This window comes from Pseudomonas sp. TMW 2.1634 (genome assembly GCF_001703595.1).
Classification (GTDB): Bacteria; Pseudomonadota; Gammaproteobacteria; order Pseudomonadales; family Pseudomonadaceae; genus Aquipseudomonas; species Aquipseudomonas fragi.
Genome location: NZ_CP016849.1, coordinates 3027501 through 3488873, shown reverse-complemented (window position 1 = coordinate 3488873; position 461373 = coordinate 3027501). Strand labels below are relative to the sequence as shown.

Below are 461373 nucleotides of genomic sequence, written 5' to 3'. Positions count from 1 at the left end.
GGCCGATGTCGTACTTCTTGGCCAGCAAGGTCAGCGACAGCAGGCGCGGGTACAGCTCGTCCATCACGCGTTCATACTGGGCGCGGCTGTAGCGCGGGTGCAGGGCCGACAGCTTGATGGAGATGCCCGGGCCTTCGTAGATGCCACGGCCGTGGGAAGCCTTGCCGATCGAGTGGATGGCTTGCTCGTAGGACGCCAGGTACTTCTGTGCGTCATGTTCGGTCAGTGCGGCTTCACCGAGCATGTCGTAGGAATAACGGAAGCCCTTGGCTTCAAAGCGCGTGGCGTTGGCCAGGGCTTCGGCGATGGTCTCGCCGGTGACAAACTGCTCGCCCATCAGGCGCATGGCCATGTCGACGCCTTTGCGGATCATCGGCTCGCCACTTTTGCCGATGATGCGGCTCAGGGAGGAGGTCAGGCCGGCTTCGTTGTGCGTCGACACCAGCTTGCCGGTCAGCAACAGGCCCCAGGTGGCGGCGTTGACGAACAGCGACGGGCTGTTGCCCAGGTGCGGGTGCCAGTTGCCGGTGCTGATCTTGTCGCGGATCAGGGCGTCACGGGTGCCCTTGTCCGGGATACGCAGCAGTGCTTCGGCCAGGCACATCAGGGCTACGCCTTCCTGGGACGACAGGGAAAATTCCTGCAGCAAGCCTTGGACGATGCCGGCACGGCCACCGGCGCTCTTCTGATTGCGCAGTTTTTCGGCAATCGAGGCGGCCAGGGTTTGTGTGGCTTCGGCCATTGGGGCCGGCAGGCGCGCCTGCTCCAGCAGCATGGGCACCACTTCGGGTTCCGGGCGACGGTACGCCGAGGTGATGGCCGCGCGCAGCACGGATTGCGGCAGGATGCTTTCGGCGAACTCCAGGAAGCACTGATGCGCATGGTCGGCTTGTACGTCGTCGGCGTCATCGCTGGCAGTGCCAGGGATACCGCTCAACTCGGTCAGGGTTGCACCACCCTCGAGTTTTTCCAGGTAATTGAAGATTGCCTGCTTGATCAGCCAGTGTGGCGTGCGATCAATCGAGGTCGCGGCGGCCTTGAGGCGCTCGCGGGTCGGGTCATCAAGTTTGACCCCAAGGGTGGTGGTAGCCATTTTTTTATCCTCATGGGTGCCACATTTGCGTGGCAGCAGCTGGCGGCAAGATTAGCGCTGCGCTGAAACGGGTGCAACTAGGTGCAACCCGTTTTTGTGTCGATTGGTCGACGCTTCGTCAGGAATATTTTGCGCGGGTTGGATGGCTGCTCTTCCTTGGTGCTTTTTCTTCGGTTTGGCGGGGTCTTTGCTCCGAAAAGGCGCAAAAACCCTGAATTGAGACGAAAAGGCGACAAGGTGCAACTTGCCCGGCAGAAACTGGTTGCACCCGATTTGCTTTGTTGCATAGCATTCGCGCCCAAGGTGCAACCTCCTACAGAAGATTGGTTCATCGGCTGATGGATTTCCTGGGGAAACATCAGTCATAAATGCGCGGCAAGGTTAATCGTCTCAAACAGGACGTTTGTGAGCGTACGGCCAGACCGCCGCTAAACATAAAAACAATGCCAGGGCTTTATCAATGAGTGTTAGTAACCCAACCCTGATCACGTTCGTGATCTATATCGCAGCAATGGTGCTGATCGGCCTGATGGCTTATCGCTCCACCAACAACCTTTCTGACTACATTCTCGGTGGCCGTAGCCTGGGCAGCGTTGTAACCGCTTTGTCCGCTGGCGCCTCCGACATGAGCGGCTGGTTGCTGATGGGCTTGCCGGGCGCGATCTACATGTCCGGTCTGTCGGAAAGCTGGATTGCCATCGGTCTGGTGACCGGTGCCTACCTCAACTGGCTGTTCGTTGCCGGTCGCCTGCGGGTACAGACCGAGCACAACGGTGATGCGCTGACCCTGCCGGATTACTTCTCCAGCCGTTTCGAAGACAACAGCGGCTTGCTGCGGATCATCTCGGCCATCGTGATTCTGGTGTTCTTCACCATTTACTGCGCTTCCGGCATCGTGGCGGGTGCCCGTCTGTTCGAAAGCACCTTCGGCATGTCCTACGAGTCCGCCCTGTGGGCCGGTGCTGCGGCAACCATCGCCTATACCTTTATCGGTGGTTTCCTGGCCGTGAGCTGGACCGACACCGTACAGGCCACCCTGATGATCTTCGCGCTGATCCTTACGCCGATCATCGTGCTGCTGGCCACCGGCGGCGTGGACACCACGTTCCTGGCCATCGAAGCCAACGACCCGAGCAACTTCGACATGCTCAAGGGCACGTCCTTTATCGGCATCATCTCGCTGATGGGCTGGGGCCTGGGTTACTTCGGCCAGCCGCACATCCTGGCGCGTTTCATGGCCGCTGATTCGGTCAAGTCGATCGCCAAGGCGCGTCGCATCTCCATGACCTGGATGATCCTGTGCCTGGCAGGTACCGTGGCGGTGGGCTTCTTTGGTATTGCCTACTTCTCGGCGCACCCGGAAGTGGCCGGCCCTGTGACCGAAAACCCTGAGCGCGTGTTTATCGAACTGGCCAAGCTGCTGTTCAACCCGTGGATTGCAGGCATTCTGCTGTCGGCCATCCTGGCTGCCGTGATGAGCACCCTGAGCTGCCAGTTGCTGGTGTGCTCCAGCGCCCTGACCGAAGACTTCTACAAGTCCTTCCTGCGCAAAAATGCTTCCCAGCTGGAACTGGTGTGGGTTGGCCGGATCATGGTGCTGGTGGTTGCGCTGATCGCCATCGCGCTGGCTTCCAACCCGGAAAACCGCGTGCTGGGCCTGGTGAGCTATGCATGGGCAGGCTTCGGTGCCGCTTTCGGCCCGGTTGTCCTGATCTCGGTACTGTGGAAGGGCATGACCCGTAATGGCGCATTGGCCGGTATTCTGGTGGGTGCCATTACCGTGATCGTGTGGAAGCATTTCGCACTGTTCGGTCTGTACGAAATCATCCCGGGCTTTATCCTGGGCAGCTTGGCCATCGTGCTGGCGAGCCTGGCTGGCAAGGGCCCGACCAAGGGTATGGTTGAGCGCTTCGACGCTGCTGAAAAAGACTTCAAACTCAACCACTGATCGGGCCAGCGCATGCGCTGACCTTGCAGTGTTCTGAAACGGCCCGTCTCCAGGTGAGACGGGCCGTTTTTTTTGCCTGTAGCACGGTCGCCGTACCTCGGAAAAACCGCCCGCTACCTGACGTCCGGTTGCGTACAAGGTAAACTTCGCCCCCTGCGCAGGAGCAACCATGAACTATCGTCACGCCTTCCACGCCGGCAACCATGCCGACGTCTTCAAACATATCGTCTTGACCCGCCTCATCGCCCTGATGTCGCGTAAAGAGCAGCCTTTCGCCTACCTCGATACCCATGCCGGTATTGGTTTGTACGACCTCAAGGGCGATCAGGCCAACCGCACGGGCGAGTACCTGGAAGGCATTGCACGGTTGTGGGGGCAGAAAGACCTGCCTGCAGTGACTGATGACTACATGCAAGTGCTGCACAAGATGAACCCGGATGGCGAGTTACGCTATTACCCGGGCTCGCCGGAGTGGGCGCGACGCCTGACCCGTTCCCAGGACCGTGTGCTGTTGAACGAAAAACACCCCGAAGACGGCGTGTTGCTCAAAGACAACATGAAGGGTGATCGCCGCGTAGCGGTGCATCTGGGCGAAGGCTGGCATGTACCGCGGGCGTTGCTGCCAGTGGCTGAAAAGCGTGGCTTGATGCTGATCGACCCGCCGTTCGAGAAACTCGACGAAATGAAGCGCTGCGCTGAATCGTTGAAAGAAGCGATCAGCCGCATGCGCCAGACCGTGGTAGCGATCTGGTATCCGATCAAGGACAAGCGCCAGTTGCGCCGTTTTTACCAGGACCTTGCGGGGTCGGGTGCTCCGAAGTTGCTGCAGGTGGAGTTGTTCGTACACCCGCTGGACACGCCCAACAGCCTCAATGGTTCAGGTTTGGCGATTGCCAACCCGCCTTGGGGTCTGGAAGAAGAGCTGCGCGAACTGCTGCCGTGGCTGGCCAAGAAACTGGGGCAAACCCAGGGCGGCTGGCAGATGGAATGGTTGATCGCGGAAAAATAGCTGAAAACTGTAATGTGGGAGCGGGCATGCTCGCGATCAAGGCGATGCGGTGTAACAGAAACACCGCGTCGCTTGCATCGCGAGCAAGCCCGCTCCCACCGTTTTTTGTGCTACATTAAATCGGGCAGGTCACGCCTGTACCGCCAATGCCACAGTAGCCCTGCGGGTTTTTCGCCAGGTACTGCTGGTGGTAGGCCTCGGCGAAGTACACCGTTGGTGCCTGGTCGATTTCGGTGGTGATGGTGCCCAACCCGGCCTTGTCCAGCTCGGCCTGGAACACTTTCTTGCTTTCCAGTGCCTGTTCAAGCTGCTCAGGGGTGGTGCAGTAGATCACCGAGCGGTACTGGGTGCCGATGTCGTTACCCTGGCGCATGCCCTGGGTCGGGTTGTGCAGTTCCCAGAACATGGCCAGCAATTGCTTGTAGCTGACCACTTCCGGTTCGTAGACCACCAGCACCACTTCGGTGTGGCCGGTCAGGCCCGAGCAGACTTCTTCGTAGGTCGGGTTCGGGGTGTAGCCGCCCGCATAACCCACCACGGTGCTGACCACGCCTTCGCGTTCCCAGAACTTGCGTTCCGCGCCCCAGAAGCAGCCCAGACCAAAAATCGCAAAGTCGACATTCTTCGGGAATGGGCCCAGCAGCGGCTGACCGGTAACGTAGTGGGTTTCCGGCAGCTGTACATGGGTGTCGCGGCCCGGCAGGGCTTGTTCTTTAGTGGGTAGCACGTTTTTATTCACCAGAATTTCCGAGCGCAAGACCATGATTCAAGTCCTCTCAATCAGAGTGTAGGAAGTCAGGCCAATAGTGTGCCCGAGTGTTGCAGCGCTGTCAGGCCAAGGGGCCGCGCGGATAGCGTTTGAGCTTTTCGATCAGTTCGCTGCCGGGGATCGGGCGGTCGAACAGATAGCCCTGGCCCACATCACAGCGATGGCGGCGCAAGAAGGCCAACTGTGCAGCGGTTTCAATACCCTCGGCAACCACTTTGAGCTTGAGGTTGTGCGCCATCGCGATCACCGCGGAGGTGATTTCCATGTCGTTCTGGTTGTCGGGGATGTCTTTGATAAAGCTGCGATCGATCTTGATGATGTCGATCGGGAATTTTTTCAAGTAACTGAGCGATGAGTAGCCAGTGCCGAAATCGTCCATGGCCAGGGTCAGGCCCAGTTTTTTCAGTTGGTCGAGCTGCAGGCGGGTGTCGTCGGTGGCCTCCAGTAGCAGGCCCTCAGTCAGTTCCAGTTCCAGCAGCGCCGCCGGCAGCTGTTCTTCCTTGAGGATGCTGGCAATCGAGGCAACCAGATCCGGGTCGGAGAACTGCTTGGGTGATACGTTGATCGCCACTTGCAGGTTGCCCAGCCCGGCGATGCTCAGTTGCCGGCTCATGCGGCAAGCCTGGCGGGCAACCCACTTGCCGATGGGGATAATCAGCCCGGTCTCTTCTGCCACGCTGATGAACTGGTCGGGGCGGATCATGCCGTTTTTTTGGGTGGTTCCAGCGCAACAGCGCTTCCATGCCCAGCAGGCGTCCGGTTCGCAGGCACAGCTTGGGCTGGTAGAACACCTCCAGTTCGTTCTGGGTCAGGGCGCGACGCAGGTTGTTTTCGACAAACAGCTTGTAGCTGGCCTCGGCGTTCAAGGCTTCGGTAAACACCTGCACCTGATGCTTGCCGCAGGCCTTGGCCTTGTGCAGCGCCAGGCCCGCGTTGCGCATCAGGGTTTGCGGGTCGCGGCCGTGCAGGGGCGCACAGGCCACGCCGACCGAGCCGGTGACGCTGATCAACTGGTTGTCGACGAACATCGGTTTGTCGAGGGTCATCAATAATTGGCTGGCAATTTGTTGCCCGGTCGCCAGGTCAGTGTCGTCGAGCAAGACTGCGAATTCGTTGCTGGCAAAACGCGCCAGGCCATCGCTGACGCTAAGGCTGTTGCGCAGGCGCCGGGCCAGGCTGATCAGCAGCTTGTCGCCGGTCTGGTGGCCGAGGCTGTCATTGATGCGCTTGAAGTTGTCGATATCCACCAGCAGCAGGCACACCGGGGTGTTGCTGTTGCGGGCGAAACGCTCGTCGAGATTGCGGATAAACGCCGGCCGATTGCCCAGATTGGTCAGGTTGTCAGTGTAGGCCAGGCGTTCGATGCGCTGCTGCGCCAGCTTGGTTTCGGTGATGTCTTCGTAAATACCGATGTAGTGGGTCAGCTCGCGGTTGTCGCCATACACCTTGGAAATCGACATCTGGCCCCAGTAGGGCTCCAGGTTTTTGCGCCGGCTCTTGAATTCACCTTGCCAGCTGTTGCCTTTGCTCAGGCTTGAGTGGGCGTCGAACAGCAGGTCGCTGAGGTTTTCCAGTGCAGGCAGTTCCGACAGCTTATGGCCCCGGACTTCTTCGGTGGTGTACTGGGTGATGGCAGTAAAGCTGGGGTTAGCGTACTCGACCACGCCGTCGCAGTTGACCAGCAAAAAGGCGTTGGCACTTTGCTCGACAGCGCGCTGGAACAGGTGCAGGGCATTGGTGGCAGCACGGCGGTTGTGGTTGTTGATGACCTGGGCAAACTGGTCGGCCAGTTCCCCGGCGAAGGCGATTTCATCCGCCTGCCAGGCGCGGGTCCTGCCCACTTGCTCAAGGCACAGGACGCCGACCACCTGGCCGTCGATGCGGATGCCGGCGTCGAGCATGGCATTGGCATCGTGTCGCCCCAGGCTAGCCACCAGCTCGCGGGTGCGCGGGTCGCGGCTGGCGTTCGTCGCATCGATCGAGCGGCTGGTATGCAGGGCTTCGAGGTAGTCGGGGAACAGGCTGGCGTCGAAGGTATCCTGGGCAATATGCGCCTGGGCCTCGCGCTGGAAGGCTGAAACCGGCAGTAACTGGCTGCCTTCAAGGTTCCACAGGCTGGCACCGTCGATTTGATAGATATCGCAGGCGCTGCGGGTGATCAGCTCGGCGGCTTCTTGCAGCGAGTTGTGCTGGCTGTAGCGGTGGCGGGCCAGGCGCAGGATCAGATCCTGCTGGGCGCGCACGCGCTCCAGATGCTGGAGCTGGTCCTGCTGGGTGCGCTGGTTCAGCGCCAGGGCAATCTGCAAACGGCTGTTTTGGGTTTCGAGCTCGGCCACCGGAGCGGGCAAAGGGCTGGCAGCGCTGTCTTCGATGGCCAGCAGGTAGCCGCGCAAAAAGTGCCGGTTGTGTTGCTTGTAGGCCTCACCCAGTTCCATCAGGTTCAGTGGGCCCAGGGCGGTGTGCAGGGTGTAGTGTACGACGTAGTGATGGCGGGTCCTGAGCTGCTGCTCGATGGCATCGTGCAGGCGATAGCGTGCCTGGGGCTCCATCAGGCTGGCGTAGGGCGAGCCGACCAGCGCGCACAGATCCGCGGCGGGCATGCCAAATTGGCGCTCGCAATGAGGGTCGAGGTAGAGCATGGCCCAGCTGGCTTCATTAAGCCGTTCGAAACGCAGCATGCCGAGCCGGGAGGGCACGGGGAGCTGGGTGACGACCTCGGCTGCCAAACGCGGGGCAGCATCAGGTTGGCTTTTCATTGGGGCACTCGCTTCACAAATGCGGTTTGCGCACGGGCTGTCACCCTGTTTCTGTGGATGGCGGCAAGGTTGCATCATGCTCAACGTGCTGACAAGTGAACATAAAGGCTAAGTGCTATAAGGGCTTATCGGCCGGCCGGCGATTTTCTACAGGCCGATCGATAAGCTTTGGAGCTTATTTGAGTGCAATAGTTGCTGTCTCGATGATGCGGCCCTTTTTATTGTGAAAATCGACCTTCAACTGCTGGCCGGTGATGGTCAGGCAGGCGAAGTTGTCCTCGCTGACCACGCGGCTGTTGAGCGTGAGCGAGTAGGTGCCGGTGCCGACGGTCGTCAGGGTGGTGTTGACGAGCAGATCGCCTACCTGGGCATACGGCAGCAGCCGGGTGTTGCACAGGGGCGAAGAGACCACGCTGTGAACGATAAAGTCGGGGCTCTTGTCGTGGGTTAGCTGGCAGCAGAGCGAGCCATGAATATCCCCGGACACAAACACCACGTTCTTGACGGCATGGGAGCGAATGGTCTCCAGGATCCGGTTGCGCTGTGCCGCAAAGGCTTTCCAGCCGTCGCTGTCACGCCGTTGGTCAGGCATGAACATGACGCTGCTGACGATAAATTTGACCCTGGACGTGCTGTTGACCAGCCATTTGAGAAATGCCTGTTCCTGCGCGACGCCAATCATGCGTTTGTCGCGCCCGGACAGGACCCGCTCGGTGCGACAGTCCATGACAAACCAGTCGATATCGGCGTTGGCAAACATGTACCAGTAGCGGCTCAAGTTGCGATTGATGCGCCCGTCTGGCTGTAGCGCGTGAGCCGGGCCGTGGCTGCACTGGTAAGCCTCATAAGCGCGCATGGCGTTGTTGTACAAAGCCGTGTCGGCGTTGCTGCGATTGGCTGGCCAGTTATCTTCGATCTCGTGGTCGTCAAGGATCATGTACGTCGGCGTGCTGGCCATGAGTGAGCGGATATTGGGCTGGCTGAAGGCTGCACGGTATTTGCGGGTGATGGCCGGGTAGTCGCTGTCTGGGGCGATGATATTCAGGTCGTCGACATACACCTGGTCACCGGTCATGACCACGGCATCAAGGCCTTGCTGGCGGGCCAGGGCGTGGATGCTGGCGAAGATCTCATCACCCAGGTGCGCAGCCGAAGGGATGCCAGCCGTGAGCCTGAGGTAGCGGCAGGACCCTGTGACGTACCGGCGGGTGCGGTTGCGCGCAGTAGAGTCGGTCTTGAAGGTGTAAACCGTGGCTGGCCATTGCAGTGCAATTTGTTTGACTGTTTCAGGCGTATGCCCCGGGCTTGAGGTGGCGAACCAGCCTGCCTGGTATTCGTAGCGGGTATCGCTGTGCAGGTTGTTCAAGACCAGCGTGTCGGACATGTCGAATTCAGGGTTCAGCCTGGAAAACACACCGGCAGACCATTGGCTGTCCCCGGCCTTTCGGTGCCGGATACCGGCGAATACGGCGTTGTTTTTATCGAAGTCGCCGCGCACGAAAATACGGGCGTGTTGTGCGGTGGTAAAGCCTACTATCGGGCCAACTGTAGGTGAGATCACATCGAAATCCTTTCTGATGTTTGGGCGATGGCACTCGCGTGGTTCCAGTCCTTTGGTTAACGGTAGAAGTGGTTGGGTGGTTGGCCCATTCATGGATTCAGCGCTGGGTGTAGTGCTTGAAGGGCAGTGAGTGTCAGAAAAGCCCCTCACCCTAGCCCTCTCCCAAAGGGAGAGGGGACTGACCGCGCGCGACTTCAAGAGCACCGCCAATCAGGCCCTCTCCGAAAGGGAGAAGGACTGAGCGCCTGCGATTTCAAAAACACCGCCAATCAGCCCCTCTCCCAAAGAGAGAGGGGATTGACCGCGCGCGACTTCAAGAGCACCGCCAATCAGCTCCCTCTCCCTCCGGGAGAGGGTTGGGGTGAGGGGCTCTTCAAGTCGCAGGCAAAAAAAAGCCCCGCCAAATGGCGGGGTTGAGGTACGAGCGTGGCGCTCGGAAAACAGTGCGCTACCCCGGCCTTCGGTGAAGAAGGCCGGGGTGTGGCTTACAACAGGATAGTGCGGATGTCGCCCAGCAACTGGCTCAGACGCTGGGTGAAGCGTGCAGCAGCCGCGCCGTTGATCACACGGTGATCGTAGGAGAGCGACAAAGGCAGCATCAGTTTCGGCTGGAAGGCTTTGCCGTCCCAGACTGGCTGGATGGTGGCCTTGGAAACGCCGAGGATCGCCACTTCCGGTGCGTTGACGATCGGCGTGAAGCCGGTGCCGCCAATGTGCCCGAGGCTGGAAATGGTGAAGCACGCGCCTTGCATGTCGTCTGCGGTGAGCTTCTTGTCACGGGCCTTGGCAGCCAGTGCAGCCGCTTCAGCAGCCAGTTGCAGCAGGCTCTTCTGATCAACGTTCTTGATCACAGGTACCAGCAGGCCATCCGGGGTGTCTACGGCGAAGCCGATGTTGACGTATTTCTTGCGGATGATCGCTTTGCCGCTTGGCGCCAGCGAGCTGTTGAAGTCCGGCATTTCCTTGAGCAGGTGGGCGCAGGACTTGAGCAGCAGCGGCAGTACAGTCAGCTTCACGCCGGCTTTTTCTGCGACGGCTTTTTGCGCGACGCGGAAGGCTTCCAGCTCGGTGATGTCAGCCTGATCGAACTGAGTCACGTGCGGGATGTTCAGCCAGCTGCGGTGCAGGCTCGACGCGCCGATTTGCATCAGGCGGGTCATGGCCACTTCTTCCACTTCACCGAAACGGCTGAAGTCGACAGCAGGAATTGGCGGAATGCCAGCACCACCGGTTGCGCCGGCGGCCGGTGCTTCCTTGGCTTTCTGCATCATGGCTTTGACGTGCGCCTGCACGTCTTCCTTGATGATACGGCCGTGCGGGCCGCTCGGGCTCACCGCGCTCAGCTCGACGCCGAACTCGCGGGCCAGTTGACGCACGGCAGGGCCGGCGTGAACCTTGCCACCCTTTGGCGCAGGCGCGGCGGCCGGGGCAGGTGCTGCCTCGGCTTTGGCGGCTGGCGCAGGGGCAGCAGCAGGGGCTTCAGCTTTGGCCGGTGCTGGAGCAGCAGCGGCCTGAGCCGGAGCAGCAGGGGCAGCAGCGCCTTGAACCTTGAGCTTGAGGATAAAGTCGCCAGTGCCGACTTCGTCATCCAGCTTGACCGCAATGCTCTCGACCACACCGGCGGCTGGCGATGGAATTTCCATGCTGGCCTTGTCGGATTCCAGGGTGATCAAGGATTGATCAGCCTCAACGGTATCGCCGGCCTTGACCAGGATCTCGATGATTTTGGCTTTGCCCGACGAGCCGATATCCGGGACGTGAATGTCCTGGATGGTAGCGGCGGCAGGTGCGGCCGGGGCCGCTGGGGCCTCGGCAGCAGGGGCGGCAGCTGGCTTTTCAGCCGCGGCCGGGGCAGCCGCAGGGGCTGGCGCTTCAGGCGCCGCAGCGGCGCCCTCGGCTTCCAGTTCCAGCAGTTCGTCGCCTTCTTTCAGGCGGTCGCCCAGCTTGATCTTCAGGCTCTTGACGATACCGGCCTTGGGAGCAGGGATTTCCATGCTCGCCTTGTCCGATTCCAGGGTCAGGATGCTCTGGTCGGCTTCGATACGGTCGCCGACTTTTACAAACAGCTCGATGACTTCGCCGTCGCCGCTGCCGATGTCAGGTACTCGAATGAGTTCGCTCACAAATATTCTCCTCAGCAGTCCAGTGGGTTGCGTTTTTCCGGGTTGATGCCGAACTTGACGATGGCTTCTGCCACCACTTTAGGTTCGATATCGCCACGGTCAGCCAGTGCTTCCAGGGCTGCCAACACCACGAAATGACGGTCTACTTCGAAGAAGTGACGCAGTTTTTTGCGGCTGTCGCTGCGGCCGAAACCGTCAGTGCCCAGCACTTTGAATTCCTTGACCGGTACCCACTGGCGAATTTGTTCGGCGAACAGCTTCATGTAGTCGGTAGAGGCAATAACCGGACCTTTACGGCCAGTCAGGCACTCTTCGACGTAGCTCAGCTGAGGCTTCTGGCCAGGGTGCAGACGGTTATGACGCTCTACGGCCAGGCCGTCGCGACGCAGCTCGTTGAAGCTGGTAACGCTCCAGACGTCAGCGCCGATGTTGAACTGTTCACGCAGGATGATCGCCGCTTCACGGACTTCACGCAGGATGGTACCGGAGCCCATCAGCTGGACGTGGTGGGCCGCTTCCTTGGTGTCTTCCTCAAGCAGGTACATACCCTTGACGATGCCTTCCTCGACACCGGCCGGCATGGCTGGCTGCTGGTAGGACTCGTTCATCACGGTGATGTAGTAGAAGACGTCCTGTTGCTCTTCGGTCATCTTCTTCATGCCGTCCTGGATGATCACCGCCAGCTCATAGCCATAGGTCGGATCGAAGGTGCGGCAGTTCGGGATGGTGCCGGCCAGGATGTGGCTGTGACCGTCTTCGTGTTGCAGGCCTTCGCCGTTGAGCGTGGTACGCCCGGCGGTGCCGCCGATCAGGAAGCCACGGGTGCGGCTGTCGCCAGCGGCCCAGGCCAGGTCGCCAATACGCTGGAAGCCGAACATCGAGTAGAAGATGTAGAACGGCAGCATCGGCTGGTTGTGGTTGGAGTACGAAGTACCGGCGGCGATGAAGGAGCTCATGGCGCCTGCTTCGTTGATGCCTTCTTCGAGGATCTGACCTTTTTTGTCTTCGCGGTAGAACATCACCTGGTCTTTATCGACTGGCTCGTAGAGCTGGCCGACGGACGAGTAGATACCCAACTGGCGGAACATGCCTTCCATACCGAAGGTACGGGCTTCGTCCGGGATGATCGGAACGATGCGCGGGCCGATTTCCTTGTCCTTGACCAGCTGCGCCAGGATGCGCACGAAAGCCATGGTGGTGGAAATTTCACGGTCGCCGGAGCCGTCAAGGATGGCCTTGAGGGTTTCCAGTGGCGGCGTCGGGATGCTGATGCTCTGCGCGCGGCGCTGAGGCACGAAACCGCCCAGTGCTGCACGGCGCTCGCTCAGGTAGCGGGCTTCGGCGCTGCCGGCTTCCGGTTTGAAGAACGGCAGGTTTTCGATTTCGTCGTCTTTGACCGGGATGTCGAAACGATCGCGGAACAGCTTCAGGCTTTCAACATCAACCTTCTTGGTGTTGTGCGCGGTGTTTTTCGCTTCGCCGGCGCCGGTGCCATAACCCTTGATGGTCTTGGCCAGGATCACGGTTGGCTGGTCTTTGTGGTTGACCGCTTCGTGGTACGCCGCGTAGACCTTGTACGGGTCGTGGCCGCCACGGTTGAGTTTCCAGATCTCGTCGTCGGACAGGTCTGCAACCATCGCCTTGAGTTCCGGCGAGTTGAAGAAGTGTTCACGCACGAACGCGCCGTCTTTGGCTTTGTAGTTCTGGTACTCGCCGTCGATGACTTCGTCCATGCGACGTTGCAGGATGCCGTCGACGTCCTTGGCCAGCAGCGGGTCCCAGAAACGGCCCCAGATGACTTTGGTCACGTTCCACTGAGCACCGCGGAATACGCCTTCGAGTTCCTGGATGATCTTGCCGTTGCCGCGAACCGGGCCGTCGAGGCGCTGCAGGTTGCAGTTGATGACGAAGATCAGGTTGTCGAGGTTTTCACGACCGGCCAGGGAGATTGCGCCCAGGGATTCCGGTTCGTCGCACTCGCCGTCGCCCAGGAAGCACCAGACTTTCTGGCCAGCAGGGATGTAGCCGCGGGCTTCCAGGTACTTCATGAAGCGCGCCTGGTAGATCGCCTGGATCGGGCCAAGGCCCATCGATACGGTCGGGAACTGCCAGAAATCAGGCATCAGCCAAGGGTGCGGGTAGGACGACAGGCCCTGACCGTCCACTTCCTGGCGGAAGTTGTTCATTTGTTCTTCGCTGATGCGGCCTTCCATGAACGCACGGGCGTAAACGCCTGGCGAGGTGTGACCCTGGAAGTAGATCAGGTCGCCGCCGTGTGCGTCGGTCGGGGCCTGGAAGAAGTAGTTGAAGCCGATGTCATACAGGGTTGCGCTGGAAGCGAAGCTGGAAATGTGACCGCCCAGGTCCGAATCTTTCAAGTTGGTGCGCATCACCATGGCCATCGCGTTCCAGCGCACCAGCGAGCGAATGCGGCGTTCCATGAACAGGTCGCCAGGCATGCGTGCTTCGTGGGTTACCGGAATCGTGTTGCGGTAAGGCGTGGTAATGGCATACGGCAGCTGCGAACCGGTGCGGGTAGCGAGCTCACCCATACGGGTCATCAGGTAGTGAGCGCGGTCTTCGCCTTCTTTGTCGAGAACCGATTCCAGGGCGTCCAGCCATTCCTGGGTTTCGACGGGATCGAGGTCTTGCATGGCTTGCTCCAGGGCGGATAGGCTTCCAGAATCGGTTGCCTGAGTTTGCGACTGGCCTTGTGGGCAGACGACATAAATTCTTGGATGGCCGGAGGTTGATTCCAGCGGCGTGTAGTTTTACTACAAATCGTCGGCCATTTCAGCCTTTCGAGTGCATGAGCCAGTAGTAAAACTACAGGATTGGTCCTGATGGCCACCTGTTTCGTTGTGCGAAAAATCGATATTGTTGGTGCGTTTATCAGTTTTCAGCCCTGAATATGCGGGCTGGATGCTAAACAAAGTGATCTTCGAGCTATTTATAACCTTTGTTCGACAGTCGGATTAAACCGCTGTTTCTTCCTGTCACCGTACTCGGCAACACCATCGCCGATCAAGGATAGACCATGAGCCTTCCGTCGCTTGCTCCAATTCCTGCCCTTTTACAGCCCCTGGCCAGCCGTGCCGAGCAGTCGTGGCGCGCTGCAGTCGCCGGGCTTGAGGGCGGGCAGGGGCTCGACGACTGGTCACCCGAGCGCTGGTCGGCATTCAACCGGGTCAGTGCGGCGAGTGACTTCTTTATAGAACAATCTTTGCGTGACCCTTTGATGTTGCTCGAACTGGCGCGCTCCGGCGAGCTGGACCGCCGCTTTGGCCCCGGTGAACTGTGTGGGCAGATTGCTGCTGCCGCCCAGGCAGCCAGCAGCGATGATGAGTTGGGCCGGGCACTGCGCCGCCAGCGTACTCGCCAGCAGATCCGGATTATCTGGCGTGACCTCAACCGCCAGGCAGACTTGATCGAAACCTGCCGCGACCTGTCGGACATGGCCGATGCCAGCATCGACCAGGCCTACCGCTGGTTGTATCAACGGCATTGCCAGCAGTTTGGCACCCCCGTCGGCAACCGCAGTGGCGAGCCACAGGAGATGGTGATCCTGGGCATGGGCAAGCTTGGCGCTGTAGAGCTGAACCTGTCTTCGGACATCGACCTGATCTTTGCCTACCCCGAGGGGGGTGAAACCGCAGGGGCCAAGCGCCCGCTGGACAACCAGGAGTTCTTTATCCGCCTGGGCCAGCGCCTGATCAAGGCACTGGACCCGATGACCGTCGACGGGTTTGTGTTCCGCGTCGACATGCGCCTGCGCCCCTATGGCTCGTCCGGTGCGCTGGTGCTCAGCTTCAATGCGCTGGAGCAGTACTACCAGGATCAGGGGCGTGACTGGGAACGCTACGCGATGATCAAGGCCCGGGTCGTGGCCGGTGATCAGGTCATGGGCGCACAGCTGCTCAGCCTGTTGCGTCCGTTTGTGTATCGCCGCTACCTCGATTTCTCGGCGATTGAGGCGCTGCGCACCATGAAGCAGCTGATCCAGCAGGAAGTACGGCGCAAAGGCATGGCCGACAACATCAAGCTGGGGGCGGGCGGCATCCGTGAAGTGGAGTTTATCGCCCAGGCTTTCCAGCTGATCCACGGCGGCCGAGACCTCAGCCTGCAACAACGACCGCTGCTCAAAGTCCTGACCATTCTGGAAGGCCAGGGTTATTTGCCTGCAGAGGTGGTCAGCGAGCTGCGCGAAGGTTATGAATTCCTGCGGTACACCGAGCATGCGATTCAGGCCATTGCCGACCGCCAGACCCAAATGCTGCCCGATACCCCGCAGGATCAGGCCCGTATTGCTTTTATGATGGGTTTTGACCACTGGGCGGCATTTCATGAGCAATTGATGATGTGGCGTGGGCGTATCGACTGGCACTTCCGTCAGGTCATTGCCGACCCGGATGAAGAAGAGGTCATCGACGAAGGCGAGCTGATTGTCGGAGGGGAGTGGTTGCCGCTGTGGGAAGAAGTTCAGGACGATGCCGCCGCCTGTGTCCAGCTCGAAGAAGCCGGGTTTGTCGATGCGCCCAAAGCCCTCAAGCAACTGGCCGCCCTGCGTTCCAGCCCGCAGCTGCGCTCCATGCAGCGCCTGGGTCGCGAGCGTCTGGATGCCTTTATCCCGAGATTGCTGGCCCAGGCCGTTGAGCACGCCAACCCTGATCTGGTGCTGGAGCGCGTGTTGCCGCTGGTCGAGGCGGTAGCCCGGCGTTCTGCTTATTTAGTGTTGCTGACCGAAAACCCCGACGCCTTGCGTCGGTTGCTGACGCTGTGCGCGGCCAGCCCGTGGATCGCCGAGCAGATCACCCGCTTTCCGTTGCTGCTCGATGAGCTGCTCAATGAACGCCGCCTGTTCAAGCCGCCGCTGGCCCCTGAGCTGGCCGCCGAGTTGCGCGAACGCCTGACGCGCATTCCCGAGGACGACCTTGAGCAGCAAATGGAAGCCCTGCGCAACTTCAAGCTGGCCCACCGTTTGCGGGTCGCAGCATCGGAAATCTCCGGCAGCCTGCCTTTAATGAAGGTCAGCGATTACCTGACCTGGCTGGCCGAAGCCATTTTGGAACAAGTATTGGCCCTGGCCTGGCGCCAGACCGTGGCCAAGTACGGCACCCCGCAGCGTACCGACGGCAGCCTGTGCGACCCCGGCTTTATTATTGTCGGCTACGGCAAGGTGGGCGGTATCGAGCTGGGGCATGGCTCGGATCTGGACCTGGTGTTTATCCACGATGGCGACCCGAATGCCGAAACCGACGGCGCCAAGCCCATCGACGGTGCGCAATTTTTCACCCGCCTGGGCCAGCGGATCATCCATTTACTGACGGCGCAAACCAACTCCGGGCAGCTGTATGACGTCGATATGCGCCTGCGCCCGTCAGGTGCTTCGGGGTTGCTGGTCAGTTCGCTCGGTGCCTTCGAGCGCTATCAGGAAAACGAAGCCTGGACCTGGGAGCATCAGGCGCTGGTGCGTGCCCGCGTGCTGGTGGGCTGCAAGCAGGTGGGGGCGGCGTTTGAGCAGGTGCGTGCCAGTGTATTGGGCCGCGAGCGGGATTTGCCGACCTTGCGCCAGGAAGTCAGCGAGATGCGCGCCAAGATGCGCGACAACCTGGGCACTCGGATAACCGCCGCAGGTACTGCCGAAAATGCCTATGAGGCCACTGTGCCATTCGACCTTAAGCAGGACGCCGGAGGTATCGTCGATATTGAATTTATGGTGCAATACGCGGCCCTGGCGTGGTCCAGGGAACACCCGGCGTTACTGCGCTACACCGACAATATCCGCATTCTGGAAGGGCTGGAGCAGGTCGGGCTGATGCCCGCCACCGATGCCAGCCTGTTGCGCGAGGCGTACAAGGCCTTTCGCGCCGTCGCCCACCGCCAAGCCTTGCAAAAGGAGGCCGGGGTGGTCACGGGGGATCAATTTGTCGTCGAGCGTCAACACGTGCGACGCATCTGGTCCGAGCTAGGATTGAGCTAGGTTGCTGGCTCACACACAGAGTTAAAGCTGTAAGAACGTATCCGGCGGGTCCATAAGCCCCGTCCAATTTGCCTGACGCCTTGTGGTGCGGGTGCTGGATTCTTTGAGGAGCGTAATGATGTCGATGGCTGATCGTGATGGTGTGATCTGGTATGACGGCAAGCTGGTGCCGTGGCGCGATGCCACGACCCATGTGCTGACCCATACATTGCACTACGGCATGGGCGTGTTTGAAGGTGTGCGCGCTTACGAAACCCCGCAGGGCGCGGCGATTTTCCGCTTGCAGGCGCACACTGACCGCCTGTTCGATTCGGCCCACATCATGGGCATGAAGATCCCGTTCAGCAAAGACGAAATCAACGAAGCGACCCGCATTGCGGTGCGTGAAAACAACCTCGACAGCGCTTACATCCGCCCGATGGTGTTCTACGGCTCCGAAGCGATGGGGCTGCGCGCCACCGGCCTGAAAGTCCATGTAATCATCGCGCCGTGGAGCTGGGGTGCCTATATGGGCGCCGAAGCCCTGGAAGTCGGGATCAAGGTGCGTACCAGCTCCTTTACCCGCCATCATGTGAACATCTCCATGACCCGGGCCAAGGCCAACGGTCATTACATCAACTCGATGCTGGCCCTGCAGGAAGCGATTTCCGGCGGTGCCGATGAAGCGCTGTTGCTCGACCCCGAAGGTTTTGTGGCTGAAGGCTCGGGCGAAAACGTATTCCTGGTCAAGGATGGCGTGATCTACACCCCGGACGTGACGGCCTGCCTGAACGGCATTACCCGCAGCACGATCCTGACCCTGGCCACTGAGCTGGGGTACAAGTTTGTTGAAAAACGCATCACCCGCGACGAGGTGTATATCGCCGATGAAGCGTTCTTTACCGGCACTGCCGCTGAAGTGACGCCGATTCGCGAAGTCGACGGGCGTCAAATCGGGATCGGCCGCCGTGGCCCGATCACCGAAAAACTGCAAAAGGCTTACTTTGACCTGGTGACCGGCAAGACTACGGACCATCCAGAGTGGCGTACACTGGTCAAGTAATGTCGGCATAGCATCACAGCAGGGAGGCGAATGCCTCCCTTGCTTGTTTATGGAAACTTATGAATATTTTGATCGTTGGGCCCAGCTGGGTCGGTGACATGGTGATGGCGCAGACACTGTTCCAGTGCCTCAAGCAGCGCCACCCGCAGTGCGAAATCGATGTGCTGGCCCCCGAGTGGAGCCGGCCCATCCTTGAGCGCATGCCTGAAGTTCGCAAGGCCTTGAGCTTCCCGCTCGGTCATGGCGCGCTCGAACTGGCCACGCGACGCAAGATCGGCAAGTCCCTCAAGGGCCAGTACGATCAGGCAATTTTGTTGCCCAACTCGCTGAAATCGGCACTGGTGCCGTTTTTTGCGGGCATTCCCACGCGTACCGGCTGGCGCGGCGAGTTCCGCTACGGCCTGCTTAACGATGTGCGCAAGCTCGACAAACAACGTTACCCGTTGATGATCGAGCGCTTTATGGCCCTGGCCTATGAGCCGGGCGCTGACCTGCCCAAGCCATACCCGCGCCCCGATTTGCAGATTGACCCGCAAAGCCGTGCCGGTGCCCTGGCCAAGTTTGGCCTGGAGCTGGACCGTCCGGTGCTGGCGCTGTGCCCGGGTGCCGAATTCGGCGAGTCCAAGCGCTGGCCGTCCGAGCACTACGCCAAAGTCGCCGAGCAAAAGATCCGTGAAGGCTGGCAAGTGTGGTTGTTTGGCTCGAAAAACGATCACGGGGTGGGCGAAGAGATCCGCTCGCGCCTGATCCCGGGGCTGCGCGAAGAGTCGGTCAACCTTAGCGGCGAAACCTCGCTGGCCGAGGCCATCGACCTGCTGTCCTGTGCCGACGCCGTGGTGTCCAACGACTCGGGGCTGATGCACGTCGCGGCTGCGCTGAACCGCCCGCTGGTGGCCGTTTACGGCTCCACGTCACCCGGTTTTACCCCGCCCCTGGCGGACAAGGTTGAAATCGTGCGCCTGGGCCTCGATTGCAGCCCGTGCTTTGACCGCACCTGCCGTTTTGGCCACTACAACTGCCTGCGCGAGCTGATGCCGCACCTGGTGGTGGAAGCCTTGCAGCGCTTGCAGGGTTCACCGGTCGAGGTCAACTAGGTGCGAGTTCTGTTGGTCAAAACCTCATCCCTGGGCGATGTGATCCATGCCTTGCCGGCGCTGACCGATGCGGCGCGGGCGATTCCGGGTATCACCTTTGACTGGGTTGTGGAGGAGGGCTTTGCCGAAATCCCGACCTGGCACCCGGCGGTGGGTAAAGTCATTCCTGTGGCGATCCGCCGCTGGCGCAAAAACATCTGGCAAACCCTCAAAAGTGGCGAGTGGAGCCGTTTCAAGCAAAGCCTGCGCGCGGAAAAATACGACTTGGTGATCGACGCCCAGGGCCTGGTCAAAAGTGCCTGGCTGACCCGTTATGTAAAAGCCCCGGTGGCCGGCCTGGATAAAGACTCGGCGCGTGAACCCCTGGCCAGCCGCTTTTATCAGCGGCGCCTGGCGGTGGCCCGTGGGCAGCATGCGGTCGAGCGTCTGCGTCAGCTGTTTGCCGTTGCGCTGGGCTACGACCTGCCCAAGGGCCTGGGTGATTACGGCCTGGATGTTGAAAGGCTGGTGGAACTGCCACGCACAAAGCCCTTCGTGCTGTTTTTGCACGGCACCACCTGGGACACCAAGCACTGGCCCGAAGTCTACTGGCGCGACCTGGCCCAGCGCATGGGCCATCTGGGTGTCGAAGTGCGCCTGCCGTGGGGTAACCCGGCTGAAAAGGCCCGGGCCGAGCGTATTGCCGCGGGCTTGAAGAATGCCGTGGTACTGCCCAAATTGAATCTGGCCGGTGTCGCCAAGGTACTGGCCAGTGCCAGTGCCTGCGTGGCAGTCGATACCGGGCTCGGGCATTTGGCCGCCGCACTGGATGTGCCGACCATCTCCCTGTTCGGCCCGACCAATCCGGGCCTGACCGGTGCCTATGGCAAGGGGCAGATCCACCTGGCCAGTGATTTTCCGTGCGCGCCGTGCCTGCAGAAAAAATGCACCTACACTCCGACTGCCCAGGACCAGCAGCGGTTTGACCTGAAAAACGAGTGGCCCCTGTGCTTCACCCGTTTGAACCCTGAGCGTGTCGCGAGTCGATTAAGCACGTTGTTACTGGCTGAGGAACTGCGCTGATGCAACTGGCTTTTGTGCTGTACAAATACTTTCCGTTTGGCGGGCTGCAACGGGATTTCATGCGCATTGCGCTGGAATGCCAAAAGCGCGGCCATCAAATCCGCGTCTACACCATGATCTGGGAAGGCGACATCCCGCCCGGCTTTGAAGTGCTGGTGGCGCCGGTCAAGGCGTTCCATAACCACACCCGCAACGAAAAAATGCTCGCCTGGATGCAGGCCGACCTGGCCAAGCGCCCGGTGGACCGCCTGATCGGCTTCAACAAGATGCCCGGCCTGGACGTGTACTACGCGGCGGACGGCTGCTTTGAAGACAAGGCGCAAAACCTGCGTCACTCGTTTTATCGCTTCTTCAAGCGCTACAAGCACTTTGCCGAATACGAGCGGGCGGTGTTCGCCAAGGATGCCAAGACTGAAATCCTGATGATTTCCGAAGTCCAGCAGCCGCTGTTTATCAAGCATTACGACACCCCGCTGGAGCGCTTCCACCTGCTGCCGCCGGGTATCGCCCTGGACCGCCGCGCGCCGGCCAATGCGGCCGAGATTCGTGCCGAGTTCCGCCGTGAATTCAACCTGGCCGACGACGACTTGCTGCTGGTGCAGATCGGCTCGGGCTTCAAGACCAAGGGTGTGGACCGCAGCCTCAAAGCGCTGGCGGCCTTGCCGGGTGAGCTTAAAAAACGCACCAAACTGTTTGTAATCGGCCAGGACGACCCCAAAGTCTTTCAATTGCAGAGTGCCACTTTGGGCTTGGGTGACCATGTGCAGTTCCTCAAGGGGCGCAGTGATATCCCGCGCTTCCTGCTGGGTGCCGACTTGCTGATTCATCCGGCCTACAACGAAAACACCGGCACCGTACTGCTTGAAGCACTGGTCGCAGGTTTACCGGTGCTGGTCAGCGCTGTTTGCGGCTACGCCCACTACATCAGCGACGCCGATTGCGGCCGCGTACTGGACGAGCCGTTCGAGCAGGCGCAACTCAATGAATACCTGACACACATGTTGTCCGACGACACTGCGCGCGCGGCCTGGAGCCGAAACGGCCTGGCCTACGCGCAGACGGCCGACCTCTACAGCATGCCGCAGCACGCTGCGGATGTGATTCTGGCGGAGCAACACTGATGAAACTGATTCTTGCCGAACCGTTCAAGAGCTTGTGGGCCGGGCGCGATGCGTTCGCCGAAGTCGAGCGCCTGGAAGGCGAGGTTTACCGCGAACTGGAAGGCCGGCGTACCTTGCGTACTGAAGTCGACGGGCGCGGTTTCTTTGTGAAAATCCACCGTGGTATCGGCTGGGGTGAAGTGTTCAAGAACCTGCTGACCGCCAAGCTGCCAGTACTCGGTGCGGGCCAGGAGTGGCGGGCGATCAAGCGTCTGCACGAAGTCGGGGTGCCGACCATGACCGCCGTGGCCTACGGCGAAAAGGGCAGCAACCCGGCGGCGCAGCACTCGTTCATCATTACTGAAGAACTGGCGCCTACGGTGAGCCTTGAAGACTTCAGCCTCAACTGGGTCAAGCAGCCGCCGCAGCCCAGGCTCAAGCATGCACTGATCGCCGAAGTGGCGCGCATGACCGGCATGATGCACCGCGCCGGGGTCAACCACCGCGACTGCTATATCTGCCACTTCTTGCTGCACACCGACAAGCCGGTGACTGCGGACAACTTCCGGCTGTCGGTGATCGACCTGCACCGCGCCCAGACCCGGGCCGTGATCAGCAAACGCTGGCGCAACAAGGACCTGGCGGCGCTGTACTTTTCGGCACTGGATATCGGCCTGACCCAGCGGGACAAACTGCGCTTTTTGCGCGGTTACTTCCAGATGCCCCTGCGCCAGATCCTGCGTGAAGAAGCCCGCCTGCTGGCGTGGCTCGAAGGCAAGGCGAGCAAACTCTACGAACGCAAACAGCGTTATGGGGATGCACTGTAATGGCGGGTTGGAATCTGGATCCTGCTTACAGTGCGTTGGCGTCTGATTTTGGCAGTTTGGAAGCGGTGTTTGCCCTGCAGGGCGAGCACCTGACCCGTGACCCGCTGTCGGAAGTAATCCGCGTGCAGCGCGATGGCGTGAATTATTACGTCAAGCGCTACACCGGCGCGGGCAAGGGCTTGCGTCGTTACCTGGGCCGCCCGCGGGTCAAGTCCGAATGGCAGAACCTCAAGCGCTTCGCCAAGTGGGGCATCCCCACGGCCGAAGTGGTGGCCTGGGGCCTTGAGCGCAGCGGCTTTGCCTATTCCCGTGGCGCCATGATCACCCGTGAGCTGCCCAACACCCGCGACCTTTCGGAGCTGGCGGACAATCATGATCCGTTGCTCAAGGACCGTGCCTGGGTCGATTGCGTGAGCCGCCAGCTGGCGCGCTACACCAAGACCATGCATGACCATCGCTTTACCCATAACGACCTGAAGTGGCGCAACCTGCTGATCGACGAGCAGCCCAAGCTGTTCTTGATCGACTGCCCCAACGGCGACTTCTGGCGCGGCTTCTGGCTCAAGTACCGCATCACCAAAGACCTGGCGTGCCTCGACAAAGTGGCCAAGTACCATTTGTCCTGGACCCAGCGTTTGCGTTTCTATTTCCAATACACCGGGCGCACGACGCTCAATGCGGCGGACAAGGAACGTGTCCGTCATATCGTGCGTTTTTTTGAGGGCCGGGAATGACTGATTTTATCGCCGAAGCTGACCGGGCATTGCTTGAGCGCAATGGCCTGGCTAACTTCGATGCGCTGTGGGCCGTGCAGCTGGAAGCGGTGGACGAGCCCAACACCAGTGGTGGTGGCTGGAGCAGCGTGTTTCGCATGGACCTCGAAGGCCGGGGGTTTTACCTCAAGCGCCAGAGCAACTACCTGACCCGCACGCTGCACAGCCCGCTGGGTGAGCCGACCTTTGCCCGCGAGTTTCGTAATATTCAGCGCTATCAGCAGATGGGTATTCCGGCGTTGGAAGCGGTGTTTTTTGGCGAGCGAAAAGTGCCGGGCGAGCGCCGTGCAGTGCTGCTGACCCGGGCGCTCGACGGTTGGGATGACCTTGACTCATTGTTGGAGCAGTGGCCGCAACTGACCCCTGCGCAACAGCAGGCGATTGTGCGCGAGTGCGGGCTGTTGGCCCGGCGTGTTCACGCTGCGCGCCAGGTGCATGGCTGTTTTTACCCCAAGCACATTTTCTTGCAGGCCGATGGCGCGGGTTATCGCGCGCAACTGATCGACCTGGAGAAAACCCGGCCCTTGCTGCTGGGCCAGCGTGACCGGGTCAAGGATATCGAGCCGTTGCTGCGTCGGGCCCATGCTTGGGGCGAGGCTGAGGTGCGGGCCTTGCTCGCGGCTTATCTGGACCAGCCGATGGACAGTGGGCTGGTTGACGCCTGGCTGGCGCGCCTGAATCTGCGGCGCAATCACAAGGGAGCCCGCTGATGCGTTTGTCCGAACTGCAAAAGTCTGGCCGTGCGCCGGGCTTGCCGCTGAGCATTGAGCTGGCCGACGCGGCCGGGCCTGCGCAGCTGCAACTGCTGAGCTTGTTGCGGGTGTTGCCGGGCCAGCGCTATGTCGGCGCCGGTGTGTGGCGCGGGCGTACCGTGCTGGCCAAGTTGATAGTGGGTGCCAAGGCGGCGCGCAACTTTCAGCGCGAGTTGACGGGTGTACGCCTGCTGGCAGAGCAAGGCCTGACCACGCCGCAACTGCTGGCCGATGGCTTGCAAGAGGGCGAGGGTGGCTGGCTGCTGTTCGAGTTTCTTGAGGGCGCACACAGCCTGGGCGATGCCTGGGATGCCGTTGCCTCGTTGCCGGTACTGGCTGACGAACAGGTGGCAGTATTGGCCGAGGCACTGGCGGCCATCGGCCAGATGCACCTCAAGGGCCTGTGGCAGGAAGACCTGCACCTGGACAACCTGCTGCGCCAGGGCGGCAAGCTGTACTTGATCGACGGCGCGGGCATTTGTGTCGAAGAGGCGGGTAAACCGCTGTCGCGACAAAAAGTGCTGGAGAATCTCGGGGTGTTTTTCGCCCAGTTACCCATCAGCCTTGAGCCTTTTATTGAAGAGTTGCTGGTGCACTACTTGCTGAGCAATGGCGAACACGCCTTGCCGCTCGAAGCGTTGCTCAAGCAGGTCGAAAAAGTCCGGGCTTGGCGCCTGCATGACTTCTTGAACAAGACCGGTCGCGATTGTTCGTTGTTCAGCGTGCAGCAGGGGGCCTTTGCCCTGCGTGCCATTCGGCGCGAAGAGGAGCCGGCTATGCTGCCGGTCCTGGCCAGGGCCGATGCCTTGCTCGACCAGGGGCATCTGTACAAGACCGGCGGCGCAGCGAGTGTCGGCAAGGTTGAGGTGGATGGCCGCACGCTGGTTATCAAGCGCTACAACATCAAGGGCTTTGCTCACTGGCTCAAGCGCTTCTGGCGCCCGAGCCGGGCCTGGCATTCCTGGCGTGAAGGCAATCGACTGGCGTTTCTGGGCATTGCCACGCCCAAGCCGCTGGCGCTGCTGGAGACACGGTTCTTGTGGTTGCGGGGCAAGGCGTATCTGGTCACTGAGCATTTGCCGGGGCCAGATATCATCGAGCGCTTTGCGCCGTATGTTGAGCAGGGTAATGCGCCTGAAGCCGAGCTGGTGGCGCTGGACCGGCTGTTTGCCGACCTGTTGCGTGAACGCATCAGCCACGGAGACCTCAAGGGCCATAACGTGTTCTGGGCGGATGGCCGCTGGGCGTTGATTGATCTGGATTCGATGTGCCAGCACCGTTCGGCAAGCAGCTTTGCTGCGGCCTATGCCCGCGACCGGGCGCGCTTTATGCGCAACTGGCCGGTGGGCAGTGCGTTGTATCAGGTGATTGACGGGCGGCTGCCCAAAGAATCGGGCTAGGCCTTTGTGGGAGCGGGCTTGCTCGCGATGCAAGCGCTGCGGTCGGCCAGGTAAACCGCAGTGATGCCATCGCGAGCAAGCCCGCTCCCACAGGGAGGGTGCCGGGGCTTTTAGAAGCTGTACTGCGCCCCGGCCCCCGCATACCACGAGCGGCCCGGCGCCGCTTCGTAGTAGCGGCTGTTGGAGTCGCCGACAATCACCGAGCCCACATACTGACGGTCCAGCAGGTTGTCCAGACGCAAGGTCTGGTGGAAGGTCCAGTGCTCGATCTTCTGTTCAAACTTCGCCCGCCAGTCCAAAGAATCGGGCTAGGCCTTTGTGGGAGCGGGCTTGCTCGCGATGCAAGCGCTGCGGTCGGCCAGGTAAACCGCAGTGATGCCATCGCGAGCAAGCCCGCTCCCACAGGGAGGGTGCCGGGGCTTTTAGAAACTGTACTGCGCCCCGGCCCCCGCATACCACGAGCGGCCCGGTGCCGCTTCGTAGAAGCGCCGATTGCCGTCGGCCACAATCACCGAACCTACATACTGACGGTCCAGCAGGTTGTCCAGACGCAAGGTCTGGTGGAAGGTCCAGTGTTCGATCTTCTGTTCAAACTTCGCCCGCCAGTCCAAAAAATCGGGCTAGGCCTTTGTGGGAGCGGGCTTGCTCGCGATGCAAGCGCTGCGGTCGGCCAGGTAAACCGCAGTGATGCCATCGCGAGCAAGCCCGCTCCCACAGGGAGGGTGCCGGGGCTTTTAGAAACTGTACTGCGCCCCAGCCCCCGCATACCACGAGCGGCCCGGTGCCGCTTCGTAGAAGCGCCGATTGCCGTCGGCCACAATCACCGAACCTACATACTGACGGTCCAGCAGGTTGTCCAGACGCAAGGTCTGGTGGAAGGTCCAGTGCTCGATCTTCTGTTCAAACTTCGCCCGCCAGTCCAAAGAATCGGGCTAGGCCTTTGTGGGAGCGGGCTTGCTCGCGATGCAAGCGCTGCGGTCGGCCAGGTAAACCGCAGTGATGCCATCGCGAGCAAGCCCGCTCCCACAGGGAGGGTGCCGGGGCTTTTAGAAGCTGTACTGCGCCCCGGCCCCCGCATACCACGAGCGGCCCGGTGCCGCTTCGTAGTAGCGGCTGTTGGAGTCGCCGACAATCACCGAGCCCACATACTGACGGTCCAGCAGGTTGTCCAGACGCAAGGTCTGGTGGAAGGTCCAGTGCTCGATCTTCTGTTCAAACTTCGCCCGCCAGTCCAAAGAATCGGGCTAGGCCTTTGTGGGAGCGAGCAAGCCCGCTCCCACAGGGAGGGTGCTGGGGCTTTTAGAAACTGTACTGCGCCCCGGCGCCGGCATACCACGAGCGGCCCGGTGCCGCTTCGTAGTAGCGGCTGTTGGAGTCGCCGACAATCACCGAGCCCACATACTGACGGTCCAGCAGGTTGTCCAGACGCAAGGTCTGGTGGAAGGTCCAGTGCTCGATCTTCTGTTCAAACTTCGCCCGCCAGTCCAAAGAATCGGGCTAGGCCTTTGTGGGAGCGGGCTTGCTCGCGATGCAAGCGCTGCGGTCGGCCAGGTAAACCGCAGTGATGCCATCGCGAGCAAGCCCGCTCCCACAGGGAGGGTGCTGGGGCTTTTAGAAACTGTACTGCGCCCCGGCCCCCGCATACCACGAGCGGCCCGGCGCCGCTTCGTAGTAGCGGCTGTTGGAGTCGCCGACAATCACCGAGCCCACATACTGACGGTCCAGCAGGTTGTCCAGACGCAAGGTCTGGTGGAAGGTCCAGTGTTCGATCTTCTGTTCAAACTTCGCCTGCCAGTCCAAAGAATCGGGCTAGGCCTTTGTGGGAGCGGGCTTGCTCGCGATGCAAGCGCTGCGGTCAGCCAGGCAAACCGCAGTGATGCCATCGCGAGCAAGCCCGCTCCCACAGGGAGGGTGCTGGGGCTTTTAGAAACTGTACTGCGCCCCGGCCCCCGCATACCACGAGCGGCCCGGCGCCGCTTCGTAGAAGCGGCTGTTGGCGTCGCCGACAATCACCGAGCCCACATACTGACGGTCCAGCAGGTTGTCCAGACGCAAGGTCTGGTGGAAGGTCCAGTGCTCGATCTTCTGTTCAAACTTCGCCCGCCAGTTGAATACGGTATACGCCGGTGCCGCCTTGGCGGTGTTGGTGTCTTCCACATACACCTTGCTGCGGTACATGCCTTCAATGGCCGTGCTGACCCAGTCGGTCGGCTTCCAGTTCACTTCGGCAAACAGTGTTGTCTGCGGCACGCCCGGCAGATAGTTGCCTTTGTCGATGGTGCCGCTGGTGCTGGCAAAGTCACTGTCATAGGTTGCCTGCAGGCGGGTGTAGGCGAGGGTTGAGGTCCAGTGCTCGGCGAGCTGGCTTTCTACGCCCAGTTCAAAGCCCCGGCGCAAGGTGCGGCCAGCGTTTTGATAAGTCGTGCGGCCACCGGTATTGCTCAGCACCACCAGTTCATCTTCCGTGGTGATCTGGAAGATGGCTGCGTTGATTCTTGTGTTGTTGAGTTGAGCCTTGAGGCCCATTTCATACTGGGTGCTTTCGGCAGGTTTGAGGCCGAAGTTGAAACCCTGACCGCTGGGCGAGTACGCCAGTTCGGCCTGCGTCGGCGTTTCAAAGCCTTTGCCGGCACTGACATAGCCATGCAGCTCGGGGGTAAAGGCGTACATCACGCTGACAGAGGGCGTGGCCTTTTCATAACGCTTGGTGCCGCTGGCGTCGCCGTTGCTCAAAAATTGATCATCGACATCCATTTCCATCGTGCTGTAGCGCAAGCCGGCCTGCACGGTCCAGTTGTCCAGCGCCCAGTTGGCCTGCACATATGGGTCGAGGCTGCGGGCGGTGTCCACTTCGTCGCGTACCAGTGCGCCTTTGACCCCCAACTCGCTGCCGATGAAGTTTTGATAGCCGTGGCGACTGTCCTGACTCTGGTCGAAGTCCAGGCCGCCGATCAGGGTCAGATCACCCGGTACGCCGTACACCGGTTGCATCCAGCGCAAGCTGCCGCCGTAGAATTTGCGATCGAATTGCACCACGCCGCCACCCTGTTTGTTGCTGGCCGCCGTGGGTGGAATCGCCAAATACTGAATCACACTGCGCGTGCCGGTATAGGCATTGACCTGCAAGGTCGCGTCGCCGATATAGCGCTCGTAGTTCAGGCCCAGTTGCTGATGGTCGATGCTTTTGCGGGTGTTGTAGGTAATGGCATTGGGCGTTACCGAGCGCGGGTCGGCTTTGTAGGCTTCCCAGCTTTGGCCCAGCGGGTCCTGGGTACCGTTTTGTTCAAGGCTGCTGTAGATCAGCGCCAGTTTGCTGTCTTCATCCGGCTTGAGGTTGAGCTTGGCAAAGGTCTGGTCGCGGCGCGCAGCGCTGTGTTCGCGGTAGCCGTCGGTGTCCATGCGCGAGGCATCCAGCACAAAGCCGACGTCGTCGGTAGCGCCCTCGGCAGTGAGGTGGTTCTTGCTCATGCCGTCGCTGCCCACCAGGGTCTCGGCACCAATGCGCGGCGGGCCTTCGCCGTCGCGGGAGAACATCTGGATCACCCCGCCGGCATTGCTGCCGTACAGGGTGGCTGCCGGGCCGCGCAACACTTCAATGCGCTCGGCGGTGTCGAGGTTGAACGTCGCCGCCTGCCCTTGGCCGTCCGGGGTGCTCGCCGGGATGCCATCGGCAATCAGCTTGATGCCACGCACGCCAAATGCCGAGCGGGCGCCAAAGCCCCGGGACGAAATTTGCAGGTCCTGGGCGTAATTCTGCCGGTTTTGCACCACCAGCCCGGGTACGCGGGACAGTACCTCGGAAGCATTGATGCCCAACTGGCCATCCTGGATCTGCTCCTGGTTGATGCTGTCGACCGAATACGGCAGGTCAAAACTCGGGCTGGTGCTGCGTGAGCCGGTGATGACACTGGGGTCGAGTTCCAGGGGGGCTGCGCCGACGACGAGGGGCAGGCACAGGCCGGGAAATAGCAGGGCAAGGTGAGCAGGGGTGAAATATTTCATGGGCAAATCGGGCTTCCGTGTGACACGACCCGTGCAGGGCAACGGGGGATGAGGCTAGCAGAGGGCGCGCAGTTTAGCGGCTGATGTGCAGATATCCAGCAAAACAGCCGACTAGGGCGGCCTGAAGCTGCCCCTGTCGGCCAGTTGGCCGTTATTGCACCTGTGTCATGTTGATGTCCTGCAGGTCGGCAATCAGGTCCTTGAGCTGGTCGTAGCGTTTCTGGTGGATCGTCGGCCAGCTTTCGCGCTCGATAAAAAACTGGCCGCCGGGGTCGGTCTGCAAGGGGGTATGCACAATCTCGTGGTTACTGGAGCGGTGGATCAACTCCGCCCCCTGGACCCCGGCGCTTTCAAGGCGAAAGAGCCCCGGATTGCTCAGCCGTTGGTTGTTTTGCGCCGGCGAGAGCGCCGGTGGCTTGGGTTTGGTGCCAGGGATGTCCACCTGCAGCCAGTAGTCGTTCTTCAGAAAACGGTAGTGCGGATGTTTGTGGTCTGAAGCGACGATCGCCCCGATGCCCTGACGCAGGCCCCGGCTTGTGCCGGGGGTGGAGTCCGCAATGCGTACGCCTATTGCGCCCTCGAGTTCGGCCAACCCCGGGATGCCTTCAAAGGTATTGGCATGTGAATTGCCCGTCAGGGCCACCCATTTGCCCCCTCCGGTTCGGGCCTGGTGGGCGCGGATAGTCCGCGAGGCGAAGTAGCTGAACATTTCATAGCGGGTCATGCCGGGGGTTTCGCTGGGGGTGCCCTTGGGGTGGTAACTGGCCGAGCAGTCGATGGCAACCACCTTGATGCCGTGCTTGCGGGCTTCGCGTACCAGGTGGCTGAAGGTCCAGTCGTTGGCGAGGCCGACTTGATGGCCTTCGTCCTGAATTTCTAGGAACTTGCTCAAGCGCAGGGGCATCTTGCCGGTTTGATAATAATCATCCAGCAGGCCCTGATGCAGGTCGGATTGCAGGTGCTCCATATAAAGGGTTTTTACGTTGTGCCGGGACAGCTCGCGCATGTTGTCGATCAGGATCCGCTTGCCCGATTGGTGGGAGTGGGTTTCACCCCAGATAATGCCGTCCGTATGTTCGAACAGGCGCTTTATCAGGTCCTGCTGCGCGATGGTGGTCGGCAGTTGCGGGCGGGTGACGCGGGGCCGTGCAGGCCGGGTCAGGAACCAGGCCTGGGCGTGTGCCAGCAGCGTGATCCTCAGCTCCTTGAATGCCCGGCTTGCCTTGCTGTGGCGGGAGATTGTGCCCGGGAAATCAGTGTGGCCATACAGCGTCGAGGGGGCATAGGTGATGATGTTCTGCAGGGTTTCCCTGTGCTCGCCGGGGATGTCGTAGTCGCTGTATCTGCCCGCCGGGGGACCCGCAGGCAGGGTCGAGCTGTCGGCGGTCAGGGGCTCCCAGCGTTTGTCGCCGCCCGCCAGGCGATGCTTGATTTCCCAGTAGCCTGAAGTGCGCCGCACCTTGTAGCTGGCACCGGCGCCGCTGCTGGAGCCTGATGGCAGTTGCAGGTACAGGTTGCGCCCCAGCCAGCCGCTGTACACCTCGAACACCACGCCGTCCTGCTGGATGTATTGCAGGTTATCTATGCGGTAGATGCCCTGTTCGTCCGGGGTGCGGTTGCTCAGGTCAACGCCGCGCACCCGGGCACTGTCAATCACCCGTTCAATCCCTGACCTCTGTTTGAGCAGGGGGGTGCTCGGGTCGACATCCCATAGCCCGGCCGACAGTTCACGCAGGATGATGCTGTAGGCCGCGTCCGGTTTGCGCTGATCCAGTGCCCGCCAGGCCTCATCCAGGTTGTCATAGCGGCTGCGGTAGAGTTTGCCGTTGGCGGTTTTGCTGTAGTGGGTGGCCTGGCCGTTGTGGCCGGGCAGTTCATAGACCCCCGAGGCGAATTTATCCCCGGTACGCAGCCGAAGCTGGGCGCCAGGCAGGCTGCTGGCCGCTGCAGGGCTCAAGGTCGGCGTGGGCTGCGGGATGCGCTGGCGCATGGACGCGCGGAATATGGCCGAGCCGGTGAAATCCGAGGCCCCGTCGGTCAGGTGCGTGATGGATTCCATGAAATGCAGCAGCGCCTCGTGTTTTTCATCCCGCTCCAGGGCGTCGAGGCCCTTGAGGATCTGGGCGATAAACCGCGCCAGCACGATGGGCAACAATATGCGGGTGGGAAGGGCGAACGACAGGATATCGATCGCCGTCAGCACCGCCTCCTTGGCCGTGTTGACGTTGCTTTCCCAGGTGGACGTCGATTGCTCGTCGGCATCGCGAATCGCGTGCAAGGCTTCCGTGTCGTAGGACGCTTCGAACAGATTGTGGCTGATGCCCTGCAGTTGCACGTTGGTGTCGTTCAGGCCCTGCTCCAGCAGTGGCCTGATATAGGGCTGCTGTGCCGGTGTGACGCGGTGCAGTACATAAGCGTGCCACTGTGGGCGCGACAGCAGTCGGCCCAGTTCGCTGCGGGAATGGGCAATCAGGAACCAGCGGTTTTCCGGGGCATCGGGGGTGTAGCACAGCAACTGCTGCGAACCGGTGGTACTGAGTACCAGCAGGCCCGGCAGGGGTTTGTAACGCAGCATCAGCAGATGAGCCTTGACCTGCTCACCGTTGACCCGTGGCCGGGTGCTTTCAAGGGGGAAATCCAGTGCAGCCTGGACCCAGCTCGCCTGCTCGGCGGTCAGCGCGCCGGACAGCCTGGCTTCAAGCAGGTCCAGGCGCATCTGTGCCTGCTTGAAGGCGGCGTAGCGCTCCTTGCGCCACTGGGCCTGTGGGGAGTTGACCAGCAGGTCGTTGAGCCTTTTTTTGTAGGTTTCGCCCACGTCCAGCTGGCGTACCAGGCTTTTCAGGTAGCTGCTGGTCAGTACGGTGTGTTTATTGCCGGCGCCATCCTTGACCTGGGCAGTGAGGGCGAAGGTGACGTCCCAGATGCCGACATTGGCCAGCGCCAGTTCGCTGAGGCTGTGACGGGTGGTGTGGTAACTGATTACCGGGCCGGCTCTGCCGGTACTGGCCCCTGCCGGGTACGCCGAGCCGCTGATGGGGTTTATCAGGGGGCCGGTGCGTACGGCTTCAGTGGTTGACACGAAAATGCCATCGGGGTCGACGTCTATGCCGTGATCCTTTTTGATCTGTTGCCGCAACTGGCGGCGGGCGTAACCCAGCAGTGTGTGTTTGCGCCCGATCTCGCTGAGGCTCCGTGCATCGTCGGTTTCGGCTGCCAGGCGCTCGTGGTTCAAACGCTCAACGGCCAGCCGCCACTGGCTTTTGTTGGCATCGGAAGCGTTTTTCAGCCAGCCGGGTAATTGGCTCTCCACCAGCCGGGTGTAGCGGTTGCGTACAATATTGGCCGGCTTGAGGGGCAGGCTTGAGGCCAGTGACAGATCCACGCATTCGGATAGCTCATCGAGTGAGGAGTCCTGTTTCCGGGCCCGTGCCTGTGACCAGGCATGGCGCATGTCGAGTGCCTGCTTGTGGATCACTTGTTCGCTATAAAACGTTGATACGTTTTCGCGGGCGACCGGGCTGTAATCCACCTGTTCATGGGCCAGGGCCCGCACGCGCTCTTCGGCCAGGGTGCAGTCGAGCAGAGTGTCGCGCTGGTAAGGGTCCCTGAGGCGTTCGCCCAGTTCGCGGCTCAGCGCGGTGAGTGAGTCAAATGCCTCCAGGCCGCTGCCGGGCAGGTAGAGCACTACAGGGCGCGGGGTTGCGTCTTGAACCACGGTTTTGCGCTGCGCATCGCCGTAGATCAGGGGCAGGTTGGTGGTGGTGATCACGAATGCGCCATACAGGGCGACGGGGGGCTGTGAAGTATGGCCGTTGAGGGTCAGCGTATAAAAACTGTAAGGGCTGGGTAGAGGTGAGGTCACCAGGGTGTCGGGACCTGGCATGGCCTGATTGATGACCTCCATTGCGGTGGGGCTCAAGGTGGTGTCGGCATGACGCACGCTGGCTTCATTGCGGATCAGGCTGCGCGCAAACTGCGACAGCCAGGTTTTGGGGGGCTGCCCGTTGAGGCCCTGGTGCGGCGTTTGCCAGAAGTCGCTCAGGGCATCGCGCACGCACATCTCCGGGAAACGCACGACAAACTCCAGGTACTTTTCCAGCGCCGGCGCCGAAATGCCGGCAGCCAGGTCCTGGTCGTCGAGGGTGTAGGCGTAGTTGTAAATATGTGCAGCGCCCTGCACGAAGGTCGGTACCTGGCCGGTCAGGTAGCACTGGTCGATCAGTGCCGTGACTGACTGGCTGCCGATGGTGGGGGTCTGACCAGCCTCGGCGGCGACTTCTTCATTGAGGAAGAGAGAGTCCGTGCAGGCATCGGCGGGCAATTGCGGGAAAAACACGCGCAAGCGATGGTCCAGTGAGAGGTCGAGGCCGGGCAGGGCATTGACCAGCACTAGCAGGTCGCGCTCTGCGTTCTTGAGGTTTTCGAGGGCGGTGGGCATGTTGGATGTCCTGTCGGTTGGCATATGCGCCGGTATGCCCACAGCAAATCCCAAAGCGCTACGGCATTGGCATTACATATATATGGCCTGCGATGTTTTTCGCGGATCGAGGGCCCGCTCGGGGCGTGGCAAATCGCACTGGGTCATTGCGGGTGTCTTTACGCTATAATCCCGCTCTTTAGCTGTTTCTCGAACTGCGAGGAACGCATCATTTTTTCAGGCGCCCGCCGCCTGCCTGCATTCAAAAGAGGCTAATCCAGTGGCATTGACGATTCTTGGCCTGTCCGGCGCCCTTAGCCATGATCCCTCCGCAGCCCTCTATATCGACGGCAAGCTGGTAGCGGCGGCTGAGGAAGAGCGCTTCGTACGCGATAAGCATGCAAAGAACCGCATGCCCTACGAATCCGCAAAATTCTGCCTAGAGCAGGCGGGTATCAAACCTTCGGACGTTGACGTGGTGGCGATCCCGTTCGCCCCGATCAGCCTGTTCGGCAAGGCCCGCTGGCACTACGCCAAGCGCTACTGGTATGCCCCGGACCGCGCCCTTGACGCGATCCTGATGGGCAACCGTCGCTACAAGCGCTATCGCAACAAGATCGTGTTCTGCCTTGAGCAACTGGGTTTTGACCCGAAGAAAATCAAGATCGAGCCGGTCGAGCATCACCTGGCCCACGCTTCCAGCGCCTACCACTGCTCGGGTTTCAAAGAGAAAACCGCGATCCTGGGCATCGATGGCAAGGGCGAGTACGCCACCACGTTCTTCGGCTACGGCGAAAACGGCAAGATCACCAAGATCAAGGAATTCTTTGACCCGGACTCCCTGGGCGGCCTGTATGGCGCGATTACCGAGTTCCTCGGTTTCGAGATGCTCGATGGCGAGTTCAAGGTCATGGGCATGGCGCCGTATGGCGACGCCAGCAAATATGACTTCTCGCGCCTGGCCTCGTTTGAAAACGGCGAACTGGTGATCAACACCGAATACGCCAACGTCATCGGCCTGCGCCGTTACAAGGAAAAGGGCAAGGGGTTCTACTTCTCGCCAAAACTGATCGAGTGGCTGGGGCCAAAGCGCGAAGGCGATATCGCCGACGAGCCGTACATCCACTACGCGGCCAGCATGCAGGCGCTGTTTGAAAAGCTGTCGTTGCAGATGATCGACTACTACCTGGGCGACATCCTCAAAGAGACGGGCAAGATTGCCTTTGCGGGCGGCTGCGCGTTGAACGTGAAGCTGAACCAGAAAATCATCGCCCGCCCGGAAGTCAAGGAACTGTTCGTACAGCCTGCGTCCGGTGATGCCGGTACTGCAGTCGGTGCAGCGGCGTACGTGTCCCACGCCCGCGGCGTGCCGGTCGAGAAGATGGAACACGTCTACCTCGGCCCTGCGTACAGCAACGAAGATGTGATCGCAGCCTGTGCCCGTCACCCGGGCAAGCCTGCGTACCGCAAAATCGAAAATACCCCTGAGCGCATCGCCAAGATCATGGTGGATGGCAACCCGGTGGCGTGGTTCCAGGGGCGCATGGAGTTCGGCCCGCGTGCATTGGGTGGCCGTTCGATCATCGGTTGCCCGAGCAGCGAAGGCGTGGCTGACCGCATCAACGAGCAGATCAAGTTCCGCGAGCGCTGGAGGCCTTTCTGCCCGTCGATGCTCGACACCGTGGGCCCGCAGATGATCAAGGTCGATCACCCGGCACCGTTCATGACCTTCACCTTTGAAGTGGCTGAAGAGTGGAAGACCCGCGTGCCAGAGGTTGTCCATGAAGATGGCACCTCCCGTGCCCAGGTGCTCAAGCGCGAATACAACCCGCGCTACTACGACATGATGAAGGCGCTGGAAGTACTGACCGGCAACGGCGTATCGCTGAACACCTCGCTCAACCGTCGTGGCGAACCGATGGTTTGCTCGCCGACCGATGCGCTGAACATGTTCTTCGGTTCCGATCTGCAGTACCTGATCATGGAAGACATTCTGGTAGTTAAAGACGGCGCCGAGACTTATGAATCGCTCGACTGAGCGTCATGTGCTGCAGTTCTGCCACGGCTATGACGGGCCGTTTCTGGACTGTGCGCGCCAGTACGCCAGCCTGTTTGCCGGCACCGGGTACAAGGTCACCACGGTCTTTTTGACCGGGGCGGCCGACCCCGACGTGGCAGCCGGCTGTGCGTCCGACGAAGTGATTTTCATGGAGTTCAGCTCCAAGGCCATCCGTGGCCTGAAGCTGGGCGCCATCGCCAGGCTGCGCAAGATCGCCGCCTCGCGCAACTTCAGTTTTTGCATCGCCCATCGCTTCAAGCCGATTTATATCGCCTTGTTGGCCACCGGTTTGCCGGTGATCGGCGTGCATCATGCTTTTGGCGACTATGAGCGACGCAGCCGCAAGCTGTTCGCCCATCTGTTGCGCAAGCGCCTGAGCCTGCTCGGGGTGTCCGATGCGGTGCGTGATGACATGCGCAAGTGCCTGCCCAAGTGGCCCACTGGCCGTATCAACACGCTGTACAACCGCATCGATATCGACGCCGTGCAGGCGGGGCAATTGTCCGGCACTCCGGCGCGTGAAGCGCTGGGGCTGTCAGTGGATGGCTTTATTGTCGGCAACGTCGGCCGCCTTCATCCGGACAAGGACCAGGCCACGCTGATCCGTGGTTTCGCCAAGGCTTTGCCCGGTCTGCCCGCTGACAGCCAGTTGGTCATCATGGGCAAGGGGCGTCTGGAGCAGTCGCTCAAGGCGCTGGCCGTCGAGCTGGGTATTGAAGGGCAGGTGCTGTTTTTGGGCCAGGTGCCCGATGCACGCCGCTATTTCAGGGCCTTTGACGTCTTTGCGCTGAGCTCCGACCACGAGCCGTTCGGTATGGTGCTGCTTGAAGCCATGGCCGCAGGCGTGCCGCTGCTGGCGACGGCCTGTGGGGGGGCCAAGGAAGTGGTCGAAGGCGTGGGCATCCTGTTCCCGCTGGGTGATGCCGAGCATCTGGCACAAGGCCTGCAACACCTGGCTCAACTCGATGATGAACAGCGTATGGCCTGCGCCGAACTGATGCTTGAACGCTTGCACGAGCGTTTCAGTGATCAGGCGGTGCGCAATACGTTCTGGCACCTGGCGCAAGTCACCGACCTGACTGCGGAGTCCTGATGCTCAATCGATTTCAAGGCTGGCGCGAGCGCGGCTGGAGCGTTGTTGATTCGGCCACTTATGCCGATGCCTGGCAGCGGTTTGGCGGCAGCGTCGCCACCCATCCAATGGTGGTTGAGCGTTTGGCGCAGCTGGCAGGTATCCCGGTGCGCTACCTGGCCTGGGAGCAGGACGGCGAGCTGCAAGCGGCGATCCCGACCTGGGGCCGAGACCTGGCCCTGTCCAAGGATGTGCTCAAGCGTCATGGCAAGAAAGGCCTGTTCGACCTGGGTAATGCCGAGCTGATTCTGCCGGCTGCTGCCAATGCGGCGGCGCCTTTGCGCCATCGTGGGCGGTATCTGTCGCAGCTTAATGAAGGCCGTTTCAGCAATCTGCTGCCGCAAACCGAGCAGCTGGCGATGGCCCGCACGCCCGAAGAGCTGTCGAAAAAATTCCGCTACAACCAGCGCCGCGAACTGCGCCTGCTGGAGGAGGCGGGCGGCGTTGTGCGTCCGGTTGCGCAGTTTTCCAGCGTTGAGCTGGCAAGCATTTATTGCGATCTGTTTTTACGCCGCTGGGGCTTTGTGGCCACCGGGGCCGAACGCATGTCTGAAGTGATCGAATTGTTGCGCGATTTGCTGATTGGCTCGGTGATTTTCCTCAACGATGCGCCGATTGCGATTCAATTGGTGTACCGCGCCGAATCCCCCGAGTGGATCAGCGTCGAGTACGTCAATGGTGGTGTCGATCCCGAAACCCGTGAATTCAGCCCCGGCAGCGTGTTGAGCTTTATCAACACCCAGACGGCATGGGAGCAGGCGCGCAGTGTGAACAAGGCGCTGCGCTTCTCGTTTGGCCGCGCCGACCGTGAGTACAAAGAGCGCTGGTGCAACCCGGTGCCCGTGTTCAAAGTCTGAAACACAAATCTTGTGGGAGCGGGCTTGCTCGCGATGATATCACTGCGATTTTTCTGACATGCCGCAGCGCTTGCATCGCGAGCAAGCCCGCTCCTACAGAATCACAAGAGCCAAATCATGAGCCAACCCGCCTCGCGCAAGCAGCAACTTCTCAAGCGTCATCGGCGCAACAAGCGTATGGGTCTGCTGATCGGCCTGCTGGTGTTGCTGGCCAGTGGCGTGCTGCTGGCCTGGTGGTTGCCGCCGGTATTGGCGGTGCTGGGCTGGGTGGCCCATGAGGCGTGGTTTGCCGACCACCTGTTCTATTCGCCCAAGGACGATTACCAGTACAGCTTTGCGGCTGACAGCGAGCAACTGGCGGTGCGCCTTGAAGGCGACAGGCTGGTGGCGCAACAACCGCTGCAGTTGGCGGGCGATGAAACCCTGATCCTGGCGATCAAGGTCAAAAGTGGCTGGCTTGGGCGTTTTGTTGACCCGTATGTGCAACTGTCGGGGGGGGAGTCGGCGGATCGGCAAACCTTCGAGCGTGGGGTCAATGGCCTGCGCTACCTGAATGCAAGCGACTTCGGCCAGGCTTTGGCCGCCGGCGAACTGCGCGTGCGCGGTCATAATTGCCGGGTCATGGGCCAGCCTGAGTTGCGGGTATTTCGTCACCCCGATTACCGCGAGCAGCGGGTCATGGTCATCGCCCCTCACGCCGATGACGCCGAGCTGGCCGCTTTCGGGCTTTACAGCCAGGCCAAAGAAGCCTGGATCGTGACCCTGACTGCTGGCGAAATCGAAGCCGAGCATTATCAGCAGATGGGCCTGCCACGGGCAGACGCTGCCCGCCTCAAAGGCCGTTTGCGCGCCTGGGACAGCATGGTCGTGCCGCGCTGGGCCGGTGTACCGCAAGCCCATTGTGCGCAGTTGGGCTATTTCTGCCTGCAATTGCCTGCCATGCAGGCCGCACCCGATCAGCCGATGGCCTCGCGCGAGGCGGATTTGAGCGACATCCGCGTATTCCGCCAATTCAACCCGTTTACGCTACCCGCCGATCAGGACGGCGCACCGACCTGGCATAACCTGCTGGCCGACCTGCGCGCATTGATCCTGCGCGCGCGCCCCGAAGTCATTGTGCTTCCGCACCCTTCAATCGACCCGCACCCCGACCATATCTGTGCCCATGACGCAGTCATCGAGGCTCTGGAGGGCCTGGAGTGGCAGCCGACCACCGTGCTCGGCTACGCCAACCACCTGCATGACAACGACCGCTGGCCGATGGGCAACAGCGGGGATGGCATTGCCTTGCCACCGGTGTTCGACGCCACGCTCAGCCTGCGCCCTTGCAGCCTGCCATTGACCCTGGCACAGCAGCGTGACAAGGCGATGGCGCTGGGCATGATGCACGACCTGCAACCCCGCGCGGCGCTCAAGCGCAGGCTGCGGCGGTCAATACAGCAATTCCTGGCACGCAGAAGGCCATCACCTTATGGCGAGAACGAGTTTTTCCGCAAAGCGGTAAGACGTCATGAGCTGTTCTGGCAGCTCAAATAATAAGAACACAGCAAGCAGGGCCATAGCATTGACCCTAATCTCGACCTTTACATTGAGTTCCCAGTGATAAAACCATCACCGCGTATTTTATTTGTGATCCCGTACTTCGGCCGATGGCCGTTCTGGATGCCGTTTTTCCTCGAAAGCTGTCGGCACAATCCCGATATTAACTGGCTATTTTTCAGCGACTGTGGGGTACCTGAAAATCTGCCGGCCAATGTGACCGTTGAACCGATCAGCTTTACCGACTATTGCCGCAAGGTTTCTGAACGCCTGAAGATCGATTTCTCGCCCAAGGACGCCTACAAGCTGTGTGATATCAAGCCGGCTCTGGGCTACATTCATGAAGACCGCCTGCAGGGCTATGATTTCTGGGCCTTTGGCGATATCGATCTGGTGTATGGAGACTTGCGCAGTTACTTCACGGCTGAGCGTCTGGCCCGTTACGACCTGTTCTCGACCCATGAGCGCCGGGTGGCCGGGCATTTGTGCCTGATGCGCAATACGGCGTGCAAGCGCGAGCTGTTCATGAGGATCAAGGACTGGCAGCAGCGCTTCACTGACGATCAGCATCATGCGCTGGATGAGGGGGCCTTCAGCCGGATCTTCCTGTGGCGCAAGAACCTGCCCAAGCCGCTGTTCGAGCTGGTGGGCAAGTTCAACCCGCTGCGCCGTACCAGTGAGTTCACCGAGGCCTTCAGCACGCCGGGTGGCTGTATCAAGTGGCATGACGGCACGGAAAACTTCCCGGGCAAATGGTTCTGGAATAACGGCAAATTGAAGAATGATCGTGACGGCGATCATACCTTTCCCTACTTTCACTTCGTGTGCTGGAAGCGTAATGAGTGGGCAAAACTGCCTGCTCCCGATCCAGTTGCAATCCAGCGTCTGGCGGCAGAGCCGGCCTGGGTTATTGATGCCACCGGCTTTCACCGGGGAGAGTTATGAAACGTACCAAGGTTTTGCAATTGCAGCCCGACTACAACGTCAAATCCCATGACTTTGCCGACCTTGCCGAGCAGATCGTGCGCGCGCTGCCCCGTGAGCGTTACGAAATCACGGCGGCCTTTTTGCGTGGGCGTCCGGGCCCGGGCGAGCCAGTGAGCAAGGCTGATCATTCGGTGTACTTCGAGTTCAGCGACAAGTCGCTCAAGGGCATGCGTTTGCGCGCCATGTGGGCGTTGTACAAGTTCTGCCGCAAAGAACAGTTTGATGTGGTGATCTGCAACCGCTTCAAGCCGGTGAACATGCTGCTGCAGCTTAACCGCTGGCTGAAAATCCCTCTGTGTGTGGGCATTTCCCACGGGTTTGGCGAGTATGACCGTTTTTACCGGCGCAGCCAGGCCAAGCGCTTGATTGACAAGCACTGGCGCTTTGTCGGTGTGTCGCCTGCGGTCAAGCAATACCTGCTGGACTGCCAGTGCGGTTTCACAGACGCCAATACCTATGCCATCACCAACGCCATCGATATCGAGCAGGCCGAAGCCTTGCAGCTGCCACGCCAGCAGGCGCGTGAAAAGCTTGGTCTGGATCAGGATGCGCGGATGATCGGCGCGCTGGGGCGTCTGGTGCCGATCAAGGGCCATCGCTTTTTGTTGCAAGCGTTCGCCGCTTTGAAAGACAAATACCCGAACGCACAACTGGCCATTATTGGTGCCGGTCGCGAAGAGTCGCGCCTGCGCGAGCAGATCGGGCAATTGGGGCTTGATGGTCGTGCGCACCTGCTGGGCTTCCAGGAGAACGCCCTGCAGTATGTGCGTGCGTTCGATATCTGGACCATGCCTTCGCTGGCCGAAGGCCTGGGGCTGGCGCTGCTTGAAGGCATGAGCGGGCACTTGCCGGTAATCGCGACCCATGTGCCAGCCATGTTGCCGTTGATTGAAGGGGCGGGCGGCCTGGCCGTCAAGCCAAGCGATGTGGTAACCCTGACCGCCGCGCTGGACGAGTATCTGGCCCTGCCGGACGACGCTTTGCGAGCCAAGGGCGAGCAGGCGTTCCGCTACTTGCAGCAAAACCACGACATTGAGGTATTCCGTCAGGAGTACCTGGATCTGATCGACTCGGGCCTGCGCCAGGCTCGCAAGGAACACCCATGACTGACTCGCAACCACTGGTAACGGTGATCATCGCCTCCTACAACCACGGGCCCTATATCGAGCAAAGCATCCAGAGCGTTCTGGATCAGACTTATCCCAATATCGAGTTGCTGGTGATCGATGATGGCTCGCCTGATGACAGCGTTGAGCGTATCCAGCGCTTGCAGGCGGTGCATGGTTTCGACTTTCGGGTGCAACAAAACCAGGGGCTGACCAACACCCTTAACGGCGCGATTGCCCGGGCCAAGGGCAGCCTGATAGTGCCTTTCGGCTCCGATGACATCATGATGCCGGACCGCATTGCGGTGCAGGTCGCCTATATGGACGGCAAGCCTGAAGTGGGTATTTGCGCGGGCAATATCGAGTTGATCGATGCTGAGGGCAACCTGTTCCCGGAGAAGCGCCAGCGCCGCGATGTGCCGTTCCGGCGCCTGGACTTCGATGACATGTTCCTTGAACGCAAGCCGTATCCGCCTGCGCCCACCCTGATGATCCGCCGTGAAGCGCTGGACAAGGTAGGGGGCTTTGACCCGAGCATTCGCCTGGAAGACTTGTATATCGAGCTGAAGATCACCCATGCCGGTTACTTTATCGACGGCCTGAATGTGGTGATGGCGCGCTATCGCAAGCACGCGACCAACTCGTACAAGAACCACCGGTTCATGATCGACAGCATCCTGCGCATTTATGCCCAGTTCAGTGATCACCCGCTGTACGACGAGGTGCGCTACAAATTCCTCAATTCCATGTTCCTGAAAACGGCTAACCGCAATCGTGCCCTGGCCCGTGAGCTGCTGGCGCAGATTCCGTTCAAGCACTGGACGGGTAAAACCTGGCGTGGTCTGGGGCGGCTGTATTTCTCCCCGCTGGAAAAAGACTGACGCTCGCCGTGGGCTATTCCGGCTCGACTTGTGAGGTCGTCCGGGTGCGCTGGCGCAGTCGGCGCACAAGCCTTTTGCCGGCGGCCATGCCGGGTTTTTCGATGTAGAGGAAGGTCAGGCTGCTGATGGCAATCAACAGGCCGCTGCTCAGGGCCGCCAACAGCAGGAATACCAGGGGCTCCTTGGTGTCCAGTGGCAGCGCCAAAGGCAGGCGCTGCAACATCAGCCAGATCAGGAAGCCGTGCAGCAGGTAAGTGCTGTAGCTGATTTCACCCATCCAGCGGATGCTGCGCAGTGCCAATGCGCCAAACAGCGTATGCCCCGAGGCGATAATCGAGAACACCAGGGTGAGCAGCAGTAGCGGAAAGAACGCAAAGCTCTTGGGGAACAGGGTCAGCACGGCTATCAGCACAACCAGGGCAATGACCCCCGCAACGGGTGTCCGGCTCCAGGCCAGCAGCCTGGGCGTGCGCACCCAGTATGCCGCGGCCACGCCACCGAGAAAGCTCATCAGGATGTGCTTTTTCAGTGAGTGCTCCCAACCCACCACCTGATACAGCGCGTAGATGGCGATCAGGCACAGTGCAGTCTGGCGCCAGTCGCTGCGGTACAGGAACACCATCCCGAACAGTGGCAACGCCATGTAGAAGAACACTTCGTAGCTCAGGGTCCAGGTGACGTTGGCAATCAGCCCGCCGGTTTGCGGGTATTGATTGATATCGGGGCGGTCGAAGATCAACCAGGCCAGTATCTGGCCCGCGACTTCAAGCGGGCTGTCCTTGAGTGTCCAGCCCTGGATGTAGAACACGCTGACAATCACCAGCAGCATCAATGGCAAATACAGCGGATACAGGCGAAAAACCCGGGACACAGCGAAGCCCAGCCAGTCGTATTGACGGCCTTTTTCAAGCAGGCGGCCCCAGAACAGAAAGGCCGTGATCATGAAAAACAAGGCCACGCTGGCCAGCCCGATCTGGGCGTAGAACCGGGTCGAGGGCATTTCAAATACCCCGGTATGCAGAAACACCCAGGTAATGGCGGTGTGGTGAATAAATACACCAAAGGCCAAATAGCCGCGCAAACCATCAACACTGCTGTAGCGGCCTTGAGCTGAATGCTCCAGGTTGCGCTGGATGGTCGGCGAGCAGCGCAGCAGCCAGGCTGACGTCATGATCGCCAGGCCATAGGCCAGCACCGCCCACAAGGGGTTACTGCTGTCCAGGCTCAAGGCGCGTTGGTTTGCGCAAGTGCCATAACCTGGGTGCGCAGGCTGGTAACGGCAGGGGCGGGGGCCAGGGTGGCGTAACCTTGCAGCAGTTCTGGCAGTTGCTCTTCGAACAGCCAGCGACGGTCCTCGGGGTAGCGTTGCATATGCCGCAAGTTGCGCTGGCGCAAGGCTATGCGCAGTGCTGATGGATAGAGATGCAGGTCGGCAATATCGATCAGGGCGAACTCGCCATCGTCCATCAACAACACATTACCCAGGTGCAGGGAGCGGAAGTAAACGCCCTTGTCATGCAGCACCGCCAGGAACTTGCCGAAGCGCTCGACCAGGGCCTGGCGCATGGCCGGCGAACCCATCGACTGCATCACCTGGCGCAGGGTCTGGCCGGGCAGTGGTTGGTACAGCACGGCAGTGCTGCCATTGCGTAACTGAAACAGGTCGAGGATTTTCGGCGCGGGAATGCCCATCGCCTGCAAGCGCTCGCTGTTGACGGCAAAACGCTCCGAATAAGGGTTGAAGCTGCCCGAGGTGTAGCAGCGGCGTGCGCGGAACAACTTGAGGAAGTTGCCATTTTGCAGGCGCAACACCTTGGGCCCAAGGCCATCTTCTTCAATCACCTGGGCGTGGCTGGCAAGGGCGTTGAAGGCGGCATCGGACAGGCGGTGAACCGGTCTGTCACGCAGGGTCTTGAGGCGCAGGCCGATGTTCAGCGCGGCGATCAGTGCCAGTGGGATCCACAGCAAATACCAGTGTTCCTTGGGGCGCGAGATGATCCCGCCGCCTTCGGTCAGGCCGGCGCCAATGCCGTAAATCAGCCAGGCGGAGGCGAGAATGAACAATGGTTGCACGCGGTGACGCCAGCTGCGGTACAGGCCCCAGGCCTGCATGAACAACCAGGGCAGCAGGCCGAGCAAACCGACGTAGAACAGTACCCCGAGGAAAAAATTATGGGGCTCGCTCAGGGGGTAGTCGGGATACTCCGACAGCGCCAGAGACAAGTGCGCGTCATAGCCATGACCGATCCACGGCCGTTGTGCGATCAGATCCAGCGCCATCTGCCACAGTTCAAAGCGGAACGAGCTGCCGCGGCTGACGAGCATGTCCCAGAACAGCGTGGCCACCACAATGCCCCCTGCGGCGAGCATGCTGATCAGGGCCAGTGAGCGACGGTTCCAGCAGATAAAGCTGAGCCAGACCATAGCCATCACGATGGCCACCAACGGGGTTCGGGAGCCGGTGGCGATCACCGCCGCAAACATGATGACAAAGGCGGGAATGGCGACCAGCAGGACTTGCGCACGCTTGCAGGTCATGCACAGGGTGAGCCAGTAGATGCAGAAGAACCCGAATGCGTGGGAGCTGAGCAGCGGGTTGTCGAAAGCGCCGGCACCGATCATCCGAACTTGCGGATCATGGTTGGGAATGAACATGTACAAGTTGTACAGGGTGGCGACCAGGGCAATGACCGCGGCACCAAAGATGAGCGGCTGCAGGCTGTCGCTACGGTATTTGACCAGCAGGGTACAGCCCGCGAACAGCATGAACAGGTGCAGCGGGGGTTTGAGCAGGCCGAGAAAGTGGTCCTCGGTGTTGCTCCAGATCAGGCTGATCATGGCCCAGGCGGCAAACACCAGAAAACCTGCGATCAACGGTTCGCGCAGGATGTCCCTGAGCTCCCTGGGCCGCAAGACAAGGGCAATCAGGGTCGGAATGCTGAACAGTGCGTAATACAGTTTGTGATGCAGGCTTCGTCCAGGCAGAAAATAAAGGTCGGATAACAGTAATAAAAGGCCGGCAGGCAGCAGCCATAGGCAAATGAAATCAAACACCCGTTGTTTTGAATAATTTAAGTAGCTCAATTGCATGCTGAAAGGTTCGTTCCAGATTTTGGACGGCCATACTAGCGCACTGGCCCTGTAGTGTCGTTTTTACTGGCCCGTGCGGCCGGGCTACAAGCGGCAGTCAGTACACCAGAGAAGCTGTGATAAAGTCAGCATCCTTTTTGACTAACCGCCGCGTGATATGACCGAATCCAGCCCCAGCACAAGCGAATCGAGCTTGAAGATATATCTGCGCCTGCTCAGCTATGTCCGGCCTTATGTCGGCCTGTTCCTGCTGAGTATCGTCGGGTTTCTTATTTTCGCTTCGACCCAGCCAATGCTTGGTTACATCCTCAAGTATTTCGTCGATGGCCTGTCCAACCCGGACGCAGTGCTGTTTCCTACTGTTCCCTATTTGCGTGATCTGCGCCTGTTGCAGGTCGTGCCGATCCTGATTGTATTGATTGCTGCATGGCAGGGCTTGGGTTCCTTCCTGGGCAACTACTTCCTGGCCAAGGTGTCCCTGGGCCTGGTGCACGACCTGCGGGTGCAGTTGTTCAACAACCTGCTGGTACTGCCCAACCGTTATTTTGACAAGCATAACTCGGGGCATCTGATCTCCCGTATTACCTTCAACGTGACCATGGTGACCGGTGCTGCTACCGATGCGATCAAGGTGGTTATCCGTGAAGGCATGACGGTAGTGTTCCTGTTCGGCTCGTTGCTGTGGATGAACTGGCGCCTGACGCTGGTAATGGTCGCGATCCTGCCGCTGATTGCGGTCATGGTGAGTACGGCCAGCAAAAAATTCCGCAAGCAAAGCAAGAAGATTCAGGTGGCGATGGGCGATGTAACCCACGTTGCCTCAGAAACCATCCAGGGCTACCGCGTTGTGCGCAGCTTTGGCGGTGAGGCTTATGAGCGCAAGCGCTTCCTGCAAGCCAGCCAGAGCAATACCGACAAGCAACTGCGCATGACCCGCACGGGGGCTATCTATACCCCGATGCTGCAACTGGTCATCTATGTGGCGATGGGCATCCTGATGTTCCTGGTGCTGTACCTGCGTGGCGACTCGTCGCCGGGCGACATGATCGCCTACATCACCTTGGCCGGCCTGCTGCCCAAGCCGATTCGCCAGTTGTCCGAAGTCAGCTCGACGATCCAGAAGGGTGTGGCGGGTGCCGAAAGCATCTTTGAACAGCTGGATGAGAAACCGGAAGTCGACACCGGCACTGTTGAGCGCGACCACGTCACTGGCCGCCTGGATGTGCGCAACCTGAGCTTTACCTACCCGGACACCGATCGGCAGGTGCTCAAGGATGTGAGCTTCTCGGCCGAACCGGGACAAATGGTGGCATTGGTGGGGCGTTCCGGGAGTGGCAAGTCGACACTGGCGAACCTGATCCCGCGTTTCTATCACCACACGGCGGGCGAGATCCTGCTTGATGGCGTCGAGATAGAAGATTACCGCCTGCTTAACCTGCGCAAGCATATCGCCCAGGTGACCCAGCATGTGACCCTGTTCAGCGACACCGTGGCCAACAACATTGCCTACGGCGATCTGGCAGGTGCCCCGCGCGCCGACATCGAGAAAGCCGCGCGTGATGCCTACGCGATGGACTTTATCGAGCAGTTGCCACAAGGCCTGGACACTCAGGTCGGCGAAAACGGCGTGTTGCTTTCCGGTGGCCAGCGCCAGCGCCTGGCAATTGCCCGGGCGCTGCTCAAGAACGCACCGCTGCTGATTCTCGATGAGGCGACCTCGGCGCTGGATACCGAGTCCGAGCGCCATATCCAGGCGGCACTTGACCACGTCATGAAAGGCCGCACCACGCTGGTGATCGCTCACCGCCTGACCACCATCGAAAAAGCCGACCTGATCCTGGTGATGGACCAGGGCCAGATCGTCGAGCGCGGCACCCATGCCGAGCTGATGGCGCAAAACGGTTACTACGCCCGCTTGCACTCGATGGGCCTTGATGCCCCGGCCACCGGCGATATCGCCTGAGGTCTATACTTGACCTGTGGGAGCGCGGTTGCTCCCGCAGGCGATTTGCAAGTCCCGTCTGATTCTCATTCGCTGCGATTAATACCGTGAACTGACCTGCGTTCACCCTGTGTTAATATCGCGCCCCTGTTCATTTTGTATGTGGGTTCTCCATGAAGTTGTCCATGCCGCGATTCGATCAAGCCCCTGTCTTGGTGGTAGGCGATGTCATGCTCGACCGTTATTGGCATGGCGGGACCTCACGGATTTCCCCTGAGGCGCCGGTGCCGGTGGTCAAGGTCGAGCAAATCGAAGACCGCCCGGGCGGCGCGGCCAACGTTGCGCTCAACATTGCTGCATTGGGTGCGCCGGCTTCGCTGGTAGGCGTGACCGGCGACGATGAAGCCGCCGACAGCCTGGCCAATCGGCTTGAAGGTGCGGGCGTTCGTGCACTGTTCCAGCGCATCGCGCACCAGCCGACCATCGTCAAGCTGCGGGTCATGAGCCGTCACCAGCAACTGCTGCGTATTGATTTTGAAGAACCGTTCGCCACCGACGCGCTGGCGTTGGGTGCCGAAGTTGAAAACCTGCTTGAAGGCATCAAGGTGCTGGTGCTCTCCGACTACGGCAAGGGTGCCCTGAAAAACCATCAGGTGCTGATCCAGGCTGCGCGTGCCAGGGGCATTCCGGTGCTGGCTGATCCCAAGGGCAAGGATTTCTCGATCTATCGTGGCGCCAGCCTGATTACGCCCAATCTGAGCGAGTTCGAAACCATCGTCGGTGGTTGCACTGACGAGGCCGATCTGGTGGCCAAAGGCGCCAAGCTGATGGCAGACCTGGACCTGGGCGCCTTGCTGGTGACCCGTGGTGAACACGGCATGACCCTGTTGCGCCCGGGCTTTGCCGCCATGCACCTGCCAGCGCGTGCGCGTGAAGTGTTTGACGTGACAGGGGCGGGCGACACCGTTATCTCGACCCTGGCCGCCGCCATTGCTGCCGGTGAAGAACTGCCCCACGCCGTGGCCCTGGCCAATTTGGCAGCGGGTATTGTGGTCGGCAAGCTGGGTACAGCGGCCATCAGCGCGCCGGAACTGCGCCGTGCGATCCAGCGCTCCGAAGGGTCGGAGCGCGGCGTGCTGAGCCTCGATCAGTTGTTGCTGGCCATCGAAGATGCGCGGGCGCACAACGAGAAAATCGTCTTCACCAATGGTTGTTTCGACATTTTGCATGCTGGGCATGTGACCTATCTGGAGCAAGCGCGGGCCCAGGGTGATCGCTTGATCGTCGCGGTCAACGATGATGCATCGGTAAGCCGCCTCAAAGGCCCGGGCCGCCCGATCAACAGTGTGGACCGGCGCATGGCGGTACTGGCCGGCCTGGGTGCGGTGGACTGGGTAATCAGCTTTCCTGAAGCCACCCCGGAAAACCTGCTGGCCCAGGTCAAGCCTGATGTGCTGGTCAAGGGCGGTGACTACGGGATTGATCAGGTTGTCGGCGCCGATATCGTCACCGCTTATGGCGGTACGGTGAAAGTGCTGGGGCTGGTTGAAAACAGCTCGACCACGGCCATTGTCGAGAAAATCCGCGGTCAGTGATGGATCGCATACTCACTGTGGGAGCGGGCTTGCCCGCGATAAGCTCGACTCGGTCCAGCTAAAAAACCGAGTTGTCTGAATCGCGGGCAAGCCCGCTCCCACATGAGTAACTAAGACTTTTTCACCACCTTCCTGAATATCTGCCGCGCCTTGCCGGTCAGGCGCTTGAGCCGTGACTCTGGCTTGGGCGGCGTCAAGCCCTGCTGCCTGAGCCAATCCTTCCAGCGAATCCGCTCATCACGCACCACCCAGCCATCCTGTGGCGCAAAGCTCTCGGCCAACCGCACGCCGCGAGTGCTGGCAGGCTGCAGGCGGTCTTTACTCAGGGTGTACAGCTCGGCGCAGGGCTGGCCCTCCGTCAGCGGGATCAGGTACAGGTCCGGACGCTTGCGATCCAGGCGGGCCACCAGTTGATCCCCTTCCAGCCGCTCTTCAACATGGAACAAGCTCAGGGGCTTGGCTTCCCTGGGCACTTCCAGGCGCAGGTCGTAAATCAGCTGCAGTGAGGCGGTCGGCAGGTGCACATAGGTTCGTGGCCGCTCCAGCAGGGGCTGGCTGCCACAGCTCACAGGCCGGGTCGCACCGGACAGGGGGGTCAGACGAAAGGGCAGGGCTTCGCGGTAATGCAGCGCGCCAGCGTAGGGCGCCGGTAGCCAGGTTTCATTAAAACGGCCGCCAAGCCAGCCTTCGGGGGTTTCCAGCAGGCACTCTTCGGCAATTTCCTGAATGGCTGTATGCAGGGGCAGATTGACCTCGTGGGCGGGTACATAACCAGAGATCAGCTTGAGCACCACATCACCGCGATCCTGGCGGCGCTGGCGCACCAGTACCCAGTAATCGCGACCTTGCCAATGCAGGGTCAGGCGCACGGAGACCCCGAGGTTGGCCAGCTCCAGGGAAAAACGCTCATTGTCGGCAACCGTCACCGGGCGGCGTTTTTGCAGGGTTTGCGCGAAGTTCAGCGGCATGCCGATGCTTTGATAGCTCAAGCCCTCGGGCGTGGCCTCGACATACAACGGCAGGGTCTTGAAGTCGCTGGGGTTCTTGCGGATCAACATGCGCGGCATGGTCGGCTCCTCCTTGCGTCGGGGTCGGCCGCGTCGGCGGCTTCAGGTTTTGCGCAGAACCTGCGCAACAGTCGCCACGTTATGGGCCAGGTGCAGCGGATTGATGGTGCCGACAATAGCACTGGCAACCCCGTGATGGCCAAACACCAGTTCGAAACTGGCGCGCACCGGATCAACCCCGGGGCTCAGGCAAACATGGCCGCTGGCCAGGGCTTTTTTAACCAGAATGGCTTTGCCGTGGGCCGCGGCGTAATCGATCACGGGCAGCTCGGCCTGCTCATTGAGGTTATAGGTCACCATCGCGCAATCGCCGGTTTCCAGGGCCTTGAGCCCACCTTCAACGGTTTTGCCCGACAGGCCGAAACCGCGAATCTTGCCCTCGCGCTTAAGCTCGGCCAGGGTTTCGTAGACTTCGCAGCCGTTGAGAATGGCAAGGTCGTTGCCGTCGGAGTGGACCAGCACCAGATCGATAAAATCCGTTTCCAGACGTTTCAGGCTGCGTTCCACCGAGCGCCGGGTATGTGCAGCGCTGAAATCGTGACTCGACTGGCCGTCGACGAACTCTTCGCCGACCTTGCTGACGATCACCCAGTCCTGACGCTGGCCCCGCAATAGCGGGCCCAGGCGCTCTTCACTGCGGCCATAGGCGGGGGCGGTGTCGATCAGGTTGATGCCCAAGTCGCGGCTGAGCTTGAGCAGCATGCGTGCTTCGTCATCATCGGGGATCTGAAAGCCGCTAGGGTACTTGACCCCCTGGTCGCGGCCCAGCTTGACGGTGCCCAGACCCAGTGGCGAAACCCGCAGGCCGGTGCTGCCCAGCGGGCGATGGAAGTCGTGCAGGGTTGGCTGGCTCATGGCAACAGTTGCTCCCACGCGGTTTTGCCCAGAGGTGGGCGGGGTAGCGGTGGCAGGGCGGGGGCATGGCCCGGTTTGATGCCGTCCTGCTCCAGTGCTTGCAGCACCCGGTCAGAGAAGTCCGGCGCCAGTGCCAGCTTGGTCGGCCAGCCGACCAGCAGGCGGCCTTGATCCGCAAGGAAGGCGTTGTCCGGGCGCACCAACCCCGACTGCGCAGGCTCGGCACGGTTGACCCGCAACGTGGCCCACTGCGCCTGGCTCAGATCGACCCACGGCAGCAGGTTGCCCAGCTCTTTTTTGGCCACGGCGATCTGCTCGGCAGGCTCGCGGGCCACGCCATCGGCTTCGGCGATATCACCGCCCAGATACCACACCCACTCGCCATTGGCTGCAGGGTGGGTGGTGACGGTAATGCGTGGCTTGGGGCCACCGCCCAGGCAGTGGGCGTACAGCGGCTTGAGGGTGGGCCCCTTGACCAGCACCATATGCAGCGGGCGCAGTTGCTGGGCCGGCACACTGATGCCGACACTGGCCAGCAAGTCGGCGTTGCCGGAACCTGCGCTGAACACGATGCGCTGGGCGTGAATATCGAGACCGTCGACCCGCAGGCCGATCAGCTCGTCGTTCTCGAACAGCGGCTCAATGACTTGACCGGCCAGCAGGCCGTCGCCAGCGAGGTCGGCCAGGCGTTCGATCAGGCTCGGGACATCGACGACCAGCTCCGCCAGGCGATAGACCTTGCCCTTGAAGCGCGGGTCTTGCAGGGCCGGGGGCAACTGGTCGCCCTTGACCTGGTCGACCCGGCCGCGCACGGCCTTGCTGGCAAAAAAGCTGGTGAGGTTGCCTGCCAGGGTGCCTGGCGACCACAGGTAGTGGGCTTCGGAAAGCAGGCGTACGCCGCGCAGGTCGAGTTCGCCGTCACCGGCCAGGGCTTCGCGCCAGCGGCGTGGCATATCGGCAATGGCTTCGGACGCGCCGGTCAGGGCACCGTGCAGCGCGTACTTGGCGCCGCCGTGAATGATGCCCTGGGATTTCACACTTTGCCCGCCACCCAGGCTTTCACGCTCGACCACGATTGTGGAAAAGCCCTGGCGACGCAGGCGGGCATTGAGCCAGAGGCCGGCAACACCAGCGCCGACAATCAGCACGTCGGTGGTAATAACAGATGGCATGGGCGACCTCAGTGTTTAAAGACAAAGACCGCAAGTATACAGCCTGATCTTCAACCTGGCCTTGTAGAGGCCACTAACTTGGGTGTGCACTGTGGAAGGTTTAGTGCCCCGCAGTTTTGGAAAACAGCTGGATCACCACCACCCCCAGCACAATCAGGCCCATGCCGAGCATGGCTGGCACATCAAGCTTTTGCCCGTAGATAAACAGTGCCGCGATGCTCACCATCACGATGCCCATGCCCGCCCATACAGCGTAAGCCACGCCCACGGGGATGGTGCGTACCACCAGGGTCAGCATCCAGAACGCGGTGGCGTAGCCGGCAATCACCAGGACCAGCGGCAGCGGTGTGCTGAAACCCTTGATCGCTTTCATGGAGACGGTGGCAATCACTTCGGCACAAATGGCGATGGCCAGATAGTAGTAGGCGTTCATGGTGGAGTCCTGAGTGTGGTGCGGGGCAATTTAACAGCTCGCCATTCTAGTAGTTGTGAAAGTATGTAGTGCGTTCTGGTTGCGACAGGGTAAGGCGGATTCGGTGCCATCATCGTGAATACTTTTTCAAGTAAACTCCGCACCCATGAATAGAACTCTCTACACCTTGCTGTTTCATCTGGGGCTGCCGCTGGTGGCGATTCGTTTGTGGCTGCGGGCGCGCAAGGCGCCCGCTTATGCCCGGCGCATTGGTGAGCGTTTCGCCATAAATCTGCCGGCCATGCAACCGGGCGGCATCTGGGTGCATGCCGTATCGGTGGGCGAGAGTATCGCCGCCGCGCCGATGATTCGAGCACTGCTTGAGCGTTATCCACAGCTGCCAATCACCGTGACCTGCATGACGCCCACCGGGTCCGAGCGCATCCAGGCGCTGTTCGCGGGTGAGCCGCGTATTCAGCATTGCTACTTGCCCTACGATTTGCCGTGGGCCGCAGCGCGGTTTTTGAATCGTGTGCAACCCAAGCTCGCGGTGATCATGGAAACCGAGTTGTGGCCCAACCATATCCACCAGTGCGCCAAGCGTGGCATCCCGGTGGCGTTGGCCAATGCCCGGTTGTCGGCCCGCTCGGCCAAGGGCTATGGCCGCTTTCCCCGCCTGACCCGGCCCATGCTGGCAGAAATGAGCCTGATCGCCGTGCAGACCGAAACCGAGGCCGAGCGCTTCCGCCAGTTGGGTGCACGACCTGAATGCGTTGAAGTGACAGGCTCGATCAAGTTTGACTTGAGCATCAACCCGCAACTGCTGGTCGATGCCCGGGAGTTGCGTGAGCAGTGGCAGGCCCAGGCACGTCCAGTGTGGATTGCCGCCAGCACCCACGAAGGGGAAGACGAGATTGTGCTCGCCGCCCATCGCCGATTACTCAACCAGTACCCCAATGCGTTACTGATATTGGTGCCGCGCCACCCGGAGCGGTTCAACGCGGTGTTCGAACTGTGCCGGCGTGAAGGTTTTGCCACTGTGCGCCGTTCCAGTGGCGAGGCGGTCAATGCCGCAACCCAGGTCATGCTGGGCGACACAATGGGCGAGCTGCTGTTTTTGTATGCACTGGCCGACACCGCTTTTGTCGGCGGCAGCCTGGTGCCCAACGGCGGGCACAACCTGCTGGAACCTGCAGCGCTGGCCAAGCCGGTGTTGAGCGGGCCGCATCTGTTCAACTTTCTGGAAATCAGCGCGCTGTTGCGCGACGCCGGTGCGCTGGAAGAGGTGGATGACGCCCAGGGCCTGGCGCTGGCGGTACAGCGCCTGTTCGAGTTGCCGCAAGACGCCCGGCGCATGGGCCAGGCGGGCCTGAAAGTCATGCAGCTCAATCAGGGGGCCTTGCAGCGGTTGCTCGACGGGCTCGGGCGATTGTTGCCGCGCTAGTTAGCCAATGGCAGAAACCAGCGTTCTGCCAGGGCCTTGCCGATCTGGCCGCGATGCACATTGACCACGGCTTGCCCGCTTTTTGCGCCCGCCAGCTGTGACCAGTAGCTGAGCGTGCGTTGAGCCTTGGTCTTCAAGTGGGCAACGCTGTAGTCCTGCTTCGGCGTCGCGGCCTCGGGGTAATGGAAGTGGGCATACCACAATGGCCGGCCCTGACGGTCGTTGACCGCATACTCCTGGATAAAGTCGCGCCGCTCGCCCGCGAGCTGGATGCGTTTGCCCAGCCCGGCCATTTGCACCAGCTCCTGGTCAATCAGGTATTGCAGGTTGCCGTGGGTCGGCGGCAGTTCGAGGCTTAGCTGAATGCGCATTTCCCGGCCCTCCCTGAGCATCTGCTGCGCTGCGCTGCGCATGTTGTCGACCAGGGCCTGATCGTCCGGCAGGCGGGCGGCTTCAGCCTGGGCCTGAAGGGCTGTGTGCAGCTCGGTGGCCAGCCGGTCGAGCTTTTGCGCTTCGTGGGCGAGCAGCTCCTCGACTTCCTGGGGATGGCGTGACAGGTTCTTGTACTGACGGGCCTTGTTCAGGTGCTCTGCGAACATGGCGAACAACTTGCGCGCATCGCCCTTGATGATATGCAGGGCCCGCACCCGCAGGGGGGATGGCGGGCGCACGGTCTTGATTTCGACCCATTCGTCACCGTGTTGCAAGTAGGTCGAGAGCAGTTGCTCGTCATAGTCCGAACGCACTTCGATCACTTCATTTTGCCATTCGCTGTCGGCGGGCCTCAGTTCGCCGATCAGCTTGCCCTTACCGCGCACGTTGATGACTTTTTTCGGGCGGCTGCCCGCGCCTGACGGCGTGCGCTTGCGCGGTCTTTTCACCGTTGGTTGAGGGGTTGGCCGGATCTCGCTGGCCAGTTGCCTGGTTACATCCTGGTAGAGATCGGTGAGCAGCAGGCGCAGCTTGTTGAAGTACTCGGGCTCCAGCTCGTCGGCATACATCACCCCGATACCCTGCAATGAATCCAGCGCCTGGCCGTAGTTGTCCACAAGGCTGTCCAGGATCTCCAGGCGTTTGCTGGCGTCGAATTCCAGGGTGTTGAGCTGGTTGTGGGTGTGGGCATGTTCCTTGAGCGGGTCGATGGCGCTATCAAGGCTCTCTTCGATGATGGTGCCTGCCGATAGCCTGGAGCTGGCCAGCTTCAGGCAGTCGAGCTGGAAGCCCTTGAGGGTCAGGCCGGTATGGCCTGCGGCGGGCAGCATCTGGAGCAGCTCAGTGGCCGTGGCCGCCCCGGTCTCGCCGAGGTTGAACAGTTGCTCCAGGTAACCGTCCCTTTGCTCGATGCGCTCGATGGTGCTGTCGTTGAGTGCCACCTGCTCGCGGATCGACTGCATGAACCCTTGCGGGTCTTGTAGGGCGGCGGCTTCCAGCGCCGGGCCGGGGGTGGTGAATTGTGGCCATTTGGCGATCTGGCTTTTCTGTTCACTGGCCGAGATGGCCAGGGAGATGGTCCGGTTGTCGAAGGACTTCTCCAGCAAGGAGATCAGGATCGTTTCATGAAACGGTATTTTCAGCTCGGTACGCTCCCGGACTGTTGCCAGCAATGCCTGATAGGCGCTGAGTTCGGCGTGCAGGGCGACGCTGAGCCGGTTGCGGAACGTGGCGATTTGTTGCTCGTTGAAGCGCGGGTCCTGCATCGCCCTTTTCAGCGCGGTGTGGTTGATTTCAACGGCCTTTTGCAGTGGCACTTCATGCGGGAAAAAATCCGTCATCTGCGTTTGCAGTTCGCGGATGCGTTGGGCCTTGTGCTGCTGCAGGGCGGCGATGCGTTTGGGCGCCATGCCACCGAGCAGGCGCAGGCGCAGGTCCAGCGACCAGTTGCCGTGGCTGTCGGCTTTTAACGCCGGGCCGCGCTGGCCGGGATCAGTAGCCGACACGATCACCGCTCCCCCTTCGGGGTCGACATCGACGGGGTACAGGTCCTGGCCGACCCGGGCATGCCAGGCCTGGCCAATGTGGTACAGGCCTTTGTGCGGGCCGTCGGGGTGGGGCGCGGGCAGTGGTTGCGGGGGCGCCACTTTAAAGCCTGCAAGCCGTTCGCGTTGTATCGGGGTGAGGCGGTTGTGGGCACTGGCGAAGCTGAAGTCGAGCACCGTGCTGTCGGCCGCGGGCATTTCCCCGGGCAGCGCCACCAGCCCGGTGACCACCAGGGGCGGTTCGGGGTCGGGCCAAACTTCCCCGATGCGCACCGGGGCCCGGGGGCGCAAGGCCTGGGCCAGCAGGTCGGCGGGCAGGGGGCCAGGTCGCTGTGCCGCGGCCAGGGACTGGTGGAGCAGGAGCATGCCAAGGTTGAGCAGTACATCAGCCGCTGCCAGCTCGCGGGTGATGGCGTCGCTGCTGGTGAGCGCGGGGATGTCCTGGCTGGCCACGCTGGCCAGGCTTAGCAAACCACCGGTCAGCATCAGGGGCGGGGGCAAGCCGGGCAGCAGCAACAGGCTGTTGAAGATCAGGCCAGCCCCTTCCATCAGCACCCCCCAGCGGCTTTCGGCGTTGGACACCGAATCGCTGTCGGCCTGCGCCACCAGTGCCCTGGCATTGCAACCAAACAGATACTCCATCAACTGGCCGTTGTGCAGGTATTGCAGCAATTCGTCGCTGCTGCCATTGGTTGCCAGTTGCGCCGGGACGGGCCGTTCGAGGGGGGCATATTCGCTGCCCAGGCCAAAGCGCACGTAATGGGGCTCCCTGAAACCGCCGTTGTCGTAGATCGGGCGGGCGATATCGCTCAGCCAGGTGAGCACGCTGGTCTGCAGGGGGGAGGGCTCGGCGATGGCCTCCAGCAGGGCTGTGCGGGTGCTGAACTCCAGCAACGAAGGGGTATAGAAAGGACGGTACAGCACATGCGGGCCTTGCCCAGTGTTGGCCGGTTCGATGATGAACATGTTGCTCACGATGTCCGGCGAGGCTTGCGGGTGGCGCATCAGGGCCAGATGGCGCATGACCACCGCCGTGCCTTCAACCTCTTGCTCATCGGTGCCGGTCTGCACCACGGCGGCCACATAGCGGGCACCGAGCTCCGTGAAGCCGTGTTCGTGTTTCAGGCTCAGTTCCAGCGCTTCGAGCGGTAGCTGTACGCTGATATGGGCGGCGAACAGTTGTTCCCGGGTGCGGGCGTCGGTGGTGGCGCCCAGCAGCAGGTCTTCAAGGCGTTCGGGGTACATCTTGCCGATATTGACCGTTTCAATCAGCCCGCCGCGTTGGGTGATGTAGTCCGCGGTCAACCACGGGGGCAGCGCCAGGTCCCGGCGATGGCGCAGGCTGAGTGTGCCTTTGGGGCGTCCGAGCAGATTCTTCAGGGCCAGATCGGTCAGGCTCATGGTGGTGGTTTCGACAGTACCGACGGTATCCGGCAAGCCGGTGGCCGTGAGGAAGGTCAGTTCAATGTCTTCGGGGTCAAAGTGGTCCTGGCGCTCATCAATCGGGGTGGCCTGCTCAAAGTGGCCCTGGTCGCTGCGCATTTGCTGGTGCAGCACGTCGGCGGCATAGGCGTGGATGTCGCTGATGCCGTAGAGGTAGGTCTTGCCCCTGGCGATTTTTTTGGCAGAGGCCAGGGCCAGGCTGTATTGGCGGTAGCGGGCCTTGTCGGCGGCACTGGTGTTGCGCAGCCAGTGGGGCAAGTGCCTGTTGATGGTTTCAAGGCTGTACAGGCTGGCCTGCGGCCCGCCGGCCAGGAACTGCGCGGTGCTGGTGATGGAGCTGTAGACCTTTTGCAAAGCCGGCCAGCCGATGCTGGCCGGCAGCTGGAGCGCACCGATGTGTTCCAGCTGGCGGTTGAGGATGGCCGCGGCGCTGGCGTCGAACACATTGCCCTCAAGCTCGTAGTGGGTGATGCGGATTTCCCGGACGGTATAGGTCCGGCTGATCTGCCTGGCCCAGGCCCGGCTCAGGGAGTCCAGCGTCTTGTAGGTGAGGATGCTGCCGTCGGGTTTGCACAGCAGTACCTGCGCCCGGGTGGCCAGCACGATCCTTGAACTCAGGGATGAGTGCAGCGTGTGCGGGCTGAGCAATGAGGCCTTGAGCCAGTAGGCGCGCACGGCCGTGTCGCCGTACAGGCGGACCCGCTGCGCACGGTCCGGGGTCGTAATGACCTGATCGATGGCGATCAACGCATTCGGGTGCAGGTCGGTCTGCTGGAGGGCGCCAATCCGCAGGGTGTCCTTGAGTACATCGCTGAGCCATTGCCAGCGGCTGGCGCCGGTGTCGGCGTTGCCCGCCCAGAATTCGTTGAGTGCGCCTTGCAGGCCGATGGGCAGGCGCCAGGCGAGTTCCTTGGCCAGGGCCTCGACAATCGCCATGTCCAGTTCGCCCTCTGCGGGGCTGAGCCAGTCAGGCGGGTTATCGGTCAGGTAGCAGGGTTGCGTATTGACCGGGCGCAAGTCCAGCCCGGTGCCCCTGCCCAGGTAATCCAGAACCCGTGGCATGAAGGGCTCCAGCGCCCAGCCGCCTTCGGGCCTGGGGACCGCCAGGCGGGTGCGCTGCAGATCGATGCGCAGTGACGGGTAGTGTTGCACCAGTGCGGCGGTGAGCATTTGCCGGGCGACCGTTTCAAGCGCAGGGCCATTCGCAAACTGGGCTCGCACGGCATTTTCGGGTGGGTTCAGGGAGGTTGCGGGGACGGTAGGCATAAGCGTTCCTGTAGAGGCTGGCAGAGGGTCATACGACTGATGCCGTATTAACGTCTGTTGCTCTCAGGGAACGGTGGTACCCGGGTATATCAGTCAAGCCAATTGCTGTGGGAGCGGCGGCGCTTTTTTCGCGAGCCGGCCCGCTCCCACAGGGTGCGTCAGTTGCCCGGCGAGCGCAAATTGGCTTCGGCGGCCTTGGCCAGGTCCGGCGGCAGGAAGTCCTTGTCCGGGTTGTAGTCGGCCTTGAGGTAGTGCGACAGGGCTTCCAGGTCCCCGGGGTTCAGGGTGCCCGCCGCCTGCTTGAGGCGCAGGTTGTCGAGGATGTAGTCATAGCGGCTGTTGTTGTAGTCGCGCACCGAGTTGTACAGCTGGCGCTGGGCATCGAGCACGTCGACGATATTGCGGGTACCCACCTGGTAGCCGATTTCCGTGGCTTCCAGCGCGCTCTGGTTGGAGATGATCGACTGTTTGCGGGCCGATACCTGTTCAACGTCGGTGTTCACGGCGCGGTGCAGGTTGCGGGTGTTTTCCACCACCTGGCGGCGCAGTGCCTCGCGCTGTTGCTCGGTCTGGTCCAGGCGCGAGTAGGACTCACGCACTTGCGAGCTGGTCAGGCCACCGCTGTAGATCGGGATATTCAACTGCACGCCAATGCTGCGCTGCGATACGTCGCCGCCATAACGCTGGTTGAGGGCGTTGGGGTTACTCAGGCCGAAGGCGTCGTTGTCGCCGGTCTTGTACTGCGCCACGGCATCCAGGGTTGGCGCGTGACCAGCCTTGCGCTGCTTGAGGGTTTCTTCGGCGGCGCTGACCGCGTAGTTGCTGGCCAGCAGGTTGAGGTTCTGCTGGGCGGCGGTATCGACCCACGACTTGGCGTCATTGGGCATCGGCGGCAGGATCGGCAGGGTGTGGCGCATGCCTTCAATCGCGTTGTACTGACGGTTGGTCAGGGTGATCAGCGATTCAAATGCATCTTCGACCTGACGCTGCGCCAGCATCCGGTTGGCCCGCGCGGTGTCGTAGCTGGCCTGGGATTGCAGCACGTCGGTCTTGTCCGACAGGCCTACGTCAAAGCGCTCGCGGGACTGGTCCAGCTGGCGCTTGAAGGCGGCTTCTTCGGCTTTGGTCGCCGCCAGGGTGTCCTGGGCACGCAATACCGAGAAGTAGGCATTGGCGCTTTGCAGGATCAGATTTTGCTCGGTAGCCGACAGTTGCAGCGCAGCCTGTTCGTTGATCGACTCGGCGGCTTTAAGCTGGAACCAGCGGTCGATGCGGAAAATCGGCTGTGCCAGCGTGGCCTGGTACACCATCGCGCTGCGGGTGGTGGTCAGCGACGGCTGGTCGATGGCGGTACGCACATTGCTCGACTCGGCACCGCCGGACAGGTTGGGCAGCAAACCGGCACGGGCCTGGGGGACCACTTCCTTTTGCGCTTCGTAACCGGCGCGGGCTGCGGCCAGGTCGGCGTTGTTGTCGACCGCTTCGTGGTAAACGCTGACCAGACCGTTTTGGCTGGACAATGGAGCGGGGGTGTCCAGCGCCATTGCGCTGGTCGCCCAAGACACGGCAAGAGCCAGTGATAGTTTGCGCAGCATGAGCGATCCCTAGTTCAAGAATGCGAAAAATGAAAGCCCGAGTCCGACTCGCGGTTTCAGGAAGTAGCGAGTGTAGTAGTTTTGGGCGCGATAGAGCATCTGCAAGTTGCGGCTTGGCACTTGTAGCTAAAAATTTGCCGCTGTCCTAGACTGTGCCCGTTCTTGTCGGGGTGCCTTGCTATGAGGCTGAGATCGAATAATTTCGGATCCCGTTGAACCTGATCAGGTTAACGCCTGCGTAGGGAACAAGATTTCTCGTCTCCCGGCGAGTCCTCTTGAGTGCCGTCCGGGATCGATTGGTTAAAAAACAACCAGTCGTTCGAGGCCGTCACTCAGCACCCAGTCCTTGGGTGCATCCGTACATTTTTCAGGTTCTCCCTCCGACAATCCGCCTGGATGCAGTCTGGAGAGCCGTGATGAGTACAAAACCAAAAAACGCGATCAATCTCAGTGATTCGGCCAAGGTCGATGAGCAGTCGGTCAAGCCGTTTACCCGCTCGCAAAAAGTCTATGTACAGGGCTCGCGCCCCGACATTCTGGTGCCGATGCGTGAAGTCAGCCTGGATGTCACACCTACCGATTTTGGCGGCGAAGTGAACGCCCCGGTATTGATCTACGACACCTCCGGCCCGTATACCGACCCGTCTGTGCAAATCGATGTGCGCAAAGGCCTGGGCGATGTGCGTTCGGCCTGGATCGACGACCGCGCCGACACCGAGCGCCTGCCAGGCCTGAGCTCCAATTTCGGGCAAATGCGCCTCGAAGACGCTGAACTGACCAAACTGCGCTTCGCCCACGTCAAAAACCCGCGTCGGGCCAAGGCCGGCGCCAACGTTACCCAGATGCACTATGCGCGTCAGGGCATCATCACCGCCGAGATGGAATACGTCGCCATCCGCGAGAACATGAAACTGCAGGAAGCCCGCGCCGCCGGCCTGCTGGACCAGCAGCACCCGGGCCACAGTTTCGGCGCCAGCATCCCGAAAGAAATCACCGCCGAGTTCGTGCGCGAAGAAATCGCCCGTGGCCGCGCCATAATCCCGGCCAACATCAACCACGTTGAGCTGGAGCCGATGATCATCGGCCGTAACTTCCTGGTGAAGATCAACGGCAATATCGGCAACAGTGCGCTGGGTTCTTCGATCGAAGAAGAAGTGGCCAAGCTGACCTGGGGCATCCGCTGGGGTTCGGACACGGTCATGGACCTGTCCACCGGCAAGCACATCCACGAAACCCGCGAGTGGATCATCCGCAACTCGCCGGTGCCGATTGGTACCGTGCCGATTTACCAGGCGCTGGAGAAGGTCAACGGCGTGGCCGAAGACCTGACCTGGGAGCTGTTCCGCGACACCCTGATCGAACAGGCCGAGCAGGGCGTGGACTACTTCACCATCCACGCCGGCGTGCTGCTGCGCTATGTGCCGCTGACCGCCAAGCGGGTGACCGGCATTGTGTCGCGCGGTGGTTCGATCATGGCCAAGTGGTGCCTGGCGCACCACAAAGAGAACTTCCTCTACACCCATTTCGACGAAATCTGCGAAATCATGAAGGCCTACGACGTCAGCTTCTCGCTGGGCGATGGCTTGCGTCCGGGGTCGATTGCCGACGCCAACGACGCCGCGCAGTTCGGCGAGCTGGAAACCCTTGGCGAACTGACCAAGATCGCCTGGAAGCACGACGTGCAATGCATGATCGAAGGCCCGGGCCATGTGCCGATGCAGTTGATCAAGGAGAACATGGACAAGCAGCTGGAATGCTGCGACGAAGCGCCGTTCTACACCCTCGGCCCGCTGACCACCGATATCGCGCCGGGTTACGACCACATCACCTCGGGTATCGGGGCGGCGATGATCGGCTGGTTCGGTTGCGCCATGCTCTGCTACGTCACGCCCAAGGAACACCTGGGCCTGCCGAACAAGGATGACGTCAAGACCGGGATCATCACCTACAAGATCGCGGCCCATGCTGCGGACTTGGCCAAAGGCCACCCTGGCGCACAGATCCGCGACAACGCCCTGAGCAAGGCGCGTTTTGAATTCCGTTGGGAAGACCAGTTCAACCTGGGCCTGGACCCGGACACCGCACGTTCGTACCACGACGAAACCCTGCCCAAGGATTCGGCCAAGGTCGCGCATTTCTGCTCCATGTGCGGGCCGAAATTCTGCTCGATGAAAATCACCCAGGAAGTGCGCATCTACGCCGCCAACCAGCGCATTGATGCCATTGATGTGGATGTAGCCAAGGGCCTTGCCGAGCAGGCCGAGCGCTTCAAGCAGGAAGGCAGCCAGTTGTATAAAAAAGTGTGATGTAAGCAGTCCCCTTGTGGGAGCGGGCTTGCTCGCGATGCAATCAACTCGGTATGTCTGAGTCACCGAGGTGCTGCAATCGCGAGCAAGCCCGCTCCCACAGGGTTTTTTAGGCGGTTTTCTCTTTGTGGGATTCATTCCTTGAACACACCCGGTACCTATTCTCCCGACCTTGCTGTCCCTCTGGACCGGCGTGCATTCGGCGGTCGCGATCTGTTTTCCCTGTGGTTCTCCCTCGGCATTGGCCTGATGGTGTTGCAGACCGGTGCGTTGCTTGCGCCGGGGCTGGGGCTGTCGGGTTCTTTGCTGGCAATTTTTTTCGGCACGCTGGTGGGCGTGTCGCTACTGGCTTCGGTCGGCGTGATTGGCAGCGACACTGGCCTGTCGTCGATGGCTGCGCTCAAGCTCAGCCTGGGCAGTCGCGGTGCCATGCTCCCGGCCATGCTCAACGTGCTGCAACTGATCGGCTGGGGTTCGTTTGAAATCATCGTGATGCGCGATGCCGCCAGCCTGCTGGGCGCCCGGGCATTTGGCGAAGGCAGTGTGCTGAGCAACCCGCTGTTGCTGACGCTGTTGTTTGGCGCCCTGGCCACCTTGCTCGCGGTCAGCGGGCCATTGACCTTTGTGCGCAAGATCCTGCGCAAGTGGGGTATCTGGCTGCTGCTGGCGGCCTGCCTCTGGTTGACCTGGAACCTGTTTGCCAAGGCCGATCTGCCAGCGCTGTGGGCGCAAAAAGGCGATGGTTCGCTGCCGTTTGCCGTCGGTTTTGACATTGCCATTGCCATGCCGCTGTCCTGGTTGCCGCTGATCGCGGATTACTCGCGCTTTGGCAAGCGGGCCAAAAGCGTGTTCGGCGGCACGGCCGTGGGCTTCTTTATTGGTAACTTCTGGCTGATGAGCCTGGGTGTGGCCTATACCCTGGCGTTCGCCCCGAGCGGTGAAGTCAATGCGCTGCTGCTGGCGCTGGCGGGTGCGGGGCTGGGGATTCCGTTGCTGTTGATTCTGCTCGATGAGTCGGAAAACGCATTTGCCGATATTCACTCGGCGGCGGTGTCTGGCGGGATTTTGTTGCGTTTGAAGGTCGAGCACCTGGCCTTGGCCATTGGCGTGATCTGCACCCTGATCGCCTGCTTTGCACCGCTGGCGCAGTACCAGAACTTCCTGTTGCTGATTGGCTCGGTGTTCGCGCCCTTGTTCGGCGTGGTGCTGATGGATCACTTTATCCTGCGCAAGCGCAGTGCCCGGGTTACGCCGACGTTGCTACGCTGGTCGAGCTTGCTGGCCTGGCTGGGCGGGGTGGTGACCTATCATCTGCTGGCGAACTTGCTGCCGGATGTGGGCGCGACATTGCCCGCGTTGCTGCTGGCCGGGGGATTGCAGTGGCTGTTGGGGCGCTGGTCAAAAACGGCCTAGCACACTGTGTGAGCGGGCTTGCTCGCGATGCTGGCGACGCGGTTTTCAAGTGAAACCGTATCGATCCCATCGCGAGCAAGCCCGCTCCCACAGGGGCCGTTGGCGTTACCCGCGACCCGGAAACCACTCTGGCTTCAAAATCCCGTTCAAGCGCGAGTACGGGATCTTCAGTTCAACATGCCCTTCAGAGTACGGCGCAATGCTGTACACGTCGTACTTGAGCACCACGTTGTCCTTGAGCAATGCGACATGCGGGGTTTTCTGGAATGGCCAGTTCTGCACGAACTCCGGGTCGCTGCCGTAGTGGCTGCTGATCAGCCAGTTGTTGTGGGCTACTTTGGCGGCGCCCCAAAAAGCCTGCTCCTGACCCGGCAGCAGCATGTCCTGCAAGGTCACGTCCTTTTGCTGGGAACGCGAGTAGTTGATAAACCCGCGCCCCGGCATGCCATGAGCACCACCGGTGTCCAGGTAGCTGGACAGCTCGACAATCACCAGACCGTCATGCTGCTCGCGTACCTTGGCCTGCAAATAAGTGCTGTTACGGCTGTCAGCCGTGCGCAGGAAGTGTTCGCGGTAGGCGTTGAGCGAGGGTGCCAGCTTGTCGTCAGGCGAGTTGACGGTCATTCGCAGCAGGCGATTTTCGATCATCGCATCGAGCTTGGGGGCGTCGGGGAAATGCAGCGTGTCGATATTCACCAGCGGGCAATCCTGGCCGGTGCAGCCTGCCTTGACTTGCTCGGAAGCGTCATTGGCAAACGCCAGCGGCTTTTGCACCGCAGGCTGGAACACGCTTTGGCACGCACCCAGGGTCAGGGCGATGCAAGTCATGGAAGCAAACTTTAAAAGCGACATGGTCGTCCTTCATCGTCGAAAGAGTAAGGGAATGATGGTGGTTCGACTGCCAGCATGGGCATCGGTTCGCCACTAAGCTTATGTAGAGCCAATTAGAGTTGTTTTGCAGGCGATCCGTCTATCCCCGCGTTATAAAAGAGGCTGCATCGCGAGTCTCAGGCGCGTTAGGATGCGCGATGCCGAGGGTCCGCCCACGGTGAAATTCGCCAGCAAGGGGTTTGCAATGACTGACATCACCAAGGCCACGCCACGCGCCGTTGAGATCGTAAAGCGCGAGAACGGCTATCAGGGTTTTTACAAACTTGATCGCGTGCACCTGCGTCACGAACTCTTTGCCGGTGGCATGAGCCGCGAGATCAGTCGTGAAGTGTTTGTGCGCCATGACGCCGTGTGTGTGCTGCCCTACGACCCGCAGCGTGATGAAGTGGTGCTGATCGAGCAGTTCCGCGTCGGTGCACTGGGCAAGACCGAAACACCGTGGCTGATCGAGCTGGTTGCCGGGCTGATCGACAAGGCCGAAGTGCCGGAAGAGGTCGCCCACCGCGAAGGTGAAGAAGAAGCCGGGCTGACGTTTTCGTCCCTGTGGCCCATCACCCGCTATTTTCCGTCACCCGGTGGCAGCACCGAGTTTGTCCATCTCTATCTGGGCCGTTGCAGCTCTGAAGGTGTGGGGGGCTTGCATGGTCTGGAGGAAGAGGCAGAAGATATTCGTGTAACGGTATGGGCGTACGAAGATGCGCTGCAAGCAGTTCGTGATGGGCGTATTTCCAATGCAGCGAGCATTATTGCCCTGCAATGGCTGGCGCTTAATCGCGCTGAAGTGAGGGGGTTATGGTCGTAAATGGGGTTCGCGATCGTTATCGGGTCGATCTGATCGGGCTGCAGGCCGCTTGCGAGGCCAACTATGCGCGCCTGATGCGTTTGCTGCCCGAAATGCGCGAGCAACCCGGCCCTCGTCAGATTGCCGTGACCCAGGGCGACCAGATGCTGGGCGTGCTGACGCTGGAGGTGATCCTCGATTGCCCGTACACCAGCACCCTGCGTGTCAGCCAGCAGCACAGCCTGCCGTGGTTGCCGGTGCCGCAGTTGCAGGTGCAGGTGTACCACGATGCGCGCATGGCCGAGGTGGTCGCGGCCGAGCATGCGCGGCGTTTTCGCAGCATCTACCCGTACCCCAACCTGGCCATGCACCAGCCTGACGAAAAAGCCCAGCTCAATGTGTTTTTGGGTGAGTGGCTCAGCCATTGCCTGGCCTGTGGCCATGAATACGCAGAAGTGCGCTAGCCTTGAAGAAAAACCTCCCCGGGAGAGCCGCCTTGCCGAATGTATCCACGCTGACCACCGAAGACCCGGTGCTGCTGGTGCAGCTCTCTGACAGCCACCTGTTTGCTGATGCCGATGGCTCGCTGCTGGGCCTCAAGACCGCACAAAGCCTGCAACAGTTGATCGACCTGGTGCGTGCCGAGCAGCCGCAGATTGACGGCCTGCTGGCCACGGGCGATTTGACCCAGGACGGCAGTGTCGAGGCCTACCAGCGCTTTCGCACACTGACCGCACCACTGGCGGCCTTTGGTCGCTGGATCCCCGGTAATCACGACCAGTTGGCGCCAATGCGCGAAGCTGCCGTGCAAAGCCGTCTGCTGGAGCCCGTGGCCGATATTGGCAACTGGCGCATCACGATGCTCAATTCGGCGGTGCCCCATTCCACCCCCGGTTACCTGGAGGACGACCAGTTGCAACTGCTGGCTCAGTCCTTGAGCGAAGCTCCTGATCGTCATCACCTGGTGTGCCTGCATCACCACCCCGTGTCGGTGGGCTGCCAGTGGCTGGAGCCTATCGGCCTGCGCAATGCCAAGGAGTTCTGGGCGGTCATGGACCGTTATCCACAGGCCCGGGCGGTGCTGTGGGGGCATGTCCATCAGCCGTTTGACCAACAGCGCAACAATGTTCGGTTGCTGGCGTCGCCTTCAACTTGCATCCAGTTCGCTGTCGGCAGCCCGGACTTCAAGGTCAGTGGTGAGGCGCCGGGCTATCGCTGGTTGCGCCTGCAACCAGATGGCACGTTGCAAACCGGTGTGTCGCGCCTGGCGGATTTCTCCTTTGAGCCGGATTACAGCGCCAACAATTACTGAAATATCTTGAAGCGAGTCATTGCCCCTGAGTCAGGCTAAACTGCGCGTCTTTCTTGATGCTGTGTTCAGCTTAACGGGTCTTCGGGGGTCATCGCATGTCGGGTTCCATCTTGTATATCCACGGTTTCAACAGCGCCCCCGAGTCGAAGAAGGCATCGCAACTGATTACGGTGATGCAACGCATGGGCCTTGGCGAGCAACTGCGCGTGCCCGCCCTGCATCATCACCCGCGTCAGGCCATCGCCCAGTTGCAGGCTGCAATCCGTGAGCTGGGCAGCCCTTTGCTGGTAGGCAGCTCGCTCGGCGGCTACTATGCGACATGGTTGGCCCGTCAACATGGGCTCAAGGCCTTGCTGGTCAACCCGGCCGTCAGCCCGCACCGGATGTTCGACGGCTATCTGGGTACGCAAACCAATCATTACAGCGGCGAAACCTGGGAATTGACCCACGATCATGTTCAGGCGCTGGCCGAGCTCGAAGTGCCAGCCCCCCAGGACGCGCAGCGCTGTCAGGTGTGGTTGCAGACCGGCGATGAAACCCTGGACTACCGCTACGCTGAACAGTATTACGCGGCGTGTACGTTGCGTATCGAGGCGGGTGGTGATCACAGCTATCAAGGCTTTGCCCAGCAATTGCCCGATCTGCTGAACTTTGCAGGGATCAGCACCGAACAGTTTAAAACCATCGACTTCGCGGCCCTTTAAGGCGCCCGTCGAATGGCCCTTATTTTTCATTTACGACTAACGACGAGACCCTATGGCCACTCCCAGCGCTAGCTCTTATAACGCCGACGCCATCGAAGTCCTCTCGGGCCTCGACCCGGTGCGCAAACGCCCCGGCATGTACACCGACACCAGTCGGCCCAACCACCTGGCCCAGGAAGTCATCGACAACAGTGTCGACGAGGCCCTGGCCGGCCACGCCAAGTCGGTGCACGTCATTCTGCACGCCGATCACTCGCTGGAAGTCAGCGATGACGGGCGCGGCATGCCGGTGGACATCCACCCGGAAGAGGGTGTGCCGGGTGTCGAACTGATCCTCACCAAGCTCCACGCCGGCGGCAAGTTCTCCAACAAGAACTACCAGTTCTCCGGCGGCCTGCATGGCGTGGGCATCTCGGTGGTCAACGCGCTGTCGACGCTGGTACGGGTCAAGGTCAAGCGTGACGGCAACGAGTACCAGATGACCTTTGCCGATGGCTATAAAGCCACCGATCTGGAAATCATCGGCACCGTGGGCAAGCGCAACACCGGCACCAGCGTGTACTTCGCGCCGGATCCGAAATACTTCGATTCACCCAAGTTTTCCGTCAGCCGCCTTAAGCACGTGCTCAAGGCCAAGGCTGTGCTGTGCCCGGGGCTGCTGGTCACGTTCGAAGACAAAAACACCAACGAAAAGGTCGAGTGGCATTACGAAGACGGCCTGCGTTCGTATCTGGTCGATGCTGTCAGCGAATTTGAACGCCTGCCCGATGAGCCATTCTGCGGCAGCCTGGCCGGTAACAAGGAAGCCATCGACTGGGCCTTGCTGTGGCTGCCCGAGGGCGGCGACAGCGTTCAGGAAAGCTACGTCAACCTGATCCCCACTGCCCAGGGCGGCACTCACGTCAACGGTCTGCGCCAGGGTTTGCTCGATGCCATGCGCGAGTTCTGCGAATTCCGCAGCCTGCTGCCGCGCGGCGTGAAGCTGGCGCCTGAAGACGTGTGGGAGCGCATTGCGTTCGTGCTGTCGATGAAAATGCAGGAACCCCAGTTCTCCGGCCAGACCAAGGAGCGTTTGTCATCCCGTGAGGCGGCGGCATTTGTCTCGGGCGTGATCAAGGACTCCTTCAGCCTGTGGCTCAATGCCAACCCCGAGTTGGGCATGCAACTGGCGGAACTGGCGATCAACAACGCCGGGCGCAGGCTCAAGGCCAGTAAAAAGGTCGAGCGCAAGCGCATCACCCAGGGCCCGGCCTTGCCGGGCAAGCTGGCCGACTGCGCCGGGCAGGACCCGATGCGTTCCGAGCTGTTCCTGGTGGAAGGTGATTCCGCCGGCGGCTCAGCCAAGCAGGCGCGGGACAAGGAATTCCAGGCGATCCTGCCGTTGCGCGGCAAGATCCTCAACACCTGGGAAGTCGACGGCAGCGAAGTGCTGGCCAGCCAGGAAGTGCACAACATCGCCGTGGCCATCGGTGTCGATCCGGGCGCGGCCGACATGAGTCAGTTGCGCTACGGCAAGATCTGCATCCTGGCCGACGCCGACTCCGACGGCCTGCACATCGCAACCTTGCTCTGCGCCTTGTTTGTGCAGCACTTCCGCCCGCTGGTGGATGCCGGCCACGTTTATGTAGCCATGCCGCCGCTGTACCGCATCGACCTGGGCAAGGAGATTTTCTATGCCCTGGACGAAGCCGAGCGCGACGGCATCCTCGACCGGCTGGTAGCCGAGAAAAAACGCGGCAAGCCGCAGGTCACGCGATTCAAGGGCCTGGGTGAAATGAACCCGCCGCAGTTGCGCGAAACCACGATGGATCCCAACACCCGTCGTCTGGTGCAATTGACCTTGGAAGACTTCGCCGCCACTTCGGAAATGATGGATATGCTGCTGGCCAAAAAGCGCGCCGGTGACCGCAAGTCCTGGCTCGAATCCAAAGGCAACCTGGCGCAGGTGCTGGCCTGATGCGCAGTGCCTTGCTGGGCTTGCTCTGCCTGGGTGCTGCGCCAGTAATGGCCGATACCTGGCCAGAGCTGGCGTTGCAGTCAGAGCATCCGGTTGAAGGCATGCGCGGCGGCAATCTGTCCGGGCTGGCAGTGTGTGCAGGTGAGCTGTGGGCGGTGTCTGATCGCGATGACGATCAGATTTATCGCCTCGATACCCGCGAGCCACTGTGGCACGCCGAAGCCTTGGCCATCGACGTGCCACCGCCGCCGGAAAGCGGCTTGCCGTGGGGTGTGCGCATGATGGGCAAGGCCATCAGCCCGCTGCGTGGCGGCGAGCTGGATTTTGAAGGGATCAGTTGCGATGAGGCGGGCAACCGTTTCGTGGTCAGTGAGGCCCATGCGGCGGTGCTGCAAATCCCCCAGGCGGGCGCGCCTTCATGGCTTAAAATCGACCCGGCGCTGGTGCGTCAGGCCCGTGCCAGCGGCATGTTGCTGCATTTTAATGCGCTGTTCGAGGGTATTGCGGTCAACCCGCAGGGCAATCAGATATGGCTGGCGGCCGAGCGTGAGCGCCGTGGCTTGCTGACTATCCGCAAAAAACAGAGTGTGTGGGACTGCGAAAACGGCTGCGTGCTGATGAGCGAAGGCGGGCTTGAACAGCCACCGGCGCAACTCAAGGCAAAGGCTCAGCAAAAGGACTTTGCCGACCTGACGCTGTTCGAGGGCAAGCTGTTTACCCTTGAGCGCATGGCCTATCGCATTTGCCGGCGCACCCCGGACACGGGCGCCATCGAACGTTGCTGGTCATTTGCCAATGACGCCCTGACCGATGCTCGGCGCTACAACACCGGCTATGGCAACAGCGAGGCCCTGAGCCTGGATGCCAAGGGCGCCTGGGTTGGCGTCGACAATGGTAACCATGCCCGCGCCGATGGCGAAAAACGCCCTATTGTCTGGCGTTTTGCTGCCCCGCAAGGTGGCTGGAGTGCCAAGCCATGAGCCAGCAAGCACCGGGTAAAGGCGTGGGGCGCGTCTTCATGATCGTGGCCTGGTGCGCGGGCCTGTACCTGGCCACGCAATTTTTCGGGCGTTGGGAGCAGCGCCAGCAAAACCCCAATACTGAAGTCACCTCGCAGCAAGGCGAGGGCTATATCGAAGTCAAACTGCTCGGCAACGCCCAGGGCCATTTCGTCGCCAGTGGCCGGATCAACAACGTGCCGGTGGAATTTTTACTCGATACCGGTGCCACCGATGTGGCGGTGCCGATGGACCTGGCCAGGCAACTGGCCCTGCCCAAAGGCGTCCCGGTGACGCTGAACACCGCCAACGGCCGCGCCCAGGGTTACCAGACCCGCATCGACCGCCTGCAACTGGGGGCCATTGTATTGCGCGACGTGCGTGCAGTGGCGGCCCCGGGGCTAGAAGGCGAGCAAGTGCTGCTGGGCATGAGTGCACTGAACAAACTTGAATTTACCCAGCGCGGCGGCACCATGCTGCTGCGCCAGACAACGAACTGAATGAGGTCCGCATGAGCGACTCCCTTGATCTCAGCCTGGACGGCGTAGAACGCCGGTCACTGGCCGACTTCACCGAACAGGCCTACCTCAACTACTCCATGTACGTCATCATGGACCGGGCCTTGCCGCATATCGGCGACGGCCTCAAGCCTGTACAACGGCGTATTGTCTACGCCATGAGCGAGTTGGGCCTGGACGCAGACTCCAAGCACAAGAAGTCGGCGCGTACCGTCGGTGACGTACTCGGCAAGTTCCACCCCCACGGCGACTCGGCGTGCTATGAGGCAATGGTGCTGATGGCGCAGCCGTTCAGCTACCGCTACACCCTGGTCGACGGCCAGGGCAACTGGGGTGCGCCGGACGATCCCAAGTCGTTCGCGGCCATGCGTTACACCGAGGCGCGTTTGTCGCGTTACTCCGAAGTGCTGCTCAGCGAACTGGGCCAGGGCACGGCGGACTGGGTGCCAAACTTCGACGGCACCCTCGACGAACCGGCGGTGTTGCCGGCACGTTTACCCAATATCCTGCTCAATGGCACCACCGGCATCGCTGTGGGCATGGCCACCGACGTGCCACCGCACAACCTGCGTGAAGTGGCGGCGGCCTGCGTGCGTTTGCTCGACGAGCCCAAGGCCACGGTTGAGCAACTGTGTGAGCATATTCAAGGCCCGGACTATCCGACCGAAGCCGAGATCATCACCCCGCGCGCCGACCTGCTGAAGATCTACCAGACCGGCCGTGGTTCGGTGCGCATGCGCGCCGTGTACCACGTCGAAGACGGTGACATCGTGGTTACCGCGCTGCCGCATCAGGTGTCCGGTGCCAAGGTGCTGGAGCAGATTGCCGCGCTGATGCAGGCCAAGCCGACCAAATTGGCGATGGTCACCGACCTGCGCGACGAATCGGACCACGAAAACCCGTGCCGTATCGTCATCATCCCGCGCAACAACAAGGTCGACCTCGACGAACTGATGCAGCACCTGTTCGCCGTTACCGAGCTGGAATCCACGTTCCGGGTCAACATCAATATCATCGGCCTGGACGGCAAGCCGCAGCTGAAAAACTTGCGTGCATTGCTGGTGGAATGGCTGGAGTTCCGCGTCAACACCGTGCGCCGCCGCCTGCAGTTCCGCCTCGATAAAGTCGAGCGCCGCCTGCACCTGTTGGACGGTTTGCTCACCGCTTACCTGAACCTCGATGAAGTGATCCACATCATCCGCACCGAGGAACACCCCAAGGCCGAGCTGATTGCGCGTTTTGCCCTGAGTGAAACCCAGGCCGACTACATCCTTGATACGCGCCTGCGCCAATTGGCCCGTCTGGAAGAGATGAAGCTGCGCGACGAGCAGGATGCGCTGCGTAAAGAACAAGCCAAGCTGCAAACCCTGCTGGGCAGCGAAGCCAAGCTGAAAAAGCTGGTGCGCACTGAATTGCTGGAAGACGCCAAAACCTACGGCGATGACCGTCGTTCGCCAATCGTCGCGCGCGCAGAAGCCAAGGCCCTGTCGGAAAACGAGCTGGTGCCGACTGAAGCGGTTACGGTTGTTCTGTCTGAAAAAGGTTGGGTGCGTTGCGGTAAAGGTCACGACCTTGACGCGACCGGTCTGTCCTATAAAGCGGGGGACGGCTACAAGACCGCTGCGGCGGGGCGTTCCAACCAGTTTGCGGTGTTTATCGACTCTACAGGGCGCAGCTACTCGGTGGCCGCGCACACCTTGCCGTCGGCCCGTGGCCAGGGCGAACCGCTGACCGGTCGTCTGACACCGCCGCCGGGCGCGACGTTCGAGTGCGTGCTGTTGCCGGAAGATGACGCGTTGTACGTGATCGCCTCCGATGCCGGTTATGGTTTTGTGGTCAAGGGTGAAGACCTGCAGGCCAAGAACAAGGCGGGTAAAGCGTTGCTCAGCCTGCCTAAAGGCGCGCAGGTGATGCAGCCACGGCCGGTGGCCGATCGCGAGCACAACTGGCTGGCCGCGGTGACGACCGAGGGTCGCCTGCTGATTTTCAAGGTCAGCGACTTGCCGCAACTGGGCAAGGGCAAGGGCAACAAGATCATCGGCATTCCCGGCGATCGCGTGGCCAGTCGCGAGGAATACGTCACCGATATCGCGGTGCTTCCAGACAATGCCGCATTGGTATTGCAGGCGGGCAAGCGTACCTTGACGCTCAAGGCAGACGACCTGGAGCACTACAAGGGTGAGCGTGGCCGGCGTGGCAACAAACTGCCCCGTGGTTTCCAGCGTGTAGACGCTTTGCTGGTAGAAACGCTCAATTAAGCCTGTTTAGCGTGCCCGATCTGCGTTTTTACGCGCAGATCGGCGCGACAGCGCTGGAGTCAGGCCCGATATTCGCGGATGATATGCCGCGTTTGCGGCACGGCCTAGGGCAATGTGCGTTGCGAGCCTTTCGAGAATTACACTGCGGCTCGCCACATGGCGGCCACCTGGATGGAATGATGAACGTTCTACGCCTTCCTTTAATTGCGTTGCTGACCGGTGTACTGGGCTTGGCGGGGTGCAGCACGCACCAGCCGGCGGCCCTGTACCAGCTGGACAGCGGCACCCCCGGCCAGCCCGCGCAAAGCGCCGGCATGGCTGTGGTTCTTGGCCCGATCAGCGTGGCCGACTACCTGCAACGTGAAACCCTGCTGCAGCGCCAGCCTGATGGCAGCCTGAGTGCTGCCACCGATGGACGATGGGCTGGCAGCCTGTCGGCCGACATCGATCAGTTGCTGGTGCGCCAACTGGCGTGGCGCCTCGATAGCCAGCGTGTGGTCCAGGCCCCCGCACCTGCGGGCTTCAGCCCGGATGTGCAGGTGCTGTTGTCGATCACTCGCCTGGACTCGGGCAAGGACCTGCCAGCTGTGCTGGACGCACAATGGCGCTTGATTGACCGTCGCGGGCAAGTGCGTGACAACCGCATCGTCCACCTGGAGCAGCCGCACGCGGGCAGCACGGCGGATCAGGTCAAGGCCCAGGGCAAGCTGTTGCAGCAACTGAGTGAACAATTGGCGGTGGCACTCAAGCCGCTGGCCAATCAGCCACCGTTGGTGGAAGCGCCCAAGGCGCCGACCAAGGCGGCGCCCAAGCAGGGTGCGGATAAACCTCGTATCCCGATGGCTTCGCCGATACGCACGGATATGGAAGTGTTCCGCTTCTGAGGCTGTGGCCAGAAACAAAAAAATCCCGCACTTGTGCGGGATTTTTTATGGAGGGGCAAAAAGCCCCTCACCCTAGCCCTCTCCCGGAGGGAGAGGGGACTGATCGGGGGATGCTTGAGCTTTAATGCAATTTGACAGATTGGCAGTGAATTCGAAAATAACACGGTTAGCTCCCTCTCCCTCCGGGAGAGGGTTGGGGTGAGGGGCTTTCAGCTTTTGACCTTACCCACGACTCTCATGCATGCGCGCCAGCTGGCGCTCCAGCATCGAAGGGTAAGGCTCCATCAGGCGCTCGACACAGCAGGCGCCTTCAGGGCTGGCAATCGGGCGGATGCGGGCACGCTGGCGGATCAGCGGGTCATCGCTGATCTTGCGTTCCACCAGCAGCAGATTGCGGCTGTGCTGCGACAGTGCCAGGGCGTCCTGAGCCGTTTCAGTCAACAGCAGATCGATCTGGCTGATGCCGCTCAAACCCTCGCCCAGCACCAGGCCCAGCTGCAATTGCAGGGTGATGCCGCTGTCTGCCACTTCGATCTGCAAGGCATGGCCCAAGGCCCGCAGCAGCTCGCCGCAGCAAATGGCGTTGGTCAGGTAGTCGTCGCCGCTGTCTTCACTGTGGAACAGCATCAGCGTACTGCCATCGTTGAGCGTGTGCAGTTCGCTCTGGTACAGCGAGGCCGCCTGGTTCAGGCAGTCGCGGTAGCGCTCCAGCAGTTCCATCAGGCGGGCGCGGGGCAGGCGGCGCAGTTGTTCTTGCGCGCCAAGTTGCACGGCCAGTACGGCGCAGGGCTGAGGCGTAGCCGGGCTAACCGGTTTCGGCTTGACCAGTGCAGCCGGGGCGGCACTCGTGCCGGTATCGCGCAAGTCGGCAAACGGGTCTTCGTCGTCGTTGTCGTCTTCAGCGGTGCTGATCACCTGGCGCGGCACCGCTTTGGGTGCAGGTACAGCCGGGGTCTGGTCGAACGACGGGTCGCTCAGGTTGCGTACTTCGAACGTCGGCTCGTTGTCTTCAGCGTCTTCGTAGTCGCTGTCGTCGTAGTCTTCTTCCGGTTCTGGCTCGGGTTCTGGCTCTGGTGCCGGTGGGGCAAGGCGCGAGTGAAGCTGGCGGGCCAGATCACCGATCTCGTCCTGGCGCTGAATGGCCGGGGTATAAGGATCGGGTTCGCGCAACCAGACCCGCAGTTGCAGCAGGGGCGTGGTGATATGACGGCCCAGGCGCAAGCTCAGGGCCAATGCCAGGGCCAGCAGGATGGCCGCCAGAATGCCCATGCTCTGCAGGCTGATGGTCATCGGCTGTTCGAACTGGTTCATGTCCAGGCTGATGCGCAGGTGCCCGGCGGTCACATCCTGAAAGGTGATCTTGGTCTGGTACAACCCCTGGGTTTCGCCCAGCAGGCCGTTTTTGGGGCGTTGCCCGGCTTCGGCGAGGATGCGGTTATCCACGCTATAGATAGCTGCGTGGGCTACCAGCGGGTTTTTGGTCAGGTTGTTGAGCAGCACGTTGAGGCTGAGGATATCGTTGGACACCAGCAGCTCGGTCGCCGAAGTGGCGGTTTGCGTGGTCAGGCTCTGGCCCAGGGCGTCGGCCTGCTCGTGCATGGCCTGCTTGAATTGCAGGCCCATGACCACGGCATAGATGACCAGCGCCAGGGCGACCAGAATCACGTTATGGCTGGCGATACGCAGAGCAAGCGGAACGCGGCGATCGCGCAGGGCCCGGAAGATCAGCAGGAAGAAATTATCGGTTTTGACAGGCGATGGCCGGTTCACTGAGCGCGGCTCTTAGTCCGTTAAGTTGGTGCGCAGTATAGCGAGCGGCCTGAGGGCGGCAAAGCCTTGGCGGTGCCCGATGGTCACTGAAAGTGGGTAGAATGCGTTTTTTTTAGCGAATGGGGGTGTGCCTTGCGCGAAATCGTCCTGATAAACATCACCGGTGAGGACCGTCCAGGTCTCACTGCGGCCATTACCGGTGTACTGGCCAGCAATGGTGTGAATATTCTCGACATCGGTCAGGCCGCCATCCACGGCGTTTTGTCGTTGGGTTTTCTGGTGGAAATTCCACACGCCGAGCAAGTCTCGGCAGTGCTCAAGGACCTGCAACCCCTGATCGCCCAGGAAGGCCTGCAACTGCGTTTCGACCCGATCAGCGAAGAGCATTACCAGCGCTGGGTCAACGAGCAAAGCCAGACCCGTCATGTGGTGACGCTGATGAGCCGCCAGGTCACGGCCCATGAGCTGCAGCGCGTGACCTCGGTGATCAGCCAGCACGGTTTGAACATCGAGCAGACCGATCGCCTGTCCGGCCGTGTACCGCTGGATGCCCCGACCGAAGCGAGCAAAAGCTGCATCGAGCTGCGTGTATGCGGCGAGCCTGCGGACATTGACGCCCTGCGTGCCGAGTTCTTCAACCTGGCCCAGGAGCTGGGTGTGGATATCGCCCTGCAGGAAGACACCCTGTTCCGTCGCAACCGCCGCCTGGCGGTGTTCGACATGGACTCGACACTGATTGAAGCCGAAGTGATCGACGAGTTGGCCAAGGCCGCCGGCGTGGGTGAGCAGGTAGCGGCCATCACCGAGCGCGCGATGGCCGGTGAGCTGGACTTCAAGGCCAGTTTCAAGGAGCGCATGGCGCTGCTCAAAGGGCTGGACGTGGGCGTGCTGGATGCCATCGGTGCTTCACTGCGCCTGACCGAGGGCGCCGAGGTGTTGTTCGCCGAACTTAAGCGGCTGGGCTACAAGACGGCCATCCTGTCCGGCGGTTTCACCTACTTCGCCAAGCAGGTGCAGGCCAAGCTGGGCATCGACTATGTGTTCGCCAATGAGCTGGAAGTGGTGGACGGCAAGGTGACCGGCGTTGCAGTCGAGCCGATTGTGGATGCACAGCGCAAGGCGGACTTGCTGCGCGAACTGGCGCAAAAGGAAGGCTTGAGCCTGGAGCAGACCATCGCGGTCGGTGATGGCGCCAACGACTTGCCGATGCTGGCGATTGCCGGGCTGGGTGTGGCATTCCGTGCCAAGCCGCTGGTGAAGAAGTCGGCCAAACACGCGATTTCGACCCTGGGTCTGGATGGCGTGCTGTACCTGCTGGGCCAGCGTGACCGTAACAGCCAGGGCTAAAACAGCCCTGTAAATGACCTGTGGGAGCGGGCTTGCTCGCGATGCTGACACCTCGGTGCATCTGATTCACCGAGGTGATGCAATCGCGGGCAAGCCCGCTCCCACAGGGGGTCGGGTTATTCGGCGTGCGCCGGTACACCCATTTTCTGACCCATCATCACCGGCGTTCCTGCCGCCAGGCCTTCGGCCCATTTCACCTGATCCGCGCCAAACAGCACGATTGCCGTCGAACCCAGTTTGAAGCGACCCAGCTCGGCACCTTTCTCCAGGTGGATCGGCGCACGGGCAGCTTCGTCGTAACGGAAGGTTTTCAGCTCGCGTTTCGGCGGGGTGACCAGGCCGGCAAACACGGTTTCAATCGATGCCACGATCATGGCGCCGACCAATACCACGGCCATCGGGCCGCGCTCGGTGTCAAAAATGCACACGGCGCGCTCGTTGCGGGCGAACAGTTCCGGCACGTTTTCGGCGGTGGTCTGGTTGACCGAGAACAGGCGGCCCGGCACGTAGATCATCTCGCGCAGGGTGCCGGCCAGTGGCATGTGTACGCGGTGGTAGTCCTTGGGCGACAGGTAAATGGTGGCGAACTCGCCGCCCATGAACTGCGCCGCAACGGCCGGGTCGCCACCGACCAGTTCCAGCACGCTGTAGCTGTGGCCTTTGGCCTGGAATACACGACCGTGCTCGATCGGCCCCAATTGGCTGACAGCGCCATCGGCAGGGCTCAACACCGCACCCGGGGTTTGATCCAGCGGGCGCGCGCCGTCTTTCAGGGCACGGGTGAAGAAGGCGTTGAAGTGCTCGTAGGCGGTGACGTCTTCAACCAGGGCCTGGGACATGTCCACCTGATAACGCTTGGCGAACCAGCTGGTGAACGCATTCTTGAACCAGCGCACGCGGCATTCGGCAATGCAGCCGGCCAGGCGTGACAGCAGGTGATGCGGCAGCAGGTACTGACTGAGGAGAAACAAACGCTTTTTCATTCAAGGTCCTTAATTTTTTACAGGTAGCTCGACGGGGGTGTCGGGGTGGTTGCCCCATTCGCCCCAGGAGCCGGCGTAGCCTTTGACGCGCGGATAGCCGAGCGCTTTGGCAACGAGATAAGTAAAGCCAGAACGGTGGTGGGTCTGGCAGTGGGTAATCACTTCTTTGTCTGGCGTGATGCCCAGGTCCTTGAGGACCTGCGCCATGTCTGTGCGAATACGCAGGCTGCGGGTTTTATCCATGCCGGCGGTCCATTCCAGATGCTTCGCCCCGGGGATGTGCCCGCCCTTGGCTGCCAGCACTTTTTCACCGGTGTATTCGGCTTCGCTGCGCGCATCCCAGATCGCCAGGTCAGCAGCGCCCAGTCGGCTTTGCAGGTATTCGCGGGTTGCGGTGGGTTCGTCATGCAGGGTCAGCGAAACCGGAGCCGTGGCTGCGTCCGGAAGGTAATGGCTCAGGGCCAGACCTTCAGCAATCCAGCTGTGAATGCCGCCATCCAGATAGTGATAAGCCTTGTGGCCGATGACATCCAGCAACCAGATAAACCGCCCGGCCCAACCGCCGCCTTCGTCGTCATACACCACATAGACCGCGTCTGGGCTGTGGCCAAGCTCGCTGAACAGCGCTTCCAGCGCCGCCTGCGTCGGCAGCAGGCCGGGCGCCGGTGGCAAGCCCAGTTGCGTACGTTTCGGGTCGACGAAGCGAGCCCCCGGAATATGCCCGGCTTCGTAACGCGCAACGCTGGTCAGGTCGACCAGGATCAGTTCGGGAGCGTCGAGCCGGGCAAGCAGGTCGCGCGGTTCAATCACTAACGGCAAGCCAGAGAAGCCAGGCATGTGAAGCCTCCAGAGCAAAAAAGGGGGGGATTGTAGCGCTAGCGCCCGCGACTACTAAAGCTATTCAGGGCTTTCTCGATGCATTGGGCGGTTTTGCCAAATGCCTGCACGCTGGTTTCGGAAAACGGTCCGCCGCCCTGGTCCGCGAGGATCAGCATGACCACGCGGCCGTTATTGCTCAGCGAGCGTAGCAGCAGATGCTCGCCGGGGAACAGGCTGCGCAGGGCGTAGGGCAAGACGGCGGAGATCACCGCGTTGTTTTCGGGCGTCAGGCGCACTTGCGCAGGTTGTGTCATCAAGCGTTGCAGTGCGGTGCTGTCGCTGATGTTCACATTCAGGTCGAAGGCCGTTTTTGCCAGCCCGGCAATCTGGTTAACGCTCAGGCTGGTCGAGGTTTTGTCAGCCATCAGCAGCATGACCCGGCGCATGCCGCAGGCCACCAAGGCGTCGCGGGCACAGGTGGTCAGGTGCATGGGGTTGGTGAATGCGCTGGGTTGTGCCAGCAGTTGCCCGCAATGCCTGCGCCAGGCAACCAGTGATTCGGCCGAGGGCGGCGGGGCAGCCAGCGAACTGTGCCCGCTGCGGCGCGCATCCCACGGCCAGAGCAATGCCTGGGCCGGGTGCCAAAGGTCGGGGGTGGAGTGATAGCGCGCGCTGCTTGCGGCCTGTTGATGCGCCTGCTGCTGGACTTCGTCCAGTGGCATTTGCAGGTACAGGCTGGTGACGTACTGCCAGCGCAGGTTGTGCGGGGTGTCCCAGGCCTGCTGGGCCGACAGTGCAAGGCAGTTGGCCAGCAATACGCTGTTGGCGGGCTGATTGAGCCAGCGCCGCAGCGCCGGGTCGGCGTCCAGGTGTTGTTGCTGGCGCAGCGGGTGATGGCTGTCGCGGGCGATATGCAGCACGTTGACCAGGGTGCGGCGCTCTTCGGTGATCACGGTGTAGCCGTGCATCACCCAGGCGGGCAGGCGCCACAGCTCGGCCAGGGTACGGCAGATATCAAACAGCGGTACGCCAAACAGCTGCAGCTCGACCTTTTTGGCGCATTCATTGTGCTCGACCACCCGCCGTTCCCAGGCTTCGAGCAGCTGTGGGTGGGTGAGCGCCAGGGCCCACAGCGGCGACAGAAACAGCAAACTGCCCCAGTAGATTTCCTGCCAGAGCCGCGCTAGGCGGTTGCCGAACAAGCCTATGGCCTGTTGCGCCGCGTGTTGGCTGATCAGCTGGATTTGCCGGTAGGCCAGCGGGATATCTTCGAGCGCCAGGGCGGGCACGCGTTCGAGCAACGCCTGGGTGCGCTTTAGGCCCAAGCGGTTGATGGCCACTTCAAGGCTTTCGGCAGGTTCGCTCAAGCTGCTTTGCGCTTGCTGGTTGGCCTCGCGGATCAGCCTCAGCGCCAGCGCCGGGCTGTCCTGCATGACTTCGGCAATTTCGCGCAACGAACGGCGACTGTCATTGATTGTCTTGAAGACCCGCGCATGGCTGGCTTGCGGGATCGGCAGGTCGACTGCGTCCAGGTGGGTCACCCAGGCATCCAGGGTGGTGGGTGTTGATGTCGGTGCGCTGGTTTCGTTGGCCATAATGGGGACGCGATGATCATCCAATGTGGGGGTCGAATGGCTTTTCGGCTCTACCGGCTATAGTCTGGCGCAGATTCGCCGATAAGGAGAAGAAGAGTTTTAGCTACGCTGGAATATGACCTTGAACCGACCCAAGAAGTACTTTTATATCTATGGCTAAAATTATCGGCATCATCGTCGTGTTCGCGAGTGTGCTCGGCGGATACGTGCTTTCCCACGGCAAGATCGGTGCACTGATCCAGCCGTTCGAGGTCTTGATCATTGGCGGCGCGGCCTTTGGTGCATTCCTGCAGGCCAACCCCGGTTACATGACCATGCACGTGATCAAAAAATCACTGGGCATGTTCGGTTCGCGTTTTTCCCACGCTTTTTATCTGGAAGTGCTGGGCCTGGTTTACGAGATTCTTAACAAGAGTCGTCGCGAAGGCATGATGGCCATCGAGAGCGACATTGAAGACGCGGCCGCCAGCCCGATCTTCGCCAAATACCCCACCGTGCTTAAAGATGAACGCATGACGGCGTTTATCTGCGATTACCTGCGCATCATGTCATCGGGCAACATGGCCCCCCACGAGCTTGAGGGGCTGTTCGACATGGAGCTGTACAACCTCAAGGAAGAGCTGGAGCATCCTTCCCACGCCGTTACCGGGATTGCCGACGGCATGCCGGGCTTCGGTATCGTGGCCGCGGTACTGGGTATTGTGGTGACTATGGCTTCGCTGGGCGAAGGCGACCAGGCGGCCATCGGCATGCACGTTGGTGCCGCGCTGGTAGGTACCTTCTTCGGTATTCTGGCTGCTTATGGTTTCTTTGGGCCTTTGGCAACGTCTTTGGCTCACGATGCCAAGGAAGAACTCAACGTGTACGAAGCGATCAAGGCCTCACTGGTGGCTTCGGCCTCGGGCATGCCGCCGTCGCTGGCAGTCGAGTTCGGTCGCAAGGTGCTGTACCCCAAGCACCGGCCCAGTTTTTCCGAGCTGGAACAAGTGGTTCGCGGTCGCTGATTTATGGAAAACAACCAGCCCATCATCATCAAGCGCGTAAAGCGCTACGCCGCAGGCCATCACGGTGGCGCCTGGAAAATCGCCTTTGCCGACTTCGCCACGGCGATGATGGCGTTCTTTCTGGTGATGTGGCTGATGACAGCCGCCACGCCCGAGCAAAAGATCGCCATTGGCGGTTATTTCAAGGACCCGATCGGTTTCAGCGAAAGCGGTACACCCTACGTTATCGACCTGGGCGGCACCCCCGCGCTGGCGCCGGAAAACACCCTTAACCCCGAAGAAAAACTGCAGCCCCAGCCCGACAAGATCAAGGTCGATGCCGAGCAGGTTGAAAGCATGGCCGAGCAGGTCGAGAAAGAGCGTCTCGAACTGTTGCTGCAAGAGTTGCAGAACAAGGTTGAAGAAAACCCGCAGCTGCGCAAGTTCAAGGACCAGTTGCTGTTTGAAATCACCCCGGACGGCCTGCGTATTCAGATCATGGATGCCGAAAACCGGCCGATGTTCGATGTGGGCAGTGCGCGGCTCAAGCCGTACTTCGAAGATATCTTGCTGGCGATGGCGGACACCATCAAGGCGGTGCCGAACAAGGTCAGCATCAGCGGCCACACCGATGCCATGCCTTACGCGGGCGGCGGTGATTATGGCAACTGGGAGTTGTCGGCCAACCGTGCCAATGCGGCGCGTCGCGCGCTGGTGGCAGGCAGCTACCCCGATGGGCAGATTGCGCGGGTGGTGGGGTATGCGTCTTCAGTGCTGTTCGACAAGGCCAACCCTTACAACCCGGTTAACCGTCGCATCGACATTGTGGTGCTGACCAAAAAGGCCCAGCAGGCGATTGAAGGTGAGCAGGGGGCGGAGGTGGTCAAACCGCAGGAATTGCCCAAGGCGCCGGTCGACCCGATCCAGTTGCCAGCCGACAAACAGCCACTGCCGATGCATGAAGAGCGCCAGAAGCTGAATCTGTTTGAAGATAAGGCGCCATAAACACTGTGGGAGCGGGCTTGCTCGCGATAGCTTCGGCGCGGTTCTACTGAACAGTCGCGTCGTTTGCATCGCGGGCAAGCCCGCTCCCACAGAAGCCGATCCGGGCTTTAGTAGCTGCTTTCAGGCAGGCTGGCAATGATCGAACGATAGCTGTTCATGCGCTGTTGCTGCACGCGGCCATCTTCCAGGGCCATCAGCAATGCACAGCCCGGCTCGCGGTCGTGTTTGCAGTCGCGGAAGCGGCAACGGCCAATCAAGTCGTTGAACTCGATAAAGCCCGCCTCGACATCAGCGCGGCTGACGTGGCCCAGGCCGAACTCACGAATCCCCGGGGAGTCGATCAGATCGCCGCCGCCCGGGAAGTGGAACAGGCGCGCCGTGGTCGTGGTGTGCGTGCCCTGGCCGGAAATCTCGGACAACGGCCCGACCCGCAGGTTGACCTCAGGCAGCAGGCTGTTGACCAGGGACGACTTGCCCACGCCGGACTGACCCACAAACACACTGATATGACTGTCCAGTTGCGCCTGCAACTGCTGCATGCCATCGCCGTGATGCGCCGACACTTCCAGCACCGGATAACCCAGTTGACGATAAACCCCCAGCAACGCATTCAGCGCCGGTGCGTTTTGCTCGTCGATCAGGTCAGCCTTGTTGAGCAGCAGCAGCGGGCGAATCCCGGCGTGCTCGGCGGCCACCAGATAACGGTCGATCAGGTTGGCGTGCGGCTCGGGCATGGGCGCGAACACAATCACGATCATGTCGACGTTGGCGGCAACCGGCTTGAGCTGGCCACGGCTGTCGGGGCGGCACAGCTCGGTCTTGCGCGGCAACTGGGCGACGATCACGCCGATGCCCTGGTTGCCGGCACGCCACACCACGGTGTCACCGGTTACCAGCGCGGGCAGGTTGGCGCGCAGGTGGCAACGGAACATCTGGCCTTTGAGCTCACCTTCCTGGGCTTCGACTTCGACCTGCACACCAAAGTGCGCGATCACCAGGCCGAGTTGCTCGGGGCCTAAATCGCCGCCTTCAAGCGCTTCGACGGCACTGGATTCGCGTTTGGCGGCGCGGGCAGCGCGCTCGCCCTGGATCTTTTCGATGCGCCAATTCTGACGACGGTTGAGCTGGCGTTTGGCCATGGGTGTTCCGTGTTGATAAAACGATAAGAAGGGTAAAACGCCGGGGAGTTTAGCACGAGGGCTGCGTGCCTAAGCTAAACTGCGCACCTAAGCACTGGAGGCCATTATGCAAAACGCGCAGAACCTGATCTGGATCGACCTGGAAATGACCGGTCTGGACCCTGACAACGACGTCATTATCGAAATGGCCACCATCGTCACCGACAGCAACCTCAACACCCTGGCTGAAGGCCCGGTGATCGCCATCCACCACAGCGATGCCGTGCTGGCGCGCATGGACGAGTGGAACACCCGCACCCACGGCGGCAGCGGGCTGACCCAGCGGGTCAAGGACAGCACCACCACGATGGCCGAAGCCGAGGCGCAGACCCTCGCGTTTCTGGAGCAGTGGGTACCCAAAGGCAAATCGCCGATCTGCGGCAACAGCATCTGCCAGGATCGTCGTTTCCTGTACACCCACATGAAGGCCCTGGAAAGCTACTTCCATTACCGCAACCTGGATGTGTCGACACTCAAGGAGCTGGTAGCACGCTGGGCGCCTGAAGTACGCGACAGCCTGGTGAAAAAGGGCACGCACCTGGCACTGGACGACATTCGCGAGTCGATTGCCGAGCTGCAGCACTATCGCAAGCATTTCATCAAATTCTAAGCTGCCCTTGATTCCCCTGTAGGAGCGGGCTTGCTCGCGATGCAAACGACTCGGTACATCTGCCCAACCGCAGCGAAGCCATCGCGAGCAAGCCCGCTCCCACAAAGAGCTGTATTTGCCGCCCCCTTTTGGTGCCAATGCCAACTGAGAGTAGACTGCGCGCCTTCTTGCAAGGATCGCTGCCATGTTGCTGATGCTTTACTTAGTTGCCATTACTGCCGAAGCCATGACCGGCGCGCTGTCTGCCGGGCGTCGGGGCATGGACTGGTTCGGGGTGGTGCTGATCGCCTGCGTCACTGCGCTAGGCGGTGGCTCAGTGCGCGACGTGCTGCTGGGGCATTACCCGCTGACCTGGGTCAAGCACCCGGAATACCTGGTGCTGACCACGTTTGCCGCGCTGGTGACGATCTTTATCGCGCCCTTGATGCGCCATCTGCGCTCGCTGTTTCTGGTGCTCGATGCCCTGGGGCTGGTGGCATTTACCCTGATCGGTTGCATGACCGCCCTGGAAATGGGCCAGGGCATGCTGGTGGCTTCGGTGAGCGGGGTGATTACCGGGGTGTTTGGCGGCATCCTGCGCGACATCTTCTGCAACGACATCCCGCTGATCTTCCGTCGCGAGCTGTATGCCAGCGTGTCGTTTGCTGCGGCGTGGTGTTTCTTGCTGTGTACTTATATGGAGATGCCCAACGAACAGGCGATTTTCGTCACCTTGTTCGGCGGGCTGCTGCTGCGTTTGCTGGCGATCCGCTTTAACTGGGAAATGCCCAAGTTCGTTTATAACGACGAACATTAAGTAACTGCGGGAGCGGGCTTGCTCGCAATTGGGTCGCTGCGGTGAGTCAGGTGAGCCGGGTTGGTCGCCTCGCGAGCAAGCCCGCTCCCACAGGGTTTCGCTCAGGCCCGCTTGGCGTGTTGTGCCAGCGCCCACTCCACATGCTCGCGTACCAGTTCAGACGGGTAATCGCGCCGCGCATTCAGTGCTTCGAGCACCGGGATCGTCGACGGCGCATTGCCCAGGCCCACGGCCAGGTTGCGCAACCAGCGCTCATACCCCGCCCGGCGTAGCGGCGAACCTTCGGTGCTGCTCAAAAACTTGTCTTCATCCCACATAAACAGCTCGGCCAGACCCGCGTTGTCCAGGTTGTGCCGTGGCTTGAAGTCACCTTCGGCGGTGGTGCGGGCAAAGCGGTTCCACGGGCAGACGATCTGGCAGTCATCACAGCCGAACACCCGGTTGCCGATCATCGAGCGCAGTTCTTCGGGAATCGCGGTTTTCAGCTCGATGGTCAGGTACGAGATGCATTTGCGCGCATCCAGCACATAAGGCCCGACAAAGGCATTGGTGGGGCAGATGTCCAGGCAGGCTGTGCAGCGTCCGCAGTGTTCAGTTTCGTGGGGGGCGTCAACCGGTAGCGGCAAGTCGACAAACAGCTCGCTCAGGAAAAAGTAGCTGCCCGCCTTGCGATTGAGCACCAGGGTGTTTTTGCCGATCCAGCCCAGGCCGGCCTGCTGGGCGATGGCCTTTTCCAGTACCGGGGCGCTGTCGACAAAGGCGCGAAAGCCAAACGGGCCGATGTCCGCCTGAATGCGGTCGGCCAGTTGCTGCACGCGCTTGCGGATCAGCTTGTGGTAATCACGGCCCAGGGCATAGCGCGACACATAGGCTTTTTCCGGTTGGGCCAGCAATTGCGCCATGTGGGTGTCGCCGGGCAGGTAGTCCATGCGCAGCGAAACCACGCGCAAGGTGCCCGGTACCAGTTCGTCAGGGTGCGAGCGTTTGCTGCCGTGGGCGGCCATGTAGTCCATGTCGCCGTGATAGCCAGCATCGAGCCAGCGTTGCAGATGGTGTTCGTGTTCTCCCAGGTCAAGGCCGGCGATGGCGACTTGTTGAAAGCCCAGCTCGCGGCCCCATTCCTTGATGGACTGGGCGAGAGCGGGGAGGTCGGCAGTAATAGCAGGCATGGGACAAGAGAAACCGGAGCTGAGATGCGTATAATTCTGCCAGACATCGGAGCCCAAGACGCATGCCGCAGACCAAACACCTGTTAACCGAACCCCAGGCCCTTCGCGCAGACCACCTGGCGCGACTGCCCGCGCGTGACCCGGCTGCCCATAAAGGCCAGTTTGGCCATGTGCTGCTGGTGGGTGGCGACCGCGGTTTTGGCGGTTCGATTACCCTGAGCGCTCAGGCGGCACTGCGCTGCGGCGCGGGCCTGGTTTCACTGGCCACGCGCCCCGAGCATGTGCCCGCCGCCCTGATGCGGGTGCCCGAGGTGATGACCCTGGGTGTGTCGTCGGCCAATCAGTTGATGGGCGTGCTGGCGCAGGCGTCGGTGGTGGTGGTCGGCCCGGGTTTGGGGCAGGCGCCCTGGGGGCGCAGCCTGTTGTCGGCGGCGGCCCAGGCAAAAATCCCGCAGGTATGGGACGCCGATGCGCTGAATCTGTTGTCCAACGCAGTCATCGCGCTGGCGACAGGCTCGGTGATCACCCCGCATCCGGGGGAAGCTGCGCGGTTATTGGGCATTACGACTGCGCAAGTGCAGGCCAATCGCCCGGCTGCGGCCAGGGCGCTGGTTAAAAAATACTCAGTGGTGTGCGTCCTTAAAGGGGCGGGTACGCTGATCGCAGGGCTGGATGGCTCGTTGGCCATCTGCACTCACGGTCACCCGGCAATGGCCACGGCCGGTCTGGGGGATGTGCTGGCAGGCGTGATTGGCGCGTTGCTGGCTCAGGGCATGAGCGCCTTTGATGCGGCGTGCCTGGCGGTGTGGCTGCATGCCCGCGCCGGCGAACAACAAGGACAATTGGGCCGTGGGCTGGCGGCCAGTGATTTGATTCCAGCCATTCGTCAGTTGTTGGAGGAACACGCACCGTGCACGAAATAACACTGCAACTGGCCGACGAAGAGGCCATGACCGCATTTGGCGCACGTCTGGCCACTGTCACCCAAGGTCACGGCCTGATCTTTCTGGACGGCGACCTGGGCATGGGCAAAACCACCCTGTCCCGCGGCCTGATTCGCGGCCTTGGCCATACAGGCTCGGTCAAAAGCCCGACCTTCACATTGGTTGAACCCTACGAGATTGGCGATATTCGGGCCTTTCACTTCGACCTGTACCGGCTGGTTGACCCCGAAGAGCTGGAATATATGGGGATTCGCGATTATTTCGACGAAGACGCCCTATGCTTGATCGAGTGGCCCGATAAAGGTGCAGGCTTTTTGCCAAAGCCTGACCTGACCATTACCATTAGGCCGCATAACACCGGGCGTTTGCTGACGCTGACGCCCCAAGGTTCTCGTGGCGAGTCTTGGTGTGCCGCATTGGCGCCGGAATACAAATAATGATGGGGTTTGGTATGCGCTTTCGCGCGTTAGTAAGTGTGGTGGGTGTGTTGCTCAGTGTCATGGCTATCAATGCTGTGGCCGCAACCCAGGTCAAGAGCGTGCGTCTGTGGCGGGCGCCGGACAACACACGGCTGGTGTTTGACCTGACCGGCCCGGTGCAGCACAGCGTGTTTACGCTGACCGCACCTGACCGGCTGGTGATTGATATCAATGGCGCGACCCTGGCCGGGCCATTAAATGTGCAAACCGCCAATACGCCAATCACCAGCATGCGCTCGGCGCAGCGTACCCCCACAGACTTGCGCGTGGTGATCGACCTGAAAAAGGCCGTCACCCCGAAAAGCTTCGTGCTGGCGCCCAATGCCCAGTACGGCAACCGCCTGGTGGTCGACCTCTATGACCAGGGCGCCGATCTGGCGCCAAGCCTGCCGGCCACCAATGTGGCAACGGTGCCAGTGGTACCGGTGACACCAGCCCAGCCTGACGTGAAACTGCCACCGATCCCGAGTGGCAAGCGCAGCGTGGTGGTGGTGATCGATGCCGGCCACGGCGGTGAAGACCCGGGTGCTTCAGGCTCTGCAGGCCAGCGTGAAAAAGACGTGGTATTGGCCATTGCCAAGGAGCTGCAACGCCAGATCAACGGCATGAAAGGCTTCAGGGCCGAGCTGACGCGTACTGGCGACTACTTTATCCCGCTGCGTGGCCGTACCGAAATCGCCCGCAAAAAGGGCGCCGACCTGTTTGTGTCTATTCACGCCGATGCTGCACCGTCCAAGGCTGCCTTTGGTGCCTCGGTGTTTGCCCTGTCCGAGCGCGGTGCGACGTCCGAGACGGCGCGCTGGCTGGCCGACAGTGAAAACCGTTCCGACCTGATCGGTGGTGCCGGCAACGTCAGCCTCGATGACAAGGACCGCATGCTGGCGGGCGTGTTGCTCGACCTGTCGATGACCGCGTCGCTGACTTCCAGCCTCAATGTCGGGCAAAAAGTACTGAGCAACATCGGTCGGGTCACCCCGCTGCACAAGCAACGCGTGGAGCAGGCCGGGTTTATGGTGCTCAAATCGCCGGACATTCCGTCGATCCTCGTCGAAACCGGGTTTATCTCGAACTCCAACGAAGCCTCCAAGCTTGCGTCCAGCAGCCACCAGCAAGCGCTGGCCCGCTCGATCAGCAGCGGCGTACGCCAGTTCTTCCAGCAAAATCCACCGCCGGGCACTTATATCGCCTGGTTGCGTGACACCGGCAAGATTGCCCAGGGCGCCCGTGAACACACGGTTCGCCCCGGCGAAACCCTGGCGATGATTGCCGTGCGCTATCAAGTGGGCGTGGCGGCGCTGCGGGCGAACAACAGCCTGAAAAGCGATGAGCTGAAAATCGGGCAAAACCTGAATATCCCGGCTACTGCCCTGGCGGCTCAATAATGAGTGACGATGTATTGAGCAGCAGTGCGCGGATCGAACTGCTTAGCCCGCGCCTGGCCAACCAGATTGCGGCAGGTGAGGTGGTTGAGCGCCCGGCGTCGGTGATCAAGGAACTGCTGGAAAACAGCCTCGACTCGGGTGCCAAACGGATCGACGTGGACGTAGAGCAGGCCGGGATCAAACTGCTGCGGGTGCGCGACGACGGCAGCGGTATTTCCAGCGACGACTTGCCGCTGGCCCTGGCCCGTCACGCCACCAGCAAGATTCGTGACCTTGAAGACCTTGAGCGGGTGATGAGTCTGGGCTTTCGCGGTGAGGCACTGGCTTCCATCAGCTCCGTGGCCCGCCTGACCCTGACCTCGCGCACCCGTGGCGCCGATCAGGCCTGGCAGGTTGAAACCGAAGGCCGCGACATGGCCCCGCGGGTGCAACCGGCGGCCCACCCGGTGGGTACCTCGGTTGAAGTGCGCGACCTGTTTTTCAACACCCCGGCGCGGCGCAAGTTTCTCAAGACCGAAAAAACCGAGTTCGACCACCTGCAAGAAGTGATCAAGCGCCTGGCGCTGGCCCGCTTTGATGTGGCGTTCAATCTGCGCCACAACGGCAAGTCCATCCTTAACCTGCACGAAGCCCGCGACGACACTGCCCGTGCCCGGCGTGTGGCGGCGGTGTGCGGCTCGGCGTTCCTGGAACAGGCAATGCCCATCGAGGTCGAGCGCAATGGCTTGCACCTGTGGGGCTGGGTCGGGTTGCCGACCTTCTCGCGCAGCCAGGCTGACCTGCAGTACTTCTATGTAAATGGCCGCGCAGTACGCGACAAACTGGTGGCCCATGCGGTGCGCCAGGCCTATCGTGACGTGCTGTTCAACGGTCGGCATCCGACCTTTGTGCTGTTTTTCGAAGTCGACCCCTCGGTGGTCGACGTCAATGTGCACCCGACCAAGCACGAAGTGCGCTTCCGTGACGGGCGCATGGTGCATGACTTCCTCTATGGCACCTTGCACCGTGCCCTGGGTGACGTTCGCCCGGAAGATCAACTGGCCGCCCCTGCGCCGGTACCCGGGGCCGAGCGCCCGACGGGGCTGGATGCCGGTGAATTCGGCCCGCAGGGTGAAATGCGCCTGGCGGCCAATGTGCTGGAGCAACCGCAATCTGCGCCGACGCCTCATGTGGCAGGTTCGGGGGCCGGTGCGGGCTATCAGTATCAGTACCGCCCGCAGTCTTCCGCACCGGCAGTGCCCGCCGAAGAAGCGCGCAACGCCTATCGTGAGTTCTTTGCACCACTGCCCGAAGCCAACGCTGCGCCGTTGCCGGACGGGCAGGGCGATATCCCGCCGCTGGGCTTTGCCCTGGCGCAACTCAAGGGCATTTATATCCTCGCGGAAAACGCCCAGGGGCTGGTGCTGGTGGACATGCACGCGGCCCATGAGCGGATCATGTACGAGCGCCTGAAGATCGCCATGGCCAGCGAAGGCCTGAGCGGCCAGCCACTGTTGGTGCCAGAGTCGATTGCGGTCAGCCAGCGTGAGGCCGATTGCGCCGAAGAGCACGCCGAATGGTTCCAGCGCCTGGGCTTTGAGCTGCAACGCCTTGGCCCGGAAACCCTGGCCATCCGCCAGATCCCGGCCTTGCTCAAGCAGGCTGAGGCGCAGCGCCTGGTGCATGACGTGCTGGCTGATTTGATGGAATACGGCACCAGTGACCGGATTCAGGCGCACCTCAATGAGCTGCTCGGCACGATGGCCTGCCACGGGGCGATCCGGGCCAATCGCCGCTTGGCGATCCCGGAAATGAACGGCCTGTTGCGTGACATGGAAAACACCGAGCGCAGCGGTCAGTGCAATCATGGTCGTCCCACCTGGACCCAAATGGGCCTGGACGACTTGGACAAACTCTTTTTGCGCGGTCGCTGATGACAGGTTCCAACGCTCTACCCCCGGCCATTTTCCTGATGGGGCCGACAGCTGCCGGCAAGACCGACCTGGCCATCGAGCTGAGCAAGGTGCTGCCATGCGAGCTGATCAGTGTCGATTCGGCGCTGGTCTATCGCGGCATGGACATCGGTACTGCCAAGCCGTCGAAAGACATCCTGGCGGCTCACCCGCACCAGTTGATCGATATTCTCGACCCCGCCGAGAGCTATTCGGCGGCGGATTTTCGCCGTGATGCCCTCAAGGCGATGGCCGAGATCACCGCGCGGGGCAATATCCCGCTGCTGGTGGGTGGCACCATGCTCTATTACAAGGCGCTGATTGATGGCCTTGCCGACATGCCGCCGGCCGATCCCCAAGTGCGTGCCGAGCTTGAAGAAGAGGCGCAACGCCTTGGCTGGCAAGCCTTGCACGACCAGTTGGCGGCCATCGACCCGGAGTCCGCGGCCCGCATTCACCCCAATGATCCGCAGCGTCTGACCCGGGCGCTGGAGGTTTATCGGGTCAGCGGCCTGAGCGTGACGGCCCATCGGCAAAAACAATCTGAACAAACGACTAAAGCAGCGGCTTCTGGCCACAGCCAATTGCCCTATACTGTCGCGCATCTGGCCATCGCTCCGGCGAACCGTCAGGTGCTGCATGAGCGAATTGCACTAAGATTCGGGCAGATGCTGGAACAGGGGTTCATCGACGAGGTCATAAACCTGCGCAATAGAAGTGACCTGCATGCAGGGCTGCCGTCTATACGTGCTGTGGGTTACCGCCAAGTCTGGGACTACCTCGACGGCAAGCTGACAGCGGCCGAAATGCAGGAGCGCGGCATCATCGCCACGCGCCAGTTGGCCAAGCGTCAGTTCACCTGGTTGCGCAGCTGGAATGATTTGCATTGGCTTGACAGCCTGGACTGCGACAATCTGCCACGAGCCTTGAAATACCTGGAATCGGTCTCCATATTGAGCTGAGTCTTGGCAAATGCCGTCTATCCTATGGATGTGGCGACAGCGGTCATCTAATTTTTGATTCTATTTTTTTATCCTTACAGGAGTGCGGCATATGTCAAAAGGGCATTCGCTACAAGACCCTTACTTGAATACTTTGCGTAAAGAGAAGGTTGGCGTTTCCATCTATCTGGTCAACGGGATCAAGCTGCAGGGGACCATCGAGTCTTTCGACCAGTTCGTGATCCTGCTGAAGAACACCGTCAGCCAAATGGTTTACAAACACGCAATTTCGACAGTCGTACCAGTACGTCCAATTCGTCTGCCTAGCGCAACCGAATCGGATCTGGCAGACGCTGAACCAGGTAACGCCTAAATAGGAGCATCCTTTGTTCTTTGAGCGCCACGGTGGTGGTGAACGAGCGATCCTCGTTCACTTGGAAGGACAGGACCCTGAGGCGCGCGAAGATCCGCAGGAGTTCCAGGAGTTAGCTGTGTCGGCTGGCGCCGATACCGTCGCGTTTTTTAACGTGCCGCGTCATCGGCCATCGGCCAAATACCTGATTGGCAGTGGCAAGGTCGAGGAGTTGCGCGACCTGGTCAAGGCCGAGAAGGTTGACATCGTGATTTTCAATCACGTACTCACGCCCAGTCAGGAACGTAACCTCGAACGTGTTTTCGAGTGTCGCGTGCTTGACCGTACCGGGCTGATTCTCGATATCTTCGCTCAACGCGCCCGTACCCATGAAGGTAAGCTGCAGGTCGAACTGGCCCAGCTTGACCACATGAGCACGCGCCTTGTACGCGGCTGGACTCACCTTGAGCGTCAAGGTGGCGGCATTGGCATGCGCGGGCCGGGTGAAACCCAGCTCGAAACCGACCGCCGTCTGTTGCGTGTGCGCATCAGCCAGATCAAATCCCGCCTGAAAAAAGTCCGCAGTCAACGCGAGCAGTCCCGTAGAGGGCGCCAACGCGCCGATATTCCTACAGTGTCGCTGGTGGGCTATACCAACGCCGGTAAATCCACGTTGTTCAACAAGGTCACCGGCTCAGACGTGTTTGCCGCCGACCAGTTGTTCGCTACGCTCGACCCGACCTTGCGCCGCCTCGATCTGGGCGACCTGGGGCCAATCGTGCTGGCCGATACCGTGGGCTTTATTCGTCATCTTCCGCACAAGCTAGTTGAAGCATTCCGGTCTACGCTCGAAGAGTCGAGCAATTCCGATCTGCTGCTGCATGTGATCGATGCGCACGAGCCTGAGCGCATTGCGCAGATCGAGCAGGTGATGGTGGTGCTGGGTGAAATCGGTGCGCAGGACTTGCCGATTCTCGAGGTCTACAACAAAATCGATTTGCTTGAAGGTGTCGAGCCGCAGATCCAGCGTGATGCCGATGGCAAGCCGCAGCGGGTCTGGTTGTCGGCCCGTGATGGTCAAGGGCTGGAGTTGCTTGAGCAGGCCATCGCCGAGTTGCTGGGCAATGATTTGTTCGTGGGCACCTTGCGCTTGCCGCAACGTTTTGCTCGACTGCGTGCACAGTTCTTCGAACTGGGAGTTGTGCAGAAAGAAGAGCATGACGATGAGGGCTCCAGTCTGCTGGACGTACGCCTGCCGCGATCCGAGCTCAATCGCTTGGTCAGCCGCGAAGGGATGCAGCCGCTGGAATTCATCGAAGAACACACTTTGCAATAAAAGCCTCGCAAAGCGGCCGTGCCGCTGTGATAGGCATTCTGTAGCATTGGTCGGCGCGCCGTGGGCGCGTCTTTGCTTTATCAGATGGAGAGCGCTATGGCTTGGAATGAGCCGGGTGGCAACTCGAACAATCAAGATCCTTGGGGTGGCAAACGCCCTAAAAATGGCGACCGCAAGGGACCACCAGATCTCGACGAGGCCTTCCGAAAGCTGCAGGAAAGCCTGAATGGGTTGTTCGGTGGTGGGAAAAAACGTACTGGCGGTAGCGGCAGTGATGGCGGTTCGAATGGCAAGGGCGCCGGCTACGGCCTGCTCGGCATCGGCCTCGTCGTGCTGGCGGCTGCCTGGCTGTACAGCGCCGTGTATGTAGTCGATGAGCAGGAGCAAGCCGTGGTGCTGCGCCTGGGCAAGTACTACGACACCGTTGGGCCGGGCCTGAATATCTACTTCCCGCCGTTCGACAAAAAGTACATGGAGAACGTGACGCGTGAGCGTGCGTACACCAAGCAGGGTCAAATGCTGACTGAAGACGAAAACATCGTCGAAGTGCCGCTGACCGTGCAGTACAAGATCAGCAACCTGCGCGACTTCGTGTTGAACGTTGATCAACCGGAAGTCAGCTTGCAGCAGGCGACCGACAGTGCCTTGCGCCACGTCGTGGGTTCCACGTCGATGGATCAGGTGCTGACCGAAGGCCGTGAGCAGATGGCCGTGGAAATCAAGGAGCGCCTGCAGCGTTTCCTCGATACCTACAAGACCGGTATCACCGTGACCCAGGTCAACGTACAGAACGCTGCTGCACCGCGTGAAGTGCAGGAAGCCTTCGATGACGTGATCCGTGCCCGTGAAGACGAGCAGCGTGCCCGCAACCAGGCCGAAAGCTATGCCAACGGCGTTGTACCGGAAGCACGTGGTCAGGCCCAGCGCATCATCGAAGATGCCAACGGCTACCGTGATGAAGTGGTTTCTCGCGCCAAGGGTGAGGCTGACCGCTTTACCAAACTGGTTGCCGAGTACCGCAAGAATCCTGAAGTGACCCGCGACCGTCTGTACCTGGACACCATGCAGGAAGTCTTCAGCAACACCAGCAAGGTACTCGTGACCGGTAACAAGAACGGCCAGAGCAACCTGCTTTACTTGCCGCTGGACAAAATGATCGAAGGCCGTAATGGCAGCACCCCGGCAACGGGTTCGGCAGCCGCAGCGAGCAATAATGATTCCGGCTCGCACGTCAGCACTGACCTGCCGCCACAACCGCGCACCAGGGAGAGCCGCTGATGAGCAATAAATCGCTGGTTGCCCTTATTGTTGCCGTTGTCGTGGGGATCGTTGCCTGGAACAGCTTCTACATCGTCTCGCAAACCGAGCGTGCGGTACTGTTGCGCTTCGGCCGTGTGGTTCAGGCTGACGTTCAGCCGGGCCTGCATGTGAAGATTCCTTACGTCAACCAGGTGCGCAAGTTCGACGCCCGCCTGATGACGCTGGACGCGCCAACCCAGCGTTTCCTGACGCTGGAAAAGAAAGCGGTCATGGTTGATGCCTTCGCCAAGTGGCGCGTGAAAGATGCCGAGCGCTTCTACACCGCAACGTCGGGCATGAAGCAGATTGCTGACGAACGTCTGTCGCGTCGTCTGGAATCCGGTCTGCGTGACCAGTTCGGCAAGCGCACCCTGCACGAAGTGGTGTCGGGTGAGCGTGATGCGTTGATGGCTGACATCACTGCATCGCTGAACAAAATGGCTGAAAAAGAGCTGGGCATTGAAGTGGTCGACGTTCGCGTCAAGGCCATCGACTTGCCAAAAGAAGTAAACCGCAGCGTTTTCGAACGTATGAGCACCGAGCGTGAGCGTGAAGCACGCGAGCATCGGGCCAAGGGTAACGAACTGGCAGAAGGCATTCGTGCCGACGCCGACCGTCAACGTCGTGTTCTGCTGGCTGAAGCGTATCGTCAGTCTGAAGAAGCACGCGGTGATGGCGATGCCCAGGCAGCTTCGATTTACTCCAAGGCTTACGGCCAGGACCAGGAGTTCTACAAGTTCTATCGCAGCCTGCGCGCTTACCGCGAAAGCTTTGCGAACAAGAGCGACGTACTGGTGCTGGACCCAAGCAGCGATTTCTTCCGCTACCTGGAAAAATCCAAGCCTTCGCAGCAGTAAAACCGCTTGAAACCTGTGGGAGCTGGCTTGCCGGCGATGCAGCCAACTCGGTCTGTTTGACCAGCCGAGTCGATGCTATCGCGAGCAAGCCCGCTCCCACACTGTTTTCAGAAGGGTTGGCATGTTCATCACAGACCCTGCTTTCACTCCGCCGGGCGGGCAAATTGCCTCGCGGGGTGATCCTTTTAGAAAACGGGTGTATGATGCGGCAGCCGGGAAATTCCCGGCTTTTTTGCGTCTGCATGTTTGATTGGCTGAATGCTGTTACAGCATCGGCAGAATTTTCGAGGAATGTGCGAGCCTGTCGTTCAGGCTTTTTTGCTGTGCGCGTTCAAGACGCAGCCACGTTCTGCTTTACTCAAGGCTCGCCTGCTGGCTGGCCGCCCGGATCACAGGGGAATGGCGTAATGGCAACGGTAGACCGCTGGCTTTTGCCAGATGGCATCGAAGAAGTACTTCCACCTGAAGCTGCCCGCATTGAAGTGGCGCGCCGTCAGGTGTTGGATCTGTTCCAGAGCTGGGGCTATGAGTTCGTCGTCACCCCGCATATCGAATACCTGGAGTCCCTGCTGACAGGGGCCGGCCAGGACCTCGACTTGCGTACCTTCAAGGTGATTGACCCGCAAACGGGTCGCCAGATGGGCTTTCGTGCCGACATCACGCCGCAAGTGGCGCGCATCGATGCGCATACCCTGCGTCGTGAAGGCCCGAGCCGCCTGTGCTACGCCGGCAGCGTGCTGCATGCTCAGCCGCGTGCACTGTCATCCTCGCGCAGCCCGATCCAGCTGGGTGCCGAGTTGTATGGCGACGCAAGCCCGAGCAGCGATGTTGAAGTGATCAGCCTGATGCTGGCCATGCTGCAACTGGCCGATGTGCCGGATGTACACATGGACCTGGGGCATGTTGGTATTTACCGTGGTCTGGCCCGTGCGGCCAACCTGTCGGTTGAAGTGGAACAACAATTGTTCGACGCCCTGCAACGCAAGGCGATCGACGAAGTAACGGCCTTGACCCAAGGCTTGTCGGCCGATTTGGCGGACATGCTGCAGGCATTGGTTGGTTTGTGTGGCGGTCACGAGGTTCTGGCTGCTGCGCGCGAGCGTCTGGCCAAGGCTCCGGCTCAAGTGCTGGCGGCGCTGGACGACCTGGTGGCGATTGCCGAAGGGTTGTCTGTGCGGTTCCCGCAGTTGCCGTTGTACTTTGACCTGGGCGAGTTGCGTGGGTATCACTACCACACAGGTGTAGTGTTTGCGGTATTTGTACCGGGCGTTGGGGACTCCATCGCCCAAGGCGGTCGTTATGACGACATTGGTGCTGTTTTCGGGCGTGCCCGGCCGGCAACCGGCTTTTCGACCGATTTGAAAACCCTGGTGACCCTGGGGCGTGCGGAAGTCGAGTTGCCGTCGGGTGGTATCTGGATGCCAGACAGCACTGATGCGGCACTCTGGCAGCAGGTTTGCCAGCTTCGCAGTGAAGGTCAGCGTGTGGTTCAGGCGTTGCCTGGGCAACAGCAGGCTGGTGCCCAGGAGGCAGACTGCGACCGCCAATTGATTCAGCAGAACGGCTTGTGGCAAGTAGTGCCACTGGTTTCTTGAGTTTTCCTGCCGGCGGCTGCCGGCACCAAGTTTGCGCGAATGAGGACAAGTGTTATGGGTAAGAATGTCGTAGTCCTGGGCACCCAATGGGGTGATGAGGGCAAAGGCAAGATCGTTGATCTGCTGACCGAACATGCTGCCGCTGTAGTGCGTTACCAAGGTGGCCACAACGCTGGCCACACGCTGGTAATCGACGGCGAAAAAACCGTATTGCACCTGATTCCGTCGGGCGTGTTGCGCGAAGGCGTGCAATGCCTGATCGGCAACGGTGTCGTGGTTGCTCCCGACGCCCTGCTGCGTGAAATCATCAAGCTGGAAGAGAAAGGCGTACCGGTGCGCGAGCGCCTGCGTATCAGCCCGTCCTGCCCGCTGATCCTGTCGTTCCACGTTGCCCTTGATCAGGCGCGTGAAAAAGCCCGTGGCGAGCTGAAGATCGGTACGACCGGTCGCGGCATCGGCCCGGCTTACGAAGACAAGGTTGCCCGTCGTGGCCTGCGTGTTGGCGACCTGCTGAACATGCCGCGCTTTGAAGCCAAGCTGCGTGAACTGGTGGATTACCACAACTTCATGCTGGTCGGTTACTACAAAGAGCCAGCCATCGACTTCGACAAGACCCTGGCCGAGTGCAAGGAATACGCCGAGCTGCTCAAGCCGCTGATGCTGGACGTGACTGCCGAGCTGCACGACCTGCGTCGCGCTGGCAAGGACATCATGTTCGAAGGCGCCCAGGGCTCGTTGCTGGACATCGACCACGGTACCTACCCGTACGTGACCAGCTCCAACACCACGGCTGGCGGCGTTGCGACCGGTTCGGGCGTTGGTCCTATGTTCCTGGACTACATCCTGGGCATCACCAAGGCCTACACCACGCGTGTGGGTTCGGGTCCGTTCCCGACTGAGCTGTTCGACGACGTCGGCGCTCACCTGGCCAAGCAAGGTCACGAGTTCGGTGCTACCACCGGCCGTGCCCGTCGTTGCGGCTGGTTCGACGCCGTTATCCTGCGTCGCGCTATCGATGTGAACAGCATCTCGGGCATCTGCCTGACCAAGCTGGACGTACTCGACGGCCTGGAAACCATCAACATCTGCGTAGGCTACAAAGACGCAAACGGTGTTGACGTTGCTCCGACCGACGCTGACAGCTATGTAGGCCTGCAGCCTGTGTACGAAGAAGTGCCGGGCTGGACTGAGTCGACCGTGGGTGCCAAAACCCTGGAAGAGCTGCCAGCCAACGCTCGCGCTTACATCTCGCGCGTAGAAGAGCTGATCGGCGCACCGATCGACATCATTTCGACTGGCCCGGACCGCAACGAGACCATCGTTCTGCGTCACCCGTTCGCTTAAGTCGCAGTTGATGTAAAGCAAAAGGCCCTTCGGGGCCTTTTGTCGTTTCTGGCTGCGCAGCGGCACGACCCTTGCTGTGAAAACCGTCAATAAGGGTGCTATCAAAATAATGGCACCTAAGTGGAGGGTTTTCCGTGTCTGCCGTTCTCTCACTGTTACAAAGCCGTCTGCTGCGGCCTGTATTCGTTACTCTAGGTATCGCTCTTTTGGTGCAGGTGCTGGTGGCGGTTGCACTGACACGGAGCACGGTGACGGCGTTGGAGTCTGATCTGGATGCGCGTCTGGGGGCCGACAGCCAAAAGCTCACGGCGCAGCTGGAACAGGCCGGGCGTGACGTTAAAAGCAGCCTTGAGTCGTTGTCTGCCAGTACGCGCCAGCGTCTCACTGCAGGCCTGGAACCGCGTTTGAAAGACGAGCAAGTGCAGCTCAAGCACGCGCTGGAGAAAAACCTGCAGGATTCGGCCAATGACATGGCGCAACTGCTGGCCGCTGTGGCTCCGCGTGCCATCTGGGACAATGATGTGCCCACGTTGTCCGATTTCGCCCGTCGCGCTCAGCGCAATCCCAATGTGTTGTTCGTGGTGTATGACGATGCCACGGGGCAACACCTGACCCGCTATCTCAATCGTGACAACCCGATCAACCAGGCCCTTTTAGCCAAGGGCAATGGCGAGCGGGCACTGGATAAAGTTCTCGATGCGGCCCGTCATGATCCGTCGGTGTACTACCTCGAAGCCTCAATCAACCCCAATGGGGTCGAGATCGGCAAAGTGTTGATGGGGGTTTCCACGGCTTCGGTTGAACAGGACCTGGCGGCCCTCGACCAGCGTTTCTCGGCCTTGATAGCCAACAGCGGGCAGTTGGTCGGTGAAAGCCTGCAAGGTGCTGCCAGCGACAGCTCGGCGGCATTGGGCGCGCGGCTGGAGTCGGCACAGGCAGCCGCTGCACAGATGCAGGCCAATACCGCGCAGACCGTGCGCGAGGCGGCAGACACCTTGCGCTGGCGCATAGGCATGGGGCTGGCGATTGTCGGGCTTGGCGTGTTGCTGTTGCTGGCTGTGGTGCTGGGGCGACGGGTGGTGAACAAGTTGCTGTTGCTGATTGCTGCGCTGGATGATCTGGCCGCCGGCGAGGGCGATTTGACCAAGCGCGTGGGCCTTAACAGCAAGGATGAGATCGGTGACATGGCGGCGGCGGTCAATCGTTTTGTCGACAAGTTGCAGCCCATCGTGCGTGAGGCGGGGGATGTGGCCCAGCGTACTGGCGTGGAGATCGGCGTGATGACCCTGCGCAATGCCGGGGCCGATGCTGCCGCACAATTGCAGCGTGATGAAGTTGCCCAGAGCCTGCAGGCACTGTCGACGATGGCGGATGACGCGCAGTCGGAAAGCCAGGCGATGCAGGCGGCGCTCAGGCAGGTGGTCGATATCCGCCAGGCCACCGATGAGAACACCCGCACCTCGGCCAAGGTCGGGGGGCTGATCGAGGCGCTGGCCGGGCAGGTGGGCGAGGGGGCCAAGGTGATCGAGCGCCTGGCGCAGCAAAGCGAACAGATCGAAGTGGTCCTGACGGTGATTCACGGTATCGCCGAGCAAACCAATCTGCTGGCACTGAACGCGGCGATTGAGGCCGCGCGCGCGGGCGAGACGGGGCGCGGTTTTGCCGTGGTGGCTGATGAGGTGCGGGCACTGGCCAGTAAAACCCAAAGCTCCACCGGTGATATTCAGGCGCATATCGTGGCGTTGCAGCAGGGGGCCAAGGAGGCCGTGGCGGCGATTGGCTTGGCAGGGCGTCAGGCGGACGAGGGGCTGGCAGTGCTGCGTGGCAGTGTGCAGTTGCAAAAGAGTGTGCAGGTATCGGTCGAGCAGGTGCACAGCGCGATTGGTGATGCGACCAAGGCCGCCGAGCATCAGGCCCAGGGGGCGTATGCGGTGCGTGGGCGGGTGGAAGTGATCCATGCCCAGGCCGAACGTGCGGCCGAAGCGGTGACCCAGACCACGGCCAGCGGCAAGGTGCTGGACGGGTTGGCGGCGCAGTTAAAGGCGAGCCTGGGGCAGTTCCGGGCGTAAAGAAGCAGGGCTGCTCCTGTGGGAGCGGGCTTGCTCGCGATGCGGGCAACGCGGTGTATCAGCATGACCGCGTCGATGCCATCGCGGGCAAGCCCGCTCCCACACGGGGTATGCTGGATCCGCTGTCAGCGGCTCAAATACATCCTGGTGGTGAGCAAGTACACCGGCAGCCCCGACACTAGAATCAGCAACGCCGCATAAGGCGCCGCCGCCGCAAACTCGATATTCGAAGTGTGCGACCAGACCTGCGTTGCCAAGGTGTTAAGCCCGGTGGGGCTCAGCAGCAAGGTGGCGGTCAGTTCTTTCATCGCATCCAGAAACACCAGGGCAAATGCGGCCCCCAGCGCCGGAAAGATGATCGGCAGCGTCACCCGGCAAAAAGCCGAAAACGAGGTAGCGCCCAGTGTGCGTGCAGCTTCTTCCAGTTGCGGTGCGGCCTTGTTCAGCGCCGTGCGGATCGGCGCCTGCGCCAGTGGCAAAAACAGCAGCGCATAAGCAATCAGCAACAGCGCGGACGTCTGGTACAGCGCCGGTACGAAGTGCAGGGCGAAATACACCAGAGCCAGGGCAATCACCAGTCCCGGCAGGGCGTGCAGCAGGTACGGCAAGCGCTCCGCCCAGATGGCCAGCGGGCCTTTGTAGCGCACCACCAGCAATCCGACCGGCACCGCCAGCACCAGGCATAGCGCCGCTCCACCTAGGGCCAGTGACAGCGACGAGAACAGTGCCTCGCCAATCTCGGCCAGCGGGAAGGCTGCCGAGCTGCCCTTGACCAGCCAGTACACCAGCATGCCCAGCGGGATGCCGCTGCCAATCACGGCCAGCACCAGGCAATACAACTGCCCTGCCACCGCCCACTTGCCCAGTCGCACTTGTTCGGCGTGGCGCGCAGCACCCTGGCCAATACGAATATGCCGGCCTTTGCCGCGTACCTTGAGTTCCAGCCACAACAGGCTCAGGCACATCACCAGCAGCACCGCAGACAGCATCGCCGCATTGGCATTGCTGAACTCCAGCTCGAACTGTTGGTAAATGGCCGTGGTGAAGGTTTGCAGGCCGATGATCGACAGCGCGCCGAACTCCACCAGCATATGCAGGGCAATCAGCAGCGAACCGGCCAGCAGCGAAGGCCAGAGCAGTGGCAGGGTAATGTTGAAAAACACTCCCCAGCGGTTCTGCCCCAGGGTGCGGGCGGACTCTTCCAGGGCCGGGTCGAGGTTGCGCAGGGTGGCGGCCACCGGCAAAAAGATCAGCGGGTATTTGGACAGGCTCATCACCAGGATCGCCCCGCCCAGCCCTTCAAAGCTGGCGCTGAGCGAGACCCAGGTAAAGCTGCTGACAAACGCCGGCACGGCAAATGGCAGGCACAGGATCACGCCCCACAGGCGCCGGCCCGGCAGGTTGCTGCGTTCCAGCAGCCAGGCCAGGCTCAGCCCCACCAGGGCGCAGGTCACGGTAACGCCGACCATCAGCAACAAGGTGTTGCGCATCAGGCCAAAGACGTAGGGCCGCCACAACAGGTGCAGCGCTTCAGACCACCCGGCCTGCCAGGCCTTGGTGCCGACATACAGCAGCGGCAGCAGGCTCAGGCCCACCAGTAGCAGAACGGGCAGCAGCAGCCAGATCGACGGCTTTTTGCGGGTGGGGGTAAAGCGTGCAGGTTGAGCGGCTGACAGCATCAGAGCAGGCCTACATCACGTTCAAGGTCCAGCGCTTCTTCGGCGTTACCCAGGTCGGCCGGGGTCACTTTCGGTGGTTGCAGCTCTTCAAAAGGCTTCAGGCCACGTTCCGACACCATGCCTTTGCGCATCGGGTATTCAGCCGTGGTGTTGGTAATCACGCGCTGGCCTTCTTCACTGGCCATGTAGGCCAGCAGTTGCTGGGCTTCCTTGGGGTGTTTGCTGGCCTTGATCACACCGGCGCTGGACACGGTGATCAAACCGCCTGCATCGCCATCGGTGAAGTAATGCAGTTTGGAATCGAGCTGGCCTTTTTCACGCTGCAGGGCAAACCAGTAGTAGTTGTTGACCAGTACGGCGGCCACTTCACCGTTTTCTACCGCCTTGAGCGCCACCATGTTGTTGGTGTAGGTCTTGCCGAACGCACGCAGGCCGGTCAGCCATTCTTCAGCGGCATCACGCCCGTGCAGCTTGATGATGGCCACGGCCTGTTCCTGAAATGCACCGCTGGTGGGTACAAAACCGATCTTGCCTTGCCATTGCGAGTCGGCGAAATCCAGTACCGACTTGGGCAACTGGTCTTCGCTGATCTTTTTCGGGTTGAAGGCAACAACGCGGGTACGCGCAGTCACACCGATCCAGGTGCCATTGGCGGCCACGTACTCTTTGGGCAGCGCTTGCAGGGTGCTGTCGTCGGCCTTGGCCAGAAAGCCCTGTTCGCCCAGGCTGTTGAGGGGCGGCGACTCTTCGGCGTAGAACACGTCAGCAGGCGAGCGGTCGCCTTCTTCCATGATCTGGCTGGCCAGCTGGTTGCTGCTGCCCTTGCGCACGTTGACGTGGATGCCGGTCTTGGCCTCAAAGGCCTTGGCGAGGTTGTCGCCGACTTCCTTGTGCTGGCCGTTGTACAGGGTCAGCGTTACCGGATCGGCAGCGTAGGCGGTGGGAGCAAGCAGGGTCAGGCCAAGAGTTGCGATGGACAAACTGCGCAGTAGACATGTCGCAAGCTGGGTATTTCGGAGCATCATTCGCTGGTTTCCTCGCTTGGGTACTACAAAACTTGTAACAATAATAAACGATATCGTTTCTCAAGTGCGCTTGACCCAGCGTCCAATTGCGCAAGTGCGACGAACTGTGAGGTTGGCGACCGGCTCTGCTTTTGTGGGAGCGGGCTTGCCCGCGATGCAGACGACACGGCCTACCAGTAAAACGGCAGCGATCCCATCGCGAGCAAGCCCGCTCCCACACAGCAAGGTGCTGCCTACAGCGTGTCGAGAAAACTGCGCAGGGCGCGCAGTTCGTCCTTGTCCATGTTCAGCGCCTTGAGCCGGTCGCTGGTGCGCGGGAACAGCGGATCGTCGGCCTGCTGCGCGTTGGGGCGCGGGCGCGGCATGCCCATGTTGTAGAACGCCAGCGTGCCTTCCATGTTGACGAACAGGCCGTTGTGCATCCACGGCGCGGTTTTCATCACCAGGCGCAATGACGGCGTGCGAAATGCCCCCACATCTTCGGGTTTGCGCGTTATTTCGTAGCGCCCGAGGTCTTCGTATTTACGCCCGTAGTAACTCAGGCCGACGTTATGAAACTGCTCGTCGCTCAGCGCCGGGCCGAAGTGGCAGTTCATGCAGCGCGCCTTGGTGCGAAACAGATGCAGGCCGTAGAGCTGCTCATCGCTCATGCGTTGCGGGCGCCCGCGCAGCAGTTGCTCGAAGGCGGTGTTGCGCGTGGCGCTGACCAGCGTGCGCTGGAAGGTGGCGAGGGCTTGGGCGGTATGTTCGGTGGTGATCGGGCCGGGGCCGAAGACCTGCCCGAACTGCTCGCGGTAGGCCGCGTCGGCATTGAGCCGCTCAAGCAGTTGCGGGATATCGAAGGCCATTTCCACCGGGTCAATGATGGGGTGCATCGCCTGTTGTTCCAGAGTGCCGCCGCGGCCATCCCAGAACAGCGCCGGGCTGTAGCCGCTCATCACCAGGCTGGGGGCATTGCGCCGGCCGCTCTGGCGATCATGGCCGAACGAGACGCGGCGGCCATCGGCAAAGGCCATGTCGGCTTCATGGCACGAGGCGCAGGCAATCTGCCCGGAGCGCGACAGTTTCGGGTCGTTGAACAGTTGTTTGCCCAGCGCTGCCTTGGCCTCGCTGAACGGGTTTTCCGGTGGTGCGGGGGCGTGGGCGGGCAGGGCGGCCATTTCCTGCCATTGCACATCGGCATCTACCTGGGGGGCAGGCCATTGGGCGACGGGCTGGCGGTATTGTTGGGCGATGCACGTTTTGTAGTCGGCGGCCTGTTCGTCGCAGGCGGCTGCGTTCAGAGCCTGGCTGCCCAGGGTCAGGCCGAGGAGGAGGGCGGCGGGCTTCAAAACTTGTACCCCACTTCCAGCATGAACTGGCGGCCGACTTCATAATTGAGCACGCCGTTGGTGTCGGTGGAGCTGACGATGGTCTTGTCCAGCAGGTTGCTCACGTCGAGGTTGACGAACACGGCCTGATCCTTGGCAGTGGGCATTTCCCAGGCCACGCGGGTGTCCCAGGTCAGAGCCCCGGAGAACGGGGTTTCTTCCCAGACATAGACACTGCTGCCTTCGTGCTCGACCTTTTTGTTGGTGGAGGCAATGCGCCGGTAGCCGTCGCGATAACGCAGGAAGTTGCTCCAGGTCAGGTGCAGGGGTTCGACTTCGGTGACTGTCGTCAGGCGTGCGGTCCAGGGGCGGTTGTAGTTGCTGGCGGGCATGTCGGAATATTTCATGAACTTGCCGTCGTACTGGATCGTCGGGTCTTCCACATAGATCGCGCCGATGCTGGCACTGTAGCTGGACAGCCCGGTGTTGTTGATCTTGCTCCAGTCCATCGCAAACTGCGCGGTGGTGCGGGTGCTGCCCAGGTTGAAGGGTTGCAGGGGGGTGATGCTCAGGGTGTAGATATCGGCGTCGCTTTTGCCGCCGTTGTAGTAGGTGTAGTAGTTGGCGGCCAGGGTGGAGGTGTCTTCGGAGGGCTCACCGATTTGTGCGCCCCAGGCGCGGCTGATCTGGTCGCGGCCCTTGCGGTTGACGTATTTGACGGCGAACTCGGTGTTCCATTGCACATGGCTCAGGCCCAGGGTCAGTTCGTCATCGTAAGGCACCTTGAGCTGGTTGAACTTGCTGTCGTTGGGGGTGTGCTTGCTCAGCTCCCAGGCGGACGTTTGCGTCTTGCGGGTGTACTCCGTGCTCATCGAGGCAATGCCGTCACGCAGGCGATAGGCGTAAAGGTTGCGTCCGTAGTAACGGTTGGCGCCGGCGGTGAGGCGGGTCTTGCCATCGCCAAACACGTCCAGTTCGGTGGCCAGGCGCGGGGCGAAGGTGACCTGATTCATGTAGTTGTCACCGTCCACGCGGATGCCGGGCCTGACGGTAAGGCGCTTGTAGTGCATTTCGTCTTGCAGGTACAGCGCCCATGAGCGCGTATCGAAGGCAATTTTGCCCTGGGTAACGGTCATTTTGTTCGCATACTGGCCAGGCCAGCCATTGATCGTGGGCGCCATTGAGCACAGCGGGTCATTGCCGGTGCATGACGTGGCCTTGTCCACCGAGTAGCTGCTGTAGGGTGTACCGCGTTCGTAGCTGGCCGAGTTTTGCGACAGCTCAAGGCCGGTCTGCAGCGAGTGATCCACCCCCAGCCATTTGAAACTGTTCCAGTCGGCCTTGAGTTTATAGGCCAGGGTTTTCTGGGTTTCTTCAATATCACCAAAACCGCCTTCGGTGGCGAATGCCGAGGTGCTCCAGTCGCGGCTGGCCGACGTACGCCACAGGATCATGTAGTCGCGGTCGGAATAGCGTGAGGTATTCAGCTCGCTCCAGCTCAGGTTCTGCTCAACCCGGGCCAGGGGCGCGTTCCACACCAGGCGCGTGCTGATGCTGTCGCCGCCGGCATCCATGTCGCGACCGGACACCAGCGAGTTGGGGCCGTAAGTGCGGGCGGTTTCCGGCGCGTGGGTCAGGGTGGTGTCGAGCTTCCAGTCTTCGTTGATTTGCCAGGTGGCCTTGAGGAAGTAGTTGTCGATACGGCGCGATTGCTCTTCGGTCGCCATTGCCGTTTCGGTCTGGTTGGCCACGGAAAACAGGCGGGTCGGCATGGTGGATTCTTTGCGCGAAAAGGTGCCCAGCAAGCCGAAGTTGTCGGTCAGGTGGCCTTCGAGGGTGGCGCGGGTGATGACTTTTTCGAAGTCGGGCTGGTAGTTATTGCCAAAGCCGGCTTTGAAGTTTTCCAGGTCCGGGTCGTCTTTGTTCAGGTGATAGCGCGTCCACTCGGAGCGGGTCATTTGTACCGACACCTTGCCGTGCAGTTCCTTGCTGGGGTCGCGGGTATTGGCCTCGACTACACCGCCATTGAAGCCGCCAAATTCCACCGGTACGTTGCTGTCGTAGACCTTGATGTTTTCCAGCAGGTCGGTGTCCAGCGCCAGGCCCTGGCTGCGGCCCGGGATCTCATCGAAGTCGTCGTTGCTGTTGCCCGGGTCCAGGTCGTTGTTCATGCTCATGCCGTCAACGATAAACAGGTTCTGCCAGGGCCGTGCGCCGTTGATGCTGATATCGGCAGGGGCAATTTCGCCCGGGTTTTTGCTGCTCAACTGGCTGTTGTCGAACTGCACATTGGGGTTGGTGCGCAGCAGGCTGGTGATATCACCGTTGCCCGAGGGCAGGTTTTCGATCATCTGGCGGTCGATCACCTGTTCGCCCTGGAACACCGGCTCCATCGCCGTGATGGGTGTGCTTTTGATTTGCAGCACATCGCTTTGGGCAGGCGGCAGGATCGAGGCGCTGTCAGTGGAGGTCACTTCCCATTGCATGCCCGTGCCGCGCAACAGGTGGGCCAAGGCTTTTTCGGGGCTGGTGCGGGCATCGAGCGGCGAGCTGGTCAGGCCGTTGAGCACGGTGCTTTCCGCGCTGACCTGCCAGCCCGACTGCTGGGAAAACGCAATCAGGGCGCTGGCCAGGGGCTGGGCCGGGATCTGAAAGTGCAGTTGTTGCTGCTGGATTTGCGCGTCAGCCACCTGGCTGGCGCCGATAGCCAGAGTGGGCAGGCCGAGCAGCAGGGCCAGGGATAACGATCGATAACGAGCAACACTGACACAACGCAAACGCGAAGAAGGCATGAGGTGACCTACGAAATGAAACGTCATAGTCACTAATGCGAATCTTTATCAGTGACGTTCGTAGGTAAAGACTCCCGGGCCTTCAGGATTTCCAGAAATAAATGAAAATAGTTTCGCTGGCGCTAGCCCCGTGCTGTGGGAGCGGGCTTGCTCGCGATGCTGGCACCGCGGTTTCTCTGGCTGAGCGCGTTGATGCCATCGCGAGCAACCCCGCTCCCACAGGGAGACTCAGGGCTTGGTCGAGACGATCAGGGTGTAGGGCACGCCGTCCTGCAGGCGTCCGCCCAATGGGGCAATGGCGGTTTGCAGGGCGCGCTTGGGGTCGCGCAGGTTCAGGGCGGCGGTGATGCGGCGCTGGCCCAGCGCCTTGTCGGTCAGCACGATCAGGCCGGGCTGGTAGCGGCGTAATTGCATGATCACATCATCGATAGACTGATCCACCGCCACCAGTTGCCAGCGCCGCCACGGCGCAATTTGTTCCAGAGGCAGTTGCACGATGCGGGTCTGCCGCTCGTTTGCGGCGAAATGCAGTTGGTCGCCGTGGCCCAGCAGGTGCGTGGCCGAGGCCGATGCTTGAGGTGTTTGCACGGCAACCGTGCCGCTTTCGACGCTGACATCGACACCGTTGTCATCCAGATTGACCGCAAACGCGGTACCGGTCACCCGAACCCGCACGTCACCGGCGTTGACGTAGAAGGCACGGCTGGCATCGTGAGTCACCGAGAAAAAGGCCTGGCCGCGCAATAGCGTGACTTCTCGCTGTTCGGGGTTGAACTGCACATCGGCAAGGGTGTTGCTGTCCAGAAGCATCTGGCTGCCATCGCTCAGTGTGATGGTGCGGTGTTCGGCGGTGGGGCTGCGGTAGTCGGCTTGCATCGCTTGCCAGTCGGGGCCCCACATCAGCAGGGCGCTGGCGGCCACGGCGGCACCAACCAGTGCGCGCTTGCGCCGGCTCAGGCGCGCGGGAGGACGTAAGGCCGTCGGCGTCGGCGTCGGCATTGGCATTGGCGCTGGCTCTGTAGCAACCGGCAGGCTCAAGGCTTCGCCGCTCAAGCTCCAGACTTTCAGGGCCTTGCGATAAGCCGCGTCATGCTCGGGGGCGCTGGCCCGCCAGTGGTTCAGGCGCGCGGCCAGTTCGGGGTCGTGGGGGTTCTCCTGGATCAGCAGCAGCCAGTCCAGTGCAGTTTCCCAGATCGGGTTCGGGGGCGGTTTTTCAGTCATCACTCAGTTGTTCCGCGCAGTAGGTCAGGGCGTCGCGGACCAATTGGTGGGCCAGGCTCACGGATATGCCAAGTTGCGTGCCGATTTGCTGGAACGTCAGGCCTTGCAGGCGATGCAACACAAATGCCTGACGCGTGCGTTCCGGCAAGCGCGACAAAGCATGTTGCAATTTGCGCAGTTCGTCCACATGCAAGGCTTGCTGTTCGGGCGAAGGGGCGTTGGAAATGTGTTCGTCCAATGATTCGCTGTGGGTGGTGTGGCGGTTTTCCAGGGTGGCCCGGCGATTGAGGTCAAAGGCCAGGTTGCGCACGATGCGATAAAGGTAGCCCACCGGCTGTGTCAACGGGATGAGACTGTCCGCGCCCTGGCTAAAACGCAGCCAGGCGTCTTGCACCACATCTTCTGCCTTGGCCCGGCAACCCACGATGGGGGCGGCATAGTCGACCAAAGCGATGCGATGCGTCAGGTAAAGCTGGAGCCTGTCATTGGTGTCGGGCACGGGTATCCAGGAGGATGAGCCAGGGAGCTGAAGTTGACCGGATATTAATGCGGATGAGATGGATTATCAAATACGACCTTTGGGCCGCAGATAAAAGGTATCGGGGAGGGCGGGAAGGAATCCCGGAAACTAAAAAGCCCGCTTTCGCGGGCTTTTTGAGTGGTTATACAGGGTGAACCTGTAAACCTGAATTGGTGCCCAGAAGAAGACTCGAACTTCCACGACCTTGCGGTCACCAGCACCTGAAGCTGGCGTGTCTACCAATTTCACCATCTGGGCAGTATCAGCAACGTTGCCGCTGTTGATGTGGCGCATAATACGGATAGCTTTTCGATCTGTAAACCCCTGTTTTAATTTTATTAAATCAGAGGCTTATAAGATCCTGAAATGCAAAAACCCGCTTTCGCGGGTTTTTGTGTGAGGCTGAAGAGTGTACTACTCTGCAATCTCGAATTGGTGCCCAGAAGAAGACTCGAACTTCCACGACCTTGCGATCACCAGCACCTGAAGCTGGCGTGTCTACCAATTTCACCATCTGGGCAGTATCTTCAACGCTGTTGCCGTTGTTGATGGCGCGCATCTTACGGACGAACCTTTGACCTGTAAAGCGTTGTGTTTAAAAATAGTGAAAATATTTCGCGAACGGTTGGTCGACAGCGGCAAAGCGCGTCAGAAAGGACTATTAAGGCCCAGTGAGTGCCTGAAATTTCCCGTTTCAATACGCGTATGCCAAACTAACCCGCATATAGACAAGGTGAAAACTATCTAATGGCCGATTGGCAGACCCTCGATCCCGAGGCCGCACGTGAAGCGGAAAAATACGAAAACCCTATCCCTAGCCGCGAACTGATCCTTCAGCACCTGGCCGAGCGTGGCTCGCCTGCTGCTCGTGAACAGTTGGTGGAAGAGTTCGGTCTGACTACAGAAGACCAAATCGAGGCCTTGCGCCGTCGCCTGCGTGCGATGGAGCGTGATGCCCAACTGATTTACACCCGCCGTGGCACTTACGCGCCGGTGGACAAGCTTGACCTGATTCTCGGTCGCATCAGTGGCCACCGCGATGGCTTCGGCTTCCTGGTGCCGGATGACGGCAGCGACGACCTGTTTATGAGCCCGGCGCAAATGCGCCTGGTGTTCGATGGTGATCGCGCGCTGGCCCGTGTTTCGGGGCTGGACCGCCGTGGTCGTCGTGAAGGCGTGATCGTTGAAGTGGTCTCCCGAGCTCACGAAACCATCGTCGGTCGCTACTTTGAAGAAGGCGGCATTGGTTTTGTCGTGGCCGACAACCCGAAGATCCAGCAAGAAGTGCTGGTGACCCCGGGTCGCAACGCTGGCGCCAAGATCGGTCAGTTCGTCGAAGTGAAGATCACTCACTGGCCGACCCCGCGTTTCCAGCCGCAAGGCGATGTGCTTGAGGTTGTAGGCAACTACATGGCTCCGGGCATGGAAATCGATATTGCCCTGCGCTCCTACGACATTCCTCACGTCTGGCCTGAAGCTGTCCTTAAGGAAGCGGGCCGGTTGAAACCGGAAGTCGAAGAAAAAGACAAAGAGAAGCGCATCGACCTGCGTCATCTGCCGTTCGTCACCATTGACGGCGAAGATGCCCGCGACTTCGATGACGCCGTATTCTGCGAAGCCAAGCCTGGCAAGCTGCGCCTGTTCTCCGGCGGCTGGAAGTTGTACGTGGCAATTGCCGACGTCTCCAGCTACGTGAAAATCGGTTCGGCCCTGGATGCCGAAGCCCAGGTTCGCGGCAACTCGGTGTACTTCCCTGAGCGCGTGATCCCGATGCTGCCTGAGCAGCTGTCCAACGGCCTGTGCTCCCTGAACCCGAAAGTCGACCGTTTGGCCATGGTGTGCGAGATGACCATCTCCAAAACCGGCGAAATGACCGACTACCAGTTCTACGAGGCGGTGATCCACTCCCAGGCCCGTCTGACCTACAACAAGGTCAGCACTATCCTGGAACAGCCGAAAACCAGCGAAGCCAAGCAACTGCGCAGCGAATACGCTGATGTAGTGCCGCACCTCAAGCAGCTTTACTCGCTGTACAAGGTGCTGCTGGCGGCTCGTCATACCCGTGGCGCGATTGATTTTGAGACCCAGGAAACCCGAATCATCTTCGGTTCCGATCGCAAGATCGCCGACATTCGCCCGACCACCCGCAACGATGCGCACAAGCTGATCGAAGAATGCATGCTGGCGGCCAACGTGGCCACTGCCGAGTTCCTCAAGAAGCACGAGATTCCTGCGCTGTATCGTGTTCACGATGGTCCGCCGCCGGAGCGCCTGGAAAAACTGCGCGCGTTCCTCGGTGAGCTGGGCCTGAGCCTGCACAAGGGTAAAGACGGTCCTTCGCCGAAGGATTACCAGGCATTGCTGGCCAGCATCAAGGATCGTCCGGACTTCCACCTGATCCAGACCGTGATGCTGCGCTCGTTGAGCCAGGCGGTGTACAGCTCTGATAACCAGGGCCACTTCGGCCTGAACTACGAAGCCTACACCCACTTTACCTCGCCAATCCGTCGCTACCCGGATCTGTTGACGCACCGTGCGATCCGCAGCGTGATCCATTCCAAGATGGACACCCCGCACGTTCGCCGTGCTGGCGCGATGACCATCCCGAAAGCGCGGATTTATCCGTACGACGAAGCGATCCTTGAGCAGCTCGGCGAGCAGTGCTCGATGAGTGAGCGCCGTGCCGACGAAGCTACCCGCGACGTGACCAACTGGCTCAAGTGCGAGTTCATGAAGGATCGCGTAGGCGAGTCGTTCCCGGGTGTGGTGACGGCAGTGACCGGTTTTGGCCTGTTCGTGGAGCTGACCGACATTTATGTCGAAGGTCTGGTTCACGTAACCGCCTTGCCGGGCGACTACTACCACTTCGATCCTGTGCATCACCGCCTGGCGGGCGAGCGCACCGGTCGCAGCTTCCGCTTGGGCGATACCGTTGAAGTACGGGTCATGCGCGTCGATCTCGACGAGCGCAAGATCGACTTCGAAATGGCGGAAAAAACCCTCAGCGCGCCGATTGGTCGTAAAAATCGCACTGCTGATGCGCCTAAAGCGAAAAACGCTGGCAAGTCGGGCACCAAGGCGACTGAAAAGCCGGTTGAGCCTGCCCCGGCAGCGCGCCGCAGTGCGCCAGCCAAGGCGGTGAAAAAATCGTCCGATGATGCTTACCGTCCTGGCGACGCGGCGGCCAAAAACGCCGAACTGCGTAAAAGCCGTGAACTGAAACAGGCGCTGCTGGCCGAATCGAAAAGCGGCGGTCGGACATCGGAGCCGGGAATGTCGAGTAGGGGGGCGCCTGCAAAAGATGCAGGCAAGCCTTCCAAGCCGAGCAAACATCGTAAAGGCCCGCCGAAATCGGGCACCGCTCCAGCCGCCAAAAGCGGCGGGGCGCGCAAACCTAAGGCCAAGTCATGAGTCTGGAAAAAATCTACGGCGTGCATGCCGTAGAAGCATTACTGCGTCACCATCCCAAGCGCGTCAAGCAGGTGTGGTTGGCAGAAGGTCGCAGTGATCCGCGGGTACAAACGCTGATCGAGCTGGCCAACGAAAACCGTGTGGCTGTCGGCCAGGCCGAGCGTCGTGAAATGGACGTCTGGGTTGAAGGCGTGCACCAGGGCGTGGTGGCGGACGTTAGCCCGAGCCAGGTCTGGGGCGAAGCCATGCTCGACGAGCTGCTCGATCGCACCGAAGGTGCCCCGTTGTTGCTGGTGCTGGACGGCGTGACCGACCCCCACAACCTGGGTGCCTGCCTGCGTTCGGCAGATGCTGCCGGCGCACTGGCTGTGATCGTGCCGAAGGACAAGTCTGCAACATTGACGCCGACTGTACGAAAAGTAGCCTGCGGTGCAGCGGAAGTTATTCCGTTGGTGGCCGTAACCAACCTGGCGCGCACCCTGGAAAAACTCCAGCAGCGCGGCCTGTGGGTTGTCGGTACGGCCGGTGAGGCTGAGGTCAGCATCTATGACCAGGACCTGACCGGTCCGACCATCCTGATCATGGGAGCCGAAGGCAAGGGCATGCGTCGCCTGACCCGTGAGCATTGCGACTACCTGGTCAAGCTGCCGATGGCGGGCAGCGTCAGCAGCCTGAACGTTTCGGTAGCGACAGGCGTTTGCCTGTTCGAGGCCCAGCGTCAGCGCGGCGCCAAGGCCAAGGCTTCTTCGAAGAAGAAGTAAGCTGGCTGGCTGTTAAATGTGGGAGCGGGCTTGCTCGCGATGCGTATCACGCGGTGTCTCTGGATGAGCGCAGCGATGCCATCGCGAGCAAGCCCGCTCCCACATTGGTTTGTGGCGTTTGCAGGCAAAGATTGTTCAAATAATCACCAATTGCCTTGCGCCTCCGTTGTCCCTTCTCTACAATTGCGCCCCTTGCCGTCATGGCGGGCGCATATGTGCCTCTCTAGGCAAGACACACAAGTGTCATTCACTCCTTGTCTGACCGCTTTTTAGTTAGCGGCAGGCTACAACCCGTAAGGAGCATTCATGCGTCATTACGAAATCATCTTTTTGGTCCACCCGGATCAAAGCGAACAAGTCGGCGGCATGGTAGAGCGTTACACCAAGCTGATCGAAGAAGACGGCGGCAAAATCCACCGTCTGGAAGATTGGGGCCGTCGTCAACTGGCCTACGCAATCAACAATGTTCACAAGGCTCACTACGTGATGCTGAACGTTGAGTGCACTGGCAAAGCCCTGGCTGAGCTGGAAGACAACTTCCGTTACAACGATGCTGTGATCCGTAACCTGGTCATCCGTCGCGACGAAGCCGTAACTGGCCAGTCCGAGATGCTCAAGGCTGAAGAGAACCGCAGTGAGCGCCGTGAGCGTCGTGACCGTCCTGAGCATTCTGACAGCGCCGATGGCGATGACAGCGATAACAGCGACGCCAGCGATAACGCTGACGAGTAATCCACGGACCTTTTGAGGAGCCAATTACATGGCACGTTTCTTCCGTCGTCGTAAATTCTGCCGCTTCACCGCAGAAGAAGTGAAAGAGATCGATTACAAGGATCTCAACACTCTGAAAGCTTACGTATCCGAGACCGGCAAAATTGTTCCAAGCCGCATCACCGGTACCAAAGCTCGTTATCAGCGTCAGCTGGCCACCGCTATCAAGCGCGCCCGCTTCCTGGCCCTGCTGGCCTACACCGACAGCCACGGCCGCTGAGACCGGGCAGTCGACAAGTAGTAAAGGATTGAAGCATGCGCGCCTTAGCTGAGTTCATCATGCGAGGCCGTGTGCAGGCCACGTTAATCGTGGCCGGATGTGCGGCATTGCCGTTCTTGTTCTGGTTGAGTGCTGCTGCAGGTAGCCTTGTGCTTCTGCGGCGCGGTCCGAGAGATGCGTTGAGCATCCTCTCATGGGCGTTACTGCCGGCCTTGGCCTGGTGGTTTATCGGAGAACCTCGCACCCTTATGGTGCTGCTGGGAACTCTGGGGTTGGCGTTGATGTTGCGCGCCGGCCAGTCCTGGAATCGCGTGCTGCTGGTCAGCGTAGCGTTGGGTGTGGTGTATGGCGTGATCCTGGGTACGGTTTTCCGCGAACCCATTGGTGCGATGGCGCAGGAGTTGGAAAAACTTCTGCCGCAGGTCCTCAATGGTCTCTACGACAAGTTATCTGACGTAGAGCGAGCGCGCCTTGGAGCACTGATTGCACCCGTCCTCACCGGTTTGATTGCAGCTTTGATGCAGGTCGTCAGCGTGCTAAGCCTGATGCTTGGGCGTTATTGGCAGGCGTTGTTGTATAACCCGGGCGGTTTTGCCAGCGAATTTCGCAGCATCCGCCTACCGCTGGGACCAGCGCTCGTATTGCTGGCGTGCATGCTTGTCGGGCCGAACTTCGGTCCCGAAATGGCCATGCTTACGCCGTTGTGCAGCGTAGCGTTGTTCTTCGCCGGGCTAGCCCTGATTCATGGGCTGGTGGCGCAAAAGCGACTGGCCAAGTTCTGGCTGGTGGGGTTGTACGTCACGCTGTTGCTGTTTATGCAGCTGATCTATCCGTTGCTCGTGGTTTTGGCCATTGTCGACAGCCTGATTGATTTTCGCGGACGTCTGGAGCCTAAAGGCCCCGATAAAGACTCTGCGGACGGTGAAGGTTAAAAGTTAAGAGGATTTTCACATGCAACTGATCCTTCTGGAAAAAGTCGCGAACCTGGGCAACCTGGGCGACAAAGTAAATGTTAAGGCCGGTTACGGTCGTAACTACCTGCTGCCGTACGGCAAAGCAACCGCTGCAACCGCTGCCAACCTGGCTGCGTTTGAAGAGCGTCGTGCTGAGCTGGAACAAGCTGCTGCAGACAAAAAAGCTTCGGCTGAAACACGCGCTGCCCAACTGGCTGAGCTGGAAGTGACTATCACTGCCACCGCTGGCGACGAAGGCAAGCTGTTCGGCTCGATCGGCACTCACGACATCGCTGATGCACTGACCGCCTCGGGCGTTGAAGTTGCTAAAAGCGAAGTTCGTCTGCCGAACGGCACTATCCGCAACGTTGGCGAATTCGACGTGGCTGTGCACCTGCACGCCGAAGTTGAAGCAACCGTACGCGTTGTTGTGGTAGCTGCTTAAGCAGTCTTAACTGACTGGCACCTTGTGTGCCGGACGGTTAACATCGGGCACGATCCTGTTTACAGGTCGTGCCCTTTGTCTTTCTGCTGTTTCTGATTTTCATACCTATTCCAAGTGGCCATGAACGATATCTCCGCTCCTGAGCAATACGATCTACAAACCGCAGCCCTGAAGGTGCCTCCGCATTCCATCGAGGCCGAACAGGCTGTGCTCGGTGGTTTGATGCTGGACAACAACGCCTGGGAACGCGTGCTGGATCAGGTTTCGGACGGTGATTTCTATCGACATGACCACCGCCTGATCTTCCGCGCCATCGCCAAGCTGGCAGACCAGAACTCCCCGATCGACGTCGTGACCCTTGCCGAGCAATTGGACAAGGAAGGTCAGACGTCGCAAGTGGGTGGCCTGGGCTACCTCGGTGAGCTGGCGAAAAACACGCCGTCGGTCGCCAACATCAAGGCCTACGCCCAGATCGTGCGCCAGCGCGCGACCTTGCGTCAGTTGATCGGCATCAGCACCGAAATCGCCGACAGCGCCTTCAACCCGGAAGGGCGCAGCGCCGAAGAAATCCTCGATGAAGCCGAGCGCCAGATCTTTGCGATTGCCGAGGCCCGGCCAAAAACCGGCGGCCCGGTCAGCGTCAACGACCTGCTGACCAAGGCCATCGACCGCATCGACACACTGTTCAACACTGACAACGCCATCACTGGCCTGTCCACCGGCTACACCGACCTGGACGGCATGACCAGCGGCTTGCAGCCTGCCGACCTGATCATCGTGGCGGGTCGTCCATCGATGGGTAAAACCACCTTTGCGATGAACCTCGTTGAAAACGCCGTTTTGCGCAGTGAAAAAGCGGTGTTGGTCTACTCCCTCGAGATGCCAGGCGAATCGCTGATCATGCGTATGCTGTCGTCCCTGGGCCGTATCGACCAGACCAAGGTCCGGGCCGGTCGTCTTGAAGACGACGATTGGCCACGCCTGACCTCGGCGGTCAACCTGCTCAACGACCGCAAGCTGTTTATTGACGATACGGCCGGTATCAGCCCGTCGGAAATGCGCGCCCGTACCCGACGACTGGTGCGTGAGCACGGTGATATCGGCCTGATCATGATCGACTACCTGCAATTGATGCAGATCCCGGGTTCGGGCGGTGACAACCGTACCAACGAAATTTCCGAGATTTCGCGATCCCTCAAGGCACTGGCCAAAGAGTTCAACTGCCCGGTAGTGGCGCTGTCGCAGCTCAACCGTTCCCTTGAGCAGCGGCCCAACAAGCGCCCGATCAACTCCGACTTGCGTGAATCCGGAGCCATCGAGCAGGATGCCGACGTCATCATGTTCGTGTACCGCGACGAGGTGTACCACCCCGAGACCGAGCACAAGGGCATTGCCGAGATCATCATCGGCAAGCAGCGTAACGGCCCTATCGGCACGACGCGCCTGGCGTTTATCGGCAAATACACCCGCTTTGAAAACCTGGCGCCGGGCAGCTACAACTTCGACGACGATTAATCGCCCCGCGCTTTTCTGTGGGAGCGGGCTTGCCCGCGATTCAGGCGACTCGGTATATCTGCCGAACCGCAGCGATACCTTCGCGAGCAAGCCCGCTCCCACAGGCAATCAATTCCGACCATCGCCGTCGGAATTGGTTATTTTTTGTGCTATATTCCGCGCCCGCGAATTTCTTAGTAAATGCCGCGCCCCCTTTTTTGCACTCAACACCGGTCATCGACATGCAATCAGCCAAGCCTCTATTTGACTATCCGAAGTACTGGGCCGAATGTTTCGGCCCAGCACCATTCCTGCCCATGAGCAGGGAGGAGATGGATCAGCTTGGCTGGGATTCATGCGACATCATCATCGTGACCGGTGATGCCTATGTCGATCACCCGTCATTTGGCATGGCCATTATTGGTCGTTTGCTGGAGTCCCAGGGCTTCCGTGTGGGCATCATTGCCCAGCCGAACTGGCAGTCCAAAGACGACTTCATGAAGCTCGGTGAGCCGAACCTGTTCTTCGGCGTTGCTGCCGGCAACATGGACTCGATGATCAACCGCTACACCGCAGACAAGAAAATCCGTTCCGATGACGCCTACACCCCAGGTGGCATGGCAGGCAAACGTCCGGATCGCGCCAGCCTGGTGTACAGCCAGCGTTGTAAAGAAGCCTACAAGAATGTGCCGATTGTCCTCGGTGGCATTGAAGCGTCCCTGCGCCGTATCGCGCACTACGACTACTGGCAGGACCGCGTGCGCAACTCGATCCTGATCGACGCCTGCGCCGACATCCTGTTGTACGGCAACGCCGAACGCGCCATTGTCGAAGTGGCCCAGCGTTTGTCCTACGGCCACAAGATTGAAGACATCACCGACGTGCGCGGTACCGCGTTCATCCGTCGCGATACGCCTAAAGACTGGTACGAAGTCGACTCGACGCGTATCGACCGTCCGGGCAAGATCGACAAGATCATCAACCCGTACGTCAACACCCAGGACACCCAGGCCTGCGCCATCGAGCAGGAAAAGGGCCCGGTTGAAGACCCGAACGAAGCCAAGGTCGTACAGATCCTGGCCAGCCCGCGCATGACCCGTGACAAGACGGTTATCCGCTTGCCGTCGGTGGAGAAAGTGCGTGGCGATGCGGTGCTCTATGCCCACGCCAACCGCGTGCTGCACCTTGAAACCAACCCGGGCAACGCCCGTGCGCTGGTGCAAAAGCATGGCGAAGTGGATGTGTGGTTCAACCCGCCACCGATCCCGATGACCACCGAAGAGATGGACTACGTGTTTGGCATGCCTTACGCACGTATTCCACACCCTGCGTACGGCAAGGAAAAAATCCCGGCCTACGACATGATCCGCTTCTCGGTGAACATCATGCGTGGCTGCTTTGGTGGCTGCACCTTCTGCTCGATCACCGAGCACGAAGGCCGCATCATCCAGAACCGTTCCGAAGAGTCGATCATTCGTGAAATCGAAGAGATCCGCGACAAGGTGCCAGGTTTCACCGGCGTTATTTCCGACCTCGGCGGCCCGACTGCGAACATGTATCGCATTGCCTGCAAAACCCCGGAAATCGAATCCGCGTGCCGCAAGCCGTCCTGTGTATTCCCGGGCATCTGCCCGAACCTGAACACCGACCACTCGTCGCTGATTCAGCTGTACCGCAGTGCGCGTGCCTTGCCGGGCGTGAAAAAGATCCTGATCGCCTCTGGCTTGCGCTACGACCTTGCGGTCGAATCGCCGGAATACGTGAAGGAACTGGTTACCCACCACGTTGGTGGTTACCTGAAGATCGCCCCGGAACACACCGAGGAAGGTCCGCTCAACCAGATGATGAAGCCGGGCATTGGCAGCTATGACAAGTTCAAGCGCATGTTCGAGAAGTACACCAAGGAAGCGGGCAAAGAGCAGTACCTGATCCCGTACTTCATTGCGGCCCACCCGGGCACCAAAGATGAAGACATGATGAACCTGGCGATCTGGCTCAAGACCAACGGTTTCCGTGCCGACCAGGTGCAGGCGTTCTACCCGTCGCCGATGGCCACCGCCACCGCGATGTACCACTCGGGCAAGAACCCGCTGCGCAAGGTCACGTACAAGAGCGACTCGGTGACCATCGTCAAGAGCGAAGAGCAGCGCCGCCTGCACAAGGCGTTCCTGCGCTACCACGACCCGAAAGGCTGGCCGATGCTGCGTGAAGCACTGACCCGCATGGGCCGTGCCGACCTGATCGGTTCGGGCAAGGACCAGCTGATCCCGTTGCATCAGCCGGCGACCGACAGCTATCAGAGTGCCCGTCGCAAAAACTCGACGCCTGCTGGCAGCCACAAGGTCGCAGGTGAGAAGACCACCAAGATCCTGACCCAGCACACCGGCCTGCCGCCGCGTGCCAGTGATGGTGGCAACCCGTGGGACAAGCGTGAACAGGCCAAGGCTGCGGCGTTTGCCCGCAACAAGCAGGCCGCCAAGGAGCGCCAGGAAGCGGCCAAGGGCGGCAAGAGCCAGCGCCCCGCCCGCAAGCCGGTAGTGCCGCGCTAAATAAATCACGGCATTGTGGGAGCGGGCTTGCTCGCGATGGGATCACCGCGGTCAATCTGATACACCGCGCTGTTTGCATCGCGAGCAAGCCCGCTCCCACAAGATACCAACGCCAGCCTTCGGGCTGGCGTTGTGCTTTCCGGGCGCTGAGAAGCCTGCCACGGGCTTGTAGGCTGTTTGCTGTCGCACGGTAAGGGAATGAGGTTTGTAGCGTCTGAGGGCGCTCAGGCTAACTGCGAGGATCAGCAGGCGGGCTGCTGATCCTGATCACAGATCCTGTGGGCCGGGTTGTGGATAACCGGGCCGAGGGGGGGTCAAGCGGTGGGCGCTTTGTCTTCTGGCGCGCCGGTATCTTCTGCGGCGTCTGCACTTTCGCTGTCGACTTCGTGGTCCAGCTCGGTCTCTACAGTACCGCCTTCAGCAGCCGCTTTCTTGCGGGCAGCTTTTTCCTCTTTCTTCTGCTCTTTAGCCAAGTCTCTTTGACGCTTAGCGAAGTTATAGTTTGGTTTGGCCATGGGCGATCCTCTTGGGGTCGAAGGTGAGGTTAAGCGGCGCGTATTCTGCCCTGTATTAGTGCTTAGCCGTTAGCTGGGTTTTTGCAAGGTTGCACTTTGCGTTAAAAATACGACTCTACACCCACGCAAAAGCCGGTTGTGGATTAAATCGGGTTACTTATTCCGCCAAAATTCAAAATGATGGCCTATGGTTATAAGCCTTAAGCCCCTTTTGTGGCTGGTTTGTGTCGATCTTGGCAATAGACCATGACGCAGATCATATGAATCGATACAATTTTCAGGCAATCTGTATACAGATTTTTGCTTCCTCATACCCTGCCTTGGAGATACACCATGTTTGCCAAAGTTGTTGCGGTATCCCTTTTGACCCTGGCCAGCGGCCATTTGCTGGCGGCTGAGTGCGCTGTCACTGTCGATTCGACTGACCAAATGTCTTACAACACCAAAGAGATCGTCATCGACAAATCCTGCAAGACCTTCACCGTTAACCTGACGCACTCCGGCAACTTGCCGAAAAACGTCATGGGCCATAACTGGGTGTTGAGCAAAAAGGCAGACATGCAGGCAGTTTCCACCGACGGTATTGCTGCCGGCCTGGATAAAAACTACCTGAAGGACGGTGACGAGCGCGTTATCGCCCACACCAAAGTGATCGGCGCTGGCGAGAAAGACTCGGTGACCTTCGACGTGGCCAAACTGAAAGCGGGCGAAGAATATGAATTCTTCTGCACCTTCCCGGGCCACAACTCGATGATGAAAGGCGCTGTGGTTCTTAAATAAGACCGCGCTAGCCCCTAAAACAGCCCTGACGTGCCTTGCGCCGTCAGGGCTGTTTGCGTTCAGGCCCTGGAGTCGGTCATCTTGAAAATGCCCTGGGCGTTGCTGCTGTCGAAGTTCAGATCGATGCGGCCGGTGTCGGGGTCGACCTTGCGCTGGATAAACTCCACAAATGAACCCGGCACCGCGTGTTCACGGTACACGCCGGCGCTATCGACCAGGCCGCGACTGACCGTGCAGGCGCGATAGGCGGTCTGCATCACCCGGCCTGAGGCCGAGACCTCGATGCTGTCTTTCATCGGCCGTTGCAAGTCGCGCTGTTGCGCCACGCAGGCTTCGAGGTCCGGCACGCGGTCGGTCAGATGGTTGAAGCTGTTGCCCTCAGTGGCGATCCAGGCCATTTCGGCGCTTTCAGCGAGCAGGCAGTGGTAGTCCGTTTCCTGTACCACTCCGTGCTGACGGCCAAACGCCTGATAGAGCGCGGGTAACAGGCTGTGCGCTTCACTCTGGCTGCAATGGCGGGTCTGGCTAAGGCGCTGGAGGATGCTGTGGTGTTGGGCTTGCAGCGGGTCAAGGCTGGAGCCGACCACTCGGCTGACGGCCTGTTGAAACGCTTCGCTGAAACGGCCGGGATGCAGTTCCGAGACAAAGAACTGGGCGATGTCTTCGGGCAAGTCCATTTGCCGGTAGCCCCAGCCGGTCATGCTCAGTTTGGTCAGGGGGTAGGTTCGTACATCGGTAAAGCCCAGAGGCTCCAGCAATCGGGCAAATGCCTGACGGCCACGGGGCAGTTCGCCGTTATCGGGCCAGTCAACCGTGCGGAGGGCGCCGTGGTCAAACACCACCTTGCGCCCATGTTGTGCCTGTTCTTCGACATAGCGCCGACCTTCAGGTACGGCTTCTACCAGCTTGTGCAGCAGGCACAGGTTCAGGGCTTCGGCGAGCCACACCCTGTGCACCGCCTGCTCATGCCAGCTGAAGCGCAGCAGCCCTTCGGGTACCTCGACATGTTCACGCAACCAGGCGGTTGCCGGTTGGCCGAGCAAGGAATCGACTAGAGAAAACAAACCATCGAAAGCAGACATGGGGCAGGGCTCTGGCGACGAAACAGGCGTCTATCAAAGCCTTTGGCCGTTGCGGCCACAAGCGAAAAAAATTGCAGGGTTCATTCCGTTTTTTCGTACTGAACCCCTGATGGCAGGTGGGAGCACCGCATGACCTGTGGGAGCAGGCTTGCCTGCGATGCATCCCACGCGGTCTGTCAGGCATTTCGCGGTGATGCCATCGCGAGCAAGCCCGCTCCCACAAGAAGTGCAGCCGCGCGGCTCAAGGTGCGAACGGCATCTCACGCTTGTGATGGGTTTTTTCATAGGTGCTGCGGATGATGTTGAACGCTTCTTCGCTCACCGGCTCGCCATGCAGGAAGGCATCGATCTCGGCATAGGTCACGCCGTGGGACGCTTCGTCCGGCTTGCCCGGTTCCAGGTCTTCAAGGTCGGCAGTCGGGACTTTTTCTACCAGCGATTCCGGCGCTCCAAAATGTCGAGCAATGGCCCGTACCTGATTTTTCACCAGCCCGCTGAGCGGCGCCAGGTCGCAGGAGCCGTCGCCGAACTTGGTGAAGAAGCCCATCACCGCCTCGGCGGCATGGTCAGTGCCGATCACCAGCCCGCCAGTCGCCCCGGCGATGGTGTATTGCGCCACCATGCGCATCCGCGCCTTGGTGTTGCCCAATACAAAATCAACCGTGGCGGCAGGTTTGCCTTCAAACGCGCTCACTTCGGCTGCCAGGGCCTTGACCGCCGGGCCGATGTTTACGGTCTGGCGCTCGTCCGGGTTGATAAAGTCGACCGCAGCCGTGGCGTCCGCTTCGTCATGCTGTACACCGTAAGGCAGGCGCACGGCAATAAAGCGATAGGCCTGGTCGCCGGTCTGTTCGCGCAATTGCTGCACCGCACGTTGTGCCATCAGGCCTGCGGTCAGGGAGTCGACCCCGCCGCTGATGCCCAGTACCAGGGTCTTGAGCCTGGCGTTGTGCAGGCAGCACTGAATGAACGTGATACGCCGGGCGACCTCGGCCTCAAGGGCGGCGATGTCTTTGAAGGGCGGCTGGACCTTGAGGTCTGCAGCAATCTGACGCTGTACGGCCTGCATGATTCACTCCTTGGGAGAATGTTCTGGAACTTGGAAAACGTGGCGCAAATAGGCGGCGAAGTTGGGGTCGGAGCAGTGGGTCTTGCCCGGTTCATCGGAAATCTTGGCCACTGGCGAGCCATTGCAGGCGTTCATTTTAAGCACGATGCTCATCGGCTCAACCCCCGGAATGTCGCAGGTCAGGTTAGTCCCGATACCGAAGCTGACGTTGATCCTGCCGCGCAGCGCCCGGAAAATCTCCAGCGCCCGCGGTAACGTCAGGCTGTCGGAGAACACCAGGGTCTTGCTCATCGGGTCGATACCCAGCTTGTGGTAATGAGCTATGCATTTTTCGGCCCACACCACCGGGTCGCCGGAGTCGTGGCGCAAGCCGTCGAAGAGCTTGGCAAAATACAGGTCGAAATCTTTCAGGAAGGCATCGGTGGTGATGCAGTCCGTCAGGGCAATCCCCAGCAGGCCACGGTATTCCCGTACCCAGCAGTCAAGCGCCGCGCTCTGGCTGTCGATCAGCCGCGGGCCCAGTTGCTGGTGCGCCATGATCCACTCGTGGGCCATAGTACCCAGTGGCTTCATGTCCAGCTCACGGGACAGATGCACGTTACTGGTACCGACAAAACGCCCGGGGAAGTCATGCTTAAGCACACTGACGACTTCTTCCTGCACACGGTACGAAAAACGCCGGCGAGTACCGAAGTCGGCGACTTGCAGTTCGGACAGTTCGTCGGTGCTGGCATTGGCCTGCAACCAGTCGAACTTGCGGTACAACTGCTCCCGGGCCTGGGACAACACGGTATCGGCATAGCGCGAACGGTTGCGCACTTCGCTGACAATCGCCAGCAATGGCACTTCAAACAGGATCACATGCAGCCACGGTCCGCGCAGGCGAATAACCAGCTCGCCGTTTTCGATACCGGTGTGTACATAGCGCATGTTGAAGCGAAACAAGCCCAGGAAGCGTATGAAATCGGGCTTCATAAACGTAATGCGCTCCAGAAACCCGAGCTGGTCCTGAGTCATGCTCAGTTCACACAGGCGTTCGATCTGGTGGCGAATTTCGTTCAGGTACGGGCGCAAATCCTCGCTGTTGCGGCAGCGGAATTCCCACTCGACTTCGACGTTGGGGTAGTTGTGCAGCACCGCCTGCATCATGGTCAATTTGTAGAAGTCGGTGTCGAGCAGGTTCTGCACGATGCGATCGGCAAACACACTCTCGCTCATAGCGGCAATCTCCATGCTGCCCGTGCCTGATAGCCACGGCGTTCAGCTTTTTCAATGAATGGCGCTAGTGGCGCATATCCGCAGGCGGTTTTGCCAGCGGTTTTTGTGGTTGTAGTCTGTTTCTGCCCTGTGGGAGCCCATCCAGCTGCTCCATTATCCAGCTCACGAATGCCTTTACCTTGGGCACGCCTGCCGTGTGTTCAGGATAGGCCAGGTAATAGGCATCGCGACTGGGCATCGGGTGCTGCCAGGCGATGACCAGCTTGCCGTCGGCCAACTCTTCTTCCACCAGAAATCTTGGCAGCAAGGCGACACCGCAGCCCACCTGCGCCGCGCGGATGCACATGTAAAAGGTGTCGAAGCGCGGCCCGTGATAGCTGTGGTCGGTGCGAAAGCCCTGATGCTCAAACCACTCGTGCCAGGCCTGTGGCCGCGAGGCGTTCTGCAGCAACACCAGGCCTGTGAGTTGGGTCGGGTCGGTCAGTGGCGCGGTTGGCAGGCTCGACGGCGCGCACACGGCAACCAGCTCTTCGCCAAACAGCTTCAGGCTTTCGCTGCCGGGCCGTGAGCCCTGGCCGAAGTAAAACGCCAGGTCGCTGCGCCCTTGCAGCAAATCGTCGCCTTGCTGCTCATTGCACAGGTCCAGATGAATATGCGGATGGCGCAGGCCCCAACCCTTGAGTCGCGGCACCAGCCAGCGGGCGCCGAAGGTGGAGGGGGTCGAGACCCGTAGCACCTCGGTTTCACCACCGTAGGAGCGCAGGGTGTGGGTCGACATCTCGACTTGGGTCAGGATTTTTCGGACTTCCAGCAGGTATAAATCACCGGCTGGTGTCAGCTGCAAGCGGCGCCGTACCCGGCGAAACAGCAAGTGCTGCAACAGCTCCTCAAGCTGCGCGACCTGTTTGCTGACTGCGCTCTGGGTCAGGTTCAGCTCTTCGGCGGCGCGGGTGAAGCTCAGGTGACGGGTCACCGCCTCAAAACACTGCAACGCCGTGATCGAGGGGAGATGGCGCTTGTTGAGCATAAAGGCCTCTGATTGTTGTTGTCAGGCAACGTTACCAGCGCTGCATGAATTTTCGGAATGATATCTCGCTTAAAGGTCGTTTGTTGCCGCCATGCCAGCCAGCTACAACTAAAGGCCTGTGAATCTTTTTTCAAAGCTCAAGGAGTGCCTTCAATGGTGGCTGCATTACTGGATCGTCTAGGTGTGAACCCCGCTCTGTACCAGCAGGGCAATCAGCCGGTGTACACGCCGATTGACGGTAGCCAGATTGGCGCCGTGCACTGGGAAGGCGCCGCCGAGACCGAGCAGCACGTAACCCGCGCCGAGCACGCCTTTGAAGCCTGGCGCAAGGTACCGGCCCCGCGCCGTGGCGAGCTGGTGCGCCAGTTCGGCGATTTGCTGCGCGAGTACAAGGCCGACCTGGGCGAACTGGTGTCCTGGGAAGCGGGCAAGATCACCCAGGAAGGGCTGGGCGAAGTGCAGGAGATGATCGACATTTGCGACTTTGCCGTCGGCCTGTCGCGTCAGCTTTACGGCTTGACCATCGCCTCGGAACGCCCGGGCCACCATATGCGGGAAACCTGGCACCCGCTGGGGGTGGTGGGCGTGATCAGTGCCTTTAACTTCCCGGTGGCGGTCTGGGCATGGAACACCACCCTGGCGCTGGTGTGCGGTAACGCAGTGATCTGGAAACCGTCCGAAAAAACCCCGCTGACGGCCCTGGCTTGCCAGGCCTTGTTTGATCGGGTGCTGAATGCATTTGCCGACGCGCCCAAGTACCTGGCCCAAGTGGTGATTGGTGGTCGTGAAGCGGGCGAAGCGCTGGTGGATGACCCGCGTGTCGCGCTGGTCAGCGCCACCGGCAGCACGCGCATGGGCCGTGAAGTGGCGCCTAAAATCGCCGCGCGCTTTGCCCGCAGCATTCTGGAACTGGGCGGCAACAATGCGATGATCCTCGCCCCGAGCGCCGACCTGGACATGGCCGTGCGCGCCATCCTGTTCAGTGCCGTGGGTACTGCCGGCCAACGTTGCACCAGCCTGCGCCGCCTGATTGCCCATGAATCGGTCAAGGAAGAAATCGTCACCCGGCTCAAGGCGGCTTACTCCAAAGTGCGCATCGGTCATCCGCTGGAAGGCAATCTGGTGGGGCCTTTGATCGATAAAAACAGCTTTGAAAACATGCGCGATGCGCTGGAGCAGGCCTTGAGCGAAGGCGGGCGGGTGTTTGGCGGTGAGCGCCAATTGGCCGGCCAGTACCCCGGCGCTTACTACGTGGCCCCGGCCATTGTCGAGATGCCCGAGCAGAGCGACGTAGTGTGCAGCGAGACCTTCGCGCCAATTTTATATGTGGTTGGCTACAGTGATTTTGCCGAGGCCTTGCGCCTGAACAACGCCGTGCCCCAGGGCCTGTCGTCGTGCATCTTCACCACCGACGTGCGCGAGGCCGAGCAATTTATGTCTGCCACCGGCAGTGACTGCGGCATTGCCAACGTCAATATCGGCCCCAGCGGTGCGGAAATCGGCGGCGCATTTGGTGGTGAGAAGGAAACGGGCGGTGGCCGCGAGTCGGGCTCGGATGCATGGCGCGGCTATATGCGTCGTCAGACCAATACCGTCAATTACTCGCTGGAATTGCCGCTGGCGCAGGGGATTACGTTCGATTGAGGCAATGCCTGTGGGAGCGGGCTTGCTCGCGATAGCATCGATGCGGTCTGCCAGTCAGACCGAGTTGCCTGCATCGCGAGCAAGCCCGCTCCCACAAGCGTTCCCTCCATGATTGCATCCGCGTTGGGTTTCATTTCTGGAGCTTGGCAATGCCTCTACAAGAACAATGTCTGTGGGAAACACTCACCCCCCAACGGCCTCAAGCGCCAACCTTCAAAGGCGAATTGAGCGTTGACGTGTGTGTGATCGGTGCCGGGATCACCGGTTTGTCCGCCGCGATTCATTTGCTCGAACAGGGCAAAAGCGTCTGCGTGCTCGAAGCCCACCGCACCGGGCATGGCGGTTCCGGGCGCAACGTAGGATTGGTCAATGCCGGGATGTGGATACCGCCCGACGACATTGAAGCCGGTTTTGGCCAGGCAGTCGGCAGCCAGCTCAATCGCATGCTCGGCGCCGCCCCGGCGCTGGTATTCAGCCTGATTGACAAGTACCGTATCGACTGCCAGTTGCGTCGCGAAGGCACCCTGCACATGGCTCACAACGCCCGTGGCGAAGCCGATCTGCGCAGCCGTGAAGCCCAATGGAAGCGGCGTGGAGCACCTGTGGAGCTGCTCACCGGCGCTGCTTGCGAAGCCGCCACCGGCACTACAAAAATCGCCGCGGCCTTGCTCGATCGTCGCGCCGGCACCCTCAACCCGATGGCCTATACCTCGGGGCTGGCCAGGGCGGCCAGTGATCTGGGCGGGCAATTGTTTGACCATTCCCTGGTGACCGGGCTTGAGCACCAGGGCCCACGCTGGTCAGTACAAACCGCCCACGGCGCGGTCAGTGCCGAGCAGGTGGTGCTGGCGTCCAATGCCTACACCGAAGGCGAATGGACTGACTTGCGACGTAACTTTTTCCCCGGCTACTACTACCAGGTCGCGTCCAAACCGCTGACCGATGCCAGCGCTGCGCGAATCCTGCCCGGTGGCCAGGGCTCGTGGGATACCCGCCAGGTATTGAGCAGTATCCGTCGCGATGCCGACGGCCGTTTATTGCTGGGCAGCCTGGGTAATGGCAATCAAAAGCCTGCGTGGTTTCTCAAGGTCTGGGCCGACCGCGTGCAGCAACACTATTTCCCGTACCTCAAGGGCGTGGAGTGGGAATGCACCTGGACCGGTTGCATCGCGTTTACCCCCGACCACCTGATGCGTTTATTCGAACCAGCGCCCGGTTTGGTGGCAGTCACCGGCTATAACGGGCGCGGCGTGACCACGGGCAGTGTAGTGGGCAAGGCCTTTGCCGATTATCTGTGCAGTGGCGATGCCAAAGCCCTGCCCATTCCCTTTGCACCGATGCGGCCGCTGTCTGGCACAGGGTTGCGCAGTTGTTTATACGAAGCCGGCTTTTCGCTGTATCACGCCGGCCAATGTTTAAGAATTGTGATCTGAGGCGGGTTTTTCTCGAGCGGCGCTGCGTTTGGCCACGCAGCGGCTAGCCTTTAGTGGTGCGGCCTGTAGCAGTCACGCACCGGGAGTGTGCAGTTCGGTGACGCAATCGGTTACAGGGCGGTTGCACGGTGCAGGGCAACCTGGTTGCAACGCTTGTTGCAGCCGGTGGCGCCAGCAATAAATAAACGGTTTTACCTTCCTCGGTTTAGACGGTTGCACGCCCAATGAAAATGGGCTCGAAACAGTCGATAAAACAACAATAGAACGACTTTTTTAAGAATAAAAAGCCAATGGCACGCGGCTTGCTCAGCGCTTTAGGTGAAGTCGAAGTGCCATCTAATAAAACCTCAGGAGCACCACCTCATGTCGCAGACGTTCTACAAGAAAGGTTTTCTGGCCCTCGCCGTAGCAGCTGCGTTGGGCGTCTCTTCGTTTGTTCAGGCTGATCTGAAAATCGGTGTAGCAGGCCCGATGACTGGCGCCAACGCGGCTTTTGGCGAGCAGTACATGAAGGGGGCGCAGGCGGCTGCGGATGCAATCAACAAGGCGGGCGGGATCAACGGCGAGAAGATCAAGCTGGTTGCTGGCGACGATGCCTGCGAACCCAAGCAGGCCGTAGCCGTGGCCAACCGCTTGGTCGATCAGGACAAAGTAATCGGTGTGGTCGGTCACTTCTGCTCCTCGAATACGATTCCTGCCTCCGAGGTGTATGCCGATGCGGGTGTGATCATGATTACGCCGGGCTCGACCAACCCGCAGGTCACTGAGCGCGGGCTGGATGCGGTGTTCCGTATGTGCGGACGAGATGACCAGCAAGGCATCGTTGCAGGCGACTACATTGTCGACGTGCTCAAGGGCAAGAAAGTAGCGGTCATCAACGATAAGGACACCTACGGTAAAGGTCTGGCCGATGCCACCAGTGCACAACTGACCAAGCGCGGCGTGAAACCCATCCTGGAAGAAGGCCTGACCCGGGGTGAAAAAGACTTCAGCGCGCTGGTTACAAAAATCCGCGGCGCCGGTGCCGATGTCGTGTACTTCGGCGGTCTGCACCCAGAGGCCGGTCCTCTGGTCCGCCAACTGCGTGAAGCGGGTCTCAAGGATGTGAAATTCATGTCGGACGATGGCATCGTAACCGACGAACTGGTGGCCACTGCCGGTGGCCCGCAGTATGTCGATGGCGTGTACATGACCTTTGGCGCCGACCCGCGCCTGCTACCGGACAGCAAGGCGGTAGTTGAAGAGTTCCGCAAAGCGGGCACCGAGCCTGAAGGCTACACCCTGTATGCCTACGCTTCGATCCAGGCCCTGGCTGACGCTTTCAATGGCGCCAAATCCAACAAAGGCGAAGATGCCGCCAAGTGGCTCAAGGCCAACCCGGTTAAAACCGTGATGGGTGAAAAAAACTGGGACGGTAAAGGCGACCTGAAAGTCTCTGACTACGTGGTTTATCAGTGGGACAAAGACGGCAAATATCACCAGCTGGAAAAACAGAAGTGAGATGAATCACTCACCTGATGTCAGCTTCGGCGGGCATCAGGTGGGAATGTATCTGCATCACCTGTCTTCTTTTCCAGGAGCCGCACACACCCTGCCATCCAAGCTGTCCTCTGACGGCGTGGATGGCTTGCGTCTGCGCAAAGGCTCCAGTGCGTGAGATTGCGTTATGGATGGTATTTTCCTACAGCAACTGCTGAACGGCCTGACCCTTGGGTCTGTGTACGGCCTGATCGCCATCGGCTACACAATGGTCTACGGCATCATCGGCATGATCAACTTCGCCCACGGCGAGGTGTACATGATCTCTGCTTACCTCGCGGCGATCAGTCTGGCTCTGTTGGCATACTTCGGTATTGAATCCTTCCCGCTACTGATGTTGGGTACCTTGATTTTCACCGTTGTGGTGACTGGCGTGTATGGCTGGGTCATCGAGCGCGTGGCTTACAAACCTTTGCGAAACTCCACACGGCTGGCGCCGCTGATCAGCGCCATCGGTATTTCCCTGATCCTGCAAAACTACGTGCAAATTGCCCAGGGCTCACGCCAACAAGGGGTTCCAACCCTGCTGAGTGGTTCCTGGCGCGTGGATTTTGGCACCGGTTTTGTGCAACTCACCTACACCAAAGTCTTCATTCTGATCGCGGCCTTTGTGGGGATGGGCCTGCTGACCTACATCATCAAGTACACCAAGCTGGGCCGTATGTGCCGCGCCACCCAGCAAGACCGCAAGATGGCCTCGATCCTGGGGATTAACACCGACCGGGTGATTTCCTACGTGTTTGTGATAGGTGCTGCCATGGCCGCGCTGGCCGGTGTGCTGATCACCATGAATTACGGCACGTTCGACTTTTATGCCGGCTTCATTATCGGCATCAAGGCGTTCACCGCTGCCGTGCTCGGCGGGATTGGATCATTGCCTGGCGCCATGCTCGGCGGGATCATCCTGGGTATTTCCGAGTCACTTTTTGCCGGGTTGGTTAACTCGGATTACAAGGACGTGTTCAGTTTCTCACTGCTGGTGCTGATTCTGATTTTCCGTCCCCAAGGCCTGCTGGGTCGTCCTCTCGTGGCGAAGGTGTAAGTATGTCTGCAGCCATTAATAAACCGATTGATATCAAAAAAAGCGTGGTCGATTCGATCCTGGCCGGGTTGATTTCATTGATTGTGTTCGGGCCGATCGTGGGAGTTGTGCTCGACGGCTATAGCTTTAACCTGCAGCCAGCGCGTGTTGGCTGGCTGGTGGCGATTGTGATGGTGGGGCGGTTTGTCTTGAGCCTGTTTCTGCAAACGTCCAAAGGCTTGAGGATCCTTCAGAGCTTTGAGTCCAGCGGTTCTGGTGTGCACGTGCTGCCACCCGATTACAAATCGCGGCTGCGCTGGATTGTGCCACTGCTGATCGTGATTGCCATTGTGTTCCCGTTTTTTGCCAACAAGTACATCCTGACCGTGGTCATCCTAGGCCTGATCTACGTGCTGCTCGGCCTTGGCCTGAACATCGTGGTCGGGTTGGCGGGCTTGCTTGATCTGGGGTACGTGGCCTTCTACGCCATTGGTGCTTATGGCCTGGCGCTGGGTTATCAGTACCTGGGGCTGGGCTTCTGGTCGGTGCTGCCGCTGGCGGCCATTGCGGCGGCGATGGCGGGGTGCATTCTCGGGTTTCCGGTATTGCGAATGCATGGGGATTACCTGGCCATCGTGACCCTGGGCTTTGGTGAAATCATCCGCCTGATCCTCAACAACTGGCTGTCATTCACTGGCGGGCCCAACGGCATGCCGGTGCCATCGCCGACCTTTTTCGGCCTGGAATTTGGCCGCGTTGCCAAAGAGGGCGGAGTGCCGTTCCACCAGTTTTTCGGGCTGGACTACAACCCCAATATCAAGTTTCTGTTTATCTATATCGTGCTGTTTTTGGTGGTGCTGCTGGTGCTGTACATCAAGCACCGCCTGACCCGCATGCCCATCGGTCGGGCCTGGGAAGCGCTGCGCGAAGACGAAATTGCCTGCCGCTCAATGGGCCTTAACCATGTACTGGTCAAGCTCTCGGCGTTCACCATCGGTGCGTCTACGGCGGGGCTGGCCGGGGTGTTCTTTGCCAGCTACCAGGGGTTCGTCAACCCGTCTTCGTTTACCTTCTTCGAGTCGGCCTTGATCCTTGCCATTGTGGTGCTCGGCGGTATGGGCTCGACAGTGGGCGTGGTGATTGCCGCGTTCGTGCTGACCGTGGCCCCGGAACTGCTGCGCAGCTTTGCCGAGTACCGGGTGCTGTTGTTTGGTGTGTTGATGGTGTTGATGATGATCTGGCGACCGCGAGGCCTGATCCGTATTAGCCGTGTCGGGGTTACACCACGCAAGGGGGTTGCGCCATGAACGATTTGTCAAAAGACGACGTGGTGCTCTCGGTCGACAAGCTGATGATGCACTTTGGCGGGATCAAGGCCCTGAGCGATGTCAGCCTCAAGGTCAAGCGCAACTCAATCTTTGCCTTGATCGGCCCCAACGGCGCCGGTAAAACCACCGTGTTCAACTGCCTGACCGGCTTCTACAAGGCCAGTGGCGGCAGGATCGAACTCAATGCCCGGGGCACGCGCACCAACGTGATCAAGCTGTTGGGCGAGCCGTTCAAGCTGACCGATTTCGTATCGCCCAAGGCGTTCGCCAGCCGGCTGTATTACAAGATGTTCGGCGGTACCCACCTGGTCAACCGCTCGGGGCTGGCGCGCACGTTCCAGAACATCCGCCTGTTCAAGGAGATGTCGGTACTGGAAAACCTGCTGGTGGCCCAGCACATGTGGGTCAACCGCAACATGCTCGCCGGCATCCTCAATACCAAGGGCTATCGCAAGGCCGAAAGCGATGCGCTGGACCATGCCTTCTACTGGCTGGAGGTGGTCGATCTGGTGGACTGCGCCAACCGCCTGGCCGGTGAATTGTCCTACGGCCAGCAGCGGCGCCTGGAGATTGCCCGGGCCATGTGTACGCGCCCGCAAATCATCTGCCTCGACGAACCGGCGGCGGGCCTCAACCCGCAGGAAACCGAAGCGTTGAGCGGGATGATCCGCCTGCTGCGTGACGAGCACGACCTGACTGTGGTGCTGATCGAGCATGACATGGGCATGGTCATGAGTATTTCCGATCACATCGTGGTGCTCGACCACGGCAACGTGATCGCCGAAGGCGGGCCAGAGGCCATCCGCAACGACCCCAAAGTGATCGCGGCCTACCTTGGCGCCGACGAAGAGGAGCTGATATGACGGGCACGATCCTCGAACTCAAGGAACTGGATGTTCACTACGGGCCGATCCAGGCCCTGAAAAAAGTCTCGATGCATATCGAAGAGGGTGAAACCGTGAGCCTGATTGGCTCCAACGGTGCGGGCAAATCTACGTTGCTGATGTCAATTTTTGGCCAGCCCCGTGCCAGTGGCGGGCAAATCATTTACCAGGGCGTGGACATTACCCACAAGTCCTCCCACTACATCGCCTCCAACGGCATAGCCCAGTCGCCTGAAGGCCGCCGCGTGTTTCCGGACATGTCGGTGGAAGAAAACCTGCTGATGGGCACCATCCCCATTGGCGACAAGCATGCCGATGAAGACATGCAGCGCATGTTCGAGTTGTTTCCAAGGCTCAAGGAGCGGCGCAATCAGCGGGCCATGACCATGTCGGGCGGTGAGCAGCAAATGCTCGCCATTGCCCGTGCGCTGATGAGCCGGCCCAAGCTGCTGTTGCTGGATGAGCCCAGCCTGGGGCTGGCGCCGATTGTGGTGAAGCAGATTTTTGCCACCCTGCGCGAACTGGCTGGCACGGGTATGACCATCTTTCTGGTGGAGCAGAACGCCAACCATGCCCTGCGCTTGTCAGATCGGGCCTACGTGATGGTCAACGGTGAAATTCGCCTGACCGGCACCGGCAAGGAACTGCTGAGTAACGAGGAGGTGCGTAACGCTTATTTGGGCGGGCATTAACAGGCATTTCGCACTTCTCTGTGGGAGCGGGCTTGCCCGCGATGGTATCGCTGCGGTTTTTCTGAAGTTCCGCGTCGATGCCATCGCGAGCAAGCCCGCTCCCACATGTCTTTTGTCGGACAATTCCCTTCCCGCACAACCCCCGCCCCAAATTGTGGAAAACAATATTCCAACTCTGCCAAAGCGCGACATAAAGCCGCTGTAATTCCCTGTTTTGTCATCATTTTGACTTGTCCCCGTTTGCTGTGGAGGTGGCTGTGGGTAACGTGGGAGTAGTTGGCTGTAGCCCTTTATTTACGCGGTGTCCAGCCATGTGGTTATTTTTCGACCAGTGGCTTTTGCCGAGCTGTCGCGCTGATTTGTCAACAGGTTTGTGCGCCTGTAAAGCGCGCCTGGAAACAATGACCAACCTGTGGATAAGTCTGTGGTTAAACTCTGGAAAGAATGCCCCAGGCGGCGTAATTACTGGCCTCTGGCTATCTGACGGGTTTCCCAAAGTTGCACCTTTTTGGGGCGTCTGCATGGGGGATGTACCCGGGTCAAGTAAAAAAGTCTTTCAGAGGTGCTCTATCCCTTGTGGGCCGGGGCTTTACGCTTTTTAGAGTTGCCCCCAAAGACTGTGGACGGGCCTGTGGATAAGGTGAGCGCATATGGCTCCAGCCCTTATACTGCATGGCCTGCAGGTGTTTGGTTGTTTTTTGTACAGGTGGGTTTTTGAAATACCGCAGGTTGCCGCTGAACTTCAGCCCGGGCATTCTGCTCAACGTCCAATTCAACGGCGGCCGATGCCCGCCAGCCAAGGAGAACATGATGACTTCCACCCTGTTTATTACGGGCGCGACTTCCGGATTTGGTGAGGCGTGTGCGCGCAAGTTTGCACAGGCAGGCTGGAAGCTGGTGCTGACGGGCCGACGCGAAGAGCGTTTGAAAGCCCTGTGCGAAGAGTTGTCCAAGCAGACCGAAGTACACGGCCTGGTGGTGGACGTGCGTGACCGTGCCGCGATGGAGGCGGCGATTGCCGGTCTACCGCCCTCGTTCAGCAAGTTGCGCGGGCTTATCAACAACGCCGGCCTGGCCCTGGGCACTGATCCCGCGCCCAAGTGCGACCTGGACGACTGGGAAACCATGGTCGACACCAATATCAAGGGCCTGCTCTACACCACCCGCCTGTTGCTGCCACGGCTGATTGCCTATGGCCGAGGTGCAGGGATCGTCAACCTGGGTTCCATCGCGGGTAGCTATCCGTACCCGGGCAGCCATGTGTATGGCGGTACCAAGGCGTTTGTAAAACAGTTCTCCCTGAACCTGCGCTGCGACTTGCAGGGCACCGGGGTGCGCGTCAGCAACGTTGAGCCAGGGCTGTGTGAGAGCGAGTTCTCAATGGTGCGCTTCGGCGGCGACAAGGCGCGTTACGACGCGACCTATCAGGGAGCAGAACCGATCCAGCCGCAAGACATCGCCGAGACCATTTTCTGGGTGCTCAACACCCCGGCCCACGTCAATATCAACCGTCTTGAGCTGATGCCCGTCACCCAGTCCTGGAGCGGTTTTGCCATCGAACGCCACGCCAAAGAGTAAACTTGCGCCTGGCAGCCCACCTGCGACCTCCTGAGGGGGTCGCTTCAATGGGGCTGAAAAGGAGTTTTTGTGAGTAACCGTGGTGAGCAGCAACTGCTCAAACAATCGACTGTTCTAATGTTCGCGGTGGCCATTGCCGGCATCGTGACGGGTTTTATTTCGGGTTCCGAATCCATCATGTTCGATGGGTTTTTCTCTTTGATCGCCACTTTTATCAAAGTCCTGATGCTGATCACGGCGCAGTTGATCGCCAAGGAAAGCAACCAGCGCTTCCAGTTCGGTTTCTGGCACCTTGAGCCGATGGTGTTGCTGATTGAAGGCAGCTTCCTGTTGTTGATTGCGATCTATGCCTTTCTCAATGGTGTGTTCGGCATTATCAATGGCGGGCGCGATATCGAGCTGGGGCTGGTGATCGTCTACGCAGCGGTGTTTACCGTTGTCGAATTTGCCTACTACTTCTGGGTAAAACGCAAAAATCGCAAGCTCAAGTCAACCCTGATCCAATTCGACAACGTCAGCTGGCTGGTTGACGCGATGCTGTCGGTGGGGCTGTTGATAAGTTTCGTCACGGCCCTGGTGTTGAAACATCAGGGTTATGCACAGTGGGCGGCGTATGTGGACCCGGCGATCCTGATTTTGCTGGCGCTGAGCATGCTGCCCCCGGCGTTCAAGATCCTCAAGCCGGCCCTGCGTGATGTGCTCGGGATTGTCCCGGACGCGCTGGATGACAAGGTGCGGGATGTGCTGGAAGCCATGTCGGCGCGGCATGGTTTTGAAGGGTACAAAACCTATGTGCAAAAGCACGGGCGGGCGCGTTTTATCGAGATTCACATTGTGTTGCCGGCGGGTTATCCACTGACCAGCGTGAAGACCCTGGATGCCTTGCGTGAAGAAATCTCGGGGTTATTGGGCGCAGCAGACAGCGCGCGCTGGCTGACCATCAGCTTCACCGGTGATCGCAAGTGGATCTCCTGAGCCAGCCTTGAATTGTGGGAGCGGGCTTGCTCGCGATTCAGGCGCCGCGGTTCTACAGGTGAACCGCGCTGATACCATCGCGAGCAAGCCCTCTGCCACAACAAGCCCGCTGCCACAGGGGCTGGTGTCAGCCGAAATACTGCGCCAACCCGCTATAGCACGTCGCCAAATGATAAGGCGTAGTCGACGGCATATCTTCGCGGCTGACCTTGCCCGCGCCATCACGGCATTCATACCACCCATCCGCATGCAAAAAACGCTGCTGCAGCGCCAGTAATTGGCGCAGCAGCCGCGGCTGGCTGTCAGGGCGCAAGGTCAGGGCGCGCAGGTACTCGGCCTGTGCCCAGATGCGCTGAGTGCCATCACGCAGGCTGCCGTCCGGGGCCAGCATGCCGCACACCGCGCCGCTCTGCGGGTCTACGCCCACCTGCTCGGCAAACCCGAACGCCCGCTCCAGCGACCCGTGCAACGGGGTCTGGCGCAGCAATGGCGAAGACGCCAGCAAAAAGAACCACTCGAACTGATGGCCCGGCTCAAACCAGTTATCCACAGCCCCGCGCGGCTTTTCCAGCATGACGTTATGCACAGGCTCGATAAAACGCTGTTGCATGCCCTCGGCCAATGCCAGCAAGGCCGCCTGCACCGGTGCATCGTCACGCACCGACAGGGTGGCCAAAAAGGCCTCGGCAAGGTGCATCAACGGGTTCTGCAGCGGGCCGCTGCCCAGGAACGACCAGTCCCGCTCCAGGCTGGCTTCATACAAACCGTTGCCATCGCTGAAACGTTCAGCCACCACCTCCAGCGCGTCATTGAGCGCCGAGGCCACCTGCGGCTCGCGCACCTTGGCCCAGTAATGGGCGCAGGCGAAGATAATGAAGGCGTGGGTGTAGAGGTCTTTGCGTTGATCCAGCGGCGCACCGTCGGGGCCGATGCTGTAGAACCAGCCACCGTGTTCGGCGTCATGAAAGTGCTGGTGCAGCGAGCGGAACAGCGCAGCGGCGCGCTCGGCGGCGGCGGGGAAGGCCGGGTCGTCGATCAGGCTGGCAAACAGGTAAAGCTGACGCGCGCAGGCCATTGCCCGGTAGCGCTGGGGTGGCAGCGGCTGATGCGCGGGGCTCAAGGCCTCATAGGGCAGCGCCAGTTCGGCATTCCAGCCGGGGCCTAGCCAGAGCGGCACAATGACCTGGCGAAAATGCTGCTGTACTGCCGCAAAGGTGGCGGTCAGTTCAAGCGGGAAGTCGGAGCGGGCTACATCAGGCATCGGTGGGCGTCGTCACGGCTGGGGCGTTTGCGCCACATGATACACCGTCAATCCCGGGATGATCTCAACTCTGAATGTGGGAGCGGGCTTGCTCGCGAAAGGGGCGACGGGTTTTGCCTGACAAACCGAGTCGCCACCCTCGCGAGCAAGCCCGCTCCCACAGGTCAAATCAATAAGCCCTGACGCTCGATAAACGCCACGATGGTGTCCAGGCCATGCCCGGTCTTCTGGTTGCTGAACACAAATGGCTTGTCGCCGCGCATGCGCTTGGTGTCACTGTCCATCAGTTCCAGCGATGCACCCACCAGTGGCGCCAGGTCGATTTTGTTGATCACCAGCAAGTCGGATTTGCAAATCCCCGGTCCGCCCTTGCGCGGTAGCTTGTCCCCGGCGGAGACGTCGATCACATAGATCGTCAGGTCGGACAGTTCCGGGCTAAAGGTAGCCGACAAGTTATCCCCACCCGATTCCACCAGAATCAGGTCAAGCCCCGGAAAACGCCGGTTCAGTTGATCCACGGCCTCCAGATTGATCGAGGCATCTTCGCGAATCGCCGTGTGCGGGCAGCCGCCGGTTTCCACGCCGATGATCCGCTCGGGTGCCAGCGCCTCGTTACGCACCAGAAAATCGGCATCTTCACGGGTGTAGATATCGTTGGTGACGACGGCCAGGTTGTACTTTTCCCGCAGGGCCAGGCACAAGGCCAGGGTCAGCGCCGTTTTGCCGGAGCCCACCGGGCCACCGATGCCGACACGCAGAGGCTGTGTGTTCATTGCTTTCTCCTAGGAACGAAACAGGCGGCTGTACTGGCGCTCGTGGGCCATGCTCGCCAAAGACAGGCCGAAAGCGGCGCTGCCCAAGTGGGATAAGTCGAGAGTGCTGGCGTGTTGCTGGGCCTGCTGCAACGCGGGCGACAACTCGCTGGTCATGCGCTGGGCCGCTTGCTGGCCCAACGGCAGGGTTTTCATCAGCACTGCCAATTGGTTTTCCAGCCAGCTCCACAGCCAGGCGGCCAGTGCGTCCTGTGGGTCGATGGCCCATGCGCGGGCAGCCAATGCCCAGCCCAGCGCCAGATGTGGCTCACTTTGTTGGGCGAGAAACAGTCGGGCGGGCTCGTCCAGTTCCGGCAAGCCGGTGAGCAACTGCTGCAAGGAATAGCCCATTTGCCGGCTTTCCTGATGCAGCTCGCGGGTTTCACGGCTGGCACGATGCTCATCGCACAAGCGCTGCAAGGCGGCCCAGTCCTGATCCGCCGCCGCCTGGCAGTGGGCGAGCAACAGGGGCGCTTCAAATCGCGCCAGGTTGAGCAGCAATTGATCGCGAATCCAGCGCGCCGCCGTGGCCGGGTCAACCACACGGCCATTGTCGACAGCCATCTCCAGGCCTTGTGAGTAGCTGTAGCCGCCAATGGGCAGCTGCGGGCTGGCCAGGCGCAACAGCGCCCAGGCCGGATTCACAGGCGCACACCAAATTGATGCAGCTTCGGGGCGTAGTTGAAATCTTCTTCGCCGGCACGGGAGTGATGGTGACCGCCGCCATAGGCGCCGTGCTCGGGCTGAAAAGGCGCTTCAATGGCTTCGGTGCAGGCGCCCAGTTGCTCCAGCATGGCCTTGAGCACGTAGTCATCAAGCAGGCGCAGCCAGCCATCGCCCACTTGCAGGGCAACGTGGCGGTTGCCCAGGTGATAGGCGGCGCGGGTCAATTCAAAGGCATTGCTGCAGGTGACGTGCAGCAATTGTTCGGGGCTGGCGCAGACGCGCACGATGCGTCCGTCCTGGGCCTGCAGAAACTCGCCATCGACCAGCGGCGACTGGCCGCGGTCAAGGAACAGGCCGACATCTTCGCCGCTGCTGCTGAAACAGCGCAGGCGGCTTTTGCTCCGTGCTTCGAAGTTCAGGTGTAACTCGGCGCTCCACACGGGGTGGGGCTGGACTCTGCGATGAATCACCAACATCGGAAGGCTTCCTGCAATTGACGTTACCCCAGCCAGAGCAAGGGGCTTGCCAACCCGGGCCGGGGCCGCAAATGTAGGCCCAAAAAGGGTGCAGAAAGATGAAGATGTTCTAAATAAGTGCGCAGCGCTTGCCGTGGTGCACCAATCAAGTGCGCCAGCGCTTATTCGGTGCTGCCCAGGCCTTTCCAGTGCTTGAGCCCGATAAAGATAAAGCGCAGTTGCTGGCTGATCTTGGCCTGGGGCTGCAGATGGTCGGGCAGGGATTCTGCAGGCGGGTCGATCACGTCGGGCAGGGCGGCAAACACGCTTTTGACCACCAGGTCGGCGATCACGGTCAGGCCGGCGTGGTTCAGGTGCTGCAACTTGGGTTTGGAGCCCAGGTCGGCCGCCAGATCCGAGGTGATGTCTTCGCGCAGCGCGCCAATGGCCTGGCGCACCGGCTGCGAGCCGCCGTATTGCTCGCGGGCCAGAAACAGAAACTGCGAGCGGTTGGCCTCGACCACATCGAGAAAGATCCGCACCGAAGCGTTGATTACACCGCCCATAAACAGCTCGTTGTGACGTACCAGGCGAATGGTTTCGCGAAAGGTCTGGCCGACTTCACTGACCAGGGCCAGGCCCAGTTGGTCCATGTCGCTGAAGTGGCGATAAAACCCGGTGGGCACGATGCCAGCGGTCTTTGCGACTTCGCGCAGGCTCAGGCTGCCAAAGCCGCGACCCGATTCCATCAAGTGGCGGGCAGCATCCATCAGCGCAAGGCGGGTTTGTTGCTTCTGTTCGGCGCGAGGCAGCATCGGGGCTGGTATTCCAGTCAAGTACAGCGGCGCACTCTAGCAAATCGGCTTTGATGACGTCGAACGGTGTACTGCACAAATGTGGGAGCGGGCTTGCTCGCGATGCAGGCGACGCGGTCTAGCGGGTTATCGGCGGGGATGCTTTCGCGAGCAAGCCCGCTCCCACACAAACGAATGGCTTAGTTCGCATGCTGGTTGCGCTCGGCCAGGCGATCAGCGCCACCTTCAGCGACAAACTGGCTGCTTGGGGTGCGATCGTAGCCATCTTCGGCATAGCGGTTTTGTTGGTCCAGGGTGCGTTGGGCGCCGTCTTCGGCAACCGGGTCGAGGGGTTGGCTCAGGGTGCTCGATGCCGGTTGCACCATTGGGGTCGGCTCTTCATCGGCCGGCATGGCGAAGGCGTTGAAGGCCATCAGTGAAAGGGAAAGACCGAAAAGTACTGGGCGTTTCATGGTTGTGCTCCGTAGCAATGCAACTCAGTAGGGGGTGATGGCAATGCTACGCTTGGCTGCCGGATATCAAAGTTCATACGGCCAATGGTGATAATCGACAGAATTGATTGTTCAGTGCGGGAGGCTCTAGGCTGAGGTTCTTGAGATTTTTTATACGAAAGCCGTACCGGGGTTAAACCTTCCGGCGTCTTTGCCAGTCGTACATTTATGGCGTCGTAACTGGGACGTTCAGTCGAATTCAAGGAGCCGTGACATGACGCGCACCCGTAAGACCCTTGCCTGGGCAGGCGGTATTTTCGTTCTGCTGGTGGCCGTGCTGGTGGTGATCCTCGCTACCTTCGACTGGAACCGCATCAAGCCGACCATCAACAGCAAGGTCTCCGAGATCCTCCATCGGCCGTTTGCAATTAATGGCGACCTGGCTGTGCGCTGGCAGCGTGAAGAGGACGAGGGCGGCTGGCGCGCCTGGGTGCCGTGGCCCCATGTGATCGCCCAGGACCTGACCCTGGGTAACCCCGAATGGGCGAAAAACCCGCAAATGGCCAGCTTGAAAAAGGTCGAGCTGCGCCTGTCGCCGCTGGCCTTGCTGAGCCAAACCGTGGATATCCCGCGTATCAACCTGACCGAGCCCAGCGCCAGCCTTGAGCGCCTGGCCGATGGCCGGGCGAACTGGACCTTTACCTTCGACCCCAAGGACCCGAACGCCGAGCCTTCGGCCTGGACGGTGGACATCGGTGCCATCGGTTTCGACAAGGGCCATGTGACCCTCAATGACCAGACCCTGAAAACCCAACTGGACGTGCTGATCGATTCGCTGGGCAAGCCCATCCCGTTCAGCGAGATCGTCGGCGAAACAGATGCGAAAAAGGCTCAGGAGAAGGGCAGCACGCCACAGGACTATGCCTTCGCCCTCAAGGTCAAAGGCCAGTACCACGGCCAGAAGCTCAACGGCAGCGGCAAAATTGGCGGCCTGTTGGCATTGCAGGACGCTACCCAGCCTTTCCCGTTGCAAGCGCAGGTCAGCGTTGCCGACAGCCATGTGGAACTGGCAGGCACCTTGACCGATCCCCTCAATCTGGGCGCGCTGGACCTGCGCCTGAAACTGGCCGGCACCAGCCTGAGCAACCTGTATCCGTTGACCGGCGTGACCCTGCCGGATTCGCCGCCGTACTCCACCGACGGCCATCTGACCGCCAAACTGCGTGAAGCCAGTGGCGCGACCTTCAGCTATGAAAACTTCAACGGCAAGATCGGCAGCAGTGATATCCACGGCGATCTCAAATACGTGGCCAGCCAGCCACGGCCCAAGCTGAGCGGCAAGCTGGTGTCCAACCAGTTGCTGATGGCTGACCTGGGACCGTTGATCGGTGCCGACTCCAACGCCAAGCAAAAGGCCCGCGGCGGCGAGAGCAAACAGCCCGCAGGCAAGGTGCTGCCGGTCGAGGAATTTCGCACCGAACGCTGGCGCGACATGGACGCCGACGTCGAACTCACCGGCAAACGCATCGTGCAAAGCGCCGAACTGCCCTTTACCGACCTCTACACCCATGTGGTGCTCAATGATGGCGAACTGAGCCTGGAGCCGCTGCGCTTTGGCGTGGCGGGCGGCAAGCTGGATGCGCAAATCCGCCTGAACGGCCGTGCCGCGCCCTTGAAAGGCAGCGCGAAGCTGACCGCGCGCAACTTCAAGCTCAAGCAACTGTTCCCGACCTTTGAACCGATGAAAACCAGCTTCGGCGAACTCAATGGCGATGCCACGCTTGCCGGCACTGGCAACTCGGTGGCCAAGTTGCTGGGCACCTCCAACGGTGATGTGAAGATGATCATCAATGACGGCGCTATCAGCCGCAGCTTGATGGAAATTGCCGGTCTTAACGTAGGCAACTACGTTGTAGGCAAAATCTTTGGCGACGAAGACGTCAAGATCAACTGTGCGGCGGCAGATCTGGGGATCAAGAACGGGCTGGCCAGTACCCGTTTGTTTGTGTTCGATACCGAGAACGCGATTATCTACATCGACGGTACGGTCAACCTGGCCACCGAGCAGCTGGACTTGAAAATCACCCCGGAATCCAAAGGGCTGCGCCTGTTTTCGCTGCGTTCGCCGCTGTATGTGCGCGGTACCTTTGCCAACCCGTCAGCGGGTGTGCAGGCCGTGCCGTTGCTGTTGCGCGGTGCCGGCATGGTGGCGTTGGGTGTGATTGCAGGGCCGGCGGCGGGGCTGCTGGCGTTGGTTGCGCCGAGCGGTGGCGAACCCAACCAGTGCGCACCGCTGCTGCAACAAATGCAGCAGGGCAAGGTGCCGAAGACGGTGAAGTAAGAACAGCCCCTTACCTTGTAGATGGCAGCTGCTTTTGTGGGAGCTGGCTTGCCTGCGATGCAGGCGCTGCGGTGTGACAGGCGCACCGCGCTGACGCCATCGCGAGCAAGCCCGCTCCCACGGGGTTATGTCGTGCAGGTTTTGCGCAACGGCGTAGTCCAGCGCTCCGACAGAATCACCCCGCCCAGGGTCAGCGCCCCGCCAATCAGGTGATAGGTATGTAACTGCTCCTTGAGCACCACAGCCGCAATCAGCGCAGTAATCAGCGGCAGCAGGTTGAAAAACAGCGTGGTACGGCTCGGGCCTAGCGTGGCCACAGCTTTCATCCAGGCCAGCGGTGCGATCATCGACGCCAGCACGCAGGCGTAAAGCACCAGCCCGATGTTATGCACCGTTGGCCCGACCTTCGGTGAGGCCAGGTACAGCGGAAACAACACCACAATCGCCACCAGCACTTGCAGATACAGCATCTGCAGCGGCGGCAGGCGCAGCTGCCATTTTTTCAGCAAGGTGCTGTAAATCGCATAGGCCAGGGTCGCGACCAGCATCATCGCGTCGCCCAGGTTCAGGCCGTGATCGAGCAAGGCCGCCAGGCTACCGCTGGAGACCACCACCAGCACCCCGACAAATGACACGATGGCGCCCACCAGGGCCCCGGCCGTCAGGCGCTGGCCCAGGCTGATGATCGACATGCTCAGCACCATCAGTGGCATCAATGACAGGATAATGCCCATATTGGTCGCCGATGTACGCGCTGCAGCGTAGTAGGCCAGGCTCTGGTACACCGCCATGCCCAGCACGCCCAGGATGAAAATCTTGCCCAGGTTGGGGCGGATAACTGACCAGTTGGCCATCACCGGTTTGAGCATAAACGGAGTAAACAGCAGGCCTGCCAGCAGCCAGCGATAAAAGCCGATCTCGGACGGGAAGATCGCTCCCACCGCCAGTTTGTTGATAACGGTATTGCCGGCCCAGATAAAAATGGCCAGTAGCGGGTAAGCGTATTGCATCAGTGACAACCACAGGATTAATGAGCGGCGATTATCCGCCTGTCTGTCTGCAAGCCTATACTGCGATCCAGCCAACCTCACCCCGAATCCAGACAGCATGCGCAAGAATCTGATCAACGTCCCCGAGTTCGACGGCCTGCCGGCACCGGTTTACTTTCGCTATGCCGAGATCGAAGCCCACAGCCATGCCGTGCCCCACGCCCATGCCTGGGGCTCGCTGGACTATGTGGCCCACGGGGTGATGCGTTTTGAAGTCGATGGCCGGCGTTTTATGTCGCCACCGCAATACGCCGTCTGGGTGCCGCCCAACACTGAGCACAGTGCCTACAACGCCCAGGCGATTGTTTACCGTTCGGTGTATCTGGATGCCGTGCACTGCCAGCATTTGCCGAGCACTCCGGTCACCTTGGCCATCAGCGATATTTTGAAGGCCATTCTCAGCGACTTTGCCCGCCGCGATATCAATATCCCACGCAGCGATGCCGATATCAGGCTGGCCCAGGTGCTGGTCGATCAGTTGCGCCAGGCGCCGGTGCATCAGTGCTTCTTGCCGTATGCCAGCCATCCGGGCCTGTTGCTGGTGCTGGAAGCGCTGCAGCAGGCGCCGGGTGATAACCGCCCGCTGGGCCAGTGGGCGCAACAGGTGCATGTCAGTGAGCGCACGCTGGCGCGGCTGTTTGTACGGGAGCTGGGCATGAGCTTTGGCGAGTGGCGCCAGCGCCTGCGGTTTCTGGCCGCGATCGAGGCGCTGGAGTCGGGGCGCAGCGTGCAGGACGTGGGCTTCGACCTGGGGTACAGCACCTCTTCGGCGTTTATTGCGATGTTTGCGCGTCAGGCAGGTTGCACCCCGGAACAGTACCGGCGTCAGGCACGGGTGTTGTAACAAAGTTTGTCTACACTTCAGTGAATCGCGCTGCATATGGCGCGCCAACAAGGAGAAAACTCCATGAAGATGCTGCGTGTTCCTCTGCTGATGATCGGCCTGCTCCTGTGTTCCCAGGGTTTTGCGGCCACTGCCCAACAAAACAAAATGACCACCTGTAACGCTGACGCCAGTGCCAAGACCCTCAAGGGCGATGAGCGCAAAGCTTTTATGAGCACCTGCCTCAAGGCTAAACCGGCTACGCAGCAAGACAAGATGAAAACCTGCAATGCCACTGCAGGCACCCAGGCCCTCAAGGGCGATGCACGCAAAGCCTTTATGAGTGATTGCCTGAAGAAAAAATGATCGGCACTGTGGGAGCGGGCTTGCTCGCGATGGCCTCACTGCGGTTTACCTGACAGATCGCAGCGCCTGGATCGCGAGCAAGCCCGCTCCCACAGGGTGTATGCCCGTCCGCCAGTCACAAATTCTAGTGCTGATAGCTGAAGGCTGGCAGACTGCCTGTCCTTCTACGCTGTCAGTTTTGAGGCTGTATGCCATCGTTTTCTCAGCGTCACATCGTCCTGGCCAGTTACATCATCATGGCTGGCGGCCTGCTATTGGTTTTTCCGTTGCGTTTGTTGCCCAGCCTGCTGGCCGGGTTGTTGGTGTTCGAGCTGGTCAATATGCTGACCCCGCAGTTGCAACGCCTGATCGCCGGGCGCCGTGCGCGCTGGCTGGCGGTGGCGCTGCTGGGCACCGTAATCGTCAGCGTGCTGGCATTGATCTTTGCCGGTGCCATCAGCTTTTTGCTGCATGAAGCCGAAAACCCCGGCGCATCCCTGAACAAGTTCATGGTGGTCGTCGACCGGGCGCGGGGGCAGTTACCGCCGTTTCTGGACAGCTACTTGCCGGCCAGTGCCGCCGAGTTTCGGATTGCCATCGGCGAATGGATGAACAAGCACCTCAGCGATCTGCAACTGGTGGGCAAAGACGCCGCGCACATGTTCGTCACCCTGCTGATCGGCATGGTGCTGGGCGCGATCATTGCTTTGCAGCGCATCCCCGATATCAGCCGGCGCAAGCCGCTGTCGGCAGCGCTGTTCGAGCGTCTGCACCTGCTGGTGCAGGCTTTTCGCAATATCGTGTTTGCGCAAATCAAGATCGCCCTGCTCAACACCGCGTTTACCGCAGTGTTCCTGGCGGTGGTCCTGCCGCTGCTGGGGGTGCATCTGCCGCTGACCAAGACCCTGATCGTGCTGACCTTCCTGTTGGGCTTGCTGCCCGTGATCGGCAACCTGATTTCCAACACCCTGATCACCATCGTCGGTTTGTCGTTGTCGATCTGGGTGGCGATAGGGGCGCTGGGTTACCTGATTGTTATCCACAAGCTGGAATACTTTCTCAATGCCAAGATCGTCGGCGGGCAAATCAGTGCCAAGTCGTGGGAGTTGCTGCTGGCGATGCTGGTCTTCGAGGCAGCCTTCGGCCTGCCGGGCGTGGTGGCGGGGCCGATCTACTATGCGTATTTGAAGAGTGAACTGAAGCAGGTGGGGTTGGTTTAACGCAAATCCTGTAGCAGCTGCCGCAGGAACGAGGCTGCGTCCGGCGACGAAGTCGTCGCAAAAACAGGCGCTGCAGTGTGCCAGTTCAACCTGGTTCTCAGGGTTTACGACGGCTACGCCGCCGGACGCAGCCTCGTTCCTGCGGCAGCTGCTACAGAGCCCGGGCTTAGCCGTAACGCTTTTTAGCCTCAATCGCCAAACCGCTGCCGATGCTGCCGAAAATGTTGCCTTCAACATGCTGGGCATTGGGCAGCATGGCCGCGACGCTCTGGCGCAAGGCCGGAATCCCGCTCGAACCACCGGTGAAGAACACCGTGTCCACCTGCTCGACACCCACGCCGGCATTGCCCAGCAATTGCGTCACACTGTTGCGGATGCGTTCCAGCTGGTTGTCGATGGACTCTTCAAACATTGCCCGGCTCAGGTTTACGCTCAGGCCCGCTTCGACCCGGTCCAGCGGCACATGGCGGCTGTCGTTGTGGGTCAGTTCGATCTTGGTCTGCTCGATTTCCATCGCCAGCCAATGCCCTGCGCGCTGTTCGATCAACTTGAACAGACGGTCGATACCGCCGGTGTCTTCGATGTCGTAGCGCATGCTGCCCAGCGACAGCTGGGATTTTTGCGAGTACACCGAGTTGATGGTGTGCCAGGTCGCCAGGTTCATGTGATGGCTGGTGGGCATGTAGGCACCGCTTTTCATGCGGCTGCCGTAGCCGAACAATGGCATTACGCCTTGCAGGCTCAGCTGTTTGTCGAAGTCGGTACCGCCCACGTGTACACCGCCGGTGGCGAGGATGTCGTCCTGGCGGTTGTCCAGGCCACGGCGCTCGGGCGACAGGCGTACCAGCGAGAAGTCGGAAGTACCACCGCCGATATCGACAATCAGCACCAGTTCTTCGCGCTCAATGGTGGACTCGTAGTCGAAGGCCGCCGCGATCGGTTCGTACTGAAAGGACACTTCCTTGAAGCCGATGGCGCGGGCCACGTCCGTCAGGGTGTTTTCGGCTTCCTGGTCGGCCAGGGGGTCGTCGTCGACGAAAAACACCGGGCGGCCCAGTACCACTTCTTCGAATTCACGACCGGCGGTCGCTTCGGCGCGCTTTTTCAGCTGGGCGATAAACAGCCCCAGCAGGTCCTTGAACGGCATCGCCGTGCCCAGAACGCTGGTGTCGTGCTTGATCAGCTTGGAGCCCAGCAGGCTCTTGAGCGAGCGCATCAGGCGGCCTTCGTAGCCTTCCAGGTACTCATGCAGCGCCAGACGGCCGTACACCGGGCGGCGTTCTTCCATATTGAAGAACACCACCGAGGGCAGGGTGATCTTGTCGTCCTCCAGCGCAATGAGGGTTTCCACGCCTGGACGCAGCCAGCCGACGGTGGAGTTGGACGTGCCGAAGTCGATACCGCAGGCACGTGCTGGAGTGGCGCTTTTCATGTCTTTCGTGTTCCGGTTAAAAAACGGCCGCGCAGTGTATGCCAGACCGCCACAGAATCGAAGCACGACTAATCGTTAAATCGCAGGTTTTAATCCACTTGAAAGACTATCCTTGATCCCCAAACTTCCAGTCATTGGCTTGGTAGTTGGCAGGCGATTGTGTGAAGCCCGTAGGCTGCCGATAAACTTTTGCAGCGCTGTTCTTGAGATCGGTCAAACGACAGGCTGGCCAACCGGAGCATTCTGGGTGGTCGCAGCAGCGCCATATTGATAACGGATGGTGATCCTTACATGGACTTCAAAGACTATTACAAGATCCTGGATGTCGAGCCCACGGCTGACGACAAGGCGATCAAGACCGCCTATCGCAAGCTGGCGCGCAAATATCACCCGGATGTGAGCAAGGAAAAGGACGCCGAGGCTAAGTTCAAGGACGTCAACGAAGCGTATGAAGCACTGAAAAGTGCCGATAAACGCGCCGAATACGATGAAATTCGTAAATATGGCCAGCATGGCCAGCCGTTCCAGGGCCCGCCGGGGTGGCAGGGTCATTCCAGTGGTGGCTTCGAGGACTCGGGCGATTTCTCGGACTTCTTCAGCTCGATCTTCGGTTCGCGCGGTGGTGGCTTTGGTGGGCAATCAGGCCGCAGTGCGGGCCGTCGCGGGCAGGATGTAGAAATGGAATTGCCGATTTTTCTTGAAGAAACCCTGTCGGGCGAGTCGAAGCCGATCAGCTTCCAGATTGGTGGCGTCAGCAAGACCCTGAACGTGAAGATCCCGGCCGGTGTGACCGACGGCGAACGTATCCGCCTCAAGGGCCAGGGTGGTCCGGGCGTGGGTGGCGGGGCCAATGGTGATCTGTACCTGATCATCCGCTTTGCGCCGCATCCGAAGTTTGACGTGGAAGGTCACGACCTGGTCATCACCGTGCCGCTGGCACCGTGGGAAGCTGCGTTGGGTACCAAGGTGGCGATCCCGACCCTGACCAGCAAGGTGATGATGACCATTCGCCCTGACAGCCAGAGCGGTCAGCGCATGCGTATCAAGGGCCACGGCCTGGTCGACAAGAAAGGCCAGCGTGGTGATTTGTATGCGCAGCTGAAAGTGGTCATGCCGACCCATAGCGACGAGGCCAGCAAAGCCCTGTGGCAAGAGCTTGCCGACAAAGCAGCATTTGATCCGAGAGCCCAATGGAGTAACTGATCATGAGCAGCACCCTGATCGTTCAGCTGGACATGGAAAGGTTCTGCGAAGAGGCCAATATCCCGGCCACTTACGTGATAGAGATTGTCGAACACGGAATTATCGAACCTCAGGGCCGCACGCCTGACGTGTGGCGCTTTGAAGACTACGAACTGGTTATCGCCAGGCGTGCGGCCAAGCTGCGCGATGATCTGCAGATGGAGTGGGAAGGTGTGGCGCTGGCGCTGGACCTGATTGATGAGGTTCAGCAATTGCGTGCTGAAAATCAGCGATTGAAGCAGCAGTTGGGGCGGTTTGTGGCGCAATAGATGAAGCCTGCTGCCACAGGCGCTGTGGGAGCTGGCTTGCCTGCGATGCAGACGCTGCGGTGAGTCAGGCAGGTTGGGGTGATGCTATCGCGAGCAAGCCCGCTCCCACATGGATGGGCATCGCAAAACCTGTGGGAGCTGGCTTGCCTGCGATGCAGACGCTGCGGTGAGTCAGCCAGGTGGGGGTGATGCTATCGCGAGCAAGCCCGCTCCCACATGGATGGGCATCGTAAAACCTGTGGGAGCTGGCTTGCCTGCGATGCAGGCGCTGCGGTGAGTCAGGCAGGTGGGGGTGATGCTATCGCGAGCAAGCCCGCTCCCACATGGATGGGCATCGCAAAACCTGTGGGAGCTGGCTTGCCTGCGATGCAGACGCTGCGGTGAGTCAGCCAGGTGGGGGTGATGCTATCGCGAGCAAGCCCGCTCCCACATGGATGGGCATCGTAAAACCTGTGGGAGCTGGCTTGCCTGCGATGCAGACGCTGCGGTGAGTCAGGCAGGTTGAAGTGATGCTATCGCGAGCAAGCCCGCTCCCACATGGATGGGCATCGTAAAACCTGTGGGAGCTGGCTTGCCTGCGATGCAGGCGCTGCGGTGAGTCAGGCAGGTTGGGGTGATGCTATCGCGAGCAAGCCCGCTCCCACATGGATGGGCATCGTAAAACCTGTGGGAGCTGGCTTGCCTGCGATGCAGGCGCTGCGGTGAGTCAGGCAGGTTGGGGTGATGCTATCGCGAGCAAGCCCGCTCCCACATGGATGGGCATCGCAAAACCTGTGGGAGCTGGCTTGCCTGCGATGCAGATGCTGCGGTGAGTCAGGCAGGTTGGGGTGATGCTATCGCGAGCAAGCCCGCTCCCACATGGATGGGCATCGTAAAACCTGTGGGAGCTGGCTTGCCTGCGATGCAGGCGCTGCGGTGAGTCAGGCAGGTTGAAGTGATGCTATCGCGAGCAAGCCCGCTCCCACATGGATGGGCATCGTAAAGCCTGTGGGAGCTGGCTTGCCTGCGATGCAGGCGCTGCGGTGAGTCAGGCAGGTGGGGGTGATGCTATCGCGAGCAAGCCCGCTCCCACATGGATGGGCATCGTAAAGCCTGTGGGAGCTGGCTTGCCTGCGATGCAGGCGCTGCGGTGAGTCAGGCAGGTGGGGGTGATGCTATCGCGAGCAAGCCCGCTCCCACATGGATGGGCATCGCAAAACCTGTGGGAGCTGGCTTGCCTGCGATGCAGACGCTGCGGTGAGTCAGCCAGGTGGGGGTGATGCTATCGCGAGCAAGCCCGCTCCCACATGGATGGGCATCGTAAAACCTGTGGGAGCTGGCTTGCCTGCGATGCAGACGCTGCGGTGAGTCAGGCAGGTTGAAGTGATGCTATCGCGAGCAGGCCCGTTCCCACATGGATGGCTTTTGCACATGCCTCAGGCGTTTTTGGGCAACACCACCGTAAACGTCGTGCCCTCGGCTTCGGTCGAGGTCACGTCGATACGGCCCCCGTGCGCGTCCACCACTTCCTTGATGATAAACAGCCCCAAGCCCAGGCTGGTCGACGTACCCGGCTGGCTCAGGTCTTCGCTCGGGCTGCGCACCAGCGGGTCGAACAGGGTGCCGATGGCATCCTCGGCGATGGGCATGCCGACGTTGTGCACGCGCAAGGTCACCGCTTCGCTGTCCCCGCTCAGGTGCAAGGTCACCTTGCCCCGGCGCGCCCCGTGCTGCAGGGCGTTGCCGATCAGGTTTTGCAGCAGTTGCCCCAACCGCCGCGGGTCCCAGTGCCCTTGCACATCACCCTCGACCTGCAGCGTCGGGGCGCAATCCGGTTGCCCGGCGCAGGCTTCGTCCAGCGCCGCCTGGCAGGCCTGGCCCAGGTCCATCGCCCGCGGCTCGATCGGCAGGCTGGTGCCCAGGCGGCTGCGCACGAACTCCAGCAAATCATTGACCATCGCGCCCATGTGCCGAGCGCCATTCTTGATCGCCAGCAGATAAGGCTGCGCCACAGGATCGAGGCGGGTTTTGCGTTCAAGCATTTCGCTGGACATGCTCACCGCCTGCAACGGTGCGCGCAGGTCATGACCCAGGATGGCAAGGAAGATGTCCCGCGAGCGGTTGACCTGTTCGGCATAGGCCGCCGTGGATTCGGCCAGTGCCTGGTCGATGGCTTCGTTGAAGCGGATCATGTCCTGCATATGCGAGAGGGCGGGTGCGTCGATGCTGGCAACCCACAAGCGGATCACGCAGGCGCGCAAATGGCGGAATTCCGAAGTCATCTGCACCAGGTCAAAGCCCACCGTGTGCCGCAACTCACCGTGGCTGGCGGCGGCTTCGTCCAGGGCCGGGCTGGTTTCGGGGCCTTCGCCCTCGGCCTTGGCCTGCTGCTCGCTGGCGGTTTGGGCGGTGTTCATGTCCCGCGAGGCAGCCAGCAGGATTTCCCTGGCATGGTCGCGCAGCGCCACGCTGTTCATGGTCTCGGCTGCCGGGGTGATGGTCTCGGCAAACTGCTCCCATTCATCGACGATACGGTCAACATTGAGCACGATGAATTCAGATAGGCCCATGACCCCACATACCTTGCTGCAAGAGCGGTTGTAATGAAAAGTGACGCATCTTAACGTCAATTCCGTATTTTCAATACAACCGCCAATCCCCTGCAAACACGGGCTGTCAGAACAGAAAGTAGCGCTGTGCCATCGGCAGCACGTCGGCCGGTTCACACCACAGCAACACGCCGTCGGCCTTGACCTGATAGGTCTGCGGGTCGACCTCGATTTCAGGCAGGTAGCCGTTGTGGATCAGATCCTTTTTTTGCACATCACGGCAGCCCTTGACCACCGCGATCTGCTTTTGCAAACCCAGCGCTGCAGGCACACCCGCTTCAAAGGCGGCCTGGCTGATAAAGGTCAGGCAGGTGGCATGGCGCGAGCCGCCGTAGCTGGCGAACATCGGGCGATAGTGAACCGGCTGCGGCGTGGGGATCGAGGCGTTGGCATCGCCCATCAGGCTCGACGCAATGGCCCCGCCCTTGATAATCAGTGTCGGCTTGACGCCGAAGAACGCCGGGCGCCACAGCACCAGGTCAGCCCACTTGCCCACTTCCACCGAGCCCACTTCATGGCTTACGCCGTGGGTGATCGCCGGGTTGATGGTGTATTTGGCGATATAGCGCTTGGCGCGGAAGTTGTCGTTGCCCGGGGTGTCTTCGGGCAGCGGGCCGCGCTGTTTTTTCATCTTGTCGGCAGTTTGCCAGGTACGTGTGATCACTTCGCCGACGCGGCCCATGGCCTGGCTGTCGGAGCTGATCATGGAGAACGCGCCGAGGTCATGGAGGATGTCTTCGGCAGCGATGGTCTCGCGGCGGATGCGGCTTTCGGCGAAGGCCACGTCCTCGGCGATGCTCGGGTCGAGGTGATGGCAGACCATCAGCATGTCCAGGTGTTCGTCGATGGTGTTGCGGGTAAAGGGCCGGGTCGGGTTGGTGGAGCTGGGCAGCACGTTGGTCAGGCCGCAGGCCTTGATGATGTCCGGCGCATGCCCGCCACCGGCACCTTCGGTGTGATAGGTGTGGATGGTGCGGCCCTTGAAGGCGGCGAGGGTGGTTTCGACAAAGCCTGACTCGTTCAGGGTGTCGCTGTGGATCGCCACTTGCACGTCATACCGGTCAGCGACCGTCAGGCAGTTGTCGATGGATGCCGGGGTGGTGCCCCAGTCTTCGTGCAGCTTGAGGCCGATGGCCCCGGCTTCGACCTGCTCGATCAGCGGCTGCGGCAGGCTGGCGTTGCCCTTGCCGGTAAAGCCCATGTTCATCGGGAACGAATCGGCGGCCTGGAGCATGCGCGCCATGTGCCACGGCCCGGAGGTGCAGGTGGTGGCGTTGGTGCCGGTGGCCGGGCCGGTGCCGCCGCCGATCATGGTGGTCACGCCGCTGTTGAGCGCTTCTTCGATCTGCTGCGGGCAGATAAAGTGGATATGGGTGTCGATGCCGCCGGCAGTGAGGATCATGCCTTCGCCGGCGATCACTTCGGTACTGGCACCGATGGCGATGGTGACGTTGGGCTGGATATCCGGGTTGCCGGCCTTGCCGATGGCATGGATGCGGCCGTTCTTGAGGCCCACATCGGCCTTGACGATGCCCCAGTGATCGATGATCAGCGCGTTGGTGATCAGCGTATCCACCACCTCGGCGGCAAGCAGCTGGCTCTGGCCCATGCCGTCACGGATCACCTTACCGCCGCCGAACTTCACTTCTTCGCCATAAGTGGTGAAGTCTTGCTCGACTTCGATCCACAACTCGGTGTCGGCCAGGCGGATCTTGTCGCCGACGGTAGGGCCGAACATGTCGGCGTAGGCCTGACGGGAGATTTTCATCGTGCGTTCCTGAACATTGATTCGGATTTTGTGGGAGCGGGCTTGCTCGCGATGCGGGCGGCGCGGTTTGCCTGCATGACCGCGTAGATGCCATCGCGAGCAAGCCCGCTCCCACAGGGGATGGTGTATTTCAGGTCAATCCAGCTCGCCCATCACTCGCCCGGCAAAGCCGAACACCCGGCGCAATCCGGCCAGTTCCACCAGCTCTACTTCTCGGGTCTGCCCCGGCTCGAAGCGCACGGCGGTGCCGGCCGGGATGTTCAGGCGCATGCCGCGGCTGTCGCCACGGTCAAACATCAGGGCATCGTTGGTTTCGAAAAAGTGATAGTGCGAGCCGACCTGAATCGGCCGGTCACCTCGGTTCGATACGCTCAGGCTGAGGGTGCGGCGACCCACATTCAGCTCGATGTCGCCTGCTTCAATACGGTATTCGCCCGGAATCATTGCGGCTCACTCAAGGTTTTGAAGTAGATGGCAGTCGGGCTGTAATGGCCGTCGGGGCTTTGGCAGTAGTTGGGCAGCTCGCCCACGCGGGTATAGCCCAGGGCGCTGTAGAAGTTCTCGGCGGGGGAGCCGGCTTCAGTGTCCAGGTGCAGCAAGCCGCGCTTGAGTTCGCGAGCGCCCTGCTCCAGGGCATGGATCAACACCTGGCCCAGCCCGCGGCGACGCACTTCGTTGAGCACCAGCAGCTTTTGCACCTCGGCACGGTTCAGGCCGTTGGCCTTCTGGCACAGCGCCAGTTGCACGCTGGCCAGTACGCGCTGGTCTTCCACCAGTACCCAGAGCAGCAGGTTGCCTTGCTCCAGTTGCGCGTGAACGTCGTTGAAGTAACGGCTGGCCTGGGGCTGGTCCAGGTCGTTCATGAACCCCACCGAGGCGCCGTGCTCGACTGCGTCGAGCAGCAACACGATCAAGTCATCGCGGTATTGGGCAAAGCTCTGCGCGGTGACGCGTACTACCTGCTCGGCATTCATTGTCCGGGCTCCTTGGGCGGCAGGGCGCCGGGGTTGAGCATCAGTTGCATAAAGGTCAGGTCGAGCCAGCGGCCGAACTTGATCCCCACCTGCGGCATGCGCCCGCTGGTGACGAAACCCAGTTGTTTGTGCACATGGATCGACGCCGCATTGCCGCCTTCGATGGCGGCCACCATCACGTGTTTGCCGCAGGCCCGGGCGCGTTTGATCAACTCGGCCAGCAATTGTGGCCCAAGCTTTTTGCCGCGCTGCTCGGGGTGGATATACACCGAGTGCTCGACGGTATGGCGAAAGCCTTCGAACGGCCGCCAGTCGCCGAACGAGGCATAGCCCAGGGCGATATTGGCTTCGTCGACGATCACCAGGATCGGGTAGCCCTGGGCCTGGCGGGCGTCGAACCACTGTTGGCGGTTGGCCAGGTCGACGGTTTGTTCGTTCCAGATGGCCAGGGTGTTGAGCACCGCATCGTTGTAGATATCGCGAATCGCCGGCAAGTCCGCCGCGACTGCATCACGAATGACATAAGACATGCTCGGCCTCAGGCGATGGGTTGGTGGACGGTGACCAGTTTGGTGCCATCCGGGAAGGTGGCTTCGACCTGGATGTCGGGGATCATTTCCGGGATGCCTTCCATCACCTGGTCGCGGGTCAGCAGGGTGGTGCCGTAGTGCATCAGTTCGGCGACCGTGCGGCCATCGCGGGCGCCTTCGAGCAGCGCGGCGGAGATATAGGCGATGGTTTCCGGGTAGTTGAGAATTACACCGCGGGCCAACCGACGCTCGGCCAGCAGGCCGGCGGTGAAGATCAGCATCTTGTCTTTTTCGCGTGGGGTCAGGTCCATGGTCGGGTCCGTGTTCGGCAGTTAAAAATGAGTCGGGCCTTGGCCCTCACCCTAACCCTCTCCCAGAGGGAGAGGGGCTCTTCAGGTACTCCAGATACGTGGCGCCAATGCCTCGCGCCCCAGCAATGCCGGGCGCAGCAAACGCCATAAATCAATCAGCCAGCTGCGCGCCTGCAAGGCCTCGCCAGCCAGGCAGCGTGCAACCAGTAAACCCGGTAATTGAGTCAAATCCCCGCGCACCGGGTTGGCCAGCGAGCGGCAGCGCTCCAGTAGCTCGGCACTGATCTCACCTGTCACCAGCAGCGTGGCGAACACCGGGTTGCCGTCCAGGCCAATGGGCGAATCCAGCAGCCCGTCGTCCCCGACAATGCGCTGGCGCTCATGCCAGAGCAACTGGCCGTCGCGGCGGATATCCAGGCGTGACTGAAAGTGCCCGTGCTCAAACCGTTCGCCACTGGCCAGGCGCCCCAGCGCCACCATGTCCCAGTAAAACAGCCGCGCATCACCCTCAAGCGCGATGCGGGTGGTGAGTTCGGCCTGGGCCGCGCTGAACACGATGGTCTCCTGCGGCAGCCATTCCAGGGTCGCGCCGGCGGCCACGTTCAATTCGACTGTCTGGTAAGCCGGGCCTGCCGCGCGATACCACTTGGCCGCGCCAGGACTGGTCAGTTGCGCCCAGGCACCGGGGCCGACGCTGGCGCTGATGTTCAGCTGGTCGCCCCCGGCAATCCCCCCCGGCGGGTGGACAATGATGTGCTGGCACACCTCGGGGCCTTCGGCATACAAGTGCTTTTGCACCCGCAGCGGTCCGAGGTGGCGGCGCAGGGTCGGCCGCGTGCTGTCGCCGAAACGGCCATAGCCCAGCTCCAGCTCGGCGAGCCAGCTGGGGGTGAACAATGCGGTGTTGGCCGGCAGGTTCATAGGTAGGACTTTTCACCAAATAGAGACGCAGATTAAATCGTAACCAGCCCGCGTACACCTTCTGTTTGCATATTTTCACCACGGCCCTGCTGCACGATTTCGCCACGGGACATCACCAGGTACTGGTCGGCCAGTTCTTCGGCAAAGTCATAAAACTGCTCCACCAGCAAAATCGCCATATCGCCGCGGGCGGCGAGCATTTTGATCACCGCGCCAATCTCCTTGATCACCGAGGGCTGGATGCCTTCGGTGGGTTCGTCGAGGATCAGCAGGCGCGGGCGACTGGCCAGGGCGCGACCGATGGCCAGCTGTTGCTGCTGGCCGCCGGACAAATCGCCGCCGCGCCGATGCTTCATTTGCAGCAGCACCGGGAACAGCTCGTAGATAAATGCCGGCACCTCTTTGGCCTCGGCGCCGGGAAAGCGCGACAGCCCCATCAGCAGGTTTTCTTCCACCGTCAGACGTCCGAAAATCTCCCGGCCCTGGGGCACATAGGCGATCCCGGCATGTACCCGCTGGTGAGGCTTGAGCGCGGTGATGGGCTGGCCTTCCCACTGCACGCTGCCTTCCTTGATTGGCAGCAAACCCATCAGGCATTTGAGCAGCGTGGTCTTGCCCACGCCATTGCGGCCCAGCAGGCAGGTGACTTCGCCGACTTTGACCTCGAATGACAGGCCGCGCAGGATATGGCTGCCGCCGTAGTACTGATGCAGTTTTTCGACGTTAAGCATGTTCAGATTCTCCCCATGCCCCTGTGGGAGCGGGCTTGCCCGCGATGGCATCACCGCGGATTGACTGACAGATCGCATCGCCTGAATCGCGGGCAAGCCCGCTCCCACCCAAGGCAGGCTTTCAGCGACCCAGGTAGACCTCGATCACCCGTTCATCCGCCTGCACCTGCTCCAGCGAGCCTTCGGCCAATACGCTGCCCTGGTGCAGCACGGTGACGTGGTCGGCAATCGAGCCGACAAAGCCCATGTCGTGTTCCACCACCATCAACGAGTGCTTGCCCGCCAGGCGCTTGAACAGCTCGGCGGTGAATTCGGTTTCGGCGTCGGTCATGCCCGCCACCGGCTCGTCGAGCAACAGCAGTTGCGGGTCTTGCATCAGCAACATGCCGATTTCCAGAAACTGCTTCTGGCCGTGGGACAACAGCCCCGCAGGCCGATGCGCCGAGCCGCTGAGGCGGATGGTGTGCAGCACTTCACCGATGCGGTCCTTTTGCTCGCCGCTCAGTTTCGCGCGCAGGCTGGCCCATACCGACTTGTCGGTCTTTTGCGCCAGCTCCAGGTTCTCGAACACGCTCAGGGCCTCGAACACCGTGGGCTTCTGGAACTTGCGGCCAATCCCGGCCTGGGCGATCTGCACTTCGCTCATCTGGCGCAGGTCCAGGGTTTCGCCAAACCAGGCCTGGCCTTCAGTGGGCCGGGTCTTGCCGGTGATTACGTCCATCATGGTGGTCTTGCCCGCGCCATTGGGGCCGATGATGCAGCGCAGTTCACCGACGCCGATGTACAGGTTGAGGTTGTTCAGGGCCTTGAAGCCATCGAAGCTGACGCTGATGTCTTCCAGGGTCAGGATGGTGCCGTGGCGGGTGTTCAGGCCCGGCCCGGCGGCTTGCCCCAGGCCGATGGCGTCACGGCTGCTGCCAGCGTCCAGCACGGGTTCGAGCATGAATTCGGCGGTCGGTGTGATTCTCATTGTTCGCCCCTTTTCTTCAACAGGCCGATCACGCCTTTAGGCAGGTACAGGGTCACGACGATAAACAGTGCGCCCAGGAAGAACAGCCAGTATTCGGGGAAGGCCACGGTAAACCAGCTCTTCATGCCGTTGACCACGCCTGCGCCCAGCAGCGGGCCGATCAGGGTGCCGCGCCCGCCGAGGGCGACCCATACGGCGGCTTCGATGGAGTTGGTCGGCGACATTTCACCCGGGTTGATAATGCCCACCTGCGGCACATACAAGGCCCCGGCCAGCCCGCACAACACCGCGCTCAATACCCACACGAACAGCTTGAAACCGCGCGGGTCGTAGCCGCAGAACATCAGGCGGTTTTCTGCGTCGCGCAGCGCCGTCAGTACCCGGCCGAACTTGCTGCGCGCCAGCCGCCAGCCAAGGAACAGGCTGGCCACCAACAACAGCACGGTGGCGAAAAACAGCGCGGCGCGGGTGCCCGGTTCGGTGATACCAAAGCCCAGGATGCTGCGGAAATTGGTAAAGCCGTTGTTGCCGCCAAAGCCGGTTTCGTTGCGGAAGAACAGCAGCATTCCAGCGAAGGTCAGGGCCTGGGTCATGATCGAGAAATACACGCCCTTGATCCGCGAGCGAAAGGCGAAAAAGCCGAACACCAAAGCCAGCAGGCCGGGAGCCAATACCACCAGGCACATGGCCCACCAGAAATGCTCGGTGCCGACCCAGTACCACGGCAATTCAGTCCACGACAAAAAGGTCATAAAGGCTGGCAGTTCATCGCCCGAGGCCTGGCGCATCAGGTACATGCCCATCGCGTAACCGCCCAGGGCGAAGAACAGGCCGTGGCCGAGCGACAGCAGCCCGGCGTAACCCCAGACCAAATCCAGCGCCAGCGCGACAATGGCGTAGCAGAGGATCTTGCCCACCAGCGTCAGGGTGTAGGCCGAGACCTGTAACGGGCTGTCAGCGGGCAGCAGCGAGAGCAGTGGCAGGGCCAGCAACACCAGCAACACCAACGCACCTGCCAGCGTGGTAACAGTGGGCCCGGCCTTTTGTGCAGCAGTGACCATCAGAGGCTGATTCATCAGTCGATCACCCGTCCTTTAAGCGCGAAGAGCCCCTGCGGACGCTTCTGGATAAACAGAATGATCAGTCCCAGAATCAGGATTTTGCCCAGTACGGCACCGATCTGCGGTTCAAGAATCTTGTTGGCGATACCCAGGCCGAAGGCTGCATACACGGTGCCGGCCAATTGGCCGACGCCGCCCAGCACCACCACCAGAAACGAGTCGATGATGTAGCCCTGGCCCAGGTCCGGGCCGACGTTGCCGACCTGGCTCAGGGCCACGCCGCCGAGCCCGGCGATCCCCGAGCCGAGGCCAAAGGCGAGCATGTCTACACGCCCGGTGGGCACGCCGCAGCAGGCGGCCATGTTGCGGTTCTGGGTGACGGCACGCACGTTGAGGCCCAGGCGGGTCTTGTTCAGCAGCAGCCAGGTGAGCACCACCACGGCCAGGGCGAAGACGATGATCACCAGGCGGTTGTACGGCAGCACCAGGTTGGGCAGCACTAGCAGGCCGCCCGACAGCCAGGCCGGGTTGGCCACTTCGACGTTTTGCGCGCCGAACAACACACGCACCAGCTGGATCAGGATCAGGCTGATGCCCCAGGTGGCGAGCAGGGTTTCCAGCGGGCGGCCGTAGAGGTGGCGAATGATGGTGCGCTCCAGCAGCATGCCCACGGCTGCGGTAACGAAGAACGCCACCGGCAGGGCCAGCAGCGGGTAGAACTCGATGGCGCCGGGGGCGAAGCGCTGGAACAGCAACTGCACGCAATAGGTGGAATAGGCGCCGAGCATCAGCATCTCGCCGTGGGCCATATTGATCACGCCCAGCAGGCCGAAGGTGATGGCCAGGCCCAGGGCTGCCAGCAGCAGGATCGAACCCAGGGACAAACCACTGAACGCCTGCCCCAGCAAATCGCCGATCAGCAGTTTGCGTTTGACTTGCGCCAGGCTGGTTTCGGCGGCGGTGCGCACCCCGGCATCGGCTTCGACCCCCGGTTGCAGCAGGTTTTCGAGGCGGGTACGGGCCAGCGGCTCGCCAGTTTCACCCAGCAGGCGCACGGCTGCCAAACGCACGGCCGGATCGGGGTCGACCAGTTGCAGATTGGCCAGCGCCAGGCTCAGGGCGCTGTGTACATCGCTGTCGGTTTCGTCGACCAGTTGCCGATCGAGGAAGTGGAGTTGCGCCGGTTTGGCGGATTTTTGCAGTTGCTGCGCGGCGCTTAAGCGCAGTTTGGGATCGCTGGCGAGCAACTGATGGCTGGCCAGCGCCGTGTCGATCAGGCCGCGCAGGCGGTTGTTCAGGCGCAGGGTTTTAACCTGACCGTCTACTGTGACCTGGCCCTGTTGCAGGCTGTTGAGCAGCTCTACGCGGGCGGGAACCGGTTGGGCCGCCCAGCTTTCCAGCAGTTGGGCCTGCTGTGAGTTGTTGGCGGCGGCGAAGTCGCTGGCGTCATCGGCGAAGACGGCCAATGGCAGCAACATCAGGCAGCTGAGGATAAGACGGTAAAGGGCAGTGGGCATAATCATGGCCTTGCACAGATAGAAGCAATTCAACACACCTGTGGGAGCGGGCTTGCTCGCGATTCAGGCAACGCGGTCTTTCAGTGAAACCGTGTTGATTGCATCGCGAGCAAGCCCGCACCCACAAAAGCACAATGATGCGTCAGGCTTTAGTTACTCTTCACCGCGTAATCGGGCTTCTTGTCGTTACCCGGGATATAAGGGCTCCACGGCTGGGCGCGGATCGGCCCTTCGGTCTGCCACACCACGTTGAACTGCCCGTCGGGCTGGATCTCGCCGATCATCACCGGCTTGTGCAGGTGGTGGTTGGTCTTGTCCATCGTCAGGGTGTAGCCCGACGGTGCAGCAAAGGTCTGGCCAGCCAGGGCTTCGCGCACCTTGTCGACATCGGTGGACTTGGCTTTTTCCGCCGCCTGCGCCCACATGTGAATGCCTACATAGGTGGCCTCCATCGGGTCGTTGGTCACGGCCTTGTCGGCGCCCGGCAGGTTGTGGGCCTTGGCGTAGGCTTTCCAGTCGGCGACAAATTTGGCATTGACCGGGTTTTCCACCGACTGGAAGTAGTTCCACGCCGCCAGGTTGCCCACCAGCGGTTTGGTGTCAATGCCGCGCAGTTCTTCCTCACCCACCGAGAATGCGATGACCGGCACGTCGGTCGCTTTCAGGCCCTGGTTGGCCAGTTCTTTATAGAAGGGCACATTGGAGTCGCCGTTGACCGTGGAGATCACCGCCGTCTTGCCGCCGGCCGAGAACTTTTTGATATTGGCCACGATGGTCTGGTAATCGCTGTGACCAAACGGGGTGTAGACCTCTTCGATGTCCTTGTCGGCGACACCCTTGGAATGCAGGAAGGCCCGCAGGATCTTGTTGGTGGTGCGCGGGTACACGTAATCAGTGCCCAGCAGCACAAAGCGTTTGGCGCTGCCGCCATCTTCGCTCATCAGGTATTCCACCGCCGGGATTGCCTGCTGGTTGGGGGCGGCGCCGGTGTAGAAAACATTGGGCGACATCTCTTCACCTTCGTATTGCACCGGGTAGAACAGCAAGCCGTTGAGTTCTTCAAACACCGGCAATACCGACTTGCGCGACACCGAGGTCCAGCAGCCAAACACCACGGCCACTTTGTCCTGGGTCAGCAACTGCCGGCCTTTTTCGGCAAACAGCGGCCAGTTGGACGCCGGGTCGACCACCACCGCTTCAAGCATCTTGCCGTTGACGCCGCCCTTGGCATTGATCTCGTCGATGGTCATCAGCGCCATGTCTTTGAGCGAGGTCTCGGAAATGGCCATCGTCCCGGACAGCGAATGCAGAATCCCCACCTTGATGGTCTCGGCGGCTTGTACCGTCCAGGTCATACCCATTGCGGCAATAGAGGCAGAGAGGGTGAAAGCCTTGAGCAAGCTACGACGCTTCATGGTGCGATCTCCGGGAACTTGATTTTTATCAGGGGTAGATACGAACGATGAAGGGGCTTTTGCAAAGCCTGTGCCGACAATACGCAACAGCTCTGTGTCGTGGCTTTGCGCGAAAAACTGGCGTTTTGATGCCCCAGTTTGGGGCTGCAGATGCCAGAAAGGTGCGTTGTGCGCTCCGCCGTGGTGCCGGGTACCTGCAAGCAGAAAGTATTTAAATACCGCAGCAGGCAGCGGGATCCGGGCAAGGATGCAGGCAGGCCGTGTACCGGCCATTCCTTTTAGCCGAACGAGACCAACGCCCATGCAACAGCCACATGCCACCCAGCAAGGCTGGGCCCCGCCCAATGTGTTCGTTGAATTGCCCACCCTGAGCCCGGCGTTTTTAAGCGCGGACGATGCGGCGCGCTTTGCCCATGAGCTGATTGGCGACCACCGTGATGTGCAATACGGCGGGGCAATATTGAAAAACAATCTGGAGCAGTTTTTTGCCACGCGCCCGGTGACGGGGCATGGCGCGCTCTTCAGGCCCGAGCGGGTCATGTCGACCAATCAGTCCGGCACGTTCAAGCACCCGCCGGGCTACACCTGCGTTGCCTTTTATCACTCCCATGCCGATATCTATGAGCAGGTCCAGACCCTCTACGAAGGCTGGCCGAGCGAAAGCCTGTTTGCCCGGGTCAACCTGTTTTCACCGATCGATATCTACACCATGCTGCGTATGCAGCCATTTGTGGCGGTCAGCTATTTGTCGGGGCTCAATGGTTCGCTGATTAAATACGAGTGCAGTGGCTCGGCTGAGGAAAAACGCATCACCCAGTTGCTGGGCGAAGCCAGGGAGTTGTCGGTGGAGGCGATCGACTCCCTGGGCAAGGCTGCGCTGATCCTGATAAAGCTCGGCACCCTCAGCGTGATCCAGTCCAGTGAGTGCTGGGACAAAAAGGTCGGCGTGCTGGATGGCTCGTTTACCCCCTCGACGCCCCAGAGCCTGCTGGATATCGAACGCGTGATTATCCAGCGCCCGGCCTTCGGACCGATTGTTAGCACTGAGGCGCTGGCCCTTCAATTCGTGCGCAGCCGCACCGATCAGACGCCCGACGAGCATTACGGGGTGATCCTCAGGCACAACGAACGCGACGAGTTCGTGGTGTCCGAACCGATCACCACGCACATGGATTTCTCCCTGAACCGGGTGTTTCTCAAGTCCCGGGAAGGGGTGCCGGTGCTGCTGCCGGGCTATCAGCTGCATGCCTTGTATGGCTGTGATGGCGAATACCGTGACCCCACGCTGATCCCGGCCGAGCAGGCCTCGCTGTACAAGAATGTGCTGCACCCGCAATCCCTGGAGAACGGCATCGTGGTCGCCCAGCTGCTGGGCAGACCGGCGCAGCGCCAGGCGTTACCCCTGTTTATCGCGACCCGTGATGGCGCGATGCTCAAGTATGTGTCCCGTTACTCGGCCGATGAAAAGACCCTGTTTGCCAAGTTGTCCGAAGCCGAAGGCGGGGGCATGGAGCTGATCCGCAACGTGCTGGCCGATGTTGAACCGACGCTGTCGTTTATTCATCTGCTGGCCCACTGCGGTGACTTGAGTGTGGTGCATAGCAGTGAACTGTGGAGCCAGGTCGGGCGGGTGCAAACAGACTGGCAGCCGTATCGGGGGTTTGTGCGGCGCAACCTGGGCCCGACATTTGTCACCGCCGACGATGCCGCACGCCATGCCCACGAACTGATCGCCGGGCGTGTCGATGCGGTCTATGGCGGGCTGATCTACCAGGACCTGAATCACAGGTTTTTCGCCACCGAACCGCTGGCCGTTCGCACCGAGATCTTTCATCCGCAGCGGGTTATCCCTCCTGAGCTGACGAACCTGGCCCCGCCCGGGGCCAGTGTGGTGGCGGCGTATCAGAGCCATCGGGTGCAGCCGCTGCAACTGTGGCGCCCAGCGAGCGAGGAACAGTTGATCCGCAATGTGTTTGAGCCCCACGAGCTGTACATGGCCATTCAGGACCGGGTCGACATTGCTTCGCGCTACCTCTCCACCCGGGATGGCGCATTGCTCAAGCTCACCCCCCGGGGTTCGGCAGAAGCACAGGCGTTTATGGCCAGCCTGGCACCGCCGGTCGAGCACCCCGAGCAAGTGCGCAAAAACACCCTGCAAATGCAGCTGCGCGCCAATGCCCTGATGCCCAGCGAGTATGTTGCCCGGATCAGCAAGGCGTGCGATCTGCATGTGGTGGTGGGCAGCGTGCTGTGGGGCAACCCGGGGCAAGTGACGCCCAAGTGGAAGCCCTGCGAAGTGCGCGCCGGGATTTATGAGGTCAAGGTGCAGCCGCCATTGAGCCCGATTTTTGCCCAGGCCCAGGACGCCATGCGTTATGCCCACGAGCGTATGGGCGAGCGTAAATACCGTCAGTTCGGTGTCATCCTGAAAAAAACCGACCGTGATGAATTTGTCGTCACCCACCCGGTTGTTGCCGGGCGAGTGGGCATTCAACTGGGGCGTATTTTCCCTCATTCCTTTGCCCGGCAGGGGTACAGCCTGCCTCGGGGGTTCAGGTTCCACGCGGTGTATATTGCCGCGCCCAGTGTGGCGAAAGATCAGGTGCCCGGTTCCGTCTACGCTGACTTCATCGCCCCAGTGGACCTGTCCCAGAGTGCGGTGCTGATGAGTACGGTGCGCGACCACATCCCGGGAACGTCGGTATACCCGCCGCTGTTTATCTCGACCCGCGACGGCGCCCTGTTGAGCTATCGCACCTTGAGCCTGGGCAAGCTGCTGGATCTGGAGGGGCCGTTTTCGTCCCAGAGTTCGATGCTCATCGGGCTGCTCAACGGCAAGATCAGCGCCACCGAATATGTGCGGCATATTGCTGGCAGTGGCCAGCTGGAGGTGGTGCTCAAGAGCAGTACCTGGGCGACCTTGGGGCGGGTGACCGAACAGTGGCGGCCACAAGCCATTGATGCGCAACCCGGGGCGCCTTTGCCCAACGTGGTGGCCCTGGGGCCGGAGTTCGTGCATATCGACGATGCGGCGCTGTATTTCCATCGCCGGCTGGCCCGGCCGCATGTGGCCGAGACCCTGGGGGTGATTTTCCGTCGCGACTATTACGGCCGTTTTGTGGCTCAGGAGCCGCTGACCAATGGGGTGTACGCCACGGCCCAGGAGCAGGTGCTGATAAACCCTGACCTTGAGCACAGCAGCGGCCGCATGCGGCCTCAGCCTGTGCTGGCGCCCCAGAGCACAGCGTGGGGCCTGTGTTTTGCCCATCGCCCCGAGCCCCCGGTTCTGGTTCGCTCACGCATTGGCCAATGGATCGACCATAGCTTCTGGCCAATGGACATTTGCTATGTCACCCAGGGCCTTGTCGGTTTGGGCTTTGCGCTGAACATTGCCTACCTGAGCGGCAATGACGGTGCGTTGCTCAAATATGTGCGCGGCTCGAGCCGGGAGCTGGGTGTGTTGTGCCAGGCCCTGGGCGGGGCCGACTACGACGAAGTGCGGCGTTTGAACCGGCAATGGATCGACAGCGGGCTTGACAACGAAAGCGAACACACTGCCAGGTTGCTCAAGGCCGGTGAGCTGGTGGTGGTGTACACCAGCGGCAACTGGCCACGCACCGGGTGGGTGACGGCTGACTGGAAAAGCCAGCAGCCCGTTACGCGGATGCCGGTTTTGCCGTGGGCACCTTCACCTGCAACGCGGGACCGGGATGAGCTTTAGCCGACCCATAGCGGTGCCCGTCAGGATCAGCGCTTGCGCATCAGGCCGATAAAGAACAACCCGCCGATCGCCGCCGTGGCCACGCCGATGGGCAGATCTTCGGGGGCAATCAGGGTGCGGGCCGCCACATCGACCCACACCAGAAATACACTGCCCAGCAGCGCCGACACCGGCAACAAACGCCGGTGTTCGGCGCCCACCAAGCGCCGCGCAATGTGCGGGATCATCAGGCCGACAAAGCCGATCGAACCGCTGATGGCCACCAGCACGCCGGTCATCAGCGAGGCGATCAAAAACACCCGCAAGCGCACGTTGCGTGCATTCAAACCCAAGGTCACGGCAGTCTGCTCGCCGGCCATCAGGGCGTTCAGCGGGCGGGCCATGCCCAGCAGCAGCACCAGCCCCAGCAGCACGCTGGCGCTGGGGATGGCCAGCAGTTCCCAGCGTGCCAGCCCCAGGCCGCCGAGCATCCAGAACAACACGGCAGAGCTGGCACGGTGGTCGCCCAGAAACAGCAGGGTATTGGCCACGGCCATCATCACAAATGACACGGCAACCCCGCATAACAGCAGGCGGTCGCTGTCGAGGCGACCGTGGCGGCTGGCGATGGCCAGCACCAGGATCATGCTCAGCAGCGCGCCGATAAAGGCGGCGATGGGCAGGGTCAGCAGGCCGACGATTTCACCCACATGCAGCACCACAATCACTGCGCCCAGGGTGGCGCCGCTGGTCACGCCCAGCAGGTGCGGGTCGGCCAGGGGGTTGCGCGTCACCGCTTGCAGCACCGCGCCGATCAACGCCAGCCCGGCGCCCACCAGCGCGCCGAGCAACATGCGTGGCACGCGGATCAGCCACACGATATGTTCCTGGCCCGCGCTCCAGTTCACCTCACCAACACCCAACAGCTTGTTGAGCAAAATGTGCCACACCACGTCCACCGGCACCCGCGCCGGGCCAAAACCCAGCGACACCACGCACGACACCAGCAGCAGCGCGCCCAGGGCAATCAGCAACAAGGCGTAGCGGCGAGCGATCATTGTGGGTGGAAGCCTTTGGCCAGGGTTTCGATGGCGAGCACGTTGTCGATGCCCGGGGTGGCTTGCACATAGGGGATAACGATAAAGCGCTGGTTACGGATGGCGTCTACCGATTGCAAGGCCGGGCTGGTTTGTAGAAAGTGCTGTTTTTGCTCGGCGCTCACTTCGCTGTAGTCGACGATCACGATCACTTCGGGGTTGCGCTCGACCACGGTTTCCCAGTTGATGCGCGTCCAGCTGGCGTCGATATCGCTGAGGATGTCGTTGCCGCCGGCAGCTTCGATCAGGGCATGGGGGATGCCCAGCTTGCCCGAGGTCATGGCCCGGTCTTCGCCGCTGTCGTACAGGAATACCCGGGGCTTGGCGGCGGGCAGGGTCTTTTGTACGTCGGCAATTTTTGCCTGCATTTGTGCGATCAGCGCATTGGCGCGGTCCTGCACGTCGAAGATCTTGCCCAGGTTGCGCAGGTCGTTGTAGGTGTCTTCCATGCTGGCGGGCGGGCGCTTCATGACAAATGCGCAGGACTCGGTCAGCTCATACACATTGATGCCCAGCGGCGTCAGGGTTTGCGGTGTGAGGTCACCGCCCACGCGCATGCCGTAATCCCAGCCGGCGAAGAAGAAGTCGACATTGGCGTTGAGCAGGGTTTCCACCGACGGGTACTTGCTTGCCAGCTCCGGCAGACCGTCGAGGATAACTTTCATCTGCGGGGTCACGGCCTTCCAGCCACTGATCCCGCTGTAGCCGGCCATATGGGGTTTGAGCCCAAGGGCGAGCATCATCTGGGTCATGTTGATGTCATGGCTGACCGCGTGTTTGGGGGCTTCGTTGAAGGTCACCTCACGGTTGCAGCTCTTGATGGTCAACGGGTAATGGGTGCTCTCGGCAAAGGCCAGGGGCGAGGCGAGCACGGCGCACAGGCCGAGGGCAAAACGGATCAGGTTCATGCTTGGGTTATCCAGGTAATGCGCGGGTAGCCGGACAGCGGATGGTCGTCGATCAGGGCCGCCACACCAAACACATCGCGCAGCAATTCGACGGTCAGCACCTCGCGGGGCGTGCCGCTGGCGATGATCTTGCCGTGGTCGATCACATACAGGCGGTCGCAAAAGGCGGCAGCCAGGTTGAGGTCGTGGATGCTGGCCAGGGTGCCGATTTTCAGGCGCTTGACCAGTTGCAGCAGCTCCAGCTGATAACGCGGGTCGAGGTGGTTGGTCGGCTCGTCGAGGATCAGCAGTTCGGGCTGCTGGGTCAGGGCGCGGGCCAGGATCACCCGTTGTTTTTCACCCCCCGAGAGGGTGGCGAAAGCGTGATCTTCAAAGCCCTGTAGGCCGACGGATTCGAGGGCGTTTTTCGCCAGTTGGCGATCGGCGTCGGTGTCGCCGTCGAACAGGCCCTTGTGCGGCGTGCGACCCATGGCGACCACTTCGTCCACGGTCAGGCCGAAGGTGTCGGGGAATTCTTGCAACACCACGGCGATGCGTTGCGCGCACCAGCGGGGCGATTGCTGCCAGAGGTTGTGCGGGCCGAGGTGAACCTGGCCGGCCTCGGGCTTGCTGAAACGGTAGGCACAACGCAGCAGGCTGGTCTTGCCGCTGCCGTTGGGGCCGATCAGCCCCACGAACTCACCCGCCGCGACATGCAGGTTGGCATCACGCAGCTGGAACTGGTGATGGCAATGGCCGTGGCCCAAAGGGGTCCAGGCGAGCTGGGTGAGGGTGAGGCGGGTCATAAAATCCGGTGCATTTCCAGTGTGTGGGAGCGGGCTTGCTCGCGATGACATCGCCGCAGTCTGCCTGACAGACCGCGCCGCCTGCATCGCGAGCAAGCCCGCTCCCACAGGGTTAGAAGGTGTAATCAGCCGTCACGAAAAACGAACGCGGTTCGCCCATGATCCATTGCTGGCCGCCATTGTATTGGGTTACGGCGTACTGGCGGTCGAACAAATTGTTCAAACGCAAACCCAGGGTGGTTTTGGGCAACGCTTTCCAGCTCACAGTGGCGTCGACCACGGTGTAGCTTGGCAGTTCGACGTTGTTGGCCGTGTCGGCATACCGCGAGTCGACATAGCGCACGCCGGCACCGGCACTTACATCATCGGTGATGGCCTTGCTCAACCACAGGTTGGCGGTGCGGCGCGGTACGTCGGTGGGGCGGTTGCCTTTGCGCGAGACGCCTTCGTCGTCGAATTTGTCGTACTGCGCGCGCACCACCGAGGCGTTGGCCTGCAACGTCCAGCGCTGCGGCAGTTGCAGGTCGAGGCTGGCTTCCAGCCCGCTGGAGGACTGCTCGCCCACTTGCAACGTGTTGGTCGGGTTGTTCGGGTCGGCGGTCAGCAGGTCTTTTTTGACGATGTGATACGCCGCCAGCGTCCATTCACCGCGCTGGTCCCAGAACATCTGCTTGAAGCCGATTTCGGTCTGCCGTGCATGGGCCAGCTCGAAATTTTGCTGCTTCTCGCTCAGGCTGATCAAGCCTCCCACGCCATCCACGCTGGTGGCTTGCTGGGCATAAATCGACATGTCCGGGGTCAGCTCATAGACCAGCCCGACTTTCCAGCTGTTGGCCGACAGGCTGCGGTCGCTGCGGGTAGCGTCACCATTGGCGGCAAAGTCATCGCGGTCCAGGTGCACGATATCGCGGCGCACACCGGTGACCAGCGACAGTTGATCGCTCAGCTCGGTGCGGTTTTCAGCGAACAGCGAAACCTGTTGCGTGGTGGTGGTGTATTGATCGCGGTACGGCGAATTGCTTTCGAATTCGCCGCGATCCGGGTGGTACAGGTCGATGGGTTGACCGTTTTCATTCACGTCTTTATATGGCGAGTTGCTGTGCAGGTTGAAGTGGATGCGGTTGTAATCCGCGCCCACCAGCGTTCTGCTTTTAAGGCCGAACAGGTCGTGGTTGAGGGTGAAGGTCTGGCGGTCGCCAACCTGTTCCTGTTCGTGCTTGATGCTGTAGTAACCGCTACGCAGCAAGGTCTGCTGGCTTTCATTCCAGGCGTGGTTTTCGGCGTTCTGCCAACGACGCTGGGCCTTGAGGTAATACAGCTCGTTGTTGGCGCTCAGGTTGTCGTTGATCTGCCATTCAGTGTTCAGGCGCGTCCACTGATCGTTGTAATGCAGTTTGGCATCACGCACGTTGTAGTTTTTGTCGCGCAGGCTCTCGTGATACCGGCCATTGATCAGCGGTACGCCGAAGTCATTTTGCGGCTGCTGGTCGCCATAGTCGTGGCTGAGGGTGAACGCCAGGTCGTCGCTGGCTTGCCAGCGCAGGGCGGCGCTGACAAAGGTGTTTTCGGAGTCGCCGTGGTCGATCCAGCCGTTGCTCTGGACGTGGTTGATGTTCAAGCGGTAGCTCAGGGTGTCGGTCAGCGAGCCGCCGCTGTCCAGCGCCTGCTGGCGCGTATCGTAGGAGCCGTAGCCCACCCGCAGGTGGTTTTCGATGGCGCCGGTAAAGGGCTTTTTCGGGATCACGTTGATCACCGCGCCAGTGGCGCCTTCGCCATACAGCACCGAGGCCGGGCCGCGCAGTACGTCGATGCGCTCCACCGACCAGTCGTCCACCGGGAAAGTCACGGTGCCTGCGCCGCTGTATATGCGCACGCCGTCATAGAGCTGCATCACCGAACCTTCGCCAACAAAGCCCCGAGCCGAGTAGGCCGAGCCGCCGTTGCCCGGCGTGCCGGTGTTGCTGATGCCGGTGGTGCGGGTTACGGCGTCCTGCACGCTGCGGTCGCCCCGGGCGCGGATTTGCGCGCCGGTCAGGCTTTCAACGCTGGCCGGGGTTTCGAGGCTGTTGAGGTTCAGGCGTGAGCCGGCGCTGGTGGCGGTCTTGAGGTCGATGCTTTCGATTTCGACTTCAGGGGCGGTAATGCTCGCGGCTGGCAACATCAGGGAAGGTGCGGTGTCATCGGCCTGGGCGCTATTGATCGCCAGCAGGCAGAGGCTGGACAAAAGGTACTTGTTCATCGGGGCAGTGAGTCGCTTATTTCAGAGGGTGTCCCCGCTGCCTCCTGGCGGCGGGTGATGGAGCTTAACTTGTTTTGTTATACAGTAACATTGATTTCGGGCGTGTTACTGGCGTGCCATTATAGCCAAGGCTCTAGAATGCGCCTCTCGGATGCCTAATGCCGATCATGAGAACCGCTCATGTGGCCGCAGTTTACGGATCATCAACAGTAACCGGTCCAGCCCCCACACAACGATCAACGAGGCGCCCACCAGTGGAAACGCGAGGGCCAGGGCGAGCATGATGGCAACCCCGGTTTTCCAGGTCGGCAGGTCGTGACGCAGCGGCGGCACCCCCAAACCACCTTGCGGGCGACGCTTCCACCAGATCACCAGGCCGCTTACGGAACTGAGCAGGATCATCAGGCACACCAGCAGCATTACGATCTGGTTGAGGGTGCCGAACAGTTTGCCTTCGTGCAGCATCACACCCATTTCAGTGGCGCGGGCGACGTTGCCGTAATGCTGCCAGCGCACGTCGGCCAGCACCGTGCCGGTGTATTGATCGACATGCAGGGTGGCGTCGTTGCGCGGGTCGTCGGCGAATACGGCAATGGTGAATACGCCGCTGGCGGTGGTCGGCAGGGTGATGCTGTAGCCGGGTTCGACCTGGCGCGCGGTGGCGGTGTCGACCACGGTTTGCAGGGTGATACCGGGGGCTGCGGGGCCTGAACTGTGGGCGGCGTGGGCCATATGTTCAGCGTGGGCGCCGGAGACCGGAATCGGCGTGTTTTCCATTGCCCAGGGCACAGTCTGGCGGGTGGCGGTGTTGAGGCTACGGGCCTCGATATCGGACTTGGGTACGTCGTTCCACATGGCCACCGGGAAGCGGTTCCACAGGTCGGCGTATTGCTTGCCCCAAAAACCGGTCCAGGTCATGCCGCTGATCAGCATAAACAGCAGCAAGGCTGCGCCCCAGAATCCGGTGACAACATGAAGGTCACGCCACAAGACGCGCCCGCGCCGGTTCAGGCGCGGCCATAAGATCCCGGCCGCCGACTGCCCGCGCGGCCACCACAGGAACAGGCCGGACACCACCAGCACCACGCCCCAGCCGGCGGCCAGTTCCACCAGCCGGTCACCGAGGGTGCCGATCATCAGCTCGCCGTGCAGGGCGCGGGCCACGGCTTGCAGGTTGAGCTTGGCATCCTGCTCGCCCAGTACCTGGCCGGTGTAGGGGTTGATAAATACATTGAGCTCGCGCCCGGCGTTATTGATCAGGAACTGGCCGCTGCGTTCGCGGTTGATCGGCGGCAGGTACTGGCTGATATGGCCCTGTGGATAAGTGGCCTGCACGCGGCTCAGTTGCTCGTCGGCGCTGAGGCCGTGATGGGCCGGGGTGACAGTGAGCAGGTGGTCGTAGAGCAGGGGGTCGAGCTGGGGCTTGAACAGGTAGATGATCCCGGTCAGGGCCAGCAGGATCATGAACGGGGCGACAAACAGCCCGGCGTAGAAATGCCAGCGCCAGGCCAGGTTGTAGAAAGACGGTGTTGGTCGGCTCATGTGAGCGGCTCCGCAAGGTAGCAAGGTTTAGTATTTGTTGTTTTGAGTGGGAGCGGGCTTGCTCGCGATGCAGGCAGCGCGGTCTGTCTGGCCGAGCGCGCTGATGCAATCGCGAGCAAGCCCGCTCCCACAGGGGGCGACTGGTGTCAGAAGCTCACATCCACCTTGGTCCACAGCGTGCGGCCCGGTTCATTGATGGCGCGCGGGTCGTTGGCCGGGTAGCCGTAACCGGCGTTGCCCGCCATGTTCAGGTGCTCGCTGTAGTTTTTGTCCAGCAGGTTGTCGACCCCGGCGCTGACCTTGAGGTTTTTGTTGATGCGGTACGCACCGTTCAACGAGAACACGCCAAAGCCGGCACTTTTGTCGAAGTCCTTGCCCACCACGTTGCCCGCGTTGCGGTCGATGCGGTCCTGGCGCGCCACGATGCGCCACAGGGCGCCGGCACTCCAGTCGTCTTGGCTGTAGGTCAGGCCCAGGCGGGTGTCCAGCGGTGGCATTTGCGGCAAGGCTTTACCGTCGCTGGTGTTCTTGCCCCAGGCGTAGGCCAGGGTGGCGTCGGCTTTCCAGTTGGAGGTCAACAGGTATGCCGCGCCCAGCTCGCCGCCCATGACCCGGGCGTTGATGTTTTGCGCTTGTGATGAACCTTTGGCGTAATCGAAGAGGATGTAGTCGCGGATCTCGCCGGCGTACACCGAGGCCCAGGCCTCCAGAGTGTCGGTTTTGTACTGCAGGCCCGCGTCCAGCTGGGTGGTTTTCTCCGGTTTGATGGCATCGAACGCATTCACCGAACCGGCCGGGCCGGAACTCGGCGAGAAAAGCTCCCAGTAATCCGGGAAACGCTGGCTGTGGCCCAGGCCTGCGTACACCGTGGTCGGGCTGTCGTTCAGGTCATGCTCGTAACGTACGAAACCGCTGGGCAGGGTGTCGGCGCGGGTCTTGTCCAGGGTCGGGTTGGGCCGGCTCATCATCCCCGAGCCAAGCCGGGCGCGGTAATCCTTGGCGGATGCGCGGTCAACACGGGCACCGGTAATCAGCCGGTCACGCTCGGCGGCGTACCAGGTCAGCTCGCCAAAGGCACCGTAGTTGTGGAAGTCGGCGTCCTTGCTCCAGTTCTGGTCTTTGTAGGTATCGATGCCCATGCCCATGCGTTTGCGGTGTTCGTTGGTCTGGGCATCGATGCCGCTGATCAACTGGTAGTCGGCCCAGCGCCAGGTGGCCTTGATCCGTGCGCCGAGGGTGCGGCGGTCGACGTTGGACGCCATCGGCCCGGCCATCATGCCGGTGCCCGACGGGGTACGCAGGGTGTAGTTGTCCATTACATGGTCGGCGTAGTTGTAGTAGACCTGGGCTTCGATTTTGTCGAGAACATCGCCGATGTTGGACTTTTCAAAGCGCAGGCCCAGGCTTTCGCGCTTGTACTGGCTGCCGTCCATACCGCGCCCGGCCGAGCGCGCTTCGCCGTCGCCCTTGCCGGCGGTGAGTTCCAGCAGGGTGTCGGCGTCCGGGGTCCAGCCCAGGGCGATGTCGCCGTTCCATTTGTCGTAGCGCGAAGGCACGGTGTCGCCGTTGCCGTCCTTGTAGTCATCGGCATGGGCGGTGTTGCCGATGACCCGCACATAGCCCAGCGGGCCACCGGCGGCGGCATCGATGGTCTTGTCGAATCGGCCATTGGAACCCGCCAACAGGCTGGCGTTGACCCGCGTGCCCAGCTCGCCGAAGTGCTCGGGTTCGCGCTCGAAGAGGATGGTGCCCGCCGAGGCGCCCGGGCCCCAGAGCACGGTTTGCGGGCCTTTGATCACGGTGAGCTTGTCGTAGGTTTCCGGCGAGATATAGGAGGTGGGTGCGTCCATGCGCCCGGGGCAGGCGCCGAGCATTTCGCCGCCGTTGGTGAGGATGTTCAGGCGCGAGCCGAACATGCCACGCAACACCGGGTCGCCATTGGTGCCGCCGTTGCGGATCAGGGCGAAGCCGGGGATGGTCTTGAGGTAGTCGCCGCCGTCACTGGCGGGCACGGGCTGGCGTGGGTCCTTGGGGTTGGTGACAACGGTCAGCGGTGAGCTGGGGGCGATGGCGGTGATCACCAGCGGGCTCAGTTCATTGCTGTGCCCGGCTTGTTCGTCGGCCACGGCGGTGGACGCCAGGACGGCGCAGCACAGGGTGCTGAGGGCAAAAGGTAAACGGGAGGCAGCGGTAAAGCGGGACATAAGCATTCCAATATTCAGGCGAATACAACGCGGCCACGCACCTGCGGCTGTCTAAAGCAGCGCATGCAGGTTGGCCAGGTGATGTGTTGTGTCGGTGCTTAAAGGAACGCGGGGGGCGCGCGCGAGCGCGCGCCGGGGAAGACCGGTTGCCGGGCGTGGCCCAGGCGGGGGTTGGCGGCCAGGTAACTGTTGAGTTTAGGCGCGCCGTAAAGGGTCAGGTTCGGGGTGCCGGGCAGCGCCGGGCAACTGAACAGTAGGGTGCAGTAGCCGCACTTTTCCCAGATGGCATGATGGTCGCTGGCGGGTTGTTCATGACCCGCGTGCGCCGGCATGTCCATGCCCATCTCCATCGACATGGGCATTGGCATTGGCATGGAGGCGTGATGGTTCATCGGCATCGCCTGGGAAATCAGCGGGCCGATAAAGATCATCAACATGGCAAACAGGCTCAGCCAACTGCCGCGAATGTGCGACATGGAGTGCCTGGCGCGTGGTGCGCGCACGGGGTTCAGCAACCTTGGCCGTTAGTGGGCGTGCATGTGTTCCATGCTGTCTTCAGGTGCGTGCTTCTGCACATTGACCTCAACCGGCACGGCGCCGGCTTTTTCAAAATGCAGGGTCAGCGGGAATTGCTTGCCGTCCTGCAGCAGGCTGCGGTCCTTGAGGCCGAACATCATCACGTGGTACGCCATCGGCGCAAAGGTGACGGTGTCACCGGGTGGCACTTCGACGTTGGCCACGGGCAGCATCTTCATCAAGTCGCCTTCCATGATGTGCTGGTGCAACTCGGCCTTATCGGCAATCGGCGTGTCGACACTGACCAGGCGATCGGCCGTGTTGCCGGTGTTGTGAATGATGAAATACGCGGCCACGGTGGGCGCATTGGGCGGCAGTTCCTGGGACCACGGGTGGGCGATTTCGAGGTCGCCGCTTTTGTATTCGTGGGCGTTGGCAAAACAGGCAGGCAGCAACACAGCCGCCGCAATCACGACGTGCTTGAACAGGGAAAGGTTCAACATGGCAATTCTCCGGAACGATTCAAAACGCAAAGGGGTTGCGAGGAAGAATCAGACCAGGGGCGATGCGCGGGGGTTGAGGCTGGGCCATTGCTGGCGCGGGGTGGGGCGCTTGAGGTGATCGGGGACCAGGCTGTGGCCGCGCTCGATGGCTGCAAAATAAAGCGCGGGAACATGCGCGGGCAGCGCCACCAGCGGCGCGGCGCCCGAGCAGCACCAGCAATGCTGCATGTTTGAGTGATCGTCTTGCTGGCCGTCGGCGGGCTCGAACTTGCCCAGCGATACGGCGACCATCTTGGTGCCGGTGGAGGAGCAGAAGCTGCTCCACATGAATTGCTCGGTTGCGCCCTGGTCTGCGGATTGGGTCGCCCCGGCCATCGACATGGCGAGCATGTTGAATAGCACTGCAAAGCAGGCGATCCAGGCAAATGCAAACCGTTGTCGGGTCATGACGAATTCCGTGAGTGGAGCGATCAAGGGGCTATTTAGCCTGAATGCTCGGCGTAAGTAAAAAGTGCGGGTGTGGCGAAGTGTCGCTACAGCGAAGCACAGCTCAGTGCGCAGGCACCGCGTGCACTTCGATTTGCACTCCCAGATTACTCCGGATGGCTGCAAAAATAGCTGCCAGGTTATCCATGCTCGGATTGCCACTGACTGAAAGCATACGGTGCAGGCTCTTGCTGGGTTTGTCTGTTTCCTTGGACAAACCCTCAAACCCGACGGTGGCATTCACCAGATCGCGAAGGATGACGCGTGCCATCTCTGGCTCTCCATTAAGAAAGAGAGTCGCCGCTTCATCGAGCAGAGCTTGAGCAAATGCGGGATCGCGTTCGGCTCGCTCAGCAATTGTTTGCTTGAAACTTCGTGTGAGAGCCATAGGAACTACCTCGTGTGTTGCGTTGCGTTTTGCCGACGTTTGTACTCGGCAATAAGCCTTTTCGCTTGTTTGATATCGTGCTTCTGGCTGGATTTGTCGCCGCCGCCAAACAGGATGATCAAGCGTTTGCCCTCCTGTAACAAATAGATTCTATAACCCGGGCCCCAATCGATGCGGTATTCCCCCAAGCCATCAAACCACTTTATGTTTGAGGTGTTGCCCATCTCCATACGCATGATTGCCGTGGATACCTTGGCTGCTGCCTGGGCATCCAATGACGAAAACCAGCGCTCGAAAGGGCTGGTTTGGTCTTGGCCGCAATATTCTTCTACGTTGATCGTCATGCGAACGAAGGTAACTAATAGGTTACCATATCGTAAAGCTGCTAAAAGTTACAGCGCATGAATTGCCTGCGATGGCCTCACCGGGTTTTATCAGCAAGACCGCGCTGTTCGCATCGCAGGCAAGCCAGCTCCCACAGGTTGGGCGCTTTCACAACAAATAACGTTCCTGCGCCAACGCTTCCAGTACGTCACTGGTCGTCAAAAACTCCCGATCCACCTGCGCCAGCGTCGGCCGCTTGAGGATCAATACCGGCACCCCGCGTTCACGGGCCACTTCAAGCTTGGGTTCGGTGGCGCTGCTGCCGCTGTTTTTGCTGATCAACACATCGATTCGGCGCCGCTCGAACAAGGCGCGCTCCTCGTCGATCAGGAACGGACCGCGTGCGCCGATCACTTCGCAACGTTCATTACCCGGATATGTATCGAGGGCGCGCAGGGTCCAGAACTGCTGTTCGGGGATCTCATGCACATGCTCCAGCGGCTCGCGGCCCAAGGTAAACAGCGGGCGCTTGAAAGGCTTGAGGGCTTGGACCAGTTCGCTCCAGCACGCCACTTCGCGCCAGTCATCATCCGGTTGCGCAACCCACGCGGGGCGGCGCAGGGCCCAGCACGGAATATTGCTGGCCGCCGCGGCGAGGGCAGCGTTCTGGCTGATTTGCGCAGCGTAGGGGTGGGTGGCGTCCAGCAGCAAATCGATACCCTCGTCGCGAATGTATCGAGCCAGACCTTCAGCACCGCCATAACCGCCCACCCGTACCTCGCAGGTCAGGTCCGTCGGCACGCGGCCCACCCCGGCCAGGCTGTAGACATGCTGCGGGCCCAGGGTGCGGGCGATGGCCAGCGCTTCGGTGACGCCGCCCAACAACAAGATACGCTTCATGCAAAGGCTCCGGCGTGGCCGACAATCCCGCCCTGGCGGTCGATGGCAAACACCTCAACCTGGACCTGGGCGGGCACCACGCTGCGGGCAAAGTCCAGCGCGTGCTGGCACACCACATCGCCCAGCGCGACACCCGCCGCACTGGCCATCGCCAGCGCCTGCTGGCTGGTGTTGGCCTGGCGAATGGCCTCCTGCAACTGGCTGTCGGCGCCGATGGCGGCGGCCCATTCGGCCAGTTGCGGCAGGTCGATGCTGGAGTGGCGACTGTGCAAGTCCATATGGCCTGCGGCCAGTTTGCTGATCTTGCCGAAGCCGCCACAAATGCTCAATTTATCCACAGGCACTTTGCGCAGGTGCTTGAGCACTGCGCCGACAAAGTCGCCCATTTCGATCAGGGCGATTTCCGGCAGGTTGTAGACCCGGCGCATGGTGTCTTCGCTGGCGTTGCCGGTGCAGGCGGCGATATGCAGGTAGCCGTTGGTCTTGGCCACGTCGATGCCCTGGTGAATCGAGGCGATATAGGCCGCGCAGGAGAACGGCCGCACGATGCCGCTGGTGCCCAGGATCGACAGCCCGCCGAGGATCCCCAGGCGCGGGTTCATGGTTTTCAGGGCCAGGGCTTCGCCGTCCTGCACATTGACGGTCACTTCAAAGCCGCCGCCGTAACCCAGTTCGGTTGCCAGTTGCTGCAAGTGGTCAGTGATCATCTTGCGCGGCACCGGGTTGATTGCTGGTTCGCCCACGTTCAGCACCAGCCCCGGGCGGGTCACGGTGCCGACGCCTTGCCCGGCGACAAAGCCAATGCCCGGCTCGGCCCGCAGGCGTACTCGGGAGTAGAGGAGCGCACCGTGGGTCACGTCGGGGTCGTCGCCGGCGTCCTTGATCGTGCCCGCTTCGGCACCGTCTTGCCACAGGCGGCAGAACTCCAGGCGCATCTGCACCTGCTTGCCCTTGGGCAAGGTGATGTGCACCGCGTCATGGCTGACGCCGCCCAGCAGCAGGCGCGCAGCCGCCAGGCTGGTGGCGGTGGCGCAGCTGCCGGTGGTCAGGCCGCTGCGCAGGGGGGCGGGTTGTTCGGCAGTTTCGTCACGCATCGAGGGGCTTGGTCACGTCCAGTAGGGTAATGGGCAACGCCTGGCGCCAGGTGTCGAATTCCCCCAGGGGTTGGGCCTGGGCGATATGGATGCGGGTCAGCTCGCCGCCGTGGCGTTCGCGCCAGCTCATCAGCAGCATTTCGCTTTGCAGGGTGACGGCATTGGCCACCAGCCGCCCGCCGGGCTTGAGCTGTTGCCAGCAGGTGTCGAGTACGCCTTCGCGGGTGACGCCGCCGCCGATAAAAATCGCGTCCGGGCGCTCCAGCCCGGCAAGGGCTTGTGGCGCCTTGCCGCGAATCAGTTGCAGGCCGGGCACGCCCAGGGCATCGCGGTTGCGTTCGATCAGTTGCTGGCGCCCTTCATCGGCTTCAATCGCCAATGTGCGGCAACTGGGCCAAGTGCGCATCCACTCGATGCCGATCGAGCCGCTGCCCGCGCCCACGTCCCACAGCAACTGCCCGGGCAGCGGGGCGAGGCGGGCGAGGGTGACGGCGCGCACATCGCGTTTGGTCAGTTGACCGTCATGTTCGAAGGCGCTGTCGGGCAAGCCCCCGACACGTGACAACGGCCGGGCGCTGGCGTCGGCCAGGCAATCGATGGCTACCAGGTTCAGGGCTGCGACGGGAGGCTCGTTCCAGTCGCTGGCGCTAGTGTCGATGCGGCGCTCGGCCGGGCCGCCCAGATGCTCCAGTACCGTCATGCGGCTGGGAGCAAAACCGCGCTCACACAACAGGCGGGCGATGCTGGTCGGGCTGCTGGCGTCATTGCTCAGCACCAGCAGGCGCACGCCGCTGTGCAGGTGGGCATTGAGCGCCGCGACGGGGCGAGCCACCACCGACAGCGTGATGACATCCTGCAGGGGCCAGCCCATGCGCGCCGCAGCCAGGGAAAAGGACGAAGGCGCTGGCAGCACGTTCATCTCATCTCGCGCTACCACCCGCGCCAGGCTGGCGCCGACGCCGAACAACATGGGGTCGCCGCTGGCCAGTACACAGGTTGGCGTGTTGCGCAGGGCCAGCACCGGGGCCAGCGAAAACGGGCTGGGCCAGGTCTGGCGCTCGGCGCGGATGCAGGCGGGCAGCAGATCGAGCTGGCGCTGGCTGCCAATCACCCGGCTCGCGCCTAACAAGGCGCGGCGCGCATTCTTGCCCAGCCCGGCAAAGCCGTCCTCACCGATTCCCACAACTGTTAGCCAGGGCGACATGCCGATCCTCTTGATAAACGCCGGGTTGTTCCCCCGCTGCCGGGCGAACGCCCTGCGGAGACAGGCGAGCATGATAACGCGCCTTGCCCTGCACCAGAGTTGATCTTTACGGGTGGTAGCCGGGTAGTGCCTGTGGACGCAAGATCCAGGGCAACCAGATCCGCGAGTACCTCAGCCCGCAGGTGGTGTTCAATCAGGCACAGGCGCGCTCACCCGCTTCGGCTATTTCAAGCTCGGGCCGGCACATCGGTTTGATCCGCCGTTTGGACCTGCATATCTATGTAGTGCCTTGGCGGCGCGGGCTTGGGATAGCGTGTCGGGCATTGTTCGGGGTCCCGGAGGGATGACGCATGAAAGCCAGTGATAGTGCATTTTATTCAGAGCTCGCCCTGCGCGAGGTGTTTACCGCCTGCCTGGCGCGCGCCGGGCAAGCGGGGGACGTTGGCGAGGTTGAAGCCAGGGGCCTGCGGGCAATTCTGCTGGGCCTGCCGTCGCCGGTGCAGGCCTGCCAGCTGTTTCTGGCGCGCAATGGCAGCCGTCTGGTGCTGTGGGCGGGGGCCTTGCTGTGCAGGGCCGACGGCCCCGACCTGTTCCTGTTCAGGCTGCCGGGCAGCCTTGAGCGCTTTGCCAGCCTGGACGCCTTGCGCCAGGGCCTCGAACAGTTGCTGGATTCCCCGGCCGAGTGCCACCGGCTGCTGCGATTTACCCCGCTGGATGTGCGCCAACGCCTGAGCGCAGGCGGCCCGCTGCTGGTTCAGGTGCAGCCAGTGGCTTCTGCGGCCCTGGCCGGGGTCAGCCAGCAAGTCAGCGATTTTGTGCAGCGCTGTCAGGAAACGACCCTGGCCAGCCTGGTGTCGGCACCCTCGTTGCACGCGGTTGTCGAGGCCCGGGAGTTTGCCGCACTGGCGCGTAAAACGGCCGGGCAAGCGCCTGCCCCTGACGACTTGCAGATGATGGAACAGATACCGCAGCGTATGCAGGCCGCATTGCAGCAATGGTGGCACACGCCCCTGGGGCCTGGCCCCAGCCCCTATGCCTGCTGCGTGGCGCTGCAAGGCGACCGTTATTACCAGCAGTGCCTGCAGGCCCTGTACGACAGGCAGGTCACCCCGGTGCAGTTCGATCTGCTGGAAAGCGTGGTTTCCGCTGTCGGGGGTGGTGGGCAGATGCATGTCGTACGCCTGTCGGTATTTGACCCAAACAACGGCGCGGTCAACCTGGCGGGGTTGCTGGGGGTGTTTTTTGTGCAAGAGGACGGGCCGGTATTTCTGTTTGGCGGGCCGCACGGGCTGCAGCAATATTCATCGCGGTCACGGCTCAAGGCGCGGCTGCTTTCGGCCTTGCGGGCACCGCCGACGTTTGAGCATCTGGCCCGGCATGTGGCGCTGGCGCAACAGGGGTTTCTGCTCGACAGGGTCGAGCTGGACCTGAGCGTCGAGCACCTGTCCTCTGATCCTTTTGCGGCCAGTATCGACTCAATCCTGAGCAAGCAAGGTGATGATTTCGCCTATCTGTTGCGCACGTTGCCGGCCCGGGGGGTAGCCCTGGCGGCAGCGGATCATGGGCTGGATGTGCGCCTGCTGGTGGACGGGCGTTTGCTGGCGCTCGACAGCGGCGGACGCTGGAGCAGCCGCTACGAACCCCACGCCCGGCCCCCAGCAGCTCCGGGGCCGGTCAATAGCTGGCCGATCGACAGGCTGGCGGCGCGGTTGGCGAGTGTCGCAGCCCAGCGTGACGAGCTGTTGCGGGCGTGGCCTGCGCCGTTGTCGTATGCGCGCTTGCGCCTGCTCGAAGCGCTGGCCCGGGCCGGCCATGAGGCGCTGGATATCGAGCGCCTCCTGCTGCGCCACCCCGGTGCCCGGGAGCCGGTCACGCTGGTCGCGGGGCTGCTGCAGCATGCTACCGGGTACCTGCCGCTGCCGCGTGATCCCCAGCAGATCGAAGCGGGCCTGTACGGCCATGGGAGCGGTGACTGGAAACCACAGAGATCGCTGTCGGGAACCAAGCTGCTCAACCTGCTGGAGCACGCGGCGTCGGATTTCTTTCCGGGGTTTGTTGCCTATCTCAGCGAGTTTTTCCATGCTTCGCTGGCCCTGTCGCGGCCCGATACCCGGATCGACAGGCTGGGCACCTTGAGGCTTGCGCTGCTGCGTGCCCAGTTGCACTTGAGGCAACAGGGTCATCCGCTTGAGGCGACGGACATGGCGGTGCTCACCACCGTGCTCGGGCAGCCGGTCAGCGCCCGACGACCTGCCTGGCAACATTTTATACCCGACGTGTTCGGTGTTGCGCTGTCGATTCCCGGGGTCCAGGGGGCGGTGGATATGGTCAATTGCCTGCTGTTTACCCAGCGCGGCGGGCTGGAGTCGGTAAACGCCGGCCGCGCCATCTTCTGGCGCCCCGGCTCAGGTTTTGAAGGTTTCGCCTCGCTGGACGCATGCCGGGCCTGGTTGCAAGCGCGCCTGATGGACAAGGCACTGCGCTGGGAACTGTTGGCCCACGTCAGCCTGGCTGCGCAGCCACAGACGAACGCCTGGCTGGACAGCATGCCCGGAGAGCAAGACCGATGGCTGTTTTTTGAGCGCTATGAGCACGATTTTACCCGCGAGACCCAGCAGCGAGTGATTGCTAAAGTGCTGGCCGACGCCGGTGAGGTTTGTCGTCAGGCCCGGGCCATACCCTTGTCGGCGCAGGCGTTTGAGAACCTGGTGCAGAGTGCGCTGGTTCAGGGCCGCGCTGGAGTGACGCCGGAGCCTGTGCTTGAAACGGTTCACCTGCAACGGTTCGAGGCTTCGTTGGCGCCCTGGCTGAAAAGCGCCCCGGCCGCCGACCAACTGGCCTACGCCGACCTGCTGCAACGCTATCAACATGCCGGGCAGGCAGCGCAGAACTACCTGCATGATATCCCGCCCATCATCGATTATGCCCGCAGCCTGCTGACGTTGCGTCTGGAGCTCGACTTCCCGGGCCTGGTGCCTGGCCCGGACGCCATTGAGGTGGTGATCGATACCTACCTGGCCTCGACGGTACCGGTGGGCAATACACCCTCATATTTACCGGCGGCAACCACCCGCACAGTCCAGACCCTGACGCAGTTTTCGCTCAATGGTTTCTATCGGCTCAATGACGGCGCCCTCTCGCTGCGGGCCAGCAACGCGACCCCGTTGCCCGAGGCCCTCAACGCCACCTATGTGCGCCACGTCACGCGCCAGCTGGATATCGGCGCGCATTACCGGGCCTTGTTGCAGGACAAGCTGACGCCCGGTAACACGGGGGTTGCCGAGCGCCAACAGCAGTTTGCCGAACTGTTATCGGTTCAGGTCATGGAGCAGGTGTTGCGCGAAAAACTGATGGAGCCGGGCAAGGAGGTGGCCTGTGGTTATGTGAACCATGTGATCAGCATGCCCGATGGTGCGGCCCGGCTGCCATTGAACGGGCAGGCCATCATTGTCCGCCCGTTTGAGCTGCTGGCCGAACCGGATGCCGCCCCCGATCGTGCCCGGGGCCTGTATCTCATTGGCCCGGCGCACTCCGGCAGTGGGCCGCAGGTGCTGTGGGTCAGCTACAGCGAGCACTGTACGTTCAGGGCCTATAGCGATGAGCCCGCCTTGCTCGAAGACCTGCGCGCCTCGATACCGTTTCAGGCCCTGGTGCTGCAGCGCCTTGAGCCCGAGGCACGCAAAACCTATAACTACGGTGGTTTTACCGAGCCCCATGTGCCCCGTTATGTCGATGCTTCGCCAGGTGGCTATGTGCCCAGGCCCGCTCCCCCAACCCTGGGCTTGTCGCCGATTGCGGGCAATCTGTTCGAGCAGTTGTACACCGACAACTACCACCTGTTGCTCGATATGGCCGCTGCACAGTCCAGGACTACGGCCGAGGCCGACTGGGAGTCGTTCAAATACCTGTTCTCGCTGATTGCGTCGACGGCGCTGATGTTCCTGCCTGCCAGGTTGAGCATCCCGATGGTGGTTTGGCAGTCGTTGGGCAGCCTGCAACAGGGGGTTGAGTCTGCGCTAAAGGGCGATTGGGGGGAGGCCGTGGCCGGCTTTGCGTTGTCTCTGGCGCAGATCGGAGCCGGTTATCGCGCGCCGCGCCTCGAGCCTGCAGCCCTGCGCCAGCCTGAGTTCCAGTCCCCGGTGCGGCTTACACCTGAGCAGGAGGCCGGCCTGCAACCCTTTCAAGTCCATGATGTGGCCTTGCTGGACCTGGAACTGGCCCCTTCGACCCGGCTGTACCACCACCCCGGCACGGGCCGGCAGTATGTACTGCTGGCCGGGCATGTATTTCGGGTGCAGGCATGGCGTGAGCGCTGGCGGATTTATCTCGGCGAGCAGCGTGAAGGCCCGTTGGTCAGGCTCAATGAGTACGGGCACTGGGCTATCGACCTCAAGGAGCCGCTGCTGGGGGGCGGCCCGGTGCTGTCGGTCACGGCGCGGGTGGCCGACCGCTTGACCCATGAAATCCAGGCCGTGGGCATGGTGAACATCGAGCGACGTTTTCCCGACAAGGCGCTGGCCATTCGTGAGGCCCATGCACGCGCCGTGACCTACCTGCAGCGCTGCCAGAGTGCCCTGCATGGGCTGCTTGAGCCCGGCCCTGAAAATACCCGCAACCGGGCGCTCATAGCCGGGTTCTTTGATGTGCAGGAGGTCAGCCAGCCCTTGCTCGAGCGTTTGGGCGAAACAGTCGAGCCACTGCTGACCCGGCTCCTGCATCCCGACCTGTCACCTCAGACCTCGGGCAAGTATGTGGTGTGTCGTGCCCGCTACAGGGACAAGGCCGTTGCCTGGATACACCGCTGGGACACGGACAAGCGTGTGTACCTGAATGACGGTTTTTTCAGCACGATCTTTGACACGCCCTATGCCTTGAGCCAGTCGTTTGTGAAAACCTTGCAGCCACCGTTCAGGACCAACGTGCATTATCGGGCAACGTTTCTGTTGCACGAGCTGACCCATCAGGTGCTGAGCACCGAAGACATCAACTACCTGAACCCCGGTTTCCCCTATGAGGACCTGCTGGATGACAGCACCCCGCTGGGCAGCGATATCAAGGCATTCAACCGGATTGTCCAGAGATGCCACTCACCGCAAATACCGACAGAGCACCTGTTCCAGGTGTTCGGCCCTGAAGATCAAACCTGGGCGGATATGCCCGCCAACCCCGGCAAGGCAAAAGTCAAAGCCATTGCCGGTGTAAAGACCCTGGACCAGGCGCGGCTGATCTTCAGGAATGATCCGCGTAAACGCATTGATATGATGCTGGCCAATGCCGATACCGTGGTGTTGTTGCTCACCCGACTGGGCCGGCTTGAGCCTGAACTGCCTCAGGAGAGGGCTAACGAGTAGTCATTCCGTCCGGCAGGCTTTTCATGCGCTCGTCCAAAGCAGGCATAATGCGCCACCTGCAATAGCGAATTGCCTGCCCTGGATAACCCCTTGACCTTGCCAGCTGAACTTTCTGTCACGACGCCTGTGCGCCCTTCGGCTTGCCCGGGGTTACTGCGTATCGTCCAGGCGATGGATGGCGGGATCTGCCGGGTCAAGCTGGACGGTGGCTCGATAACGGCCCTGCAGGCGCGTGCGGTGGCCGATGTGGCTCAACGCTATGCCAGTGGCGTGATCGAAGCGACCAACCGTGGCAACCTGCAGATCCGTGGTGTCGGGCCACAGCACCGGGCGCTGATTGAACCGTTGCTGGCGGCCGGGCTCGGGCCTGCCACGGCGGCCAGTGACGATGTGCGCAACGTGATGCTCAGCCCGAGTGCCGGCATCGACCCGCAGATGCATATCGATACCTGGCCGCTTGCCCGGCAGATACTGGCCAGCCTGCAAAGCACACCGCGGTTCGCCGAGCTGTCGGCCAAGTTCGCCGTGCAACTGGACGGCGGCGAGGCCCTGGCCATGCTGGAGCATCCGCACGACCTGTGGTTGTCGGCGTTCCGGCGCGATGGCCAGACGCTGCTGGCCTTTGGCCTGGCCGGGTGCCCCGCGCACGATCCGGCACTGGCTGCCGTGCCTGCCGAACACGGGCATGAACTGGTGATGGCGGTGCTGATGCAGTTTCTGGATCTGGCCCGGCCCGAGCACATCCGTATGCGCCATCTGCTGCAAGAAGTCAGCGCAGCGTCGTTTGTCGGGCAGCTGGCGCAGCGGTTCAGCGTGCCACTGCTGCCTGTTCGCGACTGGCAACGGGGTGCTGCATCGGCGTCCATGCACCTGGGCATCTGGCCGCAGCATGCCTCTGGCCGGGTTTATGTCGGCGGCGCACCGCCGCTGGGGCGGCTGGATGCAACGATGCTCGCGGGGTTGGCCGGGCTGGCCGAGCGCTTCGGCGACGGCACTCTGCGTTTCACTGCATGGCAGAGCGTATTGCTGCCCAACGTCGCGACGGCTCAGGCCAGCGCGTTGATGGGCGACTTGATGGCGCTCGGCTTGATCTGCGATGCAGGCAGCCCGCTCGCGCACCTGGTCGCCTGCACCGGCTCCAGTGCCTGTGCCAAAGGCCTGGCGGACACCAAGCAGGATGCTCGCCAGTTGGCTTCGTTGCTGCCAAAACCCATGACTATTCACCTGACCGGCTGCCAGCGTTCCTGCGCGGCAGCCCACGTTGCGCCGGTCACTTTGCTGGCCGTGGCGCCCGGTCACTACGACCTCTATTTACGCAGCCCTGAACATGCCGGTTTCGGTGTTCTGCGCGAGCGCAATCTTACAATTGAAGCGGCGAGTGCCTGGTTTGAGGCCCGCCAATGGAGCAACACCGATGATTGATTACATCCGCGATGGTCAAGAGATCTATCGCAATTCCTTCGCCATTATTCGTGCCGAGGCCAACCTCGAGAGCATCCCGGCGGACCTGGAAAAACTCGCGGTGCGGGTGATCCACGCCTGCGGCATGGTCGATGCCATCGAAGACCTGCGCTTTTCGCCGGGTGCCGGCAAGGCCGGGCGCGACGCTCTGGCCGCAGGTGCGGCGATTTTGTGCGATGCGCGCATGGTGTCCGAAGGCGTGACCCGTACCCGTTTGCCGGCCAACAACCCAGTGATCTGTACCCTGCGTGAAGAAGGCGTGCCCGAACTGGCGCTGGAGAAGGGCAACACCCGTTCGGCGGTGGCCCTTGAGCATTGGCGCCCGTATCTGGAAGGCAGTGTGGTGGTGATCGGCAACGCGCCTACCGCGTTGTTCTATCTGCTGGAAATGATCGATGCTGGCGCGCCAAAACCGGCGTTGATCCTGGGCTTCCCGGTAGGCTTTGTCGGCGCTGCCGAATCCAAGGCCATGCTCGCGGCAGACAGCCGTGGCGTGCCGTTTGTGATCATGCAAGGCCGCCGTGGCGGTAGCGCGATGGCGGCTGCGGCCGTTAACGCCCTGGCCACGGAGATCGAATAATGGCCCAGCCAGGACGTTTGATCGGTCTGGGCGTAGGCCCCGGCGACCCCGAGCTGATCACGGTTAAAGCCCTGCGCCTGCTGCGCGAATCGCCGGTGGTGGCGTATTTCGTGGCCAAGGGCAAGAAGGGCAATGCGTTCGACATCATCGAAGCCCATCTGCAAGAGGCGCAAACCCAGATGCCGCTGGTGTACCCGGTGACCACCGAGGTGTTGCCAGAACCCTTGTCGTACGAGCAGGTGATCAGTGATTTCTACGATCAGGCTGCCGTTGAAGTGGCCGTGCATCTGGACGCCGGTCGTGATGTGGCGGTGATTTGCGAAGGCGATCCGTTCTTCTACGGCTCCTATATGTACCTGCACGACCGTCTGGCCGAGCGTTTTGAAGCGCAAGTGGTACCGGGTGTGTGCTCGATGCTGGGTGGCGCTTCGGTGCTGGGCGTGCCGTTGGTGTATCGCAACCAGAGCCTGTCGGTGCTCTCGGGTGTGCTGCCCCACGAAGAACTCAAATCGCGGCTGGCGGTTGCCGATGCCGCGGTGATCATGAAGCTGGGGCGCAACTTTCATAAAGTGCGCGAAGTGCTGGGCGAGCTGGGCCTGGCCGAGCGGGCGTTGTATGTCGAGCGCGCCACCATGAGCAATCAGAAGATCGTGCCGCTTAATGAAGTGGAGCCGATGTCGTCACCGTATTTCTCGTTGATTATCGTCCCTGGCGAACGGTGGCAGGGTTGAGTCGCCCGGCACCGGCCATTGTCATTCTGGGCAATGGCAGCCTCGACACCGCACGCCGCATCCAGCAGTTGCTACCCGGCGCTGCGGTTTTTGGTCTGGCGGGGCGGGTTGACGGGGCGGATCGCAGTTACAGCGATTTCGGCGACACTGTGCGTCAGCTTTATCAGCAGGACACGCCGATTATTGCGCTGTGCGCCGCGGGTATTGTGATCCGCACCCTGGCGCCGTTGTTGCTGGAAAAAGGCGCCGAGCCGCCGGTACTGGCGGTTGCCGAAGACGCCAGCGCGGTGGTGCCGTTGCTGGGCGGGCTGGGCGGGGTGAATGATCTGGCGCGGGGCATTGCAGCGGGTCTGGGGGTTGCCCCGGCGATCACCACCAGCGGCGAACTGCGCTTTGGTACATGCCTGCTGAACCCGCCTGCGGGCTATGCCCTGGGCGATCTGGATCTGGGCAAGCGCTTTGTTTCGGACCTGCTGGCGGGCGAGTCAGTGCGTATCGAAGGCGATGCGCCGTGGCTGGCGCGGGCGCAGTTGCCCGAATATGCACAGGCGCGTCTGGCGATTCATGTGGGCAACGCCGAGCGTGCGCCTGCCGCTGACGAGTTATTGATTTATCCGCGCAATGTACTGGCGCAGGTGTGTGCCGAGGTTTCGCCACAGACGATCCTCGAAGCATTGCAGCAGGCTGGGCTGGCTCGCCAGTCCCTGGCTTGCGTGGTTGCGCCCGATACCTTGATGGCCAGTGCGCCGTTGCGTGAAACGGCCCTTGAACTGGCGGTGCCGCTGCGGTTTGTCGGCGGCGATGACGCCCTGCTGCCCGTAGCCTGGCGTGAGCCGGGCAATGGCGTGGCGCTGGGCGTGGCCCCCGCGCCATTGGTGCCTGGGCAGATTGGCCGGGCCCGTGGTCGTCTGGCCGTGATCGGCCTGGGCCCCGGTGCTGCCGAGCTGATGGTGCCTGCGGTCAAGGCCGAGCTGGCACGGGCCAATGATGTGCTGGGTTACGAAACCTATGTGCGCATGGCCGGCCCGTTCCGCGACGATCAGGTGATGCATTGCACCGATAACCGCGAAGAGATGCAGCGCGCCCGTCATGCCTTCGAGCTGGCGGCGCAAGGTCGCTCGGTGGTGGTGGTGTCTTCGGGGGACCCTGGCGTCTTTGCCATGGCTGCCGCCGTGCTGGAAGCGTTGCATGAGTCTGAAGACCCGCAGTGGCACAGTGTCGATCTGGAAATCCTGCCGGGTGTGTCGGCCTCGCTGGCAACGGCCGCGCAGGCCGGGGCGCCGCTGGGGCATGACTTCTGCGTGATGTCGCTGTCGGACAACCTCAAGCCGTGGAGCATCATTGAAAAACGGCTGGACCTGGCTTGCGAGGCGGATCTGGCGCTGGCGTTCTACAACCCGATTTCCCGCTCACGGCCGTGGCAACTGGGCGTTGCGCTGGATATCGTCAGGCGTCATCGCACGCCGCAAACGCCGGTGGTGCTGGGGCGTGATATCGGGCGCCCGGGCCAGACCCTGCGCACCCTGACCCTGGGTGATTTGACCCCGGAGCAGGTGGATATGCGCACGATGGTGCTGGTGGGGTCGTCGACCACATGCACCTTCCCGCGTATCGACGGGACTCAATGGGTGTACACGCCGCGCTGGTATGGCGAAAAGCCTTGAGCCCTGTCTGTTGGGGGAGCTGGCTTGCCAGCTGCTGATTTCAGGGAGTACACATGGCCTGTGGGAGCAGGCTTGCCTGCGATGGCTTCGCCGCAGTCAGGCAGGCAAACCGCATTGCCTGTATCGCGAGCAAGCCCGCTCCCACACAGGCCAGCTCCCACACAGGCCTGCCAGCCGTAGTTGTTGATCAGGGGACCAGATAGCCCCTGATCCCGGTAAAGATAATCTGCGCTGCAAGGGCGCAGACAAACAGGCCCATCAGGCGGCTGACGATCTGTAAACCCTGCTCGCCGAGAATCCGCTCAATGCGGTTGGACAGGTAAAGCACCACGCCCACCGTCAGGCTGGCCAGGGCAATACTCACAATCGCCATCAGCTTGTCATCCCAGTGCGGCTGGCTGACGCCCATGACCAGCAACGCACCGATGGTGCCGGGGCCTACGGTCAGGGGAATGGTCAGCGGCACGATGGTTACGTCCTGCTGCACATTGTCGGTTTGCACCGCAGACTTGCCCTGGGCCATGCCCAGCGCCGAGATAAACAGCACACTACCGGCACCGATGCGGAACGCATCGACGGTGATGCCGAAGACGCTGAAAATCATGCGCCCGAACAGGTACAGCAACACGCTGGAGATCAGCGTGGCCAGGGCCACTTTCCAGGCCAGGCGGCGGCGTTCCTTGTTCGAGTAACCCCGGGTCAGACTGATAAAGCACGACAGCACGAAAAACGGGCTGTAGAGCACCAGCATCTTCAAGTACACACTGAACAGCATATGGAGCATGGTCTGAGCTCACATCGAGGGAGGCGCCGAAAGTCTATCAGGGGGATTGGCGGTCTGTTAGGACAGTTGTGTCCTGGATTGACGCAACTCACGTTGTTCGACCCAATATTCCACCAGCTCACGCAGTTGTGACAGTTCCACGGGTTTGGACATATGCCCGTCCATGCCGGCCTGCCGCGCACGTTCCTTGTGTTCGGTGAGGATATGCGCAGTTAGCGCGACGACCGGGGTGCGCACGCGCTGATGGCTGACTTCCCAGGCGCGCAGTTGCTCGGTGGCGGAAAACCCGTCGAGTACCGGCATCTCACAATCCATCAGCACCAGGTCGTAACGCTGGGCTTTCATCGCCTTGAGCGCTTCGGCGCCATTGCAGGCAGTGTCCGGGTGCAAATTGAGCTTGCCCAGCATGCCGCGGATTACCTTGGTCGAGATATTGTTGTCTTCGGCCACCAGAATGCGGAAGTCGCCCGGCACTGACACCGGCACGACGGCGGGGCCATTGGCCGAGGTGTGTGTACTGGCATGGCCCTTGTTGCGCTGGGTCAGTTCGTCGGCCAGGGTGGTCTTGAGGGTGTAGCCGGCCACCGGCTTGGCGAGGATGCGCTTGATGCCGCAATTGCGCGCAATGATCTTGCTCGGCGCGTTGCTGATGCCGGTGAGCATCACCAGCAGGATGTCGTGGTTCAGGCTCGGGTCTTCCTTGATCTTGGCGGCCAGTTGCATGCCGGTCATGCCGGGCATGTTCTGGTCCAGCAACACGATATCGAAGTAGTCACGCAAGTGCGCCTTGGTGCGCAGCAGGGCCAGGGCTTCCTTGCCCGAGGCGGCGGCGCTGACATTCAAGCCCCAGGCCGAACATTGCTGCACCAGCACTTTGCGGCAGGTGTCGTTGTCGTCGACCACCAGCACCCGTGCGCCTTTGAGCGGGCTGTCCAGGTCCGAGGTGGGGTGTTCCAGGTGCTGCGGGTCCAGGGGCAGGGTCAGCCACAGGTTGCTGCCGGTGGTTTGCCCCGGTTTTATGCCGAATTCGCCGCCCATCAGCATGATCAGCTGGCGGGCAATCACCAGGCCCAAATGGCCGCCAAGGCGGGTGGCGGCGAGGAAGTTCTTGCTGTGCAGTTCGGCATGCAACAGGGCGTCGCGCTCCTGTTCGTCCATCGGCTGGCCGGAGTCCTGGATGGCAATGCGCAGGCGCGGCGGGCCACTGCGTTCCTCAAGGGCCACGACAATCAGGATCTCGCCCTCGTCAGTCTTTTTCAGGGAGCTTTCGAGCAGGCTGAGCAGGGTCTGGCGCAAGCGGGTCGGGTCACCGCTGATCACCCGCGGTACTTGCGGCTGGATAAAGCTGATGAGTTCGACGTTCTGTTGTTCGGCCTTGGTGCGGAAGATGCTCAGGCAATCCTCGATCAGGGCATTGAGGTCGAATTGCACGTCATCCAGCTCGATTTGCCCGGATTCAAGCTTGGAAATGTCGAGAATTTCGTTGATCAGGGTCAGCAGCTCATTGCCCGCGCTGTGAATGGTCTGCACATAGTCGCGCTGCTTGACCGACAGTGGCGTGCCCAGCAGCAATTCGGTCATGCCCAGCACACCGTTCATGGGGGTGCGGATTTCGTGGCTGATCTTGGCCAGGAACTCGGCCTTGGCATTGACCTCGGCCGTGCTGGCCGCCAGCTCGCGGCTGATGCTGAACTGCGCCTGGGTGATGCTGCGGTTGCGCTCGCTCAGGGCAAAGCTCATCAGCAAGCCGCTGATACACACCACACACATCAGCGCCAGCACCAGTTCCTGTGGCGCGATCAGGGTCAGGCCCAGCAGTGCCGGGAGAATCACCAGGGTACCGATATTGAAAATCACCATCGCCATGACAAACATGCGCGCCGGCTTGTAGCCCTTTTGCCAGTGGTAGACCGATACGGCCAGGATGCTGACGCTTGCCAGCCCGACCAGGGCGTAGGTGATGAGGTTCAGCGGCAAGTTGTCGATAAACAGCAGCAACAGGCCGCCCAGGCCGATGATCAGGATGTCCAGCAACAGCAGTTTGAGCAGCCGATGGGCGCCGCGACTGGCGAAAAAGGTATAGGTGAACATCAGCCCGCAAGGTGCGGTCAGCAGCAGGGTCAGGTAGGCCCCCGGGGTTTGCATGCCGTGCCACTGGCCCAGCCAGGGGTCGAGCAGATTCAGGAACAGCACTGAACTGGCCATCAGCAGGGCTTCGCAGATCGCCAGCCACAGGCTGCTGGGCGAGCGGCTAAAGGCAAAGCGTACAAGGTTGTGCAGCAACAGCATCGTCATGCAGCCCAGCAACAGGCCATAGAGCAGGGGTTTGCTCTGGCTGGCGGCCAGCATCACGGCAGTGTCGAGGGTAATGTGCGGGCGCAGTTGGTGGTCAGAGACCATGCGCAGGTAAACATCCAGCGGTTTGCCGCTTTGGGGCAGGGGTAGCAGGTAGTCACTGCTGGGTACCGGTTTGTTGTTGGTGGGCAGTGCCGAACCGGCGTTGATTTCGCTGATCAGTTTTTGATCATCGAACACATACATGTCCAGGCGCGCCAGGTCGGGGGCGAACAGCCGCAGCACCTGCTCGTGCTTGTCGGGTTGCAGGTGTACTCGCAACCACAGGGCTTCGCCGGGTTCGGCAGCCCCTATGCGGTCAAGGTCGACCGGGCTGAACTGGCTGGACAGGCGGGGGGAGCGGACATCGCTCAGTTCCAGCGTGGCCTGCGGGTCTGACAAGACCGACCAACTGGTAGACGGAGCGGCTTGCGCAGGCATCATGCCAAGCACAGTGGCCAGTAAGGCAGCGGTAAAAGCTATGGCGATCCTGAGCCAGCGCACGGCGAAATCCCTTCGTAAAGTGAAGCCTGAGGTTAACTATGCGCGGGCCTGGAATAATTAGGCAAGGCCAGATGGCCCCGCCTATCCGTGTGGAGTGCTTATTCCTGGTTATCACCGCGTTCGCGTGCAATGGCGCGGTAACCAATGTCGTTACGGTAGAAGCAACCGTCCCATTCAATGGCCTTGGCCAGCTCGTAAGCCTTGTGTTGAGCCGCTTCAACAGTGTCGCCCATAGCGGTTGCGCACAGCACGCGGCCACCAGAGGTAACGACTTCACCCGCGGCGTTGAGTGCGGTACCTGCGTGGAACACTTTGCCTTCCAGCTTGGCCGCTGCATCCAGGCCGTGGATCACCGCGCCCTTGGCGTAGTCGCCAGGGTAGCCGCCGGCGGCCAGGACAATGCCCAGGCTCGGGCGTGGGTCCCATTGCGCTTCAACCTTGTCCAGCGCTTGAGCCAATGCGGCTTCAACCAGCAGCACCAGGCTCGATTGCAGACGCAGCATCACCGGTTGGGTTTCCGGGTCGCCAAAGCGGCAGTTGAACTCGATCACTTTCGGGTTGCCGGCCTTGTCGATCATCAGCCCTGCGTACAGGAAGCCGGTGTAGACGTTGCCTTCTTCAGCCATGCCGCGCACGGTTGGCCAGATCACCAGGTCCATCACGCGCTGGTGAACGTCAGCGGTGACCACCGGGGCAGGGGAGTAAGCACCCATGCCGCCGGTGTTCGGGCCGCTATCGCCGTCGCCGACGCGCTTGTGGTCCTGGCTGGTGGCCATTGGCAATACGTTCTTGCCGTCGACCATCACGATAAAGCTGGCTTCTTCGCCGTCCAGGAACTCTTCGATCACCACGCGCGAGCCGGCTTCGCCAAAGGCGTTGCCTGCGAGCATGTCACGCACGGCGTCTTCGGCTTCGCCCAGGGTCATGGCGACGATCACGCCTTTACCGGCAGCCAGGCCATCAGCCTTGATCACGATCGGCGCACCGACTTTCTGCAGGTAAGCCAGGGCCGGTTCGATTTCGGTGAAGTTCTGGTAGTCGGCGGTCGGGATCTTGTGACGCGCCAGGAAGTCCTTGGTGAACGCCTTGGAGCCTTCCAGCTGGGCGGCGCCAGCGGTCGGGCCGAAGCAGTCCAGGCCACGGGCGCGGAACAGGTCAACCACACCGGCAACCAGCGGCACTTCCGGGCCGACGATGGTCAGGGAAACGTTCTTCTCGGCAAAATCTGCCAGTTGCTCAAGGGCCAGCACGTCGATGGCGACGTTTTCGCACTTGGCTTCGATGGCGGTGCCGGCGTTGCCCGGGGCAACGAATACTTTGGCGACACGTGGGTCCTGAGCGACTTTCCAGGCCAGTGCGTGTTCGCGGCCACCGCTGCCAATGATCAAAACATTCATTTCAAAAACCTCGGATGACGCTGAATTCTGGTGAGCACCGCTGAGGTGCCTGAAGGCCGGGCTTTTGTGGGAGCCGGGCTTGCCCGCGATACAGGCACCTCGGGGTTTCATACCTACCGAAGTGTTGCTGTCGCAGGCAAGCCAGCTCCCACAAAAGCCGGTGCCCACATGAGATCGTGCTGTTAGTGACGGAAGTGGCGCATGCCGGTAAACACCATCGCAATGCCGGCTTCGTCAGCGGCAGCAATCACTTCGTTGTCACGCATCGAGCCGCCCGGCTGGATCACAGCAGTGATACCGGCCTTGGCCGCGTTGTCGATGCCGTCACGGAACGGGAAGAATGCGTCCGATGCCATTACGGCGCCCTGTACTTGCAGCCCGGCGTGTTCAGCCTTGATCGCAGCGATACGGGCCGAGTTTACGCGGCTCATCTGGCCTGCGCCGACACCGATGGTCTGACGGCCCTTGGCGTAGACGATGGCGTTGGACTTGACGTACTTGGCCACTTTCCAGGCAAAGATCAGGTCGTTGATCTCTTGCTCGGTCGGGGCGCGCTTGGTCACGATCTTCAGGTCTTCGCTGCCGATCATCTCGATGTCGCGGCTCTGAACCAGCAAACCACCGTTGACCCGCTTGAAGTCCCAGGCCGGAGCGCGATTTTCATCCCACTGGCCGCAGGCCAGCAGGCGCACATTGGCTTTGGCGGCCACGATGGCGCGTGCTTCTTCGCTAACCGATGGGGCGATGATCACTTCAACAAATTGACGCTCAACGATGGCCTTGGCCGTTTCGGCGTCCAGTTCACGGTTGAAGGCGATGATGCCGCCAAATGCCGATTCGGTGTCAGTGGCATACGCCAGCTCGTAGGCCTGGCGGATGCCGCCTTCGGCGTCCGGGCTTACGGCCACGCCGCACGGGTTGGCGTGCTTGACGATGACGCAGGCTGGCTTGACGAAGCTTTTTACGCATTCCAGCGCGGCGTCAGTGTCGGCCACGTTGTTGAACGACAGTTCCTTGCCTTGCAGCTGGGTTGCCGTCGCGATGCTGACTTCGGTCGGCTTGGCTTCAACATAGAACGCCGCTTTCTGGTGCGGGTTCTCGCCGTAGCGCATTTCCTGGGCCTTGATGAACTGGCTGTTGAAGGTGCGCGGGAACAGGCCGCGGTCTTCGGTGCTCAGTGTTTCGGCAGCCTGGTTCACGGTGCCCAGGTAGTTGGCGATCATGCCGTCGTAGGCGGCGGTGTGTTCGAACGCCTTGAGCATCAGGTCGAAACGCTGTGCGTAGGTCAGGCCGCCGGCCTTGAGGTTTTCCAGCACGTTGGCGTAATCGCTGGCATTGACCACGATGGCCACGTCTTTGTGGTTTTTCGCTGCCGAGCGAACCATGGTCGGGCCGCCGATATCGATGTTCTCGATGGCGGTCGGCAGGTCGCAACCTGGCTTGGAGATGGTGGCTTCGAACGGGTAGAGGTTAACCGCGACCAGGTCGATCGGCTTGATGCCGTGCTCGCTCATGATGTCATCGTCAATGCCGCGACGGCCCAGGATGCCACCGTGGATTTTCGGGTGCAGGGTTTTCACCCGACCGTCCATCATTTCTGCAAAGCCGGTGTAGTCCGCGACTTCAACAGCGGCAACGCCGTTGTCTTGCAGCAGCTTGAACGTACCGCCAGTGGACAGGATCTCGACGCCGAGGGCTTCCAGTTCACGGGCGAAATCAAGGATTCCGGTTTTGTCGGAAACGCTGATTAGAGCGCGGCGGATCGGCAGGCGGGTAGTCTGATCGGTCATCTCGATTTCCATCAAAAGCAAAGGAGTCAGCAAAAAAGGCGGCCCGTTTTACCAGGACGCCTTTCAGGTTTGATTGAATGCTTACAGCAGATCGTACTGTTTGAGCTTTTTGCGCAAGGTGCCGCGATTGAGGCCCAGCAGCTCGGAGGCCTTGGTCTGGTTGCCCTTGACGTAGTTCATGACGCACTCGAGAAGGGGAGCCTCGACTTCGGAAAGTACCAGGTTGTAGACGTCCGTGACTTCAGCGCCCTCCAGGTGGGCGAAATAATTGTGCAGCGCCTTTTCGACACTCCCGCGAAGGGTCTGACCTTCTTCGCTCGGTGTATTGAGGTGCTGTTTCAAGTTGACGTTGTCGCTCACGGGCGTTGTTCCACTCACTAATGTCTCGGTCATCATCGTCATGCGGCCACCCATCCTTCGTCCCCTGTCACCAGGCTCTTGTGTCGTTCGGCGAAAAACGCCTGAACGTTGGCGCATTGTGCTTCCGTATCTTCTAAACGATTGAAGTGGGCGCGAAACTCCTTGGCGCCCGGCAAGGTTGCCAGATACCACCCGACATGCTTGCGGGCAATGCGTACGCCCAGTACCTCCCCATAGAAGGTATGCAATGCAGCCAGATGCTCTAGCAGAATACGTTCCACTTCGGCCATCTCCGGTGCCGGCAACAGCTGCCCGGTACGCAGAAAGTGATCGACTTCGCGGAAAATCCAGGGCCGCCCCTGGGCCGCCCTGCCAATCAACAGCCCGTCGGCCCCGGTCGCGTTCAACACGTGCAGGGCCTTGTGGGGTGAATCGATATCGCCGTTGGCAAACACCGGGATCGACACGGCCTGCTTGATCGCGGCAATGGTGTCGTACTCGGCTTCACCGGTGTACAGGTCGGCACGGGTTCTGCCGTGCACCGCCAGGGCGGTAATTCCGGCTTGTTCGGCGATCTTGGCCACCGTGATGCCGTTCTTGTTGTCCCGGTCCCAGCCGGTGCGGATCTTCAGGGTAACCGGCACATCAACCGCAGCCACGACGGCCTGCAGGATCTCGTTTACCAGTGCTTCGTCTTTCAGCAACGCGGAGCCGGCGGCCTTGTTACAGACCTTCTTTGCCGGGCACCCCATGTTGATATCAATAATCTGTGCGCCCAGTTCCACATTGGCCCTGGCGGCGTCTGCCAGCATTTGCGCATCGCCTCCGGCGATCTGTACCGAGCGAGGCTCGGGATCACCGTCGTGAATCATGCGCAGGCGCGATTTGCGGCTGTTCCAGAGACTCATGTCACTGGTGACCATTTCCGAAACAACCAGGCCTGCGCCCATGCGTCGGCAAAGCTGACGAAAGGGCTGGTCGGTGACACCCGCCATAGGGGCGAGAATCAAACCGTTGTGCAATGTATATGGGCCGATGCGTACCGCCGACATAGGACTTCCCTGTTGTGGGGCCGGATCTGGGGAGTTCGAAAAAGGGTTGGCATGATACCCGCTCTCGATGACTGGTTAAAGTCGCAATTGGATGATTTTTGAACAATTGAGGCTTGCCATCGGTTGCAAGTGGCATACGACAAGCTGCAGAGCGCAAAAAAGCTGCTTTTAGCGGCCAACGTGTCGCTAAAGCGTAGCGCGCTTATTCAGGAGAATGAAAACTCAGGCTGTAGTTCACGGCCTTCGGGCCTGGGTCGAGGATGTCCAGGGCTATATGGATAGGGGTTTGCGGCGGCATTTCGGCTTTGGCCATATCGCTGCTGAGGTATTCGCCGGGTTTGAACCGACGACTGGCGATCATTTTGCCGTTGAGATCGGCAAAGCGCAGTTCCAGCAGCGGGAAGGGCTGGGAGAACGGCGCGCGGTTGTAGAGGATGGCATCCACCACCAGCGCTCCGGCAAATTCGGGGTGGCTGCGCACCACCAGGTTGCTGCTCTTGATCCGGTCGATATCAACCTTGGACGGCACCGTACAGCCGATCTGCGGGCATAACTGCTGGAAGATCGGGCGGTACTGGTCCTGGCGCGCCAGCTCATCGAAGTGATTGGCGATGTACTGCCCGGCCAGGGCTGCGGCGGCCAGCAGCACCAGCAGCGTCCAGAGCAGGCGCTTGCCCCAGGGGGTGCGGCGTTTTTGCCAGTCCAGTTGCAGCGGGTCGTCCACCAGATCCAGCAGCGGGTCTTCGCGCATGGCCGGCTCGCTGCGCTTGCGTCTGTCCTTGCTGACGGGCGCAAGCTCAGGGCGTTCGTCGTCCTCGTCATCGGTGGCAGACAGGCGTTCGCCTGCCAGCGGTGGTTCGAGGTCGTCGTCCAGGGACAGCTGGAGCGGCGGGGTGTCGTCCGGTTCGTCGAGGTCCAGTGACAATGACGGCTCGGTACGCCCGGTTTCAGCCAGCTCGGCAGCACTTTCGGCAACCTTGGCGTGCTCGGCGCGGTCTGCGGCAGAGTCACTGAACAGGCTGTCAGACCATTCACCTTCTTCGGCATCAGAGGTTTCGCGTCGAGCGCTCAGGGACGTGCTTTTGGGCGTGTGCGGTTGGCCGAAGCTTTTGCTGGGCTGGATTTCACGCTCTTCGAGCTTGGCCAGTTCTTCGTCCAGATCCAGATGGTCGAGGTCGATCGTGTGTGCCTGCCACGCTGGCGGGCTGACCGGTACGGCCGGGGCGGTTGCCTCGACGGTTGCCGGTTCGCTCGCTTCGGGCGTGGTGGCGGCAGGCGCCTCCACGGTGGGCGGCTGCCCTGTTTCAGTGCTCTGGTTCAGCAGTTGCTGGGCGGCATTGAACACTTGCAGGCAGGCGCCACAGCGCACCACGCCGCGTGCCATGCCCAACTGGGCGTGGCTGACGCGAAAGCTGGTCTGGCAATGTGGGCACTGGGTAACGAAGCTATCGCTCATGCGGCCATCCGGATTGGGCATGGTTTTATTCTAGCGCCGACGGCCGCTGATGCGTACCCAGCCATCGCGATTGGCAATCGGGTCCAGATCGAAGTCCTGGGCGTAAGCTGCCGCCACTTCTTCGCCCTGTTCGGCGAGGATGCCCGACAGTGCCAGGCGACCACCCGGCTTGACCAGGCTGGCCAGTTGCGGGGCCAGGGAAACCAGCGGGCCGGCGAGGATGTTGGCGACTACGACATCGGCCTGCACTTGTGGCATGTCTTCAGGCAAGTACAGCGGGAACAGCTGCGGATCGACGCCGTTGCGGTTGGCGTTGTCGCGCGAGGCTTCCAGCGCCTGGACGTCGATGTCGGTGCCCACGGCGTGCTTGGCGCCCAGCAGCATGGCGGCGATGGCCAGAATGCCCGAGCCGCAGCCGAAGTCCAGCACGGTGCAGTCTTTCAGGTCCTGGCCGTCCAGCCATTCCAGGCACAGCGCGGTGGTCGGGTGAGTGCCGGTGCCGAAAGCCAGGCCCGGATCCAGCAGCAGGTTGACGGCATCCGGCTCGGGCGCTGCGTGCCAGCTTGGCACGATCCACAGGCGCTGGCCGAAACGCATCGGGTGGAAGTTGTCCATCCAGCTGCGTTCCCAATCCTGGTCTTCGATCACTTCGGCGTGATGTTCTGGGAGCGGCGAACCGGTCAGCAGCTCCAGATGGGACAGTACGAGTTCGGCTTCGGTGCCGCCTTCGAACAGTGCCAGCAAGTGGGTGTGCGACCACAGCGGGGTGGTGTTGAGTTCAGGTTCGAAGATCGGTTGGTCTTCGGCGTCCATGAACGTAACCGAGACAGCACCGACTTCGAGGAACGCGTCTTCGTAGGTTTCGGCTTGTTCCGGGCTGATGGCGAGGCGTACTTGCAGCCAAGGCATGGCGGGCACCTTTGAAAAATAGGAGTGTGCAGCCGAGGGGGCTGCGAGAAGCGCGCAAGTTTACGCGAGCAGGGGCTTGGCGGGTAATCAAAAAGCGATGAATGCAACGCAACCCTGGTGGGAGCGGGCTTGCTCGCGATAAAGGCGATCAGGTCTGGCAGGTTGGCCCGTGTGAGGCCATCGCGAGCAAGCCCGCTCCCACAAGGGCAGTTGCCTGGCTTGCAGAAACAACAAAGCCGCTCGAAAGCGGCTTTGTTGACGGAATTACAAACTTACTTGTTAGCCAGTTTGTGTTCCAGGTAGTGAATGTTGACGCCGCCTTCGCAGAAGCCTTCGTCATTCACCAGGTCGCGGTGCAGCGGGATGTTGGTCTTGATGCCGTCGACCACGATTTCGTCCAGGGCATTGCGCATGCGCGCCATGGCTTCGTCACGGGTCGAACCCCAGGTGATCAGCTTGCCGATCAGGGAGTCGTAGTTGGACGGAACCTTGTAGCCGCTGTACAGGTGCGAATCGACGCGAACGCCGTTGCCGCCCGGAGCGTGGAAGTGCTTGACCATGCCAGGGCTTGGCATGAACGTCGCCGGGTCTTCAGCGTTGATCCGGCACTCCAGCGAGTGACCGTGAATGTTCACGTCCGCCTGGGTGAAGGACAGCTTGTTGCCGGCGGCAATGCTCAACATCTCTTTGAGGATGTCGATGCCAGTGACCATCTCGGATACCGGGTGCTCTACCTGCACACGAGTGTTCATCTCGATGAAGTAGAAGCGACCGTTCTCGTACAGGAACTCGAAAGTACCCGCGCCGCGGTAGTTGATGTCAATGCAGGCCTGGACGCAACGGGCCAGAACTTCGGCGCGTGCGGTTTCGTCGATGCCCGGTGCTGGCGCTTCTTCCAGTACTTTCTGGTGACGACGTTGCAGCGAGCAGTCGCGGTCGCCCAGGTGGATCGCATTGCCCTGGCCGTCGGAAAGAACCTGAACTTCCACGTGACGCGGGTTGGTCAGGTATTTTTCCAGGTAGACCATCGGGTTGCTGAACCAGGCGCCGGCTTCTTCGCGGGTCTGCTTGGCAGCTTCGATCAGGTCTTCTTCACGGTTGACCACGCGCATGCCGCGACCACCGCCGCCGCCAGCGGCCTTGATGATCACCGGGTAGCCGACTTCACGGCCAATGCGCAGAGCGGTTTCAGGATCTTCCGGCAGCGGGCCGTCAGAACCTGGAACGGTCGGAACACCAGCCGCGATCATGGCGTGCTTGGCCGAAACCTTATCGCCCATCAGGCGAATGGTGTCAGCTTTCGGGCCGATGAAGGCAAAACCGGATTTTTCGACCTGTTCGGCGAAATCGGCGTTTTCAGCCAAAAAGCCGTAGCCCGGGTGAATCGCCGTGGCACCGGTCACTTCCGCGGCCGCGATGATGGCCGGAATGTGCAGGTAAGACAGGTTGGCCGGTGCCGGACCGATGCAGACGGTTTCGTCTGCCAGGCCCAGGTGCATCAGCTCTTTGTCGGCAGTGGAGTACACCGCGACAGTCTTGATCCCCATTTCCTTGCACGCCCGCAGGATGCGCAAAGCAATCTCGCCACGGTTGGCGATCAGGACTTTTTCCAGCTTCTGAGGCTTCAACATCGTTGGCTCCCCGTGGTTCAAACGATGGTGAACAGCGGTTGGTCGAATTCAACCGGCTGACCGTTTTCTACCAGGATGGATTCGATAACACCGGCTTTTTCGGCCGTGATGTGGTTCATCATTTTCATCGCTTCAACGATGCAAATGGTGTCGCCGACCTTGACGCTCTGGCCCACTTCAACGAAGGCAGGCGAAGTTGGCGACGGAGTGCGGTAGAACGTACCGACCATTGGCGACTTGACCACAAAACCGTTCAGTTTTGGCGCGGCAGGCGCTTCGGTCACCGTGGCAACCGGTGCAACAGCAACCGGCGCTGCAGCAGGCGCTTGCATCGGCGCTGGTGCGTAGTACTGCTGGGCAGGCGTCTTGCTGTGGCGGCTGATGCGTACGGACTCTTCGCCTTCCTTGATTTCCAGCTCGTCGATGCCGGACTCTTCCAGCAGTTCGATCAGTTTCTTAACTTTACGGATATCCATGAATCGTCAACTCCCAATGGGTCTGTCAGGGGCGTTTAGCTTGTAGTTCAAGCTGTTCCAGGGCGGCCTCCAAGGCCAGTCGATAACCGCTGGCGCCAAGGCCGCAGATCACACCTACCGCAACGTCGGAGAAGTAGGAGTGATGGCGGAAAGGTTCGCGTTTGTACACGTTGGACAAATGCACTTCGATGAATGGGATGCTCACCGCGAGCAACGCGTCACGCAATGCCACGCTGGTATGAGTAAAAGCCGCCGGGTTGATCAGGATGAAATCCACGCCTTCGTTGCGGGCAGCGTGTACGCGGTCGATCAATTCATACTCGGCATTGCTTTGCAGGTAGAGCAAATGGTGGCCGGCATCGCGGGCTCTTTGTTCCAGGTCCTGATTGATTTGCGCCAGGGTTGTTGCGCCGTAGACGCCCGGCTCGCGGGTGCCGAGCAGGTTCAGGTTGGGGCCGTGCAGTACCAGGAAAGTCGCCATCTGCTGTTCCTTATTATCTGTGTGCAGTTGTCAGTGCCGGGCGACTATGCCGAAAAGCGGATTCGCTGTCCAGTTAACTGCAATAGCCAGCACGATGACCGATGTTCGCGAAAAGTTTGTGACTGGTGCTCTAGATCTGGTCATTCGCGATGGCGACACGTTCGGCGAAGTCCGTTGCATTGATCTCGCCGATGACCCGTTGGTCACTTATTTCGCTGCCGTTTTTGCCGAAGAACATCAGGGCTGGCGGGCCGAACAATGTGTACTGATCGAGCAGGGCGCGTTGCTCGGCATTGCTGGCCGTGATGTCGAAGCGCACCAGCCGGTAACCCTTGAGCAGCTCCAGCACGCGGGGGTTGTTCAGCACCTCGTGCTCGATCACTTTGCAACTGATGCACCAGTCGGCGTACCAGTCCAGCAACAGTGGCTGGCCAGCAGCCCTGGCCTGGGCCAGGGCGCTGTCCAGTTCGGCCGGGGTGCTGACGGTGAGCCACTGGCCTGCCGGTTGTGCGTTGCCGGTTACTGCGCTGGCAGCCGGTTGTGCGTGGCCGATGGGGTTGAAAGGGTCGCTTTGCCCGCTCAGGGCGCCGTACCAGCAGGCCAGCGCGTAGACCAGCAAAAACACACCCAGCAACTGGGCAAGACGCTGGCGCGGGGCTTTGTGGGTGAACTCCAGCGTGCCCAGGAACAGGCTCACGCCTGCGGCCAGTGCGCCAATCAGCAGCAGGGTGACCGGGCCGGGCAGCACGCGGCTAAGCAGGCCGATGGCCAGACCGAGCAGCAGCACGCCGATGGCATTTTTTACACTGACCAGCCACGGCCCGCTTTTCGGCAGCCAGGCCGCGCCACCAGTGGCTACCAGCAACAGCGGCGCACCCATGCCCAGGCCCAGGGCGAACAGCTTCAGGCCGCCCCCCAACGCATCGCCACTGGCGCTGATATACAGCAGCGCGCCGGCCAGCGGCGCCGATACGCACGGTGATACCAGCAGGCTGGACACCACGCCCAGCACCGCTGCGCCCCACAGCGAACCACCTTGGGTGCGGTTGGCGACACGATCCAGGCGATTGCTGATGGCTTGCGGCAGTTTCAGCTCAAACACGCCGAACATGGCCAGGGCGAAAATGGCGAAAAACAGCGCAAACGGCACCAGCACCCACACCGACTGCAGGCGCGCCTGCAGATTGAGCTGGGCACCGAACATGCCCATCAACGCGCCCAGCAGGGCAAAGCACGCCGCCATTGGCAGCACATAGGCCAGCGACAGGCTGAAGCCCCGCAGCCCACCCACCTGGCCGCGCAACACCACGCCCGAGAGGATCGGCAGCATCGGCAATACGCAGGGGGTAAAGGTCAGGCCCAACCCGGCAAGGAAAAACAGCGCCAGTTCGCGCCAGTTCCACGCTTTTGCCGGTGTGCCGGTGCCGGTGCCGGTGCCGGTGCTGGTGACGGTAGTGCCATCAATGCTCAGGCGTTCGGTCTCAGGCGGGTAGCACAGGCCCTTGTCGGCGCAGCCCTGATAGCTGACCACCAGGGTGAAGGGGCGCGAATCGTTGGCCGGGCGCGGGATATCTACGTCGAGAATGCCGTGATAGACCTCGACATCGCCGAAGTACTCATCGTGCTTGGCTTCGCCGGGGGGCAGTTGCGCGGTGCCCAGGGCGATGTCGGCGGGTTCGGTCTTGAAGGCGAACCGGTGCCGATACAGGTAATAGCCTTCGGTGGGCACAAAACGCAGCTTGATTGACTCGGGAGTGCTGCTGATCAGGTTGAGCTTGAACGCTTCGCGTACCGGTAAAAAGTCGCTGCTGTTATTGATGGCGCCCAGGGTTGCACTGGGTCGGTTATCCAGCAACCCCGCGCCCAGGGCAGGCACGGCAAACAGCAAACACAGGAGCAAAAACAGGCGGCGCATAGGAATCTCGCAAAGCAAACGTGCGGGCATGATAGCGCGGTGAATGGATGGGGTGCAGCAACCCCTGTCGTGGGTGGGGGTGGGAGCGGGCTTGCTCGCGATGCAGGCGGCGCGGTCTTCCTGCATGACTGCGCAGATGCAATCGCGAGCAAGCCCGCTCCCACAGGGTGTGCGGGGTTACACCCGGAAGGCCTGTACCGCGGTGTTGAGCTGCGAGCCCAGTTCCAGCAGTTGCTGGCTCTGGTCGCGGGCAATGCCGATGCGTTGCAGGTTTTCGTCGCCCAGCACATGGATGCGTTCGCTGTGGTCGCGAATCTCGCTCACCGCCCCGGTCTGCTGCGCGGTCACATCGGCGATGCGCACCGCGGTATCGGAGATGGTGGCAATGGCGCCGACAATTTCATCCAGCGCGCCGTCGGCATCCTGGGCTTGCTGGGCGGTGGCCTGGGCGTGGGTCACTTGCGCGCGAATGCCTTCTACCGATTGGCGGGCGGCCAGTTGCAGCCCGCCGATCAGGGTCTGGATCTCGTTGGTGGCCCCTGCAGTACGCTGGGCCAGCGAGCGTACTTCTTCAGCCACCACGGCAAAGCCACGGCCCATTTCGCCGGCGCGGGCGGCTTCGATGGCGGCGTTGAGCGCCAACAGGTTGGTCTGGTCGGCAATCGAACGAATCACCGTGAGCACACCGCCGATGGTGGCCGACTCTTCGGCCAAACGCTCGATGGTCTGCGCGTTGCCCTGCACTTCACCCACCAGGGCATGCAGCCCGGTCAGGCTCTGGCCGATCACCCGCTGCCCCTGGGCCACCGCGAGGCCGGCGCTGCGGCTGGCATCGGCGGCCTGGCTGGCATCACCCGCCACTTGCGAGATGGTTGCTTCCAGTTCACCCAGGGCGTCGCGGATTTGCGCGGTATCCCCGGCCTGGCGTTCAGCGCCGCCATGCAGGCCGGTGCTCAGCTCGGCCAGGGTCTGGCTGCTGCCGGCCACTTGTTCGGCATTCAGGCGCAGGGTGCCCACCAGGTTCACCAGGTAGCTGCGCAGGCGGTTAAGCGAGGACTCGATGTCACGCAATTCGCGATTGGTCTTGCCCAGCTGGATATCGCGGCTGAAGTCGCCTTCGGCCCAGGTCGACAGCAGCGGCGCCAGGTAGGTCAGCACCCGCGCCAGCTTGCGCTGCAGGGTATCGATCAACAGCGCGATGAGCAGGATCAGGCCAATCATCAGGCCCTGGATCAGCCGCACTTCATTCTGGATGTGTGCGTGCTCGGCGCGCACCACCGGCTCCAGTTCGGCGATGGCCTGCTGCACGGCATCGAGCTTGAGGTGGGTGGCGGCGCTGAGCTGGCTGCGTTGTTCGATCTGGTTTTGGGTGCGCTTGAGTTCGGCGGGGTAGCGGCTGAGCAGGCTGTTGAGTTCGCGCTTGAGGCCTATTGCGGCATCTTCGGCCTTGGCGGGGTCAGTGGCATCAAGGCCCATCATCGCGGCAAAATCGTCGGTGCCCGAGGCGCTTGTGCTGTTCACGCCGAGCAGGGGCAGGGCGTCGATTTGCCTGGCCTGAAGCGCAATGTTGTCCAGTTCGCGCTCGACGTCGCCGGCCAGTTCACTGCGCCCGCTGCTGACCAGTTTGTCCCGGGCCAGGGACAGCTTGGCCAGGTGTTGCGAGGCGCTGAGCAGCAAGGGCAGGTAGGCGCGGGCCTCGTTGGAAGTCGCGTCGCTGGCGTATTGGCCCAGTTGTTCGAGGCTGGCACCCAGCTCGCGCTCGGCCTGCAGCAGCAAGGCCTGGGGGTCGCCGGCCAGTTTGCCGGCGGCCAGCAGTTCGGTATTGCTGTAGGTGCTCAGGTTTTCCAGGCTGGGGCGCAGCGTGTCGGCCAGTGCGGGCGGCAAAGGGCCTAGTTGGCTTTTGAGGCTGTCCAGCGCACTGTTGGCATCGCTCAGGCGCAGGGCGTCGCCACTGGCGAGATAGTCCTCGATATTGCGCGCCACGTTGTTCTGGAACTGCTGCGACAGGCTCAAGTAGCGCTCCATCAACAGAAACGGCCGCTCCAGGGCTTGTTGCGACCACCACAGGGTTGCCCCCAGGGCCAGGCACACGGCGACCAGCAACAGGGTGTTGAGGTTGGTTAGCAGCTTCAGGCGCATGTGGGATTTTGCCTACTACACAGTCAGAAGCGGCAAAAGTTATTGCACTTAAGTTACAGCGGTGTGACGAAAACCCGGGATCAGGAACAAATAGTGGCAATTGGCCTTGTCTGGTGGAAGCCATGCACCTGATTACGCCCGTTGTTCTTGGCGCGGTACAGGGCTTCGTCGGCCTGGGAGGCCATCAGCAGGCTGTCGGCATCGCCGTGCATCTGCACCACGCCCGCGCTGAAGGAGCACGACAGGTCCACAGGTTGTGCCGGGTAGTGGATTTCGGCAAAGCGCTGACGAATCTGATTGAGCACTTTGTGGGCCGACTCCTGGTCGGTGTCGGGCATGACAATGGCAAACTCTTCACCGCCGTAGCGGCCAATAAAGTCGGTTTTGCGCAGGCGCTGCTTGAGGAACAGCGCCAGGCTCTTGATCACCCGGTCGCCCATCGGGTGGCCGTAGCCATCGTTGACGTGCTTGAAGTGGTCAAGGTCGAGCATGGCAAAGCTCAGGGGGCGGTTCTCGCGGCGGGCGCGAAAGGTGCAGTCTTCGAGCAATTGCAGGATATGGGTGTGGTTGTACAGCCCGGTCAGGCTGTCACGCACCATCCGCGCCTTGAGATGGCGGGCGCGGGCTGCACGGTTGCGCACGGTGGTGATCAGGTGGCGCGGCTGGATCGGCTTGGTGAGGAAGTCATCGCCGCCCTCGCTCATGGCATCGAGCTGCTTGTCCATATCGTCTTCGGCCGACAGGTAAATGATCGGCACGCTGACATAGCGGTCGTTGTGGCGGATCACCTTGGCCAGCTCGGTGCCGGTGCAGCCCGGCATATACATGTCGAGGATAATCAGGTCGGGCTGGAATTCCGCCAGCTCGGTCATGGCCTGAATCGGGTCGATCAGGGTGCGGGTGACAATCCCGGCGCCATTGAGCAGGCGCTCGGCATGCAGGGCCTGGGCCCGGGAGTCGTCAATGATCAGCACTTTGTAGGGTTCGTACTGGGCGACACAGGTCAGCACCTCGATTTTTTCCATCAGGCTTGAGGCTTCGAGGGTGCCGGTCAAAAAACCTTGCCCGCCTGCGCGCACGGCCGCCAGCCGGGTAGGGGTATCGGCCTCATGAAGGCTGAAAAACAGCAGCGGCAGTTTTTGCTCAAGACCGATCTGGGCTTCTGCGGCCAGCGTCAGGCCAACGCCCGCCCCGGCGAAGTCCACGTCCATGACAATGGCGGCCGGGTGGCGCTCGGTCATGGCCAGGCGAAATCCGGCAGGGCTGCTGAAGGCCAGGGCGCTGAGTTCGAAAAACTCCAGTTGCCGGGCCAGCCGATCGGCGCGTTCCAGGTCCTGGAGCAGGATATACACCGGCTTGCGCAGGGGAGGCAGGCTGATATTGGCTGCCCGGTCACCCTGGCGCAGGCCGGTGCGCGACAGGCGCTGCATCAGGCGGTTGAGTTCAGTGATGATCGGGCTGTTCAGGCGGCTCTGGTTGGCGGCCATGTCGCGTAGCGTCAGGTCGATGGCCCGCGCCAGCTCGCTGTGCTCGGGCTGCTCGAAGCGCTCGGCAAAACGCAGCAGGCGCAGGTTGGCATCGTCAAGCTCGGCCAGGCTGGCAGGCGACCATTCATTGGCCTGCAGGCGCTGCCAGATCTCAAGAATCTGGCGAGCCTGGTGGGTGACACGCTGGGCAAAGTGGTTTTTCAGGCGCTCGCGACTGGGGTCTTCTTGCTCGGTCATAACCTGGCTGCTGGGTAGTGAAGCATGCTGAAGTCGAATGATGGCTCTATGCTAGCAGCTCATTGCAAATGTACGAGTTTCTCCTTGAAATTAACTGTGGGGCAGCCATATTGCCCATCACCTGCGCGCATGTTCTATAGTGCCGGGCGTAGTGGCCCCCTGAGATAAAAAGCGTGCATGCAAGGCACGATGGGTTAGGGTTGTGGTCGAACCGTTGAATCAAGCAGATGAAAGGATATAGCCATGCTGGACTGGAAAAAACGTGAGGGCACAGCCCGCGAATCGGTCAAAGAGCCCAAAACACAGTCGCGTGGCTATTTCAAAAGCATCCTGCTGAGCCGCTCCATCGCGGTGCTGGTGGCGATTTTTATCGTGGTCAACCTGGGCCTGGGCTGGTACTGGAGCCAGGAGCCTGACCTGTTCCCGGTGCAGCAAAACGCACAATTGGCGGCCGAGAAAGAAGGCAAGCAAATGGTGCCGGGCTTCACCACCGTCGAAACCCTCAAGACCGTTGCCGGTACCTTGCTCAACAAGCCGGGCGGCTACCTGTCCAATGACCGTTTTCCGCCGGGCATCTTCCTGGACAACATCCCGAGCTGGGAATACGGCGTGCTGGTACAGGTGCGCGACCTGACCCGTGCCCTGCGCAAAGACTTCGCCCGTTCGCAGTCACAGTCGGCTGAAGATGCGGATCTGGCCAAGGCCGAACCGCGTTTCAACTTCGACAACAAGAGCTGGATGCTGCCGTCCAGCGAATCCGAATACCAAGAAGGCATCAATTCCCTGAGCCGTTATCAGGCGCGCCTGTCTGACCCGAATCAGAAAAACGCCCTGTTCTATGCCCGCGCCGATAACCTGAACAACTGGCTGGGCGATGTGGGCACCCGTCTGGGCTCCCTGTCGCAACGCCTGTCGGCCAGCGTGGGCCGGGTCAAGCTCAACAGCGCGCTGAAAACCGAAAGCCTGCAACCGGGCCAGGTGCCGGTGGTGGACGAGGAAGTGGTCGAAACCCCGTGGATGCAGATCGACAACGTGTTCTATGAAGCACGCGGTCAGGCCTGGGCCTTGTCGCACCTGCTGCGTGCCATCGAAGTGGATTTTGCCGATGTACTGGCCAAGAAAAACGCCACGGTCAGCGTGCGTCAGATCATTCGCGAGCTGGAAGCAGCGCAGGAACCGGTCTGGAGCCCGATGATCCTCAATGGCAGCGGCTATGGCGTGCTGGCCAACCACTCGCTGGTCATGGCCAACTACATTTCCCGCGCCAACGCCGCGGTCATGGACTTGCGTCAACTGCTGTCGCAAGGCTAAGCGATGGTTATTTCAGCTTTGGAGGCTGCGCACCGTGCGGCCTCCGATGTCGAACAAGTTGCCTGGGTCGATCGCGATGATCGCCTGCTGGGCGGCCTGCCCCGGCATGAACTGCGCGAGCGCGGCCTGATCGGGCGCGGCACTTTTATTTTATTGTTCAACTCTGCCGGGGAGCTGTGCGTGCATCAACGCACCCTGAGCAAAGCGCTGTACCCGGGGTTTTGGGACGTGGCGGCGGGGGGCATGGTGGGCGTGGATGAAACCTACGCCGAGTCGGCGGCCCGCGAGCTGGCAGAGGAGTTGGGTGTAAGAGGCGTGCCGCTGACGGCCCATGAACGGTTTTACTTCGAAGCCCCGCAAAACCACCTGTGGTGCGCGGTGTTTTCGGCGGTGTGGGACGGCCCGTTGCAGGTGCAACCTGAAGAAGTCCAGCAAGCGTGTTTTATGCCGGTGGCCGAGGCGCTGCGCCTGAGTACGCAACGGGACTACTGCCCTGACTCATTGGATGCGCTCAAGCGCTATCTGGCCCAGGGCTGACGTTGATTCCCCCTGTGGGAGCGGGCTTGCTCGCGATTCAGGCGACCCGGTTTTTCAGTTGCACCGCTGCGATCCCATCGCGAGCAAGCCCGCTCCCACAAGTTCGTGGCTGGCGCTTTAGAAAATGCCGCCGATTGGCTATTGGGATGCAGCGATTTTGTCGTTACACTGCGCGACCTTTTTCAGGCTCAGGCGGGTTTCCCCCCTGAGTTGCGCTGCCCCTGCCAGAGTGGGGCTTCGCGGTCGGTACACCTTGGCGCAACAGCGTCAGGCACCGGCCAATTATTTGTCCTCCGAATGAGGATTGCCGGTGGCCAAAAAAGCCGCATCCTTCGCCGCCCTGGGTGGCCTGGTATTTTCCACCGACGCAGGTCGTCACTGTCCGGACTGTCGCCAGCCGGTGGACGCCTGTACCTGCAAACAAACCCTGATCCCCGAAGGTGACGGCATCGCCCGCGTGCGCCGCGAAAGCAAAGGCCGTGGCGGCAAGACGGTGACCACCATCACCGGCGTGCCGCTGGCTGAAGACGCACTCAAGGAACTGGCCACGACGTTGAAAAAACGCTGTGGCACCGGTGGCGCGTTGAAAGACGGCATCATCGAGATCCAGGGCGATCACGTCGAGCTGCTGCTGGCCGAACTGGTCAAGCACGGTTTCAAGGCCAAGAAGTCCGGCGGCTAGCAGCCTCTGTGAAAGCCACCGCAGCGCCGCTCCGGCGCCCCTCGTGGGCTGGCCAGGGCGCGCTTGCCATGGTTTTCACAGAGCCTGTTATCACCGGTTTCTAAACTCGGCGCTGTTGTCAGGGTCTGACTAATCGTCACTTTCACACTTTAGACTGCGCCAGCCTGCTTTCAGGCTGGGCTATTTGACTTATTTATAGGGGACTTCGATGTCCGTACGACGCACACGCAAAGACGATGGCAGCCAATGGACAGTTGCGGACAGCCGCAGTGTTTACGGGATTCGCCATTGGGGGCCGGGTATTTCGCGATCAATGAAGCCGGTCGCGTAGAAGTCCGTCCGAACGGCCCGAACAGCTCGCCCATCGATTTGTACGAGCAGGTCGACGAACTGCGCAAGACCAGCGGTTTGTCCTTGCCGTTGCTGGTGCGTTTCCCGGATATCCTGCAAGACCGTGTACGCCAGCTGACCGGCGCGTTCGATGCCAACATCGCGCGCCTGGACTACCAGAGCCAGTACACCGCCCTGTACCCGATCAAGGTTAACCAGCAGGAAGCGGTGATCGAAAACATCATCGCCACCAAGAACGTGTCGATCGGTCTTGAAGCCGGTTCCAAGCCCGAGCTGCTGGCCGTGCTGGCCCTGGCGCCCAAGGGCGGCACCATCGTCTGCAACGGTTACAAGGACCGTGAGTTCATCCGCCTGGCGCTGATGGGCCAGAAGCTGGGCCACAACGTCTTTATCGTGATCGAGAAAGAATCCGAAGTAGACCTGGTAATCGAAGAAGCGGCCTCGCTCAAGGTCAAGCCGCAGGTCGGCCTGCGCGTGCGCCTGTCGTCCCTGGCGTCGAGCAAGTGGGCTGACACCGGCGGTGAAAAATCCAAGTTCGGTCTGTCGGCCGCGCAACTGCTGTCGGTGGTTGAGCGCTTCCGTGCGGCGGGCCTGGATCAGGGCATCCGCCTGCTGCACTTCCATATGGGCTCGCAGATCGCCAACCTGGCGGACTACCAGCACGGTTTCAAGGAAGCGATCCGCTACTACGGCGAACTGCGCAACCTCGGCCTGCCGGTTGACCATATCGACGTGGGCGGCGGCCTGGGTGTGGACTACGACGGTACCCACTCGCGCAACGCCAGTTCGATCAACTACGACATGGACGACTACGCCGGTGTGGTTGTGGGCATGCTCAAGGAATTCTGCGACGCGCAGAGCCTGCCGCACCCGCATATCTTCTCCGAAAGCGGCCGTTCCCTGACTGCGCACCACGCCATGCTGGTGGTGCAAGTGACTGACGTCGAGAAACACAACGACGACGTGCCGGTTATCGAAAACAAGGAAAGCCTGCCAGAAACCGTGCAGTGGCTGGTGGACCTGCTGGGTCCGACCGACATTGAGATGGTCACCGAAACCTACTGGCGCGCCACGCACTACATGAGCGACATCGCTGCCCAGTACGCCGATGGCAAAATCACCCTGGCGGAAAAAGCCCTGGCCGAACAGTGCTACTTTGCCGTGTGCCGTCGCCTGCACAACTCGCTGAAAGCGCGTCAGCGTTCTCATCGTCAGGTGCTGGACGAGCTCAACGACAAGCTGGCCGACAAGTACATCTGCAACTTCTCGGTATTCCAGAGCCTGCCGGACACCTGGGCGATTGGCCAGGTACTGCCGATCCTGCCGCTGCACCGCCTCAACGAAGAGCCGCTGCGCCGCGCCGTGCTGCAAGACCTGACCTGCGACTCCGACGGCAAGATCAAGCAATACGTCGACGAGCAGAGCATCGAGACCAGCCTGCCGGTACACGGGCTCAACGAAGGCGAAGACTACCTGCTGGGTATCTTCCTCGTGGGCGCGTACCAGGAAATCCTGGGTGACATGCACAACCTGTTCGGTGATACCGATTCGGTGAACATCTACCAGAACGAAGACGGCAGCGTGTACCACGCCGGTATCGAGACCCACGACACCATCGAAGACATGCTGCGCTACGTGCACTTGTCGCCCGAGGAGTTGATGAACCACTACCGTGACAAAGTGGCCAGCGCCAGCATCAGTGCCAAGGAGCGTACTCAGTACCTCGACGCACTGCGCCTGGGCCTGACCCGCTCGTCGTACCTGTCGAGCCACTGATCGCCTCCGGGCCTCAGTGCTGACTGAAAAACGCCGGCGCGTGCATTGCACGCGCCGGCGTTTTTTTTGGCCGCAGGATCAGGCGCCGAACCACTGGTCCTTGCGCTGCATGCGCCATGCATACACGGCCAGGGTCAGGCTGCGCAGCACCATGAACAGCAGGAAACTTATCCACAGGCCGTGGTTGCCATAGCCGTGCAGGGCCCAGGCGGCGGGGAAGGCGATGACCACGCTGATGACCATCGCATCGCGCATTTCCCGGGCGCGGGTGGCGCCGATAAACAGGCCGTCGAGCAAGTAGCTCCACACCGCGATCAGCGGCAGCAGGGCCAGATACGGCAGGTACTGGAATGCGGTTTCACGCACGCTGGGGATATCGGTCTGCATTTGTACAAACAGATGCCCGCCAAACATGAACAGCAACGCAAACCCCAGGCTGGCCAGCAGCGACCAGCCGCAGGCCACCACCATCGAACGGCGCAAGGCCTCACGGTCACGGGCGCCGATGGCATGCCCGCACAGCGCCTCGACAGCATGGGCCAGACCGTCCAGGGCATGGGCCGCCAGTAGCAGGCCGTTGAGCAGCAGCGCATTGGCCGCTACCGTGGCATCGCCCAGGCGGGCGCCTTGCAGGGTGATGGAGAAAAACACCAGTTGCAGCATCAGGCTGCGGATAAAAATATCGCGATTGACCCCCAGCAGCGGCTGCCAGTTATGCCAGGCGCGCAAGGCGGCCCACATCAGTGTGCCGGGGAATCGGCGCAGCGCACCGCGGGTCAGCCACAGACCGAGCAGGGCGCCGCTCCACTCGGCAATCACCGAGGCTCGCGCCGAGCCGGCCACGCCCCAGTCCAGCCCGAGCACGAACCACAGGTTGAGGGCGATATTGACCAGATTAGTGGTGAGCAAAATCGCCAGTGGTGCGCGGGCGTTTTGCGTCCCCAGAAACCAGCCCACCAATGCGTAGCTGGCCAGGGCAGCGGGCAGGCCAAACAGCCGGATGTGGAAGAACTCCAGGGTCAGGGCATGCAGTTCGGTGGAAGGCTGCATCAGGCTCAGGGCCACACCGCTGAAAGGAATCGCGATGGCGCCCAGCAGCATCGACAGCAGCACGCTGAGCAACAGGCCCTGCAGCAGAATCTGGCGCAGGGCGGTGCCATCGCCGCGCCCGGCGGCTTGCGCGGCGAAGCCGGTGGTGCCCATGCGCAAAAAGCCCATCATCCAGGCCAGGAAGATATACAGGCTGGCGCCCACGGCAACGGCACCCAACTGGTGGGCATGGGGCAAATGGCCGATGACCGTGCTGTCGACCAGTGCCACCAGTGGCACGGAGATATTGGACAGGATCATGGGGGCCGCCAGCGCCCACACCCGGCGATGGGTCGGGCGGTCGCGCCAGTCGGCTAGAAGGGAAGATGACATGCAGGCTCCTTTGGGGAGCGCGATTGTAACCTGTGGGAGCGGGCTTGCTCGCGATGGCATCACTGCGGCTGGCCTGACTAACCGCGCTGCCTGCATCGCGAGCAAGCCCGCTCCCACAATCAGACCAGTGCGCCTGTGGTTCGCCACCGGCTGTTATATAGTCGCCCTTTATCTGCCCAGTTAACGAGAACACCATGCTTAACAAAGGATTGTTCCTGGCCTGCACGCTGGCGCTGCTGAGCGCTTGTGATTCTTCCAGCGTCGACAAACCCGCCGCGCCACACGTTGCCGCCACCCAGCCGGCCAGGCCGGTGCAGGACGTCAAGGTGCTGGCCGAACGTTATGCCGGGCGCGAGTTGAGTGTGGTGGATGTCTCAGAGGTGCAGCTGGACGGGGCCAGCACCTTGTCCGTGAGCTTCTCGGTGCCGCTGGACCCGCAGCAGAATTTCGCCGACAAGCTGCACCTGGTAGACGCCAAAACCGGTAAGGTCGATGGCGCCTGGGAGCTGTCGGACAACCTGATGGAGCTGCGCCTGCGTCACCTTGAGCCGCAGCGCAAACTGATCCTCACCGTTGACCCCGGCCTGCGTGCCGTCAACGACGCCAAACTGGCCGCCGAGTACGTCAGCCGCCTCGAAACCCGTGATCTGCAACCTACGGTCGGTTTCGCCAGCCGCGGCAATCTGCTGCCCACGCGTCTGGCCGAAGGTTTGCCGGTCATCGCGCTGAACGTCGACAAGGTCGATGTCGAGTTCTTCCGGGTCAAGCCCGAGTCGCTGCCGGCATTCCTCAGCCAGTGGGGCCGCAACAGCAGCCTGCAGAGCTACGAAGCCAAAGACCTGTTGAACATGGCCGATCTGGTATATGCCGGGCGCTTTGACCTGAATCCGGCGCGCAATACCCGGGAAACCCTGATCCTGCCTACGGCCGGCATCAAGCCTTTGCAGCAGCCGGGTGTATACCTGGCGGTGATGACCGCGTCGGGCAGCTACAACTATTCCACTCCTGCTACCTTGTTCACCCTCAGCGATATCGGCCTTTCCGTGCACCGTTACCAGAAGCGCCTGGATGTGTTCACCCAGGCCCTGGAAGGCGGCAGTGCCCTGGCCGGGGTCGAGCTGGAACTGCTCGACGGCAAGGGGCGCATGCTGGGCCAGGGCAAGACCGGCAAGGACGGTCACGCCGAACTGGCCTTGCCGCCCAAGGCCGAAGTGCTGGTAGCACGCCAGGGCGATCAAACCAGCCTGTTGCGCTTGAACACGGCGGCGCTGGATCTGGCTGAATTCGATATCGGCGGCCCGCAGGCGCATCCGTTGCAGTTCTTTGTATTTGGCCCGCGTGATCTGTATCGCCCCGGCGAAACCGTGCTGCTCAATGCCCTGCTGCGTGACCGCGATGGCAAGCCGGTCAAGCCGCAGCCTGTAAGTGTTGAAGTGCGTCGCCCGGACGAGCAGGTCAGCCGCAAGTTTGTCTGGTCACCGGACGCTTCGGGCCTGTATCAATACCCGCTGCAACTGGCCGCCGAAGCGCCGACCGGGCGCTGGCAACTGGTGTTCGATTTTGGTGACGGCAAGCCGCAGGTGTATGAGTTTCTGGTCGAAGACTTTTTACCGGAGCGCATGGCCCTGGAGCTTAAAGGCAGCGACACGCCGCTAAGCCCCGAGCAAACCGCCGAGGTACAGGTCACCGGGCGTTACCTGTACGGCGCTCCGGCAGCCGGTAACCGCCTGAGCGGTCAGGTCTATGTGCGGCCATTGCGCGAGGCGGTCAACGCGTTGCCGGGCTATGAGTTCGGTTCGGTGACAGAGCCGGAGCTGACTCAGGATCTGGAGCTGGATGAAAGCGTGCTCAACGCCGAAGGCCAGGAAACCCTGCGCATCGACAGCCAGTGGAGCGATGCCAGGTCACCGCTGCAACTGATTGTGCAAGCCAGTTTGCAGGAGTCCGGCGGGCGCCCGATTACCCGGCGCCTGGTGCAGCCGGTATGGCCGGCAGAACGTCTGCCGGGGCTGCGCGGCCTGTTTGACGGCACTGAAACCGATGGCGACGGCCCGGCTGAGTTCGAGCTGCTGGTTGCTGACAGCCAGGGCAACAAGCTGGCGGCCGACAACCTCAAGGTGCGCCTGGTGCGTGAACGTCGCGATTACTACTGGAACTACTCGGACAACGACGGCTGGAGCTATCACTACAACGAGAAGTTTTTGAACCTCAACGAAGAAACCCTCAGCCTCAAGGCGGGCACAACCGCCAAGGTCAGCTTCCCGGTGGAGTGGGGCCCTTACCGTGTTGAAGTCGAAGACCCGCAAACCGGCTTGATCAGCAGCCTGCGCTTCTGGGCCGGTTATCGTGCCCAGGACAACGCCGAAGGCGGTGCCGTGCGTCCTGACCAGGTCAAGCTGGCGCTGGACAAGGCCGCCTATACCGATGGCGATACGGCCAAGGTCACCGTCACGCCCCCTGCGGCTGGCAAGGGCTACTTGCTGGTAGAAGGCAGCGATGGCCCGTTGTGGTGGCAGGAGATCGAAGTGCCTGCCGAGGGCAAGGCCTTCGATATCAAGCTCGACCCAAGCTGGGCACGCCATGACTTGTATGTCAGCGCGCTGGTGATCCGCCCCGGTGAGCGCAAGACCAATATCACGCCCAAGCGCGCAGTCGGGGTGTTGCACCTGCCGATTGACCGCAGCCAGCGCAAGTTGGCACTTACGCTCGATGCCCCAGAGAAAATGCGCCCCAAGCAACCGCTGACGGTAAAGCTTTCGGCTAAAAACGCTGATGGCAGTATCCCCAAACAGGCCCATGTGTTGCTGGCTGCCGTGGATGTCGGGGTGCTCAATATCACGGGCTACCCGACTCCCGACCCGTTCACCAGCCTGTTCGGGCGCAAGGCTTACGGCGCCGACCAACTGGACATCTACGGGCAACTGATCGAAGCCGGGCAGGGTCGTCTGGCCAGCCTGGCGTTCGGTGGTGATGCGGCGCTGGCCAAGGGCGGCAAGCGGCCGGCCACCAGCGTGACCATCGTGGCACTGCAAAGCGCGCCGGTGACGCTCAACGAGCAGGGCGAAGGCGAGGTCAGTGTGGATATCCCCGACTTCAACGGCGAGTTGCGCTTGATGGCACAAGCCTGGACCGACGATCGCTACGGCATGGCCGAAGGCAAGACCGTGGTCGCTGCGCCGCTGGTGGCCGAGCTGGCCGCGCCGCGCTTTCTGGCCGGTGGCGACGAGACCAGGCTGGCGCTGGACCTGTCCAACCTCACTGACAAAGCGCAAACGCTGCGCGTGCAACTCGATACCGACGGGCAGTTGAGCCTGCTGGCGGATACGAACCAAAGCGTGACCCTGAGCCCCGGCCAGCGCAGCACCTTGCACATACCGGTCAAGGCGCTGGGGGGTTATGGCAGCGGTCAGGTCAAGGTGACGGTCAGCGGCCTGGAGCTGCCAGGCGAGACCCTGGCACCCTTTACTCGCGAGTGGACGCTGGGCGTGCGCCCGGCGTACCCGGCCTTGCTCAAGCACTACCGTACGGTGCTCAACGAGCAGCCGTGGAGCTTGCCGGACGCCGAGCTGCAAGCCTTTGAACCTGCCGGGCGCGAAGCCCTGCTGAGCCTGTCGAGCCGTCCGCCGCTCAACCTTGGCGAGCAGATTCGTGCGCTCAAGGCTTACCCGTATGGCTGCTCCGAGCAAACCACCAGCGGCCTGTACCCGGCGCTGTATGCCGATGCTGCACTGTTGCAGCGGTTGGGCCTTGAAGGTGAGCCGGACACCGAACGCAAACGCAAGATCGAGCTGGGCATCGAACGCCTGCTGGGCATGCAGCGCTACAACGGCAGCTTTGGCCTGTGGGGCGCGGACGGTCAGGAGGAGTACTGGCTCACGGCTTATATCACCGACTTCCTGTTGCGCGCCCGCGAACAGGGCTACGCGGTCCCGCCCGAGGCCTTGAAAAAGGCCAGTGAACGGTTGCTGCGTTATGTGCAGGAACGCAACCTGATCGAGGCCGACTACAGCGACAACCTCGACCACACCCGCTTTGCCGTACAGGCTTATGCGGCGCTGGTGCTGGCGCGTAGTCAACAGGCGCCGCTGGGCGCGTTGCGCAGCATTTTTGAGCGGCGCAGCGATGCCCGCTCCGGCTTGCCGCTGGTGCAGTTGTCGATTGCCCTGCAAAAGATGGGCGATCAGCCGCGCGCCGACCAGGCACTGGTGGCGGGGCTGGCTGCGACGCGCAAGGCTGATCAGTGGCTGGGCGACTACGGCAGCCCGCTGCGTGATCAGGCGTTGATTCTGGCCTTGCTGGAAGAGAACAACCTGATGAGCGGCCAGCGTGAACAGCGCCTGTTCGACCTGTCCGATCAACTGGCGGCAAGCCCGTGGCTGTCGACTCAGGAGCGCAATTCGCTGTTCCTCGCCGGTCGTGATGTGCTGGGCAAGCCTGAGGCTGACTGGTCAGCGCAGCTCAGCAGTGGCGGCCAGACCCGCGAGCTGAATAACGCCAGCTCGGGTCTCAAGCTCGACGGGCCGTTGCTGGCCTCGCCCGTGACCTTGCGCAACGAGGGCAGCGTACCGGTTTATCAACAGCTGACGATTTCCGGATACCCACAGCAGGCCCCGGTAGCGGGTGGTGAAAACATGAGCATTCGCCGTGATTATTTGGGCATGAACGGTGAGCCGCTGGACCTCAAGGCACTGAAAAGCGGTGATTTGGTGCTGGTGCATCTGGCCGTGACGGCCAAGCAGCAGGTACCGGATGCGCTGGTGGTCGACTTGCTGCCTGCGGGCCTGGAACTGGAAAACCAGAACCTGGGCCAGAGCGCGGCGAGCCTTGAGAACGCCAGTAGCCAGGTCAAGCAATGGCGTGAGTCGATGCAGAATGCCAGCGTGCAGCATCAGGAATATCGGGATGACCGTTATGTGGCGGCGCTGAAACTGGATGGCTATGGCACCACGCACCTGTTGTACCTGGCCCGGGCCGTGACCCCGGGCAGCTACCGCGTGCCGCCGCCGCAAGTGGAGTCGATGTACCGGCCCAACTGGCAGGCGGTGGGGGATACGGTGGGGGAGATGGTGATCAAGGGGCGTTAGGCGTGTGGCTGCTGCAGGGTTTAACAGGTATGCCGGGTGCATATCCGGCATACCTGTTAAACGGGATATTGGTTTCGCCCTTACGGCGAGTCACTTTTTCCAGACGCCGAGGCGGCCGAATATTTCCTCTGTGGGAGCCGGGCTTGCCCGCGATGCAGGCACCTCGTTCTATCTGGATGACCGAGGTGCTGCCATCGCGGGCAAGCCCGGCTCCCACAAGGGCGAAACCAGATTCCAGATAAACGCAGATGCCGGATATGTACTCGGATCAGCTGTTTTCCCGTAGTCGCAGAGGAGCGTAGTACGGCCTTCGCTGCGCTCAGGTTCCCTCGTTCCGGTCCCGCTCCGTGGGCACGCCGCCACGGGCCATCCTTGGCCCATCGCGGCTCTCCCGGCATCCATGCCGGGAGGCCCACTGCGCAGAACCTCCACTCGGCCTCCCGATGGGGCGGGTAGATCAAAAGCCGTCGAGGCGGCCAACCGGTCGGGCTGTTTGAATGCAGGATTGGCGACCGACATTTTTCCTCTGTGGGAGCCGGGCTTGCCCGCGATGCAGGCACCCCGTTCTATCTGGATGACCGAGGTGCTGCCATCGCGGGCAAGCCCGCTCCCACAAGGGATGGGGGGCTGTTTTCAAAATTTTGCTTTTGCTGTAGCCACGCGATTGTCCAGGCGACGCGAATGCCCCTCGCCGTAAGGGCGAAACCGATATTTCAGTTAAATGCGAATGCCGGATATGCACCCGGTGTACCGCTAAACCGCAAAAGCGGCTACAGGTTTGGCGCATCGCTCTCACAGGAATATGAGGTCAACTGATAATCCAGCTCAAAATCCATAACCCCAGCACCAGCCAGATCACACCGCCGATAATCGAGGTGCGAATAAAGGCGCGAACGGCGTTGTACAAAAACAGCAGGCCGATGATCAGCACTGCAATGCTGATGATTGAGGTGTCCATGCCCAGCGCCCGGGCCATGCCGTCGACAAAATTGCTGCCCGCCTCGGTGATGGCGCCGAACAGGCCGTTCAGGGTTTCCACGATAAAACGCACCAGCGTGCCCAGCCACAGGCCAAGATTTCCGATAAAACTTTCGACGTGCATGGTCATGTTCCGATGAGTAAGGTGGCCACTGTGCCAGATATACACATTAGGCATCTATCCATCGTGCAAGTTGCGTAGCGAGTGAGTTTGAGTGGGGCCAGGGATCAAAAAACTACTGGGTTGGACGGCCGGCGGCTTGCTCACGCTGTGTACCTTGCTGTGGCTGGCTGACAGGATCTGGCCGCTGCCGTTGCCCAAGGATGACCAGGCCCGCGTTGTCCTGGCCGAAGACGGCACGCCATTGTGGCGCTTTGCCGATGCCAACGGCGTATGGCGCTACCCGGTGCAGGTCAGTGAGGTGTCGCCGCTGTATCTGGATGCCTTGCTGACCTACGAGGACCGCTGGTTCTTTCAACACCCCGGGGTCAACCCGCTGGCGCTGGGTCGTGCGGCCTGGCAGAACCTTACCGGCGGGCGGGTGTTGTCAGGCGGCAGCACGTTGTCGATGCAGGTTGCACGTCTGCTCGACCCGCATGAGCGGACGTTGCCCGGCAAGTTGCGTCAGCTTTGGCGCACCGCTCAGCTGGAATGGCATCTAAGCAAGCCGCAGATTCTTGAGCTGTACCTCAATCGCGCGCCATTTGGCGGTACCCTGCAGGGGGTTGCTGCGGCCAGTTGGGCGTATCTGGGCAAGTCGGCGCAGCAACTCACCCGTTCCGAGGCCGCCCTGCTCGCCGTGTTGCCGCAAGCACCGAGCCGCTTGCGCCCCGACCGTCACCCGCAACGCGCACAAGAGGCCCGGGACAAGGTGCTGCGTCGCCTGGCCGAGTATCGGGTGTGGCCACAGCCAGCAGTGGACGAGGCTCTGGAGGAGCCGCTGTTGCTGGCTCCGCGCCTTGAACCGAGCCTGGCACCGTTGCTGGCTCGACGCCTCAACCGGCCCGGCAGCCCGCCGCTAATCCGCACCACAATCGATGTCGGCTTGCAGCGCCGCCTCGAAGACTTGCTGCTGGGCTGGCGCGCCCGCCTGCCCGATCACACGTCGGCGGCCATCGTGGTGGTCGAGACCGAAAACATGGCCGTGCGCGCCTACCTGGGCTCGGTGGATATTAACGATGCGCGTCGCTTTGGCCATGTGGACATGATCACGGCCATGCGCTCGCCGGGCTCGACCCTCAAGCCGTTCTTGTACGGCATGGCGATGGATGCGGGGCTGATTCACTCGGAATCGCTGTTGCAGGATGTGCCCCGGCGTTACGGCGACTATCGCCCCGGCAACTTTTCCCAGGGGTTCAGCGGGCCGGTGTCGGCCAGCGCCGCCCTGGTCACTTCGCTCAACCTGCCGGCGGTGCAGTTGCTGGAAGCCTATGGGCCTAAACGCTTCGCCGCCGATATGCGCAACGCTGGCGTGCCCTTGAGCCTGCCGGCACTGGCCGAACCCAATCTGGCCTTGATTCTGGGCGGCGCAGGCAGCCGTCTGGAAGATCTGGTCAGCGGTTACAGTGCCCTGGCGCGAGAAGGGCGCAGCGCCAATCTGCGCCTGCAACCCGATGACGCGTTGCGCGAGCGGCGCATGTTGTCGCCGGGGGCGGCGTGGGTGATTCGGCGCATCCTCAGCGGGCAGGCGCGCCCGGACCGCGACCCGACTGCCGAGTTGGTGCAGCGCCCGCAACTGGCCTGGAAAACCGGCACCAGCTATGGCTTTCGTGATGCGCTGGCGATTGGCGTGGGGCCGCGTTACTTGATCGGTGTATGGATCGGCCGCCCGGATGGCACCCCGGTGCCCGGGCAGTTTGGCCTGGCGTCGGCGGCCCCCTTGATGCTGCAAGTCCACGATGTGCTGAGCAACCGTGACAGCCAACGCGGTATTGTCGCGCCGGTGCAGGCAGTGCCGGGCAGCGTCGGCGTGGCTGCGATTTGCTGGCCGCTGGGCCAGCCGATGAACAAGGATGACCCCAATTGCCGTCGGCAGCGTTTTGCCTGGACCCTGGATCACACCACGCCGCCGACCTTGCTGGCGGCGGATCAACCGTTGGGTGTGGGCCTGCGTGAAACGATCCGGGTCAACCCGCAAGGTTTGCGCGTTGGCCCGCCATGCGCCGACGGTCAACAACGCGAAGTGGCATTGTGGCCAGCCCCCCTTGAACCCTGGCTGCCTCGGGTCGAGCGGCGTGAGGCGCGGATGCCCGCCGCGTCCACGCAATGTCCGCCGCCGCCTTTGAATACGCTAACCCCGCTGTCGATTGTCGGCGTGCGTGACGGTGACCGCCTGCGCCGTCCTGCTGCCAGCCAGGCAGTGCTGCACCTGGCGCTATCGGCCCTGGGCGGTGACGGTCGGCGCTGGTGGTTTATCAATGGCGCACCGATAGGTGATAGCGCGCAACCAGAGATATTCAATACCACTCTGGAACAACCCGGGCGTTATGAGCTGAGTGTGCTTGACGACAGCGGGCAAACCGCCCGGGTCGAGTTCAGTGTGGTGGAATAACCCCCCTCTAAGCATGTTTTTACGCACTTACTATCAACTTAAAACCTGTCTATTAGGCTTATACCTAAAGTAGGGTTGGCGGGGGCGGTGTTTTTTTGGGTCAATAAGGGCATTGATATATATAGTTTTTTTGTCGGCACTTAACGCCAAAGTATTAATTCTCAAGAGGGAATGCAGGCCTTGTATATAAGGGGTTAATACCAAGTTGTGAATTGTTTGATCAGGCCCGCGGCGTTGTTATGTACCCAACGGACGAACGTATCCCGGACACAGAGCAGGGAACTTCGAACTCAGGCGTAACAGGTGCAAGGGACTTAATCATGAACACTCAACTTTTTCTGAAAACCAGTACCGCTCTCCTCTTGGTCATGACTGTCAGCCTGGCTGGCTGCAGCGGCGGCGGTGGTGGCCACAAGAGTTATGTAGCCAGCAGTGGTAGCGGGACTGACGCGGGTACAGGCGGCGGTACTGACGGCGGCACAGGCGGTGGAACCGGTGGCGGCACTGACGGCGGTACAGGTGGTGGAACCGGTGGCGGGACTGACGGCGGTACAGGCGGTGGAACCGGTGGCGGTACAGGCGGTGGTACAGGCGGTGGAACCGGTGGCGGCACAGGCGGTGGTACAGGCGGCGGAACCGGTGGCGGAACCGGTGGCGGTACTGGCGGCGGTACAGGTGGTGGAACCGGCGGCGGTACGGGTGCAGGTACTACGCCTCTGGTCACAGGCCAGGTTGTCGGTCAGGTCGGCAGCGCCCTTGGCGGCGTGGGCACCACGGTCAGCGGGGTTGGCAGCACCCTGAGCACCGTGCCTGTAGTGGGCACCGTGGCTGGCGGCCTGGTGACCAACACCGGCAATGCCGTGACCTCGGTCACTGACGGCATTAGTGGTGGCCTGGGGTCGCTGGGCACCGACAAGAACTCCCTCGGCCTGACTGTTGGTGGTGTAACCAACGCGGTCAGTGATGTAGGCAAAGGCGTTTCGTCAGTGGGTACGGGGTTGACGACCGTGCTGGACAACACCCCGATCAGCCAGATCCCGCTCGTGGGTGGCGTAGTTGGCAAGGTGACAGACACCACCGGCGGTTTGGTCAACAAAGTGGGCACCACCGTGACCATGCTCGGCAACACCCTGACCACCGATGTGAGCAGTGGCAAGTTGGGCGCATTGACCGGCGGAGTGAATGACAAAGTGCTGGTGCCGGTGATTTCGCTGGTTGAAAACGTGACCGGCAAAGTGGGCACCACCACAGGTCTGGGGGCGCCGGTGGACGGTTTGCTGAACAAGGTGGGTGGCACCGTAAGCGGCCTGGGCGGCAAGGTCACGGCTACCGGTGGCGACAACCCGGTGACCTCTCTGGTCGGTGGCGTGCTGACCGGTGTGGGCGGTGCGGTTGACAAGGCTGGCGGCTACGTCAATCCGGCAGCAGGCTCCACGGGTAGTGGTACGGGTACCGGGACGGGCCTGGGTGGTCTGCTGGGTGGCCTGGGTGTGGGCGCAAGCGCCGGGGCAGGTGCAGGTGCAGGTGCCGGCGTTGGTACAGGCGGTGTGAGCGCCGGCGCGGGTGCCGGTGTAGGCGCCGGGGTTGGCGGTCTGCTGGGCGGTCTGGGTGTGGGGGCAAGCGCTGGCGGAAGCGTCGGGGCAGGTGCTGGCACTACTGGAGCCGGTGCAGGTGCAGGTGCAGGTGCAGGTGCAGGTGCCGGTGCAGCCGGGGGTGTTGGTGGTGTCGTCGGTGGTGTAGTGGGTGGTCTTGGCGGCTTGCTGGGTGTCAAAGTGGATTCAGGCAACAACACTGCGGGTACCACAGTGGGCGCAGCGGGCGGCGCAGCAGCAGGTGCGGGTACCGGTGGCCTGGGCGGGGTGCTTGGGGGCGTGGTAGGCGGGCTGGGTAACCTGGGCAAGAAATAACTGAAGAATATTGCACCTGGCCGGTTCGACGGCCTTACCTACAGCGCCTACGCTTGGTTGGGACGAGAGATTCAGATGAGTCTCTCGTCTTTTTTCATGTGCAGGTTGTAGGACTGATGCTCGGGTCGCTTCGCAAAGCATTCTAAAAATGAAGCCCCTCGTTATGCCGCCGTAGTTGAACATGGAGTGTCCTATGCGTAATTGCGTTCCCTTTCTATTGCTGGCGTTGGCCCCCTATGCCGGTGCCGAATCGCTTCCGCGCTTTCTAAATAGCAACGACAGCATGCAAACCCTGCCCACGCCCAACCTGCCGGTGGATGCCTACCGCCCTGCAGCGCCTGCGCTGGAGCTGCCCAAGCCGGCAGCTGCGCAAGCCCGGCCATTGGAAATGGGCACCCGCTTGACCATTCGCAAGTTGCAGATCGAAGGTGGCACGATTTATCCGCTGCCTGAGCTGGGGGCGGTCTACAAACCGCTGCTGGGCCATGAAATCACCCTGGCCGAACTGATCGAGGCCACGCGCCAGATCACCAAGCGTTACCAGGATGATGGCTATTTATTGTCCTATGCGTTCTTGCCGCAGCAGAACTTCGACCAGGGCCTGGTGCGTGTGGTGCTGGTCGAAGGCTATATCAGCGAGTACAAGGTTGACGGCGATATCGGGCGGGTAAAGGGGTTTGTCGATGAGCTGGTCGACAAGCTCAAGGGCGAACGCCCGCTCACCCGTAAAACCTTCAACCGCTACAGCACGCTGCTCAGCCGCATTCCCGGGGTGACCCTGGAGGCGCAAGTGCCGCCGCCGGGCACCACCGATGGCGCATCGACGTTGCATATCAGTGCCAGCCGCAAACCCTTCACCACCAGCATGAGCCTGGTCGAAGGCAACCGCAGCAGCACCCAGGCGCTGTTTTCGGCCAGCAGCAACTCGCAAACGGCGATGGCCGAACAATTGACCCTGAGCGGGTTGTTTCCGCCGGGCAATGACAAGGAACACTACTACCGCCTCGATTACAGCCAGTACCTGAATGCCGAGGGCACGCAGTTGAGCCTGTATGGCTCCAGCTATCGCAGCGACCCGAGCACCAACATTGCCACCACCGATGGCTTTGAACTCAAGCCGCACCGCGAGAACGACCGCTTCTCCATCGGCGTCAGCCATCCACTGATTGCCGCGCCGGATCAATGGCTCAGTGTCGCCGGCCGCCTGTATGGGGTGAACGACAAGACAGACTACGAAATCGTCGGCTACGGGCAGACCATCAGCGAAAAAACCAACACCCGGGCCGTGGCACTGGAAGGGGACTGGCGCAAGTCCGATGCCAAGCAGTTGCGCATTGTCAGTGCGGGTTTGTACCAGGGCATCAATGGCTTGGGCGCCAAGAGCGAGACCAACCTGACCAGCACCCAGTACGACCTGGACTTCTTCCGTTTGCGCCTGTCGGGCGTGCAGAGTGACGGCTACTTCGACAACTGGCAGGGCGTGGTTTCGGGCGCACTGTACTGGAGCGACGACACCCTGCCTGACAGTGAGCGGGCGGTATTCGGCGGGCAGAACTTCGGCCGTGGCTATCCGGACGACCAGGCCTCGGGGGACAAGGGCTGGGGCGTGGCTTACGAACTTAACTACAGTTTCAACCGCGACGGCGAGTGGGTGAAGTTGCTCCAGCCTTATGCCGTGGTGGACAAGGCCAGGGCCTGGTACAACGAACTGCCGCTCAAAGGCTCGGATATGTCCTCGGCCGCATTGGGGCTGCGTTTTGGGGATAAACGCTATTACAACATTGCCCTGGAAGTTGCCAAGCCGATGTCGGATATCGCCCTGGACAGTTTTAATCGTCGGCCGCGCTATACGTTGAGTTTTAGTTATCAGTTATAAGCGCTTTATATAAACAAACCCCGCTGGCGCTAATAAGGGCCGCGGGGTTTTTTATCGGGTTTCAAGGGTTGGCCAGTTGTACCGGAGCGGGTTTGGGAAAGAGGTTTTCGAGGGTGTCGAGCAGGCGCACGTGGTAGATGGGTTTGCGAAACAGGTCCAGTACCTGCAACCGCAGCAGGTCGCTGACATCGCTCATATCGGCGTGCCCAGAGATGACAATCACCGGTAAATGCTGGCGCGATGTGTGCTCGCGCAGGCGCTTGATCAGCGCGATACCGCTTTCCTCCGGCATGCGCAGGTCCGTGATGACCAGCGCAATGTCCGGATGCTGGGTTAACTGTTGAAGGGCGAGTTTGACTGATGTTGCGGTAAAGCAACAAAAGCCCTCGCCCTCCAGTAGCTCAGCCAATTCCAGCAGTGCGTCCTCTTCGTCATCCACCAGGAGAAGCTGTTGGCGTATAGATGAGAGGGGCATGTTAATTACTCACGTTAACAGGGGGGTTATTATTTGGGTGGCGCCAGTCCTGTGGTAATAGTGGTGAAGATGGTTTTAACCGATGACTGCACAGTTGGGGAAAGCCCCGCAATAACGACCGCCACCATGGCGGCAATAATTGCGTATTCAATACCAGAAGCACCTTCTGTCCGTTTTGCAAATAACTTGGCCTGACGTGCCACAAGCACCTGTGCAGGGACATACACTTTCAGAACAGTATTTAACATCATCTGACTTCTCCTTAGTGCACCGGGTCGGGCACTGCGTAACATTGGCGCAGGGTGATATCCATCTGCAATCACAGCATTGGCAATAATGCACTTAACTTCAACTGTATCATTGGACTAATCACAAAGTATTAATCCGAATGAGTGTTCAAAAAATGTGTGGCAAATCAAACTATTTACAATTAATCAGAGATTTTTAGTGGCGCTAATGGCATTTTGCTTTACCTGAGCTATTTTTAAATAGCGAATTGGTTGCAAGGGCATTAAAAGTTGATAGCTGCCTGATTGTGAATGGGTTTTTTAGTCTGCACTGTGCAGTGAATAGGGAGTTCGTGCATGAACAATCGACGCAGTTTGATACTGGCCGCCCTCTTGTTTGTCGGGGCGATCGCCGCCGGTTACTGGGGGCTGGTATTGAGTCGACAACAATCAGTTGCCGAGGTCCCGGTCACCCAGGCGGTGGAGCAGGGCGTAGCGGCAGCCGAAGACAAAACCCGCCAGTCGGTGGTAGTGCTGGTGCGCGATGTCCCTCCGAATGTGGCCTTGACGGCCGACGATGTGACCCTGGAAAAACTCCGTACCGCCCCGGCCGGCAGCCTGACCGCCATCGATCAGGCGGTGGGCCGTACCCCGTGGCGCAGCCTCAGTGCGGGCACCTGGCTTGAAGAACAGAGCTTTGCAATGGGCGGGCCGCTGGCCCGCATGATTCGCCCCGACGAGCGCGCACTGGCGGTGATGATCGACGAAGTGTCCGGTGTGGGCGGCCAGTTATCGCCGGGGGATTACGTCGACGTTCTGCTGTTTTTGCGTCAGGACGTGGATAACCCGCAGCAGTCCGCCCAGGTGGTGCTGCCCGCGGTGCGTGTGCTGAGTGTGGGGGCCGAGCTGGGCTTGACCAGCGACGGCAAGCTGGCCAGCCAGCCAAAAAACGCCGAGGAAGCACTCAAGCTTGAACAAAACCGAGCCAATTCCCGCACCGCGGTTCTGGCGATTCCTGAGCTGCTTCTCAATCAACTGATGCTCGCGACACAGGCCGGTACGCTGCGTTTGGCCGTACGCAGTGCCGATGAACAGCGTCTAAGCAAATATTGGGCAGGGGAGCAGCAATCACCGACTAACCTTGAGAATGCCAAACGCAGTCTTTACCAATTCAATCAGTTAGCCATGGCCAGTCCAGCCCGGGCACCTGTGCGCAGTCCTGCAGGTGCTCCTCGTGAGCGCGGTATCGAAGTCATTCGCGGCAATCAAACGGCTCAGCAGTCGGCCCAATAAAAAATCCTTATCTGCAAGGACATCGAACATGAGCCATCGCTCCGCTCCGCTCTACAAACGTGCTGTCTGGACGCTGCTGCTGAGCAGTTTGCCCCTGGAAATGGCCTTGGCTGCCTCCGACAATTGCGCGGCGTTCAACACCTTGCCAACGGTGCTGGAAGTGGCCCAGGGGGCCCAGAAAGCAATGGGGTTTCCGGTCAGCATTTCCCGTGTCGCAGTGGGCGACCCGAACATTGCCGATATCCGCACCAATGGCCAGAACGCCTTCCTGCTCACCGGCATCGCGCCGGGCACCACCAGCCTGATGGTCTGGAGCGCCTGTTCCAAAGAGCCGCACCAGACCATGCTGTTCGTCAAGGGCAGGGCCGCTGCCAGCTACACCAGTGCCACGGTGCCGCCTTCCGAAGACACGACGTTGCCCGTGCAAGTGCAGACCGATATCCGTTTTGTCGAAGTCAGCCGCACCAAACTGCAAGAAGCCAGTACTTCGATCTTCGGCATGGGCAGCAACTTCCTGTTCGGCTCGCCGGGCTCGTTCCTCAGTACCGCTGAAGGGGTGATCACGGGTGGCCCGCTGGCCAACGCCAAGTACTTCAATATCGGTTTTGGTGGCGGCAAGGTCAGGGCCATGATCAACGCCCTGGAAGGCAGCGGTTTTGCCTACACCCTGGCACGTCCCAGCCTGGTGGCCATGAGCGGGCAGAGCGCGACCTTCCTGGCGGGTGGCGAGGTGCCGATCCCGGTACCCAGCAGCGGCAGCGACAACGTGTCCATCGAATACAAGGAATTCGGTATCCGCCTCACGCTGACTCCGACCGTGGTGGGCCGCGATCGCATCATGCTCAAGGTGGCGCCCGAGGTCAGCGAGCTGGATTACACCAACGCAGTGAACATCGCCGGCACCCTGGTACCGGGCCTGACGGTTCGCCGTACGGATACCAGCATTTCCCTGGCCGATGGCGAAAGCTTCGTGATCAGTGGCCTGATCAGTTCGCGCAACAGCTCCCAGGTCAACAAATTCCCGGGGCTGGGCGACATTCCGATTCTTGGCGCTTTTTTTCGCGACTCCAATATCAGCCGTGAAGAGAAAGAACTGCTGATGATTGTCACTCCGCATCTGGTTCAGCCACTGGCTGCCAATGCGGCACTGCCGACGATGCCCGGGGAGCAATTGCGCACTTACGACCCCAACTGGTATCGCCTGTATTTCCTGGAGAACGGCAAATTCAATAGCCGCAGCGGGTTATCTCAATGAGCCAAAGCCTAAGCCAGACATTTCTCGCGCTCACGCGCAACAACACCGATCTTGAGTGGCTGCAGGGAGCATTAGCGCCGTTGGGTCAAGTGGTGGGTGCAGGCACAAGTAGCCTGGATGAACTGCTGGCCCTGGTTGATGTGACGTTTGCCGGCCTGATATTTGTGGGCCTGGATCGGGACAAGGTGGTCAACCAGTGCGCACTGATCGAAGGCGCGCTGGAAGCCAAGCCCATGCTGGCCATCGTCGCCCTGGGCGACGGTATGGACAACCAGCTGGTGCTCAATGCCATGCGCGCCGGGGCGAGGGATTTTGTCGCCTACGGTTCGCGTTCCAGTGAGGTGGCCGGGCTGGTGCGCCGGCTGAGCAAGCGCTTGCCGCCGGTGGCGCCAAACGCCGAGCTGGGCGGGCTGAGCGTGTTGCTCAGTGCGCAATGCAATGCCGATGGAGCGCTACTGGCCAGCCATCTGGGACTGGTGGTGCAGAAAACGGAACAAAAAACCCTGTTTCTGGACCTGGGCGTGCCGCGTGGCGATGGCCTGGCGGTGCTGGGCCTGGAAAGCTCGTTCTTTTTCGGCGATGCCCTGCGCCATTTGCGGCGCCTGGACAGCACGCTGATTGACAGCGCCTTCACCGCCGCGCCGGACGGCCTGCGTGTGCTGGCCCACGGTGAGGGCGATGAGCCGCTGGAGCAGACCAGTGCGGCCGAGTTGTACATGTTACTCAGCGCCCTGCGTCAGCATTTCCGGCACATTGTGGTCAACCTCACCGGGCAGCCCGACAGCGAAGCACTGCGCACCTTTGCCACCCATTGCGACAGTCTGCTGTGGTACACCGACCAAAGTGTGCTCGATTGCCGGCGCAACCTCGATGTGCTCAGCCGCTGGCGGGCCAAGGGCATGAAGTTCGAGCACACGGGGCTGTTGATCGATCGCTATATGAGCGGCGTTGCGCCCAACGCCGATGCCCTGGGCAAAAGCTTTGGCCTGCCAGTCATGGCGACACTGCCGCCCAGCCCTGAGTTGCGCATCAATGCCAAGAACCAGGCCGCCACCCTGTTTGACCTGGCCCCGCGCGAAGCCCTGAGCCAGGCCCTGAAAAAACTCGGTGAGCGGCTGGTCTTGCGTTCGCAAGTGCCTGAGCAGGCGACGTCCAAATCCGGCACCTGGTTGAACCTGAACCGTCTGTGGGGGACCAAATGAGCAATGAACAGCTATTTGGCTCAGGCCTGTACAAGGACGGTCGTGCGGACCATGACGGCCTCAAGCTGGTGCTGCACCGCTATATCATCGATGCCATTGAAGAGACCGGGAAAAACCTGCTGGAAGGCTCCCGTGTGTCTTTGGCCCAGTTTGTTACCGAGCGGGTAGCCGAGTATGTGTCGCGTCTGCACCTGGCCATTTCCCGTTATGAAATGGAGCGGCTGGCCGAAGAGATCGTCGACGAACTGACCGGTTTCGGCCCCCTCGAAGTGCTGCTGCGCGACCCGGGCGTGACCGAGATTCTGGTCAACGGCCCGCACCGGGTGTTTGTCGAGCGCGAGGGGCGGCTTAGCCAGAGCGACTTGCGGTTTATCGATGATCATCACGTTGAACGGGTGATGCAGCGCATTCTGGCACCGCTGGGGCGGCGTCTGGATGAGTCCTCGCCGATGGTCGATGCGCGCCTGCCCGATGGCAGCCGGGTCAACGCAATCATTCCGCCCATTGCCCTGGATGGCCCGTGCCTGTCGATCCGTAAGTTTCGCAAGGACATGCTCAAAAGCAGTGACCTGGTGGCCATGCAGACCATTGACCAGGCGATCTATGAATTCTTTCAGGAGTCGGTGGGCAAGCGCTGCAATATCTTGATCAGCGGCGGTACCGGTACCGGTAAAACCACGTTGCTCAATATTCTCAGCCAGTTGATCAACCCCCACGAACGCCTGGTCACCATCGAAGACGTAGCCGAATTGCAGCTGGGCCATCCCCATGTGGTGCGCCTTGAAACCCGCCCGCCCAATGCCGAAGGGCATGGTGAAGTGAAGTCCAGCGACCTGATTCGCAACGCCCTGCGGATGCGCCCGGACCGCATCATCCTCGGTGAGATCCGTGGTGTGGAAGTGCTCGACGTGTTGACCGCGATGAACACCGGTCACGATGGCTCCATGAGTACCGTTCACGCCAACACCGCACAGGACGCCCTGCTGCGACTGGAGACCCTGGTGGGGTTGACCGGGCGCACGGTGGCGGAGAAAACCCTGCGCCAGATGATCTGCGCCGCACTGGACGTGATTATCCAGCTGACGCGCATGCCCGATGGCCGCCGTTGCGTCAGTGAGGTGCTGGAAGTGGTGGGGGTGCGTGACGATGTGTATGTGACCAACACCCTGTTCCGCCTCGACAAGCGCAGCGGCTTTGGTTTTATGCGCGAAGCCTTGAACCCGGCAGGCGACAAGCTGCGCCGCGACCCCATTTTGAATTCCCACGGCTGAGGCACTGCTTATGATCCCGGCCTTGATGCTATTTACCTTCAGTTTTTTGATGTTCGCGCTTTCCATGAGCCTGGTGTATCGAGCCCTGACGGACCCGACCACCAGTCGCGTACTGGATCGTCTGGGCGAAGGCCAGCCGCAGTTGAATGTAAAACTGCAGGGTGTGGCATGGCTGGACCGGGCTTTCCTGCAGGCCGGTTTGGGGCGGCCTTCAGATCGTCTGGGTTTGTGGCTGTCGCTATGGGCGGCGGCAGTGGTGTTGGCTGGCCTGCTGGGCGGCTGGGTATTCTTTCTCGCGCTGGTGGTGTTGCCGCCGGCGTTGCTCAAACTGTATGTCAGCTGGCGCTACCACCGTCGGGTACGGCGCATGGTTGAGCAGTTGCCGTTGTTGCTCGATCACTGCGTGCGCAGCCTGAAAGCGGGGCGCACCTTGGCTGATGCCGTGCTGACCGCGATCGACGCATCCAGTGATCCGCTCAAGAGCAGTATTAGCCGGGTATCGCGCAACGTGCAGCTGGGGGTGAGCCTGCCGGACGCCGTCAACGATTTTGCCGAGCTGTATGAGCGTGACGAGTTCCGCATGTTTGCCCTGGGGCTGAAGGTTAACCACCGTTATGGCGGCAACGCGAGTGAGTTGCTGGAGAACCTCATCGTGCTGATTCGCGAACGCGACCAGGGCGCTCGCAAGCTCAAGGCCATGACCGGCGAGACCCGCATGACGGCCTTGGTGCTGGGCCTGCTGCCGGTGTTCGTGGTGGGCTTCTTTATGGTCACCAACCCCGACTACATGCTCAAGATGTGGCAGGACGGGAGCGGCCAGCGCATGCTCCTGACGGCCCTGACGATGCAAATCGTCGGCAGTGTGGCGCTGTGGCGCATGGTGAGGAGCGTATGACATGCCCTATCTGATTTGTGCGGTTTTGCTGCTGGCGGCCACGGCGCTGTTGATCAATAACGTGGTCCAGGGGCGCCTGAGCCAGCAGCGCGTGATCCAGCGCCTGGACGGTGACAGGAGCGGCCCGGGCAAGCTCAGCCTGTGGATGCGGGCGGTGGGCAACAGCAAGTTTGGCCAGCGCTCGGTGACGATGGACAGCGAGACCCTGACCCTGCTCAACCGCGTGGGCTGGCGCACCGCCAGTCAGCGTTCGCTGTTTGCGGCATTTCAGATTGGCACCCCGTTCGCGCTTGCCGGTCTGGGGTTCCTGGGGCATGAGCTGTTTTTTCCGCAGTCGGGCCATCTGTTGGTCGTGGTGTTGTTGTCTCTGGCTGCAGGATATCTGCTGCCCAAGCGAATGCTGGCCTATGCTGCAAAAAGGCGGCAGCAGGCCGTGGCGATCGAGGTTTCAACGTTTATCCCGCTGCTGCGCATTTTATTTGAGTCGGGCATGGCGGTTGAGCAGGCGTTGCGGGTGCTGAGCCAGGAGGGGCGGCAGTTGTTGCCAATCCTGACTGGCGAGTTGCGGGTGGTGTTGAGCCGCGTCGACTCGGGGCTGGAGCTGAACCAGGAGCTGAGCAAGGTTGCCAGCTTGCTGGATGTGGACGAGTTCAATGATACCTGCGTGATTCTGCAGCAACTGATCCAGCAGGGTGGTGGCGCGATGAAGTCATTGCAGGCCCTCAAGGAACTGCTCGACGACCGCCGCCTGACTCGCATGGAAGAATTTATTTCAAAAATGTCCGCCAAGATGTCGGTAGTGATGATGGTATTCCTGTTCCCGGCCTTGATGATCGTGTTGGCTGGACCGAGCTTTGTCGCTATCTCGCGGGCCTTTCTCTCTTGAACAGGGGTACGAGCATGAAAGCTGTCATCGTCATATGCGGGTTGCTGATGCTGGGCGGCTGTGCGACAGGAGGTCAGAGTAACCCGCCGTGGATGGCCTTGGGCGGCAGTTGCACCAAGTTGACGGGTGACCAGGAACTGTCACTCAACCTGGCCGATGACATGGCCAAGGAAGGCAAGCTGCACGCCAGCCTGGCCAACCTGCAAAACCTGCCGGAGAAATCTGCCCAGGTACAACTGCGCAAGGCGCGGATCTATCGCCAGTTGGGCCGCGATGAGGCCGGGCCGTTGTATCAGGGCCTGTTGGGCTCGTGCCTGGCCGCTGAAGGCGAGCATGGTCTGGGCCAGCTGGCATCGGGGCACGGCGATAACGCTCAGGCGATCACCCATCTGGAGCGTGCGGCACAAATGGCGCCGACCGATGCCAAGATCCGCAATGACCTGGGTGTGGTTTATCTCAATCAACGGCGGGTTGATGAGGCGCGGTTCGAGTTTTTGACCGCGCTGGAGCTCAAGCAGGACGAATCTCCGGCGGCATTGAATCTGGTGACCTTGCTGATTTATCAGGACCAGTGGAAGCAGGCCGCAGAACTGGTAACCCGCGCCGGGTTAACCCCCGAACAGGTGAGTGATGCCCAGTACCGGGCACAGGCTCTGAAGGCTCAAGCCAAGGTCGCCAGCAATCAGGTGGCTGTCGTCAAATAACGTGTTGGAGGTTTGCCATGACTTTATCGATTCGTGTGGGGGTGCTGCTGGCCCTGCTGCCGCTGGGAGCATTGGCCATTGAGCCTGGGCCTACGCCCAAGATCCAGCAGCAAACCCAGGACTGGCTGACACTGCAGGTCAATGGCAGTGCGCAGTCGCCGGTACGCCAGACGGCCACCCCGGCAGAGCGCGAGCTGAGCCTGCAGCGCTGGCTGGACAGCTACAAGCATGAAATCCCCGAGTATTACAAACAGGATGAGGGCGGCAAGGCCAAGAAAGACAATTGAGTGTGCTGCTATCGCGGGCAAACCTGTTTCTTGCAGGTTTTGCCAGCGATTGGAGCCAGCCGTCTGTCAGCCGTCAGTGTGCAGTCTGGCGGTTTGCGGCGGCATTTGGCGACAGTGCCAGGGCCAGTTGAGTGCGGTTGTTCATGTGGGTCAGGCGCAGCACTTGCGACACATAGAGCTTGACCGTGTTTTCGGTAATGCCCAGGTCACAGGCGATCTGGTAGTTGGTCTGCCCTTTGCTCACCAGCTTGGCCACATCGAGCTGGCGTGGTGACAGTTGTTTGAAAATTGTCGGAATCTGTTGCCAGGCACCCTCGGCTGATTCCTGGCTGTTGAGGGGGTGAGTAGAGGCCTGGGGAGGGCGGCGAGCGGACTCCATGTCCTGATACAGGTCATCGATGGATTCGGCCAGATACTGCAATTTCTGGTTCAGGTGGCCCAATTGGTCGCTCTTGTGCCGTTCGCGCAGGATGGCCTCCTGACGCTGGATGCCTTCGAGCAGTTCATTGAGGTCGACCGGTTTTTGATAGTAGTCGGCGATACCGATACGCAAGGCCTTGATCACGTCCTGCTTGTCGGCACGACCGGTCAGCAGGATGGTTTCAAAGGCGCGCTGTTTGCCGGCCAGTTTTTGCAGATGCTGGGTCAGTTCAATGCCGTTCATGTCGGGCATGTGCAGATCACACAGCACCAGGCTGATCTGCGTGTCGGCAACAAACGCATCAATGGCTTCACGGGTTGTATTGCAAGGCACGCAACGGTAGCCGCTGCTTTCGAGAAACTCGCACAGTTCTTCGACAATCAACGATTGATCGTCGACCACGAGCACTTTTATTAGGGGGTTGGACGTGTTCACGCGGTTCTCCTTCCTGGTAAACCAATCAGGGACATCTTGGTCCACTCGTTTTGCGACGTTGAGTTAAACGTAGACCTACTTTACGACTATGTACAAGGTATTAATCCCCCGTTTGGGTTAGCGCAGAAGCGCGACTGTCAGGGCAAAGCCCGCGAACAGGAAGGGTGCAAAGGGCAGCTTTATTGACAGTGGGGCGTCTTTGGAAAATGAGAGTGTCTTAACTCGTTGATTTATTGACGGCAGAATTTTTGACGCGAAAAACCAGCAGAGGCCACTACAGATGCCAGCACCGATAACGGTCCCCAGAATTGTCGGACGATCGGTTGCCAGCGCCAGGGCCATCAACAGCTTTACGTCGCCAGCGCCAAGCTTGTTCAGGGCATAGCCGGGCAGTGTCAGCAGCAGTGCGATCAGCAATGCCCAGCCACCTTCGGCTGCGCTTGCACCGAGCAAGGTGTGGCCGCTCCACAGCATGTACAGAAAAGCCAGCGCTGCGCCACCCACCGTCAGGAGGTTGGAAATATGGCGCTGGAGCAGGTCTTGAATGGAGCAGGCAACAAACCACAGCAACACAACCGCTAACTGGATCACGTAAAGAGCCTCCGTTTTTTACCAATGATTCTATGATGATATTACTGTCGACAGTCAGGGTAGACGCAGTCATGAAAACAAGACTTGGCAAAAAGCAGAAAGGCGCTGCGGCGATTGAGTTCGCACTGGTGTTCGTGATCTTTTTCGCAGTGCTTTACGGCGTGGTTAGCTACAGCCTGCCGTTGTTGCTGGTGCAGTCATTCAATAATGCGACGGCCGAAGCGGTGCGTCGCAGCATGGCCGTGGACCCGACGGCAGCCAACTATGCTGCGGTGGTGCAGGCCCAGGCTGTCAGTGTCATGAATGACCGGCTGTCCTGGGTGCCCACTGCGATCAAGGGCAGCCTTGTGCCGACCGCAAGCTATAACGCCACCACCAAGATACTGACTGCCAGCGTCACCCTGCCGTCCTCGGCCCTGAGCGCCATCATGCCGGTGCTCAAGTTGGGCGCCATGACCGTGCCGGACTTGCCCGTCAGCCTGTCGGCCCAATCGAGTGCTCAACTTGTCCCCTAACGAAGGGCTGTTCGGGCGCTTGTTGGGACGGACCGACGAGCGCTTGCCTGAATCCAGCGATCCGCAATCACGCACCCATGCAGGTATCCAGCTGATGCTTGATCAGCAGGGGCACGTCATTGAAATCCACGGCCTGCAACGTTACGGCCTGGTGCGGGGCAGCGGCGACGGTTCGCCGCGCCTGCTGCTGAGTTATCTGGTGCCGGGCAGTACCCTGGCCCTTGAAGGCGTACCGGCAGACTGGGTTGGTCATAGCCTTGACCTGGACTTTCAATGCGCGGGGCTGCGCGTGGTGCATACCCGCGGCTGGGTTCAGCCCCAGGGCAACGCCTGGCTTTTGCAGTTGCTGGACATCAGTGACCTGCGCCTTGGCAGCGAGCAAGCCCGCAGCCGCGAACGCTGCACACAATTGACCCTCAGCCTGGGCGAACAATTGCGCCAGTGCAGTGCGCAGCGCCTGCCCGAGGTGATGCATGACGCATTGCGCAGCGTGGCCCAGCACGCCCGGGTACCGTGCATGGCGTTGGCCCTGCGTGAAGACCCGCAGGCTTCCTGGTACATGCATAGCACCTGGCACGCCTTTGATGCGCCGCAACTGTGGCGGCCCGAGCAAAACCTGGGCAGCTTGCTGGACTCGCTGGGCGGTACCACGCCCCAGCGAGTCGAACGTGGCGCCAACCCGCGGCTCAATGACCTGTTTGGCAATGCCGACGGCGTGCTGGTGCCTTACAGCGACCAGCAGGGTTTATGTGCCTGGTTGATGCTGGGGTTTTACCCGGCGTCCCTGCACGGCCCGCAAATGAGCGAAAGCGACTGGATGCAGGTGTGCGCCGCCCTGGCTGCGCCGCTGCTGGACCGTCTGCGTGAGCAGCAGCACCTGCTGCAGAGCGAGCGCATGGAGGCCCTGCAAGGCTTGCTCGGCACCGGCTGGTGGGAGTGGTCGCTGACCAACGAGCTGCTGGAACTGGCCCCGCACCTGGCCATCAACCTGGATGCGGTGGCTGAGCCACAGGCCATGACCCGTCAGGCATGGCTGGCGCTGTTTCACCCGGCGGATCGGGATGAACTCAGCGGTCGCTTCAATGAGCTGCTGGAGCATGGCAAGGAATTATTACTGTTCGCCCGGTTGCATCAATCCGGGAGCACAGAGCCTGCCCGCTGGTACCGGGTTCAGGGCCAGATGCTGGGCAGTGGCACCCGGCGGCGCATCGTCGGTTATATGCTGGATGTCAGTGATATCAAGAACCAGCAGCAACAGGTTGCGGCTGCCCATGCGCGGCTGGACAACCTGATCGCCAGTTCCCCGGCGGTGATTTATGTACAGCGCTATGTTGAAGGCGCGCTGGTGCCCGCATTTTTCAGTGACAGCCTCAAGCCCCTGCTGGGCTGGACGCTGGAAGAATGCACCAGCGAAACCCTGATCGAGTGGGTCCACCCCGATGACCGCGAACAGTTCTTCGGTCGTACGCGGCAGTTGCTGCGCGAAGGCAGCGCCCGCAACCGTTATCGTCTGCGCGATCGGCGTGGTGACTATCACTGGTTGCTGGATGAAGCCAAGCTGTTGCGTAACGACCTGGGTTTGCCGGTAGAAGTGGTCGGTTTGTGGCTGGATATCACCGAGGCCACCGAGGCGGCCGAACGGGTCAAAAGCAGCGAGGAACGCTACCGGATTCTGGTTGAAGATTCGCCTGCCATGATCTGCCGTTACCTGCCCGACCTGACCCTGACCTTCGGCAACCAGCCGCTGGCCAGCTACCTGGAGTGCACCACTGCGCAACTGCCGGGCATCAACCTGAGCAGTTGGTTATCCACAGAGCAGCGCGAAGCCTTTGTACAGCGCATTGCCGGCTTGACCCCGCAGGCGCCGGTCAGCACGGCGGAAATCAGCCTGCAACTGCCGGGGCGTGAATATGCCTGGTGGGTGTGGTCGGACCGGGGCATTTTCGACGAGCAGGGCAACTTGCTTGAAGTGCAGGCCGTGGGCCGCGACAACACCGAAGTGCGCCGCTCGCAACAGCAGCTGACCCACAGCGCGAAAATGGCCACCCTGGGCGAAATGGCCACGGGGCTGGCGCATGAAATCAACCAGCCGCTGAACGTGATGCGCATGGCCGTGGTCAACGTGCTCAAGCGCCTGGGCAATGGCGATGCGCAGATCGACTATTTGCAAGACAAGCTCACCCGTATCGACGGGCAGATCCAGCGTGCCGCGCGGGTAGTCGACCACTTGCGGGTGTTTGGCCGTCGTTCTGAAATCGAGCAGCAAGTGTTTAACCCGGCGCAGGCTATGGAAGGTTCCCTGGCCCTGCTTGGCGAAGGCCTGCGCGGCAAGGGTGTGCAACTGCGCAGCGAAGGCCAGGCGTGCGACGTGCAAGTACGCGGGCATGTTGATCAGCTTGAACAAGTGTTGATCAACCTGATGGTCAATGCCCGCGATGCGCTGATGAGCAAACGCGAGACCGACCATGACTTCGAACCCTGGATTGCCCTGAGCGTCGAGTCGGATGCCCAGCGTGTACGCCTGCGGGTGGACGACAACGCCGGCGGTATCGACCCGCGCCTGCTGGAGCGGATCTTCGAGCCGTTTTTCACCACCAAGCCCATCGGCCTGGGTACAGGCCTGGGGTTGTCCGTGAGCTACGGGATTATCGACAACATGGGCGGGCGGCTGAGCGTGAGCAATACTGAACACGGCGCGCGGTTTTGTGTGGAATTGCCGGTGGTAGCAGGCTGAATTCAGCGCTGTGCCTTTGATGTGGGAGCGGGCTTGCTCGCGATTCAGGCACCTCGGTACATCTGATAGACCGAGGTGATGCAATCGCGAGCAAGCCCGCTCCCACAAGGTATTGCAGTTCCTTCAGGTCAAAGCACCAGCTGGGCGCGGCCGCCCTGGTTGCAGGAGAGGTTGGCGCCGACTTCAGCTACGGCCAAATTCACGCCCAAGGCGCTGAGTAGCGTATTGATGATTGGATTGACCAAAGAGCTCAATATGCTATTCAAGGCTGTAACTATGCTGTTGGAGAGTGTTGTTATTAATTCAGCAACCGCTTGAAGAAGTGCGCTTGTAACCGATTTGCCACTTGGGGGTGTGTATGAGGTTGTCACGATACTTCCCGAGCTGTCCCCAATAGTCAGTGCGTTGGCGTTTGAGCCGAATTTTTGATAGTAAGTGGTCTGGTTTATGTTAAGCAGTGAAGGTGATGCGTATAAAAAGTTTTTGGTGCTTGGTGAAAGGCTTGTTTGGATTTTTAGATTGAAGCTTCCTCCATCACCCACGCCTGTTGTACAGCCTCCAATACCTAGCAAGACACATGATTTCAGGTTGATGTTTAACAGTTTAAGTGGGGTGATAACAAAACTGTTGGTTGCTACGTCTACAGATGGGAATAGGCCTGACTGTGGAGGCGCGCCGATACTGATTGTGGCGAGTGCGGTATTAGCTGTAGCTGTCAAACTTTTTGAGGTGTCACTTGTGCACGTATAGTCTGTTACGTAACTGTTGGCGCTGGCGGCCTCTATATAAATGTTGATATCATTTACTAAGCTTATGCTGGCAATGGAGTCGCAGCTCAGTACGCAAGTTAGAGCGTCGACCAGTTTGAGGCTTAAAACTTTTCCTACTATAGATGTGACGGTTGATAAAACGTTTGTTACCAGATCAGTGATCGGTTTTAATGCGTTAAGTACGGGCAGGCCGATTTGTATTCTTGTTTGGATTTGTGCCGTGCGCACCGATATTTGATTTGGGCCGGTCGGTTTGCCTTGTATCAGCGCAGGATTGCCAATGGCTGAAAGCTGAGGGGGTTGAATGACTTTCGTATAAACATTTATATTGACTAAGTTGAATGGGTTTATTTGTATGTTTGCTGTTGCCCCACTTTGCTGTCCCGAGAGCTGGACAACACCCTGTAAAAGATCGAATACTCGCATATTTGTATCTAGGCCTGCATTGGGCGTTCCACTTTGAACGTTTAGCAAGTCTCCCAGTTTTAGTACCTGTGTGGGGCTCACTATTGCGCGTATTGCCGTAAGGCCTTTGACTGCAATATCTGCAGTGGGGCCGTTTTTTTGTAAGACTGTTATGGCGGCATCTAGAAGTTGGGTGGTGTGAATGTCGGTTTTCAATAATTGGTCGTAGTTGCCGATGTTTGTATTCAGAGAGATTAATTGGTTTAGATAACTCAGTAAGTTTATATTTGTGTCAGCTAGGCCCTGCCAGGATACTACGCCTGCATTTATTGAGCCTCCCAGTAATCCGCCCACAAGCTGATCCAAAATAGGGGATTGAGTAGTGTCTATGTTTAAGAGTGCACTGCGAATTGTCAATTGTGCCAACGGCGCCCCACCATTGCTCCCCACCGCACTGGCGGTCAGGTTGGTATTGAGGTCAAAGCCGTCCTTGGACAGGATGCTCCATAACCCCCCGGCCACGCTGGTGGGCACGGTGGTGGTGGCGATCACCCGGATCGCATCGGACTTGGTCGCATCCGCAGTGAATACCCGCAACTGGCTGCTGTTGGTGGTCAGGGTGCCGCAGGTGGTGTTGATCTTTTGCACGGTGCCAGGGGTGAAACTGTTGCGGATGGCGCTCTGGTTGGCGAAACCCGCGGCCGTGCTGGTGCCGGTGCAATTGCCGCCCCGGGTCACGGCTTCCAGTACCGCCATGTCCGCCACCCGCTGCAGTTTGCGCTGCTCCAGGAACAGGCGCCCGCTGTCGACCATCAACAGCATGAACAACAGCACCATGCCCAGGGTCACGGCAGCCATCAGGCCGATCGCGCCATGCTGGTGTCGGGGGCCATTGAAGCCCATACCGCGTAGTTGGGGAGACATCGAGCACTCCTGATGCTGGAACATTGCCCAGCGCTAACTCTCCAAAGTTTCAGCGAGTGTAGACAAGAAGTGATCAGTGCGCTGGCCAGTTGCCAGTTTTATAGGCGTGCTGTGAACGATTAATCAAAAAAACAGACAGGGCGCTAACTTGCTCACGAAAGTATTAATACCAACTTACTTATATACATCGTGAGCAAGTGAGTGCCGGGCAACTTACTTGGGTGGATAGGTAGCAAGGATCTTGGTCACGGCTTCGCTGATCGCCGCGCTGCGTTCGGCCGGGGTCGGGCTGCTGTCGATGGCTTTTTCGGCACTGCCGCGCCAGACCAGCTTGCCGTCTTTGGCATCGATCAGGTCGATCTGCAGGGTGCCCACCTGGTACACCACGTTGCGGGTTTCGTTATACATCGGTGCGCCCCAGTAACCTTCCCACGGGCCGCCCCAGTAACCCCCCCACGGCCCGCCCCAGGGGCCACCGTAACCGTAGTTGGTCACCACCTGTTCCTGGCGGTTGGCCACGATCAGCCAGGTTTGCACCAGCAGGTCCGGTTTGCTGCCTGCTGCAACCGGGCGCAAGCCGCGCTGGTCCAGCTGGCTGCTCACGGCCTGGACAATCCGTTGCTCGGTCAGGTCGCTCCTGAGCATCGGGTTATTGGGCTGGTATTGCACGGCAGGGTCTTTCCAGGCCCAGGTGCGGAACTGGGCGAAATCGACAGCAGGGTTGTAATCATGGCTGACCTGCATGGTTTCGCAGGCACTGAGCAGCAGGGCCAGGCCCAGTAATGCAATGCGACGAAGCATGATGATTTCTCCACTTCACGATTGAAACTCAATGAGGAGGGTAAGCCTGCACTGCCTTGTTCAGTGATTCGCGCAGGGCGTCACTGCGTTCGCTCAGGCTGCCTTTGCTGCTGGTTTCGGCACTGGAACTCCACACCGGCTGGCCGGTTTTGCCGTCATACAGGTTGAGTCGCACCACCATGACCTCAACCTCGTAAGTGCGGATGACGGGTACCGAGTTGTACATGCCATATTGACTGCCGTAGCGGCCGTAACCGTTGCCGTAGCCAGCTCCGTAACCATAGTCGTCCTGCACCTGACGCAAGCGTTTTTCGGTATGCAAATCTGCACTGACCCAAAGATCCGCCGGACGGTTGGGTTGTGCCGGGCGCAAACCGCGCTGGTCCAGGGCATTGTTCACCGCTTCGGCGATTTGCGCCGAGTCGGCCCAGGCCGTGCCAACCGGCAGGCGGCCATTGAGCCAGGCCCAGCTCTGGTAACGCCCGTAATCCCGTGGCGGTGCCGGGTAGGCGCTCAAGTCCAGGGTGTTGGCCGCCTGTGCCGGTGCCGGCGGCATGGGCATGGAGCTGGCGGTGTAAGGGTTGGGGCTCTGGCAGGCGCCCAGCCCCAGGCTCAAAACAATCAAGGCAACGCGGCGATACATGATGGTCTCCCCCGCAGGGCGATTTAAACCGGGCGGCACACCCAATGCAGATAACGTCCCAGCCCGGCAAAGGCAGGATGGCGACGGTGGGCCAGCTCCATTTCAACCAGCGCTTCAAGCTCGGCGCGGGCCTGGAATTCTACTGGCATATAGTCGTGAAAGACCCGCACGCCGCTCTGGCTCTCGACCTGCCACAGGCCTTCGAGCGCTGCGGCCAGCTCCCGTGGGTCAAGGGGCTGCTGCGGGGTGAGGCTCTGTTTTTCACCGGCCATGTCGTTCTTGCGCATCTTGCGAAAGTGACCCTTGAGCAGGTTGCGATAAATCAGTGCATCGCGATTGTAAAACGCCAGCGACAACCAGCCGCCCTTGGCGGTCAACTGATGCAGCACCGGCAGGATCGCGTGGGGTTCGGCCAGCCATTCCAGTACGGCGTGGCACAACACCAGATCGTAGGGCTCGGTCAGTTGGCCAAGCAGCTCCTGCCACGGCGCCTGAATAAAGGTGCCGTTCTGGCCTGCCTCGGCAAACCGCTGGCGGGCGCCTTCAAGCATCGGCGCGGCGGGTTCGGCCAGGGTCACATCGTGGCCTTGCTGGGCCAGCCACAAGGACATGTGGCCCAACCCGGCGCCGATATCCAACACCCGCAGCGGGCGTTTGGGCAGGGCTTCCTGCAGGTCGGCCTGGAGCACGGCCAGGCGAATCGCACCCTTGGCGCCACCGTAGATTTTCTCGGCGAAGCGGGTGGCCAGTTGATCGAAGTGACGGTCACTCATTTATTGAAACGCCTTTCATTGTCAGCCAGTTTATTGCGAACCACTTCATTCATGTCCAGTCCCAGTTCGGCGCAGAGCAACACCAGATACAGCACGATATCGCCCACTTCCTGACCGGCGTGGGCGAGCTTGTCGGCGGGGAGCTGGCGGGACTGGTCTTCGGTTAGCCACTGAAAGATTTCCACCAGCTCGGCCATTTCGACACTGGCGGCCATGGCCAGGTTTTTCGGGCTGTGGAACTGCTTCCAGTCGTTGTTATCGCGGATGCGATGCATGCGTTGGGTGATTTCGTCGAGGTTCATTGCGGGCGTGCTCTCCAGAAGGCGCAAAGCTTGCGACCGAACGGGGATTGGTGCAAGTGAAAGGCACGGGCAGCCCTGCGGGATTTTCGGCTCGGGTGCCCCCCTCTGTGGGAGCGGGCTTGCTCGCGATGGCATCCGCGCGGTTTACCTGCTGAACCGTGGCGCCTGCATCGCGAGCAAGCCCGCTCCCACAGGGGGGTGGTCAGCTGACCGGTCGCCAGTTGCCGATCAGGTGTACCAGGCCGTCATGCCCATTGATTTGAAAATCACCACTGGACCCCGCTTCACTGCTGAGCAAAATCACTTCGCCGGGCAGGCGCACCGGCTTCTTGAAGGCGACGACAATCTCGACATTGGCCGCTGGCAGGTGCGAATTGAGTGCCGCCAGAGCCCGGGTTTTTATCCACAGGCCGTGGGCAATCGCACTGGGCAGGCCAAACAATTTGGCGCTGGCCGTGCTGAGGTGGATGGGGTTGTAGTCGCCCGAAACTTTGGCGTAACGCCGGCCAATGTCGGCGGGGGCGTACCAGCGGGTCAGTTCGCTCAGGGCCACCGGCGCAGGTTCGGTGACTTGCGGCAGGTCGCCCGGCAGCTCCACGCCTTTGCACAGCAGGGTGCTTTCGGCCTCCCATAGTGGCCCCAGCAGATCGTCTACCTGGGTGACCACCTCGAAGGTCGCGCCCTTGGGGTGTTTTTGCAGGTTGCGTACATACACCCCGATGCGCAGTTGCGTCACGCTGCCCATCGGGCGCAGCAGGCGGATCCGGTTGGTCAGATGAATCAGCCCCAGCAGCGGGAAGGGGAAGTCCTTGGCTGTCAGCAACTGCATTTGCAGGCCGAAGGCCAGGATGTGTGGGTAAGTGGGCGGCAGCAAGGGGCTTGGCACCAGCTCGCAAACATCGCGAAAAGCTGCCAGGGCCTTGGGCTCAACCTCGACCCAACAGCGCAAGCCTTGCTCTGGCAAGGTGCTGCCGGTGATCTTGCGGCGGGCGGCCGCGTGGGCGTACAGCGCTGGCAGGTGCGGCGGGGTGCTGAGGTCGAGCCATTTTACACTCATGCTTATGCTCCCAGAATGCTTTGCCCGCACACCCGCAGCGCCTGGCCGCTGACCGCGCCCGAACCCAGCTGGCCGAGCCAGGCCACGGCCTCGGCGACGTCCTGCGGTTGGCCACCCTGGCCCAGTGAGCTCATGCGCCGGCCTGCCTCACGCAGGGCAAAGGGAATATGCGCGGTCATCTGGGTTTCGATAAACCCCGGGGCCACGGCATTGATGCTGATGCCGCGCTCGCCCAGCAACGGTGCCCAGGCCTGGGCCAGGCCGATCAGCCCGGCCTTGCTGGCGGCGTAGTTGGTCTGGCCGCGATTGCCGGCAATACCGCTGATGGACGCCAGCAGGATTACCCGGCCGTTATCACGCAGGGTGCCGCTGTCGAGCAGGGCCTTGGTCAGTACTTGCGGGGCGTTGAGGTTGACCGCCAGCACGGCGTCCCAGAATTCGGGCGTCATGTTGGCCAGGGTTTTGTCGCGGGTGATGCCGGCGTTGTGCACCACGATATCAACGCCGCCGGCCAGTTGCTCGATCAGCTCCTGCGCGGCATCTGTCGCGCAGATATCCAGCGCGATACTGCTCCCGCCCAGACGCACGGCCAGTGCCTCAAGGTCGCCTTGGGCGGAGGGTACGTCCAGCAGGATCACCTCGGCGCCATCCCGGGCCAGGGTTTCGGCAATCGAAGCGCCAATGCCCCGGGCGGCGCCGGTGACCAGCGCCTTGCGCCCGGCCAGGGGGCGTGTCCAGTCCTGAACCTGGGTGGCACAGGCGGTCAGACGCAACACCTGACCGCTGATAAAGGCACTTTTGGGCGAGAGGAAGAACCGCAGCGCGCCTTCAAGCTGGTCTTCGGCGCCTTCGCCGATATACAGCAGTTGCAAGGTGCTTCCGTTGCGTAACTCCTTGGCCAGCGAACGACTGAACCCCTCAAGCGCACGTTGAGCGCTGGCAGCAAAAGGGTCGCTTAATGTTTCAGGAGCACGCCCCAGGATCACCATATGGGTGCAGTCTTGCAGGCTGCGCAGCAGCGGCTGGAAAAACTCGCGCAGTTGCTTGAGCTGATCGGTGTGCAACAGCTCGCTGGCATCGAACACAACGGCCTTGAGCTTGGGCCCCTGGCCTGGAATCCACGGCGTGGCGTGCAAGGGTTCGGGGCCGTAGCTGAATACGGCATCGGTGAGTTTGCTGGCAAATTGGTTCACGAGGCCTGCCAGGGCGCCGCCGCCAATCAGCAGCGGCCCTTCGACGGGGCGCAGCCGCCCGGCCTGCCAGCGTTCCAGTCGTCCCGGTGACGGCAGCCCCAACGCGCCGACCAGTCGCTGGCCGAGGGATGAGTTGACGAAGTCGATATAACGGTCTGACATGGAACACTCTCCGACAGGTGGGGTTCAAAGGGTTGACCACAAACAGGCCGTGGTCGTTCGTTATCGGCGATAAGGCCTACGCTAGTAACGATCAATGGATTTAAGAGAATAGGGGCAATCGTATGAGTCTGCGTCGTGTAGCAATTATTGGTGGTAACCGAATCCCGTTTTCCCGCGCCAACGGGCCGTATGCCACTGCCAGTAATCAGGACATGCTGACGGCGGCGCTGGAAGGGCTAATCGAGCGCTACAACCTGCACGGGTTGCGCATGGGCGAAGTGGTGGCCGGGGCGGTGCTCAAGGATTCGCGGGATTTCAGCCTGACCCGCGAGTGCGTGCTGGGCTCGCGGCTGTCGCCGCAAACCCCGGCCTATGACCTGCAGCAGGCTTGCGGTACGGGGCTTGAGGCGGCATTGCTGGTGGCCAACAAGATTGCCCTGGGGCAGATCGAGTGCGCGATTGCCGGTGGCGTGGACTCCGCCTCCAATGTGCCGATCGAAATTAATGACGGGCTGCGCAAATGGCTGTTGCAGCTCAATCGCACCAAGGCACCGATCGACAAGCTCAAGGCGCTATTGCAATTGCGCCCGGGCTTTTTGAAACCCGAGTTCCCCCGTAATGGCGAGCCCCGCACCGGGCTGTCGATGGGGCAGCACTGCGAGTTGATGGCGCAAACCTGGAACATCCCCCGGGTTGAACAGGACGAGCTGGCCCTGCACAGCCATCAGGCCCTGACGGCGGCCTATCACGCGGGCTGGGAAGATGACTTGCTCACGCCCTTTATGGGCTTGAGCCGCGACAACAACCTGCGTGCAGACCTGACCCTGGAAAAGCTGGCCGCCCTTAAACCGGTGTTCGAGCGCAGTGCCAAGGGCACGCTGACGGCGGGCAACTCCACGCCGCTGACCGATGGCGCCTCGACGGTGCTGCTGGGCAGTGAAGAATGGGCCAGGGAGCGCGGCTTGCCGGTGCTGGCCTACCTGCGTGATGGCGAAACAGCTGCTGTGGATTTCGTACACGGTGCCGAAGGTTTGCTGATGGCGCCGGTATATGCCGTCCCACGGCTGCTGGCACGAAATGGCCTGACCTTGCAGGACTTTGACTACTACGAAATTCACGAGGCCTTTGCTGCCCAGGTGCTGTGTACCTTGAAGGCCTGGGAGGACGGGCCTTACTGCAAAAGCCGTCTGGGGCTTGATGCACCGCTGGGTGCGATTGACCGCAGCAAGCTTAACGTCAAGGGCAGTTCGCTGGCGGTGGGGCACCCGTTTGCGGCGACGGGCGGGCGCATTGTGACCAACCTGTCCAAGCTGCTGGCCACCGCCGGGCAGGGCCGAGGTTTGATCTCGATCTGCGCAGCGGGCGGGCAGGGGGTTACGGCGATTATCGAACGGTAACGATATAGGTGTGGGAGCGGGCTTGCTCGCGATGGCATCACCTCAATATGCCTGACAAACCGGGGAGCCTGCATCGCGAGCAAGCCCGCTCCCACAAGGGCAGGGTTATGCTTGACCGGCAGACGCTACTGCCGGGTTTGGCTCTGCGGCCTCCTAGCGACTGCGCGTGGCATAACTCTCAGCCATCACCGAACACACGATCAACTGCAACGGGTGGTAGATCATGATCGGCAGCAAAATCAGCCCCAGCCCCGGGTTGGCGCCGAAGATCAGGGCCGCCATCGGTGCCCCTGCGGCCAGGGATTTCTTGCTGGCACAGAACACCGCGGCGATTTCATCCGCAGTGCTGAATTTCAGCGCGCGGGCGGTGCGGGTGGTCATCCACAGAATAATGGCCAGCAGGATCGCACTGCCGATCAGGGCGCTGAGGATCACCGAGCTGCCTTGCTGTTGCCACATGCCCGAAACCATCGAGTTGCAGAACGCCGCGTAAACCAGCAGCAGGATCACCACCTTGTCGCAGATGTTGGTGTAGCGCTTGTGGCGGGCAAAAAAGCGTCCGCACAGCGGGCGTACCAGTTGGCCCAGCACCAGCGGCAGCAACAGCATGGCGCACAGGTCGAGCAGGGTTGAGCCCAGGTCAATGCCCCCCGCGCCGCTGCCGACCACAAAGCTGACCAGCAACGGCGTCAGGAAAATCCCCAGCACGCTGGACAGGCTGGCGTTGAGAATCGCTGCTGGCACGTTGCCGCCTGCGCTGCCGGTCAGGGCCACCGACGAGGAAATGGTCGAGGGCAGGGCACACAGGTAGAAGAAACCCAGCATCAGCAGCGGCGGGATATGGGCGCCCAGCAACTTGTTGGCGACCACCCAGATCAGCGGGAAGACGATAAAGGTGAAGCCCTGCACCATGACGTGCAAGCGGATGTTCTTCAGGCCGTGGCTGATCTGTTCGCTGGACAGGTTGACCCCATGCAGGAAAAACACCAGAAACACACCGATATTGATGACCCATTCCGCGTGCATTGCACCACCGGTGCTGCCGAAATGCGGGAACACATACGCCAGAAAAGTCGCCAGCAGCATGCCGCACAGAAACCAGTCGGTGAACAGGCGTTTGAGGTGTTTGAGCACAGGCATTATCGGTACCGGAATATTGTAAGAATTGATGAGTTAGCCTAACGTCGGCGGTACCTGTCGTCTTGCGATATAAGGCCAATCAATGCCGCCAAACGGACAACGTGGACTGCCGCGTGCCATCCCACAACTCGATGCCTTGCCACGGCCGTTGTATGCCCGGGCCGAAAGCCTGGGCGCAGGCTCGTGGACGCCGCGCCATCGGCACGATTGGGTGCAGTTTTCGTACGCGATCAGTGGCGTGTTGGGCGTGCATACCGACGAGGGCAGTTTTTTTGCGCCGCCGCAGTGGGGGATCTGGATTCCGGCCGGGCTGGAGCATGAAGTGATCACCTCGATGCGTGCGGAAATGCGCAGCCTGTATGTGCGTCGCGAGGACTGCCAGTGGGCACCCGGGCAGTGCCGGGTGCTGGAGGTCACGCCACTGGCGCGGGAGCTGATCAAAAGTTTTTGCGCGCTGCCCGTCGACTACCCCGAGGGTGGCAGCTGCGAGCAGCGCTTGGTGGCGGTGCTGCTGGACCAGTTGGCAAACCTGCCCGAGGTCGGCTTTTCGCTGCCATTGCCCCGCCATGAGCGTTTGCTGGTGCTGTGCAACGAACTGATCGAAAGCCCTGATGCCGAGGCGAATCTGGGCCTGTGGTCGCATCGTCTGGGCATGTCTGAAAAAACCCTGATGCGTTTGTTTCAGCGTGAAACAGGCTTGAGTTTTCGCAGTTGGCGCCAACGAGCGCGGCTTCTGTCTTCGCTGCGGGTGCTGGAGGAGGGTGGCCATGTCACCCAGGCGGCGTTGTCTTGCGGGTATGAATCAACGTCGGCGTTTATCGCGGCGTTTAAAAAGATGTTCGGTTTTACCCCGGGCGACTTGTTTCGTCAGGGTTAAGTCGGTGCTCAAAACGTGTTGCTCGTCTATCATTCAAATCGTTTGCCCTCTCCCCGTGGTGAGTGGATTGCCGTATAACGAATGACATTCGCGTGTTTGGTAATAAAGGACCCACAATAAAAGCTGATGAAGACTCCAAAACGCTTAGAACCCCTGATCGAAGACGGTCTGATCGACGAGGTGCTGCGCCCACTCATGAGTGGCAAGGAAGCAGCTGTGTACGTAGTCCGCTGCGGCAATGAGCTGCGATGCGCCAAGGTTTACAAGGAGGCCAACAAACGAAGTTTCCGCCAGGCCGCCGAATATCAGGAGGGTCGCAAGGTTCGCAACAGCCGTCAGGCCCGGGCGATGGCCAAGGGCTCGAAGTTCGGTCGTAAAGAAACCGAAGATGCCTGGCAGAACGCTGAGGTCGCGGCGTTGTTTCGCCTGGCCGGTGCGGGTGTGCGGGTTCCCAAGCCGTTCGACTTCCTCGAAGGCGTGCTGTTGATGGAACTGGTGGCGGATGAGTACGGCGATGCTGCTCCGCGCCTCAATGACGTGGTGCTGGAGCCGGATCAGGCCCGCGAGTACCACGAGTTCCTGATCCAGCAAATTGTGCTGATGCTGTGTACAGGGCTGGTTCATGGCGACTTGTCCGAGTTCAACGTGTTGCTGACGCCAACCGGCCCGGTGATTATCGACTTGCCCCAGGCGGTCGATGCGGCGGGTAACAACCACGCCTTCAACATGCTGGAGCGTGATGTGGGCAACATGGCTTCCTACTTCGGGCGTTTTGCGCCGGAACTGAAGAAGACCAAATATGCCAAGGAAATGTGGGCGCTTTACGAAGCCGCCGCCTTGCACCCTGGCAGTGTGTTGACGGGCGAGTTTGACGAGCCGGATGAGCTGGCCGATGTCGGCGGCGTGATGCGCGAAATCGAAGCGGCGCGCCTGGACGAAGCCTTTCGTCAGGCGGTACGTGCTGCCGATGATGCGCCACCGAGCAAGGCTGAAGAGCCGCCGCCCCCGTGGATGCAGTGATTGGCTAAGTAAAAAATCCGGCTCAGGCCGGATTTTTTATGCCCCTGAAACAGCCCGGGTTCTGGTGGGAGCGGGCTTGCTCGCGATGCAGGCGATGCGGTCTGTCAGGAAAATCACAGTGATGCCATCGCGAGCAAGCCCGCTCCCACAATGTTTGATGGGTCAAAACCGGTTCAGCGGAATCTTCAGGCTGCACAGCCCGCTGTCATCGGCGGGCGGCAGGTTGCCTGCCCGAATATTGACCTGAATGGCCGGGATCAGCAGCGCCGGAACCCCGAGGGTGGCATCGCGGGCCGTGCGCATGCCGACAAAACCCTCCAGGTCGATGCTGTCATTGACATGAATATTCTGTGCCCGCTGTTCGCCAACGGTGGTCGACCAGCAGGCTTCGCGCCCGGCTGGCGGGTAGTCATGGCACATATACAGGCGGGTTTGCTGCGGCAATGCCAGCAGGCGCTTGATCGATTGATACAACTGCCGCGCATCGCCCCCCGGGAAATCGCACCGGGCAGTGCCCACATCAGGCATGAACAGGGTATCGCCCACAAACAGGCTGTGGTGTTCGACTTGGTAAGCCATATCGGCCGGGGTATGCCCGGGTACATGCAGCGCCCTTACCTGCAGCCGGCCGATATGGAACAGCTCGTCGGGCGCAAACAGGCGGTCGAACTGCGAACCGTCAAGCTTGAACTCCGGCTCAAGGTTGTAGATATCGCGAAACACCCCCTGGACCTGGGTGATGGCCGCACCGATGCCGATCTGCCCGCCCAGCTTGCGCTTGAGGTAAGCGCTGGCAGACAGGTGGTCGGCATGGGCATGGGTCTCCAGCAGCCACTGCACTTTCAGGCCTTCAGCCTGCACGAAAGCGGCGATGGCGTCGGCACTGGTGGTGCTGATGCGCCCGGCGGCGGCATTGTAGTCCAGCACGGGGTCGATGATGGCGCATTCCTCGGCGCCCGCGGCATGCACCACGTAGCTCACGGTCGACGTCGCAGGGTCGAAGAAACCTTGAATTTCGGGGTGCATGAGGGGGCCTCGTGGTTGTCAGTGAATGATCAATATATTGAAAGATATATTATCGAGTCGTAGACTGTCGACCATCACGCCCCGGAGCTTTTCATGACTGCTCAGCTAACCCGCGAAGAAATCGGCCTTCTGCGCGACTCTGCCTCCAAAGCCTGCACCCTTCTTAAAGCCTTGGCCAATGAAGATCGACTGCTGTTGCTCTGCCAGTTGACGCAGGGCGAACGCAATGTCGGCGAACTTGAAGCGCTGACAGGCATCAGACAACCCACACTGTCGCAACAACTCGGCGTGTTGCGCGATGAAGGCATGGTCAATACCCGAAGGATGGGGAAATATATTTTCTATTCACTCGCCAGCTTTGAAGTGGTTTCTGTGATGCAGACCCTGTCGGGGCTGTATTGCGGGCAAGCACTGAAAAAGTAACGCCCGCCCAATCCATTCATTTTTGTTGTGCCTGGAGTGCTCAATGGAGCAAAGCATCAAGCGAATCGACGCGTCATTTTCCGTGACCGGTCAGATCGAGCTGTCTGATCTTCAATCATTGGCCGAGCTGGGTTTTGCCAGTGTGATCTGCAACCGACCTGACTTCGAAGGTGGCCCCGAGCAGCCTGATCACGCCTCGATGCAACAGGCTGCGCAGGCCCTGGGGCTGAGCTTTGCGTATTTGCCGGTAATGACTACCGGTGCCACACCCGGGCAGGCGCAAGAGATGCGTCAATTACTCAGCGAGCTGCCCCAGCCGGTGCTGGCGTACTGCCGCACGGGGAACCGCTCCTCCAGGCTTCATGAAGCTGCAACCCAGGCCCCACGAGAGGCCAGGCAATACGATGTAGTGGTGGTTGGCGGGGGGTCGGCCGGTATTTCTGTGTCGGCCAGTTTGCTCAAGCGCGACGCCGGGTTGCGTATCGCCGTGATCGAGCCCAGCACCGAGCACTATTACCAGCCCGCCTGGACGCTGGTCGGGGGCGGTGCCTACGATATCAAGAATACCGTTCGCCCCACTGCTGCGGTCATGCCCAAAGGTGCTGACTGGATCAAGGCATCACTGTGCGCCTTCGCCCCGCAGCGCAAGGTTGTGCTGCTCAGCGACGGTAGCGAGCTGAGCTATCAGCAACTGATCGTCTGCCCCGGTTTGCAGCTGGCCTGGGAGCACATCGAAGGCCTTGAAGAAACCCTCGGCAAGCACGGCGTAACGTCCAACTACCGGCATGACCTGGCGCCTTACACCTGGGAGCTGGTGCGCAGCCTGAACGGCGGCAAGGCACTGTTTACCCAGCCGGGCATGCCGATCAAGTGTGCAGGTGCGCCGCAGAAAGCCATGTACCTGGCCTGTGATCACTGGCGCAAGCGCGGTGTGCTGGATTCGATTGCGGTGGAGTTCAACCTGGCCGGAGCGGTGTTATTTGGCGTAGCCGCTTTCGTTCCGCCGTTGATGAAGTACGTTGAGGCCTACAACGCTCAACTGGCTTTCCAGTCCACTCTGGTCAAGGTCGACGGGCCGGGCAAGACGGCGTGGTTCGATGTGACTGACGCAGCAGGCGGCGTGACCCGCGTGGCCAAAACGTTCGACCTGCTGCATGTGGTGCCACCGCAGCAGGCGCCCGATGTTATTCGCCGCAGCGAGCTGGCGGATAAGGCGGGCTGGTTCGAGACCGACCCGGCGACGCTGCAGCATCCGCGCTACCCCGAGATATTCGCCCTTGGCGATGTGTGCAATACGGCCAATGCCAAGACGGCTGCAGCCACCCGCAAGCAAGTGGTCATCGTGGCCGAAAACCTTCTGGCGCTGCGCAAGGGCCTGGCTTTGCCCAAGCGCTATGACGGCTATGGCTCGTGCCCGCTGACCGTGGAAAACGGCAAGGTGATCCTGGCCGAATTCGGTTATGGCGGCAAACTGCTCCCCACTTTCCCTTTGGACCCCACCGTACCGCGCAAGTCAGCGTGGCTGCTCAAGGCCACATTGCTGCCGTGGTTCTACTGGCAGGGCATGCTCAAAGGTCGCGAGTGGTTCACTGACTGCAAGCCGGACTGAGCCCGACCATGTTGATTATTCTGTTAGGCATGCTGGTGGGGCTGGTGCTCGGGTTGACGGGGGCCGGCGGCGGTATCCTGGCCATACCGGCGTTGACCCTGGGGCTTGGCTGGACATTGGCGCAAGCCACGCCGGTGGCCCTGCTGGCGGTTGGCATGGCGGCCGCACTGGGCGCACTGGACGGTTTGCGCAGGGGCCTGGTGCGTTACAAGGCGGCTGCATTGATGGCAATCGTGGGTTCGAGCACTTCGCCGATCGGCTTGCACCTGGCCAGATTGCTGCCCGCCAAAGCGCTGGTATTGATGTTCAGTGCCGTGATGATGTTTGTTTCGCTGCGCATGTTCATGCAGGCCAGAGCCGATGCACGCGAAGACGCCAGCATTGGCGCGCTGGAGAAAAACTGCATGCTCAACCCGGCCACCGGGCGGCTGACCTGGAATGCCCGCTGCAGCATGACACTGGTATCGATTGGTGCCACTTCGGGGTTGCTGACGGGGTTGTTGAGTGTCGGTGGTGGTTTTTTGATCGTGCCGGCGTTTCGCAAATTCAGTGACGTGCGCATCCACGCGGTGGTCTCCACCTCGTTGATGGTCGTGGCGCTGGTCTCGCTGGGTACCTTGGGCAACCTGATGAGCCAGGGCGTGAGCCTGTCGAGTGAAGGCGTCATGTTTATTGCCGCAACCCTGGCCGGGATGGTTGCCGGGCGTGTCACCGCCCCGCATGTCTCGGCCCAGTGGCTACAGCAGGGCTTCGCGGCGCTGTGTGCGGTGATTGGCGTGCTGATGCTGGCTAAAGTGCTGCTGACGGCTTTCTGATTAACGTTCCTGTGGGAGCCGGGCTTGCCCGCGATGGCATCACCCTGGTCAGCCAGATACACCTTGGCGCCTGAATCGCGGGCAAGCCCGCTCCCACAGGGTTATCAGCCGGTCATGCAGATGTTTATGCCTTTGCGGCGCAGCAGGGGTCTGACTCCAGGTCCTTGAGGGTCGCGCTGAGAGCTTTCGCCCACGATCCTGTGGGAGCCGGGCTTGCCCGCGATGGCATCACCCTGGTCAGCCAGATACACCTTGGCGCCTGAATCGCGAGCAAGCCCGCTCCCACAGGGTTATCAGCCGGTCATGCAGATGTTTATGCCTTTGCGGCGCAGCAGGGGTCTGACTCCAGGTCCTTGAGGGTCGCGCTGAGAGCTTTCGCCCACGATCCTGTGGGAGCCGGGCTTGCCTGCGATGGGATCACCCTGGTCAGCCAGATACACCTTGGCGCCTGAATCGCGAGCAAGCCCGCTCCCACAGGGTTATCAGCCGGTCATGCAGATGTTCATGTACTTGCGGTGCAGCAGGGGTCTGACTCCAGGTCCTTGAGGGTCGCGCTGAGAGCTTTCGCCCACGATCCTGTGGGAGCCGGGCTTGCCTGCGATGGGATCACCCTGGTCAGCCAGATACACCTTGGCGCCTGAATCGCGAGCAAGCCCGCTCCCACAGGGTTATCAGCCGGTCATGCAGATGTTCATGTACTTGCGGTGCAGCAGGAGCCTGACTCCAGGTCCTTGAGGATCGGGCAGTCAGGGCGGTGGTCGCCCTGACAGCTTTCGACCAGGTCCTGCAATGTATCGCGCAGGCTGCTCAGCTCGGCGATTTTGCGGTTCAGCTCATCAATATGCTGGCGCGCCAGAGCCTTTACATCACCGCTGGCGCGCTGGCGATCCTGCCACAGGGTCAGCAGCTTGCCGACTTCCTCCAGCGAAAACCCCAGGTCCCGCGAGCGCTTGATAAACGCCAGGGTGTGCAGGTCGTCATCGCTGTACAGGCGGTAGCCGCTGTCACTGCGACTGGCGGGCTTGAGCAGGCCAATGGATTCGTAATAACGAATCATCTTGGCGCTCAAGCCACTGTGTCTGGCGGCCTGGCCGATATTCATGACGTTGCCTCCTTATTCAAGGTCCTTGGGTTTCCAGAATTTGAGCAGCAACGCATTGCTGACCACGCTGACACTGGAAAAAGCCATCGCCGCGCCTGCCAGTACCGGGTTCAAAAATCCGAAGGCCGCCAGCGGAATGCCGATCACGTTATAGATAAACGCCCAAAACAGGTTTTGTCGGATCTTGGCGTAGGTCTTGCGGCTGATCTCCAGTGCCGCCGGCACCAGGCGCGGGTCGCCACGCATCAGGGTGATGCCCGCTGCATGCATGGCCACATCGGTGCCACCGCCCATGGCAATACCGATGTCGGCTGCGGCCAGTGCCGGAGCGTCGTTGATACCATCGCCAACCATTGCCACTACACCGGTTTTTTTCAGTTCCGCCACGGTCGCGGCCTTGTCGGCGGGCAGCACTTCGGCGTGAACATCGCTGATCCCCAGTGCCTCGGCCACCACTTTGGCACTGCCACGGTTGTCGCCGGTCAGCAGGTGGCTACTGATATGCCGTGCATTGAGCTGGGCGATGGCCGACTGGGCGCCGGGCTTGAGTGTGTCGCCAAAGGCAAACAACCCCAGCACCTGCGGCTGCGGGCTTTGCTCGATCAGCCAGGACAGGGTGCGGCCTTCGGTTTCCCAGGCGCTGGCCGATGCGGCAAGCGAGCCTGGGGCCAGCCCGGTTTCTTCCAGCAAGCGACGGTTGCCCAGCGCCAGACGGCGGCCCTCCAGGGTGCCGGCAATGCCACGGCCGGTCAGCGACTGGCTGTCGGTAACGTCCGGCACGTTGAGGTTACGCGCCGCGCAGGCATCCAGCACGGCCTTGGCCAGCGGGTGTTCGCTGCCGCGCTGCAGGGCGCCGGCCGCTTGCAACAAATGCGCTTCATCACCGTCCAGCGCACTGAAGTGAGCGATTTGCGGAGTGCCGGAGGTCAGGGTGCCGGTTTTGTCGAAAACCACGGCGCTGACTTCATGGGCGCGCTCCAGCGCTTCGGCGTCCTTGATCAGGATTCCGTGACGGGCGGCAACGCCGGTGCCGGCCATGATCGCGGTGGGTGTCGCCAGGCCCAGGGCGCAAGGGCAAGCGATCACCAATACGGCCACGGCGTTGATCAGTGCGGTTTCAATCGGCGCGCCATACAGCCACCAGCCCAGCAGCGTGGCCAGGGCAATCAGCAGCACCACGGGCACGAACACCTGACTGACCTTGTCCACCAGCTTCTGGATCGGTGCTTTGGCAGACTGCGCGTCTTCCACCAGGCGGATGATGCGCGCCAGTACGGTTTCTGTCCCCAGCGCCAGGGTCTTGATCACCAACCGGCCTTCACCATTGATGGCACCGCCAGTGACCTTATCCCCAGGCTGTTTCGGCACCGGCAGGCTTTCGCCGCTGATCAGGGCTTCGTCGGCATGGCTTTGGCCTTCGACCACTTCGCCATCGACCGGGAAGCGTTCGCCGGGTTTGACCAGCACCAGGTCATTGAGGCGCAAATCGCTGATGGCAACGTCCTGTTCCTGGCCATCGACCATGCGCAGGGCGCGCTCGGGGCGCAGGGCTTCAAGGGCGCGGATGGCGCTGGCAGTCTGGCGTTTGGCGCGGCTTTCCAGGTATTTGCCCAGCAAAACGAGGGCGATCACCACCGCCGAGGCTTCAAAGTACAGATGGGGCATGGTGCCGGGCTCGGCGATAGCCCATTCGTACAGGCTCAGGCCATAACCGGCGCTGGTGCCCAGGGCGACCAGCAGGTCCATATTGCCCGCGCCGGCCTTGACGGCTTTCCACGCAGCGACATAAAAACGTGCGCCCAGCACGAACTGCACCGGGGTCGCCAATACAAACTGGGCCCAGGCGGGCAGCATCCAGTGGATACCAAAAGGCGCCAGCAGCATGGGCAGTACCAGCGGCAGGGCCAGGACGATCGCCAGGGTCAGCGCCCAGCGCTCACGGTGCAGGCGCTTTTGCTGGTCGTCTTCGGTGTTTTTTTCGCTCTGGTGCAGGCTGGCGCCATAACCGGCCTGAGTGACCGCGTTGATCAGCAGGCCCGGATCAACCTGACCGAGTAATTCAATGTGAGCCCGCTCGGTGGCGAGGTTGACGCTGACGCTCTTGACCCCGGGCACTTTGGCCAGGGCTTTTTCGACGCGCCCAGCACACGAGGCACAGGTCATGCCGCTGATATCCAGCTCCAGGCTATGGGCGGGCACGCTGTAACCGGCCTGCTGCACGGCCTCGACCAGCGCTGGCAGGCTTTCGGCAGGTGCTTCGACACGGGCCTGTTCAGTGGCCAGGTTGACGCTGACCGAACGCACGCCGGGCACTTTGGCCAGGGATTTCTCTACACGGCCTGCGCAACTGGCACAGGTCATGCCGTCAATCGGCAGATCGAATTGGGTGGGCACGAGCAGTCCTCCTCAAGAAGTTGTCTATCCATAGAATCGACCTTGACCCCGTGGCAAGGTCAAGGCTTCTTGCTGTTCGTTGCTTACCGCTCAATATTCCAGTTTGGCGGGCTTGAGGTACATGCCCTGCTTGCCCAGGGCGATGCGGTATTTGCGCACATCCCCGGCCTTGAGGGTGAACTGCTGCGCGGGCGGCACCAGCATGCCGGGCAGGCAGCCGGGAGCTTGCCCGGGAAGCAGCTTGAGGCGGATATCAACACTGGCGGGCGGCAGGTTAAAGGCCAGGGCCTGCTCCTGAAACAATCGCCCGGCCAGTTGATCGTCGATATACACACCCACCTCGCAGTTGGTCGGCACCTCAAGGCGCTCGCGGGAAATAATCAGCACTCCGTAGTCCTGATCGGCATTTGCCCACAGCGGCACACTGGCAAGACCCAAAAGGCTGACTAGGCTCAAAGCGGTCCAGCGCATGGCTAAGTATCCTGTTTTCAAATCGCAAGGCTTGCAGCTTGGCCGAGCAGGGGATGGATTGCCAGTCAGCGCGTAAAACAACGGGCTTGACCTTGCCACGATGGCAAGGTCGAAGCTGTAGGCATATCTCAAACAGGAGGCGTAATCATGCAAACGTTCAAGGTAGACGGTATGACCTGTGGTGGCTGTGTTGGCGCGGTGACCCGTGCGGTGCAGACGGTGGATAAGGACGCGAAGGTTGAAGTGGACCTGGCGAGCAAAACCGTCAAGGTCGACAGCAATGTGTCGCCTTTGCAGATTATCGACGTGATCACCAATGCCGGTTTTGAGGCGCGCACGGCGCATTGATCTGTAGATACAAAAGATCACGTAGCAGCTGCCGAGGTACGAGGCTGCGTCCGGCGACGTAGTCGTCGTAAAATCTGAAATTGCGGTGCGCCAGTCAGAACCTGCTCTCAGGATTCGCGACGGCTGCGCCGCCGAACGCAGCCTCGTACCTCGGCAGCTGCTACGGGGGTGTTGTTTCAGGACGGGTTCAAGGTGATTTATTAGCTAGCTCGCTAACTTAATGTTCAGGGCCGGTAACCACGGCTAGACTATCAGGCTGCGCTAACCGCAGCCTGATCCCTGGATACCTGATGAACCTTCGAACAATCTTGATTCTTGGCGCCCTGAGCGCCTTCGGTCCGTTGGCGATCGATTTTTACTTGCCCGGTTTTCCGGCGATGGCTCAAGCCTTTGCGACGGATGAAACCCAAATTCAACTGACTCTGGCCGTGTACTTCCTGGGCCTGTCCATCGGGCAACTGGCCTACGGCCCGGTAGCAGACCGCTTCGGCCGGCGCGTGCCGCTGTTGGTGGGCGTCGGCCTGTTCACTGTCGCGTCACTGGCGTGCGCCTTTGCCCCGACCCTGGAGTGGCTGATTGGCGCGCGGTTTGTCCAGGCACTCGGTGGGTGTGCTGGCATGGTGCTGTCACGGGCGATTGTCAGTGACAAATGCGACGCCGTGCAGTCGGCCAAAGTGTTTTCGCAATTGATGCTGGTCATGGGCCTGGCGCCGATTCTGGCGCCAATGCTGGGCGGGTTGCTGGTCAACCTGTATGGCTGGCAGTCGATTTTCCTGGTGTTGACGGTGTTCAGCGCATTGGCCGCAACCGCCGTGGCGCTGGGCCTGCCTGAAAGCCTGCCGGCCAATGTGCCGCGCCAGCCGCTCTCGGGGGCATTGCGCCAGTACGGGCGTTTGCTCAAGGACCGCGAGTTCCTGGGCCATGCCCTGACCGGGGGGATCGCAATGGCCGGGATGTTTGCCTACATTGCGGGTTCGCCTTTCGTATTTATCAAACTCTATGGCGTACCTGCCGAGCATTACGGCTGGCTGTTTGGCACCAATGCAGCCGGTTTTATTCTGGTGGCGCAGTTGAACGCCCGCCTGCTGGCCAAGCGTGGCCCGGCCTTTTTGCTGTCGCGCATGGTGTGGGTGTATCTGGCGGCGGGGCTGGTTTTGCTAGGAATCAGCAGTTTGCATACCGAACAACTGTGGCCGCTGCTGGTGCCGTTGTTTATCTGCATTGCCAGCCTGGGCTGCATTATTCCCAATGCCTCGGCCTGCGCCATGAGCGGGCAGGGCGCGCGCGCCGGCAGCGCTTCGGCGATGCTGGGTTGCTTGCAGTTCAGCGTGGCGGCGGGGGCGGCATCGTTGGTGGGGGTATTGCACGACGGCAGCGCCATGCCAATGGCAATGGTCATCACCCTGTGCGGGCTTCTGGCCGTGGGCCTGGCGATGGCGACCCGGCGTTTGTACACCGCGCGGATCGCCGCAGAGCAGTCGGCCTGATTTAGCCAGCCAAACGTTCGGGCAGTCTGTGCGGGGCTTGCAGGCGCGATTGCAGCTTGTCGACAAAGGCTCGAGCCTCGGCTTCAGTACGAAAGTTGACTGCTTGCTGGTCGATTTGCACCTGCCATTGGCTGTCGCGCGATCTTGCTAACGCTCTTATCAGGATTTTCATTTCTGGCCTCCTTCGGTTCGCAAAGGAGGCCAGTGTAAGCCGAAAAACCGGGGCAAATATGTCCGGGATCAAGTCTCTGACTGACGGTTAAAAAATGACCGTATGGGTCCCGTCATGCGTCTTGCCGGAACCCTTCGAGCACAATCTTGCCCTTGGCCTTGCCGCTTTCCAGCAGCGCATGGGCGCGGCGCAGGTTGGCGGCATTGATGCTGCCAAAGTGCTCGCCGACCGTGGTGCGCAGGGTGCCAGCATCGATCAGCTCGGCGACGCGATTGAGCAGGTGATGCTGCTCGATCATGTCCGGTGTCTGAAACAGCGAGCGGGTGTACATGAACTCCCAGTGCAGTGACAGGCTCTTGCGCTTGAGCTTGGTGATATCCAGCGCCTTGGGATCATCAATCAGCGCCAGTTTGCCCTGTGGTGCCAGGGCTTCCACCAATTGGTCCAGATGCTGATCGGTCTGGGTCAGGCTGGCCACATGGGTGACGGCGTCGATACCGTGGTGCTTGAGTTCTTCGCTCAGGGGCTGGCTGTGGTCGATAACCCGATCGGCGCCCAGCTCACGGACCCAGGCCTGGGTTTCAGGGCGCGATGCGCTGCCAATCACCTTGAGCGCGGTCAGTTGGCTGGCCAGTTGCGTCAGGATCGAACCCACGCCACCCGCCGCGCCAACAATCAGCAGGCTTTGTTGCTCGTCGACCTTGCCCTCGCTGACGCCAAGGCGTTCGAACAACAACTCCCAGGCCGTGATGGCGGTCAGCGGCAATGCTGCAGCCTGGGCAAAGTCCAGGCTTTTGGGCATGTGCCCGACGATGCGTTCATCGACCACATGGCGTTCGCTGTTGGCCCCGGCGCGGGCAATGGAGCCGGCGTAAAACACCTTGTCACCGACCTTGAACAGGCTGACCTCACTGCCGACAGCCTTGACCACGCCGGCCACATCCCAGCCCAGCACCTTGGCGCTGTCGGCTTCGGGCTGCACGTTCTGGCGCACCTTGGTGTCCACCGGGTTCACGGAAATGGCCTTGACCTCGACCAGCAAGTCCCGAGGGCCAGCCACCGGCTCGGGCAACTCGATATCTTGCAGGGCCAGCGGGTCTTGAATTGGCAGCGAATGGTAGTAGGCGACAGCTTTCATAGGACATGTCCTGAAGATGAGTAAGAAACTGGCTGTGATAATTGGCTATTTCGCAGCGCGATAAAACCGGCTAAAACAGCAGTCTCTTTCAATATTTTATTGATAATGGCCGGGTGGGCTCTGCATGCTGCGTTTCGATGATCTGCAATTGTTTGTGCGCGCGGCTGATTTGGGCAGCCTGTCGGCGGCGGCCCGGGTGATGGACATGTCGCCGGCGGTGGCCAGTGCCGCCCTCAAGCGGATAGAAACGCAGTTGGGCGCGCGGTTGCTGGCGCGCTCAACCCGCAGCTTGCGCCTGACGGCCGAAGGCGAAGGTTTTCTTGAGTATGCGCGTACGGCGTTGGCCAGCCTTGATGAGGGGCGCCGCTTGCTGGCGCGTGGGCAGGATCAGGTCAGCGGTGTGCTGCAACTGTCAGCACCCTCCGATTTCGGCCGTAATCTGTTGCTGCCCTGGCTGGACGAATTCCAGCGCGAGCATCCGCAACTCACCGTGCGCCTGTTGCTGGGGGACCGGATTGCCGACCTGTTCCGCCAGCCGGTGGATATCGCCTTGCGTTATGGCGAACCCGAAGACTCCAGCCTTGTGGCCCTGCCGGTGGCCCCGAACAACCGCCGGGTGCTGTGCGCGTCCCCCGACTACCTGGCGCGCCAGGGCGAGCCGCATCAGCTCGAACAACTGCTGCAACACAATTGCCTGCTGTACATGCTCGGCACGCGGGTTCATGACCATTGGCAATTCAATGACGGCAAGCGCGAACTGGGGCTGACGGTAAGCGGTAACCGCTTTAGCGATGATGCCGACGTGGTGCGTCTGTGGGCGATTGCCGGGCAGGGCATTGCCTACAAGTCGTGGCTGGATGTGGCGGGGGATGTGCAGGCCGGGCGGCTCAAGGTATTACTCCCGGAGCTGGTGTGTGAGCGGGCGCCGCTGAATCTGTTGTGTGGCCATCGTGCGCAGTTGAGCAAACCGGTGCGGTTGTTGCACGACATGCTCAGTGAGCGCTGTGCGATGTTGAGCAAGCAGTACGCGGAAGAAAACTAAAACTGTTGTGAGGCTGACCCTGGTGCAGTCTCAGCTTTCTGTGGGAGCGGGCTTGCTCGCGATGCAAACAACCCGGTGTATCTGCCGGGTCGAGTTGATCCAATCGCGAGCAAGCCCGCTCCCACAGGGCAAGCAGCCTGTTACGGCTTGACCAACCGCGCATCCAGACCGTTTTGCGCCAGGCGTTTGGCCTGGTCCTGGGTCATGCCCAGGTCGGTGTACAGCGCGTGGAAGTTCTCGGTCATGTAACCGCCAAAGTAGGCCGGATCATCGGAGTTGACCGTCACTTTCACGCCGCGCTCAAGCATGTCGAGAATGTTGTGTTGCGACATATGATCGAACACGCACAGCTTGGTGTTGGACAGCGGGCATACGGTCAACGGGATTTGTTCGTCGATGATGCGCTGCATCAGGCGTTCGTCTTCAATGGCGCGCACACCATGATCGATACGCTGGATCTTGAGCAGGTCCAGGGCTTGCCAGATGTACTCCGGCGGGCCTTCTTCACCGGCGTGGGCAACGGTCAGGAAGCCTTCATCACGGGCACGGTCGAATACGCGTACAAACTTGCTCGGCGGGTGGCCCATTTCTGAACTGTCGAGGCCAACGGCGACAAATGCATCGCGAAATGGCAGGGCCATATCGAGGGTTTTTTCCGCTTCTTCTTCACTCAAGTGGCGCAGGAAGCTGAGGATCAGGCCGCTGGTGATACCCAGCTGCTGCTCGCCATCTTTAAGTGCGCTGGCAATGCCGTTGAGCACGACTTCAAACGGCACGCCACGATCAGTGTGGGTTTGCGGGTCGAAGAAGGGTTCGGTGTGAATGACGTTCTGTTCCTTGCAACGCAACAGGTAGGCCCAGGTCAGGTCGTAGAAGTCCTGAGAGGTGCGCAGTACGTCAGCGCCTTTGTAATAAAGGTCGAGGAATTCTTGCAGGTTGTTGAAGGCATACGCCTTGCGCAAGGTTTCAACGTCGTTCCACGGCAAGGCGATCTTGTTGCGCTCGGCCAGCGAAAACAGCAACTCAGGTTCCAGGGAACCCTCCAGGTGCATGTGCAGTTCAGCTTTTGGCAGGGCGTTCAGCCAGTCATACATAAAAGGTTTTCTCATCAAATCGGGTACAGATGGCGACATTCTACAGGCGAGGGGCTACACAATTTGTAAAAAAGCCCCTGCCATTTGTCGCAGGCTGCCTACCAGGGAATGGTCTGCCCCTTGTAGTCGATAAAGTGATGACCGCCTTTACCGGCAAAAGCCTTGACCTGTTCAACCAGGCCACGGGTACTGGTTTGCACATCGATATCGGCGCCTTCGCCGCCCATATCGGTTTTCACCCAGCCCGGGTGCATGGACAACACAGTCGGGTTGTTGTCGCCCAATTCGTAACGCACAAAGGTGTTGGTCATCGAGTTGAGTGCCGCTTTACTGGCCTTGTAGAGGGCCATTTCCGGTGCATCAGGTTGGGTGACGCTACCCAGTACCGAACTCATAAATGCCAGTACGCCACTGTCTTTACGGATCCGGCTGACAAACTCGCGAGCCAGATTGATCGGCGCCACGCTGTTGGTGAAAAACAGCTGGCCCACTTCAGCCAGCGTCGCATTCCCCGATAGCTGATCGTCCGGGCCCTTGACCCCGGCGTTGACGAAAATCAGGTCGAAAACTTCGTCACACAGCGTCTTGCTCAAGGCCTTGATCGCCTGCTGGTTGTCCATGTCCAGTTGCTCGATGCGCACCGGGCCCAAGGCTTTGAGCGCTTCGGCTTTATTGCGGTCACGGACTGTCGCGGTGACGGCCCAGCCATCCGTAAGCAACGCCTTGACCAGACCCAGGCCCAGGCCGCGTGAAGCTCCGATGATCAGTGCATGTTTTGCGGTCATGAGTAGCGTCCTCTAGAAAGCGGATGTGCGTTGGTTAAAAAGCATACAAACGTCTGAAGCGCTTGCCTTGCAAGGGCTGTAGCGGTATGTGCTCAGGTTATCCACAAGCGGGTGCACAGTGGCTGTGGGCAACTCTGGATGCAGGAAAATAGCACTTTTACTCGTCAGCATTGAAGGCATTGCGTTGCAGTAGAATTCTGCCGCGGCTGAGGTCCGCCAGTTGTTGCTGTGCAGGGGCAATCTGCGCTTCGGCCAGCGCCAGTTGCAGGTCCACGCCATTGGCGGTGAATGCTTCGTCGATGACAACGCCGTTCAACTCGGCCACGCGCAGTTTGACCAGGGCCAGTTCACTGAAGCTGCACGAGCAATTGAGCGCCACACGGCTGACCAACGGCAGTTTTTCGGCGTTTTGCAGGCACTTGTTCGCACCGCCGCCATAAGCCCGGGCCAGGCCTCCGGTGCCCAGCTGAATTCCGCCGTACCAGCGGATAACCAGGACCGCGACCTGATCGCAATCCTGCGCGTCGATGGCCGAGAGTATCGGCCGGCCGGCGGTGCCACCAGGTTCGCCATCATCACTGCTGCGGTACTGATCCCCGAGCTTCCAGGCCCAGCAATTGTGCGAGGCATTCAGGTCGCTGTATTGCTCGATAAATTCGAGGGCCTGCTGGGCGCTGGTGATGGGGGCGGCGTAAGTAATAAAGCGGCTTTTACGGATTTCTTCGCGGTACTCGCAAAGCCCCGTGAGGGTCGAAGGCATGTCGGTTCCAGGCTTAGACTGTGGGCGTCAGGCCGCAGCCCTTGAGAATGATACGGATCAGGTTGTCGCAGGCCGCCTGCATATCTTGTTTGCTCAGGTGCTTGCGCCCCGTTACGCGGCAAATTTGTGTCGAAAAGTCGGCGTAATGCTGGGTGCTGCCCCATAGCAGGAAAATCAGGTGGACCGGATCGACCGGGTCCATCTTGCCTGCGTCTATCCAGGCCTGGAACACCGCTGCGCGCCCTTGAAACCAGGCTCTGTAGTCTTGAGTGAAATACTCGGTCAGGCAGGCCCCACCACTGATGATTTCCATCGCAAACACGCGCGAGGCCTGGGGCTGTCGGCGAGAGAACTCCATTTTGGCGCGAATGTATTGGCTCAGGGCTTGAGCCGGGTCGTCGTCAGCAGTCAAGGCGTTGAAGGTGCTGTCCCATAGCTCGAGGATATTGCTCAGCACAGCGATATAGAGGCTTAGCTTGTTGGTGAAGTAATAATGCAGATTGGCTTTGGGCAGCCCGGCGCTCAACGCGATGGCGTTCATGCTGGTGCCTCTGAAACCGTGGCGGGCAAACTCATCTTCGGCGGCCTTGAGAATGGCCTCTTCGTTTTTCTGCCGGATACGGCTGGGAGGCTTGCCGTCATGGGCAGGGACTTCAAGGGGCATGGGCACTCCGGGCATTGTGTGTGTAGCGAAGTTTTTCACGTTAACGCGTCGCTTCCAGGCTCTCAAGGAAACTTTCCAGGACCAGATGCGGGCGCCGGCCTTTGCGTGTCACCGAAGCCAGGCTCAAGTCGTAGAAACGTGTTTTTGCCTTCAGCGCCCGCAAGCGGCCCTGCTGAACCCACAGGCTGGCGTAATGGTCGGGCAGGTAACCGATATAACGCCCGGTCAAAATCAAAAAGGCCATGCCTTCGCGGTCCGACGCGCTGGCAGTGCAATTGAGCGCCTGATAATGGGCCTGAATCTCCGAGGGCAGGCGAAAGGTGGGGGCGATGGCATCCTGAGTGTTCAGCCGTGCGTCTTCCAACTGCCGGTCGTCAACATAAAACAGCGGATGGCCCACGGCGCAATACAGCAGTGAGCGCTCGCTGTAGAGCGGTTGATACTCCAGCCCGGACAATGTACTGGCCTGGGGCACCACGCCCACATGCAGGCGGCCGTCGAGCACCCCCTGTTCGACTTCATGGGGCGAGATCATGCGGATATGAACCTGTACATCAGGCCCGCGCTCCTTGAGTTGGGCCAGGGCGTGGGTGATACGCATATGGGGCAGGGTGACCAGGTTATCGGTCAGGCCAATGGTCAGCTCGCCGCGCAAGTGCTGGTGCAGGCCGTTGACCTCGGTACGAAAACTCTCAAGTGCGCCGAGTAATTGCAGCGCGGAGTGATAGACCTCGCGGCCTTCTTCTGTCAGCGAAAACCCTGCACGTCCACGTTGGCACAGGCGCAAGCCCAGGCGCTGTTCAAGGTCGCTCATCTGCTGGCTGATGGCAGAGCGGCCGATACCCAGCACCGTCTCTGCCGCCGAAAAACCGCCGCACTCCACGACGCTGCGAAAAATGCGCAGCAATCGAATATCAAAGTCGCTGACTTGGGCCAGTGCATCGGGGCGACGGCTGCTCATAGTTTAGTGAACGCCTAACTAAAGGTTAGAAGAGTTGGATTTCATAGACTTTATAGCCGTGGCAATTTAGACGCAACAACGCTTTCAACATCCCACGCCGCTTTTGCCTTGCGAGGTTTTGCTGATGAACATGCCTGAGAACGCCGAATTGAATCTGACCAGCCAGCTCAAGCTGGATGCACACTGGATGCCTTACACCGCCAACCGTAACTTCCATCGTGATCCGCGTTTTATCGTGGCCGCCAAGGGCAGTTACCTGACGGATGATAAGGGTCGGCAGATTTACGATTCGTTGTCAGGTCTGTGGACTTGCGGCGCAGGGCATACCCGTACAGAAATCCAGGAAGCAGTGGCCAGGCAGCTGGGCACCCTCGATTACTCGCCGGCGTTCCAGTACGGCCACCCGCTGTCGTTCAAGCTGGCGGAAAAAATCACCGAGCTGACACCAGGTAATCTGAACCACGTGTTCTTCACTGACTCAGGCTCGGAGTGTGCCGATACTGCGGTGAAGATGGTGCGTGCTTACTGGCGCCTGAAAGGCCAGTCGACCAAGACCAAGATGATTGGTCGTGCCCGTGGTTATCACGGGGTAAACATTGCGGGCACCAGCCTGGGTGGCGTGAACGGTAACCGTAAACTGTTTGGCCAGGCCATGATGGATGTGGATCACTTGCCGCACACGCTGTTGGCCAGCAATGCGTTCTCTCGCGGCATGCCGGAGCAGGGCGGGATTGCCCTGGCTGACGAATTGCTCAAATTGATCGAGTTGCACGATGCCTCGAACATTGCTGCCGTTTTTGTTGAGCCGATGGCAGGCTCTGCGGGGGTATTGGTTCCGCCTCAGGGTTATCTGAAACGTCTGCGCGAAATCTGCGACCAGCACAATATCCTCTTGGTGTTCGATGAAGTGATCACCGGGTTTGGTCGCACAGGCTCGATGTTCGGTGCTGACAGCTTCGGTGTGACCCCGGACTTGATGTGTATCGCCAAGCAAGTCACCAACGGCGCGATCCCGATGGGGGCCGTGATTGCGAGCAGCGAGATTTATCACACGTTCATGAATCAGCCGACGCCTGAATACGCGGTTGAATTCCCGCATGGTTATACCTACTCGGCTCACCCGGTGGCGTGTGCTGCAGGCCTGGCAGCGCTTGATTTGCTGCAGAAGGAAAACCTGGTGCAGAGCGTGGCTGAAGTCGCGCCGCATTTTGAGAATGCATTGCACGGTTTGAAGGGCGTGAAGAACGTTATCGACATTCGTAACTATGGCCTGGCGGGGGCGATCCAGATTGCGCCGCGTGATGGTGATGCCATTGTGCGTCCGTTCGATGCTGCAATGAAGCTGTGGAAAGCAGGTTTCTACGTGCGCTACGGTGGCGACACCCTGCAGTTCGGGCCAACGTTCAACAGCAAGCCGCAAGACCTGGATCGTTTGTTCGATGCAGTCGGCGAAGCACTGAACCAGATCGACTGATCCTTCTATATAGAAGCGACACTTATGGCATACACCCAGGCGCGCAGCGTTCGCGCCTGTGGACAACTTTTCTGGAGCATCCATGAGCACCATTCAACACCTGATCAATGGCGAGTTGCTGAACGATTCCGGCCGCACCGCTGATGTTTACAACCCGTCTACCGGCAAAGTGATTCATCAGGTTCCATTGGCCAGTCGCGAGACGATTCAACAAGCCATTGATGCGGCCAAGGCTGCCTTCCCGGCGTGGCGCAATACACCGCCGGCCAAGCGTGCCCAGGTCATGTTCCGTTTCAAGCAGTTGCTGGAGCAGAACGAAGCGCGTATTTCGCAATTGATCAGCGAAGAGCATGGCAAGACCCTGGAAGATGCTGCAGGTGAGCTTAAGCGTGGGATCGAGAACGTCGAATACGCATGTTCGGCTCCTGAAATCCTGAAGGGTGAATACAGCCGTAACGTAGGGCCGAACATTGATGCCTGGTCGGACTTCCAGCCACTGGGTGTGGTTGCAGGGATTACCCCGTTCAACTTCCCGGCTATGGTTCCGTTGTGGATGTATCCATTGGCCATTGTGTGCGGTAACTGTTTCATTCTTAAACCGTCGGAGCGTGACCCCAGCTCCACGCTGCTGATCGCTCAACTGTTGCAAGAAGCCGGTTTGCCTAAAGGCGTGATGAACGTGGTGCATGGCGACAAGTCAGCGGTGGATGCGCTGATCGAAGCGCCGGAAGTCAAAGCCTTGAGTTTTGTGGGCTCGACGCCGATTGCCGAATACATCTACGCCGAAGGTACCAAGCGCGGCAAACGCGTGCAGGCGTTGGGCGGGGCGAAGAACCATGCGGTATTGATGCCGGATGCGGACCTGGATAACGCAGTCAGCGCATTGATGGGCGCGGCCTATGGTTCGTGCGGCGAGCGTTGCATGGCCATTTCGGTTGCTGTGTGCGTGGGTGATCAGGTGGCCGATGCCCTGGTAGCCAAGCTGGTTCCGCAAATCAAGGCCCTGAAAATTGGTGCGGGCACTTCGTGCGGGCTGGACATGGGGCCGCTGGTAACCGGTCAGGCCCGTGACAAGGTCAGCGGTTATGTAGACGATGGCGTTGCAGCAGGCGCCGAGCTGGTGGTTGATGGTCGCGGGTTGAGCATCAAGGGGCATGAAGAAGGCTTCTTCCTCGGTGGTTGTCTGTTCGATCGCGTAACGCCAGAGATGCGCATCTATAAAGAAGAGATCTTTGGTCCGGTGCTGTGCATCGTGCGGGTCAAGAGCCTGGAAGAGGCGATGCAACTGATCAACGATCACGAATACGGTAATGGCACCTGCATTTTCACTCGTGATGGTGAAGCGGCTCGTTTGTTCTGTGATGAGATTGAAGTCGGTATGGTAGGCGTCAACGTTCCGCTACCGGTACCTGTGGCCTACCACAGCTTCGGCGGCTGGAAGCGTTCGCTGTTTGGCGACTTGCATGCCTATGGCCCGGATGGTGTGCGTTTCTACACCCGTCGCAAGGCAATCACGCAACGCTGGCCGCAACGTGCCAGCCATGAAGCGTCGCAGTTTGCCTTCCCGAGCCTGTAACCAGGGCGTCAGCCCGGTGCTTATATAGAAGAAGAGAGGCCAGCCGCCAGGCTGGCCTCTGCTTTTAGGGCTCTTTTAAGGCTATATGACAGAATTGTGAAACTAGTGCTTGACCCAGATTTGTAACTGTCTATAATTCGCCCCACTTCCGGCGCAGTCGAAACGGAAAACTCCTTGAGTTTCAATGAGTTGGATGAGTTTTCGGCAGTGCCAGCTTCAAGTCACCGGAGCAGGAAATGAGGTGTTGACAGCAGCGTGTAACGCTGTAGAATTCGCCTCCCGCTAACGAGAGATCGAAAGCGCAAGTGGTTGATGTTGTTAAAGTTTTCTAAGCGAAACTTTGAAAATATCAAAAATAACCGCTTGACAGCAACAGAGGCTGCTGTAGAATGCGCGCCTCGGTACAGCGAAAGCTGACCAACCGCTCTTTAACAATTGAATCAAGCAATTCGTGTGGGTGCTTGTGGAGTCAGACTGATAGTCAACAAGATTATCAGCATCACAAGTTACTCCGCGAGAAATCAAAGATGTAGCCAACGATTGCTGAGCCAAGTTTAGGGTTTCTTAAAAACCCAAAGATGTTTGAACTGAAGAGTTTGATCATGGCTCAGATTGAACGCTGGCGGCAGGCCTAACACATGCAAGTCGAGCGGTAGAGAGAAGCTTGCTTCTCTTGAGAGCGGCGGACGGGTGAGTAATACCTAGGAATCTGCCTGATAGTGGGGGATAACGTTCGGAAACGGACGCTAATACCGCATACGTCCTACGGGAGAAAGCAGGGGACCTTCGGGCCTTGCGCTATCAGATGAGCCTAGGTCGGATTAGCTAGTTGGTGAGGTAATGGCTCACCAAGGCTACGATCCGTAACTGGTCTGAGAGGATGATCAGTCACACTGGAACTGAGACACGGTCCAGACTCCTACGGGAGGCAGCAGTGGGGAATATTGGACAATGGGCGAAAGCCTGATCCAGCCATGCCGCGTGTGTGAAGAAGGTCTTCGGATTGTAAAGCACTTTAAGTTGGGAGGAAGGGCATTAACCTAATACGTTAGTGTCTTGACGTTACCGACAGAATAAGCACCGGCTAACTCTGTGCCAGCAGCCGCGGTAATACAGAGGGTGCAAGCGTTAATCGGAATTACTGGGCGTAAAGCGCGCGTAGGTGGTTTGTTAAGTTGAATGTGAAATCCCCGGGCTCAACCTGGGAACTGCATCCAAAACTGGCAAGCTAGAGTATGGTAGAGGGTAGTGGAATTTCCTGTGTAGCGGTGAAATGCGTAGATATAGGAAGGAACACCAGTGGCGAAGGCGACTACCTGGACTGATACTGACACTGAGGTGCGAAAGCGTGGGGAGCAAACAGGATTAGATACCCTGGTAGTCCACGCCGTAAACGATGTCAACTAGCCGTTGGGAGTCTTGAACTCTTAGTGGCGCAGCTAACGCATTAAGTTGACCGCCTGGGGAGTACGGCCGCAAGGTTAAAACTCAAATGAATTGACGGGGGCCCGCACAAGCGGTGGAGCATGTGGTTTAATTCGAAGCAACGCGAAGAACCTTACCAGGCCTTGACATCCAATGAACTTTCCAGAGATGGATTGGTGCCTTCGGGAACATTGAGACAGGTGCTGCATGGCTGTCGTCAGCTCGTGTCGTGAGATGTTGGGTTAAGTCCCGTAACGAGCGCAACCCTTGTCCTTAGTTACCAGCACGTAATGGTGGGCACTCTAAGGAGACTGCCGGTGACAAACCGGAGGAAGGTGGGGATGACGTCAAGTCATCATGGCCCTTACGGCCTGGGCTACACACGTGCTACAATGGTCGGTACAAAGGGTTGCCAAGCCGCGAGGTGGAGCTAATCCCATAAAACCGATCGTAGTCCGGATCGCAGTCTGCAACTCGACTGCGTGAAGTCGGAATCGCTAGTAATCGTGAATCAGAATGTCACGGTGAATACGTTCCCGGGCCTTGTACACACCGCCCGTCACACCATGGGAGTGGGTTGCACCAGAAGTAGCTAGTCTAACCTTCGGGAGGACGGTTACCACGGTGTGATTCATGACTGGGGTGAAGTCGTAACAAGGTAGCCGTAGGGGAACCTGCGGCTGGATCACCTCCTTAATCGACGACATCAGCTGCTCCATAAGTTCCCACACGAATTGCTTGATTCATTGTAGAAGACGAGAACTGCAGAGTTGATCTGCGGTTTGTCTGTCGTAAAGCTTAGAAATGAGCATTCCATCAGATGGTGGTGAATGTTGATTTCTGATCTTTTGATTAGATCGTTCTTTAAAAATTTGGGTATGTAATAGAAAGTTAGACTGGATAACACTTTCACTGGTGTTTATTCAGGCTAAGGTAAAATTTGTGATTGCTCTTAATTGAGCAGCGAATTTTCGGCGAATGTCGTCTTCATAGTATAACCAGATTGCTTGGGGTTATATGGTCAAGTGAAGAAGCGCATACGGTGGATGCCTTGGCAGTCAGAGGCGATGAAAGACGTGGTAGCCTGCGAAAAGCTTCGGGGAGTCGGCAAACAGACTTTGATCCGGAGATGTCTGAATGGGGGAACCCACCTAACATAAGTTAGGTATCTTAAGCTGAATACATAGGCTTAAGAAGCGAACCAGGGGAACTGAAACATCTAAGTACCCTGAGGAAAAGAAATCAACCGAGATTCCCTTAGTAGTGGCGAGCGAACGGGGACCAGCCCTTAAGCTGTATTGATGTTAGCGGAACGCTCTGGAAAGTGCGGCCATAGTGGGTGATAGCCCTGTACGCGAAAACATCTTTGCAGTGAAATCGAGTAGGACGGAGCACGAGAAACTTTGTCTGAATATGGGGGGACCATCCTCCAAGGCTAAATACTACTGACTGACCGATAGTGAACTAGTACCGTGAGGGAAAGGCGAAAAGAACCCCGGAGAGGGGAGTGAAATAGATCCTGAAACCGTATGCGTACAAGCAGTGGGAGCCCACTTTGTTGGGTGACTGCGTACCTTTTGTATAATGGGTCAGCGACTTATTTTCAGTGGCAAGCTTAACCGAATAGGGGAGGCGTAGCGAAAGCGAGTCTTAATAGGGCGTCTAGTCGCTGGGAATAGACCCGAAACCGGGCGATCTATCCATGGGCAGGTTGAAGGTTGGGTAACACTAACTGGAGGACCGAACCGACTACCGTTGAAAAGTTAGCGGATGACCTGTGGATCGGAGTGAAAGGCTAATCAAGCTCGGAGATAGCTGGTTCTCCTCGAAAGCTATTTAGGTAGCGCCTCATGTATCACTGTAGGGGGTAGAGCACTGTTTCGGCTAGGGGGCCATCCCGGCTTACCAAACCGATGCAAACTCCGAATACCTACAAGTGCCGAGCATGGGAGACACACGGCGGGTGCTAACGTCCGTCGTGAAAAGGGAAACAACCCAGACCGTCAGCTAAGGTCCCAAAGTTATGGTTAAGTGGGAAACGATGTGGGAAGGCTTAGACAGCTAGGAGGTTGGCTTAGAAGCAGCCACCCTTTAAAGAAAGCGTAATAGCTCACTAGTCGAGTCGGCCTGCGCGGAAGATTTAACGGGGCTCAAACCATACACCGAAGCTACGGGTATCACTTAGGTGATGCGGTAGAGGAGCGTTCTGTAAGCCTGTGAAGGTGAGTTGAGAAGCTTGCTGGAGGTATCAGAAGTGCGAATGCTGACATGAGTAACGATAATGGGTGTGAAAAACACCCACGCCGAAAGACCAAGGTTTCCTGCGCAACGTTAATCGACGCAGGGTTAGTCGGTCCCTAAGGCGAGGCTGAAAAGCGTAGTCGATGGAAAACAGGTTAATATTCCTGTACTTCTGGTTATTGCGATGGAGGGACGGAGAAGGCTAGGCCAGCTTGGCGTTGGTTGTCCAAGTTTAAGGTGGTAGGCTGGAATCTTAGGTAAATCCGGGATTCTAAGGCCGAGAGCTGATGACGAGTGTTCTTTTAGAACACGAAGTGGTTGATGCCATGCTTCCAAGAAAAGCTTCTAAGCTTCAGGTAACCAGGAACCGTACCCCAAACCGACACAGGTGGTTGGGTAGAGAATACCAAGGCGCTTGAGAGAACTCGGGTGAAGGAACTAGGCAAAATGGCACCGTAACTTCGGGAGAAGGTGCGCCGATGGAGGTGAAGCATTTACTGCGTAAGCCCCTGTCGGTCGAAGATACCAGGCCGCTGCGACTGTTTATTAAAAACACAGCACTCTGCAAACACGAAAGTGGACGTATAGGGTGTGACGCCTGCCCGGTGCCGGAAGGTTAATTGATGGGGTTAGCTAACGCGAAGCTCTTGATCGAAGCCCCGGTAAACGGCGGCCGTAACTATAACGGTCCTAAGGTAGCGAAATTCCTTGTCGGGTAAGTTCCGACCTGCACGAATGGCGTAACGATGGCGGCGCTGTCTCCACCCGAGACTCAGTGAAATTGAAATCGCTGTGAAGATGCAGTGTATCCGCGGCTAGACGGAAAGACCCCGTGAACCTTTACTATAGCTTTGCACTGGACTTTGAATTTGCTTGTGTAGGATAGGTGGGAGGCTTTGAAGCGTGGACGCCAGTCTGCGTGGAGCCAACCTTGAAATACCACCCTGGCAACTTTGAGGTTCTAACTCAGGTCCGTTATCCGGATCGAGGACAGTGTATGGTGGGTAGTTTGACTGGGGCGGTCTCCTCCTAAAGAGTAACGGAGGAGTACGAAGGTGCGCTCAGACCGGTCGGAAATCGGTCGTAGAGTATAAAGGCAAAAGCGCGCTTGACTGCGAGACAGACACGTCGAGCAGGTACGAAAGTAGGTCTTAGTGATCCGGTGGTTCTGTATGGAAGGGCCATCGCTCAACGGATAAAAGGTACTCCGGGGATAACAGGCTGATACCGCCCAAGAGTTCATATCGACGGCGGTGTTTGGCACCTCGATGTCGGCTCATCACATCCTGGGGCTGAAGCCGGTCCCAAGGGTATGGCTGTTCGCCATTTAAAGTGGTACGCGAGCTGGGTTTAGAACGTCGTGAGACAGTTCGGTCCCTATCTGCCGTGGACGTTTGAGATTTGAGAGGGGCTGCTCCTAGTACGAGAGGACCGGAGTGGACGAACCTCTGGTGTTCCGGTTGTCACGCCAGTGGCATTGCCGGGTAGCTATGTTCGGGAAAGATAACCGCTGAAAGCATCTAAGCGGGAAACTTGCCTCAAGATGAGATCTCACTGGAACCTTGAGTTCCCTAAAGGGCCGTCGAAGACTACGACGTTGATAGGTTGGGTGTGTAAGCGCTGTGAGGCGTTGAGCTAACCAATACTAATTGCCCGTGAGGCTTGACCATATAACACCCAAGCAATTTGCTTAGAAGCGAATTGCGGTGTGTGAAGACGATACAAACCGAAAGTTTGCGGTTCACAAAACACCAACTATTACATACCCATTCGCTGGAGCGTGCGCCGCAAGGCAAACGACCTGGCTACCGAATTTCTTGACGACCATAGAGCATTGGAACCACCTGATCCCATCCCGAACTCAGTAGTGAAACGATGCATCGCCGATGGTAGTGTGGGGTTTCCCCATGTGAGAGTAGGTCATCGTCAAGATTAAATTCCAAAAACCCTGTCTGCTCACGCAGACAGGGTTTTTGTTTTTATATAAGTACAAGCTTTGTAAAAAGCTCGTACGGTTAATCAGGCCATTTGCCTGGCTAACCACTCGATTATCTCAATCGAAAGAAGCAGGAAATAAAGCGTTGACAGCAGTGTGTAACACTGTAGAATTCGCCTCCCGCTAACGAGATATCGAAAGCGCAAGTGGTTGATGTTACAGAGGAAACTTTGAAAACATCTTAAAATAACCGCTTGACAGCAACAGAGGCTGCTGTAGAATGCGCGCCTCGGTACAGCGAAAGCTGACCAACCGCTCTTTAACAACTGAATCAAGCAATTCGTGTGGGTGCTTGTGGAGTCAGACTGATAGTCAACAAGATTATCAGCATCACAAGTTACTCCGCGAGAAATCAAAGATGTAACCAACGATTGCTGAGCCAAGTTTAGGGTTTCTTAAAAACCCAAAGATGTTTGAACTGAAGAGTTTGATCATGGCTCAGATTGAACGCTGGCGGCAGGCCTAACACATGCAAGTCGAGCGGTAGAGAGAAGCTTGCTTCTCTTGAGAGCGGCGGACGGGTGAGTAATACCTAGGAATCTGCCTGATAGTGGGGGATAACGTTCGGAAACGGACGCTAATACCGCATACGTCCTACGGGAGAAAGCAGGGGACCTTCGGGCCTTGCGCTATCAGATGAGCCTAGGTCGGATTAGCTAGTTGGTGAGGTAATGGCTCACCAAGGCTACGATCCGTAACTGGTCTGAGAGGATGATCAGTCACACTGGAACTGAGACACGGTCCAGACTCCTACGGGAGGCAGCAGTGGGGAATATTGGACAATGGGCGAAAGCCTGATCCAGCCATGCCGCGTGTGTGAAGAAGGTCTTCGGATTGTAAAGCACTTTAAGTTGGGAGGAAGGGCATTAACCTAATACGTTAGTGTCTTGACGTTACCGACAGAATAAGCACCGGCTAACTCTGTGCCAGCAGCCGCGGTAATACAGAGGGTGCAAGCGTTAATCGGAATTACTGGGCGTAAAGCGCGCGTAGGTGGTTTGTTAAGTTGAATGTGAAATCCCCGGGCTCAACCTGGGAACTGCATCCAAAACTGGCAAGCTAGAGTATGGTAGAGGGTAGTGGAATTTCCTGTGTAGCGGTGAAATGCGTAGATATAGGAAGGAACACCAGTGGCGAAGGCGACTACCTGGACTGATACTGACACTGAGGTGCGAAAGCGTGGGGAGCAAACAGGATTAGATACCCTGGTAGTCCACGCCGTAAACGATGTCAACTAGCCGTTGGGAGTCTTGAACTCTTAGTGGCGCAGCTAACGCATTAAGTTGACCGCCTGGGGAGTACGGCCGCAAGGTTAAAACTCAAATGAATTGACGGGGGCCCGCACAAGCGGTGGAGCATGTGGTTTAATTCGAAGCAACGCGAAGAACCTTACCAGGCCTTGACATCCAATGAACTTTCCAGAGATGGATTGGTGCCTTCGGGAACATTGAGACAGGTGCTGCATGGCTGTCGTCAGCTCGTGTCGTGAGATGTTGGGTTAAGTCCCGTAACGAGCGCAACCCTTGTCCTTAGTTACCAGCACGTAATGGTGGGCACTCTAAGGAGACTGCCGGTGACAAACCGGAGGAAGGTGGGGATGACGTCAAGTCATCATGGCCCTTACGGCCTGGGCTACACACGTGCTACAATGGTCGGTACAAAGGGTTGCCAAGCCGCGAGGTGGAGCTAATCCCATAAAACCGATCGTAGTCCGGATCGCAGTCTGCAACTCGACTGCGTGAAGTCGGAATCGCTAGTAATCGTGAATCAGAATGTCACGGTGAATACGTTCCCGGGCCTTGTACACACCGCCCGTCACACCATGGGAGTGGGTTGCACCAGAAGTAGCTAGTCTAACCTTCGGGAGGACGGTTACCACGGTGTGATTCATGACTGGGGTGAAGTCGTAACAAGGTAGCCGTAGGGGAACCTGCGGCTGGATCACCTCCTTAATCGACGACATCAGCTGCTCCATAAGTTCCCACACGAATTGCTTGATTCATTGTAGAAGACGAGAACTGCAGAGTTGATCTGCGGTTTGTCTGTCGTAAAGCTTAGAAATGAGCATTCCATCAGATGGTGGTGAATGTTGATTTCTGATCTTTTGATTAGATCGTTCTTTAAAAATTTGGGTATGTAATAGAAAGTTAGACTGGATAACACTTTCACTGGTGTTTATTCAGGCTAAGGTAAAATTTGTGATTGCTCTTAATTGAGCAGCGAATTTTCGGCGAATGTCGTCTTCATAGTATAACCAGATTGCTTGGGGTTATATGGTCAAGTGAAGAAGCGCATACGGTGGATGCCTTGGCAGTCAGAGGCGATGAAAGACGTGGTAGCCTGCGAAAAGCTTCGGGGAGTCGGCAAACAGACTTTGATCCGGAGATGTCTGAATGGGGGAACCCACCTAACATAAGTTAGGTATCTTAAGCTGAATACATAGGCTTAAGAAGCGAACCAGGGGAACTGAAACATCTAAGTACCCTGAGGAAAAGAAATCAACCGAGATTCCCTTAGTAGTGGCGAGCGAACGGGGACCAGCCCTTAAGCTGTATTGATGTTAGCGGAACGCTCTGGAAAGTGCGGCCATAGTGGGTGATAGCCCTGTACGCGAAAACATCTTTGCAGTGAAATCGAGTAGGACGGAGCACGAGAAACTTTGTCTGAATATGGGGGGACCATCCTCCAAGGCTAAATACTACTGACTGACCGATAGTGAACTAGTACCGTGAGGGAAAGGCGAAAAGAACCCCGGAGAGGGGAGTGAAATAGATCCTGAAACCGTATGCGTACAAGCAGTGGGAGCCCACTTTGTTGGGTGACTGCGTACCTTTTGTATAATGGGTCAGCGACTTATTTTCAGTGGCAAGCTTAACCGAATAGGGGAGGCGTAGCGAAAGCGAGTCTTAATAGGGCGTCTAGTCGCTGGGAATAGACCCGAAACCGGGCGATCTATCCATGGGCAGGTTGAAGGTTGGGTAACACTAACTGGAGGACCGAACCGACTACCGTTGAAAAGTTAGCGGATGACCTGTGGATCGGAGTGAAAGGCTAATCAAGCTCGGAGATAGCTGGTTCTCCTCGAAAGCTATTTAGGTAGCGCCTCATGTATCACTGTAGGGGGTAGAGCACTGTTTCGGCTAGGGGGCCATCCCGGCTTACCAAACCGATGCAAACTCCGAATACCTACAAGTGCCGAGCATGGGAGACACACGGCGGGTGCTAACGTCCGTCGTGAAAAGGGAAACAACCCAGACCGTCAGCTAAGGTCCCAAAGTTATGGTTAAGTGGGAAACGATGTGGGAAGGCTTAGACAGCTAGGAGGTTGGCTTAGAAGCAGCCACCCTTTAAAGAAAGCGTAATAGCTCACTAGTCGAGTCGGCCTGCGCGGAAGATTTAACGGGGCTCAAACCATACACCGAAGCTACGGGTATCACTTAGGTGATGCGGTAGAGGAGCGTTCTGTAAGCCTGTGAAGGTGAGTTGAGAAGCTTGCTGGAGGTATCAGAAGTGCGAATGCTGACATGAGTAACGATAATGGGTGTGAAAAACACCCACGCCGAAAGACCAAGGTTTCCTGCGCAACGTTAATCGACGCAGGGTTAGTCGGTCCCTAAGGCGAGGCTGAAAAGCGTAGTCGATGGAAAACAGGTTAATATTCCTGTACTTCTGGTTATTGCGATGGAGGGACGGAGAAGGCTAGGCCAGCTTGGCGTTGGTTGTCCAAGTTTAAGGTGGTAGGCTGGAATCTTAGGTAAATCCGGGATTCTAAGGCCGAGAGCTGATGACGAGTGTTCTTTTAGAACACGAAGTGGTTGATGCCATGCTTCCAAGAAAAGCTTCTAAGCTTCAGGTAACCAGGAACCGTACCCCAAACCGACACAGGTGGTTGGGTAGAGAATACCAAGGCGCTTGAGAGAACTCGGGTGAAGGAACTAGGCAAAATGGCACCGTAACTTCGGGAGAAGGTGCGCCGATGGAGGTGAAGCATTTACTGCGTAAGCCCCTGTCGGTCGAAGATACCAGGCCGCTGCGACTGTTTATTAAAAACACAGCACTCTGCAAACACGAAAGTGGACGTATAGGGTGTGACGCCTGCCCGGTGCCGGAAGGTTAATTGATGGGGTTAGCTAACGCGAAGCTCTTGATCGAAGCCCCGGTAAACGGCGGCCGTAACTATAACGGTCCTAAGGTAGCGAAATTCCTTGTCGGGTAAGTTCCGACCTGCACGAATGGCGTAACGATGGCGGCGCTGTCTCCACCCGAGACTCAGTGAAATTGAAATCGCTGTGAAGATGCAGTGTATCCGCGGCTAGACGGAAAGACCCCGTGAACCTTTACTATAGCTTTGCACTGGACTTTGAATTTGCTTGTGTAGGATAGGTGGGAGGCTTTGAAGCGTGAACGCCAGTTTGCGTGGAGCCAACCTTGAAATACCACCCTGGCAACTTTGAGGTTCTAACTCAGGTCCGTTATCCGGATCGAGGACAGTGTATGGTGGGTAGTTTGACTGGGGCGGTCTCCTCCTAAAGAGTAACGGAGGAGTACGAAGGTGCGCTCAGACCGGTCGGAAATCGGTCGTAGAGTATAAAGGCAAAAGCGCGCTTGACTGCGAGACAGACACGTCGAGCAGGTACGAAAGTAGGTCTTAGTGATCCGGTGGTTCTGTATGGAAGGGCCATCGCTCAACGGATAAAAGGTACTCCGGGGATAACAGGCTGATACCGCCCAAGAGTTCATATCGACGGCGGTGTTTGGCACCTCGATGTCGGCTCATCACATCCTGGGGCTGAAGCCGGTCCCAAGGGTATGGCTGTTCGCCATTTAAAGTGGTACGCGAGCTGGGTTTAGAACGTCGTGAGACAGTTCGGTCCCTATCTGCCGTGGACGTTTGAGATTTGAGAGGGGCTGCTCCTAGTACGAGAGGACCGGAGTGGACGAACCTCTGGTGTTCCGGTTGTCACGCCAGTGGCATTGCCGGGTAGCTATGTTCGGGAAAGATAACCGCTGAAAGCATCTAAGCGGGAAACTTGCCTCAAGATGAGATCTCACTGGAACCTTGAGTTCCCTAAAGGGCCGTCGAAGACTACGACGTTGATAGGTTGGGTGTGTAAGCGCTGTGAGGCGTTGAGCTAACCAATACTAATTGCCCGTGAGGCTTGACCATATAACACCCAAGCAATTTGCTTAGAAGCGAATTGCGGTGTGTGAAGACGATACAAACCGAAAGTTTGCGGTTCACAAAACACCAACTATTACATACCCATTCGCTGGAGCGTGCGCCGTAAGGCAAACGACCTGGCTACCGAATTTCTTGACGACCATAGAGCATTGGAACCACCTGATCCCATCCCGAACTCAGTAGTGAAACGATGCATCGCCGATGGTAGTGTGGGGTTTCCCCATGTGAGAGTAGGTCATCGTCAAGATTAAATTCCAAACCCCCTGTCTGCTCACGCAGACAGGGGGTTTGTTTTTGCGCCGAGAAAAGTTTCGGCGCGTCTCACTCCTCTTCTCACACCTTGAACTCCACCCATCTGGTCGAGCAATGTTAAGGTTCGCCTTTGGATTTTGCCTTTTCCTAAGGATGCCGTCATGCCGGTTGCTACGTCTCTCAATGCGGGATTTATGGTGGTTCATGGCAACCGCCTGGATGAGTTGCGCAACCTGGTCGTCAGCTGGATGCGCCTGTACCCACTGGCACCTTTGGAGAACGAGATTGCTCTGGTGCAGAGTAACGGCATCGCCCAATGGCTGAAGTTGGCTCTGGCCGAAGATACCCAGGACGATGATCTCGGTGGCTGCGGCATCGCGGCAGCTATCGATGTGCAACTCCCGGGCACGTTCTTGTGGCAGCTCTATCGACTGGTGTTGGGCAGCGAAGAAATTCCCGCCAAGTCCTTGCTCGATAAAGCGCCGCTGACCTGGCGTCTGATGCGCCTGCTTCCAGCCCTTATTGATCAGCCGCATTTCGAGCCGCTGCAACGCTTCCTCACTCACGACAGCGATTTGCGCAAACGCTATCAACTGTCGGAACGCCTTGCTGACCTGTTCGACCAATACCAGGTCTACCGTGCCGACTGGCTTGAAGACTGGGCTGCCGGTCGCCATCAACTGCGCAATGCCCGAGGCGAAAGCCCGGCACTGAGCCCGGCCAATTGTTGGCAGGCCGAGTTGTGGCGTGCGCTCCTGCTTGATGTCGGTGAGGAGGGTATGTCCCAAAGCCGTGCCGGTGTTCATCAGCGCTTTATGGACAAGATCAACAGCCTTGAGCAAGCGCCGCCCGGTTTGCCAGCTCGGGTAATCGTCTTTGGCATCTCGTCACTGCCGGCTCAGGCGCTTGAGGCCCTGGCCGGGCTGGCCCGTTTCAGCCAGGTTTTGTTGTGCGTGCATAACCCCTGTCGCCATCATTGGTCTGACATCGTTGCCGATAAAGATCTGCTGCGTCATCAGTACAAACGTCAGGCCCGCAAGAGCGGAATGCCTACGGCCCTTGATCTGGATACCCTGCACCAGCACGCCCACCCCTTGCTCGCTGCCTGGGGCAAGCAAGGCCGCGACTACATCAACCTGCTCGACAGCTATGACGACCCCAACAGTTATCGCGCGGCTTTTCGCGATGGTCGCATCGACCTGTTCAGTGAAATCGAGCCGCTGAACCTGCTCAACCAATTGCAGGACGATATCCTTGAGCTGCGCCCGCTCAACGAAACCCGCGAGCTGTGGCCCGCGATTGATCTGGAAAAGGATCGCTCAATACGCTTCCACGTTGCCCATAGTGCGCAACGAGAAGTCGAGATCCTGCATGACCAGTTACTTGCACGATTTAGCGAAAACCCTCAGTTGCAGCCACGCGATGTGATTGTGATGGTGCCGGATGTGGACAGTTATGCGCCGCATATCCGGGCTGTTTTCGGGCAGATCGAACGTGATGATCGGCGCTTTATTCCCTACACCCTGGCTGACCAGGGGCAGCGCGGCCGTGATCCGTTGCTGATTGCTCTTGAGCACCTGCTCAAACTGCCTGACAGCCGCTTCCCCGTCAGTGAAATCCTCGACTTGCTCGACGTGCCTTCGCTGCGCGCCCGTTTCAAGGTGCAGGAGCGCGATTTGCCAACCTTGCATCGCTGGATCGAAGGCGCCGGCATTCGCTGGGGGTTGAATGCGCAACAGCGCGCAGGCCTTGGTTTGCCCGAGCACCTGGAACAGAACAGTTGGCGTTTTGGCTTGCGCCGCATGTTGCTCGGCTATGCCGTGGGCAGTGGTGAGGCCTGCGATGGTATTGAACCCTATGATGAAATCGGCGGTTTGGACGCTGTACTGATCGGCCCGCTGGTGGCTTTGCTCGATGCGCTGGAGATCGCCCATCAGGAACTCTCGCAACCGGCGCTGCCGCAGCAATGGGGCGAGCGTCTGCAGGCCTTGGTGCAGCTGTTTTTCCAGGCCGAAACCGAACACGACGACTACCTGCTGGCCCAGCTTGAAGAGCTGCGAGAAACCTGGCTCGAAACCTGTGAGCTGGTTGGTCTGCAGGATGAGTTACCACTGACCGTAGTACGCGAGGCTTGGCTTACCGGGCTTGATCAGGGCAAGTTGTCACAACGTTTCCTGGCCGGGGCGGTCAACTTCTGCACCCTGATGCCGATGCGGGCCATCCCCTTCAAGCTGGTCTGCCTGCTGGGCATGAACGACGGCGACTACCCACGGGCACAGCCGCCGCTGGACTTCGACCTGATGGGCAGCGATTACCGCCCGGGTGACCGTTCCCGCCGCGAAGATGACCGTTACCTGTTGCTCGAAGCGCTGCTTTCGGCACGGGATCAGCTCTATATCAGTTGGGTAGGGCGCAGTATTCGCGACAATAGCGAGCGTCCTGCCTGCGTGCTGATTGGTCAGTTGCGTGACCACCTTGCCAGTGGCTGGCACCTGGAAGGCGGTGGTGACCTGCTGCAAGCCATGACCCAAGAGCATCCGCTGCAACCTTTCAGTACCCGCTATTTTCATGAAGGCAACGCCAATCTATTCAGCTATGCCCGCGAATGGCAGCGACTGCACGCGCCACAGCCAGAGCCGCTACCAGCCGGTTCGCTAAGTGAGCATGTACAGGAAGAACCATTAAATCTGACGCAACTACAGGATTTTTTGCGTCATCCTGTACGTCACTTCTTCAGCCAGCGTTTGAAAGTGTATTTCGAGGCAGCCGAAGTGCCCTTGGCCGATGAAGAGCCTTTCGTGCTCGATGCATTGCAACGCTACACCTTAAGTGACAGTTTGCTCGAAGCCGCACTGGCGCAGCCCGATCAGCTTGAAAGTGCCTTACACAGCCGCGCCCAACGCCTGCAAGGCAGCGGTTTGTTGCCTATGGCCGGATTTGGCGAATGCCTGCAGCACGAACTGATCGAGCCTTTGCCCGATGTACTGCAACGCTATCAGCAGCTCCTGGCCCTCTGGCCAGTGCCGCTGAACAGTGCGCTGCCCTTCAGTTTTGAGGACCACGGCCTGACGCTGGAAGGCTGGCTCGGCAACCTGCACCAACGCAGTGATCAAGGCCTGCTGTCCATCACCACCATTCCCAACAGTATTGGTGCGATTAAAACCCGTAAATGGCACCGTTTGACCCGGCCGTGGGTCAACCATCTGGCCGCGTGCGCCAGTGGCTTGCAGATGACCACCGCGCTGGTGGCCAGTGACGACACCTTGCTGCTCGAGCCACTGGAAACCAAACAGGCCCGGGAGATTCTGGGCAACTTGCTGGTGGCCTGGAAAGTCGGCATGAGCCACCCGCTGCCAGTAGCCGTTAAAACCGCTTTCGCCTGGCTGGCCCAGACCGATTCGGGCAAGGCCGCTGTGGCTGCGCAAAAAGCTTATGAGGGCGATGGCCAGACCAGCGATGGCGAACGCCGCGAAAGCGCAGCACTGGCCCGTCAGTTCCCTGACTACGCGGCCTTGATGGCTGGCGACGAATTTGAAGAGTGGTGCGATGCCCTCTATCGACCCCTCTTTGATGCGCCTTGGCGCTCATTGAACAGCGAGGCATCCCGCTAATGAGCGAGCAATCTTTACCACTGGCCCTGGCATTCCCCCTACGCGGCAGCCAATTGATCGAAGCCAGTGCCGGCACCGGCAAAACCTTCACTATCTCGGCGCTCTACCTGCGTCTGATTCTGGGCCATGGCGGTGAAACCTCCGGTTTTGGCCGTGAATTATTACCGCCGCAAATTCTCGTTGTGACCTTTACGGATGCCGCTACCAAAGAACTTCGCGACCGCATCCGCACGCGCCTGGCAGAAGCCGCGCGGTATTTTCGGGGCGAGATTGACGCTCCGGATGGGCTGGTCGAAGAGCTGCGGGACCAGTTTGCTCCCGAGCAGTGGGCCGCTTGCGCCGGACGTCTGGATATTGCCGCGCAGTGGATGGACGAGGCTGCGGTCTCGACCATCCACAGCTGGTGCCAGCGCATGTTGCGCGAGCACGCTTTTGACAGCGGCAGCCTGTTTACCCAGACCCTGGAAACCGATCACAGCGATTTGCTGGGCGAAGTGCTGCGCGACTACTGGCGGCTGTTTTGCTACCCCATGCAGGGCGATGCACTGAACTGGGTACGCGCCAACTGGAGCGGCCCCGCCGCCTTGATGCCGCGCGTGCGTGCGTTGTTTGGCAGCTCGCGCCAGCCCGCTAACGCGGAGCAAACGCCCGCACAAATGATCGAAGCCTGCTTGCAGGAGCGCCGTGAGGCGTTGGCGCAACTCAAGACGCCCTGGCTGCAATGGGCACAAGAGCTGCGCGAAATCTGCCTGCAAGGCGTGGCCGCTAAAGCCGTCGACGGTCGGAAAATGCAGGCCCGCTATTTCGAACCCTGGTTTGAAAAACTCAGCGCCTGGGCTGCGGATGACACCCAGGAGCAACTTGACCTGGGTACCGGCTTTACCCGACTGACCCCCGACGGCATGGCCGAAGCCTGGAAAGACGCGGCTCCGCAGCATCCGGGGCTGGATGCCATGCCCGGCCTCAAGGCTGCGCTCGATGCCTTGCCGAGCCCGGACGCCGCGGTGCTGCAGCATGCGGCGCACTGGGTGAGTGTGCGTTTTGAAGAAGAAAAGCGCCGCCGTGCCGAAATGGGCTTCGACGACATGCTGCTGCGCCTGGACGCGGCCTTGCAGGCTGAAGGCGGCGAGCGTCTGGCGACCCTGATTCGTGAACAGTTTCCGGTGGCGCTGATCGACGAATTCCAGGACACCGACCCCGTGCAGTACCGTATCTTCGAGACGATCTACCGGATTGAAGACAACGGCCCCGATACCGGTCTGTTCCTGATCGGTGACCCGAAACAGGCGATTTATGCCTTTCGCGGGGCGGATATCTATACCTACTTGCGCGCGCGTCAGGCCACTGCGGGTCGCTTGCACACGCTGGACACCAACTTTCGCTCCAGCCACGCCATGGTCAAGGCCGTCAATCATGTCTTTGAACGGGCCGAGCTGCGCGATAGCGGTCGGGGTGCATTTTTGTTCCGCGAAGGTTCTGAAAACCCTGTGCCTTTTGTTTCGGTCAGATCCCAGGGGCGCAAGGAAGTCCTGCAGCTCGATGGTCAGCCCGTCAGCGCCCTGACCCTTTGGCAGTTGCCTTCCGAGCAACCGCTGTCAGGGGTTGTTTACCGTCAGCATTTGGCGGCCGCTTGTGCCAGCCAGATTGTCGAGCTGCTCAATGGCGGCCAGCAAGGGCGTTGCGGCTTTATCAAGGACGGCGAAGCACTGCGTGGCGTATTGCCTGCCGACATCGCGATTCTGGTGCGTGACGGTAAGGAAGCCCAAGCGGTTCGACGAGAATTGTCTACCCGTGGCGTGCGAAGTGTTTACCTGTCGGATAAGGATTCGGTGTACGCCGCGCAGGAAGCACATGATGTGCTGGCCTGGCTCAAGGCCTGCGCCGAGCCGGACGTCGAGCGCCCGCTGCGGGCCGCGTTGGCCTGTATCACCCTGGACCTGCCGCTGGTTGAACTGGAGCGTCTGAACCAGGATGAACTGGCGTGGGAAAAACGCGTAATGCAGTTCCGTGGTTACCGCGAAACCTGGCGCAAGCAAGGGGTGCTCGCCATGCTGCGCCGTTTACTGCACGACTTTGAGCTGCCCCAGGCGCTGATTGCCCGCCCTGATGGCGAGCGCGTGCTGACCAATGTCTTGCACTTGTCCGAATTGTTGCAGCAAGCCGCAGCCGAACTGGACGGTGAGCAGGCGCTGATTCGCCATTTGGCCGAGCATCTGGCCTTGTCCGGTCAGGCGGGTGAAGAGCAGATCCTGCGCCTGGAAAGTGACGAGCAACTGGTCAAGGTGGTGACCATCCACAAGTCCAAGGGCCTGGAATACCCCTTGGTGTTTTTGCCGTTTATTTGCTCGGCAAAACCGGTGGATGGCAGCCGTTTGCCGCTGCATTTCCACGATGCCGCTGGCAATGCCCAAGTGAGTTTGAAACCGACGCCAGAGCTGATCGCCCAGGCCGACGACGAGCGTCTGGCCGAAGACTTGCGCCTGCTCTATGTCGCCCTGACCCGCGCCCAGCATGCGTGCTGGCTGGGGGTTGCCGACCTCAAGCGCGGCAACAACAATCGCTCGGTGCTGCACCTTTCGGCCTTGGGGTATTTGCTCGGAGGGGGTGCCATGCTGGCCGAGTCCGCAGGCTTGCAGAGCTGGCTGGCCGAGGTGCAGCAAGGTTGCGACGCCCTGCAGTGCGAAGCCGTACCAGCCGCTGGCGAGGCGCATTTTTATCCACCGCTCAACCAGGCCACCTTGCTGGAACCGCTGATCCCGAGCCGCCGCGCCGCCGAAAACTGGTGGATTGCTTCCTACAGCGCATTGCGTATCGGTGACAGTCTCAGCCCCGCCGAAGCACCGGAAAGCGCCCTGGCGCAAAAGCTCTCGGACGATGAACGACTCGACCCGGATGCGCCGCGTGATGTGTTACTCAGCGGCGGCGATATCCACCGCTTCCCCCGCGGGCCGAATCCCGGCACCTTTCTCCACGGTCTGCTCGAATGGGCCGGCAGTGAAGGTTTCAAGGCGGATCCCGAGGCGCTCCAGGATGCCGTGGCGCGCCGCTGCAACCGTCGCGGCTGGCAAGGCTGGATCGAGACCCTGAGTGACTGGTTGCAGCATCTGCAAGATGAACCGCTGCGCCTGAATAACGGTCAGCCTGCTGTGGTCCTGAGTGAGTTGAACCAGTACCAGATTGAGATGGAATTCTGGTTTGCCAGCCACAAGGTCGATGTTGTGCAGATGGATCAACTGGTGCGCCAGCATACCCACGGCGGTGCGCCGCGGGCGGGGGCTGAGCCGAGCCTGTTGAATGGCATGTTCAAGGGCTTTATCGACCTGACCTTCGAGCATCAGGGCCGTTATTACGTGGCGGACTACAAATCGAACTGGCTGGGTGCTGATGATTCGGCCTACACCGAGCAAGCGATGACCGCCTCGATTCTGGATAACCGCTATGACCTGCAGTACGTCCTGTACCTGCTGGCCCTGCACCGTCAGCTCAAGGCGCGGCTACCCGGCTATGACTACGACCAGCATATGGGCGGCGCGCTGTATCTGTTTTTGCGTGGCACCCGCTCCCAGGGGCAGGGCGTATTTTTCACCCGCCCGCCCAGACTATTGATCGAAAGCCTGGACCTGATGTTCCAGGGCAAACCGCTGCCGAAAACAGCTGAACCGGCGTGGGAACAGGGAGTGTTGTTATGAGTCGTTCGTTTGCCGAGCTGTTGCCTACGCCGTTGACGGCCGAAAGCCTGGCCTTGTTGCAGCCCCTGGGCCGCGCCGAGGACTTGCTGCTGTTGCTCGAACGCTGGGTCGAACGTGGCTGGTTGCGTGCTCTGGACAAGGCCTTCGTGGCTTTCTTGCATGAGCGTGACCCCCAGGGTGATCCGCTGGTGCTGCTGGCCGCGGCGTTGACCAGCCATCAACTGGGCCACGGGCATGTGTGCCTGGATTTGTTCGAAACCCTGAAAGAACCCGATTTCGCGCTGTCTTTGCCCCCCGAAGGCGATGTGCAAACCGGCGCCATGTTGCTGCCTTCGCAGCTGCTTGAAGCGCTGGATGGCGAGGCCTGGTGCAAGGCCTTGCAAGCCAGCTCACTGGTCGAACATGCCGGGCAGTCGTCTGCGGATGCGGCCAGCCGGCCCTTGGTGTTGAGTGAGCGGCGTCTGTATTTGCGCCGTTACTGGGCTTACGAGCGTCGAATCGACGGCGCTTTGCGCCAGCGTCTGGCAGTGGCTGAAGCCACCCCGGCGGATTTGCCCGCACGTTTGAACGGACTGTTCGGTAGCCCGGCGCAGAATGCGCCGGTTGACTGGCAGAAACTGGCGTGTGCCTTGGCTACACGCGGGGCTTTCAGCATCGTCACGGGCGGCCCCGGCACTGGTAAAACTACGACCGTGGTGCGCTTGCTGGCGTTGCTGCAAGCCCCGGCGGTAGAGGCGGGCGCACCCTTGCGCATTCGCCTGGCAGCACCGACCGGCAAAGCCGCCGCCCGGCTGACCGAGTCCATCAGCGTGCAAGTCAAATCCCTGGAAGTAGACGACAAGGTTCGGCAAAAAATCCCCAGCGACGTGACCACTGTTCACCGGCTGCTGGGCAGCCGCCCTGGTACCCGACACTTTCGCCATCACGCGGGTAATCGTTTGCCGCTGGACGTGCTGGTGGTCGACGAAGCGTCGATGATTGACCTGGAAATGATGGCCAATCTGCTCGATGCCTTGCCAGCCCATGCGCGGCTGGTGCTGCTGGGTGACAAGGATCAGTTGGCGTCGGTTGAAGCCGGTGCCGTATTGGGGGATTTGTGCCGGGATGCCGAGGCGGGCTGGTATACCCCGCAAACCCGTAGCTGGCTGGAGCAGGTCAGTGGCGAAAACCTCGGTGCCAGCGACTTGCAGCAAGACCTGGACGGTACGCACCCACTGGCCCAGCAAGTGGTGATGCTGCGCCACTCGCGGCGTTTTGGTGAGGGCAGCGGTATTGGCCAGCTGTCGCGCCTGGTCAACCAGCAGTTGCCCCGCGAGGCACGCGCCCTGCTGGCTGCAGGCAACCATGCCGACCTTTTTGCGCTGCCCCTCAAGGGCGAGCAGGACCGCGCCTTTGAACGTCTGGCGCTGGAAGGGCGTGGCGCTGAGGCCAAAGGCTATCGGCATTATATTGAGCGGTTGCGCGAGCAGCGCCCTGACACCCGCAGCGGCCTTGAAGACCCGCGCTGGGCGGCCTGGGCGGGGCATGTGCTGCAAGCGTTCGAGGCCTTTCAGGTGCTCTGCGCCGTGCGCAAGGGGCCGTGGGGCGTAGAGGGCCTGAATGAGCGCATCACCCGCGCCCTGTTTGCCCGCAAGTTGATTGATGGCGACCAGCAGTGGTACGAAGGCCGCCCGGTGCTGATGACCCGCAACGATTACGGGCTGGGGCTGATGAACGGCGATATTGGCATCGCCCTCATGCTTCCCGAGGGTGAAGGTCAGGCCCGGCGCCATGTATTGCGGGTGGCATTCGCGCGCAATGACGGGCAGGGCGGTATCCGTTTTGTCCTGCCAAGCCGGCTCAATGATGTTGAAACGGTGTATGCCATGACCGTACACAAATCCCAGGGCTCGGAGTTTTCCCATACGGCGTTGGTGTTGCCCGAAGCACTCAACCCGGTGTTGACCAAAGAGCTGATCTATACCGGCATCACCCGGGCCAAGCACTGGTTCAGCCTGGTAGAGCCACGCGCGGGGGTTTTTGAAGAAGCCGTGCAGCGCAAGGTCAAGCGCCTGAGCGGGTTGATGCTGGGGTTGGGGTAGCCAAAGTCTCGGTCCTGATCCGGGAGCTTTCTTGTGGGAGCGGGCTTGCCTGCGATGCTGACGTTACGGTCTGCCTGGCAAACCTCGGTGATGCCATCGCGAGCAAGCCCGCTCCCACAGTAAATGGCGCGCCCAATGTGACCTGTATCACAGTTAATACACATGTCGTGCTATCGTTACGACACTATTCCTATAAAGATCTCAGAGAAATCCTGCATGGACGTGGCTGTCTCATCGACAGAACAGCACTTTGGATGGCGGCTGCGGCTGTTATCTTTTTGCCTGTTACTGCTGAGCACTCCTTGCCTGGTGCAGGCGCAAACGCCCGTCAACCTGGCGGATCAACGCGCCAGGGCCGTGACCCAGGTGGTGCTGGGCATCCTCAGTTATGCGCGCTGGCCCACAGAGCCGGCGCAACTGCAGTTGTGCGTGATTGGCCCCACCGAATACACCGATGACCTGCTCAAGGGCGCGACGCAATCCACTGGCCGGCCGGTGCAGGTGCGGCGTGTGCTGGCGAGTGACCCGGGCATCGCCGGCAGTTGCAACGCGGTCTACCTGGGCAAGCTGAGCGCCGAGGAGCGCAGCCGTCTGTTCAGCAGCTTCAGCACCAAGGCGGTACTGAGCATCAGCGAAGACGGTGACCAATGCACCGTGGGCAGCCTGTTTTGCCTGCATGTGCGTGATGAGCAAGTGTCGTTCGAGGTCAACCTCGACTCCGTGGCCCGCAGCGGCGTGCGTATTCACCCCAGCGTGTTGCAACTGTCACGCCGTCGGGCGGCGCAGCCATGAGCGGGTTGAATGCGCCGCAACGGCGTCGCCGGCTGCGTTCGGTGTTGCGCCGTGGGCATCTTGGCGTGGCCCTGGTCGCGGTCACACTGGCCAGCGCCTCCATGACCCTGCTGGGCGTGCTGGCACTCAAGGTCTATGCCGATCACAACCTGCACCTGATTGCCCGCTCCATCAATTACACCGTGGAAGCGGCAGTGGTGTTTGACGACCCCGGGGCGGCAACCGAAGCACTGGCCTTGATTGCCTCCACCGAAGCGGTCGCCGAGGCCCGGGTCTACACCGCCGATGGTGATCTGCTCGCGCATTGGCAGCGGCCCGAAAACGGCCTGTTGTCGAGGGTTGAAATGCTTTTGGCCGACAGCTTGCTGGAGCAACCGATCACCGTGCCGATCCTGCATCAGGGCCGTGAAGTTGGCCGCGTGGTCCTGCGCGGGCACGGTGCCAATATGCTGCGGTTTTTGCTTAGCGGGCTGCTTGGCGTGCTGCTGTGTACGGCACTCAGCGCCTGGAGTGCGCTGTACCTGTCGCGCCGGCTGCTGGGCGGGATTACCGGGCCTTTGCAGCAACTGGCACAAGTGGCCCACGCCGCCCGTCGTGAGCGGGCGTTCGATCGGCGTGTGCCGCCTGCGCATATTGCCGAACTGGACAGCCTGGGCAACGACTTCAATGCCCTGCTCGACGAACTGGAGTCATGGCAAAGCCATCTGCAAAACGAAAATGAGACCCTGGCCCATCAGGCCAGCCACGATTCGCTGACCAACCTGCCCAACCGCGCGTACTTCGAGGCGCGGTTGACGCGCACCCTGCGTGCGCTCAACAAAACCCGGGACAAGGCCGCCGTGCTGTTTCTCGACAGCGACCGCTTCAAGGACATCAACGACTCCTATGGCCATGCCGCCGGTGATGCGGTGTTGGTGGCCGTGGCCACGCGCATCCGTGCCCAGTTGCGTGAAGACGATGTTGTGGCGCGCCTGGGCGGTGACGAATTTGCGATCTTGCTGACGCCGATGCACAAGGTCGAAGACGCCCAGCGCATCGCCGAGAAGATCATCGCCAGCATGCTTGAACCGATCCAGTTGCCGGGGCAAGTGTGTGTCGTGACCTCGCTCAGTATCGGCATCGCGGTTTACCCGGAACATGGTGCAAGTGCCCAGGAGCTGCTTTGCGCAGCGGACTCGGCGATGTACCAGGCCAAGCGCCTCGCCCGAGGCGGGCAACATGTAGCGGAGTCGGAGCACCCCGCAAACACCGTCATTACCAGGAGCTAACCCCCAACATGCGTGCATTGACCCAGCGTTATCTGCAGTTTTTCAGCGTTGCCTTATTGTTGGCGACATTGTCGTTGACCGGTTGCCAGACTGCCCCGCCCAAGGGCCTGACCCCGGCGCAGATTGCGGTCCTCAAGGAGCAGGGCTTTGAGTTGACCGAAGAGGGCTGGGCATTTGGCCTGTCGGGCAAAGTGCTGTTTGGCAGCGACCTTGAAGTGCTCAATGCGCAAAGCCAGCAAATCGTGGAACGCATCGGCACGGCCCTGCTGGGTGCAGATATCCAGCGCGTGCGGGTCGACGGCCATACGGACTCGTCGGGCAAGGAGTCCTACAACGAACAACTGTCTGTGCGCCGCGCCAACAGTGTGGTCAAGGCCCTGACCAAAGTTGGCATGCGCCCGGAGAATATCCAAATCCGTGGGTTAGGTAGTCGCGAGCCGGTAGCCAGCAACAACAGCCGCGCCGGGCGCACGGAAAACCGTCGGGTGTCGATTGTGGTGATTGCCGACTAGAGGTTCGTACTTGGTCCCCCTCATCTTTGTGGGAGCGGGCTTGCTCGCGATTCAGGCACCGCGATCTGCCTGAATGATCGCGGTGATGCTATCGCGAGCAAGCCCGCTCCCACAGGGTTTGGGGTCAGTCCACAAATTTCATCCCGCGCGTTTCGCCCAGTAGCAGCGGTGCATTCAGCTCCGTCACTTCGCGGATGTAATCCCACAACAGGGTGATCCGCTTGAGTTTGCGCAGGTCCTCGCGGCAGTACATCCAGAACTGCCGCGTCAGGTTGACCTCATTCGGCAACACCGGCAGCAGGCGCGGATCCTGGGCGGCCAGAAAGCATGGCAGGATCGCCAGCGACCGGCCCTGCTGCGCCGCCACGAATTGCGCGATCACGCTGGTGCTGCGCAGGTTGGCGCTGGCGCCGGGCAGCACGTTGGCCAGGTACAGCAGCTCCGAACTGAACGCCAGATCGTCCACATAACTGATAAACGTATGCTCGGCCAAATCCGCCGCCCGGTTGATAGGCGGGTGCTGGTCCAGGTATTCCTGGGTGGCATACAGCTGCAGGCGGTAGTCGCATAGTTTGCAGCATACATACGGCCCGTGTTCCGGGCGCTCCAGGGCGATCACGATATCGGCTTCGCGCTTGGACAGGCTGATAAAGTGCGGCAGTGGCAGGATATCCACCGAAATGGCCGGGTAGGCGTCGACAAAATGGCTGAGCTGGGGGGTGACAAAAAAGCTCCCGAACCCCTCGGTGCAGCCCATGCGCACATGCCCGGACAGTGCCACGCCCGACCCCGACACCTGCTCGCAGGCCATGTGCAGCGTGCTTTCGATCGACTCGGCATAGCCCAGTAAACGCTGGCCTTCGCTGGTCAGGGTGAAGCCGTTGGTGCGCGACTTTTCAAACAGCAACGTACCGAGGGCAGCTTCCAGCGAGCTGATGCGCCGCGACACGGTGGTGTAGTCCACCGCCAGGCGTTTGGCCGCGCTGCTGGCTTTACGGGTGCGGGCCACCTCAAGAAAAAACTTCAGGTCGTCCCAGTTCAATGCACTTAGCGATGTGATGTTTTTTTGCATGTTTGACCGGCTTTTATGTGCGTTCTTATTAGAAGAACGCACACCTATACTCCAAAAACAGTCCTGCGACCAATCTGGACACCCGCACTCAAAATAATAATGCCGGAGACTTCCATGAACGTTTCTACCACCCCGTACCAAAACGCCCGCCTGCTGATCGATGGCGAATGGGTCGAGTCGCAGACCACCGAGTGGCACGACATCGTCAACCCCGCCACTCAGCAAGTGCTGGCCAAAGTGCCGTTTGCCACTGCCGCTGAAGTCAACGCCGCCATCGCTGCCGCCCAGCGCGCCTTCCAGACCTGGAAGCTGACGCCCATTGGCGCGCGCATGCGCATCATGCTCAAGCTGCAGGCGCTGATTCGCGAACACTCCAAACGCATCGCCACCGTGCTCAGTGCCGAACAGGGCAAAACCATTGCCGACGCTGAGGGCGATATTTTCCGTGGCCTGGAAGTGGTCGAGCATGCGTGCTCCATCGGCACCTTGCAGATGGGTGAATTCGCCGAAAACGTCGCTGGCGGGGTGGATACCTACACGTTGCGCCAACCAATCGGCGTTTGCGCCGGGATCACGCCGTTCAACTTCCCGGCCATGATTCCGCTATGGATGTTCCCGATGGCCATTGCCTGCGGTAACACCTTCGTACTCAAGCCATCCGAGCAAGACCCGCTGTCGACCTTGATGCTGGTCGAGCTGGCGCTGGAGGCCGGTGTACCGCCAGGCGTGCTCAACGTCGTCCACGGCGGCAAGGAGGTGGTGGATGCGCTCTGCACCCACGCCGATATCAAGGCGGTTTCGTTTGTTGGCTCAACCGCCGTCGGCACCCACGTGTATGACCTGGCGGGCCGTCACGGCAAACGCGTGCAATCGATGATGGGCGCGAAAAACCACGCCGTGGTGCTGGCCGATGCCAACCGCGAACAAACCCTCAACGCGCTGGTCGGTGCCGGTTTCGGCGCGGCCGGGCAACGCTGCATGGCCACCTCGGTGGTGGTGCTGGTGGGCGCGGCGAAAAAGTGGCTGCCCGACCTCAAGGCCCTGGCGCAAAAACTTAAGGTCAACGCTGGCAGCGAGGCGGGCACCGATGTAGGCCCGGTGATCTCCAAACGTGCGAAAGAGCGCGTGCTGGGGCTGATCGAAAGCGGGATCAAGGAAGGCGCGGTGCTGGAACTGGACGGCCGTAACATCAAGGTGCCGGGTTTTGAACAAGGTAACTTTATTGGCCCGACCCTGTTTTCCGGGGTCACCACCGATATGCAGATTTACACCCAGGAAATTTTCGGCCCGGTGCTGGTGGTGATTGAGGTCGACACCCTCGACCAGGCCATCGCACTGGTCAATGCCAACCCGTTTGGTAATGGCACCGGCCTGTTTACCCAAAGCGGCGCAGCGGCGCGCAAGTTCCAGACCGAAATCGATGTGGGCCAGGTGGGTATCAATATCCCGATCCCGGTACCGGTGCCGTTCTTCAGCTTTACCGGCTCCCGTGGATCGAAACTCGGCGATCTTGGCCCTTACGGCAAGCAAGTGGTGCAGTTCTATACTCAAACCAAGACCGTCACCAGTCGCTGGTTCGACGATGACAGCGTGAACGATGGCGTCAACACCACCATCCACCTTCGTTGAGGGCACCCGTATGAACATCGCATTTATCGGCCTGGGCAACATGGGCGCACCGATGGCGCGCAACCTGCTCAAGGCCGGGCACTCGTTGAACCTGTTTGACCTGAACAAGGACATCCTTGCTGAACTGGCTGCCCTGGGTGGCCACATCAGCACTTCGCCACGTGAAGCGGCCCAAGGCACGGAAATGGTGATCACCATGCTCCCGGCTGCGGCTCATGTGCGCAGCGTGTGGCTGGGTGAGGACGGTGTGCTCGCCGGTATCGCCAAGGGCGTGCCCGCCGTGGATTGCAGCACCATCGACCCGCAGACCGCCCGCGATGTCGCCGCTGCAGCCGCCAAACAGGGCGTGCAGATGGCCGATGCGCCGGTGTCCGGCGGTACCGGCGGCGCACAGGCAGGCACCCTGACCTTTATGGTCGGCGCGCCCCAGGCACTGTTTGACACCTTGCACCCGGTACTCGAACAAATGGGCCGCAACATCGTCCATTGTGGGGATGTGGGCACCGGCCAGGTGGCTAAAATCTGCAACAACCTGCTGCTCGGCATCTCCATGGTCGGCGTCAGCGAGGCGATGGCCCTGGGGGCTGCACTGGGTATCGACAGCGAAGTCCTGGCTGGGGTGATCAACAGCTCCACCGGGCGCTGCTGGAGTTCGGAGGTGTACAACCCGTGGCCGGGGATCGTGGAAACGGCCCCTGCATCACGCGGCTACACCGGCGGGTTTGGTGCCGAACTGATGCTTAAGGACCTGGGGCTGGCCACCGAGGCCGCACGTCAGGCCCACCAGCCGGTGGTCATGGGGGCCGTGGCGCAACAGCTGTATCAGGCCATGAGCCTGCGTGGCGAAGGCGGCAAGGACTTCTCGGCCATCATCAACAGCTATCGCAAACCTCAGTAACTGGTCGCTTTACCGGGAGCCCGCGTCGGGCGGGCTCCCGGGTTTTTTGCGTGGTTTCACTCAGGCAAAAACGAAGTACTTGCGCACGGTTTCCACCACTTCCCATGTGCCTTTCATGCCTGGCTCCACCACAAAGATATCCCCGGCCCGCAAGTGGATCGGCTCTTTGCCCTCGGGGGTGATGATGCAATAGCCCTCACGGAAATCGCAGTATTCCCACTTCACATACTCCACATACCACTTGCCGGGCGTGCAAATCCAGGTGCCCATGATCTTGCTGCCGTCTTCGCTGGTGTAGGCATTGAGGTTGACGGTGTGCGGGTCGCCTTCGAGTTTTTCCCACTTGCAGGCATCGAGCACGGGCAGGGGATGGGTGTCGCGAAGCACGGTGATTGGCGCAGACATAAGACCTCCGGTGATGGGTTATCGAACCTCACCCTAACCGCAGCGTTACTCTGACAGATGCCTGGTTCCGACCCCCAGATGCGCAAAAGCCCCGGCACTGTTTTCAGTACCGGGGCTTTTTTGTAACAGCTGGATGCTTAGTGCGTATTGGCCAGTGCCTTGCCAGTGCGCAGGCGCAGCAGATAGAAGCCGTAGATGATCAGCAGCCACACCGGAATCGCATACACCGACGCGCGAACGTCGGGGATCATCCAGATCACCGAAACGATCACCGCCATAAATACCAGGCACAGGATATTGCTGAACGGGAACCAGAATGCCTTGAACGAAGGCGTCACGCCCTGTACCGCCATCGCCTTGCGGAACTTGATATGAGTGAGGCTGATCAGCGCCCAGTTGATCATCAGCGAGGCAACCACCAGCGCGAACAGCAGCTCCAGCGCCTTGTGCGGGGCCACATAGTTGACCACCACACACAGCAGCGTCACCAGTGCCGACACGCCCAGTGCGCGCAAAGGCACGCCGTTTTTGGTCAGTTTCATCAGCGCCTTGGGTGCATCACCCTGTTCGGCCAGGCCGAACAGCATGCGGCTGTTGCAGTACACGCCGCTGTTGTACACCGACAGCGCGGCGGTCAACACCACGAAGTTGAGGATTTGTGCCGCGGTATCGCTGCCGATCAAGGCAAAGATCTGCACAAACGGGCTGCTGCCGTAGGCATCGCCGCCGGCGCCCAGGGTGACCAGTAACTGGTCCCACGGGTACAGCGCCAGCAGCACCGTCAGGGCACCGACATAGAAAATCAGGATCCGGTACACCACCTGGTTGATGGCCTTGGGGATGACCTTTTTCGGCTCGCTGGCTTCAGCGGCGGTGATGCCCACCAGTTCCAGGCCACCAAAGGAAAACATGATAAAGGCCATTGCCATCAGCAGGCCCATGCCACCATTGGGGAAGAAGCCGCCGTGGCTCCACAGGTTGCTGATCGACGCCTGCGGGCCGCCGGTGCCGCTGAACAGCAGGTAGCAGCCCAAAACGATCATGCCGACAATCGCCACCACCTTGATGATGGCAAACCAGAACTCCATCTCGCCGAACACTTTGACGTTCAGGGTATTGATCAGGTTGACCAGCGCAAAGAACACCACGGCGCTGACCCAGGTCGGTACCTCGGGCCACCAGAACTGGATGTACTTGCCCACGGCCGTCAGCTCGGCCATGCCCACCAGTACATACAGCACCCAGTAGTTCCAGCCCGACAGGAACCCCGCATAGCCGCCCCAGTACTTGTGGGCAAAGTGGCTGAAGGAGCCGGCCACCGGCTCTTCGACGATCATTTCGCCCAGCTGGCGCATGATCAGGAATGCGATAAAGCCGGCGATCGCATAGCCCAGGATCATCGACGGCCCGGCCGACTTGAGCACGCCCGCCGACCCCAGGAACAGGCCCGTACCGATGGCACCGCCCAGGGCGATCAGCTGGATGTGGCGATTTTTCAAACCGCGTTTGAGTGTGACCGGGGGGGAGTTAGCGTCAGCCATCGGGTGCCCTGTGAGTTGTTATTCTCAAAACTTGATAAAAATACCCGCGGCCAAAAGTGCCCCGGGTGTCGCAAGCCCCGGATATTACTCTGGGTAAAAACCAAGGCATACAGGCGAAGCGCAAACCGCGACTCTTCCTACAAGCTTAACGCCTCCAGCAAGGCCACCGCATAGGCGGGCAACTGCTCGAATGAGCGGGCACAGAGCAGCAATTTACGATCTGCCCACGGCTCGCTCAAGCTCACCACCTTAAAGGTGCGTGGCGCCTGCCAGCGCTCGATGGTCGCCCGGGGCACAATCCCCAGCCCGGCGCCGCGGGCGACCATGCGCAGCACGGCGTCAAAACCTTCGGCGCGGATACGCACCTGCATGCGAATGCCCACATGCAGCGCCTGCTCTTCCAGATACACCGCCAACGCGCTGCTGGCCGACAGCCCGACATAGTCATGGCTCAGGGTGTCGCTGAACGAGAGGCCGGGCCTGTGGGCCAGCGGGTGATCAAGGGGCATGACCAGCACCAGCGGGTCATCGCGAAACGGCCGGGTTTGCAGCTCGCGAGTGTCGACCGCACTGGAGATCACGCCGATATCGGCTGCATCCAGACGCAACGCATGGGTAATGCGCAGGCTGGTGAGCTCTTGCTGATCGACACTGATAGTGGGGTGCTGGCGCACAAAGTCGGCGAGCAACTCGGGCAGGTATTCGGTGAGGGCGGCAGTGTTGCACAGCAGGCGCACACGGCCTTTGAAGCCTTGGGCGTATTCGCTCAGGTCGTGATTCATCCGCTCGACCTGCTGCAAAAGCAGCCGCGCGTGCTGTGCCAGCGCTTGCCCGGCCGGTGTCGGGCTGACGCCACGACGGCTGCGCTGCAAAAAGGCCACGCCCAGGGACGCTTCCATCGCCCTGATCCGCGCACTGGCGGCGGGCAGCGATAAATGACTGAGGCTGGCACCAGCGGTGATATTGCCCGCCTGCAGCACATTCAAATACAGACGCAGATCTACCAGATCGAAGTGCATGAAAAGTCCTTACCCCTATGGCAGGCGTGTTGTGGGAGCGGGCTTGCTCGCGAGGGTATCGCTGCAGTCATTCAGGTTGAACGAGTCGCCTGAATCGCGAGCAAGCCCGCTCCCACAAGGGGTTTGTATCCAGACTTTCGTTTTGCAAGAGGCAGGCTCTGTGCATGGCGCATTTTCAGGCGCTGGCCCATGCCCCAGCATAGGCCCATGAAAACACTTGTCGAGTTCTATCAAACTATGGGTTGGGCCTTGTCACTGCTGGTGATGATGACCTTTTTGCTGGCGGGTACGGTCAAGGGCGTCATCGGCCTTGGCTTGCCGACCGTCGCAATGGGCATGCTCGGCCTGGCTATTGCACCGGCACAGGCTGCGGCTCTGCTGATTATCCCGTCCATCGTGACCAACGCCTGGCAACTGGCCGCAGGGGGGGAGTTGCGGGCCTTGGTAAAACGCCTGTGGCCCATGCAACTGGGGATTTTTATCGGCACCGCCCTGGGCATGCTCTGGCTCAGTATCGACGGCGGTAGCTGGGTGGTACGAGCGCTGGGCGCGGCCCTGTTGCTCTATGCCCTCAGCGGGTTGTTCCTGCCCACCCTGCGCGTAGCCCCGCAGCGCGAACCCTGGCTGGGCCCGGTGTGCGGCGTAATCACCGGGGTCATTACCTCGGCCACCGGCGTGTTCGTGATCCCCGCAGTGCCGTATCTGCAAGCGTTGGGCCTGAGCAAAAACCAGTTGGTGCAGGCCTTGGGATTGTCCTTCAGCGTCTCCACATTGGCCCTTGCCGCCGGGCTTTACTGGCGCGGCAGCCTGGGCGGCGGTGAGCTCAATGCCTCATTGCTGGCACTGGTGCCCGCCATGCTCGGCATGTGGCTGGGGCAATGGTTGCGTCAGCGCATCAGTGCCTTGCTGTTTAAACGGGTGTTTTTTATCGGCATGGCGCTGCTGGGTACTCACTTGTTAATCAACAATTGATAATGGATTCGTGCTGGAGCGGCAAAGGTGATTTGACCCACTACGGGTTTTTCTCATGCGAGGGCATCGATATTCTGCCGACATGTTTTTTAACCCCCCCATGTCGCTCAACAGCGCTGAGGGTTTAACCCCTGGAGGCTGATGATGAAAAAAATACTTTTGCTTAACGGTGCGAAAAAATTCGCCCACTCCGATGGTCGCTACAACCTGACCATGCACGACACTGCGCTGGCGTTTTTTGATCGTCAGGGCTTTGAAGTCAAAGTGACCCATATCGATGAAGGCTACGATATCGCCGAGGAAGTCGAAAAATTCCTTTGGGCTGACGTGGTCATTTACCAAATGCCGGGCTGGTGGATGGGGGCGCCGTGGATTGTTAAAAAGTACATGGACGAAGTGTTCACCGCAGGTCACGGCAAGCTCTACGCCAGCGACGGCCGCACCCGCTCCGACGCCTCGCAGCGCTACGGCAGCGGCGGCCTGATCCAGGGCAAGCAGTACATGCTGTCGCTGACCTGGAACGCACCGCAGCAAGCGTTCGACGACCCGGCCGACTTCTTTGAAGGCAAGGGTGTGGACGCGGTGTACTTCCCGTTCCACAAGGCCAACCAGTTCCTTGGCATGACCGGCCTGCCGACCTTCCTGTGTGTTGACGTGATGAAGCGCCCGCAACCGGAAGTTGACGCTGCACGTTACGAGCAGCACCTGGCCGAGGTGTTTGGCCTCAAGGCATAAGCGCCGCCGGGGTGGGAGCGGGCTTGCTGGCGATGCAGGCAACGCGGTTGTCCTGACGACTCGCGGTGATACCATCGCGAGCAAGCCCGCTCCCACACGTAGATAAGGTCGACCGCGTGAAAGCCAGATCCGATGAGCTGCAAATTTTTGTTTCGGTCATCGAGTGCGGCTCGATTTCCGCCGCCGCCGAACAGGCCGGGCAAACCCCTTCGGCCGTGAGCCGCACGCTGTCACGGCTCGAAGCCAAGCTCGAAACCACGCTGATCAATCGCACCACCCGGCGCATGGACCTGACCGAAGAGGGCAAGTTCTTCTTCGAGCGCGCCAAGCAGATCCTTGAGCAGATGGACGAGCTCGAAGAGCGCCTCATCTCCCATCAGCGCACTCCTTCCGGGCGCTTGCGCATTAATGCCGCGGCGCCATTCGTGCTGCACGCCATCGTGCCGTACATCCCTGAATTTCGCGCGCTGTACCCCGAGATTCAGCTGGAACTCAACAGCAACGACCTGATTATCGACCTGCTGGAGCAAAGTACCGACATTGCCATCCGCATTGGCACCCTGGCCGACTCCACCCTGCATGCCCGCTCCCTGGGGTGCAGCCCGCTGAATATCCTTGCCAGCCCGGACTACATTGCCGCCCACGGCATGCCCACAAATGTTGCGGATTTGGCCCACCACACCCTGATCGGTTTTACCCAGAACGATGGCCTCAACCAGTGGCCGCTGCGGTATGCCCAGGGCGACCGCTGGCCCATCCAGCCGGCCATCAGTGCCTCCAGTGGCGAAACCGTGCGCCATCTGGCGTTGCAAGGGCAGGGCATCGCTTGCCTGTCGCATTTCATGACCCACGAAGACATCGCCGCCGGGCGCCTGCAGGTGGTGCTGGGTGAGTTCAACAGCGGCTATCGCCAGCCGATCCACGCCGTGTATTACCGCAACTCGCAGCTGGCGCTGCGCATCCAGTGCTTTCTGGACTTTATCCAGGCCAAGCTGGCGGGGTATGCCATCTGCGACTAGCGCTAACCCACAGGGTTTGCGTGAAGTTCCTACATATAAAGCAACGTCTGCACCTGCTGCGTCGCTTTCTATTGAGGGACGATTCCTAGAGAATCCTGACCGTCTTGTGGCTCTCGATCAGCGTGGATAGTCTTGCCGGGTCGCTGATTTCAGTGACCGGTTTTGACAGACCGCTGAGGGTTATTAAGACGGGCGTCATCAACATTTCTTCATGTTATGGCGGCTGTGTGCGGGGCACTTTCGAGTGCACCGGGTCTTGATAACTCTCCTCGGTCTGTCAACCCGCACGCAGCTGCCACCCTTACCGATTGACAGCGGGACAGAGGCAGTTCTTTCAGCTTGTTTTTGAGAGTTATGGCCATGAAAAAAATTGTCCCCGATCCACCGCTGTTCACCACCGCCCATCAGGGCACTTCGTTATTCAGCATCAACCCCGGCGTGCCGATGCACGAGGCGCTCAAACATGCCTCGCTGCTGCTCAAGGGCGCGGAACTGACCGCCGACGATATCCATTCCCACCTCAGCGGCTATGAAGCGGAGCAGTTGTGGTGCGTGATTCACGGTGTCGAAATGGCCCGTGGTCTGGTGGATGCACTGCTCACCGAAGCGCACACATAACGCCCTCTGTAGCAGCTGCCGTAGGAACGAGGCTGCGTCCGGCTGCGAAGCAGTCGTAGAACCCTGCAACCCGGTGTTTCAGGCATACCGCGTTTGCCGGAATTGCGACTGCTGCGCAGCCGGACGCAGCCTCGTTCCTACGGCAGCTGCTACGAGTCCCGTTTCGGCGCAGAACCGTGCTGTCCTCAAGCTTGTGTGTCATTGCGCACTTTTACGTTTGTTGTTTGAAAATGTTGCCGAATTCAGACAAGGTTTGGCCACAGTTGATAACAATAAAAGGATGTATCGAATGCGCATTGTGTGGTTCAAAACCCTGGCCCTGACGGCGGCTATCGTTGCCAGTTCTTCGGCGTATGCCATCACCCTGGACGGCGGCGCAGTCGCCGCACCCGATCAATACGGCGCCGAAGTGGCTGCGCAAATTCTGAAAAAAGGCGGCAACGCGGTCGACGCCGCAGTCGCCACCGCCTTTACGCTGGCCGTGACCTATCCCGAAGCCGGCAATATCGGCGGTGGCGGGTTTATGACGATGTATATCGACGGCAAACCCTACTTCCTCGACTATCGCGAAACGGCCCCCAAAGCCGCCAGCCGCGATATGTACCTGGACGACAAGGGCGAAATCATCGAGAACTTGAGCCTGGTCGGCTCCCGCGCTGCGGGTGTGCCGGGCACGGTGATGGGCCTGTGGGAGGCGCACCAGCGCTTTGGCAAATTGCCCTGGGCCGAACTGATCACCCCGGCCGTGGGCTACGCGAAAAACGGCTTCACGGTGGCCGACCAGCAATTCCAGTACCGCGAAGATGCGCTGGCGCTGTTCAAGGGCACCACCAATTTCGGTGACTACTTTGGCAGCATGAAACCCGGACAAACCTTCAAGCAGCCAGAGCTGGCCGAGACCCTGGAGCGCATTGCCGACCAAGGGGCCAAGGAGTTCTACCACGGCAAGACCGCCGATCTGCTGGTCGCGCAAATGCAGGCAGACAAAGGCCTGATCACCAAGCAAGACCTTAACGACTACAAGGTCAGCTGGCGTGAGCCGATGCGCGTCGATTTCCGTGGCAACACGTTGTACACCGCGCCGCTGCCAAGTTCGGGCGGTATTGCGTTGGCGCAGTTGATCGGTATCAAGGAAGACCGCGCCGCGGACTTCAAGGGCGTTGAACTGAACTCTGCGCCGTACATCCACCTGTTGGCCGAAATCGAAAAGCGTGTGTTCGCCGACCGTGCCGACTACCTGGGTGACCCGGCTTTCGGCAAGATGCCCGTGGCGGAACTGACCGACCCGGCCTATATCGCCAAGCGTGCGAAAGAGGTCAACCCTAAGGCGATTTCGGCGACTGCCAATGTCAAGCCGGGCCTGGAACCGCATCAGACCACGCACTTCTCCATCGTCGACAAACAGGGTAATGCAGTCAGTAACACCTACACCCTGAACTGGGATTACGGCAGCGGTGTTGTGGTTAAGGGCGCGGGCTTTTTGCTGAACGATGAAATGGACGACTTCAGCTCCAAGCCTGGCGTAGCCAACGCTTTTGGTGTGGTGGGTGGCAATGCCAACGCCATTGAACCGGGCAAGCGCATGCTGTCGTCCATGAGCCCAAGCCTGGTGACCCGCGATGGTCAGGTCACGCTGGTACTGGGTACACCGGGCGGCTCGCGGATCTTCACCTCGATTTTCCAGGTGCTAAACAATATCTATGACTACGACCTACCACTGGAAAAAGCCGTGGCCGCGCAGCGTGTGCATCACCAGTTGTTGCCGAAGGATACGATTTACTTCGACGCTTATGCACCGCTGACCGGCAAGGTGGCGGATGAGCTCAAAGCGATGGGTTACACCCTGGAGGATCAGGGCTGGAACATGGGGGATATCCAGGCTATCCGGGTTCAGGGCACCGCGCTTGAAACCGCCTCCGACCCGCGTGGCCGTGGTGTGGGCAGGGTGGTGAAGTAGTAAACCCGATTCGTTGTGGGAGCGGGCTCGCTCGCGATTCAGGCTGCGCGGTTTGTCAGGCAAACCAAGGCAATGCCATCGCGAGCAAGCCCGCTCCCACAAGTGTTTTATAACGTCTGCAATTTGTTACCATCTGTTGCTTGTTACGCCCTCCGTTTTCCCCGTCCCGAATTTTAGGTAAACCATGAAACTCTCACGTCTGCGCGCTGATGTCCTGGCCGGGCTCACGACGTCTTTTGCCCTGTTGCCCGAGTGCATCGCGTTCGCGCTGGTTGCCCATCTCAACCCGCTGATGGGACTGTATGGCGCCTTTATTATTTGCACGCTTACCGCGCTGTTTGGCGGGCGGCCGGGCATGGTCTCCGGTGCCGCCGGGTCGATGGCGGTGGTGATCGTCGCGCTGGTGGTGCAACACGGTGTGCAGTACCTGCTGGCCACGGTGTTGCTAAGCGGGCTGATCATGCTGGCGTTCGGCCTGCTCAAACTGGGCAAGCTGGTGCGCATGGTGCCGCACCCGGTGATGCTGGGGTTCGTCAACGGCCTGGCAATCGTGATTGCCCTGGCGCAACTGGATCACTTCAAGGACGGCGACACCTGGCTCAGCGGCATGGCGCTGTACATGATGATCGGGCTGGTGGCCGCAACGATGGCCATTGTCTACCTGCTGCCGCGCCTGACCCGCGCCGCGCCGCCTGCGCTGGTGGCCATTCTGGGCGTTGGGTTGGCGGTGTACCTGCTGGGCCTGCCGACCCGTACCCTGGGCGATATGGCGCACATCGCGGGCGGTTTGCCGAGCTTCAACCTGCCGCAGATTCCCTGGACGCTTGAGACCCTGGGCATCATCGCGCCCTATGCCGTGGTGATGGCAGTGGTCGGCTTGCTGGAAACCCTGCTGACCCTCAACCTGACCGACGAAATCACCGAAAGCCGTGGCTACCCCGACCGCGAGTGTGTGGCTCTGGGCGCAGCCAATATGGTCTCGGGGGCATTCGGCGGCATGGGCGGTTGCGCGATGATCGGCCAGACCGTAGTCAACCTCAGTTCCGGCGGCCGCGGGCGGTTGTCCGGGGTGACCGCCGGGGTGATGATCCTGCTGTTTGTGTTGTTCCTGTCGCCGTTTATCGAGCGCATTCCGCTGGCGGCGCTGGTGGGGGTGATGTTTGTGGTGTCACAGCAGACCTTCGCCTGGGCCTCGTTGCGAGTCCTCAACAAAGTGCCGCTCAACGATGTGCTGGTGATTATTGCGGTGACGGTGATTACCGTGTTTACCGACCTGGCAGTGGCAGTGATGTGTGGAGTGATTATCGCCGCGCTCAACTTCGCCTGGCAGCAGGGGCGTCAGATGTACGCTGATACGGACCTGCAAAGTGACGGCAGCAAACTTTACCGTGTTCACGGCACGCTGTTTTTTGCCTCGACCACGGCGTTTCTCAAGCAGTTCGACCCGGCCAATGACCCGGCGCAGGTGACCCTCGATTGTCGGCATTTGAACTTTGTTGATTATTCGGCCATTGCGGCTCTCGATACGCTGCGCGAGCGCTATCGCAAAGCGGGCAAACATCTGCGGGTGTTGCACCTGTCCGAGCGCAGTAAAAAGTTGCTCAAGCGTGCTCGCGTACATCACGAGTAATGGGGATAGGCTGTGGCAAATTAAGTAAAACTTTTAGTTGTTGGATCAGGAATATAAGCGGGTACATAGCCAGTATGTGACCCGCTGACGACTGCAGATGATTAAAACGCGGCGATCATTTCTTTAGTAAAGCACCGTGGGTCGGAGCCTTTACGGTCAAAAACGAACTCGATTTCAACTGCACCCAAGCGAGGCTCGGTAATGCTCTGTGCAATACGTATTTTGCGTTTGACGCCATCCTGTTGCAGGTTTTTGTTGGTTTTATCCCAATCAGTATTCTGGTTTGTAGACGAACCCCAAATGCGCATGTTCAGGTTAGCTTCGCTTCGCGATGCAGAACTGCTTGGGCTGTTGATTTTATAATCGGTTGCGAAGACACTCAGCAAGTTGCCATTTCTGACCGCTGTTATGTAAGCGGTACCCGTGAATCCACTTGCCGAGCAACTGAGTGTGTAGTCTTTGCTGGTTTCCGCGAACGATGCTGACGCCGCCAATAAAAGTGTGGCGGCAAGACCAGCCTTGGTTGCGATTTTTTGTTCAAATACCATAATAGTGGGTCCTGTCGATGTTTAGGCCCGGTGAGTTTAAATACGGTATTTAATATGTAGCGAGAATGATTTTTACATTTGTGTGTGGGATTTTTTTTGCAAGCGTGTAGCTGTGTTGAACTTGTTGCGGCTCAAGCTTCCATCATTCTTGTGCTCTGATATCTGACCTGGTTTTTTAAAGTGGGGTTCAACCGTTGAGCATGAGTTGAACCCTTGATAATTAAACTTTGAAGTGACTGACCATCTCTTGCAGCTGGTTGCCCAGGCGCGCCAGTTCAACACTGGACTTGGCCGTCTCGTCGCTTGCCGCTGCGGTTTGTTCGGAAACGTCGCGCACGTTGACGATGCTGCGGCTGATCTCTTCGGCCACTGCGCTCTGTTGCTCGGCGGCAGCGGCAATTTGCTGGTTCATCGACTGAATATTCGACACCGTGCGGGTGATGCCCTGCAAGGACGTGCCTGCGTGGCGGGTCAGGGTCACGCTGCTGTCGGTCAGGGTGCGGCTGTTGTGCATCACGCTGGCCACATGCTGGGTACCGCTTTGCAGGGCGGCTACCAGGGTCTGGATTTCTTCGGTGGATTTTTGCGTGCGCTGGGCCAGGCCGCGCACTTCATCGGCCACCACGGCAAAGCCGCGCCCGGCGTCACCGGCACGCGCCGCTTCGATCGCAGCGTTGAGCGCCAGCAGGTTGGTTTGCTCGGCCACGGCCTTGATCACGTCCATCACGCTGCCGATCTTGTCGCTTTCCTGTTGCAGCACGGCCATTGCTTCGGTCGAACGGCCCACTTCCACAGCGAGGCGCTCGATCTGGTCAATCGCCTGGTTGACCACGGTGTCGCCTTCGCGGGCTTCGTTGTCTGCGGCCGCAGCGGCTTGCGAGGCTTGCTCGGCATTGCGCGCCACTTCCTGCACGGTGGCGGTCATTTCGTGCATGGCGGTGGCCACCTGATCAGTCTCGATCTTCTGGCTGTTGACCCCGGCGCTGGTTTGCTCGGTCACCGCGGACAGCTCTTCGGCGGCACTGGCGATCTGGCTGACGCCATCGCGGATACCGCTGATCAATTCGCGCAGGGTCGTGCCCATGCGGGCAATGCCTTGTTGCAGCACGCCCAGTTCGTCGCGACGGGTAACGCGCAGGTTCTGGGTCAGGTCTCCACTGGCGATGCGATCAACCACGGCCAAGGTTTCACGCAGGGGCACGGTGATCTGGCGGGTGATGATTACGGCTGCGGTGATGCCAAACAACAGCACCAGCAAGGTAGTGATCAGTTGCATGCTGTTGGCCGCGGCGCTTTCGATATCGCGGCGCTCCAGCTGGATTTTGTACAGCTCATCGCTGCGGCTAAGGATGCTGGTGCCGTAGTCGGTCATGTCCTTGCGCATGGCAATGATGGTGTTGTCGGTGCTGGTGTAAAGCTCAAGGGCTTCCTGGTACTGATCCATGGTTTTGGTCAGGGTGCGCAGGGTGTCGCCGGCATTGGCGGCAAAGTGCGAACTCAGGCGGTCAAGGCTGGCAATGGCGGCGTCCAGTTGCTGGCGGGCGGCCTTTTCCGTGGCCGGGTTGGGTGCGGCAATGTAGGCGCGCACCTGGTAGCGCGAGAGCAGGAACTGCTCACGGACTTCTGACACGGTCTGGAACATGGCAAAGCGGTTTTCATCACCTGCGGGCAATTGCAGGGCACGGTTGAGCAAGGTTGCGATGGCGTCCTGGGCCTGGGCGGCATTGCGGTCCATGTTAGCCCGCGATACGGCGGACTCGACATACGCCTTGCGCATGGTCACCAGCGCGCGCTCGTAGCGGCCGATGATTTCTTGCTGCTCCTTGAGCAGCTTGAGGTTTTCCGGGCTCTGGAAGGTGGCAATCAGCTGGCTTTGCTGCGCAGAAAACGCATCAATGCTGGCTTGTACATTCTGTGCGGCAGTTTCGTCGCCATCGGTCAGCATGTATTGCAAACGCGTAACCCGCAGGTTGGTAAACGCGGTGTTTAAACGGGTGATGTCGCTCATCCAGTTACTGCGATCAATCATCTTGTCCAGACTGATCCAGTTGCAGACGGCCATTACGCAGGTAAGGGCCAGTACCAGGCCAAAGCCCAGGGACAGTTTCAGGTTGACGCTGATATTGCTCAGCCATTTATTCATAGAGTTCTCCAGGAACGCTGCACGCATGATCTAAGTTCGCTGGAGGGAATTATTTTTTTTGACCCAGCCGAGTGTTGTGTTGGAGGGGTATCGGCTGCATCTGCCAGAGCTGAAACGTTTTGTTTTGCGCCAGTTCACATAACCGCCTATCCATTCAGATGGCGGCTGGCAATCTGACTTTTACGCTTTTTTTCACATCCGTTTCACCTGCCTCTGACCTCCTTTTTTCTAGGCTATGTTCAGCTAATAGAGACCTGCTTTATGCAAGTCTGTTTGCTGCTACCGGGGCGCGAAGCGACCCGTTGTCATATTCGCGTTATAGGGTGGCGCCAGTGTTTTCACTGACTGCCGCAGAGGGCATAAGCATCGTGACGTTGAGCCTTGATCTGACCGGAATTAACCGTGCGTTGTTGCGCCGTGGCCTGGTCCGTTACAGAAATGCACTGGTGGTGATCGTGGCCAGTGTGCTGGCCATTGTGTTGGCGCTGGCGCTGCTGGCACCTGCCGCCGCACCTGATCTGGCGCAGCCCAGCCATGCCGATCGCGTATTGCAGCTCACCGACAGCTGGGCCAAGGGCGATGTAATTGCAGTGGTACGCCACGGCGAGCGTTGCGACCGCTCTTCGGCACAGTGCCTGGGGCCGGCGGACGGTGTGACGGTACGCGGCGAAGCGACGGTTCAGGCGCTGGGTGCCGACTTCAACCAGTTGGGGCTCAAGAACGCCGATATCTACAGCAGCCTGCTGACCCGCGCCCGGCAAACCGCCGATGCCATGTTCGTGCACCCGGTGGAGGCGCAGGACTGGCTGTTCAACTGCCGGGGCACCATGTTGCGTGATGCCCTCAAGCATAAAGTGCCGGGCCACAACCTGATCCTGGTGAGCCACAGCGAATGCATGGACCAACTGTTGATGGACATGCACCTGTCCACCAGCACCACGTTTGGCTATGGCGCTTCATTGTTTATCAAAACCAATGGCGCGAACGGCGATCCGCAGATGCTGGGCTATATCGAGCCCAAGGACTGGAAGAGCATCGTTCCGGTGGTGAGCACCAGCAGCCGTCACGGGTATGAAGCCTCGCAATTCTGAGGCCCTTTGGCGCAAGACTTGAAGCCCGGCCCTGAGCCGCAATGCTGTTCAAGTGTGGGAGCGGGCTTGCTCGCGATGGTCTTCAGAGCACCGCATTTACTCAGTAAATACGCGTCATCGTTTACGACCATCGCGAGCAAGCCCGCTCCCACAGAGACAGAAATCGCCTAAGTGAACAAAACTGCGGCCCTGAGCCGGGCTTTTTCATGTCAGGTGCGGTTCAGCAGGCGGTTCCAGTTTTGCTCGTCGGGCAAAGGCAGGTCGCTGAGTTCGCGGGCCACCACGTTTTCAATGTCGTTGGCGCTGAGCACTTTTTCGTCGAGCCACGGCCAGGTTGCATCCGCATCGCGAAAGTTGAGCTGGTTGTTCAATTGCTGGCAGGCAAGGGCGAGCAGATGCATCAGCGTCCACAGGCTGGTGATGTAAGGCTTTTGCTGGGCCGGGATGCGATTGAGCAGGGCAGTCACGTCAGCCAGGTTGGCACCTGGCGTCAGATTGCTGTGCAGGTTCCAGACGATGGCGCCGTTGTTCGATACATCCTGATTGGCCAGCGCCGGGTCGGTGCTGACTTCTATATTGACCTTTACGCGCTGTTGCTCAAGCTGATCGATCAGGTAATTGGCCAGATCGGATTTGCGCAGGAAAGCGCTGGCCGTGTTGTAGGCCAGATTTGCGTCGTAGTCGCTCAGGGTCTTGCTGGAAATGCTGATGGTCATGGCAGGCTCCTTGGCTGTGAATCGTCCAAGGAGCGTAGCCAATGCAGCGTGATCGGCCACGGCATCTGCGATTGTGTTGCCCGGGATCAAGTTTGGGGCGGCGGCGTGGCCTGGCTGACAAAATAGAAGTGGTGGCGGCCGACGCTGATTTCTTCCAGCACCTGCAAGGCCATGCCCGGTATCTCGGGTTTTTCCACCAGGGCGACATGCTCGGGCGATGCGCTGAGAAACGCCTGCAACTGGGCCGTTGAATCAAGGGTGTGTTGCAACTGCTGGCTGTAGAACACCACGGCGCCCAGGCGTTCATCTGGCCGCAGCAGTGCCACCTGCTTACCGTTGGCCTGCAGGCTCATGACCCGGGCGGCCAGGGGTTGGAAGGACTCTTCCTTGTCGGCCAACGGGGCCCGATGGGCCGCCAGCAGGTAGGCGCCCACCAGAATGGCCAGTAGCGCGATGGCAAGGGGGCGATGGTTGTCGCTGAGGAATTTGGCCACTGGCGAACCTGCGCTTTTTTTGTACAGCCAGTCCAGCACCACCCGCGCGTACTCGGCCGCAATCACCGCGGCGGCGGGTGCCATCGACATCATGTACACCGCACGCTTGCTGGAGGCGAGGTTGAGCAGCACAAATTGCGCCACCAGCCATACACTGAAAAACAGCAGGAAGGGGTTGGCGCGCAGCTGTTTGCGAAAGTGCCACAGGCCCAGGTAAGTCAGCAGGTTCCACGGCAGAAAGGCTTCGGGCAGTTTTCGCAGGTAGTAGTAAAAGGGTTCGTAATGCCCGGCTTCGACAAAGGAGCCGCTAAACCGCCCCACGCTGTTGGTCAGCAGCAACTCGCTGACCGCCTGCATACCGCCGCGCTGATACAACAGGCACAGCCAGATCATCAGCGGGATCAGCCCCACCAGCGTCAACAGTGCGGGGCGTAGCCAGTTGCGCAGTACGAAGCGTTTATCGATCAGGCTTTCGCTCAGCAGAAAAACAAAGATCACCACGCCCGGCAATGCCAGGCCCAGTACGCCTTTGCTCAGGGTGGCAATGGCGATGCCGAAGGCGAACAGCAGCCAGCTGCCCCGGGCCAGGCCGGGCTGGCGACTGGCGTGGTAGAACGCCAACAGGGCCATCGTCACGCCCAGGGTCAGCAGGGAGTCTTCGCCCACCTGGCGTGCGTTGCCCCAAAAAATGCCCATGGTTGCCAGCATCGCCGCGGCTGTCCAGGCCAGCGCCGTGGGGCGCCCGAGTTTGCGCAGCATGGCGTAGAGCAACATCACGCAAAACAAACCGGCAAATGCAGACGCCAGACGCACGGCGAACAGCTCGGCGCCGAACACGCGAATGGCGCCGGCGTCCAGCCACAGGCTCAGGGGAGGTTTTTCCAGAAAGGGTTGGTTGAGCAGATTGGGCGTGACCCAATCGTCGCTGACATGCATCTGCATGGCGATGCCCGCCACCCGGGACTCGGTCGAGCCTTGCAGTTGGTGATTGCCCAGCGCGAAAAACAGCAACACGCAAGTGAGCAGTAATAACAGCAGAGCAGGACGAGTCAGGCGCATTGGGCTACCAGGCAGCAATCGAATGGAATAGTGCGCTGGAGTATAGGAGGGCAATCCTTAACATATTGTGAAAGCTGGCAGCCAAACTCCCACAATGGATCCTGCATGCCGCTGCTTGATGTGGCACCGCACGACCTGTGGGAGCTGGCTTGCCTGCGATGCAGTCCGTTCAGGTAAACCGCGTCGGCATCATCGCGGGCAAGCCCGCTCCCACAATGGACCCTGCATGCCGCTGCTTGATGTGGCGCCGCACGACCTGTGGGAGCTGGCTTGCCTGCGATGCAGTCCGTTCAGGTAGACCGCATCGGCATCATCGCGGGCAAGCCCGCTCCCACAATGGACCCTGCATGCCGCTGCTTGATGTGGCGCCGCAGGACCTGTGGGAGCTGGCTTGCCTGCGATGCAGGCGACGCAGTCCGTTCAGGTAAACCGCGTCGGCATCATCGCGAGCAAGCCCGCTCCCACAATGGATCCTGCATGCCGCTGCTTGATGTGGCACCGCACGACCTGTGGGAGCTGGCTTGCCTGCGATGCAGTCCGTTCAGGTAAACCGCGTCGGCATCATCGCGAGCAAGCCCGCTCCCACAATGGACCCTGCATGCCGCTGCTTGATGTGGCACCGCACGACCTGTGGGAGCTGGCTTGCCTGCGATGCAGGCGACGCAGTCCGTTCAGGTAGACCGCGTCGGCATCATCGCGAGCAAGCCCGCTCCCACAATGGACCCTGCATGCCGCTGCTTGATGTGGCACCGCTCGACCTGTGGGAGCTGGCTTGCCTGCGATGCAGACGACGCAGTCCGTTCAGGTAAACCGCGTAGATACCCTCGCGAGCAAGCCCGCTCCCACAGAAAGTCCAAGCCCTTAGAACGTGGCTTTGACCTGCAAGCCCGCCACCAGCGCATTGCTGCGCTTGGCACCGTAGAAAGCCCCAGGCTCGATAATGTACTGCAGGTCCGGACGCAGCAGCAGCCACGGCGTGACTTGCGCTCCGTAGTTCAGTTCCAGCAACTGCTCGCCGCTGTCCAGGCTGGCGATCATGTCCGCCTGCTCGGGGCTGCTGGCTGCTGCCTCCTGGACATCACGCGAACGCGAGTTGAACACCGCGCGGCCATAGGCAAAGGCGATGCTGTCCTTGGGACGGCTGGCAAACGGCTTTTGCTTGACCAGGCCCACCGAGTACCAGTGGCGCATCGGCGAGGTGGCGGCATTGCTGCTGGACGCCTGGCCAAAGGCGCGCAATACGCTTTCGGGGTCTTGCTCGTCACGCCAGATGGCCTGGTCGACCAGCACATAGGCACCGGTGCGGTTATTGGCTTTTTGCGTGCTGCCAATCTTGCGAGTGTTGGAGGTGTCGTAGTACCAACCCACTTTATATTGGCCATTAAGCCAGGCGTTGTTGGTGAAGATCGCCTCCAGCGGCATGATCGCCCCCGTGGTGCCTTTGGTGGTCATGCTGAACGCTTCGGAAGAGCGGCTGTTGTACTCGGGGTTGACCTGGAACAGCGCCGTTTGCAAGGTCAGGGCCGGGCTGACGGTGTAACGCAATTCTGCACCCCAGTGGCCGGTGGGGTAGTTGGTCCAGCCACTGCCATTGGACTGGGTCAGCGGGTGCGCGCAAAAACCGGCGTTAACGAAGCTGGTCAACAACGGCATGCCGCCGAACTCGTTGCCCATCGGCATAAAGCCCAGCTTGGTGGTCAGGTCTTCGGAAAACAGCGTGCGCTGGTAGCTGAACTCAGACAGGCGGGTGTAGTTGCCGCCAGCGTTTTCCTGGATCGGCAGGCGGTTGCCTACGAGGTCTTCGGAAGCGCTGTGGCCGCGACGGTCATTGACGGTGACTTGCACCAGGCCAGCATCGGCGCTGCCGAGTATTTTACTCAGGTCGAACTGGGCACCGATGCGCACTTGCTGCGAATACCGGGTGCCGTGCTTGATGCCGCCATGCAGGTTGGAGAAGGTTTCGGAGTTGTAATCACCGGTCAGCTTGATGCCTTTGTCGGCCAGCTTCTGGCGTTCGCCGCCCCAGTCGCCGGTCAGGGTCGAACGGTTCATCAGGTTGTCGGTGGTGTCGGCCAGTACGCAGGCAGGCGTCAGGGCCAGCAATGACAAGCCGCCGCACAGGCTGGTGTTCAGCAGGGCGCGGGAAGAGAAAAACATCTACAGAAGCTCCTTTACATGAAGTGTCGGCGACAGGGCGCGACACGATGCCGCACATTATGAACTAATTAGTTAATTAATTTCATATTTGGTTACACGACCTCCACAGAATGACTAAGGGCGCCTGTAGTCCCCATCCGCTAGACTCCCGCGTTTATCCGTCTCAAAGGATGTTCATGATCTGGTTTCTTGAAGGGCAATCGAGCCAACGCGACGTGATTGCTGGTGCCCGGGCGGCGCTACCGGAGTCGGTGCGGATTTTCGCCTCGCACCGACAAAGTCGCCCCGAAATTACCGGGTTGGCGGATATCGCCTGGCGTGAACCGCAAGACAACCAGGAGCGTATCGGCTGGGTGATCGAGCAGGCCCGTGCCCAACAGATCAAGGTGGTGCTGGCCGGGCGTGTGGGCCAGGTCTATGAAGCGCACCGCGCCGAGTTCGAAGCGGCCGGGCTGCAACTGGTCACCGGCGCGCTGGACCTGGACACCTTTGAGCGGGTTGACGACAAGTCGGCGTTCACTCGCGAAGCGCTGGCGGCCGGGCTGGCGTGCATCCCGGCAATAACCGTGAGCACCCGTGCCGAACTGCAGGCGGCTTACGCGCAACTGGCCCGTGACGGCCAGGTCTGTGTCAAACCCACTCGCGGCATCTACGGCCAGGGCTTCTGGCGGCTGGCCGATAACGTCGACCCGTTCCGCAGTTTTGCCAATGCCGACGCCCATGAGGTCAATGCCGACGTATTTGCCCAGGCCTACGGCCAGTCGGATGCGCCCAAGCCGTTGCTGGTCATGCCTTATATGCCCGGCAGCGAATGCTCGGTGGACATGGTCTGCGAAGCGGGCGAGGTCGTGGCCTGGGTCGGGCGGCGCAAGCAGGGCCTGATGCAGACGTTCGAGCGCGATGGCGCCGCCGTCGAGCTGGCGATCAAGGCCGCACGGCACTTCAAGTGCGACGGCATCGTCAATGTACAAACCCGTGATGATGCCGAGGGTCAGCCGCACCTGCTGGAAATCAACCTGCGTTACTCCGGCGGCATCGGCTACACCCGTGAAGCCGGGGTCAACCTGCCGGGGATTTTTGCCACTCGCCGCCTCGGCCTGCCAGTGCCTCCGAGCCTCTGGCGCGAAGGTGTACAGGTCAAGGCAATCACCGTGGTTGTGCCGGTTCGCGGCGATTCGCTCCTGGGGTGATTTGACGTTTTCGGTAACTATTTATCGCTTGTTTAAAGTGATCGTCTCGCCGATTGTCCCCCACTTTTTATGTATTTCAGGTAGTAAAAGTTGATGAATAACACTAACCCCATGACCGGTCCCAAGGTTTTGCATGCAAACCTCAAGCGCGGTCGTCTGGAGGTAGAGGTCAATGCATCGACCTTTGCTGCGCAGGCACTTTTCGATTTTGCCGAGCGTCGCAATCCCAAGCGGGCCTTTCTGTTTGTTTCGCGTGTACTGGGCCGGCATATTCCGGCTCGGCCCTCATTAATGGCACAAAGCTTCAATGCCCTTGCCGGCAAGATTCCTGCTGACCTGCCCGGCCCGGTACTGGTGATCGGCATGGCCGAAACCGCCGTGGGCCTGGGCGCCGGGGTACACCGTGCCTTGAGCCAGACCCGCAATGACTGCGTGTACCTGTGCAGCAGCCGTCACCCTACGGGCAGCGCCTTGTTTGCCCGCTTTGAAGAAGAGCACAGCCACGCCAGCTCGCATTTGCTGCACCTGCCGCAAGACGCGGCAACCCGCGACATGATGCTCAACGCCCGTTCGCTGGTGCTGGTGGACGATGAGGCATCCACCGGCAATACCTTTATCAACCTGTCCCGGGCGCTGGCCGAGGCGGGGCTCGATTCGATCGAGCGCATCGTCACGGCTACCCTGACCGACTGGTCCGGGGACGCCGTGCGTACCGCTATGGGCGATCACGTCAGCAGCGTGGCGTTACTCGAAGGTCGCTACACGTTCGCCGAAGATTTGACCGCAGAGCTGCCAGATATGCCCGAAGTGGGCAGTGTTGCCCAAGGCGACTGGGCGCTGGACGCGAGCCGCGACTGGGGCCGCATGGGCGTTCGCGAACACCTCGACACGCTGGCGCCGGGCCTGCAGGTCGCTGCCGGTGAACGGGTTCTGGTAATCGGTACCAGCGAATTCGTCTGGCGTCCGTTTTTGTTGGCCGAGCGCCTTGAACGGGCCGGTGCCGATGTTCACTTCAGCTCTACCAGCCGTTCGCCGATTGCCCTGGGCCATGCCATCGATCATGCGTTGTCGTTCTCGGACAACTACGGCCTGGGCATCCCCAACTTTCTTTACAACGTCGCCCCCGGCCAGTTTGACCGGGTGCTGATCTGCAGCGAAACCCCGGCGGCTGCCGTCGACCCGGCGCTGGTCAGCGCATTGAATGCGCAGGTAATCGTTGATGAACAGTAATCGCCCCCTGGTGTTCGTTGATCTGGACGACACCCTGTTTCAAACCGCCCGCAAAATGGGCGATGAACCGCGCTTTGTCGCCACCCTGGATGTGGACGGCCAACCCAACGGCTTTATGAGCGCGACGCAAAAGAGCTTTGTGGAATGGCTACTGGCTACAAGTGACGTGGTCCCCGTGACTGCGCGCAGCATCGAAGCGTATCAGCGCGTGCAGTTGCCGTTTGTGCACGGCGCGGTCTGTGCCCACGGCGGGGTGATTCTCAACCCGGACGGCTCGCTGGACCCTGTCTGGCATGCCCGCATGTGCGACGAGCTGGCGCCGGAGCAAACCCGCCTGCATCAGTTGAGCGAGCAAACCCTGGCCATTGGCGCCGAACTGGGCTTCTCATTGCGTGGCTGGGTGGTTGAAGAGCAGGGCCTGGCCAATTACGTGGTCACCAAGCACAACAACGAAACCGACCAGGCGCTGCTCACCGTGCTGGCCGAAGTCAAGGCGCGGGGCTTGCTCGACGGCCTGTATGTGCATGGCAATGGCAATAATCTGGCATTCCTGCCCATCACCTTGCAAAAGCGTGAAGCGGTACGTGAGTGGATCCGTCGCGACCAGGCGATCAACGGCAAACGCCCGCTGCTGGGCTTTGGCGACAGCGTGTCGGACCTGGGTTTTATGGCCGAATGCGACTGGTGGGGCACGCCCAAACGTGGTCAGTTGGCCGCGCATGTGCTGGCGAGCGTCGATCATGAATAATGCCTTCGCCGGGCTGCAGACCGTCGGCAGTGGCAGCTATGCCGCCGATGACGTGCACTTTTTACTGCGTGCCATGCAGATTGAAGTCACCGACGTGCAGGAAAAAGAGCGCCTGATCCAGACCCAACAGCGCCATTACTCTGAAATGATCAGCCAAGAGCATGCGCCGTCCGACACCCATAAAAACCTCTATCAGTTGGCGCTGGCCCAGAACGGTGCCCGTATGGCGGGCGATGTGCAGGCGCTGGCCCAGGCCTTGAATGAGCGCTACAACGGCCCCTCGATTGCGCTGGTGTCGTTTGTACGCGCGGGTTTGCCGTTGGGTGTGCTGCTGCGCCGGGCATTGCTCGATTTGGGGCGCGAGGCTGCGCACTACGGCATCAGCATTATTCGTGACCGTGGAATCGACAATGTTGCGCTCGAAGCTATCATCAAGGCCCACGGTGCGGAAAATATCGTGTTTGTCGATGGCTGGACCGGCAAGGGCGCGATCAGCGGCCAGATCCGCGACAGCCTGGCAGGGGATTCGCGTTTCCCGGCCGACCCGCGCCTGGTAGTGCTGGCCGACCCTTGTGGCCGGGCCTGGCTGGCCGCCTCGGCAGAAGACTGGCTTATCCCGTCGGGCATCCTGGGGGCGACGGTTTCCGGGCTGGTTTCGCGTTCCATCTGGCCACAAGACCCGGGCCTGCATGGGTGCGTGGTGTATGACCATTTGGCGGAACACGACGTGACCATGAGTTTTATCCACAGCATCGAAACCGAGCGGGCACAGCTTGCCCCGCTGGCCGCTGCACAACCCTGGACCGCGGAGCAGGCCGCAGCCTTGCAACACTCGGCGGTAGCCGCGGTCGAACGTATCTCGACGCGGTTTGCGGTGACCAACCCTAACCGGGTCAAACCGGGCATCGCCGAGGCCACCCGCGCCGTGATGCGCCGGGTGCCGGACCATGTATTGGTGCGCAACCTTGACGATCAGGACGTGCAACTGCTGTTGCACCTGACGCGCCAGGCCAATATCGAGGTCCAGGAAGTGGGTGATGAACTGGGGCCGTATCGCGCCGTGACCGTAATCAGGAGTGTTCGCTGATGATCAAGCACTCAGCCTATGCCTTGGGCGCCACACTCTATATGCCGGCCACTCGTCCCGACATCCTGGAGGTGGTGCTGGGCGAAAAGATCCAGGGTTTGCGCTCGCTGGTGGTGTGCCTGGAAGACGCCGTGGCCGAAACCGACGTGCAGCAAGGGCTGAACAACCTGAAAAACCTGCTGCTGGGCATCGAGGCGCGTGGCGGTCGCCCATCCAGCGGGCCTATCCTGTTTGTGCGGCCACGGGATGCCGCGATGGCCGCCGTGCTCAATGACTGGTCGTTGATGCGTCACGTCGACGGTTTTGTCGTGCCCAAGCTCAGCCTGGGCAATATCCGCGAGTGGCAGCAGGCGGTCACCCGCGAAGACTTGATGCTGATGCCCACCCTGGAAACCGCAGACGTTTTTATCCCCAACGCGATGGTTGAGCTGCGCAGCGCCATGCTGGAGCAACTGCCAGGGCGTATTATTGCCCTGCGCATTGGCGGTAACGACTTGATGGGCTGCCTCGGTTTGCGTCGGCCTCACGCGATGACCCTGTACAGCACGCCCATGAGCTATGTGATTCCCATGTTGTGCGGGATCATGGGCTCGGCAGGTTTTGCCCTGACTGCGCCGGTGTTCGAGCAGCTCAATGCACCGCACTTGATGGAGCAAGAGCTGGCGCTGGACATGGCCCACGGGCTGGTGGGCAAAACCGCGATCCACCCGTCGCAAATTGCAGTTATCCACAGGGCGCTGCAAGTCAGTCTTGAAGATCTCAACAGCGCACGCCACATATTGAATGAGGCGGCGCCTGCGGTGTTCAAGTTCAACGACGCCATGTGCGAGCCTGCGACCCATTACAAATGGGCGCAAACAATTATTGAACGGGCACATTGGCAAGGGGTACGCCCTGAAGTTGCCAGCCCGTCGGACACTTTTGGAGGCAGCCTGCGATTGGCTGAATTAGTGGGTTGAACGACGTTTTGAAGACAACGGACAAAGGCAATAAGCAGGTACTGGCTGCGTTCGATTTTGATGGCACGCTGACCTATCACGACAGCTTTGTGCCGTTTTTGCGCTTTGCCTTTGGCAACCGCCTGTTTGCCATGCGCCTGCTGCGGATGATCCCGGCCACGGCGTGCTACCTGCTGGGCAGGATTTCTCGCAATGATTTGAAAGAGAAACTGATCGCGGTGTACCTCACCGGCACCCGGGAGGCCTGGGTAAAGGAACGTGCAGAAGCATTTTGTGACGTTTCCTGGCAGCGCCTGATGCGGCCTTTGGGCTTAACATCCGTCGCCAACCAGATTGAGCAGGGCGCCAGCGTGACAATTTGCTCGGCGTCCCCCGAACTGGTGCTCGCGCCTTTTGCCAAAAAACTCGGTATCGGCCTGATCGGTACACGGCTGGCCTCGGTCGATGGCGTGCTCACCGGCGATATCGACGGCATCAACTGTCGTTGTGAACAAAAAGTCATCCGGCTGGAGGCGCAATACGGGCCTCTGGACCAATACGAGCTGCGTGCCTGGGGTGACACCCGGGGCGATGAACAAATGCTCGGGGCCGCTCAAGAGCCACATTGGCGTGAATTTCACGCACTGTGGCGGCGCAAGCGGCCACTTGACGTGTGCTTGCGCGAGGAGCTGTAAGCAAGGCGTAAGCAAAGCATGTCAATAATCACTTATTACCTATCGTGCTTCAGTGCAGACAAGGAGACGCTTCATGGCCATTTCGCTGTCCAAGAATCAAACCATCTCTCTCGAGAAAGAAGCGGGGACCGGTCTCAAGAAAATCCGCATGGGCCTGGGCTGGGACCCGGTCAAGCCCAGCGGTTTTTTCGCCAAGCTGCTGAGCAGTGATGCCGCTATCGACCTGGATGCCTCCTGCATCCTGCTCGACAGTGCCAAACAACCGCTGGACCTGGTGTGGTTTCGCCAGCTCACGTCCAACGACGGCTCCATCGTTCACTCCGGCGACAACCGCACAGGGGAGGGCGATGGCGACGACGAGTCAATCCTGGTCAACCTGGAACAGCTGCCGGCGGGGGTCAAGCACCTGGTGTTTACCGTCAACTCGTTTACCGGGCAAAACTTCGAAGCAGTAGAAAACGCCTACTGCCGTATCGTTGATGAGCTGACCGGCAAGGAGCTGGCGCGCTTCAACTTGTCGGAAAAGGGCCGTCACACCGGTGTGGTCATGGCGTACATCAGCCGCACATCGGCAGGCTGGGACCTGACCGCTATCGGCACCGTGGCCAATGGCCGTACCGCCCAGGACCTGGCCACTGATGCGGCCCAGGCGGTGCGCGCATGACGACCCTGACTCCTGGCGCCAATACGGGCGTTGCCGGTTCCAGCCTGAGCGTCACCGTCAGCTACACCCCGGTAGCGGGGGCAGACCTGGATGTGTCGGCGTTCCTGCTCAACGACTCGGGCAAGGTGCGCGGCGACAACGACATGTGCTTCTTCGGCCAGCAGAGCGTCAACAATGGTGCGGTCAAGCTGGTGGAATCGGCTGCCGGTCGCAGCGTGTTCAGTGTCAACCTGGACGCCATTGACCCGGCCATCGAAAAAGTCGCCCTGACCGCGACCATCTACGAGAACAAGGCCCGCTTCGATGCTTTCCCGCAACTGACTGTCACCGTGAGTGGCGGTATTGACGCGCCGATCCCGACCCAGGGCATGCAGGAAACCGCGTTGATCCTCGGCGAGTTCTATCGTCGCCAGGGGGCGTGGAAGTTCCGTTGCGTGGCCCAGGGCTTTGCCGGGGGCCTGGCGCCTCTGGCCGAGCACTTCGGGGTGGATATTGCTGCACCTGCACCTGCACCTGCACCTGCAGCCGCGCCGACACCTGCTCCTGCTCCTGCGGCCCCTGCACCCGCCTCCAGGATCAACCTGTCGAAGATCACCCTCGACAAGCAGCGCCCGTCCATCAGCCTTGAGAAAAAGGACGGTGATTTCGGCGAGATCAAGATCAACCTGAACTGGAATCGCAGCAACCCGAATGACAGTGGCGCCGGTGGTGCTGGCGGCTTTTTCGCAACCCTGCGCAACAAGGCCACCGGCAAGTCGGGCGGCATCGACCTGGACGTGGGTTGCCTGTACGAAATGGAAAACGGCCGTAAAGGCGCGGTCCAGGCCCTGGGCAATGCCTTCGGTGATTTCCGTGACGAGCCGTTTATCCAGTTGATGGGCGACGACCGCACCGGCTCCGTGAGCGACGGCGAGTGGCTGCGTATCAATGGCAAGGAGTGGCGCAAGATGCGTCGCGTGCTGGTCTACGCGTTTATCTACGAAGGCGCCCCGAACTGGCAGGCGACCGACGGTGTCATCACCTTGTATATCCCCGGCGAGCCGCCGATTGAAGTGCGCCTGAGCGAAGAGGGCGGGACCAAGGGCATGTGCGCCATCGCCTTGCTTGAAAACATCGGTGGCAGCGTGAAGGTCAACCGTCGGGTCGAATTCTTCAAGGGCCATTCCGACATGGATAAAGCGTTCGGCTGGGGCATGCGCTGGGCTGCCGGTTCCAAATGAGCGCTGTGTAAGTGGCCGCCTGATGAAACAGGCGCCGTACCTGCAATTACTGACAAGGTGACTCCAATGCTCGAATGGCTCAAAACCAACGCTACCGCCGCCCGTGACAAGCTGTCGACGGAAGTCAGCAAGTTCAAGAACCGTGAATTCATGGAAGCCGTGGTTTCCGGGTGCGCACTGGTGGCCGCTGCCGATGGCAACATCAGCAGCGACGAAAAACAGAAGATGGTCGGGTTTATTCAAAACTCGAACGAGCTGAAGGTCTTTGACGTCAAGGACGTGATCAAGGCCTTTAACGCTGTGTGCGAAAAATTTGAGTTTGACCAGCAGATCGGTCGCGCTGAAGCGCTGAAATCGATCGGTCAGCTCCGTAAAAAAGAAGATGCCGCCCGCCTGCTGGTGCGTGTTTGCTGCGCAATCGGAAGCGCCGACGGCAACTTTGATGAAAGTGAGCGGGCTGCTTGCCGCACCATCTGTAATGAGCTGGGGCTGAACCCTGGCGATTTTGATCTCTGAGGACATCATGGAAAACACGGCAATTGGCTTTCCGCCAACTACCATCGCTGTATTTGTGGCTCTGGCGGTCATTGCTCTGGCAATCGACCTGTTTACCCACAAAAGCGATAAACCGGTCTCCCTGGCCAACGCGGCCATCTGGTCGGTGTTCTGGGTACTGATCTCCCTCGCATTTGCGGGTTACCTGTATTACGCCCACGGCCCAAGCGTGGCCAGCCTGTTCGTGACCGGTTACGCGCTGGAAAAAGTCCTCAGCGTCGACAACCTGTTCGTGTTCATGGCGATCTTTGCCTGGTTCAAGATCCCGGACGCGTTGCGTCACCGGGTTCTGTACTGGGGCATCATCGGCGCCATCGTGTTCCGCCTGATTTTCGTGGCGATCGGTACTGGCCTGCTGGCGTTTGGCCCTTGGGTCGAAGTGCTGTTTGCCGTGGTCGTGGCCTGGACGGCAGTGATGATGCTGCGCAGCAAGGAAGAGGATGAGGAGGAGGATTACTCCAAGCACATCGCCTACCGTTTTGCGAAAAAACTGTTCCCGGTCTGGCCGAAGTTGCACGGGCATAATTTCTTTGTTTCACGCAAAGAGCTTGAAAAAGAGATCACGAAGCCGCAGAACAAGGGAATGACCCTTGTAGGCAAGGGCGCTCTTTTTGCGACCCCACTGTTTTTGTGTGTGGTGGTAGTTGAGGTTTCAGACATTCTGTTTGCCTTTGACTCTGTACCGGCCGTGATTGCCGTGAGCCGTGAACCCTTGATCGTGTACTCGGCCATGATGTTCGCCATTCTCGGCCTGCGGACCATGTACTTCGTTCTCGAAGCGCTGAAACGCTACCTGGTGCACCTCGAGAAAGCGGTTATCGCGTTGTTGTTCTTTATTGCCGGCAAGCTGGCCCTGAACGCAACCGATCACCTGTTTGGCCATGGTTATGAAATTGATCCAAACACCAGTTTGATCGTGGTGTTGGTGGTACTGGCCATTGGTATCGTGGCCAGCATCATCTTTCCCGGTAAAGATGAAGAGCAATCCGACGTTAACAACGACACGAACGCTTGATCGCACATTACTAAGGAGAATTACACATGGCACTTTCCCTTTCCAAAGGCGGCAACCTGTCCCTGTCCAAAGAAGCCCCCGGGATGACTAAAGTCCTCGTGGGTCTGGGTTGGGATGCTCGCTCCACCGATGGTCAAGACTTCGACCTGGATGCGAGCGCTTTCTTGCTCAAGGCTGACGGTAAAGTTCGCGCTGACTCCGATTTCATTTTTTACAACCAGCTCAAAAGCGTTGACGGCTCGGTTGAGCACACGGGCGATAACCGTACCGGTGAAGGCGACGGCGATGACGAGGCGATCAAGGTCGACCTGTCCAAGGTACCTGCCGACATCGACCGCATCGCCTTTACCGTGACCATTCACGAGGCTGACGCTCGCCGTCAAAACTTCGGTCAGGTGCGCAATGCCTTCATCCGCATTGTGAACCAGGACAACAACAGCGAAGTGGCGCGTTATGACCTGGCAGAAGACGCCAGCACTGAAACCGCGATGATCTTTGCCGAGCTGTATCGCAATGGCGCCGAGTGGAAGTTCCGCGCGGTGGGCCAGGGCTTTGCTGGCGGCCTCAAGCCATTGGCGGAAAGCTACGGTCTGAAATTCTGATCTGTACCCCATCAACTTTTCATATAAGGGTTCACGAACATGGCAGTAAGTCTGAGTAAGGGCGGCAACGTCTCCCTGACCAAAGAAGCACCGGGCCTGACCGAAGTGGTTGTAGGCCTGGGCTGGGACCCACGGGTGACTGACGGCCAGGAGTTCGACCTGGACGCCTCGGTGTTTATCGTTGGCGAGAACGGCAAAGTGCTGAATGACGGCAGCTTTGTGTTCTACAACAACAAGACTTCGCCGGACGGCCACGTTGTGCACCAGGGCGACAACCGCTCGGGCGCGGGTGATGGTGACGACGAGCAAGTGAACGTCAACCTGTCGGGTCTGTCGCAAGAAGCCAAGAAACTGGCGTTTGCGGTGACCATTCACGAAGCGGATGCCCGCAAGCAAAACTTCGGTCAGGTATCCAACGCCTACATCCGTGTTCTGAACAAGGCTGACGGTAAAGAGCTGGCACGCTTTGACCTGAGCGAAGACGCTTCGACCGAAACCGCGATGGTGTTCGGCGAGCTGTATCGCAATGGCGAAGAGTGGAAGTTCAAGGCAATCGGCCAGGGCTTTGCCGGTGGCCTGGCGCCATTGGCGTCGAACTTTGGCGTTAACCTGGGCTAACCCCCAGCGTTAAACAAAAGGCCCTCCCCGGTAACGGGGAGGGCCTTTTTTTTGTGCAAAAACCCTGTAGCAGTTGCCGAGCAACGCGAGGCTACGTTCGGCGGCGAAGCCGTCGTGAAGTCGGACATTGCGATGCGGCAGGCGTATTGAGTCGTCAGGTTTTGCAGCTTCAACTACCTGCGCTTGAGCGGGTGAGTGCGAGGGCGAGCGCAAAGCGTTGGGAAATAACCGGACCGTCTTTTATCGCGGGACGTTTTTACGAAATGATGTATCTGAATACCTCCAGAACCTCTGTATCGTATCGGCCATTGTAGGAATTTTCGCTTTTACTTGGCGCTCCCGGCTCTTATCGAAGTGCCCCTTTATCGAAGTGGTTCAGCTTACCCATGGAAACAGTACGTGCCCGTCTCGCCGGCCTGATCGAATTTGTTAAACAGACCGCGCTGATGCAAAAGCGACCGGCGTTAACCCTCAGCCAGCACAACGCTTTCAGTGCCAGTGAAGAAAAACTGCGGGCATTGCCCGGCGTCAGCCTGGATCTGCACAACGGTGAGGAAGACGAAGTCTGGCTGCAGCTTGAACGCTTGCATGAGACCAAACCGCCAGCCCCGCTCAGTCCGTTGCTGGCGTTGTGGATCGAGCTCAAGGGCACGCCGCAGACCGAGCCGGTGCTCAAGGTGCGTCTGGCACGGGAGGTCCTGATCAACAGCACGGCGATCTCCGAGGACGAGCGCTCACGCTTGATGCCTGTGGCCCTGCAGATCGGTGAAGATGTCGACGTCGAAGAATGGGTCAATCTGGAAGACTGCCTGGACGCCGGTGAGATCCGTGCGCAGTTCAAGTCCTACAGTCAAACGGCTTGGCGGCTGTGGGCCGCGGAAGAAAAACAACGTCGCAAAAGCATCGAGCTGTATGCCGAGCTGTTTATGCTGGTGCAACAGATGCAGGGCAACTTGGGCGATGCGCAGCTGGAACTGGTGTGGGGGCTGGGCGTTTCGACGTGGGAGCACCCCGTAGTCGGTGTCATCCATTACCCGTTAATCAGTCAGTTGGTGGAGATTGCCATCAACCCTGACAGCATGGCCATTGAAGTGCGCCCGCGCGCTGCCGAGCCACGGCTGGAAGTGGATGCCTATGTGGCGGCCGATATTGCCGGTGTCGGGCCCTTGGCGACCCTGGCCAAGGATTTTTTCAAACAGGATCAGGCCGGTATCAGCCCGTTCAACGCCGCCAGTTACGAACCGGTGATACGGTCGGCGTCGACCTTGCTTGATGCCCATGGTCAGTTTTTGCCGGTGACGCTGGCCGAAGGTGATCGTTCAGTCCCCAAGGCTGCCGAGTTCTTGTGCGTCACCGATACCTGGTGCCTGTTTGCCCGCAACCGCGACAGCAATATGTTTATTGAGGACCTGGGTCGTTTTGAAGGCGGGATCGAGGAGGCCGGTGAGTTGCCAGCAGCCTTGCGGGCCATTCTCACCGAACCGTCCAGTGTGCTGGAAGACGTAGCCCTGCCACCGTTCCGTGGTTTGTCCTACGTCAGTGGTTCCCAAGGCGGCGATGCGCCGGCGGCTAAGGTTCACGAGCTGTACTTCCCCAAGCCGTACAACGACGAGCAGGTGCAAATCATCCAGTTGCTGGAAGTGCATGACGGGGTAGTGGTGCAAGGCCCGCCCGGCACTGGCAAGACCCACACCATCGCCAACGTCATCAGCCATTACCTGGCCAATGGCAAGCGGGTGCTGGTGACGTCGATGAAAGACCCGGCCCTGGCGGTGCTGCAGGAAAAACTCCCGGAAGCCATACGTCCGCTGGCGATCAGTTTGCTGAGCAGCGAAGCGGATGGCATGAAGCAGTTTGAATTCGCCATTCAAAAGATTTCAGCCGAAGTACAGCGCATCGATAGAGCGCTGTATAAGCGCGAAATTGGCCAGATTGACGACGAAATCAACACCCTTCATGGGCAGATGGTCAGCGTCGACCGTGAGATCACCCATTGGGCCGAGCGCAATCTGTCGGACCTGGAGATCGACGGTGAGCGCTTGAGCCCCACCCATGCGGCCCTGCAAGTGGCGGCGGCGCAAGCCGAAATCAGCAACTTTGCCGACCTGATCGGCGTGGGTGAAGAGCATCGCCCGCGCTTCACCTTGCAAGACATCATCGCCTTGCGCGAAGCCCGGCTTGAACTCAAGGAGTCGCTGGCCTATCTGGGCCAGAAACTGCCGCAACTGGCCGACTTCCCGGACGCGCAGACACTGATTCAGGTGCATCAGGATCTGGCTCAGGAAAGCCAGTTGCAGCTCAAGGAAAGCACTGGCGAAGTGCCGCGTCTGCTGGATAACAGCGCCCGGACCCTGGAGCAGGCCCAGGCGCTGGTCGAGCATTTGGGCCACCTGCAAGCCTTGCGCACGCAGATCAACACCTCGGCCCACAGCTGGGCCGCGCCCATGCAGGCGTGCCTGATGCGTGGCGGCAACGCTGATGTGCTGGCGCTGTTTGCCAGCCTCAAGGGCGAGATCGAAGAGGCGCTGGCCGGGCGCAAGGCCTTTGTGGCCCGACCGGTAAGCCTGTCGTTCGAGTTGCATGCGCAACCCGAGGTGGTGGCTGCTATCGATAACCTGGCCGAAGGGCGACGCCCGTTCGGCTTGTCCGGCCTGATTGGCAAGGGCACGCAAAAACAGCTGCTGGACACCATTGTGGTGCTGGGCAGCAAGCCGCAAAGCGACCAGGACTGGCAGCATGTACAAGCCTTTGTGCGCTTCCAGCAACACAGCCGCACCTTGCTGCTGCGATGGAATGCACTGGCGGCCGAAATACCCTTGCCGACCCTGGAAACCGACGCCGATCAACTGATGGCGGCGGCCCGGGCGATCGAGCAATTCGACGCGATTGTGCTTGCCGAGCAAGGTGAAATCCGTGCCTGCAGCGAGCTTAAACAGTTGCTCCCGGACTGGGCCGATGTCAGCCAGTTGCGCAGCAACGCCACGGTATTGGCCGAGGCCGAAAGTATCCTGCGGCATTACCTGATGCGTCATCGTCTGGCCGCCACCTGGGCGATCAAGGAAACCTTCAACACAGCGCTGGCCGGTTGCGGTGGTGAGATCAGTGAGCGGTTGCAAGGCTTTCTGGATTTGAGTCTTGGCCAGCCGCAGGTCGATATAGCATCACTGCAAAGCCAATGGTCCGGGCTGATGGACGAGTTGCGCCGGGTGATGGCCCTGGCCACTGCCCTTGAGACCGTACAGCGGGTCACCGACCTGATCGCGCAAAGTGGCGGTCTGCTCTGGGCGGCCCGTTTGCGTGAAGAACCGGGCATCGGGCCGGTCGACGGCCTGCTCCCGGATAACTGCCTGGACGTGTGGCGCCTGAGCCGTCTGGCCCGTTATCTCGACAGCATCGACGGGCGCGAAGACCTCAAGCGATTGTTCAAGCTGCGCGGCGAACTGGAACTGAGCCTGTCGCGGCTTTATCAGGATGCGGTGGTCAAGCGAACCTGGCTGCGCCTGTCGGAAAACGCCACGCCAAGTGTCAGGGCCGCCCTTGAGCTGTACCGCACCGCGATTCGCAAGATCGGCAAGGGCACCGGCGTGCGCGCCGGGCGTTATCGTCAGGATGCGCGACTGGCGGCCGATGTGGCGATTTCGGCAATCCCGTGCTGGATCATGCCGCATTACCGTATTTGCGAGAGCCTGCCTGCGCAGTACGGGGCCTTTGACCTGGTGATTATCGACGAAGCGTCACAGTCGGACCTCAGTGCATTGCCGGCCTTGCTGCGGGCGAAAAAAGTGCTGGTGGTGGGCGATGACAAACAAGTGTCGCCCGACGGTATCGGCATGGAAGAAGAGCGCGTGCAGAACATGATGGCGCGTTTTCTGGGCAACCAGGTGGGCCTGTATCGGCCCTTGATGTCGCCCGAGCGTTCGCTGTACGACCTGTTCAAAGTGGTATTTGCCAAGAGCGGCACCATGCTGCGCGAGCACTTCCGCTGTGTGGCGCCGATCATCGAATACTCCAAGCGCGAGTTCTACAACCACGAGCTCAAACCGCTGCGCCTGCCAATGCTGACCGAGCGTCTTGATCCGCCGCTGGTGGACCTGCTGGTCATGGACGGGGAGAAGAAAGGCAAGTTCAACCTCGGCGAAGCCCATGTGATCGTCGAGGAAATCCGCCGCCTGATTGCCCTGCCGCAGATTGCCGGGCGCAGCATCGGGGTGGTCTCGCTGCTGGGCGCCGAGCAAGCGCAAAAGATCATGCAGATGCTGACCAAAGAGCTGGGAGAGGAGATCATCACCCAGTTCCAGATCAGTTGTGGGGATGCCCGCACGTTCCAGGGCAAGGAGCGCGACATCATGTTCCTGAGCATGGTGGCTTCTCCCGGCGATTGCTTTGCCAACAGCCGCGACTCGATAGCCCAGCGCTTTAACGTGGCCGCTTCGCGGGCGCGGGATCGCATGTACCTGGTGCGCAGTGTCGAGTTGACCGACCTCAGCCCTGTGGACAGTTTGCGTCGCGGCCTGATCGAGCATTTCGAGACCCCCTTTACCCAGGATGCTGCCCAGGTCAGTGACCTGCGCGAGTTGTGCGAATCCGGCTTTGAGCGGGAGATGTACGATGAATTGACCCAACGTGGCTATCGGGTCATTCCCCAGGTGGGCGTAGGGGCCTATCGCATCGACATGGTGGTCGAGGGCGATAACGACAGCCGCCTGGCCATCGAATGTGACGGTGACCGCTTCCACGGCCCGGATCGCTGGGCCAGTGACATGCGCCGCCAGCGCATTCTGGAACGGGCGGGATGGCGTTTCTGGCGCTGCTTTGCATCGGCCTTTACCCTTGATCGCCAGCAGATCATTACTGATTTGTTGGCTACCTTGACGGCAATGAACATCGAGCCTGCCAGCGGCGAAGGCGCGGCGCCGAGCATTCATGTGGAGCGGCGTCAGGTGTATGGTTTTGCGCGCGCCGGGGCCGTTGATCAAGAGGGCCGTGTGCGGCCCTATGACGAGCGGCCGGCCAAGGATCCGTTTTTGTTTTGGGTCCCGGATGACAGCTTTGCGCTGAGCGATATTGAAGCCGACCAGTCCTCACCGCAGACCGTCTGACCATCGCACGCCGACCAATCCCTTCAGGTTTTGGTCGGCATATGTCAACAGGTGATCGTACAACCACCTTGAGCTATGATGCGTGCATACGGGGGCGAGATAGTGCAGCACTCAGGTCCGCTGCTTTTAGGGTCAAAGCCTCCGATCCTTTTGATATTGAGAAAAATGTTCACCATGGAAAACCACAACGACGTACCCCGCCTCCCTCGCAAGCGCCGCAGCCTGGCGCAAGAGTTGGTGACGGTGCTGTCCGAGCAGATCCGCGACGGTATGCTCAAGCGCGGCGACAAGTTGCCCACCGAGTCGGCGATCATGGAGGCCCATGGCGTGAGCCGCACGGTGGTACGCGAGGCGATTTCCCGACTGCAGGCCGCAGGGCAAGTCGAGACGCGGCACGGCATCGGCACGTTTGTGCTGGATACACCGAGCCCGAGCGGTTTTCGCATCGACCCGGCAACCGTTGTCACCTTGCGCGATGTGCTGGCGATTCTTGAGTTGCGTATCAGCCTGGAAGTTGAGTCTGCCGGGCTGGCAGCGCAGCGGCGCAGTGCCGAACAACTGGCTGCAATGCGTGCCGCACTGGATGCCCTGAACGAAAACACTGCGCGTAATGGCGATGCAGTGGCTTCGGACTTTCAGTTCCATTTGCAGATTGCGCTGTCGACCGGCAACCGCTACTTCACGGACATCATGACTCACCTGGGCACCAGCATCATCCCGCGAACCCGGCTTAACTCGGCGCGACTGGCCCATGATGACCAGCAGCAGTACATGAACCGCTTGAACCGCGAGCACGAAGAAATCTACCAGGCCATTGCCCGCCAGGATTCGGAAGCGGCGCGTGCGGCCATGCGCCTGCACCTGACCAACAGCCGCGAACGCCTGCGCCATGCCCACGAAGAAGCAGAGGCGCAGCGCGGGTAGGGCGCCCTCCATCTGTGGGAGCGGGCTTGCCCGCGATCGTATCGACGCGCATTGCCTGACAGACCGCGGCGTTTGCATCGCGAGCAAGCCCGCTCCCACAGGGTACTGCGGCGTAAGATGAGCTGTTCTACGACAACCTGCCACTCACTCAAAATTTAATTTCAACTTCACCACACTCCACAAAAGCCCGTACTAGACGGGCTTTTTCGTTTTTGTCGAAGCTGAAATGCCCCCGAGCAGCCACGATTTCAACAAATGAGATTGACGTTCCTTTGTTAAGTTGTACGATGACGTACGACGTAACGAAGCGCTAACGCATTTCTCATCACAACGTGCTCCCAGGGTGTTCGAATAATGAATCCACAAGAACTGAAGTCCATCCTCTCTTCCGGTCTGTTGTCCTTTCCGATAACCGACTTCAATGCCCAAGGTGACTTTCACCGCGAGGGTTACATCAAGCGTCTGGAATGGCTGGCCCCGTATGGTGCTTCGGCCTTGTTCGCAGCCGGTGGCACGGGTGAGTTTTTCTCCCTGGCCGCCAGCGAATACTCACAAGTGATCAAGACCGCAGTCGATACCTGCGCCACCAGCGTGCCGATCCTGGCTGGTGTCGGCGGTTCGACCCGCCAGGCCATCGAATACGCTCAAGAAGCCGAGCGCCTGGGCGCCAAAGGCCTGTTGCTGTTGCCGCATTACCTCACCGAAGCCAGCCAGGACGGTGTTGCCGCCCACGTTGAGGCGGTGTGCAAGTCGGTAAAAATCGGTGTGATCGTCTACAACCGCAACGTCTGCCGCCTGACCGCGCCGCTGCTGGAGCGTCTGGCCGAGCGCTGCCCCAACCTGATCGGCTACAAGGATGGCCTGGGTGATATCGAGTTGATGGTGTCGATCCGTCGCCGCCTCGGTGATCGCTTCAGCTACCTGGGCGGCCTGCCGACTGCCGAAGTCTATGCCGCAGCCTATAAGGCGCTGGGCGTGCCGGTGTACTCCTCGGCGGTGTTCAACTTTATCCCGAAAACCGCGATGGAGTTCTACCGCGCCGTGGCCCGTGACGATCACGGCACGATCGGCAAGATCATCGACGACTTCTTCCTGCCATACCTGGATATCCGCAACCGCAAGGCCGGTTACGCGGTGAGTATCGTCAAGGCCGGTGCCACTATTTCCGGCTACAGCGCAGGCCCGGTACGTACCCCGCTGACCGACCTGCTGCCCGACGAGTATGAAGCGCTGGCCGCCCTGATCGACAAGCAAGGCCCGCAGTAAGCAATGACCAAGCCGCTGAGTAATCAGCGGCTTTTTACGTAAAGGAATACGATCGGTGGCTCACGCAGCTCCCACATAAGTTCCACCCGTCAGCAACAGCCAAAACAGATTCACCCGCGCATAAAAATAATCAGTGGGAGTAGTACTACATGCAAGCGACCAAGCCGACGCATGTCCGTTATTTGATTTTGCTCATGCTTTTTCTGGTGACCACGATCAATTATGCCGACCGTGCCACAATCGCCATCGCAGGCTCCAGCCTGCAAAAAGACCTCGGCATCGACGCCGTGACCCTGGGCTATATCTTCTCCGCATTTGGCTGGGCCTATGTGGCCGGGCAAATCCCCGGCGGCTGGCTGCTCGACCGTTTCGGCTCGAAAAAAGTCTATGCCCTGAGTATCTTCACCTGGTCCCTGTTCACCGTGCTGCAAGGCTTTGTCGGTGAGTTCGGCATGTCCACGGCCGTGGTGGCGCTATTCATGCTGCGTTTTCTGGTGGGGCTGGCCGAAGCGCCTTCCTTTCCCGGCAACGCCCGCATCGTGGCCGCCTGGTTCCCTACTGCCGAACGTGGCACGGCATCAGCGATTTTCAACTCGGCGCAATATTTCGCCACCGTGCTGTTCGCACCGCTGATGGGCTGGATCGTTTATTCCTACGGTTGGGAGCATGTCTTTATCGTGATGGGCGTGTTTGGCATCGTCTTCTCGGGCATCTGGCTCAAGGTGATCTACAGCCCGCGTGAGCACCCGCGCATCAACGAAGCGGAGTTCAAGCACATCGCCGACAACGGCGGCATGGTCGACATGGACCAAAAAGGTAAAAAGGCCGACGGCCCCAAGTGGGACTACATACGCCAGTTGCTGACCAATCGCATGATGCTCGGTGTTTACCTGGGGCAGTACTGCATCAATGGCATCACCTATTTCTTTCTGACCTGGTTCCCGGTGTATCTGGTGCAGGATCGCGGCATGACGATCCTCAAGGCCGGTTTTATTGCCTCATTGCCAGCGGTCTGCGGGTTTATCGGCGGGGTGCTGGGCGGGGTCATTTCCGATTACCTGCTGCGCAAGGGCCACTCCCTGACCTTTGCCCGCAAGGCACCAATCATCGCGGGCTTGCTGGTATCGAGCAGTATCGTGGCCTGCAACTATGTGGACATCGAATGGATGGTGGTGGGCTTTATGGCCCTGGCCTTCTTCGGCAAGGGCGTGGGCGCACTGGGCTGGGCTGTGGTTTCCGATACTTCGCCCAAGCAGATTGCGGGCCTGAGCGGTGGCCTGTTCAATACCTTCGGTAACATCGCCTCCATCACCACCCCGATCGTCATCGGCTACATCATCAGTGCCACTGGCTCGTTCAAATGGGCACTGGTGTTTGTCGGTTGCAACGCACTGGTGGCGGTCTTCAGTTATCTGGTGATCGTCGGCCCGATCAAACGTGTGGTACTCAAAGAGCCACCGACCAGCGACCCGAAAATCGCTGACATTTTACCTGTCCATAGTTGAGGAGCGGCGTCATGACGTTGATTGAACATTCCGATTCGCCGCGCTCGATCCGCCTGCACCCGCGGGATAACGTCGCGGTGGTGGTCAACGACCAGGGCGTACCGGCGGGCACTGTGTTTGCCGACGGGCTGGTGACGGTGGATTTTGTTCCCCAGAGCCACAAGGTCACGCTGGCCGCCATTGCCGAAGGCGGCGAGGTGATCCGCTACGGCCAGGTGATCGGCTACGCGTTGCAAGCCATTGCGCAGGGCAGTTGGGTCAATGAGGACCAGCTGCGCATGCCCACCGCGCCGCCCCTCGACAGCCTGCCACTGGCCACCGATGTTCCTGCGCCGCAAGCGCCACTTGAGGGCTATACCTTCGAGGGCTATCGCAACGCCGATGGCACGGTCGGGACGCGCAATATCCTCGGCATCACCACCACCGTGCAGTGTGTGACCGGCGTGCTGGACCATGCGGTCAAGCGCATCAAGGACGAGTTGTTGCCTCGTTACCCCCATGTCGATGATGTGGTGGCCCTGACCCACAGCTACGGCTGCGGCGTGGCGATCAGCGCCACCGATGCCTATATCCCGATCCGCACCGTGCGCAACCTGGCGCGTAACCCCAACCTGGGAGGCGAAGCGCTGGTGATCAGCCTGGGCTGCGAAAAACTCCAGGCCGGGCAGGTGATGCACGACAACGACCGCTCGGTGGACTTGAGCGAGCCGTGGCTGTACCGCCTGCAGGACGCCAGCCACGGCTTTACCGAGATGGTCGAACAGATCATGGCGCTGGCCGAGGTGCGTTTGAAAAAACTCGATCAACGTCGCCGGGAAACCGTGCCGGCGAGCGAGCTGATTTTGGGCATGCAGTGCGGTGGCAGCGATGCGTTCTCCGGCATCACGGCTAACCCGGCGTTGGGCTATGCCTCGGACTTGCTGTTGCGAGCGGGGGCGACGGTGCTGTTTTCCGAAGTCACCGAGGTGCGTGATGCCATCTACTTGCTGACTTCCCGTGCTGCCAACGAAACCGTCGCCCGTGAACTGGTGCGCGAAATGGACTGGTACGACCGTTACCTGGCCAAGGGTGAGGCGGATCGCAGTGCCAACACCACACCGGGCAACAAGAAAGGCGGGTTGTCGAATATTGTCGAAAAGTCCCTGGGCTCCATCGTCAAATCCGGCAGCAGCGCAATCAGTGGCGTGCTGGGGCCTGGCGAACGGGTCAAGGGCAAGGGCCTGATTTTTTGTGCCACGCCTGCCAGCGATTTTGTGTGCGGCACATTGCAATTGGCGGCCGGGATGAACCTGCATGTGTTCACCACCGGGCGCGGTACGCCGTATGGGTTGGCGATGGCTCCTGTGGTGAAGGTCTCGACCCGTACCGAACTGGCCCGACGCTGGCCGGACCTGATCGATATCGACGCCGGACGTATTGCCACTGGGCGCGCGACCATTGAGGAGCTGGGCTGGGAGCTGTTCCAGTACTACCTGGACGTGGCCAGTGGCAAACAACAGACCTGGGCCGAGCAGCACAAACTGCACAACGACATCACCCTGTTTAACCCGGCGCCGATTACCTGATCAACCAGGCCCCAGCTACTCATTGTGGGAGCGGGCTTGCTCGCGATGCAGACGATGCGGTTAATCCGTTACACCGAGTCGATCTTATCGCGAGCAAGCCCGCTCCCACAGGCGGGTTATTTAGCCCTTGAGCTGCAGGCAAAACCATCAGGGCCTGCCGTTTGCGTGCAGGCCCGTTCGGCGGGCAGGTTTTTCACCGGCTCGCGCAGGTGGTTGCGGTTTTTGCCGTCGCGCTCCAGGTCAAACGCGTCATACAGCTTGCCGGCCGCGGTGTAGCTGCGCACCTTGAGCCTTGAATCCTGCACGTCGACGGTCTGGTACAGCTGGGTTTCTTCAGCGCTACGGTCCGGCTGTTGATGCGCCCGGTCATTGAGGTCATACATCTTCGACCCCGCCACCGACACCATATACACCGGGCCCTGAACCTTGCCGCCCACCCGTGCGGCTTTGGCCGCAACGCGCCCGGCCTCGTTAGTCACGCGGCTATAACAGTGGTCATGGCCCTGCAGCACCAGGTCCACGGCGTAGCGCTCGAACAGCGGCTTCCAGGCGGTTTTCAAAGGCTCGGTATCTTCAGGGCGGGCGCAGGTAAAGACAGGCTGGTGAGTGACCACGATATTCCAGCGAGCGGGGCTGGTTTTCAGGCTCTGCTCAAGCCAGCGGGTCTGTTGATCAAGAGTGCCCATATCGAGCGCCGAGGTGCCATCAAGGACAATAAAGCGCACGCCCTGATAGTCGACAAAATACGTGGTGTCCTTCACCCCTTCGACGCCGTTTTGCGGCAGGGCGAACTGGCGGCTCCAGTGCGGCCCCAGGGTGCGGGTTTCGCTGCCGTCGGGGTTGAGACCGTCGAGGTATTCGTGGTTACCGGCGGCCAGTACCTGGGGGATCATCGCGTAGTTGAACCCGCCTGCCTGGTTCCATTCACCCCATTGGTCGTCGTGTACCAGGTCTTCGCGTTGCGACACCAGGTCACCGGCATGCACGATCAATGCGGGGTTGGCCACGCTCTGCAAGGCCTGGCGAATGCTGCGTGAGGCCAGTGACAGAATGTCGTTCTGCACGTCGCCCATGTAGATAAAGTTGAACGGCTTGAAGCCCTCGGCCGCAGTGTGGAACTGCAACCATTCGCTCCAGCCGTCGCTGCCCTTGACCCGGTAGACATAGGCGGTGCCCGGCTGCAAATCGTGCAGGCGCACCTGATGGAACAGCGCCGCGCCATTCTCGTTGTCCAGGCTGATGCTGGTGCCTTCGACCTCATGCGCCGCCTTGGCCAATTGCGGGCCATCGAGGGCCGGAGCCAGTTGCAACTGGCTGGCCTGCTGGCGGGTATCGGTGCGGAATGTAACGGCCATTTCCCGAGCCGGATCGGCCCCGGGGGTCAGCACGATACGGTCGGCCAGGCCTGTGGCGGCATAAGGCGCGCCGGGGGAGTGGGGCAGTGGCGCGGCAGGCTCTGCCGAGGCGCTGTTGATCACGGAAAAAAGCGCGAGGGCCAGTAATGTGGGGCGAATCATGGGGACTCCTGGAAGGCTGAATGCCCGTCAAGGAAACAAAGCCCCATGACACCGGGATGACGGCGGGGGTCGATTCGGCTCAGGCAAACCCTGCCTTGCGCCCGGGGCCCGGGCACAAGCGGTGCAGACCTTGGGGCAAGGGGGGGTCGTATCAGATCAGCCGATCTCACAGCCAAATGATTGAAGTGGTTATGACCTTACAACTAAATAACTTAGAACTTTTTAGTGGCCTGTAAACAGCCTGACTTCTATAAAAGTGCTCGTCTATCGTTAGACTAAAAAGTGATTGGCTGTCCGAGTTTTTATGCCTTTATGATCTGTTCACAACAACTCGTGAAGCAGGAGTGGGGCGATGACTATTCAAGTAAGACCCGTAGCGGGTCGAATTGGTGCACAACTTGAAGGCGTGAAACTGGGCGGTGATATCAGCGCCGAAGCATTCGAGTTTATTCATCAGGCCTTGTTGAAATATAAAGTGCTGTTCTTTCGCGACCAGCATTTAAGCGACGCCGAGCACGAAGCCTTCTCCCGCCGCTTCGGCGACCAGGTGCCCCACCCGACCGTACGTTCTGCCGAGCAAAGCGCCGCCATCCTGCACCTCGACGCCAAGGAAACCCGTGCCAACTCCTGGCACACGGATGTGACCTTTGTAGCCAATTACCCAAAAATCTCCATCTTGCGCGGTGTGGTCATCCCACCTTATGGCGGCGATACCGTGTGGGCCAATACGGCCTCGGCTTATAACGATTTACCCGAGCCGTTAAAACAACTTGCGGACAACTTGCGCGCCCTGCACACCAATGTTTATGACTATGCGACGCCTCGCGGTACCGATGAGTCCGGCCTTAAGCGTTATCGCGAACAGTTCACCGCCCAAGTGTATGAAACCGAACATCCCCTTGTTCGCGTTCACCCGGAGTCGGGCGAAAGAAGTTTGCTCCTGGGCCATTTTGTCAAAGAGATTCAGGGCGTCAGCAGCAACGATTCCAAACAACTGATCCGCCTGTTCCATGACCGTATTACCCATGTCGACAACACCGTGCGCTGGCGCTGGCAGGAAGGCGATGTGGTGATCTGGGACAACCGCGCCACCCAGCATATTGCGATCAACGACTACGGCGATGCCCCGCGCATCGTGCGGCGCACCACCATCGACGGCGATGTGCCAGTGGGGGTGGATGGCCGCCTGAGCCAGGCGCTCAAGCCGACCCCGGACACTCGCTCGCCGAAAACCGAAGCCGACAAAAAACACCTCGCCGCCTGACGGGCCGCGCCTTATTGCTTCAAGGAAGACCTGCCCATGGCCACATTCAAAGTAAATGCCCTGTTGCGCAAGACCCGCATTGCCGCCGTGCTGGCGGCGGTCATGGCTGTTCCGCTGGCCGAAGCCGATGTGTTGCGCGTCGGGGTGGCGAGCGCCGGTGGTGGTGATCCGGTCACGTTCAGTGGCTCGCCGCTGGGCATCGTGCGCAACCAGCAATTGCTGGAGAAAGCATTCGCCGGCACCGGCACCGAGGTGCAGTGGTTCTTCTTCAAGGGCGCTGGCCCTGCGGTCAACGAAGCCTTGTCCAACCAGCAACTGGACTTCGCCTACCAGGGCGATCTGCCGGCGGTGGTCGGGCGCTCCAACGGCCTGGACACCAGGCTGCTGGCGGCCCTGGGGGTGCGGGCCAACCTCTATCTGGCGGTGCCCAAGGGCTCTGACATCAAGACCATCGAAGACCTTAAAGGCAAGAAGGTCGCGGTGTTTCGCGGTACCAACGGCCACTTGGTGTCGATCAACCTGCTGGCCGCGCACGGTATGAGCGAGCGCGATATCAAGGTGATCAACCTCGATGCCGGCAGCACCCAGGCAGCCCTGGTATCCAATGGCGTGGATGCAGCGTTCGGCGGTCGCGAGTTGTTCAAACTGCGGGACAAAGGCCTGATCGATATCGTTTACGACAACCCCGAGCAGGATGTGCGTTACACCCGTCAGACCGCCCTGGTGGTGCGTGGTGCCTATGAGAAAGAGCACCCGGCCAATGTGCAAAAAGTCGTCGATACGTTGGTGGACGCGGCGAAGTGGACGTCCGAAGACAGCCATCGTGATGACGTTTTCGCCGAGTGGGCCAAGAGCAATGACCCGGTGGAGTCACTGCGCGCCGACTTTACCGGGGTGAGTTTGCGGGACAGGAATTCGCCGCTGATCGACACCTTTCTGCTGAGCCGCTACCAGGCGGTGGCGGAGCAGGCCAAGGACGAAAAACTGATCCGCCGCCCGGTGAGCATCGAGGGCTGGTTTGAGCCGAGCTACCTGCAAACCGCCCTCAAGGCCAAAGGCCTGGAGAACTTCTGGACGGCCTATGGCGCGGATGGCAAGCAGCCAACTGGCAACACGGTAGCGGGCAAGTAACTGCATACCCCTATGGGAGTTACCCCTGTGGGAGTTACCCCTGTGGGAGCGGGCTTGCTCGCGATTGAATCGACGCGGTGATCCAGACCAACCGTGTCGTCTGCATCGCGAGCAAGCCCGCTCCCACAAGGGGGCCCACAGGGACTCCGTTTTTTGTAGCAAGCAAGGGAGCCAGGCATATGGCCAGGGCACAGACCGTCACACCGCAGCAGTACGCACCGGCGTTACCCAAGGACAACGTCAAGCGTTTGCCGCCCGCACCGACGCGCCCGGTACGCAAGGTCGAAGTGCCACACACCTCGGCCTGGCCCACGACCCTGAGTGACCGGGCCTTGCCCTGGCTGTTGCCGCTGACCCTGCTGGGCCTATGGTACCTGGGGGTGGAGCAGGGCTGGCTGTCAGAGCAGGTCTTGCCGCCGCCAGGCTATGTCTACGACACCCTGTCGGATCTCTTTGCTTCTGGCGACCTGTGGATAAATGCCGCCGCCAGCCTGCAGCGGGTAGTGGTCGGCTTTGCCCTGGGGGGCGCGATGGGTGTGGCGCTAGGGCTGGCGATGGGACTGTCGAAAACCGTCGAGGATTATCTGCTGCCCACCTTCAACGCCATTGTGCAAATCCCGGTATTGGGCTGGTTGCCGTTTGCCTTGCTGTTGTTCGGTATTGGCGAGCCGCTCAAGTATGTGTTGATTGCCAAGGCTGCATTGGTGCCGATCACGCTGTGCACCCTGCAGGCTTTCAAACAGGCGCCCCAGGGCTTGCTGGAAGCCGGGCGGGCTTACGGTTTCAGTCGTTGGCAGAGTGTGATTTTCATCGTCCTGCCTGCGGCCATTCCGACGCTGTTTACCGGGTTGCGCCTGGGCTTCACCAAGGCCTGGCTGTCGCTGGTGGTGGTTGAGCTGGTGGCATCGAGCGAAGGGTTGGGCTACCTGATTGTTTATGGTCGGCAACTGTTCCAGCTGGATCTGGTGATGGCCGCCGTGGTGGTGGTCGGGGCGATCGGCCTGTTGATCGACCGTGGCTTTGATTACGCCGAGCGCCGCCTTAATCGTGGCCGCGCACCGGTAGCGGGGCGCCTGTCATGAGCAGCGCACTGGCTATCAGTCATGGCAGCAGCCGTCGCTATCGCGGCTGGGTGTTGCCGATCAGTGCCGTCGCCCTGTGGTGGCTGGCTTCGCATATGGGCTGGAGCCAGTCGGGCCTGCTGGTTTCACCGGAAAAAGTGGCGGCCACGGCCTGGGACCAGATCGCTTCGGGCAAGTTTTGGCGGGCCATCAGCGCCAGCCTGACGCGCAACCTGAGCGGCTTTTTTATCGGCACCACCCTGGGCCTGGTGCTCGGTTGCCTACTGGGTCTGTCGCACACCTTCGAGCGTTTGGTAGGCCCGAGCTTCAACACCTTCAAGCAAATTTCGCTGTTCGCCTGGATCCCGCTGATCTCGGTGTGGTTCGGCCTGGGTGATGTGGCCAAGGTGGTGTTTCTGTCGCTGGCGGCGCTGGTGCCGGTGGTGGTGAATACCTGCGACGGCCTGCGCAATGTGCCGCCCAACCTGCTGGAAGTGGCGCGTGTGTACCGCTTCAGCCGCTGGCAAACCATCCTCGGGGTCATGCTGCCTGCCGCTTTGCCGTCGATCTTTACCGGCCTGTACCTGGCGCTGGTGTACTCGTGGCTGGCCACCATCGGTGCCGAATACCTGCTGGTGTCGGGGGAGGGCATCGGCAACACGCTGATCGATGGCAGTGAGCATTTCATGATGGACCTGGTGCTGTTCGGCATGGTGGTCATCGGCCTGGTGGGCTGGAGCCTCAATGCCCTGGCGCGGATTTTTGAGCGACGCATGCAGCGCCTGTACGGCATTGACCCGCGTTGATCGGCACTTATTAAAAGGATTGCAGCATGCTCAATAACAGCCTGACCCTGGAAAACATCAGCAAGCGCTTTGCATCCCGCCCGGGCAGCACCAGCCAGTTGCAAGTGCTGGACAATATCCAGCTGGATATCGCTCCCGGCGAATTTATCAGCATCGTCGGCGCCAGCGGCTGCGGCAAGTCCACCCTGCTGCGCCTGATTCTGGGCCTGGACGAGGAGTACGAGGGGCGCATCCTGCTCAATGGCCAGCCCATCGACGGCACGGGGCTGGAGCGCGGCATCGTGTTTCAGGACCATCGCCTGTTCCCCTGGCTCAACGTTGAACAGAACGTTGCCGTGGCACTGAAAAACTCGCCCCTGAGCACCAAGGAAAAGCGCGACACCGTGCGCGAGCATATCGAGCTGGTGGGCCTGCAGGACTTTACCGACGCCTACCCGCACCAGATTTCCGGGGGCATGGCCCAGCGAGTGGCGATTGCCCGCGGGCTGGTCAATCGCCCCAGCGTGCTGCTGCTCGACGAACCCCTGGGCGCTCTCGATGCGTTGACCCGTGCGCGCTTGCAGGGCGAGCTGCAAAACATCTGGGCCAAGGAAAAAATCACCATGATCCTCGTGACTCACGATGTGGACGAGGCGGTGTTCCTCGGTGATCGCGTGGTGGTCATGCAGCCCAACCCCGGACGTATCCGGCGCATTCTCGACATCGACCTGCCACGCCCGCGCAACCGCAGCGACAGCCGCTTTATCGCCCTGCGCGACGACGTGCTGAGCGACTTCGCCGAACTGCATTGAACCCCCGCTCCCTGAATTCAGAGAACAGAACATGTCCGAACGTCAGCTCAGCCTCAACCTGTTTATCTACCCCAACGGCCATCACGAAGCCGCCTGGCGCCACCCGCAGTCAGTGCCGGAGTCGTCTATGGATATCGGCTATTACCAGCAGTTGGCGCTGCGTGCCGAGCGCGAAAAGCTCGATGCGATTTTCTTTGCCGACTCGCCGTCCCTTGCTGAAAGCGGCCGGGAGGGTTTGCGGATCCGCTTCGAACCGGTGACCTGGCTGGCGGCCATTGCGGCAGTGACCCAGCGCATCGGCCTGATCGCCACGGCCAGTACCACCTACAGCGAACCCTACAACCTGGCGCGTTCGTTCAGTGCGCTGGATCACCTGAGCAAGGGCCGTGCGGGCTGGAACATTGTCACCACGTCAATGGCTGCCGCCGCGGCCAATTTTGGTCTTGATGAACACCCTTCGGCCCATGACCGCTACGCCCAGGCCGAAGAGTTCGTGCAAGTGGTCGGTGACCTCTGGGACAGCTGGGAAGACGACGCGCTGGTGCTGGATAAAACCGCCGGGGTATTTGCCGACAGTGACAAAGTGCATTCGATCAACCATGTGGGGGCCTACTACAAGGTCAAGGGGCCGTTGAACTCGCCGCGTTCGCCTCAGGGGCGGCCGGTGCAGGTGCAGGCCGGTTCTTCCGAGGATGGCCGGGACTTTGCCGCCCGGCATGCCGAGGCGATCTTTACCGCGCACCAGACCCTGCACAGCGCCACCGAGTTTGCCAACGACATCCGTGCCCGGGCCAGGGCTGTGGGCCGTGACCCGCGCCAGCTGAAAATCCTTCCGGGCATCAGCCCCTATATCGCCAGCACCGAAGCTGAAGCCCAGCGCAAGTTCGATGAACTCAACGATCTGGTTTTGCCCCATGTGTCCCTGGGGCAGTTGCGGCGCATGTTGGGTGTGGACTTGTCGGGGCAGGATCTGGACGCGCCGTTCCCCCGCCACTTGATCAACTTCGAGGGTGTTGAAAGCCAGTCCAGCCGCTTCAAGCTGATTATCGATATTGTCGACCGCGAAAACGTCACCTTGCGCCAGCTGATCAACCGTCTGGCGGGGGCGCGCGGGCATTGGGTGCCGGTGGGCACCCCGGTGCAGATTGCCGACCTGATCGAACAGTGGTTCCGCAGCGGCGCGGCGGATGGCTTCAACGTGATGCCGCCGGCATTCCCCGATGGCTTTGAAGTGTTCCTCGATGAAGTGCTGCCGATCTTGCGCCAGCGCGGGTTGTTCCGCAGTGAATACGCGGGCAGCACCTTGCGCGAACACTACGGCCTGACTCGCCCTGAATCGCGCTACACCCTGAAAACCGCCTGAACCCGGGCAACTCAACCCTTGTGGGAGCGGGCTTGCCCGCGATGCAGGCGCTGCGGTCTGCCTGTCGAATCACGGTGATGCCATCGCGAGCAAGCCCGCTCCCACAAGAGCAGCACTCAACCCACAAGGAGCGGGCATGAACCCGATCAACAACAGAAGAGCATTCCTGCGTAACTGCGCGGTGCTGGGCGCGGTCGGTGCTGCAGGTATTCTGCTGCCCGGCTGCGAAAAAAAGGACTCGGGTGCGAGTAAAAGCGCTGCCGTGATCAAGGGCCGCGCTGATCAGATCGTGGACTTCAAATACCCCGACAACCCGTCATTCGACCTGGTCTACGTTGCCGATTCCCTTGGCTATTTCGAAGGCACCCGCGCACGGCCCAAGTACATCGGCCGTATCGCCGCGCCGCAAGTGATCCCGTTGACCGGCACCGGCGAAATCGACTTCGGTGCGCGCATGGTGCCCCTGGTGATTTCAGCCATCGCCAGCGGCCTGGACCTCAAGGTGGTGGCCGCTGGCGGCAAGACCCTGCAGGAAGCCCCGCACATGAAGTACTTCGTGCGCGACGACTCGGGCATCGTCAAGCCCAAGGACCTGGAAGGCAAGACCGTGGGCTTTAACAGCTTTGGCGCCTGTGCTGAATTCGTCACCAAAAAATACCTGCGCGAGCAGGGCGTCAATGTCGACAAGATCAACTGGGTGGTGGTGCCGGACAATCAGGGCGAACAAACCCTGGCCACCGGCAATATCGACGTTGCGATCATTCATCCGCCATCGTCCGGCGGTGCCGAACACAACCCGGCATTGCGCAAGTTGTGGAGTGACTACGATCTGGATGGCGGGTTGGGCGGCATGGCGCCGTACAGTGTGTATGGCAAGTTCAGCCGCGAGAATCCGGAGGCTACCCGCGATGTGGTCAACGCCATCGCGCGTGCGGCCAACTGGGTCAATGCCAACCCCGACGACGCGCGCAAGATCACCTCCGAGCGCATCGGCATGAAGCTTGAGCTGGTGGAGCGCTTTGCCTATATCGACGATCTGGTGGTGACCGAGCCGCCGATTCAGTACTACATCGACATCCTCGAAAACGAAGGCAAGATCAAAAAGGGTTCGATAGCCGTCAAGGACGTCTACACCAACGAATTCAACCCGTTCGCCCGGGGGCATGCCTGATGGCGGAACACAAGATCGTCGCCCGTGACCTGAGCATGGAATTCCAGGCACTCGATGAAACCGGGCATGCAGAGCGGGTGCCGGTACTGGAGGGGTTCGACCTGCAGGTTCGCGAAGGTGAATTCCTGTCCATTCTCGGGCCGTCGGGCTGTGGCAAATCCACCTTTATGAACATCCTCGCCGGGCTTGCCCACAAAACCGGTGGCGACCTGCTGGTGGACGGTAAACCCCTGCAAGGCATCAACCGCAATCAGGGCGTGGTGTTCCAGGGCTATGCCTTGTTGCCCTGGCGCACGGTGCTCGACAACATCGCCGTTGGCCTGGAAATCCGCGGCGTGGGCAAGGCACAGCGGCTGGAAACCGCCCGTGAATACCTGGAGCTGGTGGGGCTCAACGGTTTTGCCTCGCGCTACCCCCACGAGTTGTCGGGTGGCATGCGCCAGCGCGTGGCGATTGCCCGCTCGCTGGCCTACAACCCGGATGTGCTGTTGATGGACGAACCTTTCGCCGCTCTTGACGCGCAAACCCGCGAGACCCTGCAAAGCGAATTGCTGCGCATCTGGGGCACGCACAAAAAAACCATCGTGTTCATCACCCACAGCCTGGACGAGGCAATCTTCCTGTCGGACCGGGTGGCGGTGATGACCCAGCGCCCGGGGCGAATCAAGGAGATTTTCGACATCGACCTGCCGCGTCCACGCCAGCCGGAACTGCGTAACACCCAGGCCTTTGTGCACTACCGCCAGCGCGCCTGGGAAGCGTTGCGTGACGAGGTCGCAGACATCGCCCGTGAGCCGGCAGTGCCGGTGCCGCAGCAGAACTGGCAGAGCATCGCGACCCTGGGCGGTTATCGGATTGGAGTGTAAGCATGGGCTTTAAATTGACTTCACGGCGGGTGATCGACAGCTCGGTGGGCATCGTCCTGTTCCTCGCCCTGTGGGAGGCCTTGCCGCAATTGGGCGTGGTCAATCCCGGCTACTTGAGCCCGCCTTCAGCGGTGCTGGGGGCGGTGCTGGACCTGGCCAGCAGTGGTGACTTGCTTAAGCACTTGCAGGCCAGCCTGCTGCGCTCCTTTGCCGGGCTGCTGCTGGCGATTGCTTGCGGGGTGAGCCTGGGGCTGGTGATGGGCTGGTTTGCGCGGGTTGAAAGTGTGCTCGATCCGTTGCTGCAGTTTTTTCGCCAGACCTCGGCGTTGGCATTGTTCCCGGTGTTTATCCTGTTTTTGGGCATTGGTGAACTGTCGAAAATCGCGATCATTTTCTGGGCGTCGTTCTGGCCGATCCTGTTGAGCACCATCAGCGGCGTGAAGCAGGTCGACGGGCTGCTGATCAACTCGGCGCTGTCGATGGGCGCGAACCGCTGGTTTCTGTTTACCAAAATCGTACTGCCGGCGGCGTCGCCGTCGATCTTTACCGGGATTCGTCTGGCGGGTGCGTATTGCATCACGGCACTGGTGGCCGCCGAGATGATTGGTGCTCATTCCGGGTTGGGTTTTTTGACGCTCAATTCCCAGGAGGTGTTCCAGATCCCCAGCATGTACGCAGGCATTTTGCTGCTGGCGGTGGTGGGTTTGCTGCTCAACTTTTTGCTGGCCTTGCTGGAGCGGCGCTTTACCTACTGGCGCCGGGGCTTGCGCCACGGTGGTTAGGTGGCTGGCGGCAGGGGTGATTGGCGCAGTGGCGCTGGTCGCCTGGCAATGGCCTGCGGCACCGGGCGATATGCCCCGGGGGCCGCTGTTGCAGGCGGCCGAACAGCGCCAGGTGTTGCGTGTGGGCGTACGCAGTTACCCACGCCCGAGCCTGGGGCAAGAGGCGCTGGTGGCCGAGCCGGATGAGCTGGACAGTCAATTGGCTGAGGCCCTGGGGGCCTACCTTGGCCTCAAGGTGCAGTTGCAGGCTTTGCCTCAAAATGCCCCGTTGAGTGACGACCGGGTCGACCTGGTCATCGCCGGCAGTCTGCAACTGCCGGTTGAGGCCGACCGGGTGGCGAGCCTGCGGGATTTGCCGGTGCAGTACCGTGAGGGTGCGTTGCTTGGTTTGCGCAATGCGCCCGTGCGACCTGTGCGTGGGCAAAGTGTATGCGTGGCGGTGGGTAGCCCGTGGGCGCAAACCTTGCAGCAACAGGGTGCCGAGCTGCGCACTTATGTGTCGTCGATTCGTGCGGCGGTGGCGTTTATGGCGGGCGAGTGCAACCTGCTGGCTGAAGAACGCAACAGCTTGCAGGCGCTGGCGCAGGCGCCGGACTGGCGCTTCTATGCGCTGTTGCCGCAGACGTTGAAGGCCAGCAGCGACCTGCGGGTTTACCTGCCGGCAGTCGACAAGCAGAGCCGCGCGCTGATCAATGCGGCACTGCGCGACTGGCAGGCCCGTGGCGGCCAGACCCGTGCGTGGGAGCTGCGCAGCAATGCGTTGCTGGTGGACAGTCTGAAGATCGGCGACGGGCTGGTGTGTCATTGAACGACACCACGCCACGGTGGGAGCGGGCTGCTCGCGATACAAGCGGTGAGGTCTGCCAGGCAAACCGCGTCGATGCCATCGCGAGCAAGCCCGCTCCCACAGGTTTTACTCCGCCACGCCAATGCGCCATTGCGCCGGTGGCGGTGTGCCGTTGACTGCAAAATCCCCCACGATGCGGCTCTTGTAGATGCGCGGGTTGTGCGACGACAGCGTGCGCGCATTACGCCAAAAACGGTCCAGCCCCAGGGGCTTAAGGGTCGCCGATGCACTCAGGGCATCGAACAGGTCGCCACTGGCCTTGATGATCAAGTCCGAGACGATGGTTTGCGACTGCGCCACCTCCAGTTCGGCAATATTCACAGCGTGGCTCAAGGCGTGTTCGTCATCGCTCAAATGGGCTTGATGGGCCCGCTCCAGCGCCTGGAAGTTCTGCGCCGCAATGGCGCCGGCGGCATAGGCTGCGCTGCGCAGGTTGCCCACCACTTGCAGCACTTGCGGGTCGTGGGCCACGCGCGGTGCATTGCCGCTGCTGAAGCTGCGGGTACGCCTGGCCACATGCCCGGCGGTTTCTTCGGCCAGCGCGCGGCCAATCCCGGTTAGGGTCGCCGTGTGCACAGACTGGAAAAACGCCGGTGAATAGCGAAAACGGTTTTCAGCCAGGATCACATTGAGCGGGTCCACCGGCACTTCGCGAAAATGCGCAGTGCCGCTGGCGGTCAATGTCTGCCCGAAGCCATTCCAGTCGTCGATGATTTCCACCCCCGGATCATTGGTGCGTACCGTCACCGACACGCGCTGTTCATCCGGGTTATTGGCGCTGACATCGACCCAGTCGGCATACAGCGCACCGGTGGTGTAGAACTTGCTGCCGCTCAATTGCCAGTGGCCGCCGTGCAGGCTCAGGCGGGTGCCGAACTCAAGCTGTTTGGCATTGCCCACTTCGCCGGACGCCGGGCTGACGGTTTCGCCACGGCCCAGGCGCTCCAGCCACACGCCCTGATATTCAGGGTCGCGACTGTTGAGCAGGTTTTCACCAAAACCGAAGTGCCCGCGCAACGATTGCACCAGGTTGGAGTCGGCCTCGGCCAGTTCGATCAGCAGGTTGAACAGTTCCGGCAGGCTGGCACCGGCACCGCCGTATTCCTTGGGCACACGCAGGGTGGTGAAGCCGGCCTCCTTGAGCCATTGCAACTCCTGGAGCGGCAAGCGCCGTTCCAGTTCGCGTTCCACGGCCCCTTCACGAATCTGCGCGAAGATCGGCCGAAAGCGGGCTGCCAATGCTTCGTATCGCGCCGACGGGACGGCGCCCCAGGCTGAGTCTATTTGCGACATGTCATGCTCCTTGGAGTTGAGCGCTTTACCAGCCAACGGCAAAGCGCAGGCCGGATACAGGTTGAACGACCGGGGCTGGCGCAGCGGCGCCGGGTATCGCCGCCAGCAGGCGACGGGTGTAGGGGTGACGGGGTGAATGCCAGAGGGTGTGCGGGGTGGCTTGCTCGACGATCTGGCCTTGTTCCATGACCAGGATCCGGTCGGCGAAATAGCGCACCACTGACAGGTCGTGGGAGATAAACAGATAGGACAGGCCCAGCTCTTCACGCAGCTCTACCAGCAGGTTGAGGATTTGCGCCTGGGTCGAGACATCCAGCGCCGACACCGGTTCGTCGCAGATCACCAGCCGGGGCTTGAGGATCAGTGCCCGGGCAATGCCGATACGCTGGCGCTGACCACCGGAAAACTGATGGGGCAAGCGCGCCAGGCTGCTGCGCGCCAGCCCCACGGCATCCAGCATCGCCAGGCGGGCCTGCTGGCGCTGGTGCGCATCGGTCTGCCCGTGCAGGCGTTGCACGCGATCGAGAATGGTCTCGACACTGTGGCGCGGGTTGAGCGCGGCGTAGGGGTCTTGAAAGATCATTTGCACCTGACGCCGCCAGGCCAGCAAGTCCTGGCCCGCCAGTGTCGAGATATCACGCCCGGCAAATTCGATACTGCCGCTGCGGGCGGGCAGCAGGCGCAGCAGGGTGCGGCTGAGAGTCGACTTGCCGCAGCCCGATTCGCCAACCAGCCCTACACTCTCGCGTTCCCCCACTTCAAGGTTGATGCGGTTGAGCACGGTGTTGTCGCCGTAGCCCGTGGTCAGGTCGCTGACCTTGAGCAACGCCGGGTTGCCGGCGGGTGCCCGAGGCTTGCGCCCCGGTCCATAGTGGCTGCTGTTGACGCTGTAACGCGTGGCCTGCCCGGGCTGGCGCTCGACGTTGATTTCGGCCAGGCGATTGCTCAGGTAGTGCTGGTCATGTTCGGCCCCCAGTGACGCCTGCAACAGGCCGCGACTGTAAGAGTGTTGCGGGTGTTCTATCAGGGCGCGGGTCGGCTGGCTTTCCAGTGCGTGGCCGTCGTGCATCACGATAACCCGGTCGGCATGCTGGCCAACCACCCCGAGGTCATGGGTGATCAACAGCAGGCCCATGCCCAGCTCGCCGCGCAAGCGCGCCAACAGTTCGAGGATTTGTGCCTGGACGCTGACATCCAGCGCCGTGGTCGGCTCGTCGGCGATCAGCAGGCGCGGCTGGCAGGCAATCGCCATGGCGATCACCACCCGCTGGCGCTGGCCGCCGGACAAGTGCTGCGGGTACTCGTGCAGGTGCGCAGCGGGGCGCGGCAGCTGTACCAGGGCAAACAGTTCTTCGGCACGCTTCCAGGCCTGACGGCGGGTGAGGTCGGTATGCGCGAGCAGGTTTTCGGCGACTTGCTCGCCCAGGGTCAGCACCGGGTTGAGGCTCGACAGCGGGTCCTGGAAAATCATCCCCAGCGCATTGCCCTGCAGTTGGCGCATTTGCCGAGGCGCCATGCTAAGCAGGTCACGGCCCTCGAACAGTACCTGCCCGGCCAGCCGGGCGTTGTCCGGCAGCAGGCCCATCAACGCCAGGGCCGTGGTGGATTTACCGCAGCCGGATTCACCCACCAGCGCCAGTGTCTCGCCGGCTTGCAGGGTGAAACTCAGGTCTTTGACGGCATCGGCATTGTCGTAGCTCACGCGCAAACCGCGTACGTCCAGCAGGCTCATGGGATATACCGTCGCAGGCGAGGGTTGAGGGCGTCGTTGAGACCGTCGCCCAGAAGGTTGAGGGCCAGCACCACGAAGATGATGGCCAGCCCCGGCAGGGCGGTGAGGTACCAGCCGCTGGCGATCTGCTCGCGGCCACTGCCGAGCATGGCGCCCCAACTGGCCTGGTTCGGGTCGCTCATGCCGAGAAAGGCCAGCCCGGCTTCGACCAGGATCGCCTGGGCAATCAGGATCGAGGTGGTGACCACCAGTGGCGCGAGGGCATTGGGCAGGATTTCGCGCAGGATGATCGAGCTGTTGCCAAAGCCCAGGCTGCGCGCGGCAGTCACAAAGTCGGCTTCACGCAGGGTGCGGAATTCGGCCCGCACCAGCCGTGCCACCGTGGGCCATGAGGCGATACCGATTGCCAGCGCGATGACCCCCAGCGTCGGGTTGCCGATGGCGACGATGACGATGACCAGCAAAAACGACGGCACGGTCTGGAACACTTCGCAGATGCGCATCAGCACATCCCCCAACTTGCCGCCGTGGTAGCCGGCCAGGGCGCCGACCACGGTGCCGATCAACACGCTGATCAGGGTGGCGCTGGCGGCAATCAGTAAAGACCCGCGGGCGCCGTGGGCGATCCCGGCCGCCACGTCGCGGCCCAGTGAGTCGCTGCCCAGCAGGTAGCCCGGATCGTCGCCGGGCCACAGCATCGGCATGGCAACCATGTCCAGCGGGTCACCGGGGTAAAGCGTGCCGGCCAGCAGTGCCAGGGTCAGCACCAGGGCCAGCATGGACGCGCCAATCAAGGCCGAGGGGTTGCGCAACAGGGCCGTCCAGACGCTTTCGCTGTAGCCGGTCGGGACGTTTGGCAGTACGGCAGTGGTCATGGGACAGCTCCTTTTCAGTCGGCCTGGATACGCGGGTCAAGCCAGGCTTGCAGCAGGTCGACGGCGATGTTGATCACCACCACCAGCATCGAGGACAGCAGCAGGATGCCCAGCAGCAGGTTGTAATCCCGGGACATCACTGCCTCCAGCGTAAGCCGGCCCAGGCCGGGCCAGCCGAACAGGGTTTCAGTCACGGCAGCGCCGCCGAGCAGGGCGGCGAAATGCAGGCCGGCCAGGGTCGATACCGGCAGCAGGGCATTGCGCAGCACATGCCGCGACACCACCCGCCACGGCGCCAGGCCCTTGGCCCGGGCGGTGCGCACGTAATCCTGGCGCTGCACTTCGAGCATCGCGGCGCGGGTCAGGCGGGCGTACAGGGCGATATAGAACGTGGCCAGCGCCAGCACTGGCAGCACGGCATGTTGCAGGCGGTCGAGCAACCAGGCCGGGCCATGCAGGTCCAGGCCCAGGGTCTGGAAGCCATTGCTGGGCAACCAGCCCAGTTTTACCGAGAACAGCAGCACCGCCATCAGGCCGATCCAGAACCCCGGTGTGGAATACAGCAGCAACACCGCCAGTGATAGCACCCGGTCAGGCCAGCGCCCGACCCAGGTGGCCATGATCGTTCCGGCAGCGATGCCGATGGCCAGCGCCAGCCCCAGTGCGCCGACCATCAGCAGCAGAGTGTTGGGCAGGCGATCAAGCACCAGATGACTGACCGGCAGGTTGAAGCGCGGCGACATACCCAGGTCCAGATGCGCCAGTTGGCCAAGGTAGCGCTGCAACTGGTCCATCAGACTCAAGTCCAGACCGAAATGGCTGCGCCACTGCAGCAGGGTTTCGGCACTGGCGCCGCCAGACTCACCGGCCAGCACATCCACGGCGTCACCGGGGATCAGCCGCAGCAGCAAAAAATTCAGCACCAGGATGCCGACCACGGTGGGGATGGCCTGCCACAGGGTGCGCCGTGACAGGCGCCACATTCTGCGCCGTTCAAGCATGGGCGCCTCCGGTGTCAGCCAGGCTGATATTGGCCAGGCTGCTGTCCAGGCCATTGGCGTCGTCTTCGAAACCGCTGACCCGGGCGTTGTATACCGAGACCTGTTGCTGCATGACCAGGGTGATGGAGGGCACTTCTTCAATCACGATCTTCTGGAACGCCTTGAACAGCTCGCCGCGTTTTTGCTCGTCGGTCTCCACGGCGGCGCTTTCCAGCAGGCGATCGACTTCGGGGTTGTTGTAGTGAGTGCCATTGGAAAAGGGCACGCCCTTGCGATAATTCTTCGACCAGAACAGGCGCTGCACGCCCACTGTGGGGTCATACAGGGTGTCCATGCCGACCACGGCAAAATCAAAGTCACGGTCGGTGTAGATACGTTTGATATAGGTGGGGAAATCCTGGGCGCGCAGTTTTACTTCAATGCCAATGCGTGCCAGGGCGCTGCGCACATAGGTGGCGGTGCGGCTGTAGCTGTCACCATAGGGCAGCGGGTCGAGGGTCAGGCTGAAGCGCCAGTTGCCGTTCTTTACCAGCCCGGCTTTGTCCAGCAATGCATTGGCTGCGTCGGTATCGAAGGGGTACGGGTTGGGGCCCTCGTAGACGTAGTGGGCGAAACTTTTCGGGATCGGCGAGTAGCTGGTTTCGGCATAGCCGTAGTACACCACCTTGCGGATCACTTCGCGGTCCAGGGCATGGGCAATCGCTTGGCGCACTTCCAGGCGCGACAGCAGCGGATGGTCGAGGTTGAACTCGAGCATGGTCGGGGTGATGGTGTAGCGATAGCCGCGGGTGGTGGCCTTCAGTCGACCGGATTTGGTCAGGCGCTCCAGTTCGCTGAGCGGCACCGGGCTTTGCCCGCCAGCATCCAGCGTACCGTTCTCGAAGGCTGCCAGCCGTGCTGCGCCATCGGGAATGACTTTGAGGATCAGGGTGTCGACCACGGTGGCCGTCGGGTCCCAGTACTGCGGGTTGCGTTCGTATTCGATAAAGCTGCCGCGTTCCCAGCGCTTGAAGCGAAACGGCCCGGTGCCCACCGGGGCGTTGTTGTGCAGGTTGCTCAGCGGGTCGCCCGCAGCGTACAGATGTTTGGGCAGGATCGGTGTTTCGCCGCCGGCAAAGCCGCGAATCAGGTAGGGCGCCGGTTTGCTCAGGTAGACGATGGCGGTGTGGTCGTCGGGGGTGTCGACCCGTTCCAGGTTGGCAAAGGTGCTGGAGCCCCGGGGGTGAAAGCGTTTGATCAGGTCCAGGGAGAAGGCCACATCCGCCGAGGTGAACGGCTCGCCGTCATGCCACTTGACCCCTTCGCGCAAGGTGAAGCGATAGCTCAGACCATCGGGCGCGGCCTCCCAGGCGGTGGCCAGTGCGGGGCGGGCGTTGAGGGCTTCATCATAAGTGAGCAACCCCTCCAGCACCTTGCTGCTGGCGGTGACGCTGGTACCGGCGGTGGTGTTGAACGAACTCAGGGACGGCGGCTCGGGGTTGATCAGCAGGTTGAATACCCGCCGCCCGCTGACGGCTTCACCCGTTGCGTCGGCCAGGGCCGTAGGCAGGAACGGAATGCTGGCGCCGAGCGCGGACAGGGCAGACAGGCCAGCAACGAATTGACGACGGGTAAAGGGCATGGCGGTCATCCTGGGGGTGGGTTAGCGGCGCAGGCCGGCCTGGCGCAACAGGGGCAATACACGCTCGCCAAACTGTTCAAGATCGGGGGCAAAGTCGAAGAAGCTCAGTTGCAGGCCGTCGATACCGGCCTCCTTGAGACGGATGATGTCGCGCACCACGGTCTCGGGGCTGCCCACCAGCTGGATATTGCCGCCCACATAACGCTCGGCCGGCTGGTGGCCGCGCCAGGCATGGGCATCGCTGGCTTCACGGGCATGGCCCTCCAGCGCACCGGGGTCGCCTGCGGCGGTGATCGCGGCGTGGACTTCCCAGGCTTCGGCATCGCTGTCCCGGCAAATCACCAGCGGGTTGATCAGGGTGCGCACCTGGCGGCCATAGCCGTGGGCGGCGTGTTTGATCCGTTGCAAATGCTCGGGCAGTTTCTGCAGCGCGTTTTCGATCTCGGCACTGCCGGGGCTGGTGGTAAACACGATGTCGGAGTGGCGGGCGGCGAAGTCGATGCCTGCGGGTGAGCCGGTGGCGTTGACCAGCACCGGGCGGCCAAACGACGGTTTGACGCTGACATAGGCCTCTTCGAGCTTGTAATGATCGCCGCTGAAATCAAGGTTGTCCGGGCTGTGCCACAGTTCCTGCACCACACGGATAAATTCGTCGGCCTGGCGGTAGCGCTGGTCGTGCTCGATGGGCGCCTGGCCGAAGCGCCGGTGTTCGCGGTGACGATGCCCGGTCACCAGGTTCAGCCCCCAGCGGCCCTTGCTGATGTGATCCAGGGTGGCGCCGAACTTGGCCAGGTGCAGCGGGTGCCAGGGGCCGTAGAGCACATGCAGGGTGGAGATCAGCAAAATCCGCTCGGTCACCGACGCCAGCGCTGCCTGGGTGATAAATGCATCCAGCGACTCGTCGTGGTAACGGATATCGCCCCCATAGCCGCCCTTGCCCAACCATTCAGCGAGGGCAAACACCAGGTCGAAGCCCAGCGCTTCAGCGCGCAGGGTCAGCTGGCGGTTGTAGTCGAAGGTCCAGGTGGTGCTGCGTGGCAATGCCGAAGGGCTCCAGCCGCCGGACTGCACCGGCAGGAACAGGCCCAGAAACAACGGTTGCTCAAAGGCACGGGACAGCGGGCTTTCAGGAAAATCCAGAGGGGAGGGCTGACGTGACAAGGCGAAGGCTCCAGGCAGGGGATAGGGAAACGCGGGCTACTCCTGCACTTGCGCAGGGCTGGTCAGCAGATAGGCGACAGCTTCGCTGTTGTGCGGGTTGCGATAGCGGTGGGGCAGTTCGGCGCGAAACAGGATCGAGTCACCGGCGTGCAAGACAACCTGTTCGTCATTGATGTTCACCTCCAGGGTGCCCTCGGCAACCACCAGGTTAAGTTGCACACCGTGCGAGCTGCCGGGCACCTGCTCCTCGGCCTGTGGCCCCAGGCGCAGTTCGTTGAACGTCACCCCGCCAGCGGCGGGTTCAGCGGGCAGGGCGCGGCGGACAACAATGCCAGCGCCGTCGGGGTCGAGAAATTCGGCAATGGACACGCTCAGGGCTGTGGCGACTTTGCTCAACACCTTGACCGAGGGGAAGCTGCGGCCCGCTTCGATCTGCGCAATCATCGCCCGGCGCACACCGCTGGCATGGGCCAGGGCTTCGAGGGTCAACTGGCGTTTGTCGCGCAAGCGCTGCAGGTTGTGGCTGATACGTTGGGCGATGGGGTCGTCGCCCTGATGATCACGCTCGGGCAGGCTGAAGGGAACACTGCCGCTGCTGTCGAGAAAACCGGTAGGGATATTCATGGGCGTGAACCTGCAACGCAGGGGGTTGCAGATGAATAGTCAGGGCCATAGGGTCGACGGCTCATGATGATTCCTTTTCATGCGGTCCGAAAAGTCATGAGATTACCGAGGGTTTTTTAGATCCATAAATAATTAATTCCGACGTTTAAAGGCCTGTTTTGAATAAGCGAAAGCCTGACAAAACCGCTCTATGGTTATGCCCCGTTGGGCGTTGACCGCCAGAACAGGGCTGACTACTGTTTGCGCCACTTGATTTCACGATCACCACGCAGGGAGTCAGCATGAGCGACATTCAATACCGCAACCTGGGCCGCAACGGCGTGAAGGTTTCGCCCATTACCCTGGGCACCATGATGTTCGGCGGGCAGACCCCGGACGACGTGGCCCGGCGTATTACCGACCGTGCGTTCGAGCAGGGCATCAACTCCATCGATACTGCCAATGGCTACAACGGCGGTGCTTCGGAAGAAGTGGTGGGGCGTTTGATTGGTGATCGTCGTCAGCACTGGGTGCTGGCTACCAAGTTCGTCAATCCCAACCCGGGCGGCAGCGGGCCGAACAACAGCGGCGCCTCGCGCCAGAACGTGATTGCCTCGGTGGACGCCAGCCTCAAGCGCCTGAACACCGACTATATCGACCTGTTCTACCTGCACCGCGAAGACCACGACACCCCAGTGGATGAAACCCTGCGCGCGCTGGATGACGTGATCCGTGCGGGCAAGATCCGTGGCTACGGGCTGTCCAACCACCGTGGCTGGAAACTTGCCGAATTCAGCCGCAGCGCCGACCTGCTGGGCATCCAGCGTCCGAGCGTGAGCCAGCCGCTGTACAACCTGGCCAACCGTCAGATTGAAGTCGAGCACTTGCCGGCGGCGGAGCATTACGGGATTGGCGTGATCTCTTACAGCCCGCTGGCGCGCGGCGTGCTCACCGGCAAATATGACCCCAACCAGGCCCCAGGCCAGGACACCCGCGCCGGGCGCAACGACCCGCGCTTGCAGCAGACGGAATGGCGTCCCGAGTCCCTCAACCTGGCCCAGCGCATTCGTGACTATGCCCAGGGGCAAGGCATTACCGCAGGCCAGTTTGCGTTGGCCTGGGTGCTGAACAACCAACTGATCACCTCGGCGATTGCCGGGCCGCGCACCGAGCAGCAGTGGGAAGACTATGTACCGGCGTTGAACTACCGGTTCACCGCGCAGGACGAAGCCTTTATCAATGATCTGGTGGTCACGGGGCACTCATCGACGCCGGGCTATAACGACCCGAGTCATCCGTTTTTTGGGCGCCAGTCGCGGGTGTAAGTCCGGTTTCGTGGGTGCTTTTTTGCTCGCCATTAATTGAACAATATCCAGCCTGAATAAATCGCTCCGCCTACAGCCACCAGCAGCAGGGTGAAGCTGGAGGCCCGGGCGATTTTTCTTTGGTACTTGAGTGCAAAGGCGTGGCGCATCAAGAAGATATAGGCCGTCAAAATCGACAGATCGATCACGATCCAGACCAGGGCCAGAAGGGCGATACTGCCCTTGAAGGATGAGGTCACGTTGATGAACTGCGGGAAAAACGACACGAAAAACAGAATGTCCTTGGGGTTGGAAATACCCACCAGAAACCCGGTTATCAGTCCGCTGCTGCGGGTTTTGGCGGGGGCTGCCTGCGCCGGGGCTGCCGCGGATGAATGCATCAGGCCGTGCAGGGCGATATGGCCGATAAACACACAGCCCGCGAGGCTGATCCAGTTAAGCAGCGTGGCGCTGACCGCCAGGGTGCCGCTCAGTATCAACGCGGCCACCATCACCAGCACCAGAGATGCCCAGTTAGTGCCCAGCGCCGTCAGCAAGGCTCGTCTGGGCCCGGCCACCAGGCTGGTATTGACCACCAGGGCGACCACAGGGCCGGGCGTGATGATCAGCATAAAGACACTAAGCGCATAAACGAGCAGCAAGGACAGTTGCATGGAGGGATTAACTCATGGGTCGAGCATGTTTGTTTCGAGCATGGGCAGGCATGCCCGCCTTGATATGCGGGCATCTTGGCGGGGTGGTAGGTGATTTCAAAACGGATAAAGCTAGGGTCTGATATGAGTATTAATCATGAAATCCCACAAGGGCACCTGCAAGCGGCTTCGCAGTCCTGTGGGAGCGGGCTTGCTCGCGATGGTATCGCCCTGTTTTTCCTGACTGACCGCGTTGTTTGCATCGCAGGCAAGCCAGCTCCCACAAGGGCACCTGCAAGCGGCTTCGCAGTCCTGTGGGAGCGGGCTTGCTCGCGAGGGTATCGCCCTGTTTTTCCTGACTGACCGCGTTGTTCGCATCGCAGGCAAACCAGCTCCCACAAGGGCACCTGCAAGCGGCTTCGCAGTCCTGTGGGAGCGGGCTTGCTCGCGAAGATATCGCCCTGTTTTTCCTGACTGACCGCGTTGTTTGCATCGCAGGCAAGCCAGCTCCCACAAGGGCACCTGCAAGCGGCTTCGCCGTTCTGTGGGAGCGGGCTTGCTCGCGATGGTATCGCCCTGTTTTTCCTGACTGACCGCGTTGTTTGCATCGCAGGCAAGCCAGCTCCCACAAGGGCACCTGCAAGCGGCTTCGCAGTCCTGTGGGAGCGGGCTTGCTCGCGAGGGTATCGCCCTGTTTTTCCTGACTGACCGCGTCGTTTGCATCGCAGGCAAGCCAGCTCCCACAAGGGCACCTGCAAGCGGCTTCGCAGTCCTGTGGGAGCGGGCTTGCTCGCGAGGGTATCGCCCTGTTTTTCCTGACTGACCGCGTTGTTTGCATCGCAGGCAATCCAGCTCCCACAAGGGCACCTGCAAGCGGCTGTGCAGTCCTGTGGGAGCGGGCTTGCTCGCGAAGGTATCGCCCTGTTTTTCCTGACTGACCACGTTGACTGCATCGCAGGCAAGCCAGCTCCCACAAGGGCACCTGCAAGCGGCTTCGCAGTCCTGTGGGAGCGGGCTTGCTCGCGAGGGTATCGCCCTGTTTTTCCTGACTGACCGCGTTGTTCGCATCGCAGGCAAGCCAGCTCCCACAAGGGCACCTGCAAGCGGCTGCGCAGTCCTGTGGGCGCGGGCTTGCTCGCGAGGGTATCGCCCTGTTTTTCCTGAGTGACCGCGTTGTTTGCATCGCAGGCAAGCCAGCTCCCACAAGGGCACCTGCAAGCGGCTGCGCAGTCCTGTGGGAGCGGGCTTGCTCGCGAGGGTATCGCCCTGTTTTTTCTGAGTGACCGCGTCGTTCGCATCGCAGGCAAACCAGCCCCCCACAGGTTATGCAGTGATCACAAAACCTGCTGGGCGGATCAGAAATTGGCCGGTGTATTCGCGCTGATAATCTCGGCTTCATCCGCACCGATATTGCGAAAGCGATGGGGCTGGGTGGTAGGAAAGTAATAACCGTCCCCGGCATTCAAAATGCTGATCTGCCCGTCCACGGTCAGTTCAATCGTACCCCGGACCACCAGCCCGCACTCTTCACCTTCGGTATGCACGATAGGCTCTTCCCCCGAGCTGGCCCCCGGCGCGTATTGCTCGCGCAGCAAGCGCATCTGACGGCCCGGCACCGAGGCGCCGATCAGCAGCAACCGCAGGCCATCTCGCCCCAGATCCGGCTGTTCATTGGCGCGGAAGACGTATTGGTGTTCGCGGGGCGGCTGGTTGAACGTGAAGAAATCCGCCAGGGACATGGGGATGCCTTCCAGCAGTTTTTTGAGGGAACTGACTGAAGGGCTGACGCGATTCTGCTCGATAAGGGAGATGGTGGAATTGGTCACACCAGTACGCCGGGCCAGCTCGCGCTGGGACAGTTTATAGCTTTCGCGTATGAGTTTGAGTCGTGATCCCGTGTCCATGACAGCCTTGTATGAGTACTACTTAAGGTGATGGGGGGCATGCCGAAAAATCGTACCGTACCCCTGTTCCGCAATCGTGAAAGGCGGCTATTAAATCACGTTTGCGGGTGTTGCTCAGCAGGCTCGCAAACCGCTCTGTACTCGTGTGAAGGCAAGCGCTCTGGCCCGGCTTTTTTAGTCCGGGCGAGGGTGGGGATGGCCAGCTTTCAATTCAACTATTTTGGGAAATACCGGCTGGGCGCTTCGCCCAGTACCCGGCGAAAAGCACTGGTAAAAGCACTCGGGCTGCTGTAGCCCAGGTCCGTCGCCACCCGTGTGATGGCCTCGCCGTGCCCCAGGCGCACCACCGCAGCCAACAGGCAGGCTTGCTGGCGCCATTCGACGAAACTGATGCCGGTTTGCTGGCGAAACAGGCGGGTGAAGGTTCGACGACTCTTGCCAACCTGGCGGGCCATGTCATCAATCCCGATATCCAGTGACGGCTGCTCCAGCAGCGCGCGACAGGCACGCGCCAGCCTTGGCTCTGCCGGTAACGGCGCATTGAGCGAAAGGGCTGGCATGGCGGCTATTTCATGGAGCAGCAAATTCATCAGCAGCCCCTCTCTGCGGGTTTCGTCATAGAGCGCCGGAATATCCGTGGCCTGGATCAGCAACTGGTGCAGCAGGGGCGATATGCCGAACACCTGACACTGTGCAGGCAGGCCAAGCCGGTCAGAAGCGGGCCCGCGAATATAGGTGTTCAGCAGGGTGACCGGGCCGTTCATGCTCATCTCGTGGGGCACCCCTGCCGGTACCCAGATGGCCCGTTGCGGCGGTACCACCCAGTTGCCCTGGTCGGTATACACCGTGATCACACCGCAGGCGGCATAGGCAAACTGCCCGCGGTTATGCCTGTGCAGGGCAAAGTGCTGCCCGTCGGCATAGTCAATGGCCGTGACGACAGCGTCGCGGGGGATATTTTCGCAGGTGTCGGGATCAATTTTTCGCATGGCCCGAATTTAATGATCTATGACCTGATAGTGCAAGCGGGCCGATGCTGCACGTGTGCATAGTGGCACTTTGGTTGGTGCATGACGCCGCCCGCCTTGCCACTGGAAGTACAACCCTATGCAAAAGAAACATCTGATCCTTGCCGTGCTGGTGACGGCCGTTTGGGGGCTTAACTTTCCCGTCACCAAACTGGGGCTGGCAGCTATTGATCCGCTGTTGCTCACGGCATTGCGTTTTACCCTGGCGGCTTTGCCGTGGGTGTTTTTTGTCAAACGCCCGCCGATTGCCATCAAGTGGCTGGCCGCTTATGGCCTGATTTTTGGTGTGGCCATGTGGGCGCTGATCAACCTGGGTATCGAATGGGGCGTGCCGCCAGGAACCGCCGCGTTACTGATCCAGTTCAGCGCTTTTTTCACCATGGGCTGGGGGGTGTTGCTGTTTCGCGAGCGTCTGAGCTTCGGCCAGATCCTGGGGATGGGGCTGGCGCTGTTGGGGCTGATCAGCATTATTGCTGCCAGCCCCGGCCGGGGCACGACCTTGGGCTACGGCTTGTTGCTGATCAGTGCGATTAGCTGGAGTGTCGGCAACGTCATTATCAAACAGTCGAAAGTCCGGGAGATGTTCGCCTTTGTGGTGTGGGCCAGTTTGTTTGCGCCGCTGCCGCTGTTGGCGCTTACCTGGCTTGCCCACGGATCTGCGCCTTTTACCTCTTTAGTCAGCCGCTTTGAGTGGGTGGCGTTGTTTTCCCTGTTGTTCCAGGTCTACGCGGCGACGCACTTCTGTTATTGGGGCTGGAACCTGTTGCTGCGCGAGTACCCGGTGTCGAGGGTCGCGCCGCTGTCGTTGTTGATTCCGGTATTTGGCGTCGCGGGCTCAATGCTGATACTGGGGCACAGGGTGGGGGCCTCTGAAGGCGTTTCGATTGCGCTGATTCTTTCGTCGCTGGTGGTGGGGTTGCTCAAGTGGCCGCGGGGTTTGCGCCTGCTGCCTCGGCAGTAGGCCCGATCCTGTGCGTGGCAGTCTCGGGCCTGCCCAGGGTGACTCAGCTGGGGTGCAGTTCGGAAAGTTCGATCAAGTTAAAATCCGGGTCGCGCAGGTAAACCGAACGAATCTTGCCTGTTGCACCGGTCCGCAGCACCGGCCCTAGAATGATCGGCCAGTCCTCTGTTTGCAGGTGAGCAATAACCTGGTCCAGGCTTATGCTGGTAATAAAACACAGGTCGAGCGCCCCGGAGACGGGCAGGTGCGCCTTGGGTTCGAACTCATGCCCGCGAACATGAATGTTGATCTTCTGGTTGCCAAAATGAAGCGCCATCCGGCCTTCGCCAAACGCTTCGAAGTGCATGCCGAGGACGCGGATATAGAAGTCTTTGCAGGCTTGCAGATCAACGGTGGTGAGTACCAGGTGATCGAGATGGTGAATCATGGGTTTCCTCCAAAAAACGGCTGGTTCAAGGCTTACAGGCGTTGCGCGATTAAACGTAAAGCCGGGTGTTGACGACAATGCTGTTCACTTAAGAACAACGTAGTTCAAGTGTGGGAGCGGGCTTGCTCCCACAGAGGTAGAAATAGCTTAAGTGAACAACATTGGGGTGTTGATGAGGGGTTAAGCCCCGGTTTCCTGGCTCACCACGCACAAACGCTTCGATACTCGGGGAGGGGGCCATGCTCAGGACTCGTCTGGACCAAAACGCGTTTAATGATGATGAACCATCGCTTTTAGTGATGTTTTTTTAGCCATGTTCCCGCTTGAGCCTTCGCGGTCGGGGTGCAACAGGCTGCCAGTGAGCAAGTTGTGCACGGTTCGTGAGGCAACGGGGTTATGGTGAATTAATGGCTTTGTGCTAGCATCGCCGCGCGTAGCCGGACTCTCGGCTCGCCCAGGAATCCGGTTAAGGAAGACACACGTTGAAACCCATCAAAGCGCTGCGAGCACAGGCCCATCGGCTTGCTCGCGGTTTGATGCTTGTCCTGCTGTGCAGCGCGTTCGGGGTGCAGGCTGACCAGGTGATCGGTCGCTTCAACTCGGTGGCGGGGCCTTTCAGTCACATGGAAACCCCGGCAGGCAAAGCCTACTTGAACCTGCATGAGCGCAAGGTGCAGGTGCAACTGCCCGACGACTGGCGTGAAAGCACCGTTGAAACCACGATGGAGCTGGACGGCGACACGGCGGTGGTCATGAGCTACAGCACTGCCCAGTGCGAGTCGCAGACTGCTCTGGTGGTGATCTCCGGGAACACCGCCTGGGGCCCTTACCGACTGGGGGGCTGTGGCGACGTACTGGCTTTCCAGCGCAGTGAAGACGGCAAGAGTTTCGTCGCCATGCAAATGAAAGGTCGAAGCTCTGAAGCCTGGACCTATTCCTCCAAGGACAAGAATTTCCGTGGGCCGATGAAAGTCGACCTGCCGGGGTTGCTGCATGCCCTGTCCAAGGCCCGGCCGGCGGTTGCCGATACACCGGCGGCCAAACCGGCCCCGCCGCGCACCGTGCCTTCTGCACCGCCACCGACCAATCCGCTGGCGAGCGAGCCAGCCCAGGCACCCAAGTCTGGTGCCAAGGCGTCGATCCCTTCTGCGCTGCCGCAGCCGGTCGCCAATGCGGTCGTCGAACATGCCCAGGCCACTACGCCGCCCAGGCGCCGAGTGGAGATCAACCTGATCTCCAGGGTGGAGACCCGGTCGTGACCAGCCTGACACCGTTCCAGCGATTGGCTTCCCGTGCGCAGCGCCACACGCCGGTCAGGGCGTTGATGCACTGGCTGCGCCAGGACAAACAGCCCCTGCCACGGCGCCAGGAGTGGCTGCTGGCCCTGGTGATGCTGACCCTGACACTGCTGTACCTGATGGTTGAAATGGGATTCAACGCCCGCTTGCTCGACGTGGTCGGTGGCCTGGCCAGCCACCACCAGGTGGAGTCCATCGAATTCTACGGGCGCTTGATCGCCGGTACGGCGGTGGCCCTGCTGGGGTTGGGCATGGTGCTGAAGAAGAGTTTGCGCCTGGGCTGGAGCCGTCTGCGCACGACAATCTGGGCGGCCCTGGTGATCGTCGGTTGCATCGGTACCACCTACTTTGCGCAATTGGCGCTGGTCAATCACCTGGTGGATCGCTCGACGCCCGATGAGCGGGCGCGCGCGGCCCTGGGTGTGCCGATGACCTACTTGATGATGCACCACGACTTCAAACTGACCGGCCTGAACCTCACACCCGAGGATCTGCAGCGCCCCGAAGGCAAGACCTTGCTGGCGACGTTTCCGATCATGCTGCTGTCGGCAGATCACCTGACCGAGAGCATCAAGCAGCAGGCGCAGCCGTTCTTCGAGTTGTTCGCCGAAACCGTGCGCGGCGATGCCGACGTCAGCTATCGCCACTACCAGGATTCCCTCGCCGAACTGAATGAAAGCTATCGCCAGTACCAGCAAGGCAGCAGTCGTTACCTGGAGGCGATCAGCGCGGCCTCCATTGCCCGGCACCAGCAACAGGCCTGGAGCGACTATGTGCAGACCCTCAAGCAACGCAATCGCCGCCTGACCCCCAACAACGTGCCCCGGCGCCATGCCCACACGGTACGCCAATCGCTGCGCGAGAAGGGCATCAACGTGGCCGACGACTGGCGGCCCAATGACCGCGCCGGTTTCAATCAGGCCGTGGCCCGGCGTGTGCAACTGCAGGCCCGCAGTACCTATGCCGCCGGCCTGGTCTCGGTCGACCGATGGATCGACCCGGGCTTGCCGCGCCCACAGTTCTTTGCGCAATTGCCGATCCAGAACAAGTGGCGCGACGCCTTGCACTTGCCGTACTTGATCACCTTGCAACCCGACCTGTCGCCCGGCGGTTTCGAGCAAACCGTGTACCGGCCGACCATCAGCTACGATGCCAAACAATTGATCGAAGACCGCTTGGTCGACCCGCAGAACTACCGCGACAGAGGCGAAAAGGCGCAGATCGGTCGTGACAGCTACCGGGCGCTGATTGTGCCGATGATCGCCCTGTTGTTTTCCCTGCTCGGTGCCTTCACCCACATCTTCAAGTGCCTGGGTTTTTTCACCCGCACGCTGTGCTATGTCCCGCCGAGGCTTTATATGCTCGCCTTCGCGGGCTATGCGCTGGTGGTGTTGACGGTGCCGATGTACTGGACCAACAAAGTGACCGAGCAGCCGCTGTTTCTCGACCTCAAACAGCAGAACGGCTCTGCGCTTGGGCCGATGGGCTGGATCATTGCCCATAGCGTGCAGTGGACGGCGCAGGTCCAGCCGGTGTTTTACCCGCTTAACGAACGGGTGCGCCAGCAACTGCTCGGGGGCCTGACCTACGGTTATCAGCCCCAATGAATGTTTATCTTCAATCCCGAAAGGAGTCGCCCTTGTCGCGCGCACGTGCTGTATCGACCGTATTGCTTGCCTGCACCGGTTTGTTGTTGAGTGGATGCCAGAACTCGCCCTTGGGCAGCACGGCGGTTGGCGGCGTGCTCGGTTGCATTGGCGGTGCGGCGATTGCGGCGGGGACCGGCGGCCACCCGGGCACGGGTTGCGCCATTGGCGCGGCCCTGGGAGCGCCGACGGGCTACTACGTGGGCCGTCAGAAAGACCTGGAAAGCGCCCGTCAGGCCAAAGCCGCCATCGAGCGCCAGTCGGGTGACGTCGCGGTGGTCCAACTGAAGACCCGCCAGGAAGCGGTGCCGGCAGACAAGCGCAATGACGTGGGCGCAGCGAGTGTTGAAAGCGTGGACTCGATGCAAGTCAACGTGCCGCAGACCCTGGTGAAAAAGCGAGACCAGCGCCTCAAACAGCCGCTGTCACAAGTGGGCAACTACGTGTCCAGCGCCAGCAGCAAGGCCAACATTGTCGTCACCACCCGCAGCAAGAGCGACTTCAACTACATCGTCACCAACATCAAGAAGGGTTATACCGGCAAGGTCTCGCCAGACAAGGTGACCTACGAATACCGCGAATTGACGCGTGGCACCCAATCGGCGATCCAGGTGATGCCAAGCGCCCAGGCGTAAGGTTTCAGACAAAGGGTGGCAAGGACGCATCGCCAGAAACAAGAAAGCCCGCACGGGGCGCAATGTTGTTCACTTAAGAGCCACGCAGTTCAAGTGTGGGAGCGGGCTTGCTCGCGATGGTCTTCAGAGCATCGCATTTACTCAGTAAATACGCGTCTTCGTTCACGACCATCGCGAGCATGCCCGCTCCCACAGAGGCAGAAATCGCTTAAGTGAACAACATTGCGCACGGGGCGGGCTTCTTGGGTGTTTCGCAGACTGTCTGGGATGGGGCTGGAGAGCTGTTTGGTGCCGGGGACGTTTGAACCGACCTTTAATGACCCCGTAATCATTGGGCTTTTCTTGGTTGTGTGACTCAAGGCATACACATAGGCATACACGCTGCGAGTTGCTGTGCCGTGTCAGGCAAGAAAAATGACCAGTGGTGAGTATTTGTGAGGCCGTAACCTTAATCACTGCACCTGATCGTTACGCGTAACGCTGGCGGTTGGAATCCTCGAAGAGCATCTGAACCGCCGTCCATATTTTTTCGCCGTCCCTGCGCATTTTGTTACCTGTGCTGTTACCCAGCTTGTTACCCAGTGCAAGCAAAAAGGTCTGAATTGGGTAACTGCTCGGGTAACAGAAATGACGCGGCATCAAGAAGGTGGCGCCGCCCGGAGAGTAAGGCGGGCCGGAGCATTGCGCTATTTTTGGTGCTCTGCTGGAACCGGCGATTAGAGCCCGGATTTTTTTGTTACCCAATTTTCAAAACTTATAGCTAGGGTTGCAGCGCGGCGCGCAATGCCCACGTTGCATAAAGGCCCAGGAGGGACCCAAGCAAGGGGGGGGCACTCGTATTGGCAGCGCCGACCGAAGCCATCGCTAGGACCGGCGCTGCACGAGTGTCGCCCCGTTTACGCTAGGGTGGTCCTCAGCCCAGCCTCCCTCAGCTCATCGGCGAGCGCCTTAGTCTCGATATTGCCCAGGGTGCCATCACGCAGCCACGGCACCGGCGCGTCGAGTATCTCAATGCCGGACGTGCTACGTCGGACCTTGTAGCTGTTCGGAATGGCAAAGTCCGCGATACGGATGCGCTTGATCATTCCGCTCGCCAGGTACTCGCCAGCACCAAGCGCATGCAGCGCACGGTCAGCCGCGAGCGCATCGGCCAGTGGCGCGCCGATATCGACCAGTACCTGGATGTAGCGGTTGATCGCATCGTGGCGCAGTTCCTTTAGCCACTCGACAGTCAGAGCGTGTCGCTCTTGCGTGAGCTGTTTGACCTCCGCCACGACGCCACCCCGCTTCTCGATGAGCAGGCCAATGGCGATGGTGGCCGCCTGGCCGTCCTCGATAGCTTGCCGACTGGCGCGCTCCAGCTCTTGCTCGCGAGTGTTCAGGTCAGCGACATCCGCCGTGGTGTTGCTCACGAATGCCATGGCCTTGCGCTCTGCACGCTCGCGGCTCAACTCGCCCAGTTGGGTTGCGATGGTGGCGGCTACCTGTGAGGCGGCCTCGGCACGCTGAATGTCGCTGTTGATCTGCTCGATACGGGCAGCGCCTTCGGAAATGGCTTTACTAAGCTCGCTGATCTTCTCGGGTACTTTCATGGTTTGACCTCCTGGGTCGGTTTTTGGTGTGCAATTTGTGCAGTGGTGTGGTCGTTGGTTATTCGTCATTTGCCCGGTCTTCGCCGATTAACCTCCTCCCTTGGGATGGATGGGTGGAATCGCTGGAGGCCAAGCCGTTGGCGGCCTGCATGGGTGGTTCCTCTCCCACGTGTCCCGGATATGTCTCGCCGTGCAAGGCCATGAAGCCGTGCCCATCAAGGTGCTGATGCCAGGTCTCCAAGGCTTTACGTTTCATGCCCTCGGCGGTGGTGTGGATGTAGGTCGCATCGAGGTCTTTCATGGCATGGTTCAACAACATTTCACCCACCATGTAATCGACGCCCAGATCAGCCCAGGCGGTGCGGGCCACCTTGCGCAGGTCGTGGCTCGACCATTCGCCCTTGGTCATCCCCTTGAACAAGGTGCTGGCCGTGGAGGCGCTAATGGCCCCACCAGCGCGCCCAGGGAATAGGAACGGCCCCTGATACCCACTGGCCTGTTGAGTGGCCCGGTAACGCTCGATCAGCACACAGGCTTGCTCAGTCAGCGGCAGCGTGTGTTCGGTTTTGGTCTTGGTGTCCGGTGCCGGGATGAACCATTGGCGTGTGGTCAGGTTGAGGTTCTTCCAGCGGGCCTGCCGGGTTTCGCCCAGGCGAGTGCCGTGACAGAGCATCATCAGCGCCAGCATCGATTCCAGCGGCGCACGCTCGATCCGTTCGGCCAGGTCGTGCAGCAGCGCTGGCAGGTCATCACCACGCAACCGGGCAGGCTTGGGCTTGATCCGGGTTTGCACAAAGTCGGTGTACTTGAGGTCAGCCACGGGGTTGATACCCAGCAGTGCCAGGCGAGTGGCTTGCCGGAACGCCACCGCCAGCACGCCGTAGACCGAACGCACGAACGACAGCGCGAAACGCTCCTGCATCGGCCACATCAGCAGGCGGTCAAGGCTGGCCCGGTCGAGGCTGGCCAGCTCCAGCGCTTGTAGCCGTGGCACCAGGTGGCAACGTAACGCGGACTGGGCGCTGGCCTTGCGCTTGGCGGACAAGCCACGGTCACGGCTCATGCGGTCGGCGTACCAGGTCAGCACATCACCCACCGTGGTCCAACTGGTGGTGGTCGAGGTGGCGTCCGGGTCAATAGAGCGTCGGGCGAGGATGGCAGGCAAAGTGGTCTGCATCAGCTTGGCATTGATGCCGGGATAGTTTCCGGCCTTGCCCCACTTGCCGCGCACCACGACGTGCCAGGCGCCCTTGGTGCGGTCGATGGTTGAATAGCGGAAACGCAACTCGGGATAGCGGTGATCGCGCAACTGGCGCACAGGGCCAGCGGCGTGCTTGCGTATCTCTGTATCGGTGATGTTGACGTGCAGCGTGTTCATGATTCCAGTCTCTGAGGTGCGTCCGCCATTGGCGGGAGTTAATGCGCTCAAATCTGAGCCCATCTCTGCTAACGATCCGGTAACGGTGCGAGCGTTAGTGGTCTTCCACCAATGGTGGGAACCTAGGCAAGGTCAGCGTCCGGCCAGCGCCACAGGACTGCATTCAGGGCTTCCGCTCGAGTCATGGGCTCCCCAATCATCGTGCAGAGCGGTTTGGCGTCTCGCATGACCTGCCAATGACAGCGGCGTTCGATACCGTCATTCGAGGCAAGCTCTGCGATCAGCTCCAGCCGGTGGTTTTTGATGTAGATGCGTACACGGTCGTTGAGCTTGCTTGCGGGTGAAACCCGGACACGCTTTCCGCTCAATTTCGCCGCAAACCCGAGATTTAGCAGGTAGGCGAGGGCGGCCATCAGACCTCCTCCGAATCGTCATCGGTGAAGTTCTGCGGAGGTGCCTGACTGATTAAGTTGTTCCAGTCGTGCCCTTTTTCTCCAGTCGGGCCCATGTCCAAGGGTGGGCACAACTGGCCGTCAGAGGGCTCGACTGGAGGGAATGCCACGAACTGACCTTTCGCTTGAGGGAGCGACCAGCTCACAACTGTTTCGCCGCCAAAGCCGGATCGGGCTGTCACTACTGAGAGTCGCTCGCGGGCATTGCGGATCTGCTTTTGCGTGTAGCCGTTGCCGGTCATCAGCCCTTTGGCCTCTTTCCCGGTCAGAGGCCCCGCGCTCAGGATTCGCCGGAGTGCTTCGGCTGGATCATCAGCATCGTACAGGCGATCTTCGTCGACCGACTCAACGTCACCCAGAATGTCCCGCGCCGATCCCTGTATCAGATCGCCCCACGCAACGTGCGTCGTTTCAATGCCGACGTCGATGGTGCAGGGTTCGATGGTGTAGGAGACGCCACCTTCGTCGGTGCCGATGTTGGACTTGGCCCGCGCCAACACTCGTGCATCAGAATCTTGCTCTTTGGCCGCCACCAGCACTGTTCGGGCCAGCGCTGAGAAGGCTTGCGAGCCGATAACCCGATCAGCCGGCGACGATCCAGCGCCACCCTTGGCAAAGTGGCTGATACCAACCACGGCGCAGAGATTGGCCTCGGCGAAGTCCACCACGCCTTGCAAGCCGCGGCGAACGTCATTGGCCTTGTGCATATCCCCTTTCACAGCGCTGACCACCGGATCAAGCATCAGCAATGACACACCGCCCAGCTCGCGTACCTTGTCGCGTAGCAAGCCGATATCGTTCGATGGATCGAAGGGGTCAGCTTCACCCTGAGCGTTGATGCGCCCTTGGATGATGTGCACCCGGTTCAGGTCGGCGCCAGCCGCTATCAGGCGCGGCACCAGCGTGTCTGCTGGGTCGTCTTCGCTCGACCAAATCAGGACATTGCCGCGCTCTGGGCAAAGCTCACCGTCTGGCCAGCGTCCGCCGGTGGTGATGGTCGCGATCAAGCTAATCAGCAGGGTGGTTTTCCCGGTACCGCCAGCACCCGCGAGGATGTGCAACTTGCCCTTGGCCAACCAGCCAGGCCACAGCCAGCGAATGGCCACCGGCTTGATATTGGCGGCGCTGACCGCGTTTACCTTCCAGACGGCGGGGACTGTTGGCAATACTTTGAGGTTGGCCCCCTGGATCGGCTTGATCGGCTCCTCCCATTGCTCGGCAAATCTATCCTTATTGTTCATTTGACCCCCAGGCGCTGTTTGGCAAGGTTGAAACGTTGCAGATCGTCGCCGGACAACTTTCCGTTATCGAGCATCGACTTCCCGATCAGGTAAACAGCGCGCTCATGTTCAATCGCCCGCTTACTTGGCCCGCGACGTGGCTGCTTTTCACCAGGAAATAAATCGCGCAACTCCAGTCCGATAGCCGAAACAATGTCCTGAGCCGTACAGCCCGCCCAGCACTTGAGCAACACAGTACCGTCCGATGTTTCAGTTATTGCCAGACTTGGGGACTTGTCGTTATGCGCAGGGCAGCACGCTTTCCACTTGTTAGTGCCAGCAGTTTTAACTTTGTCGAGGCAACTAAGCACTTTATCCAGCGCAGCCGATCCCGATAGCGCAACTTGGCGCTGATTTGAAAGTTTCATGGTTAGGCCCCTGGGGTCAGATCACTAAGCTTTTCAAGTCGCCCCAAGACTGCAACGAGTGAGGCTCTTGCACTTTCAAGTGCATGGACCAGCATAAAAGCGCTACGCCCCTCAATGGGTTTTTCCCCCATCGCTGCATCCTCAAGTAATTCTGTTACACCTGAAATCAACTCGGAGGCACTATTAAGGGCGTCTCGGGCGTCAACTTCGGGATTAACACTAAATAGATCCTGTTTTTTGGAAAGCTGGCCTAATGAGGAAAAGTGAACAGTAGTTGTTGTCAGGCGTTTCATTGTGCACACCCGGCCAACATGGCTTCAAAGAAGCGGGCGCGGGCCATTTCGGCGTTGTAACGCTCATGGCGAACTTTGAGGCTGGATTCGCTCTTGAGCTGGGCGAAAGCGCGAGCACGGTGACGCTCGACTTTGTTCTGGACTTCGGACGGAGTGAGGCTGAAAAGATGGGTAAGCATGGGTGTAGCTCCTTTTGCTTTCGAGGAGCTGCCACGGTCCTTCCTACAGGATTGGGTGGCAGCTATGCGTGGGGTAGGAATACCGGGGCAAAAGGAACCCGGCCAGACCGAAGTCTGCCCACGCACAGCCGCCATAAAGCGGAATCTCAGGCATAAAAAAACGCCGGAGATGGAATCTTGGGCGCTGTGCGCCTTTTGCTTGCTCGGGTTCCTACACCCGGTCGCTGATTTGGCAGCGACAGGCGAACGATAGCCTTGAAAACTGTCAGTGGCAACCGAAAATTTACCCAGTCGTGCCCTTGTGCCCTCAGTCGTGCCCACCCTTGGGCATGGGCACGACTGCATAAAAAGGGCACGACTGGAGTGCGTAACGTTCGGACCGCTCATTGTTTCGCATCCAGAATTTGGCTGCTTTGTGCTTTATCTCTGGCATCAATCTTGGATTGCAGCCAGGCCTCGACCTCCGCAACGACGTAATAAGCGGCAGCTTGGCGGGAATCACTATCCTTGATGGGTTTGGGGAATGTGGAGTCTTTCGCTCTGAGCTTGGCGAGGCCGGATCGGGTCACGTCCAGCCATTGGCAGAGGGCGGGCTGACGGATCAGCCCTTTGCTTGAGTGGGGTTTGTTCGGGTGCATTCACTTGCCTCCATACGATTGAGGCTTGCCACGTTATGCACACGACGAAGCAGAGTCATTGCAATTGCAAAATTCCTAAAATGCATCCCTCCTCAGCTTGGCAGCGTCGGCTTGCTTCTGCTTTGCCCGTGCGATTACCTCAAGTCGCTTTTTGTTCGCGGCGGAAAAAATATTATTGATCGTGGTTTCGCTAATGCAGGATGGATAGATATCCTCGATCATCCTGGCAATATCTCCCTGCGAGTATTTCTTACTTCCTTTTTCTACACTCAGCGTTTCAATTATTTGCTTTAAGGCCGAGATAATTATCAACTCCATTCCCATGCTTTCGCTTGGCTCGTTTGCACTCTTTCTGTTAGGGCGCCTTCTGTCAGGGTTTAGATAATCAGGGTCGTCCGTAAAAGGACTCATCCCTCGCCATTCTCCTACAGTCTCGATATCGAAGCCTGCAAACGCGTGGCAGTAGCCATGGATAGTAGGCTCAACCATCTTATTGCTAAGATATCGTTTCACTTTGGCGCTGGAAGGCCTTACTTCAAGCGGTGCGTAAACTCTCACAAAATGATCCTCGCTTATCGGATCAAGATAGCCGTCAACATGTTTTGCAAAGACTTTGTAATCCACTGTTTGAAGCGTTGGAAGCCTGCTATTTCCATGAAATGCCCATTCGGCCGCTCTGAAAATTCCTCCCTCACGAAGGGGGAACGGCAAGGCTCTTAACTCGGACTCATATCCGTTTCCGATGCAAACGTCCTGCTCTAATGCATGGACAAAATAGAATCGCTTTTCTGGAAATGCTCGGCTATCAGTCGGACGAAATTCCATATAGGCCGGAATGATACCCTCCTCAGCAAGCTCAATTATTTCTTCCCTCGAAATGTCCCTACCGATAGCCTTACTGAGGCGCTTACAGGTCTCTTGCTCGCTTATGTACTTCACATTCTTGGTGTGCAATCTGGTCTCCAGAACTGAATTGGTGGATATGGGTTTGTATTAAGCCCGCCTGCTTATGGCCACAACGTTACCGGCTGCGAGCTTGTCCAGATGGTCGGCATACCACTGCATCATCGTCGTTCGCTGGGCCAGGTATTGTGCTTTGTTGTACACCCCTGCAATCCCGTCTTTTACGTGCGATAGCTGGGCCTCAATGTGGTTTTCGTCGAAGCCGTGTTCATTGAGGATCGTGCTGGCGATATGGCGGAATCCGTGGCCAGTTTGTCGCCCTTCGTAACCAAGGCGACGCAGGGCCATCAGAAAAACGGTATTGGAGCGCGGCTTGGTGGTGTCGCTACGGCCAGGAAATAGCAGCAGGTAAGCGCCGGTGAAGTTGTGCAGAGCGAGCAGCAGTTCGACGGCTTGGCGCGGAAGTGGAACCACATGTTCACGACGACGCTTCATTCGTTCGGCGGGAACTGTCCACAGGCCGCCATCTAGATCGAACTCAGCCCACCGGGCTTCTCGCAGCTCAGACGGACGACAGGCGAGCATAGATAGCAGGTGCAGACCGATACGGACGTCTGCCGCGCTCGGGTACGCTCTGATAGCTCGCAAAAGAGGCGGCAGCTCGTCGATTGAAACATGGGCATAGTTCTCGGCTGGCTTGGTCAGCAGGAACTTGTGCAATCCTTCCAGCGGATTGTGGGTAGCGCGGCCAGTGACACGAGCAAGGTCGTAAATTTCCCGGCACATGCCACGTACTCGGCTGGTCTGTTCGACAATCCCGGTTTGCTCCATACCGCGCAGGAACTCCATCCATTCCATTGGCAGAACCCCCTGATAGGGTCGCTTGCCGAAAACAGGAAACACATGCAGTTCCAAGGCGCCGATGGTTCGGGTTGCAGTACCCGCACTCCATCCTTTGCGCTTGTTGGCGTACCACTCACGTGCCAGATGCTCGAAAGTGTTATTGGCGGCTTCGCGCTCCACTGCCTTTTTGGCGCGCTGGGTGGCGAGCATGCTGCCATCTTTCATTGTGCTGTCGCGTAGCTCTGCCGCCTTTTGACGTGCCTGTTCGCCGGTCAACTGGTGGCTGCCCTTGCCGTATCCTCCCAAGCCTAGCCATGACCATTTGCCATCGGCTTTTTTGTAACGCAGCTCCCAGGATTTCTGGCCAGTGGGCTTCACTCGCAGATAGAGCCCGGCGCCATCTAGCTCCCGGTAGGTGCTGGCCTCTGGCTCAAGGCTGGCCAGGGTGGTGTCTGCCATCGGACGGCGCTTAATCTCCGAACGCTTCATGCGTGTATGCCCCAGTTTCAATTTTAAGGCGAGCATACAAGCAGGCATACACGGGGCGCAATGCTGTGTGGGTTCATTCGGGAATGTCCAGACACAAGAAAGCCCGCACAGGGCGGGCTTCTTGGGGTGTTTCCGATCATGTGGGAACATGTGGAAACTAGTATTTGGTGGAGCCGGGGGGATTTGAACCCCCGTCCGCCAGTACTCCGCTGTCGGTACTACATGCTTAGCCGTTTCTATTAAGTTAACCCTCAGCGACCCGAAGGGCAGGGTGCTTTGGGCGAGTTGTGTAAGTTTTAGCCGCTTCGTCCACAACGTACTGCACGGCGATCCTGTTCTATATGACAATCACTTCAGGTTTACAGGCATCCCCTAGTGATTGCTGGACCCGAAGGTACCAGGAGGATGGCTAAGGCAGCTTACGCTGCGAGAGCTTGACCCTCGTAGGTTTCGTCATTGGCAACTATAGAAAGTTGCAACAGTGGATTTACGAGTTCTGTTACCAACTCGGCATGCACCTAGAGTTTCGCAACCGGCGTCGAATCCTAAACGGCCCCGATGCCTGCTGTGTGTAACCAGCAAGCTAGCGGAGTCTACGCCTTTCTGATGCAGAAGGCCAACCCAAAGGGCTTACTCACCACCTTTGTTGTTGTTGGCGATGTCCTGCAGCACTTGTGTGGTCAGTGAAATGCAGGCCTGGGTGCCTTCTTTCGTGCCTTTGGATTGTTCTTCCTTGGCCTGGGCTACGGTGCTGTCGATGTTGTCTTGCAAGTCGGAGCTGATTTCGCCAGAGCTGGCGACTGCATCATTGATCTTTTGCAGGTTGATCTGGCAAAGGTCTTCTGCCGCAAACACCGGGGAGGCCAACATCACAGCGGAAATAAACAGACCAGCAAGAGCGGTACGCTTCATGGGGAAAACTCCTTGTGCACATGGTAGGCCCGGTGCTTCCAGGCTCGGTTTTATGCCCCGATTTTCGGGGCTAAAGCTAAATGACTATAGCTGTGCTCCGGAGTTTTGCTTTGATTTGGCCATCGGCAGGACTTTTTTTTTACCCGCAAACGCTGCGTTTTGTGGCCCGTATTCGTTTGCCCTGGCAGGCATTCAAACGCTTACGCAGTGGTCGAGCCGCCATTGAGCGCGATGACCTGGCCGGTTAGCCAGGATGCTTCGTCAGAGCTCAAAAAGGCCACCGCAGCGCCCACGTCTTCAGGGGTGCCCGCGCGTCCCACCGCGGTGCCGGCCTTGGCCACCTCGTCGTAGCCAAAATTGTTCATGCAACCCAACGACAGCGCATTGGCGGTGACGCCACTGCGTCCGACTTCGTGGGACAGTTGACGCATAAATCCCAGGGCCGCTGCTTTGGCCGCCGCATAGTCGCTCAGGCCATAGCTCAGGCCAAGGCGCCAGGATTCAGAGCTGATGATGACGATACGGCCGTGCTTGCGCTCGCACATGCCATCCACCACCAGGCGTGTCAGGCCTAGAATGGCACGCAGGTTGAGGTCCAGCTGACGCTCGAAGTCGCTGTCCGCCAGGTCCTTGAACTGGCGCAGTGAGCCGGGCATGCCTGGTGGCACACCGGCGTTGTTGACCAGTATGTCGATCTCGCCAAAGGTCTCGCGTGCGGTGGCCACGATCTGTTCACGCACAGAGGCCTGGGTGATGTCACCGGGTGCGGCGCATACCTCAAGGCCTTCGGCTTGCAGGGCCTTGGCGCTGCTTTCGGCGCGCTCGGCATAAAAATCGTTGATGACCACGCGCGCGCCTTGTGTGGCCAGTGCGCGAACGATGCCCAGCCCCATGCCTTGCCCCGACCCTGTGACCAGCGCCACTCGACCCGACAAATCAAACAAGCGATCTTTGGAAGTATTCATGCGCACCCTTTTATTGGTAACGAATGGCCGGGACGGCCATGACGGTGATGGCGATTTTTGTTCCGGTACTACCGTTTCGCTACCTCTGTTTGGACGATGAAGGCTGTGCCTGAGGTCTGATCATCAGGGCGAGCAATGCAGGTGGTTTTTGGCCGGGGGCGCGCTTGTCTCGGGGCTTTTGAGCAAGCGCGCCCAGCCTGTCGGTGGGTTACAACACCTTTGCGCCCGTTACCCGATCCACCAGGTAAACCAGGCCGTGGTAATCAATGCCACCATGCTGGCTCAGGCCGATTTCACAGGTGCGGCTGGTGGAGATGCCTTCGCTGCAATACTGCACCGCGTCTTTCAAGGTGCGCAGCGAGTGGGCGTTCAGCTCGGGGGTGGTGAAGCCCTTGTCGCCAGCAAAGCCGCAGCAATGAATGCCTTCAGGGATCACCACGTCGGTGCTGCACAGTCGCGCAATATCGATCAGGGCCTGGCTTTCGCCCAGGTGCTGGGTGCTGCAGGTGACATGCACGGCAATCGGCGCGGTTTGCGGGGTGAAGTTCAACTTGTCCACAAGGTGGGTGCGAATAAAGCGTACCGGGTCGTACAGGTCGAGGCGGCTTTCGCCCAGGTCCTGCACCAGGCGCAGGGTGCAGGGGCTGGTGTCGCAGTAGATCGGGTCAAGCCCGCCACGGCTTGCATGCAGCAGGGCGCTGATCAGTTCCTGGCGCTTGTGTTCGGCCTGTTCGTTGTAGCCTTTGGACGCAAACGGCTGGCCGCAACACAGGCTGTCCATATTGTCGGGGAACACCACCTGGTAACCGGCTTTTTCCAGCAGGCCGCGAGTTTTGTCCAGCAGCGACATTTGCTCCTTGTCACCTGCCGCCGGGCCCATGACCCGTGACACGCACGCCGCCAGGTACACCACCCGCGGGCGAGCATCCTTGACCGGCGGGGTAAAGCGGATCGCCCGTTCTGGCTGGGGCATGGCGTTGGTCCACAAAGGCACGCGGCCTTTGCTGGCCTTGCTCACGGCAGATGATATTTTTGCCAGACGCGGCGCGCCCAGCAGCATGCGCGCACCGTTGGCTACATGCAGGGTAAAGCGCGCGCCCTGCAGCGCGGTGGTGAAGTGGCCGGCCAACCAGTCAGCCGTTTTGACACTGTCAGCGCTGCGTGCGCGGAGTTTTCTCACCAGTTCGCCGGTGTTGATGCCTACCGGGCAGCGTTGCGCGCATAAACCGGTGGCAGCGCAGGTATCAATGCCTTGATAGGCGTAGGCCTTTTCCAGCTCAGTGGTGTCGATACCCGCGCGCTTCCTGGCCTGGATATCGCGCCAGATCACAATCCGCTGCCGCGGGCTGAGGGTCAGCCCCTTGGACGGGCATACCGGTTCGCAAAAACCGCACTCGATGCACTTATCCACAATCTCGTCAGCCGCAGGCATCGGCTTGAGGTGTTTGAGGTGGATATGCGGGTCTTCGCTGAGCACCACGTCGGGGTTGAGAATGCCCTGGGGGTCAAGCAAGCGCTTGAGCGCCCACATCAATTGGTAAGCGTCGCTGCCCCATTCCAGCTCGACAAAGGGCGCCATATTGCGCCCGGTGCCGTGTTCGGCCTTGAGCGAGCCGCCGAACTCCACCGCCACCAGCTGCGCGACGTCATCCATAAAGGCCTGGTAGCGCGCCACTTCCTCGGGGTTGTTGAAGCCCTGGGTGAAGACGAAGTGCAAGTTGCCTTCGAGCGCGTGGCCAAACAGGATCGCTTCGTCGTAGTGGTGCTTGTCGAACAGCTCGATCAGGCGGTTGACGCCAATGGCCAGTTGCTCGACCGGGAAGGTCACGTCTTCGATGATCACCGTGGTGCCGGTTTTGCGCACCGCCCCGACGGCCGGGAAGGTGTCTTTGCGGATCGCCCACAGCTTGGCGTTTTCTTTCGGGTCTTCGGTGAAGTCGACCTGTTTTTCAACCGGGAAATCAGCCAGCGAGGCCATGATGTGTGCCAGTTGCTCGTGCAGCAAGGTCTGCGATGCGGCACGAGATTCGATCAATAGCGCGCAGGCATTGGCCGACAGTTGTTGTACGAAAGCCGGCATGCCGGGTTTGTCCTGCACCGAGCGCAGGCTGCGGCGGTCGAGCAGCTCGACGGCAGACACGGGCTGGCTTTTGAGGACGGTTACCGCGTTGCAGCAGGTCTCGACATCCGGAAACACGATTAGCGCCGAAGCCTTGTTCGGATGGTCGATCACGGTGTCGTAGGTCACCGAGCTGATAAAGCCCAGGGTGCCTTCGCTGCCCACCAGCAGGTGGCTGAGGATATCCAGCGGGTCGTCAAAATCTACCAGGGCATTAAGCGACAGGCCGGTGGTGTTTTTCAGACGGTATTTGTGGCGGATTTTGGCCGCCAGTTCGGCGTTAGCGCGGGTTTCGCGGGCCAATGTCCCAAGCTGTTCGAGCAAGGGGGCGTGGCTTTGGCGAAAGGCGGCGACATTGGCCGCGTCTTCAGTGTCGACCCGGGTACCGTCGGCCAGCACTACGCGCAGGCCGGCCAGGGTGTGGTAGGTGTTTTGTGCCGTGCCGCAACACATGCCACTGGCATTGTTGGCGACAATACCGCCAATTTTGCAGGCGTTGATCGACGCCGGGTCAGGGCCAATCTTGCGTCCGAACGGGGCCAGCCAGGCATTGGCCTGTGCGCCGATCACCCCCGGTTGCAGGCGGATCTGCTTGCCCTGGCCGCGGATTTCCTTGCCGTTCCAGTTGTCACCGAGCACGATCAGCACCGAGTCGCTGATGGCTTGGCCAGACAGGCTGGTGCCAGCAGCGCGGAAGGTTACCGATACCTGGTCGCGACGGGCCAGGCGCAATAGCTCGACCACTTCGTCTTCGGACTCAACGCGAATCACCAGCTTGGGGATCAACCGATAAAAGCTCGCATCGGTGCCGAACGCCAGGGTCGACAGCGCATCGGTAAAACGACGGTCCTCGGGGATCAGCCGCTCGGCATCCCGCACAAAGGCGACGGGCAGGCTCATGCATCCTCCAGGATCAGCACGATCAGGTCTTTCGGGCCGTGGGCGCCATAGGCCAGTACTTGCTCGATATCAGCGGTTTTCGACGGCCCGGACACCAATAGCGCATTGGTCGGCATGCCGGCGGTCCAGCTCATTTCACGCTGCACCTGATAGAAGTTGTCGCGGATTTCGCTGGCCTTGAGCAGGGCAAAATGCACCGGCGGCACCAGGCTCATCAGTCGTGGTTCTTCCGGGGTTGGCCACATGATCAGGCTACCGGTGGCGGCAATTGCACCCAGGGTGGTGGTCAAGCTGGCCGGGGTGTCGTTGAACAGTTCCGCTTTCCACGCTTCTACCGGGCGGTCGTAGGCCTTAAGTGTCGGCAGCGCAGGGTTTTGCGCCCAGTGCGCCGTCACTTTTTGCCCGTGAGGTGTAGTCGGCGCGATCAGCAGGCTCGGCAATTGCCGGTCGGTGACCAGTTGCGCCAATAGCGCAGGCCAGCCCTGTTCGGTGCTGAGGTGGATTTCAGTGTGGACCGCTTCCATCAGCTTGCGCAGTTGCGGGATGCGTTGCTCCGGGGTGTAGGTCCAGGGCTCTGTGACCAGCACTTCGTCGAAGTTGTCAGGCACCGGCGTGGTGCCCGTCAGGCTTTTTCGCAGCTTATTGAGGATGTTTTGCTTGGCGCTCATCGTGTTTCTCCCGACTTTTTCGCCAGATGCTCGCGGGCCATATCGTGCAGCGAACGGGCGGCAGGTTTGGGCGCGCTGTGGTTTTGCGTCCACGGGCCTACCTTGCTCGGCGTCAGGGCACGCAGGCGGGTGGCGGCCTTGAGGAAGGTGCGATAAAGGGCCGGGGAGCTGTTGAGCTTGGCCCACATGTTCCAGATCAGGCGCTCTTTAGGCGAATACTTGCTGCCCTGACCACGCATGATGCGCGGCACCGTGTCGGGGGCTTTGACGTTTTCTTCGCGCAGGCGCCGCAACAATGCCGGGATTGGAATTTTTACCGGGCACACTTCGCCACAGGCACCGCACAGCGACGAGGCGCTCGGGTGATCCGGGACTTTTTTCAGGCCCACCATATGCGGCGTGATGATCGCGCCAATCGGGCCGGGATACACCTCGCCGTAGGCATGACCGCCAATGCGGGTGTAAACCGGGCAGTGATTCATGCAGGCACCGCAGCGAATGCAGTTCAGCGTCTGGCGCAACTCGCTGTCGGCAAATGCCTGGCTGCGGCCGTTGTCCAGCAATACCAAATGCACTTCTTCAGGGCCGTCCAGCTCGCCGGGCTTTCGCGGGCCGGAGATCATGTTGACGTAGGTGGTGATCGGCTGGCCGAGGGCCGAGCGGGTCAGCAAGGACAGCAGCGGTACAACGTCGCGCAGGTTTTCGACCACTTTCTCGATACCGGTGACGGCAATATGCACCGGCGGCACGGTAGTCGACATACGCCCGTTGCCTTCGTTTTCCACCAGCAGCAGGGTGCCGGTCTCGGCAACGGCGAAGTTGACGCCGGACACGCCGATATCGGCTTCAAAGAACTTCTGGCGCAGTACGCGGCGGCCGATCTGGATCAGTTGATCCACGTCCTTGGTGTATTCCACACCGAGTTTCTCGTGAAACAGGTCGGCCACTTGCCCGGCGTTTTTATGGATCGCGGGCATGATGATATGGGACGGTTTTTCGTTGTCGAGTTGAACGATATATTCGCCCATATCGGACTCAAGGCATTCAATGCCCTGGGCGCCGAGCACATGGTTCATCTCCATCTCTTCGCTGACCATCGACTTGCCTTTGATCACCTGTTTGGCGGTGCGCCGGCGGGCGATGGACATGACGATTTCATTGGCTTCGTCGACGGTTTCCGCCCAATGAACCTGCACGCCATTACGGGTCAGGTTGGCTTCCAGGCGTTCCAGCAGGTCAGGCAGCTTGGACAGGGCGCGGGCGCGGATGGCGTTGCCAAGGGCTCGCAAGTGTTCGCGCTCGTGAGCGTCGCTGAAGGCAACAGCGCGCTTGGTCATCAGAGAATCCATTGCACTGCGGAAGTTGTTTCGCAGTTGCTTGTCACCCAGGGCTTCGTGAGCGCGCTCGCGGAAGTCTTCTTCAACCGCGACGGTAGGGATCAGGGTGCTGGCGTTCATTGGCCACCTCCGGTGCGCTGCCACAGGAAACTGGCCAGATGCTGGCCGCGCAGGGACTCTTTCTGTTTTTCCAGCGAGCCGTTGATATTCATCAGGCAGCCGCAATCGGCGGTGAGCACTTGATGTGCACCGGTTTCAATCAAGGAGCGGGTCTTGTCGGCGACCATTGCGCCGGAAATATCCGGCATGCGTACGCTGAAGGTCCCGCCAAAACCGCAGCATTCACTTTCATGGCTGTGGTCGATGCGCTCCACATTGCTCAACTGCGCAAGCATTTCGCGACCGTGCAGGTGGGTGTTCATTTCACGGCGTGCCGAGCATGAGGTATGCAGCGCGACCTTGACCGGGGCGCCGTGGTCCTTGAACTGGACCTTGCACACAAACAGCAAAAATTCGGTGAGTTCAAAGGTGCGTTCGGCCAGGGCGTGAACCTTTTTCAGGGTTTCGGGCTCGTCCTTGAACAGGTCTTCATAGTGTTCGCGCAGCATGCCGGCGCAGGAGCCGGACGGCACGACCACCGGGTAGTCTTCGGCGAACAGGGCCAGTTGCGATCGGGCTACTTCCCGGGCCTGTTCGGTGTAACCCGAGGTGTAGGCCGGTTGGCCACAGCAGCTTTGGCCTTGCGGGTAGTCAACTTCGATACCTTCGCGTTCGATCAGGTGGATGGCGTCCATCCCGGCTTCGGGGAAGAACAGATCGACCACGCAGGTGCCGAACAGGTAAACCTTGCGCGGTTTTTGCGCGGGGTATTGGCGGGGGACAGGCAAGGGCGGGGCGACACGGGTCGCATTCGGCACGGCGTTGTAAAAAAGCTCGCTCATCAGGCGTCTCCGGGTGGTCCCGGTTATGTGTCCACCGAGGTGGACCGGGTCGTGAATTACTGACGCCGGGGCATGCCCCGGCGCCATTAACGTGCAGTAACCATAGCGCTTATCAGTGAACCAGCATGCCGGTGAACCAGTAGGCCTGGGCCAGGGTGATCAGACCGACGATGGTGGCGAAAAACAGGCTGTGCTTGAGGGTGAAACGGAACAGGTCGGATTCCTTGCCCACCAGGCCGGTCGCGGCGCAGGCCACGGCGATCGATTGCGGGGAAATCATCTTGCCGGTCACGCCGCCGCTGGTGTTGGCGGCCACCATCAGGGTGTCGCTGACGCCGATCTGGTGCGCAGTGGTGGCCTGCAGCGAGCTGAACAGGGCGTTGGACGAAGTGTCGGAACCGGTCAGGAACACGCCCAGCCAGCCGAGGAACGGCGAGAAGAACGGGAACGCAGCGCCTGTACCTGCCAGTACCAGGGCCATCGTCGAAGACATGCCCGAGTAGTTGGTGACAAAGGCAAAGGCCAGCACCATGCCGATGGACAGGATCGGCCAGCGCAGCTCGTAGAAGGTCTCTTTTAAAGTGGTCAGACCAGTCTTGATGTCGATTTTCAGGATCAGCATCGAGATCAGCGCCGAGAAGAAAATCGCCGTGCCGGTGGCGGAAATCGGGTCCAGTTTGAACACGGCGGCAATGGCCGTCGGCGCGTTGACGATAGGTGCGGTCTTGATCACCAGTTGATCCAGGTGCGGGATCGCGAAGTTAAACACCCAGCCGTACATCGAACCGCCAGCTGAGAACATCGCCTTGAACGGTTTGAGGGTCCAGATGGTGACCAGTACGGTCAGGATCAGGAACGGCGACCAGGCTTTCAGAATCTGCATCAGGCTGTAAGGCGAAGCCATCAGGTTGGTTGGCTTGCCGAAACCACCTGCGCTGGCGGTAACGATTACGTCAGAGCTAACCCCAGCAATTCGTGCGCCTGCGCTACGTTTTGGCTGCCAGACTTTGAGGAACAGGGTCAGGCTCACAAGGCTGGCCAGGGCCGAGGTGATGTCCGGCAGTTCCGGGCCAATGTAGTTGGAGGTGTAGTACTGGGTGATGGCGAAGCTCAAGCCCGCCACCAGGGCTGCGGGCCAGGTTTCACGCACGCCGCGCAGGCCGTCCATCATGAACACCAGCCAGAACGGCACGAACAGCGACAGCAGTGGCAGCTGGCGGCCGGCCATTGCGCCGATCTTGAAGGCGTCGATACCGGTGACCTGGCCGGCCACGATGATCGGGATGCCCAGGGCACCAAAGGCCACTGGGGCGGTGTTGGCGATCAGGCACAGGCCAGCGGCGTACAGCGGGTTAAACCCCAGGCCTACAAGCAGTGCAGCTGTAATCGCTACCGGCGCACCGAAACCGGCTGCACCTTCAAGGAAAGCACCGAAGCAGAAGCCGATGAGCAGCACTTGCAGGCGCTGGTCGTCGGTGATCGACAGCACGGAACTGCGGATGATTTCGAACTGGCCGCTCTTGACGGTCAGTTTGTAGAGGAACACCGCGGCAACGATGATCCAGGCAATTGGCCACAGGCCATAGGCAAATCCATAGCCCGCTGCTGCGAAGGCCATGTCGACAGGCATCTGGAAGGCAAAGATGGCCACCAGAATCGACAGGACGAGGGTGATGCTGCCAGCGACATGGCCTTTGAGGCGGAACACGGCCAGGGCGAGGAAGAAAAATACGATCGGGACGACGGCCGCGAGAGCGGACAGGCCGAGGCTGCCGAGCGGGCTATAGAGCTGTTGCCAGGTTTGCATATGGGGTGGCCCCTAATTGTTATTGGTCGATGCTGTCGACTGCTTTTGGTATATTGGTATTACCAATTTACAATCGCTGTTGGCTAGGTTAAAAGCCTTATGAGGCATGTGTCAATTTGCCGCCTCTAAATCTTTCGTCGAGGTATTCGTTGTCAGGGCATCTGATGGGGTTTTGAGCGGTGTTTCTGATGGGTGTATGCGTGGCGCCAATCGGCGAGAATAGCGGCCCCCGGCGCGTGGCCGGGAGGGTGGAGAGCAGTTATGGGGTTTGATCAGATCCGGCAGCGCCGTTTGTCGGACGATATTGTCGAGCAGCTCGAGGGCATGATTCTCGAGGGCACGTTGAAGTCGGGTGAACGCTTGCCCGCTGAACGTGCGCTGGCGGAGCAATTTGGAGTATCGCGCCCGTCGTTGCGCGAGGCGATCCAGAAGTTGTCGGCCAAGGGGCTGCTGGTCAGTCGCCAGGGTGGCGGCAATTATGTGGCCACATCCTTGGGCTCGACCTTTAGTGATCCCTTGTTGCAGTTGCTGGAAAGCAACCCTGAAGCCCAGCGCGATCTGCTTGAGTTTCGTCATACGCTTGAGGCTTCGTGCGCTTTTTACGCGGCCTCGCGGGCGACCGAGATGGATCGCGAGCGTCTGCGGCTGGCCTTTGAGCGGTTGCAGGACTGTTATGCGCGGGTTGATGAAGTCAGTCGCGCAGAAGAGGGGGAGGCCGATGCCAACTTCCACCTGGCCATTGCCGAGGCAAGTCATAACGCGGTGTTGCTGCATACGATTCGCGGGTTATTCGACCTGCTCAAGCGCAACGTGGTGACCAATATTGGCGGCATGTACAAGCAGCGCAGTGAAACGCGCGACATGCTGATCAGTCAGCATCGCGAGTTGTATCTGGCGATTATCGAGGGCAGGGCGGAAGACGCCCGGGAAGTGGCGAGCCGTCACCTCGTGTATGTGCAGGAAGTGTTGGAAGAGGTGCGTCAGGAAGTTCAGCGCATGGCGCGGGCCGAGCGGCGTAATGGCTTGTAAGTGTTGATGCAAGCCCTGTGGGAGCAGGCTTGCTCGCGATTCAGGCAGCTCGGTAAATCAGGTATACCAAGTCGATCCCATCGCGAGCAAGCCCGCTCCCACAAGAGCTGAGGCAGCATCAAGGCAGTTGCTCCCACAAGTACAAGGGCAGAAGAACTAGTCTTCCTTGCCCTTGTTGCGCACCGCACGTTGCAGCTCGCGATCGGAATCGCGCTCACGTTCGGTATGACGCTTGTCGTATTCCTTCTTGCCTTTACCCAGGGCAATTTCGCACTTGATCAAGTGCTTGCTCCAGTAAAGCGAGAGGCAGACGCAGGCGTAACCCTTTTGCTGCACCGAGGCAAACAGCTTCTCAAGCTCGCGCTTGTTGAGCAGCAGTTTGCGGCTGCGCGTCGGGTCGGCAATAACGTGGGTGCTGGCCGTCGTCAGAGGCGCAATATGGCTGCCGAGCAACCATGCTTCACCATCCTTGAGCAGCACATAGCTGTCGACCAGCTGTGCCTTGCCTGCACGCAGACTTTTTACTTCCCAGCCGGCCAGGACCAGACCAGCCTCGAACCGATGTTCGATGAAGTAATCGTGTCGCGCTTTTTTATTCTGCGCGATGGTCCCTGTAGGGTGTTTCTTCTGTTTAGCCATAGGGGCGGCATTATAGGCAGTTGCGAGCCTGTCGGCTACGGGCACCTGCGTGCTTGAGCGTGTAGGGTGATTCCCGGACAATGCGCCCTCTTTTTTTAGTGGTTGGGCGTAGTAACGATGTCGACAGACAAGGTTTCTGTCCACGGCAGTTGGGCAAGCCGTTGGGTCTTTATTCTCGCTGCGACCGGTTCTGCCGTGGGTTTGGGCAGTATCTGGAAATTCCCTTACATGGTTGGCGTCTATGGTGGCGGCGCGTTTGTGTTGGTGTTTTTGGCCTGTATCGCGCTGATCGGTGTGCCGGTGATGCTGGCTGAAACCCTGATCGGGCGGCGTGCACGGCTTAGTCCGGCAAATGCCTTGAAGGTGTTGGCAGTCGAGGCGGGGCATTCGGGGCGTTGGTCGTGGGGGGCGTTTGCCGGGATGATTACGGCGCTGCTGATTTTGTCTTTCTATAGTGTGGTGGGCGGCTGGTCGCTGGATTACATCATCAATATGGGCAAGGGCGACTTTCAGGGCGCGACGGCCGATCAGGTCGGGCAGTACTTTGCAGAGGTAATCTCCAACCCCTGGCGCCTCACGTTCTGGCATACCGGGTTTATGCTGCTGTCTGCGTATGTGATCGCCAAGGGTGTGGTGGCGGGGCTTGAGCGCAGTTTGCGGATCATGATGCCGCTGCTGTTTGTGCTGCTGCTGGTATTGCTGGGTTACAGCATGACCACCGGGCACTTTATGCAGGGCGTGCATTTCATGTTCGACTTCAACCCTGACCGCGTGCTTGACGGGTTGCTGGCCGCAATGGGCCATGCGTTCTTCTCCCTGAGCGTGGGCGTGGGGTCCATCATGATCTACGGCGCGTATATGCCCAAGAATGCGTCGATCTCCGGGACTGTGGTGGGGGTGGCATTGATCGACACCTTTGTCTCATTGCTCGCCGGGCTGGCATTGTTTCCAATTGTGTTTGCGTCGGGGCTCAATCCAAGCGAAGGCCCGGGCCTGATGTTTGTGACCTTGCCGTTTGCCTTCGGCAATGTGGCCTTTGGTCAACTGATGGGCGTCGTGTTTTTCGTTCTGGTGGCGGTGGCCGCCTGGAGCTCGGCGATTTCGTTGCTGGAACCGATGGTGGCGTACCTGGTGGAGCGCACCAGGGTGCGGCGCCTGTGGGTCACCTTCTGGCTGGCATTCAGTTGCTGGTTTGTTGGCCTGGGTACGGTGTTTTCGTTCAATATCTGGAAGCAGGCCAAGTTCTTTGTGAACGAAGATTCCGGTTTCCACCTCTACCAATGGGGCGCGGCCAGTGGCCTGGATTTCTTTGGTGTCGTCGATTTCTTCACCTCGCGTATTATGTTGCCATTGGGCGGCCTGTGTTTTGTGGTCTTTGCAGGCTGGATCATGGGGCGCGGCGCGGTTCGCGATGAGTTGTCGATGCGCAGCCCGGTGATGTTCGCCCTGACTCTTTTTTTGATGCGCTATGTGGCGCCACTCGGCATTCTGATTGTGTTTGCCGCCCAGCTGTGGAAGTAACGCTGACATGACTACCCATATCCAACGCTCTGCCTTGTTGCCTTATCCAGCCCAGGCGCTGTATGACCTGGTGAACGATGTTGCGAGCTACCCGCAGTTTTTGCCGTGGTGCTCGTCTGCCGAAATCCTGGAAAGCACTGAAGTGCTGATGCGCGCCAGCCTGGGCGTGGCCAAGGGCGGCTTGAGCCAGCACTTTGTCACGCGCAACACCCTGGTGCCCGGGCAGTCCATCGAGATGAACCTTGAAGAAGGCCCGTTTACCAAGCTGCACGGCGTGTGGGTGTTCAAGCCGCTGGGTGACAAGGCGTGCAAGATCAGCCTGGACATGACCTTTGATTACGCCGGGGCCATCGTCAAGGCGACTCTGGGGCCTTTGTTCAATCAGGCGGCCAATACGCTGGTGGATGCTTTCTGCCAGCGCGCCAAACAGCTGTATGGCTGAGCCCGTGATTGAAGTTGAGGTGGTTTACGCCGCTGTGGATCGCCAGTGCCTGCTGACCGTGATGGTGGCCCAAGGCACGACGGTGCGGGCTGCGGTGTTGGCGTCGGGCATCGGGCGCGAGTTTCCAGAGGTAGACCTGGTCAATTGCCCGGTGGGGATTTTCGGCAAGCAGGTGGCTGACCCTGATACCCGGGTGCTGCAGGCCGGGGAGCGCATCGAACTGTATCGTGCGCTGTTGGCCGACCCCAAGGAGATTCGCCGCCAGCGTGCGGCCAAGGCTGCCGAGGCCAAGCGCCTTAGCCAGCCCTGACAGCTTTATGGCAGGCAACAAAAAGCCCGGCATGCCGGGCTTTTTTGTACCGAACGTTTATTGCTCGGTGGTATCCAGAGGTTCTGGCGTAGGAACCGGTACGGTTTCAACACCGTCCACGTCCTTCTGGATCTGATCAAGCAACGAACCAGGCTTGGCTGGAACTTCGCTCTTCTCGGCTGGTGCTTGGGTAGCCGGTTCGGTCACGTCTGTGCCGCCGGTTTTGCCGAGAATGGCTTCGTCGCGGCTGACGCCAGGCTTGAAGTCACCTGACAGGCTCACGAGCTGGTCGTTCTGGTTGAAGAACACACTGATGCGTTCCTGTTGGCGTTCACCGCCGCCGGGCTGCAGGCTATACAGGTAATCCCAGCGATCAGGGTGGAATGTATCGGTCAGCAGGGCGTTACCCATGATAAACCGCACTTGCCGGCGGGTCATTCCCGGGCGTAACTGGTTTATCATGTCCTGCGTGACGACATTGCCCTGTTGGATGTCGATTTTGTAAACCCCGGGGAATGAACAACCGGCGAGTGCGAGCAGTCCCACAAAGGTGAAACTGGTTAGCAAGAGCTTGGTGTTTTGCATCGGTGGGCGACTTCCACTATCTTGGCTGGGACAACGTAAACGCCGATCATACCCGTATTAAGAGAAGCTGCGAAGCGGCTTCCGCGAGAAAGCTAACCATGGTTGAAAATAGCGAACTACGTAAGGCCGGACTTAAGGTGACTCTGCCACGAGTCAAAATTCTACAGATGCTTGACTCTGCAGAGCAGCGTCACATGAGCGCCGAGGATGTTTACAAGGCACTTATGCAAGCGGGCGAGGACGTCGGTCTGGCCACGGTTTACCGTGTACTGACCCAGTTTGAGTCAGCAGGGCTGGTGATTCGCCATAATTTCGATGGCGGTCATGCTGTCTTTGAATTGGCTGATGCTGACGGCGGCCACCACGACCATATGGTCAACGTGGACAGCGGTGAAGTGATCGAGTTTTTCGACGAAGACATCGAAAAACTGCAGCACGCCATTGCAGCCAAGCACGGTGTCGAGTTGGTGGATCACAACTTGGTGCTGTACGTGCGCAAGAAGGCCAAGTAAGAGCATGTCACGCGAATTACGGTTCGCGAAACGATCGAAGGCGGCCCAAGGGCCGCCTTCGTGCTTTCTGATACCGGTTATTTCATGACCGTTCGTCGTTAAGCTGCAAGATTCTTCGCCGTGATCACCATTTTTTTGGCGTGGGCCAGGGATTCCTTGGTCAGGTCGATACCGCCAAGCATACGGGCGACCTCTTCGACGTGCTCTTTTTTGCTCAGTTTGGCCACGGCAGTGCGGGTGGTCTCGCTTTCGCGCACCTTGTGGACAAACAGGTGCTGATGGCACTGCGCGGCCACTTGCGGCAAGTGAGTGACCGTCAGCACCTGACCGCGCTCGCCCAGGCGGCGTAGCAGTTGCCCGACGATCTCTGCAGTCGGGCCGCCAATGCCCACGTCTACTTCGTCGAATACCAGGGTCGGTACGCGGGACGTTTGTGCAGTAATGACCTGAATGGCCAGGCTGATACGCGACAGTTCGCCGCCCGAGGCAACCTTGGCCAGGGCCTTGAGGGGTTGGCCGGGGTTGGCGCTGACCAGCAGTTCAACCTGCTCCAGGCCGTGGGGGGCGGGATCACTGCTGGCTTGTGGGCGCAGTTCGATCACGAAGCGGCCCCCGGGCATGCCCAGGCGCTGGATCTCTTCTTCTACGGCAGTGCTCAGGCGTGTTGCGGCCAGGCTGCGCAGATTGCTCAGTTCCCGTGCGCACTCTTGATAGTGGCGGGTAAAGGACGTCAGCTCATTGGCCAGGCGCTCGATGTTTTCATCGTTGGCGTTGAGGGTTTCCAGTTCATCCAGCAGTTTTTGCTGCAGGGCGGCTACGTCGGTGGGCTGGACCCGATGTTTGCGCGCCAGGGTATAGATGGTGTCGAGGCGCTCTTCGAGGTACTGCAGGCGGCCCGGGTCAGCGTCGAAATGGTCGATAAAGCGGTTGAGTTCACCTACCGCCTCTTCGACCTGAATCTGTGCGCTGGCCAGCAGGTCAGTGGCTTCGCCCAGCGAGCCCGAGTTGCTGTTGATGCTCGACAGGCGGTTGAGGCTGGCTGTCAGTGCATTAAGTACATTGCCGGAATCGCTTTCGCTGCATTGCTCGACCACTTGTCGGCAGATGGTCAGCAGGGTTTCGGCGTTGGTCAGGTTTTTGTGTTCCTGCTCCAGCTCTTCCAGTTCGTTCTCGCCCAGAGATAGTGTTTCCAGCTCTTCAAGCTGATAGCTCAACAGTTGATGGCGTGCGCGCTGTTCATCGCCAGAGTTGGACAGGTGCTCAAGCTCTTGCCTGGTCTGACGCCAGCGTTGTGCCGCCATTTGCACCTGGCGGGCCAGGTCGGTGGCGCCGGCGAATTCGTCGAGCAGGCGACGGTGGGTGTCGGGCTTGAGCAGCGACTGGTGTTCATGCTGGCTGTGGATATCGATCAGCAGCTCGCCCAGGGCTTTGAGGTCGCCCTGGGGGCAGGGCGTGCCGTTGATATAGCTGCGCGAGCGGCCTTCGGCGGTGATGACCCGGCGCAAGATGCACGGGCCGTCGCCTTCAAGGTCGCGCTCGGCCAGCCAGGCGCGGGCTTCGGGGATGTCCTGCAAGTCGAACGTGGCCAGGATATCGGCCTTGTCGGCTCCGGGGCGCACGACGCCGCTGTCGGCGCGGTCGCCAAGGGTGAGGCCCAATGCATCGAGCATGATCGATTTGCCGGCGCCAGTCTCGCCAGTGATTACACTCATCCCGCGATCCAGTTCCAGATCGAGATGTTCAACGATGGCGTAGTTGTGTACGGACAGGTGCACCAGCATGGGAGCTGCTCCAAAACGTAATGTCTGGTTATTTATACAGTGTTTTGTTTCCTGCTGACAATGGTTGCGCTTAGTTCGATTTGCTTGTTTTTATCGGGTTCTTAGCTCGTTTGGTTTTTTCAGCTGGGGCAGGGTGAGGGGGCAAACATGCCTTTTATGGTTTTTTGGCTCTTGAACCTGAGAATTGCGACCCCATATACCTTGGCACAAGCGCGAGTCGAGCTCGCGGACGATGTTTGAAAGGAGAAATCTATGGCAGACGAACAGACTATGGATACGCAGAACCAGGAAGCCGAAGTAGCTGGCGAAGATCTGGCAACCCGCGTGCAGGTGCTTGAAGAGCAGCTGGCAGCCGCTAACGATCAGGCTCTGCGCGTAGCTGCCGATCTGCAGAATGTTCGCCGTCGCGCCGAGCTGGATGTTGAGAAGGCGCACAAGTTTGCGCTGGAAAAGTTCGCTGGCGACCTGTTGCCGGTGATCGACAGCCTGGAGCGCGGTCTTGAATTGTCCAGTGCGGACGACGAGAACATTCGCCCGATGCGTGAAGGGATCGAGCTGACCCTGAAAATGTTCCAGGACACCCTGAAGCGTTACCAGCTGGAAGCGATCGATCCGCACGGCGAACCCTTCAATGCCGAGCACCACCAGGCGATGGCCATGCAGGAAAGCGCTGACGTGGAGCCAAACAGTGTGCTCAAGGTGTTTCAAAAAGGCTATCAGCTCAATGGTCGCTTGCTGCGCCCGGCTATGGTCGTAGTCAGCAAGGCGCCAGCGCCGGTTTCGCCATCGATTGACGAGCAGGCTTGAAATCGGCCGCAAGGCCCCCATTTAGAAGTCAAGCGTTAAGCAGTGCCGCAGTTGGTCATTACTGCTGCGGCAACAAAATTCAAATTTAGGGAGAGTAAACATGGGCAGAATTATCGGTATTGACCTCGGCACCACCAACTCGTGTGTGTCGGTTCTGGAAAACGGTAAAGCTAAAGTTATTGAAAACGCAGAAGGCGCGCGCACCACGCCGTCGATCGTTGCGTATGCCAATGATGGTGAAATTCTGGTTGGTCAGTCGGCCAAGCGTCAGGCAGTGACCAATCCGCATAACACCCTGTACGCGGTGAAGCGTCTGATCGGTCGTCGTTTTGACGAAGAAGTTGTACAGAAAGACATTCAGATGGTTCCGTACAAAATCGCCAAGGCTGACAACGGCGACGCTTGGGTTGAAGTGAACGGCCAGAAAATGGCTCCGCCACAAATCTCGGCTGAAATCCTGAAGAAAATGAAGAAAACCGCCGAAGACTACCTCGGCGAGCCAGTGACTGAAGCGGTGATCACCGTTCCGGCCTACTTCAACGACAGCCAGCGTCAGGCGACCAAAGACGCCGGCCGTATCGCGGGCCTGGACGTAAAACGCATCATCAACGAACCAACCGCAGCTGCTCTGGCTTACGGTATGGATAAAGCGAAAGGCGACCACACTGTCATCGTTTATGACCTGGGTGGCGGTACTTTCGACGTATCGGTCATTGAAATTGCCGAAGTTGATGGCGAGCACCAGTTTGAAGTGCTGGCAACCAATGGTGACACGTTCCTGGGTGGTGAAGACTTTGACATCCGTCTGATCGACTACCTGGTTGACGAGTTCAAGAAAGAAAGCGGCATGAACCTCAAAGGTGACCCGCTGGCGATGCAGCGTCTGAAAGAAGCTGCAGAAAAAGCCAAGATCGAACTGTCTTCGAGCCAGTCGACTGACGTGAATCTGCCTTACATCACTGCAGATGCCACCGGTCCTAAGCACTTGAACGTGAAAATTTCGCGCGCCAAGCTGGAATCGCTGGTTGAAGACCTGGTTCAACGCACCATCGAGCCTTGCCGCATCGCGCTGAAAGACGCCGGTATCGACGTTGGTTCGATCAACGACGTGATCCTGGTCGGTGGCCAGACTCGTATGCCGCTGGTACAGAAGCTGGTAACCGAGTTCTTCGGCAAGGAAGCACGTAAAGACGTGAACCCGGACGAAGCTGTTGCAATGGGTGCTGCCATCCAGGGCGCGGTATTGGCCGGTGATGTTAAAGACGTTCTGTTGCTGGACGTGAGCCCGCTGACTCTGGGTATCGAAACAATGGGCGGCGTAATGACTGCCCTGATCGAGAAAAACACCACGATTCCTACCAAGAAATCGCAAGTGTTCTCGACTGCAGACGATAACCAGGGCGCAGTGACTATTCACGTGCTGCAAGGCGAGCGTAAGCAAGCCGCACAGAACAAGTCGTTGGGCAAGTTCGACCTGGCTGACATTCCACCTGCTCCACGTGGCGTGCCTCAGATCGAAGTGACCTTCGACATCGATGCCAACGGCATCCTGCACGTAAGTGCAAAAGACAAGGCGACTGGCAAGTCTCAGTCGATCGTGATCAAGGCTAACTCGGGTCTGTCCGAGGAAGAAATCGCCCAGATGGTTCGCGATGCCGAGATCAACGCTGAAGAAGACCGCAAGTTCGAAGAGCTGGCAGCTGCACGTAACCAGGGCGACGCACTGGTTCACTCGACTCGTAAAATGATCGTCGATGCTGGCGACAAAGTAACCGAGGAAGAGAAAACTGCAATCGAAGCTGCTGTAGTTGCACTTGAAGCCGCTGTTAAAGGCGACGACAAGGCGGCTATCGAAGCCAAGGTTGAAGAGCTGTCCAAGGTATCTGCTCCGGTTGCACAGAAAATGTACGCCGAGCAGGCGAACCCGGCAGACGCAGCGGCCAAGCCAGCTGATTCGGCTGAAAAAGCGGACGACGTTGTCGACGCTGAGTTCGAAGAAGTAAAAGACAACAAGTAATCAGCTTGTTTGTCGCCCGGTTGACCGCGCTTGAGCGGTGACTGGTAGGATGTCGCCGCGCGGGAGCTTGCTCCCGCGTTGGCGTGTCTGGAGTGCCAGAATTTTTACAGCATGCGACAAGGTCGAATGCTGGCGGTTTGGCCTGGATCTTTCCTGTTTTCCGGCCTGAAGTAACCGCTCCTGGCGGCCAATGCATTGGCTGTTAAACACAAACCTATATCGTTGAAAAGACGTGAGTCGGGTCTGATCCTTTCGGGCTTGGCGGGTTTGGCGAGGCTCGGGAGGGTTTTGTCGAACGTCCTTGAGAGTGCAAAGAATTATGGCAAAGCGCGACTATTACGAAATATTGGGTGTTGAACGCACCTCCACCGAGGTAGAGCTGAAGAAAGCCTATCGTCGCCTGGCGATGAAGCATCACCCGGACCGTAATCCGGATGACAAGGCTTCGGAAGAGCTGTTCAAAGAAGCCAACGAGGCTTACGAGGTTCTGTCGGATTCCAGCAAGCGTGCTGCCTACGATCAATACGGCCATGCCGGTGTTGATCCGCAAATGGGTGGTGGCGGTGCCGGCTTCGGCGGTCAGAACTTCTCCGATATTTTCGGTGATGTGTTCAGCGATTTCTTTGGCGGTGGTCGTGGCGGCTCCCGGGGCGGCGCGCAGCGTGGTAGCGATTTGCGCTATACGCTGGAGCTGGATCTGGAAGAGGCTGTGCGCGGTACCACGGTCAATATCCGCGTTCCTACGCTGGTCAATTGCAAACCGTGTGACGGTTCGGGCGCCAAGAAGGGCTCTTCGCCGGTGACCTGTACCACCTGTGGCGGTATTGGCCAGGTGCGCATGCAGCAGGGCTTCTTCGCGGTTCAGCAAACGTGCCCGCGCTGTCACGGTCAAGGCAAGGTCATTTCGGATCCGTGCGAAAGCTGCCGTGGCGAAGGTCGCGTAGAAGAGTACAAGACCCTTTCCGTCAAAGTGCCTGCGGGCGTTGATACCGGCGATCGCATTCGTCTGTCGGGCGAAGGCGAGGCGGGCGTGCAGGGTGGGCCGACTGGCGACCTGTATGTGGTAATCGATGTGCGCGAGCACGCGATTTTCCAGCGCGATGGCAAGCATCTGTTCTGCGAAGTGCCGATCAACTTTGCTGACGCTGCGCTGGGCGCTGAAATTGAAGTGCCGACCCTGGATGGTCGGGTCAAGCTGAAAATCCCGGAAGGTACGCAAAGCGGCAAGCAATTCCGTTTGCGTGGCAAAGGCGTGGCCCCGGTGCGCGGTGGCGGTGCTGGCGATTTGATGTGCCGTGTGGTGATCGAAACCCCGGTCAAGCTGAGCCGTCGTCAGCGCGAGCTGATGGAAGAGTTCCGTACCACGCTGGAAGGTGATAGCTGCCACTCGCCGAACGCCACGGGCTGGTTCGAAGGCGTTAAGCGTTTTTTCGGCGACCTCTAAGGAGCGGTAGATGCGACGTATAGCTGTGATGGGCGCTGCCGGGCGCATGGGCAAGACCTTGATCGATGCGGTGCAGCAGCGTTCGCCAGTGTGCGGGCTGACCGCGGCCATCGTGCGTCCGGGCAGCTCCCTGGTGGGGGCTGATGCCGGTGAGCTGGCTTCTATCGGGCGCATCGGCGTGCCGTTGTCAGAAAGCCTGCAAGCGGTCGCGGCTGATTTCGACGTGCTGATCGACTTCACCCTGCCTGAAGTGATGCTCGCCAACCTGGCGGTGTGTCGCAAATTGGGCAAGGCGATGGTGATCGGCACCACGGGGCTCAATGCCGAGCAAAAGCAGTTGCTGGTCGAAGCTGGCCAGGATATTGCGATTGTCTTTGCTTCCAACTTCAGTGTTGGCGTCAATCTGTCGTTCAAGCTGCTGGACATGGCGGCGCGGGTGATGGGTGAAGATGCCGATATCGAAATCATCGAGGCCCATCACCGGCACAAGGTCGACGCCCCTTCGGGGACGGCGATGCGCATGGGCGAGGTGATTGCCGATGCCTTGGGTCGTGATCTGCAAAAGGTTGCGGTGTATGGTCGCGAAGGCCATACCGGCGCCCGCGAGCGTGAAACCATCGGTTTCGCCACTGTGCGCGGCGGTGATGTGGTGGGTGATCACACAGTGTTGTTCGCCACAGAAGGTGAGCGCCTGGAAATCACCCACAAGGCATCGAGCCGCATGACCTTTGCCAAGGGTGCCGTTCGTGCAGCCTTGTGGCTGCAAGGGCGCGAGCCGGGCCTGTATGACATGCAGGATGTGCTCGACCTGCGTTGAGTTAACTCTGTAAAATCGGGCTGTTGGCGCGCCAGTAGCCCGATTTTTAACCGCTAAGCGATGTTCTGTCGCATTCCCCTGTCTTTTAGACTCTTTAGCGGTAGACCAAAAAAGCCTTTTTCTGTAAGCTACAGCTTTAGTGTGTCCACTAAAAGCGCGCAGATAATTCGATGAAGAAGCGGGGTGACGTGTCCATACGTCACTCCGCTTTTTTACAACCTGCGATCGCCCTTTCAGGCTTTATTTACGGGAGGTCTTCTTGACTAAGCAAGCCATACTCGCCCTCGCTGATGGCAGCATTTTTCGCGGCGAAGCCATTGGGGCCGACGGTCAAACCGTTGGTGAGGTGGTGTTTAACACCGCAATGACTGGCTACCAGGAGATCCTGACGGATCCTTCCTACGCTCAGCAAATCGTGACCCTGACTTACCCGCATGTTGGCAACACCGGTACTACCCCGGAAGACGCCGAGTCTGATCGTGTCTGGTCCGCAGGTCTGGTAATCCGTGATCTGCCGCTGGTTGCTAGCAACTGGCGCAACACCATGTCGCTGGCCGACTACCTGAAAACCAACAATGTTGTGGCCATCGCCGGTATCGACACTCGCCGCCTGACGCGCATCCTGCGTGAGAAAGGCGCGCAGAACGGTTGCATCATGGCGGGCGACAATATTTCTGAAGAAGCTGCCATCGCAGCTGCTCGCGGCTTCCCGGGCCTGAAGGGCATGGATCTGGCGAAAGTCGTCAGCACCGAAAAAGCCTACGAGTGGCGCTCCAGCGTCTGGAACCTGGCTACCGACAGTCACCCGACGATCGAAGCCAGCGAACTGCCTTATCACGTGGTCGCTTATGACTACGGCGTAAAGTGGAACATCCTGCGCATGCTGGTTGAGCGCGGCTGCCGCGTGACCGTGGTGCCTGCGCAAACTCCGGCCAGTGATGTTCTGGCACTCAACCCGGATGGCGTGTTCCTGTCCAACGGCCCGGGTGACCCTGAGCCATGCGACTACGCGATCACTGCAATCAAGCAAGTGCTGACCACCGAGATTCCGGTTTTCGGTATCTGCCTGGGCCACCAGCTGCTGGCCCTGGCTTCCGGCGCCAAGACCGTGAAAATGGGTCATGGCCATCACGGTGCTAACCACCCGGTCCAGGATCTGGACACCGGTGTTGTGATGATCACCAGCCAGAACCACGGTTTTGCGGTAGACGAAGCGAGCTTGCCAGCCAATGTGCGCGCCATCCACAAGTCGCTGTTCGACGGCACCCTGCAAGGTATCGAGCTGACCGACAAGAGCGCTTTCAGCTTCCAGGGTCACCCTGAAGCAAGCCCTGGCCCGAACGACGTTGCACCGCTGTTCGATCGCTTCATCAATGAGATGGCCAAGCGCCGTTAATCAGCCTTCTGTTTGCGCCCTGTGGCGGCCCCGAGCTTCGGTGGCCCCCGGGGTGCATCACAAACCTGATTGACAGCTTGCCGACTGACCTGCGGATTTGAGTGACAAACCCATGCCAAAACGTACAGACATAAAAAGCATCCTGATTCTCGGCGCTGGCCCGATCGTTATCGGCCAGGCCTGTGAGTTCGACTACTCCGGCGCCCAGGCCTGTAAAGCCCTGCGCGAAGAGGGTTACCGCGTCATCCTGGTGAACTCCAACCCGGCCACCATCATGACCGACCCGGACATGGCCGACGCCACCTACATCGAGCCGATCAAATGGCAGACCGTTGCCAAGATCATCGAAAAAGAGCGTCCGGATGCACTGCTGCCAACCATGGGCGGCCAGACTGCTCTGAACTGCGCACTGGACCTGGAGCGCGAAGGCGTTCTGGAGAAGTTCGGCGTAGAGATGATCGGTGCCAACGCTGACACCATCGACAAGGCTGAAGACCGTTCGCGTTTCGACAAGGCGATGAAGTCCATCGGCCTGGACTGCCCGCGCTCCGGTATCGCTCACACGATGGAAGAGGCCAATGCGGTCCTCGAGCGACTGGGCTTCCCGTGCATCATTCGTCCGTCCTTCACTATGGGCGGCACCGGTGGCGGTATTGCCTACAACCGTGAAGAATTCGAAGAAATCTGTACGCGTGGTCTGGACCTGTCGCCAACCAAAGAGCTGCTGATCGACGAATCCCTGATCGGCTGGAAAGAGTACGAGATGGAGGTTGTCCGCGACAAAAAGGACAACTGCATCATCGTGTGCTCGATCGAAAACTTCGACCCGATGGGCGTGCACACCGGTGACTCGATCACCGTTGCTCCGGCACAGACCCTGACGGACAAGGAATACCAGATCATGCGTAACGCCTCCCTGGCGGTACTGCGTGAGATCGGCGTTGAAACCGGCGGTTCCAACGTTCAGTTCGGCATCTGCCCGGACACCGGCCGTATGGTCGTGATCGAGATGAACCCGCGTGTATCGCGTTCGTCGGCGCTGGCATCGAAAGCTACCGGCTTCCCGATTGCGCGTATCGCTGCCAAGCTGGCGATCGGTTACACCCTGGACGAGCTGCAAAACGAAATCACCGGTGGCGCCACACCAGCGTCCTTCGAGCCGTCCATCGACTACGTTGTGACCAAGCTGCCGCGCTTCGCTTTTGAGAAGTTCGCCAAGGCTGACGCCCGTTTGACCACACAGATGAAATCTGTGGGTGAAGTCATGGCTATCGGCCGGACTTTCCAGGAATCCCTGCAAAAGGCCCTTCGCGGTCTGGAAGTGGGTGTCAGCGGTCTTGATCCAAAGCTGGACCTGAGCAACCCGGAAAGCATGGCCGTGCTCAAGCGCGAGCTGACCGTGCCGGGCGCCGAGCGTATCTGGTACGTGGCTGACGCGTTCCGTGCTGGCATGACCGTTGAAGATATCTTCGGCATGAACATGATCGACCCTTGGTTCCTGGTACAGATCGAAGATCTGATCAAGGACGAAGAAAAAATCAAGACCATGGCTCTGTCGTCGATCGATCGCGACGCCATGTACCGCCTCAAGCGCAAGGGCTTCTCCGACGCGCGCCTGGCCGTGTTGCTGGGTGTGACCGAGAAGAACCTGCGTCGCCACCGTCACAAGCTGGAAGTGTTCCCGGTCTACAAGCGTGTTGACACCTGCGCGGCCGAGTTCGCCACCGACACCGCCTACATGTACTCCACCTATGAGGAAGAGTGCGAAGCCAACCCTTCGGATCGTGACAAGATCATCATCCTGGGTGGCGGCCCGAACCGTATCGGCCAGGGCATCGAGTTCGACTACTGCTGCGTTCACGCCGCTCTGGCACTGCGTGCCGACGGTTACGAGACCATCATGGTCAACTGCAACCCGGAAACCGTGTCCACCGACTTCGATACCTCGGATCGTCTGTACTTCGAATCCGTAACCCTGGAAGACGTGCTGGAAATCGTCCGCGTCGAGAAGCCAAAAGGCGTGATCGTCCAGTACGGTGGCCAGACTCCGCTGAAACTGGCGCGTGCCCTGGAAGAAGCCGGCGTGCCGATCATCGGTACCAGCCCTGACGCCATCGACCGTGCCGAAGACCGTGAGCGCTTCCAGCAGATGGTTGAGCGCCTGAACCTGCGTCAGCCGCCTAACGCCACTGTGCGCAGCGAAGACGAAGCCATTCGTGCCGCTGGCAAGATCGGTTACCCGCTGGTTGTTCGTCCTTCCTACGTGTTGGGCGGCCGTGCGATGGAAATCGTCTACGAAGAAGAAGAGCTCAAGCGCTACCTGCGTGACGCGGTAAAAGTGTCCAACGACAGCCCGGTGCTGCTGGACCACTTCCTCAACTGCGCCATCGAAATGGACGTGGACGCGGTCTGCGACGGTACTGATGTGGTGATCGGCGCGATCATGCAGCACATCGAACAGGCGGGTGTTCACTCCGGTGACTCCGCGTGCTCGCTGCCGCCGTACTCGCTGCCGCTGCACATCCAGGACGTGATGCGCGAACAGGTCAAGAAAATGGCCCTGGAATTGGGCGTTGTCGGCCTGATGAACGTGCAATTGGCTCTGCAGGGCGAAGATATCTACGTGATCGAAGTGAACCCGCGTGCATCGCGTACCGTTCCTTTCGTCTCCAAGTGCATCGGTGTTTCCCTGGCAATGATCGCGGCTCGCGTGATGGCCGGTAAAACCCTGAAGGAAATCGGTTTCACTAAAGAAATCATTCCTAACTTCTACAGCGTGAAAGAGGCGGTCTTCCCGTTCGCCAAATTCCCTGGCGTTGACCCGATTCTCGGCCCAGAGATGAAGTCCACCGGTGAAGTGATGGGCGTGGGCGATACCTTCGGCGAAGCCTTTGCCAAGGCCCAGATGGGTGCAAGCGAAGTGCTGCCGACTGGCGGTACTGCTTTCATCAGCGTACGCGACGACGACAAGCCACTGGTTGCCGGTGTTGCCCGCGACCTGATCAACCTGGGCTTTGAAATTGTTTCGACCGTTGGCACTGCCAAGTTCATCGAAGCGGCTGGCCTTAAAGTGCGCCGCGTGAACAAGGTGACCGAAGGTCGTCCGCACGTTGTCGACATGATCAAGAACGACGAAGTAACCTTGATCATCAACACCACCGAAGGTCGTCAGTCGATTGCTGACTCCTATTCCATTCGCCGCAACGCGCTGCAGCACAAGATCTACTGCACCACGACTATTGCTGCTGGCGAAGCGATCTGCGAAGCGCTTAAATTCGGTCCTGAAAAAACCGTACGTCGCTTGCAGGATCTACACGCAGGATTGAAGGCATGATCAAGTACCCAATGACGGTCCAGGGCGCCAAAGCCCTGGAAGAAGAACACGCACATCTGACCAAGGTTGTTCGTCCCAAGCTGAGCCAGGACATCGGCACGGCGCGTGAGCTGGGCGACCTTAAAGAAAACGCTGAATACCATGCTGCCCGCGAGCAGCAGGGTATGGTTGAGGCGCGTATCCGTGACATCGAAGGCCGTATGCAGAACGCGGTGATCATCGATGTCACGACGATTCCTCACACCGGCAAAGTGATTTTCGGCACCACGGTCGAGATCGCCAACGTTGAAACTGACGAAAGCGTGACCTACCAGATCGTGGGTGAGGATGAGGCTGACTTCAAACTCGGAAAAATCTCCGTGGGTTCGCCACTGGCCCGTGCCTTGATTGCCAAGGAAGAGGGTGATGTGGTGGCGGTGAAAACACCGGGCGGCGTCATTGAGTACGAAATTGTTAAAGTAAGTCACATCTAAGAACGGCGCCCGCATTGTGCGGGCGCACTTCTTTGGCGGCCGGCCCGGTTGTTCCGGGTTGGTGGCCTGTGGTTGTTGCACACAGAATTGTTTGCCGGTGCTGGCCGCAATGCGGTTGGCAGCGTAGTACGTTGAAGTGGCAAGTAGCAGGTGAGGGGAGTGGTGCGTTGGGCGTCTCTGGCTGCCTGATGCGTTGCGCGGGCAGTTCTTGCATGACTCTCGGGCTTTGGCCCTGGAAGAGTTTCAGGGCGCGCCAGGCGCACCCTTGACCCTTGTCGACATCACTTGAAGCGATGGATGTTCGACAGTTGCTTGTTTACATTGACGTTCTTGCGGTACAGAAGCGCCATTTTGCCGATAACCTGTACCAGTTCCGCTTTGCCTGCCTTGCACAGTTCTGCAATGGCCTCCAGGCGGGATTCGCGATCCAGGATGTTGACTTTGATTTTAATCAGCTCGTGATCGCCCAATGCGCGTTCGAGTTCGGCTAAAACACCTTCAGTCAAACCATTGTCAGCCACAGTCAAAACTGGTTTCAGATGGTGGCCAATGGATTTGTACTGTTTCTTCTGCTCTTGAGTGAGCGGCATAATCTGACCCCTGTGTCTGATCTTGTAAAAAGCGGCGGCCAGTTTACCCGAGCGAGTCCCAGACCGCCCAGTTAATCACGACCCGTTTAAAATTTTTGAGGTGGCCCGTGGCCCGTTCCAAGACTAGCCTTAACTGGCTGAAAGAACATTTCAACGACCCGTACGTCAAAATGGCGCAAAAAGACGGGTATCGCTCCCGCGCCAGCTACAAATTGCTGGAGATCCAGGAGCGCGACAAGCTGATTCGTCCTGGCATGACCGTTATCGACCTGGGCGCGGCCCCGGGTGGCTGGTCGCAGGTGACCAGTCGTCTGATCGGTGGCCAGGGGCGTTTGATTGCTTCCGACATCCTGGACATGGACAGCATCCCGGATGTGACCTTCATCAAGGGCGACTTTACCGAGGACGCCGTGCTTGCACAGATCCTCGAGGCCGTCGGAAATACACAAGTAGACCTTGTGATTTCAGATATGGCCCCCAATATGAGTGGATTGGCAGCTGTCGATATGCCGCGGGCAATGTTTCTGTGCGAATTGGCACTGGACCTTGCCGGTCGCGTCCTACGTCCAGGTGGTGATTTTCTGATCAAGGTTTTCCAGGGTGAAGGCTTCGACCAGTACCACAAGGACATTCGCAAGCTGTTTGACAAGGTACAGATGCGCAAGCCGTCTTCGTCGCGAGACAGGTCCCGCGAGCAGTATTTGCTGGGGCGCGGCTTCCGCGGTGTTGAAGGTTCGGCCAGTGATGAACGTCTGTAACAAGGGCGATAGATTTTTTTGAATCGCTTTACAGATCTGGCATAACGAATATTGTGTAGGCAAAGTTTCACAAAGGGTTACAGACGGAGCCTGCAAGGGTTGTAGGCAATGTAGTAAGTTATGCCGGTGAATATCATGCGAAGCACGCTTCAGTAGCGGGGCTTGTGCTTCAGAGGGTAGCTAATTGAACGATATGGCAAAGAATCTGATCCTGTGGTTGATCATCGCCGCTGTCCTGGTGACAGTGATGAACAACTTCTCCAGTCCAAACGAGCCACAAACCCTCAACTATTCCGACTTCATCCAGCAAGTTAAGGATGGCAAGGTCGAGCGCGTTGCCGTGGATGGCTACGTGATTACCGGCAAACGCAGCGATGGCGATACCTTCAAGACCATCCGTCCGGCTATTCAGGACAACGGTTTGATCGGCGACCTGGTGGATAACCACGTAACCGTTGAAGGCAAATTGCCTGAGCAACAAAGCATCTGGACCCAGTTGCTGGTTGCCAGCTTCCCGATCCTGGTCATCATCGCGGTCTTCATGTTCATGATGCGCCAGATGCAGGGCGGTGCCGGCGGTAAAGGCGGCCCGATGAGCTTTGGCAAGAGCAAGGCGCGACTGCTGTCGGAAGACCAGGTCAAGACGACCCTGGCTGACGTAGCAGGTTGCGATGAAGCCAAGGAAGAAGTGGGCGAGCTGGTTGAGTTCCTGCGCGATCCGGGCAAGTTCCAGCGCCTGGGCGGTCGCATTCCGCGTGGCGTGCTGATGGTGGGTCCACCGGGTACCGGTAAGACCCTGATCGCCAAGGCGATTGCGGGTGAGGCCAAGGTGCCGTTCTTCACCATCTCCGGTTCCGACTTTGTTGAAATGTTCGTGGGCGTTGGCGCCAGCCGCGTGCGTGACATGTTTGAGCAGGCCAAGAAACACGCGCCTTGCATCATCTTTATCGATGAAATCGATGCGGTCGGTCGTCACCGTGGTAACGGTATGGGCGGCGGTCATGACGAGCGCGAGCAGACCCTTAACCAGTTGCTGGTTGAGATGGACGGCTTTGAGATGAACGACGGCATCATCGTGATTGCCGCCACCAACCGTCCTGACGTACTTGACCCGGCGCTGCTGCGTCCGGGCCGTTTCGACCGTCAGGTCGTGGTGGGCTTGCCGGACATTCGTGGCCGCGAGCAGATTCTCAAGGTCCACATGCGCAAAGTGCCAATGGGCGATGATGTCCAGCCGGCCGTTATTGCACGTGGTACGCCGGGCTTCTCGGGTGCTGACCTGGCCAACCTGGTCAACGAGGCTTCCCTGTTCGCGGCGCGTACCGGCAAGCGTGTTGTTGAAATGAAAGAGTTCGAGCTGGCCAAGGACAAGATCATGATGGGCGCCGAGCGCAAATCGATGGTCATGTCGGATAAAGAAAAGCGCAACACGGCTTATCACGAAGCGGGTCACGCTATCGTGGGTCGCGTGGTGCCAGAGCATGATCCGGTCTACAAGGTGTCGATCATTCCTCGTGGCCGTGCCCTGGGCGTGACCATGTTCCTGCCGGAAGAAGATCGCTATAGCCTGTCCAAGCGTGCGCTGATCAGCCAGATCTGCTCGCTCTATGGTGGCCGTATCGCTGAAGAGATGACCCTGGGTTTCGACGGTGTGACCACCGGCGCTTCCAATGACATCATGCGAGCCAGCCAGATTGCCCGCAACATGGTGACCAAGTGGGGCTTGTCCGAGAAGCTCGGCCCGCTGATGTATGCCGAGGACGAAGAGTCCTACCTGGGTCGTGGTGGTGGTCAGTCTGCAAACGTATCGGGCGAGACAGCCAAGCTGATCGACTCCGAAGTGCGCAGCATCATTGACCAGTGCTACAACACCGCCAAGCAGATCCTGACAGATAACCGCGACAAGCTGGATGCAATGGCTGACGCGTTGATGAAGTACGAAACGATCGATGCCGATCAGATCGACGACATCATGGCGGGTCGTCCGCCACGCGAGCCTCGTGACTGGGAAGATGGCAACTCGGGTACCCCGACTGCCCCTACGCTGGATAAAACCGAGCGCCCGGAAACACCTATCGGCGGCCCTGCTGCTGATCAATAAGGCTTGAAATGACTTCTGTTCAGTCCTCAACCCGGTTGCCTTGCGGCAACCGGGTTCTTGATTTGGCCCATACGCATGTTATGGGCATCCTCAATGTCACCCCCGATTCCTTTTCCGATGGCGGCCGCTTCGCACCGCTGGACGCGGCTCTGCGCCATGCAGAGGCGATGGTGTTGGCCGGTGCGACCCTGATTGATGTTGGTGGCGAGTCAACCCGCCCTGGTGCTCCTGTGGTCTCCCCGCAGGCAGAGCTCGACCGGGTTGCGCCGGTTGTCGAGCGTATCGCTCGGGAACTGGATGTGATTATTTCGGTCGATACATCCGCGCCAATGGTCATGACCGAGGTTGCGCGCCTTGGCGCAGGGTTGATCAATGACGTGCGCTCGCTGCGCCGTGAAGGGGCCTTGCAGGCTGCAGCAGCCACCGGCTTGCCGGTGTGTCTGATGCATATGCTCGGCGAGCCCGGCGACATGCAGGACAATCCGCACTACGAAGATCTGGTCGGCGAGGTGTCGGCGTTTCTGGCTGACAGCATGGTGCGTTGTGCAGCAGCAGGCATCGGGCCTGAGCGCATCGTGCTGGACCCGGGGTTTGGTTTTGCCAAAACCTTGCAGCACAATTTGAGCCTGTTCAAGCATATGGAGGCCCTGCATGCACTGGGTCGGCCTTTGCTGGTGGGCGTGTCTCGTAAAAGCATGGTCGGGCAGACACTGAACCGGCCAGTTGCAGAGCGGCTCTATGGCAGCCTGGCTCTTGCGGCATTGGCGATGACCAAGGGCGCGCGTATTTTGCGTGTCCATGATGTTGCCGAAACAGTTGATGTGGTACGGATGATCGCAGCGGTAGATGCCGCCGACTAAGAATGATGGAGCACTTATGACAAAGAAGTATTTTGGCACCGACGGTATTCGTGGTCGGGTCGGCGTTTATCCGATTACCCCTGACTTTATGCTCAAGTTGGGCTGGGCAGCGGGCATGGCGTTTCGCAGCAAGGGCGCTTGCCGGATCCTGGTAGGCAAGGACACCCGCATCTCGGGTTACATGTTCGAGTCTGCCCTTGAGGCCGGCTTGTCGGCTGCCGGGGCGGATGTGATGCTGCTGGGGCCTATGCCCACGCCGGCCATTGCCTACCTGACCCGCACCTTCCATGCGGAAGCGGGCATCGTGATCAGCGCTTCGCACAACCCCCATGACGATAACGGCATCAAGTTCTTCTCCGGCGAGGGCACCAAGCTGCCTGACGACGTTGAGCTGATGATCGAAGAGTTGCTGGATGCGCCGATGACGGTTGTCGATTCCGACAAGCTCGGCAAGGTCTCGCGGATCAATGATGCGCCGGGCCGTTATATCGAATTTTGCAAAAGCAGTGTGCCAAGCAGCACCAAATTCAGCGGCATGAAGATTGTTCTCGACTGCGCCCACGGTGCGACCTACAAGGTTGCGCCAAGTGTCTTCAAGGAGCTGGGTGCTCAAGTCGTTGTGCTGTCGGCTCAGCCTGATGGCCTGAACATCAACGAAAACTGCGGTTCGACCCATATGGGTCAGTTGCAGGCGGCCGTGGTGGCTGAAGGTGCGGACCTGGGTATTGCCTTTGATGGCGACGGCGACCGGGTATTGATGGTTGACCATACCGGTGCCGTGGTCGATGGCGATGAGCTGTTGTTTATCATTGCCCGTGACTTGCACGAACGTGGCAAGTTGCAGGGTGGCGTTGTTGGTACGCTGATGAGCAACCTTGGCCTTGAGCTGGCATTGGCTGACCTGGGTATTGAGTTCGTGCGCGCCAATGTCGGTGACCGTTATGTGATCGCGGCCCTGCAAGAGCGTAACTGGCTGGTGGGGGGTGAAAACTCCGGGCATATTGTGTGCTTCCAGCACACCACGACGGGCGATGCGATCATTGCGGCGCTGCAGGTGTTGCTGTCCTTGCGTCGTCGCGACGAAAGCCTGGCCCAGTCGCGCCAGGCGCTGCGCAAGTGCCCGCAAGTGCTGTTGAACGTGCGCTTTGCAGGTGGCGTTGACCCTGTTGAGCTTCCGGCTGTCAAAGAGGCGTGCGCGCGAGTGACGGCGGCCATGAAGGGTCGTGGTCGCGTGTTGCTGCGCAAGTCTGGAACAGAGCCTCTGGTGCGTGTCATGGTCGAAGGCGATGACGAAAACATGGTTCGCGGCTACGCCGAAGAGCTGGCAAAACTGGTAAGTGAAGTTTGTTCCTGAATTCGGCTTGCCAGCTTTGATTTGGTTGGGTAACATCTGCGCCCACTTTGACCGACGAGGTAAAGCATGCGTCGCACTATGGTAGCTGGTAACTGGAAGATGCACGGTACCCGCGCCAGCGTCGCTGAGCTGATCGACGGTCTGCGTGGTCTGGTCCTGCCAAACGATGTTGATGTTGCAGTATTTCCGCCTCAGCTGTTTATTGATCGTGTTATCAATGGCTTGCAAGGCGCAGCGATTTCGGTCGGTGCTCAGGATACGGCAGTGGAGTCGGGGCAGGGCGCGCTGACTGGCGAGGTTTCCTCTAGCCAGTTGGCAGACGCAGGTTGCAAGCTGGTGCTTGTGGGACACTCTGAACGCCGCCTGATTCTGGGTGAGCAGGATGAGACACTCAATCGCAAGTTTGCAGCGGCCCAAGCCTCTGGCTTGACGCCAGTGCTGTGCATAGGGGAGACCCTGGAGCAGCGCGAAGCGGGACAAACGCTTGAAGTGGTAGAGCGTCAGCTGAATGCCGTGATTGACGAGTTTGGCATCGATGCTTTTGTAAATGCCGTGATTGCATACGAGCCGGTCTGGGCCATTGGCACCGGGCTGACCGCATCGCCACAGCAAGCGCAAGATGTGCATGCGGCCATTCGCGCACAGCTGGCGCAAAAGAATTCTGAAGTGGCACAAGGTGTGCGGCTTCTATACGGCGGCAGCGTGAAGGCGGCCAATGCGGTCGAACTGTTCAGCATGCCGGATATCGATGGGGGACTCATTGGCGGGGCTTCCCTGAATGCAGATGAGTTCGGTGCGATCATTCGTGCCGCAGGAAACTGAAAATGCTGGATAACGTCGTAACTGTGTTTCATCTGTTGACAGCATTGGGTGTGATTGCCCTGGTTTTGCTGCAACAGGGCAAGGGAGCGGATGCTGGAGCATCTTTCGGCGCAGGTGCATCAAATACTGTGTTCGGAAGCCAAGGTTCCTCTACCTTTCTTAGTAAGTTTACTGCTATACTTGCCGCAGGTTTTTTCATAACCAGCTTAGGGTTAGGTTACTTTGCTAAAGAGAAAGCTGAACAGCTGACTCAAGTAGGTTTGCCAAACCCAGCGGTGTTGGAAGTACCAGTGCAAAAACCGGCTTCAGATGATGTTCCGGTGCTTCAAGAGCAAAAGTCGGCAACTCCTGCGACTGACGTACCTCCAGCTCAAGAGCAAAAGTAAAACGGGTTTCATGATGTAAACGTTGTATTGCCGAGGTGGTGGAATTGGTAGACACGCAACCTTGAGGTGGTTGTGCCCATAGGGTGTAGGGGTTCGAGTCCCCTTCTCGGTACCAATTATCAAGAATGCCCGCAGTAGCGGGCTTTCTTGTATGTGGAAGGTTAGATTGACCCGTCAAGGGATCAACCGTATACTTCCGCTCCAGCTTTGTCGCGGGATGGAGCAGTCTGGTAGCTCGTCGGGCTCATAACCCGAAGGTCGTCGGTTCAAATCCGGCTCCCGCAACCAGTTTCAGCGGAGCCCCTTTTCAGGGGCTTTTTGTTAGCTGGACACTTTATAGCGTCGGTATTCAACGACGTTTCAGAGATGGGCGCTTCGCCCATTTTTTCATTTTGCACAGCATGCACAAACATGCACTAGGGGGTTCAGGTGTCGAGCAAGCTAGAACAGTTGCAGGACTTGTTGGCCCCGGTGGTCGTGGCCCTTGGCTATGAATGCTGGGGTATTGAATTTTCGGCTCAAGGCCGCCATTCAATGTTGCGTGTGTATATCGACAAGGAAGGCGGCGTACTGGTGGATGACTGCGCAATCGTGAGTCGTCAGATCAGCGGCGTTCTGGATGTCGAAGATCCTATCGCTGTTGAATACACCCTTGAAGTTTCTTCTCCTGGCATGGAACGCCCACTGTTCACGCTTGAACAGTTTGCCCAATTTGTCGGTGAGCAAGTGAAGATCAAGCTGCGCTCGCCTTTTGAAGGGCGACGTAACTTTCAGGGCCTTCTGCGCGGCGTAGAAGAGCAGGACATCGTGGTGCAGGTTGAAGACCATGAATTCCTGTTGCCGATCGATATGATCGACAAGGCCAACATTATTCCCAGTTTTGACTGAGACGCGGATCCCGCGGATCCAATGGCTTGCGAAAGGCGAGGCGTACGATGAGCAAAGAAGTACTGCTGGTTGTTGAGTCGGTGTCCAATGAAAAGGGCGTACCGGCAAACGTTATTTTTGAAGCGCTGGAGCTGGCTCTGGCCACCGCTACTAAAAAGCGTTTTGAAGACGAAGTCGAACTGCGTGTGGAAATCAATCGCCACACCGGTAACTATGAGACTTTCCGTCGCTGGACTGTGGTCGAAGACGAAGATCTGGATGATCCAGCATACGAGTTGGCTGTAGACCAGGCCCAGGCGAAACAGCCAGGCGCGAAAGCCGGCGATATTATCGAAGAGAAAATCGATTCTATCGAATTCGGTCGGATTGCTGCACAGACGGCCAAACAGGTCATCGTGCAAAAAGTTCGCGAAGCCGAGCGTGCTCAAGTAGTCGATGCCTATCGTGAGCGTCTGGGCGAAATCATTTCCGGCACCGTTAAAAAGGTGACTCGCGACAATGTGATCGTTGACCTGGGTAACAACGCTGAAGCGTTGCTGGCCCGTGAAGACATCATTTCGCGTGAGACTTTCCGTGTTGGCGTACGCCTTCGCGCATTGCTCAAGGAAATCCGCACTGAAAACCGCGGTCCTCAGCTGATCCTGTCGCGTACCGCGCCAGAGATGCTGATCGAACTGTTCCGCATTGAAGTGCCAGAAATCTCCGAAGGCCTGATCGAAGTGATGGCGGCCTCCCGCGATCCTGGATCACGCGCTAAAATAGCTGTTCGCTCGAAAGACAAGCGCATTGATCCGCAAGGTGCCTGCATCGGTATGCGCGGTTCGCGCGTCCAGGCAGTGTCCGGCGAATTGGGCGGAGAGCGAGTGGATATCGTCCTTTGGGATGACAACCCGGCGCAGTTCGTGATCAACGCAATGTCGCCAGCAGAAGTGGCGGCTATTATCGTCGACGAAGATGCCCATGCAATGGACATCGCCGTTGGCGCAGACAATCTGGCCCAGGCGATTGGTCGCGGCGGTCAGAACGTACGTCTGGCCAGCCAGTTGACCGGCTGGACCCTGAACGTGATGACCGAATCGGACATCCAGGCCAAGCAGCAAGCAGAAACCGGCGATATCCTGCGCAACTTCATCGAAGAGCTGGAAGTTGATGAAGACCTGGCGCAGGTACTGGTTGATGAAGGCTTTACTAGCCTGGAAGAGATTGCCTACGTACCGGTGGAGGAAATGCTCAACATCGATGGCTTTGACGAAGATACCGTCAACGAGCTTCGCGCTCGCGCCAAGGATCGACTGTTGACTAAAGCCATCGCTACTGAGGAAAAGCTGGCAGACGCCCATCCGGCCGAAGACCTGCTCTCGCTTGAGGGTATGGACAAGGATTTGGCGATGGAACTGGCGGTGCGCGGCGTAATTACCCGCGAAGACCTGGCCGAGCAGTCTATTGACGACCTGCTCGACATCGACGGCATTGACGATGATCGTGCCGGCAAGTTGATCATGGCCGCCCGAGCCCATTGGTTCGAGTAATTAGGCGCGGCCTGAGGAGAGAAATGCATGACGCAAGTCACGGTGAAACAACTGGCCGATGAGGTCAAAACACCGGTTGAGCGCCTGTTGCAGCAGATGCGTGAGGCAGGTCTGCCGCACAACGCCGCCGAGCAGAATGTAACCGATAGTGAGAAGCAGGCTCTGCTGACTCACCTGAAAAGCAGCCACAAGGCTAAAGTGGAAGAACCGCGCAAGATCACTTTGCAGCGTAAAACCACCAGCACCCTGCGTGTAGCTGGCAGCAAAAGCATCAGCGTTGAAGTACGCAAGAAGAAAGTCTTCGTACAGCAAAGCCCGGAAGAAATCGAAGCCGAGCGCAAACGTGAGATGGATGAACGTCGTGCAGTAGAAAATGCCGCACGTCAAAAGGCTGAAGAAGAGTCCAAGCGTCGCGCCGAAGAAGAAGCGCGCCGCCAGCCTGCATCTGCTCCTGTTGCAGCTCCGGCTCCGGCCGCTGCAGCGCCTGCACCTGTGCAAGCCGCAGCGCCAGCACCGGCTCCAGCCGCTGATGCACGCAAGCGTGACGAACAGCGTCGCCCGGACAAACCACGCGCAGACGACAACAATCGTCGCGGCAGTGGTGACGGCGATCGCAAAAACGCTCCGCATCGTGCCTCGGTTAAAGAAAAAGCACCGACTCCACGTGTTGCTCCGCGTACTTCCGACGAAGAAAGCGACAGCTTCCGTCGCGGTGGTCGTGGCAAGGGCAAGCTGAAGAAGCGCAACGCTCACGGTTTCCAGAGCCCAACCGGCCCTGTTGTTCGTGACGTGCAGATTGGCGAGACCATCACTGTCGGCGATTTGGCTGCACAGATGTCGGTCAAGGCTGCCGAAGTCATCAAGTTCATGTTCAAGCTGGGTACTCCAGCGACCATCAACCAGGTACTGGATCAGGAAACTGCCCAACTGGTTGCTGAAGAACTGGGCCACAAAGTGACTCTGGTCAGCGACAACGCCCTGGAAGATTCCCTGGCCGAGTCCCTGAAGTTCGAAGGCGAGTCGTTCTCCCGTGCTCCGGTTGTGACCGTAATGGGCCACGTTGACCACGGTAAAACGTCCCTGCTCGACTACATCCGTCGTGCCAAGGTAGCTGCTGGCGAAGCCGGTGGTATTACTCAGCACATCGGTGCGTACCACGTTGAAACCGAACGCGGCATGGTCACGTTCCTCGACACCCCGGGTCACGCTGCGTTTACCGCAATGCGTGCTCGTGGTGCCAAGGCAACTGACATCGTGATTCTGGTTGTGGCTGCAGACGACGGCGTAATGCCGCAGACCATCGAAGCTGTTCAGCATGCGAAAGCCGCTGGCGTGCCGCTGGTTGTTGCAGTGAACAAGATCGACAAGCCAGGTGCTGACCTCGATCGCATTCGCAGCGAACTGTCCGTTCACGGCGTGACGTCGGAAGAGTGGGGTGGTGACACTCCGTTTGTTTCGGTCTCGGCGAAAATGGGTACTGGCGTTGACGAATTGCTCGAAGCCGTATTGCTGCAAGCCGAAGTTCTGGAACTCAAGGCAACACCATCGGCTCCTGGCCGTGGCGTAGTGGTTGAGTCCCGTCTGGACAAAGGCCGTGGCCCTGTTGCAACCGTTCTGGTTCAAGACGGTACCCTGCGCCAAGGCGACATGGTTCTGGTCGGTTCCAACTACGGCCGCATCCGCGCCATGCTCGACGAGAACGGCAAGCCTATCAAGGAAGCCGGTCCATCCATCCCTGTCGAGATCCTCGGCCTGGACGGTACGCCAGATGCTGGCGACGAGATGAGCGTAATGACCGACGAGAAGAAGGCGCGTGAAGTTGCCCTGTTCCGTCAAGGCAAGTTCCGCGAAGTGAAACTGGCGCGTGCTCACGCAGGCAAGCTGGAAAACATCTTCGAGAACATGGGCCAGGAAGAGAAGAAGACGCTTAACATCGTCCTCAAATCTGACGTCCGTGGTTCGTTGGAAGCTCTGCAGGGCGCTCTGAGCGGCCTGGGTAACGATGAAGTGCAAGTGCGCGTAGTGGGCGGCGGTGTCGGTGGTATCACCGAGAGCGACGCTAACCTGGCACTGGCCTCCAACGCTGTACTGTTTGGCTTCAACGTGCGTGCCGATGCCGGCGCTCGCAAGATTGTCGAGCAGGAAGGCCTGGACATGCGTTACTACAACGTCATCTACGACATCATCGAAGACGTCAAGAAAGCCCTTACCGGCATGCTTGGCAGCGACGTTCGGGAGAACATCCTGGGTATCGCCGAAGTCCGTGACGTGTTCCGCTCGCCGAAGTTTGGCGCGGTTGCAGGTTGCATGGTGCTGGAAGGTGTTGTTCACCGTAACCGTCCAATCCGCGTACTGCGTGAAGACATCGTTATCTACGAAGGCGAGCTGGAATCCCTGCGTCGCTTCAAGGATGACATGTCCGAAGTGCGTGCCGGCATGGAATGCGGTATCGGCGTCAAGAGCTACAACGACGTTAAAGTCGGTGACAAGATCGAAGTGTTCGAGAAGGTCCAGGTTGCTCGCAGCCTCTAAATCGCGAGCCTCAAGAGCGAGGACGAGCCCGCGCATGCATTTGCGCAGCGCTCGGCCTGGACTCTAAACGCAACGCCCGGTCCGGCTTCTGTCAGGCCGGGCGTTTGCCGCTTTCAGAACGCATGGGTTTCCCATGGGTGAGTAACAGGTAACAAGACATGGCAAAAGAATATAGCCGTACCCAACGTATCGGCGATCAGATGCAGCGCGAGCTGGCACAGCTGATCCGTCGCGAAGTCAAAGACCCGCGCGTGGGTCTGGTCACCATTACTGCTGTTGAAGTCAGCCGTGACGTCGGTCACGCCAAGATCTTCATCACCGTAATGGGTCAGGACAGCGCTGAAGACATCGCCCAGAGCATCAAGGTGCTGAACTCGGCAGCGGGTTTCCTGCGCATGCAACTGGCGCGTGAAATGAAGCTGCGCAGCGTTCCGCAGTTGCACTTCCACTACGATGAAAGCGTCGTGCGTGGTGCTCACCTGTCCGCCTTGATCGAGCGTGCAGTGGCTGAAGACAATCAGCACCCTGAAACCACTGCTCCCGAAGACACCAAGGAGTAACCGGTGGCTCAGGTCAAGCGTATCCGTCGTAACGTCAGCGGCATCATCCTGCTGGACAAGCCTCTTGGGTTCACCTCCAACGCGGCCCTGCAGAAAGTCCGCTGGCTGCTCAATGCCGAGAAGGCAGGGCACACCGGTAGCCTCGATCCATTGGCCAGCGGTGTATTGCCGCTGTGCTTTGGCGAAGCCACCAAGTTTTCGCAATACCTGCTCGATTCTGACAAGGGTTATGAAACCCTGATGCAATTGGGCAAGACCACCACCACGGCAGACGCTGAAGGCGAGGTTTTGCAGACGCGTCCGGTGACCGTTGGTCGCGCCGATATTGAAGCTGTTTTACCCAAGTTTCGTGGGCAAATCAGTCAGATACCGCCGATGTACTCTGCGCTCAAGCGTGACGGACAGCCGCTTTACAAGCTGGCCCGTGCAGGCGAAGTGGTGGAGCGTGAACCACGTTCTGTTACTATTACCCGCCTCGAATTGCTGGCCAGCGAAGGCGACACTGCGCGCTTGGCCGTCGACTGCACCAAAGGCACCTATATCCGTACCCTTGTGGAAGATATCGGTGAGCAATTGGGTTGCGGGGCATACGTTGCAGAACTGCGTCGTACGCATGCCGGACCTTTCAGCCTGGCCCAGACGGTCACACTGGAAGAACTGGAAGCGGTGCATGCCGAAGGCGGCAATGAAGCGGTTGACCGTTTCCTGATGCCGTCGGACAGTGGCCTGCTTGACTGGCCGCTGCTGCACTTCTCCGAAGCCAGCGCGTTCTACTGGCTCAACGGCCAGCCAGTACGTGCTCCGGATGCTCCGAAGTTCGGGATGGTGCGGGTACAAGATCACAACGGTCGCTTTATCGGTATCGGTGAAGTGAGCGAAGACGGGCGCATTGCGCCGCGTCGACTGATTCGGTCGGAATGACCGGAACCAGGCTGCATCGGGGTGTAATATTTCCGGCGCAGACTGGAACGAGGGTGGCTGTTATTGGGCACGGTCACATCTCACATTTAAATACGAGGATTTGTCCTCGGCCCATTGGATCTGTCTTGTTCGCAAGCAGGCCCTAGTTGAAAGGAAAGCCAAATGGCACTTACAGTTGAACACAAAGCAGAAATCGTAAAAGACTACCAGCAAGCTCCAGGTGATACAGGTTCTCCAGAAGTGCAGGTTGCACTGCTGACCTTTAACATCAACACGCTGCAAGGTCACTTCAAAGCTAACAGCAAAGATCACCACTCCCGTCGTGGTCTGATCCGCATGGTAAACCAGCGTCGCAAGCTGCTGGACTACCTCAAAGGCAAGAACGTTGAGCGTTACAAAGCGCTGATCGCTCGCCTGGGTCTGCGTCGCTAATAGCGATGTTGCTAGAGGCTGGTTGTCTGTCGCACGTTTGCGGGTTTCCCGCAGGCGTACGGCAGGCTTCCAGCCTCAAGTTTTATCTGGACTAGCCGGATTCTTACGAAAACTGCCACGGGGCTGTTTTCGTAAGCATCCTGAGTCGGGTCGATACCCGATGTTGCACATGACTTTCGCAAGAAACCCGTTCCCCAAGAGCCACAAAGAAGGTAGGACACCGTGAACCCGGTTATCAAAAAATTTCAGTTCGGTCAGTCGACCGTTACGCTCGAGACTGGCCGTATCGCCCGTCAAGCTTCCGGCGCAGTATTGGTCACCGTTGACGACGACGTCAGCGTATTGGTGACTGTGGTCGGCGCCAAGCAAGCTGATCCAGGCAAGGGCTTCTTCCCTCTGTCGGTTCACTACCAGGAAAAAACCTACGCTGCAGGTAAAATCCCTGGCGGTTTCTTCAAGCGTGAAGGTCGCCCTTCCGAGAAAGAGACCCTGACTTCGCGACTGATCGACCGTCCGATCCGTCCACTGTTCCCTGAAGGTTTCATGAACGAAGTGCAGGTTGTCTGCACCGTTCTGTCCACCAGCAAGAAAACCGATCCGGACGTCGCTGCGATGATCGGTACTTCGGCTGCCCTGGCTATCTCCGGTATTCCTTTCGATGGTCCGATCGGCGCTGCCCGCGTTGCTTACCACGAAAGCACCGGCTACCTGCTGAACCCGACTTACGAGCAACTGGCTGCCTCCAGCCTGGACATGGTCGTTGCCGGTACTTCGGAAGCCGTATTGATGGTTGAATCGGAAGCCAAAGAGCTGACCGAAGACCAGATGCTGGGCGCCGTACTGTTTGCCCACGACGAATTCCAGGTGGTTATCCAGGCTGTCAAAGAGCTGGCTGCCGAAGCTGCCAAACCAACCTGGGACTGGGCTGCTGCCCCGGAAGCAACCGCACTGCTGGGCGCTATCCGTGCCGAGTTCGGCGACGCGATCTCCCAGGCTTACACCATCACCGTCAAGGCCGACCGTTACGCTCGCCTGGGCGAGTTGAAGGATCAGGTTGTTGCCAAGCTGTCCGGTGAAGAAGGCCAGCCTTCTGCCAGCGAAGTCAAAGCGGCTTTCGGCGAAATCGAATACCGCACCGTTCGCGAAAACATCGTTAACGGCAAGCCGCGTATCGATGGTCGTGACACCAAGACTGTTCGCCCTCTGAACATCGAAGTCGGCGTTCTGCCAAAGACCCACGGTTCGGCCCTGTTCACCCGTGGTGAAACTCAGGCGCTGGTTGTTGCTACCCTGGGTACTGCGCGTGACGCACAGCTGCTGGACACCCTGGAAGGCGAGAAAAAAGACCCGTTCATGCTGCACTACAACTTCCCTCCGTTCTCGGTAGGTGAGTGTGGTCGCATGGGTGGCGCTGGTCGTCGCGAAATCGGTCACGGCCGTCTGGCCCGTCGTTCGGTTCAGGCCATGCTGCCTGCTGCTGACGTGTTCCCGTACACCATTCGTGTTGTATCGGAAATCACTGAGTCCAACGGTTCCAGCTCGATGGCATCGGTTTGCGGTGCTTCCCTGGCACTGATGGACGCTGGTGTGCCGATGAAGGCACCGGTTGCCGGTATCGCCATGGGTCTGGTTAAGGAAGGCGAGAAGTTCGCAGTTCTGACCGACATCCTGGGTGACGAAGACCACCTGGGCGACATGGACTTCAAAGTAGCGGGTACCGCCAAAGGTGTTACCGCGCTGCAGATGGACATCAAGATCAAGGGCATCACCGAAGAAATCATGGAGATCGCACTGGGCCAGGCCCTGGACGCTCGCCTTAACATCTTGGGCCAGATGAACCAGATCATTGCCGTTTCGCGCAATGAGCTGTCGGCCAACGCGCCGACCATGATCGCAATGAAGATCGACACCGACAAAATCCGTGATGTTATCGGTAAAGGCGGCGCGACCATCCGTGCAATCTGTGAAGAAACCAAGGCTTCGATCGATATCGAAGACGACGGTTCGATCAAGATCTTCGGCGAGTCCAAGGAAGCAGCAGAAGCAGCGCGTCAGCGCGTTCTGGGCATCACCGCGGAAGCCGAGATCGGCAAGATCTATGTGGGCAAGGTTGAGCGTATCGTCGACTTCGGCGCATTCGTAAACATCCTGCCGGGCAAAGACGGCCTGGTTCACATCTCCATGCTGAGCGACGCTCGCGTTGAGAAAGTGACTGACATTCTGAAAGAAGGTCAGGAAGTGGAAGTGCTGGTACTGGACGTGGACAACCGCGGCCGTATCAAGCTGTCCATCAAGGACGTTGCTGCTGCGAAGGCTTCGGAAGCTTAATAGCCGCCGATACCTGCGTTGAAAAAGGACCCTGCGGGGTCCTTTTTTTATGGCTACAGTAAAGTCAGCGCCAAAGGGCCATATGCCATGAGTCGAAAGCCGCAACTTGCATGCAGAATTAACCGGCGCCATGCATTTTGCACGACAGGTTAAAAATGACAAACTTGTAAGTTGTTGTTTTATATAGGTTTATTTGTTTTTTGAAGTTGGCACGCGCCCTGCAATAGTACTGATAACCCTGCTGCTGCAAGTCAGCGCAGACTCTAAAGAAGACAGGAGTTACTCGTATGAAGAAGTTCGCTATCGCTGCCGCAACTGCCACCGCTCTGACCCTGACTATGGCCAACGCTGCATTTGCTGCCCAGGCGACCACCCAGGCACCTATGGTGGTGGCTGCAGGCGAAGTAACCAAAGCCAAGGAAGCCACTTCTGATACCTGGATCACTACCAAGGTCAAAGCCGACCTGGTAACTGAAAAAGGTATTCCAGGTACTGACATCAAGGTTGAAACCAACAAGGGTGTTGTTTCCCTGTCCTCGATGGTGCCGGTGACTTCCGCTCAAAAAGACATCGCAGTGTCCATCGCCAAGAAAATCAAAGGCGTTAAAGCTGTATCGGCTGATGGCCTGAAAGCCGAATAAGGCACGCTCTCTCGTAGAACCGAGGGGACAAGGATCAGCAGGTGATTCAAGCAGTACGCCTGCAGACATTGTTGAAAAGGTTCATGCGACGGCCACACGGATGTGGCCATTACAGCCCCCGGCGTTCTGCGCCGGGGGCTGTTCTATTTGGGATCGGGGGTCACGAAAGTCCGCGTAGCAGCTGCCGAAGGAACGAGGCTGCGTTCGGCGGCGGAGCCGTCGCAAAACCATACACCCCCGTTGCTTCTGGCAAACCGCGTTTGTCGTGTTTACGACGACTACGTCGCCGAACGCAGCCTCGTTCCTTCGGCAGCTGCTACAAAACAGCAACGTTCTGCATTACTCGCTATCCAGATGCAGCGGCGAGATCACTCGGCCATCACTCTCGGCTTCACCCAGCGTGGCATCGATAAAGTACACACGGTCATCCGCCAGCCCGCCTTTATCCACCAGGTAATCCTTGATGCTGCTGGCACGGTCTTGCCCCAGCTGACGCAACAGCACTTCGCTTTTGCTCCAGAAGTCGATCAGTGCCGCGGTCATTTTCGCAGCCCGCTCGTCACGGCTCAGGTCTTTCCATTCAGCAGGCGGCTGTTGTTTGAGACGCGTGCGATAAATGCCCTCTAGCAGCGGGCCTTTTTCGCTCTCCGGTACGGTAAGCAGGCCGGCCTTGGCCGGAACCTTCTCACCGCGACGCTGAAGGATCTTGTAGTAGGTGTACTGGAACTCGCGCTCAAGTCGATCCTTGGCGATAAGGGGCCCGTCACTGCTCTGCGCCGCTGTGCCTTCAATCTCCAGGCGCAAGGCCGGGCGCTCTTTCAGGGCCTGGGCCAGGGTGGTCAGGGCTTTTTGCGCCTCAGGGCTCAGCTCGCTTGATCCTGGCGCGAATGACACGGTGCCCAGGTCTTCGGCGCCACCGCCGTTGATCAGCCCGCCAATGAACTTGAAGGGCGCCTGGGCGGCGCGTAACACCAGGTTGCGCACGGTCTGCCAGATAATCGGCATCACGCTGAATTGCGGGTTGTTGAGGTCGCCGCTGATGGGCAGCTCGATGGAGATTTTGCCGTCAGTGTCCTTGAGCAATGCAATTGCCAGCTTGATCGGCAAGTCCACGGCGTCAGGGCTGTCGACCTTTTCCCCCAGTTGCAGTTGCTCGACCACCAGTTTGTTTTTGGCCTTGAGCTGGCCATTGGTGATCAGGTAATGCAGGTCGAGGTTGAGACGGCCCTTACGGATACGGTAGCCGGCGAACTTGCCTGAGTAGGGGGTCAAGGTGGTCAGTTCGACGCGCCTGAAGCTGGTGGCAATATCCAGGCTGGCCATCGGGTCAAACGGGTTGACGCTGCCCTTGATGGTCACCGGTGCATAACGGTCGACCTTGCCTGCGATATTCACCGGGGCAGGTTTGGGGTTGCGGCTGTCAATGGTGCCGATCAGACCGTTGAGCTGCTGAACCGCCGTCTGGAAGTTGGGGGTCAGGCTAAAGTCGGCAAAGTTGGCCGAACCATCGTTGATCGCAATGGCGCCGATATGAATGCCCAGCGGTTTTTCCTTGCTGGCCGTGCTTTTGGCCGTGGTGCTGCCGGCAGGTTGCGGGATCAGCAGGTCATCGATATTGGTGGTGCGGTCATCGTTGATCATGAAACGCACATAAGGCTTTTCGAGATTGACCCTGGCAAGCGACAGGCTATCGCCGTGCTGGTACTTGAGATCCTCCAGCACCAGCTTTTGCCATTTGAGGAAGTCGCGGTTTTTCAGGGTATCCAGGGTGTGCAGTTGATCGACCTGGGCGCGGCCGGCCACGGTAAAGGCCAGGGGCTCGGTGCTTTTGAGGTCGACCGCCAGATCGCTGCCGAGCATGCCGCTGCGCAGTTCCAGGCGGATAAAGGGATCGATATAGGCCTGGGCGATACGCAGGTCGATATCTTTGGTGGTGACTTTGAGCCGGGCGCTGACCGGGCTCAGGTTGACGTCGCCGCTGGCGGTGAGTTTGCCTTGCTTGCCCACGCCGGTGTCGAGGTTGAGGGTAAAAGGCGAGCGGTTAAGGCTGTCGAAGTTTTTCAGGCTCACGTTGAGCGGGCCGACATCCAGCGCCACAGGGGTTTTCGGCTCCTTGTCGGCGAGGTGGACGCGATAGTCGCGCAAGTCGACATCCTTGAGCAGCACGGCCCAGGGTTTGCTCGGCGCTACGGGGGCTGCTTTCGGTGCTTCGACGGTCACCACTTCTGCGGTTTTGGCAGGCGCTTTTTCGGGCTGGCTGGCAAACAGTTTTTGCCAGTCAAGTTGGCCGTCTTTTTCCCGGGCGGCCCAGGTTTCGAGGTTCTGGCTGTTGATCTTGCCGACCACCACTTCCTGTTTGGCCAGGTCGACGCTGGTGTCGCTGACTTCCAGGCGCTCCAGACGGACCAGCGGGCGGCCATCGGGGGCATTGATTTTGAGCGGTGCGATGCTGGCCGTGGCATTGCTCAGGACCATCTCGGTTTCTTTGGACAGGTTCAGGGTGTAGTCGGTGCTGAAATTCAGTACGCCATCTTCCAGTGCCAGCGGCAGTGCATCGCGCACATAGGGCCACCAGACCTTCATCTTGCCATCGGTGACTTTCAGTTTGCCGGTCGAGGTAATGGGCACCAGGCTCAGGGTGCCGGTCCAGTCAATGCGCCCGCCTGCGGGGCCAGCGGCCACCAGGGTCATGTCGGCATTGTCATCAGGCAGGGTGCTGAGGTTTTTCAGCTCCAGGTCCATCGAGTCATAGAGGAATTCGATAGGTTCGCTGGGGCGCATATCGGTGAAGTGCAGGTAACCGCCCGCCAGCTTGATGTTGTCGATGCGCAGCGGGAACGGTTTGCTCTCGGGGTCGGCCGGGGTGGGCTCACTGGCGGGCAGCTTGAACAGCTGGGTCAGGTTGAGGGTACCGTCCTTGTTGAACAGCAGTTCGGTCTTGGGCTTGTCCAGCTCTACGGCGGCCAGGTGCAGGGCTTTTGTCCACAGGCTGTCGGCTTGCAGGTTGGTGTACAGCCGCTCGAAGCCGACTTGCTCCTTGCCCGGCTCGCCAACGCGCAAGCCCCACAATGTCAGCTCCAGGCTGAAGGGGTTGAACTCCAGCCGGTCGAGTTTGGCGGGCACCGTGGCGTAGTTGGCCAGTTGCTGGTTGATGATGCGCAGGCCAATGCCCGGCAAGATCAGGAAGCCAAGCACGCTATAAAGTGCGATAGCAATCAGCACGGCGCCGAGGGCGCGGATCAATCCTTTGAGCATGTGGGGCGTCGTCTATAACAGTCGGAAGTGCCTTGGAGTATGGCACGCGATTCTGGTTCCGAGACGCTCGCCGTACTCAGGGCGTATTTAAAATTGAAGGATCAGGGTTTTCAGTGGTGGCTGCTGATCCAGGGACGGAAAATCACTGGCCGGGGTCATGACCTGCCAGTCACGAACCGGGCGGCCCGCTTTTTCGGCACAGCGCAACACCTGCTCGCGCCAGTCGTCCATGCTGACCTTTGCCAGGTTGTTGCAGCAGATCAGCACGCCGTCAGGTGCGGTGGTCAGCACGGCAGGCTTGAGCAGGCTTTGGTAGTCGCGCAGCAGGTCGACGGTACCGAAGGCGCTCTTGGCCCAGGCCGGCGGATCGAGCAGCACCAGGTCGTATTCACGCTGTTCCAGCCGCGGGTAGGCGGGCAACTTGTGGCGGCGCTGAATGATCGGCAGGCCGGCCAACTGGCGGATGGCCGCAAAGTAGTCGGACTGTACGAATTTCATCTTCGCCAGTTCAGGGTTGAGCAAGCCGTTCTCACGACCAACCGCCAGATTGCCTTCGGCGAAATCGAGGTTGCACACCTCGCTTGCCCCGCCTGCAGCAGCACTCAGGCCCACGCCGCAGGTGTAGGAGAAGAGGTTGAGCACGCTTTTGCCGGCACTGTGTTGCTTGACCCAGCCACGCGCGTTGCGCAAATCCAGGAACAGCAACGGGTCTTGCCCGGCATGGCGCCCGCGCACCCGGTACTTGAGGCCCCATTCATGACCCACGGTATCGGCCAGGGCGGCATCGTCGGCACGGTACACGGTGTCTTCGCGGTCGATACGCGAGTTGCCTTGGGAGCGGTCGTTGTAGACCAGCAGCAGGTCGAGGCCCAGGTGGCGATTGATGGCTTCGTGCAGTTGCAGCAGGTCATCGCGCTCAAGGCGTTGATGAAAGCTCTGCACCAGCAATTGCGGGCCGTAACGGTCGATGGTCAAGCCGCCGGCGCCTTCCTGGCTGCCGTGGAACAGGCGATAGCAGTCGGTGCCCTGGGCGTGCAGCTCGGCCAGCAGGTCATGACGGTTATCGAGGGCGGCGCGCAGCGCCTGATTCAAGGAAGACATGCGATGCGCCTTGGGGGATGGATAAGGCGCGGCAGTTTAACAGATGCGCGAGCGCGATGGCTGCGACACGGTTTCAGCCAAGCCCCATGCGCCGCCGCGCCCGTTGTACCGAGCCATTGCGTACGGCCCAGCGCAATATCGGCGCGGTACTGTTTACCCCGGCACGTATCAGCTTGCGCATCTGCGGGCGTTGATGCAGCCCCAGTTGATCGCTGGCCCAGTCCGGCAGCAGGTCAATCCCGGCCTGCATCATCAGTGCGCCAAACGGTTTGGCCAACAGGCTGGGGGCGGGGGCGTTGAGTAGCAGACGAATCACTTCCCGGCTGCGCTCATCGCACAACAGTTGTGGGCGTATGCCTTCGAGGTAATCGGCAATCTGCTGACGTGAGCGGGGCACATGGGTCGCACCCAGGCGCTCAGCGACCAGGGCGATTTCGTCGTAGTAACGATCCTGATCGGCTTCGGACAAATGCGGGTTACGGTAGCGCAGGTGAGCGGCGAGGAAGTTGCTGACTTCGGCCACATGCACCCAGGTCAGCAACTCGGGGTCGCTGGCGGCATAGGGGCGGCCATCGAGGCCGGTGCCGGTGACTTGCAGGTGGATGGTGCGCACCTTGTCGATCAGCCAGTTGGCATCGCCGGTGGCGCCGAAGGTGGTACCTGATATGAACTGCCCGGTGCGGCGTAGCCGACCCAGCATGTCTTCGCGGAAATTGGAGTGGTCCCACACCCCGGCCAGGGCCAGCGGGTGCAAGGCTTGCAACATCAAGGCGCTGATGCCGCCAATCAGCATGCTGGTGAAATCACCGTGTACCTGCCAACTGATGGAATCGGGGCCGAACAGGCCGGGGTCGCCCTTGGGGTTTTCGAGGTCGAGTTTGCCAAGGGAAAGCCCGGTCAGGCTCATGATCTGGCGTTCGATGGGGCGGCGGATAAATTCCATGATGCCTTTCTCGATGGTGCCAGCCAGTCGGTGAAGACTGGCTGGCTATCAATCAACCGCGATGACGGCCGCGGAAGTAGTTGATCAGACCTTGGGTCGATGCATCGTCGGCAGGCTCTTCCTGGATACCGGTCAGGCGGTTGTAGACGCCCTTGCCCAGCTCCTTGCCCAGCTCAACACCCCATTGGTCGAAGGCGTTGATACCCCAGATCACGCTTTGTACAAAGACCTTGTGCTCATACAGCGCGACCAGTGCTCCCAGGCGGCGCGGGCTGATGCGTTCAACCACCAGGGTGTTGCTCGGGCGGTTACCCGGGATCACCTTGTGCGGTGCCAGTTTTTGCACCTCTTCTTCGCTCATGCCTTTGTCGCGCAATTCAGCTTCGGCCTCTGCGCGGGTTTTACCCAGCATCAGCGCCTGGCTTTGCGACAGACAGTTGGCATACAGCCATTGATGGTGGTCGGACACCGGGTTGAAGCTGACAATCGGCACGATAAAGTCGGCCGGGATCAGTTGGGTGCCCTGGTGCAGCAATTGGTGATACGCATGCTGACCGTTGCAGCCCACACCGCCCCAGATCACCGGGCCAGTATCGGTTGACACCGGCGTGCCATCCTGGCGCACGCTCTTGCCGTTGGATTCCATGTCCAGCTGTTGCAAGTGCTTGGTGATATTGCGCAGGTAGTGGTCGTACGGCAGGATCGCGTGGCTTTGCGCGCCCCAGAAGTTGCCATACCACACGCCCAGCGCGGCCATCAGCACCGGCATGTTCTGTTCGAACGGCGCGGTCTGGAAATGCTGGTCCATGCTGTAGGCACCGGACAACAGTTCCTTGAAGTTGGACATGCCGATGGCCAGGGCAATTGGCAAGCCAATGGCCGACCACAGCGAGTAACGCCCGCCAACCCAGTCCCACATCGGGAAGATGTTTTCTTCACGAATGCCGAACGCCACGGCTGCCGCGTTGTTGCTCGATACGGCGATGAAGTGGCGATGCAGCTCTGCTTCCGAGCCGCCCTGAGCCAGGTACCAGGCGCGTGCTGCCTGGGCATTCTTCAGGGTTTCGAGGGTATTGAAGGATTTCGACGACACGATAAACAGCGTGGTTTCGGCGCGCAGCTTGGCGGTCAGTTCATGGAACTCACTGCCGTCGATGTTCGCCAGGTAATGGCAGCGCACGCCTTTTTGCGCGTAGGACAGCAAGGCTTCAGAAACCAGCTCCGGGCCGAGGAACGAGCCGCCGATGCCGATATTGACGATATCGGTGATCGGCTTTTCGGTGTAACCGCGCCACAGGCCATCGTGAATCCGGCCGACCAGCTCGGTCATCTGGTTCAGGACTTTATGCACCTCGGGCATGATATTCACGCCGTTGACCGACAGTTTGTCGGCCACCGGGCGACGCAGCGCGGTGTGCAAGGCCGGACGACCTTCGGAGGCGTTGACAATTTCGCCGCCGAACAGCGACTTGATTGCGCCTTTGAGGTCGACCTCATTGGCGAGGTTGACCAGCAAGTCGCGGGTTTCGCTGGTGATCAGGTTTTTCGAGTAGTCCAGAAACAGCCCGCAGCTACTCAGGGTGAATTCTTCAAAACGTTTCGGGTTGCTGTTGAACGCATCGCGCATGCTGAAGTTCTGCATGCCGACGCGGTGAAGTTTCAACGCCTGCCAGGCGGGCAGGGCGGTAACGTCGTGAGGGGTGCGGTAGTACGCCATCGCTGCGGATATCCTTTTTGCTTGAACTGCCTTTGGACACTGAAAACACCTACGCCTGTTTTTTCTTGTTCAGGCGTTCGGTCGGTCTGATTCTGCACGTTAACTGGAAGCAGGGCGATTACAGTAACCTTCGCGCCTGCTTCTGTCTTGGCTTTGTCTGACACCGAGAAGTAACTTTTGTCACAGTTACGTCACAACAGGTGAAACGTTTCAGTGTTTCTTTATGGAGTGCGGGTCATTCCGCGGTTCCGCACAGGCGACTCTGTCAGAGCGCGCTGTCGAGATTCAGATGCACGTTGTCGATCAAACGGGTGGCGCCCAGGAAGGCCGCCACCAGAATCACGATGTCGCGATCGGTGGCTTGTGCCGGGAGCAGGGTTTGCCCCTGGCGTACTTCCAGGTAGTCCGGGCGAAAGCCGAGGGCTTCGATGTGCGCCAGATGCTGGCGCACCAGGGCCGGGTAATCGCGCTCACCGGCTTCGATGGCGCGGGCCATTTCGCTCAGGTGGCGATACAGGGCGGGTGCCAGGGCACGCTGCTCATCGCTCAGGTAGCCATTGCGCGAGGACAGGGCCAGGCCATCTTCAGCCCGCACGGTCGGTTCGCTGATGATCTGGATCGGGAAGTTGAGATCGTTGACCATTGCACGAATGACTGCCAGCTGTTGGTAGTCTTTTTGCCCAAAGATCGCCAGGTCGGGCTGAACCATATTGAACAGCTTGCTGACCACGGTGGTCACGCCATCAAAATGCCCGGGGCGACGGCTGCCACACAGTTCATTGCTCAGTTGGGCTGCGGTCACTCGGGTCAGGCCATCCATGCCGTTGGGGTACATCTCTTCAACGGTGGGGGCGAACAGCAAGTCGCAGCCTGCTTGCAGGAGCTTTTCCTGATCGGCAGCGAGGGTGCGCGGGTAGGTATCGAGGTCTTCGTTGGCGCCAAACTGCAATGGGTTGACGAAAATACTCGCTACCACAAAATCGGCTTGTTGCGCGGCGGTGGTCACCAGTGCGGCGTGACCGCTGTGCAGGTTGCCCATGGTTGGCACCAGCGCGATCTGTTTGCCTTCGCGGCGGGCGCGGGCGATGACGGCGCGCAGTTCGCGAACGGTTTTAACTGTGTTCATGCAGAGAATCCGTGTTCGGTAGCAGGAAAGCTGACGGCTTTGACTTCGGTGACGTAGGCGCCCAGGGCGGACTGGATGTCAGGTTGGCCGGTCATGAAGTTTTTCACGAACTTGGGCACGCGGCCAGTCAGCGAAAGGCCCAGCATATCGTGCAGTACCAGGACCTGGCCGTCGGTGTCACTGCCGGCGCCAATGCCGATGACCGGGATCTTGACGGCGTGGGTAATCTCTTTGGCCAGTTCGCTCGGCACACATTCCAGCAGCAGCATGGCGGCGCCTGCCTGCTCCAGGGCAATGGCGTCGGCACGCATCTGGCGGGCCTGGTTTTCGTTGCGCCCTTGTACCTTGTAACCACCCAGCACGTTCACGGTCTGCGGGGTCAGGCCCATGTGCGCACACACGGGGATGCCGCGTTCGGTCATGGCCCGGATCGACTCGGCCAGCCATACGGCGCCTTCGACCTTGACCATATGCGCACCGGCCTTCATCAGCACGGCGCTGTTGTTCAGGCTTTGTTCCAGGGTGGCGTTGGCCATGAAGGCCATGTCCGCCAGGATCAGTGCGTCCTGGTTACCGCGTTTGACGCAAGCCACATGGTAGGCCATGTCGGCGGTCGTCACAGGCAGTGTGCTGTCATGCCCTTGTAGAACCATGCCCAGGGAGTCGCCCACCAGTAGCACTTCAACACCGGCCTGATTGCAGGCGTGCGCGAAGGTGGCGTCGTAGCACGTCAGCATGGTGATTTTTTCACCTTTTTGCTTAAGGCTTTGCAGGGTGGTCAGGGTAATAGCTGGCATGAAAAGGATCCTCGTCAGGCAGTGTGGTAGGCACTGCGAGTCACGCGCGTGATTCATCGTTATGAGCAGGCACACCTTTATAGAGGGCGCTTATAAAGCCTGCTTTTCACTTTGCACCATCCTGTGGATGGCAGCGGGATGCCTATAGTCGTGACGAGGGCACTGGAAGTCAATTCCGGGTGTTACCGTGAAGGTGTTACCCGGGTATTGATTCGTTTCAGCTCAGCAAGCGATGCGCTCAAGGCCGATGAAGGGGCAGTCGTTCAGCAATTGCGCGAGCGTGCGGCCATCGGCGAGTTCCAGCGATGCTGGCGCCAGTTCGGCCAGCGGGTAGAGCACAAAAGGGCGGGCGTGCATGTGGTAATGCGGCACCTTGAGGCGGGGTTCGTCAATCAGGCGATCGCCGAACAGCAGGATGTCCAGGTCCAGTGTGCGCGGGCCCCAGCGTTCATGGCGTTCGCGGCCCTGATCCAGCTCGATGGCTTGCAACGCATCGAGCAAGGCCAGCGGTGCCAGGCTGCTGTCGATAGCCGCGACGGCATTGGTGTAGCGCGGCTGGCCGGGCAGCAGCGAGTCGCTTTGGTAGAACGCTGAAACCCCGACGAATCGGCAGTCAGGCAATTGCGCAAGCGCCTGGACTGCACTGCGCAACTGATCGGCCGGGTCAGCCAGGTTGCTGCCCATGCCAATGTAGACACGTTCCATCGCTTACTCGTCCGCTGCCGCACTGCGCTTGCGTTTGGCACCGCCGGTGCGGCGACGCTTGCGCGGTGCCGGGCCGCTGCCGTCATCCTTGGCGTTGCTCAGGTCGCGAATCATCTCGCGGCGACCGCTGTCATTGGCGTCCTGATAGTCGGTCCACCATTCGCCCAGGCCGTTGGTCTGCTCGCCGGCGCTTTCACGCAACAGCAGGAAGTCGTAGCCGGCACGGAAGCGCGGGTTGTCGAGCAGCATGTCGGCACGTTTGCCACTGCGGCGCGGCAGGCGTTCCTGCATGTCCCAGATCTCGCGGATCGGCATGGTGAAGCGCTTGGGAATAGCAATGCGCTGGCATTGTTCGGCGATCAGTTCATGGGCGGCTTCCTGCATGGCAGGAATCGGCGGCATGCCTTGATCTTGCAGGCGCAATACACGGGCAGGCAGCGCGGGCCACAACAGGGCGGCAAACAGGAAGGCCGGGGTTACCGGTTTGCCCTGTTTGATGCGCAGATCAGTGTTGCGCAAGGCTTCGCTGATCAGGGTGTGGGTGTAGGTCGGGTTGTTTTCCAGTGCTTCGGCGCTGGCCGGGAACAGCGGATCGAACAACTCAAGGTCAACCAGCATTTCGAAGGTGTCAGAAGCGTTACCCGAGAGGAACAGCTTGAGGACTTCTTCAAATAGCCGGGCTGACGGGATTTCGCGCAGCATAGGCGCCAGTTCGCGGATCGGCTCGGCGGTGTGCTTTTCGATGCCAAAGTTTAGTTTGGCGGCAAAGCGCACGGCGCGCAGCATGCGTACCGGGTCTTCCTGGTAGCGCTGTTGCGGGTCGCCGATCAGGCGCAGCAAGCGGTTGCGAATGTCGTGTACGCCATTGGCGTAATCGAGGATGCGCTCGCTGACCGGGTCGTAGTACAGGGCGTTGATCGTGAAGTCACGACGCTGGGCGTCTTCTTCAAGGGTGCCGTAGACGTTGTCGCGCAGGATACGCCCGCTTTCGTTACGCGAGGACTGGTTGCTGTCTTCCTCTTCGTCGTTTTGCGGGTGATTGGCGCGGAAGGTCGCAACTTCAATGATTTCGCGGCCAAAGTGGATATGCACCAACTTGAAACGACGACCGATGATTCGCGCATTGCGAAATTCGGCGCGCACTTGCTCGGGCGTGGCGCTGGTGGCGACGTCAAAGTCTTTTGGCGTGATATTGAGCAGCATGTCGCGTACGCAACCGCCGACCAGATAGGCCTGGTAACCGGCGTTCTGCAGGCGTTCGACGATATTGACCGCGTAGCGGCTGAACTGGGCACGTTGCAGCGAGTGTTGGCTGCTGTTGAGCACTTCAGGGGTGCTGCGCAGTTGTTGCGTACGACGCTTGGGAGAACGGAATGACTGGAACAGCTTCTTCAGCATGGGATGCACTGTTTGAAGGAATGTTCGGCCAAAACGAAGAATGACCGCATGATGGGCGGGGATTCTAGCATTTAGTCAGGGGATGGTGTAGGACAGTGAGCCGCTCTTGCGAGCGAAGCTGTAAGCGGCAAGCAGAAAAAGCGCCAAGAGGTGCGCGCTAGACAGGATTTGTTAAATCGCAGAAACCACAAGGGGAGCCGAAGCTCCCCCAGAATTAGTTGCGTGCTCTATTTTTATTATTGGTTGCGGGCTTTTTGTTTTTGTTAATCGCCCTGGTTGCATAGGTCTTGCCTGTACAACCCTCCCAATCGGGAGATAAGAGCAAACGGATTGCTTTGGTCGCTGTGTTGATGTGATCAATGATCCAACCAGTTCAGGCTCTGCTTTAAGTGCAGTTTTTGTTGTTCTCTGCCTGGTCGTGGGGCTAGCCCCATTTACAACGCCTCTCCAAAACAATCAGTTAGCTGCGCCTCCGCCGTGTTGTTCTTGTTATGCGTGAGCCGATACGTCTTATTTTTATTGTGTGCTGCTGTGATTCTTATTGTTCTTGTACGAATACATATTGCAGGGTGCGTGCCAACTTTTGCTCGGCCCAGCAAAACAAGGGGTTTTCTGGGTTTTTACCTTTTTATGGGCAAAAAAAAGCCGGGTCATCGTTACCGTAAGACCCGGCTTTTGTTACGTCTTTTAACGCAGGTAACAGTTTTTTCACAAAACTGTGTGTTACCTAGCCTTCGCTCGGCACGCCGGTTTTGCGTCGCGGAATGCCCAGGCGCTGGCGCCGTTCCCACAGGCATTTGCGGCTGACCCCCAGTTTGCGGGCCAGTTCGGTCTCGGTCATGTGGTCCTGATGCTCAAGTACGAAGTGCTGGAAGTAGTCTTCCAGTGACAGGTCCTCGGTGGGGTCCAGGCTGGTGTTACCGTTGCCGATACCCTGCTGCGGGGCCAGGCCGATAAAGTCATCGTCTTGCAGGTCGCTCAGTTCAATGTCGATACCCAGCAGTTCTGCCGAGATTTCCGGGCTTTCGCACAGGATCACCGCACGCTCGACCGCGTTTTCCAGCTCGCGAACGTTACCCGGCCATGAGTAATGGCTGATCGCCCGTTCGGCATCGGGGGCGAACTTGAGGTCGGTACGGCCGATGCGGGCACTCTGGCGGGCAAGGAAGGCGTTGGCGATTTCATTGACGTCGGCGCCACGCTCGCGCAAGGCCGGCAGCTTGAGGGCAATAACGTGCAGGCGGTAGTACAAGTCCTCACGGAACTGGCCCACTTTGGCCAGGCTCTTGAGGTCACGGTGAGTCGCGGCAATCAGGCGTACATCGACCTTTTGCGACTGCACCGAGCCTACGCGACGAATCTCGCCTTCCTGCAGCACGCGCAGCAGGCGGGCTTGCGCCTCAAGCGGCAGTTCACCGATTTCATCAAGGAACAGCGTGCCGCCATCGGCGGCCTCGACCAGGCCGGCCCGGCCCGCGCTGGCGCCGGTAAACGCGCCTTTTTCGTGGCCGAACAGTTCGGATTCGATCAGTGACTCGGGGATGGCCGCGCAGTTGACCGAAATCATGGGGGCCTTGGCCCGTCGCGACAGGTTGTGCAGGGCGCGGGCCACCAGCTCTTTACCGGTGCCGGACTCCCCCTGGATCAGCACATTGGAGTCGGTAGGCGCCACTTTGCGGATCTTGCTGTACATATCCAGCATCGGTGGGCAGGAGCCAATAATGCCGATTTCACCATTGCTGTTGTCCACCGTGTTCTTGTCGACGCTGCCAGCCTTGACCGGGCGTTCGACCGGGGCGCTCTGGGCGTTTTGCCGATCGCGCAGGATGCGCGCCACCGCTTGCAGCATCTCGTCGTGGTCAAAGGGCTTGGCGATGTAGTCCACCGCGCCCATTTTCATCGAGTCCACGGCCGAGCGCAGGCTGGCATAGCTGGTCATGATCAGCACCGGCTTGCCCTGGCCCAGCTTGATCAGCTCGGTACCCGGTGCGCCCGGCAGGCGCAGGTCACTGACGATCAGGTCAAACGAGGGGATGCTGAAACGCTCCTGTGCTTCTTGCACTGAGCCAGCCTCGCTGACCTGGTACTGATTGCGCTCCAGTAAACGGCGTAACGCGGAGCGGATGATGGTTTCATCTTCGACGATCAAAATATGCGGCATTGATTCGGTTCTCTCGACGGTCTCAGTTCACAGCGGACGTCGCTTCGACATGACGCGGTAGTGTCACCCGGATACGGGTTCCGCGTTGGCTGTGAATGTCAGCCGGGCTGTCGATGGTGATTTGTCCATAATGCTCTTCAACGATGGAATAGACCAGTGCAAGGCCCAGACCGGTGCCTTCGCCAGGGTCCTTGGTGGTGAAAAACGGTTCGAACAAGCGGTCCATGATGCTCTTTGGAATACCTGTGCCTTCGTCTTCCACAATAAGGTCGACGGTGTGCTCGTTGGCCTCGCTCTTGACCCGCACGGCACTGCCGGCAGGCGACGCATCACGCGCGTTGGACAGCAGGTTGATGAGTACCTGGGCGAGCCGCTGCGGGTCGCCGTCGACCCAGTGGTCCGGGTCGCAGAGGTTGTAGAACTGCACTTCGAAATTGCGCCGGTTCAGGGCCAGCAGGCCAATGGCGTCCTGGGCCACTTCGGCCAGGCAGACGGGCTCGTCATTGTGCTGGTGGCTACCGGCATGGGCGAAGCTCATCAAGGACTGGACAATGCGCGAGATGCGCTTGGTCTGTTCAAGGATCTGGCTGCTGATTTCTGTCAGTTCGCCGTCGTCTTCCCGTTCTTCGCGCAGGTTTTGCGCCAGGCAGGCAATCCCGGTGACCGGGTTGCCGATTTCATGGGCCACGCCTGCCGCCAGGCGGCCGATGCTGGCCAGGCGCTCGGAGTGCACCAGTTTGTCTTCGAGCATCTGGGTTTCGGTCAGGTCTTCAACCAGCAGTACCAGGCCGCTGTTGCCCGGCGCCAATGGCTCGTCAATCGCCGCCTTGTGCAGGTTGAGCCAGCGGGTCTGGCCGTCGAGGGCCAGGTGCTGCTTGTGCAAATGTTCGTCGGGCAGGTCGATAAAGCCTTGCAGCAGTTCGCGCCAGGGGTCGCCCAGGGTGCTCAGGCGTGAGCCCACCACGCGCTGGGCCGGGATGCCGGTCAACTCTTCCATGGCTTTGTTCCACATCAGGATCTCTTGATCCTTGGCCAGCGAACACACGCCCATCGGCAACTCTTGAAGGGTCTGGCGGTGATAACGACGCAAGGCATCCAGTTCGGCTGCCAGGCCGGTGAGGCGAGAGTGGTAGTCCTCAAGCCGGCTTTCAATAAAGTGAATGTCTTCGGTCACATAGTTTTCGCCGCCGGACTTGTAGGGCAAAAACGTTTCGACCATGTCCTGTGCGACGCTGGGGCCCATCAGGCCGGAAAGGTTGGCTTCGATCCGGTCTCGCAGACGACGCAAAGCGTAGGGGCGACGCTCATCGAATGGCAGGAACAGGTCACGCAGCGCTTGCTCGACTTCTTTTTGCGCGGCCTTGGCCCCCAGGGGCTTGGCCAGCTGGGTGGCGAACTCCTGCGGGGACGCCGCATGCAACTCACGCCGCTGTGGACGGCGCACGTTGTCAACCGCGCAGGCTTCGGCGGCACTGGCCTCTTCGGGGCTGGCGTTGGTGAACAGGGAAATCAGGGTGAACATCAGCACGTTGGCCGCCAGCGAGGCGATGGCTGCCATGTGCCAGCTGGTATCGTCCAGCACATAGATCATGTTCAGCCACGGGATATAGAACCCCTGGAAGTTGCCGATCAGCGGGAACAGCATGCTCGCCATCCACACCATGATCCCTGCCAGCAAACCGGCAATAAAGCCGCGGCGGTTGGCAGTCGGCCAGTACAGTACCGAGAGCACGCCCGGCAAAAACTGCAACGTGGCAACAAAGGCCACGATACCCAGGTTGGCCAGATCCTGCTCGGCGCCCAGCAGCAGGTAGAAGCCGTAGCCGGCCATGATGATGGCAACGATCAGGGCGCGACGGGTCCACTTCAGCCAGCGGTAGATATTGCCTTCGGCCGGCGGCTGATAAAGCGGCAGCACCAGGTGATTGAGGGCCATGCCCGACAGCGCCAGGGTGGTGACGATAATCAGCCCGCTGGAAGCCGAAAGCCCGCCCACATAGGCCAGTAGCGCCAGGGGTTTGCTGTTGGCGGCAATGCCGATGCCGAGGGTGAAGTACTCGGGGTTGGTGGTGGCGCCCAGCTTGAGGCCGGCCCACAGGATCAGCGGCACGGCCAGGCTCATCAGCAGCAGGAACAGCGGCAGGCCCCAGCTGGCGCTGACCAGCCCGCGCGGGTTGAGGTTCTCGGTAAAGGTCATGTGATACATGTGCGGCATCACGATGGCCGAGGCGAAAAACACCAGCAGCAGGGTGCGCCACGGGCCTTCTTGCAAAGGCGTATGCAGCGCGGCGAGGGCGGTCTGGTTTTGCAGCAGCCAGACTTCCAGCTGTTGCGGGCCATCGAACACACCATAAAGCGCGTAGAGGCCCACGCCGCCAATGGCGATCAGCTTGATCACCGACTCAAAGGCAATGGCGAACACCAGCCCTTCGTGTTTTTCTCGGGTGGCGATATGCCGCGAACCGAAGAAGATCGTGAACAGGGTGATCAGTGCACAGAAACTCAGGGCCACGCGGTGTTGCACGGGTTCGCGGGTGAGGATGCTGATGGAGTCCGCCACGGCCTGGATTTGCAGGGCCAGCAGCGGTAGCACACCGATCAGCATGAAAATCGTGGTCAGCGCACCGGCCCAGGTACTGCGAAAACGGAAGGCGAACAGGTCAGCCAGTGACGACAGCTGATAAGTACGAGTGATTTTCAGAATGGGATAGAGCAGCACCGGCGCCAGCAGAAACGCCCCGGAAACCCCCAGGTAACTGGATAAAAAACCGTAGCCGTATTCGTAGGCCAGGCCCACGGTGCCGTAGAACGCCCAGGCACTGGCGTAGACGCCCAGCGACAGGGTGTAGGTCAGCGGGTGGCGAATGATTGCACGCGGGATCATGCCGCGTTCACTGATCCAGGCCACGCCAAACAGCACCAGCAGGTAGGCGGCGCTGATCAGGATCATCTGGGTCAGGCTAAAGCTCATCGGCATCTTTTTGGCTCTGCAGAATAAAGGTCACGACGATCAGAATCAGCCAGAGCAGATAGGGCCTGTACCAGGCGCCTGTCGCATCGATCCACCAATCCATGATGGCGGGAGAAAACAGGTAGATCCCGACAACCAGCAACAGGACCAATCGATAGATATACATCCCGCCCTCACTTTTACAGGCCGCATGCCCAAAAACGTGCGGCGATGGTAACGGATGGCTGGCAACCTGCAAGGGCTGTCAGCGTAATTGCGCCTCGGCAAGGGTGAGTGTGCGTGGGATGGCGGCTGCGTTCCAGTGGGCAATGCCCCAATCCAGAACCTTACGCGGGGTGGCGTCCTTCAAGCATTCGTCGGTTATCTGACCCAAAGTGCGCAAGGCGCGCAGCAGCAGCGGGGTGGCCTGCTCCGGGGTCAGGGGGGGCGAACGGTAGGATTTACCGAGTTTATGGCCATCCGGTTGCACGATCAGTGGCACATGCAGGTAGCGTGGTTGTGACAAGCCCAGCAGCTCTTGCAGGTACAGCTGACGGGGAGTGGAATCGAGCAGGTCGGCGCCGCGCACGATATCGGTCACCCCTTGAGCGGCGTCATCGAGCACCACGGCCAGTTGGTAGGCATACAGGCCGTCACGGCGGCGAATCACGAAGTCACCCACATCCCGCCCCAGGTGCTGGCGGAACTCGCCCTGCACCCGGTCGGTGAAGGCATATTCCAGCTCGGGGACGCGAATGCGGATGGCGGCGTTATCCATCGAGTGCCCGGCGTTGCGGCAAAAACCCGGGTAAATGCCGTTGTAGCCTTCCAGCTGTTTGCGCGAGCAGGTGCAGGCATAGGCCAGGCCCATGCTGAACAGGCGGTTGAGTACTTCAGCGTAGGCCTCGTGCCGTTCGCTTTGACGGACCAGCTCGCCGTCCCATTCAAAACCATAGCGCTCAAGGGCATCGAGAATCGCCGCCTGGGCACCGGGCATTTCCCGCGGCGGGTCGAGGTCTTCCATGCGCAGCAGCCAGCGGCCACCCACGGATCGGGCATCGAGATAGGACGCGAGGGCGGCGACCAGCGAGCCAAAGTGCAGGTGGCCACTGGGCGTTGGGGCGAAGCGCCCGATGTAGGAGGGTGCAGTCATGGACGTGGGCCGATTTTTTGTGGGAGCGGGCTTGCTCGCGATGGGGCAACCCGGTTTTGAACCATTGGCGCGGTAATGCTATCGCGAGCAAGCCCGCTCCCACGCAGGGCACTGAAATTTCAGAAACAAAAATGGGGCGTTTGCACGCCCCATCTGGTCAAGCCGGCGATTACTTGCCGACTTGTTTTTCCTTGATTTCAGCCAAGGTCTTGCAGTCTACGCACATGTCGGCAGTAGGACGGGCTTCGAGTCGACGGATACCGATTTCGACGCCGCAGGATTCGCACCAGCCGTATTCTTCGTCTTCGATCAGTTGCAGGGTCTTGTCGATTTTCTTGATCAGCTTGCGCTCGCGATCGCGGGCGCGCAGTTCCAGGCTGAATTCTTCTTCCTGGCTCGCGCGGTCGGATGGGTCAGGAAAGTTTGCCGCTTCGTCTTTCATATGATCAACGGTGCGGTCGACTTCCTGCATCAAGTCCTGTTTCCACTTTTGCAGAATCTTGGTGAAGTGCTTGCGCATGGGCTCGCCCATGTACTCTTCACCCTTCTTTTCAACGTAGGGTTCGAAGCCGCTAAGTTGAGTATTCTGTTGCTTTGCTTGTGTGGGCATGAAATGGACCGCCTCTCATTCTTCTAATCCATTGCGCAGGATTGCAACATCACCGACACCTGCCGGCCCTGCGGCTGCAAGCGGGCGAACTTACCAGATCAAATCGGGCTGCGCTACTCCCGCATGTCTAGCCCGTTCTCAGGGTGTGTGTGCAGAGCCTGTGGTGCTTGAGATTAGTGGCTAATTAATAATTTTAGTCGAGCTATGACTAAAGGCCGGGTCGTTTGGTTCTATTGGCAAGCGGGCTAAGACCGTAATTAGCTCTCCCTTATAGCACTGCTTGGGTAGAATCAGCCTTTTGCTTACCCAGGAAGGCAGGCTCATGGCTCAGTCTTACAGTGCGCGCAGCCGCGCAATCGAACCGTTCCACGTGATGGCGTTGTTGGCGCGAGCCAACGAGTTGCAGGCTGCGGGGCACGATGTGATTCACCTGGAAATCGGCGAGCCGGACTTCACCACGGCCGAGCCGATCATTGCTGCTGGCCAGGCCGCGTTGGCCGCCGGTAAAACCCGGTATACCGCTGCCCGCGGCCTGCCGGAACTGCGCGAAGCGATCAGCGGTTTTTATCAGCAGCGTTATGGCTTGAATATTGATCCTGGGCGAATTCTTATCACCCCCGGCGGTTCTGGTGCCTTGTTACTGGCCTCCAGCCTACTGGTTGATCCGGGTAAGCACTGGTTGCTTGCGGATCCGGGCTACCCCTGTAACCGGCATTTCCTGCGTTTGGTAGAGGGGGCGGCCCAACTGGTGCCTGTTGGCCCCGATGTGCGCTATCAACTGACAGCCGAACTGGTCGAGCGTTGCTGGAATCAAGACAGCGTAGGGGCACTGGTTGCGTCGCCGGCCAACCCGACCGGCACCACGCTGAGCCGTGACGAACTGGCGGCGCTGTCGGCAGCGGTCAAGGCCCGCAACGGGCATCTGGTGGTGGATGAGATCTACCACGGCCTGACCTACGGCTGCGATGCCGCGAGTGTGCTGGAAGTGGATGACAGCGCGTTTGTGCTTAACAGTTTTTCCAAGTATTTCGGCATGACCGGCTGGCGCCTGGGCTGGCTGGTGGCGCCGCCTGAGGCCGTGGCCGACCTCGAGAAGCTCGCCCAGAACCTCTATATCAGCGCGCCCAGCATGGCCCAGTACGCTGCACTGGCCTGCTTCGAACCGCAGACCCTGGCCATTCTGGAAGAGCGTCGGGCCGAGTTCGGGCGACGTCGTGATTATTTGTTACCGGCTTTGCGCGAGCTTGGTTTTGGCATTGCGGTAGAGCCCGAAGGTGCGTTTTACCTGTATGCCGATATCAGCGCGTTTGGCGGTGATGCCTTTGCGTTTTGCCAGCATTTTCTCGAAACCGAGCACATAGCCTTTACGCCGGGCCTGGATTTTGGCCGTTACCAGTCCGGGCATCACGTACGCTTTGCCTACACCCAAAGTCTGCCGCGCCTGCAGGAAGCTGTTGAGCGGATTGCGCGTGGCCTCAAGAGCTGGAAGGGCTGATGCGTTTTTCACCTGAGCTGGAAGAAGGGCGGCTGATCAAGCGCTACAAGCGTTTTTTGGCGGATATCGAAACCAGTACCGGCGAGTTGATCACCATTCATTGCCCAAACACCGGCTCCATGCTCAATTGCATGGTCGAGGGCGGTCAGGTCTGGTTCAGTCGCTCCAATGACCCCAAGCGCAAGTTGCCGGGCACCTGGGAAATCAGCCAGACCCCGCAAGGACGGTTGGCGTGCGTGAACACCGGGCGTGCCAATCACTTGATCGAAGAGGCGCTGCTGGCCGGGGTGATCAGCGAGCTGAACGGCTTCACCGCGCTCAAGCGCGAGGTGCCGTACGGGCAGGAAAAAAGCCGCATCGATTTTCGCCTGGAGTACCCTCAGGGCTTTGCCTATGTCGAGGTCAAAAGTGTCACCCTGGGGTTTGACGGCTCAGCTGTTGCCGCATTCCCGGATGCCGTGACCCAGCGTGGCGCCAAGCACTTGCGCGAACTGGCGACCCTGGCGCGGCAAGGCGTGCGTGCCGTGCAATTGTATTGCGTCAACCTGACGGGGATCGAGGCGGTGCGCCCGGCTGAAGAAATCGACCCGGGCTATGCTGCTGCACTGCGCGAAGCCGTGGCCGCCGGGGTGCAGGTGCTGGCTTATGGGGTCAGCCTGACCTCTGATGCGGTAGTGGTTGATCGCCGTTTAGACGTCATCCTCTGACATTGGCGGTGTAATCCATATCCCTTGGCTGTCTTCATGGCAGTCGAGGGCTATCAGAAATTGCCCGGCGCAAGGCCCGGCCACGCATTCCCCGCTTTCGATCAGAAACAGTGCAGCATGGGTCGAACACTGGATCAGGCTGGCGCTGGCGTCGAGAAACTGGTCGGGTTGCCATTCCAGAGCCACCCCGCGATGGGGGCAGCGGTTTTGGTAGGCATACACCCGGCCCTCACGGCGAACCACCAGCAAGCGCAGCTCATCGAGTGCAAAGCCACGACTGGCGCCTTCGCCCAGCGCCTGGGAGGGGCATAAAAACTTCATGGCGATCCTTAATAACAGCCAAACGGTTATGGAAATGTGGCGTTGTAGAGCGGGTTAATAGGTTGACGTGCAAATGCAAACAATTATCAAATGGCAGCTTGCTCTGCGATGGGCTGTGTTCACCGCGGCACAATTGTTTGGTCCCATTGAGCCCTCTTTTTCAAGGAAAGCCTCTGTATGCGCCTGAGTACCCGCCTGATTACGTTCTGTGCAGGCCTTATGATCAGTCATGCCAGCCTGGCTGGCGAATTGCCGCAACGCTGGGTCAGCGCCGGAGGAGCGCTTTCGGAGTGGGTCAGCGTATTGGGTGCGGAGTCTAAATTGGTTGGGGTCGATACCACCAGCCAGCACCCTGAATCACTCAAGTCGCTGCCCAGCATCGGCTATCAGCGCCAGCTTTCGGCAGAAGGTGTCCTGAGCCTGAAACCGGATGTGCTGATCGGCACTGAAGAAATGGGTCCGGCTGCGGTTTTGTTGCAGATCCGCGGTGCCGGTGTGCCGGTAGAGATGTTTTCGGCCCAGGCAGACCTTGCCAGCCTTGAGGGCAACTTGCAGCATTTGGGCCGCCTGCTCGGGGACGAGGCCCAGGCCGCACAGGTGTTCAAGGACTATCAGCAACAACTCGACCAGCATCAACGGCAGGTCAAGGCTGCGCAAGCCACGCAACAGGCGCCCGGGGTGTTGCTGCTGCTGGGCCATGCCGGTGGCAAACCGATGATTGCCGGCAAGGACACGGCGGCCGACTGGCTGCTGACCCAGGCGGGTGGGCACAACCTGGCCACCCACAGCGGTTACAAGCCGTTTTCGGTGGAAGCCCTGGCGGGGCTCAATCCTGAAGTGCTGGTATTTGCCGATCGCAGCCTGACCGGTGAGGCGGCGCGCAAGGCGCTGCTGAAAGAAAACCCGGTGCTGGCATCTATCCGCGCCGCTAAAAGTGGGCGTATATACGAAGTCGACCCGACGCTGCTGGTGGGTGGCCTGGGGCCGCGTTTGCCCGAGCGCCTGAAACAGCTGACGGCTGAGTTCTATCCCGCGGCCCCGGCCAGCCAATGAGAACGCTGGTTAAACCGCGGTCGTTGTTTATTGGCTTGAGCGCGTTGTGCCTGTTGTCGATCTGGCTGTCGCTGGCGCTGGGGCCAGTGAGCCTGCCGTTGTTTGATACCTTGCGTGCAGCACTGCGCCTGGTCGGGGTGCCGATTGCGGGTGAAGGCCTTGAGCAGGCCGAGTTGATCCTGGGGCAGATCCGCTTGCCGCGAACCCTGTTGGGCCTGGCGGTGGGGGGTGTGCTGGCACTGTCGGGCGTGGCCATGCAGGGCTTGTTTCGCAACCCGCTGGCCGACCCCGGGTTGGTCGGCGTCTCCAGTGGCGCGGCCCTGGGCGCGGCAATTGCGATTGTTGGCGGGGCTGCTTTTGGCGGGTTGCCGGAGTTTTTCGGTCCGTACCTGCTGTCGCTGTGTGCGTTTCTCGGTGGCTTGGGGGTCACGGCGCTGGTGTATCGGCTGGGCCGGCGCAACGGCCAGACCAATGTGGCCGTCATGCTGCTTGCGGGCATCGCGCTGACAGCCTTGGCTGGTTCTGCTGTGGGTTTGTTTACCTATCTCGCCGATGACGCGACCTTGCGCACCCTGACGTTCTGGAACCTGGGCAGCCTCAATGGCGCCAGCTATGCCCGCTTGTGGCCACTGTTGATTGTGACGACGGGGGTCGCCCTGTGGCTGCCCCGGCGGGCGAAAGCGCTCAATGCGTTGCTGCTGGGCGAGTCCGAAGCCAGTCACCTGGGTATCGACGTTGAAGGCCTGAAGCGCGAACTGGTGTTTTGCACGGCCCTGGGTGTGGGGGCTGCGGTGGCAGCGGCAGGCATGATCGGTTTTATCGGGTTGGTGGTGCCGCATCTGGTGCGGTTGCTGGCTGGGCCTGATCACCGGGTGCTGTTGCCTGCCTCGGTACTGGCGGGGGCGACCTTGCTGCTGTTTGCCGACTTGATCGCTCGCCTGGCGCTGGCGCCAGCTGAACTGCCCATCGGGATTGTTACCGCGTTTCTCGGTGCGCCTTTCTTCCTTTATTTGCTGATGCGAGGCCGCCACTGATGCTGCGTACGGAAAACCTGCAGATCCGTCGCGATCAGAAAATCGTGCTGGCGGATGTCACCCTGGATGTACGGCCGGGGGAAGTGCTGGGCGTGCTTGGCCCCAATGGCGCGGGCAAAAGCACCCTGCTGGCGGCCCTGTGCGGGGAGCTGGCGCCGACGGGCGGGCAGGTCTGGCTGGATGAGCAGGCTTTGGGCCACTGGAAGGGCGCGCAGCGGGCGCAGCGCCTGGCTGTACTGCCGCAAACCTCGACCCTGGATTTTGCCTTTCGTGTTGAAGAGGTGGTGGGCATGGGCCGACTGCCTCATCAAACGGGTCGTACCCGCGACGCAGAAATAATCCACGAGGCATTGCAGGCCGCCGATGTTGAGCATCTTGCCGGGCGCAGCTACCTGGCGCTATCGGGTGGCGAGCGTCAGCGGGTGCATCTGGCACGGGTGCTGGCGCAATTATGGCCGGGGCAAAACGGCCAGACCCTGCTGCTCGATGAACCCACTTCGATGCTTGACCCCTTGCATCAGCACACCACGCTCAAGGCCATTCGGGCGTTTGCTGATCGCGGCGCCGCGGTGCTGATCATCCTGCATGACCTGAACCTGGCGGCGCGATACTGTGATCGCCTGCTTTTGCTGGAACAGGGTCGCCCACGGGCCCTGGGTTGCCCGCAAGCGGTTCTGCAGCCGGATGAGCTCAAGGCCGTGTTTGGCCTTGATGTATTGGTGCAGCCGCACCCCGAGCTGGGCTGCCCGATGGTGATTGCTCGCTGAGCAACAGTGCCGGTCGCCCGGCTGGCACTTTTCCACAGGCAAAAAAAGACCCGGCAAGAGCCGGGTCAAATAACCGTGATTAGCCTGATGAGGAGATTTTCTGAGAGTCCGAACCAAGGGCCTTTCAGAAGATCGACTGGTCTCGCGACCAGATGGCGTAATCATAACAATTCTCATTTCCATGTCAACAGCTGTTTTTTACCGTTCATCGTGTTCGTTGCCAATTCGCCCTGTCAGGCTTTTTTAAGTGCGGCCAGATGCTCGACTTGCTGGTTGAGCGCCTCTTTGCGTGCGGCAGGAATATCGTTCCAGTGAACATCCAGCAGGGCCCCTTCAATCGCATATAAAAGTACTTTGGATGCTCTGAAACCGCGGGCCTTGACCGCCCGATAAGCATCCACTGCGCCCAGGCGCTTCAAATCCGCGGCACTGTGAATGCCAACGGCGTGCAGCCATTGCGCAGAGGTCTTGCCAAGGTTCTTCAAATGCTGGAGTTCATCGTTCATCAGCTCTCCTTGCGACGGCGTGAGCTCAGCGTTTACGGGGTGTGGTGACTCTATTGAGTGTAGCGCTCAGCAGGAAAGTCACAGTCCGTTAGTCGGTTTTGGAACAAGGCGGGGTTGGAATTGAGCCAATAGGCTGTCGCAAAGTGCAAATCAGCCCCTTGGAGCCAAGGGGGTAGAGCGTCCCAGCCCCCTTGGCAGGCGTCATCCTCCGCGAAACGGGGGCGGCGGATCTGATGTCGTATTTGTGATCGTGGGCGGCTTTGCGCAAACAGGCGCCGTGAAACCCTTGCGGTTTCACGGCGTGCATTGGCTTTACAGGCCCGGCAAACGCTGACGAATGTCGGCAATCAGGGTGTCGAGGCTTTTGCTGTTGTTGGTTTCTACACGCTTGCTGCGCAGGACTTCATCGGCCCCCAGCGGTTCACGGCTGGCTTGCTGTGCCTTGACCACTTCCAGGGTGGCGTCAGACGGGTCGGTGCCCACGGATTTGCGATGGGCCAGCCAGCCTTCGATCACGGCGTCCGGGGCGGTGCAGTCGAGGATCAGGCAAGGCACGCCAGTGGCTTCTGCCACTTGGGCGGCCGCATCGCGCTGCTCGCGCTTGAGGTAAGTGGCGTCAATCACCACCGGGAAGCCCGCGCGCAGCACGATGCCTGCCAGTTCATGCAGTTTGCTGTAGGTGGCAGCGCTGGCGTCAGCGTTATAGATGCCATCGCCGACGGCGTTTTCAGCCGTTTGCTGGCCGAACAGCTGCTTGCGGATGACGTCTGAGCGCAGGCGAATCGCTCCCAGAGCTTCCACGAGTCGCATGGCTACCGAGCTTTTGCCGACAGCAGAAACGCCGTGGGTGATGGTCAGGAAGCGTGAAGGAATCGTGCTGTAGCTTTCCGCCAGGTTGGCATAGTTGCGGTATTGGCGCAGGGTCGCTGCCCGCTGAACCGGGCTGGCTTCGGCCGGCATGCTGAACAGGCTGACCTTGGCACGCACCAGGGCGCGGTAGGCCTTGTAGAAGTTCAGCAGCTCAAGCCCCTGGTAGTCGCCGGTCAGCTCCAGGTACTGGCTGACGAAACGGCGTGCCAGGCATTTCAGGCCACGGTCTTCGAGGTCCATCGCCAGGAAGGCGGTATCGGCGTATACGTCGGTGAAACGGAACGGTTCGTTGAATTCGATGCAGTCGAAAATCACCACCTTGCCGTCAATCATGGTGGCGTTGCCCAGGTGAATGTCACCGTGGCATTCGCGGATAAAGCCCTGGGCCTTGCGCTGCTCGAACAGCGGCTTGAGGCGGGTGAAGCTGGCTTCTGCCCAGGCCTGGAGGGCATCCAGTTGCAGCAGGTCGGCTTTGTCCGAAAGGAACGGGCGAATTTGCTCAAAGTTCTGACGGACCGGATCCATCACCGCTTCAGGCGTGCCCTGGTAGTGCGCTGCAGGAACCTGGGGGGCCTGGGTGTGGAAGTGCGCGATCTGCTGGGCCATTTCGTCGATATGAGCGGCATTGAGCTCGCCATTGGCTTGCAGTGTGCTCAGCAGCTGGCTTTGCGGGAACTGGCGCATTTTCAACGCGTATTCAATGGCCGGGCCTTCACCACCGAATGCTGGCGCGTCGGCGGTGCCGGTGATCGGCAGCACGTCGAGGTACAGGCCTTCGGTCAGGCGCTGGTTAAGGCGCAGCTCTTCATTGCAAAAGTGCTCGCGGCCACTGAGTTCAGTGAAGTCTAGAAAGCCGAAATTGACCGGTTTCTTCAATTTGTAGGCATACGGCCCTGTCAGGATGACCCAGGAGATATGCGTCTCGATAACCTGAAATCCTTCGACTTCATGGGGGTAGAGGTCCGGGTTTTGCAGGGCGGCAATCAGGTTCTGGCTCACGGTTGATCCTTCAAGGTCTGGAATATTCGATGCGCCATTATGGCGGCTGGCAGCGGGAGTGCAAACCGCCGGGCTGCGCATGATGAACATGAATAAAGTGCGTATAATCTCGCGCCATGACTCGTACCCGATCTCCTCGTTCCCGTTCCAAACGTCCCTCTGGCGGCCTTCGGCCCTGGCTGGGCTGGGCAATCAAGCTCAGCCTGGTTGGCCTGGTGGTGCTGGCAGGTTTTGCCGTCTATCTGGATGCCATCGTTCAGGAGAAGTTCTCCGGCAAGCGCTGGACCATCCCGGCCAAGGTGTATGCCCGGCCGCTGGAGCTGTTCGTCGGCCAGAAGCTGAGCAAAAACGACTTCCTCACTGAACTCGATGCGCTGGGCTATCGCCGTGAAAGCGTGGCCAACGGCCCGGGCGCGGCCGCCGTTAATGGCAACACGGTTGACCTCAACACCCGCGGCTTCCAGTTTTACGAAGGCGCCGAGCAGGCGCAGCCGGTGCGGGTCAGGTTCTCAGGCGACTATGTGGCAGAGCTGTCATCGACCAACGGTGCCAAGCTGCCTGTGGTGCGTCTTGAGCCGCTGCTGATTGGTGGCCTGTACCCGAAAAACCTTGAAGACCGGATCCTGATCAATATCGATCAGGTACCGCCGTTTCTGCTTGAGACGCTGGTCACCGTCGAAGACCGGGACTTCTACCACCACTTTGGCGTGTCGCCGAAGTCGATTGCGCGGGCCATGTGGGTCAATACCTCGGCCGGGCAAATGCGCCAGGGCGGCAGTACCCTGACCCAGCAGCTGGTCAAGAACTTCTACCTGACCAATGAGCGCAGCCTCAGCCGCAAGCTGACCGAAGCGATGATGGCGCTGTTGCTGGAGCTGCATTACGACAAGCGCGAGATTCTTGAGGCGTACCTCAATGAGGTGTTCGTCGGTCAGGACGGCCAGCGTGCCGTGCACGGCTTTGGCCTGGCCAGCCAGTTCTTCTTCAGCCAGCCATTGGCCGAGCTGAAGCTGCATCAAGTGGCGTTGCTGGTGGGCATGGTCAAAGGTCCGTCAGCCTACAACCCGCGCCGCTACCCTGAGCGGGCGTTGGTGCGGCGTAACCTGGTGCTCGACTTGCTCGAACAACAAGGCGTTGCCACTGCCGAGCAAGTGGCGGCTGCGAAAAAAATGCCACTGGGTGTGACCAAGCGCGGCAGCCTGGCGGACAGTTCGTTCCCGGGCTTCCTCGACCTGGTCAAGCGTCAACTGCGCGAGGACTATCGCGACGAAGACTTGACCGAAGAAGGGTTGCGGATTTTCACCAGCTTCGACCCGATCCTGCAGATGAAGTCCGAAGCGGCGCTGGGTGAGACCTTCAAGCGCCTGGCCGGGCGCAAGGGTTCGGATGAGGTTGAGGCCGCGATGGTGGTGACCAACCCAGAAACTGGTGAGGTCCAGGCGCTAATCGGCAGTCGTGCGCCGGGCTATGCAGGTTTCAACCGAGCGCTCGATGCGGTACGGCCGATTGGCTCGTTGATCAAGCCGGCGGTTTATCTGACAGCGCTGGAGCGACCAAGCCAGTACACGTTGACCAGTTGGCTGTCGGATGAACCGTTGTCGATCAAAGGTGCTGATGGCCAGATCTGGAAGCCGCAGAACTATGATCGTCGTTCCCACGGTACGATTTTCCTCTATCAGTCGATGATGAACTCCTACAACCTCGGTACGGTAAGGCTGGGGCAGGAAGTCGGCGTGCCGAATGTACTCAAGACCCTTGCGCGGCTGGGTGTGGAGCGCGAGTTCCCGGCATTCCCGTCCATGTTGCTGGGGGCCGGTGCATTGAGCCCGATGGAAGTGGCGACGATGTACCAAACCCTGGCCAATGGCGGCTTCAATACGCCGATGCGCGGTATCCGCAGCGTGTTGACCGCAGAGGGTGAGCCGCTCAAGCGTTATCCGTTCCAGATCCAGCAACGCTTTGACCCGGGTTCGATTTTCCTGATCCAGAACGCGATGCAGCATGTGATGCGCGAAGGTACCGGGCGCTCGGTCTACAACGTACTGCCCAAAAGCCTTGCGCTGGCGGGTAAAACCGGGACCAGCAACGATTCGCGTGACAGCTGGTTCGCAGGGTTCAGCCAGGATTTGCTGGCTGTGGTCTGGCTTGGGCGTGATGACAACGGCAAAACCCCGTTCACGGGGGCGACTGGTGCCTTGCAGGTATGGACCAGCTTTATGAAGAAGGCCGACCCGCTGCCGCTGGATATGCCTCAGCCGGACAACATTGTGCAGGCCTGGATTGATCCGCATACCGGGCAGGGTTCGGATGCCAACTGCCCTGGTGCGGTACAGATGCCGTATATTCGCGGCAGTGAACCGCCAGCCGGTGCCACGTGTGGTGGGCAGGAGCCTGCCACCGGTGAAGCCGTGATGGATTGGGTCAAGGGCTGGTTGAATTAAGCACAGAGGGTTTGACGTGAATAAGTTGTGGATTGCGGCTGTTTCAGCCCTGGCTTTGCTCAATGGTTGTGCCAGCGTGCCACAGGGTTCAATTCCTGTGGTCGACTCTGGTGTTGCGGTGTCGAACAACGAGCGTGTTTCGGCCCAGCGTACGGCGGGGAATTATCCACAGGCCGCTGCGCCGCGTGCCGCTCAGGCGCGCACGATTACCGAGGATTCGGGGGTTGTGGTGATGATTCCGGGCGGCGCTGCCAGTGTGTCGACGCCGATCAGCACCCAGCCGTTCACGCCGGGGCCGATTACCCCTGGTCCGGCGGCAGCGCCGATCAGCACGGGCAGCTATACACCGAGCTCGACCTACAGTGCTCCGGCACCGATTACACCTAGCGGTATTCCGTCAAACAGCGGCGGTCTGGCCGCTGACGAGCAACTGGACGGCCCGGTGCTGGCGCTGCTGACGACTGCCCAGCAGCAGCAATCGAGCGGTGACCTGAACGGCGCTGCGTCGAGCCTGGAGCGTGCCCAACGCGTGGCCCCGCGTGAGCCGCAAGTGCTTTACCGTCTGGCGCAAGTGCGCATGGCGCAGGGTGACACCGCGCAGGCAGAGCAGTTTGCTCGCCGCGGTTTGACGTTCGCCAACGGTCGTCCGGATTTGCAGGCGAGCCTGTGGGGCTTGATTGCCCAGGCCCGTGAGAAACAAGGTGATGCGGCAGGTGCAGCATTGGCCCGTCAAAAAGCCAAGGTGAGCCTCTGATGGTCATGGATGTACGCACCTCTGAAGTGGCCGGGTTCCTGCTGCTGATCGAGCAGGAAATGCGCACCCAGGGCTTGTGGAGTGACAAAGCTCCAACAGAGCACGACTTGTCCAGCCTGGAGCCGTTCAGCGTCGACCGCCTGGACTTTGAGCAGTGGGTGCAGTGGATCTTCCTGCCGAAGATGAAAGTCATCGTCGAGCAGGGCCAGCCTCTGCCCAGTGTCTCGGGTATCTGGCACATGGCCGAGCATGTGTTTGCCCAGCGTCGTGGCAACTGGAAGCCCTTGCTCAAGCATTTCCAGGATTTTGATCGCCTGATCAGCCCTTCCTCCTGAGGTCATGGCTGCCAGTTTTTACTGGCAGCCATCCATTTTCTTGTTGGCTTCAGTCATTTTGCGCGTTTTTTTGTGCGTTCCTGTCGATTTATGCAAATAAATTGAATTGATGGCTTGACTTGGACTGGCCTAATGACAAGAATCGAACTCCCGCTGTAGAGGGACTGCCAGAAGCAGGCTCTCTCAGCAGATCATGAGGCGCACACCCGCGCCGACCTGTAACACCCGCAACGCGTTACCTCGCGCTGGGTGGGAAACCCCCGCAACACTTGGGGAGTTCCCAATACTTGCTCAGTCAGTGCTGACGTAGTCGGCGACCACCGTCGCTCATGCTCTGCTGAAAAGTAAACCTATTAAGACCCGTTCGTATTTTTGTGGACGGTATTCTGGCGTTTTAGAGGTGAACAACGTGGAGCTTTTGTCTGGTGGTGAGATGCTCGTCCGCTTTTTGCGCGACGAAGGTGTCAAATATATCTACGGGTACCCTGGTGGTGCTCTCCTGCATGTCTACGACGCACTGTTCAAAGAGCCGGAAGTTACCCACATCCTGGTTCGCCATGAACAAGCTGCAACCCATATGGCTGACGGCTACGCCCGTGCTACCGGCAAAGCCGGTGTAGTACTGGTGACTTCCGGGCCGGGTGCTACCAACGCCATCACCGGTATTGCCACGGCCTATATGGACTCCATTCCGATGGTGATCATTTCAGGTCAGGTGCCCAGCACCATGGTCGGAACCGATGCCTTCCAGGAAACCGACATGATCGGTATCTCCCGGCCCATCGTGAAGCACAGCTTCATGATCAAGCATGCTTCGGAAATCCCTGAAGTCATGAAAAAGGCGTTCTACCTCGCGCAATCCGGCCGTCCAGGCCCGGTCGTGGTCGATATCCCGAAAGACATGACCAACCCGGCGGAAAAGTTCGAATACGTTTTCCCGAAAAAAGCCAAGCTGCGCTCCTACAGCCCGGCCTTGCGTGGCCACTCAGGCCAGATCCGCAAGGCGGCCGAGATGCTGCTGGCGGCCAAGCGCCCTGTGCTTTACGCAGGCGGCGGGGTTATTTTGGGCGGTGGCTCGGCGCCACTGACCGAACTGGCAAAAATGCTCAATGTGCCGGTGACCAATACGCTGATGGGCCTGGGTGCCTACCCTGGCACCGACCGTCAGTTTGTCGGCATGCTCGGCATGCATGGCAGCTTCACGGCCAACATGACCATGCACAACGCCGACGTGATCCTGGCGGTAGGTGCGCGCTTTGATGACCGTGTCATCAACGGCCCATCCAAGTTCTGCCCGAACGCCAAGATCATCCATATCGATATCGACCCGGCGTCCATCTCCAAAACCATCAAGGCGGACGTGCCAATCGTGGGCCCCGTTGAGAGCGTGCTGACCGAAATGGTCGCCATCCTCAAGGAAATCGGCGAGAAGCCAGACCCGCAGGCCGTTGCCAGCTGGTGGAAGCAAATCGACGAATGGCGCGGTGACGGCGGTCTGTTCCCGTACAACAAGGGCGACGGCAGCCAGATCAAGCCACAGGCCGTTATCGAAATGCTCTGCGAAGTGACCAAGGGCGATGCCTATGTCACGTCCGATGTGGGTCAGCACCAGATGTTCGCGGCCCAGTACTATCGCTTCAACAAGCCGAATCGCTGGATCAACTCCGGTGGTCTGGGCACGATGGGCTTTGGTTTCCCGGCTGCGATGGGGGTAAAACTGAGCTTCCCTGATGCTGACGTTGCCTGCGTGACAGGCGAGGGCAGTATTCAGATGAACATTCAGGAATTGTCGACGTGCTTGCAGTACGGCCTGCCCGTCAAAATCGTCAGCCTCAACAATGGTGTGCTGGGGATGGTGCGTCAGTGGCAGGACATGAACTACGGCAGTCGTCACTCGCACTCGTATATGGAATCGCTGCCTGACTTCGTCAAGCTGGCTGAAGCCTATGGCCATGTAGGTATCCGGATCACCGATCTGAAAGACCTCAAGCCGAAAATGGAAGAAGCCTTTGCCATGAAGGATCGCCTGGTGTTCCTGGATATTCAGGTCGATACCAGTGAGCACGTATACCCGATGCAGATCAAAGATGGCTCCATGCGCGACATGTGGCTGAGCAAGACGGAGCGTACTTAATCATGCGGCACATTATTTCCTTGCTTCTTGAAAACGAACCGGGCGCCTTGTCTCGTGTTGTCGGGCTTTTTTCGCAACGCAACTACAACATCGAAAGCCTGACCGTGGCACCTACCGAAGACCCGACCTTGTCGCGTCTGACGTTGACCACGGTGGGGCATGATGAGGTGATCGAGCAGATCACCAAAAACCTGAACAAGCTGATCGAAGTGGTCAAGTTGGTGGATCTGTCGGAAAGCGCTCACATCGAGCGCGAGCTGATGCTGGTCAAGGTCAAGGCAACAGGTGCGCAGCGCGCAGAAATCAAACGCACCACGGATATCTTCCGTGGGCAGATCGTTGATGTCAGCGCCAGTGTGTATACCGTGCAGTTGACAGGCACCAGCGAGAAGCTCGACAGTTTCATTCAGTCGATTGGAACCGCCTCGATCCTGGAAACAGTTCGCAGTGGCGTCACCGGGATTGCCCGTGGCGACAAAGTACTCAGCATCTAAAACTAACAAGTGCTAATTGGCCGGAATGGCCTGGATATAAGGGAAAATCATGAAAGTTTATTACGACAAAGACTGCGACCTTTCGATCATCCAGGGCAAAAAAGTAGCCATTATCGGTTACGGCTCCCAGGGTCACGCTCAAGCCTGCAACCTGAAAGATTCCGGCGTTGACGTAACCGTTGGCCTGCGCAAGGGTTCAGCCACTGTCGCCAAGGCAGAAGCTCACGGCCTGAAAGTTACTGACGTTGCCAGCGCTGTTGCCGCTGCTGACCTGGTCATGATTCTGACCCCGGACGAGTTCCAGTCCTCGCTGTACAAGAACGAAATCGAGCCGAACATCAAGAAGGGCGCCACACTGGCCTTCTCCCACGGTTTCGCGATTCACTACAACCAGGTTGTGCCGCGTGCCGACCTCGACGTGATCATGATCGCGCCAAAGGCACCGGGCCACACTGTGCGTTCCGAATTCGTTCGCGGCGGCGGTATCCCTGACCTGATCGCTATCTATCAGGATGCCTCGGGCAATGCCAAGAACCTGGCTCTGTCTTACGCTTCGGGCGTAGGCGGCGGTCGTACCGGTATCATCGAAACCACCTTCAAGGACGAAACTGAAACCGACCTGTTCGGCGAGCAGGCTGTTCTGTGTGGCGGTACTGTTGAACTGGTCAAGGCAGGCTTTGAAACACTGGTTGAAGCCGGTTACGCGCCAGAAATGGCTTACTTCGAGTGCCTGCACGAATTGAAGTTGATCGTTGACCTCATGTACGAAGGCGGTATCGCCAACATGAACTACTCGATCTCCAACAACGCCGAGTACGGCGAGTATGTGACTGGCCCTGAAGTGATCAACGCTGAGTCCCGTCAGGCAATGCGTAACGCTCTGAAGCGCATTCAAGATGGTGAGTACGCGAAGATGTTCATCAGCGAAGGTGCTACCGGCTACCCTTCGATGACCGCCAAGCGTCGTAACAACGCTGCTCACGGTATCGAAGTCATCGGCGGGCAACTGCGCTCGATGATGCCTTGGATCGGCGCGAACAAAATCGTTGACCAAGCCAAGAACTAAGTTCCTGGTGTGAAGAGAAAACGCGGCCCAGGCCGCGTTTTTTCGTTTAAGCGGCCGCTTCTGGTATAAAGCAGGATCGTTTGCGGGTGCGTGTAGGCCCCAAGCTTCTATCGAAACTTTCCATATCGTTGCAAGGTAATGTCCATGAGCGAACGTCCCGAAGAGCCAAAAGCGGCTTCAGACGCCGATAGCCTGCTGCCTGTCGATGAGCATGTCGAAGAAGGGCATGACGCCGAAGGCCGAAAAGTCCGGCATCGTGGTATCTATCTGCTGCCGAACCTTTTCACCACTGCGAACCTGTTCGCCGGTTTTTATTCCATCATCAGCTCCATGAGTGCTCAAAGTGCCATGAGTGCGGGTGATGCCGCTGGGGCAAGCAAGTACTTTGCATTTGCCGCCATCGCCATTTTTGTCGCTATGGTGCTCGACGGCCTTGATGGTCGTGTCGCCCGGATGACCAATACCGAAAGTGCGTTTGGTGCCGAGTACGATTCCCTGTCGGACATGGTTGCCTTTGGCGTTGCCCCTGCGTTGCTGGCTTTTGGCTGGGCACTGGGGGATATGGGCAAGGTCGGCTGGATGGTGGCCTTTATTTATGTTGCAGGCGCGGCGTTGCGTCTGGCGCGCTTCAATACCCAGGTCGGCACGGCCGACAAACGCTACTTTATCGGTCTGGCCAGCCCGGCTGCGGCGGGTGTGGTGGCAGGTATCGTCTGGGCATTCAGTGATTACGGTATTCAGGGCTCGAAAATGTCGTTCCTGGTTGCCTTGCTCGTTGCGGCTGCCGGCATGCTGATGGTGAGCAACATCAAGTACAACAGCTTCAAGGAGCTGGACCTGAAAGGGCGCGTTCCTTTTGTGGCCATCCTGGCTGTGGTGCTGGTATTCGCTGTTGTATTCAGTGATCCACCGCGCATTCTGTTGCTGGCCTTCCTGGCATACGCCGCTTCGGGGCCGATCCAGTACTTGCTGCGCTTGCGCCGTAACAAAAACGCCGAGTGATGTAATTTCTCCCATACTCCGTAGTCTATTGGTGCATCAGTCCTCCAATACTGCGGAGTTGTCATGCTCATCAAGCTGCCTGAAGCGTCCGACTGCAAAGAGTCGGACGTTACGCCTGAATCCTTCTATTTATCCCGTCGTGCATTGCTGGGCAGTTCGCTTGCCGGATTGGCTGTGGGCGCGCTTCCACGCTGGGCCAGTGCCGAAGAGGCGGCGCGCTATGCGGATGTTGAGCCAGGCAAGGCGCCAGCCTGGTTTGCCGACAAGCTTGCGCAGACCCAATGGCAGGCTGTCACGGTCAAGGGAGAGGCCATCACGCCATTCAAGGACGCGACCCACTACAACAACTATTATGAGTTCGGCGCCGACAAGGGCGATCCGGCGCAAAATGCTGGCGCCTTGAAAACCGAACCCTGGACGGTGGTGGTAGACGGAGAGGTGGGCAAGCCGGGGCGTTATGCCCTGGAAGACTTCATGAAACCCTACCAGCTGGAAGAGCGGATCTATCGCCTGCGGTGTGTCGAAGCCTGGTCAATGGTGATTCCGTGGATGGGTTTTCCCATTTCGCAGCTGCTCAAGCAGGTGGAACCGACCTCCAAGGCCAAATACATACGCTTTGAAACCTTGCAGGACCCGAAGGTGATGCCTGGGCAACGTTCGGGTTTTGCACTGATCGACTGGCCTTATGTCGAAGGGTTGCGACTGGATGAAGCGATGAATCCGTTGGCGATTTTGGCGGTGGGTATGTATGGCCGCGAGTTGCCGAATCAGAATGGAGCGCCGCTGCGGCTGGTAGTGCCCTGGAAGTATGGCTTCAAAAGTGTGAAATCCATTGTGCGAATCAGTCTGGTGGAGACGCAGCCCAAAACCACCTGGCAAAGCATTGCTGCGGATGAGTATGGCTTTTATGCCAACGTGAATCCCACAGTTGACCATCCACGCTGGACCCAAGCGCGTGAGCGGCGTTTGCCGAGCAGTCTGTTCAGCCCGAATGTGCGTGATACCCAGATGTTTAACGGTTACGCCGATCAGGTGGCTTATCTGTATACCGGCCTCGATTTGCGGAAGAACTACTGATGAAATTTCTACCCTGGCGCATTGGCGTTTTTATGGCTGCCGCCATTTGGCCTTTGTATTGGCTGTATGAAGCCTGGATCTTTGCCCTGGGGCCAGACCCGGGCAAGGTCCTGGTCGATCGTTTGGGGTTGGGTACGCTAATACTGTTGTTGGTGACCTTGAGCATGACACCGATGCACAAACTGACAGGCTGGCCGGGCTGGATTGCCGTGCGCCGGCAAATAGGCTTGTGGTGCTTTGCCTATGTGGTGTTGCACCTGTGTGCCTATTTGACATTTGTGCTGGGGTTCGACTGGTCCCAATTGGGGGTCGAATTGCGCAAGCGCCCCTATATCATTGTTGGCAGCCTGGGGTTCTTGTGTTTGCTGGCCCTGGCGGTGACCTCCAATCAATACAGTCAGCGACGGTTGGGCGCACGTTGGAAGAAACTCCATCGCCTGGTTTATGTGGTGGTCGGGTTGGGGCTGCTGCATATGCTCTGGATAGTGCGCGCGGATCTCAAGGAATGGGCAATTTATGCCTGTATTGGTGTAGGCCTGCTCGCCTTGCGCATACCGCTGGTGAAGAGCCGCATTCCGCGTCTATATAAGAAGAAATCAGCTTCTGCGGTTTAACTTCAAATAAGTGCTTGACCCGAGATTCAAACGGCCTATAATTCGTCCCACTTCCGGCGCAGTCGAAACGGAAAACTCCTTGAGTTTCAATGAGTTGGCTAGTTTTCGACGGTACCAGCTTCAAGTCACCGAAGCAGGAAATGAGGTGTTGACAGCAGCGTGTAACGCTGTAGAATTCGCCTCCCGCTAACGAGAGATCGAAAGCGCAAGTGGTTGATGTTGTAGAGGAAACTTTGAAAACATCTTAAAATAACCGCTTGACAGCAACAGAGGCTGCTGTAGAATGCGCGCCTCGGTTCAGCGAAAGCTAAACCAACCGCTCTTTAACAATTGAATCAAGCAATTCGTGTGGGTGCTTGTGGAGTCAGACTGATAGTCAACAAGATTATCAGCATCACAAGTTACTCCGCGAGAAATCAAAGATGTAACCAACGATTGCTGAGCCAAGTTTAGGGTTTCTTAAAAACCCAAAGATGTTTGAACTGAAGAGTTTGATCATGGCTCAGATTGAACGCTGGCGGCAGGCCTAACACATGCAAGTCGAGCGGTAGAGAGAGGCTTGCTTCTCTTGAGAGCGGCGGACGGGTGAGTAATACCTAGGAATCTGCCTGATAGTGGGGGATAACGTTCGGAAACGGACGCTAATACCGCATACGTCCTACGGGAGAAAGCAGGGGACCTTCGGGCCTTGCGCTATCAGATGAGCCTAGGTCGGATTAGCTAGTTGGTGAGGTAATGGCTCACCAAGGCTACGATCCGTAACTGGTCTGAGAGGATGATCAGTCACACTGGAACTGAGACACGGTCCAGACTCCTACGGGAGGCAGCAGTGGGGAATATTGGACAATGGGCGAAAGCCTGATCCAGCCATGCCGCGTGTGTGAAGAAGGTCTTCGGATTGTAAAGCACTTTAAGTTGGGAGGAAGGGCATTAACCTAATACGTTGGTGTCTTGACGTTACCGACAGAATAAGCACCGGCTAACTCTGTGCCAGCAGCCGCGGTAATACAGAGGGTGCAAGCGTTAATCGGAATTACTGGGCGTAAAGCGCGCGTAGGTGGTTTGTTAAGTTGAATGTGAAATCCCCGGGCTCAACCTGGGAACTGCATCCAAAACTGGCAAGCTAGAGTATGGTAGAGGGTAGTGGAATTTCCTGTGTAGCGGTGAAATGCGTAGATATAGGAAGGAACACCAGTGGCGAAGGCGACTACCTGGACTGATACTGACACTGAGGTGCGAAAGCGTGGGGAGCAAACAGGATTAGATACCCTGGTAGTCCACGCCGTAAACGATGTCAACTAGCCGTTGGGAGTCTTGAACTCTTAGTGGCGCAGCTAACGCATTAAGTTGACCGCCTGGGGAGTACGGCCGCAAGGTTAAAACTCAAATGAATTGACGGGGGCCCGCACAAGCGGTGGAGCATGTGGTTTAATTCGAAGCAACGCGAAGAACCTTACCAGGCCTTGACATCCAATGAACTTTCTAGAGATAGATTGGTGCCTTCGGGAACATTGAGACAGGTGCTGCATGGCTGTCGTCAGCTCGTGTCGTGAGATGTTGGGTTAAGTCCCGTAACGAGCGCAACCCTTGTCCTTAGTTACCAGCACGTAATGGTGGGCACTCTAAGGAGACTGCCGGTGACAAACCGGAGGAAGGTGGGGATGACGTCAAGTCATCATGGCCCTTACGGCCTGGGCTACACACGTGCTACAATGGTCGGTACAAAGGGTTGCCAAGCCGCGAGGTGGAGCTAATCCCATAAAACCGATCGTAGTCCGGATCGCAGTCTGCAACTCGACTGCGTGAAGTCGGAATCGCTAGTAATCGTGAATCAGAATGTCACGGTGAATACGTTCCCGGGCCTTGTACACACCGCCCGTCACACCATGGGAGTGGGTTGCACCAGAAGTAGCTAGTCTAACCTTCGGGAGGACGGTTACCACGGTGTGATTCATGACTGGGGTGAAGTCGTAACAAGGTAGCCGTAGGGGAACCTGCGGCTGGATCACCTCCTTAATCGACGACATCAGCTGCTCCATAAGTTCCCACACGAATTGCTTGATTCATTGAAGAAGACGATAGAAGTAGACCAAAATTGGGTCTGTAGCTCAGTTGGTTAGAGCGCACCCCTGATAAGGGTGAGGTCGGCAGTTCGAATCTGCCCAGACCCACCAATTTTGTTTGGAAGCACCTGTAGAAATATGGGGCCATAGCTCAGCTGGGAGAGCGCCTGCCTTGCACGCAGGAGGTCAACGGTTCGATCCCGTTTGGCTCCACCATTACTGCTTCTTTATCGTAAAGCTTAGAAATGAGCATTCCATCAGATGATGGTGAATGTTGATTTCTGATCTTTTGGTTAGATCGTTCTTTAAAAATTTGGGTATGTAATAGAAAGTTAGACTGGATAGCACTTTCACTGGTGTTTATTCAGGCTAAGGTAAAATTTGTGATTGAAAGCAAATTTTCGGCGAATGTCGTCTTCATAGTATAACCAGATTGCTTGGGGTTATATGGTCAAGTGAAGAAGCGCATACGGTGGATGCCTTGGCAGTCAGAGGCGATGAAAGACGTGGTAGCCTGCGAAAAGCTTCGGGGAGTCGGCAAACAGACTTTGATCCGGAGATGTCTGAATGGGGGAACCCACCTAACATAAGTTAGGTATCTTAAGCTGAATACATAGGCTTAAGAAGCGAACCAGGGGAACTGAAACATCTAAGTACCCTGAGGAAAAGAAATCAACCGAGATTCCCTTAGTAGTGGCGAGCGAACGGGGACCAGCCCTTAAGCTGTATTGATGTTAGCGGAACGCTCTGGAAAGTGCGGCCATAGTGGGTGATAGCCCTGTACGCGAAAACATCTTTGCAGTGAAATCGAGTAGGACGGAGCACGAGAAACTTTGTCTGAATATGGGGGGACCATCCTCCAAGGCTAAATACTACTGACTGACCGATAGTGAACTAGTACCGTGAGGGAAAGGCGAAAAGAACCCCGGAGAGGGGAGTGAAATAGATCCTGAAACCGTATGCGTACAAGCAGTGGGAGCCCACTTTGTTGGGTGACTGCGTACCTTTTGTATAATGGGTCAGCGACTTATTTTCAGTGGCAAGCTTAACCGAATAGGGGAGGCGTAGCGAAAGCGAGTCTTAATAGGGCGTCTAGTCGCTGGGAATAGACCCGAAACCGGGCGATCTATCCATGGGCAGGTTGAAGGTTGGGTAACACTAACTGGAGGACCGAACCGACTACCGTTGAAAAGTTAGCGGATGACCTGTGGATCGGAGTGAAAGGCTAATCAAGCTCGGAGATAGCTGGTTCTCCTCGAAAGCTATTTAGGTAGCGCCTCATGTATCACTGTAGGGGGTAGAGCACTGTTTCGGCTAGGGGGCCATCCCGGCTTACCAAACCGATGCAAACTCCGAATACCTACAAGTGCCGAGCATGGGAGACACACGGCGGGTGCTAACGTCCGTCGTGAAAAGGGAAACAACCCAGACCGTCAGCTAAGGTCCCAAAGTTATGGTTAAGTGGGAAACGATGTGGGAAGGCTTAGACAGCTAGGAGGTTGGCTTAGAAGCAGCCACCCTTTAAAGAAAGCGTAATAGCTCACTAGTCGAGTCGGCCTGCGCGGAAGATTTAACGGGGCTCAAACCATACACCGAAGCTACGGGTATCACTTAGGTGATGCGGTAGAGGAGCGTTCTGTAAGCCTGTGAAGGTGAGTTGAGAAGCTTGCTGGAGGTATCAGAAGTGCGAATGCTGACATGAGTAACGATAATGGGTGTGAAAAACACCCACGCCGAAAGACCAAGGTTTCCTGCGCAACGTTAATCGACGCAGGGTTAGTCGGTCCCTAAGGCGAGGCTGAAAAGCGTAGTCGATGGAAAACAGGTTAATATTCCTGTACTTCTGGTTATTGCGATGGAGGGACGGAGAAGGCTAGGCCAGCTTGGCGTTGGTTGTCCAAGTTTAAGGTGGTAGGCTGGAATCTTAGGTAAATCCGGGATTCTAAGGCCGAGAGCTGATGACGAGTGTTCTTTTAGAACACGAAGTGGTTGATGCCATGCTTCCAAGAAAAGCTTCTAAGCTTCAGGTAACCAGGAACCGTACCCCAAACCGACACAGGTGGTTGGGTAGAGAATACCAAGGCGCTTGAGAGAACTCGGGTGAAGGAACTAGGCAAAATGGCACCGTAACTTCGGGAGAAGGTGCGCCGATGGAGGTGAAGCATTTACTGCGTAAGCCCCTGTCGGTCGAAGATACCAGGCCGCTGCGACTGTTTATTAAAAACACAGCACTCTGCAAACACGAAAGTGGACGTATAGGGTGTGACGCCTGCCCGGTGCCGGAAGGTTAATTGATGGGGTTAGCTAACGCGAAGCTCTTGATCGAAGCCCCGGTAAACGGCGGCCGTAACTATAACGGTCCTAAGGTAGCGAAATTCCTTGTCGGGTAAGTTCCGACCTGCACGAATGGCGTAACGATGGCGGCGCTGTCTCCACCCGAGACTCAGTGAAATTGAAATCGCTGTGAAGATGCAGTGTATCCGCGGCTAGACGGAAAGACCCCGTGAACCTTTACTATAGCTTTGCACTGGACTTTGAATTTGCTTGTGTAGGATAGGTGGGAGGCTTTGAAGCGTGGACGCCAGTCTGCGTGGAGCCAACCTTGAAATACCACCCTGGCAACTTTGAGGTTCTAACTCAGGTCCGTTATCCGGATCGAGGACAGTGTATGGTGGGTAGTTTGACTGGGGCGGTCTCCTCCTAAAGAGTAACGGAGGAGTACGAAGGTGCGCTCAGACCGGTCGGAAATCGGTCGTAGAGTATAAAGGCAAAAGCGCGCTTGACTGCGAGACAGACACGTCGAGCAGGTACGAAAGTAGGTCTTAGTGATCCGGTGGTTCTGTATGGAAGGGCCATCGCTCAACGGATAAAAGGTACTCCGGGGATAACAGGCTGATACCGCCCAAGAGTTCATATCGACGGCGGTGTTTGGCACCTCGATGTCGGCTCATCACATCCTGGGGCTGAAGCCGGTCCCAAGGGTATGGCTGTTCGCCATTTAAAGTGGTACGCGAGCTGGGTTTAGAACGTCGTGAGACAGTTCGGTCCCTATCTGCCGTGGACGTTTGAGATTTGAGAGGGGCTGCTCCTAGTACGAGAGGACCGGAGTGGACGAACCTCTGGTGTTCCGGTTGTCACGCCAGTGGCATTGCCGGGTAGCTATGTTCGGGAAAGATAACCGCTGAAAGCATCTAAGCGGGAAACTTGCCTCAAGATGAGATCTCACTGGAACCTTGAGTTCCCTAAAGGGCCGTCGAAGACTACGACGTTGATAGGTTGGGTGTGTAAGCGCTGTGAGGCGTTGAGCTAACCAATACTAATTGCCCGTGAGGCTTGACCATATAACACCCAAGCAATTTGCTTAGAAGCGAATTGCGGTGTGTGAAGACGATACAAACCGAAAGTTTGCGGTTCACAAAACACCAACTATTACATACCCATTCGCTGGAGCGTGCGCCGCAAGGCAAACGACCTGGCTACCGAATTTCTTGACGACCATAGAGCATTGGAACCACCTGATCCCATCCCGAACTCAGTAGTGAAACGATGCATCGCCGATGGTAGTGTGGGGTTTCCCCATGTGAGAGTAGGTCATCGTCAAGATTAAATTCCAAAAACCCTGTCTGCTCACGCAGACAGGGTTTTTGTTTTTATATAAGTACAAGCTTTGTAAAAAGCTCGTACGGTTAATCAGGCCATTTGCCTGGCTAACCACTCGATTATCTCAATCGAAAGAAGCAGGAAATAAAGCGTTGACAGCAGTGTGTAACACTGTAGAATTCGCCTCCCGCTAACGAGATATCGAAAGCGCAAGTGGTTGATGTTACAGAGGAAACTTTGAAAACATCTTAAAATAACCGCTTGACAGCAACAGAGGCTGCTGTAGAATGCGCGCCTCGGTACAGCGAAAGCTGACCAACCGCTCTTTAACAACTGAATCAAGCAATTCGTGTGGGTGCTTGTGGAGTCAGACTGATAGTCAACAAGATTATCAGCATCACAAGTTACTCCGCGAGAAATCAAAGATGTAACCAACGATTGCTGAGCCAAGTTTAGGGTTTCTTAAAAACCCAAAGATGTTTGAACTGAAGAGTTTGATCATGGCTCAGATTGAACGCTGGCGGCAGGCCTAACACATGCAAGTCGAGCGGTAGAGAGAAGCTTGCTTCTCTTGAGAGCGGCGGACGGGTGAGTAATACCTAGGAATCTGCCTGATAGTGGGGGATAACGTTCGGAAACGGACGCTAATACCGCATACGTCCTACGGGAGAAAGCAGGGGACCTTCGGGCCTTGCGCTATCAGATGAGCCTAGGTCGGATTAGCTAGTTGGTGAGGTAATGGCTCACCAAGGCTACGATCCGTAACTGGTCTGAGAGGATGATCAGTCACACTGGAACTGAGACACGGTCCAGACTCCTACGGGAGGCAGCAGTGGGGAATATTGGACAATGGGCGAAAGCCTGATCCAGCCATGCCGCGTGTGTGAAGAAGGTCTTCGGATTGTAAAGCACTTTAAGTTGG

359 protein-coding genes, 6 tRNA genes, 10 rRNA genes, 1 other RNA gene, 11 pseudogenes and 1 riboswitch (2 of these 388 running past the window's edge) are annotated in these 461373 nt (G+C 60.0%); of the genes and pseudogenes, 212 read left to right on the top strand and 175 right to left on the bottom strand.

The window, feature by feature from the left end:
- Positions 1 to 1093 carry the 5' end (the start) of a trifunctional transcriptional regulator/proline dehydrogenase/L-glutamate gamma-semialdehyde dehydrogenase gene (putA, locus tag BFC21_RS16450; protein WP_086799168.1) on the bottom strand. The gene continues 2861 nt to the left of window position 1, outside the view, so the window shows 1093 of its 3954 coding nt (coding positions 1–1093); its start codon is at positions 1091 to 1093; the stop codon falls past the left edge of the window.
- Between the two features lie 81 nt (positions 1094 to 1174).
- On the opposite strand from putA, the gene BFC21_RS27320 reads away from it, so the two are divergent.
- The 3 genes from BFC21_RS27320 to BFC21_RS16440 all read left to right on the top strand — a co-directional run bounded on the left by BFC21_RS27320 (position 1175) and on the right by BFC21_RS16440 (position 4050).
- On the top strand, positions 1175 to 1432 hold the full coding sequence (locus BFC21_RS27320) for a hypothetical protein (RefSeq protein WP_162939356.1): 258 nt from the start codon (positions 1175 to 1177) through the stop codon (positions 1430 to 1432).
- A gap of 121 nt (positions 1433 to 1553) precedes the next feature.
- The gene (putP, locus tag BFC21_RS16445; protein ID WP_088378392.1) at positions 1554 to 3041 is read left to right on the top strand and encodes a sodium/proline symporter PutP; all 1488 of its coding nucleotides are present in this window, start codon (positions 1554 to 1556) and stop codon (positions 3039 to 3041) included.
- A gap of 169 nt (positions 3042 to 3210) precedes the next feature.
- On the top strand, positions 3211 to 4050 hold the full coding sequence (locus tag BFC21_RS16440; protein WP_088378391.1) for a 23S rRNA (adenine(2030)-N(6))-methyltransferase RlmJ: 840 nt from the start codon (positions 3211 to 3213) through the stop codon (positions 4048 to 4050).
- 115 nt (positions 4051 to 4165) lie between these two features.
- Here the strand turns inward: BFC21_RS16440 and msrA are convergent, their stop codons facing one another.
- The 5 genes and pseudogenes from msrA to aceE form a co-directional block, all read right to left on the bottom strand.
- On the bottom strand, positions 4166 to 4813 hold the full coding sequence (gene msrA, locus BFC21_RS16435; protein WP_016783240.1) for a peptide-methionine (S)-S-oxide reductase MsrA: 648 nt from the start codon (positions 4811 to 4813) through the stop codon (positions 4166 to 4168).
- A 67-nt stretch (positions 4814 to 4880) separates the two neighbouring features.
- A pseudogene (locus BFC21_RS16430) lies at positions 4881 to 7575 on the bottom strand (EAL domain-containing protein).
- A 175-nt stretch (positions 7576 to 7750) separates the two neighbouring features.
- The gene (locus BFC21_RS16425) at positions 7751 to 9136 is read right to left on the bottom strand and encodes an alkaline phosphatase D family protein (RefSeq protein WP_088378390.1); all 1386 of its coding nucleotides are present in this window, start codon (positions 9134 to 9136) and stop codon (positions 7751 to 7753) included.
- Between the two features lie 485 nt (positions 9137 to 9621).
- The gene (gene aceF, locus BFC21_RS16420; RefSeq protein ID WP_106115468.1) at positions 9622 to 11259 is read right to left on the bottom strand and encodes a dihydrolipoyllysine-residue acetyltransferase; all 1638 of its coding nucleotides are present in this window, start codon (positions 11257 to 11259) and stop codon (positions 9622 to 9624) included.
- An 11-nt stretch (positions 11260 to 11270) separates the two neighbouring features.
- The gene (gene aceE, locus BFC21_RS16415) at positions 11271 to 13913 is read right to left on the bottom strand and encodes a pyruvate dehydrogenase (acetyl-transferring), homodimeric type (protein ID WP_088378388.1); all 2643 of its coding nucleotides are present in this window, start codon (positions 13911 to 13913) and stop codon (positions 11271 to 11273) included.
- 383 nt (positions 13914 to 14296) lie between these two features.
- On the opposite strand from aceE, the gene glnE reads away from it, so the two are divergent.
- The 9 genes from glnE (at position 14297) to BFC21_RS16370 (ending at position 25289) form a co-directional block, all read left to right on the top strand.
- On the top strand, positions 14297 to 17239 hold the full coding sequence (gene glnE, locus BFC21_RS16410) for a bifunctional [glutamate--ammonia ligase]-adenylyl-L-tyrosine phosphorylase/[glutamate--ammonia-ligase] adenylyltransferase (RefSeq protein ID WP_120266371.1): 2943 nt from the start codon (positions 14297 to 14299) through the stop codon (positions 17237 to 17239).
- Between the two features lie 118 nt (positions 17240 to 17357).
- Positions 17358 to 18281, top strand: a complete 924-nt coding sequence (locus tag BFC21_RS16405) for a branched-chain amino acid transaminase (RefSeq protein ID WP_086799156.1) — start codon at positions 17358 to 17360, stop codon at positions 18279 to 18281.
- A gap of 59 nt (positions 18282 to 18340) precedes the next feature.
- Positions 18341 to 19375 (top strand): lipopolysaccharide heptosyltransferase II, encoded by a 1035-nt coding sequence (gene waaF / locus BFC21_RS16400; protein WP_016783248.1) that lies wholly within the window; start codon positions 18341 to 18343, stop codon positions 19373 to 19375.
- The gene (waaC, locus tag BFC21_RS16395; RefSeq protein WP_088378386.1) at positions 19376 to 20437 is read left to right on the top strand and encodes a lipopolysaccharide heptosyltransferase I; all 1062 of its coding nucleotides are present in this window, start codon (positions 19376 to 19378) and stop codon (positions 20435 to 20437) included.
- Positions 20437 to 21558, top strand: a complete 1122-nt coding sequence (locus BFC21_RS16390) for a glycosyltransferase family 4 protein (RefSeq protein WP_086799152.1) — start codon at positions 20437 to 20439, stop codon at positions 21556 to 21558. Before waaC ends, BFC21_RS16390 begins: the two co-directional genes overlap by 1 nt.
- Positions 21558 to 22364 (top strand): lipopolysaccharide core heptose(I) kinase RfaP, encoded by an 807-nt coding sequence (rfaP, locus tag BFC21_RS16385; protein ID WP_016783251.1) that lies wholly within the window; start codon positions 21558 to 21560, stop codon positions 22362 to 22364. Before BFC21_RS16390 ends, rfaP begins: the two co-directional genes overlap by 1 nt.
- On the top strand, positions 22364 to 23098 hold the full coding sequence (locus tag BFC21_RS16380) for a lipopolysaccharide kinase InaA family protein (RefSeq protein WP_088378385.1): 735 nt from the start codon (positions 22364 to 22366) through the stop codon (positions 23096 to 23098). The genes rfaP and BFC21_RS16380 overlap by 1 nt, the downstream gene beginning before the upstream one ends.
- On the top strand, positions 23095 to 23847 hold the full coding sequence (locus tag BFC21_RS16375) for a lipopolysaccharide kinase InaA family protein (RefSeq protein ID WP_088378384.1): 753 nt from the start codon (positions 23095 to 23097) through the stop codon (positions 23845 to 23847). Before BFC21_RS16380 ends, BFC21_RS16375 begins: the two co-directional genes overlap by 4 nt.
- Complete coding sequence (locus tag BFC21_RS16370) at positions 23847 to 25289, top strand: lipopolysaccharide kinase InaA family protein (RefSeq protein WP_120266370.1); 1443 nt, start codon at positions 23847 to 23849, stop codon at positions 25287 to 25289. The genes BFC21_RS16375 and BFC21_RS16370 overlap by 1 nt, the downstream gene beginning before the upstream one ends.
- 110 nt (positions 25290 to 25399) lie before the next feature.
- Here the strand turns inward: BFC21_RS16370 and BFC21_RS16365 are convergent.
- From BFC21_RS16365 to BFC21_RS16325, 8 genes and pseudogenes are all read right to left on the bottom strand, one after another.
- A pseudogene (locus BFC21_RS16365) lies at positions 25400 to 25585 on the bottom strand (hypothetical protein); the annotation flags it as partial.
- Positions 25586 to 25711: 126 nt separating this feature from the next.
- Positions 25712 to 25897, bottom strand: a pseudogene (locus BFC21_RS16360) (hypothetical protein); the annotation flags it as partial.
- A 126-nt stretch (positions 25898 to 26023) separates the two neighbouring features.
- Positions 26024 to 26209, bottom strand: a pseudogene (locus BFC21_RS16355) (hypothetical protein); the annotation flags it as partial.
- 126 nt (positions 26210 to 26335) lie between these two features.
- Positions 26336 to 26521 (bottom strand): annotated as a pseudogene (locus tag BFC21_RS16350) (hypothetical protein); the annotation flags it as partial.
- Positions 26522 to 26588: 67 nt separating this feature from the next.
- Positions 26589 to 26774, bottom strand: a pseudogene (locus BFC21_RS16345) (hypothetical protein); the annotation flags it as partial.
- Positions 26775 to 26900: 126 nt separating this feature from the next.
- Positions 26901 to 27050: pseudogene (locus BFC21_RS16335) on the bottom strand (hypothetical protein); the annotation flags it as partial.
- Between the two features lie 162 nt (positions 27051 to 27212).
- Positions 27213 to 29291, bottom strand: a complete 2079-nt coding sequence (locus tag BFC21_RS16330; protein WP_120266366.1) for a TonB-dependent receptor — start codon at positions 29289 to 29291, stop codon at positions 27213 to 27215.
- Between the two features lie 151 nt (positions 29292 to 29442).
- The gene (locus BFC21_RS16325; RefSeq protein WP_120266365.1) at positions 29443 to 33729 is read right to left on the bottom strand and encodes a membrane-targeted effector domain-containing toxin; all 4287 of its coding nucleotides are present in this window, start codon (positions 33727 to 33729) and stop codon (positions 29443 to 29445) included.
- Positions 33730 to 33988: 259 nt separating this feature from the next.
- Between BFC21_RS16325 and BFC21_RS16320 the strand changes: the two genes are divergently transcribed.
- The 7 genes from BFC21_RS16320 (at position 33989) to BFC21_RS16290 (ending at position 42269) form a co-directional block, all read left to right on the top strand.
- Entirely contained in the window at positions 33989 to 35746 is a 1758-nt protein-coding gene (locus tag BFC21_RS16320; protein ID WP_083369663.1) for a carbamoyltransferase, read from the top strand.
- Positions 35730 to 36860, top strand: coding sequence for a glycosyltransferase (locus tag BFC21_RS16315; protein ID WP_088378380.1), 1131 nt, complete (start codon positions 35730 to 35732; stop codon positions 36858 to 36860). The genes BFC21_RS16320 and BFC21_RS16315 overlap by 17 nt, the downstream gene beginning before the upstream one ends.
- Complete coding sequence (locus BFC21_RS16310) at positions 36860 to 37756, top strand: antimicrobial resistance protein Mig-14 (RefSeq protein ID WP_088378379.1); 897 nt, start codon at positions 36860 to 36862, stop codon at positions 37754 to 37756. Before BFC21_RS16315 ends, BFC21_RS16310 begins: the two co-directional genes overlap by 1 nt.
- A gap of 117 nt (positions 37757 to 37873) precedes the next feature.
- Positions 37874 to 39292 carry a PIG-L deacetylase family protein gene (locus BFC21_RS16305; RefSeq protein WP_120266364.1) on the top strand — a complete coding sequence of 473 codons (1419 nt, stop codon included), beginning with the start codon at positions 37874 to 37876 and terminating at the stop codon, positions 39290 to 39292.
- 63 nt (positions 39293 to 39355) lie between these two features.
- Positions 39356 to 40240, top strand: a complete 885-nt coding sequence (locus BFC21_RS16300; RefSeq protein ID WP_177342592.1) for a DUF6625 family protein — start codon at positions 39356 to 39358, stop codon at positions 40238 to 40240.
- Positions 40237 to 41388 (top strand): glycosyltransferase, encoded by a 1152-nt coding sequence (locus BFC21_RS16295; RefSeq protein WP_088378377.1) that lies wholly within the window; start codon positions 40237 to 40239, stop codon positions 41386 to 41388. Before BFC21_RS16300 ends, BFC21_RS16295 begins: the two co-directional genes overlap by 4 nt.
- Positions 41385 to 42269 carry a glycosyltransferase gene (locus BFC21_RS16290; RefSeq protein ID WP_088378376.1) on the top strand — a complete coding sequence of 295 codons (885 nt, stop codon included), beginning with the start codon at positions 41385 to 41387 and terminating at the stop codon, positions 42267 to 42269. The genes BFC21_RS16295 and BFC21_RS16290 overlap by 4 nt, the downstream gene beginning before the upstream one ends.
- A 13-nt stretch (positions 42270 to 42282) precedes the next feature.
- Here the strand turns inward: BFC21_RS16290 and BFC21_RS16285 are convergent, their stop codons facing one another.
- A complete protein-coding gene (locus tag BFC21_RS16285; RefSeq protein WP_232462834.1) occupies positions 42283 to 43491 on the bottom strand; it encodes an acyltransferase in 1209 nt (402 codons plus the stop codon).
- Positions 43492 to 43493: 2 nt separating this feature from the next.
- Positions 43494 to 45359 (bottom strand): bifunctional O-antigen ligase/aminoglycoside phosphotransferase family protein, encoded by a 1866-nt coding sequence (locus BFC21_RS16280; RefSeq protein WP_120266362.1) that lies wholly within the window; start codon positions 45357 to 45359, stop codon positions 43494 to 43496.
- Between the two features lie 157 nt (positions 45360 to 45516).
- On the opposite strand from BFC21_RS16280, the gene msbA reads away from it, so the two are divergent.
- Together msbA and hldE are read left to right on the top strand one after the other, a co-directional pair.
- A complete protein-coding gene (gene msbA, locus BFC21_RS16275; RefSeq protein WP_088378373.1) occupies positions 45517 to 47322 on the top strand; it encodes a lipid A export permease/ATP-binding protein MsbA in 1806 nt (601 codons plus the stop codon).
- 152 nt (positions 47323 to 47474) lie between these two features.
- Positions 47475 to 48896, top strand: coding sequence for a bifunctional D-glycero-beta-D-manno-heptose-7-phosphate kinase/D-glycero-beta-D-manno-heptose 1-phosphate adenylyltransferase HldE (gene hldE / locus BFC21_RS16270; RefSeq protein ID WP_029611702.1), 1422 nt, complete (start codon positions 47475 to 47477; stop codon positions 48894 to 48896).
- Between the two features lie 110 nt (positions 48897 to 49006).
- Here the strand turns inward: hldE and BFC21_RS16265 are convergent, their stop codons facing one another.
- The 4 genes from BFC21_RS16265 to BFC21_RS16250 form a co-directional block, all read right to left on the bottom strand.
- Positions 49007 to 49963 (bottom strand): metal ABC transporter ATPase, encoded by a 957-nt coding sequence (locus tag BFC21_RS16265; protein WP_088378372.1) that lies wholly within the window; start codon positions 49961 to 49963, stop codon positions 49007 to 49009.
- A gap of 42 nt (positions 49964 to 50005) precedes the next feature.
- Entirely contained in the window at positions 50006 to 50818 is an 813-nt protein-coding gene (locus tag BFC21_RS16260; RefSeq protein WP_016783270.1) for an aldo/keto reductase, read from the bottom strand.
- Positions 50815 to 51990 (bottom strand): FAD-binding oxidoreductase, encoded by a 1176-nt coding sequence (locus tag BFC21_RS16255; RefSeq protein WP_120266361.1) that lies wholly within the window; start codon positions 51988 to 51990, stop codon positions 50815 to 50817. The genes BFC21_RS16260 and BFC21_RS16255 overlap by 4 nt, the downstream gene beginning before the upstream one ends.
- Before the next feature lie 100 nt (positions 51991 to 52090).
- Complete coding sequence (locus tag BFC21_RS16250; protein WP_016783272.1) at positions 52091 to 52423, bottom strand: multidrug efflux SMR transporter; 333 nt, start codon at positions 52421 to 52423, stop codon at positions 52091 to 52093.
- Between the two features lie 145 nt (positions 52424 to 52568).
- On the opposite strand from BFC21_RS16250, the gene waaA reads away from it, so the two are divergent.
- Positions 52569 to 53846 (top strand): lipid IV(A) 3-deoxy-D-manno-octulosonic acid transferase, encoded by a 1278-nt coding sequence (waaA, locus tag BFC21_RS16245; protein WP_088378370.1) that lies wholly within the window; start codon positions 52569 to 52571, stop codon positions 53844 to 53846.
- On the opposite strand, the gene BFC21_RS16240 is transcribed toward waaA, so the two are convergent.
- Entirely contained in the window at positions 53843 to 58531 is a 4689-nt protein-coding gene (locus BFC21_RS16240; RefSeq protein ID WP_120266360.1) for a dermonecrotic toxin domain-containing protein, read from the bottom strand. The two genes, waaA and BFC21_RS16240, sit on opposite strands and share 4 nt — an antisense overlap.
- A 158-nt stretch (positions 58532 to 58689) precedes the next feature.
- On the bottom strand, positions 58690 to 60126 hold the full coding sequence (locus tag BFC21_RS16235) for a TolC family outer membrane protein (protein WP_088378368.1): 1437 nt from the start codon (positions 60124 to 60126) through the stop codon (positions 58690 to 58692).
- Between the two features lie 156 nt (positions 60127 to 60282).
- Positions 60283 to 60388: riboswitch (TPP riboswitch) on the top strand.
- Between the two features lie 154 nt (positions 60389 to 60542).
- Between BFC21_RS16235 and thiC the strand changes: the two genes are divergently transcribed.
- Positions 60543 to 62432 carry a phosphomethylpyrimidine synthase ThiC gene (gene thiC / locus BFC21_RS16230; RefSeq protein WP_088378367.1) on the top strand — a complete coding sequence of 630 codons (1890 nt, stop codon included), beginning with the start codon at positions 60543 to 60545 and terminating at the stop codon, positions 62430 to 62432.
- Positions 62433 to 62573: 141 nt separating this feature from the next.
- Positions 62574 to 63845 (top strand): putative hydroxymethylpyrimidine transporter CytX, encoded by a 1272-nt coding sequence (gene cytX / locus BFC21_RS16225; RefSeq protein ID WP_177342591.1) that lies wholly within the window; start codon positions 62574 to 62576, stop codon positions 63843 to 63845.
- Positions 63846 to 63950: 105 nt separating this feature from the next.
- On the opposite strand, the gene BFC21_RS16220 is transcribed toward cytX, so the two are convergent.
- Positions 63951 to 64697: an RsiV family protein gene (locus BFC21_RS16220; RefSeq protein WP_095004287.1), complete on the bottom strand. Its 747-nt coding sequence runs from the start codon at positions 64695 to 64697 to the stop codon at positions 63951 to 63953.
- A gap of 223 nt (positions 64698 to 64920) precedes the next feature.
- On the opposite strand from BFC21_RS16220, the gene BFC21_RS16215 reads away from it, so the two are divergent.
- The 9 genes from BFC21_RS16215 to BFC21_RS16175 all read left to right on the top strand — a co-directional run bounded on the left by BFC21_RS16215 (position 64921) and on the right by BFC21_RS16175 (position 74148).
- Positions 64921 to 65538, top strand: a complete 618-nt coding sequence (locus tag BFC21_RS16215; RefSeq protein ID WP_029611704.1) for an NUDIX domain-containing protein — start codon at positions 64921 to 64923, stop codon at positions 65536 to 65538.
- Complete coding sequence (locus tag BFC21_RS16210) at positions 65529 to 65981, top strand: DUF1249 domain-containing protein (protein WP_086799110.1); 453 nt, start codon at positions 65529 to 65531, stop codon at positions 65979 to 65981. The genes BFC21_RS16215 and BFC21_RS16210 overlap by 10 nt, the downstream gene beginning before the upstream one ends.
- 32 nt (positions 65982 to 66013) lie before the next feature.
- Positions 66014 to 66829, top strand: a complete 816-nt coding sequence (gene cpdA / locus BFC21_RS16205) for a 3',5'-cyclic-AMP phosphodiesterase (RefSeq protein WP_088378365.1) — start codon at positions 66014 to 66016, stop codon at positions 66827 to 66829.
- A gap of 95 nt (positions 66830 to 66924) precedes the next feature.
- A complete protein-coding gene (locus tag BFC21_RS16200) occupies positions 66925 to 67533 on the top strand; it encodes a YqiA/YcfP family alpha/beta fold hydrolase (RefSeq protein ID WP_088378364.1) in 609 nt (202 codons plus the stop codon).
- A 52-nt stretch (positions 67534 to 67585) separates the two neighbouring features.
- Positions 67586 to 69490, top strand: coding sequence for a DNA topoisomerase IV subunit B (gene parE / locus BFC21_RS16195; protein WP_088378363.1), 1905 nt, complete (start codon positions 67586 to 67588; stop codon positions 69488 to 69490).
- A complete protein-coding gene (locus BFC21_RS16190; RefSeq protein WP_095004285.1) occupies positions 69490 to 70470 on the top strand; it encodes an esterase-like activity of phytase family protein in 981 nt (326 codons plus the stop codon). The genes parE and BFC21_RS16190 overlap by 1 nt, the downstream gene beginning before the upstream one ends.
- Positions 70467 to 70988, top strand: coding sequence for a TIGR02281 family clan AA aspartic protease (locus BFC21_RS16185; RefSeq protein ID WP_088378361.1), 522 nt, complete (start codon positions 70467 to 70469; stop codon positions 70986 to 70988). The genes BFC21_RS16190 and BFC21_RS16185 overlap by 4 nt, the downstream gene beginning before the upstream one ends.
- 11 nt (positions 70989 to 70999) lie before the next feature.
- Positions 71000 to 73264, top strand: coding sequence for a DNA topoisomerase IV subunit A (parC, locus tag BFC21_RS16180; protein ID WP_083369659.1), 2265 nt, complete (start codon positions 71000 to 71002; stop codon positions 73262 to 73264).
- A 179-nt stretch (positions 73265 to 73443) separates the two neighbouring features.
- On the top strand, positions 73444 to 74148 hold the full coding sequence (locus BFC21_RS16175) for a membrane integrity-associated transporter subunit PqiC (RefSeq protein ID WP_029611705.1): 705 nt from the start codon (positions 73444 to 73446) through the stop codon (positions 74146 to 74148).
- Positions 74149 to 74370: 222 nt separating this feature from the next.
- On the opposite strand, the gene BFC21_RS16170 is transcribed toward BFC21_RS16175, so the two are convergent.
- Positions 74371 to 75918 (bottom strand): AhpA/YtjB family protein, encoded by a 1548-nt coding sequence (locus tag BFC21_RS16170; RefSeq protein ID WP_088378360.1) that lies wholly within the window; start codon positions 75916 to 75918, stop codon positions 74371 to 74373.
- 132 nt (positions 75919 to 76050) lie between these two features.
- On the opposite strand from BFC21_RS16170, the gene serB reads away from it, so the two are divergent.
- On the top strand, positions 76051 to 77265 hold the full coding sequence (gene serB / locus BFC21_RS16165; RefSeq protein WP_088378359.1) for a phosphoserine phosphatase SerB: 1215 nt from the start codon (positions 76051 to 76053) through the stop codon (positions 77263 to 77265).
- Positions 77266 to 77381: 116 nt separating this feature from the next.
- On the opposite strand, the gene asd is transcribed toward serB, so the two are convergent.
- Genes asd through BFC21_RS16150 form a run of 3 tightly spaced genes read right to left on the bottom strand, consistent with a single transcriptional unit; the run spans position 77382 to position 80662 of the window.
- On the bottom strand, positions 77382 to 78248 hold the full coding sequence (asd, locus tag BFC21_RS16160; RefSeq protein WP_088378358.1) for an archaetidylserine decarboxylase: 867 nt from the start codon (positions 78246 to 78248) through the stop codon (positions 77382 to 77384).
- Between the two features lie 9 nt (positions 78249 to 78257).
- Positions 78258 to 79085: a rhodanese-like domain-containing protein gene (locus BFC21_RS16155; protein ID WP_088378357.1), complete on the bottom strand. Its 828-nt coding sequence runs from the start codon at positions 79083 to 79085 to the stop codon at positions 78258 to 78260.
- Positions 79086 to 79123: 38 nt separating this feature from the next.
- Positions 79124 to 80662 carry an HDOD domain-containing protein gene (locus tag BFC21_RS16150; protein ID WP_088378356.1) on the bottom strand — a complete coding sequence of 513 codons (1539 nt, stop codon included), beginning with the start codon at positions 80660 to 80662 and terminating at the stop codon, positions 79124 to 79126.
- 152 nt (positions 80663 to 80814) lie between these two features.
- On the opposite strand from BFC21_RS16150, the gene motA reads away from it, so the two are divergent.
- The gene (gene motA, locus BFC21_RS16145; protein ID WP_016783293.1) at positions 80815 to 81666 is read left to right on the top strand and encodes a flagellar motor stator protein MotA; all 852 of its coding nucleotides are present in this window, start codon (positions 80815 to 80817) and stop codon (positions 81664 to 81666) included.
- A 3-nt stretch (positions 81667 to 81669) separates the two neighbouring features.
- Entirely contained in the window at positions 81670 to 82650 is a 981-nt protein-coding gene (motB, locus tag BFC21_RS16140; RefSeq protein ID WP_120266358.1) for a flagellar motor protein MotB, read from the top strand.
- Between the two features lie 107 nt (positions 82651 to 82757).
- On the opposite strand, the gene rsgA is transcribed toward motB, so the two are convergent.
- Entirely contained in the window at positions 82758 to 83789 is a 1032-nt protein-coding gene (gene rsgA / locus BFC21_RS16135) for a small ribosomal subunit biogenesis GTPase RsgA (protein ID WP_016783295.1), read from the bottom strand.
- A gap of 106 nt (positions 83790 to 83895) precedes the next feature.
- Between rsgA and orn the strand changes: the two genes are divergently transcribed.
- Complete coding sequence (orn, locus tag BFC21_RS16130; RefSeq protein WP_016783296.1) at positions 83896 to 84438, top strand: oligoribonuclease; 543 nt, start codon at positions 83896 to 83898, stop codon at positions 84436 to 84438.
- Between the two features lie 184 nt (positions 84439 to 84622).
- Positions 84623 to 85234: a trimeric intracellular cation channel family protein gene (locus BFC21_RS16125; protein WP_016783297.1), complete on the top strand. Its 612-nt coding sequence runs from the start codon at positions 84623 to 84625 to the stop codon at positions 85232 to 85234.
- Between the two features lie 101 nt (positions 85235 to 85335).
- Here BFC21_RS16125 and queG read toward each other — a convergent pair whose 3' ends face one another.
- Complete coding sequence (gene queG, locus BFC21_RS16120; protein ID WP_120266357.1) at positions 85336 to 86403, bottom strand: tRNA epoxyqueuosine(34) reductase QueG; 1068 nt, start codon at positions 86401 to 86403, stop codon at positions 85336 to 85338.
- A gap of 62 nt (positions 86404 to 86465) precedes the next feature.
- Here queG and BFC21_RS16115 point away from each other — a divergent pair, with 62 nt between their 5' ends.
- From BFC21_RS16115 to BFC21_RS27845, 13 genes and pseudogenes are all read left to right on the top strand, one after another.
- Complete coding sequence (locus BFC21_RS16115; RefSeq protein WP_088378352.1) at positions 86466 to 87326, top strand: NAD(P)H-hydrate dehydratase; 861 nt, start codon at positions 86466 to 86468, stop codon at positions 87324 to 87326.
- Positions 87314 to 87784, top strand: a complete 471-nt coding sequence (gene tsaE / locus BFC21_RS16110) for a tRNA (adenosine(37)-N6)-threonylcarbamoyltransferase complex ATPase subunit type 1 TsaE (protein WP_016783300.1) — start codon at positions 87314 to 87316, stop codon at positions 87782 to 87784. Before BFC21_RS16115 ends, tsaE begins: the two co-directional genes overlap by 13 nt.
- Positions 87785 to 87786: 2 nt before the next feature.
- On the top strand, positions 87787 to 89208 hold the full coding sequence (locus BFC21_RS16105) for an N-acetylmuramoyl-L-alanine amidase (protein ID WP_218188535.1): 1422 nt from the start codon (positions 87787 to 87789) through the stop codon (positions 89206 to 89208).
- A gap of 14 nt (positions 89209 to 89222) precedes the next feature.
- Positions 89223 to 91121 carry a DNA mismatch repair endonuclease MutL gene (gene mutL / locus BFC21_RS16100; RefSeq protein ID WP_162939399.1) on the top strand — a complete coding sequence of 633 codons (1899 nt, stop codon included), beginning with the start codon at positions 89223 to 89225 and terminating at the stop codon, positions 91119 to 91121.
- Positions 91121 to 92101 (top strand): tRNA (adenosine(37)-N6)-dimethylallyltransferase MiaA, encoded by a 981-nt coding sequence (gene miaA, locus BFC21_RS16095; RefSeq protein WP_088378351.1) that lies wholly within the window; start codon positions 91121 to 91123, stop codon positions 92099 to 92101. The genes mutL and miaA overlap by 1 nt, the downstream gene beginning before the upstream one ends.
- Positions 92102 to 92192: 91 nt before the next feature.
- Positions 92193 to 92453, top strand: coding sequence for an RNA chaperone Hfq (gene hfq, locus BFC21_RS16090; protein WP_016783304.1), 261 nt, complete (start codon positions 92193 to 92195; stop codon positions 92451 to 92453).
- Positions 92454 to 92466: 13 nt separating this feature from the next.
- Positions 92467 to 93768 (top strand): ribosome rescue GTPase HflX, encoded by a 1302-nt coding sequence (gene hflX / locus BFC21_RS16085; RefSeq protein WP_088378350.1) that lies wholly within the window; start codon positions 92467 to 92469, stop codon positions 93766 to 93768.
- Positions 93769 to 93864: 96 nt separating this feature from the next.
- The gene (gene hflK, locus BFC21_RS16080; protein ID WP_083369658.1) at positions 93865 to 95046 is read left to right on the top strand and encodes an FtsH protease activity modulator HflK; all 1182 of its coding nucleotides are present in this window, start codon (positions 93865 to 93867) and stop codon (positions 95044 to 95046) included.
- Complete coding sequence (gene hflC, locus BFC21_RS16075; RefSeq protein ID WP_016783307.1) at positions 95046 to 95924, top strand: protease modulator HflC; 879 nt, start codon at positions 95046 to 95048, stop codon at positions 95922 to 95924. Before hflK ends, hflC begins: the two co-directional genes overlap by 1 nt.
- A gap of 407 nt (positions 95925 to 96331) precedes the next feature.
- Positions 96332 to 97519: an ATP phosphoribosyltransferase regulatory subunit gene (locus tag BFC21_RS16070; RefSeq protein ID WP_088378349.1), complete on the top strand. Its 1188-nt coding sequence runs from the start codon at positions 96332 to 96334 to the stop codon at positions 97517 to 97519.
- 54 nt (positions 97520 to 97573) lie between these two features.
- Complete coding sequence (locus tag BFC21_RS16065) at positions 97574 to 98863, top strand: adenylosuccinate synthase (RefSeq protein ID WP_088378348.1); 1290 nt, start codon at positions 97574 to 97576, stop codon at positions 98861 to 98863.
- Between the two features lie 470 nt (positions 98864 to 99333).
- Positions 99334 to 100026, top strand: a pseudogene (locus tag BFC21_RS27850) (methyl-accepting chemotaxis protein); the annotation flags it as partial.
- A 396-nt stretch (positions 100027 to 100422) separates the two neighbouring features.
- Positions 100423 to 100932 (top strand): annotated as a pseudogene (locus BFC21_RS27845) (methyl-accepting chemotaxis protein); the annotation flags it as partial.
- 125 nt (positions 100933 to 101057) lie between these two features.
- On the opposite strand, the gene BFC21_RS16055 reads toward BFC21_RS27845, so the two are convergent.
- The 8 genes from BFC21_RS16055 to BFC21_RS16015 form a co-directional block, all read right to left on the bottom strand.
- Positions 101058 to 102611, bottom strand: a complete 1554-nt coding sequence (locus BFC21_RS16055; RefSeq protein WP_088378346.1) for an iron ABC transporter permease — start codon at positions 102609 to 102611, stop codon at positions 101058 to 101060.
- Positions 102611 to 103636 carry an iron ABC transporter substrate-binding protein gene (locus BFC21_RS16050; protein ID WP_088378345.1) on the bottom strand — a complete coding sequence of 342 codons (1026 nt, stop codon included), beginning with the start codon at positions 103634 to 103636 and terminating at the stop codon, positions 102611 to 102613. The genes BFC21_RS16055 and BFC21_RS16050 overlap by 1 nt, the downstream gene beginning before the upstream one ends.
- A gap of 233 nt (positions 103637 to 103869) precedes the next feature.
- Entirely contained in the window at positions 103870 to 104967 is a 1098-nt protein-coding gene (locus BFC21_RS16040; RefSeq protein ID WP_120266355.1) for a cytochrome-c peroxidase, read from the bottom strand.
- Entirely contained in the window at positions 104964 to 107738 is a 2775-nt protein-coding gene (locus tag BFC21_RS16035) for a TonB-dependent receptor (protein WP_256557590.1), read from the bottom strand. Before BFC21_RS16035 ends, BFC21_RS16040 begins: the two co-directional genes overlap by 4 nt.
- Positions 107739 to 107966: 228 nt before the next feature.
- Positions 107967 to 108959 (bottom strand): FecR family protein, encoded by a 993-nt coding sequence (locus tag BFC21_RS16030; protein WP_120266353.1) that lies wholly within the window; start codon positions 108957 to 108959, stop codon positions 107967 to 107969.
- Complete coding sequence (locus tag BFC21_RS16025; protein ID WP_016783315.1) at positions 108952 to 109458, bottom strand: sigma-70 family RNA polymerase sigma factor; 507 nt, start codon at positions 109456 to 109458, stop codon at positions 108952 to 108954. Before BFC21_RS16025 ends, BFC21_RS16030 begins: the two co-directional genes overlap by 8 nt.
- Before the next feature lie 192 nt (positions 109459 to 109650).
- A tRNA-Leu gene (locus BFC21_RS16020) sits at positions 109651 to 109737 on the bottom strand.
- Between the two features lie 175 nt (positions 109738 to 109912).
- Positions 109913 to 109999: transfer RNA gene (locus BFC21_RS16015), tRNA-Leu, on the bottom strand.
- A 227-nt stretch (positions 110000 to 110226) separates the two neighbouring features.
- Here BFC21_RS16015 and rnr point away from each other — a divergent pair.
- The 8 genes from rnr to BFC21_RS15975 all read left to right on the top strand — a co-directional run bounded on the left by rnr (position 110227) and on the right by BFC21_RS15975 (position 120083).
- Entirely contained in the window at positions 110227 to 112890 is a 2664-nt protein-coding gene (gene rnr / locus BFC21_RS16010; protein WP_088378341.1) for a ribonuclease R, read from the top strand.
- Positions 112887 to 113651 (top strand): 23S rRNA (guanosine(2251)-2'-O)-methyltransferase RlmB, encoded by a 765-nt coding sequence (gene rlmB / locus BFC21_RS16005; RefSeq protein WP_016783317.1) that lies wholly within the window; start codon positions 112887 to 112889, stop codon positions 113649 to 113651. Before rnr ends, rlmB begins: the two co-directional genes overlap by 4 nt.
- Positions 113652 to 113957: 306 nt before the next feature.
- A complete protein-coding gene (gene rpsF / locus BFC21_RS16000) occupies positions 113958 to 114383 on the top strand; it encodes a 30S ribosomal protein S6 (RefSeq protein ID WP_003439045.1) in 426 nt (141 codons plus the stop codon).
- A gap of 28 nt (positions 114384 to 114411) precedes the next feature.
- Positions 114412 to 114642, top strand: coding sequence for a 30S ribosomal protein S18 (gene rpsR / locus BFC21_RS15995; RefSeq protein WP_003171373.1), 231 nt, complete (start codon positions 114412 to 114414; stop codon positions 114640 to 114642).
- A 35-nt stretch (positions 114643 to 114677) separates the two neighbouring features.
- A complete protein-coding gene (locus BFC21_RS15990; protein ID WP_088378340.1) occupies positions 114678 to 115574 on the top strand; it encodes a hypothetical protein in 897 nt (298 codons plus the stop codon).
- 19 nt (positions 115575 to 115593) lie between these two features.
- On the top strand, positions 115594 to 116040 hold the full coding sequence (gene rplI, locus BFC21_RS15985; RefSeq protein ID WP_003439047.1) for a 50S ribosomal protein L9: 447 nt from the start codon (positions 115594 to 115596) through the stop codon (positions 116038 to 116040).
- A gap of 120 nt (positions 116041 to 116160) precedes the next feature.
- Entirely contained in the window at positions 116161 to 117555 is a 1395-nt protein-coding gene (gene dnaB / locus BFC21_RS15980) for a replicative DNA helicase (protein ID WP_016783319.1), read from the top strand.
- A 221-nt stretch (positions 117556 to 117776) separates the two neighbouring features.
- Entirely contained in the window at positions 117777 to 120083 is a 2307-nt protein-coding gene (locus BFC21_RS15975; RefSeq protein ID WP_029611709.1) for a YgiQ family radical SAM protein, read from the top strand.
- 314 nt (positions 120084 to 120397) lie between these two features.
- On the opposite strand, the gene BFC21_RS15970 is transcribed toward BFC21_RS15975, so the two are convergent.
- Positions 120398 to 120598, bottom strand: coding sequence for a hypothetical protein (locus BFC21_RS15970; RefSeq protein ID WP_086799031.1), 201 nt, complete (start codon positions 120596 to 120598; stop codon positions 120398 to 120400).
- A gap of 333 nt (positions 120599 to 120931) precedes the next feature.
- On the opposite strand from BFC21_RS15970, the gene azu reads away from it, so the two are divergent.
- The gene (gene azu / locus BFC21_RS15965) at positions 120932 to 121378 is read left to right on the top strand and encodes an azurin (protein ID WP_016783322.1); all 447 of its coding nucleotides are present in this window, start codon (positions 120932 to 120934) and stop codon (positions 121376 to 121378) included.
- Positions 121379 to 121437: 59 nt separating this feature from the next.
- Here azu and BFC21_RS15960 read toward each other — a convergent pair whose 3' ends face one another.
- The 4 genes from BFC21_RS15960 to BFC21_RS15940 form a co-directional block, all read right to left on the bottom strand.
- The gene (locus tag BFC21_RS15960) at positions 121438 to 122460 is read right to left on the bottom strand and encodes a DUF1338 domain-containing protein (RefSeq protein ID WP_088378338.1); all 1023 of its coding nucleotides are present in this window, start codon (positions 122458 to 122460) and stop codon (positions 121438 to 121440) included.
- 241 nt (positions 122461 to 122701) lie between these two features.
- Positions 122702 to 123529: an ammonia-dependent NAD(+) synthetase gene (gene nadE, locus BFC21_RS15950; protein WP_016783324.1), complete on the bottom strand. Its 828-nt coding sequence runs from the start codon at positions 123527 to 123529 to the stop codon at positions 122702 to 122704.
- A gap of 3 nt (positions 123530 to 123532) precedes the next feature.
- On the bottom strand, positions 123533 to 124747 hold the full coding sequence (gene pncB / locus BFC21_RS15945; RefSeq protein ID WP_088378337.1) for a nicotinate phosphoribosyltransferase: 1215 nt from the start codon (positions 124745 to 124747) through the stop codon (positions 123533 to 123535).
- Positions 124748 to 124811: 64 nt separating this feature from the next.
- On the bottom strand, positions 124812 to 125774 hold the full coding sequence (locus BFC21_RS15940) for a LysR family transcriptional regulator (RefSeq protein WP_120266351.1): 963 nt from the start codon (positions 125772 to 125774) through the stop codon (positions 124812 to 124814).
- A 153-nt stretch (positions 125775 to 125927) separates the two neighbouring features.
- On the opposite strand from BFC21_RS15940, the gene BFC21_RS15935 reads away from it, so the two are divergent.
- The 10 genes from BFC21_RS15935 (at position 125928) to BFC21_RS15885 (ending at position 136868) form a co-directional block, all read left to right on the top strand.
- Positions 125928 to 127418, top strand: a complete 1491-nt coding sequence (locus BFC21_RS15935; RefSeq protein WP_088378336.1) for an aldehyde dehydrogenase family protein — start codon at positions 125928 to 125930, stop codon at positions 127416 to 127418.
- 149 nt (positions 127419 to 127567) lie between these two features.
- A complete protein-coding gene (locus tag BFC21_RS15925; protein WP_088378335.1) occupies positions 127568 to 128851 on the top strand; it encodes an FAD-binding oxidoreductase in 1284 nt (427 codons plus the stop codon).
- A 363-nt stretch (positions 128852 to 129214) separates the two neighbouring features.
- Positions 129215 to 130351: a branched-chain amino acid ABC transporter substrate-binding protein gene (locus tag BFC21_RS15920; protein ID WP_088378334.1), complete on the top strand. Its 1137-nt coding sequence runs from the start codon at positions 129215 to 129217 to the stop codon at positions 130349 to 130351.
- A 1-nt stretch (position 130352) separates the two neighbouring features.
- Positions 130353 to 130508, top strand: a complete 156-nt coding sequence (locus BFC21_RS27315; protein WP_156883333.1) for a hypothetical protein — start codon at positions 130353 to 130355, stop codon at positions 130506 to 130508.
- 9 nt (positions 130509 to 130517) lie between these two features.
- Positions 130518 to 131432, top strand: coding sequence for a branched-chain amino acid ABC transporter permease (locus BFC21_RS15915; protein ID WP_016783330.1), 915 nt, complete (start codon positions 130518 to 130520; stop codon positions 131430 to 131432).
- A gap of 2 nt (positions 131433 to 131434) precedes the next feature.
- On the top strand, positions 131435 to 132718 hold the full coding sequence (gene livM / locus BFC21_RS15910; RefSeq protein WP_016783331.1) for a high-affinity branched-chain amino acid ABC transporter permease LivM: 1284 nt from the start codon (positions 131435 to 131437) through the stop codon (positions 132716 to 132718).
- Positions 132715 to 133602 (top strand): ABC transporter ATP-binding protein, encoded by an 888-nt coding sequence (locus BFC21_RS15905; RefSeq protein ID WP_088378333.1) that lies wholly within the window; start codon positions 132715 to 132717, stop codon positions 133600 to 133602. Before livM ends, BFC21_RS15905 begins: the two co-directional genes overlap by 4 nt.
- On the top strand, positions 133599 to 134315 hold the full coding sequence (locus BFC21_RS15900) for an ABC transporter ATP-binding protein (protein WP_095004269.1): 717 nt from the start codon (positions 133599 to 133601) through the stop codon (positions 134313 to 134315). Before BFC21_RS15905 ends, BFC21_RS15900 begins: the two co-directional genes overlap by 4 nt.
- An 810-nt stretch (positions 134316 to 135125) precedes the next feature.
- Positions 135126 to 135893: an SDR family oxidoreductase gene (locus BFC21_RS15890; protein ID WP_088378332.1), complete on the top strand. Its 768-nt coding sequence runs from the start codon at positions 135126 to 135128 to the stop codon at positions 135891 to 135893.
- A gap of 69 nt (positions 135894 to 135962) precedes the next feature.
- Positions 135963 to 136868 carry a cation diffusion facilitator family transporter gene (locus BFC21_RS15885; RefSeq protein WP_088378331.1) on the top strand — a complete coding sequence of 302 codons (906 nt, stop codon included), beginning with the start codon at positions 135963 to 135965 and terminating at the stop codon, positions 136866 to 136868.
- 127 nt (positions 136869 to 136995) lie between these two features.
- Here BFC21_RS15885 and BFC21_RS15880 read toward each other — a convergent pair whose 3' ends face one another.
- The 6 genes from BFC21_RS15880 to BFC21_RS15855 all read right to left on the bottom strand — a co-directional run bounded on the left by BFC21_RS15880 (position 136996) and on the right by BFC21_RS15855 (position 141329).
- Positions 136996 to 138129 (bottom strand): AGE family epimerase/isomerase, encoded by a 1134-nt coding sequence (locus BFC21_RS15880; RefSeq protein WP_120266350.1) that lies wholly within the window; start codon positions 138127 to 138129, stop codon positions 136996 to 136998.
- Between the two features lie 164 nt (positions 138130 to 138293).
- The gene (ureG, locus tag BFC21_RS15875) at positions 138294 to 138902 is read right to left on the bottom strand and encodes an urease accessory protein UreG (RefSeq protein WP_016783337.1); all 609 of its coding nucleotides are present in this window, start codon (positions 138900 to 138902) and stop codon (positions 138294 to 138296) included.
- 9 nt (positions 138903 to 138911) lie between these two features.
- Positions 138912 to 139586: an urease accessory protein UreF gene (locus BFC21_RS15870; protein WP_088378329.1), complete on the bottom strand. Its 675-nt coding sequence runs from the start codon at positions 139584 to 139586 to the stop codon at positions 138912 to 138914.
- Complete coding sequence (gene ureE / locus BFC21_RS15865; protein WP_088378328.1) at positions 139583 to 140083, bottom strand: urease accessory protein UreE; 501 nt, start codon at positions 140081 to 140083, stop codon at positions 139583 to 139585. The genes BFC21_RS15870 and ureE overlap by 4 nt, the downstream gene beginning before the upstream one ends.
- 161 nt (positions 140084 to 140244) lie before the next feature.
- Positions 140245 to 140877, bottom strand: coding sequence for a TetR family transcriptional regulator (locus BFC21_RS15860; RefSeq protein WP_088378327.1), 633 nt, complete (start codon positions 140875 to 140877; stop codon positions 140245 to 140247).
- 179 nt (positions 140878 to 141056) lie between these two features.
- The gene (locus BFC21_RS15855; RefSeq protein ID WP_088378326.1) at positions 141057 to 141329 is read right to left on the bottom strand and encodes a hypothetical protein; all 273 of its coding nucleotides are present in this window, start codon (positions 141327 to 141329) and stop codon (positions 141057 to 141059) included.
- 253 nt (positions 141330 to 141582) lie between these two features.
- Here BFC21_RS15855 and BFC21_RS15850 point away from each other — a divergent pair, with 253 nt between their 5' ends.
- Positions 141583 to 143649, top strand: coding sequence for an AsmA family protein (locus BFC21_RS15850; protein ID WP_088378325.1), 2067 nt, complete (start codon positions 141583 to 141585; stop codon positions 143647 to 143649).
- A 125-nt stretch (positions 143650 to 143774) separates the two neighbouring features.
- Here the strand turns inward: BFC21_RS15850 and BFC21_RS15840 are convergent, their stop codons facing one another.
- Positions 143775 to 144659, bottom strand: a complete 885-nt coding sequence (locus BFC21_RS15840) for a DMT family transporter (RefSeq protein ID WP_088378324.1) — start codon at positions 144657 to 144659, stop codon at positions 143775 to 143777.
- Positions 144660 to 144756: 97 nt separating this feature from the next.
- Between BFC21_RS15840 and BFC21_RS15835 the strand changes: the two genes are divergently transcribed.
- From BFC21_RS15835 to BFC21_RS15825, 3 genes are all read left to right on the top strand, one after another.
- A complete protein-coding gene (locus BFC21_RS15835; protein ID WP_088378323.1) occupies positions 144757 to 145542 on the top strand; it encodes a helix-turn-helix transcriptional regulator in 786 nt (261 codons plus the stop codon).
- A gap of 63 nt (positions 145543 to 145605) precedes the next feature.
- Positions 145606 to 145887, top strand: a complete 282-nt coding sequence (locus BFC21_RS15830; protein ID WP_016783345.1) for a PsiF family protein — start codon at positions 145606 to 145608, stop codon at positions 145885 to 145887.
- Between the two features lie 188 nt (positions 145888 to 146075).
- The gene (locus BFC21_RS15825) at positions 146076 to 147086 is read left to right on the top strand and encodes an AI-2E family transporter (protein WP_086799013.1); all 1011 of its coding nucleotides are present in this window, start codon (positions 146076 to 146078) and stop codon (positions 147084 to 147086) included.
- 166 nt (positions 147087 to 147252) lie between these two features.
- Here the strand turns inward: BFC21_RS15825 and BFC21_RS15820 are convergent, their stop codons facing one another.
- Positions 147253 to 148518 carry an Hsp70 family protein gene (locus BFC21_RS15820; protein ID WP_088378322.1) on the bottom strand — a complete coding sequence of 422 codons (1266 nt, stop codon included), beginning with the start codon at positions 148516 to 148518 and terminating at the stop codon, positions 147253 to 147255.
- A gap of 291 nt (positions 148519 to 148809) precedes the next feature.
- Between BFC21_RS15820 and cbpA the strand changes: the two genes are divergently transcribed.
- On the top strand, positions 148810 to 149721 hold the full coding sequence (gene cbpA / locus BFC21_RS15815; protein WP_120266349.1) for a curved DNA-binding protein: 912 nt from the start codon (positions 148810 to 148812) through the stop codon (positions 149719 to 149721).
- Positions 149722 to 149723: 2 nt separating this feature from the next.
- A complete protein-coding gene (locus BFC21_RS15810) occupies positions 149724 to 150029 on the top strand; it encodes a chaperone modulator CbpM (protein WP_088378320.1) in 306 nt (101 codons plus the stop codon).
- Between the two features lie 1415 nt (positions 150030 to 151444).
- On the opposite strand, the gene BFC21_RS15800 is transcribed toward BFC21_RS15810, so the two are convergent.
- From BFC21_RS15800 to urtA, 12 genes are all read right to left on the bottom strand, one after another.
- Positions 151445 to 152578 carry a sensor histidine kinase KdpD gene (locus tag BFC21_RS15800; RefSeq protein WP_016783350.1) on the bottom strand — a complete coding sequence of 378 codons (1134 nt, stop codon included), beginning with the start codon at positions 152576 to 152578 and terminating at the stop codon, positions 151445 to 151447.
- Positions 152579 to 152684: 106 nt separating this feature from the next.
- Entirely contained in the window at positions 152685 to 154385 is a 1701-nt protein-coding gene (gene ureC, locus BFC21_RS15795) for an urease subunit alpha (RefSeq protein ID WP_095005289.1), read from the bottom strand.
- Positions 154386 to 154520: 135 nt separating this feature from the next.
- Positions 154521 to 154829: an urease subunit beta gene (locus BFC21_RS15790; protein WP_016783352.1), complete on the bottom strand. Its 309-nt coding sequence runs from the start codon at positions 154827 to 154829 to the stop codon at positions 154521 to 154523.
- Positions 154826 to 155359, bottom strand: coding sequence for a GNAT family N-acetyltransferase (locus BFC21_RS15785; protein WP_088378318.1), 534 nt, complete (start codon positions 155357 to 155359; stop codon positions 154826 to 154828). Before BFC21_RS15785 ends, BFC21_RS15790 begins: the two co-directional genes overlap by 4 nt.
- Positions 155356 to 155889, bottom strand: coding sequence for a GNAT family N-acetyltransferase (locus BFC21_RS15780; RefSeq protein WP_088378317.1), 534 nt, complete (start codon positions 155887 to 155889; stop codon positions 155356 to 155358). The genes BFC21_RS15785 and BFC21_RS15780 overlap by 4 nt, the downstream gene beginning before the upstream one ends.
- 8 nt (positions 155890 to 155897) lie before the next feature.
- Positions 155898 to 156200, bottom strand: a complete 303-nt coding sequence (ureA, locus tag BFC21_RS15775; protein WP_016783355.1) for an urease subunit gamma — start codon at positions 156198 to 156200, stop codon at positions 155898 to 155900.
- A gap of 81 nt (positions 156201 to 156281) precedes the next feature.
- Positions 156282 to 157121: an urease accessory protein UreD gene (locus BFC21_RS15770; RefSeq protein ID WP_120266348.1), complete on the bottom strand. Its 840-nt coding sequence runs from the start codon at positions 157119 to 157121 to the stop codon at positions 156282 to 156284.
- A gap of 32 nt (positions 157122 to 157153) precedes the next feature.
- Positions 157154 to 157852 (bottom strand): urea ABC transporter ATP-binding subunit UrtE, encoded by a 699-nt coding sequence (gene urtE, locus BFC21_RS15765; RefSeq protein ID WP_088378315.1) that lies wholly within the window; start codon positions 157850 to 157852, stop codon positions 157154 to 157156.
- A gap of 121 nt (positions 157853 to 157973) precedes the next feature.
- Positions 157974 to 158822, bottom strand: a complete 849-nt coding sequence (urtD, locus tag BFC21_RS15760; RefSeq protein WP_088378314.1) for an urea ABC transporter ATP-binding protein UrtD — start codon at positions 158820 to 158822, stop codon at positions 157974 to 157976.
- Complete coding sequence (gene urtC / locus BFC21_RS15755; protein ID WP_016783359.1) at positions 158819 to 159898, bottom strand: urea ABC transporter permease subunit UrtC; 1080 nt, start codon at positions 159896 to 159898, stop codon at positions 158819 to 158821. Before urtC ends, urtD begins: the two co-directional genes overlap by 4 nt.
- Entirely contained in the window at positions 159898 to 161400 is a 1503-nt protein-coding gene (urtB, locus tag BFC21_RS15750) for an urea ABC transporter permease subunit UrtB (RefSeq protein WP_120266731.1), read from the bottom strand. The genes urtC and urtB overlap by 1 nt, the downstream gene beginning before the upstream one ends.
- A gap of 149 nt (positions 161401 to 161549) precedes the next feature.
- Positions 161550 to 162815 (bottom strand): urea ABC transporter substrate-binding protein, encoded by a 1266-nt coding sequence (urtA, locus tag BFC21_RS15745; protein WP_088378313.1) that lies wholly within the window; start codon positions 162813 to 162815, stop codon positions 161550 to 161552.
- Between the two features lie 301 nt (positions 162816 to 163116).
- Here urtA and BFC21_RS15740 point away from each other — a divergent pair, with 301 nt between their 5' ends.
- Complete coding sequence (locus BFC21_RS15740; protein ID WP_120266347.1) at positions 163117 to 166536, top strand: DUF4329 domain-containing protein; 3420 nt, start codon at positions 163117 to 163119, stop codon at positions 166534 to 166536.
- 26 nt (positions 166537 to 166562) lie between these two features.
- On the opposite strand, the gene BFC21_RS15735 is transcribed toward BFC21_RS15740, so the two are convergent.
- From BFC21_RS15735 to cbiE, 14 genes are all read right to left on the bottom strand, one after another.
- Positions 166563 to 167573, bottom strand: a complete 1011-nt coding sequence (locus BFC21_RS15735; protein ID WP_088378311.1) for an iron ABC transporter permease — start codon at positions 167571 to 167573, stop codon at positions 166563 to 166565.
- The gene (locus tag BFC21_RS15730; RefSeq protein ID WP_120266346.1) at positions 167570 to 168520 is read right to left on the bottom strand and encodes an ABC transporter substrate-binding protein; all 951 of its coding nucleotides are present in this window, start codon (positions 168518 to 168520) and stop codon (positions 167570 to 167572) included. Before BFC21_RS15730 ends, BFC21_RS15735 begins: the two co-directional genes overlap by 4 nt.
- On the bottom strand, positions 168517 to 169305 hold the full coding sequence (locus BFC21_RS15725) for an ABC transporter ATP-binding protein (RefSeq protein WP_120266345.1): 789 nt from the start codon (positions 169303 to 169305) through the stop codon (positions 168517 to 168519). The genes BFC21_RS15730 and BFC21_RS15725 overlap by 4 nt, the downstream gene beginning before the upstream one ends.
- 112 nt (positions 169306 to 169417) lie before the next feature.
- Positions 169418 to 171544, bottom strand: a complete 2127-nt coding sequence (locus tag BFC21_RS15720; protein WP_120266344.1) for a TonB-dependent siderophore receptor — start codon at positions 171542 to 171544, stop codon at positions 169418 to 169420.
- A gap of 165 nt (positions 171545 to 171709) precedes the next feature.
- Positions 171710 to 173086, bottom strand: a complete 1377-nt coding sequence (locus BFC21_RS15715) for a PepSY domain-containing protein (protein ID WP_120266343.1) — start codon at positions 173084 to 173086, stop codon at positions 171710 to 171712.
- 146 nt (positions 173087 to 173232) lie between these two features.
- Positions 173233 to 175290 carry a TonB-dependent copper receptor gene (locus BFC21_RS15710; protein WP_088378306.1) on the bottom strand — a complete coding sequence of 686 codons (2058 nt, stop codon included), beginning with the start codon at positions 175288 to 175290 and terminating at the stop codon, positions 173233 to 173235.
- 98 nt (positions 175291 to 175388) lie between these two features.
- Positions 175389 to 175766 (bottom strand): DUF2946 domain-containing protein, encoded by a 378-nt coding sequence (locus tag BFC21_RS15705; RefSeq protein ID WP_120266342.1) that lies wholly within the window; start codon positions 175764 to 175766, stop codon positions 175389 to 175391.
- Positions 175767 to 175814: 48 nt separating this feature from the next.
- Positions 175815 to 176309 carry a copper chaperone PCu(A)C gene (locus BFC21_RS15700; protein WP_088378304.1) on the bottom strand — a complete coding sequence of 165 codons (495 nt, stop codon included), beginning with the start codon at positions 176307 to 176309 and terminating at the stop codon, positions 175815 to 175817.
- Between the two features lie 48 nt (positions 176310 to 176357).
- Entirely contained in the window at positions 176358 to 176756 is a 399-nt protein-coding gene (locus BFC21_RS15695) for a DUF2946 domain-containing protein (protein ID WP_120266341.1), read from the bottom strand.
- 103 nt (positions 176757 to 176859) lie between these two features.
- Entirely contained in the window at positions 176860 to 177183 is a 324-nt protein-coding gene (locus BFC21_RS15690) for a DNA-binding protein (protein WP_120266340.1), read from the bottom strand.
- A gap of 5 nt (positions 177184 to 177188) precedes the next feature.
- Positions 177189 to 177527, bottom strand: a complete 339-nt coding sequence (locus BFC21_RS15685; RefSeq protein WP_120266339.1) for a type II toxin-antitoxin system RelE/ParE family toxin — start codon at positions 177525 to 177527, stop codon at positions 177189 to 177191.
- Between the two features lie 148 nt (positions 177528 to 177675).
- Positions 177676 to 178407 (bottom strand): cobalt-precorrin-6A reductase, encoded by a 732-nt coding sequence (locus BFC21_RS15680; protein WP_120266338.1) that lies wholly within the window; start codon positions 178405 to 178407, stop codon positions 177676 to 177678.
- Positions 178404 to 179501 (bottom strand): cobalt-precorrin-5B (C(1))-methyltransferase, encoded by a 1098-nt coding sequence (locus BFC21_RS15675; protein WP_120266337.1) that lies wholly within the window; start codon positions 179499 to 179501, stop codon positions 178404 to 178406. The genes BFC21_RS15680 and BFC21_RS15675 overlap by 4 nt, the downstream gene beginning before the upstream one ends.
- The gene (cbiE, locus tag BFC21_RS15670) at positions 179494 to 180705 is read right to left on the bottom strand and encodes a precorrin-6y C5,15-methyltransferase (decarboxylating) subunit CbiE (protein ID WP_120266336.1); all 1212 of its coding nucleotides are present in this window, start codon (positions 180703 to 180705) and stop codon (positions 179494 to 179496) included. The genes BFC21_RS15675 and cbiE overlap by 8 nt, the downstream gene beginning before the upstream one ends.
- Before the next feature lie 350 nt (positions 180706 to 181055).
- Between cbiE and BFC21_RS15665 the strand changes: the two genes are divergently transcribed.
- From BFC21_RS15665 to cobJ, 5 genes are all read left to right on the top strand, one after another.
- The gene (locus BFC21_RS15665; RefSeq protein ID WP_120266335.1) at positions 181056 to 186056 is read left to right on the top strand and encodes a dermonecrotic toxin domain-containing protein; all 5001 of its coding nucleotides are present in this window, start codon (positions 181056 to 181058) and stop codon (positions 186054 to 186056) included.
- A gap of 90 nt (positions 186057 to 186146) precedes the next feature.
- Positions 186147 to 187478, top strand: coding sequence for a precorrin-3B synthase (gene cobG / locus BFC21_RS15660; protein WP_232462668.1), 1332 nt, complete (start codon positions 186147 to 186149; stop codon positions 187476 to 187478).
- Positions 187471 to 188097: a precorrin-8X methylmutase gene (locus BFC21_RS15655; protein WP_088378299.1), complete on the top strand. Its 627-nt coding sequence runs from the start codon at positions 187471 to 187473 to the stop codon at positions 188095 to 188097. Before cobG ends, BFC21_RS15655 begins: the two co-directional genes overlap by 8 nt.
- Positions 188097 to 188828 (top strand): precorrin-2 C(20)-methyltransferase, encoded by a 732-nt coding sequence (locus BFC21_RS15650; protein ID WP_088378298.1) that lies wholly within the window; start codon positions 188097 to 188099, stop codon positions 188826 to 188828. Before BFC21_RS15655 ends, BFC21_RS15650 begins: the two co-directional genes overlap by 1 nt.
- A complete protein-coding gene (gene cobJ / locus BFC21_RS15645; RefSeq protein ID WP_088378297.1) occupies positions 188825 to 190492 on the top strand; it encodes a precorrin-3B C(17)-methyltransferase in 1668 nt (555 codons plus the stop codon). Before BFC21_RS15650 ends, cobJ begins: the two co-directional genes overlap by 4 nt.
- A gap of 187 nt (positions 190493 to 190679) precedes the next feature.
- Here cobJ and BFC21_RS15640 read toward each other — a convergent pair whose 3' ends face one another.
- The 14 genes from BFC21_RS15640 to BFC21_RS15570 form a co-directional block, all read right to left on the bottom strand.
- Complete coding sequence (locus BFC21_RS15640; RefSeq protein ID WP_088378296.1) at positions 190680 to 191276, bottom strand: MarC family protein; 597 nt, start codon at positions 191274 to 191276, stop codon at positions 190680 to 190682.
- A 57-nt stretch (positions 191277 to 191333) separates the two neighbouring features.
- Positions 191334 to 194114, bottom strand: coding sequence for a hybrid sensor histidine kinase/response regulator (locus BFC21_RS15635; protein WP_088378295.1), 2781 nt, complete (start codon positions 194112 to 194114; stop codon positions 191334 to 191336).
- Between the two features lie 98 nt (positions 194115 to 194212).
- Positions 194213 to 195511, bottom strand: a complete 1299-nt coding sequence (gene purD / locus BFC21_RS15630) for a phosphoribosylamine--glycine ligase (protein WP_088378294.1) — start codon at positions 195509 to 195511, stop codon at positions 194213 to 194215.
- A 182-nt stretch (positions 195512 to 195693) separates the two neighbouring features.
- On the bottom strand, positions 195694 to 197301 hold the full coding sequence (gene purH, locus BFC21_RS15625; RefSeq protein WP_095005309.1) for a bifunctional phosphoribosylaminoimidazolecarboxamide formyltransferase/IMP cyclohydrolase: 1608 nt from the start codon (positions 197299 to 197301) through the stop codon (positions 195694 to 195696).
- An 81-nt stretch (positions 197302 to 197382) separates the two neighbouring features.
- Positions 197383 to 197703: a DNA-binding transcriptional regulator Fis gene (gene fis, locus BFC21_RS15620; RefSeq protein WP_003439210.1), complete on the bottom strand. Its 321-nt coding sequence runs from the start codon at positions 197701 to 197703 to the stop codon at positions 197383 to 197385.
- The gene (dusB, locus tag BFC21_RS15615; RefSeq protein WP_088378292.1) at positions 197700 to 198713 is read right to left on the bottom strand and encodes a tRNA dihydrouridine synthase DusB; all 1014 of its coding nucleotides are present in this window, start codon (positions 198711 to 198713) and stop codon (positions 197700 to 197702) included. The genes fis and dusB overlap by 4 nt, the downstream gene beginning before the upstream one ends.
- Positions 198714 to 198915: 202 nt before the next feature.
- Entirely contained in the window at positions 198916 to 200169 is a 1254-nt protein-coding gene (locus BFC21_RS15610) for a DUF3426 domain-containing protein (RefSeq protein ID WP_088379540.1), read from the bottom strand.
- A gap of 30 nt (positions 200170 to 200199) precedes the next feature.
- On the bottom strand, positions 200200 to 201078 hold the full coding sequence (gene prmA, locus BFC21_RS15605; RefSeq protein WP_088378291.1) for a 50S ribosomal protein L11 methyltransferase: 879 nt from the start codon (positions 201076 to 201078) through the stop codon (positions 200200 to 200202).
- Positions 201079 to 201350: 272 nt separating this feature from the next.
- Positions 201351 to 202709 carry an acetyl-CoA carboxylase biotin carboxylase subunit gene (accC, locus tag BFC21_RS15600; RefSeq protein WP_088378290.1) on the bottom strand — a complete coding sequence of 453 codons (1359 nt, stop codon included), beginning with the start codon at positions 202707 to 202709 and terminating at the stop codon, positions 201351 to 201353.
- A 17-nt stretch (positions 202710 to 202726) separates the two neighbouring features.
- Entirely contained in the window at positions 202727 to 203185 is a 459-nt protein-coding gene (accB, locus tag BFC21_RS15595) for an acetyl-CoA carboxylase biotin carboxyl carrier protein (protein WP_016783392.1), read from the bottom strand.
- A gap of 25 nt (positions 203186 to 203210) precedes the next feature.
- On the bottom strand, positions 203211 to 203666 hold the full coding sequence (aroQ, locus tag BFC21_RS15590) for a type II 3-dehydroquinate dehydratase (protein WP_016783393.1): 456 nt from the start codon (positions 203664 to 203666) through the stop codon (positions 203211 to 203213).
- A gap of 130 nt (positions 203667 to 203796) precedes the next feature.
- Positions 203797 to 205581, bottom strand: a complete 1785-nt coding sequence (locus BFC21_RS15585) for a protein-disulfide reductase DsbD (RefSeq protein WP_120266333.1) — start codon at positions 205579 to 205581, stop codon at positions 203797 to 203799.
- Positions 205582 to 205758: 177 nt separating this feature from the next.
- Positions 205759 to 206802, bottom strand: coding sequence for a methyl-accepting chemotaxis protein (locus BFC21_RS27840; RefSeq protein WP_369782709.1), 1044 nt, complete (start codon positions 206800 to 206802; stop codon positions 205759 to 205761).
- Positions 206803 to 207800: 998 nt separating this feature from the next.
- Positions 207801 to 209444 carry a PleD family two-component system response regulator gene (locus BFC21_RS15570; RefSeq protein ID WP_120266331.1) on the bottom strand — a complete coding sequence of 548 codons (1644 nt, stop codon included), beginning with the start codon at positions 209442 to 209444 and terminating at the stop codon, positions 207801 to 207803.
- 243 nt (positions 209445 to 209687) lie between these two features.
- Here BFC21_RS15570 and BFC21_RS15565 point away from each other — a divergent pair, with 243 nt between their 5' ends.
- From BFC21_RS15565 to speA, 4 genes and pseudogenes are all read left to right on the top strand, one after another.
- Positions 209688 to 210755 (top strand): DUF2333 family protein, encoded by a 1068-nt coding sequence (locus BFC21_RS15565; protein ID WP_016783397.1) that lies wholly within the window; start codon positions 209688 to 209690, stop codon positions 210753 to 210755.
- Positions 210756 to 210758: 3 nt separating this feature from the next.
- On the top strand, positions 210759 to 211292 hold the full coding sequence (locus BFC21_RS15560) for an NUDIX hydrolase (protein ID WP_088378287.1): 534 nt from the start codon (positions 210759 to 210761) through the stop codon (positions 211290 to 211292).
- A 310-nt stretch (positions 211293 to 211602) separates the two neighbouring features.
- Complete coding sequence (locus BFC21_RS15555) at positions 211603 to 211974, top strand: translation initiation factor Sui1 (RefSeq protein ID WP_016783399.1); 372 nt, start codon at positions 211603 to 211605, stop codon at positions 211972 to 211974.
- A gap of 208 nt (positions 211975 to 212182) precedes the next feature.
- Positions 212183 to 214101, top strand: a pseudogene (gene speA, locus BFC21_RS15550) (arginine decarboxylase).
- 78 nt (positions 214102 to 214179) lie between these two features.
- Here the strand turns inward: speA and BFC21_RS15545 are convergent.
- Positions 214180 to 215523, bottom strand: a complete 1344-nt coding sequence (locus BFC21_RS15545; RefSeq protein WP_088378286.1) for an MATE family efflux transporter — start codon at positions 215521 to 215523, stop codon at positions 214180 to 214182.
- Between the two features lie 194 nt (positions 215524 to 215717).
- On the opposite strand from BFC21_RS15545, the gene BFC21_RS15540 reads away from it, so the two are divergent.
- Entirely contained in the window at positions 215718 to 220607 is a 4890-nt protein-coding gene (locus BFC21_RS15540; protein WP_120266330.1) for an alpha-2-macroglobulin, read from the top strand.
- 808 nt (positions 220608 to 221415) lie between these two features.
- Here the strand turns inward: BFC21_RS15540 and BFC21_RS15535 are convergent.
- Positions 221416 to 221709 carry a hypothetical protein gene (locus BFC21_RS15535; protein WP_088378284.1) on the bottom strand — a complete coding sequence of 98 codons (294 nt, stop codon included), beginning with the start codon at positions 221707 to 221709 and terminating at the stop codon, positions 221416 to 221418.
- A 91-nt stretch (positions 221710 to 221800) separates the two neighbouring features.
- Here BFC21_RS15535 and pbpC point away from each other — a divergent pair, with 91 nt between their 5' ends.
- The 3 genes from pbpC to BFC21_RS15515 all read left to right on the top strand — a co-directional run bounded on the left by pbpC (position 221801) and on the right by BFC21_RS15515 (position 227920).
- Positions 221801 to 224137: a peptidoglycan glycosyltransferase PbpC gene (pbpC, locus tag BFC21_RS15530; RefSeq protein WP_371914918.1), complete on the top strand. Its 2337-nt coding sequence runs from the start codon at positions 221801 to 221803 to the stop codon at positions 224135 to 224137.
- 320 nt (positions 224138 to 224457) lie between these two features.
- Entirely contained in the window at positions 224458 to 226044 is a 1587-nt protein-coding gene (locus tag BFC21_RS15520; RefSeq protein WP_162939355.1) for a collagen-like triple helix repeat-containing protein, read from the top strand.
- A gap of 193 nt (positions 226045 to 226237) precedes the next feature.
- Positions 226238 to 227920 carry a ShlB/FhaC/HecB family hemolysin secretion/activation protein gene (locus BFC21_RS15515; protein WP_088378282.1) on the top strand — a complete coding sequence of 561 codons (1683 nt, stop codon included), beginning with the start codon at positions 226238 to 226240 and terminating at the stop codon, positions 227918 to 227920.
- 61 nt (positions 227921 to 227981) lie between these two features.
- Here BFC21_RS15515 and BFC21_RS15510 read toward each other — a convergent pair whose 3' ends face one another.
- Positions 227982 to 228395 carry a response regulator gene (locus tag BFC21_RS15510; RefSeq protein WP_095005316.1) on the bottom strand — a complete coding sequence of 138 codons (414 nt, stop codon included), beginning with the start codon at positions 228393 to 228395 and terminating at the stop codon, positions 227982 to 227984.
- A 29-nt stretch (positions 228396 to 228424) separates the two neighbouring features.
- Positions 228425 to 228646: a Flp family type IVb pilin gene (locus tag BFC21_RS15505; protein ID WP_120266328.1), complete on the bottom strand. Its 222-nt coding sequence runs from the start codon at positions 228644 to 228646 to the stop codon at positions 228425 to 228427.
- A 333-nt stretch (positions 228647 to 228979) separates the two neighbouring features.
- On the opposite strand from BFC21_RS15505, the gene cpaB reads away from it, so the two are divergent.
- From cpaB to BFC21_RS15465, 8 genes are read left to right on the top strand one after another with little or no spacing between them, the layout of a single operon-like run.
- Complete coding sequence (gene cpaB / locus BFC21_RS15500; protein WP_120266327.1) at positions 228980 to 229915, top strand: Flp pilus assembly protein CpaB; 936 nt, start codon at positions 228980 to 228982, stop codon at positions 229913 to 229915.
- Positions 229916 to 229943: 28 nt separating this feature from the next.
- Positions 229944 to 231170, top strand: a complete 1227-nt coding sequence (locus tag BFC21_RS15495) for a type II and III secretion system protein family protein (RefSeq protein ID WP_095005319.1) — start codon at positions 229944 to 229946, stop codon at positions 231168 to 231170.
- The gene (locus BFC21_RS15490; RefSeq protein ID WP_095005320.1) at positions 231167 to 232372 is read left to right on the top strand and encodes a pilus assembly protein; all 1206 of its coding nucleotides are present in this window, start codon (positions 231167 to 231169) and stop codon (positions 232370 to 232372) included. The genes BFC21_RS15495 and BFC21_RS15490 overlap by 4 nt, the downstream gene beginning before the upstream one ends.
- Positions 232369 to 233643 (top strand): CpaF family protein, encoded by a 1275-nt coding sequence (locus BFC21_RS15485; protein ID WP_088378280.1) that lies wholly within the window; start codon positions 232369 to 232371, stop codon positions 233641 to 233643. The genes BFC21_RS15490 and BFC21_RS15485 overlap by 4 nt, the downstream gene beginning before the upstream one ends.
- Positions 233644 to 233653: 10 nt before the next feature.
- The gene (locus tag BFC21_RS15480) at positions 233654 to 234538 is read left to right on the top strand and encodes a type II secretion system F family protein (RefSeq protein WP_095005321.1); all 885 of its coding nucleotides are present in this window, start codon (positions 233654 to 233656) and stop codon (positions 234536 to 234538) included.
- Position 234539: 1 nt separating this feature from the next.
- On the top strand, positions 234540 to 235424 hold the full coding sequence (locus BFC21_RS15475) for a type II secretion system F family protein (RefSeq protein WP_120266326.1): 885 nt from the start codon (positions 234540 to 234542) through the stop codon (positions 235422 to 235424).
- 14 nt (positions 235425 to 235438) lie between these two features.
- On the top strand, positions 235439 to 236128 hold the full coding sequence (locus BFC21_RS15470) for a lipopolysaccharide assembly protein LapB (protein WP_088378279.1): 690 nt from the start codon (positions 235439 to 235441) through the stop codon (positions 236126 to 236128).
- Between the two features lie 17 nt (positions 236129 to 236145).
- A complete protein-coding gene (locus BFC21_RS15465) occupies positions 236146 to 236415 on the top strand; it encodes a DUF3613 domain-containing protein (protein WP_095005323.1) in 270 nt (89 codons plus the stop codon).
- Between the two features lie 73 nt (positions 236416 to 236488).
- Here BFC21_RS15465 and BFC21_RS15460 read toward each other — a convergent pair whose 3' ends face one another.
- A complete protein-coding gene (locus BFC21_RS15460) occupies positions 236489 to 237271 on the bottom strand; it encodes a response regulator transcription factor (protein ID WP_095005324.1) in 783 nt (260 codons plus the stop codon).
- Positions 237272 to 237388: 117 nt separating this feature from the next.
- On the bottom strand, positions 237389 to 237862 hold the full coding sequence (locus BFC21_RS15455) for a prepilin peptidase (protein WP_095005325.1): 474 nt from the start codon (positions 237860 to 237862) through the stop codon (positions 237389 to 237391).
- Positions 237863 to 237933: 71 nt separating this feature from the next.
- On the opposite strand from BFC21_RS15455, the gene BFC21_RS15450 reads away from it, so the two are divergent.
- Positions 237934 to 238377 carry a TadE/TadG family type IV pilus assembly protein gene (locus tag BFC21_RS15450; protein ID WP_095005326.1) on the top strand — a complete coding sequence of 148 codons (444 nt, stop codon included), beginning with the start codon at positions 237934 to 237936 and terminating at the stop codon, positions 238375 to 238377.
- Positions 238367 to 241111 carry a PAS domain-containing sensor histidine kinase gene (locus BFC21_RS15445; protein ID WP_095005327.1) on the top strand — a complete coding sequence of 915 codons (2745 nt, stop codon included), beginning with the start codon at positions 238367 to 238369 and terminating at the stop codon, positions 241109 to 241111. The genes BFC21_RS15450 and BFC21_RS15445 overlap by 11 nt, the downstream gene beginning before the upstream one ends.
- A gap of 128 nt (positions 241112 to 241239) precedes the next feature.
- On the opposite strand, the gene BFC21_RS15440 is transcribed toward BFC21_RS15445, so the two are convergent.
- From BFC21_RS15440 to BFC21_RS15410, 7 genes are all read right to left on the bottom strand, one after another.
- Positions 241240 to 243210, bottom strand: coding sequence for a pilus assembly protein TadG-related protein (locus BFC21_RS15440; RefSeq protein WP_120266325.1), 1971 nt, complete (start codon positions 243208 to 243210; stop codon positions 241240 to 241242).
- Between the two features lie 213 nt (positions 243211 to 243423).
- Complete coding sequence (locus tag BFC21_RS15435) at positions 243424 to 244011, bottom strand: DUF4136 domain-containing protein (RefSeq protein ID WP_016783566.1); 588 nt, start codon at positions 244009 to 244011, stop codon at positions 243424 to 243426.
- Between the two features lie 28 nt (positions 244012 to 244039).
- Positions 244040 to 244654, bottom strand: coding sequence for a DUF4136 domain-containing protein (locus tag BFC21_RS15430; protein WP_088378276.1), 615 nt, complete (start codon positions 244652 to 244654; stop codon positions 244040 to 244042).
- Positions 244655 to 244677: 23 nt separating this feature from the next.
- On the bottom strand, positions 244678 to 245427 hold the full coding sequence (locus BFC21_RS15425; protein WP_120266324.1) for a methyltransferase domain-containing protein: 750 nt from the start codon (positions 245425 to 245427) through the stop codon (positions 244678 to 244680).
- A complete protein-coding gene (locus BFC21_RS15420; protein ID WP_088378275.1) occupies positions 245424 to 245729 on the bottom strand; it encodes a nucleotide pyrophosphohydrolase in 306 nt (101 codons plus the stop codon). Before BFC21_RS15420 ends, BFC21_RS15425 begins: the two co-directional genes overlap by 4 nt.
- Before the next feature lie 202 nt (positions 245730 to 245931).
- Positions 245932 to 246786 carry a MaoC/PaaZ C-terminal domain-containing protein gene (locus BFC21_RS15415; protein ID WP_088378274.1) on the bottom strand — a complete coding sequence of 285 codons (855 nt, stop codon included), beginning with the start codon at positions 246784 to 246786 and terminating at the stop codon, positions 245932 to 245934.
- 2 nt (positions 246787 to 246788) lie between these two features.
- Complete coding sequence (locus tag BFC21_RS15410) at positions 246789 to 248141, bottom strand: 3-oxoacyl-ACP reductase (protein ID WP_120266323.1); 1353 nt, start codon at positions 248139 to 248141, stop codon at positions 246789 to 246791.
- Positions 248142 to 248263: 122 nt separating this feature from the next.
- On the opposite strand from BFC21_RS15410, the gene BFC21_RS15405 reads away from it, so the two are divergent.
- Positions 248264 to 249538, top strand: coding sequence for an acetyl-CoA C-acetyltransferase (locus BFC21_RS15405; RefSeq protein ID WP_095005332.1), 1275 nt, complete (start codon positions 248264 to 248266; stop codon positions 249536 to 249538).
- A 153-nt stretch (positions 249539 to 249691) separates the two neighbouring features.
- Here the strand turns inward: BFC21_RS15405 and BFC21_RS15400 are convergent, their stop codons facing one another.
- Positions 249692 to 250678, bottom strand: a complete 987-nt coding sequence (locus tag BFC21_RS15400) for a bile acid:sodium symporter family protein (RefSeq protein WP_088378272.1) — start codon at positions 250676 to 250678, stop codon at positions 249692 to 249694.
- An 82-nt stretch (positions 250679 to 250760) separates the two neighbouring features.
- Between BFC21_RS15400 and BFC21_RS15395 the strand changes: the two genes are divergently transcribed.
- A complete protein-coding gene (locus BFC21_RS15395; RefSeq protein ID WP_088378271.1) occupies positions 250761 to 251555 on the top strand; it encodes a helix-turn-helix domain-containing protein in 795 nt (264 codons plus the stop codon).
- 126 nt (positions 251556 to 251681) lie between these two features.
- A complete protein-coding gene (locus BFC21_RS15390) occupies positions 251682 to 252575 on the top strand; it encodes a PA4780 family RIO1-like protein kinase (RefSeq protein ID WP_088378270.1) in 894 nt (297 codons plus the stop codon).
- Positions 252576 to 252737: 162 nt separating this feature from the next.
- On the opposite strand, the gene BFC21_RS15385 is transcribed toward BFC21_RS15390, so the two are convergent.
- Positions 252738 to 253601: an MBL fold metallo-hydrolase gene (locus BFC21_RS15385; protein ID WP_120266322.1), complete on the bottom strand. Its 864-nt coding sequence runs from the start codon at positions 253599 to 253601 to the stop codon at positions 252738 to 252740.
- A 93-nt stretch (positions 253602 to 253694) separates the two neighbouring features.
- Between BFC21_RS15385 and BFC21_RS15380 the strand changes: the two genes are divergently transcribed.
- Genes BFC21_RS15380 through BFC21_RS15370 form a run of 3 tightly spaced genes read left to right on the top strand, consistent with a single transcriptional unit; the run spans position 253695 to position 256448 of the window.
- Positions 253695 to 254024 carry a metalloregulator ArsR/SmtB family transcription factor gene (locus BFC21_RS15380; protein ID WP_016783577.1) on the top strand — a complete coding sequence of 110 codons (330 nt, stop codon included), beginning with the start codon at positions 253695 to 253697 and terminating at the stop codon, positions 254022 to 254024.
- A gap of 43 nt (positions 254025 to 254067) precedes the next feature.
- Positions 254068 to 255633, top strand: coding sequence for a bifunctional protein tyrosine phosphatase family protein/NAD(P)/FAD-dependent oxidoreductase (locus BFC21_RS15375; RefSeq protein ID WP_120266321.1), 1566 nt, complete (start codon positions 254068 to 254070; stop codon positions 255631 to 255633).
- A gap of 8 nt (positions 255634 to 255641) precedes the next feature.
- Complete coding sequence (locus BFC21_RS15370; RefSeq protein ID WP_088378267.1) at positions 255642 to 256448, top strand: sulfite exporter TauE/SafE family protein; 807 nt, start codon at positions 255642 to 255644, stop codon at positions 256446 to 256448.
- 691 nt (positions 256449 to 257139) lie between these two features.
- On the opposite strand, the gene cueR is transcribed toward BFC21_RS15370, so the two are convergent.
- From cueR to BFC21_RS15355, 3 genes are all read right to left on the bottom strand, one after another.
- Positions 257140 to 257550: a Cu(I)-responsive transcriptional regulator gene (gene cueR, locus BFC21_RS15365; RefSeq protein WP_120266320.1), complete on the bottom strand. Its 411-nt coding sequence runs from the start codon at positions 257548 to 257550 to the stop codon at positions 257140 to 257142.
- Positions 257551 to 257562: 12 nt separating this feature from the next.
- Positions 257563 to 259950 carry a heavy metal translocating P-type ATPase gene (locus BFC21_RS15360; protein WP_162939397.1) on the bottom strand — a complete coding sequence of 796 codons (2388 nt, stop codon included), beginning with the start codon at positions 259948 to 259950 and terminating at the stop codon, positions 257563 to 257565.
- Positions 259951 to 260034: 84 nt separating this feature from the next.
- A complete protein-coding gene (locus BFC21_RS15355) occupies positions 260035 to 260415 on the bottom strand; it encodes a hypothetical protein (RefSeq protein WP_016783583.1) in 381 nt (126 codons plus the stop codon).
- Between the two features lie 147 nt (positions 260416 to 260562).
- Between BFC21_RS15355 and BFC21_RS15350 the strand changes: the two genes are divergently transcribed.
- Together BFC21_RS15350 and BFC21_RS15345 are read left to right on the top strand one after the other, a co-directional pair.
- Positions 260563 to 260763, top strand: coding sequence for a heavy-metal-associated domain-containing protein (locus BFC21_RS15350; protein WP_016783584.1), 201 nt, complete (start codon positions 260563 to 260565; stop codon positions 260761 to 260763).
- Between the two features lie 290 nt (positions 260764 to 261053).
- The gene (locus BFC21_RS15345; RefSeq protein ID WP_088378264.1) at positions 261054 to 262250 is read left to right on the top strand and encodes a multidrug effflux MFS transporter; all 1197 of its coding nucleotides are present in this window, start codon (positions 261054 to 261056) and stop codon (positions 262248 to 262250) included.
- 1 nt (position 262251) lies between these two features.
- On the opposite strand, the gene BFC21_RS27310 is transcribed toward BFC21_RS15345, so the two are convergent.
- Positions 262252 to 262422: a hypothetical protein gene (locus BFC21_RS27310; protein WP_162939354.1), complete on the bottom strand. Its 171-nt coding sequence runs from the start codon at positions 262420 to 262422 to the stop codon at positions 262252 to 262254.
- 112 nt (positions 262423 to 262534) lie between these two features.
- Positions 262535 to 263560, bottom strand: coding sequence for a zinc-binding alcohol dehydrogenase family protein (locus BFC21_RS15340; protein ID WP_088378263.1), 1026 nt, complete (start codon positions 263558 to 263560; stop codon positions 262535 to 262537).
- Between the two features lie 124 nt (positions 263561 to 263684).
- Between BFC21_RS15340 and BFC21_RS15335 the strand changes: the two genes are divergently transcribed.
- Positions 263685 to 264602, top strand: coding sequence for a LysR family transcriptional regulator (locus BFC21_RS15335; protein ID WP_088378262.1), 918 nt, complete (start codon positions 263685 to 263687; stop codon positions 264600 to 264602).
- 140 nt (positions 264603 to 264742) lie between these two features.
- On the opposite strand, the gene BFC21_RS15330 is transcribed toward BFC21_RS15335, so the two are convergent.
- From BFC21_RS15330 to BFC21_RS15310, 5 genes are all read right to left on the bottom strand, one after another.
- Positions 264743 to 265696, bottom strand: a complete 954-nt coding sequence (locus tag BFC21_RS15330) for an adenosine deaminase (protein WP_016783589.1) — start codon at positions 265694 to 265696, stop codon at positions 264743 to 264745.
- A 98-nt stretch (positions 265697 to 265794) separates the two neighbouring features.
- On the bottom strand, positions 265795 to 266481 hold the full coding sequence (locus BFC21_RS15325) for an SDR family oxidoreductase (RefSeq protein WP_088378261.1): 687 nt from the start codon (positions 266479 to 266481) through the stop codon (positions 265795 to 265797).
- A gap of 157 nt (positions 266482 to 266638) precedes the next feature.
- Positions 266639 to 267241 carry a YigZ family protein gene (locus BFC21_RS15320; protein WP_088378260.1) on the bottom strand — a complete coding sequence of 201 codons (603 nt, stop codon included), beginning with the start codon at positions 267239 to 267241 and terminating at the stop codon, positions 266639 to 266641.
- 13 nt (positions 267242 to 267254) lie between these two features.
- The gene (locus BFC21_RS15315; protein ID WP_088378259.1) at positions 267255 to 267905 is read right to left on the bottom strand and encodes a TetR/AcrR family transcriptional regulator; all 651 of its coding nucleotides are present in this window, start codon (positions 267903 to 267905) and stop codon (positions 267255 to 267257) included.
- 40 nt (positions 267906 to 267945) lie between these two features.
- Positions 267946 to 268866 carry a LysR family transcriptional regulator gene (locus BFC21_RS15310; RefSeq protein ID WP_088378258.1) on the bottom strand — a complete coding sequence of 307 codons (921 nt, stop codon included), beginning with the start codon at positions 268864 to 268866 and terminating at the stop codon, positions 267946 to 267948.
- A gap of 124 nt (positions 268867 to 268990) precedes the next feature.
- Between BFC21_RS15310 and BFC21_RS15305 the strand changes: the two genes are divergently transcribed.
- The 14 genes from BFC21_RS15305 to BFC21_RS15225 all read left to right on the top strand — a co-directional run bounded on the left by BFC21_RS15305 (position 268991) and on the right by BFC21_RS15225 (position 294965).
- Positions 268991 to 270340 (top strand): aspartate aminotransferase family protein, encoded by a 1350-nt coding sequence (locus BFC21_RS15305; protein ID WP_016783594.1) that lies wholly within the window; start codon positions 268991 to 268993, stop codon positions 270338 to 270340.
- An 82-nt stretch (positions 270341 to 270422) separates the two neighbouring features.
- Entirely contained in the window at positions 270423 to 271916 is a 1494-nt protein-coding gene (locus tag BFC21_RS15300) for a CoA-acylating methylmalonate-semialdehyde dehydrogenase (RefSeq protein WP_016783595.1), read from the top strand.
- A gap of 584 nt (positions 271917 to 272500) precedes the next feature.
- Positions 272501 to 274037: ribosomal RNA gene (locus tag BFC21_RS15290) — 16S ribosomal RNA — on the top strand.
- Between the two features lie 323 nt (positions 274038 to 274360).
- Positions 274361 to 277252 (top strand): 23S ribosomal RNA (locus BFC21_RS15285).
- Between the two features lie 146 nt (positions 277253 to 277398).
- Positions 277399 to 277514 (top strand): 5S ribosomal RNA (gene rrf / locus BFC21_RS15280).
- A gap of 479 nt (positions 277515 to 277993) precedes the next feature.
- Positions 277994 to 279530 (top strand): 16S ribosomal RNA (locus BFC21_RS15270).
- Positions 279531 to 279853: 323 nt separating this feature from the next.
- Positions 279854 to 282745, top strand: a 23S ribosomal RNA gene (locus BFC21_RS15265).
- A 146-nt stretch (positions 282746 to 282891) separates the two neighbouring features.
- A 5S ribosomal RNA gene (gene rrf / locus BFC21_RS15260) occupies positions 282892 to 283007 on the top strand.
- The 16S, 23S and 5S rRNA genes sit together here, the layout of an rRNA operon.
- Positions 283008 to 283173: 166 nt before the next feature.
- Positions 283174 to 286623: an exodeoxyribonuclease V subunit gamma gene (gene recC, locus BFC21_RS15255; RefSeq protein ID WP_120266318.1), complete on the top strand. Its 3450-nt coding sequence runs from the start codon at positions 283174 to 283176 to the stop codon at positions 286621 to 286623.
- Positions 286623 to 290312: an exodeoxyribonuclease V subunit beta gene (gene recB / locus BFC21_RS15250; RefSeq protein ID WP_120266317.1), complete on the top strand. Its 3690-nt coding sequence runs from the start codon at positions 286623 to 286625 to the stop codon at positions 290310 to 290312. Before recC ends, recB begins: the two co-directional genes overlap by 1 nt.
- Entirely contained in the window at positions 290309 to 292393 is a 2085-nt protein-coding gene (gene recD / locus BFC21_RS15245; protein WP_088378255.1) for an exodeoxyribonuclease V subunit alpha, read from the top strand. The genes recB and recD overlap by 4 nt, the downstream gene beginning before the upstream one ends.
- A gap of 216 nt (positions 292394 to 292609) precedes the next feature.
- Positions 292610 to 293185, top strand: coding sequence for a YfiR family protein (locus BFC21_RS15235; protein WP_088378254.1), 576 nt, complete (start codon positions 292610 to 292612; stop codon positions 293183 to 293185).
- Positions 293182 to 294453 (top strand): diguanylate cyclase domain-containing protein, encoded by a 1272-nt coding sequence (locus tag BFC21_RS15230; RefSeq protein ID WP_088378253.1) that lies wholly within the window; start codon positions 293182 to 293184, stop codon positions 294451 to 294453. The genes BFC21_RS15235 and BFC21_RS15230 overlap by 4 nt, the downstream gene beginning before the upstream one ends.
- Before the next feature lie 8 nt (positions 294454 to 294461).
- Positions 294462 to 294965 (top strand): OmpA family protein, encoded by a 504-nt coding sequence (locus BFC21_RS15225; protein WP_088378252.1) that lies wholly within the window; start codon positions 294462 to 294464, stop codon positions 294963 to 294965.
- Positions 294966 to 295089: 124 nt separating this feature from the next.
- Here the strand turns inward: BFC21_RS15225 and BFC21_RS15220 are convergent, their stop codons facing one another.
- Positions 295090 to 296037: a LysR family transcriptional regulator gene (locus BFC21_RS15220; RefSeq protein WP_016783539.1), complete on the bottom strand. Its 948-nt coding sequence runs from the start codon at positions 296035 to 296037 to the stop codon at positions 295090 to 295092.
- Positions 296038 to 296151: 114 nt separating this feature from the next.
- Here BFC21_RS15220 and BFC21_RS15215 point away from each other — a divergent pair, with 114 nt between their 5' ends.
- Entirely contained in the window at positions 296152 to 297666 is a 1515-nt protein-coding gene (locus tag BFC21_RS15215; protein ID WP_016783538.1) for a CoA-acylating methylmalonate-semialdehyde dehydrogenase, read from the top strand.
- Positions 297667 to 297676: 10 nt separating this feature from the next.
- Positions 297677 to 298564 carry a 3-hydroxyisobutyrate dehydrogenase gene (gene mmsB / locus BFC21_RS15210; protein ID WP_016783537.1) on the top strand — a complete coding sequence of 296 codons (888 nt, stop codon included), beginning with the start codon at positions 297677 to 297679 and terminating at the stop codon, positions 298562 to 298564.
- A gap of 60 nt (positions 298565 to 298624) precedes the next feature.
- On the opposite strand, the gene BFC21_RS15205 is transcribed toward mmsB, so the two are convergent.
- The 3 genes from BFC21_RS15205 to BFC21_RS15195 all read right to left on the bottom strand — a co-directional run bounded on the left by BFC21_RS15205 (position 298625) and on the right by BFC21_RS15195 (position 301529).
- Positions 298625 to 298969, bottom strand: a complete 345-nt coding sequence (locus BFC21_RS15205; RefSeq protein ID WP_016783536.1) for a cupin domain-containing protein — start codon at positions 298967 to 298969, stop codon at positions 298625 to 298627.
- Between the two features lie 137 nt (positions 298970 to 299106).
- Entirely contained in the window at positions 299107 to 300510 is a 1404-nt protein-coding gene (locus tag BFC21_RS15200) for an amino acid permease (RefSeq protein ID WP_088378251.1), read from the bottom strand.
- A 137-nt stretch (positions 300511 to 300647) separates the two neighbouring features.
- Positions 300648 to 301529, bottom strand: coding sequence for a LysR substrate-binding domain-containing protein (locus BFC21_RS15195; RefSeq protein ID WP_120266315.1), 882 nt, complete (start codon positions 301527 to 301529; stop codon positions 300648 to 300650).
- A gap of 207 nt (positions 301530 to 301736) precedes the next feature.
- On the opposite strand from BFC21_RS15195, the gene BFC21_RS15190 reads away from it, so the two are divergent.
- The 6 genes from BFC21_RS15190 (at position 301737) to BFC21_RS15165 (ending at position 308460) form a co-directional block, all read left to right on the top strand.
- On the top strand, positions 301737 to 302501 hold the full coding sequence (locus BFC21_RS15190; RefSeq protein ID WP_088378249.1) for a sulfite exporter TauE/SafE family protein: 765 nt from the start codon (positions 301737 to 301739) through the stop codon (positions 302499 to 302501).
- Between the two features lie 144 nt (positions 302502 to 302645).
- Positions 302646 to 303236 (top strand): NAD(P)H-dependent oxidoreductase, encoded by a 591-nt coding sequence (locus BFC21_RS15185; RefSeq protein ID WP_095005149.1) that lies wholly within the window; start codon positions 302646 to 302648, stop codon positions 303234 to 303236.
- Positions 303237 to 303352: 116 nt separating this feature from the next.
- The gene (locus tag BFC21_RS15180) at positions 303353 to 304255 is read left to right on the top strand and encodes a LysR family transcriptional regulator (RefSeq protein WP_095005148.1); all 903 of its coding nucleotides are present in this window, start codon (positions 303353 to 303355) and stop codon (positions 304253 to 304255) included.
- Positions 304256 to 304615: 360 nt separating this feature from the next.
- Complete coding sequence (locus tag BFC21_RS15175; protein WP_120266729.1) at positions 304616 to 304873, top strand: DUF3077 domain-containing protein; 258 nt, start codon at positions 304616 to 304618, stop codon at positions 304871 to 304873.
- 289 nt (positions 304874 to 305162) lie between these two features.
- On the top strand, positions 305163 to 306830 hold the full coding sequence (gene ggt, locus BFC21_RS15170; protein WP_088378246.1) for a gamma-glutamyltransferase: 1668 nt from the start codon (positions 305163 to 305165) through the stop codon (positions 306828 to 306830).
- A 184-nt stretch (positions 306831 to 307014) separates the two neighbouring features.
- Positions 307015 to 308460: a SulP family inorganic anion transporter gene (locus BFC21_RS15165; RefSeq protein ID WP_088378245.1), complete on the top strand. Its 1446-nt coding sequence runs from the start codon at positions 307015 to 307017 to the stop codon at positions 308458 to 308460.
- A gap of 101 nt (positions 308461 to 308561) precedes the next feature.
- Here BFC21_RS15165 and BFC21_RS15160 read toward each other — a convergent pair whose 3' ends face one another.
- From BFC21_RS15160 to BFC21_RS27830, 3 genes and pseudogenes are all read right to left on the bottom strand, one after another.
- Positions 308562 to 309008, bottom strand: coding sequence for a hypothetical protein (locus tag BFC21_RS15160; protein ID WP_088378244.1), 447 nt, complete (start codon positions 309006 to 309008; stop codon positions 308562 to 308564).
- A gap of 220 nt (positions 309009 to 309228) precedes the next feature.
- On the bottom strand, positions 309229 to 309942 hold the full coding sequence (locus BFC21_RS27835; RefSeq protein ID WP_369782769.1) for a methyl-accepting chemotaxis protein: 714 nt from the start codon (positions 309940 to 309942) through the stop codon (positions 309229 to 309231).
- Between the two features lie 141 nt (positions 309943 to 310083).
- Positions 310084 to 311016, bottom strand: a pseudogene (locus BFC21_RS27830) (methyl-accepting chemotaxis protein); the annotation flags it as partial.
- 503 nt (positions 311017 to 311519) lie between these two features.
- Between BFC21_RS27830 and BFC21_RS15150 the strand changes: the two are divergent.
- Positions 311520 to 312242 carry a histidine phosphatase family protein gene (locus tag BFC21_RS15150; RefSeq protein ID WP_177342610.1) on the top strand — a complete coding sequence of 241 codons (723 nt, stop codon included), beginning with the start codon at positions 311520 to 311522 and terminating at the stop codon, positions 312240 to 312242.
- 209 nt (positions 312243 to 312451) lie between these two features.
- On the opposite strand, the gene BFC21_RS15140 is transcribed toward BFC21_RS15150, so the two are convergent.
- The 3 genes from BFC21_RS15140 to BFC21_RS15130 form a co-directional block, all read right to left on the bottom strand.
- Positions 312452 to 312958: a hypothetical protein gene (locus BFC21_RS15140; RefSeq protein WP_088378242.1), complete on the bottom strand. Its 507-nt coding sequence runs from the start codon at positions 312956 to 312958 to the stop codon at positions 312452 to 312454.
- 86 nt (positions 312959 to 313044) lie between these two features.
- On the bottom strand, positions 313045 to 314511 hold the full coding sequence (locus BFC21_RS15135) for a glycosyltransferase family 39 protein (RefSeq protein WP_120266314.1): 1467 nt from the start codon (positions 314509 to 314511) through the stop codon (positions 313045 to 313047).
- An 861-nt stretch (positions 314512 to 315372) separates the two neighbouring features.
- Complete coding sequence (locus BFC21_RS15130) at positions 315373 to 316668, bottom strand: carbohydrate porin (protein ID WP_016783523.1); 1296 nt, start codon at positions 316666 to 316668, stop codon at positions 315373 to 315375.
- Positions 316669 to 316844: 176 nt separating this feature from the next.
- On the opposite strand from BFC21_RS15130, the gene BFC21_RS15125 reads away from it, so the two are divergent.
- From BFC21_RS15125 to garD, 17 genes are all read left to right on the top strand, one after another.
- Entirely contained in the window at positions 316845 to 317858 is a 1014-nt protein-coding gene (locus BFC21_RS15125) for an ATP-grasp domain-containing protein (RefSeq protein ID WP_088378240.1), read from the top strand.
- 93 nt (positions 317859 to 317951) lie between these two features.
- Positions 317952 to 319088, top strand: a complete 1137-nt coding sequence (locus tag BFC21_RS15120) for a phosphoribosyltransferase domain-containing protein (protein WP_088378239.1) — start codon at positions 317952 to 317954, stop codon at positions 319086 to 319088.
- Positions 319078 to 319836, top strand: coding sequence for a trehalose phosphatase (locus BFC21_RS15115; RefSeq protein ID WP_120266313.1), 759 nt, complete (start codon positions 319078 to 319080; stop codon positions 319834 to 319836). The genes BFC21_RS15120 and BFC21_RS15115 overlap by 11 nt, the downstream gene beginning before the upstream one ends.
- Positions 319829 to 320923, top strand: coding sequence for a cysteine protease StiP family protein (locus BFC21_RS15110; protein WP_120266312.1), 1095 nt, complete (start codon positions 319829 to 319831; stop codon positions 320921 to 320923). The genes BFC21_RS15115 and BFC21_RS15110 overlap by 8 nt, the downstream gene beginning before the upstream one ends.
- Positions 320923 to 321882 carry an HpcH/HpaI aldolase/citrate lyase family protein gene (locus BFC21_RS15105; protein WP_088378236.1) on the top strand — a complete coding sequence of 320 codons (960 nt, stop codon included), beginning with the start codon at positions 320923 to 320925 and terminating at the stop codon, positions 321880 to 321882. The genes BFC21_RS15110 and BFC21_RS15105 overlap by 1 nt, the downstream gene beginning before the upstream one ends.
- Positions 321879 to 322556: an HAD-IB family hydrolase gene (locus BFC21_RS15100; RefSeq protein ID WP_016783517.1), complete on the top strand. Its 678-nt coding sequence runs from the start codon at positions 321879 to 321881 to the stop codon at positions 322554 to 322556. Before BFC21_RS15105 ends, BFC21_RS15100 begins: the two co-directional genes overlap by 4 nt.
- A 73-nt stretch (positions 322557 to 322629) precedes the next feature.
- Entirely contained in the window at positions 322630 to 323220 is a 591-nt protein-coding gene (locus BFC21_RS15095) for a TerD family protein (protein ID WP_088378235.1), read from the top strand.
- Positions 323217 to 324440: a TerD family protein gene (locus tag BFC21_RS15090; RefSeq protein WP_120266311.1), complete on the top strand. Its 1224-nt coding sequence runs from the start codon at positions 323217 to 323219 to the stop codon at positions 324438 to 324440. Before BFC21_RS15095 ends, BFC21_RS15090 begins: the two co-directional genes overlap by 4 nt.
- A 66-nt stretch (positions 324441 to 324506) precedes the next feature.
- Positions 324507 to 324956: a tellurite resistance TerB family protein gene (locus tag BFC21_RS15085; RefSeq protein ID WP_088378234.1), complete on the top strand. Its 450-nt coding sequence runs from the start codon at positions 324507 to 324509 to the stop codon at positions 324954 to 324956.
- A 7-nt stretch (positions 324957 to 324963) separates the two neighbouring features.
- Positions 324964 to 326010, top strand: a complete 1047-nt coding sequence (locus BFC21_RS15080) for a TerC/Alx family metal homeostasis membrane protein (protein WP_095005135.1) — start codon at positions 324964 to 324966, stop codon at positions 326008 to 326010.
- Between the two features lie 26 nt (positions 326011 to 326036).
- Positions 326037 to 326612, top strand: a complete 576-nt coding sequence (locus BFC21_RS15075) for a TerD family protein (protein WP_016783512.1) — start codon at positions 326037 to 326039, stop codon at positions 326610 to 326612.
- A gap of 39 nt (positions 326613 to 326651) precedes the next feature.
- The gene (locus BFC21_RS15070; RefSeq protein ID WP_016783511.1) at positions 326652 to 327230 is read left to right on the top strand and encodes a TerD family protein; all 579 of its coding nucleotides are present in this window, start codon (positions 326652 to 326654) and stop codon (positions 327228 to 327230) included.
- A gap of 386 nt (positions 327231 to 327616) precedes the next feature.
- The gene (locus tag BFC21_RS15065) at positions 327617 to 332329 is read left to right on the top strand and encodes an AAA domain-containing protein (RefSeq protein ID WP_120266310.1); all 4713 of its coding nucleotides are present in this window, start codon (positions 327617 to 327619) and stop codon (positions 332327 to 332329) included.
- Between the two features lie 174 nt (positions 332330 to 332503).
- Positions 332504 to 333253: a FadR/GntR family transcriptional regulator gene (locus tag BFC21_RS15060; protein WP_037001762.1), complete on the top strand. Its 750-nt coding sequence runs from the start codon at positions 332504 to 332506 to the stop codon at positions 333251 to 333253.
- A gap of 354 nt (positions 333254 to 333607) precedes the next feature.
- Positions 333608 to 334519: a 5-dehydro-4-deoxyglucarate dehydratase gene (gene kdgD, locus BFC21_RS15055; protein WP_016783508.1), complete on the top strand. Its 912-nt coding sequence runs from the start codon at positions 333608 to 333610 to the stop codon at positions 334517 to 334519.
- Between the two features lie 149 nt (positions 334520 to 334668).
- On the top strand, positions 334669 to 336024 hold the full coding sequence (locus tag BFC21_RS15050) for an MFS transporter (RefSeq protein ID WP_088378231.1): 1356 nt from the start codon (positions 334669 to 334671) through the stop codon (positions 336022 to 336024).
- Between the two features lie 11 nt (positions 336025 to 336035).
- Entirely contained in the window at positions 336036 to 337589 is a 1554-nt protein-coding gene (garD, locus tag BFC21_RS15045) for a galactarate dehydratase (RefSeq protein ID WP_088378230.1), read from the top strand.
- Between the two features lie 116 nt (positions 337590 to 337705).
- Here garD and BFC21_RS15035 read toward each other — a convergent pair whose 3' ends face one another.
- Positions 337706 to 339106 (bottom strand): metallophosphoesterase family protein, encoded by a 1401-nt coding sequence (locus BFC21_RS15035; RefSeq protein ID WP_177342590.1) that lies wholly within the window; start codon positions 339104 to 339106, stop codon positions 337706 to 337708.
- Between the two features lie 352 nt (positions 339107 to 339458).
- Here BFC21_RS15035 and BFC21_RS15025 point away from each other — a divergent pair, with 352 nt between their 5' ends.
- The 10 genes from BFC21_RS15025 to BFC21_RS14980 all read left to right on the top strand — a co-directional run bounded on the left by BFC21_RS15025 (position 339459) and on the right by BFC21_RS14980 (position 349149).
- Positions 339459 to 340370, top strand: coding sequence for a TauD/TfdA family dioxygenase (locus tag BFC21_RS15025; protein WP_088378229.1), 912 nt, complete (start codon positions 339459 to 339461; stop codon positions 340368 to 340370).
- A gap of 36 nt (positions 340371 to 340406) precedes the next feature.
- Positions 340407 to 341501: an ABC transporter substrate-binding protein gene (locus BFC21_RS15020; RefSeq protein ID WP_120266308.1), complete on the top strand. Its 1095-nt coding sequence runs from the start codon at positions 340407 to 340409 to the stop codon at positions 341499 to 341501.
- A 179-nt stretch (positions 341502 to 341680) separates the two neighbouring features.
- Positions 341681 to 342583 (top strand): ABC transporter permease, encoded by a 903-nt coding sequence (locus BFC21_RS15015; RefSeq protein ID WP_120266307.1) that lies wholly within the window; start codon positions 341681 to 341683, stop codon positions 342581 to 342583.
- On the top strand, positions 342580 to 343368 hold the full coding sequence (locus BFC21_RS15010; protein ID WP_088378226.1) for an ABC transporter permease: 789 nt from the start codon (positions 342580 to 342582) through the stop codon (positions 343366 to 343368). The genes BFC21_RS15015 and BFC21_RS15010 overlap by 4 nt, the downstream gene beginning before the upstream one ends.
- Before the next feature lie 26 nt (positions 343369 to 343394).
- Positions 343395 to 344159 (top strand): ABC transporter ATP-binding protein, encoded by a 765-nt coding sequence (locus tag BFC21_RS15005; RefSeq protein ID WP_016783500.1) that lies wholly within the window; start codon positions 343395 to 343397, stop codon positions 344157 to 344159.
- Between the two features lie 31 nt (positions 344160 to 344190).
- Positions 344191 to 345522, top strand: a complete 1332-nt coding sequence (locus tag BFC21_RS15000) for an LLM class flavin-dependent oxidoreductase (RefSeq protein WP_088378225.1) — start codon at positions 344191 to 344193, stop codon at positions 345520 to 345522.
- Positions 345523 to 345658: 136 nt separating this feature from the next.
- A complete protein-coding gene (locus BFC21_RS14995; RefSeq protein WP_088378224.1) occupies positions 345659 to 346693 on the top strand; it encodes an ABC transporter substrate-binding protein in 1035 nt (344 codons plus the stop codon).
- Positions 346693 to 347559 carry an ABC transporter ATP-binding protein gene (locus BFC21_RS14990; RefSeq protein WP_120266306.1) on the top strand — a complete coding sequence of 289 codons (867 nt, stop codon included), beginning with the start codon at positions 346693 to 346695 and terminating at the stop codon, positions 347557 to 347559. The genes BFC21_RS14995 and BFC21_RS14990 overlap by 1 nt, the downstream gene beginning before the upstream one ends.
- Before the next feature lie 2 nt (positions 347560 to 347561).
- Positions 347562 to 348341 (top strand): ABC transporter permease, encoded by a 780-nt coding sequence (locus BFC21_RS14985; RefSeq protein ID WP_086798866.1) that lies wholly within the window; start codon positions 347562 to 347564, stop codon positions 348339 to 348341.
- Positions 348342 to 348357: 16 nt separating this feature from the next.
- Positions 348358 to 349149: a transporter substrate-binding domain-containing protein gene (locus BFC21_RS14980; RefSeq protein WP_256557587.1), complete on the top strand. Its 792-nt coding sequence runs from the start codon at positions 348358 to 348360 to the stop codon at positions 349147 to 349149.
- Positions 349150 to 349254: 105 nt separating this feature from the next.
- Here BFC21_RS14980 and BFC21_RS14975 read toward each other — a convergent pair whose 3' ends face one another.
- Genes BFC21_RS14975 through BFC21_RS14945 form a run of 7 tightly spaced genes read right to left on the bottom strand, consistent with a single transcriptional unit; the run spans position 349255 to position 357495 of the window.
- On the bottom strand, positions 349255 to 350481 hold the full coding sequence (locus tag BFC21_RS14975; protein ID WP_120266305.1) for an acyl-CoA dehydrogenase family protein: 1227 nt from the start codon (positions 350479 to 350481) through the stop codon (positions 349255 to 349257).
- A gap of 25 nt (positions 350482 to 350506) precedes the next feature.
- Complete coding sequence (locus BFC21_RS14970; protein WP_120266304.1) at positions 350507 to 352213, bottom strand: ABC transporter ATP-binding protein; 1707 nt, start codon at positions 352211 to 352213, stop codon at positions 350507 to 350509.
- The gene (locus BFC21_RS14965; RefSeq protein ID WP_088378220.1) at positions 352210 to 353088 is read right to left on the bottom strand and encodes an ABC transporter permease; all 879 of its coding nucleotides are present in this window, start codon (positions 353086 to 353088) and stop codon (positions 352210 to 352212) included. The genes BFC21_RS14970 and BFC21_RS14965 overlap by 4 nt, the downstream gene beginning before the upstream one ends.
- A 14-nt stretch (positions 353089 to 353102) precedes the next feature.
- Positions 353103 to 354089, bottom strand: coding sequence for an ABC transporter permease (locus tag BFC21_RS14960; protein WP_088378219.1), 987 nt, complete (start codon positions 354087 to 354089; stop codon positions 353103 to 353105).
- Complete coding sequence (locus BFC21_RS14955) at positions 354082 to 355710, bottom strand: ABC transporter substrate-binding protein (RefSeq protein ID WP_088378218.1); 1629 nt, start codon at positions 355708 to 355710, stop codon at positions 354082 to 354084. The genes BFC21_RS14960 and BFC21_RS14955 overlap by 8 nt, the downstream gene beginning before the upstream one ends.
- 21 nt (positions 355711 to 355731) lie before the next feature.
- Positions 355732 to 356871 carry an LLM class flavin-dependent oxidoreductase gene (locus tag BFC21_RS14950; protein ID WP_088378217.1) on the bottom strand — a complete coding sequence of 380 codons (1140 nt, stop codon included), beginning with the start codon at positions 356869 to 356871 and terminating at the stop codon, positions 355732 to 355734.
- Positions 356872 to 356907: 36 nt separating this feature from the next.
- Entirely contained in the window at positions 356908 to 357495 is a 588-nt protein-coding gene (locus BFC21_RS14945; RefSeq protein ID WP_095005120.1) for a helix-turn-helix domain-containing protein, read from the bottom strand.
- A 281-nt stretch (positions 357496 to 357776) separates the two neighbouring features.
- On the opposite strand from BFC21_RS14945, the gene BFC21_RS14940 reads away from it, so the two are divergent.
- A complete protein-coding gene (locus tag BFC21_RS14940) occupies positions 357777 to 358799 on the top strand; it encodes an aldo/keto reductase (RefSeq protein WP_177342589.1) in 1023 nt (340 codons plus the stop codon).
- A gap of 32 nt (positions 358800 to 358831) precedes the next feature.
- On the opposite strand, the gene BFC21_RS14935 is transcribed toward BFC21_RS14940, so the two are convergent.
- From BFC21_RS14935 to BFC21_RS14925, 3 genes are all read right to left on the bottom strand, one after another.
- On the bottom strand, positions 358832 to 359452 hold the full coding sequence (locus BFC21_RS14935) for a LysE family translocator (RefSeq protein WP_120266303.1): 621 nt from the start codon (positions 359450 to 359452) through the stop codon (positions 358832 to 358834).
- A gap of 1334 nt (positions 359453 to 360786) precedes the next feature.
- Positions 360787 to 361335: a cupin domain-containing protein gene (locus BFC21_RS14930; RefSeq protein WP_016783486.1), complete on the bottom strand. Its 549-nt coding sequence runs from the start codon at positions 361333 to 361335 to the stop codon at positions 360787 to 360789.
- A gap of 215 nt (positions 361336 to 361550) precedes the next feature.
- Positions 361551 to 362324, bottom strand: a complete 774-nt coding sequence (locus BFC21_RS14925) for a helix-turn-helix domain-containing protein (RefSeq protein ID WP_120266302.1) — start codon at positions 362322 to 362324, stop codon at positions 361551 to 361553.
- Positions 362325 to 362442: 118 nt separating this feature from the next.
- Between BFC21_RS14925 and BFC21_RS14920 the strand changes: the two genes are divergently transcribed.
- Positions 362443 to 363324, top strand: coding sequence for an EamA family transporter (locus BFC21_RS14920; protein ID WP_120266301.1), 882 nt, complete (start codon positions 362443 to 362445; stop codon positions 363322 to 363324).
- A gap of 43 nt (positions 363325 to 363367) precedes the next feature.
- Here the strand turns inward: BFC21_RS14920 and BFC21_RS14915 are convergent, their stop codons facing one another.
- Positions 363368 to 363751 (bottom strand): VOC family protein, encoded by a 384-nt coding sequence (locus BFC21_RS14915; protein ID WP_088378214.1) that lies wholly within the window; start codon positions 363749 to 363751, stop codon positions 363368 to 363370.
- 482 nt (positions 363752 to 364233) lie between these two features.
- Between BFC21_RS14915 and BFC21_RS14910 the strand changes: the two genes are divergently transcribed.
- The 3 genes from BFC21_RS14910 to BFC21_RS14900 are packed head-to-tail and all read left to right on the top strand — an operon-like array spanning position 364234 to position 367330.
- A complete protein-coding gene (locus BFC21_RS14910; protein WP_088378213.1) occupies positions 364234 to 365010 on the top strand; it encodes a hypothetical protein in 777 nt (258 codons plus the stop codon).
- Positions 365007 to 366656: a hypothetical protein gene (locus BFC21_RS14905; protein WP_088378212.1), complete on the top strand. Its 1650-nt coding sequence runs from the start codon at positions 365007 to 365009 to the stop codon at positions 366654 to 366656. The genes BFC21_RS14910 and BFC21_RS14905 overlap by 4 nt, the downstream gene beginning before the upstream one ends.
- A gap of 32 nt (positions 366657 to 366688) precedes the next feature.
- On the top strand, positions 366689 to 367330 hold the full coding sequence (locus BFC21_RS14900; RefSeq protein WP_157700494.1) for a glycine zipper domain-containing protein: 642 nt from the start codon (positions 366689 to 366691) through the stop codon (positions 367328 to 367330).
- Between the two features lie 896 nt (positions 367331 to 368226).
- Here BFC21_RS14900 and BFC21_RS14895 read toward each other — a convergent pair.
- From BFC21_RS14895 to BFC21_RS14805, 18 genes are all read right to left on the bottom strand, one after another.
- Positions 368227 to 368922 (bottom strand): hypothetical protein, encoded by a 696-nt coding sequence (locus BFC21_RS14895; RefSeq protein ID WP_120266300.1) that lies wholly within the window; start codon positions 368920 to 368922, stop codon positions 368227 to 368229.
- Positions 368923 to 368980: 58 nt separating this feature from the next.
- Complete coding sequence (locus tag BFC21_RS14890) at positions 368981 to 370300, bottom strand: site-specific integrase (protein WP_120266299.1); 1320 nt, start codon at positions 370298 to 370300, stop codon at positions 368981 to 368983.
- A 122-nt stretch (positions 370301 to 370422) separates the two neighbouring features.
- A complete protein-coding gene (locus BFC21_RS14885) occupies positions 370423 to 370713 on the bottom strand; it encodes a hypothetical protein (protein WP_120266298.1) in 291 nt (96 codons plus the stop codon).
- Positions 370713 to 371993 carry an AAA family ATPase gene (locus BFC21_RS14880; protein WP_120266297.1) on the bottom strand — a complete coding sequence of 427 codons (1281 nt, stop codon included), beginning with the start codon at positions 371991 to 371993 and terminating at the stop codon, positions 370713 to 370715. The genes BFC21_RS14885 and BFC21_RS14880 overlap by 1 nt, the downstream gene beginning before the upstream one ends.
- Complete coding sequence (locus tag BFC21_RS14875) at positions 371990 to 372400, bottom strand: virulence-associated protein E (protein ID WP_120266296.1); 411 nt, start codon at positions 372398 to 372400, stop codon at positions 371990 to 371992. The genes BFC21_RS14880 and BFC21_RS14875 overlap by 4 nt, the downstream gene beginning before the upstream one ends.
- A 2-nt stretch (positions 372401 to 372402) precedes the next feature.
- On the bottom strand, positions 372403 to 372693 hold the full coding sequence (locus tag BFC21_RS14870; RefSeq protein ID WP_120266295.1) for a DUF3077 domain-containing protein: 291 nt from the start codon (positions 372691 to 372693) through the stop codon (positions 372403 to 372405).
- The gene (locus BFC21_RS27585; protein ID WP_120266294.1) at positions 372690 to 372872 is read right to left on the bottom strand and encodes a hypothetical protein; all 183 of its coding nucleotides are present in this window, start codon (positions 372870 to 372872) and stop codon (positions 372690 to 372692) included. Before BFC21_RS27585 ends, BFC21_RS14870 begins: the two co-directional genes overlap by 4 nt.
- 383 nt (positions 372873 to 373255) lie before the next feature.
- Complete coding sequence (locus tag BFC21_RS14855) at positions 373256 to 373510, bottom strand: AlpA family transcriptional regulator (protein WP_120266292.1); 255 nt, start codon at positions 373508 to 373510, stop codon at positions 373256 to 373258.
- Between the two features lie 75 nt (positions 373511 to 373585).
- A complete protein-coding gene (locus BFC21_RS14850) occupies positions 373586 to 374464 on the bottom strand; it encodes a hypothetical protein (RefSeq protein WP_120266291.1) in 879 nt (292 codons plus the stop codon).
- Between the two features lie 39 nt (positions 374465 to 374503).
- The gene (locus BFC21_RS14845; protein WP_120266290.1) at positions 374504 to 375745 is read right to left on the bottom strand and encodes a tyrosine-type recombinase/integrase; all 1242 of its coding nucleotides are present in this window, start codon (positions 375743 to 375745) and stop codon (positions 374504 to 374506) included.
- A 165-nt stretch (positions 375746 to 375910) separates the two neighbouring features.
- Positions 375911 to 376302, bottom strand: a transfer-messenger RNA (tmRNA) gene (ssrA, locus tag BFC21_RS14840).
- A gap of 73 nt (positions 376303 to 376375) precedes the next feature.
- Positions 376376 to 376657 carry a hypothetical protein gene (locus BFC21_RS14835; RefSeq protein ID WP_016783464.1) on the bottom strand — a complete coding sequence of 94 codons (282 nt, stop codon included), beginning with the start codon at positions 376655 to 376657 and terminating at the stop codon, positions 376376 to 376378.
- A gap of 200 nt (positions 376658 to 376857) precedes the next feature.
- On the bottom strand, positions 376858 to 377622 hold the full coding sequence (locus tag BFC21_RS14830; protein ID WP_016783463.1) for an SDR family NAD(P)-dependent oxidoreductase: 765 nt from the start codon (positions 377620 to 377622) through the stop codon (positions 376858 to 376860).
- A 208-nt stretch (positions 377623 to 377830) separates the two neighbouring features.
- Positions 377831 to 380641 carry an FAD-binding and (Fe-S)-binding domain-containing protein gene (locus tag BFC21_RS14825; RefSeq protein WP_088378210.1) on the bottom strand — a complete coding sequence of 937 codons (2811 nt, stop codon included), beginning with the start codon at positions 380639 to 380641 and terminating at the stop codon, positions 377831 to 377833.
- The gene (locus BFC21_RS14820) at positions 380638 to 381309 is read right to left on the bottom strand and encodes an LUD domain-containing protein (RefSeq protein WP_088378209.1); all 672 of its coding nucleotides are present in this window, start codon (positions 381307 to 381309) and stop codon (positions 380638 to 380640) included. Before BFC21_RS14820 ends, BFC21_RS14825 begins: the two co-directional genes overlap by 4 nt.
- Complete coding sequence (locus BFC21_RS14815) at positions 381306 to 382766, bottom strand: LutB/LldF family L-lactate oxidation iron-sulfur protein (RefSeq protein WP_120266289.1); 1461 nt, start codon at positions 382764 to 382766, stop codon at positions 381306 to 381308. The genes BFC21_RS14820 and BFC21_RS14815 overlap by 4 nt, the downstream gene beginning before the upstream one ends.
- The gene (locus tag BFC21_RS14810) at positions 382763 to 383587 is read right to left on the bottom strand and encodes a (Fe-S)-binding protein (protein WP_088378207.1); all 825 of its coding nucleotides are present in this window, start codon (positions 383585 to 383587) and stop codon (positions 382763 to 382765) included. The genes BFC21_RS14815 and BFC21_RS14810 overlap by 4 nt, the downstream gene beginning before the upstream one ends.
- A 112-nt stretch (positions 383588 to 383699) precedes the next feature.
- Complete coding sequence (locus tag BFC21_RS14805; protein ID WP_083369640.1) at positions 383700 to 385394, bottom strand: lactate permease LctP family transporter; 1695 nt, start codon at positions 385392 to 385394, stop codon at positions 383700 to 383702.
- Between the two features lie 261 nt (positions 385395 to 385655).
- On the opposite strand from BFC21_RS14805, the gene BFC21_RS14800 reads away from it, so the two are divergent.
- Positions 385656 to 386423, top strand: coding sequence for a GntR family transcriptional regulator (locus BFC21_RS14800; RefSeq protein ID WP_016783458.1), 768 nt, complete (start codon positions 385656 to 385658; stop codon positions 386421 to 386423).
- Positions 386424 to 386579: 156 nt separating this feature from the next.
- Here the strand turns inward: BFC21_RS14800 and smpB are convergent, their stop codons facing one another.
- Entirely contained in the window at positions 386580 to 387062 is a 483-nt protein-coding gene (gene smpB, locus BFC21_RS14795; protein ID WP_016783457.1) for an SsrA-binding protein SmpB, read from the bottom strand.
- A 117-nt stretch (positions 387063 to 387179) separates the two neighbouring features.
- Here smpB and BFC21_RS14790 point away from each other — a divergent pair, with 117 nt between their 5' ends.
- From BFC21_RS14790 to BFC21_RS14780, 3 genes are read left to right on the top strand one after another with little or no spacing between them, the layout of a single operon-like run.
- Positions 387180 to 388583, top strand: coding sequence for a sodium-dependent transporter (locus tag BFC21_RS14790; protein WP_029611725.1), 1404 nt, complete (start codon positions 387180 to 387182; stop codon positions 388581 to 388583).
- A 7-nt stretch (positions 388584 to 388590) separates the two neighbouring features.
- Positions 388591 to 389025, top strand: coding sequence for a type II toxin-antitoxin system RatA family toxin (locus BFC21_RS14785; protein ID WP_016783455.1), 435 nt, complete (start codon positions 388591 to 388593; stop codon positions 389023 to 389025).
- Entirely contained in the window at positions 389018 to 389335 is a 318-nt protein-coding gene (locus BFC21_RS14780) for an RnfH family protein (protein ID WP_088378206.1), read from the top strand. The genes BFC21_RS14785 and BFC21_RS14780 overlap by 8 nt, the downstream gene beginning before the upstream one ends.
- Positions 389336 to 389392: 57 nt before the next feature.
- Here BFC21_RS14780 and BFC21_RS14775 read toward each other — a convergent pair whose 3' ends face one another.
- A complete protein-coding gene (locus BFC21_RS14775) occupies positions 389393 to 389920 on the bottom strand; it encodes an outer membrane protein assembly factor BamE (protein ID WP_016783453.1) in 528 nt (175 codons plus the stop codon).
- A 98-nt stretch (positions 389921 to 390018) separates the two neighbouring features.
- Here BFC21_RS14775 and fur point away from each other — a divergent pair, with 98 nt between their 5' ends.
- Complete coding sequence (fur, locus tag BFC21_RS14770) at positions 390019 to 390432, top strand: ferric iron uptake transcriptional regulator (RefSeq protein ID WP_029611724.1); 414 nt, start codon at positions 390019 to 390021, stop codon at positions 390430 to 390432.
- 98 nt (positions 390433 to 390530) lie between these two features.
- Here the strand turns inward: fur and recN are convergent, their stop codons facing one another.
- Positions 390531 to 392213, bottom strand: a complete 1683-nt coding sequence (gene recN / locus BFC21_RS14765) for a DNA repair protein RecN (RefSeq protein WP_088378205.1) — start codon at positions 392211 to 392213, stop codon at positions 390531 to 390533.
- Between the two features lie 252 nt (positions 392214 to 392465).
- Here recN and grpE point away from each other — a divergent pair, with 252 nt between their 5' ends.
- The 7 genes from grpE to greA all read left to right on the top strand — a co-directional run bounded on the left by grpE (position 392466) and on the right by greA (position 402501).
- Positions 392466 to 393020 (top strand): nucleotide exchange factor GrpE, encoded by a 555-nt coding sequence (gene grpE / locus BFC21_RS14760; RefSeq protein WP_016783450.1) that lies wholly within the window; start codon positions 392466 to 392468, stop codon positions 393018 to 393020.
- Positions 393021 to 393120: 100 nt separating this feature from the next.
- Positions 393121 to 395037, top strand: coding sequence for a molecular chaperone DnaK (dnaK, locus tag BFC21_RS14755; protein WP_086798784.1), 1917 nt, complete (start codon positions 393121 to 393123; stop codon positions 395035 to 395037).
- Between the two features lie 319 nt (positions 395038 to 395356).
- Entirely contained in the window at positions 395357 to 396481 is a 1125-nt protein-coding gene (gene dnaJ, locus BFC21_RS14750; protein WP_088378204.1) for a molecular chaperone DnaJ, read from the top strand.
- 10 nt (positions 396482 to 396491) lie between these two features.
- Positions 396492 to 397298: a 4-hydroxy-tetrahydrodipicolinate reductase gene (dapB, locus tag BFC21_RS14745; protein ID WP_029611723.1), complete on the top strand. Its 807-nt coding sequence runs from the start codon at positions 396492 to 396494 to the stop codon at positions 397296 to 397298.
- Positions 397299 to 397557: 259 nt separating this feature from the next.
- The gene (gene carA / locus BFC21_RS14740) at positions 397558 to 398694 is read left to right on the top strand and encodes a glutamine-hydrolyzing carbamoyl-phosphate synthase small subunit (protein ID WP_016783446.1); all 1137 of its coding nucleotides are present in this window, start codon (positions 397558 to 397560) and stop codon (positions 398692 to 398694) included.
- 112 nt (positions 398695 to 398806) lie between these two features.
- Positions 398807 to 402028, top strand: a complete 3222-nt coding sequence (gene carB, locus BFC21_RS14735) for a carbamoyl-phosphate synthase large subunit (RefSeq protein ID WP_120266288.1) — start codon at positions 398807 to 398809, stop codon at positions 402026 to 402028.
- The gene (gene greA, locus BFC21_RS14730; RefSeq protein ID WP_016783444.1) at positions 402025 to 402501 is read left to right on the top strand and encodes a transcription elongation factor GreA; all 477 of its coding nucleotides are present in this window, start codon (positions 402025 to 402027) and stop codon (positions 402499 to 402501) included. The genes carB and greA overlap by 4 nt, the downstream gene beginning before the upstream one ends.
- Before the next feature lie 281 nt (positions 402502 to 402782).
- On the opposite strand, the gene yhbY is transcribed toward greA, so the two are convergent.
- Complete coding sequence (yhbY, locus tag BFC21_RS14725) at positions 402783 to 403091, bottom strand: ribosome assembly RNA-binding protein YhbY (protein ID WP_003439595.1); 309 nt, start codon at positions 403089 to 403091, stop codon at positions 402783 to 402785.
- 107 nt (positions 403092 to 403198) lie between these two features.
- On the opposite strand from yhbY, the gene rlmE reads away from it, so the two are divergent.
- The 16 genes from rlmE to BFC21_RS14645 all read left to right on the top strand — a co-directional run bounded on the left by rlmE (position 403199) and on the right by BFC21_RS14645 (position 419203).
- Positions 403199 to 403849 (top strand): 23S rRNA (uridine(2552)-2'-O)-methyltransferase RlmE, encoded by a 651-nt coding sequence (rlmE, locus tag BFC21_RS14720; protein ID WP_016783443.1) that lies wholly within the window; start codon positions 403199 to 403201, stop codon positions 403847 to 403849.
- Positions 403850 to 404042: 193 nt separating this feature from the next.
- A complete protein-coding gene (gene ftsH, locus BFC21_RS14715) occupies positions 404043 to 405950 on the top strand; it encodes an ATP-dependent zinc metalloprotease FtsH (RefSeq protein ID WP_088378202.1) in 1908 nt (635 codons plus the stop codon).
- A gap of 8 nt (positions 405951 to 405958) precedes the next feature.
- Entirely contained in the window at positions 405959 to 406810 is an 852-nt protein-coding gene (gene folP, locus BFC21_RS14710; RefSeq protein WP_088378201.1) for a dihydropteroate synthase, read from the top strand.
- A gap of 16 nt (positions 406811 to 406826) precedes the next feature.
- Entirely contained in the window at positions 406827 to 408164 is a 1338-nt protein-coding gene (gene glmM, locus BFC21_RS14705) for a phosphoglucosamine mutase (protein ID WP_120266287.1), read from the top strand.
- A gap of 66 nt (positions 408165 to 408230) precedes the next feature.
- Positions 408231 to 408986 (top strand): triose-phosphate isomerase, encoded by a 756-nt coding sequence (gene tpiA / locus BFC21_RS14700; protein WP_086798772.1) that lies wholly within the window; start codon positions 408231 to 408233, stop codon positions 408984 to 408986.
- Positions 408987 to 408988: 2 nt separating this feature from the next.
- A complete protein-coding gene (gene secG, locus BFC21_RS14695) occupies positions 408989 to 409372 on the top strand; it encodes a preprotein translocase subunit SecG (protein WP_003439612.1) in 384 nt (127 codons plus the stop codon).
- A 29-nt stretch (positions 409373 to 409401) separates the two neighbouring features.
- Positions 409402 to 409487: transfer RNA gene (locus tag BFC21_RS14690), tRNA-Leu, on the top strand.
- A gap of 96 nt (positions 409488 to 409583) precedes the next feature.
- Positions 409584 to 409660 (top strand) — tRNA-Met (locus BFC21_RS14685).
- Between the two features lie 141 nt (positions 409661 to 409801).
- The gene (gene rimP, locus BFC21_RS14680; protein WP_016783438.1) at positions 409802 to 410260 is read left to right on the top strand and encodes a ribosome maturation factor RimP; all 459 of its coding nucleotides are present in this window, start codon (positions 409802 to 409804) and stop codon (positions 410258 to 410260) included.
- A gap of 47 nt (positions 410261 to 410307) precedes the next feature.
- Positions 410308 to 411789, top strand: coding sequence for a transcription termination factor NusA (gene nusA / locus BFC21_RS14675; RefSeq protein ID WP_016783437.1), 1482 nt, complete (start codon positions 410308 to 410310; stop codon positions 411787 to 411789).
- Between the two features lie 27 nt (positions 411790 to 411816).
- A complete protein-coding gene (infB, locus tag BFC21_RS14670) occupies positions 411817 to 414321 on the top strand; it encodes a translation initiation factor IF-2 (protein WP_095002554.1) in 2505 nt (834 codons plus the stop codon).
- Positions 414322 to 414479: 158 nt separating this feature from the next.
- On the top strand, positions 414480 to 414881 hold the full coding sequence (rbfA, locus tag BFC21_RS14665) for a 30S ribosome-binding factor RbfA (protein ID WP_016783435.1): 402 nt from the start codon (positions 414480 to 414482) through the stop codon (positions 414879 to 414881).
- A 3-nt stretch (positions 414882 to 414884) separates the two neighbouring features.
- Complete coding sequence (gene truB, locus BFC21_RS14660; RefSeq protein ID WP_016783434.1) at positions 414885 to 415802, top strand: tRNA pseudouridine(55) synthase TruB; 918 nt, start codon at positions 414885 to 414887, stop codon at positions 415800 to 415802.
- A gap of 162 nt (positions 415803 to 415964) precedes the next feature.
- Positions 415965 to 416234 (top strand): 30S ribosomal protein S15, encoded by a 270-nt coding sequence (gene rpsO, locus BFC21_RS14655; RefSeq protein ID WP_016783433.1) that lies wholly within the window; start codon positions 415965 to 415967, stop codon positions 416232 to 416234.
- Between the two features lie 222 nt (positions 416235 to 416456).
- Positions 416457 to 418562: a polyribonucleotide nucleotidyltransferase gene (pnp, locus tag BFC21_RS14650; RefSeq protein ID WP_088378199.1), complete on the top strand. Its 2106-nt coding sequence runs from the start codon at positions 416457 to 416459 to the stop codon at positions 418560 to 418562.
- A gap of 287 nt (positions 418563 to 418849) precedes the next feature.
- Entirely contained in the window at positions 418850 to 419203 is a 354-nt protein-coding gene (locus BFC21_RS14645; RefSeq protein WP_016783431.1) for a BON domain-containing protein, read from the top strand.
- A gap of 339 nt (positions 419204 to 419542) precedes the next feature.
- Here the strand turns inward: BFC21_RS14645 and BFC21_RS14640 are convergent, their stop codons facing one another.
- From BFC21_RS14640 to dksA, 13 genes are all read right to left on the bottom strand, one after another.
- Positions 419543 to 422458, bottom strand: a complete 2916-nt coding sequence (locus BFC21_RS14640; RefSeq protein WP_120266286.1) for a DUF748 domain-containing protein — start codon at positions 422456 to 422458, stop codon at positions 419543 to 419545.
- Between the two features lie 87 nt (positions 422459 to 422545).
- A complete protein-coding gene (locus BFC21_RS14635) occupies positions 422546 to 423559 on the bottom strand; it encodes a class I SAM-dependent rRNA methyltransferase (RefSeq protein WP_088378197.1) in 1014 nt (337 codons plus the stop codon).
- Positions 423560 to 423632: 73 nt separating this feature from the next.
- Positions 423633 to 424502, bottom strand: coding sequence for an oxygenase MpaB family protein (locus tag BFC21_RS14630; protein WP_088378196.1), 870 nt, complete (start codon positions 424500 to 424502; stop codon positions 423633 to 423635).
- A gap of 52 nt (positions 424503 to 424554) precedes the next feature.
- Complete coding sequence (gene pgi / locus BFC21_RS14625; protein WP_088378195.1) at positions 424555 to 426219, bottom strand: glucose-6-phosphate isomerase; 1665 nt, start codon at positions 426217 to 426219, stop codon at positions 424555 to 424557.
- 265 nt (positions 426220 to 426484) lie between these two features.
- Positions 426485 to 427345, bottom strand: coding sequence for a pantoate--beta-alanine ligase (gene panC, locus BFC21_RS14620; protein ID WP_095005089.1), 861 nt, complete (start codon positions 427343 to 427345; stop codon positions 426485 to 426487).
- On the bottom strand, positions 427342 to 428142 hold the full coding sequence (panB, locus tag BFC21_RS14615) for a 3-methyl-2-oxobutanoate hydroxymethyltransferase (protein ID WP_088378193.1): 801 nt from the start codon (positions 428140 to 428142) through the stop codon (positions 427342 to 427344). Before panB ends, panC begins: the two co-directional genes overlap by 4 nt.
- 222 nt (positions 428143 to 428364) lie before the next feature.
- Entirely contained in the window at positions 428365 to 428847 is a 483-nt protein-coding gene (gene folK / locus BFC21_RS14610) for a 2-amino-4-hydroxy-6-hydroxymethyldihydropteridine diphosphokinase (RefSeq protein ID WP_088378192.1), read from the bottom strand.
- Between the two features lie 3 nt (positions 428848 to 428850).
- A complete protein-coding gene (locus tag BFC21_RS14605) occupies positions 428851 to 430245 on the bottom strand; it encodes a polynucleotide adenylyltransferase PcnB (RefSeq protein ID WP_088378191.1) in 1395 nt (464 codons plus the stop codon).
- Between the two features lie 727 nt (positions 430246 to 430972).
- A complete protein-coding gene (locus tag BFC21_RS14600) occupies positions 430973 to 432406 on the bottom strand; it encodes a sigma-54 dependent transcriptional regulator (protein WP_088378190.1) in 1434 nt (477 codons plus the stop codon).
- Between the two features lie 22 nt (positions 432407 to 432428).
- The gene (locus BFC21_RS14595; RefSeq protein WP_162939352.1) at positions 432429 to 435383 is read right to left on the bottom strand and encodes a sensor histidine kinase; all 2955 of its coding nucleotides are present in this window, start codon (positions 435381 to 435383) and stop codon (positions 432429 to 432431) included.
- Entirely contained in the window at positions 435367 to 435543 is a 177-nt protein-coding gene (locus tag BFC21_RS14590) for a hypothetical protein (RefSeq protein ID WP_003176118.1), read from the bottom strand. The genes BFC21_RS14595 and BFC21_RS14590 overlap by 17 nt, the downstream gene beginning before the upstream one ends.
- Positions 435544 to 435621: 78 nt before the next feature.
- On the bottom strand, positions 435622 to 436509 hold the full coding sequence (gene gluQRS, locus BFC21_RS14585; protein ID WP_120266285.1) for a tRNA glutamyl-Q(34) synthetase GluQRS: 888 nt from the start codon (positions 436507 to 436509) through the stop codon (positions 435622 to 435624).
- Between the two features lie 169 nt (positions 436510 to 436678).
- Positions 436679 to 437119: an RNA polymerase-binding protein DksA gene (dksA, locus tag BFC21_RS14580; protein WP_016783419.1), complete on the bottom strand. Its 441-nt coding sequence runs from the start codon at positions 437117 to 437119 to the stop codon at positions 436679 to 436681.
- A gap of 322 nt (positions 437120 to 437441) precedes the next feature.
- On the opposite strand from dksA, the gene BFC21_RS14575 reads away from it, so the two are divergent.
- Together BFC21_RS14575 and sfsA are read left to right on the top strand one after the other, a co-directional pair.
- Positions 437442 to 438614, top strand: coding sequence for a pyridoxal phosphate-dependent aminotransferase (locus BFC21_RS14575; RefSeq protein ID WP_088378187.1), 1173 nt, complete (start codon positions 437442 to 437444; stop codon positions 438612 to 438614).
- The gene (sfsA, locus tag BFC21_RS14570; protein ID WP_088378186.1) at positions 438614 to 439321 is read left to right on the top strand and encodes a DNA/RNA nuclease SfsA; all 708 of its coding nucleotides are present in this window, start codon (positions 438614 to 438616) and stop codon (positions 439319 to 439321) included. Before BFC21_RS14575 ends, sfsA begins: the two co-directional genes overlap by 1 nt.
- Here the strand turns inward: sfsA and BFC21_RS14565 are convergent.
- On the bottom strand, positions 439304 to 439642 hold the full coding sequence (locus BFC21_RS14565; RefSeq protein WP_088378185.1) for a Rieske 2Fe-2S domain-containing protein: 339 nt from the start codon (positions 439640 to 439642) through the stop codon (positions 439304 to 439306). The two genes, sfsA and BFC21_RS14565, sit on opposite strands and share 18 nt — an antisense overlap.
- A gap of 177 nt (positions 439643 to 439819) precedes the next feature.
- On the opposite strand from BFC21_RS14565, the gene BFC21_RS14560 reads away from it, so the two are divergent.
- The 3 genes from BFC21_RS14560 to BFC21_RS14550 are packed head-to-tail and all read left to right on the top strand — an operon-like array spanning position 439820 to position 442496.
- A complete protein-coding gene (locus tag BFC21_RS14560; RefSeq protein WP_088378184.1) occupies positions 439820 to 440695 on the top strand; it encodes a hemin ABC transporter substrate-binding protein in 876 nt (291 codons plus the stop codon).
- A 50-nt stretch (positions 440696 to 440745) separates the two neighbouring features.
- Positions 440746 to 441729, top strand: a complete 984-nt coding sequence (locus tag BFC21_RS14555; protein WP_162939395.1) for an iron ABC transporter permease — start codon at positions 440746 to 440748, stop codon at positions 441727 to 441729.
- Positions 441729 to 442496, top strand: coding sequence for a heme ABC transporter ATP-binding protein (locus BFC21_RS14550; protein WP_083369638.1), 768 nt, complete (start codon positions 441729 to 441731; stop codon positions 442494 to 442496). Before BFC21_RS14555 ends, BFC21_RS14550 begins: the two co-directional genes overlap by 1 nt.
- Before the next feature lie 233 nt (positions 442497 to 442729).
- Here BFC21_RS14550 and BFC21_RS14545 read toward each other — a convergent pair whose 3' ends face one another.
- Positions 442730 to 443002: a TfoX/Sxy family protein gene (locus BFC21_RS14545; RefSeq protein ID WP_088378182.1), complete on the bottom strand. Its 273-nt coding sequence runs from the start codon at positions 443000 to 443002 to the stop codon at positions 442730 to 442732.
- Between the two features lie 312 nt (positions 443003 to 443314).
- Positions 443315 to 444871, bottom strand: a complete 1557-nt coding sequence (locus BFC21_RS14540; protein ID WP_088378181.1) for a bifunctional aminoglycoside phosphotransferase/ATP-binding protein — start codon at positions 444869 to 444871, stop codon at positions 443315 to 443317.
- 116 nt (positions 444872 to 444987) lie between these two features.
- Between BFC21_RS14540 and mrcB the strand changes: the two genes are divergently transcribed.
- The 15 genes from mrcB to BFC21_RS14455 form a co-directional block, all read left to right on the top strand.
- Positions 444988 to 447312 (top strand): penicillin-binding protein 1B, encoded by a 2325-nt coding sequence (gene mrcB, locus BFC21_RS14535; RefSeq protein WP_088378180.1) that lies wholly within the window; start codon positions 444988 to 444990, stop codon positions 447310 to 447312.
- Between the two features lie 16 nt (positions 447313 to 447328).
- Complete coding sequence (locus BFC21_RS14530; protein WP_088378179.1) at positions 447329 to 448066, top strand: M48 family metallopeptidase; 738 nt, start codon at positions 447329 to 447331, stop codon at positions 448064 to 448066.
- Between the two features lie 5 nt (positions 448067 to 448071).
- Positions 448072 to 448401: a YqcC family protein gene (locus BFC21_RS14525; RefSeq protein WP_029611718.1), complete on the top strand. Its 330-nt coding sequence runs from the start codon at positions 448072 to 448074 to the stop codon at positions 448399 to 448401.
- A 409-nt stretch (positions 448402 to 448810) separates the two neighbouring features.
- Positions 448811 to 450535, top strand: a complete 1725-nt coding sequence (locus tag BFC21_RS14520) for an acetolactate synthase 3 large subunit (RefSeq protein WP_088379533.1) — start codon at positions 448811 to 448813, stop codon at positions 450533 to 450535.
- A gap of 2 nt (positions 450536 to 450537) precedes the next feature.
- Positions 450538 to 451029 (top strand): acetolactate synthase small subunit, encoded by a 492-nt coding sequence (ilvN, locus tag BFC21_RS14515; RefSeq protein WP_016783407.1) that lies wholly within the window; start codon positions 450538 to 450540, stop codon positions 451027 to 451029.
- Positions 451030 to 451078: 49 nt separating this feature from the next.
- Complete coding sequence (gene ilvC, locus BFC21_RS14510; RefSeq protein WP_016783406.1) at positions 451079 to 452095, top strand: ketol-acid reductoisomerase; 1017 nt, start codon at positions 451079 to 451081, stop codon at positions 452093 to 452095.
- 144 nt (positions 452096 to 452239) lie between these two features.
- Positions 452240 to 453097, top strand: a complete 858-nt coding sequence (gene pssA / locus BFC21_RS14505; protein WP_016783405.1) for a CDP-diacylglycerol--serine O-phosphatidyltransferase — start codon at positions 452240 to 452242, stop codon at positions 453095 to 453097.
- 63 nt (positions 453098 to 453160) lie between these two features.
- Positions 453161 to 454174: a protein-methionine-sulfoxide reductase catalytic subunit MsrP gene (gene msrP / locus BFC21_RS14500; RefSeq protein ID WP_088378178.1), complete on the top strand. Its 1014-nt coding sequence runs from the start codon at positions 453161 to 453163 to the stop codon at positions 454172 to 454174.
- The gene (gene msrQ, locus BFC21_RS14495; RefSeq protein WP_088378177.1) at positions 454174 to 454788 is read left to right on the top strand and encodes a protein-methionine-sulfoxide reductase heme-binding subunit MsrQ; all 615 of its coding nucleotides are present in this window, start codon (positions 454174 to 454176) and stop codon (positions 454786 to 454788) included. The genes msrP and msrQ overlap by 1 nt, the downstream gene beginning before the upstream one ends.
- 479 nt (positions 454789 to 455267) lie before the next feature.
- Positions 455268 to 456804: ribosomal RNA gene (locus BFC21_RS14485) — 16S ribosomal RNA — on the top strand.
- Positions 456805 to 456885: 81 nt separating this feature from the next.
- Positions 456886 to 456962, top strand: a tRNA-Ile gene (locus BFC21_RS14480).
- A 29-nt stretch (positions 456963 to 456991) separates the two neighbouring features.
- Positions 456992 to 457067: transfer RNA gene (locus BFC21_RS14475), tRNA-Ala, on the top strand.
- Between the two features lie 233 nt (positions 457068 to 457300).
- A 23S ribosomal RNA gene (locus tag BFC21_RS14470) occupies positions 457301 to 460192 on the top strand.
- 146 nt (positions 460193 to 460338) lie between these two features.
- Positions 460339 to 460454 (top strand): 5S ribosomal RNA (rrf, locus tag BFC21_RS14465).
- A gap of 479 nt (positions 460455 to 460933) precedes the next feature.
- A 16S ribosomal RNA gene (locus BFC21_RS14455) occupies positions 460934 to 461373 on the top strand; it runs 1097 nt beyond the window's last position.

Excerpts from the sequence above, each read along its gene's own strand:
- BFC21_RS15780 (WP_088378317.1), bottom strand. The coding sequence starts at position 155,889 with ATGTCTTATGTCATTCGTGATGCAGTCGCGGCGGACTTGCCGGCGATT.
- BFC21_RS15415 (WP_088378274.1), bottom strand. The coding sequence starts at position 246,786 with ATGAGTGTAAAATGGCTCGACCTCAGCACCCCGCCGCACCTGCCAGCG.
- yhbY (WP_003439595.1), bottom strand. The coding sequence starts at position 403,091 with ATGCCGCTCACTCAAGAGCAGAAGAAACAGTACAAATCCATTGGCCAC.
- rplI (WP_003439047.1), top strand. The coding sequence starts at position 115,594 with ATGCAACTGATCCTTCTGGAAAAAGTCGCGAACCTGGGCAACCTGGGC.
- panC (WP_095005089.1), bottom strand. The coding sequence starts at position 427,345 with ATGAACACAGTTAAAACCGTTCGCGAACTGCGCGCCGTCATCGCCCGC.
- BFC21_RS14575 (WP_088378187.1), top strand. The coding sequence starts at position 437,442 with ATGGCTCAGTCTTACAGTGCGCGCAGCCGCGCAATCGAACCGTTCCAC.
- glmM (WP_120266287.1), top strand. The coding sequence starts at position 406,827 with ATGACAAAGAAGTATTTTGGCACCGACGGTATTCGTGGTCGGGTCGGC.
- BFC21_RS15720 (WP_120266344.1), bottom strand. The coding sequence starts at position 171,544 with ATGAACAAGTACCTTTTGTCCAGCCTCTGCCTGCTGGCGATCAATAGC.
- BFC21_RS15785 (WP_088378318.1), bottom strand. The coding sequence starts at position 155,359 with ATGAATGCCGAGCAGGTAGTACGCGTCACCGCGCAGAGCTTTGCCCAA.
- BFC21_RS16070 (WP_088378349.1), top strand. The coding sequence starts at position 96,332 with ATGGCAACGGTAGACCGCTGGCTTTTGCCAGATGGCATCGAAGAAGTA.
- prmA (WP_088378291.1), bottom strand. The coding sequence starts at position 201,078 with ATGCCTTGGCTGCAAGTACGCCTCGCCATCAGCCCGGAACAAGCCGAA.
- motA (WP_016783293.1), top strand. The coding sequence starts at position 80,815 with ATGGCTAAAATTATCGGCATCATCGTCGTGTTCGCGAGTGTGCTCGGC.
- BFC21_RS15890 (WP_088378332.1), top strand. The coding sequence starts at position 135,126 with ATGACTTCCACCCTGTTTATTACGGGCGCGACTTCCGGATTTGGTGAG.
- BFC21_RS15400 (WP_088378272.1), bottom strand. The coding sequence starts at position 250,678 with ATGCCTGTGCTCAAACACCTCAAACGCCTGTTCACCGACTGGTTTCTG.
- BFC21_RS16210 (WP_086799110.1), top strand. The coding sequence starts at position 65,529 with ATGGTCGTAAATGGGGTTCGCGATCGTTATCGGGTCGATCTGATCGGG.
- recD (WP_088378255.1), top strand. The coding sequence starts at position 290,309 with ATGAGTCGTTCGTTTGCCGAGCTGTTGCCTACGCCGTTGACGGCCGAA.
- dnaB (WP_016783319.1), top strand. The coding sequence starts at position 116,161 with ATGAACGATATCTCCGCTCCTGAGCAATACGATCTACAAACCGCAGCC.
- BFC21_RS15345 (WP_088378264.1), top strand. The coding sequence starts at position 261,054 with ATGAACCTTCGAACAATCTTGATTCTTGGCGCCCTGAGCGCCTTCGGT.
- BFC21_RS15370 (WP_088378267.1), top strand. The coding sequence starts at position 255,642 with ATGTTGATTATTCTGTTAGGCATGCTGGTGGGGCTGGTGCTCGGGTTG.
- BFC21_RS15905 (WP_088378333.1), top strand. The coding sequence starts at position 132,715 with ATGAACGATTTGTCAAAAGACGACGTGGTGCTCTCGGTCGACAAGCTG.
- BFC21_RS15820 (WP_088378322.1), bottom strand. The coding sequence starts at position 148,518 with ATGAAAAGCGCCACTCCAGCACGTGCCTGCGGTATCGACTTCGGCACG.
- BFC21_RS14605 (WP_088378191.1), bottom strand. The coding sequence starts at position 430,245 with ATGCTGAAGAAGCTGTTCCAGTCATTCCGTTCTCCCAAGCGTCGTACG.
- BFC21_RS16375 (WP_088378384.1), top strand. The coding sequence starts at position 23,095 with ATGACTGATTTTATCGCCGAAGCTGACCGGGCATTGCTTGAGCGCAAT.
- BFC21_RS16405 (WP_086799156.1), top strand. The coding sequence starts at position 17,358 with ATGTCGATGGCTGATCGTGATGGTGTGATCTGGTATGACGGCAAGCTG.
- msrQ (WP_088378177.1), top strand. The coding sequence starts at position 454,174 with ATGAAATTTCTACCCTGGCGCATTGGCGTTTTTATGGCTGCCGCCATT.
- BFC21_RS15105 (WP_088378236.1), top strand. The coding sequence starts at position 320,923 with ATGATCAAGCACTCAGCCTATGCCTTGGGCGCCACACTCTATATGCCG.
- BFC21_RS14635 (WP_088378197.1), bottom strand. The coding sequence starts at position 423,559 with ATGTCTTCCTTGAATCAGGCGCTGCGCGCCGCCCTCGATAACCGTCAT.
- nadE (WP_016783324.1), bottom strand. The coding sequence starts at position 123,529 with ATGCAGGCCGTACAGCGTCAGATTGCTGCAGACCTCAAGGTCCAGCCG.
- BFC21_RS15650 (WP_088378298.1), top strand. The coding sequence starts at position 188,097 with ATGGCCCAGCCAGGACGTTTGATCGGTCTGGGCGTAGGCCCCGGCGAC.
- hflC (WP_016783307.1), top strand. The coding sequence starts at position 95,046 with ATGAGCAATAAATCGCTGGTTGCCCTTATTGTTGCCGTTGTCGTGGGG.
- waaF (WP_016783248.1), top strand. The coding sequence starts at position 18,341 with ATGAATATTTTGATCGTTGGGCCCAGCTGGGTCGGTGACATGGTGATG.
- folK (WP_088378192.1), bottom strand. The coding sequence starts at position 428,847 with ATGGAACGTGTCTACATTGGCATGGGCAGCAACCTGGCTGACCCGGCC.
- BFC21_RS15545 (WP_088378286.1), bottom strand. The coding sequence starts at position 215,523 with ATGTCATCTTCCCTTCTAGCCGACTGGCGCGACCGCCCGACCCATCGC.
- BFC21_RS15695 (WP_120266341.1), bottom strand. The coding sequence starts at position 176,756 with ATGACCCGACAACGGTTTGCATTTGCCTGGATCGCCTGCTTTGCAGTG.
- BFC21_RS14820 (WP_088378209.1), bottom strand. The coding sequence starts at position 381,309 with ATGAGCGCCAAGCAAAACATCCTCAATAAGCTGCGAAAAAGCCTGACG.
- BFC21_RS14880 (WP_120266297.1), bottom strand. The coding sequence starts at position 371,993 with ATGAACAATAAGGATAGATTTGCCGAGCAATGGGAGGAGCCGATCAAG.
- BFC21_RS15515 (WP_088378282.1), top strand. The coding sequence starts at position 226,238 with ATGCGTAATTGCGTTCCCTTTCTATTGCTGGCGTTGGCCCCCTATGCC.
- ureG (WP_016783337.1), bottom strand. The coding sequence starts at position 138,902 with ATGAACACACAGCCTCTGCGTGTCGGCATCGGTGGCCCGGTGGGCTCC.
- ilvN (WP_016783407.1), top strand. The coding sequence starts at position 450,538 with ATGCGGCACATTATTTCCTTGCTTCTTGAAAACGAACCGGGCGCCTTG.
- BFC21_RS14810 (WP_088378207.1), bottom strand. The coding sequence starts at position 383,587 with ATGAGCGAGCTTTTTTACAACGCCGTGCCGAATGCGACCCGTGTCGCC.
- BFC21_RS15830 (WP_016783345.1), top strand. The coding sequence starts at position 145,606 with ATGAAGATGCTGCGTGTTCCTCTGCTGATGATCGGCCTGCTCCTGTGT.
- ggt (WP_088378246.1), top strand. The coding sequence starts at position 305,163 with ATGCGCATTGTGTGGTTCAAAACCCTGGCCCTGACGGCGGCTATCGTT.
- BFC21_RS27585 (WP_120266294.1), bottom strand. The coding sequence starts at position 372,872 with ATGCTTACCCATCTTTTCAGCCTCACTCCGTCCGAAGTCCAGAACAAA.
- BFC21_RS16325 (WP_120266365.1), bottom strand. The coding sequence starts at position 33,729 with ATGCCCACCGCCCTCGAAAACCTCAAGAACGCAGAGCGCGACCTGCTA.
- BFC21_RS14775 (WP_016783453.1), bottom strand. The coding sequence starts at position 389,920 with ATGCAAAACACCAAGCTCTTGCTAACCAGTTTCACCTTTGTGGGACTG.
- BFC21_RS14895 (WP_120266300.1), bottom strand. The coding sequence starts at position 368,922 with ATGAAAGTACCCGAGAAGATCAGCGAGCTTAGTAAAGCCATTTCCGAA.
- BFC21_RS15110 (WP_120266312.1), top strand. The coding sequence starts at position 319,829 with ATGAATAATGCCTTCGCCGGGCTGCAGACCGTCGGCAGTGGCAGCTAT.
- BFC21_RS15080 (WP_095005135.1), top strand. The coding sequence starts at position 324,964 with ATGGAAAACACGGCAATTGGCTTTCCGCCAACTACCATCGCTGTATTT.
- BFC21_RS15025 (WP_088378229.1), top strand. The coding sequence starts at position 339,459 with ATGACTATTCAAGTAAGACCCGTAGCGGGTCGAATTGGTGCACAACTT.
- BFC21_RS15385 (WP_120266322.1), bottom strand. The coding sequence starts at position 253,601 with ATGCACCCCGAAATTCAAGGTTTCTTCGACCCTGCGACGTCGACCGTG.
- msbA (WP_088378373.1), top strand. The coding sequence starts at position 45,517 with ATGACCGAATCCAGCCCCAGCACAAGCGAATCGAGCTTGAAGATATAT.
- BFC21_RS16155 (WP_088378357.1), bottom strand. The coding sequence starts at position 79,085 with ATGCCTGGCTTCTCTGGCTTGCCGTTAGTGATTGAACCGCGCGACCTG.
- BFC21_RS14955 (WP_088378218.1), bottom strand. The coding sequence starts at position 355,710 with ATGCCCTTTACCCGTCGTCAATTCGTTGCTGGCCTGTCTGCCCTGTCC.
- BFC21_RS15940 (WP_120266351.1), bottom strand. The coding sequence starts at position 125,774 with ATGCTCAACAAGCGCCATCTCCCCTCGATCACGGCGTTGCAGTGTTTT.
- BFC21_RS16190 (WP_095004285.1), top strand. The coding sequence starts at position 69,490 with ATGCGCAGTGCCTTGCTGGGCTTGCTCTGCCTGGGTGCTGCGCCAGTA.
- BFC21_RS14875 (WP_120266296.1), bottom strand. The coding sequence starts at position 372,400 with ATGAAACTTTCAAATCAGCGCCAAGTTGCGCTATCGGGATCGGCTGCG.
- BFC21_RS15005 (WP_016783500.1), top strand. The coding sequence starts at position 343,395 with ATGCTCAATAACAGCCTGACCCTGGAAAACATCAGCAAGCGCTTTGCA.
- BFC21_RS15880 (WP_120266350.1), bottom strand. The coding sequence starts at position 138,129 with ATGCCTGATGTAGCCCGCTCCGACTTCCCGCTTGAACTGACCGCCACC.
- sfsA (WP_088378186.1), top strand. The coding sequence starts at position 438,614 with ATGCGTTTTTCACCTGAGCTGGAAGAAGGGCGGCTGATCAAGCGCTAC.
- BFC21_RS15480 (WP_095005321.1), top strand. The coding sequence starts at position 233,654 with ATGATCCCGGCCTTGATGCTATTTACCTTCAGTTTTTTGATGTTCGCG.
- BFC21_RS16310 (WP_088378379.1), top strand. The coding sequence starts at position 36,860 with ATGCTCAATCGATTTCAAGGCTGGCGCGAGCGCGGCTGGAGCGTTGTT.
- BFC21_RS15330 (WP_016783589.1), bottom strand. The coding sequence starts at position 265,696 with ATGTATGACTGGCTGAACGCCCTGCCAAAAGCTGAACTGCACATGCAC.
- BFC21_RS16295 (WP_088378377.1), top strand. The coding sequence starts at position 40,237 with ATGAAACGTACCAAGGTTTTGCAATTGCAGCCCGACTACAACGTCAAA.
- BFC21_RS14870 (WP_120266295.1), bottom strand. The coding sequence starts at position 372,693 with ATGAAACGCCTGACAACAACTACTGTTCACTTTTCCTCATTAGGCCAG.
- fur (WP_029611724.1), top strand. The coding sequence starts at position 390,019 with ATGGTTGAAAATAGCGAACTACGTAAGGCCGGACTTAAGGTGACTCTG.
- BFC21_RS15825 (WP_086799013.1), top strand. The coding sequence starts at position 146,076 with ATGCCATCGTTTTCTCAGCGTCACATCGTCCTGGCCAGTTACATCATC.
- BFC21_RS15395 (WP_088378271.1), top strand. The coding sequence starts at position 250,761 with ATGCCGCCAAACGGACAACGTGGACTGCCGCGTGCCATCCCACAACTC.
- BFC21_RS16150 (WP_088378356.1), bottom strand. The coding sequence starts at position 80,662 with ATGGCCAACGAAACCAGCGCACCGACATCAACACCCACCACCCTGGAT.
- BFC21_RS27840 (WP_369782709.1), bottom strand. The coding sequence starts at position 206,802 with ATGATTGGCCTGATCCTGCTCATCGCGCTGTTGATCGATACCCTGCAG.
- BFC21_RS14590 (WP_003176118.1), bottom strand. The coding sequence starts at position 435,543 with ATGTATATCTATCGATTGGTCCTGTTGCTGGTTGTCGGGATCTACCTG.
- BFC21_RS15095 (WP_088378235.1), top strand. The coding sequence starts at position 322,630 with ATGGCCATTTCGCTGTCCAAGAATCAAACCATCTCTCTCGAGAAAGAA.
- urtE (WP_088378315.1), bottom strand. The coding sequence starts at position 157,852 with ATGCTTAACGTCGAAAAACTGCATCAGTACTACGGCGGCAGCCATATC.
- BFC21_RS15120 (WP_088378239.1), top strand. The coding sequence starts at position 317,952 with ATGAATAACACTAACCCCATGACCGGTCCCAAGGTTTTGCATGCAAAC.
- BFC21_RS15065 (WP_120266310.1), top strand. The coding sequence starts at position 327,617 with ATGGAAACAGTACGTGCCCGTCTCGCCGGCCTGATCGAATTTGTTAAA.
- BFC21_RS15900 (WP_095004269.1), top strand. The coding sequence starts at position 133,599 with ATGACGGGCACGATCCTCGAACTCAAGGAACTGGATGTTCACTACGGG.
- mmsB (WP_016783537.1), top strand. The coding sequence starts at position 297,677 with ATGAACATCGCATTTATCGGCCTGGGCAACATGGGCGCACCGATGGCG.
- BFC21_RS16250 (WP_016783272.1), bottom strand. The coding sequence starts at position 52,423 with ATGAACGCCTACTACTATCTGGCCATCGCCATTTGTGCCGAAGTGATT.
- BFC21_RS27835 (WP_369782769.1), bottom strand. The coding sequence starts at position 309,942 with ATGCACGAAATGACCGCCACCGTGCAGGAAGTGGCGCGCAATGCCGAG.
- BFC21_RS15535 (WP_088378284.1), bottom strand. The coding sequence starts at position 221,709 with ATGCACGTCGAAAGTTTTATCGGAAATCTTGGCCTGTGGCTGGGCACG.
- BFC21_RS15835 (WP_088378323.1), top strand. The coding sequence starts at position 144,757 with ATGCGCAAGAATCTGATCAACGTCCCCGAGTTCGACGGCCTGCCGGCA.
- ftsH (WP_088378202.1), top strand. The coding sequence starts at position 404,043 with ATGGCAAAGAATCTGATCCTGTGGTTGATCATCGCCGCTGTCCTGGTG.
- BFC21_RS14525 (WP_029611718.1), top strand. The coding sequence starts at position 448,072 with ATGGATGTACGCACCTCTGAAGTGGCCGGGTTCCTGCTGCTGATCGAG.
- BFC21_RS15315 (WP_088378259.1), bottom strand. The coding sequence starts at position 267,905 with ATGCCCCTTGAAGTCCCTGCCCATGACGGCAAGCCTCCCAGCCGTATC.
- BFC21_RS15125 (WP_088378240.1), top strand. The coding sequence starts at position 316,845 with ATGATCTGGTTTCTTGAAGGGCAATCGAGCCAACGCGACGTGATTGCT.
- BFC21_RS15340 (WP_088378263.1), bottom strand. The coding sequence starts at position 263,560 with ATGAAAGCTGTCGCCTACTACCATTCGCTGCCAATTCAAGACCCGCTG.
- BFC21_RS15770 (WP_120266348.1), bottom strand. The coding sequence starts at position 157,121 with ATGAACCTGCCGGCCAACACCGCATTGTTCACCCCCAGCTGGCTCGCC.
- pgi (WP_088378195.1), bottom strand. The coding sequence starts at position 426,219 with ATGGCGTACTACCGCACCCCTCACGACGTTACCGCCCTGCCCGCCTGG.
- BFC21_RS15860 (WP_088378327.1), bottom strand. The coding sequence starts at position 140,877 with ATGCTGCCTCGCGCCGAACAGAAGCAACAAACCCGCCTTGCGCTGATG.
- BFC21_RS15790 (WP_016783352.1), bottom strand. The coding sequence starts at position 154,829 with ATGATTCCGGGCGAATACCGTATTGAAGCAGGCGACATCGAGCTGAAT.
- rnr (WP_088378341.1), top strand. The coding sequence starts at position 110,227 with ATGGCCGATTGGCAGACCCTCGATCCCGAGGCCGCACGTGAAGCGGAA.
- rpsO (WP_016783433.1), top strand. The coding sequence starts at position 415,965 with ATGGCACTTACAGTTGAACACAAAGCAGAAATCGTAAAAGACTACCAG.
- recB (WP_120266317.1), top strand. The coding sequence starts at position 286,623 with ATGAGCGAGCAATCTTTACCACTGGCCCTGGCATTCCCCCTACGCGGC.
- BFC21_RS14545 (WP_088378182.1), bottom strand. The coding sequence starts at position 443,002 with ATGAACGATGAACTCCAGCATTTGAAGAACCTTGGCAAGACCTCTGCG.
- BFC21_RS14560 (WP_088378184.1), top strand. The coding sequence starts at position 439,820 with ATGCGCCTGAGTACCCGCCTGATTACGTTCTGTGCAGGCCTTATGATC.
- ureE (WP_088378328.1), bottom strand. The coding sequence starts at position 140,083 with ATGTTGGTGATTCATCGCAGAGTCCAGCCCCACCCCGTGTGGAGCGCC.
- BFC21_RS14920 (WP_120266301.1), top strand. The coding sequence starts at position 362,443 with ATGCAAAAGAAACATCTGATCCTTGCCGTGCTGGTGACGGCCGTTTGG.
- miaA (WP_088378351.1), top strand. The coding sequence starts at position 91,121 with ATGACAGGTTCCAACGCTCTACCCCCGGCCATTTTCCTGATGGGGCCG.
- BFC21_RS14600 (WP_088378190.1), bottom strand. The coding sequence starts at position 432,406 with ATGCCGCATATTTTGATCGTCGAAGATGAAACCATCATCCGCTCCGCG.
- infB (WP_095002554.1), top strand. The coding sequence starts at position 411,817 with ATGACGCAAGTCACGGTGAAACAACTGGCCGATGAGGTCAAAACACCG.
- recN (WP_088378205.1), bottom strand. The coding sequence starts at position 392,213 with ATGCTGGTGCACCTGTCCGTACACAACTACGCCATCGTTGAACATCTC.
- BFC21_RS15690 (WP_120266340.1), bottom strand. The coding sequence starts at position 177,183 with ATGGCTCTCACACGAAGTTTCAAGCAAACAATTGCTGAGCGAGCCGAA.
- accB (WP_016783392.1), bottom strand. The coding sequence starts at position 203,185 with ATGGATATCCGTAAAGTTAAGAAACTGATCGAACTGCTGGAAGAGTCC.
- BFC21_RS16315 (WP_088378380.1), top strand. The coding sequence starts at position 35,730 with ATGAATCGCTCGACTGAGCGTCATGTGCTGCAGTTCTGCCACGGCTAT.
- BFC21_RS14550 (WP_083369638.1), top strand. The coding sequence starts at position 441,729 with ATGCTGCGTACGGAAAACCTGCAGATCCGTCGCGATCAGAAAATCGTG.
- BFC21_RS14830 (WP_016783463.1), bottom strand. The coding sequence starts at position 377,622 with ATGAATACTTCCAAAGATCGCTTGTTTGATTTGTCGGGTCGAGTGGCG.
- BFC21_RS15540 (WP_120266330.1), top strand. The coding sequence starts at position 215,718 with ATGCTTAACAAAGGATTGTTCCTGGCCTGCACGCTGGCGCTGCTGAGC.
- BFC21_RS15725 (WP_120266345.1), bottom strand. The coding sequence starts at position 169,305 with ATGACCCGCCTCACCCTCACCCAGCTCGCCTGGACCCCTTTGGGCCAC.
- BFC21_RS15425 (WP_120266324.1), bottom strand. The coding sequence starts at position 245,427 with ATGAGTGACCGTCACTTCGATCAACTGGCCACCCGCTTCGCCGAGAAA.
- grpE (WP_016783450.1), top strand. The coding sequence starts at position 392,466 with ATGGCAGACGAACAGACTATGGATACGCAGAACCAGGAAGCCGAAGTA.
- BFC21_RS15430 (WP_088378276.1), bottom strand. The coding sequence starts at position 244,654 with ATGTATCGCCGCGTTGCCTTGATTGTTTTGAGCCTGGGGCTGGGCGCC.
- rbfA (WP_016783435.1), top strand. The coding sequence starts at position 414,480 with ATGGCAAAAGAATATAGCCGTACCCAACGTATCGGCGATCAGATGCAG.
- pssA (WP_016783405.1), top strand. The coding sequence starts at position 452,240 with ATGAGCGAACGTCCCGAAGAGCCAAAAGCGGCTTCAGACGCCGATAGC.
- BFC21_RS16255 (WP_120266361.1), bottom strand. The coding sequence starts at position 51,990 with ATGCCATCTGTTATTACCACCGACGTGCTGATTGTCGGCGCTGGTGTT.
- hfq (WP_016783304.1), top strand. The coding sequence starts at position 92,193 with ATGTCAAAAGGGCATTCGCTACAAGACCCTTACTTGAATACTTTGCGT.
- BFC21_RS15855 (WP_088378326.1), bottom strand. The coding sequence starts at position 141,329 with ATGAAACGCCCAGTACTTTTCGGTCTTTCCCTTTCACTGATGGCCTTC.
- BFC21_RS14925 (WP_120266302.1), bottom strand. The coding sequence starts at position 362,324 with ATGCGAAAAATTGATCCCGACACCTGCGAAAATATCCCCCGCGACGCT.
- BFC21_RS15465 (WP_095005323.1), top strand. The coding sequence starts at position 236,146 with ATGACTTTATCGATTCGTGTGGGGGTGCTGCTGGCCCTGCTGCCGCTG.
- mrcB (WP_088378180.1), top strand. The coding sequence starts at position 444,988 with ATGACTCGTACCCGATCTCCTCGTTCCCGTTCCAAACGTCCCTCTGGC.
- BFC21_RS14915 (WP_088378214.1), bottom strand. The coding sequence starts at position 363,751 with ATGATTCACCATCTCGATCACCTGGTACTCACCACCGTTGATCTGCAA.
- rlmB (WP_016783317.1), top strand. The coding sequence starts at position 112,887 with ATGAGTCTGGAAAAAATCTACGGCGTGCATGCCGTAGAAGCATTACTG.
- BFC21_RS16370 (WP_120266370.1), top strand. The coding sequence starts at position 23,847 with ATGCGTTTGTCCGAACTGCAAAAGTCTGGCCGTGCGCCGGGCTTGCCG.
- cueR (WP_120266320.1), bottom strand. The coding sequence starts at position 257,550 with ATGAATATCGGCCAGGCCGCCAGACACAGTGGCTTGAGCGCCAAGATG.
- BFC21_RS15160 (WP_088378244.1), bottom strand. The coding sequence starts at position 309,008 with ATGGTATTTGAACAAAAAATCGCAACCAAGGCTGGTCTTGCCGCCACA.
- BFC21_RS16235 (WP_088378368.1), bottom strand. The coding sequence starts at position 60,126 with ATGCTGCGCAAACTATCACTGGCTCTTGCCGTGTCTTGGGCGACCAGC.
- dnaJ (WP_088378204.1), top strand. The coding sequence starts at position 395,357 with ATGGCAAAGCGCGACTATTACGAAATATTGGGTGTTGAACGCACCTCC.
- waaA (WP_088378370.1), top strand. The coding sequence starts at position 52,569 with ATGAATAGAACTCTCTACACCTTGCTGTTTCATCTGGGGCTGCCGCTG.
- rpsR (WP_003171373.1), top strand. The coding sequence starts at position 114,412 with ATGGCACGTTTCTTCCGTCGTCGTAAATTCTGCCGCTTCACCGCAGAA.
- tpiA (WP_086798772.1), top strand. The coding sequence starts at position 408,231 with ATGCGTCGCACTATGGTAGCTGGTAACTGGAAGATGCACGGTACCCGC.
- BFC21_RS15740 (WP_120266347.1), top strand. The coding sequence starts at position 163,117 with ATGCAACAGCCACATGCCACCCAGCAAGGCTGGGCCCCGCCCAATGTG.
- BFC21_RS15685 (WP_120266339.1), bottom strand. The coding sequence starts at position 177,527 with ATGACGATCAACGTAGAAGAATATTGCGGCCAAGACCAAACCAGCCCT.
- BFC21_RS15850 (WP_088378325.1), top strand. The coding sequence starts at position 141,583 with ATGACGCGCACCCGTAAGACCCTTGCCTGGGCAGGCGGTATTTTCGTT.
- queG (WP_120266357.1), bottom strand. The coding sequence starts at position 86,403 with ATGCCTGCTATTACTGCCGACCTCCCCGCTCTCGCCCAGTCCATCAAG.
- msrA (WP_016783240.1), bottom strand. The coding sequence starts at position 4,813 with ATGGTCTTGCGCTCGGAAATTCTGGTGAATAAAAACGTGCTACCCACT.
- BFC21_RS15675 (WP_120266337.1), bottom strand. The coding sequence starts at position 179,501 with ATGCGTGACGAAACTGCCGAACAACCCGCCCCCCTGCGCAGCGGCCTG.
- ureC (WP_095005289.1), bottom strand. The coding sequence starts at position 154,385 with ATGAAAATCTCCCGTCAGGCCTACGCCGACATGTTCGGCCCTACCGTC.
- ureA (WP_016783355.1), bottom strand. The coding sequence starts at position 156,200 with ATGGACCTGACCCCACGCGAAAAAGACAAGATGCTGATCTTCACCGCC.
- BFC21_RS16260 (WP_016783270.1), bottom strand. The coding sequence starts at position 50,818 with ATGAGCCAGCCAACCCTGCACGACTTCCATCGCCCGCTGGGCAGCACC.
- putP (WP_088378392.1), top strand. The coding sequence starts at position 1,554 with ATGAGTGTTAGTAACCCAACCCTGATCACGTTCGTGATCTATATCGCA.
- BFC21_RS15000 (WP_088378225.1), top strand. The coding sequence starts at position 344,191 with ATGTCCGAACGTCAGCTCAGCCTCAACCTGTTTATCTACCCCAACGGC.
- BFC21_RS14815 (WP_120266289.1), bottom strand. The coding sequence starts at position 382,766 with ATGAACGCCAGCACCCTGATCCCTACCGTCGCGGTTGAAGAAGACTTC.
- cbiE (WP_120266336.1), bottom strand. The coding sequence starts at position 180,705 with ATGTCGCCCTGGCTAACAGTTGTGGGAATCGGTGAGGACGGCTTTGCC.
- nusA (WP_016783437.1), top strand. The coding sequence starts at position 410,308 with ATGAGCAAAGAAGTACTGCTGGTTGTTGAGTCGGTGTCCAATGAAAAG.
- BFC21_RS14990 (WP_120266306.1), top strand. The coding sequence starts at position 346,693 with ATGGCGGAACACAAGATCGTCGCCCGTGACCTGAGCATGGAATTCCAG.
- BFC21_RS15470 (WP_088378279.1), top strand. The coding sequence starts at position 235,439 with ATGAAAGCTGTCATCGTCATATGCGGGTTGCTGATGCTGGGCGGCTGT.
- BFC21_RS15520 (WP_162939355.1), top strand. The coding sequence starts at position 224,458 with ATGAACACTCAACTTTTTCTGAAAACCAGTACCGCTCTCCTCTTGGTC.
- BFC21_RS15075 (WP_016783512.1), top strand. The coding sequence starts at position 326,037 with ATGGCACTTTCCCTTTCCAAAGGCGGCAACCTGTCCCTGTCCAAAGAA.
- rsgA (WP_016783295.1), bottom strand. The coding sequence starts at position 83,789 with ATGGCCAAACGCCAGCTCAACCGTCGTCAGAATTGGCGCATCGAAAAG.
- BFC21_RS14835 (WP_016783464.1), bottom strand. The coding sequence starts at position 376,657 with ATGAAGCGTACCGCTCTTGCTGGTCTGTTTATTTCCGCTGTGATGTTG.
- BFC21_RS15715 (WP_120266343.1), bottom strand. The coding sequence starts at position 173,086 with ATGAGCCGACCAACACCGTCTTTCTACAACCTGGCCTGGCGCTGGCAT.
- BFC21_RS14885 (WP_120266298.1), bottom strand. The coding sequence starts at position 370,713 with ATGGCCGCCCTCGCCTACCTGCTAAATCTCGGGTTTGCGGCGAAATTG.
- BFC21_RS15225 (WP_088378252.1), top strand. The coding sequence starts at position 294,462 with ATGCGTGCATTGACCCAGCGTTATCTGCAGTTTTTCAGCGTTGCCTTA.
- BFC21_RS15235 (WP_088378254.1), top strand. The coding sequence starts at position 292,610 with ATGGACGTGGCTGTCTCATCGACAGAACAGCACTTTGGATGGCGGCTG.
- BFC21_RS16390 (WP_086799152.1), top strand. The coding sequence starts at position 20,437 with ATGCAACTGGCTTTTGTGCTGTACAAATACTTTCCGTTTGGCGGGCTG.
- BFC21_RS14630 (WP_088378196.1), bottom strand. The coding sequence starts at position 424,502 with ATGGAATTTATCCGCCGCCCCATCGAACGCCAGATCATGAGCCTGACC.
- gluQRS (WP_120266285.1), bottom strand. The coding sequence starts at position 436,509 with ATGACTGCACCCTCCTACATCGGGCGCTTCGCCCCAACGCCCAGTGGC.
- BFC21_RS15410 (WP_120266323.1), bottom strand. The coding sequence starts at position 248,141 with ATGTCAGACCGTTATATCGACTTCGTCAACTCATCCCTCGGCCAGCGA.
- BFC21_RS14595 (WP_162939352.1), bottom strand. The coding sequence starts at position 435,383 with ATGCCGATGAGCTTTAGCCTGACCCAGATGATCCTGATCAGCGCCGCC.
- BFC21_RS15135 (WP_120266314.1), bottom strand. The coding sequence starts at position 314,511 with ATGCGCCTGACTCGTCCTGCTCTGCTGTTATTACTGCTCACTTGCGTG.
- BFC21_RS15485 (WP_088378280.1), top strand. The coding sequence starts at position 232,369 with ATGAGCAATGAACAGCTATTTGGCTCAGGCCTGTACAAGGACGGTCGT.
- BFC21_RS15510 (WP_095005316.1), bottom strand. The coding sequence starts at position 228,395 with ATGCCCCTCTCATCTATACGCCAACAGCTTCTCCTGGTGGATGACGAA.
- BFC21_RS15700 (WP_088378304.1), bottom strand. The coding sequence starts at position 176,309 with ATGTTGAACCTTTCCCTGTTCAAGCACGTCGTGATTGCGGCGGCTGTG.
- BFC21_RS15390 (WP_088378270.1), top strand. The coding sequence starts at position 251,682 with ATGAAGACTCCAAAACGCTTAGAACCCCTGATCGAAGACGGTCTGATC.
- BFC21_RS15735 (WP_088378311.1), bottom strand. The coding sequence starts at position 167,573 with ATGATCGCTCGCCGCTACGCCTTGTTGCTGATTGCCCTGGGCGCGCTG.
- BFC21_RS16215 (WP_029611704.1), top strand. The coding sequence starts at position 64,921 with ATGACTGACATCACCAAGGCCACGCCACGCGCCGTTGAGATCGTAAAG.
- BFC21_RS15640 (WP_088378296.1), bottom strand. The coding sequence starts at position 191,276 with ATGCTCCATATGCTGTTCAGTGTGTACTTGAAGATGCTGGTGCTCTAC.
- BFC21_RS15915 (WP_016783330.1), top strand. The coding sequence starts at position 130,518 with ATGGATGGTATTTTCCTACAGCAACTGCTGAACGGCCTGACCCTTGGG.
- BFC21_RS15925 (WP_088378335.1), top strand. The coding sequence starts at position 127,568 with ATGCCTCTACAAGAACAATGTCTGTGGGAAACACTCACCCCCCAACGG.
- BFC21_RS16440 (WP_088378391.1), top strand. The coding sequence starts at position 3,211 with ATGAACTATCGTCACGCCTTCCACGCCGGCAACCATGCCGACGTCTTC.
- carB (WP_120266288.1), top strand. The coding sequence starts at position 398,807 with ATGCCAAAACGTACAGACATAAAAAGCATCCTGATTCTCGGCGCTGGC.
- aroQ (WP_016783393.1), bottom strand. The coding sequence starts at position 203,666 with ATGGCGACTTTCCTGGTACTGCACGGCCCCAACCTGAACCTGCTCGGC.
- urtA (WP_088378313.1), bottom strand. The coding sequence starts at position 162,815 with ATGAAGCGTCGTAGCTTGCTCAAGGCTTTCACCCTCTCTGCCTCTATT.
- BFC21_RS14855 (WP_120266292.1), bottom strand. The coding sequence starts at position 373,510 with ATGCACCCGAACAAACCCCACTCAAGCAAAGGGCTGATCCGTCAGCCC.
- BFC21_RS27310 (WP_162939354.1), bottom strand. The coding sequence starts at position 262,422 with ATGAAAATCCTGATAAGAGCGTTAGCAAGATCGCGCGACAGCCAATGG.
- BFC21_RS15355 (WP_016783583.1), bottom strand. The coding sequence starts at position 260,415 with ATGCGCTGGACCGCTTTGAGCCTAGTCAGCCTTTTGGGTCTTGCCAGT.
- BFC21_RS14930 (WP_016783486.1), bottom strand. The coding sequence starts at position 361,335 with ATGGACACGGGATCACGACTCAAACTCATACGCGAAAGCTATAAACTG.
- BFC21_RS15610 (WP_088379540.1), bottom strand. The coding sequence starts at position 200,169 with ATGAGCGATAGCTTCGTTACCCAGTGCCCACATTGCCAGACCAGCTTT.
- BFC21_RS16380 (WP_088378385.1), top strand. The coding sequence starts at position 22,364 with ATGGCGGGTTGGAATCTGGATCCTGCTTACAGTGCGTTGGCGTCTGAT.
- BFC21_RS16055 (WP_088378346.1), bottom strand. The coding sequence starts at position 102,611 with ATGCTGTCAGCCGCTCAACCTGCACGCTTTACCCCCACCCGCAAAAAG.
- BFC21_RS15140 (WP_088378242.1), bottom strand. The coding sequence starts at position 312,958 with ATGACCATCAGCATTTCCAGCAAGACCCTGAGCGACTACGACGCAAAT.
- BFC21_RS14945 (WP_095005120.1), bottom strand. The coding sequence starts at position 357,495 with ATGAATATCCCTACCGGTTTTCTCGACAGCAGCGGCAGTGTTCCCTTC.
- BFC21_RS15420 (WP_088378275.1), bottom strand. The coding sequence starts at position 245,729 with ATGAACCTCGACGAAATCACCCAACGCATGCATCGCATCCGCGATAAC.
- garD (WP_088378230.1), top strand. The coding sequence starts at position 336,036 with ATGACGTTGATTGAACATTCCGATTCGCCGCGCTCGATCCGCCTGCAC.
- BFC21_RS15505 (WP_120266328.1), bottom strand. The coding sequence starts at position 228,646 with ATGATGTTAAATACTGTTCTGAAAGTGTATGTCCCTGCACAGGTGCTT.
- BFC21_RS16175 (WP_029611705.1), top strand. The coding sequence starts at position 73,444 with ATGAACGTTCTACGCCTTCCTTTAATTGCGTTGCTGACCGGTGTACTG.
- dnaK (WP_086798784.1), top strand. The coding sequence starts at position 393,121 with ATGGGCAGAATTATCGGTATTGACCTCGGCACCACCAACTCGTGTGTG.
- BFC21_RS15335 (WP_088378262.1), top strand. The coding sequence starts at position 263,685 with ATGCTGCGTTTCGATGATCTGCAATTGTTTGTGCGCGCGGCTGATTTG.
- BFC21_RS15655 (WP_088378299.1), top strand. The coding sequence starts at position 187,471 with ATGATTGATTACATCCGCGATGGTCAAGAGATCTATCGCAATTCCTTC.
- BFC21_RS16240 (WP_120266360.1), bottom strand. The coding sequence starts at position 58,531 with ATGCCTACCGTCCCCGCAACCTCCCTGAACCCACCCGAAAATGCCGTG.
- BFC21_RS14845 (WP_120266290.1), bottom strand. The coding sequence starts at position 375,745 with ATGAAGCGTTCGGAGATTAAGCGCCGTCCGATGGCAGACACCACCCTG.
- asd (WP_088378358.1), bottom strand. The coding sequence starts at position 78,248 with ATGAAAAAGCGTTTGTTTCTCCTCAGTCAGTACCTGCTGCCGCATCAC.
- BFC21_RS14780 (WP_088378206.1), top strand. The coding sequence starts at position 389,018 with ATGGCTGAGCCCGTGATTGAAGTTGAGGTGGTTTACGCCGCTGTGGAT.
- dksA (WP_016783419.1), bottom strand. The coding sequence starts at position 437,119 with ATGCCCACACAAGCAAAGCAACAGAATACTCAACTTAGCGGCTTCGAA.
- BFC21_RS15710 (WP_088378306.1), bottom strand. The coding sequence starts at position 175,290 with ATGTCCCGCTTTACCGCTGCCTCCCGTTTACCTTTTGCCCTCAGCACC.
- BFC21_RS14975 (WP_120266305.1), bottom strand. The coding sequence starts at position 350,481 with ATGTCGCAAATAGACTCAGCCTGGGGCGCCGTCCCGTCGGCGCGATAC.
- folP (WP_088378201.1), top strand. The coding sequence starts at position 405,959 with ATGACTTCTGTTCAGTCCTCAACCCGGTTGCCTTGCGGCAACCGGGTT.
- BFC21_RS15970 (WP_086799031.1), bottom strand. The coding sequence starts at position 120,598 with ATGGCCAAACCAAACTATAACTTCGCTAAGCGTCAAAGAGACTTGGCT.
- rpsF (WP_003439045.1), top strand. The coding sequence starts at position 113,958 with ATGCGTCATTACGAAATCATCTTTTTGGTCCACCCGGATCAAAGCGAA.
- BFC21_RS15060 (WP_037001762.1), top strand. The coding sequence starts at position 332,504 with ATGGAAAACCACAACGACGTACCCCGCCTCCCTCGCAAGCGCCGCAGC.
- BFC21_RS15840 (WP_088378324.1), bottom strand. The coding sequence starts at position 144,659 with ATGCAATACGCTTACCCGCTACTGGCCATTTTTATCTGGGCCGGCAAT.
- BFC21_RS15215 (WP_016783538.1), top strand. The coding sequence starts at position 296,152 with ATGAACGTTTCTACCACCCCGTACCAAAACGCCCGCCTGCTGATCGAT.
- BFC21_RS15475 (WP_120266326.1), top strand. The coding sequence starts at position 234,540 with ATGCCCTATCTGATTTGTGCGGTTTTGCTGCTGGCGGCCACGGCGCTG.
- BFC21_RS15020 (WP_120266308.1), top strand. The coding sequence starts at position 340,407 with ATGGCCACATTCAAAGTAAATGCCCTGTTGCGCAAGACCCGCATTGCC.
- hldE (WP_029611702.1), top strand. The coding sequence starts at position 47,475 with ATGAAGTTGTCCATGCCGCGATTCGATCAAGCCCCTGTCTTGGTGGTA.
- BFC21_RS15115 (WP_120266313.1), top strand. The coding sequence starts at position 319,078 with ATGAACAGTAATCGCCCCCTGGTGTTCGTTGATCTGGACGACACCCTG.
- ilvC (WP_016783406.1), top strand. The coding sequence starts at position 451,079 with ATGAAAGTTTATTACGACAAAGACTGCGACCTTTCGATCATCCAGGGC.
- BFC21_RS15960 (WP_088378338.1), bottom strand. The coding sequence starts at position 122,460 with ATGTCTGCTTTCGATGGTTTGTTTTCTCTAGTCGATTCCTTGCTCGGC.
- BFC21_RS15310 (WP_088378258.1), bottom strand. The coding sequence starts at position 268,866 with ATGAGCAGCCGTCGCCCCGATGCACTGGCCCAAGTCAGCGACTTTGAT.
- BFC21_RS15810 (WP_088378320.1), top strand. The coding sequence starts at position 149,724 with ATGAGCAGCACCCTGATCGTTCAGCTGGACATGGAAAGGTTCTGCGAA.
- BFC21_RS15495 (WP_095005319.1), top strand. The coding sequence starts at position 229,944 with ATGAGCCATCGCTCCGCTCCGCTCTACAAACGTGCTGTCTGGACGCTG.
- BFC21_RS15010 (WP_088378226.1), top strand. The coding sequence starts at position 342,580 with ATGAGCAGCGCACTGGCTATCAGTCATGGCAGCAGCCGTCGCTATCGC.
- BFC21_RS16030 (WP_120266353.1), bottom strand. The coding sequence starts at position 108,959 with ATGACTGAAAAACCGCCCCCGAACCCGATCTGGGAAACTGCACTGGAC.
- BFC21_RS16220 (WP_095004287.1), bottom strand. The coding sequence starts at position 64,697 with ATGTCGCTTTTAAAGTTTGCTTCCATGACTTGCATCGCCCTGACCCTG.
- BFC21_RS15565 (WP_016783397.1), top strand. The coding sequence starts at position 209,688 with ATGCTGGACTGGAAAAAACGTGAGGGCACAGCCCGCGAATCGGTCAAA.
- parC (WP_083369659.1), top strand. The coding sequence starts at position 71,000 with ATGAGCGACTCCCTTGATCTCAGCCTGGACGGCGTAGAACGCCGGTCA.
- BFC21_RS14565 (WP_088378185.1), bottom strand. The coding sequence starts at position 439,642 with ATGAAGTTTTTATGCCCCTCCCAGGCGCTGGGCGAAGGCGCCAGTCGT.
- BFC21_RS15130 (WP_016783523.1), bottom strand. The coding sequence starts at position 316,668 with ATGTTTTTCTCTTCCCGCGCCCTGCTGAACACCAGCCTGTGCGGCGGC.
- smpB (WP_016783457.1), bottom strand. The coding sequence starts at position 387,062 with ATGGCTAAACAGAAGAAACACCCTACAGGGACCATCGCGCAGAATAAA.
- dusB (WP_088378292.1), bottom strand. The coding sequence starts at position 198,713 with ATGTCGGCGGTACGCATCGGCCCATATACATTGCACAACGGTTTGATT.
- BFC21_RS15350 (WP_016783584.1), top strand. The coding sequence starts at position 260,563 with ATGCAAACGTTCAAGGTAGACGGTATGACCTGTGGTGGCTGTGTTGGC.
- rfaP (WP_016783251.1), top strand. The coding sequence starts at position 21,558 with ATGAAACTGATTCTTGCCGAACCGTTCAAGAGCTTGTGGGCCGGGCGC.
- BFC21_RS15325 (WP_088378261.1), bottom strand. The coding sequence starts at position 266,481 with ATGACCGCAAAACATGCACTGATCATCGGAGCTTCACGCGGCCTGGGC.
- BFC21_RS14965 (WP_088378220.1), bottom strand. The coding sequence starts at position 353,088 with ATGACCACTGCCGTACTGCCAAACGTCCCGACCGGCTACAGCGAAAGC.
- BFC21_RS15975 (WP_029611709.1), top strand. The coding sequence starts at position 117,777 with ATGCAATCAGCCAAGCCTCTATTTGACTATCCGAAGTACTGGGCCGAA.
- recC (WP_120266318.1), top strand. The coding sequence starts at position 283,174 with ATGCCGGTTGCTACGTCTCTCAATGCGGGATTTATGGTGGTTCATGGC.
- cpaB (WP_120266327.1), top strand. The coding sequence starts at position 228,980 with ATGAACAATCGACGCAGTTTGATACTGGCCGCCCTCTTGTTTGTCGGG.
- BFC21_RS15305 (WP_016783594.1), top strand. The coding sequence starts at position 268,991 with ATGAACATGCCTGAGAACGCCGAATTGAATCTGACCAGCCAGCTCAAG.
- azu (WP_016783322.1), top strand. The coding sequence starts at position 120,932 with ATGTTTGCCAAAGTTGTTGCGGTATCCCTTTTGACCCTGGCCAGCGGC.
- BFC21_RS14800 (WP_016783458.1), top strand. The coding sequence starts at position 385,656 with ATGGGGTTTGATCAGATCCGGCAGCGCCGTTTGTCGGACGATATTGTC.
- BFC21_RS15195 (WP_120266315.1), bottom strand. The coding sequence starts at position 301,529 with ATGCACTTCGATCTGGTAGATCTGCGTCTGTATTTGAATGTGCTGCAG.
- motB (WP_120266358.1), top strand. The coding sequence starts at position 81,670 with ATGGAAAACAACCAGCCCATCATCATCAAGCGCGTAAAGCGCTACGCC.
- dapB (WP_029611723.1), top strand. The coding sequence starts at position 396,492 with ATGCGACGTATAGCTGTGATGGGCGCTGCCGGGCGCATGGGCAAGACC.
- BFC21_RS15200 (WP_088378251.1), bottom strand. The coding sequence starts at position 300,510 with ATGGCTGACGCTAACTCCCCCCCGGTCACACTCAAACGCGGTTTGAAA.
- BFC21_RS14970 (WP_120266304.1), bottom strand. The coding sequence starts at position 352,213 with ATGAGCCTGCTGGACGTACGCGGTTTGCGCGTGAGCTACGACAATGCC.
- BFC21_RS15680 (WP_120266338.1), bottom strand. The coding sequence starts at position 178,407 with ATGAAGCGTATCTTGTTGTTGGGCGGCGTCACCGAAGCGCTGGCCATC.
- fis (WP_003439210.1), bottom strand. The coding sequence starts at position 197,703 with ATGACGATGATGACCGAGACATTAGTGAGTGGAACAACGCCCGTGAGC.
- orn (WP_016783296.1), top strand. The coding sequence starts at position 83,896 with ATGCAAAACGCGCAGAACCTGATCTGGATCGACCTGGAAATGACCGGT.
- BFC21_RS16115 (WP_088378352.1), top strand. The coding sequence starts at position 86,466 with ATGCCGCAGACCAAACACCTGTTAACCGAACCCCAGGCCCTTCGCGCA.
- BFC21_RS15380 (WP_016783577.1), top strand. The coding sequence starts at position 253,695 with ATGACTGCTCAGCTAACCCGCGAAGAAATCGGCCTTCTGCGCGACTCT.
- BFC21_RS16200 (WP_088378364.1), top strand. The coding sequence starts at position 66,925 with ATGTCGGGTTCCATCTTGTATATCCACGGTTTCAACAGCGCCCCCGAG.
- BFC21_RS15165 (WP_088378245.1), top strand. The coding sequence starts at position 307,015 with ATGAAACTCTCACGTCTGCGCGCTGATGTCCTGGCCGGGCTCACGACG.
- BFC21_RS15190 (WP_088378249.1), top strand. The coding sequence starts at position 301,737 with ATGAAAACACTTGTCGAGTTCTATCAAACTATGGGTTGGGCCTTGTCA.
- BFC21_RS15185 (WP_095005149.1), top strand. The coding sequence starts at position 302,646 with ATGAAAAAAATACTTTTGCTTAACGGTGCGAAAAAATTCGCCCACTCC.
- BFC21_RS16330 (WP_120266366.1), bottom strand. The coding sequence starts at position 29,291 with ATGAAATATTTCACCCCTGCTCACCTTGCCCTGCTATTTCCCGGCCTG.
- BFC21_RS14805 (WP_083369640.1), bottom strand. The coding sequence starts at position 385,394 with ATGCAAACCTGGCAACAGCTCTATAGCCCGCTCGGCAGCCTCGGCCTG.
- purD (WP_088378294.1), bottom strand. The coding sequence starts at position 195,511 with ATGAATGTTTTGATCATTGGCAGCGGTGGCCGCGAACACGCACTGGCC.
- BFC21_RS14890 (WP_120266299.1), bottom strand. The coding sequence starts at position 370,300 with ATGAACACGCTGCACGTCAACATCACCGATACAGAGATACGCAAGCAC.
- cbpA (WP_120266349.1), top strand. The coding sequence starts at position 148,810 with ATGGACTTCAAAGACTATTACAAGATCCTGGATGTCGAGCCCACGGCT.
- msrP (WP_088378178.1), top strand. The coding sequence starts at position 453,161 with ATGCTCATCAAGCTGCCTGAAGCGTCCGACTGCAAAGAGTCGGACGTT.
- BFC21_RS15935 (WP_088378336.1), top strand. The coding sequence starts at position 125,928 with ATGGTGGCTGCATTACTGGATCGTCTAGGTGTGAACCCCGCTCTGTAC.
- BFC21_RS14645 (WP_016783431.1), top strand. The coding sequence starts at position 418,850 with ATGAAGAAGTTCGCTATCGCTGCCGCAACTGCCACCGCTCTGACCCTG.
- BFC21_RS15665 (WP_120266335.1), top strand. The coding sequence starts at position 181,056 with ATGAAAGCCAGTGATAGTGCATTTTATTCAGAGCTCGCCCTGCGCGAG.
- BFC21_RS14935 (WP_120266303.1), bottom strand. The coding sequence starts at position 359,452 with ATGCAACTGTCCTTGCTGCTCGTTTATGCGCTTAGTGTCTTTATGCTG.
- BFC21_RS14640 (WP_120266286.1), bottom strand. The coding sequence starts at position 422,458 with ATGCTCAAAGGATTGATCCGCGCCCTCGGCGCCGTGCTGATTGCTATC.
- BFC21_RS16050 (WP_088378345.1), bottom strand. The coding sequence starts at position 103,636 with ATGATGCTCCGAAATACCCAGCTTGCGACATGTCTACTGCGCAGTTTG.
- BFC21_RS15730 (WP_120266346.1), bottom strand. The coding sequence starts at position 168,520 with ATGAACCTGATCCGTTTTGCCCTCGGCCTGTGCGCCGTGCTCGCCTCG.
- BFC21_RS15800 (WP_016783350.1), bottom strand. The coding sequence starts at position 152,578 with ATGGGCCTATCTGAATTCATCGTGCTCAATGTTGACCGTATCGTCGAT.
- parE (WP_088378363.1), top strand. The coding sequence starts at position 67,586 with ATGGCCACTCCCAGCGCTAGCTCTTATAACGCCGACGCCATCGAAGTC.
- aceE (WP_088378388.1), bottom strand. The coding sequence starts at position 13,913 with ATGCAAGACCTCGATCCCGTCGAAACCCAGGAATGGCTGGACGCCCTG.
- BFC21_RS15705 (WP_120266342.1), bottom strand. The coding sequence starts at position 175,766 with ATGTCGCACATTCGCGGCAGTTGGCTGAGCCTGTTTGCCATGTTGATG.
- BFC21_RS14985 (WP_086798866.1), top strand. The coding sequence starts at position 347,562 with ATGGGCTTTAAATTGACTTCACGGCGGGTGATCGACAGCTCGGTGGGC.
- BFC21_RS16305 (WP_120266364.1), top strand. The coding sequence starts at position 37,874 with ATGAGCCAACCCGCCTCGCGCAAGCAGCAACTTCTCAAGCGTCATCGG.
- BFC21_RS15435 (WP_016783566.1), bottom strand. The coding sequence starts at position 244,011 with ATGCTTCGTCGCATTGCATTACTGGGCCTGGCCCTGCTGCTCAGTGCC.
- kdgD (WP_016783508.1), top strand. The coding sequence starts at position 333,608 with ATGAATCCACAAGAACTGAAGTCCATCCTCTCTTCCGGTCTGTTGTCC.
- urtB (WP_120266731.1), bottom strand. The coding sequence starts at position 161,400 with ATGCCCACTGCCCTTTACCGTCTTATCCTCAGCTGCCTGATGTTGCTG.
- BFC21_RS15015 (WP_120266307.1), top strand. The coding sequence starts at position 341,681 with ATGGCCAGGGCACAGACCGTCACACCGCAGCAGTACGCACCGGCGTTA.
- BFC21_RS15570 (WP_120266331.1), bottom strand. The coding sequence starts at position 209,444 with ATGACCGAGCAAGAAGACCCCAGTCGCGAGCGCCTGAAAAACCACTTT.
- pncB (WP_088378337.1), bottom strand. The coding sequence starts at position 124,747 with ATGAGCGAGAGTGTGTTTGCCGATCGCATCGTGCAGAACCTGCTCGAC.
- BFC21_RS14825 (WP_088378210.1), bottom strand. The coding sequence starts at position 380,641 with ATGAGCCTGCCCGTCGCCTTTGTGCGGGATGCCGAGCGGCTGATCCCC.
- BFC21_RS15450 (WP_095005326.1), top strand. The coding sequence starts at position 237,934 with ATGAAAACAAGACTTGGCAAAAAGCAGAAAGGCGCTGCGGCGATTGAG.
- BFC21_RS14960 (WP_088378219.1), bottom strand. The coding sequence starts at position 354,089 with ATGCTTGAACGGCGCAGAATGTGGCGCCTGTCACGGCGCACCCTGTGG.
- BFC21_RS15205 (WP_016783536.1), bottom strand. The coding sequence starts at position 298,969 with ATGTCTGCGCCAATCACCGTGCTTCGCGACACCCATCCCCTGCCCGTG.
- BFC21_RS15560 (WP_088378287.1), top strand. The coding sequence starts at position 210,759 with ATGGTTATTTCAGCTTTGGAGGCTGCGCACCGTGCGGCCTCCGATGTC.
- thiC (WP_088378367.1), top strand. The coding sequence starts at position 60,543 with ATGAGTACAAAACCAAAAAACGCGATCAATCTCAGTGATTCGGCCAAG.
- panB (WP_088378193.1), bottom strand. The coding sequence starts at position 428,142 with ATGCCAGCTATTACCCTGACCACCCTGCAAAGCCTTAAGCAAAAAGGT.
- BFC21_RS14995 (WP_088378224.1), top strand. The coding sequence starts at position 345,659 with ATGAACCCGATCAACAACAGAAGAGCATTCCTGCGTAACTGCGCGGTG.
- BFC21_RS15090 (WP_120266311.1), top strand. The coding sequence starts at position 323,217 with ATGACGACCCTGACTCCTGGCGCCAATACGGGCGTTGCCGGTTCCAGC.
- BFC21_RS15585 (WP_120266333.1), bottom strand. The coding sequence starts at position 205,581 with ATGCGCCGCCTGTTTTTGCTCCTGTGTTTGCTGTTTGCCGTGCCTGCC.
- BFC21_RS15070 (WP_016783511.1), top strand. The coding sequence starts at position 326,652 with ATGGCAGTAAGTCTGAGTAAGGGCGGCAACGTCTCCCTGACCAAAGAA.
- BFC21_RS16265 (WP_088378372.1), bottom strand. The coding sequence starts at position 49,963 with ATGCCGCGCATGTTGATCCGCAAGAACCCCAGCGACTTCAAGACCCTG.
- BFC21_RS16065 (WP_088378348.1), top strand. The coding sequence starts at position 97,574 with ATGGGTAAGAATGTCGTAGTCCTGGGCACCCAATGGGGTGATGAGGGC.
- BFC21_RS16105 (WP_218188535.1), top strand. The coding sequence starts at position 87,787 with ATGGGGTTTGGTATGCGCTTTCGCGCGTTAGTAAGTGTGGTGGGTGTG.
- BFC21_RS15920 (WP_088378334.1), top strand. The coding sequence starts at position 129,215 with ATGTCGCAGACGTTCTACAAGAAAGGTTTTCTGGCCCTCGCCGTAGCA.
- BFC21_RS16280 (WP_120266362.1), bottom strand. The coding sequence starts at position 45,359 with ATGCAATTGAGCTACTTAAATTATTCAAAACAACGGGTGTTTGATTTC.
- BFC21_RS27315 (WP_156883333.1), top strand. The coding sequence starts at position 130,353 with ATGAATCACTCACCTGATGTCAGCTTCGGCGGGCATCAGGTGGGAATG.
- BFC21_RS14790 (WP_029611725.1), top strand. The coding sequence starts at position 387,180 with ATGTCGACAGACAAGGTTTCTGTCCACGGCAGTTGGGCAAGCCGTTGG.
- BFC21_RS15175 (WP_120266729.1), top strand. The coding sequence starts at position 304,616 with ATGAAAAAAATTGTCCCCGATCCACCGCTGTTCACCACCGCCCATCAG.
- BFC21_RS15990 (WP_088378340.1), top strand. The coding sequence starts at position 114,678 with ATGCGCGCCTTAGCTGAGTTCATCATGCGAGGCCGTGTGCAGGCCACG.
- hflK (WP_083369658.1), top strand. The coding sequence starts at position 93,865 with ATGGCTTGGAATGAGCCGGGTGGCAACTCGAACAATCAAGATCCTTGG.
- BFC21_RS16185 (WP_088378361.1), top strand. The coding sequence starts at position 70,467 with ATGAGCCAGCAAGCACCGGGTAAAGGCGTGGGGCGCGTCTTCATGATC.
- secG (WP_003439612.1), top strand. The coding sequence starts at position 408,989 with ATGCTGGATAACGTCGTAACTGTGTTTCATCTGTTGACAGCATTGGGT.
- BFC21_RS15300 (WP_016783595.1), top strand. The coding sequence starts at position 270,423 with ATGAGCACCATTCAACACCTGATCAATGGCGAGTTGCTGAACGATTCC.
- BFC21_RS16035 (WP_256557590.1), bottom strand. The coding sequence starts at position 107,738 with ATGCCTTCTTCGCGTTTGCGTTGTGTCAGTGTTGCTCGTTATCGATCG.
- BFC21_RS15220 (WP_016783539.1), bottom strand. The coding sequence starts at position 296,037 with ATGCAAAAAAACATCACATCGCTAAGTGCATTGAACTGGGACGACCTG.
- BFC21_RS16125 (WP_016783297.1), top strand. The coding sequence starts at position 84,623 with ATGTTGCTGATGCTTTACTTAGTTGCCATTACTGCCGAAGCCATGACC.
- BFC21_RS15035 (WP_177342590.1), bottom strand. The coding sequence starts at position 339,106 with ATGATTCGCCCCACATTACTGGCCCTCGCGCTTTTTTCCGTGATCAAC.
- BFC21_RS15085 (WP_088378234.1), top strand. The coding sequence starts at position 324,507 with ATGCTCGAATGGCTCAAAACCAACGCTACCGCCGCCCGTGACAAGCTG.
- BFC21_RS14940 (WP_177342589.1), top strand. The coding sequence starts at position 357,777 with ATGAGCGACATTCAATACCGCAACCTGGGCCGCAACGGCGTGAAGGTT.
- BFC21_RS15490 (WP_095005320.1), top strand. The coding sequence starts at position 231,167 with ATGAGCCAAAGCCTAAGCCAGACATTTCTCGCGCTCACGCGCAACAAC.
- purH (WP_095005309.1), bottom strand. The coding sequence starts at position 197,301 with ATGACCGATCAGACTACCCGCCTGCCGATCCGCCGCGCTCTAATCAGC.
- BFC21_RS16290 (WP_088378376.1), top strand. The coding sequence starts at position 41,385 with ATGACTGACTCGCAACCACTGGTAACGGTGATCATCGCCTCCTACAAC.
- livM (WP_016783331.1), top strand. The coding sequence starts at position 131,435 with ATGTCTGCAGCCATTAATAAACCGATTGATATCAAAAAAAGCGTGGTC.
- urtD (WP_088378314.1), bottom strand. The coding sequence starts at position 158,822 with ATGAGAATCACACCGACCGCCGAATTCATGCTCGAACCCGTGCTGGAC.
- urtC (WP_016783359.1), bottom strand. The coding sequence starts at position 159,898 with ATGAATCAGCCTCTGATGGTCACTGCTGCACAAAAGGCCGGGCCCACT.
- BFC21_RS15230 (WP_088378253.1), top strand. The coding sequence starts at position 293,182 with ATGAGCGGGTTGAATGCGCCGCAACGGCGTCGCCGGCTGCGTTCGGTG.
- BFC21_RS14785 (WP_016783455.1), top strand. The coding sequence starts at position 388,591 with ATGACTACCCATATCCAACGCTCTGCCTTGTTGCCTTATCCAGCCCAG.
- glnE (WP_120266371.1), top strand. The coding sequence starts at position 14,297 with ATGAGCCTTCCGTCGCTTGCTCCAATTCCTGCCCTTTTACAGCCCCTG.
- BFC21_RS15405 (WP_095005332.1), top strand. The coding sequence starts at position 248,264 with ATGAGTCTGCGTCGTGTAGCAATTATTGGTGGTAACCGAATCCCGTTT.
- BFC21_RS15440 (WP_120266325.1), bottom strand. The coding sequence starts at position 243,210 with ATGTCTCCCCAACTACGCGGTATGGGCTTCAATGGCCCCCGACACCAG.
- BFC21_RS15375 (WP_120266321.1), top strand. The coding sequence starts at position 254,068 with ATGGAGCAAAGCATCAAGCGAATCGACGCGTCATTTTCCGTGACCGGT.
- BFC21_RS15050 (WP_088378231.1), top strand. The coding sequence starts at position 334,669 with ATGCAAGCGACCAAGCCGACGCATGTCCGTTATTTGATTTTGCTCATG.
- BFC21_RS15320 (WP_088378260.1), bottom strand. The coding sequence starts at position 267,241 with ATGCCTTCGACCCTCACGGGGCTTTGCGAGTACCGCGAAGAAATCCGT.
- greA (WP_016783444.1), top strand. The coding sequence starts at position 402,025 with ATGATCAAGTACCCAATGACGGTCCAGGGCGCCAAAGCCCTGGAAGAA.
- accC (WP_088378290.1), bottom strand. The coding sequence starts at position 202,709 with ATGTTGAAGCCTCAGAAGCTGGAAAAAGTCCTGATCGCCAACCGTGGC.